The sequence below is a fragment of the Halalkalibacter suaedae genome (genome assembly GCF_017939705.1).
Lineage (GTDB): Bacteria > Bacillota > Bacilli > Bacillales > Bacillaceae_D > Halalkalibacter > Halalkalibacter suaedae.
The window spans coordinates 1-377,548 of record NZ_JAGKSQ010000005.1 but is presented as its reverse complement, the minus strand read 5'-3'; the positions used below and the strand labels follow the sequence as shown (position 1 = coordinate 377,548).

The window sequence follows — 377,548 nt, the reverse complement described above, 5'->3', positions numbered from 1 at the left end:
CCATGGAGTAATCCAGTAAGACCCCTTAGAGATGATGAGGTTGATAGGTCTGGTGTGGAAGCGTGGCGACACGTGGAGCTGACAGATACTAATCGGTCGAGGACTTATCCAATACAATTCTTGATTTTGTTTCTTGCGTATTATCTAGTTTTGAGAGAACTATTTCTTTCAATGTGAACTAAGATCCATTTGGATTCTGAAGTTCAATATAGTCTGGTGGCGATAGCGAAGAGGTCACACCCGTTCCCATGCCGAACACGGTCGTTAAGCTCTTTTGCGCCGATGGTAGTTGGGGGCTTCCCCCTGTGAGAGTAGGACGTTGCCGGACGTTATAAATTGGGGCCTTAGCTCAGCTGGGAGAGCGCCTGCCTTGCACGCAGGAGGTCAGCGGTTCGATCCCGCTAGGCTCCACCAATTTATTATGGAGGAATACCCAAGTCCGGCTGAAGGGATCGGTCTTGAAAACCGACAGGCGGGTCAAACCGCGCGGGGGTTCGAATCCCTCTTCCTCCTTTTTAAACTATTAAGATAAAGATGTACTGCATCTTTATAACAACGCGGGTGGAGCAACGAGCACCACATCGTCGAGTAAGCTTGTAGAGGAGATGTCCAACATCTTCGAATCAACAACATCAATATCCTTTGTAACGACGCGGGGTGGAGCAACGAGCACCACATCGTCGAATTATCTACGAGTCACATCGACGCATGATTGCATCGTCGAGTAAGCTTGTAGAGGAGATGTCCAACATCTTCGAATCAACAACATCAATATCCTTGTAACGACGCGGGGTGGAGCAGTCTGGTAGCTCGTCGGGCTCATAACCCGAAGGTCGGTGGTTCAAATCCGCCCCCCGCAATACCAAAATGGTCCGGTAGTTCAGTTGGTTAGAATGCCTGCCTGTCACGCAGGAGGTCGCGGGTTCGAGTCCCGTCCGGACCGCCACATATAAGTGGAGGGGTAGCGAAGTGGCTAAACGCGGCGGACTGTAAATCCGCTCCCTCCGGGTTCGGCGGTTCGAATCCGTCCCCCTCCACCATTTATGGCGATTGTGGCGAAGTGGTTAACGCACCGGATTGTGATTCCGGCACTCGTGGGTTCAATTCCCATCAGTCGCCCTTTATCTTTTTTATACAGCATTGGGCTATCGCCAAGCGGTAAGGCAACGGATTTTGATTCCGTCATGCGTTGGTTCGAATCCAGCTAGCCCAGCCAAATGCGGAAGTAGTTCAGTGGTAGAACACCACCTTGCCAAGGTGGGGGTCGCGAGTTCGAATCTCGTCTTCCGCTTTGTTTGCGCCCTTAGCTCAGCTGGATAGAGTGTTTGACTACGAATCAAAAGGTCGGGAGTTCGAATCTCTCAGGGCGCGCCATTTTAAAATTGTCAAATTAGAGAAAAAAAAATGATACCATGCGGGTGTAGTTTAGTGGTAAAACCTCAGCCATGAGCAATACGGCTATGAATAAGCTACAAATAACATCAACGCATGATTGCATCTTGAATAAGCTTTTAGAGGAGATGTCTATCCTCAGCACAATAATTAAAAAGTTTGATACCATGCGGGTGTAGTTTAGTGGTAAAACCTCAGCCTTCCAAGCTGATGTCGTGAGTTCGATTCTCATCACCCGCTCCATTTGGGGCCTATAGCTCAGCTGGTTAGAGCGCACGCCTGATAAGCGTGAGGTCGGTGGTTCGAGTCCACTTAGGCCCACCATATTATTCCACAGTAGCTCAGTGGTAGAGCTATCGGCTGTTAACCGATCGGTCGTAGGTTCGAGTCCTACCTGTGGAGCCACGGAGAAGTACCCAAGTGGCTGAAGGGGCGCCCCTGCTAAGGGTGTAGGTCGTTTACGCGGCGCGAGGGTTCAAATCCCTCCTTCTCCGCCATAGTTATTTATAGTAAGGCCCGTTGGTCAAGCGGTTAAGACACCGCCCTTTCACGGCGGTATCACGGGTTCGATTCCCGTACGGGTCACCATTATTTTTTAGAGCCATTAGCTCAGTTGGTAGAGCATCTGACTTTTAATCAGAGGGTCGAAGGTTCGAATCCTTCATGGCTCACCATTTCGCGGGTGTGGCGGAATTGGCAGACGCGCTAGACTTAGGATCTAGTGTCTTATGACGTGGGGGTTCAAGTCCCTTCACCCGCATTGCTTAAGAGGTGTTTCAAAAGGTCTTTCCTTTTGAAACACCTCTTTTTATTTATTCTTGTTTTTTTCTGGGACTAAATCAATTCCACCTGGATGGAAAGGATGACATTTTAATATTCTTTTCAGTGTTAACCAAGAACCTTTCCATGGACCAAATCGTTTAATCGCCTCAAGCCCGTAGTGTGAGCAGGTTGGATAGAAACGACATGTCGCTGGCTTGAGGGGGGAAATTAGTTTTTGGTATCCTCTTATTAGTAAAAGTAATAGTTTCTGCATATAGATCACCTTTCAAAAAAATAAATAAAAAAAGAAGGGATTTGTTTCTTTCTGTCTAATTGTATCAATAGAAAAGAGAAAGGAGGGTTATTTAACTTTATCGGTCTTTCCACGTTTTGTCTATTCTGTTCGCTTTTCCTCGTAAAAATTCCTCAAGAGGTGATAAAATTGAAAACTCTCCTAAATGAGAAAGGATTTACATTAATTGAAATGTTGATCGTTCTTATGATTATTTCATTATTGCTAATGATTGTTGTTCCTAACTTAACAAAAAATAATAATACTGCCCAAGAAGCTAGCTGTAAAGGCACAGTGAAACTAGTACAAGCTCAGGTCTATGCGTACAATCTAGAAGAAGGGGGAAACTTAACTAGCCTAGAGCCTCTTATATCTAACGGTTATGTAGATTCAATAAAATGCTACAATGATCAGGATGTAGAATTAGATGTTGATACACAAATAGTCTCAGAACCAAAACCAAAGCCGCTACCTGCCTCGTGATCCTCACGAATAAGGGATTCAGTCTCATTGAGTTATTGATGGTCCTTTCGATCGTTTTTTTGCTGCTCTCTCTTCCAATCCTCCAACTTCCGAATCTTTCTAAAACAAGCCTTGAATCTGATCTTCTAGCCCAACAGATAAAGGATGATTTTCTTTATGCTCAACAGATTGCCATGAGTTATGGCCGCCAAGTGTATATTAAAGTAGACAATTCAAAAAGTAAGTACATCCTTCGTTTTGCTGCCTTTGAACCCCATTTCGAACGCTCCTACCCTAAAGAAACCTTAGTTTTTCAATCTGGAACCTTATCCCTTAGCTCAATTGCTTTTTTTCCGAATGGTCACCCTATTCACTCCGGTACATTCTTTGTACAAACAGAAACTGAACGCTATCAATTTATTATCTATTTAGGGAAAGGAATGATTTCCTATAAGAAAATTTAATAAGGGATTCACATTAATTGAGGTCATGTTTGCATTAGCAACAATGATCTTGTTAAGCAGCTTTTTGATCCCTGTCATTCTAATCGTTCATGAGGAGAGATTATCCAACAGGCAAGAACTTGAAGTGTTATTAAAATTAGAGGAAATAGCCCATTACTACATTGCGTATGGAAGTATTCAGTTCCCTAAATCTAATGATAAAGTCACTTTCTTTAGTGAGGTAACAGAGAATGGACTTGTCAGTATTTGTGCTAATTGGATAGGGAAAAATGGGAGGGAGTATGAAGAATGCTTGCTTGCAGCTAGATAGAAAAGCCTTTACTTTAATAGAATTACTCATTGTTTTATCTATTCTTCTCCTTATTCTATCCATCCTTCCACCAATGATCCAAACGGTTGCAACTGGTCTACAAACGGGGAGCACGTCTCCCCGGGAGTTGACGGTTTTCTTTAGTCATTTATCTGATGAGGTAAGAGAATCGTCTTTCATAGATCTAAGACCTGGCAAATTAATTCTTCATAAAGCAGATGGAGATCGTATCACAATTGAGCTTTATTCTAGTACAAAAATCAGAAGAACCGTAAACGGAGCAGGTCATGTGTTGATGCTCGAGGGGGTAAAGACGTTCTATTGCGACAATGAGGATATACTCATTCAGTGTGAGGTCATCATGCAAGATGGTCTTACCTATCGTAAATCTCTTATACCGTTATATAAAAGTAGGTGACGGATGAATCAATCTGGTTTTATTTATCCCCTGACAATTATGCTATGTTTATTCGTAAGCTGGCTAACCATTTTTCATATTACTCAATATAGTTCAGAAGAACAACTATTACGTGAACAAGAGCGTTTCATGCAATTAGAGTCATTGTTACAAGTTGGAATTGTTGAGTCGCAAAAGATGAGCACAATTCCAGCAGCTAATGAAAATATTGTCTTTTCATATGATTCTGGTAAGGTTACACTTATTGTAAATGAATCTAACTCTCAAATGGGTACAATTTCGTTAATTGCCATATTAACAACCGGGCATCAACGACATGCTTGGTTCAAAATTAATTGGGAGACAGCTGAAATTAAGCAGTATGTGGAAGGAGAGATAGCATGGTAAATAATATATATATTACGGGTTTTATGGGTTCAGGTAAAACAACTGTTGGGCAAGCTTTAGCAAAGTCACTGGGTTACCAAGTAACTGATACAGATAAGTGGATTGAAGAGATGGAAGGACAATCCATCTCGACGATTTTCAAACAATACGGTGAGCCATATTTTAGAGACTTAGAAACAAATGCATTACAACAGATCTCAGGAAATCAGCTAATCATAACAACTGGTGGCGGAATTATCATGCGTCCAGAAAATAGAGAAATCATGAAAGAAAAGGGTGAAATTATCTATTTACAATGTGATTTAGAAGAGGTGTTTTTACGTTTAAATGACGATACGACAAGGCCATTGCTTGAGAAAGAGGATAAAAGCAATGTTGAAAAATTATATCAATCGAGATTGCCATTTTATGAAGAAGCTGACTATACGATTAATACTACCGGTAAAAGTATCCACTTTATTGTTCAAGAGTTAAAATCACTGCTTAAATAAATAGCAAAATGGTTACACTACTTATAGTATAAGTAGAGGTGATTAGCATGTCATTAAATGATTATGTGAAATTTCTTACACAGCAGGCTGTTAGAAGAATGGATCAGCCTAGAGAACTGAGACGATCAGAGAAAGAAGAGCGCAAGGCAAACCGACTTCCATACTCTTCTCATATGTTCGGGATGATTCCACTAGCCTTTTCTGTTTTGATAAAAAGACATCGGAATAAAAAGTAAGGCTCTCAGATGAGACACAGTTTTGCCAATCTTACACCATTTACAAGTTAATTAACAATGTATATAATAATACTACATGGATTATTATATTATTTTACAATTACTCCTACAGTCAGGGTAGTAACTTGTGTGTGAAGGAGGGAAATTTTAATGGATCGTATGTATCGTGTTTTAGCATTTTGGACAGGGATTTTCGCTGTTTTGTTCTTTGTAGGTGATATGTTTAACATGGCTTTGTTATTTTTCGCACAAACAGGGGCGTTATTGGCATTAAGTTATTTAAACTTATCTGAGCGTGTGTATATTTATATTTTTGGTGCCTACTGTACAATTTTCTTCGTAGGATTTACGTATTATTCACACTTCCTTTTAGTACCAAGCTTTGGTAATCATTAATTTGGCTACATAAGAAGAGAACCGCCGATATGGCGGTTCTTTTTGGTTATTTGATCATATTGTTTTTAAAAACCAGACAAGAAAGGGTTACTGTCCATCTCTTTGCCGATCGTTGTTGGACGTCCATGACCACAAGCGACAACTGTTTCCTCAGGTAGTTCTAATAGTTTTCGGTGAATGCTTGAGAGGAGTTGCTGCTCATTTCCACCCGCTAAGTCGGTTCTGCCAATGCTTTGTTCAAACAACACATCTCCTGAGAAAACGATATTTTCTTCTTTACAATAGTAAGAAATGCTTCCTGGAGAGTGACCTGGTGTTTCGAACATCTCAAAGCGAAAAGAACCAATGGTGAGCGTGTATTCATTTTTAATAATTTTATCTGCCTTTTTTACAATAATTCCTTCATTACCGAGAAAACGCTGTGAGCCATTTTGAACCGGATCGGTCAACCAATATTGTTCCTTTTCATGGATATAGACAGGACATGAAAAGGCATCACGAACTTCGTCGACAGCCCCGATATGGTCAAAATGAGCATGCGTTAGTAAAATTGCTAGAGGCTTTAATGAACGATCTTGTAACCAGCTTACTAATTCACGACCATTTCCACCTGGATCAAAAATAATTGCTTCTTTATCAGCATTTTCAAAAATATAGGCATTTGTTTGTAGTGGACCTAATGGAAGTTGTGTCCATTTCATTTGATTCCCTCCAAATTTGTAGTAGCTTTATCATACAATAGAAGAAGGATCTCGACAAACAGGATAATTAAGAGTAAAATATACGTAAAATGTCCAAACTAAATGTAACATTGTATTTGTACTCGCTTTGTCAAAATTATAAGCGGATTAATTCATTTTTATGCTTATAATTAGACTAGTCAATCTGTTTACATAAGGAGGGAAAGTCAGAATGTTCTTATCTATCATACTTTTAATTGTCGCATTGATTAGTGCAGTAGCGATTATTCGAGAGGTTCGTCGTAAGAATTTCTTTGCTGTTGGATTTGCAGGGATTTCATTTGTGGTTTTTGGATGGTTTTCAATTGCTACGATTATTTCGATCCTCACAACTGGAGGCGGAGCACCTACAGGTCACTAAGACTTAGCTCATATACAAATGAATCTATTTTTTAAGCCCGTAATTTGTTTATCATTACGGGCTTTATTTTGTTTTTTCGTGTCATTATGACTTATTAAGTGAGCATTATAATTCTCAGAACAGTAGACCCTTTTTCTTAAAAGACCTGCTGTTGTACATAGAACATGCCGCCGTTAATAATGGAGACGTGAATATTAGGCTTATACTGTTCCTCTAAGGCTTGCTTTTCTAAATGATAGCTATCAGGTTTTTCTTCGTATTCCTCATAAAATGACTCAAGTAGATTTAAATCCTCATTCCATCTAGTAATGGCCTCTTCTGCCCAAGAGGAATCTTCATTTTCAGCATAGGTTTGAACCATTTTCTGAAGACGGATTAGACCACTCTTTGCTGTAATTAGTGGTGATAGTGTAAAACAATAATCCGGTATTCTAGGAGTTAAGTCCTTTGTACGTATCTTATCAAAGAAATTCAAAACAATTTGACCATGGATTAAATTAAGTCCTAGAGAGAGAAGAACATCTTTTTTTCGGTCACATTGGAATGAAACTTTGACATTCATACATAGCCAGGGCTGGAGTGGAATTGACTTTTGCCCAGAGGCATTTATATTTTCGTAAAGTCTAATCACGCCTCCAAGCTCGCGAGTGGATGAAAAAAGTTGGCGAAGTCTTGGTGCACCAAAATGAACAAATTCCCCGTTTAGGTTCTCAGGTTTCTTTGTCTGATCAGTTATAAAGGTCACCTTCATCGGATTGGGATCTGCTCCTGTTTTCTCTAAATAGTGCCAATAGAAAGGGCGATTCATTAATAATTTATCAAGTTCAATTGATAGTTGAACTGTTAAATAGGATCGATCCCCCTCAATAATTGGACTATCGTTTGCTTCAAAATATCTTTCTAGAAAGTCATGAACTTGATGCTGTTGCATCGATCGATTCCTCCTCTGAATGGTCCTTAGCTTCTTCAGCAGCATCATTCATAATTGCTGCAAGATGATCGAATTTGATTTGCATTTCTCCTTCTGAATCTGAGGTTAGCAGAATGTCTTGAACATAATCCTCTACAGATGGGAGATTGATCTTAGTCAAAATCTCATCTAATTCACCAATGACTGATTCAAATAAATCAATTTTTTCATAGAGTAGCTTTAGAATATGCTGTTCGACCGTATTCTTAACAGCAAAATTATAGATATGTACATCATTTTGCTGTCCAAGTCTATGAATTCGTCCGATTCTTTGTTCAATTCGCATTGGATTCCATGGTAAATCGTAATTGATAATATGGCTGCAAAATTGCAGGTTAATTCCCTCACCACCAGCTTCAGTAGCAATTAGCACCTGTGCATGATTTTGAAATAGTTGTCTCATCCAATCCTTTTTGCCTCGTTTGAAACCACCACGAAAAGGAACAGAAGAGATCCCATTTTGTTTGAGATACCATTGTAAATAAAGCTGAGTTGCTCGATATTCAGTGAAGATAATCACCTTATCGTCAATTTTTTGGATAATCTCAAGTGCTTTTTCAGCCTTAGCGTGTCCGTCAACCTCACCTATTTTTGCTAGTAAATTCTCAGCCTTTGGTAGTGTTTTTTCCTCAGCATGAGCACGCTCAATCATATTTTTTAATGTCATAAAGGCTGCTTCGCGGCTGCTACATAGCTCTCGTTTCAGTGTGAGTAAGCCAAAATGACTTGAATCTCCTGCTAATTGTTCAATCTCATCATAAAAAGCCCGTTCTGAATCGCTAAATTCAATGTCGACCGTTTCAACGATCCGTTTCGTCCATTCAATCCCTGTTTCTTCTCGGCGATTACGGACCATGACTTTGTTAACTAGTTCTCTTAGCTTTTCTTCATTTCGAGGAGAACGCTTGTTTGTACGGTATTCTTGTTCAAATGAGCTGATATCGCCAAGATGTCCAGGTTTTAGTAGTGAGACGAGATTAAAGATTTCTTCTAGCTTATTTTGAACAGGTGTTGCTGTAAGAAGTAAACAAAATTTCTTTTTGAGCTGTTTAATAAACTCATAATTTTTTGTTTTTGGGTTTTTTAGTTTGTGTGCTTCATCAATGATAACGAGATCATATGGTTGGTCGAGGACAATATCCCGATGTGGTTGTCGCTTCGCTGTATCCATTGATGCGACAACAACTTCACACTGTTCCCATACATATGCTTTTTTTTGAGCGACAGCGGGGATATGAAATTTACTATTTAACTCGATTGCCCATTGTGAGACGAGAGATGCAGGGACAAGAATTAAGACTTTTTTTACAAGACCTCGAATCATGTATTCTTTTAAAATTAATCCGGCTTCAATTGTTTTACCAAGTCCAACTTCATCAGCTAGGATTGCCTTACCATTCATTTGTTCAATGACGGTATTAGCGACTTCGATTTGATGTGGAAATGGTTTTAATTGAGGAAGATGTTTAGGAGCAAGCAATCCGTGAAAATCTGGAATGATTTGATGCTCCTCTGCTTCATATGCTAATTTGAACATTTCCCAATTAGACCAGGGTCCATCTTGCTGTAAACGTTCAGAAAATAGTTCAGCCCATTCTTGATCAAATTGTAGATCAATCTTCATTTATATCACCCTTTCTCCTATTCAAGAACACCCATATCCGAATGAAAAAGACAAAAATGTATGAAACTTTAAGTTTTTAAATAAAATAGTTGCAAGAAGTGTCCTATCTTGTTAGGATATTAATAGAAAACCGAATGAAGTAATCATGTATTAGTAGTATGGACAAAAATAGTCAAAATTATGAGTAGTCAACTACATAAGATGCGGATGAGGATAAGGGGAGAGACTGTGGCAGTTGCTGCAGCGCCGAAGGAGCAAGCAACGATTTCTGTAAATCAGTTGTGAATCTCTCAGGTAAAGAAGACTCTTATTTGACGCGACTCTGGAGAGTGCTCACTTGAGCCACCCACGAAGACACTGGCGTTTGTTTAAACAACAGGAAACTTTCTGGTTAAAGGACAGGGTTATACACAGTTCATGTGTATAACCCTGTCCTTTTTTTAGTGATTTAGAAAGCATCTCAATGAAATGAAGCTTAATTACGAGGAGGGCTAAGATGACAGAATTAAAGAAAACACCTTTATTTGAAACTTATTTAGAATATGGGGCAAAAACGATTGATTTTGGTGGTTGGGACTTACCCGTTCAGTTTTCTAGTATCAAAGAAGAACATGAAGCTGTTCGGACAAAAGCAGGTCTCTTCGATGTCTCTCACATGGGTGAAGTTGAGGTGAAGGGGGATCAGGCTTTAGACTATTTGCAAAGGCTTGTTACAAATGATGTCTCTAAGCTAGTTGACGGTCAAGCTCAGTACACAGCGATGTGCTATGAAAATGGTGGGACGGTTGATGATTTATTAATATACCGTAAGGCAGAGGATCATTTTCTACTAGTAATAAATGCCTCTAATATTGAAAAAGATGTTGCTTGGATGAAGGAGCATGAGATTGATGCTGTTACGATTACTAACATATCAGACGAAGTAGCTCAATTAGCAATTCAAGGTCCATTAGCTGAACAAATTCTACAAAAGCAAACAGCCTTTCCATTATCAGAAATTTCATTCTTTCATTTTGTAGATCAAGTAAAAATAGCTGGTATCGATGTGCTGGTTTCACGAACTGGTTATACAGGAGAAGATGGGTTTGAGTTGTACTGTGATTCAATACATGCACCGGTATTATGGAAAGCGATACTAAGTGAAGGTCAAGCAGAGGGAATTGTTCCTTGTGGTTTAGGTGCTCGTGATACGCTCCGCTTTGAAGCACGGTTGCCGTTATATGGTCAAGAACTATCGAAGGATATCTCTCCACTCGAAGCTGGAATTGGTTTTGCTGTTAAAGTAAACAAAGAGGCTGACTTCATCGGGAAAGAAGCTCTTGCAAAACAAAAGGAACAAGGATTGACAAGAAAACTTGTCGGGATTGAAATGATTGATAAAGGAATTCCACGTACGGGGTATGAGGTTTTTGTTAATGGAGTTCAGGTTGGGACGGTGACAACGGGGACACAGTCTCCAACGTTAAAGAAAAATGTGGGTCTTGTTCTTATTGATAAGTCGCACACAGCACTTGGGACAGAAGTTGAGGTTCAAATACGAAAAAAACGTTTGAAGGCTATAGTGATCGCAACACCGTTTTACAAAAAGAGCTAGGGGGACTTTAGATGAACCATCGTTATTTACCAATGACTGAAGCTGATCAGAAGGAAATGCTTGAAGTGATCGGAGTCGATTCGATTGAAGAGTTATTTTCTGACATTCCAAAGGATATTCGATTTAATGGTGAAATGAAGTTAAAAGAAGCTTTGCGTGAACCGGAATTGGTTCGTTACTTTCAAGGATTAGCAAGTAAGAATGTATCAATTAAGCAAGTCCCTTCTTTTTTAGGGGCAGGGGTCTACGAGCATTATATTCCATCAATTGTCGACCATGTCATTTCTCGTTCTGAATTTTATACAGCATATACACCTTACCAGCCCGAAATCTCTCAAGGAGAACTACAAGCAATCTTTGAATTTCAAACGATGATTTGTGAATTAACGGGAATGGATCTTGCTAATTCATCTATGTATGATGGACCAACAGCACTAGCAGAGGCGGCAATGCTATGTGCTGGACAAACAAAAAAGAAAACGATTCTAGTGTCAAAATCTGTCCATCCTGAGGCTCGTGCCGTATTAAAAACAAATGCAACCGGCCAACGATTGAACGTGATTGAGATTGACACGAAGGATGGCGTGACAGATCTAGAGCAGTTAAAAGAAGTCTACGATGAGAATGCAGCTTGTGTTGTCGTTCAATATCCAAACTTTTTTGGGAACTTAGAGCCACTTGCTGAAATAGAAGCGGTTACGCATAGTGAAAAGGCACTATTTGTTGTTTCAAGTAACCCCCTTTCTCTTGGTCTATTGAAGTCACCTGGCGAATTTGGGGCAGATATTGTGGTTGGAGATGCACAGCCTTTTGGGATTTCAACTCAATTTGGTGGTCCTCATTGTGGATATTTTGCAACGACAAAGAAATTGATGAGAAAAGTACCAGGAAGGCTTGTCGGCCAAACGACTGATGAACATGGACAAAGAGGATTTGTTCTTACACTTCAAGCACGTGAGCAACATATTCGACGTGAAAAAGCGACTTCTAACATTTGTTCAAACCAAGCATTAAATGCACTTGCAGCTTCAGTTGCTATGACAGCTATTGGCAAAAAAGGTGTGCGAGAAATGGCTTATCAAAACGTCCAAAAAGCAGCATATATGAAGAAAATGCTCAAGGAAAATGGTGTTGAGTTAGCGTATGATCACCAACCGAGTTTTAATGAATTTGTTGTAAAGGTAACAAAACCTGTCGAGCAAGTGAATCAAGAACTCTTTGAAAAAGGTTTCATTGGCGGCTATGATCTCGGTCGTGATAATCCCACACTTGAAAATCATATGCTCATCGCAGTAACAGAAGTTCGAACAAGGGAAGAAATTGAAATGTTCGCTAAAGAATTGGGAGGGCTACAATAATGACAGATCAGTTGCTCATTTTTGAACGAAGCAAGCCAGGACGTGTCGGCCATAGTCTACCAACACTTGATGTCCCAGAACAAAACATAAATGATTTAGTGCCTGCAGAGTTTATTAGAGAAACAGAAGCAGAGTTACCAGAGGTTTCTGAGTTAGATATTATGCGCCATTATACAGCACTATCAAAAAGAAATCATGGTGTTGACTCAGGGTTTTATCCGTTAGGTTCTTGTACAATGAAGTATAATCCTAAGATTAATGAGAATGTCGCGAGGTTTGAAGGGCTTGCACATATTCATCCGTACCAACCGGCTGAACAAGTCCAGGGTGCTCTTGAATTATTATATGATCTGCAAACATCTCTTGCGGAAATTACAGGCATGGATGAAGTTACTTTACAGCCTGCAGCCGGAGCACATGGTGAGTGGACTGGACTAATGATGATACGTGCCTTCCATGAAGCAAATGGAGATTTTCACCGTACGAAAGTGATTGTTCCTGATTCGGCTCATGGAACCAATCCGGCATCTGCTACAGTGGCTGGGTTTGATTCAGTTACTGTACGTACCGATGAAAATGGTCTAGTCGATCTTGAACATCTTAATGAGGTTGTTGGTGAGGACACAGCAGCTCTGATGCTAACTAATCCGAATACACTTGGTCTATTTGAGAGCAATATTGTTGAGATGGCATCGATTATCCATAAAGCTGGAGGAAAGCTCTATTATGATGGGGCCAATTCAAATGCCATTCTAGGGATTGCTCGACCAGGAGATATGGGCTTTGATGTTGTTCACCTTAATCTTCACAAAACATTTACAGGACCACATGGTGGTGGGGGACCAGGTTCTGGACCAGTTGGAGTGAAAAAGGACCTAATTCCTTACTTACCTAAACCACTTATCATCAAAAATGATGGTAAATATGAGTTAGATTATAACCGTCCAGAGTCAATTGGCCGAGTTAAGCCTTATTATGGAAACTTTGGTATTAATGTAAGAGCCTATACGTACATCCGTACAATGGGACCAGACGGATTACGTAAAGTATCGGAGTATGCTGTATTAAATGCTAACTATATGATGAGAAGGTTAGAGCCACACTTCGAACTTCCTTATAAGCAGCATTGTAAACACGAATTTGTTATCTCCGGCAGTCGACAAAAGAAATTGGGTGTTCGAACACTAGATATTGCAAAGCGTTTGCTTGATTTTGGCTATCATCCACCTACGATTTATTTCCCTTTAAATGTAGAAGAATGCATGATGATTGAGCCGACAGAAACTGAGTCGAAAGAAACATTAGATGAATTTATTGAAGCAATGATTCAAATTGCTCGTGAAGTTGAAGAAACTCCAGAAGTTGTCCAAGAAGCTCCACATAATACCGTTATTTCAAGACTTGATGAAACAACAGCAGCTAGGAAACCAATTTTAAAATATGATAAGCAATAAAAGCGAGATAGTACCAAGGGCTTAGTATCCCTTAGACTATAGCAAAGTGCCTTTGAGAAATGATTCTCAGAGGCACTTTTAATTTCATATAATTAGTGTCGCTTAAATTTTGCCCAAAAATAGGTATGAATATTTCTAGAAAAAGTTCATCTCGTTGTCTAGCAATCTATGGTATGATAAGAAAATAGTCAAAGTTTGTTGATTTTTATACGCGTCTAGCAGACATTTAGAGAAGGACGGAACCTGATGAGAAGAAAAGATTACAAAAAATCAAAATCAAAAGTGAGAAGACGTTTACTTAAAATATTGCTATTTTTATTGCTAATTCTAGGCTGCTTAGTTGGCTATATCATCTTTCAATACAATGAAGGAAGACAAGCTGGTGAATCAGCAGTGAAATCAGAGAAAGTGAAAGAACCTGAAGACTTTAACGGGGCAGTTGTGAATGAGTTGGGTAAGGTTAATATTCTGTTACTTGGGGTTGATGCCCGGGAAGATGACGAACCTGCAAGAACAGATACAATCATGGTGGCCCAATATGATCCTCAAGCAAACACGGCAAAGCTTGTTTCGTTTATGAGAGATACTTATGTCGAAATTCCTGGTTACCGTAATTACAAAATAAATACTGCTTATTTTCTTGGTGGAGCAGAACTTTTAAGATCGACGTTAAAGCAAAACTTCGATATTGATATTCATTATTATGCACTTGTTGACTTCAAAGGGTTTGAAGCTGCTGTTGATGCACTAGCACCAGACGGAGTAGAAATTGATGTGCAAAAGAGGATGTCTGAGAAGATTGGTGTCGTTATTGAGCCAGGTCTCCAACAGTTAAACGGGAAAGAGCTACTAGGTTATGCCCGTTTCCGTGCTGACTCAGAGGGGGACTTTGGACGAGTTGCTCGTCAGCAAGAGGTATTAAATGCAATCAAAGAAGAAGTACTAAGTGTAACAGGAATTACGAAGCTACCTAGAGTAGTTGGTACAGTCCAACCTTATATTGAAACGAACCTCGGCAATACAGAAGTGTTAGGGCTTATGTCTGATATACTCTTGAAAAAACCAGATGACATTGAAACACTTAGAATACCAGTTGATGAATCGTTCTATGATGCAAGCTATAGTCATGCTGGTTCTGTTTTGGAAATCGATTTTGAGCAGAATCAACTTGCCATTCAAGAATTTTTAGGAAATTAATTAAAAAAAGTAAGAGGTACCCAAATGGTGAATAACCGTTTGAATACCTCTTTTTTTATTTCTTTTTAATTTTGCCTGTCCACTGCTTGAAGCCGCCCTTTAAATGGTGAATATTTGTAATACCACGTTTCTTTTTTAAAATTTGAGCAGCTTGCTTACTTCTAGCACTCGATTGGCAGTACAAATACACCGGCTGATCTGTTCGAACTTCATTTAGGCGTTGACGAAGCTGTGACATTGGAATGTTTCGTGCCCCTAGGATGTGTCCTCCATCAAACTCACGAGGTTCACGTACGTCAATTAGTTGAGCCTTGCGATAGCCTTGTACAAACTCTTCCTGAGTTAATGTAGTTAAATATTTTGGCTTGTGAAGAAATCGACTGTAGATAACGATTAAGATAACAATTAAAAGAATAAGAAACACATAAAGATCCATTCGTTCGTGACACTCCCTTTTCTCTCTTACATCTTGTTTAATTATATAGGTCTTCACATAATTTCGCAATTACTAGAAGTGGGATATGTTGGCGAGTTGGTTTGGCTCTGTTAAAATGGAGACGACTAATGCGGAAAGAAGAGATGATGATGAAAGAAACTTGGCGTTTTATTGATTCAGGTAATTGTTCACCAGCATATAATATGGCTTTGGATGAAGCGTTACTTGATTGGCATAGCAAAGGGATGATTCCTCCAACGATTCGTTTTTATGGCTGGGATCCAGCAACACTATCAATTGGTTATTTTCAAAAAGTACATCAGGAAATAAATATGGAAAAGGTTCGAGAATATGGCTTAGGGTTTGTTCGCAGACCGACTGGTGGCAGGGGGGTACTTCATGATCAAGAGTTAACCTATAGTGTAATTGTATCCGAAGACCATCCGAATATGCCAGCAACAGTGACAGAGGCGTATCGAGTCATATCAGAAGGAATTCTTGAGGGCTTTAAAGATGTTGGGCTTGATGCTTATTTTTCGATACCGAGATCAGAGGAAGAAAAAAATGCACTAAAGAATCCCCGATCAGCAGTGTGTTTTGATGCACCTTCTTGGTATGAGCTTGTCGTTGAGGGAAGAAAAGTAGCTGGAAGTGCTCAAACGCGGCAAAAGGGTGTTATCTTACAGCATGGCTCGATTATCCTTGATATTGATGAAGACAAGCTATTTGATCTCTTTCTATATTCAAGTGAGAGGCTAAGAGAAAGAATGCAAAGAAACTTCAAAAATAAAGCTGTTGCGATCAATGCCTTACGTGAAGTTCCACTATCAATGGTAGAAGCAAAGCAATCCTTTAAAAAAGGATTTGAAAAAGGGTTAAATATTGAGTTGGAATCGTATACACTTTCAGAGGCAGAGGAAAAAGTTGTGAAACAAATTGCACAAGAACGCTATGCTAACGACGAATGGAATTATCGTAGATAGAAAGAAGGCTGTCAATGTTCCCAGTTGACGGCCTTCCTCAATTTAAAGCTGGTTTTTAAACAGATCTCTAAGTCTTTTTGTCACTGGTCCAAGTGGAATGGTTGTAGTAAGTTCACCTTTTACTTGATTAATTGGTGTTATTTCCATTGAAGTGCTAGTAATAAATGCTTCATCAGCATGCTCAAGAACGTCAAAAGGGAACGGTTCCTCAATGACATCGATCCCTTCATTCAATGCTAATTGAATGACGATTTGTCTTGTAATTCCGTTAAGGATTAAATTTGTCGCTGGATGTGTATATAGAACATGATCCTTAACTAAAAAAAGATTTGATGAGGACCCTTCAGTTAAGATACGATCCCGGTGCATGATCGCTTCGTGACATTGATTATCTGCTGCTTCCCGTTTGGCTAGAACGTTACCTAATAGATTAATTGTTTTTATATCACAACGTAACCAGCGAATATCAGGTGTGAGCCATACGTGAATGCCATCTTCTAGTTGCTTGTCACTTGCGAACACCTGCGTAAATGCAGTTAAGGTACTTTCTGTTTCACGAGAATACAAGTGATTACGTGGAGCAATTCCACGAGTCACTTGAAAATAAATCGTCCCGTTAGTGATCGTGTTTTTTTCTACTAATGATAATAGTAATACCTTGAGCTCCTCTATCGAATAAGGTAGCGGCAAATCAAGCTTCTCTGCACTAGACGCGAGACGAGATAGATGTAAATCTAGAGCGAATGGTTTTTGTTCATATATGCGGATGACCTCATATATGCCGTCCCCGAAATGATAGCCACGATCGTTGATGTTTATATATGCTTCTTCCTTAGGTAAAATGGATTGATTGATTAGTACATACTCCATATAGTTCCTCCAGCTGCCCTTTTTTTCTTACATATGTAGAAGTTGTTTCCTTCATTTATGAGAACAAAAAAAATTTTTTTTGTCAATTATTTTATGACATATGTGAAAGCTTTGGTACATCAATTCTTTTTCTATTATCGTGTGATGCAACTGACAAAATCGTTCAAAATAAGTGAAATATCTACTAAAAATGCATTCAAACTAATTTATTCAAGCTAAATTGAGCTATTTTAAAGTTGACAAATTAAATAAAGAACAAGATGTATTACTATATATAGTATATTTATTATAAAGTTTAACACTATATGTTGAATATATGTATTGCTCTGTGGTAAGCTTACCCAAGAATATTTCAGCATAGGACGAGCAGAAGATCTATGAAATTATCTTTTGTTGAAAGAGGAGGAAACAATCAATGGCCATGACAATGACAAATGTAATGCGTCTCAATATTAACAGTTTAAACGAGGATATTGAGTTATTTCCACAAGTACATCCAATTACAGAGGATATGCACCAAACAAAAAAAGGTGTCTCCCGTCTTGTAATGCTTGATCGTTATACATTTAAGGACACAGAGAAGAAGACTCTTAAAGAGGGAGACTTTGTTGTTTTAACAGTAAAAGACGACCCTAAGTTTCCAGCAAGAGGGTATGGTTTTGTAGTGGAATTAAATCGTGATAACAACCAAGTAAAAGTATTGGTGGATGAGGAATTTAGAGGTGTACTTGAGGGAGAGGCTGCAGAAACAGGTATTGTCTATCGGTCTATTGAAACCATTGAAAAGCCTCTAGAATTATACTATGAACAAATTGCAAAGCGTAACGCAACAGGGCTAGCCTCCGTTGAAACAACTGAAGAAAAACGGCAAGAGGTATTTAAACAATTCTATCATCAGTTAGTGTCATTGAACTTTATCCCGGCAGGTCGTGTATTGTACGGAGCTGGTGCAGAGACGGATGTGACATACTTTAACTGTTACGTTATGCCATATGTTCGAGATTCAAGAGAAGGAATATCAGAGCACCGTAAACAAGTGATGGAAATAATGAGCCGTGGTGGTGGAGTTGGAACAAATGGTTCAACACTTAGACCTCGTAACACGCTTGCTCGTGGAGTCAATGGGAAATCATCAGGATCAGTTTCGTGGTTAGATGATATTGCAAAGCTTACTCATCTTGTCGAGCAAGGTGGATCAAGACGTGGGGCCCAGATGATCATGCTCGCCGATTGGCATCCAGATATTTTAGAATTTATTATTTCAAAAATGCAAAACCCAAGAATTTTACGTTTCTTGCTTGAAAACTCAAATGATCAACAGATCCAGAAATTAGTTAAGGACAAGCTTTCCTTTACCCCGCTTACACAAGTTGAGGAAGCAATGTACCAAGGTATTATTAACTTTAAGACGATGGAGGGTCAAGGCGGATTTGATCCAAAAGTGATCAAAGAAGCAGAAGAAAAGTTACAAATCGGTGGAACGTATACCGTTAATAATTCTGAATTCCTCACTGGTGCGAATATTTCTGTTTGTTTAACAAAAGAATTTATGGAAGCAGTCGAAAATGATGAAGAATATGCACTTCGTTTTCCAGATGTAGAAAACTATAATGAAGAACAAATGAACGAATACAACCTAAGCTGGCATGAAATAGGCGATGTCAGAGAATGGAAAAAACTCGGGCATACTATTAGAACATATCGTTTAATCAAGGCAAAAGAACTTTGGAATCTTATTAATATTTGTGCAACATATAGTGCAGAGCCAGGTATTTTCTTTATTGATAATGCAAATGAAAAAACGAATGCGACAGCATATGGACAAAAGGTCGTTGCGACGAACCCATGTGGTGAGCAACCACTAGCACCTTTTTCAGTTTGTAATTTAGCTGCAATTAATTTAGCTGAAATGGCAGACAAAGAAACAAAAACAGTGGATTATGAAAAGCTAAAGAAAACAGTTGAAGTAGGGGTACGCATGCAAGATAACGTTATTGATGCGACACCATACTTTTTAGAAGAAAATACAAAGCAGGCCAAGGGTGAGCGTCGTGTTGGCCTTGGTGTTATGGGCTTGCATGATTTACTGATTTATTGCCAAACTGTATATGGTTCGAATGAAGGTAATGCTATGGTTGATCGTGTGTTTGAAACAATTGCGACAACTGCATATAGAACTAGTATTGAGCTTGCAAAGGAAAAAGGAAGCTTTCCATTTTTAGTTGGTGAAACAGAAGAACAGACAGCCGCTCTTCGTAATAACTTTATTCATTCAGGCTATATGCAACAAATGCCTGAGGATATTCGCGAAGGAATATTGAAATATGGAATTAGAAACTCTCATCTTCTTACGGTTGCTCCAACTGGTAGCACAGGAACGATGGTTGGTGTTTCAACAGGGCTTGAACCGTATTTCTCATTTTCATATTTCCGCAGCGGTCGTTTAGGGAAGTTTATTGAAGTGAAAGCTGGAATTGTAGAGGATTATCTAAAAGAACATCCAGAAGCAGATCCTAATCAGTTACCTGAGTGGTTCATTTCAACAATGGAATTAGCACCTGAAGCTCACGCTGATGTTCAGTGTATTATCCAGCGTTGGGTTGATAGCTCTCTTTCAAAGACGGTTAACGCACCTAGAGGATATACAGTAGAACAGGTTCAAGCTGTATATGAACGTCTTTATAGCGGTGGAGCAAAAGGTGGGACTGTATATGTTGACGGTAGTCGGGATGCACAGGTTCTATCGTTAAAGGCGGAGGATAACCGTTTTGATGATAATGAAACAGGTGTACAAAATACAAATAAAGCTGTAGTCGACACGGTAACTGATATTCGCTCAACAGATGTAACGATAGGTTCTGAAGTAGGTAATACCTGCCCAGTATGTCGAGAAGGACATGTTGAAGATATCGGTGGTTGTAACACGTGCACAAGTTGTGGTGCTCAATTGAAGTGTGGATTATAAAATAAATTTGACGTATTAGAGGCAAACGGCCACTAATACGTCTTTTTTTTTCTAATAATTAACAGAAGGAAAGGGCGACCAAGTGAACATGCTAATAGTAAAAGAGAGGTGCAAAGAAGATGAAAGCATTTGAACCACAGCTGGTCTATATTGAACCAGGAGCACTTGATTATCCACTTGGTCGTGAATTAAAAGAGAAATTTGAGAAGAAGGGCGTAGAAATTAGGGAAACCACCTCCCATAATCAGGTGAGAAACATTCCAGGAAAGAACGAGCTACAGCAATACCGCAACGCGAAATCAACATTAGTCATCGGTGTTAGAAAAACATTGAAGTTTGATACATCGAAACCGTCTGCTGAGTACGCAATTCCTCTTGCAACTGGGTGTATGGGGCATTGTCATTATTGTTATTTGCAAACAACCCTTGGCAACAAACCTTATATTCGAACGTATGTAAATCTTGATGAGATTTTTGATGCAGCTGACCAATACATTAAGGAAAGAGAACCTGAAATTACAAGATTTGAAGCTGCCTGTACATCTGATGTTGTTGGTCTAGATCATTTAACCCATTCATTAAAAAAGACAATCGAGCATATTGGACAAACGGACTCAGGCCGGTTACGATTTGTCACTAAGTATAAGCATGTTGATCATCTACTTGACGCGAAACATAATGGGAATACTCGTTTCAGGTTTAGTGTTAACTCAGATCACGTGATCAAACAATATGAACCAGGAACCTCTTCATTCCTTGAACGAATTGAAGCTGCAGGGAAGGTTGCAAAGGCCGATTATCCTTTAGGTTTTATTGTCGCCCCGCTAATCAGACATGAGAATTGGAAAGAAGGATATCATGAGTTATTCGAACGACTAGAGGCAATTCTTCCTCTGTATGCGAAAAAGGATCTGACGTTTGAGCTAATCCAGCATCGGTTTACAAAAACCGCTAAAAACATCATACAGAAAAGGTATCCAAAATCTAAGCTTGAGATGAATGAGGAAGAACGTAAATACAAATGGGGAAGATATGGACGAGGGAAATATGTCTATAAGAATGAGGAAGCAGATGAATTAAAAGAAACGATTCAATCTTATATCGGACATTTTTTTCCACAAGCCAAGATCGAGTATTTTACTTAATTCGCTAATGAGCATTGTCCTCTCCAAAAAATTTGTGTACTATAGTAGTGTTACACTTTTTTATGTTGCATCGTTTCGAGCGGTGATTAACTTTGGAGGGGACATAATGCCAACACCTAGTATGGAAGATTATTTAGAACGTATATATATACTAATTGAGGAAAAAGGGTACGCTCGCGTTTCCGATATTGCAGAGGCATTAGAAGTCCACCCTTCATCTGTCACAAAAATGGTCCAAAAGCTAGACAAAAGCGACTACTTAATTTATGAACGTTATCGTGGATTAATTCTAACTAGTAAAGGGAAAAAAATCGGAAAACGATTAGTTTATCGTCATGAACTATTAGAAAACTTTCTTAGAATGATCGGTGTCCATAATGAATATATTTACCAAGACGTGGAAGGAATTGAACATCATTTAAGCTGGGATGCGATTGATCGAATTGGTGATCTTGTCCAATATTTTCAAGAGGACCCTAAGCGAAGAGAAGTATTAGAGCAAATTCAAAAGCAGAATAGTGAAGAATCTAATTAAAACATTCCAGTAGAGAATGTTTTTTTTACGTTTTAGGCACGTATCAGCTTGTTCGTTTCATAGTCTTTAAAAGGAGGCGATAAATATGAAAGTCGACGGAGTATTTGCGGGTGGTGGAGTAAAGGCCTTTGCTTTTGTCGGTGCCCTGCAAATTATGGAGGAGCAAGGATATGAGTTCGATCGTTTAGCTGGTTCGAGTGCAGGTGCCATTATCGCCGCACTAATTCAAGCAGGGTATAGTAGCGAGGAGTTATTTAGTTTGTTGAATGAGCTGGACGTTGAAGAGTTTAAAGATGAGCGAATGTCGTATCTCCCTTTTCCGATGGCGAAATGGATTCATATGTATTTTCGTCTTGGGCTTTATCGTGGGGATGCGTTAGAACAATGGTTAAAGACAGTATTAGAAGCACGTGGAATTAGGACTTTTGATGATCTACCCAATGGTTCATTGAAAATTATCGCATCTGATCTATCAAAAGGACGGTTGCTAGTTTTACCAGATGATTTGCAGAAGTATGGCGTCATACCTGAACGATTTCCAGTAGCTAGGGCTATTCGAATGAGCTGCAGTATCCCATTTTTCTTTGAACCAGTAAAGATATATAGTCGTGCCGGTGGGGGGAAACCTTCTTATATTGTTGATGGAGGAATTTTAAGTAATTTTCCAATGTGGTTATTCATGGACGGTGCTACAAAAAGGTGGAAAAAACCAGCCATTGGATTTCAATTAACTCCTGAGATTAAAGAACTTCCGTCAAATAAAATAAAAAACGCGGTTGATATGTATCGAGCCTTATTTGAAACGATGAGCAATGCTCATGATATTCGATATATTGATGATGAACATGCAAGGAATATTGTCTTTATTCCAGTTCAGGATATTAAAGCAACCGATTTTTCATTGTCAGATGAGCAAAAAGAAGATTTGATTTTACTGGGGAGAAACGAAGCAGAGAAATTTTTAAAGAAATGGAGCTATTAAAAAGAATCGAGCGTTAAAAAAGTGCTCGATTCTTTTTTTTGCTTTTATTTTTTTTGCCTTCTATTACGGTTAATTGATGGTCCTCACGTCTTTTTTTCAAAAGAGGTTCAGATTTCTTTTTGCTTTTTGAATTTCCTGAGCTAGTTCTTGGACGGAACTTCGAGGGTGGTTGGGTCACTTTTTGAGTACTTGTTCGTTTCGCTTTCCTGATTTGGGCACGAGAAGGTCCAGATTGAGATGGCAAAAAGGGGATCCCATATTTACGTGACATATATAGTCTGTATATAAGGAAGATAATACCTGCAATAACAGCAATCGTTACTATTTGCCTTAAGAAATCGAAAGGGTTTAATACAAGTCCAATAACAGCTAATATAAGGACAGCAGGAATGACGTATTTCATGATCGATTGCATCAGTTTGCCCACCTCCAATAGGTCACATTAATAAGTGAAATGTTCATTTTATCAATTGATCAATCCTTGTTACTAATTCTACATGATATCTTAATAATCCTCTAATTGTCTAAATAGAGTTGCATTGAAAAATAGCCTTTATTACTAAATATAGACAAAGAAAATGCTTTTCATTCGTGGATTTTCACCACCTTTGTTGGGACATACTAACAAATGGAGGTGTTGTAATGATGGAAAATAAAACAGAAGTTGAACAAATGTCTTTTGGAGGTAAGGTTGCGTTGATTGGATTGTTTGGTGGCATAATCTGGTCGCTCGTTGGTTATTTTGCTTTCTACTTTAATTTTATTCGCGTAGGACCTGCATTAGCACTTATGCCTTTTGCACTTGGAGATTGGAAAGATACCTATATGGGACAACTAGTTGGTATTGGATTAATTGCCGTGCTTTCAATTGGAGTGGCTTTTTTATATAAGCTAATCCTACAAAAGATAAATAAAATGTGGGTTGGCGTTGTTTTCGGATTGGTTCTATGGTTTATTGTTTTCTTTGTTTTAAATCCAATCTTCCCAGGTTTAAAAGCATTACAGAATTTAGATGTCAATACGATTATTACATCTATATGCCTTTATGTTTTATATGGTACATTTATTGGTTACTCAATTTCATTTGAATATGCTGAACAACACCAACAAAGTTAATTGTCCCCTCTCTTTTTGCTGAAATATGCTACAATGTTAGATAGAATACAAGGCAAAAAGACGTGAGGAGTGGGTAGCCCATTGAAACAGGTGTATGTAATTAATGGACCAAATTTAAATCGTTTAGGCTTAAGAGAGCCGAATGTATATGGACATGAAACACTTAGCGATTTAGAAGCATTTATTAAAGAAAAAGGAAAACAAACTAGCTGTGAAGTTAGCTGTTTTCAGTCAAATGAAGAAGGTCAACTAATTAATTGGATACATGCAGCAGGTGATGTAGGTGCAGGGGTTATTCTAAATCCAGGTGCATTCACTCACTATAGCTACGCAATTCGAGATGCAATTGCAAGTGTTTCTGTTCCAGTTATTGAAGTCCATTTGTCAAATGTCCATGCAAGAGAAGCATTTCGTCATGAATCTGTGACTGCGGCAGTTTCAAGAGGGCAAATCGTTGGACTTGGTTTTAAGGGCTACCACCTTGCTCTGTTGGCGCTTATGGAAGAAGGAGAGATTTAATATGAGTCGAATTGAGGCACTACGAACACAGTTCGCTGACCATGGAATTGATGCATTATTAATAACTAGTTCTTATAACAGAAGGTACATATCACAATTCTCAGGAACTGCTGGTGTTGTTCTTATTTCTGAAAAGCAAGCAGTCTTCATTACTGATTTTCGTTATGTTGAGCAAGCTCAAGAACAAGCAAAAGGATTTGAGATCGTCCAGCATCAAGGCCCTATTTTCGAAGAAGTAGCAAAACAGGTTGAAAGACTCGGTATCACTAAATTAGGTTTTGAACAATCGCATCTTACATATGAATTTCATCAAATTTACGACAAATTAGTGAATGCGACGTTTGTTCCAGTTACTGGCCTAGTTGAAAAAATTAGAATGTTTAAGGATGCAAGTGAGATTAAGATTATTCAAGACGCAGCGGATATTGCAGATGCTGCCTTTTCACATATCACCACATTCATCCGACCTGGTATGACCGAGCTAGAAGTATCAAACGAATTAGAATTTTTTATGAGAAAGCAAGGAGCAACTAGCTCTTCCTTTGATATTATCGTTGCTTCTGGATACCGTTCCGCTCTGCCTCATGGTGTCGCGAGTAAAAAGATAATTGAAAGCGGGGAGCTGGTTACTCTCGATTTCGGAGCATTGTATAATGGCTATTGTTCTGATATCACTAGAACTGTCGCGGTTGGCCAAATCAGTGAACAGTTACAGGATATCTATCAGACTGTATACCAAGCCCAACTTTTAGGAATGGAAGGGATTAAGCCTGGCCTAACAGGAATGCAGGCTGATGCCTTAACAAGAGATTATATCAAAGAAAAAGGCTATGGAGAGTATTTCGGTCATTCAACTGGTCATGGCCTTGGACTAGAAGTTCATGAAGGTCCGGGCTTGTCTATGAAGTCGAATACCCTTCTTGAACCGGGTATGGTTGTAACAGTCGAGCCAGGGATTTATATCTCAGGTGTTGGTGGAACGAGAATTGAAGATGACACCTTAATTACAGCTAATGGAAATCAGTCGTTTACACATTCCCCAAAAGAGTTAATTTATGTAGGGGAGTAGTGCTACTTGTGGTATAGTATTAACGTTGATTTAATGTCACAGAACGGAAAGATGGAGGAATAATAATGATTTCAGTTAATGATTTTAAGACAGGTTTAACAATTGAAGTGGATGGTGGCATTTGGCAGGTTCTTGATTTCCAACATGTAAAACCAGGAAAAGGAGCTGCTTTTGTACGCTCAAAGCTTCGTAACTTACGAAATGGTGCGATTCAAGAGAAGACATTCCGTGCAGGTGAAAAGGTAGCGAAAGCTCATATTGAAAACCGTCGTATGCAATACCTTTATGCAAGTGCTGATATGCATGCATTTATGGATAACGAATCATATGAGCAAATTGAACTACCTACAGCACAAATTGAACACGAGCTTAAATTTCTAAAGGAAAACATGGTTGTTCAAATCATGACATTCCAAGGCGAAACATTAGGTGTCGAAGTTCCAAATACGGTTGAACTTGAAGTCGTTGAAACAGAACCAGGAATCAAGGGTGATACAGCGTCAGGTGGAACAAAGCCTGCAACACTTGAAACTGGCTTGACTGTACAAGTTCCTTTCTTTGTTAACCAAGGAGAAATGTTAATTATTGATACACGTAATAGCTCTTATGTATCAAGAGCATAACTGAAGCAGTAGAGTCTGGGACATTACTAAAGTATCTAACTGAAATACCGAACAATGCATTCATGTAGCGAAGTATTTTTCAGGAGCGGTATACGTCCACCAACCACCATTGTTCAGATTTTCTATTAGTTACATCACTTTTGTCCCAGCCTCTTTTTGGAAATTAAATAATATAAACGTTTCAAGGAGTAAGTAAAAAGGTGTGATCACCTTTTTATTTACTCCTTTTTTTTGTTCTGAATGTGGACAATGCTTCATAAGGTTGTACAAAGTGACATTTAAGAGGTGGATCTATGAAAAGCTGGTTTTATACGATTGAAATGACATTACTCATTATGGTTGGTCTACGTTTTGTTTCCGGAATGATTGAATTAACGGTCGCTGGTCTCATTTTGAAATTTAATAGTGTAGAAAAAGCGATTGCTCTTAATGCGATGTTAGCAATTATTGGTCCAACCATTTTGGTTACGTCAATAGCAATTGGTCTTGTTGGAATGAAGGATCAATTATCTATTTCCAAAATTGTTTTCATTGCATCAGGTGTCATTCTAATCCTTATTGGGATTCGAAAGTAAAAGGAGGAGAGGGTGTTGATTCAAGATATTGTACCAGTATTGCCAGAAGAGATTCGTCGATTAATTAACCAAGTTCAACCTACTATTCTTACAGCAATTGAAGAAATCCGCCTTCGTGTAGGTCGACCGTTAGAAATCATTTCAGCTGGGATTCCTTACTATCCATCAGTGAAAAATGATTTTTATATTGTAAAGGCAGAGGATGCCAAATTTCTACTAAATCAACTAAGTCAATATTCGATGTATGCCTTTGAAGAGGAATTGCGTAGAGGATTTATTACCTTACAGGGCGGACATCGAGTTGGACTTGCTGGAAAAGTTGTGCTGGATCATGGTCAAGTCAAAACGTTAAGAGACGTAAGCTCATTTAATATACGTGTTGCTAGACAGACGATTGGTGCTGGTGAGCGACTTGTTTCACAGCTATATGAAGGACGGTGGATGAATACTTTATTTATTGGGCCACCCCAAACTGGAAAAACGACATTGTTACGAGATGTAGCTCGTCTGATTAGTGAGGGGATTCCATCTCGTAATATTGCTCCATTAAAGGTTGGAATCGTTGATGAACGGTCTGAAATTGCGGCTAGTATGAGAGGTGTCCCACAACTAGAGCTTGGATCAAGAGTAGATGTTTTAGATGGCTGTCCAAAAGCAGAGGGAATGATGATGCTTATTCGTTCAATGAGTCCTGATGTGATCATTGTTGATGAGATCGGACGCGAGGAAGATGTTCGTGCAGTGCAGGAGGCCTTGCATGCAGGTGTCAAAGTGATGACAACTGCTCACGGCTATTCATTAGAGGACGTTGAGAGGCGTCCTGCCTTGAAGCCATTGTTTGAACAACACGCTTTTGAGCGCTGTGTAGAGCTTACGAGAACGACGAGACCAGGTGTTGTAAAAAGAGTTAGAAATCAACTTCGCAAAGATCTGGTGTCACGCTCATGAAATTGATTGGGGCGGCAATCATTATTTTCATAACGACGTGGATTGGATTTGAGTTCGCGAAAAGGTTAAGTGATAGACCTAAGCAATTAAGGCAACTTAAAGTCGCGATTCAATCACTAGAGGCAGAAATGATGTATGGACTAACCCCACTTGCTGAGGCGAGTGAGAATATCTCGAAGCAGTTACCTAAACCAGTTTCCTCCTTTTTTGAATGCTTTTCAAAACGTTTAATCAATAAGGAAGAGACTGCCTATGAAGCATGGCAGGAAAGCTTGAAGGAAACTTGGGCCCAAACATCAATGCTAGAGAGTGAACGTGAAGTCATGCTGCAATTCGGTGCTACTCTTGGACAGCATGACCGACAACAGCAGCAGAAACAGATTAAGCTAACCCTTTCTCACTTAGATCGAGAGGAACAGGAGGCTAGAGAAAGGCAACAGCGCTATGAAAAAATGATTAAAAGCTTAGGTTTCTTATCGGGCTTGCTCATTGTCATTCTAATGCTGTAACTGAATAGGAGGGGGAGAGGTCGTGGTGTATGATGTGAACACCATTTTTCAAATTGCAGGAATTGGAATTGTTGTTGCAATGATCCACACCGTTTTAAAACAAATGGGAAAAGAAGACTGGGCCCACTGGGTAACATTGATTGGTTTTGTCGTCGTGTTATATATGGTAGCAACAATTGTTGATGACTTGTTTCAAAAAATAAAAGGAGTCTTTCTTTTTCAAGGGTGAGGGGTGAGTTGCGATTGATATTATACAAATCGTCGGGTTAGGACTGATCGCAACCTTCCTAGCCCTCGTTGTTAAAGAACAAAAGCCATTGTTTGCTTTTATGCTAACGGTTTTTGTTGGTATTACAATCTTTCTGTTTTTAATTGATGAGATCACGAAAATCATACAAATGCTAGAGGGTATTGCTGAACAAGCCAATATGAACATGGTCTATTTACAAACCATTTTAAAAATAATTGGTATCGCTTATATTGCCGAGTTTGGTGCACAAATTGCCAAAGATGCAGGACAAGCTTCAATTGCTTCAAAGATTGAACTCGCAGGTAAGATCTTGATTCTTGTTATGGCCATACCAATCTTAACAGCAGTAATTGAGATGGTCTTATCTTTACTACCAACGTAAAAGAAGTTGAGGTGAAAAGAGTGCGGATGCCCTTCATTATCCCAGTTATATTTGCAGCTTTCTTTTTTACACTAATGACACCAATCAGCTTTGCTGAAAGTGAACCGGCAGACGAAACTAATTTTGTAGATAGACAGATTGAACAATTGCAATTAGATGAAGTGCATATGTTTTGGGAGGAGATATCTACGGAATATGGTGGATTTCTACCCGAAAGTCAAAAAGGATCCTTCATGGAATTTATTCGTGGAGACAAGCAGTTTAGCATTAAAGAGTGGGGAATGGGACTTGTTCGCTATTTACTTCATGAGCTTTTAGTAAATGGAAAACTACTGGGTTCTCTTATTCTACTTACTGTTTTTTGTATGATCCTACAATCTCTTCAAAATGCATTTGAGCAACATACAATTAGTAAAGTAGCCTATGCCATTACGTATATGGTTTTAATGATTATTGCTTTAAATAGTTTTCGAGTGGCAATTACATATGCCTCCGATGCAGTAAGCTCAATGATTCATTTTATGATTGCTTTATTGCCATTGCTGCTAGCAATGATGGCAGCTGTAGGAAACATAACTTCAGCTGCTCTCTTTCACCCACTAATTATTTTTCTAGTCAATACGAGTGGATTACTTATTCAAAAAATTGTCTTACCGTTGTTATTTTTATCAGCAGTTTTAAGCATTGTAAGTACTCTGACAGATCATTATAAAGTAACTAAACTAGCTACGTTTCTAAGAAACATCGCTGTTGGAACACTTGGTGTATTTCTAACGATATTCTTAGGGGTTATTTCTGTACAGGGGGCAGCAACAGCCGTTTCAGATGGTGTGACGATTCGAACCGCTAAATTCCTTGCAGGAAACCTTGTTCCAGTTGTTGGAAGGATGTTCACAGATGCAGCAGATACTGTATTGAGTGCATCTGTATTATTGAAAAATACTGTTGGTATCGCGGGGCTAGGCATTTTGTTAATGTTATGTGCATTTCCCGCACTAAAGGTGTTGTCTCTAGCTATTATCTTTAATCTATCAGCAGCTGTATTGCAACCATTAGGCGGGGGACCAATTATTGAATGTTTATCAATTATCGGGAAATCAGTGATTTTTGTTTTTGCATCATTAGCAATTGTTTGTTTGATGTTCTTTCTAGCAATAACAATTATGGTGGCTGCTGGTAATTTATCATTGATGATGAGGTAAAGGAGGGGTCTGATGGGATTTTTAACAGATTGGTTGACGAATATTATTCTCTTAATCTTACTTGCAACCATACTAGAATTAATGCTCCCTAATTCCAACATGCAGCGCTATGTGCGGATGGTGGTTGGGCTCCTCTTATTGGTTGTTATGCTTCAGCCCCTGCTATCAATTTTCACTGAAGACGTTGATGAATGGCTGTTTTCTCTGTCTCACGAATCGGAATATACAGAAAAAAAAGTACAAGATGCAATAAATTTGCAAAAAAGAGATATAGAAATGGGACAACGTGCATATATTTCTGAACAGATGGCTGTCCAACTAGAGAAACAAGTAGAAGAGACATTACGTGAGACACATGATTTAGAATTATCCCAAGTTGTACTCGAGTTTGAAGCCGATCAAGGATTAGAGACAATGGACGAAGCTATAGCAGCAATCAAAGCGATCCATGTCAATGTTTACACAGTGGCAGAAGACGAGGGAGAGGAACAAAGTGCGTCAGGGGTAAAGCCTGTCGAGGTTGTTCGAATCGACACAACGGAATCCGGGATAACAGAAGAACCTGTGGACACGAATAAGGAATTTGAACGGGTACAACAGTTTCTCTCAGACCATTGGAATGTGCCTGCAGAAAAGATTTTATTAGCGTGGGAAGGGGGGAAACAAGCAAAATGAATCGCAAAGAGCAGAAGGACCTACAATGGATCCAAACCATTTTTAAGAAGTCTGATAACGGTAAGAAACGAAAGATACCTCTCCATTATTTAGTACTTCTTGGTTGTGTGGGTGTTGCCCTCATGATTACAGGCAACCTTCTGACCAATCCAGCAGGAGATAATGAACAATCCTTACCAGTCTTTAGTGAAGAAGAGGAAGAGGATGAGGCTGTTTTTAAGCAGGAAGCATCAGCCGAACCGAATTCAATGAAAGACTATGAAATGCGCTATGAAAATCAATTGAAAGAAGTGCTTGAACAAGTCATTGGATTATCCGATGTTTCAGTCATGATTAACTTAGCTGAGACAGAGCGAGCTGTGTATGAGAAAAATATTTCATCGAAAGAGCAGCGAACAGATGAAACAGACAGAGAAGGTGGAACGAGGACAGTTGATGATCTCTCTAAAGATGAGCAGCTTGTTATCGTTCGAAATGGTGATAAGGAAGTTCCCGTCCTGGTCCATAAAGAAAAACCAGAGGTAAGAGGAGTTCTAGTTGTTGCCAAGGGAGTAGAGAATGCAAATAGTAAGAGCATGGTAATTGAAGCAGTTAGTAGAGTCTTAGATGTACCAACACATAGAATTTCGGTCATGCCGAAGAAAACTAAGGAGGACTTATAATGGTCTTAAAAAAGCAAACAGTATGGTTGTTAACAATGTTAAGTTTAATTATTGTATTATCGGTTTATTACGTCATGCCTGGTGGACAATCACCAGATGAGATTGCTTTTGTCGGTGAGGAAGAAGAAAGTGGAAATGATGCAAATGAAGTCGTTGTTAATCTATCTGAAGAGTTAGAAGGAGAAGAAGCGGCTGAAGGGGAAGTAGCTGAAGAAGAAGCAGCTGGTGAAGAAGTTGTTGAAGATGGTGAGTTCGGTGAAATCTCTAGTATCTCATCAAATGAAACATTCACAAGCATTCGTATGGAGTTGCAAGCAAATCGTGATCGTTTGAAAGAAGAGTTCACTAAAATTAGAGCATCTGATACAGCGTCAGCAGAAGAAAAGGCAGCTGCACATCAAAGTGAAGCAGATTTACATCAGCTTCAAAATGACGAATTTGTTCTTGAAAAATTAATTATCGCAAAAGGATTTGAGGATGCACTTGTTATGGCAGAGGAAGATCAAGTACGAGTGATTGTCCAATCAGAAGAATTAACTCGTGAGCAAGCGAATGAAGTTCTTCAATTAGCGATCTCTCAGCTAAACCTAGATTTAGATAAAACAAAAGTAGCAGTTGGTCACACTGGTGCAAATAAATAGGTAGGGCGAGGTGTCCAAAAGGTAAATAAACACAGCCTTTTGAGACACCTTTTCTTTCTTAGTTTTTGTTAAGTGTTAAGAGTGTCTTAAACAAAGAGAACAGAAATGAAGGTGCATCCGCTCATTTGTCTATGATATAATACGCAAAGAACTTACAGATGAGGAGCGAATGTAAATGGAATGGAACGATTTAACTGAGGGAGCAAAAGCAGTACTCGAGCAAACACGTAATATGAAGAATGATCATATTCAAATTGTAGAATTTGAAATTGGTTTTGAACAACAGGTCGAAGATGAGGACAATGATTCATATAAGGTATCAATCCAGGAAGAAGATTACGAAAATTTAAAGCGATACACGAAAGAAAATGAATATGGGGACAAGTTCCATATGGCCCGCAACAAAAATATTGTCAAGATTATCTTATTAGAAAACGGAAAAATTCCAGATAATCTTTCTGAGTACCCGGTATTTCGTCAGTATAAGAAAGAAACGGCTACACGTGTAGTAGAAGAAACACCTTCAACTGAAGAGTGATCATTACCTCTTGTCGAGTGAGTCAGTTATACACAGTGGCAGGGATAAACTTGTTGTTGTCGAACTATTTATTTAGTGGCATAATAGTATAATTGGGAATGGTCAGACCACTATCCTACATTTATTTTTTATTATCATTTTTAATAGGCAGTGGTTAGAAAGGAGTGTTCATACGATGTTAAATGTAAAAGAGTTAAAAGAGCTTATAAAAGCGTTAGATGAATCGAACGTCGATGAGCTTAAATTTGAACAAGATGGAACAAAGCTTCAACTAAAGAAACAACAAACACTACCGGTTGCAAGTGAGGGTATTACTTCTACACCACCACCAGCACCAGTCGCTGTTGCACAGCCACCGGCACCAACGCCAGCACCTTCAGTTGTAAAAGAGGAAACGGCACCACCTGCTGTAGAAAAAAATGAAAATGTACATACAATTACGTCACCAATGGTTGGAACTTTTTATTCTTCTCCATCACCTGATGCTGATGCATATGTTAAGCAAGGTGATCTCGTTACAGAAAGTTCAATTATTTGTATTGTAGAAGCAATGAAATTAATGAACGAAATTGAAGCAGAAGTAAAAGGGAAGATTGTTGAAGTCCTTGCCGAAAATGGAGAGCTTGTTGAATACGGTCAACCGTTATTTGTTGTCGAGCTTGGTTAAAATAGGAGAGAGAATTCATGATCAAAAAAATCTTGATTGCTAACCGAGGGGAGATTGCTGTACGAATTATTCGTGCCTGTCGAGAGTTAGATGTCGAAACCGTTGCCGTTTTTTCAGAAGCCGACAAAGATTCCTTACACGTTCGTTTAGCGGACGAGGCTTATTGTATTGGTCCGACGGCTTCGAATAAGAGCTATCTAAACATCACGAATATTATGAGTGTAGCAACGTTAACCGAGGTGGATGCTATTCACCCAGGGTATGGTTTTTTAGCGGAAAACGCTGATTTTGCTGAGATTTGTGCAGCATGTAATATTGTTTTTATTGGTCCAAGTCCTCATGCGATTAACCAAATGGGAACAAAGGATGTTGCACGCGAAACGATGGCGAAGGCTGGTGTACCTATTGTTCCTGGTTCAAAGGGAATTGTTGAAACAGTAGAAGCAGGACTAAAGGTTGCAGAAGAAATTCAGTTTCCGGTTATTATTAAAGCAACAGCAGGTGGTGGCGGTAAAGGAATCCGTGTTGCCAGAACACCTGATGAGTTAAAAAAAGGTATGAACATTACGCAGCAGGAAGCAGCGACAGCTTTTGGTAACCCAGGAGTGTATATTGAAAAATATATAGAAGATTTTCGTCATGTCGAGATTCAAGTACTTGCTGACAATCATGGTAATGTGATTCATCTTGGTGAAAGAGATTGTAGCATTCAAAGAAGACTACAGAAGCTGCTAGAAGAAACACCGTCCCCAGCTATTTCTCCTGAGAAAAGAAGAGAAATGGGTGAAGCTGCTGTTAATGCAGCGAAGGCGGTTCAATACTCTGGTGCTGGAACAGTTGAATTTATTTTTGACCATAACACTGGGGAATTTTACTTCATGGAGATGAATACTCGGATCCAAGTAGAACATCCAGTTACAGAAATGGTAACAGGAATTGACTTAATTAAGGAACAAATAAGAGTAGCGAATGGGGAAGAGCTTTCTTGGACACAAGAGGAAATAACGTTCCAAGGGTGGTCTATCGAATGTCGGATTAATGCAGAAAACCCTTCGAAGAACTTTATGCCTTCTCCAGGGAAGATTACAAATTATTTAGCTCCTGGAGGATACGGTGTTCGAGTTGATTCGGCAGCTTATCCTGGGTATGTTATATCTCCTTTTTATGATTCCATGATCGCTAAAGTCATTACACATGGGTCAACTAGATCTGAAGCGATCGCGAAAATGATCCGTGCATTAGAAGAGTTTGAAATTGGAGGCGTTGAGACAACAATTCCATTTCATTTAAGGCTTCTTCAAAATGAAACATTTGTCTCAGGTGATTTTAATACGAAATTCCTTGAAAAACATGATGTTATGTCTGCTACATTACATTCTGATCAATTGGAGGAAATCAAATGAATGAAAATCACATTTTAGAACTAGAAGAACAAAAGTCCGAACTAGGTAAGATTGAAATCTCACCTGAAGTGATTGAAGTTATTGCTGGAATTGCTGCATCTGAAGTTGATGGGGTTGCAACAATGCGTGGTAACTTCGCAACTGGAGTTGCAGAGAAGCTTGGTAGAAAGAATCATGGTAAAGGTGTCAAGGTTGAGCTTGACGAAGAAGGAATTATCGTTGATGTCTCTGTTGTGATTACTTATGGTGTATCTGTTCCAGAAATCGCCAATCTGATTCAATCAAATATTAAGCAAGCTCTTCAAACGATGACGGCAATTGATATTCAAGCAGTTAATGTTCATGTTGTTGGTGTTCAATTTGAAACACATGAGCACCTTGATGAAGAGGGAAAATAAGTGAATGTACTTAGACAGTTAAGGTTTGACCTTGACTGTCTTTTCCTTTTTTTGGGCAAGATACTAATAGCATCTAAAGAAAAAGTTAATTTCCATTTATTTGTTTTACGTTAAAATAAGTAGAAAAGGTGACTGGAAAGTTACTGTAGTCAGTATAGGTAATCCCAATTTAATCTTGTTCTATGTTCTGTTTTAGAAAAACATGGTATGCTATGATCAATACAATTATGTTAGTTAATTAAAGGAGTTTACAAAGATGAACCGAAGAGTAGCGAGACTTAGAGCCGCACAAGCACTCTACCAAATTGATTTAGCTGATAGCGAATTAGATATAGCGATCAAAAGCGTTGTAGAGGAAGAAACTCCAAGTGAGTTTATGCTTCAATTAGTTAATGGTACGATTGAACAAAAGAACACGATCGACCAAATCATCTCAGAGAGTCTGCAAGGTTGGACAATTGAACGAATGGGTCTAGTGGATCGAGCGATTGTAAGGATGACCATTTACGAAATGAAATACATAGAAGATATACCTGTGAATGTAACATTTAACGAGGGAATCGAATTAGCCAAAGCATTCGGGGGAGAAGAATCAGGGAAGTTCGTGAATGGTGTATTATCAAAAGCACTTGAAAAAATAAAAGGGGAGTGAGCTTTATGTCAGCAACATTATTGAATGGTAAAGAGCTTGCAGCAAAAAAGAGAGAACAAATGAAAAGTAAGATTGAGCAACTAGCAGTGGAGAATATTACTCCAGGATTAGCCGTTATTCTGATAGGGGATAATGCTGCTTCGCAGAGTTATGTTCGAGGGAAACAGAAGGCATGTGCTGAGGTCGGGATTTATTCAGAATTAATAGAGAGACCAGATAGTATTACAGAACAAGAGCTTTTAGTTGAAATTGATCGTTTAAATGAAGATCCAGCGATTGATGGAATACTGGTACAGTTACCAATTCCAGCTCATATTTCAGAGCAAGCAGTAATTGAACGAATTGCTCCAAATAAGGATGTCGATGGCTTTCATCCAATTAATATCGGGAAAATGATGACAGGGGAAAAGACGTTCTTACCATGTACCCCATATGGAGTAGTTGAAATGCTAAAGGAAGCTTCTATCGATTTAGAGGGCAAGCATGCAGTGATTGTTGGCCGTAGTAATATCGTTGGAAAGCCAGTTGGTCAATTGCTATTAAATGAAAATGCAACAGTGACTTATTGTCATTCAAGAACAAAAGATATGAGGAACTTAACGACTCAAGCCGATATTCTAATTGTTGCAATTGGTAGACCGAAATTTGTCACAGCAGAAGATGTCAAAGAAGGTGCTGTTGTTGTTGATGTTGGAATTAACCGCGTTGATGGCAAATTATGTGGAGACGTTGATTTTGATGGTGTCAAAGAAAAAGCATCATATCTTACTCCAGTACCAGGTGGCGTTGGTCCGATGACAATTACGATGTTACTTGAGAATACCATTCAATCAGCTGAAAGTCGCAAATAGGTGAGCAAATGTCCGAACAATCGATTTTAACGATATCGGAGGTCACTCGCTATATTAAATCTTTGTTAGAAGAAGATGCAATTTTGACTGATGTATGGATCCGTGGCGAGTTATCGAATGTGAAGCTACATAGTCGTGGTCATTTGTACTTTACAGTAAAGGATCAGCAATCACGAATTCAAGCTGTTATGTTTGCGGGGAATAATCGATTCTTAGCATTCAAGCCTGAAAATGGCATGAAGGTGTTAATTCGTGGTGAAATCAATGTGTATGAGCCTTATGGACAATATCAACTCTATGCGAAGGAAATGCAGCCTGATGGGATAGGTAGCTTGTATTTAGCTTACGAAAAACTCAAGGCTACGCTGGAGGCTGAGGGACTATTTTCAGAGACTCGCAAAAAAGCTATTCCTACTTTTCCGAATCGTATTGCTGTTATTACATCGCCCACAGGTGCAGCAATTCAAGATATTGTCTCAACTTTGAAAAGACGCTATCCTATTGCACAAATTACATTACTTCCTGTACTCGTACAGGGTGGACAAGCACCTGGATCAATAGTTAGAGCAATTCGCCAAGTAGATGCAGCGAATTGCTTCGACGTCTTAATTGTTGGTCGTGGTGGTGGCTCGATTGAAGAATTATGGGCATTTAATGACGAGGATGTTGTCAGAACGATTGCAGGGGCAACCGTTCCGATTATTTCTGCAGTTGGTCACGAAACAGACTATACGATTAGTGATTTTGTTGCTGATCTACGAGCACCTACACCAACGGGAGCGGCAGAGCTAGCTGTTCCTGATTATCAAGAAATCAAACGTACATTAATAAGTTTGAATAAACGCTTAGCCCATCGAGTAAAGGAACAAATTTCACGTGAAAAGTCCAAGCTTGAACGGATGAACCGATCGTATGCTTTTCGCTATCCTGAGCAATTAGTGAAACAAAAGGAGCAACAATTAGACAACTATTTAGATCGACTAAAAAGAGCCATCGAGATGACTCGAAAAAAGCCAGTTGAACAGCTAAATTTATTAGATCAACGATTGAAACGAATGCATCCAAACAATCAAATGATCACTGCAAAAGATAAACGAATGCAACTAAAGCAACGATTAACAAAAGCAATGCAGGAGCAAATCAAAGCAAAACGTCAACCATTTGAGAAGCATATTAGTGAGTTACATCTCCTTAGTCCATTAAGATTAATGGACCGCGGCTATAATCTTGCTTATGATAAAAATAAAACGTTGATCAAATCGACAAAGCAAGTTCAGGAAGGATCAGAGCTTGACCTCCGTCTGCGAGATGGGATGATTCTTTGTCGAGTGGTGAAGAAAAGCCCTGTGAAAGAGGAGGAAGTGAAACATGACTGATCAAAAAGACAAAACATTTGAAGAAGCGATGACCGAATTAGAGGAAGTTGTTGAAAAGCTCGAACAAGGCGATGTTCCTTTAGAAGAAGCTATTGGTATGTTCCAAGAAGGGATGGCCCTGTCAAAGCTTTGTCATGAAAAATTAGAAAAGGTCGAAAAACAAATGGATCAGATTCTTCATGAAGATGGTGAGATTGAAGTACTCACGTTTCAGGAGGAAGAGTAACTGTGACAGATTTGATGTCTTTTATGAGAGAGCAAAGAGAAGCGGTTGAACGAAAATTACCAGAGCATATTAATCGACTAAATGCTCCAATCGAATTAAAACAATCCATGTTGTATTCCTTAAATGCTGGAGGAAAACGCATTCGACCAGCTTTATTAAATGCAACATTACATAGTTTCGGAAAACCTGTTGAAATAGGGCTAGATGTCGCCTGTGCAATTGAAATGATTCATACATATTCATTAATTCATGATGATCTGCCATCGATGGATGATGATGATCTTAGACGGGGAAAACCAACTAATCATAAAGTGTATGGTGAAGCGATCGCTATATTGGCAGGGGATGCTCTATTGACTTATAGCTTTGAAATAATTTCCAAGCTTAGCGAACCAACTTTGACAGCAGAGCAGAAGCTACAGCTGATTAGCGAAATTGCAAAGGCAGCGGGTCCAGAAGGCATGGTTGGTGGGCAAGTAGCTGATATTGCAGGTGAAAAAAGAACACTTACTTTAGACGAGCTTATGTATGTTCATGACCATAAAACGGGTGATCTTTTAACATGTTCAATCATTTCAGGAGCGATCTTGGCTGGTGCTAGTGAAAAGGATGTAATCTATTTAAGAAAATTCTCTAAAGAGCTTGGTCTTTTATTTCAAATTAAAGATGATATTCTAGATGTTGAAGGTGACGCCGAAACGATTGGAAAGCCCGTCGGGAGTGATACCGATAATAACAAGAGCACCTATCCTAACCTGCTTGGGCTTGATGGGGCTAAAAGAAAATTAACTGAGCATATCACAAAAGCGAAGGAATATCTATATCATGTAGAGATGAATCATGATTTACTGTTGGCTTTAACCGACTATGTAGCAAATCGTGATCATTAATGTAGGGATGCATTTCCATTGAGCTTGGAATCCATGCATGTTATAATAGAATTATATGAGAGTGGTGCAGTATTCTAGTCAGTCCTCCAATCTTGAAGGCGGGGCTAAAAATCCGCCAAAGGGCACATCGATGAAGCCCCTTGTTTTGGCTTGAGGCGCCCAGCCTTGGGTCTAAGCTGGGGGAGAGGTAGTAGGGCGATCCACAAAGGCATGTGGGCGAGGACCCTCCTACCGTGGAGGCCTTTTGCTTAGTCCATACGTTGGTATCGGTCACTAGAGCAAAAGGTATGAACCTGTAAGGCAAGCTAGGGAGCTTGTCTGCAGCGTAGCCTGCCTTGAGTGGAGTTAGAGGGGATTATGGAAAACGAGGTATTTAATCTGTCGGCCAACAGATGGTGCCTTAACCTATATGAAATCTGCTCTGCAAAAGAGGATAAAAGATTGGCAAGGGGTTGCCGAGGAAAACTCCTAGACTGTTCGATAGACATTTAAAGGGGATTTCAGTGTAGACTAAGTGGTAATCCAGTCTGGCGTTTGGTGACAGCGTCAATATCGGTATAAAGGGAAACCGCCAGTGCGGCGACGCATTGGAGCTGGTATGGGAAATCCTACTGGACCTAAGCTACAGAGTTTACTCTTTAAATGACCACTCCTCTACATAATATAATTATAAAGGTGATTAATATATATAATGAAAACTCTACAGAAGTCCGTACGCTGGAGTATCGGAATTGCCGTTATCACATTAGTGCTAGCGGCTATTTTTTCAGTTATCTCGACGTTCATACTAAGTGGCGTAACGTGGGCAATCGGTATGGTGATTGTCTTTATTATTGTGTTTTTAGGGGTATTCTTTGATACAATAGGGGTGGCGGCAACTGCCGCAGATGAGAAACCATTTCACGCGATGGCTTCTGAACGCTTAGGTGGAGCCAGACACGCCGTTTTAATTACGAGAAACGCTGATAAATTTGCTAATTTTTGTAATGATGTAATTGGAGATATTTCTGGAATTATTAGTGGGACAGCATCTGCATACGTTGTGTTACAATTATCACTTCAGTTAGGCTATAGTGATACTTCCTACCAGCAGTTTGCTATATCGATTCTTTTTACAAGTGTCGTTGCCGCTCTAACTGTAGGCGGTAAAGCACTTGGAAAAACGTTAGCGATTCACTACTCCACCCAAATCATATTTCAAGTGGGCAGATTACTACATTTATTAGAAGCAAAATTTAAAATCAAGATCTTTTCACCAAATGGAAAAAAGAAAAAAGATAAACTGACTCGAAAGTGAGGGTTCCTTTATGAACCTAGAGGGATTTAAAGACCCAAGCGAACTACAGAACTACACAAAAGAACAATTAGAAGACTTGGCTAAAGACATTCGCCATTTCCTTATTGAAAAATTATCGATTACTGGTGGACATCTAGGACCCAATTTAGGTGTTGTTGAGTTAACGCTTACATTACATCAGCTGTTTGATAGTCCAAAAGATAAATTTATTTGGGACGTTGGTCATCAAGCATATGTTCATAAGATTCTTACAGGACGTGCAGATCAATTTGATCAGCTCCGTCAGTATAAGGGATTATGCGGGTTTCCGAAGCGTAATGAAAGCGAGCATGATGTTTGGGAAACCGGTCATAGCTCAACCTCATTATCTGCAGCAATGGGAATGGCTACTGCACGTGATTTAAAGGGAACAGATGAATCCGTTATTGCAGTAATTGGAGACGGTGCACTAACAGGCGGTATGGCATTAGAAGCTTTGAACCATATTGGACATGAACAAACAAATCTAATTGTTATCTTAAACGATAATGAAATGTCAATCGCACCAAATGTCGGTGCCCTTCACAATGTGCTCGGTCGTTTACGTACAGCTGGTAAGTATAAGAAAGCGAAGGAAGAGCTTGAACAATTACTTAAGAAAATACCTGCCTTTGGTGGGAAGATTGCTTCAACAGCAGAGCGTGTCAAAGACAGTTTGAAATATTTACTTGTTTCTGGGATTTTCTTTGAAGAGCTAGGATTTACGTATTTAGGACCGGTTGATGGTCATGATCTGGACGACTTGGCTGAAAATTTAAAGTATGCAAAGAAAACGAAAGGTCCTGTGCTGATTCACGTCTTAACGAAAAAAGGCAAAGGGTACGAGCCTGCTGAAAATGATGCGAAAGGAACTTGGCATGGACTAGGACCTTACAAAATTGAGTCGGGTGAAGTCGTTAAAAAGCCTGGACCACCTAGTTATAGTGGTGTCTTTGCTGAAACGCTCAAGAAAATAGCTCGTGAAGACAAACGGATTGTTGCATTAACAGCAGCAATGCCTGGTGGAACAAAACTTGACGTTTTCGCTAAAGAATTTCCAGAGCGGATGTTTGATGTTGGTATTGCTGAACAGCATGCTACCACAATGGCCGGAGGTTTAGCTACACAAGGAATGAAACCTGTCTTTGCTGTTTACTCAACATTTTTACAACGCGGCTATGACCAGATCGTTCATGACGTTTGTAGACAAAATCTAAATGTAGTCTTTGCTATTGATCGAGCAGGGCTTGTAGGAGCAGATGGTGAAACGCACCAAGGTGTATTTGATATTGCGTTTCTACGTCATTTACCAAATATGAAGATCCTAATGCCGAAAGATGAAAATGAACTTCAGCATATGATCTATACAGCAACTCAATATGATGATGGTCCAATTGCTGTAAGATATCCACGAGGAAATGGATACGGAATTAAAATGGATGATCAATTGAAGAAGCTACCAATCGGTCAGTGGGAAACGATCCAAGATGGTTCGGATGCCTGTATTTTAACCTTTGGAACGATGCTTCCTGTAGCAGAAGCAGCGATTAAGCAGCTAGAAGCACAGGGAATATCGGTGAAATTAGTAAATGCTAATTCTGTCAAGCCATTAGATGAAGCTCTCCTAAAGGAGCTAGCACTAGCAACAATGCCAATCATTACGCTTGAGGAAGCAGCTCTCCAAGGTGGTTTCGGAAGTGCTGTTCTTGAGTTTTTCCATGACAATAGTTATCACAACATGGAGATAAAAAGAATGGGAATTCCTGATCAATTTATTGAGCATGGTAGTGTTGATGAATTACTTGAAGAGATTGGTTTGACAGAAAATAAAGTAGTAGAAGAGCTTTTAACAATGCTACCAAAGAAAAGAAAAAGGGCTTAATCGCATGACAAAGAAAGAACGAGTAGACGTTTTACTGGTGGAACGAGGGTTAATTGAAACAAGAGAAAAGGCAAAGCGATGCATAATGGCTGGTTTAGTGTTTTCAGATACAGAACGAATTGATAAGCCAGGCTTAAAAATTGATCGTGATGCCCCTCTTGAATTAAAAGGAAAGCCTCTACCCTACGTAAGTCGTGGCGGTCTAAAGTTAGAAAAAGCATTATCCGTTTTTCCGATTTCAATTCAAGATAAGTTAGTCTTAGATATCGGTGCATCTACAGGAGGTTTTACTGATTGTTCTTTGCAAAACGGTGCAGTTGGAGTGTATGCGTTGGATGTTGGCTACAATCAACTTGCCTGGAAGTTACGTCAGGATGAGCGTGTCACAGTAATGGAACGAACGAATTTTCGTTACATTAAGCCTGAAGATTTATCAAAAGGATTGCCTCAATTTGCGACAATTGATGTTTCATTTATATCGTTAACCTTGATTTTACCCGTTTTGAAAACGGTCCTTTCTCCAAACAGTGATATCGTAGCCTTGGTGAAACCACAATTTGAGGCTGGACGTGACCAGGTAGGAAAAAAAGGAATCGTTAGAGATAAAAGTGTACATGAGGATGTTTTGAACAGAATCACGTCTTTCTCAATAGCTGAAGGGTATATTGTAAGTGGGCTTGATTTTTCACCAATAAAGGGTGGAGAAGGTAATATTGAATTTATTATGCATCTACATTATCAGGGTGAACAAGCAGTTGGCGAAATGAAGGAACAACGATCGATAAAAGAAGTGGTTGAGATTGCACATCAGCAACTAAAGGCACCGCTCGAAGACTAAATGAAAAGAGGTTATTCAAAGTAAAATTTATTTGAGTAACCTCTTTTTCCCGTCTTCCTAAGTATTTTGTTGTAATCCCTCACATTTATGTAGATAATGTAGTTAATGAATGGAAAAGGGAAGAAATAGGTGGTTAATGATGAATAAAGGACAACGACATATTAAAATTCGTGATATTATTGCAAACAATGAAATTGAAACCCAAGATGATCTTGTTGAGGAATTACGTGAAGCCGGATACAACATTACTCAGGCAACTGTTTCTAGGGATATAAAGGAATTGCATTTAGTAAAAGTTCCAATGATGGATGGACGCTATAAATATAGCTTGCCAGCGGATCAACGTTTCAACCCATTACAGAAGCTCAAAAGAGCGTTAATGGACAGCTTTGTAAGTATTGACCGTTCAGAGAACCTCATTGTCATTAAGACATTACCAGGAAACGCCAATTCTATTGGTGCCTTAATTGATAATTTGGACTGGACTGAAATTATGGGAACGATTTGTGGGGACGATACGATTCTGCTTATAGTCAAAAATAAAGAAGAAGGTCCAGTGTTAACAGAACGATTTTTAGAAATGCTATAGGGGTGAGGAAGTTTGCTAATCGAATTATCGATCAAACATTTTGCCATCATAGATGAGTTGACGGTTCCTTTTGAAAAAGGATTGACCGTTTTAACGGGAGAAACAGGTGCAGGGAAATCAATTATTATTGATGCTATTGGTTTGCTTTTAGGTGGTCGTGGCTCATCAGAGTACGTGAGATACGGGGAAAAGCGTGCTGAATTAGAGGGACTCTTTATCGTTGAAGAAAACCATCGTGCTGTCAAAAAAGCAAATGAACTGGGGATTGATGTATCGGATCAAATGTTTATTTTGCGTCGCGATATGACGGCACAAGGAAAAAGTATTTGTCGGATTAATGGTAAGCTTGTCACGATTGCGATCCTACGTGAAATTGGTCAATCTCTTGTTGATATTCACGGACAGCATGAGCATCAAGCTCTTATGCAACCAGAGCATCATAAAGCGATGCTTGATGGCTTTGTTCGTCAGAATATAAATCAAACTAAGTCTGATTATCAGAAGTTGTACAAGCAAGCGTTGCAATTGCAGAAACAAATTGATCAACTGAGTGATAATGAACAAGAAATGGCTCAAAAAGTTGATCTTTATCAATATCAATTAGCTGAGATTGAAGAGGCAAAGCTCGAACCGAATGAAGATGAGGAATTATTTGAAGAGCGTCATAAATTAAGTCATAGTGAGAAATTATTTTCACTGTTACAGGATAGCTATCAAAGCCTATATGGTGAGGGGCGAGGACTAGACTTCCTATCAAATGCAATTACTCATCTTGAAGAAGCGGTCACGATTGATAAAGACTTAAAAGATTTACACGAATCAACGAGCAATAGTTTTTTCCTTCTTGAAGAAGCTGCTTTTACACTTCGTGACAAGATGGACTCAATCGAATTTGATCCTGCACGTCTTGAGTTTGTTGAAAGTCGTCTTCATGATCTTCAACGTTTAAAGCGGAAATATGGGTCTACCGTAGAAGAAATTTTGGAGTATGCATCTCGAGTTGAAGAGGATTTAGATTTAATTGTGCATAAGGACGACCGAATTTCAAAACTCCAAGAAGAGTTGCAAGCTCTTTGGAATGATTTATTGGTTGAAGCAAAGTCACTTACCGAGCTTAGGAAATCAGCCGCAGCAAAGCTGACGACAGAGATACTTAAACAATTACGGTCGTTATATATGGAGAAAACAACGTTTGAGGTGAAGGTCGAGCGACGTTCGATCGGAAAGGTCGCTCCTCTCATTGATGGTCAAAAAATCCCATTCGGTGAGGATGGCATCGATACGATTGAATTCTATTTATCGACGAATCCAGGTGAGCCTCTTAAACCACTTGCCAAGGTTGCTTCTGGCGGAGAAATCTCCAGAATTATGTTAGCAATTAAATCGATTTTCTCAAATCAAGAAGGAATCACTTCGGTTATTTTTGACGAAGTGGATACGGGTGTTAGTGGTCGAGTGGCTCAAGCGATTGCTGAAAAAATTCACGGAATTTCTATCGGTTCTCAAGTGCTGTGTATCACTCATTTACCACAAGTAGCTGCAATGGCAGATACTCACCTCTATATTACTAAGCAAGAGGATAATAACCGGGTCAAGACCTCTGTTACTCCATTAACACGTAATGAAAAGGTGAATGAAATTGCAAGAATGATTTCAGGAGTAGAAGTGACCGATCTAACAAAACAGCATGCTGAAGAATTGTTAGAATTGGCTGGGAATTTCAAAAAATAATCTTTTTGAAAAGCTACCTAATAAAGGATAGCTTTTTCTTTTTGTTCTAGTTATAAATGTAGGGTTTCAAGGTAACATTAGTAGTACAGCCAATTTTGGAGGTGTGGGCAAGGAGCTAGGAGAGTGAAGTGATGAGAGGCGAAACAATTAGAAAATCAATAGGTGTCATTCTTTTTTTACTTGTCATGAGTGTAGGATTTTCGGAGGATGTACGTGAATGGGTTACAATTCCGACAAGTATGACTGTATTTGAAGGTGATATGACACCGATCGTTGAAGCAACACAATCACTAAAAGCAATTTCAGTTTCTACAGCACCAACCGCAGATACTTTTCAGGGCATGAGAAGTAATAGTGAATCAACACAGCAGAATGTATCAATGGAAGTAGCTAATTTTCCAGTAAAATCAATTGATGTGGATGTTCTGCCTAAAAAGGAAGTCGTTCCTGGCGGTCAGTCGATTGGGGTCAAGTTAAATACTGAAGGTGTCCTTGTGGTCGGACATCACCTTATTGAAACAGAGGATGGTAGTAATTCCCCCGGGGAAGTGTCTGGAATTGAAGTTGGAGATATGATAACTCATATTGACGGACATGAAATTCAACGCATGAGTCAAGTTGGGGAATATGTCCAAGCAGCTGGTGAAGAAAATCGAAAGTTAGCAATCAAGGTTAAGCGTGAGAAAAAAGTTTTCGAAAAAGAACTCCAGCCGCTTAAGGCAAAAGGAGAACATTCTTACCGAATGGGGCTATATATTCGCGATTCAGCAGCAGGTGTTGGAACCTTAACGTTTTATGATCCTGAATCGGGAAAATATGGAGCTTTAGGTCATGTGATATCAGATGTCGATACACAAAAGCCAATTGTCGTTCATGATGGACAGATTATTCGATCCTCTGTGACATCAATTGAAAAAGGTAGCAATGGTGATCCTGGTGAAAAGCTTGCCAGTTTATCAAATCAACGCGATGTGCTTGGAACGATTGAAAAAAATAGCTCGTTTGGCATTTTTGGAACGCTAAAGCATGCTGATCTGAAAAATAATGTTCGGGACGAGAAAATGCCGATCTCTTTATCAACACATGTTAAGGAAGGTCCAGCCAAGATTTTGACAGTTGTTGAGGGTGAAGAGGTTGAAGAATTTGATATTGAAATCGTGAGTTCTGTTCCGCAGAAACAACCAGCAACAAAGGGCATGGTGATCAAGGTGACTGATCCTAGACTTCTTGAAGCGACTGGTGGAATTGTTCAAGGGATGAGTGGAAGCCCCATTATTCAAGATGGAAAAATTATTGGTGCTGTTACACATGTCTTTGTAAATGACCCCACTTCAGGATATGGATGTCATATAAGCTGGATGTTAGATGAAGCTGGTGTAACGGACTTTTCTAATAAAAATGGAGTCAAAGCGAGTTAAATCGTTTTGACTTCTTTTTTTGTGAAAAGTCTGATATGATGGACTAGAAATAAAGATTTTTCGACAAAAATAAGCTTTATCTTTTGTCAAATATCGAAACTGGTCGAAATTAGCAGTAAATGAAAGAAAACGTTAGAAAAGATAAAAAAAATAAATAAAAACAAAAAAATAAAAGGATATACTGGCTCTATGTCGAAAAGTTTATAAGGACATAACAACTGGAAACTGAGGGGGATTTTTTGTGCAAAAAGTAAAGGTGTGTATTGCCGATGATAATCGTGAGTTAGTAAACTTACTAAATGAATATATTTCGGCTCAAAATGATATGCAAGTGATTGGGACAGCTTATAATGGCCAGGAATGTTTAACATTGATCGAGGAGAAACAGCCAGATGTTCTTATCTTAGATATCATCATGCCACATCTAGACGGTCTAGCTGTGCTTGAGAGAATGAATGCATTAAATCTGACTAAGAAACCCAACATTATTATGTTAACTGCTTTTGGTCAAGAAGATGTAACAAAGAAAGCTGTTGACTTAGGAGCATCTTACTACGTATTGAAGCCGTTTGATATGGAAGTATTAATCTCTAACATTCGCGAAGTCAGTGGGCAAAAGAAATCATTTTTACAGCCCTCATCTAATCAATCTTCATATTTATCATCGACCCATCAATTGGAGGCGCGTGGTGGCGGTCAAAACCTAGATGCTAGTATTACTAGTATTATTCATGAAATTGGTGTTCCGGCACATATTAAGGGATATATGTATTTAAGAGAAGCCATCACAATGGTTTATAATGATATTGAATTATTGGGTTCAATCACAAAAGTATTATATCCAGACATTGCTAAGAAATTTAACACGACCTCTAGCCGGGTAGAACGAGCGATTAGACATGCGATTGAAGTTGCATGGAGTCGTGGAAATATTGATTCGATCTCTAGCTTATTTGGATACACGGTTAGTCACTCAAAAGCTAAGCCAACGAATAGTGAGTTTATCGCTATGGTTGCTGATAAATTAAGGATTGAGCATAAGGTCTCATGAAAGGGTAAGGATTCGGATCCAACGAAGGAATAACTGAATTCTGGCGAAGCATTTCCATTATTAAAGGGAAATGCTTTTTTGTTTTGTCGGGATAAATTGCTCTGATGCTAGGCACTCTAACATTGGAGCGATCCAAAATTTCCTTGGGAGGCATTTAAAAGATGACACAATCTAACCAACAGCAACAGCAGTTACAACAGGCGCAGCAAGCTTTGCAAATGGCTCAACAAGCACTTCAACAAGTTTCAAGTCCGCAGCAAATGCAACAAGCACAGCAAGCTGTTCAACAAGCACAGCAACAATTTCAAACTGAAAACCAAGAGCTACAGCAGGCTCAGCAGCAATTACAGCAAGTAGGTCAACAGCTCCAACAAGCTCAAAACAAAGTGAGTCAAGAGCAACAACAAGTTGCTCAAGCGCAACAGCAGGTTCAGCAAGCTCAAGCGACAGCAATGGCAAGCAGAGATAATCAACTGAAGTAACTTTTGATTATTGAAGAAGTCAAATAGAGAATGTCTTTAAAAGGGAGATTTCCCCTTATAAGGCATTCTCTATTTTCGTTTAACATTCATAAAAAAGCTCGAAATGGTTCATATTATGACCAAACGGTATAAAGAGGGTTATAACATGTTTGAAGTCATAAAAGGTCCTATTTATGAACATAAGCAGACAAAAAAATTACTTCAATACCTTCCTAAGAAAAGTATTGTTTATTTATGGCATGAAGACTTAGATGGTGTCGCTGTAAATGGCTTAATTCAAGCAAAGGTAAAGGCTGTAATTAATGCGAAAACATCAATGAGTGGGAAGTATACACAAAGGCATGTGAGAACGCTTTTAAAGGCAGGCATTGCGGTCTTTGATATTATATCTATTTTCAATAGGGATTCTCCTTATAAAGGGGAGCAGGCATTTATTTATCAAAACGGGTTATATGTTGAAAAAGATGGAGAAACCGAATGTGTTGCAGAATTACTGTCATATGATGATCACGTCATTAAAAGGAAAGAAAGCTTGGCTATAACCAATTATCCTAATCAATTTGAGGATTTTGTTAAAAATACACTTCATTATGCTAGTCAAGAGTGTGATTGGTTTAAAGAGAAGCCAGTACTTCCAATTCCACTGAAAAAATTACGCGGTGAAACGGTGTTCATTGTTGCTAGAAATACGGATTATGAAAAGGACATAAAAGCACTTTATCCTACACTAAAAAGAAAACAGTCGATCGTCATTGCGGTAGATGGGGCAGCTGATGGTTTGATGAAATATCGAATTTGTCCGGATTTTATTGTTGGGGACATGGATTCAATCAGTGAAAAAACACTTAACTGTGGAGCCACACTTATTTGTCATCAACATCCTAATGGCCGTTCACCTGGGAAAGATCGATTAATGAAAATGGGGATTGAAGCAGAATTAATTCGTTTTGTTGGTACTAGTGAAGATGTTGCTTTAACAGCTGCGTTCTGGTCTGATGCAAGGAAACTATTTCTAATTGGTTGTCGAACAGGGATGACCGAGTTTTTAGAAAAGGGAAGAGCTGGAATGGGGGCAACTTGGCTTGCGAGAATGCAGGCTGGTGAACGTATTACAGACCTTAAAGGAATTCATCAATTATATTCAAAGCCCACTTTGCCTGTTTTCGGGCTAAGTCGTTTTGAAAAGCCATCAATCATTTCGATGATTCAAACGTTTTTCCAAGAAAGGATTCCATCTTGGAAAAAGAAAGAGGTGTTGTAATGAACTTGTCAATTGTGATACCTGCCTATAATGAATCAGACCGAATCGAACAAACGCTGAAGAGCCTCAAGAACCTGCAACTAAGAAATAGTGAAATTATTGTTGTTGATGATGGTAGCATTGATGAAACCAAAAGGATTGCAAGTCAGTATGCAGACAAGCTAGTTGTGCTTAATCGAAACGAAGGAAAAGGACAAGCCCTTCAGAAAGGGTGGAAAGAAGCTGAGGGAGACTATATAGCTTGCTTAGATGCCGATTTAGGAGAGAGTTCTGTGGAAGTACGTCGTTTGCTTGCACCAGTTCTAAATAAGCAAGTGGACTTAACGATCTCTATGATCTCACCAGGAAAAAAAGCAGGCATGGGTATCGTTAAGAGAAGAGTCCAATCACTTGTCTATCAAAAAACAGGGAAGCATCTTCAGGCCCCCCTGTCAGGTCAACGAGTTTTTCATCGCAAATGGCTTCCTTTTCTAATTGAGAGAAAGTATGTCGGGTTTGGGATTGAGGCACAAATGACGATTGATTTGCTTAATGCTGGGGCAACCTTTTTAGAGGTCCCGACAACGATGACTCATAGGGAGATGGGGAAATCGATTAGAGGTTTTTATCATCGCTTAAAGCAATGGATTGAAATTGAAAAACAGCTGAGAGGTGCGGGCTCATGATTGTGTTTCTACTTACAATGCCAATAATTGCCTATTTAAGTATGATTGCCTTTCACTCGCTGGACCTCTCTGTAGAAAATTATCAAGGCAGGAAGATTCCTTATAATTTAGGAGTAGTCGTTGTATACAGTTATGCTGTCCTATTTGCGTTTCCACCTGCGTTGATACCATCGTTAAATCTGATGGCGTTTATCTATATTCTAACAATATGGGTTCTTGGCTTCATTGATGATGCATACGGAAGTCCATTTCCAAAGGGCTTAAAGGGGCATCTATTTCATTCGATCAAACATCGTTCGGTAACAACAGGTCTTTTAAAAGCAGTTGGAACAATGGTTATAGCTCTCATCTTTGTATGGAGTGAGCAAACTGAGTTTTTAGCTGGATTAGCTGCATTTCTTTTATTGACAGGATTACCACATATGATGAATTTATTTGATACACGTCCACTTAGAGTCTGGAAAGTTGCTTTTGTTTTATCAGCATTTCTAATGGTGATCTTACCAGTACCACCTTTTACGTTTGTGATTATTCTTTTGACTATATTTTATCTATTATTTATTCTTGAAGGTCATAAAAAAGCAATGCTTGGCGATAATGGAGCAACAGTAATTGGAGCGATATTTGCGGTTGTGTTTATTCATCATACGTCACTGCTAATTCAAATAGGGATCATTGGTATTGTTGCTTTCTTTATTTTGTTAGCCGAGAAGAAATCTTTCTCTGCTTTAATTGAGAGGGTTCGGGTGCTAAGGTATATCGATCAAATCGGAATAAGCAAAAGGTGACTAATTGACATTCGTCAACATTAGTCACCTTTTCTTTTTGAAAATCGTGGGGCAATCTTCCCGTTCTTTTTATCCCGATAGAATATAAAGCCACCGATGAAGCTTAGTCCAGCTAGAAATAGAATAAAACCAATGACAAATTGTAATGTTAAGGAAGTAAATGGACTATTCACAATCTGAAAAAGGGTGTCTCTCATCAGCTTAATTCCATATCCTGCTATAATTCCTGGAATGACTAAAATCATTAAAGCAATAAACCGTCCCATTTTTTAAACCTCTTTCTTATTATACATATATACATTTTAGCTGAATTTATTAACTGTGTACATGTTAGTGGTTGCATTTTTGTGTCATTTGCGTAATAGTTGAAGAAAAGAGAATTTAAAAGTAACCTTTAAGACCAAGTATTAAAATTGGAGAGTAGAACTCACATAAGATAAAATGGAAGTTGGACTGTGACCTAAAAGGGGCATCGCCTCACACCTATAGATTACGATAAGGAAGTGACCAGTTATGGAATTATTTACGTACATGGAACAATATGATTATGAACAAGTAGTTATCTGTCAGGATAAGCAATCCGGGTTAAAGGCGATTATTGCCATCCATGACACAACTCTTGGCCCAGCACTTGGGGGAACAAGAATGTGGACATATGAGAATGAAGCAGATGCTTTTGAAGATGCTCTCCGTCTTGCTAAAGGCATGACTTACAAAAATGCAGCGGCCGGTCTAAATCTTGGCGGTGGCAAAACTGTCATTATAGGTGATCCTCGGAAAGATAAAAATGAGGAAATGTTTAGAGCATTCGGTCGTTATATTCAAGGGTTAAATGGTCGCTATATTACAGCAGAAGATGTTGGGACAACGGTACAGGACATGGATTTAATCTATGAGGAAACTGATTATGTTGCAGGGATTTCTCCTGCATTTGGATCTTCAGGTAATCCGTCCCCAGTTACAGCATACGGGGTCTATGTAGGTATGAAGTCGGCAGCGAAGGAAGCATTTGGTTCAGATGATCTTTCTGGCAAAACGGTTGCTGTACAAGGGGTAGGGAATGTAGCTTACCACTTATGTAAGCATCTAAGCGAAGAAGGTGCTGCCTTAGTTGTAACAGATATTAATAAGGAATCGGTTGAACGTGCTGTCAATGATTTTAATGCAAAGGCAGTCAATATTGACGAAATTTATGGAGTTGATTGTGATATTTTTGCACCATGTGCACTTGGTGGAATTATTAATGATCAAACAATTCCACGCTTAAAAGCAACGGTCATTGCAGGAGCGGCTAATAACCAATTAAAAGAAGATCGTCATGGCCATCTGATTCATGAGCTAGGAATTGTCTACGCACCGGATTATATTATTAATGCAGGTGGAGTTATTAATATTGCTGATGAACTAAAAGGCTATAATGCAGAGCGTGCGTTGAAGAAGGTTGAAGGAATTTACCAAAATCTTGATGATGTTTTTGCTATTGCCAAACGCGACCAAATTCCTACTTTCAAAGCTGCAGATCGAATGGCTGAGGAAAGAATTGAACGCATGAGTCGGTCACGTCGTCAATTTCTAAAAGATGGTCATCATATTTTATCTCGTCGTTAAATAAAGATGAGGACGAGCACAGGTTTTTATTTAAGGAGGCAGCTATGGCTGAAGAATATGATCTTGTCATTTTAGGTGGAGGAACAGGCGGATATGTCGCAGCCATTCGAGCTGCACAATATGGTTTGAAAGTAGCAGTCGTTGAAAAGGAAAAGCTTGGTGGAACATGTTTACATAAAGGGTGCATTCCTAGTAAGGCTTTGCTAAGGAGTGCAGAAGTATTTGCGACAACGAAAAGAGCTGCCCAATTCGGTGTGAAAACAGGACAAGTAGAGCTAGATTTTGAGCAAGTTCAAAATCGAAAGGAAACGATTGTTGACCAACTCTACCGCGGTGTACAGCAGCTGATGAAAAAAGGGAAGATCGATGTCTTTTATGGAAGAGGACGTATTTTAGGACCGTCGATTTTCTCACCTTCTCCTGGGACGATCTCTGTTGAACGAACGGATGGCGAAGAAAATTCAATGCTTATTCCGAAATATGTCATCATTGCAACAGGCTCATCCCCTCGCACTCTAGAAGGACTTGAAGTGGATGGTACATATGTATTAACGTCTGAAGAAGCACTTAAGTTAACTGAGTTACCATCCTCGATGTTAATTGTTGGTGGTGGAGTCATTGGGGTAGAATGGGCCTCGATGTTCGCTGATTTCGGAGTGGATGTAACCATACTAGAGTTCGGACCGACATTGCTGCCAACTGAAGATCGCGATATTGCGAAAGAGGCAGCAAGGTTGTTGAAGCAAAAAGGAATAAAAATAGTGACAAATGCTACTATACGTCCAGATACAATCCAAACCAATGAAAACGGTCTTCAAATTCAGGTGGAGTGTGATGGAACAGTCGAGCAATTTGAAGCTGAAAAGCTCCTGCTTTCGATTGGGCGTGTGGCGAACGTGAATGATATTGGCCTTGATAACACGGATATTGAGCTAGACCGTGGTGTAATCTCTGTTAATAAATATAATCAGACAAAGGAATCTCATATTTATGCAATTGGCGATGTCATCGGTGGACTTCAGCTTGCCCATGTCGCTTCTCATGAAGGGATTTTGGCAGTCGATCACTTGGCTGGGAAGAATCCTGTACCGATTGATTATACTACCGTACCTAAATGTATCTATAGTGCCCCTGAGATGGCCAGTGTGGGTCTAACCGAAGCAGAAGCAGTAGAGCAGGGGTATCAAGTGAAAGTGGCTAAGTTTCCTTTTAAGGCGATTGGGAAGGCCCTTGTTTTTGGAGAAACGGATGGATTTGTCAAAGTCATCGTCAATGCAGCGAATCAAGATTTAATCGGTGTGCATATGCTCGGGCCGAATGTTACTGATCTTATTTCAGAAGCGGGACTAGCTAAATTATTGGATGCTGCTCATTTTGAGGTAGCCGAAATGATTCATCCCCATCCAACGCTCTCTGAGATTTTAGGAGAAGCCGCACTTGCGATTGATGGTAAAGCGATTCATTCGTAATAAGAAGGAGGTTTATGAAAATGGGTGAAAATCGACATCAAGCCCTTGGTCTAACCGACCAAATGGTTTTAGATATTTATGAAAAAATGTTATTAGCTCGTATGGTAGATGAGCGTCTGTGGTTGCTGAACCGTGCTGGAAAAATTCCTTTTGTTGTTTCATGTCAGGGTCAGGAAGCAGCACAAGTCGGTGCCGCGTTTGCTCTTGACCGGGAAAATGACTATATTTTGCCGTACTATCGTGATATGGGTGTTGTCTTAACATTTGGAATGACGGTGCAGGATATTATGTTATCTGCCTTTGCAAAAGCAGAGGATCCTAATTCAGGTGGGAGACAAATGCCTGGTCACTTTGGACAAAAGAAAAATCGCATCGTAACAGGATCATCTCCTGTTACAACACAGGTGCCACATGCTGTTGGGATTGCACTTGGTGGACGACTTGAAAACAAGAAGTTTATGACATTTGCCACTTTTGGTGAAGGTTCTTCAAACCAAGGAGATTTCCACGAAGGAGCTAACTTTGCTGGAGTTCATAAATTACCGGTTATTTTCATGTGTGAAAACAATAAATATGCGATTTCGGTTCCGCTTGAAAAACAACTTGCTTGTAAAAATGTTTCAGATCGAGCGATAGGATATGGGATGCCTGGTTTCACTGTTGATGGTAATGATCCATTAGCTGTATATGAGGTTGTGAAAGAGGCTTGTGAGCGTGGTCTGAACGGCGAAGGTCCAACACTTATTGAAACGATTTGTTATCGTTTAACACCACACTCAAGTGATGATGATGACCGTGCGTACCGTGCACGTGAGGAAGTCGAAGAGGCCAAAAGACTTGATCCAATTATTACGTTTGCTGATTATTTACGTAATGAGGGTGTGCTTACAGAGGAACGTCTTGATGAAATGAAAAAGCGTTTAACGAAAGAAATTGATGAAGCGACGGATTATGCAGAACAAGCACCATTTGCAGATCCAGAGCACGCTTTGCAACATGTCTATGAGGATCGTTAGAAAGGAGGGTATACAATGGCTATAATTTCATATATTGATGCAGTTACTCTTGCATTGAAGGAAGAAATGGAACGAGATGAAAAGGTGTTTGTTCTTGGTGAGGATGTTGGTGCACGAGGTGGTGTTTTCAGAGCGACAAACGGTTTGTATGAACAATTTGGAGAACAACGTGTCATTGATACACCGCTTGCAGAATCAGCGATTGCTGGTGTCGGAATTGGAGCAGCGATGTATGGGATGCGTCCAGTAGCGGAAATGCAATTTGCTGATTTTATTATGCCAGCAGTCAATCAAATTGTTTCGGAAGCAGCTAAAATACGCTACCGCTCAAATAATGATTGGAATTGCCCAATTGTCATTCGAGCTCCTTACGGTGGTGGAGTTCATGGTGCTCTATACCATTCTCAATCAGTGGAGGCTCTGTTTGCTAATGTTCCAGGATTAAAGATTGTTATGCCATCAACACCTTATGATGTGAAGGGGTTATTAAAAGCAGCAATTCGCGACAATGATCCAGTGCTCTTTTTTGAACATAAGCGTGCGTATCGCCTAATTAAAGGTGAAGTTCCAGATGATGATTATACTCTGCCAATTGGAAAAGCAGATGTGAAAAAAGAGGGTACGGATATCACGGTCATTACATATGGCTTGTCTGTTCATTTCGCCCTTCAAGCCGCAGAAAGACTAGAACAGGATGGCATCTCTGTTCATATTCTTGATTTACGAACCGTCTATCCATTGGACCAAGAAGCAATTATCGAGGCTGCTCGCTTGACTGGTAAAGTTTTACTTGTAACAGAAGCGAATAAAGAAGGTAGTATCATGGGGGAAGTGGCAGCAATCATTGCTGAGCATTGTCTTTTTGATTTAGATGCCCCAATTAAACGTTTAGCTGGTCCAGACGTACCGGCAATGCCGTACGCCCCGCCGATGGAAAAATACTTTATGATTAATCCTGATAAAGTAGAAAAAGCAATGCGGGAATTAGCTGAATTTTAAGGAGGGAACGGATATGGCAACGGAAATGAAAATGCCTCAGCTCGGTGAAAGTGTAACAGAGGGAACAATTAGTAAATGGCTCGTCGAACCGGGGCAAGTTGTTAAAAAGTATGAAGCAATTGCTGAAGTGATGACAGATAAAGTGAATGCAGAAGTCCCGTCTTCTTTTTCAGGTACTATCAAAGAACTTCTTGTCCAAGAGGATGAAACGGTTGAAGTTGGTGTGCCGATTTGTACAATCGATGTTGAAGGGGAGGTTGTTCAACCTGACAATTCACTTCAAAAGTCCGAGTCTATCGTGACCAATGAACAATCTGTTGGGGATGATTCACAAAAACGACGCTATTCCCCTGCTGTACTTCGAATGGCTTCAGAGCACGAGATTGATCTTGAACAAGTATCCGGTTCTGGAAAAGGTGGTCGGATTACACGCAAGGATCTCCAAAAGCTAATTGATCAAGGTGTTCCTTCCGTCTCTCCTGTTGAACCTAAGAAGCCAGTTGCAGAACAGAAAGTGGTAGAGAATAATTTAGGCTCTCCTGCTGTTGAACGATCTCAATCTCTAGTCGGTGACAAGGAAATTCCTGTATCAGGGGTACGTAAATCAATTGCTGCTAATATGGTTAAAAGTAAGCAGGAAGCTCCTCATGCTTGGATGATGGTTGAGGTAGATGTCACAAATCTTGTCAACTATCGTAATAAAATAAAGGGTGAATTCAAGGATAAAGAAGGCTTTAACTTAACGTTCCTTCCTTTCTTTATTAAGGCAGCTGTTGAAGCCTTAAAGGAATTCCCACAAGTCAATGCGATTTGGGCAGGGGATAAGATTATTCAGAAGAAGGATGTTCACATTTCAATTGCGGTCGCAACAGAAGATGCCTTATATGTGCCAGTTATTAAGAATGCTGATGATAAATCGATTAAAGCGATTGGTCGAGATGTCCAAGATCTTGCGAAAAAAGTAAGAAGTGGACAAATGACAGGCTCCGATATGCAGGGTGGGACATTTACTGTTAATAACACAGGTTCTTTCGGTTCTATCCTGTCTACACCAATCTTAAATCAACCACAGGCTGCTATCCTGTCTGTTGAATCGATTGTGAAACGTCCTGTCGTGATTGAAAGTGACGCAGGAGATATGATTGCTATTCGTAGCATGGTTAACCTCTGCCTCTCGCTTGATCATCGAGTATTAGATGGGTTAATTTGTGGTAAGTTTCTTGCTAGAGTGAAGGGAATCCTTGAAAAAACCTCAGCTGAAACGACTTCTGTTTATTGAAAGCTTCAATTCGGGGATGATATCTACTAGAACAAAAGTGATTTAACTAAAAGCAAATCCGAACAATGATAGGTGGCGGACTTAAACCGCTCCTGAAATATACTTCGCTTTCCGCGGGAAGCTGGTGAGCCTCCTCGGCTACGCCTGTGGGGTCTCACCTTTGGCTTTTGTATCCCGCAGGAGTCTACGTATATTTCATCCGCTATATGAGTGCTTTCTTCGGTAATACAGTTATACACTTTAGTTATGTCCCAGCCTGTAGATTATTGCCGGACAGTTGGGTATTAGTGAGAATTGCCATAATACAGCATCGACTCCGCTACCGGGATGGGGGGCACAAACCCGCCGGAGGGCATGGAACTAACCGGCTCTGCCGGTGGAATTCCATATTGCCCTTATGTCCTGCAGGAGTCGGCCCACCCATCCCGTCCGCTTAGTTAGAGGTGAGATGTGGATCAAATTACCTACTCATCTGAAGACTAATGAATTCCTAGGCTTCTTTAGTACATAAGTTTATCTATTATGACTGTTAATCTGTCCAGTAGATGAAGTTTTCCCATAGGGGCTATGAACTGAGATGAGTCTTGAGAACAATCGAAAAATAGACGATATTACATAAACCGCGTTCTGTGAATCATTTCTCAGAGGCGGTTTTTCTATGATTTGAAGAGTTTAGGACATGTAAGAAGCTCCAAAGCTTTACTAGAGGAGAAGTATTGGTTTTGGAGTTTCTTTCATTTCTTTTTATTTACATGTTTGGTCGTTTCATTGGTTACGCTATAACTAACCATGAGGAAAGGGTGACCAGTTCATGAAACGTTTTCATCAGTTGTTTCTTGTTGGACAATTTGTTTGTTTGCTCGTCCTAGCAATAACGGTTTTTTCACCTGTTCAAGCAGAGGAAATAAATGAGGAGCAAAGCTGCCAGCAGTGCGAAATGCAAGTTAGAAAAGAAGTTAAAGTCCATCTTGATTTCTATTACGAGTTGCTTGCTGAAAAATATGCACCAGACGAAATAGAGAAGTGGCGTGAGATAAAAAAAGAGCGAGACCTACTGCGTAAAAAATTAAATGAAGCCAAAAAACGTGGTGAGATTGAACAGGAAAGCAGTATCGGGGATGAGTGGTTAGAGAAGCATCGTCAGTTACAAGAATCATTCAGACTTGCAGTAGAGAAACGAGATGAGGAACAATTACGTTCTCTTCTTCCGAAACTGTTTGATCAATATAACCAGCTCAATGAACACTATAAAGTAAGATTAAATATGAAAACCAGTTCATAACTGGTTGAAAGGATGGTTCAAAAGGTATTTCGCAACCTTTTGAACCATCTTTTGCTTTGAATTAGTTAGTCATTAGCTGGATTCAGAATTCTGATAGCTAAATTCCGTTATTTTTGTTTACAAATAGGAACGATTCCGATATAATTCATAATTGTGATAAAACGTAATCATTTCGAAAGGGGATTGTTATGAAATTTACATATCGAATACTACCTATTCTACTTGTTGTTTCTGCTTTTCTGGCTGCCTGTGGTAGTTCTGAAGTGGAGGAATCAACACCAGCCGAAGAGGCAAATACAGATGTAGAGCAATTGCAATTATATACGACGATTTATCCTTTAGAAGATTTTGCTACTAAAATTGGTGGAGAGTTTGTTAATGTGACAAATCTAGTACCAGTTGGTTCAGATGCTCACACATTTGAACCAACAGCGAAAGAAATGATTGAAGTAGCTGAAGGTGATGCATTTATTTATAATGGTGCCGGACTTGAAGGGTTTGCTGATGCAGTAATTGCTACACTTGAAAATGAAGATGTAGCAGTCGTTGAGGCATCTGAAGGAATTTCGTTACTAGATAGTGAGTCAGTTGAAGAGGAAGCACACGCTCACGAGGAAGAGGAAGCACATGCTCATGAGGAAGAGGAAGCACATGCTCATGAGGAAGAGGAAGCACATGCTCATGAGGAAGAGGAAGCGCATGCTCACGAGGAAGAGGAAGCACATGCTCATGAGGAAGAGGAAGCACATGCTCACGAGGAAGAGGAAGCACATGCTCATGAGGAAGAGGAAGCACACGCTCATGAGGAAGAGGAAGCACATGCTCATAGTCATGATGAAGACCCGCACTTATGGATCGACCCGATTTTGGCAATCACTCTTGCAGAGAATATAAAAAATGCTCTAGTTGAGCTGATGCCAGAACAGGAACAAACGTTCACAGATAATTTTAATTCGTTGAAAGCTGATCTTGAAGCACTTGATGCTGATTTCCAAGCAATGGTAGATGCTTCTTCGAAGAAAACGTTTCTTGTATCACATGCTGGATATGGCTATTGGGAAGAGCGTTATGGATTAGAGCAAATCGGTATTTCGGGTATGTCACCAACGGAGGAGCCGTCTCAAAAACAGCTTGAGGAAATTATTAATTATGCACAAGAATATGATCTTAACTATGTAATGCTTGAGCAAAACATACCAACAAAGCTTGCTGAAGTTGTTCAAGAAGAAGTTGGTGCCGAGACATTATATCTTCATAACCTAGAAGCATTAGTTGAGGAAGATGTCAGTAATAATGAAGATTATTTTTCACTAATGCGTAAAAACATTGAAGCGTTAGAAATGGCTCTAAAGTAAAATTACAGATCAATTCAAATAGTTTATTTAACGAAAAATCCTGTATGCCAATATTACAGGATTTTTCGTTACTCACAAAATTAGAAAGTTACGCCTTTTGGGACTTATACATTGGTTTTATAAAAAAAAGGGGTTACAATAAGGGTACGCGATTGTTTATGAAAGGTGGAAAAAAGAATGGAATTTAATTTCTTTATGAATGATGTTGTTCAAGTGGCACGTCAAGAGATGGTAGAAGCAGGTTATCAGCAATTAACAACAGCTGAAGAGGTAGAGGAGATTGTTAAACAAGAGGGGACAACGCTTGTGATGGTTAACTCAGTATGTGGATGTGCTGGCGGGATTGCTCGTCCGGCTGCTGCCTATGTTAAGAACTATGACAAAACTCCTGACCGTTTTGTGACGGTATTTGCAGGACAAGATAAGGAAGCAACAGCAAGAGCTAGAGATTTCTTTGAAGGCTATGCACCGTCTTCTCCATCATTTGCCTTGTTAAAGGACGGGAAGATTATTACAATGGTTGAACGCTTTGAGATCGAGGGTCATGAACCAATTCAGGTTGTTCAAAAACTTGAAAAAGCTTTCGATGAGCATTGTTAATAGGAGAAAGACTAAAAGCTTAAAGGGCAACATTCCTTTAGAGGCCACTGAAAAAGGTGTGATATCACCTTTCTTCAGTGGCCTTACGCTTTTTATTCTGAGCTATTTTTGATATGGCATCTGCACCTGAAAGTAAAATATGGTATAATGCGAAATACGTAAAAAAAGGAGAGTGCATGACATGCAAGCGTTATATGAACAAATTCAAGTGTATCTAAATATGGATGAGGAAATTTCATTTAAAGAGTTTAGCTCGTATTATAAGCAAGTTCTTGATCAATTAGGAGAGCAAAGTGAATCTTTAGATGAAGAAATGGTCTGGAAAAGTTTATTCATCGTTGAGAATGTAATGTCCAATGCAGAAGGTCGTTCAAGAGGAAAAGGACCTGAAGCGAAAAAGTATGCAAAGATGGCTCAACGTTTAGAGTTGTGGGCTAAAAATCTTGCATCACGTCTTGGTGAGGCTGGTTACTCTGAAGAAGATATTAGTGAGCGTTTTAATGAAATGCTAGAAGAAGGAACACCAGCTACTAAAGCTTAAGAATCGATGCAAGAGAGAAAAGAGTTTGACTTATGTTCTCTCTTGCGTTAGATTAGAATAGGTCGTTATGCGCCTATGGTGAAAGGGATATCATTCAAGATTCCGATTCTTGCGTTGTAGGTTCGAGTCCTACTAGGCGCGCCAAGTACATATATTATCACTTGTTTTTATAAAATGATAAAAGGGATCTAAAAAGGTGTAACACTTTTTAGATCCCTTTTGCCTTTTTTAAATATAGTGGCCGCCAATTTTCTTCGCTCTTTCAGTTGCTTGACCTGCTTGTGTGAGTGATGAGGCACGGATGATAGAAGCCTTTCCGTATCGTAAATTAATTGCATCCATTGCCTCTCCAATTTTGTCCTTCTCTTCCCAATTTGTTTCAAACAAACTTAATTGTCGAGCGTGATCGGAGCTTAACTTGGTTAATGTTATCCCGAGTTGGCGAACGGGCTGCTGATCCCAAAATTGAATAAATAGAGGTACAGCGACATCGAATAAATCCATGCCATAGTTTGTTGGGGTTGGTAATGGGCGTTGACGTAAAAAAGAACTCGGTAAATCATAATTTGCCCCTTTGGCAAAGACCTTCACTGTTTCACCGACTTGGTGGGCAGCACGGGCTCTTGAAGCAACCTCTTCGCAAAGCTCAAGCAGAATGACTTTAATTTCTGTTAAGCTATGGTAATCACGAGGAAGAGTCATCGCGTGTCCAATCCCCTTCTCACCTTGAAGTGACATCACCTGAACTGTTGAGCTATCTTCTCCATGAGCATTAAGCCATAATACATGACCAGGAATGCCCCATTTCTGCTTTAGGCGCTCGAGTGGCATTTGTGCTAATTGTCCAATTGTTCGCACACCCATGTTATGAAAATGACGCTCCATCCGTCCGCTTACGCCAAATAGCGATTTAATTGGCAATGGCCACATCGTTGATTCAACATCCGCTAATCGTAACGTAAATAAGCCAGTTTTGCTTTTTTTGGCAAAACGATCACAGGCCATCTTCGCAAGAAGTTTGTTCTCACCTATGCCAATTCTTGCAAAAACCCCTGTCTCAGCCATAATGGTTTCTTGAATCGTCAGAGCTAACTCCTGAGTAGAAGAGAAATGATGCAAAGTGCCTGTAACATCCATAAATTGTTCGTCAATGGAGTAAGGCTCAACTAAATCTGTGAAGCGTTTAAGGATAGCGGTAATTTGGACAGATACATTCACGTATGTCTCCATTTTTGGTTTGATAATAAATAGGTGATCACATTTTTGTTCAGCTTCCCATAAGCGCTCGGCATTTTTAATACCGTAGGATTTAGCAATGGGACATGCGGCAAGAATAACCCCACTTCGCCGTTTCGGATCTCCTGAGACGACAGTTGGTCGTCCGCGTGACTCAGGGTAAAAGTTTTTTTCAATTGAAGCATAAAATGATTCCATATCAATTAGAAAAATCGTTTGTTTCATCAAGATACCCCTTTTTATAGAACGTATGTTTGTGTTATAATTATATAAGAACGAACATTCGATTTCAAAGGTAATGTATGGAACTAGGTCATAAGAATGAAAAGTCAAATCTCATATGAATATGGTCAATCAATAAAAGGGTTAAGCTTAGAATTGTCGAACTTTGTATAGAGAGGATTATAGGTATATATGATCAATCGCTAGAGAGGAATGATGATATGAATCCTGAGGCACAAATCAATGTATTTCACCAAATGATTGATGATATGAAGACGGCGACAATGCTCTACGTCTGGGATAAAGCCAAGGAAAAAGGCCAAATAGCAGCAATGAATGATAAAGCAAAAGAAATCTCTCAAGTTATTTCTCTAACGGAAATAACTGATACAATAGCAAATCCAGCACTATACCTAGAAGAAGAGACGATCTTATCTGGTCAGGTTCAAGCAGACGCCAGAACAATCCTTGATGGAGAGAGTCTAGCTTACACACTTATTCAATTAAAAGAAGAAAAAGATGACTTTCATTATCTCACCTATTTTATGCAAGGCAAGGATGCGATCTTTTTGTTGGGACCTGATGGCTGTTTCATAGAATTAAATGAGAAAGCATTGGAGTTGCTAGGGCAGAAGAGTGAGATCGTGAGCGGATTACACTATGAGCACCTGCTCCCACTTGAAGAGGAAAGAGCAGCAATCGAAACGTACTTTCAAAAGGCACTCACAGGAGAAATCCAAACATTTCGAGCGACAGTAAAGGCATATGGTCAATTAAAGCATATTTATGTCATGGCTGTTCCGATAATTGAAGACAATAAAGTCGTGTGCCTTTACGGTATTATTAAGGAAGAAATTCAATATAAGGACTTATTTTTTGATAATGAAAACCAATACAAAACAATTGTTGAGAATTCATTTGATGTCATAGCGTTGGTAGATCCGACAGGCTTCTATCGGTTGGTCTCAAAATCACATGAGCATATTCTCGGCTATAACCCAGATCGATTAGTCGGAAGAAATTACCTTGATTATATTCATCCACATGATCGTCGAAGGATTCAAGAAATTTTCCGTACAATGAGAACGACAAGAAAAGCCTGTGATGGTCTGATGTACCGCAAAAAACGAGCGGACGGAAGCTATCAGTTATTTGAAGGTAGAGCGACTCCTGTTATTGGTCTTTATGGCAGCATCAAATCATTTGTGATCGTTGCCCGTGATCTGACAAAGATTCAAGAAAAGGAAGAGCTACGGCGTAAGGCTGAGAAAATGGAGGTCATTGGCGAGCTAGCTGCAGGGATCGCCCATGAAATTCGTAATCCGCTTACAACAGTTAAAGGATTTTTGGAAATCACTGGTCAAAAACTAGAGCCATATCAAAGTATTATAAGCGAGGAATTGAAACAAATTGATGATATTGTCGAAGAATTACTACTTGTCGCTAGGCCACGTTCGTTAAAAGCAGAAACGGTCTTTCTCAAAGACATTATCGAGGAAAGCTTCAAAGTTATAGAAAACGAAGCATTAATGAAAAGTGCTACCCTTGTGCTAAAAGGTGTTGAGACAACTGCATTTGAATGTGTTAGACATCAGATGAAGCAAGTATTCATCAATCTTCTAAAAAATTCAGTGGAGGCATTAGAGGACGAAGGGACGATAGAAGTAGAAATCTCCGTTGAAAATAATGAACTCATTGCCGAAATTAGGGACAATGGCTGCGGAATGCATATCGATCAAGTAAAGAAGCTAGGGGAACCATTCTACTCAATTAAAGGAAAAGGAATCGGTCTCGGCTTAATGGTTTGTTATAAGATTATTGAAAATCATCATGGAACAATTAAAATCAATAGTCATTTAGATGAAGGAACGGTCGTTACAATCAATCTACCAATGATCGACACACAACTAAGTCTATTTGGTGGAAATCCAGATGATACCGCAAGCTAGCGGATCTTGAAAGGGGGGAGGAATGTTTTTTAAAAAAAGAATGAAATACATATTGACTTCATTCAATATTTCTTATAAAATAATGAATGTCGAAAGTATATATTACATCTTGATCCGTTAGCTCAGCTGGGAGAGCGCCACCTTGACAGGGTGGAGGTCATTGGTTCGATCCCAATACGGGTCATACCCTAAAACTCTTGTATAACAAGGGTTTTTCTTTTTGTCTTCTTCCCATTAGCTTTACTTCACAAGTGTAATGCCGACATCTTGACGACGAATCAGCCAAAACTAACATCACACATAACCGTTTTTAAAACGTGGGTTCTCACTTAGAGAGGACCCACGTTTTTTTGTTTACTAAGGATTAAATCGTTTTTAATAGAGGTTAATATAAAATTTTTTTCTTGATGCATTTTGACGGAAGGTTCTCACTAACATGTTTCATTATCCCTAGAGCTATGCGTAACTCATAGTAAAACCTAAATCAGCAACCGCCCAAAAAAATAAAATTCTCTGTAAAGTGCTTCTCCCCCTCTAGTAATGATCTGAGTCATTACCACAGATTTACAATTTCTTCACGAATATTAACTTAACTTTTACGTCAGGTAAATAACAGTTTAAAAATTCACCTGTATATTATAACTTGTATACAACTTGAATACCGTTGAGGTGAGGAGATATTAGAAGGAATTTAAATATTGCGTAAAGAGAGAAGTTCAAAGTTTTTAAGAGTTGTAAAAAGTAAGTGATTCAGCTGATTATTAAATTTACTTTGAAAAGGAGATGTCAAAAAATGATGATTAAATTATCAAAAATTTTTTTAACAGTAGGGCTTGTATCTGCCTTAGCAGCGTGTGGAAATGGTGAGAGTGCATCAACTTCTACTTCCGCTGATACAGCGAATAATGAATGGCCGGAAGAACTGGCACTCGTTCAAATGCCAAATGAAAACAATCCTAATGCAGCTTCTATGCATACTGAATTGCGAGAGCATCTTGCTAAAGAATTAGGTGTTGAAGTAAAAGAATATGAAGGTGGCAGCTATGCTGTTGGAATTGAAGCATTAGCGAGTGGGAATTTAGATATTATGCTTGCTAGTCCAATGAGCTATTATCAAGCAAAACGAGTTGCAGGTGCTGAATTATTAGTTACTCCTCAAATTGCAGACTATGAATATTACACTGCATTTATTACAAAAGGAGATAATGAAAAAATCAATAGCATGGACGATTTAAAAGGAAAGAACTTTGCATTTGTAAATGCAGCTTCTTCTTCTGGTTATCTTTATCCAAAGGGAAGTTTGGTCCAAGAGTTCGATCTGGACCCGGATTTAGTTGAGCAATCAGGATACTTTTTTGAAAATGTTACGTTTTCTGAATCTCAGCCAAACAGTGTAATGGGTGTAGTGATGGGGGATTTTGATGCGGCGGCAGTGGCTGTTGGTGTGCTAGATATGATGGTTGAAGCAGGAAGTCTTAAAGAAGACGATTTTAAAATTGTTGGCCGGACACAGAATATTCCTGATGCCTCTTATATTATTCGTGAGGATTTACCTGAGGATTTTAAAACAGCTTTAAGAGATGCGTTTCTATCGTTTGAAAATGAAGAATATTTTGAAGCGGTTCATAATGATCCGAGTGCTCGTTTTGTAGCGACAGAACCAGACTACTATGATCCTACGATTGAGATGCTAGAAGCTATCAATGCTCTAGAGGAAGAAGAATAAAATGAAGCCACTATTATCAATAAGAAATTTAGGGAAAATTTATGGAAAAGATACAAGAGCTTTGAAAGGAATTTCGTTAGATTTCTATCCAGGTGAGTTCATTGTTGTTATCGGTCCATCTGGTGCTGGGAAGTCTACCTTTATTCGTTGCATCAATCGAATTGTGGACCCGTCGGAAGGAGCAATTATTTTCGATGGACAGCCTCTGGAGAAATTAACTGGTCGGAAATTAAGAAAAGAAAGATCTAAAATTGGGATGATCTTTCAACATTATAACTTGATTGGTAGAACAAATGTGATTAAAAATGTGCTCCATGGCCAGTTAAGTAATATTCCTTTATACAGGAGTTTGTTTGGACTTTATCCCTATGAAGATAAGAAGGAAGCTGTTGAACTTCTTAGGAAAGTGGGGCTTCAAGATCAAATTTATAAACGAGCAGATGAACTTTCAGGGGGCCAAATGCAAAGGGTAGGGATTTGTCGTGCGATTTTACAGAGGCCTAAATTGTTGCTTGCGGATGAACCGATTGCTTCACTAGATCCTCTCTCAGCCAATATCGTGATGCAGCAGCTCCATACGATTTCTCAAGAAAAGCGGCTAACTTGTATAGTGAATCTTCACCAAGTGGATTACGCTAAGAAGTTTGCTACACGTATTATTGGGATCAAACAAGGTGAGGTTGTATTTGATGGAGCTCCATCTCATTTAACAGATGAATTAATTAAAGATATATATGAAGGAAAAGAATCGCAAATGAAGCTTCAGGGTGAGGGAGGGCATGTGTTTGGTACAGAGGTGGAGAATCAGGTAGGACTGATCAAAAAAATGGCTGTGGGGCAAAACGATGAGTAACATAAGCCTTCATAAGATACCAGTCGAGCAAAGAGATTCCAAAAGAACCTATGTGATTGTGACAGTCATTATGGTTATGTTGATCTTTTCGATCTATTATTTAGAAATTTCCTTCATCGACATGCTCATGGGATTACCAAACTTTATCATGTTTTTCTTTGAAAAATTTCTTCCACCTAACGCTGAGAATATACAACGATATATTCCGGCAGTAGTTGATACACTTGGATATGCAGTCATCTCCACCTATATTTCTACAGTTCTTGCGTTTATTTTTGGGGTACTAATCTCAGAAAATACCAACAAATTTAAAACAGTACGGGTGATTACTCGTGGATTTGTATCAATTTTAAGAAACATTCCTTTTATTATTTGGGGGGCTCTATTGATTTATATTTTCGGGATTGGTGGAATTGTTGGGGTTTTGGCATTGATTCTTGTTACAGTTGGATTTCTAAGTAAAAGCTATGCGGAATCAATTGATGAGATTTCTAAAGATAAACTAGAGGCATTACGAGCGAATGGTTCATCATATTTTCAAATCTTGTTTCATGGTGTCATCCCACAGTTTGTTCCAGCATGGATTAATTGGACATTATTTGCCTTTGAAATTAATGTCAGAGCGTCAGCCGTATTAGGGTTTGTCGGGGCTGGTGGAATAGGGGTTTTAATTGATACTAATATTAATTTATTCAAATACGGAGAAGCAATTACAATTATTGCTGTGGTTGTCATGATTATTTTATTGACAGAATTAGTAACCAATTCAATTCGTAAACGTTTCGTCTAGTAAGGAGGGAGGATGGTCAAATGGAGCATATTCGTATTACTTCAAAGGGAAATGTAAGCAAGACAATTCTACTTATCTTTATATTAGGAGTTGTATTTGTTGCAGCCTTGAAATTAATAAATTTAGACATTCAAAAGTTTCAAGAACGCTTAAGTAATGTTCCTGAAGTCTTAGGGAGAATGATGGCTATTGATATTTCTATTGTTCCTGAAGCTCTTTTGAATATTGTTACAAGTCTATCATTAGCGTTGCTGACATTGGTTGTAGCCATTTTTATCGCTATGTTTCTAAGCTTTTTGGCTGCATCAAATATTGCACCAAATCCATTTTTAGCTATTAGTATTAAAGGGATTTTTGCGATCATTCGCTCTATTCCTTCATTGGTATGGGGATTAATGGTAATTGCTAGTCTTGGATTTGGTAATGTTTCGGGATTTGTTGCGATTTTAATTTCTGCTGTTGGCTATCTGGTCAAAACGTTTACAGCTAGTATTGAAGAATCAGGTAGTGAGATTATTGAGGCGATGAAGTCAACAGGAGCATCTCGGTCCAAAATTATTTGTCACGGGTTGATTCCGCTTTGTATTACAGCATTTGTTGCATGGATAACGGTTTGCTTTGAAATGAATCTTTCCGAATCAATCGGTCTAGGAATCATTGGTGTTGGAGGAATTGGACTTTTATTAACGCAAGCAATTAATACATATAACTATGCACAAACAACAACAATTGTCATTTTGATTTGTTTGCTCATGTTTGGTGTAGAACTGGTGATGACGCGGATTAAAAACAATATAAAATTTGGGAGCAGTTAGAAGAGGGGGACAGGAAGATGAAAAAGAATGCTAAATTAAATTGGGTTCGCTTACCAATCAAAAGCCTGGAAAATTGTCGGGAGCTAGGTGGCTATAGTACTGAATATGGGCAACAAACATTGTGGCATACTTTTTTAAGGTCAAGCGATATGAGTAAGCTTTCGAGCGAGGACATAGACTTTCTAGAAGAGTATGGAGTGAAAACCGTCATTGACTTAAGAGGGGAAGATGAGATCGAAACACATCAAAACCCACTTTCTAAAGAAGGTTTTTGTAGTTATTATAACATTCCATTCATTACAGAAAGGGTATCAGATATTACGCAATCATTCTTTGAGATGTCGATGGGTGATTTTTACATTCAATTATTAGAAAATAACGATACGGTGAAGAGAATTTTTGATGTAATTGAACAAGCTGAAGAAGGTTGTATCGTCTTTCATTGTCAGGCGGGCAAGGATCGAACTGGTATACTAGCTATGTTGCTGTTAGGATTAGCAGGTGTGGAAAAGAAAGATATTGTCACAAATTATGAGGTAACCTATACGAATTTAGAGTCAATTCAGCAATACGAGAAAATGTATGAAAATATTCCAAAGGAGCTGTTATTCTCACAGCGAGACTATATTTTAATGGCCTACGAATACATCTTGGATACCTATGAGAGTATCGATCAATATTTACTATTAAAAGGTGTGGGACAGAATGTGATTGATGGCGTAAAGAAACGATTCTTGGGTCTAGGGAAAACTGTTGTATCATAATAGAAATACTGTATCATTAAGAAGTGTTGAGAAACGCTTCTTTTTTTATTTGCTTGAACTTAGTAGACGTTTTTAAAATTCAAATAGTCTTGTGGAAAAATGTAGTATTTATTAGAATTATTGTATGTTCGTGAGAGAGGAAACTAAATTATGACTCAGCAATCATTGGTCGATATCGCCTATGCAAAAATCCGGGAAAATTTAATTAATGCAACTTATATGCCAGGTCTGTTTTTATCGGAAAACGGATTAGCAAAAGAATTAAATATGAGTCGCACTCCTATTAGAGGTGCAATCTCTCGTCTGGAATCTGAGGGATTTGTCTTATCGATTAAAAACCGGGGAATTCAGGTGAAAGAAATTTCATTGAAAGAGACATTAGATATTTTGCAATTGATTTCATTCTTTCAAGAACTTTCTGTTGATGAAGTGGTGTCAAGAGGCAATAGATTTAACCTTGATAAGTTGAAAATGTATTTAGACCAACAATTTGAGGCAGAAAAGAACGGTGACTATTATTCATATATTCACAACCATATTCTCTTTACGTGCTGTATGATTTCATCTGTTAACAATCATACAATGCTAGAAATAATGGATGGGTTAAAGGATAAGTTTATCCTAATGGCGATGGTTAATTATAGATTAACACCTAACCAAAAGCACTATTCAGCAAACGAATTAAATCAAGACATTTATGAAGCAATTAGAAAGGAAGAGTATTCTAGTATTAAGCGAATATGTAAAGAATCCTTCGGGAAAATCCGAGAAAGAATTATTATGTCTTCTGGAATATGAAAAGTATGGTTGGTCCGTTTCTTGTTGTGATTGTACAAAATAACAAATTCTCTTCTATTCATTTTTATCAGTAATATTATAGAAAAAAACAAACCTCTGTCTCTACTTTGAAGAGAAGCAAGTTTCCTTCTTGCACTAGAAAAAGCGGACGGGGTGGACGGGCCGACTCCTGCAGGAGGAAAGCACAGGTTGAAATCCACCGGCGTAGCCGGTTAGTTCAACGCCCGCCGGCGGGTGCGTGCCCCCCATCCCGGTAGCGAGGTCGAAGAGCACCTCCTGACTACTAATCAAAAACACTGTCGACTGAAAGACTTTGTCGACAGGCTGAAGTCCTTTACATAAAGGGCTTTTTTGTATTAAATCAACTTTTATAAATAAAGAAATTTAAAAATACATAGGCCAAGATGTATCGGTCATATTTTAATTTGAGGTGATATGGTGGGCGATATTAACATGATTTATCTTTTATATATAAATTTTGTTGTAATCATAGCCTTGTATTTTTATATTTTTCGTTGTCGAAAGTTTATAGGGTTTCAGTTAGGAATGAATATAGCGATTGTTGCGGGAGGGATGATGGCCTTAATTAGTGGAGTATTATTAATTTTTCAATATCCTTTTCATTTTACAGTGATCACCATCATATCTACGCTGATTGGGATAGTGATAGGGGGACTATTCGGGGCTTTGTTTGATTATCAAACATTTTTAACAGGATTTAGTAATGGGCTCATGCTAGGTCTGATGTCTCCTATGATAGGCTCCATTCTTACTGACCAATTTCTTTTTATTGTAGCACTAGAGGGATTAATAGGTGCTGCGATTTCACTTATTATTGTATCCATCATCAGGTCCTAAAGGGGTGGAGTATGCTTTTAATCTATATTTTGGGCCTTTGGAATCTTATAAGTGTTATTATGTGTTATCGCATTTTAAGAAAGAAAAGAGTGCTATATGATGATCGTTTTGCAATGACACTAACAATGACTACGACGATGATTTCAACATTGGTCATTTGTCTTCATGTGACAGTTGCCCTTCCTTTACAATTAACCTCATTGTTTTTCTTGAATTTGTTTATCGGAATTATGATTGGATGCTTGTTCGGTTCACTTGTGAAATTCCACTCTATTCTTACAGGTCTATATAGTGGGGCTGTTGGTAGTTCTATGGGTGTAATGATGGGGGAAGTTCTCAAGGATCCAGCCCTTTGCAAAATACCGCTCGAGTCTGGGCCGGATATCCTCCTCAATCTATACCAATTAAGTGGGTTTACGACTCTTCTTTTATCGATGTCTCTTAGTCTAATTTTATACTCACTAAAAGTTTAGGAGGTTCAACGAAGATTCACTTCTTCTCGGAAAGCAATCTATTTAAATGAATAATGAAAAAGGAGCTTGTTTATGAACTTTAGGTTCAAGTTCATTGTTGCTTTCTGCATGCTTGCTGGATTTTTTGCTATCTTCTTCTTTTGGCCTCGGACAGTAGAATTACCGAAGCTCAGAGTAGTTGAAGCACCAATTTTTACTGCACTTGATGGAAGTGACTACGACCTGGCTAATGACAAAATTAAGCTTGTGACTTTCTTTTATACGAAATGTCCCGATGTGTGCCCGCTAACGATTTTGGACTTAAAGAACCTGCAAGAGAAGCTGAAAAAAGATGGGCTCGATGATTCTGAGTACCAGATCATTTTAATCACACTTGATCCTGAAGTAGACACAGTAGAAAAGATAACTGAATATAAGGAAAACTTTAGAGTTGCCGCAAGTAATTGGTTTTTCTTACGAGGTTCTATAGAGCAAACGAAACAGATTACCGAGCAATTTAGTATGTTCAACGAAAAAACTTCCGATGGTTTTATCACTCATAGCACAACAATGTACTTGGTTGATGCTAGTAATACGATTCGGTCGCATCATGATATGGCAACGAATAGTAAAGCCGTTAACCTAGAAGAGCTTGTGAGTAATATTCAGTTACTTATAAATGAGAATTAGTTTAAGACTTACTAGCTTATAGTCCATATGATATAAGAACTACGAGTGAGGAAGTCAAGTTAGGTTATTAACAGTCTTTCAATTAGGTAGGGTAGGGGTGAGATCATGACCCATAAAGATGAACAAACGATTATAAAAAAAACTCTTCCCAAAACATTTTCCTCTCCAACAAGTGCTGTTTCAAGCGAAGAGACCAGAATTTTAACAGAGTACATGAATCAAGCTAGCCTTTTTAATATTTCCAAACATGATGAGAGTAGAAGAAAGCCACTTGTATTAAAGATGTTTTTTAAAATGAAAAGAAATCAGCAGGTAGTAGTAATACTGAAGAATGAAGAGGATGTCCCAATTGAAGCGAAGGTTACTGCTATTGGAAGAGATTTTGTCATGCTCACCAATCTACAAAATAGAATCTGGATTCCTTATACAGCAATTGATTCAGCCAATATCCCCTATGGTACACCGACCTACTCCAATTCACATCAGCATTTTCTGTATGATAACGATCTAAAAAATAAATTGGTTACTCAATTTGGAAAAACCGTAGCAAGAAAAGATACCTTAATTCAGCAATTTTTTGAAGAGACACTCCGAACAAATCTTCACTCATGGAGCGGGACATGGGTAAAGGTCAGAGTTAACGATACGTACCATATAGGGAAAATCTTAGAGGCCAAGAAAGATCTGCTTCATATTAGAAGTTTCTCTGATCATCACTATATAAAATTTACTGAGATTCATTATGTTTCTACCATAAGAATGTTTCAATTGGCTAGAAAGTTTACAGATATGTTTAGAAGAATGTACAAGTAAGATGCCTGACTCACTATTTTAGGGAGGTACGTCAAATGGAAAAAAATAAACAAATTGAAGATCGTTTATATCGCAACCTTGAAAAGCTAATCGATGAAGAAGTGTTAATCGTTACAGAATCATCACAGCTTGATTTATTAGGTCAGGTGTTTCGGCCCATTTTCTGTGGAACAGTAACCGAAGTGACTAGAGGTCATGTGACATTATCACCTGTTACGATAAAAATGGTCAATGCACCTTTCTATGAGTTTCCGCTACCATTAAGTATTCCAATCGAAAAAATATCTTCGTTTTCTTCAGACATTCCATGTGATCAAGTATTTCCATTAACTTAGGAGGGGATTTATTTGAACCCTATTGATAAACAACTCGTAAATATGGATGATTTTTCTGTCAATGCGATTCATGATGAAGCAATGATTGCTGCTTTTAGAAGAGGAATTGGTAAGAGAGTCTTTATCCTAACACCTTCTTTTCCGTTTATGTTCGTCGGCAAAATAAAAGATGTCGTTGAGGATATGGCAGTATTAGATGTTGAGACAACCTCAGTAGCTGCATTAGAGGATAGTGAGTGGACAGTTCATATTCACAATGTTGAAGTGTTTTATATTGAGAAAGAAAATGGCCCTAAGATTCCCAATCTAAAAGAATGCTAAAAGGGGGACACTCCATGAGACGATACTATCATGTTGTCGCGATTCCAATTCGAATCGTCGTCAACACATTTGGAGATCATAATCCAAATGGATATATGTACGTACTGAAGGAGAATGAAGATAAGGTTAGAGAGCTTGTGAGAAAGAATCCCTTTACACCTGTTGAGCTAGTCCGTCCCCTTGTTATTCGGGCAAATGAAGGTGATGAAGTGGAAATCCTTTTTGAAAATAAAGTTCCTTTTCACGCGGGAATGCATTTTCAAGATGCTGAATACAATGTCTGTCAATCCGATGGTGCATATGTAGGCTTCAACGAGGATTCGACCGTTGCACCAGGAAAGAGCCTTTTATATAAAATTCGTGCGGTAAAAGAAGGGATCTGTTTTTTCTCAGACTTGGGGAATCCTTCAAGCAGTGAAAACGGATCGAACTCAAATGGTTTATTCGGTGCTCTCTTTGTTGAAAGACGGTTTTCTTGGTGGACCGATCCTGTAACAGGAAAACCAATGAACTGTGGGATTGATGCTGATATTCATCATCCTTTGCTGCCTTCTCATCGTGAATACGCTTGGATCTTTCATGATGAAATGGAAATAGATGATCTTACAGGCAATAACCCGATTGATCCAATGACCAACCAAGAAACAGAATCCTTCCACGGAGTTAATTATCGTTATGAACCAATGCACAGGCGGCAGCAGTTAATTAGCGAGGGTGTCGTGTGTCCAGATTGTGATGGTGAGGAGGTTCATCATGACTCATGGGTATATGGCGATCCTGCAACACCGATTTTAAAAGGGTATGTAGGAGACCCAGCACGGATTCGACTTGTTCACGCCGGTATGAAAGAGACGCATGTTTTTCATTATCATGTTCATCAATGGTTTTCGGATCATCAGAATATAGAGTCGAATATCATTGATTCGCAATCAGTGAGTCCACAAACTCATTATACAATTGAACCGCTATATGGCTTAGGAAGTTTGCAAGGTTCATTTGGAGATACCATTATTCATTGTCATCTTTATCCGCATTTTATGGTAGGGATGTGGGGGATGAATCGGATTTTTAATACGCTACAGGATGGTAGTCAATGTTATCCAAATGGTGTTCCTATTCAACGACTTCAACCACTGCCTGATCGGCCAGCTCCACCTAAACCAACCAAAGAAAAACCTGGGTTTCCAAACTTTATCCCAGGAAAGGTTGGCTTTAAGGCGCCAAGGCCACCTTTAGGAATTGTGGATGGAAGAGGATTGACAGAGCTCGAACGCAATGCAGCAATAGCTAATCCCCGTCCTGGTGCTGTCTTTTCAGATCCAACACCGCAAAATAGTCCAATGATAGAATTTAATATTTCTCTAATCGAATTCCCAATCGTTTATAACAAGCAAGGTTGGCATGATCCAAAGGCAAGGTTTTATGTACTGGATGAAGACGTTGACGATATCCTAGCAGGAAAAAAGGAACCGGAACCCTTGGTTATTCATTCAACAGCTAATACAAGTATTCGCATTAACTTCACCAACCGAATGCCACATATATTGGATGGTGATGCGTTCCAACTAGTTACAAGAACGTATGAAGCCTCTATGCATATTCATTTTGTGAAGTTCGATACTCTAGTAAATGATGGAGCGAACGTCGGTTGGAATTATGATTCTTCCGTGTTACCAGGAGAGACGATTAAATACGAATATTTTGCAGATGTTGAGTTAAAAGCATGGTTTTTCCATGATCATTTATTTGCAGCGACGGATCAGCAACATGGTGTTTTTGGCTCAGGGGTTATCCAACCAAGATTCACAAAATTTTTAGACTCAAAAACAGGGGAAGAGGTCTTTCATGGAACACAAATTACTACAAAAAATCCTCTCATTCCCGATTATCGTGACCTGGTATTATTTGTCCATGATTTTGCATTGCTTTTTGATCGAAACAAAAAGCCACTAAATCCACCAGAGTTTCCAGGTTCACAGGACGATCCAGGTTTGTTTGGGGTCAACTATAAAAATGAACCATTGCAATTTCGACTTGGAAAAGAATGCGATCCTGCTTATTCGTTTAGTTCTTATGTGAAAGGAGATCCAATTACGCCGATCCTTCGAGCTTATGAGGGGGACCCTATTCGGATCCGCTTGCTTCAAGGGGCACAGGAAGAATCGCATAGTTTCAATCTTCACGGTCTAAGATGGCTGAAGGAACGTGGCGACCTTTCTTCAGAACTAGCCAACCAACAGCATATCGGAATCTCTGAATCATTTACATTTGAAACATATATACCAAGATCTGGTGACTATTTATGGGCTTTTGAAACAGAAGAAGATCTTTGGAACGGTTTATGGGGACTGATTCGGGCTTATGATCAGAGAGTACCTGATTTAATACCGTTAGAAGATCGATTTAAGCCGCAGAAGCGAACGAAAATCCTTCCGGAACCATGTGAGAAAGTTCCTGAGGCGAAACTAGAAAGTATAAGTGATAGGGATCATTTACAATTGAAAACGTTTGATATTGTTGCGTTCCAAGTTCCTATTACCTATAACAGCTATGGAGATCACGATCCACATGGGATCATGTTTTCCTTGATGGAGGATATGGATGATATTGTGAAAGGGAAAAGAGATCCTGAACCGTTAATTATTCGTGCGAATGTAGGTGACACTGTTGAGGTGACTTTAACTAGCTTCCTGAAGTTGGAGCTCTTTCCTTTTCAAGATGGCATATACCCATATCCCGCTGTGAAGGAGCAGGCTTTTTATCCACCATCATTACGAATCTCTCTGCATCCTCAACTTGTTGATTACGATGTGAAAACATCAGCAGGAGAAACAGTAGGTTTTAACGGCGATCAGACGGTGGGGCCTGGAGAATCAAAAACCTATCGTTGGTTTGTTAATGCAAATGTAGGAGCTTGTGGGATGTGGGATATGGCTGACATTCGAAATCATAAATCACAAGGGGCCTTTGGTGCTTTTGTAACTGAGAATAGATTCAGTGAATATCTTGATCCGTACACATTGAAGCCTGTTCGTACTGGGGCCAATGTCATCATTAGAAATCCTTATCTACCTGATATTAGAGAGTTTGTTTTAATAATGCATGATGGTGTTAGACTTTTAGACGAAAATAAACAATTTATTGTTGACCCAATTGATGGAGTGTTATTAGCTTCAGATGAAGAAGGAGTTGAAGAAGTAGACACGTATGATCAAGGATCCAGGGGCTTTAATTATCGATCTGAACGCTTAATCAATCGATACAGGGAACACCCTGTGCTGCACGAATTGTTTAGCTCAAAAGAATTCGGCGATCCTGCAACACTGATCTTTGAGAGTTATGCTGGAGATCCGGTTACGATTCGGTTAGTAACTCCAGCAGAAAGAAGACGAACACATACATTCCATCTGCATGGGCATAATTGGAAATTTGACGTCAGGGATATTGATTCACGAATTGATTCATTTGTCGGATTTAATGTTGCTGGTTCGAAGCGAGATTTGGAGCTTTTAGGTGGTGCAGGAGGGATCAAACGCGAAACTGGTGATTTTATGTATCGCTCTGGGAACATCATGTGGGACATTGAACAAGGAATGTGGGGAATTATGAGGGTGCACAAAGATATTCAAAAGCATCTACCGCCGTTAAAAAAGTAGAGAGTTATAGGTTGTACCCCAATCGAAACCAATATCCTCATCATAAAATGATCGAAAGGTGGTGAGGATATGGAAATCAATAAACATAAAGCTACTCAGAAATTACAGGTAGAAGAGAAAGATCCATTAGAATTCTTTATCCCTGATTGCTGTTGTCCTGAGCGCTACCCTACACCAATGGTTCCTTCACCTACAAGTTGTGTAACAGAAGAAGAGCTTGAGGAGATAGAGGAGAAAATTGATGAGGCCAATGCTTTATTGCTAATGCTTGGTCTTGGAGACGATATACCTTCTAATCAAATGTTTCAACAGATTTTTGATGGTGTCATCGGACTAGAAGTTGAAATCATGCTTAATCTTGAAACACCAAAAAAGGTAGAAGGAAGAGTATTTCTTGTAGGATTTGACTTTGTGCTTCTTCATAATAGTAAGGTAGATAGAATTGTCCCTTTTCAGTTCATAGGTGAAATTAATATAGTTGGTCGTTATGCGAAGCCAAAGCACGTACTTGAATTACGCACGATTGATCCCTGTTTTAGACGTGATTTAACATACCACTTCGGTGAAGTTGTTTCAGCGTCTCCAGAATTATTACAAATTTTTTTTCGAATGGGACTACACGTCTATTTGTTACTTCTTGAGGCTAAAAGAGTGAAGGTTTATCTGGACGATGAGTTCTTTGAAGGCCTATTAAAAGATGTTAATAAGGAATCAATTGTGGTTAAAGTCAAAGAAGAAATGAAAATCATTCCACTTAAAAGTATCGTTTTATTAGAAAAACGATAAAAAAACAGCTTTCCAAACGAAAGGCTGTTTTTTTGTTTAAAGATAATCTTAGATTTCAAATCTTACAGATGCGAACTATTAGTTTCTTTTAAATGTGATCGCTTTTATCTTGTCAATAGGAACGAGTTTAATTGTACTAGTGTCTTTCTGGGTGTCGTACTCAATCTGATGATGGACAGAACTGTCATCTACTTGGTGTAGAGATTCGTTTACACTTTCTTTTATTTCACGGTTCTTATATTGATCTTCAACACATTGCTTAGAAGGAGGCTCCTCTGTCTGGTCATCGAGTATATCCTTATTGGTATTCTTAATTCGTTTTTCTATTTTTGGTTCAGCTTCTTTTACTTCTTTATGGCTTTTATGGCTGACAGAGTAATTGTTTTGTTGGTCTGAGTTTGATGGTAACAAAGAGGCAGGTTCGAAAGGTTGGTTGTCTATAGGAAGCATCGTTCGATTTAGTTGTCTAACTAGCCCTTCAAGTATCTCGCTATTTAAATCTCCTTCTGGCTCCTCCTTATTACATTTTTTGAAGAGAGGGCCGTTTAAAAGAGTAAGGATTAAATATGATCTTAGTAGCATTCTTAACTTACTGCGATGCTTCTGACTATCAGCAAGATGTTTCATTAAATAAACTCCCTTCATGCTACATACTTAATAACATTCGATATGACAATTAGTAAAAAGAGGCTGGGACATAACTAAAGTTTTTAGCTGAAACACCGAACAAAGCTATCACGTAGCGAAGTATATTTCAGGAGCGGTTTATGTCCGCTAACTATCATTGTGTCTATTAGTTCAATCACTTTTGTCCCAGCCTCATTTCAAAATTAAAGCATTCAATGATCGTGATCAGGTCGGCATTTTGAAGGGTACTTAACGTTTTCAATTTTATCTATTGAAAAGATCGTGTTGTGACAGTTTTCATCATTTGAATGAGTATCCTTTGCGTCCTCATCGGTTGCATTTTCTCGTTCTTCATCATCGGTTGATGCTGTGCTACGTTCTTCTACCTGCAACTCAACAAAATTTGATCCGACATAACACACTTTTCCATGTAAAATCTCATTGTTTTCTAATTCAATCTCAACATCACAACCAATAAGTTGTCTGAGTCTAAAGTTTAATCCGCCATGAAGTCCACCTAAACGTAAACGGAAATCATCATCACATAAATGTCGATGATGGTAGTGACAATCACAATCGTGATGATGAGAATGATTACAGTGATAACCACGATGATAATCATAGTGATCTGAATGACAGTTAGTTTTATGGTGATGATGATTTTTGTGGTCGTGATAAGTGCTTAATTTATGTCCGCACTTTGAACAGTATTTATGTTTCCTCATACTTGTCGTACCTCCTTTTTGTTAGTTAGACAACAATTTCATTTTGTCTGGTCAATCTCGAATGGAGTCTGATATTTCTTAAAAATGTAGTTACAATATCCTATGATGATCAAGTGAGTTTGAGTGGACGAAACCACCTATTATTCCAGAAAATGTGAACAGTGATAGGAGAGTTTTCATGGGTTTCTTCCTGCTATATAACTAAAAATCGCATTCTCAATTAATGAGAATGCGATTTGTTTAAATATTTTTCTCTATGTATGATCGTTATCTATTCCATCTCACATCCACTAGAGCATCATTGCTGCTATTTTCCCTTTTTTCCATTGCACTGATTGTGCCATCTCCTTCTAAAATTAATGCCTCAGCTTGTTCAAAGGAAGTCATACCATTTTTTCGTAATGCTTGTCGTAAATCCTCTTTTCTAAACTTTTCACGCTTAATGATCTCCTCATTGAACTCACCTTGATAATAAAGAAAAACAGGCTTGGCCTTAATTAAGTTTGCAAAAAAGGCAAACTTCACTTGTAGCTTAGAAAGGATCATTTGAAGTGCTGTCAGCATGAATAGCACTAATACCCCGTCTGCATAAGAGATACTTTTTGTTATGATAATGCTCGATAGAACATTACCGTAAGCAACTGTAATAATGAAGTCAAACATATTGACATTAGTTAGCGTTCTTTTACCAAATACTCTTAAGATAAAAACAAGTGAAGGATAGATTAACAAAGACATTAGAAAAATCCATAAAAGATCCTTTGAACTATCAAAAAGAAAAGAATCAAACATAGTAGCGTTCTCCTTTGTTATATTCATATGTCCAGGTTTGGGGCTACGTCTCATGATAGAGGGCTAGGACAAAGGTAATTTAACTAATAGAAAATCCGAACAATAGTGGTTGGTGGACGTAAACCGCTCTTAAAATATACTTCGCTTTGAGTCTTCGTATATTTCATACGCTACATTATCGCATTGTTCGGTATTTCAGTTAAACACTTTAGTTATGTCCCAGCCTCTTGCTCCAATCTCAGAAAAATTGTCTCAAAGGAAGCTCTATTCTTCATCCTCGAGATCTTCTATTAAATTTTTCATTTTAGCAATTTCATTACGTTGGGTCTCTATAATTCCATCAGCGAGATCACGCACTCTTGGATCTGAAATGTCGGCACGTTCACTTGTTAAAATAGCGATAGAGTGATGAGGGATCATAGCCTCCATGTAATCACTGTCGTCAACCGTCGTTTGACTGCGTAACATGAACAGCGAGAGGGAAAAGACAATGATACTTACTGCAGCAATCCCTATATTAACTTTACGGTTCTTTAGCATATGTAGCATAAAACCTAGCATGATGATTGTCATTGTCGCGCCCATTAACAAAGCCATATAGGCTCTAGTCTCACTAAAAAAGATATGATCGACATTATACGTACTTAAATATTTAAAAATAAACATGACAATGGTAGAAACTACAATCATACCAGCAAATTTAAGATATGGTTTCAAAATAAGACACTCCTTTATTTATATGGTTACTAATAAATACCCTAGATCTAAATAAAATAACCAAGTAGTTTCATACATTACACCAATAAATATCTAAATTGGCTTCTTGGAAGCGTTATTTTCTTGTTTGTGAAGATAACTGATTGTTAGGAATACAGTGGTCACAAAAGTAACAAATTGTGCAAGTTGCTATTATAATTTAAACTAGAATTTGTATGATCGATAAATCAATTCTTAACAATTCATAGATAAGAAGTTTAACAAGCTAACAACGAGAGGGGGTGGGTGAAGAAATGAGAATCAATGTAACAGATAAAATGATAAAAGAAATGTGTGGGATCGTGGCCTTTAAAAAAGGGGACTTTTTTTATCGCTCAAATAAAGTAATAATCAATCAGCATCAACATGATTTTTGTTCAGCGATCGTTAAAGGAACAAATGATGACTTCAATGTAACGATTCAAGAGGAAAATGACGACATTCAGTCAATATGTAGTTGTCCGAAGTTGGCTAATTTTGAAAAGGGCTGTCAACATGTTGCTGCTGTTCTAATCGCTCTTCGTGACCTAAGAAAGAATCTACCTACAACACACGAATTACAAGCTACGCAAATAGATAACCGTGAGCTAACAGAAAACTTTATCATGCTTTTTCAAGAAAACCGAAAAAGGACGAGCGGACACCAACGCTACTTTGAAAAAAGAGATATTCTTAATGTTAAATTTATTTGTAAGCCCGTTCTATATGGGAAGGGTCAATATGTAATTGGATTAGAAATCGAAATTAATGGTGTAAGAATACAATCTTTAAGAAGCTTTCTTCAAGCTGTGAAAATGGGTCGAGCTATGACAGTGTCGAGTAATAGCAACTACGATCCAAACAACCACTGCTTTTTAGTTGAGACAGATCGAGTAATTCATCAACTCATTGAGATTGTTGATGATGAGAAGGCCTTTCTAAATGCAAGTCTCATTGCTTCGAAGCAAACTTTATTTATTCCACCTTCCTCTTGGGAGAGACTCTTACCGATACTTACAGAAGCCCCATTCTCGGTGTTTGAGCATAGTGGCAAGTTACGTGTAGAAGAGGGTCCACCGCCTTTGGAGTTCAAATTTGAAGAGAGAGAAGGTGGAAACTATCAATTGATGATCAAAGGATTTGATCGCATGGTGGTTTTGCCTATGTATCGATCTGTCATTTATGAAGGAACGATCTTTCAGCTAGAAGATGAGAATTGTCAACGTTTGTTTGAACTAAAGCAGATGCTAGCGTCTCCTAGTATGACTATTATTTCTATTCCTAATCAACAAATCGGACTCTTCTTAGAGAAGATCGTTCCTGGTCTGAAAAAGCTTGGCACGGTTCAGTTAGCCAATACATTATCACAGAAACTTATAAAAACACCCCTTGTCGCCAAATTGTATTTGGATCGTCTCAAAAACAGATTACTTGCGGGATTAGAGTTCCAATATGATCATGTTATTATCCAACCATTAGAGAATCGTGACATTCCAACTGGACCGATGTTGATCAGGGATTTGGACCTGGAAAATGAAATTCTCGAGCTGATGGAAAGCAGCGGTTTCTCAAAAACAGATGGCGGTTATTATATGCAAAATGAAGCACTTGAATATGATTTTTTATATCACAAAATGCCAGAGCTTCAGAAAATGACACAAATTTACGCAACCACTGCGGTAAGAAATCGCATTATAAAAAAGAATACCCATCCTAAAATAAGAGTAAAGGTCAAAGAACGAACAAACTGGCTTGAGTTCAAATTTGAAATGGATGGAATTGCAGATAAACAAATCAAAGAAATTTTAGAAGCATTAGAAGAAAAAAGGAAATATTATCGTCTTCGGAACGGGGCTCTCCTATCTCTTGAAACGAACGAGATGAAAGAAATACAACGATTTCTAAATGCAGTTCCTACACAGGAAGAAGATTTTGAGGGGACATTAACAATACCTGTTATTGAAAGTCTGAGATTTATAGATAGTATCGAGGATAGCGACATTTTTAAGGCTGAGAAATCGTTTCAGCAATTCCTCGATACTGTCTTTAATCGAGAACACTTGAGCTATGAGATTCCGGCTAGTTTGGAACACATCTTAAGAGACTATCAGAAACAAGGATATCAATGGATGAAAATGATTGCTAGTTATGGTTTTGGTGGAGTGCTAGCTGATGATATGGGACTTGGTAAAACATTGCAAAGCATTACGTTTATTCTGTCTGAGATCTCAAATATACGAGAAAAGCACCAACCTGTCCTTATTGTCTGTCCGTCATCTTTAACCTATAACTGGTTAAATGAGATTGCAAAATTCGCCCCTGACATACAAGCGATCGTTATTGATGGAAATCAAGTTCAAAGAGAAGCATTATTAAACGATAGTGGGGATGTAGATGTTATCATCACGTCATATCCTTTGCTCCGGCGTGATAGTGGCATATATGAGAAACGGACATTTCATACTGCATTTTTTGATGAGGCTCAAGCATTTAAGAATCCAGTAACACAAACAGCTCGTGCTGTAAAAAAGATAAAGGCAAATCATTATTTCGGCCTAACAGGAACACCAGTTGAAAATTCAATTGAAGAGCTTTGGTCGATTTATTATGTTGTTTTCCCGCAGTTATTTCAAGGATTAAAAGAATACAGTCAACTCTCAAGGAAGGATATCGCCACTAGGGTTCGTCCATTTTTACTTCGAAGAGTAAAAGAAGATGTTCTTGCTGAGTTACCTGAAAAGATTGAGTCACTTGAATCAGTAGATTTATTTCCAGAACAAAAGAAGCTCTATGCAGCTTATTTGGCAAAGCTCCGACATGAAACGTTAAAGCATTTAGATAAGGACACTCTTCGCAAAAATCGAATAAAAATATTAGCTGGATTGACGCGTTTACGCCAAATTTGTTGTCATCCTGCTCTGTTCGTTGATGGCTATAATGGAAGCTCTGCAAAATTCGAACAGCTCCTAACGATTCTAGAAGAATCAAGACTTGCTGGAAGAAGAGTACTGATATTCTCACAATTCACTAAAATGCTTGATTTAATTGGAAGGGAAATTCACTTGAGAGGACAGCAGTATTTTTACCTAGATGGACAAACCCCCTCGAAGGAAAGAGTAGAGCTCTGCAATCGGTTTAATGCTGGTGAGAGAGATTTGTTTCTTATCTCCTTAAAGGCTGGTGGAACAGGGCTTAATTTAACAGGGGCTGATACGGTGATCTTATATGATCTATGGTGGAATCCTGCAATTGAGGAGCAGGCTGCAGATCGAGCACATAGAATGGGACAAGAAAACGTGGTGAATGTGATTAAGCTAGTTGCTCGTGGAACGATCGAAGAAAAAATGAATATACTCCAGGAGAAAAAGAAGGATCTCGTTGCAGAAATTATAGATGCACAAGAGCAAGTAACTACATCATTATCTGAAGCAGATATTCGTGAAATATTGAAAGTATAGTAGTAATAGGAAATTGTAAAAAAACTATATGATTCTAATGAAAGCAATTAAACGCATGCTCTTTGAAAAAAAGTGTGCGTTTAATTTTCGTTTTGAAAAAAGAATTGACGAAAGTTACTCAAATCAGTAAAATTACATGCATGTGCAATAATAGGTAGTGCAACTATTTAGAGTTAGAAAGGAGAACAAAATGGAGCGAGAAATTGAGTTAGGACTGGAATTAGCAAGAACCTATTTAGCTTTTAGAAGGTCAGTTACACGTCTTTTAACAAAGCATGATTTAACAGTTGAGCAATTCTCCATCATTAGCCAATTAAATAAAATGGATGGTCTTTCACAAAAGAAACTTGCTGAACAAACGGAAAGGGATCAGACGACCGTTGGTAAAATCCTAGATAAAGTAGTAAAAAAGGATTTAGTCGTTCGAAAGGAAGATCCTAATGATCGAAGGGCTGTAGTATTATCTATTACACCAAAAGGACGTGAGTTAATTACTCAAGTGTATCCTGAGGTCATGACAATTCAAGACCAAGCTTTTCAAGGAATGGGCGAGGATGAGACCAACACTTTTATCCAGTCTTTATTTAAAATTTACAATAATATTAAATAAAAATTTTTTTGTATTTATATGCACGTGCAACTAAATATAGAAATGAAAAGATGGATGGAGAGAATGTAACTTGAACTTACTTAAAACATTGAAACAGATGATGAAAATTCCACAAACAAAAGTGGGTCTGATTTTTGCATTTATTTTACCATTATTGTTTCTGGTCATCTGGATGACGGGATATGATCAAGCGACAGAAAGGCTTGATCAGTTGAAAATTGCAGTTGTAAACGAAGACGGGGAGCAAGGAGAGTTTATTCAAGAACAAATGCAATTGAATACCCCGTTTGATATGACTGTTGAAGCATCCTTTGATGAAGCAAAGGAACTACTTGATTCCGGTGACTATGCGATGGTTGTTGTCATTCCAGAACTGTTTGCACAGACTATCAATTCGAATCAAGAAACGAATCTTACCTTTTATATTAATCAAGCAAATGCACAAATAGCCACTTCAATTGTTGAAAATGCAGCAAAAGAACTTGCTGGAACAATTGGTCAGCAGTCCGCTGTCAACGCCGAAATAATCAAAACAAACTCAATTTCTAATTTTGCGACATCAATGCTCCCTATGATTCTTGGTTTTATCACGTATATTGCTATAATGACAATGGCAATCCAGTTTAACCTTGTATCAATGATCCTGCAAAAACATCATTCGGTGAAGCAGATCTTTTGGAGTAAACAGTTACTGCTAATCGCCATCGCACTGCTTATGCCACTATTTACAATTGGCCTTTCATTTCTCTTTAATGATGTTGCTAGTCTGTTCTGGGAAATGTATGGTTTTCATGTACTAGTTACTCTTTCTTGTATTAGTTTCACTCAGATGAGTTTTACTTTATTCGGAAATGCAGGTGCTTTATTTAATGTTGCAATGGTTCCTCTGCAATTATTAACGGCAGGTAACATCATTCCTACATCAATGCTAGCACCGTTATACCAGAATCTTGGTGGGTTTCTTCCAGCATCAAATGGTGTTCAAGGATTTACAAAGCTCATCTACGCAGGCTCTTCAGTAAATAGCATAGCAGTTAATTTGGTACTGATCACCGTGATTACTTTTGGAATAACGATTATTGCAATACAATTAAAAAGTAAATCAACTCTTGCGACGATGGGACAAGTAAACCAGCCAGCACATTAAAAAATTGCAAATAAAACTTATATGAGGTGTTAGTTTGACTAAGAAAATGAAAATTGAACGTCCGAAAATTCCAGTTGGCCTACAATCAATTGATTTTTATGATATATATGAGGATGAAGATCGGTATCTATCGAATGGTCAAATTGAGGCAGCTAGAATAGATAATGAAGAAATTGAACAAGTTATTCTTTCTAAGGTTGTCTTTAAAAATGTTACATTCATTAATACAGCACTCAGGAAAATAGATATGACAGATGTTCATTTTGAAAACTGTGATTTATCAAATGCGAGCTTCAGTGAAGGGCTCATCCATAGAGTCACATTTAAGGAATGTAAACTTACCGGATTTGATTTTTCAAAAGCGAACCTTGGAAATGTGACATTTGAAAACTGCGTTGTAAATATGAGCGATTTTGTAGAAGCACGTTTGAAACAGGTTAGGTTTGAAGCATCGTCATTACAGAGTGCGAACTATTCAGATAGCAGCTTTCACAAAGTTGAATTTGACCAATGTAATATTGATGATATCGATTTCACTCAAACGATTCACAAAGGGATTGATATTAGTACATGTTCATTTGATCGAATCAATGTTGCATTAGGGAATTTAGCAGGATTTGAAATATCCCCCGAACAAGCAATTGGATTTGCAACGATGCTAGGTTTGAAGATTAAGCAGTAAATTTAATTACACTCTATGAACAAAATCAATTAATTATGTAAAAAGTGACTTCACCGTTTGAAATGATGGATGAAATCACTTTTTTTGAATACCTATTAAGAGTAAAAGGTTACCCTTGTAAGGAAATTAATTTTCGATTACATAATTTGAATTTATTTCATCATAAGTTAATAAATGTTTAATATTAAAACGAGACTTTCTCTTCTTGTGATTTAAATCGGGTTGGTAGAATGGGGTTCAATCCTATTAATTAGGGTATTTATAACCCCTTACAAGAAAGATTTCTATGTGGAAAGTTTGATTTTATCCCATAGATCCACTTTTAACATAACTCTAGAACAGGCTTAATACTCTTCTATTACATTGATATTGTACGTAAAAACAAAATGGGAGAGTGGAAAACAAATGAAGAAATGGATGAAGCATGTTGCTCTAACTATGTTTACTGTAGGAGTATTAACACAAGTTACATTGCCGGCAGCTTCGGCAAATAACACACCAGTCCCAGATGAAAAACTAATTAATGTTGCACATCGTGGTGCTTCTGGACATGCACCGGAACATACAATGGTCGCGTATGAGCTTGGTCGTGAAATGAAGGCCGATTATATTGAAGTTGATTTACAAATGACCAAAGATGGTGTTCTAATTGCCATGCATGACACAACAGTTAATCGGACGACGAATGGAGCGGGGGCAGTGTCGAATATGACCCTTGCTGAGATTAAGCAGTTAGATGCAGGCTCATGGTTCAACTCTCGTTATCCAGAAAAGGCAAATGAGGATTATATTGGGTTACAGGTTCCAACTCTTGAAGAAATTTTTGAAGAATACGGGAGAAGCACGAGGTATTACATCGAAACCAAATCACCAGTGCTGTATCCAGGTATGGAAGAAGAACTCTTAAGATTAATTGACGAATATAATCTAACTGGAGCGAATGCACGTTCAAGCAAGGTTATTATTCAATCCTTTTATCCTGATAGCCTAAAGCATATCCATGAAATGAATGATCATATTCCACTGGTTCAGTTACTAAATCAGCCTAAATTGGGAGTTGATGCAGTAGGTGAGCTAGAGAAGATTAAAGAATATGCAATTGGAGTAGGTCCGAGTTTTGCTAGAATTAATGAAGACTATGTTCAACAAGTGAGAGCTGAAGGACTTCAAATTCATCCATATACCATTAACACAAGAGAGCAAATGGAGCTTGCATTAACATGGGGTGTCAATGGAGTATTCACTAATTTTCCAGATTTATTTAATGAAGTTATTAAAGATTTTAAGAGAAGATAAATAGAGTGAAAATTAAGCAAGGGTCGGAATTGATCCTTGTTTTTTCTTTGTCTAAGAGAGTATAACAGCATATAATTTCATACAGAGCCAAATAGAGGAGGAAGACATGAGAACCAAGATATCTCGAATCGACAAAGAACAAGCGTGGGACTTAAGGCATAAGGTGATGTGGCCAGAAAAAGACATAGAGTATAGTAAATTAGCTGATGATGATCAAGGTGCTCATTACGGGCTATTTAGAGAAGAATCACTTCTTTCTGTCCTTTCGCTTTTTATTAAGAACGAAGAAGCCCAATTTAGAAAGTTTGCTACACTAATAGAGGAGCAAGGGAAAGACTATGGAAGTCAATTATTAAGCTTTGTTCTGGATGAAGCAAAAAAAAAGGGTGTGAAAAGAATTTGGTGTAATGCTAGAGAGAATAAGAAAGAGTTCTATTTGAAATTTGGTTTATTTGAGACCAATATGCGTTTTGAAAGAGGAGGAAAATGCTATATCATTATGGAAAAGCGATTATAACGTGTTGTCTTGGCTGCAAGTTGAACTGCAGTAAAGAAGTACATATTTTCTAGTTGAAGGTGAGTGGAAACCATGTCAAAAAAATTATTCTATCAAGATCAATACATCCGTTCTTTTACATCAAAAATAAAAAGATGTACTGAGGATGAAAATGGCCGGAGATTTGTTGTGTTAGAGGAAACAGCTTTCTATCCGACTGGTGGTGGACAACCGCATGACACCGGTACTCTTAATGAATTGAAAGTTTATGATGTAGTAGAAGTAGATGGAGAAGTTCGCCACTATCTTCAAGAATCAATTGATGAAAATCTTGAATGTGTAGGTAGTATTAATTGGGAACGACGCTTTGATCATATGCAACAGCATGCTGGACAGCATATCCTCTCTGCTGCCTTTGAAGATGTCTTTTCTTTAAAGACGACAAGCTTTCATTTAGGAACGGACATCTGTACGATTGATCTTGACGTAAGCAATCTGACAAACGAAGTGGTTGAGGAGGTAGAGAAGCTAGCTAATACCGTTATTTTAGAAAATCGTCCAATTGTCGCGAAATGGTTGACCGCGGATGAGGCTTCAAGCTTTCCGCTTCGAAAACAATTATCTGTTGAAGATAACATTCGAATCGTCATTATTGAAGAGTTTGATTATAATGGCTGTGGCGGCACACATCCTAGCTCAACAGGTCAGATTGGTTCGCTGAAAATCCTACAAGTGGAAAGGCAAAAGAAACAGGTACGTGTACACTTTGTTTGTGGAAATAGGGTAATCCAGCAGCTCGGCGAAAAGCAAAAGGTGATTCAGGAGTTGACTCCGCTTTTAAACAGCCCTCAACCGCAAATGAAGGAAGCTGCAAATAGAATCTTACAGCATTCTAAAGACCTTGAGAAACAAGTGGAGCAATTAAAGGTGAGAATACTCGAGTATGAAGCGGAGCATTTTTTAGACAAAATGGAGTGTGTACATAGTCAACAAATAATTAGAAGTACATTCAACAACCGTCCTATTTCTGAATTGCAGCAATTAGCTAGAATCATTTCAGGAAACACGAATAATACAGTAGTGCTATTTGTAAATGAGACTGGTGAGAATTTACAAGTTGTCTGTTCAAAGGACAAAGAGTCCTATCTTGATATGAATCAGTTAGTAAAGGCGATCCTACCATTAATAAATGGAAAGGGTGGAGGCAATGCGATGTTTGCTCAAGGTGGAGGAGACAAGACAATGTCTGCTGAACAACTAGCTGAAGCCATTCTTCATTTAATTGATTAACGACTCGACAATGAGACTTAGATGCAAAAGGAAAAGTTTAGACTAAAAAGTGCAAAGTAGCCCACTGAAAAAGTGCTCATTTTTTAGGAAGTGAAAGGTTGGATTTTATCAAATCTTCAGCCTGTCGACCAAGTCTCGTGCAGCGAGACGGACGACAGGTTATTGGTATTTAAAGAAAGTGGCCGGAAAAGTGCTTCGAACACGCTACCGGGATGGGGGGCACGCTTTCCGCAGGAGGGCGTTGAACTAACCGGCTACGCCGGTGGATTTCAACCTGCCCTTTCCTCCTGCAGGAGTCGGCCCGCCCATCCCGTCCGCTTTGATACAGGGGAGATAGAATTTCTCTTCTCTTAACAGTGAAAAACTTTCTGCATGAAAAGAAGTAATCATAAGTGTTTTTTTGGAGCTGTGTCAACACACTAACTATCTCTTTTTCGGGTTTGAGTAGTTTAGACACTTTTGTCTCGATCTCTGTCTATTTAGAGAATGTAAGACAACTAAATCGGCAATACTCTATATTATATTAATCAAGATCATAGATCGGAGGCGGGCGGATTATTATGCCAAGAAAGCAAGCAACGAGTGAGGAGCAGGAAGAACCTGTACATAGTATTGAGGACGGTGTAGCTGAAACGGAAATCGAAAATCTTAATCGTCTTTTAGCGGCTGTGTTAACTTATTTATCGGATGATGAGGTCGAGGAAATAGATATAGAGTACCTACTGACAAATACAGAAGGTTTACGTGACTGGTGGGAAAACTACCGTGAAAGTAATCGGAAACTAATTGAAGATGAAATTAAAAAGTCACTCGGTGATCTATCATTGAAGGAGCTAGAACGTATTCATGAAAAGATAAAAGAAAAAGAGTGAACAAATGACTCTAGATTGCAAATGGGATAATAAGGTGAAAAAAGAAAGGCCACTGAAAAAGGTGTGATTTTCAGTGGCCTTTCAACAGTTTCTAATAATCTAGTACCTTACGTAACAAATTCAATGAATTGTGGTTCTCTCATTTTTCTGGATTTAGTATATTTCACTCGACATTTAAGTGGGGGGGCGTCAAAGAGTACAACGTCCCTATCTAGATGGTTCTTTAGATGGGCGGTGTTTTGATAGACCTCGTTCATTATTTTCGAAGTAACCCCGTTTTCCAACAGCCCTGCAGTGTCTCCGTTCTCAAAGGATACTAGTAGGCTTTTTTTGTCTTTACGGTAGCCTTTAATCCAGACATCCTCATAAGAATAATTTAAAACCTTTAACCAGGCTTGCGAGCGTTTATTTATTTCGTACCTTGAGTCTTTGTGCTTCATCACGATTCCTTCAAGATCATGAATACGACATAATTCAAATAAGGCAATGCCACTATTTTCAACAGATAAAACCTTTGATAAAAGTGGACTGTCTTCAGGGATAAGTTCATTTAATAATGCCTTCCGTTCAATCAGAGATAATTGAACAACACTTTTACCATTATAATAAAGTACATCGAAGGCACAGTAGGAGATCATTCGATTATCATTTGAGTTAAGGAGTCGAGTTTGAACAGCCTCATAATCAGGTTTTCCTTGATCATCAGTAAGAACGATTTCACCATCGAGGATGATACCCTTTGGGAGTTGGAGAGAATGAAGCTCAGGGAAGCGATGAGTCACATCTGTTTTAAAACGCGTGAAAAGCTTAACTGAACCTCCGACAGTTGATAACATTAAGCGAATCCCATCTAGCTTGAGCTCGGCTAGGTAGTCGTGATCATCAAACGGATTGTCTGTTTGTGATAACAACATTGGGCTAATAAACATCATATATCACCTCAATTAAATTATAGCACGGGTAAAACAAGCATTCGTGAGGTAATATCTGTTACTACGAGAAGTTAGTTAGAAATCACATTGTTTGATTATAAGAAAAGGAATCTACTCAAATGTTGAGCAGATTCCTTATTGAAAAATACTTTACTTGTTTTCGCTATTTACAAGTCTCACAAGCATATGTGCGAGCATATGCTTCTCCTCTTTGTTTCCAACTTTCCATAGCTCATATAAAAGATGCTCTTCGCGATTTTTGGGTTCAACATGTGCAGCTAAATAATCACCAATTTTTTGAGCAGCTATAGCCATTTGTTCTTCATTCATGCCTAATTTATCTGCTGTCGCTACCTTTTTTCCTAGGTATTCTTTAAACTGTTGGAAATTTGATAGAATGTCCTCTTCTTTGTCCGATGACATGTCTGCAAGATGGTCTTGAACCTTAGTAGCAATTTTCGTATCAGTCGTATTATGTGCCATTCTTTCTCATCTCCCTTTCGTGTTTTTTGAATACAGTGGTTGTCTTCCCCTTTTGAAGAAGGTTAAACATATTTGGTAGTGTGTTCTAGCTGTGTTTGACTGTTCATGGTAAAAATGGTATGTTCCGAATGATGGAATGCAGGAAACTTATATAGGTATCCGGTTTTATAACTAAGAAAAGAAGCAACAACAAGGAGCAGGTAATGAAAAATTTCAGACTTGATATTCAGTATGATGGTGGACGATACAAAGGCTGGCAACGGCTTGGTGATGATGATAATACAATACAAGGGAAGATAGAAAATGTTTTAAGCGAAATGGTTGGAAGGAAGATTGAAATCATTGGAAGTAGCCGAACAGATGCTGGTGTTCACGCATTTGATCAGGTGGCTAACTTTAAAATGAGTGAATCGTTTTCAGAAGCCGAGGTCAAGAGCTATTTGACTAAATATTTACCGCAAGATATTAGTATTACGAAGGTAACGATTGTACATGATCGCTTTCATGCCCGTTACAATGCAAATGATAAGACGTATCTATATAAGATTTGGAATGAAGAACATCCACATCCTTTTATGCGTAAATATAGTATACATGTCGAAAATAAGCTTGCTATTAATCAAATGAGAAAGGCAGCAGCTTATTTTATAGGAGAGCATGATTTTACCGCATACTCAAATGCGAAATCCAAGAAAAAATCGATGATCCGTACGATACATGCAATTAACATTGACGAATCAGAAGGTTTTATTTTCATACGAGTAAAGGGAGATGGCTTCCTCTACAATATGGTAAGAAAAATGGTAGGTACTCTTATTGAAGTTGGACTCAATCAAAAAGAAGCAGAGCAAATTCCTACAATTATTTCATCAAAGGAACGCAATCAAACAGGTGGGATGGCAGATGCACGAGGGTTACACTTAGAGAAGATTGAGTTTTAATATTAAATAGGACAAAGACCAAGAAGGTAATCTATTTGAGTAACTTTCTTAGGTCTTTTTTTTGTCTATTCACAAAGGCCAATCATAAATAGAAAGGTATTCTAATATTCTATAGAAGATGCTTTCTTAAAAAAATAATTCTTTCAGTTAAGGACAAAAAGAAATAAAATAAAAGAAGTGTGTCGAAATAGTTAGAGGTTAGGAGGAATAATGATGAAAATAGCTTTTTTTCTATTACCAAAAGCCGAAGTAATATATATGAATGAATATTCAACGCTACGTCAAGTTATTGAACGGATGGAATATCATCGATATACAGCCATGCCTATCCTAGATAATTCGGGTAAATATGTTGGAACGATTACAGAAGGAGATATTCTCTGGAAGTTAAAAGAAAGTTTAAATTTTTCCTTTGAAGATACAGAAAACGTACTCTTGAAGGATATTAAACGTAGAATGGTTAACAAACATGTACATATTGATGCTGAAATTGATGATTTGCTATCATTAGCCATTGTGCAGAACTTTGTGCCTGTTGTAGATGATCAAGACATTTTCATTGGTATTATTCGTAGACGAGAGATTATTGAATATTGTACAAAAATGTTGTTAAAGCAGAAAGAGGAACAAAATTAAAAAAGAATACAACAAACGTCTGTATCCATTGATGGATTGCAGACTTTTTTTGTTTTAAAAAGGGAGACTGGTGTCTTTTTAAAAGTACTCCTGGTTAGACTAATAAAGCGATAATAACTTAAGGCATAGTTGGGGGGAACGGATGATTAGTCCTATTAACAATGAAATCAGTAATTTGAACTGGAGTGAGATTCATCAAACTCTAGACAACGACGGTTTTGCAAAGCTACCCGTCCTTTTAAGTGAAGAACAGTGCAAAGAATTAATTGCTACCTATGATATTGAATCAAATTTTAGAAGTCGAATAAATATGGCAAGATATCGTTTTGGGGAGGGTGAGTATAAATATTACAATGCACCATTACCAGCTCTTATTCAAGAATTGCGTGTTTCTTTTTATCCTGAACTTGCAAAGGCTGCCAATCGTTGGCTAGAGTATTTAAAAAAATCGGCAATCTATCCAGACACGTTAGATGAATTTCTAGAACAGTGTCATGCAAAAGAGCAGGTGCGTCCAACTCCGTTAATACTTAAATACGAACAAGGTGGCTACAATTGCCTGCATCAAGATTTGTACGGAGATGTTTATTTCCCCTTCCAGGTGCTTTTTGCTTTAAATCAACGTGAACAGGATTACTCAGGTGGTGAATCCATTCTTGTCGAGCAACGACCAAGAGCTCAGAGCAGAGGGCATGTTATTACTCTCAATCAAGGTGAGGCATTAATCTTTCCGACAAACCACCGTCCTGTTGCAGGGAAGAAGGGCTATTACAAAAATACGATTCGTCATGGAGTAAATACATTAACTTCGGGTGTTCGTTATGGGTTAGGGATCATTTTTCATGATGCTAAATAATAATGGATTTCTGAGTTCTCTCTCTTCCTAGTATAGGTGTCCCCTGTATACTCTTATCCCAAATGTTAAGAGATTGCAATTATTGGATGAATCACTAAAGATTCACTCGTTTAATCAATTCCCCGTAAAGACATCATATGAGGTGAAGGGGGAATGAAAAAAATGAAAAAAATAGCAATGTCAGTCGCAGCAGCTACAATGCTTTTAGGTGGTCTTGCCGGTTGTGGAGATAATGAAGCAACAGATATGGGTGCAAATAATTATCCAGGAACTGAGTCCTTATATATGAATGGTGGTACGGGAACAGCTGGTGAAACGGGTGGAACTGCCGGTTACGGAGATGGTTCTCTAGGTGGGTCAGTTGCTGATCGCGGAACGTCTCATCATGGTACAGCTGGTCAAGGAACAGGTATGACTGGTAATGCTGGAAATACGAACGGTCATGACAGAATGACTGGGCAAAATGATAGAATGACTGGACAAGGTACAGCTAATAACGGTTCAAGAAATATGAATCAAGCTGGAACGACACAGGATCGTGTTAATTATCATGAAGATTACGACGGTGAAACAGCACAACGTACTGTTGAACAGGTTGAGGAAATCGATGGTGTTGAAGAAGCAAGAGTGATCGTCAATGATGACAATATGGTTGTCGGAATTACAGCAGATGGTGATATAGATAATGTTAGAACAGAGGTCGAACGCAGCCTTAATGAAGATGCTGATAATAAGGAAGTGTATGTAGTAACTGATAATGATGCTGTCGATCAGATTCGTACGATGGATGATGATCTTCGTCTAGGAACGGCTTTTGACGAAATTGGAGCAACATTTTCAGATATGTTAAATGATTTAGGGCAGGCGGCACAACGTCCGTTTGAACGTTCACGCTAATTCAATAACCGGACACCTTTGAGATCATTCATTCTCAAAGGTGTTTTTACTTTGTTCAAGTGCTTTTGTAAAATTTTTCTAGACATGTATGAAAGGAAATACGAAGGGGATGATAACTTAGGGAGGTGATAACAATGGCTAATAACAAAAACCGTAACAACAATAATGCTAACCGTAATACTAACAACAATGAGCTAAACGTGGACAATGCAAATACTGAGTTTGCAAATGAAAATGATGCTCAAAACTTAAATAACCGCAATAACCGCAATAACAATAATAATAATAATCAAAACAATTAATACTTAACCATTAAGGTGTCAACTTTCTAAGTTGATGCCTTTTTATTTACAGCAAAAAGAGGCCTGAACATAACTAAAGTAACTGACTGTAAATCGAACAAGCATTTATTTAGCGGATGAAATTTACATAAAACAGAGTGGAGGAACCAATGATAAACGTCACTTTTGAGTTGTTTGGAGTGGAAAATAGGAGTTAAAGGGAAATTATGGACAACCTAGACCTTTTTATGTGGGCTTAATTTTGTTTATGATTTAATAGCATGCGACACACTCCTTCATTGTCACTACAATAATTATAAGACTAAAGAGTGGTTCGAATTAGTCTTTTTTGTGATTACAATTCAATAATGAAAAACGGCTTATACCAAATTATTTCTTTTCATCTAATTATTTTATTATTCTTTTGAGCATTGTTAAGAGAAGAGAAATTACATCTGTCCTTTCAACAAAGCGGACGGGATGGGTGGGCCGACTCCTGCAGGAAATAAGGGCAATATGGAAATGCACTGGCAGAGCCAGTTAGTTCCATGCCCTCCTGTGGAAAGCGTGCCCCCCATCCCGGTAGCGTGTTCGAAGCGACTTTTTTCGGCCACTTTCTTTAAATACTAATAACCTGTCGGCCGTCTCGCTTCACGAGACTTTGTCGACAGGCTGAAGTTTGATGACATTCAACTTTTTAATATCTGAAAATTGAGCACTCTTTCAGTAACCACGTCAAGCTCGAGGAGGCCCACAGGATTCCCGCAGAAAGAATTGTATATTTCAAGAACGGTGTTCAAACACTTACTATCTTTTTTCGGGTTTTTAATCAGTTAGATAATTTTGTCCAGACCTCTTTTGCTCTTACATCTTACTTATATTTCTTTTCGCTTGATGAATTACTTTTGCTTTTATGCTTTTGCTTTTCCTCACGTTTTTCTAACTTTAGATCCTCCATCGGAATTGGATCAACATTTTGTTCGCTATCAAACTTATCGAATAAACTCTCTTTTTCAGTTGAGTATTGCTCTGGATTGTCCATGTCTTTATTACGAGTTTTTCTTTCGTTTTCTTTTGTCATAATCCTCACCTCTTATTAGTTACTTTCCTTTATTGCTAGGAAAATAAACATTAAGGTAGTATTATGTTACCTTTCGAGAGGAGAAAACCATGTTAAGATAGAGAGAACATCTAGAGGGAGGACCACGATGAAAAATAAATTACATATTTCGTTTCTTAACCTATTTATTGTATTGATTTTGGTTGCATGCGGTGTGTCTGAAGGCCAGCCAAATATGAAACCAGTGGAAAGCACTGAAGATCTTACCGAGGATTCAGTTCCTTCTGATACTGTTTCTGATGTAGAAGGAGATCTAGAAGAGGACACCGAGGAAACAGTTCAAAATACTGAAACCGCGAATGAAGAGTTTAACCTTGAACAATTAGAAGAAATGAAGGTTCACTTTATTGATGTAGGACAAGCGGATGCTACATTATTCGAATACAATGTGGCAGAAGAAGAGTATACGATTCTTTTTGATGCTGGAAATTGGAACAGAAGTGATGTTCTGCAATACTTAAAGAGCCAGCAAATTGAAGAAATTGATATATTAATAGGGTCCCATCCACACGCAGATCACATCGGTCAGTTTGATGAAATAATCAATCACTTTAATGTTGGTGAAGTGTGGTTATCTGGTGAAACAACCACTTCTCAAACCTTTCTTTCCACTCTAGAAGCGATTGAAGCAAATGAGGTAGACTATCACGAGCCTAGAGCTGGGGAAGTGTTTGATGTAGGTCCACTAGAAATTACGATCATCAATCCGGAGCATTTAACAGGTGATTTGCATGAGAGTTCGATTTCAGCAATATTCACCTATGGTGAGACGTCATTCGTATTAACTGGCGACGCAGAGGAAGAGACGGAGCAGGCGATGCTGATGAGAGGTATTTCACTTGATGCAGATGTGTTGCAGTTAGGACATCATGGATCAAATACATCGACAAGCCAAGCATTTCTCAATGCTGTCAGTCCGAAGATAGCGATTGTTTCTGCTGGTGTTGATAATCAATATGGTCATCCACATGATGAAGTGATTAACCGAGTGAAAAGTGCAGGAATCAAATTATTCTCAACGTATGTAGATGGAACGATTGTTATTAAGTCTAATGGGAAGAATCTTGATGTTTCAACAAATTATGAGGGAGATCATAAGGCCGATTCTTCTAGTTCAAAATCAGAGACTCCGAAAATGGAAGAGCAGCCTGAGCTAGACCAGGGTTCTGGCAACTGTATTGATATTAATTCAGCATCCGTTGAAGAACTACAAGCCATTGTCCATATAGGACCAGCACGTGCTGAGGAGATCGTAACATTACGTCCATTTTCGGCAGTTGATGGAATGACGAGAGTCAAAGGGATTGCAGCAGGACGATTATCAGACATTATTTCAGAAGGAAAGGCGTGTGTAAAATAATGCAAAGAAAAGTGAATGGTGTTCTTGATCGTGTAGAAGAAGGATATGGTGTTATTTTAGTTGAGGATTTAAAAAAAGAGTATCTGATTCCAATTGAACGATTACCGAACGATGTCAAAGTGGGTACCTGGTTTTTAGTTGAATTAGAGGACAATCAAGTTTCACATTTAGTGGTGAATGAGGGCAAAACAACTGAGCAAAAACAAACAGTGAACGCCCAACTAGAAAGAATTAAGAAAAAGAGTACTGGAAGCAAGTTTAAAAGAAAATAGCTCATTTTATATAAACATCGTCACTGAACGATTAAATTCCGCAATTACAAGCCAAGCCTACTATGCGAAACCTACTCATAGTAGGCTTTTAAATTTGAATGCCAGACATTTTATTTTAATTTAAAGGTGATGATTGTCACAGTTTTAGAACCTGTCCATATATTAGAATAAGAGTAACCAAAAAATCATTTGGTGAAAAGGCATCTTTATATGAAGACAGATCCCCCCGGCTACCGTTCGTTCATTGGTATCCGTTTCTTAAATAGCTTCATTTGAAGGCGTCCACATTAACGAACGGGAGTGAAATGACATGGTAAAGACATTAATAAATATGAAAGAGTATTTGAGGGACGAAATTAAACCACCATATTATGTGGTTTGGGAACAAATCGAGAACTATTGTGAGGAAACGGCAGTAACATCAACAGAAGAATATGTTAAGGTCGTGTATGGTGAAAATGAGTATAGCTCACTCATTCCAATTTGTTTATACATGGTAGAAGGACCAGGTCAAATCGATGCTGCCTTAAATCGACTTAGAGAAGAGAACAAATGTATATTTATAAATGGCTAAAGAATCCCCCGAAGTAGCTCCTGTTTCGGGGGATTCTTCATACTACTTATTACCATTCTCTTGGTTCATAATTTAAATCTCTGAACAATTGTGTTTTTTCTTTTTTTGATAAATCTCTCCACTGACCCACAGGAAGGTTACCTAAGTGGATATTCATAATTCTAGTACGCTGTAACCTAAAGACATTGTAGCCGAGTGCCTCGCACATTCGACGGATTTGACGGTTTAGTCCCTGGGTTAAAATGATTTGAAAATCATATTTGGAAAGCTGTTTGACTTCACATGGGAGTGTAACCGTATCTAAAATTTTCACACCTTCCGACATCTTCTTTAAGAAGTCTGGGGTAATTGGTTTATCAACGGAAACAATATACTCTTTCTCATGATTATTCTCAGCACGCAAAATTTCATTAACGATATCTCCATCATTGGTTAATAGAATTAAACCATCTGATTCTTTATCTAGACGCCCGATATTGAAAATACGTAAGGGGTGATTAACTAAATCAATAATATTTCCTTTGACCTTCTTTTCGGTTGTGCTAGTGATGCCGATCGGCTTATTGAGAGCGATATAGACATTGTTTCTTGCTACTCTAATGGGCTCACCATTTACGACGACATCATCACCAGGCTTTACCTGATCCCCGATCGTCGCACGTTTTCCGTTAATGAGGACCCTTCCTTCAGTTATTAATTTATCCGCACCTCTTCTTGACGATTTTCCTGCTTCACTTATGTATTTGTTAATCCTCATTGTTACGCACACCCTTAAAAAATGAATTGTCCCCTAAGAATACCGAACAACCAGTTTATTTTCAAGAAATCACTAAAAAATATGAACGACTTTGCTAATTGCAGCTTTCAAAATCTAACGTACTACTTACTTCAAGTGCTTCAATTCTTCTAGAACATCAAAAGCAAGTAATTCCTGTAAATCATCAACTAAGACGATAAAATAATCCGCTTCATAAACTGCGTCCGGATCATGAGACATATGAGCGAGATCTGATTGAAGTTGTTGAATGTCAATTGTAAACATAAGGTTACTTAACGTGCTCAGCTTTAAGACCCCAAGAGAAAGGGAAATAGTTTTTAGATCATCATGAAAGTCTTCTTGATGAAATCGTTGGAAAGGTCCTTCTATCATGTAGGCAAACGCATTATCGGTTTCGTTCGAGTGTACATAATTAGGTAATAGAACAAGCTTTGGCTGGAGTTGACCATCACTTTCTTCATAATAAACTTGGATACTCATCTGTTCACCGGCTCTCTCAAATCTAGTAATTTTATAATACCATAGGGGGATCGTACGGCAAAAATACTGAGTAGAGGTAATCTATGTTTAGGTTCCAAATTAAAAGGTTATAGACTACTAACTAACTAAGGAGGGATTAATCATGGCAAATAACAATAATGGTGTATCAGATAAGGTAAAAGGTGGCGTTAATAAAGCGAAGGGTGAAGTGAAAGATCAATTCGGTAACGCAACAGACAACGAAAAAATGCAACGTGAAGGGAAGAAAGATAAAGTAAAAGGTAATGTGCAAGAAGAGATTGGAAAAGCAAAGGATAACTAATTGATGTATTACTATTATCTATGAAGAATGTTTTTAGGAATAAAGAGACTGATGAGGAATGATTCTCGTCAGTCTCTTTTTAGTTGCGGAAGGCATTATTACAATAAGAAGAATTAACAGAGAACGTTTAGAATTAAATTTGGTCAACATTTAACTGTTGATTTGACTTAGGTACGGGCGAGAAAGATAATAATATAAAATCTAGAAAAATAAATAGGTTATAGGGTAGGGAGGCACAATGAATATCGTCCTTGTTTTTGTAGCTCTTATTTGTATTATGGCTCTTGTGATAACTTTATTTCTTACAAAATCCGAGGATACAAAATATAGTAGTAAAAAAAGTTTAAACAACCAATTAGTTTTGTATCTTGGCTTGATTCCTTTCCTAGCTGTGATCATTGTGCTGCTATGGATATTGATATAACCAAATAAAGGAGAGAAATGATGAAACAGAAGATATTGTTTTTAGACATTGACGGAACCATTTTGTTGCCTGATGATTCGATTCAAGATTCAACAAAGGAAGCCATAAAACAAGTCAAAGAAAAAGGAATTGAGGTTTTTCTTGCGACAGGACGTCCTCTTCATGAAATTATGGATATTGGAGAAGAGCTACGAATTCAATCTTTCATTGGATATAACGGAGCCTATGCCATACATCAGGGGCAGGATGTTTTTAGTGAACCTATGGATTCCAAGATGATTCAATTTTTTATAGATACAGCAGAAGAGAATGATCATGAGCTAATTATGTATACGAACAGTAAAAATGTCTATACAGGCATGGATTCAGCGAATACGAAAACATTTATTGAACATTTTCATTTGAAGCATAATGTTCATTATGAAAGCATGTATATTGCAGATATCCTCGGTGTCACTGTGATTAACCTAGGAGTGAATGATGTTGACTTATATGAACAATATAGTGGCATTCATTTGTCCCCAGTAAATATTGATGGATTTAGAGATCACGCCTTTGATGTCATTCAAGAGAAAGTAAATAAAGGGTTTGCAGTTCAGACTATTTTAGATTTATTAAAGTTTAACAAGGAAGAGGCAATTGCTTTTGGGGATGGTATTAATGATAAAGAAATGCTTCAATTAGTTGGTGAGAGTTTTGCAATGGGAAATGCTCATCCGGATTTATTTACATATGCCAAGCATAAGACAACCGCGGTAACTGATTCAGGAATTTACAATGGTTTAAAATCGCTAGGATTACTTGAATAGAGGAATGATAAACATCATAATCATTGGTCAGCTATACATAAACCACTAATGTTAGGCGACTAAAGAAGGTAATTTTCACCTTCTTTAGTCGCCTTTTATTGTCAAAGGATTAAAACCATTTTCTTCGCATAACGTATCTCCCTCTAACAGAACCTATAAATAGGAGGTGATCCAATGCAAAGTAACCAATTTGGTGTCCATGAAATTGTAGATATGAGGGAGTTGCTTAACTTTAAGGTGGCTTGTCTAAGTCAAAGTAAGGAAAGATTAGAAAAGGTAGAAAATCCTGAACTAAAAAAGTTAGTGGAGCAGAGCGTCAAGCAAGGGCAGTTAACGCTCAACGGAATGAAAGATATCCTCACGTCAGCATCTACCCAAATTAACTAAAAGGAGTAGGATAGGATGGAAAATAAATTAAACTTTAATGATCATGTGATTGCTACAGATATGCTGTTTGAATCGAAAGCAGCTGTAAAAGATCTTGCAATTGCGATTACCGAAACAACTTCTCCAGAAATTAGAACGTTCTTTCGTGAAGAGCTATTAAATTCGATCCAAGCACATGAGCAGATTTATGGCTTCTTACAGGACCGAGGAATCTATGATGCTTATAACGTACCCGAGCAGCTTCAAAAAGATATTAAGTATGCCAATCAAGCTTTACATGATTCAGATGAATAGAGCTACCTATAACTACAAATAGGAGGTGAAGGAATGAGAGAAGAACTTGGTGTCCATGAACGTTTAGAAGTACACGAGCTCATGATGTTTAAAAGCCTATGCTTAACAAAAGCGTCCGTTATGAAAGGACTTGTCACTGATGAAAGATTAAAAACGTTAATGCAACAGGATACAGAGATGCATATGAGACATCTGGAGGATTTACGTAGTCATCTATCTTAGGAGGGTTAAAAATGAATCAGCTTCTTGAAAAAATAACAGGAATGGCTCCATTAACAGATCAAGTCATTGCAACAGATATACTAATGGCAGCAAAGGCAGAAGTGAAAAATTATGCAGTAGCTATCACGGAAACAGCAACCCAAGAAGTGAGAACAACATTGATTCATCAGTTAGAAGATGCAATCAACTTTTATGAAAAAATGGCTGATTATATGATCGATAATGAATTATATTATCCACACGATATGGCCAAGCAGTTGAAGTTAGATCAGAAAACAGTTGAAACAGCCATGACGATTGGTGACTAATTAAGGTGGATTTAAAATGAAGGGACGTAGCGAAAGGGGTTCCTACATATATCAAGGTAGTTAAAGCCTTTCCTATCTTTCTTAGTACCTCTTTCATTAAAAAAATAGCAATATGACTTAGGGTATTTTCCGTATCTCAATTATTTTCATGTGCTCCCAAATCACTTTTTAAAAGCGTTTTGGATATGAATATAGGCTGGGACATACCTAAAGTGTCTAACTGAAATATCGAACAAAGCAATTGTGTAGCGGATGAAATATACGTAGACTCCTGCGGGCTACAAAAGCCAAAGGTGAGACCCCACAGGCGTAGCCGAGGAGGCTCACCGGCTTCCCGCGGAAAGCGAAGTATATTTCAGGAGCGGTGTATGTCCGCCACCCACCATTGTTCAGATTTTATTAGTTAAATTACTTTCGTTACAGCCTCTTTTTATGCATTAACTTATTGTTGGCCAACTATTATCAGTTTGTAAACAAAGCTAAACAAACAAAAAAACAGAAAACAAAGATACGAGAGAGAGGAAAGTAGTAATTAAAATAAAATTTTAGTGAAAATAGTAACAATAAATGCTGTATGATGACATTAAAATAAGCTATTTTTTTGTATATAAAAACAAACAAAAATATATACAAAAACAAACAAAGATGTTATATTTGTTTCAGAAGCAAATAAACATTCATTTGGAGGTAGCTATGGTACAGAATTTATGGAATGAAGAGAATGCACAAACGTTAACTGCTGGACTTAGTGAACTAGTATATCGTTCTAATCTAATAGGATCAGATCGTGCCGTTTGTAATTGGGGTGGCGGAAATACGTCCATGAAGACAATTGAACAAGACTTCCGTGGTCGTGATATTGAGGTTATGTGGGTTAAGGGTAGTGGATCTGATCTTGCGACAATGAAGGCGGCGAATTTCACTGGTTTAAATCTAGAAGATATTCGTCCGTTAATCGAACGTGATGAAATGCCTGATGAAGAGATGGTCGAATACCTGTCTCATTGTATGATTAATAGTAAACATCCACGTGCTTCAATCGAAACTTTGCTACACGCCTTTCTTCCATTTAAACATGTTGATCATACACATCCTGATGCTATTATTAGTATTTGCTGTGCAGATAACGGAAAAGCAATTGCTGAAGAGATTTTTGGTAACCGTTTTGTCTGGGTACCTTATGTTCGACCCGGATTCACACTCTCAAAGATGATTGCAGAAGGAGTTAGAAACAACCCAGAAGCTGACTTAGTTTTAATGGAGAAGCATGGCTTAGTCGTTTGGGGAGAGACTGCAAAGGAAAGCTATGACAAAACGATATCCGTGATTAATGAAGCAGAAGCTTATATAACTAAGAAGTTAAATGAAACCGCTATATTTGGTGGTCAAAAATATGATAGCTTGTCTGAACAAGAGCAAAAAGATGTACTAGCAAAAGTCATGCCTGTTATTCGTGGGGCTGTTAGTGACGAGAAAAAGATGCTCTTAACCTATGATAATGCTGGTAATGTACTAGAGTTTGTCAATAGTGTCGATGCACCGGAACTTTCTCAAGTTGGTGCGGCGTGTCCAGATCATCTAGTTCATACGAAAATGAAACCATTATATATTAACTGGGATCCTGCGACAAAAGATGTCAACCTATTAATTGAAGCAATTAAAGAAGGTGTTGCACGTTTCAAGGAAGAATATAGATCTTATTTTGAGAGAAATAAGAACGAGGGAGATGTCATGTTTGAACCTGCACCTCGTGTTATTCTAATACCTGGTATCGGTATGGTAAACTCAGGAAAGAATATACTTATGGCAACTGTCAGCGGTGCCCTTTATCATCGAGCGATCTCTGTTATGAAAGGTTCAACCGCACTAGGTAACTTTGTTTCACTAAATGAAAATGAATCTTATAATATTGAATATTGGCCACTTGAGCTTTATAAACTATCACTTGCCCCGGCAGAAGCAGAGTTTTCTAGAAAGGTTGCTTTTGTTACGGGAGGAGCAGGTGGGATTGGGAGTGAAACATGCCGCCAATTTGTTGAAGAAGGGGCACATGTGGTTATCGCTGATTTAAATCTTGAAGGTGCAGAAAAAGTAGCCAAAGAAATAAATGATCTGTATGGAGAAAGACGTGCAATTGCTTTAAAGATGGATGTAACGAGTGAGGAGCAAGTACAATCCGCATTTGAACAGGCAGCGCTAGCATTTGGTGGTGTGGATATCATCGTTAACAATGCCGGTCTTGCTACTTCAAGTCCAATTGAAGAAACGACATTAAAAGAATGGAACTTAAACATGAACGTGTTAGGGACAGGATATTTCTTAGTAGCACGTGAGGCCTTTAAGCAAATGAAAGAGCAAGCCATTGGTGGAAGCATGGTATTTATAGGTTCGAAAAACTCTGTCTATGCTGGTAAAAATGCGTCTGCCTATAGTTCAGTAAAAGCATTAGAAGCCCATTTGGCTAGATGTATTGCCGCTGAAGGTGGAGAGTATGGCATACGAGTGAATTCAGTACTGCCTGATGCTGTTCTTCAAGGCTCGGCAATTTGGGGCTCGAGCTGGCGTGAAGAACGAGCAGCAGCATATGGAATTCATCCAGATCAATTGGAGGAACACTATAGAAAACGTACTACTTTATTAGTCAATATCTACCCAAAAGATATTGCTGAATCGATCTTATTCTTTTCTTCATCTAAAGCAGAAAAAACAACAGGTTGTATGATTACAGTTGACGGCGGTGTACCGGCTGCTTTTACTCGGTAATATGTATAATCCTTCGTTGACCCCGTTACTATTACACTAGTAATTTGGGGTCAATGTTTTATCATTATATGAGAACGCTTACGTAAGGAGGAAGTAAATGCTAAAATACTGCCTATCCGTAGATATTGGAGCATCAAGTGGCAGACTTATACTTGGTCATGTTGAAAATCAACAATTACAAATTCAAGAAGTTCATCGATTCGAGAATAAGATGATTGAAAAAAAAGGACAATTTTGTTGGGATATTGATAGTCTATTTTCAGAAATCATTAAAGGGATTAAGAAATGTCATCAACTTGGGATCAATCCTGTAAGTATTGGAATCGATACATGGGCAGTAGATTTTGTCTTGCTTGATGAAAATGATCAGCTTCTAACAAATGCAGTGGCTTACCGCGATCCACGCACGGATGGAATGATGGAAGAGGTCACTAGTATTATTATGAAAGAACGTTTGTATTTAGAAACTGGCATCCAATTTCAAAAATTTAATACGATCTATCAGCTATATTCCTTGAAGAAACGAGATCCAGAAATATTAAAAAGGGCAAAATCATTTTTGATGATCCCTGACTATCTCCACTTTTTGCTAACAGGTGTGAAAGCAAATGAATATACAAATGCTACATCTACCCAATTAATTAATGCATTCACTAAGAAATGGGATAAAGAAATTATTGAGAAACTAGGGTTAAATTTTGAAATGTTTCAAGAAATCAAAATGCCCAAATCAAAACTAGCTCCGATAAAACAAGAACTAGTTAGGGAAATTGGATTTGAAATGGACGTTATCTTGCCTGCAACACATGACACAGGTTCAGCTGTTCTTGCAGTACCTGAATTAGCGGATACGATCTATTTAAGCTCAGGAACATGGTCCCTTATCGGTGTAGAAAATCACTTCCCTATTTGTGTGACAAAGGCACTAGATTACAATTTCACTAATGAAGGTGGTATGGACTATCAATTCCGGTTTTTAAAGAACATTATGGGATTATGGATGATTCAGGAGGTAAAAAGGAATTTCGATAATCAATATTCGTTCTCGGAATTCGTTGAACAAGCAAGGGACGAACAATTTCATTCGATTGTAGATGTAGATGATCCTAGGTTTTTGAAGCCGGTTAATATGATAAACGAAATTCAACAATATTGTCAGGAAACGAATCAACCAGTTCCAGAACGGCCCGGACAAATTGCGAAATGTGTATTTGATAGTCTAGCCAATAGTTATAAAAAAGCAATAGAAGAAATTGAAGATATTTTTGAGAAATCGTTCAATAGAATTAATGTAATTGGCGGTGGCTGTCAAAATGAATTATTAAATCAGTCTCTTGCAAATGTAACGAATAAAGAAGTGTTTGCGGGTCCAATTGAAGCGACAGCTATTGGAAATCTAGTTAGTCAATTAATTGCCGTTGATGAATTAAAAGACATACATCATGCAAGAGGGATTATTAAACAATCATTCGAAGTGAAAAAGTACGTAAGTCAATTAATCGAAAAGTAAGGAGAGGGGCAAAATGAGTAGCAATCAGTTTGAATTAGCCAAGAAGGAATATGAGCAATGGGGAATTAATGTAGAAGCTGCATTTGCCCAGTTGAAGAATATTCCGATCTCTGTTCACTGTTGGCAGGGCGATGATGTAGCGGGTTTTGAGGTGAACAAAAGTGAACTTTCTGGTGGTATTGATGTCACAGGGAACTATCCAGGAAAGGCCACGTCTCCAGAGGAATTAAGACAGGATCTAGAAAAAGCTCTTAGCCTAATCCCAGGTAAGCATCGTATTAATCTACATGCTATTTATGCAGAAACGGATGGAGAAGCGGTAGAAAGGGATCAGTTGGAGCCAAAGCATTTCGAAAAGTGGGTCGAATGGGCTAAAAAGCACAATCTTGGCTTAGATTTTAATCCAACTTTATTTTCACACGAGAAAGCAGCTGATGGTTTAACGTTATCACATCCTGATCCAAACATTAGACAATATTGGATTGACCACTGTATTGCAAGTAGGAAAATTGGTGAATATTTCGGACGTGAATTAGGGACTCCTTGCTTAACGAATATTTGGATTCCAGATGGTTATAAGGATACACCATCTGACAGACTTACTCCGAGAAAACGATTGAAGGAATCTCTTGATCAAATTTTCTCAGTCACTATTGACGAAACTTATAATCTTGATGCAGTTGAAAGTAAGCTATTCGGTATTGGATCGGAGTCCTTTGTTGTGGGTTCACATGAATTTTACTTAAGCTATGCTTTAAAAAATAACAAGCTGTGTTTACTTGATACAGGACATTACCATCCAACCGAAATGGTTTCAAATAAACTTTCAGCAATGCTTTTGTTTAATGAAAAATTAGCTCTTCATGTCTCTAGACCTGTCAGATGGGATAGTGATCATGTTGTTACTTTAGATGATGAATTAAAAGAAATAGCTTTGGAGATTGTTCGTAATGGTGCAACAGAAAAGGTGATGATTGGTTTGGATTTCTTTGACGGGAGTATTAACCGTGTGGCAGCCTGGACAATCGGAACTAGAAATATGATCAAAGCACTATTGTTTGCGATGCTAATGCCGAATGATCACCTGAGGGAACTGCAAGAAAGTGGAAACTATACAAGAAGGCTTGCACTTTTAGAAGAATTCAAAACGTACCCATTTGGAGCAATTTGGAACGAGTATTGCGAGCAGATGAATGTGCCTGTAAAAGAGCAATGGTTGAACGATGTAGAACAATATGAAAAAGAAGTGCTATTAAATAGAAAATAAACGAAGACTTGATACAGTCAGGCTTAGTACAATCATGAAGCTTGACTGTATTTTGCTACATGTTCTGATGTCCTAGCTTCAATTATTCGTTAAGGAATGATAAGATTTAAAAACAAACAAAAGTAAATCAACTAATTTAAAGATGAGATAATTATGAATAAGCATATAACATGAGGTGACGAAATGCTTGTGGCAGAAAGACATGAGAAAATTGTAGATACAGTTAATGATCGAGGGAGCATTCGAGTTTCTGAATTAAGTCAGATTTTCAAAGTAACTGAAGAAACGATCAGACGTGATTTAGAGAAGCTTGAGAAGGACGGAAAGCTTCAACGGAGTCATGGTGGAGCAGTAAGCATCAAGGATAATAACGAAGCTGAAGCGCCCTATTTCGAAAGAGAGATTACCAATGTTAATGAAAAAAAGGAAGTAGCCGCAGAAGCGATTAAATATGTTTCAATTAATGATCGAATTATCTTAGATGCAAGTACAACAGCTTGGTATATGGCTAAAAGCCTACCTGATATTTCGTTAACAGTCTTGACCAATTCTATCAAGGTAGCGGTTGAATTAGCTAATCGCGAAAAGGTAAAGGTGATAGCTGTTGGTGGGGCAATGCTTCAAAAGTCACTTTCCTTTGTCGGTCCCCAAACGACTAATGCATTAGAGTATTATCATGTAAATAAAGCATTTATCTCTTGCCATGGTATTCATGCAGAGCGAGGCATAAGTGATTCTAATGAAATGCAGGCACTTGTTAAAAAGAAAATGTTTGCTATTTCCGATCAGATTTACGTACTTGCTGATCATACTAAGTTTGGCATGCAAGCATTTTCTAGGATTGCTTCTCTTGATTCCATTGATCATATTATTACAGATTCAAAAACAAGCAATGAACAAATAAGGCCATTTCAGGATTTATCAATCAAAATCATACGTCCTTAGCTTAATTATGACAGCAATTTGAAATGGGGGATAGCAATGAAGGTATCATTATTCATTACTTGTTTAGCAGATGTATTCTACCCAGGTGTTGGCCAAGATGTCGTTGAGATTCTTGAACGAGTTGGGTGTGACGTGGATTTTCCACAAAATCAAACATGCTGTGGTCAACCTGCTTACAATAGTGGTTATCATAAAGAAACAAAAGATGTTGCGAAGCATATGATTAGGACATTTGAACATTCTGCCTATGTCATCATTCCCTCAGGATCATGTGGAGCAATGATTCATGAATACGTTCATTTATTTGAAAACGATAGTGAATGGAAAGCAAAAGCTGAATCGTTAGCGAGTAAAACATATGAGTTCACACAATTTTTGGTAGATGTGTTAGAGATTGAAGATGTGGGAGCCTTTTTCGATAAGAAGGTTACGTATCACACATCTTGTCACATGACACGACTTTTAGGTGTAAAGGATGCCCCTATGAAACTACTAAGCAATGTAAGAGGACTTAAATTTACTAGTCTGCCAAATAAAGAAACCTGTTGTGGCTTCGGAGGGACATTTTCGGTGAAAATGGTTCCGATTTCTGAGCAAATGGTGAACGAAAAAATTGATCATATTGAAGAAACAGAAGCAGAAGTATTAATCGGAGCAGACTGTGGTTGTTTGATGAATATTGGTGGGAGAATCGAGCGTCAGAACAAGTCTATCAAAGTGATGCACATCGCACAGGTCTTAAACAGCAAACAGTAAAAGGTGGTGTTTCCTTTGTCAATGAAAATTAGTAACGATGCATTTTTTGAGAGAGTCGATAAAGGCTTGAACAATGATTTCATGAGGAATGCAATGGTCTCTGCTCAAGATAGGCTCAAAGGGAGAAAACTAGATGCACAGGAGGAATTAGGTAACTGGGAGGATTGGCGCACACTTTCTGAAGAAATCCGCCAACATACACTAGAAAACCTAGATTATTACCTTGATCAACTTTCTGAAAATGTGCTTAAAAAAGGTGGTCATGTCTTTTTTGCCCAAACTGCTGAAGAAGCAAATGAGTATATCTCAACAATTGCAAAACAAAAAAACGCAAAGAAGATTATCAAATCAAAATCAATGGTGACAGAAGAAATCAGCTTAAATGAAGCACTTGAGGGAGTCGGCTGTGAAGTGATTGAATCTGATTTAGGTGAATATATCCTCCAAATTGACGATCATGATCCACCTTCTCATATTGTCGCACCGGCTCTTCACAAAAATAAAGAACAAATTCGTGATACGTTCATAGAGAAAAAAGGCTATACGAAATCCTCAAAGCCGGAGGAACTTGCTTTATTTGCAAGGGAACAATTAAGAAAAGAATTTTTAACGGCTGATATTGGAATAACTGGCTGTAATTTTGCAGTTGCAGAATCTGGTGCAATCTCACTTGTTACGAATGAAGGGAATGCAAGGCTTGCAACAACTCTTCCTAAAACGCAAATTACGGTTATGGGGATGGAACGGGTTGTTCCAACATGGGAGGAACTCGACATTTTAGTAAGTATGCTTTGCCGAAGTGCTGTTGGGCAAAAGCTCACAAGCTATATTACTGGTTTAACTGGACCAAAACAAGCGGAAGATGTTGATGGGCCGGATGAATTCCATCTTGTGATTGTTGATAATGGACGTTCAAATATACTTGGAACAGAGTTTCAATCTGTATTACAATGCATTCGCTGTGCAGCCTGTATTAACGTTTGTCCAATCTATCGTCATGTTGGTGGACATTCATATGGATCAATTTATCCAGGGCCTATTGGAGCAGTTCTTTCTCCATTATTAGGAGGCTATGACGATTACAAGGAATTACCCTATGCATCTAGCCTATGTGGGGCATGTACAGAAGCTTGTCCGGTAAAGATTCCATTGCATGATTTGTTAGTAAAACATCGCCGCAATATTGTTGAAGAGCAAGGGAAAGCAGGATTCGGAGAAAAGCTTGCAATGAAAGGATTTTCTTTAGCTGCTAGTTCCCCAAAACTTTATAATATCGGATCAAAAGCTGCACCTTCAATGATGGGTCCACTTGCTAAGGACGGGAAAATCACAAAGGGGCCAGGACCGATTAAACCATGGACTGATATAAGAGATTTTCCAGAACCAAACAAAGAGAGCTTTAGGCAATGGTTTAAAAAACGTGGCAAGGAGGGAGAGAAGTAATGACAATAGGCTCAATTCAAAACAAAGAACGCTTCTTAAATCAAATTGCGAAGAATTTAGGACGAGAACGTCGAACCTCAACTGTCATTCGACCGAACTGGAAGCACCGACCTCAACATGATGTTTTTAAGGGCTATAGTCAAGAACAGCTAGTCGAGGTATTAATCAAGCAATGTAGCAATATTCACACTGAAGTAGAAATGGTGACAACAGATTCATTGGTTGACGTATTAGCGTCAATTGTCACTACCTTAAAGGCTAAATCAATTGTTAGCTGGGATGATCCTCGCTTTCAGGAGTACGGTCTAAGTGATTATTATGATCAGGCTATTAAAGAAGGAATCGATGTCCATATTTGGGATCCTGGAATTAAAGAAGAAAATATCACTCTCGCTGAGAAGGCTGATATCGGAATCACATTTTCGGATATGACCTTAGCTGAATCGGGCACAGTCGTTTTATTTAGTGATAAGGGGAAGGGAAGATCCGTAAGCCTACTTCCGACTTACTATATTGCAATTATTCCTAAGAGTACGATTGTGCCAAGAATGACTCAAGCAACTAGTTATATACATCAAATGCAGCAGGAGTCTGGAAGTGTCCCTCCTTGTATTAATTTCATTTCAGGTCCTAGTAATAGTGCAGATATTGAAATGAATTTAGTCGTCGGTGTACACGGACCAATTAAAGCCTACTATATTATTGTTGAAGATAAATGAGATACGTAAGTAGAAAGGATGATGCTTCGAATCCGCTAACGGGATGGGGGGCAAGGTTTCGACTAAACTTATACAAAAATGTTTTCGACCGCACGGCATAAAAACTATTAAACAAATGTAGCCTTTGAGAAAACAGTTCTCAAAGGTGTTTTTGTGTATCGTATTCTATTTAAAGTTTCTATAAAAAGCCACACTCCTTAAATTACAGTCTAAAAGAATTCATCTACTTCTTTTAATTAATTATTTTAATTTGGTAAAAGTCGGAACTAGGTAGTGCCATAAATGGTAAAATGGGAGCTGTTTAGACACTAGGACAAATGCAGGAGGAGACAATTGGATGACGTTAGGCTTTTTCTCATAGAAGTAAAAAAAATGATTAGCTTAGACCAGAAGCGGTTTATTAAGAGAAAACAGTATAATGCACCTGGTAAGTCCTATTATAATTATCTAGAAGCATTGCTTGATATTGGTCTTACAACTCCTGCTGAAGTGTGGAATTACATTCTTGATCTTACGCCAGCTGACTATTTCTCTGGACCTGATCAAGATCGAAATGGAGAGAATGGTTTTAACCTATGGACATTCAAAACAGAAATCAATGAAGTAAATACATACATCAAACTGAAAATAGATGAACGAGGATGTGTTTGTCTTTCGTTTCACAAAGATTGGCTACAAGAAATGTCAGGCAAGGAGACGAAAGATAATGGAAATGCATTTATATTGTGAATACTGTCAGAAAGATGTCGAGAAGAAAATTTATGAAAAAGTAGAGAGATATCATTTTAAGGGTGAAACATTTCAATTAGCGGCAAATATTACCATTTGTTCAAAATGTGGATCAGAATTAGCTGATGAGCATGTTGATGAACAGACTATGAAACGCTTAACAGAGCTGTACATGGAGAGAATCAATTTATCTTTTGCTGCAATTAAGCAAATTAGAGTTCAATTAGGACTCTCTATAGAAGTATTTTCAAAGCTACTTGGTTGCAGTGAAGGGATGATTACTAAGTATGAATCTGGAAAAAGTATACCTACAAATGAACATGTACTACTATTCAAAAAAATAAAAAGTCATCCAGAAACAATATTTGATTTAGTTGAACAATCCAAAGAGACTTTTTCAAATGATGAGAAAGTAATCATTCAATCTCATCTCAGACAAGTCCAATCACAACAGTCGAGGCCAGATTATTTAGAAATGATCAAGAAAAATTTCCGGCCAGAAAAGACAATTGAAACAGGATTCAAAGAATTTTCACTAGAGAAGATTACCCAAATGATTCTATACTTTGCACAAGAAGGAATAAATAAAACTGTATTGCTTAAGTTATTATTTTATGCAGACTTTCTTCACTTCAAGCACGTTTCAGTATCAATAACAGGTCTTTCTTACGTGAAGTATCCTCATGGACCAGTGCCTAATAAATTTAACCTATTACTCGAATCCTTGAATGAATGTGGATATATATCTATGACTGAGGAAAGTTTGGATGAGTATGTTCGAATGATTATTGAATCAAAGAATATACCAGAGCTACTCATTTTTAACGAGGTGGAAAATGACATCCTGACTAGGGTGAGAGCCCATTTTAGAGGATTTTCTTCAAAAAAGATCAGCGAGTTTTCTCATGAAGAGGAAGCCTGGAAGCAACCACAGATCCATCAGAAAATATCGTATGAATATGCTAAGTATTTAAGTATTGAATAGGTCATATTTATTTTTAAAGAACAATGCTAGTAAAGAAGGAATAAGTACAAGAACATACATATTTTAACTAGTCAGCATTATACGTAAATTCATTTAGATTTAAATGACGCTTTTTTTATAAAAAAATTATTTTTTTGCAAAATTGTAGTGAATAATTGTACGTACAAGTATATAATGAAATTATGTACGAAAAAGGAGGTTTACATATGTTAGAACAGTTAAAGCAAGAAGTGTTAGAGGCAAATCTGGCTCTCCCGAAATATGGGTTAGTTACTTTTACTTGGGGAAATGTTAGTGGGATTGATCGAGAAAAGGAACTTGTTGTTATTAAGCCAAGTGGGGTTGAGTATGATCAGCTTTCTAGGGACGATATGGTTGTAGTGAATTTTGAAGGTGAGGTTGTTGAAGGTTCCTTAAAACCATCATCTGATACTCCTACCCACATTGCTCTCTACAAAGCATTTAGTGATATTGGAGGAATTGTTCATACTCATTCACCGTGGGCAACAAGCTGGGCTCAAGCAGGAAAAGCAATCCCTGCATTCGGTACGACTCATGCTGATTATTTCTATGGTGACATTCCATGTACACGACAAATGACTGAGCAAGAAATTAAAGGAGCGTACGAGCTTGAAACAGGTCATGTTATCGCTGAGACGTTTCAAGAAATGAATCCTAATGCGATACCCGGTGTATTAGTTCATGCACATGCTCCATTCGCATGGGGGAAGGATCCGAATAACGCGGTTCATAATGCTGTTGTGTTAGAGGAAGTGGCAAAAATGGCTTCACGCACATTAGTCCTTCAGCCTAATGCCCAATCGATGGATCAGCATTTGCTTGATCGTCACTTTTTAAGAAAGCATGGGGCGAATGCCTATTATGGACAAAAGTAAAGGATAATGATAGGTTAAATTCTTAATTGAAGGTGTGTATTAGCGATTGCTAATTTCCACAGGATCAACCGAACCAGAGGCGATTTACCGAGTTATTTCTTAGGCCGCTGAAAAAGGTGGATATTTCCCTGATCAGTGGTCTTCCTTTTTTGCTTCTTTTAATTGTTGTTATAAAGGGCTTTTGCTCATAGATTAACCCATATGATAACATAGAGGAATAGAGTGAATGAGAATAGAGGTCTTACTATGACAAAATACCAAATGGTTAAACAAGCAATAAAATCAAAAATCCTTAATGGGACCTATCTCCCAAATGAAAAAATCAGCTCTGAGAATAGTTTAATGAAGGAGTATGGGGTAAGTCGGCACACCATTCGTATGGCGATAGGAGAGCTAGTCAACGAGGGCTGGCTATATCGTGAACAAGGGGCAGGTACATTTTGTTCAGACCGTCTCCAGACGGAAGCCGCACCACAAAAACAATCAAAGACGATTGCGATCATCACTACCTATATTTCTAATTATATTTTCCCTTCAATTATTCGGGGAGCCGAATCTTATTTAAGTGATCAGGGATATCAAGTGAGCATTTTCAGTACGAATAACGATATTGAAAGTGAAAAACGCATTCTTGAAACGATCCTGTCACAGCATGTTGATGGAATCATTATTGAACCTACGAAAAGTGCATACTCTAATCCAAATATTAATTATTATTTAAATCTTGAACGGACGAATATCCCTTATATTATGATCAATGCCTTTTATGATGAATTGGAGCCATTGTGCTTAGTAGTTGATGATGAAAAAGGTGGCTTTCTTCAGACTGAGCATCTAATCAAGCAAGGGCATAAAAAGATCATTGGCTTCTTCAAAACCGATGATGCTCAAGGTGTTAAACGGATGAAGGGCTATATTAAAGCGCATCGAGCAAATCAAATTACGATTGACCCGAATTATATTGTTACGTACCAATCAGAAGAAAAAGAAACGAAGCCATTAGCAGAACTAGAAAGACTTCTCACAAATGAACAAAGCATTGCAACAGGAATTGTCTGTTATAACGATGAGCTGGCAATCAAGCTGCTAGATGTATTGAGGGAGAAAAACTTGCATGTACCGAATGATATATCAATGGTATCATTTGATGACTCTTTTTTGGCTGTCGTTTCTGAAGTGAAGCTAACTACAATACGTCACCCTCAGAATCAAATGGGTGAAGATGCAGCTAAAATGATGGTGGAATTAGTTGAAGAAAAGCATGCGAATAAAAAGAAAGATATTGTTTTGAACTCTGTTACTTATGAGCCTGAACTTATAATTAGGCAATCTACAAAGCATCAAGGTGTTCCTGAAACAAACTAAAAGATAGATAGACATGTTTTCACTCTTGCTCTCATATGATGAGATTAATAACAAGCAAGGGGAGGACATTAGATGTCTGATTTAAAAAAAATAATCTGGTTTGCTCTTTTTTTAGTTTCATTGTGGGCTTATAGTCGGCTCGATATTTTATTTCATTGGGCGAATGTCTATAAATGGCAACTTTCTATTGGGTTTGGGGTATTAATCTTCATTCTCATTATTGCTAATTGGTCTACGCTAAAAGAAGAAAATGATAAATCTCTAGTTCCAGAGGAAATAACTAATGCAGCGAAATCAACGGACTAAAATAAAATAAGAGGCTAATGAAAAGAAGATTTGCCCTTTTCATTAGCCTCTTTCGTGTGCGACAAATAGCCAACAAATTATTATTAGATATTGAAATCTGTTCTGAAAGATTGAAGGATAGCAAGCTGTCCCTGTAATGTACTTTCTGGAACTACTTCATTGATTGTCCGTTCAACATAAAGACTATATTGTTTATGAAACATTGTTTGCTGCAAAGCCATCTGAATATGAATTTCTCTAACATTGCTGGTTTTCATACGCAATGCTGAATTAAAATTGCTTTGGGCCATGCTTTTAGAGGTTTCTCGTAAATCAATGGCAATTGTCGCCTGATCTATTGGAGAAGTGACCTGTTTGCACGGTATAGCAAGCTGCTCTAAGTTATTAAGTGCAGCAGCAGTCACTTGTTCGTTAAGATTTGGATCCATTAACGAAAGCATGACTTCAACGTGGTTCCACATAATGACATATTGATCATAGATCAGTTTCTTTAAGGTTTGGTCTTGAACATTGCAGTAATAAGCGTCAAGTTTGTTAAGAATCCCTTTATGGACATTTAAATGCTCTGACATTAGGCTTAAATCAATTGATTTTAAAATCATTTGTTCACCCCTTTATAAATTATATTAGTGACAATATGGAACATGACAACTAACAAGATATGATAAATTATTTAAATTGAAGTTTAAGAAATTATTTGTGAGGTTATAGTACAAATGAAAGATATATAAATGAAGGAGTGAATGAAATGTCTCATGAACAATATCAAAGCCAACTTGATGCATTACACGAGTGTATGATTGCTTGTAATCATTGTTATGATGCATGTTTAGAAGAAGATGACATTGCGATGATGGCGAAATGTATTCGCTTGGACAGAGAGTGTGCTGACATTTGTGCATACCTTGAACAGGCTATAAGCAGAGGGACTCCATTTATTTCAGAATTAGCAGAGGTCTGTGCAAAGATTTGTACTGAATGTGGCAATGAATGCAAGAAACATGACCATGAGCATTGCCAAAAATGTGCAGAGGCTTGTATGGCATGTGCAGAGGCTTGTAAAAAATTAGTAGCATAATCATTAGAAAAATAATCTTGGATGAAATGTTTACCCGATTTATACGTTATTGAAGAATTTTAATGAGATTGGCAAAAACCAAAGTCTCTAACTGAAGTACCGAAAAAAGCAAACACGTAGCGGATGAAATATACGTAGACTCCTGCGTGATACAAAAGAGGCCCTGAAAAAGGTGGGATTTTCACCTTTTTTAGTGGCCTTTAAGCTCTATAGTTATTTAGCTAATGAGATAGTGGTTTCCTTATCTACAAAGGTTGCATTAACTTCAACTGTTTCCGGGTATTTAATTCCCATGCCTGTATTCAAACAAACCACGGTTTCGTTTGCTTTAATCCAATTCTTTTCTCTCAATATGCGAACAGTGGCAAATGTTGCTGCACCCTCAGGGCAGATAAAGGCTCCTTCTTTTTGGGCAATTAATTTTTGCTCTGCTAATAAAGTCTCATCATCGATCGCAACAGCACAGCCATTTGTTTTGTAGATTGCATCTAATACGAGAAAATCTCCTAATGCTTTTGGTACGTTTATACCAAATGCTGCTGTTTTAGAATGATGCCAGAACTCAGATTCAGTTTTCCCCTCTTCAAATGCTTTGACAATAGGTGCACAGTCTGCAGCTTGTGTCGCAACAAGGCGTGGAAATTTATCTTTTTTGACCCAGCCTAAATCCATTAACTCCTTGAATGCCTTGTAAATCCCGATCAAGCCAACACCGCCACCAGTGGGGTAGACAATAACATCGGGTAATTCCCACTGAAATTGTTCAGCAATCTCAAAGCCCATTGTTTTTTTTCCTTCAATTCGATAAGGCTCTTTAAGGGTTGACACATCGAACCAACCATTTTCTTTGACTGAACGTGCAACAATTTTTCCTGCATCACTTATAACTCCATCAACCAAATATAAATTCGCTCCTGATATCTCTACTTCTTTTCTTGTGATTAGAGGTGCATCAAGTGGCATAACGATATGACTTTTGATGCCGGCCTTTGCTGCGTAAAGGGACCAAGCAGCTCCCGCATTACCATTTGTAGGCATGGCGATTTCCTTAATATGTAACTCTTTAGCCTTCGATACACCAACAGCAGAACCTCTTGCTTTAAAAGAACCAGTTGGAATGAGTCCCTCATCCTTCATATACACACGAGAAATCCCGTATTCCTCAGATAATGACTTCATCTCAATTAATGGAGTCATACCTTCACCAAAAGATATAACATTCTCAGGGTTTTTCACCGGTAATAATTCATGATAACGCCATAGAGTGGGCTCGCGTTTCGCTAATTCTTCTTTCGTTAAGCTAGCTTTAATGCTGTCATAATCATAGCTTACTAGAAGTGGAGAACCACAAGTGCAAAGATTGATTTGTTCGTCAGTAGAATAGGTACTGCCGCATTTTGGACAATATAATTCGGTAACATAGCTATAGGTCATTGATCTCTCCCCTTATCAATTCAGTTTATGAATTAACTGATTCTAGAATAGACACTTATATTTATTTTTATCGTAATTGGAACATTGAAGACTGTCAAATAGCAGAGTAGTATGAGAGATGCTAATAACGGGGAGCTGAAACACAGTTGGGACGAGCTAAAGAGGTAAGGAAAAAAGTGTTTGAACTAACTTAAAACTCGAACAAAAGGGGACGGATAAGGATACCCTCCTGAAATATACTTCGCTTTCCGCGGGAAGCCGCTGAAAAAGTCCCTTGTAGCAGTTTCAAGGAAGCGGCAATAGCTCCACTCGTTGCACGACTGCTATCAGAAACCGACTCATAAAAAGGCTTAAGACAATGCTACGGTTTCGCTCATTGCTTAAAGGCCACTAAAAAAGGTGAAGGTCACACCTTTTTCAGTGGCCTCTTTTAGATCCCGTATGAGTCTACGTATATTTCATCTATTAAAGGATTTAGTCAGACACTTTATTTTATGTCCTAGCCTCTTTGCATTTAAGTAAAAACTTAGTAAACCAATAAGCTGTGATAGCTATGATCATATCGATTAAGAAAAGGTAAAGTTGGTTCATGCCATGTGCGAATGTGACGAGCCCGACTACTTTTTCAACAGTTGCAAAGCCAAATGCAAATACGGCACTTAATATACCAGTATACAGATAAAAGTTTTTGTTTTGATTTGTACAGTATTGATATATTAGTAAATAGCCAACCGGAAGAGCAGAAGCAGTCATATTTAATGCAAAAGGCAAGAGAGGAGTTAAAAAATAGGTATGAACAAAATATCCTTGTCTTTCTAAGGGAATATTAGCATATGTCCAAAGCATATGAACTGTATACCCAAAGAATAAGATTTCAAATAATCTATTCCGATCTAAAGTGAAGAATAGTAAAACTAGTGGTAAAACAAGCAGGGAGACAACAATCCAAAATTGCCACGTTCCCATATGGGAGTAGTCGTTCCAATAAGAGGTGATAAGCTTATGAAATTCGTTTGTATTTGTAAGGATCTGATCCCAATATTCATTATAACTCATAGAAAAACCTCCGAAATGTTCTGATACAAAGAGGTTCTCCTTTTGGAGGAATATCCATCCGCATATTTTAAAATCTTAACAAAAGTTACATCGGCTTGACTAATCCAGTGAAACAACAAACCAGCCTGGTTCTTTAGCTTTAGTAATGTCAGCCTTTAACTCTTTTAATTCTTTAGTAATATATATAAGGTCTGTTTCTTGAATGTCCATTTGCCTTTGCAATTTTAATGAGGATACAATATAACTAGAAAATTGAGAGTAAATATTCATTATATAACCTCCTACAATTATCCATACCCAATTTAGTCTTATTTTAAAACATGAAACTTTTTTTAGGGTTGGAATGTCTATAATATTAAATAGGTCGTTTTCTTGAGGTAGGTCAAAATTAATAAGTCGTAAAAAATAAAGAGTGGCCTGGCTTTTTGGCCTAGCTACAAGAAAAGGAGTAGAAAAAATGGATATAACGTTACCTGCAATGAAACAATTAGAGGCTTACAATAACAGAGATATTGAAGCATTTATGGACTGCTATTCAAAAGATTGCTTTGTCGAAGATGGTGAAGGAAATATTTTAATGGAGAATAAGGAACAAATGAGAGAAAGGTACAAAGATTTATTTAACTCGAGTCCTAACTTGCACTGTACCCTACTTTCAAGGACAGTGGTCGGTTCCTATGTCTTAGATGAAGAGAGTGTGGTAGGTTCACGAGGGAGTAATGAGAAAAGTCATGTCATTGCTGTGTATAGAGTGGCAAACGGCCTCATTGAGCATGTGAGATTTCTCCGTTAATACGTTTCTATTTGAAGAGGATCCTTACAAATGTAGTGAACAATGGTGGGAGTTCGGGTTACTAGTCCAAATTTAGGAGAGTAGCCCTTCTTGACGTTCAAATTAAATAGGTCAAGGCGATTTGATTAAGGCAGGATTCTAATCATTTATGTCAAATTAATTATAGATTCGGACCAATCAAATGAAGGGATTAAAACATGACTAAACCAGTAGTAGTGCTAGAAAATATTCAATGGAGACAACAAGATCGTCTGCTCATAGATAACATCAATTGGCAAGTTGAAGAAAATCAACATTGGGTTATTCTTGGTTTGAATGGCTCTGGCAAAACATCATTACTAAGAATAATAACAGGCTATCTATGGCCGTCAAAAGGCAGGGTTCATGTCCTTGGTCAGCAGTTTGGCAAGGTAAATATACCTGAGTTGAGAAAGTCGATCGGGTGGGTCAGTTCATCACTTGATCACCAAATAGGAAATGGAACCGACTCTGCTCTTGAAGTAGTCATTAGTGGGAAATTTGCCTCGATTGGGATTTATGAAAAGTATGGGCAGGAAGATACGGAACAAGCAATCGAACTACTCCAGCAATTAGGAATGGATCATTTGAAAGATCAGTATTTTTACCATTTATCTCAAGGTGAGAAAAGGCGTGTTTTAATAGCGAGGGCACTGATGGCTAATCCAAAAATATTAATCCTAGATGAACCATGTAATGGACTTGATCTTTTTGCGAAAGAGCAATTATTAAAAATGGTTGAAGCGTTTGCTAAGAAATCTAATGGTCCAACTATTTTATACGTTACCCATCATGTTGAAGAGATCGTGCCTTCCTTTACTAATGTACTTTTATTAAACAGCGGGAAGGTTGTTGCGGCGGGGGAAAAAAGAGATATGTTACAAGCACCATTGTTAAGTCAGACTTTTCAAATCAAGCTCGAGGTTACATGGGTACTGGATCGACCATGGATTCATGTGATTGGTTAAGCAGATGATTAGACCGTTATAAAGAGATTCTGTATGATAATAAGGAGAGTAACTGTAAGCCACTTATGAACTCTTTTCAAGCAGAGAGTACTCATTGCATTGCTTAAAAGTCATTAAAGAAAGGTGAAAACTACACCTTTCCCTTGGCTTCGTAATTAAAAGGAGAGGAGTGTTAGGAATGTTTTTTGATAAATCACTGGATTGGAGTAATTTGGATCAAGACGCCTTTCAAATACTTGTAAAGAAAGCGATATATGATTTAGAGAAGCAAAATGCAGTCAGAGCACTACCACGTTTTCTACAAACCGTTTATGAAGAGTATAGAAATATAGAACAAGCGAAAGAGATGGGTGTCTATCCATTTGAACAATCGACAGCAGAGATTGCTGCAGCGAATCTACATATGCCGATTGGTACCTATGAAGCTTTTTTAGATCAGGCACGAGCAAGAATTGATATGTTATTAAGGTAGATATAGAGAGACTGCTGATATGGAGCTCATTGGAAAAAGGCACGGTTATTTACTTTTCAACGACTTTCCACTATCGGGGTCTTTGTTTTTCTAGAAAGGATGAGAAATGTGAACGATAAAGAACAACAAAAACAACGTATATTAGAAGCTTTTCAATTTCGCCATGCGACGAAGGAATTTGATCCTTCAAAAAAAATCAGTGATGATGATTTTGAATTTATATTAGAGACGGCTAGGCTATCGCCAAGTTCGATTGGAATTGAACCTTGGCAATTTGTGGTCGTTCAAAATAAAGAATTGAGGGAAAAACTAAAGGACGTAACCTGGGGGGCTCAAAAGCAGTTACCCACAGCAAGTCATTTTGTCATTTTATTAGCAAGAACGATTAAAGATGTGAAATATGACTCTGATTATATTGCCAACCACATTAGAGAAATTAAAAAGTATCCAGAAGAAATTGCAGAGAAAATCCCTGGAATTTATAAGAATTTTCAAGAATCAGACTTGCACTTGCTAGAAAGTGAACGGGCGATATTTGATTGGTCTAGTAAACAGACGTATATTGCCTTAGCGAATATGATGACGGCGGCAGCACAGATTGGTATTGACTCATGTCCAGTTGAAGGGTTTGATATGGATGCTGTGCATCAGATTCTCGCTGAAGAAGAGCTCTTAGAGGATGGGCATCTTGATATTTCTGTCATGGTGGCATTTGGCTACCGTGCTAAGGAGCCAAGACCAAAAACCCGCAAACCAAAGGAGCAGCTTGTTAAATGGATTAATTAACATATGGGGACGTTCCAAGAAGTGAAATTATACCTTTTGGAACGTCCCTTCTATGCTTGTAAGTCTTTTAGCTGTATTAATATTTTTTCAAAGGGCTGGTTCGTTTTAGATTCATGAAACATTTGAAAGGGATCTGGCTCCTTGAAGCGCTCAATCACAGCGGGTATCGTAAAATGACTTGGTTTGAGATCTGAAGTTACCTCGTGCCAATGTACTGGTGTTGCTACAAGTCCCTCTGGTCTACCTCTAGTTGAATATGGAGCAATGATTGTTTTGCCTTCATCATGTTGAATATAATCTAGATAGAGTTTATTATGTCTGTTTTTTTTAAGGCGTTCTGTTGTAAACCACTGAGGTTCTTGCTCGCATAAAAAAGTGCATACAAATTGAGTGAATATTCTAGTTTCAGCATACGTAAATGTATCATCTGGTAAAGGAATATACACCTGAAGTCCTTTTCCTCCTGATGTCTTCACAAAGGAAGTCAAATTAAATTCGTCAAAGATGGCCTTCATTCTTATTGCTGCTTCTATGGCTAAAGAAAATTCTGATACGGAAGGCGGATCTAGATCGAAAACAACTTCTGTTGGAAAGGATGTATGGATGGTTTGAAATGGAATATGAAATTCTAGTGCAAGTTGATTTCCAAGCCACAATAGTGTTTCCATGCCATTACAAATAATATAATTAATGTCTTCTACTTGTTTTGTCACAACAAAGTCTGGTGCATAATCAGGACAATGCTTTTGGTAAAAAGACTCTCCTTCAGCTCCGTGTGGGAAACGGATTAGGGTTAGCAGACGGTCACTTAGAAAAGGTAATAAGGAAGTTGAAGCCTTTTGTAAATAAAGTAAGTAATCATCCTTATCGATCCTTTCTAAAGGCCAGATTGGTTTATCAGGATGTGTGAATGCAACCGATTCGGGTAATGGCTGAAGCTGCCTTTGCATTTGCTTCGTTGTACAGGTAAATGGATCAGCATCTAATTGAAATTGATGAAACATCGGTTCTCTTAAGTGTTTACCGTCAAAATCGATACAAGCAATCATGACACAAATTGATGGAGGTAGCTGCCATTCATTTGTTGACACCTTTGTGCCATTGCTTTGAAAAAAGGTAAATAGAATTCGCTCCTCTTCTTCATTTAATCCATGTTTGAAATTGACGATCGGAATCCACTGGTCATCTTGTAAAATTGATCCCTGAAAATATCCATTATTTTTATCGTATTTTGTTAAAACAACTGTCACGTATCGCCAGTTTTTTATTTTGAGCCAATTCGAACTCCTAACTCCACTCTCCCATTTACTTATTGCTCGTTTTGCTACAATTCCTTCTCCGTTATAATTCTTGATCTTGGACCATAGTGGACTACTCTCTTTATAGTAATCAATTGCTTGAAGTCTGGATCGGTTTAAGTAATCGACTTGTACTGGTAAGTTAATTGTCTTAAAAAGCTCTTCTAATATTTCTTTACGTTTTAGAACTGTATGTTCTTCTAAACTTTCACCATTTTTCCTTAAAATATCAAAACCAATATAATGAACAGGGAGTCTCCTAGCATGTTGTTTTATAGAGGTGGTGTTTTTCATACGTCCTCGTGTTTGAACAACTGAGAAGACACTTTTAGCATTATTAATTAAGTAGACAATTTCGCCGTCTAATGTAATAGGCAAGAACGAACAAATCTCATCATATAACTGTTCACAAAATTGTATAAGCTCAGGAAAATGTTCGTTTAGTTGATTGCCAGTTCTGCTGATTAGCTTAGGCGTTTTATCTTCCCATTTTAACAAACAACGAAATCCATCATATTTGGTTTCAAATAACCAACCTTTATTTGGAGGCAATGTTTCAGTTGGTGATAGCAACATTGGTTTCACTATATCCTCCTCCTATCATTTTTCTTTTAGGGTTTGCTTGTTTCTCCTCCCAATACATAAATTCGATTAAGAACAAGCATAGTAAGAAAAAAGTAGGAGGTGGTTCGTGTCATGCATACAGTTTGGAAAGGAAGCATTAGCTTTGGTCTAGTCAATATCCCGATTAAGCTACATGCTGCAACTGAAAATAAAGACATTAAATTAAGACAAATTCATAAAGAATGTCACACACCCATTTCTTATCAGAAGGTTTGCCCGGGTTGCGATAAAGAAGTAACAAACGAAGAAATTGTTAAAGCATATGAATATGCAAAAAATAAATTTGTGATTCTTGACGAAGAAGAACTTGAAAAGTTGAAAAAGGAAAATGAAGACAAGGCTGTTGAGATAATCGACTTTGTTAAATTAGAGGAAATTGATCCAATTTATTTTGAAAGAAGTTATTTCATTGCTCCAGATAATGGCGGGGGAAAAGCATATTCTTTGTTACGATCCGCATTAGAAGAGTCTGGAAAAATTGGTGTTGCAAAGATTATTATACGCTCAAAGGAACAGTTAGCAATTGTTCGTGTGTATAAGGACACCCTAGTTATGGAGACGATTCATTTTCCTGATGAGGTAAGGAATGTTCAAGAAGTTCCTAATGTACCAGCTAAACAAGAAGTGGTGAAAAAGGAATTAGAAACAGCTTTAATGTTAGTTGATCAATTGACTACGACATTTGAGCCGGAGAAGTATTCTGATGAGTATCGTACAGCATTGATGGAGTTAATTGAAGAGAAAAAATCAGGTGAGAGCACTGTTACTGTAACAGAAAAACAGCCTGCAGCTACTAGTGGTTCAAATGTGACAGATCTTATGTCAGCACTGCAGGCATCACTAGATAAAACAAAAAAGAAACCAGCAACACGGAAGAAAAAGGCACCAACTGCAAAACCAGCTATCTCAGCAAGAAAGAATGCATAGACGGTTGAAAGTGAACTTATATTAAATGGGCAGCCGCTAAAAAGGTAAGAATCATCCTTTTTTAGCGGTTTTTCTAAGGATTTTGTGTAGTTGAGAAATTAGTTGTATCATCAGTTTCCTAAAAATGAAATAAAAAATAAAAAAATTTAAAAAAGATGTTTAAGCTTGTGATGAAGTGGGTAATGGTTAGTAGATTAGTTTACAACACAGGGGGATGAACAAATATGAAACCTACTTATCCAAACCTTAGAAGATCACTTGAAAAGAAATTGACAAGAAAGACTACATCAAAAGAAAAAATGTTACTTCAATGGATGATTCAGAAAAACCAACTAGTGACAGAGCAATCTCATACTACATAATTCTGATTAGACTGCTTCTTTCTCTTACATATCACACTTAGAAGTGTAGATACTATATGTATGAAAGGAGAGTGTATGAATTTGAAACAAAATAAAAATCAAACAAGACAATCTGAAGAAGTTGCTACCCATTCATATGAGCCTTCTGCATACAACAGTTCAAATGAGACTGATCAGGGGCTAGCAATCACACATGAACAAGTAAGTGATACGTTGACAGAGGGTACGATTGATGGAGAAATTGACGATATTAGTGAGAAAGAGAAAAGGTTTAAGAAGTAAATGATTTAAGTGTCTAGAAAATCCTATTGGGTTATTTAGACACTTTTTCTAATTTGAGATTTACTAGTATAAATTCGATTATGATACACATGCTAAATTAAACTATATATGGAGGAGTGAGTAAGTTTATGAAAAAATTAGTGATTTCCGCTACGATGGCAATGCTTTTAACATTAGGCGTCTCAAATGTTACATCGGTATCAGCAGAAGAAGATTTGACAAGAAACGTAGAACAAATGGAATTAACTGAAAAACAGCAAAAGGAATTAGCAAAACTACATCAAACTGTTTTAAAGCATAAAAAGGAAGTTATTGAAAAGTATGTTGAATTTGGTGTATTCACTGATGAAGAAGGAACAAAAATAATATCAATGTTTGATAAGCACTACAAACACTTGGAAGAAAATAAATTCCTACCAACATGGGACAAGGAACACCATAAAGGCCATCACCATGATTAGGAATAAATGAGGGTTAAAGATTGATTCTTTAATCCTTAATTCTATGAAACAAACTTAGATTAACATACATAAAATTTCCACATAATGTAGATAATAATTTAAAAAAGTAGGTGTATATCATGGCACGTAAAGGGACAACGGGTAGAGGTTTAGTAGTAAGTTCAGTTATTGGTGGCTTTGTCGGTGCAGCAGGTGTAATGATGTTAACAACTGAAAAAGGTGAAACCCTCCGCAATGAGATCATGAGAATGGCTAAAAGTAAATATCCATCTATATCACAAACTCTTCTGGAATTTGGAGAGGAATGGGAAGAGGAACTAGAAAACGTGATTAAAGGTTCAAAGGAATCTAAAACGTTAGATCATGCACAAAGTGAAATTGGAACACTTATTCAAGAGGTGGTTGATAAAGATCAACCATTTTCAGAAGAGTCACAGAAGTAGAATTATAAAAAAGGCAGCTGAAAAAAGTGATTGCTTTTCAGCTGTCTTTTTCTATTCATCCTATCTTTCCTATGATAAAATGTTCATTGTAAATAAAGGTGGGGATGATGTTGAATAGATGGGAAGCGTTTGTTGGTTCTCTAGAGCGTTTAGAATGGGCAGACTTAGGGATAGCTTTTGGGATTTTTGTTGTTTTTCTAATTTTTCGTAAGATCTTTACAAAGTACATATATAAATTAATTCTTACATTAGTCAGTAAGACACCTACTGCTGTTTTCTCAAACTTGTTAATCTCTTATGAAAGACCATTGCGAACATTTTGGGTTGTTTTAGGGACGTATTTATCCCTAGTATATTTGCCATTTCATTTTACAGCGATTGAGTTTGTTGATCATTTGTATCGTTCGATTATTATAGTGTTAATAGGTTGGGGACTTTATAATTATGTCTCGTATCATTCAATGGCTTTTGTTAAAATAGCGAATCGAATTGATGATGATGAAGACAGTATGCTAGTACCGTTTCTGACGAAAATACTTCGAGCAACTGTGATTGTGTTGATCGTTGTTGTTGTAATTAGTGAATGGGGTTACGATATTAGCGGATTCATTGCCGGCCTTGGACTTGGTGGGTTAGCATTCGCTCTAGCTGCCCAGGATACGATTAGTAATTTTTTTGGTGGGATCATTATTATCACTGAGAAACCTTTCAAGAAGGGTCACTGGATTGAAACACCAACAGTAGAAGGAATCGTAGAAGATATCACATTTCGAAGCACGCAAATTCGAACATTTGCTGATTCTGTCATTACGGTTCCAAACTCAACCCTTGCACACGAACCAATTACAAATTGGTCACAAATGAATAAAAGGCAAATATCGTTCAATTTAGGTCTAACCTATAGTACGTCACAGGAAAAGGTTGAAACTTGTGCAAGAAGAATTGAAGCGATGCTAAGAGCAAATGAAGATGTTGATCAAGAGTTAATTATGGTCCGTTTCAGTGAATTTAATGACTCTAGCTTAGATATATTTGTTTACTTTTTTACAAAATCAACAGCATGGGTTAGTTGGTTCGAAACAAAAGAGGCTATCAATTTTAAAATTATGAACATTCTTGAAGAAGAAGGTGTTTCAGTTGCTTTTCCTTCGAGAAGTATCTATATGGAAAACGAGAAAAAAGATAATCAGGAAAGCTCAAGCGAAAGCTGAGCTTTTTTTGTTTTGTAATAATGATGTCTATTATGTACAGACTATAGGAAAGAACAATCTTCGAGGAGATGAGATATTTGTATGAAGAATTTTACAATTACCTATAAAATATCAATTATAGTTGCGTTAGCTTTTGTGCTATGGGGAGCTTTTTTTCCAGAGCAACTAGGTGAAGTCATGGGAACAGCCCAAGCCTTCTTCTTAAATTCATTCGGCTGGTTTTATAATTTAGTTGCTAGTTTCTTTTTGATATTCGCGCTTTTTCTCATATTTAGTAAATACGGAAAAATTAAATTAGGTAAAGATGAGGATAAGCCAGAATTTAGTCGAGCAACATGGTTTGCAATGCTATTTAGCGCCGGGATGGGAATTGGGCTTTTATTTTACGGTGTATCTGAACCGATTTCTCACTATGCTGCACCACCATACGGAGAAGGTGGAACAAGAGAAGCTGCCCTGCTTGGGTTACGTTATACGTATTTACATTGGGGGTTTCATGCATGGGCAATTTATGCAGTTGTAGCGTTGGCATTAGCTTATTTTAAATTTAGAAAAGGTGCTCCAGGTCTAATGAGTGCAACACTTCATCCAGTGCTTGGGAATCGAGTGAATGGACCAATCGGATACACGATCGATATATTTGCTGTCTTTGCAACACTATTCGGTGTATGTGCTTCATTAGGACTTGGTGCACAACAAATTAATGCAGGGTTAAATTATTTAGTTGGGCTACCTGTTAGTTTCACTGTTCAATTAATTATTATTGGAATCATTACAGTTCTTTTCATTCTCTCTGCAAGTACTGGTATTCAAAGAGGGATCAAGTATCTAAGTAATACAAATATGATTTTAGCAACAATATTGTTAATAGCGATGCTAATTGTAGGTCCGACGGTTTTCTTATTGAATTTATTTACACATACGCTTGGTGAATATATTCAGAACTTGCCTCAAATGGGACTTAGGCTTTCACCATTTAATGAAGAAAGAGCAGCATGGACTCAAGGATGGACGATCTTTTATTGGGCCTGGTGGATTTCGTGGTCGCCATTTGTAGGGATGTTCATCGCACGTGTATCGAAAGGAAGAAGTGTCAGAGAATTTACGATTGCTGTTCTAATCGCCCCTACTCTTGTATGTGCATTTTGGTTTGCTGTATTTGGTGGAACCGGCATACATTTAGACCTTGTTCAAGGTGTTGATGTTGCAAGTCAAAGCTTAGAAACAGGTTTGTTCTTTGTCTATGAGCATCTACCATTTGGTGGCTTTCTATCAATTGTAACAGTTTTACTAATTAGTACGTTCTTTATTACCTCAGCGGATTCTGCAACCTTTGTGTTAGGCATGCAAACAACAGGAGGAGATATGGATCCCTCCAATTTTATAAAGGTGTCTTGGGGCCTGATTCTAGCTGCTTCTGCTGTAGTTCTCATGGCTTCTGGAGGCCTGAGTGCACTACAAACAGCCATAATCGTTAGTGCTTTCCCATTAACGATTATCTTACTTGTTATGTGTGTTGGAATTTTGCGGGTATTCAAATCTGAAGTAAAAGGAAAAAGAAAGAAGCCTGTATAAAATAGTAGAGGTTTGTCCTAAAGATACTAGGACAAACCTTTTTTCTTTTGAAAAATAGGGTTTGATAAGCATGATTAAGGGAAGTTGTTCATATAACTTGGTACGAGCTTTTTTTGTAAATGAATAAAAGCAGATCAATTCGTCCAATCTGGTTAATGATATCTTGATTGAAAGAGGGGCTAGAGATGAAGGTACTAAAAATAGTTTACTTAAGCTGTATCGTTTTAATTTTAGTTGCATGTGGGAGAGCTTCTGGTGAAACCGATGAAACTGTTCCAGAAGGGCAACAATCACTTATTCTTTCACAGAAGGAATCCTTTGTTTCTTTCGACTGGATCGAGGAAGGATATACGGGACTGTTTGTACCTGCAAATAGTAAGTTGGGGCAAGCTACTGCATCAATCATTGACATTTACGGGGAACCCGATGAACGTGGGAGTTATGAAGGTGGGGATTTCTTAACGTATGGCAAGAAGACCTTTTTCATTAATCCAGATACAGGTAAAAGTGTTGCGATTGCCCTTGATATATCCGAGCATCGTCTTACAGAGCAAGATCTTAAAAGAGCTTTAGGTACCCCTGATCATAGTGAGTTAAATGAAATGGATAATTTTTGGATGTATCTCTACAATCTAGATGATTTTGAATTAATGTTCGAAGCTGAAACAAAAGAAGCAATTATTAAATTCGTGTGGTTGAGAGAAAAATAATTGAGAGTAAAGTCGAATTGTTGCCGGGGAAATAATTTGAAGTAATAATAATAACAATTTTGTAGTAATACGTTTGTAATTATTGCATTTTGTCATTTTAATCATTATCATAGTGGAGAGATTGATTTAACAGGAGGAATAATGATGAAAATGATGGATGCAAATGAAATTATTCAGTTTATTTCACAAAGTGAAAAGAAAACCCCAGTAAAAGTACATATTAAAGGGAATTTAGATGGTATTGATTTTGGTTCTGATACAAAGTCCTTTATTACAGGATCTGTTGGTGTTCTTTTTGGTGAATGGAGCCAGATTGAAGCTGTATTAAAAGCAAACGAATCAGCGATTGAGGATTATGTTGTGGAGAATGATCGTCGTAATTCAGCTATTCCATTGCTTGATATGAAAAATATCCAAGCAAGAATTGAACCAGGAGCGGTTATTCGTGATCAGGTAGAAATTGGGAATAACGCTGTAATTATGATGGGTGCTAGCATTAACATCGGTTCCGTTATTGGTGAAGGAACTATGATCGATATGAACGTGGTCCTTGGTGGACGTGCTACTGTTGGTAAGAATTGTCATATCGGAGCGGGCTCTGTATTAGCCGGTGTAATTGAACCACCTTCAGCTAAACCAGTTGTCGTTGAAGATGATGTTGTTGTAGGAGCTAATTGTGTTATTCTTGAAGGTGTTACGGTAGGTAAGGGAGCTGTTGTTGCAGCTGGAGCAATTGTGACAGAAGATGTCCCTCCAAATACCGTTGTTGCTGGTACACCAGCTCGAGTGATCAAAGAGATTGACGAAAAGACTAAAGGCAAAACAGAAATTAAGCAAGAGCTTCGTCGTTTAAACGAAGATAGATAATGGTTTATAGTGGACAAGCAGCTTTGTCGTAATCGGCAAAGCTGCTTTCAATACATAGAGAAAGGTATGATGACTTTGTCTAATTGGATGGATAGAGACCAAGAAGTAATTATGTCTACATATGGCAGACTACCGATTGTAATTGAACGTGGGGAAGGCAATTATTTGTATGATGAAAATGGGAATCAATATCTTGATTTATTTACTGGGTTAGCTGTAAATATTTTAGGGCATTCACATCCTGAACTTTCAAAAGTATTAAAAGAACAAGCGGCTAAATTTTTGCATATATCAAACTATTTCTACAATAAGCCTGCAATCAAACTTGCTGAAAGTCTAATTTCAAATTCGATTAAAGGGAAAGTTTTTTTTACGAATTCGGGTGCAGAAGCAACAGAGGCCGCACTGAAGTTGATTCATAAATGGTCAAAGGATCAAGAAGAGGCTCGTAACGGGATTGTCGTGTTAAAACAGAGCTTTCATGGTCGTACGCTTGGAGCTTTGAAATTGACAAGACAAAAAAGTGTCTATCAAGACTTCCCGGTTACCGATATTCCTGTGTATGAAGTAACTCCACATCAAACGGATGAGTTGGAAACGATCTTGAAAACTCATAAACCAGCGGCAATGATTGTTGAACCAGTATTAGGTTCTGGAGGAATTGTCACTCTTGAAGAAGAGTATATTAGAGATATTTCCAAGCTCTGTCACAAATATAATGTTTTATGTTGTATGGATGAGATCCAAACAGGAATCGGCAGAACTGGTGAATTTTTTGCTTATCAACATGCAGGGATTGCCCCCGACTTAATTCTATTTGCAAAAGGAATTGGTGGAGGATTGCCACTTGGGGGGATTATTGTTGCAGAAAAGCATGAGAATTTATTTAAACCAGGTGATCATGGCACGACATTTGCTCCCTCCCCACTAAGTGCTGCTTTGGGAAATGCGGTAATCGATGTATTGCTCGATCAAGGTCAACTAAAGACTGGTACGAACGTTGCAACAAAGCTACACCAACGATTAAATGAATTAAAGAAAAAGCATGGTTCGATCATAGGGGATGTACGTGGTAAAGGGATGATGATAGGTATCGTAATGTCGCTTGACGCTAAGGCTGTTAAGGACATTCAAGCTCGATTGTTGGAAGTTGGGGTAATGGTTGATGTTACACAGCAGACAATTATTAGGTTACTCCCACCTTTAACTTTAACGATTGAAGAAGTTGAACGCTTTATTAGTGCTTTCGAAACGGAAATCGAGAAGTTATTGAGAGTAGGTCAATAGATGAGGGCAGATGAGCTAATCAAAATACGACGTGACTTACACCAAATACCAGAACTAGGATTTGAAGAAGTGAAAACGCAGAGCTATCTGTTAAACAAAATTCATCACCTATCTCAGCAGTTTTTAACAGTTGAGACGTGGAAGACTGGAATATTTGTCCATGTTAAAGGGAGTAATCCAACTAAAACAGTTGCTTACAGAGCAGATATTGATGGTTTGCCGATAAATGAACAGACGGATTACGATTTTCGCTCCATTCATCCTAATACGATGCATGCTTGTGGGCATGATTTTCATATGACCATTGCACTTGGTTTACTTACTCATTTTGCTAGTAACCAACCGATGAATAATTTGCTATTTATTTTTCAACCAGCTGAAGAGGGTCCTGGAGCAGCACAAGAAATGCTGAAATTAGAACAATTAAAGAAATGGAAGCCAGATAACATCATGGCATTACATATTGCACCAGAACACCCAGTGGGTACGATTGCAATTAAGCCAGGGTTATTGTTTGCGAATACTTCTGAGCTCTTTATCACCTTAAAAGGCAAGGGTGGACATGCGGCATATCCGCACACAGCAAATGACATGGTCGTTGCTGCAAGTTATTTAGTGACTCAACTTCAAACGATTATTTCAAGGAATGTCGATCCACTTGACGCCGGTGTTATTACAATCGGAGTCATTAAAGGTGGAACGAAACAAAATATTATCGCGGAAACAGCTGTTGTTGAAGGGACGATACGGACACGTTCGATTGAGACCATGCAAAAAGTGAAGAAGAGAATTGAAGCAATCGTTAAAGGAATTGAAATAGGTTTTGAATGCTCAATAGACATTGATTATGGTGCGAACTATTGTCAGGTTTACAATGAAGAGACAATTACAAGCGAATTTATTACCTTTGCTAAAGAGCAAAAAGATGTCAATCTAGTTATTTGTGATGAAGCTATGACAGGTGAGGATTTTGGGTATTTTCTCGAAGAAATACCAGGCTTTATGTTCTGGTTAGGAGTAAATAGTCAATATGGCCTCCATGATGCTAAATTAGAGCCGAATGAGGATGCACTAATATTTGCTGTTGAAACGATTGCTAATTACTTAAAAAGATAAACGAAAAAGATATTCAGAAGGCTATCATTGCCTAGGTCTGAATATCTTTTTTTCTTATCAAATAGATCTGTATAGTTGAACAAAAATCGGGAAATTTAATAGTGTAACGTCATAAATGATTAATGGAGGTACGTAATTATGGCTAGAATCGGTGTGGAACAATCTTTAACAGCAGTGCAGCAGGAACTACAATCTAAAGGATATGAAGTTATTCAATTAAAACAAGAGCAGGATGCACAAGGCTGCGATTGCTGCGTCATAACAGGACAAGATCAAAATGTAATGGGTGTGCAAGATGCAGCAATTAAAGGATCTGTCATCAATGCTGACGGTATGACAGCCGAAGAAGTTTGTCAAAAGGTTGAACAAAAAATTGGCTATCAGCAATAAAATTGAAGAGGCTAGGACAAAAGTGTTTGAACTAAACTAAAAAATGAACGAAATGGTATGGTGTAAGGACATCGCTCCTGAAATATACTTCGCTTTCCGCGGGAAGCCGTTGTGCCTCCTCGGCTCCGCCTGCGGGGTCTCAACTTTGGCTTTAAATCCCGCAGGAGTCTACGTATATTTCATCCGCTAAAGGATTACTTTGTTCGGATTTTCAGTCAGGCACTTTAGTAATGTCCAGCCTCAGATTGTAGACAAAACGCCTTTGAGGAAGTGACTCTCAAAGGCGTTTCTACGTAATTCCGTCTAGTTTCAGTTGGTGGTGCTGGAGTAAGGGTGTTCCTCCAATGCTAGTTGGCTAATTTTTTCAAGTTCATGGCAGCGAAAACAAGCATCGCCTACATTGCCGACTGCTGCAGGAGGGAAGGGCAGGTTGAAATCCACTGGCAGAACCGGTTAGTTCCACGCCCGTCGGAGGGTGCGTGCCCCCATCCCGGTAGCGAATTCGAAGCGACTTATTAGGGCCATTTGTTTCAATTACAAAAAGCCTGTCGACTGTCTCGCTTTTGCAAGACTTTGTCGACAGGCTGAGAACACGCAATTATGCGTGTTCTTTATTTCTTTATTGTTCTTTCTTTTCGATATACACTTGATGAGGAAATGGAATCTCAATATTATTAGCATCGAGTGCTTCTTTTAATGTTTTGCGTAACTGACGTTCAACAGCCCATTGTGACATGTTCTCAGTCTTTGCAATAATTCGAATGACAACATCAGAATCTCCAAGGCCTTGTACACCTATTACGTTAGGACCTTCTTTAATTGCCTCTTCCTCCAGTGCTAGTTTGTCACATGCTGCTTGCATGATGGCAATTGCTTCATCAATATTATCATCATAAGAGATACCAATGTCTACAAGAGCTCTCATATTTCCTCTAGAGTGATTGCTCACATTACTTATCCCTCTATTTGGAATGAAATGGAGAGTGCCATCGAATCCACGTATTTGAGTATTACGTAATCCGACCTCTTCAACAATACCGTCAACTCCACCTGCTGTAACGTAGTCTTCAACATCAATTTGTTTTTCAAGTAGTAAAAAGAACCCTGTAACGACATCACTAACTAATCCTTGTGCACCAAAACCGATTGCTAGACCGACAACCCCAGCCCCTGCAATTAATCCTGTTGCGTCCAACCCAAAAATACTTATTATAATTGTGATAAATACGAAAATGAGTACATAAGAAAAAGCATTGATACTCAATTTTTCTAATGTTTTTACACGTCCTGAACTCATTTCTTTCTGTACCTGCATCTTGCTGAATCCGCTATTTATTATTTTCTTACCAATGGATCTAGCGATTAAAAATGCAATAATTGCTATAATGATTTGCCCAACAATTGTAAGAAGACCAACAAAAAACGCTCCTTCTAGCATTGAATTCAACATATCTTCCATGTAATCACTCCCACTTTAATATACCCTAATTGTTAGTTAGGAAAACGTAATGAATATTAATGCTAGCATAATTTGTCGACAAGCTCAAATGATTGAGTGTAGGTTATTTTTATTGATTTTTTTAATTCTGAAAAAGAAACTTCACCTTTTTCTAGGTAGCTTGATATATATATAATAGTGAGGTGATAGCAGATGAACATAATTGATAAGCGTAATTCATTAGCGTCCAGTAGCTCGAGATCATATCGGAGAAGAGCGAAGAGTTCAATTCGAAATATAGCTATTCATCATAGTGCAACGACTTCAGGAAGTGCTGAGGCATTTGCTCGTTACCATGTAAATGAATTAGGATGGCCTGGTATTGGGTACCACTATGTCGTTGATAAGGATGGTAGTATTAGCTTATGTCACGATGTTGAAGTTGTAAGTTATCATGTCGGGAATAGTAACAGTTACGCCGTAGGTATTTGTATGGTTGGTGATTTTCGGACACAGACGTTAGGTGAAGAACAGAGGCAAGCCACCCTAGATTTGACACGGAGTTTAATGAGTGAACTGAATATTCCTATAGATAATGTATGGGGACATATGGAGTTTCCAGGATATGAGTGGAAGCCTTGTCCGTCAATTAATATGCAAACATTCAGAAATTGGTTAAGTGAGGAAGGAACCAGCATGCCAGGTCGTCCTTCTCCAAGACCGACATATGTAGCAGGAGCAAGACAAAGAACAGTTTTATCACGAGGTGATCAAGGAGATGACGTTAGAGCATTACAGGAGAGACTTGATGAGTTAAACTTTCATCCAGGACCAATTGATGGTATTTATGGATCACAAACAACGGATGCAGTTATGCGATTTCAACGTGCTGCATCAATCACTGTTGATGGAATCGTTGGTCCAGAAACCCGTGAGAATTTAAGAGATTTTGAAGGGAGTGGTGATCAGAGAGAGCATGGATCCCCAACTGATGAAGCAGATGACAAAGAAGAGATGTACCAAAGTGAGTCAAGACGATTGTTACGTTTTATCCGGCCAATGATGCGGGGAGAAGATGTTCAGATTGTTCAAGAAAAAACGGGTGCAGTTGTTGACGGTGTATATGGTCCAGAAACGGAAGAGAGTGTAAGGAGATTTCAACGTGAAGAAGACTTAACGATTGATGGTATTGTTGGTCCCCAGACGTGGAGAGCGTTAGATCGAATTAATACATCAACCGGATACCAACGTTTGCTTTCCGTGCAAACACCTTATCTACAAGGAAATGACGTTAAGAGAGTTCAACGAGCATTGAATGTCACAACAGATGGTCTTTACGGACCGATGACTGAGCGAGCCGTTAGAAACTTTCAGAGAAGAGAAGGAATTTCGGTAGATGGTATTGTTGGACCACAGACATGGAGAAGATTATTTAATTAAAATTAACAAAAAGGGGAAACATTATAGGTCTAATTTAACCATTAACATTTCCCCTACTTATTTATACTTCCATAATAATTGGTAAGATCATTGGTTTACGCTTCGTGCGTTCATAAAGAAAAGGACCAAGCAAATCGGTGATCTCATTTTTAATTTCAGACCATTGTGACGTTTTACGTTCCATCACTTCATTGAGATGATTTGACAATAATTTTTGTGCTTCATGGATTAAGTCACTCGACTCTCGCATGTAAACGAAGCCTCTCGAAATCAAGTCAGGTCCCGCAGTTACCTTGAATTCCTTCATATTTAAGCTGACTACCACAACGACGAGTCCTTCCTCTGAAAGAATTCGACGGTCTCTTAGAACGATATTTCCGATATCTCCAATACCGTTCCCATCAACATAAATAGAACCGGATGGTATCTTTCCAACAACACCAGCTTCATCTGGATGGAGTGCCAATACGTCACCATTGTCCATGATAAAGCTGTTCTTTTCATCAACACCACAATCCTTTGCAAGCTTAATATGCATTTTAAGCATACGATACTCACCATGAATTGGCATGAAATATTGAGGCTTCATTAATCGTAACATTAATTTCTGTTCCTCTTGGCCACCATGACCTGATGTATGAATGTCATTTAAAGAACCGTGGATAACATCAGCACCAGCTCGGTACAGTTGGTTAATTGTTTTGCTTACACTTAGTGTATTTCCTGGAATAGGTGATGAAGAAAATACAACTGTATCGCCCGGTATGATCTGAATTTGTCGGTGTGTACCATTAGCAATCCGAGAAAGAGCTGCCATTGGCTCACCTTGACTTCCTGTACAAAGAATCGTTACTTGATTATCCGGCAATTTATTTAATTGAGATGGTTCAATAAACGTATTCTTTGGTGCGCTTATATATCCAAGCTCTTGTCCAATTGTAAGAGCAGACTCCATACTTCTACCGAAAACAGCAACCTTGCGACCATGTTGAACAGCCGATTCAACAACTTGTTGTAAACGATGGATATTGGAAGCAAATGTAGCAAAAATTATTCGCCCTTCAACTTTACGGAAAATTGTATCGATGCTTTCTCCGACTTTTCTTTCGGACATGGTAAATTCAGGTATTTCACTGTTTGTACTATCTGATAGAAGGCAAAGAACTCCCTCTTCACCAATTTTTGCCATTTTCGTTAAATTAGCAGGTTCTCCAACTGGCGTAAAGTCAAATTTGAAATCACCTGTATGAACGACGTTCCCAGGAGGGGTCTTAACAACAATTCCGTACGAATCTGGGATACTATGTGTCGTCCTGAAAAATGAAACAGATGTTTTAGTGAATTTAACAATTTGATCTTCATGTATTTCAATTAGCTTAGTTGAGCGTAATAAGCCATGTTCCTCAAGCTTACCTTTTAATAATCCAAGTGCTAACTTGCCTCCGTAAATAGGAATATTGACCGCTCTAAGTAAATAAGGGATACCACCAATGTGATCTTCGTGACCATGGGTAATAAAAAGCCCTTTAATTTTATCTTCATTTTTCACTAAATACGTGTAATCAGGTATCACATAATCAATACCAAGAAGCTCGTCCTCTGGAAACTTTATTCCGGCATCGATTAAAATAATTTCATCTTGAAATTGAACAGCATACGTATTTTTTCCGATTTCACCAAGACCGCCTAAGGCAAATACAGCTGTTTGATTATTTTTAACTTGTTTCATAAATTATATTGTCTCCACTTTGAAATCTTCGCTTTGCTGTTCATATTCTAGGTATGCTCCAGAGAGTGGTGTAATAAATTCAATATTATATTTACGAGGAACAAGCTTTAACCTCACGTCGGCTTCGCTTTCACCTTCTACAAATATCGTTTCTGTAAATTCACGTACAGGAACCTGGTTAAATTTCTTTTGGTAATAAACTTTAAAAATCATAATTCTACCTCTCCTTACTATTGGTTATATTTTCATTATAAAGTAATTATCATATGATTTCATGTTTTTCTTTTTTTTATCTAATGGATAATAACTAAATAATGAAGCTATAGCCGTAAAGTTTAGTCTTTTATCAGGTATTTATACCTCTATTAAGCGGTTTTTAGGTAAAAGATTCTTGCATCCTTTAACGATTTTTCTTCTAAGTTTACGTAGCATACTATCTCTCCTCTCGATGGGTTTTTTAGCAAACGATGTCCAGTTTGTAAGGATTTGATGTCCTTAGTATGTGTTGGATCGTCTCTGTCCGTTCGAGGTAATAAATGGTAGAAATGATTTAAAAGAGAGGAGAATAGTGCTTTCGTTAATAAAAGAATTGATTATGAGGAAGTAAAAAGAGTAAGGAGAAGTGGAGATCAAGTTCTAAAAAAGGTAGGAGGGGTGCTAGTGTTGAACGCACATCCTCCTAACAGTGGGGTATTATTGACCGTTAGGGAGTGGTCTTTTGAGTTTGTCGGTGAAATTTTCAATTCTGTCATAAAACATAATCCCATTAAGGTGATCAAGTTCATGTTGAAAAACGATTGCGACGAGGCCTTTCAGTCGAAGTGTTACTTCTTCACCATCTAAGTTTGTACCTTTAATTGTAATTCTTGAATATCGAGGTACTAACCCTGGTATATCTCGATCTACAGACAGGCAGCCTTCACCACCTTCTAAATGGTTTTCTTCAACAGAGTGACTGATCACTTTCGGATTGAAAAGGCCCATACTGTATAATCGGTCTTGATCATCTGTAACATGTACAGCAAACATACGTTTTGAAATGCCAATTTGCGGAGCGGCAATTCCTACACCTGGCCTTAAATTATATTTTTCTGCTTTATCTGGATCCTGGCTATTGATAACAAAATCGAGCATTTTTTGTAGTGTTTCTTTATCCTCATTGCTAGCTGGTAATGGTACTTCTTTTGCAACTTCTCTTAAGATAGGATTACCTTCTCGTACGACATCCTGCATTGTTAACATTTATGTATCACTCCTTTGCACATAAGATAACTTTAAAAATAAAAAGGTAAAAGATCAAGTAATTTTGTTTTTAGTATGTTCTTAGATATGAGAAAAAAGACAGTGAGGATTTTCCATCACTGTCTTTTTCGTTAAGATGAACTTGATTTTAATTATACTCCAAAGCGAGAAGCACCAACGATAATTAAAAGGATGAAAAGGACAACGATTAACGCAAATCCTCTTCCAGCACCTGCTACTGGAGCTGCTACTGGAGCTACTGGAGCACCATATCCATATCCGCAAGGATCGTAACAACCAGTTCCTACACCTGCACCATATCCATATCCGTATCCGTACATTTTACATTCCTCCTTTAAATTCATAGCACCGCATTACCTGCGGTTCACTAATTACCATATGCATAACAATCGTGTATGGTTGGATGAATGCCTATATTTGAAGATTTTTCTAATGATTATGTTCGGACAGGCTCATAAACGGGTAGATGAATTCATATACTAGCATCATTTACAGGGCTTAGAAAGATGTGTATTGTTAATGTTAGGAAAAAAAGTGTTGAGGGGGAAGATTCTTGAAATATATTAAATGGAGTACTATGGGTATCATGCTAATTTTTTTACTGGCAGCTTGTGGTAATAATGCTGCTGAAGATGTTTATCAACATTTAGAAGCAGCTGTTGAGTTAGAGCAACCGTTTGAAGAGCAGCAACAACCTTTGCAGAATGCAGAGATGAGGGAGAACGAACTCTTTGAAGAAATTATAGCTATTGGTACTAGTGAGATTGAAAAAATTCAATCGTTGGCTGATGAGGCTCTTAATTCTATAGATTCACGTAAACAGATGCTTGAAACAGAAAAGGCAAGTATTGAAGCTAGTTATGAGGAGTTTAGTAAAATTGAAGAGTATAATGAACAGTTTGAAGACGAAGAACTTCTGTCGAGTCTAGAAGAACTTCAAGCAACAATGGAGGAAAGATATGAGCAATATCAGTTACTATATAATTCATACAATGAAGCGGCCAATCGAGATCAGAAGCTTTTTACTCAGTTAAAAAGTGAAGATCTTGTAATGGAGGAGCTTCAAACCCAAGTTCAAAGTGTGAATGAACAGTATGAAGTTGTCGAAGAACATAAGGAAGCATTCAATACAGCCACTGACTCATACAATGAAAACAAAAGAAAATTTTATGAAGCAGCTGAACTTAACATTAGTTATGACTAATGTTAAGGGCTGTTTTTTTTATTTTCATCAACAAACTGTATTATAAATAAATATATTGATATATAACACAGATATTTTCCTTTGAGAATAATTTCCAATATGGTCTCGGGTAAAACAAGAATACAAAAGGATTGACGAAATTGTTTGATCTAAGGTAGACTTATTTTCGTAAGCAAATGTTGTATTACTATGCCATTGATCTAACTAATACAGAATGGATGGATCATTGACAATTCTAATTATATAAATATCATATTTCAAAAAGTTGTTTCACATTTGGTTATGGATGTGAACAGTTTGGGCATTCTATGGTAGAGAATTGTCAAAGTTTGTTTAAAACCTAGTGTTAATATGAGTTTTTTTTATTATAAGGAAGAGGTGAAGGTAAATGAGTACAAGAACGTTAGAGCAAGTTGAAAGTCAATTTGAGACGTTTCAAATTTTAAACGAGGAAGGCGAAGTAGTTAACGAAGCTGCTATGCCTGAGCTTAGTGATGAGCAATTACAAGAACTAATGAGAAGAATGGTTTACACAAGAATATGGGATCAAAGAGCAATCTCATTAAACCGCCAAGGGAGATTAGGTTTCTATGCACCTGTAGCTGGTCAAGAAGCTTCAATGCTGGGTTCTCAGTTTGCACTAGAAAAGAAGGATTGGATCTTACCTGGATACCGTGATATTCCACAAATTGTATTCCATGGCTTGCCATTACATCAAGCGTTTTTATGGTCACGTGGTCACTTTGCAGGTGGACAGATTCCTGATGAATTAAATATCATGATTCCTCAAATCATCATTGGAGCACAAATTATCCAAACTGCAGGTGTTGCTCTTGGTCTTAAGCGTAAAGAGACAAATACTGTTGCCATTACATATACAGGTGATGGTGGTGCTTCACAAGGGGACTTCTATGAAGGAATGAACTTTGCTGGTGCCTACAAAGCTCCTGCGATCTTCATTGTTCAAAACAACCGATTTGCGATTTCAGTTCCTGTTGAAAAACAATCTGCAGCAAAGACAATCGCTCAAAAGGCAGTAGCTGCTGGGATTGAAGGAATTCAAGTTGACGGGATGGACGTTCTTGCTGTTTACGCTGCAACGAAAGATGCTCGTACTCGTGCATTAGCTGGTGAAGGTCCGACACTTATCGAAACCTTAACATACCGTTATGGTCCTCATACAATGGCTGGAGACGATCCAACACGCTACCGTTCTTCAGATCTAGATGATGAATGGACAAAGAAAGATCCACTTGTTCGTTTCCGTAAGTTCCTAGAAGGCAAAAATCTTTGGAACGAAGAAAAAGAAAACGAGGTAGTTGATCAAGCGAAAGCGGATATTAAAGAAGCTATTAAAGAAGCTGATGCAGCTCCGAAACAAAAAGTTACAGATCTAATTGGCTTTATGTTCGAGGATCTACCTTCAAATCTTCGTGAGCAAATGGAAGAGTATACAGCAAAGGAGTCGAAATAATCAATGGCACAAATGACGATGATTCAAGCCATTACGGACGCGATGCGTAATGAGCTAAAAAATAATGAAGATGTACTTGTGTTTGGTGAAGACGTTGGTCAAAACGGCGGTGTATTCCGTGCAACTGAAGGCCTTCAAAAAGAATTTGGAGAAGAAAGAGTATTTGATACACCACTTGCTGAGTCTGGAATTGGTGGACTTGCAATTGGACTTGGATTGACTGGCTTCCGTCCAGTTATGGAATTACAGTTCTTTGGATTTATCTTTGAAGTCTTCGATTCAATTGCTGGTCAAATGAACCGAATGAGATACCGTACAGGCGGAAAGCTAACTTCACCAGTAACTATTCGTTCTCCATTTGGAGGCGGTGTTAAGACACCAGAGATGCACGCTGATAGTTTAGAAGGACTTGTTGCCCAAACTCCTGGTTTGAAGGTTGTTATTCCTTCAACTCCTTATGATGCAAAAGGTCTTTTAATCTCTGCTATTCGTGATAACGATCCAGTTGTCTACCTAGAGCACATGAAACTTTATCGTTCTTTCCGAGGTGAGGTGCCTGAAGAGGAGTACACAATTCCATTAGGTAAAGCTGATATTAAGCGTGAAGGAAAAGACTTAACTATTGTTACATACGGAGCAATGGTACACTCTTCTCTTAAAGCAGCAGAAGAGTTAGAAAAAGAAGGAATTGATGTTGAAGTAATCGATCTTATGACGATTAGCCCAATTGATATTGACACAATTATTGCATCTGTTGAGAAGACTAACCGTGCTATTGTTGTACAAGAAGCTCAAAAGCAAGCAGGTATCGCTGCAAATGTTGTTGCTGAAATTACAGAACGTGCGATCTTAAGCCTTGAAGCACCAGTACTAAGAGTAGCTGCACCTGATACGGTGTTCCCATTTGCAGCAGCAGAAGATGTTTGGTTACCTGATTACAAAGGAATCGTAGAAACAGCTAAGAAAGTAATTAACTTCTAATAGACAAGCACAAAAAGGGAAGATGAACGTCTTTCCTTTTTACCTAATTGGATAGAAAAAAGGAGGCACTCCAAGTGGCATATGAGTTCAAGTTGCCGGATATCGGTGAAGGCATACACGAAGGTGAAATTGTAAAATGGTTCGTTAAACCAGGTGATGAAATCAAAGAAGATGATATCATCATGGAAGTTCAAAATGATAAAGCAGTAGTAGAAATTCCATCACCTGTTGATGGTAAGGTCTTAGAAGTCAAGGTAGAAGAAGGAACAGTAAGTGTTGTTGGTGATGTTCTGTTACTTATTGATGCAGGAGATGCGAACCCAGCTGAAGAAAGTGCTCCAGCTCCAGAAAAAACAGAAGAAAAAGCTGAAGAAAAAACAGCTCCAGCAAATGACTCTACTGGATCACCAGGACCAACTGTAAACGACGAAGAAGCTGATGAGCATACAAGAGTGATTGCAATGCCTTCAGTAAGAAAATATGCACGTGAAAAAGGTGTTACCCTTTCTAAAGTAAGTGGTACTGGCAAGAATGGTCGCGTTGTAAAGGAAGATGTTGATGCATTCTTAAATGGTGGTGCAAAAGCCGAGACTTCAGTGCAAAACGAAACATCTGCTGAAGCTAACGAAGCACCAGCTGCAGCATCGAAAGCAAAATCAGAGCCAGTTGCGATTCCTGCTGGTGAATTAGAAGAACGCGTACCTCTAAAAGGTGTTCGTAAGGCTATTGCTAAAGCAATGGTAAATTCGAAGCATACTGCACCACATGTTACACATATGGATGAAGTTGAGGTTTCTGCACTTGTTGCACATCGTAAACAATACAAGGCGATTGCAGCAGACCAAGGCACGAAGCTTACTTACTTACCTTATGTTGTTAAAGCATTGACTGCAGCTTTACGTAAGTACCCTACATTAAATGCATCAATTGACGATGCAAATGAGGAAATTGTTTATAAGAAATACTTTAATATTGGTATTGCTGCTGACACAGAGCACGGTTTATTTGTACCAGTTATTAAGGATGCTGATCGTAAGTCTATTTTTGCTCTTGCTGATGAAATTAATGAGTTGGCAGCAAAAGCTCGTGATGCTAAACTTAGTGGTGCAGAAATGAAAGGTGGATCAGCAACAATTTCGAATGTTGGTTCTGCTCGTGGGCTTTGGTTCACACCAGTCATTAACCATCCAGAAGTAGCTATTTTAGGTATTGGTCGTATTGAAGAGAAGCCTGTTGTCAAAGATGGAGAAATTGTCGCTGCACCAGTTCTTGCTCTTTCGATCAGTTATGATCACCGCCTAATTGATGGCGTAACAGCTCAGAATGCTTTAAATCATATTAAACGACTGTTAAATGATCCACAATTATTGTTAATGGAGGGGTAAGAAATGGTTGTAGGAGATTTCGCAAATGAAGTAGATACGCTTGTCATTGGTTCAGGTCCTGGAGGTTATGTTGCTGCCATTCGTGCTGCTCAACTCGGACAAAAAGTAACGATTGTTGAAAAGGGAGAAATCGGCGGAGTTTGTCTAAATGTTGGTTGTATTCCTTCAAAAGCTTTGATTTCTGCTGGACATCGTTATCACAATGCGAAACATTCAGAGGATATGGGGATTATCGCTGAAAAAGTTTCGATCAACTTCGACAAAGTTCAAGAGTGGAAAGCATCAGTTGTTAAGAAATTAACTGGTGGTGTTGAAGGTCTATTAAAAGGGAATAAAATTGAAATCGTACGTGGAGAAGCATACTTTGCTTCTGAAAACTCTGTACGTATCATGGATGAAAATAGTGCTCAAACATACAATTTCAAAAATTGTATAATTGCGACTGGTTCACGTCCAATTGAAATTCCTGCATTCAAATATACGGATCGTGTTATTAATTCGACTGGTGCCTTAGCATTGAAAGATGTTCCTAAGAAAATGGTTGTTATTGGTGGCGGTTATATCGGTATTGAATTAACAGGTGCCTTTTCAAACATGGGAACTGAAATTGTTGTCCTAGAAGGCGGCAAACAAATTCTAGGTGGTTTTGAAAAGCAAATGGCTACACTTGTTGAACGTCGTCTAAAGAAAAATGGCGTACAATTCAAGATGGGTGCTATGGCAAAAGGCGTTGAAGAGTCAGAAAACGGCGTTAAGGTTACGGCTGAAGTTGACGGAAAAGAAGAAGTATTTGAAGCTGACTATTGTCTAGTAACGGTTGGCCGTAAGCCAAACACAGATGAGCTAGGGCTTGAGCAAGTTGGTGTTGAGCTATCTGATCGTGGGGTTGTTAAAATCGACAAGCAATGTCGTACTAGCGTGTCAAATATCTTCGCAATTGGTGATATTGTAGAAGGTCCTCCATTAGCTCATAAAGCTTCATACGAAGGTAAGATTGCTGCTGAGGTTATTGCTGGTGAGAAGTCTGAGGTTGACTACTTAGCGATTCCTGCTGTAGTTTTCTCTGAACCAGAACTTGCAAGTGTTGGTTATGATGAGGCTGGAGCAAAAGAAGCTGGTTTTGATGTGAAGGCTGCAAAATTCCCATTTGCTGCTAATGGCCGTGCTTTATCTCTAAATGATGCTGATGGTTTTATGAAGCTTGTTACACGTAAAGAGGATGGATTAGTCATCGGTGCACAAATTGCAGGTCCAGGTGCATCAGATATGATTGCAGAACTTGGTTTAGCTATTGAAACTGGTATGACTGCAGAGGATATCGCATTAACGATCCATGCACATCCAACATTAGGTGAAATTACAATGGAAACGGCTGAAGTAGTACTTGGAACGCCAATTCACATTGTAAAATAAATAGTAAGTTAAAAGGTAGTTCAATAAGTCTTTTTTGAGACTTATTGAACACTTTTTTATTTATGAAAAAAAAGCGATTGTTTTAATTAAGGCTTAAAAGATGATTGCCACCCTTTTTGTCCTAAATTAAAAACAATCGCTTCTTATCAGTACAAGAAGTAGGTTCTCTTTTCTCTTCCAATTCAAGTAAATCAGTTAATTGTTTGAGAATCTCGTCTTTTGAATACGTACCTTGAATTCTTAATTTTTCATTTTCGCCTGTCAGAATTAGCAATGTAGGAAATTGCTCAACATTATAATATCGAATTGCATCTTTTTCCTCTGCGTCTATGATTAGAAAAGATGGAATTTGGTTCGGGTGAGATTGTTGTAGTTCTAACATAGCATCGTAATATGTATTTTCTTGGGCGAGTGTTGAAGAATCAGAAAAAAGGACAGTGACTGTTTCATCTTCCTTATTATCTAAGGGATTATTACTAGGTGTGGCGACTGAAACACAAGCATTTAATAAAAGTATGGAGCTTATAATGACTATCTCAATATACTTGTCCATTAGTGGTCACTTCCTTATTCGAGCATGCTTAGTTTCTTTATTTTAGCATGCAAGAGGAGTGAGGACGGAGTAGTAACAAAAATGTAATCAAATAGAAATATTTTGAAGTTACTTCGTGAGTGATTTAGAAATAATTGATATTATTCAGATATGGCTTCCTTTTTAAAGATATAGGTTGGATACTTTTCTTCCTCAATTGAAAACCGTCGTTCATCACTTGTTACTTCTGTTAATTCAGAAATAATTTTCTGAAGTGAAAGAAGCTCATGACAAATTTGGTTAATAAATGTATCAGAGTGTGGGTATTTCAACTTCTGCTGTTTAATCAATTCTATCTGTGTATAATGATAAGTTGTTACTTGATGATAAGGATCCTTCAAGATTGCAGAAAACGATTGTCCAATTTGATGTAAAAGATTTTGTTCACTATCAGAAAGAGTTTGATTTAATCGTATATAGGAAAGCTTTCCTATATGGAAAAGAATAAAATGAAGATAATCCAATTTTTTTTGTAAATAGTTAAATGACCGACGTTCAAACTCGCAAGAATCTCTGTATTTCCATTCATCATGTTGGAATTGAATTAATTCTGATGCTTTCATTAAGTCATTTTGTAATTGTCGATAAAAAATAGTACGATCCTTTATTGAACCTGAGAGGTGTTCTTCAATGATAGATTGCAAACTAGTCCCGGAATGTGCAAATAAATAATCGACTCGTTTAGATAGTATTGGTCCAAATCTCGGTGGCAATAAGAAAAAGTTTACAAATGTAGAGACAAAAATTCCTATTGAGGTACTTGATATACGTGTTATGAAATCAATAAACGCATGATCAGTTGTTCCAGGAATCATAGCGACAGCAGTTAAAGTTGCAACTAAGGTACCTGTATCCAGTCGAAGTTTTGAGCAAACGATAATGGTAAGCATTGCTACAAGTGCATAAGTAAGGGCGTTCTGTCCGAAAACAAAGTCGGCTGCAATTGCAAAAATAGCTCCTAGTGCTGCAGCTGGTAATCGAATGAGTCCTTTTTTAATTGAATCAGCCGCTGTTGGTTCTGTCGTAACTATAGCTGTTATAACAGCAAACGTTGGTGGAAGTTCAATAAGATGGCAAATAAAAGCTGTAATAAATACAGCCATTCCTGTTTTAATGACTCTTCTTCCTACCCAACTTTTCATAGTAAAACCCCTTAACAAAAAATCATCTATCATTAGTATTGGGAGAACAATTGACTGTTATACTTAATAAATGACCGGAAGGAGAGAGGTTAAATGAGAGGGAAGTGTGTTGTAGTTCTGTTAATTATGGTTAGTTTAATTCTCGTAGGATGTCAAGAGCAAGAGGAATCACAGAATATCGATGATCAAACCGCACCGGAAATCAGTAAGGAAGAGATTGACGAAAATAATAATGAAGTAGAAGGTGTTGAGGCAGAAGAAAAGAAAGAGAATACCGATAATGAAGAAATAGTAGAAGAAGATCCTGTTAGTGAAGAGATGGTTGAACGCTACCAGATAAATGAAGCTACATGGGAAGTAGAACCATTAGAAAATGGAAACGAAAAAGTGGTGCTACTAACAATTGATGATGCTCCTAAGGAATATGCTGTTGAAATGGCAGAAACACTAAAAAGATTAAATGTTGGAGCCATCTTCTTCGTGAATGGTCACTTTCTCAATGAGGAAGGGAAGCAATCTCTGAAGAAAATTCATGATATGGGTTTTGAGATTGGTAATCATACGATGAGTCACCCAAATATGACTCAATTGACTGAGGAAGAGCAAAGAGCGGAGATCATTGAGTTGAATGAAATCATCTATGATGTGATTGGAGAACTACCAAGGTTTTACCGAGCACCATTTGGGGCAAATACTGAATTTACAAATAATCTCATGAACGAGCTTAACATGACAAAGATGAATTGGACTTATGGGTACGACTGGGAAGCTGATTATATGAATGCTGACTCATTGGCAGATATTATGGTTAATACTCCACTCTTAAAGAATGGTGCCAACCTCTTAATGCATGATCGTGAATGGACAGCGGCGGCACTAGAGAACATTGTTACCGGTTTGCAGGAAAAGGGATATGAAATTGTTAATCCTACAGCGATAAAGACAGAATAGGACTGAAGGTTACTTGTCAACTCTCCTCTTGAAAAGGTAAAATAGTCGAGATATGACGAAATAGGAGGAGTTTCAAATTGCAAAAATTCATCATCATATTATTTCTATGTATTTGCATTCTAATTGGATGTCAAAACCAAGAAATAGATAAAGAACAATCATCAAGTGAAGAACCAGATGATATTGAAGAGACAATGCCTGAAGAGGATCCAACATTAATGAGCCTGCCAATTGAAATTACTGAAAATGAAGCCCGTTTTTCGCTAGCTGATTTAATTTCAATCACGGATGGAAGTTACCAATTTGATCCAGTTCATAGAACATTGTCATTAAAGATAAATGAGGATGAGTTTTATTTAATTGATGGGGTTCCTGTGTTAGAAAGAAATGGAGAGTATATAGCTTCTAACGATATATATTTAATTGTTGAAGGAGAGCAGGGGGAGGAAGAAATTTATTTACCTGTTCAATTTATTGAAGACGGCTTAACGATCCCAATTGAATTTGAAGAAAATCAGATTGTTTTCAACTGGTATGGTCCGACGGAGAAGGTAGGTGGTCCACCTCTAGATTTTCAATACTCTGATTGGACAACTACACAAGTGATTGACTACTTATCTTTTTTAGAAAAACCTATTGAAGATGCTGGTATTAGTCATATAGCTAGTCACTTGCCAGGCGCTCCTAGACCTTATAGGAACGGTTTTCATGAGGGGATTGATTGGTACGATTTTGCTTCAGGCGGGGATATTACAACAGAAACGCCTATTTATGCGATGGGTGAAGGAATAGTTGTTAGAGCTGATCACGATTATGTTGAATACCCTTCACCAGAAGTAAGAAATAAAGACCTAGAATATACTGCAGAGCTTGGAGAAACGCCCGAGTTTATTTTTGATCGACTTAGAGGAAGACAGGTGTGGGTGCAGTATCCAGGTGGTATAATGAACCGCTTTGCTCATTTATCGGGAATTCCGGAAACGCTCCAAGTTGGAGACGCAGTAGATGCTAAAACAATCATTGGATATGTTGGTAATTCTGGGACAAGCTTTGCCGTTGATGGTCAGCTTTCAGGAGGATTGCATCTTCACCAAGATCTTCTCATTTATGGTGAACTTTTTTGGAAACCATTCTCTCAAGAAGAGGTTTCAGAAATACTCCAAGAAATTTGGAATTGATTTTTCGACAGAACTTGTCCGGATCTTACAAATTCCTCGGGCGTTTTTTGTGATAAAATAGACAATAATCAGAGTGGAAATACCAATCTGACACTCATTCCTTTGAATTATGGAGGTTTGTCTTCATGGAAAATAAGTCATATTTACTTGATGAATTACGCCTTGAGGTTGGATCTGTTCGTGAACAGGTGCAAACGCTGCTTAGTTTTTATGCGGGGATCTCAAAAATTATCTCAACCAAGATGAATGAATGTTTTTCAATCAGTATCTACGAAACGAATGAAACCTCATTTATACGTAAGGTATCTTCAGGGCCGACGCAAGAGGAGGCAGTTATTCCATTTGGGGAGAGCATTTTAAGTATTGTTGCGGTTCGAGGAAATCATTTGTATCGAAGAGTAAATGGCATGCAAAAGATTTACTTACCGTTTTACCATCTCCACCATCTGCTTGGCATTATCATTTTCTCTGTTCCGTTAGATCGTTATCGCTTATCAGAGGATGATTTTATCTTTATGAAAGAGGTTGGTCGCTTCATTGAGGTACAACACCAGACGTTCTTTTCTCAATCATAGAAAATAAAAAGGTGACTTAAAGGCAAATTAGCCCTTAAGTCACCTTTTTTTAGCGTATCGCTCTATGTTCCTTAATAACTCTGAGTGTTTTGAAGGTCTCATCTTCAGGACCTTGAACAGGTAAATCGTTACGAAGGTTTTCGGTTATATAGGAGAGGTTATCTTGGCTAATGATTTCACCAGGAATAAGAATGGGGATCCCAGGCGGATATACCATAATAAACTCTGCAATAATTCTTCCGACCGAATCATCAAAAGGGATTACTTCAGTTTCAGCGTAGAAGGCATCTCTCGGTGAAAGTGCCAAATCGGGAATATTAGGAACAGAAATGGCTGCAACTGATGCTGGTTCAACTTTTTTATGCTCTGTTGCTAACTCATTTAGTGCATTAACAAGTATGTTCATTTTCTCTTGAGTATCACCAATAGTTACAATACACAAAATATTATACAAATCGGACATTTCAACTTCAATCGAATAGTGCTCACGGAGCCACACCTCTACATCGTGACCGGTTAATCCTAAATCTTTTACTGTAATGATCAGTTTAGTAGGATCCATATCATAGGTAGCTTTGGTTCCAAGTATCTCTTTACCGACGCATGATATCCCCACAATGTTATTGATTTTTTCGCGTGTTTGTTCTGCTAAATCAATCACACGTGAAAGAAGCTCTTGTCCTTTTGTTGCGAGCTGCTTCCTTGCGGTATCAAGTGAAGCAAGCAGCAAATAAGAGGTTGAAGTCGTTGTTAGCATACTAATAATCGACTGAACGCGTTTGGCTGAGACAAGTCCTTCCCGTACATTGAGAATTGAGCTTTGAGTCATAGATCCGCCTAGCTTGTGAACACTTGTTGCTGCCATGTCTGCACCTGCTTGCATGGCAGAAACAGGTAGATCATCATGGAAATGAATATGTACTCCATGTGCCTCATCTACTAGGACAGGTACATCAAAGGAATGTGCTAGCTCAACAATTTGTATTAGGTTTCCTGAAATGCCGAAATAGGTCGGATTAATAACCAGCAAACCCTTTGCATCTGGATGGGCAGTAAGGGCTCTCTCAACAGAATCTATTGTTATCCCGTGAGAAATCCCTAAGCGCGGATCAATCTCTGGATGGATAAAAATAGGTGTAGCACCAGAGAAAATGATAGCAGACATAATTGATTTGTGGACATTTCTTGGTACGATGATCTTGTCGCCAGGTCCGCAAACAGACATAATCATTGTCATAATCGCACCGCTTGTACCTTGTACTGAGAAGAAAGTATGGTCTGCTCCGAAAGCTTCAGCAGCTAATTGCTGTGCTTCTTTGATAATTCCATGTGGATGGTGAAGATCATCAAGTGGAGCGATATTTATTAAATCAATGGATAATGCATTCTCTCCAATGAATGAACGAAATTCGGGGTCCATACCTGCACCCTGTTTATGTCCTGGGATATGAAACTGAATTGGTTGTTTTTCTGCGTGTGTACGTACACCAGTGAACAACGGAGTAAGATGTTGTCGTGACAACGGGTTCACCTCTTCTATAAATAGTTCTAGCTAAAACAAATTGAGTATATCAGAAATAGATTACAATTCATAGATACATCTGTCTCTTCTTGTTTACATTTGACGAAATTACCCCTATTTATCCAAATTTGTTATGATAAAGTTCAATGTAAAGAAAAAGGAGTAAAAAACAATGGATAAAAATTTACCTATCTCGTTAGACTGGTCAACGGAAGAAGTTGTCGATGTTATTCAATTTTTTGAGTTTATGGAGAAGGCATACAAAAATAAAGTAAATCGTGATGAAATTCTAGCTCGTTACCGTCGTTTTAAAGAAATCGTTCCAAGTAAAAGTGAAGAGAAACAACTATTCAAGGAGTATGATCGTGAATTAGGAATATCATGCTATGAAGTTATTAAAAAAGCAAAAGGTGACCCAAAAAAATAATTTTTAGGTCACCATTGACTTATTCAGACGCCATTGCCACCCGGTAAAGAGGAAGAAGCTCTTCATAGGTATTCTTTGTGAATTCTAAAAGAGCTTGTCCATCCTGAACAATTGAACTATTTGTGTCTAAATGACGTCCAACTAAAAATTCAGCTTTCTTTACATCTCTAAATCGGACAAGTGAAGATGTTAGATCGTCATCTGATAGTTCTTTTAGTGGGGTGGCTTCTTTTTTCATATGGTCCAGAGAAATAACATAGTCGTCTGGTAGTGATGAAAATAACTCTTCCTGCTGCTCTAATAGAGATTTTGCGATTGTAGCTTTATTTGGTACTTCGTAAATAAAAGCGAGCCACACGAAAAGATGATCATCAAACAATCCTAATTGAAAGTGCGGATGCTTTTTATATCCACGCTTGTTGTGAGCAATCGCCATCCACGTATCTTTAGGTGGATTTACTTTCCGACGTGCATGTTTGGCGATATGCAAGTACATCTCATTCCCAAGTAACATCGATAAATCAGCACTCAACACATCACCTAAATCTTTAAACTTTGGTTGGATTTGAGTTTGAATTGCAGACATACGCTCTTCTAATCCATCAATTTTAAATACATTGAAATCTGTTTCTTTAAATCCTGACAAGCTCATAATAAACCCTCGCTTATAGTTAATTTTATTATATTTTAACATAATGAATGTAAATTAAACGAATGTGACGCCTTGACTTCATTCTAGATAGATCACTTGATTTTTTCTGAAAATTCAATTAAAATAAATATAATAACTGAATAATCAAAAATATCATAAGCGAGCATTAGCGAAAAGGGAGTGTAGCAAATGGAACAAGTTATGAACACATTGATGAGAGAAGACGGAAAAAATAGAATTCCTGTGTTGCGTCTCGAAATAAATTATGAGCTAGCTACGTTACATGATGCGATGGTTAAGGAAGACCTAGATGAAATGAAAGCGACGAAACATCGCTTAGAATTGTTAAGACAGGAACTAGTACAATATGGTGAATATAGTCTGAATATGGTCGTTTCAAGAAAGTAAGTGGCAAATAGAACGAAGGTGTCTAAAGGGGTAGATCGAATTTCCTTTTAGATGCCTCTTTCTCTTTTTTAGCCGTTTATTTTTCTATTTAGAAAAACTATGTCATAATGGAAAAAGTAGCAAAATAAAAGCTAATCCAACTTAGGAGGTTTTTATATGACATACGATTGGCAAGAGCTTGAAAAAACAGCTCGTAAGTGGACTTATGAGGCAGCAAAGATCATTAAAGATTCTTTCTCGAGACCGATTCTAATAGAATCAAAATCGAATGTAAATGATTTGGTAACAGAGGTGGATAAGACGATTGAGTCCTTCTTCTATGAAAAAATAAGTGAGACCTATCCAGAACATTTCTTTTTAGGGGAAGAGGGTGTTGCAGAAGAATTAAGTTCATTAGAAGGCACTGTATGGATTATAGATCCAATTGATGGAACGATGAATTTTGTTCATCAGAAATACAACTTTGCGATTTCCGTAGCTATTTATCATGAAGGGGTCGGGATGATTGGCCTTGTCTATGATGTGATGACTGACGAGCTTTTTCATGCTACAAATGGAAATGGTGCATACATAAATGGAGAGCCTTTAGTTCCCGTAAAAGAAAGACCGTTAAATGAATCAATTATTGGTGTTAATGCAAAATGGCTTGTCGAAGAAAAAAACCAATACCGAAATCCGTTAAAGGCTTTGGTAAGAGATGTTAGAAGCACACGATCGATCGGCTCAGCGGCAATTGAGATTGCTTATTTAGCTGCAGATCGATTAGATGGTTACTTAAGTGTGAATCTATCACCTTGGGATTATGCTGCTGGTCTTGTCTTATTAAATGAGGTTGGTTGCAAAGCATCGACTTTCCACGGAGAGCCGCTAAGTTTATTACTTCCGAGTACATTTATTGCAGGTAAGCCACATCTTCACAAAGAAATGGTCTCATCTTATGTCGGAGAGGAGCTATAAAATGAAAGTAGGATTTATAGGACTTGGTACAATGGGTCTGCCTATGACTAAGCACCTAGTTGAGAAGGGTTATGAAACCTTTGTAGTTAGTAGAAGCAGAGGCCCTATTGAAAAGGCTATAGCTTTTGGTGCCAAGGAAGCAGGTAGCCCAAGAGAACTAATAGAAATCGTAGACGTCGTGATGACGTGTTTGCCTGTTCCTCAAACGATTATTGATGTATATGAAGGTGATGATGGTTTAATTGCAGGTGCGACACCAGGTAAAATCATTATTGATCATTCAACCGTTGATAGGGAAACAAATGAAAGAGTTGCTAAGCAATTAGCAGATAAAGGAGCTGCCTTTCTGGATGCACCTGTTAGTGGTGGACCGATGGGGGCTGAAGCTGGTACATTAACAATCATGTGTGGTGGGGAGCAAGACCCCTTCGATAAAGCTGAACAGATCATGAGGGCATATGGATCCTATATTGTATTAGTAGGGAAAATGGGAAGTGGAACGGTTGTTAAGCTCTTAAATAACATGCTAATAGGTGTACATCAAGCAGCACTTGGCGAATGCTATATCATGGCAGAGAAAGCTGGGGTCGATCCAGCAATAGCATATGATTTAATAAAAAGAAGTGCTGGTTTCTCGAAAAGCATGGATTGGTCTGTTGATGCAATTTTAGACCGGAAGTTTGAACCGCGTTTTTCAATCAATCTTTTACATAAAGATATACTTCTAGCTATAAAGCTGGCAGAAGAAGTCGGAATGCCAGTTGATCTAATTAAGGAAGGTGAAAAGCGGGTAGCTGAGGCAAAAAAAGACTATGGTGAGCAAGATGTTTCAGCAATTATCCGTCCACTGGAGAAAAAAACAGGCGTGACTTTGCAAAGAAAGCAGTAAGAAAAGAAGAGCTTGATGCCTTACGCATCAAGCTCTTTGTCTTCAGTTGATTCTCTAACTTTTTTTCTAAGAGTAAAACCTAAGCCGGTTGCAATAACAACTCCTGCAATAGATATAAATGATATGAGAAGACTTCTCTCAGCAACAGCAACACCGATGCTCATAATACAAATGACTGTAATAGTAGCTAGTAAAAGAAATAATACGTTCTCTTTTTTCATTTGTGCCTCCAGTTTAAACAGAATTACATGTTCTTAGTTTACCTTGAACTGTCTAAAAGAAAAACCCCCACATTGTGACAAATACGTTAAACCTGTCTGTATAAGAAGGTGGATTATTATGGATAATAGGAAAGAATATCATAAAGAATAGATTAAGAAGCTTTCATTAAAAAAAATATATGATATACTTGTACAGTTAATGAACAAATAAGGAGAGAAAAAAATTATATGACCATTCGTAACGATATACGTAATATTGCAATTATTGCCCACGTTGACCACGGTAAAACGACTCTTGTTGACCAACTATTAAAACAATCAGGTACGTTTCGTGAAAATGAGCTAGTAGAAGAGCGTGCGATGGATTCAAATGCATTAGAAAAAGAACGTGGTATTACGATTCTTGCTAAAAATACAGCGATTAATTACGAAGATAAGCGAATTAACATTATGGATACACCTGGACATGCTGATTTCGGTGGAGAAGTTGAACGTATCATGAAAATGGTTGATGGTGTTCTTCTTGTTGTCGATGCGTATGAAGGCTGTATGCCACAAACACGTTTTGTTCTAAAGAAAGCATTAGAGCAGAATTTAACACCAATTGTAGTTGTAAATAAAATTGACCGCGATTTTGCTCGTCCTTCAGAAGTTGTGGATGAAGTGATTGATTTATTTATTGACCTAGGTGCAAATGAAGATCAACTTGAATTCCCTGTTGTCTATGCATCAGCCATTAATGGTACAGCTAGTCTAAATGCAGAGAAACAAGATGAGAACATGTCTTCTCTATTTAATACGGTAATTGAGACGATCCCAGCTCCTATTGACAATAGTGATGAGCCACTTCAATTCCAAGTAACAATGCTAGACTACAATGACTATGTAGGACGTATTGGAATTGGACGAGTGTTTAGAGGAACAATGAAAGTGGGTCAACAAGTTGCTCTAATGAAACTTGATGGTTCAGTTAAACAATATCGTGTAACAAAAATGTTTGGTTTCTTAGGTTTAAAAAGAACAGAGATTGAAGAAGCAAAAGCTGGAGATTTAATTGCTGTTTCTGGAATGGAAGAAATCAATGTAGGAGAGACAGTTTGCCCTGTTGATCATCAAGAAGCATTACCAATTTTACGTATTGATGAACCAACTCTACAAATGACGTTCCTTGTTAACAACAGTCCATTTGCTGGACGTGAAGGTAAATTTGTTACTAGTAGAAAGCTTGAAGAACGTTTGAAGTCAGAGTTAGAAACAGATGTAAGTTTACGTGTTGAAAATACAGAATCACCTGATGTCTGGATTGTTTCTGGGCGTGGAGAATTGCATTTATCTATCTTAATTGAGAATATGAGACGACAAGGATTTGAGCTTCAAGTGTCAAAGCCTGAGGTTATTATCCGCTTGATTGATGGCGTGAAATGTGAACCAATGGAACGTGTTCAAATCGATGTACCTGAAGAATATACAGGTTCAGTTATGGAATCAATTGGTGAACGTAAAGGCGAAATGGTTAATATGACTAACAATGGTAGTGGACAAGTTCGACTTGAATTCTTAGTCCCTGCTCGTGGTCTTATTGGTTATACAACTGAGTTCTTATCTCAAACACGTGGATACGGAATTATTAATCATTCATTTGATAGCTATGCACCAATGACACCAGGTCAAGTTGGTGGACGTCGCCAAGGTGTTCTTGTTTCAATGGAAACAGGAAAGGCTACTCAATACGGTATTATGCAAGTAGAGGACCGTGGTACAATCTTTGTTGAGCCAGGTACAGAGATTTATGAAGGTATGATTGTTGGTGAACACACTCGTGATAACGATATTGTTGTTAACATTACAAAGATGAAGCAACAGACAAATGTTCGTTCTGCGAATAAGGATTTCACTGTGACAATGAAGAAACCTCGTATTATGACACTTGAGGAAGCGTTGGAATATTTAAATGAAGATGAATTCTGTGAATTGACTCCTGAATCTATTCGTCTTCGTAAGAAAATTCTTCCTAAGGCAGAGCGTGAACGTGAAGAAAAGCGTAGAAAAGTAGCAGCAAAAGGGTAATGGGAGAAAGGTAGGTGACCGAGGATGATGGGGAGCCAACAAATATCAGAGCAAGACTTAGAAGGTATGACGTGGTTAATGAGAGCTACTGCAGAAAATGAGTGGTATGGTTTGTATGCTTTCATAGCAATTGTTGTCCTTGCGATTATTGTGTTTAACCTAGGATTTGCAAGAGAGTTACCACCACTTAAGAAAGTTCTAGTGTATTTCACCTTAATTATTGGTTGTTTTGTCTTATGGTTTTTAGAATTTGCTTTTGGTGCACCGATTATTGTTGTGCTCATAATATCTGGATTCGTGTTGGGGATGTATCGTTTTCGGTTGCATCTACATCGTAAGAAAAACGCCTGAAAAAAGGTGTCCTAATTGGTCAATTTGACCAGTAAGGACACCTTTTATATTACTCTGCTGTTTGTGATTGTCGACCCTCTGTCTGAACCTTAATACGTTCATGACAGGTTTCACACATATATGTGTGAATAGGTCGATTTCTTAATTTCTTTGCAAGAGGCAATTGATCATCAAGTTGCTCAATTTTATCACATAATACACATTTTACTCTCATGGTTGATTCACTCCCATTCTTCTCTTCTATTGTAAGCAAAATCTAAAGGAAAATCCATTAGTTCTGTTACCTAAACTCAGGGGAATATTACCTCCATTCCACAAAAAACAATTTAGGTGTGATATAACGATGTACAATTCTTAGAAAAAAAGATAAAAGGACTTTTTTTCAGAGAGATTTTTTTACTCTATTTTTGTCCTATTTTCGTGTTTCGCTGATTCGTTCGTCTAACTTGAAAAGCTTGAACATACATTCATTAATAAGAAGCATGTTTAAATGAAAACAGTTCAATCAATTCAGGTTGTAGACAAACGATTCTTTAGTCAGGAGGCGGAATGTTGAAAAAAATCTACGTTTTGGACACGAACGTACTCTTACAAGATCCTTACTCTATCTTTTCATTTCAAGATAACGAAATAGTGATCCCAGCAGTTGTTCTAGAAGAGGTCGATTCAAAAAAACGTAATATGGACGAGGTTGGTCGAAATGCACGTCAATTTTCAAAACAAATAGATAGCCTAAGAGGTATGGGGAAGCTCCATGAGGGGGTTCCGCTGGAATCTGGTGGGATTTTACGTGTTGAATTAAACCATCGTTCATTTTTAAGACTCAAGGATTCTTTTGCAGATATGACAAATGATAATCGAATTATAGCGGTCGCTTTGAACTTAATGATTGAAGAACAGGAGAAGGAAGATGGTAAGCAAGTCATCCTAGTTAGTAAAGACGCTCTTGTTAGGGTTAAAGCGGATGCATTAGGCCTGCATTCAGAGGATTTCCTTAGTGATCGAGTTATAGAGTTTGATCATGTCTATCCGGGTTATGTAGAGATTTATGTGGATGCGGATGTGATGAAAACTTTTTATACAAATGGAGAAATCATGTTATCTGAGTTAACAAAGCACCCTTTTTATCCACATCAATTTATCATAATGAAAGATGCACTTGGAGGCTCTAGTTCAGCACTTGGAAAGGTAGAACCATGTGGAAAGAAAGTCAAACCATTTGTAAATGATCCAGATCAAGTATGGGGAATCCGTTCCCGTAATGTCCAGCAACGAATGGCATTAGAACTGTTACTAAGGGACGACATAAGTCTAGTAACAATGATTGGGAAGGCAGGAACGGGTAAAACCTTACTTTCATTAGCAGCCGGTTTAATGCAAACAGAAGACATGGGTAAATACAAAAAACTTGTCGTAGCACGACCTGTTGTTCCACTAGGTAAAGATATTGGCTATCTACCTGGTGAAAAAGAAGAAAAACTCCGACCGTGGATGCAACCAATCTATGATAATTTGGAATTTCTTTTTAATACTAAAAAACCAGGGGAGCTTGATCAAATATTAGCAGGGATGGGTTCCATTCAAGTTGAGGCATTAACTTATATTAGAGGGAGAAGCATTCCAGATCAATTCATTATCATTGATGAAGCACAAAACCTATCGAAGCATGAAGCGAAAACCATATTAACTAGAGTGGGAGAGCGAAGTAAGATTGTATTTATGGGTGACCCACAGCAAATCGATCACCCTTATCTTGATGAATACAATAACGGGCTAACCTATGTTGTCGAACGATTTAAGGATCAGACAGTTAGTGGTCATGTTAAGCTCGTAAAAGGGGAACGCTCTGGTCTTGCTCAGCTTGCTGCTGATTTGCTCTAATATCCTAATAAAGACTGTCTAAGATGGATATCGCCATCCTAGACAGTCTTATTCTAACTCTATTTATGTAAAATTACTTTTTTGATGTTTCGGATAGGCGTCTCTTTGTTTGAACCATCTCCAAAATACAAATGAACTGGACCATCCTCACGTAATGGCTTACCTTTAGCTGAAAAACCAACTAGGGCTTCTACAGCGACTGAATAGTCAATCATGATCGACTCGGTAGTAGTAATAATTTCAGCCTTTGAGACACCTTCTAAAGGCTCGCAATTATTTAAAAAAGGTCTTAGTGGCATAGCGAATGAGCCGTTTGTTAATTCCTGCTTATTGTACTTGATTTTGTTGCCGTTTGATTGTGGACTTGGTGGGGAAGAACCTTCTAGAATTTCTTTATCCCACTGAGCAGATATAGCCTTTGTATATAATTCCTCTGCATCTTCAGTAATTCTCTCTTCCTCAAAGTAAGTCTCCAGATCAACTTTCCGTTCATCGAATATCCAAACAGTAGGATCAATCGTTAATGGTTTCTTGACGGTGCCTTCAATAAAAAATACAAATTCTTGCATTATACGTCCTCCTTGACAATGGATATCTTTTTAAAGTATAAAGGGTTTCAATGTTTTTGTCACTTTTGGCAAAGCTATAGGATAAGATGGAGGGGATAAGATGATTTGTAACTACGGTAATGATTTAAAGGAAATGGTCGATCAAGTAAGGATACATACGAAGCACGGCAAACTGGCAGATTATATTCCTGCCTTGATGAAAGCGAATCCGGATGATATTGCTATATCGATCTTTGATGGTCAACAAACATGCTTTAGTGAAGGAAATCATCAGCAATTATTTACGTTACAAAGTATATCGAAAATTCTCACTCTGGCATTAGCAATAATGGATCATGGTGAGGAGCTTGTTTTTGACAAGGTAGGGATGGAGCCAACTGGCGACCCCTTTAATTCGATTGCTAAATTAGAATCTCATGTACCATCCAAACCACTTAATCCGATGATTAATGCAGGAGCACTCGCAGTTAGTGCGTTAATCAAAGGAGCATCTACTGAAGAGAAATTAAATAGATTATTGATATTTGTTAGGGAGTTAAGTGGTAATGATTCGATTACCTATAGTAAAGAGGTTGCCAAATCAGAGTTTGAAACAGCAGATTTAAATAGATCACTTGCCTATTTTATGAAGCAACACCAGGTTATTTCTGGAGATATCGATCATTTACTTGATTTTTATACGAAACAATGTGCAATTGAAGTTAATTGTAATGATTTAGCACGAATTGGCTTTGTTTTATCTAATAATGGCAAAGATAGCACTGGGAAGCGAATCATCCCTGTGGAGGTTTCAAGAATTGTAAAAACGTTCATGGTCACTTGTGGGATGTACAATGCTTCAGGTGAATTTGCGATTAGGGTTGGTATACCAGCAAAAAGCGGTGTGTCTGGTGGTATTGTTTGTGCTGTACCTAACAAAATGGGAATAGGAATCTATGGTCCTGCACTAGATCGCAAAGGAAACAGTATTGCAGGAATGCGATTGTTAGAGTTACTCTCGGAAAAATATGAATTGAGTATCTTTTAAAAGAAATCTAGTTATTTTAACAAATTATTGAATATTATCGTTGTATTTGTTAAACAATTGACTTTCCTTCTCAATAAAGTGTGAAATTTATTGCTTTTTACTCTCGAAAAAGATACTATTAAGACAAGATCATTCACATGAGGGAGGGGTCAACATGTCAGCAGAAATGGTGACTGGAGATAGAGAAAAAGCATTTGCCCTTCTGAAATCAGATGCGGATAAAATTCGACAGCTTATAGAGGTGCAATTAGAGAATCTAACGATGCCACAATGTCCTCTTTATGAAGAAGTTCTCGATACACAAATGTTTGGTTTATCCAGAGAAATAGATTTTGCTGTCAGGTTAGGCTTAATTGAGGAAGAAGTTGGCAAGAAAATACTTGATGAGCTTGAGAGAAAGTTATCTGACCTACACGAATCTTCAGTGAGTAAATAAAAAGATCAAGCTAATATTTGTAGCTTGGTCTTTTTCCTTTTAGTTTTCGATAAGACAACGATCGTTTTGTTAATGATGAAGGTGAGGTAAAAATGCAATGTCACAGGTGACAGCGGCAATTTGGTTTAGAAGAGATTTCCGTTTACAAGATAATACAGCACTTTTTCATGTGCTATCAAGTGTGAGCAAAAATAATACAAAATGGATTGCTTTTTTTCATTTAGACGATCCCGTTGTAAATAACGGCTCTCTTTCTCTTCATCATGATTATTTTTTTCAGACGTTGATACAATTTAAGGAACGTCTTAAAAACCTTGGTATCCAACTACATATTATTACAGGTGGAATTGAACAAGCTTTTGCAAAGTTAATAACCAGATATCCTGCACTTAGCGAAGTTTATGTTAATCAAGACTTAGTAGGAGAAGGCATGAAAAGAGATCAGTTCGTGAAGAAGAGCTACTCTGATTTACGCTTTCACTTTTTTGAAGATTCTTTTATTACTCATCCGCTTCAAGTATTAAAATCAGACGGTAACCCTTATAAGGTGTTTACTCCATACTATAAGGCATGGTCAAAAGTGAAAAAAGCTCCTCCTCTAAGATTAGATGAGAGCAGCCTATCTCGTTATTCAACTAATGATGATGTAGTTGATGATGAGGGAGAACTCAAGCTTCATCAATTAAAGAATTTATGTTCTCATTCATTTGATAGAATTGGTGAGAATGATGCACTAGAGCGATTAGAGCACTTTCTCAAGGTGCAACTCTTGAACTACAAAGCCCACCGAGACCACCCTGCATTAATGGGTACGAGTCGTCTATCACCCTATTTAAAAGTTGGTGCATTGTCAGCGAGAACAATTTTGTATACTGCTCTCGAGCGGCAAGATACAGAAGGGCGAGAAACACTAATCAAGGAATTAGCTTGGAGAGACTTCTATTATATGGTTTATTACTTTAATCCAGAAAGTAAACAAAAAGAAGTTACTGAGCAGTACAGATCAATAAACTGGAATCAGGACATTGAGTTACTAGAGAAGTGGAAGAGAGGGGAAACGGGTTTTCCGCTAATTGATGCAGGAATGCGACAGCTGCAGAAAGAGGGCTGGATGCATAATCGTTTAAGAATGGCCACTGCCTCTTTTCTAACTAAGGATTACTTAATTGATTGGCGTTTAGGGGAGGCTTACTTTGCTGAAATGTTAATCGATTATGAGCCTTCTTCTAATATTGGAGGATGGCAATGGGCCGCATCTGTTGGGACAGATCCAGTTCCTTATTTTAGGGTATTCAATCCAGTTACTCAGTCTCGACGCTTTGATGAGGAAGGACGGTTTATCAGAAAATATGTTTCAGAATTAGGGCATGTTCCAACAAGGTATATTCATGAGCCTTGGAAAATGCCAAAAGATGTACAAGTTGCGTCAACCTGTGTAATAGGAGAAGATTATCCATATCCTTCAGTAGACCATAAGAGCCAACGTTTAAGAGCAATTGAATTATTTAAAAATGTTTAAAAAAGGAATTTAAGGAAAACATAAAAAAGAAACTCAAAGGGAATTGAGCCATTGAGTTTCTACTAAATTTATTTTAAATTAGATTTTCTTAAAAGAATCATTGCCATATAAGATAGGGTCGAAAATAGTACTGAGATGATAAGAGCATGTAGCAATCCAACTGATATTACTTCATTTTTCGTAAACACGACTGAAACTCCACTAATTAACTGGGCACATACAAATAGGAATGAAATAATACTCGCCCACATTAATACTCGTTCTGATTTAAAATGACGAATGGTCCATATCATTAAAATTAATAAAAATACTAACAGTAATGTTCCAGCAACTCTGTGGAAATAGTGGACACCAATAGGTCCTTCAAAACCAGGAAAAACTTGTCCATTACATAAAGGAAATCCAGAACATGCTAATGTAGCTTTTGTGTGCTTCACATATGCACCTGTGTAGATAACTGCGTAACAATACGTAATAACAAAGAAGAAGTAATATTTATACCTTTTTGAAACGGTAGCAACTACATGACTAGCTTTTGAATCTTCAAACGCTAAAATGGTTAACAAGACTACTGCTGCGAGAGACATAGCTGAAATACCAAAATGTAGGGCAAGTATCGCTTTTGATTGTCCAAATACAACCGCTCCAGCACCAAGTAAGCCTTGGAAAATAATAAGGATAACGGCAGCAATTGCCATTGCTTTTGCTTCTTTCACATGCTTCAATTGCTTCCACGACCATAGAGCAAGAATAATAATAAGGATACCAACTAGACCTGAAACAATCCGGTGGCTATATTCAATGATTGTGGCGATCGCTGGGTTTGTCGGAATAACTTCTCCAAAACATAGAGGCCATGTTGCACCGCAACCTTCTCCTGAACCAGTTTTAGTGACAAGAGCACCTTGTAAAAGGACAATTAGAACACCAATCGAGGTTAGGACACCAAAAAATTTCAATTTTTTATGCATTCACAACACCTTTCTTCTATAAAAAAGTAATAATATGTGCTAGAGTTAGCAAAGGTAATTGTTTGCTTACTCATTGATCTTATGGACAAACCGTATAAAAGTCAATTTTACGAGAGTGACTAATTTGTGGCAATGACTAAATGTGAAGAAAATGTGAAACTCATGATTTTAATGAAACTAGATAGAATTTGAGATATAATGTGTCTGTACTAGTTGTTAGGTGTAAATGCACCTAATTTATTTTTGTAGAAGGATCGTGTTGGTTACTCTACAAAGGAGGTGAAGATATGATGAATAAGACCAATACAGCGTTTGAAGCAACAGAAGTCATCGGTTCGGATTCATCAGTTGCTGTTCATCAGCAGAAATCATGGAAAGATTATCTTGTGCTTGCAAAGCAGGGGATTGTCACGTCCAATTTGATTACGACATTTGCCGGTATTTATTTAGCGGCTGTCTATACGAGTACAGGAATTGGTGCTCATTTTGCACAAATGCTTTTTGCATTAGTAGGAGCAGCACTTGTGATGGCAGGTGGCTGTACGTTAAATAACTATATTGACCGTGATATAGATCATATTATGGAGCGGACAAAAGATCGTCCGACTGTAACGGGACGTTTTTCTGCTAATCATGTTTTACTAGTTGGCTTAACACAGGCTGCGCTTGGATTAGGATTTTTGGCTTTAACAACTGCAACAGCGGTTGTAATCGGGTTAATTGGTTTGTTTATCTATGTTGTTCTTTATACAATGTGGACTAAGCGAACAACAACACTGAACACGATTGTAGGAAGCTTTTCTGGAGCTGTTCCACCATTAATTGGTTGGGCGGCAATTGACGGGGGACTTCACACGTATGCGTGGTTATTATTCTTTATTATGTTTTTTTGGCAACCGCCTCATTTCTTAGCACTTGCAATGAAGCGTGTTGAAGAATACCGTGCTGCTGGTATCCCAATGCTACCGGTTGTGGCTGGATTTGAAATGACTAAGCGACAAATGGTTGTCTATGTTGCGGCACTTTTACCTGTTTCTTTAATGCTGTATCCTTTTGGAATCGTTTATACGATTATTGCAGCGGTTCTTGGTTTAGGCTGGTTAATTATAGGAATTGCTGGTTTTATAATGAAGGACGATATTAAATGGGCTAGGTATATGTTTGTGTATTCGCTTAATTATTTAACGATTCTTTTTGTTCTTATGGTTATTGTCCATATATAATAGTAGATGAACAATAACTAAAGATATATTACTAAAGAGATTATGTTACGAAAGTGAGGTTGAATTGACAGATGAAACTTTGGAAAACTGTTAGGCGTTTTCTACCTCTTTCATTGCTCGCATTCGTACTAGCGGGCTGTGGGGAGACGAATTTAACTGCCCTTGATCCAAAGGGACCACAATCACAATGGTTATTTGATAATATGCTTCTATCATTGTATATCATGGCTTTTGTTACGATTGTTGTCTTTGCTATCTTTTTTATCATTCTTGCAAAATTTCGTCGAAATCCTGGTGATGACGAAATTCCTAAGCAAGTTCATGGGAGTACTGCCCTTGAGATTACATGGACGGTTATTCCTATCATCTTGTTAACAATTTTAGCGGTTCCAACAATTACAGGAACGTTTATGTTAGCAGATAAAGAACCAGATCCAGAAGTTGGTGAAAATACAGTTTCAATTAAGGTAACTGGACATCAATTCTGGTGGCAATTTGATTATGAAAAAGAAGGATTTACAGCCGGTAATGACGTGTATATTCCGGTAGGAGAAAAGGTTATTTTTGAACTTCATGCACAAGACGTACAGCATTCGTTCTGGGTTCCTGCACTTGGTGGTAAAGTTGATACCATTCCTGGTATTACTAATCACTTATGGTTAGAAGCAGATGAGCCTGGCGTATTTAAAGGGAAATGTGCTGAGCTTTGTGGTTCTGCACATGCTTTAATGGACTTTAAAGTTATTGCTTTAGAGCGTGATGAGTATGATGCATGGGTTGAGGGAATGACAGCAGAAGTTCCTGAACCGACAGAAACACTAGCACAGCAAGGTCGTGCTGTATTTGAAGAGAACAGCTGTATTGGCTGTCATGCTACAGGCGGAATGGGTACGGCTGCAGGACCTGCACTAAGTAATTTTGGAAATCGTACGACGATTGCTAACTATCTTGAGCATACTCCAGAAAATCTGGAAGCTTGGATTCGTGATCCTAAAGGACTTAAGCAAGGTGCAGTTATGCCTGCATATCCTGCAATGAGTGATGAGGATATGGAAGCACTTATTGCTTACTTAGAATCATTAACAATTGACTAAGAAGGAGGTTAACCCTTTGGCTACACAGAAAAAGGAAAAAAGCGTCGTCTGGGATTGGTTAACAACAGTTGACCATAAAAAGCTAGGCATCATGTACTTAATTGCCGGGACGCTTTTCTTTGTAAAAGCTGGTATTATGGCATTATTTATGCGTATCCAGCTCATGTATCCTGAGATGAATTTCTTAAGCGGGCAAACCTTTAATGAATTTATCACAATGCATGGGACAATCATGCTATTTTTAGCGGCTACGCCTTTATTATTTGCCTTTATGAACTTTATTATCCCGTTACAAATTGGAGCACGTGATGTTGCCTTTCCATTTGTAAACGCACTAGGTTTTTGGATCTTCCTTGCAGGGGGATTACTGTTAAGCATGAGTTGGTTTTTTGGAGGAGCACCAGATGCTGGTTGGACAGCATATGTACCACTTTCAAGCCGTGATTATGCAGGCGTTGGACTTGACTTTTATGTGTTGGGTTTACAGGTAGCGGGGATTGGTACACTTGTATCAGGGATTAACTTCCTAGTTACGATTATTAATATGCGTGCACCTGGAATGACAATGATGCGATTACCATTATTCGTATGGACATCTTTTGTTACTTCAACACTAATTTTATTCGCTTTTACGCCACTTGCAGCTGGCTTAGCACTACTTATGTTAGATCGTATTTTTGATGGACAGTTTTTTATACCAAGTATGGGCGGTAACACAGTTTTATGGCAACATATTTTCTGGATCTTCGGACACCCAGAAGTATATATTCTAGTATTACCTGCTTTTGGTATTATTTCTGAAGTTATTCCTGCGTTTTCTAGAAAGCGTTTATTTGGTTACACTGCAATGGTTTTTGCAACAATGATTATTGCCTTCCTAGGCTTCATGGTTTGGGCTCACCATATGTTCACAGTTGGTATGGGGCCTGTAGCAAACTCAATTTTTGCTATTACGACAATGACAATTGCAGTACCGACAGGAATTAAGATTTTCAACTGGCTATTCACGATGTGGGGCGGTAAAATTACCTTTAACACATCAATGATGTTTGCATCATCTTTTGTACCTACCTTTGTACTTGGTGGGGTAACAGGGGTCATGCTTGCAATGGCTCCAGTAGACCATTTATACCATGACACATATTTTGTTGTTGCTCACTTTCACTACATTATTGTTGGTGGTATAGTTCTTGCATTATTTGCTGGTTTATTTTACTGGTATCCGAAAATGTTTGGACATATGTTAAATGAAACTTTAGGGAAGTTATTTTTCTGGATTTTCTATATTGGTTTCCATTTGACATTCTTTGTTCAACATTTACTTGGTTTAATGGGTATGCCACGTCGTGTGTTCACATACTTACCAAATCAAGGTTTAGAATTATTTAATTTAATTAGTACAATTGGTACATTCTTCATGTCTGCTGGTGTAATTCTATTAGTGATTAATGTTATTTACTCAGCATTCAAGGGTGAACGTGTAACGGTTGCTGATCCATGGGATGCTCGTACACTTGAGTGGGCAACGCCAACTCCAGTTCCTGAGTATAACTTTGCTCAAACACCACAAGTTCGTTCATTAGATCCATTGTTTTATGAGAAAATTCATGGTGATGGCACGATGAAGCCGGCAGAGCCTGTTGGAGATATTCATATGCCTAATGGTTCAATCCTTCCATTAATCATGTCAGTTGGTCTTTTCTTTGCAGGGTTTGGTTTTATTATGATGAACATGGAAAATCCAATTATTAATCCTTGGATCGTAGCGATCGGTGGATTAGCAATTACATTTGGTGCAATGTTCGTCCGTTCAGTTAAAGAAGATCATGGTTATCATATCCCAGCATCACAAATAAAAGCAGACCTTAAGAAAGGAGGTAACTAGAAAATGGCGGGTACAGTTGATACTTCAAAAGGGCTTCCCTCTCATCCTGAGAGAGCGACACTTGAAGGGAAAAACAAATTTCTCGGTTTCTGGTTCTTCCTTGGTGGGGAAACAATTTTATTTGCAACATTCTTTGGTACATTTTTAGCACTTCGCAACGGAATTGCTGATGGACCATCTTCACAAGAGATGTTCCATCTACCACTTGTTTTTATTATGACAATGATTCTTTTAACAAGTAGTTTAACAAGTGTATTAGCAATGTTCGCTATGAAAAAGAACAAGTTTACATCGTTTAAAATTTGGATGTGGATCACAGTTCTTTTAGGAATTGCCTTTATCTCATTTGAAATTTATGAGTTCTATGAGTATGTTCACAAAGGCTTTGGTTATTCAACAAGTGCTTTCTCATCTTCATTCTATACACTTGTTGGTTTACATGGTGCTCACGTTGCTTTTGGTCTAAGCTGGATTATTGTGCTTTTGCTTCGTTATAATAAGAGTGGAATCACTTTAACAAATGCTCCTAAGTTCTATGTGGCAAGTCTTTATTGGCACTTCATCGACGTTGTGTGGGTATTTATCTTCACAGTCGTCTATCTTATGGGAGTAGGAGGTCATTAGAATGGCAGATCATTTAAGTCAACCATTTGAAAAAAGTGCGATGACAAATGAGGAAAAGCGTCAGATTAACAAGGAAATTAAAAGACAAATTGTTGTATTTGCCTTAATGATTTTCTTAACGCTGTTGTCTTTCCTAGCTGTTGGTGCTGACATCATACCTCGTTCTTTTGCAATTCCATTTATTTTGATTCTTGCTGTTATTCAATTTGCATTACAGTTACTTTTCTTTATGCATTTGAAAGATAAGGATCACGGTTGGGCTACTGCATTTATGATTTCAGGTATTTTTGTAACAGTACCTTCAATTGCAGCACTTATGTTATTGATTGGTGTAGTTAAATACTAATTAGTAGTAGGTAGGCTCCCATCTCAATTTGAGGTGGGAGCCTTAATAATTGTTTAACACGATTGTTCATAAGATTGTAAAATGGTTCAAATGTGTATCTAATCAAACATCATGTATAATAGAGGAAGTAAGGCATGAATTTTTAAGAGGAGTTGTCACAATGGAAGTAACAAATGGATCACATAAAAAACGTAATTATAAACCTGCTATTATCATTATTACTATTCTTATTAATGGCTTGGTTGCTTTATTGGCTGGGTTACCAGGGGTAGAGAACTTTGATGCATTTGATGTTAAGATTTTGCCAATGCTTAATGCAATTTTTAACAGCTTCACATTCTTATTTTTAGTCGGAGCATTAATTGCGATTCTTCGAAAAAATGTAACCGTTCATCGTAGATTCATCTATGCGGCTTTTGGTACGACCACGCTTTTCCTTGTTACGTATGTAGCCCATCATTTTTTAGCGGAGTCGACTCCATACGGTGGTGATTATGCAGCAATTTATTACTTTATATTAATTACCCATATTGTTTTGGCTGCTGCAATCGTTCCATTAGCACTTACTGCCGTAGCTCGTGCATGGAATATGGAAAATGCTCGTCATCGTAAGATTGCAAGATGGACAATGCCGATTTGGTTATATGTTAGCTTAACAGGAGTGATCGTTTATTTAATGATTTCTCCATACTACTAAAACTAAGTTGAGGTAGAATATAAGATTTAAAAGCTTGTCGACAAAGTCTTTGTAAAAAGACAGGGGACAAGTTTTTATTTTTAGTTAGTAGAGGGTGTTTAGTCTAGTTTTAGAATTAATGTTAAAGGGTGACTCATTCAGGTTTAATTATCAACCTAATTGAGTCACCCTTTTTCCTATATTTTGAAGTTCATTTTAATGATACCAGCTTCCTTGGCAGAGGTAAATGCAATAACAATTAATGGTCCGATGACGAATCCCATCATACCAAACATCATTAGTCCTAAATACATAGCAATCAAAGTAGCTAGTGGTGACAAGCCAATTTGTTGACCCATGACTTTAGGTTCAACAGTACGTCGTATAATTAACAGTACAGCTGCTAAAACAAGAAGCTGTGTGCCTGTTGTCACATCACCAGCTATCAGCTGAAAAATAGCCCATGGAGCAAGAATAACAATTGATCCAATTAGTGGTATGAAATCAATGATCCAAATAATAAAGGCCATCAATAGTGCGAATTCTGGTGCAATGAAAAGTAAGCCTATTAATGAGACGATGAAAATAATGATACTTACTAGAAATTGTGCTTTCAAGAATCCCCACAAGACGTACTTTAGTCTGGATGTCATAAAATTAACTTTTTCCTTTGTTCTTTCAGAGAAGTACGTGAATGTCTTTTGCTTCAAAAGAGGCAATTCTAACAGAAACAAAAACAAGGCAATTAGATAAACGATAAATGTGACAAGGTAACCTGGAATACTCGAAACGACTGACGCTAAATCATTTATAAAATTGCGATTTCCGATTGTTTCACGAATTTCATTTAATGTATGAGTTACATTGATATTGATCTGTCGTACTAGATCTGGTGGTAGGTTATCATAATTCTCCTCAAAATCTCGTTGGAAATTTAACCAAGAGCGATTAATATCATTAATATGCTGTGGTAAATTTTCGATGACCTGTGTGCCTTGAGTTATAGCTTGTGTTACAACATAGTAGCCTGCAAATCCAATAAAAAAGACAAATAGGGTGAAGACGAGCGTTACTGCAATATTCCTTCTTACCTTCAACCGGTGGTGAAGAGAGTCTACAGCAGGTGTAAGAATTAGTGCTGTGATGAACGCTGTAACTATCGGAATTGATATAGGTAATATAAAATAAGCTGCAACGATAATCGCTGTTAAAATTAGGATAATAATGAATGTACGTTTCGTTATGAATGCTGCCAATGTTGGACTCCTCTCTTGATCAACTTCTCTACTTCCATTATAGTATGAACATTCTTACATGAACAGATAATAGCTTTAAAATTCATAACTATGTTATACTCATTCGAGTAATTGGTTTTTATTGTTGTAACAATTGGGGTGGGAATGTTGAAAAAAAACTTATGTTATGTCGTACTAGGTATCCTAATGATTGTCACACTTATCTCTTGTCAAGCTAATGAGGAAGAAACACAATTAACAGTTGCAGAAGGTGAAGAAGCTCAGGAGTTATCTGATTTTGTTACCCGCTACAAAGTAACAATGATTGATGCTGTAAATACAGGTAATTTTAATGATCTAGAGCCATTTTTAATTACCAATAATAGCTTCTACCATTCAGTACGGAGATATGTTAGTGATCTACATGGAGAAAATTCTTCAAAAACATTAGATGATTTTGAAGTCGAACAAGTCTATGTTGGCGAAGCTGGTGAATATTTTGTCGATGGGACTGAGTCTGTTACCATTATTAGCAGTAATGGAAGCGAAGAACATATTGATCGGAAAACTCGTTTTGAAATTATTCGTCCAACTGAGTCTACTTCGTTACGAATCGAGACAATCAAAGAGAGAAAATAGGACAACAAGGAATCAATCCTTGTTGTCCTATTTTATACATCTGTGTTATTTTCAAGGTTTGTCTTTAGAAGCTCAAGCTTCTTATTGCATTTATCAATAATTTGTTGAGAGAAAATCTCTCCTTCATATTCAACGCCATGTGGATAGTAATGCTTACCTAAGATAGGAGTCATCAGTTTAACAATACTATCATCTTTAGGGATTTCACCTTTGATCGCATAAACAGGTACTCTTAGGTAATAAACATCACCCTGGTTTACGATCTTGTAATCAAACATTGCACGTTCATAATCCCATTGTCCTGCGTGCACAAGACCAATCGATTCGCATGCATAACGAAGTGTTTCAAATTTAATTTCTTTATCTGCTAGTTCTATATGATCAAATCTCAAAGTAAATCCGCCTCCAATTATCTTTTATGTACTCTACTTATGATAGTATGAATCGCCTCCTGTTGCAACGCAAAATGGTGAATGTTTTATGGATAATGATTTTCTTCGACAAGTTCATGGTCAATTATGACAGAAGGTTACATTGTTAGAGAGAGGAAAGGACAATGCACAATGCGAATTTGTTAAGAGGAAGAAAAACGAGAGGGGTATATGTATGAAAAAGAAATATCTCATATTTGCCGCACTATGTCTTTTAATCGCATTACTCTATATTGAATCAAATGAAGATCATTTCATTCAAAAATTGCTACAAAATGAGAAAGAGGTCGAACTTGAAGAGGAACTGGCTGAAGAGACAGTTACTGTTGTAGAAGAGGAACCAGAAGTGGTTCAAGAGAATCAATTGCAGTTAGCAGGTAGTGAACGATTAATCGGATTGTCAGAAGAAAAAACGATTGAAAGATTTGGAGAGCCAAACAGAAAGGATATCTCTGCTTACGGTTATGAGTGGTGGATCTACCTTTATCCTGAGCAAACAAATACGTATTTACAGATTGGTATTGAAAATGGGGCAGTAGTTACAGCTTTCTTTTCAGGTGGAGTAAACGGAGAAATGTTTTCGCTAGGAGATACATATGATTCGATTAATAAGGCACTCACATTTCAACAATTAGTTGATGTGAAGACAGAAAAAGGGGATTATCAATTTGAACTGAGTGAAGATGATTTGAAGATGCGTCCAGTTATAGAGATAGAAAATGCATGGGTACAATTATATTTTGATATACATACTAAGCAGCTATCGAGTGTTCGGATGATGACAGCAGAAGTCTTTGTTTCACAAAGACCTTACTCGGTATCTTATATAGGTGAAGCACCTAAACGACCTCAATTAACTGAGGAACAATGGACTTTAGTTGAAAAGGGTGAGGCTAAACAAATATTTGATTACACAAATATCATTCGAGATAGACATAACCTAGACGCTTTTCTCTGGGAGGAAGATGTGTCCAACGTAGCCTATCAACATAGTAAGGACATGAGCATTAATAACTACTTTTCTCATACCTCTCCTACATTCGGAGAGGTCGCTGATCGCTTCTCAAGTGCCGATATTCCTTATCGCTTAGCTGGAGAAAATATTGCAGCTAAGTATGTCGATGGGATCGCTGCTGTTGAAGGTTGGTTGAACAGTGAGGGACATCGAGTGAATTTATTACACGAGGAATTTACTCACCTTGGTGTCGGTGTTTATCAAGATTACTTCACACAGAATTTTTACACTCCTTGGCCTCTTTAGTAACACTGGGCAAATGCTTAGAACATCGGACTAGGCATTTGCGTATAGTAGCAATAAAGAGTGTAAGGAGGCGATGAGATGAGTTCGGAAGGTTTGCATCCATCAGTTCAGCAGTTTAAAGAATTTATTAAAAAAAATCCACATCTTTTAAAAGAGGTAAAAGAAAAACGAAAAAGCTTGCAAGAGCTTTTTGAAGAGTGGTCGGTTCTTGGTGAAGAACACGAGCAATGGAAGAATAACACGGACGAAGCTGGCAAGGATGTTGGTGGCAAAGCTACAAAGGAAGAATCGACTGCGAAAAAGTCCAATGCTTCAGACTCACTAGGACAAATTATGGGGGTTTTGAAACGCCTGAATGTTGAAGATCTCCAAAATCACTTAGGTCAATTTAGTTCGGTACTTACTAATGTTCAGAATGTGATCCAATCATTTCAAAAACCATCGAATCCACCTAATCAAAGACCACAGGATCACCCATTTTCCTTTCGAAGAGATTAGATCATAAGGAGGATTAAGATGAGAGTTGAGGTCCAACAATTTCTGGCAGAACGTCAAGAGTTACGCTATTTTATTAGACAAAATCCTAACTGGTACCGTAAGCTTAGTCGTGATCCAAGTCAGGTGGCGATTTTAGAAAAAGAAGCGAATCAATTTTATGGGCGTACATTACCCCAACGGGTCGAAAAGGTGCAAAATTCGCTGAGCTTGGCAATGATGATGATTGAGATGTTGAAAATGGGGCAAGCGACACCAGCTAATCCCCAAGGACCTGCTGAGTAATTTAGCTAGGTCCTTTTTTTTGTTTTGGGATTAATTATACATAAACCGAACAGGAGAGTGAAAAGCTAGTGTAAGAGGAGGTTTTTGTTATGAAATACTATCTCTTGGCTTTTATTTTCTTTTTGAGCTATTGCCCTATTGTATCGGCGGAAAGATTTGATGTTGTAGAAGTGAATCCTTTAAGTAGTGTCGGAATAGTCAAGGTTCAAGCAAGTGGAAAAAACGAACTTATTGTTGAACATAATCTGTCTAGTGAAAGTATATTCATTGAGTGCTTTATTAATGGGTTCACGTTTAGTAAGGAGCATGAAGGATCACTTCCACAGGAGGGAGAGGGCCATATTAGATTGTATGTTGAAGACAATCATGTGGCCACATTATTTCAACCTGCCTTTTATATTGAAAATCTTCAAAGTGGAACGCATGAGATTAAGATCATGGTTGTAAATAATGACCGCTCCCCATACGAAGGTCTAGAGGAAACGTTAGTAATTACGATTCCATAGTGTCTTTTAAATATTTATAAATATGTTGTTCTACAGAAACACCTAATTGCTGAAACCCTTGATTTCCAAAGAGAGTATTAAATTCCAAGAAATAAAATTTCCCTCCAGCAGACACGAGGTCAAAGCCAGCGTGATTGACACCGAGAGCTCTCGCAGTGCGCCTTACAAGATCAATGGCTTCCTCAGGAATATCTTCAAATGAAATTCGAGCACCTTGAGCTACATTAGTTCTAAATGTATTACGATCATTAATACGCCAGTAGGCAGCAATAACTTCATCGCCTACGAAACAAATACGAAGGTCGCGATCAATTGGCAAGTATTCTTGTACATAGAAATAGGGATTATTCTCAGCATATTCATTAAACTGTTTATGATTTTCAATGAGAAATACACCCTTTCCCATAGAGTTTCGAATTTCCTTTGCGACAAAGGGAAAAGGAAATTCTGCAAACACACGATTAATATTATCATGATTACGCCCTAAAATAACTGTTTTAGGAACGTGTTCGGGGACAACGCTCCATAAGCCGCGTGTCACTTCAATTTTATTAAATCCTAATTGAATCGATTGAATACTTGGAAATATTTTCTTCTTCATTCCGTAAACAAGCGAGTTCACTTGCCAATTCTCAGGGAATAAGCAAACATCTGCTTCATCGATTTTTTCTCTTTCTTCAAACATATGCTCTGGTTTTACATATTTAATTCCTGGGATACCGATTGTACGAAAAGGATTAAATGTCACAATATTCATCTAAGGATGCACCTTTCTTCTTTACAATAAATTGACGAGTGAATTATAGACGTATAATGGGGGGATTGTCAATGATTGCTGTAAGACTTGGTTATGTAGCGATGAGTGTAATGCTCTCAAATGCTTCTCCTTCGCAAACGATGACTGTCAAACAATTTGAACAAATTTCAAATAGGGAGGCTGCGATTCGGAAACTTGAACGAATTGCCCGATCCAACATTGAGAATTGTCTTAGACTGCTTAAGCATAATAAAGCTCATGATATTACTTTTTTTCGTCTATCCTCAAAATTAGTTCCACTAGCAGACCATCCACTGACTGAAGGCTGGCGCTATGAAAAGGCACTTGCAGATTCACTAAAAGAACTAGGTGAATTTATTAGACAAGAAAAAATGAGAGTTGATTTTCACCCTGATCATTTCGTTGTTCTTAATAGTTCTTCAATGGATGTACACAAACAATCGACTAAGTCACTAATTCCCCATTTAAAATGGTTAAAGGGGATGGGGATTGATCCAATGCATCGCTGTGTCTTGCATATCGGTGGTAAGAAGCAGGGGAAAGAAAGTGGTCTAGAACAATTTATTGAAAATTTCGGTCTCATTCCATCCTCTTTACAAAAGATGGTGATGATTGAGAATGATGATGTTTCCTATACTGTTGAAGATGCATTGTATTTAGGTGAAAAATTAAACGTTCCAGTTGTATTTGATCTCCACCATTATGATGTTAATCATGAATCTCTTGAGCTGCTAGCTTTGTGGAATAGGGTTGTTCAGACATGGAATCAGAGCCCTCTGCCAGTGAAAATGCATATCTCTAGTCCAAAAGAAGGGGAAAATGATCGTCGCCATCATGACTTTATTGATGCTGAACGATTCTACCGATTTCTGACATTAATTGATGGGAGTGTTCCGCACTTAGACGTCATGATTGAGGCAAAACAGAAGGATGCTGCCTTACTTCAATTAATGAAAGATCTAATGTCATTCAAAGGAATTGATGTTACATCTCAAGCATCTTTCACATTCTCTAGTTGATTAAATGCTCTGTGGTTTTTTAATTGGTTAGAGACGTGGTATACTACAACGGTAGGAGGTGTCCAAACATGCTAGCAACTATGAAAACAATGGAACTATTAGACCACACAGATGAATTATCTCAAGCGGTGGTACAATCAGAGCCATATGAGCAATACATTCAAGCAAAGCAAGCATTACAGTCTGATTCGGTTGCCCAGGAACGGATCAACCGGTTTAATAGCATGAAGGATCAATACGAAGACATTCAACGATTCGGGAAATACCACCCCGATTACGATAAAATTTCGACAGATATTAGGAAATTAAAACGTGAAATGGACCTAACGGAAACCGTCATTGCGTTTAAGAAAGCTGAAAAAGAACTTGAGACGATGCTAAACGAAATTAGCGAAATTATCGCAAGATCCGTATCATCAACGATCAAAGTCCCAACTGGTAACCCATTTTTCGACAATATGTCATGCAGCGGTGGCTGCGGAAGCGGAAGCTGCGGATGTAAATAGATAGAACGAAACCGGTCGCACTATACCAGTTTCGTTCTATCGCAGCGAAGAGAAGCCATTGCCAAGGTATTAAAACGATTGAGTGAACTTCTCAAGAGTGTGGCAATGAGCGAACGAGCTGAGGTCGCACTATACCGGTTTCGTTCTATCACATCATTGTGTATTGCTGTCACCCTATGATCGTGCTAGACTAAGACTAACTTCACTATGTAGATTGAGAATAAAGGAGAAGTCATTATGATAGATGCAAAGCGTCAAGGGGTGGCTGTGTGGTTAACATCATTGAAATTCGCAAGACAGCTTCGTCGCTTCGGTCATGTGCATTACGTGTCAAAGAAGATGAAGTATGTTATTTTTTATTGTGATCAAGACAAAGTTGAAGATGTCGTTGAAAAGCTACAATCCTTTCACTTTGTGAGAGATGTAAAACCGTCCATGCGTCCATTTATTGCAACTGAATATCAAAACGCTAAGCCAGATAAAGCGAAAGAGTACGATTATAAGATGGGAATTTAGAAGATATAGGAAAGGTCTCTAAAAGGTCAATTGCTGACCTGATCGAGACCTTTTTTTATTTTAAGAAAACAGGAGGAAATAGCTAATTTTGATTAATAAAACGGTGATTACCACCAATTAAAGCTAAATAATCCTGTTGTATATTTCGCTAATCGAAATATATAATGTGTATGATAAAGGAAGTGGTTAGATTGCAAGCTTGGAAAAAGAACCTTTGGATTCTATTGATAAGTCAGTTTATGGTTATTAGTGCAATGACAATGATTATTCCATTCCTACCCTTATATTTACAGGAGCTTGGAGTTAATAATCCTGAGACGCTAAGTATATGGGCTGGCGTTATTTTTGGTGCGAACTTCTTAACCGCCTTTCTTTTCTCTCCTTTTTGGGGGCGAATGGCTGATAAGTATGGTCGCAAAATGATGATTTTAAGGTCTGGTTTTGGGATGGCACTTGTGATTAGTTTAACAGGGTTGGCTGTCGGACCAATTAGTTTATTATTTTTACGATTGCTAAATGGAGTTATTTCGGGATTTATTCCGGCATCGATTGCACTAGTTTCAACTAATACACCAAAGGAACATGTTGGTAGGGCACTTGGCATGTTACAGTCTGGAGCTGTATCTGGAGCAATTATTGGTCCGTTATTGGGTGGTGTATTAGCTGAAGCCTTTGGCTATCGGTTCGTATTTCTGTTAACAGGGATTTGTATTTTCTTTGCAGCCCTTGTTGTTCTATTCTTTGTGAAGGAAGAATTTGAACCACTGCCGACAACAGAGAAAACGAGTACATGGCAGGAATTCAAAAAAATTACGAGTATCCAACCAGTGCTCTCTTTATATGTTGTTATATTTATTATTCAATTAGCTGTAATGGGTATTAACCCACTATTATCGCTATTTGTAGAAGAGCTAACGGCAGCTCAGAGTGTGGCCTTTTATGCTGGATTGACAATTTCAGTTATGGGGTTTGCGAATATGCTTGCATCTCCTCAGCTAGGGAAGCTTAGTGATAGGGTGGGGGCACATCATGTGATTATCTATTCAATGCTCGGTGTCGCACTTTTCTCGATCCCTCAAGCATTTGTCACCGAAATCTGGCAATTAATCTGCTTACGTTTTCTAGTCGGTTTATGCCTAGGAGGTTTACTTCCAGCGGCCAATACGTTAATTCGGATGCATGCTCCATCTGGTATGGAAAGTCGAACATATGGATTTTCAAACAGTGCGATGTATCTCGGGACAATGATTGGTCCGATGGTCGGTGGGTCAATTGTAGCTGGTATCGGGATAAGGGGACTCTTCCTCGTTAGTGCGACTCTATTACTTGTAAATGTATTAATTGTTAAATTTAAAGTAATCCCACCTGCTCAAAAAGAATTTCGCAAAGAAAAAATACGGAGGCAAGGACAAAAGAAGAATGCCTTGACCCATTGATCAAAAAAAGTACCTAACCGTCAAAAGACGACTGGGTACTTTTTCTTAAGACAAGAATCAAATTGACTAACTCATTGGTGGTAAATATCGATTTAACCGGAGAACCCCTGTTAAATATTGATAGTAAAGATCTATCTCTGCAAATTGCTTTGAATTTTTGACTTCGAGTCGATGGATATCTAGATTAAGTTGATTGACCGCCTCTTCAAATAAACGATATCGCTCGGTCGGTTTATGAATTGGGTTATAGATCCCTTCATGACATACATACAGTGGCATCATTTTTCCGGGTAAAGCTGGCTTTAATAGGACAACGAGTGAGGACATGTCCCTTTCGTCAATTTTGGTATCAAGCCGTAAAATTAGATGAATCCGATCTTTATTGGTTTTTGCAATTTCAATTAATTCATAAAGATCATTGTATCCTTCTCCGAGTTTAATAAAACGTTGAATCATTATTTTTTCCTTCTTTCTAAACAATGGATTGTCCGTTTTATCGTAGCTTAAAAAAAAAATCCTCGCAAGGGATTCCTTGCGAGGTGCCTTACACATACAAGGTATGTATTTAAGGCTATGGGAGAGGAGAAACCGGAGGAAGAACTTATGGGGAAACGTAAGCCTTCTCCGCGGTTGTAGCAACACTAGGTGTGCTACTAATTTCAGTATGACCTGAATGATTTATCTTCATACATTCAATTTTAATAAAGAGAAAAAATGTCGCATATGTTGAATATTGAAGGTTTATGATAGGATAGAAAAAGAAAAACTGAAGTTAGGATTGGGTGAGTAGAGTGAGAGTGATTTCAGGAGAGAAAAGAGGGCTACCTTTAAAAGCCGTGCCTGGTTCAACAACAAGACCGACGACAGACAAAGTAAAGGAATCTATTTTTAATATGATTGGGCCGTATTTTCAAGGTGGACTGGCTCTTGATTTATATGCTGGTAGTGGTGGTTTAGGAATTGAAGCGTTGAGTCGAGGGATTGAGAGAACTATTTTTGTTGATCAAAATCGTAAGGCGATTGAGACGATTAAATTAAATTTAAAACAATGTTCATTTGAAGAGAGTTCAGAAGTGTACCGGAATGATGCTGATCGAGCCTTGAAGGCCCTAATAAAAAGAGAATTGGCTTTTACGGTTATTTTTCTCGACCCGCCCTATGCCAAGCAGGCGCTTGTAAATGAAATGAGTATCATTGCTGATTTTCATTTACTAGAGCCGTCTGGTGTAATTGTATGTGAGCATGCAAATACAGTTTCATTACCAGATCGTATTCAAAATTTTTCAAAGAAGAAAGAGGAAACGTACGGAGATACGGTGATTAGTATCTATGCGTTTGATTAAGAAGGGGGTTTCTATATGCCAAGTATAGCCGTTTGTCCAGGAAGCTTTGATCCAGTTACTCATGGACATATTGATATTATTACTAGAGCAGCTTCTGTTTTTGATCAGGTAATCGTAGCGGTATTACATAATCGAAATAAAAAGCCACTATTTTCAGTAGAAGAGCGAATCGAGTTATTAAAGCAAGTGACTTCGCATCTACCAGAAGTGAAGATTGATTCATTTAATGGTTTATTAATTGAGTATATGAAAGAAAACAATGCCAAGACAATTATTCGGGGGTTGCGTGCCGTTTCAGATTTCGAATATGAAATGCAGGCAGCTTCTATTAATAAAAAGCTCGGCCCTGAAATTGAGACATTCTTTATGATGACAAATAATAACTATTCATATTTGAGTTCAAGTATTGTAAAAGAAGTAGCGAAGTACGATGCAGATGTTTCTGGATTGGTTCCTGAAGTTGTTGCAGAGGCACTAAAGAAAAAGTTTAATTAATAAAACTCTGAGGCTGTTGAAAGAGGATAATCCAATCCTTTCCGACAGCCTCGTTCGTTTACTATTTTGCTAATATTTGTTTACTTAGTAAATAGAGATAGGTAAGCAGCATCACAAGTGTGAAAAGAGGTCCGAATTCAACGAGATTCAGCCAAATCGTTGATAACCAATGATTCGATCCTTCTGCTAGAAAAGCGGGCATGCTTCCCCAGGTTTCTGTTGTTTCTGTTTGATTTAAATAGAGTGGCTTCCACAGAACTAAGGCAAACAGGGCAGCGAAAAGTCCATGAAATAAACGTGCGATGAAAAATGGTTTGAAACGAATATCGGTCTCCGCCAAAATACTCGCTACCTGAGCTTGAACGGAAAACCCACTAAAGGCGAGAAAGAAACTAGTTACAATTACTTTCTCCAGTAATGTTGTGTCTACTTCACTAGCCATTTGAGCACCGAGAGTGATTTCAAAAATTCCTGAGATTAAGGGTAAGCTTAAATCACTTGGTAATTGGAAAAAAGTAAGTATAATAGAAAAGAAAGAAGCTAGGATCGATGTTATGCCAATTAAACTTAAAATCTTGTTTAAAACGGAAAATAAAATAACGAAACCGCCAATCATTAATAGCGTACGAACGGATGACTGGACAGCGTCCCCTAGCAGTTGCCCAATCGGCCTTCCATCACGAATACGTTCTTCATGCAGTAATTTAAAAGCTTGTTTAAGTCCTTTAGATGATGCATTGTTCGATGTTTCTTTTTCTTGGTTGTAACCGTGAAATCTCATCATGATTCCGACGACAATATTGCCAAAATAATGTGAAAGTGCAAGGAGAAGACCTAAAGTGGCATCATGAAAAAAGCCGACAGCAATAGCTCCAAATATGAAAAGTGGATTTGAGGAATTCGTAAAAGAAACAAGCCGCTCTGCTTCTATTTTTGTTAGCTTCTTTTCTTGACGTAATCGTGCTGTCAATTTTGCTCCAGCAGGATATCCTGAAGCAAGTCCCATTGCCCACACAAATCCACCGACTCCTGGCACGCGAAATAAGGGTCTCATTAAAGGCTCTAAGAGGGCACCGATTAATGAGACAACACCAAACCCTATTAAGAGCTCGGAGACAATAAAGAAAGGTAAAAGCGAAGGAAATACGACTTCCCACCACATTTGCATTCCTCGTATAGATGCTTCAAGTGCTTCTTTTGGAAAGATCATCAGTGAGGCAGCTAACAAAAGGCTTACTAGGGCTAGGATAAATGTCTTGGTTGTTGAGAACGTCATTAGATTACAGCCTCCTTTTTACATCACAATGAAACAAGCTTAGAAAGTTGTCCTATCATTAACTATACGTATACAAGCTCGTAATAGACCATATCATTTTATGAGTACATAAAATGGTTAGGAGAGGATGTTTGTGAATCGTACTCGTCCGAAAATTGGTCTTGCGTTAGGATCGGGGGGAGCCAGAGGTTTTGCACATATTGGTGTATTAAGAGCCTTAGAAAAAGAGGGGATTCCAATTGATCTAATTGCGGGGAGTAGTATGGGGGCTTTAGTTGGTTCTTTATATGGGGTCGGGCACACACCTGAAAACCTCGAGAAATTTGCACTGTTATTTAGAAAAAAATATTTTGTTGATTTTATTGTTCCAAAGCTAGGGTTCGTTTCGGGAAAAAAAGTAAAGGAACTCATTCGATTGCTCGCAAAAGGAAAATCTCTTGAAGAGCTAGTTCCAAAAGTTGCCGTTGTTGCAACAGACATTAAAATGGGAGAAAGGGTTGTATTTCAAGAGGGTGACCTAGCAACAGCCGTTAGAGCAAGTATCGCGATACCGGGAATATTTGTACCTGAGATCGTCGATAATCGGTTACTTGTGGACGGGGGAGTAATTGACCGTGTTCCTGTAGGTGTCTTAAAACAAATGGGAGCAGATGTGACAATTGCTGTTGATGTCTCTTACTTCAGAGAAGAACCAGATTTACATACGATTTATGATGTGATTATGCAAAGTATGGATATTATGACGCGCGAGATGATTCGATATCAAGAATTTAATAGTTCTGTTATGATAAGACCAATCGTTAAGCAGGCAAGTTCGCTTGCATTCACAGAAGTTGAATCTTTGATTAAATGCGGGGAAGAAGCAGCGAATAATCAAATGGATCAAATCAAAGCTGCAATCGCAACATGGAGGGGAAAAGAAGATGGCACAGCCCACTAAGCCTTATATTAAGAAAAGATGGATCATATTAATTATCTGTATTTTATTTCTCCATTTCTATCAATTACCTTATTATTACTCCCAACCTGGAGGAGCAAAGGTACTAGAAGAAGTTATCAAAGTTGAAGATGGATTTGAAGATGAAGGGTCGTTTATGCTGACGACTGTTCAGATGGGAAAGGCGAATTTATTCTTTTATTTATGGGCAAAGCTAAGTCCTTATCGGTCGATCTATCCAGAAGAGCAACTTCGATATGATGGTGAAACGGATGAAGAGTATCAGCATCGTCAGTTGATGGCTATGTCGACCTCTAAGGAAGCCGCAACGATAGTCGCATACGAGCATGCTGACAAAGAGATTAACTATGAATATCATGGAGTGCTTGTGACAGCATTAATAGAAGGGATGCCAGCAGCCTCTGTTCTTGAAATAGGTGATCGTATTAAACAAGTGGATGGTGTAGATGTGAAGACTGCTGATGAATTAATTGAACGATTGCAAGGGATGAGTCAACAGGACACTGTTCAATTAACAGTTGAGCGAGAGGAAGAAACCACGATATATGACCTTGGTTTTACACCTTTTCCAGAACAATTAGGTGCACCGGAAGGAAGAGTCGGGATTGGTATCTCTTCACCGGTCACTGACAGAGAACTCTGGATGGAGCCTGAAGTAAGTATTAACACGAGCCAAATTGGAGGCCCTTCAGCAGGATTAATGTTCTCATTGGAAATTTACAATCAGCTTACTGAGGAAGACCTTACGAAGGGGTATCAGATTGCAGGTACAGGTACCATCAATGAAGAGGGTGTCGTTGGTCGCATTGGTGGAGCAAATCAAAAGGTGGTCGCGGCAGATAAGGCAGGAGCAGAGTATTTTCTTGCACCAAACGAAGGGGGAGCGGAAAATTCCAATTATCAGGAAGCTTTAGCCGCAGCAAAGGATATTAAAACAGATATGAAAATCATCCCAATTGATACGTTTGAGGAAGCAATTGATTTTCTGGAATCTCTTTCATAGGGTAAATCAAAAAAAGAGTGTTTTAAAAGGCTGAAATTTATACCTTTTAGAACACTCTTTTTACTTAAGTATGATAGGTCCTTGATATTCCTGGCGTAATGCTTCTATCCTTTTTTTCGGTTGGAGAGGCTGGATGTAAACAGAGGTAGCCTTTTCTTCTAGATGTGCCACAATCCCAGTAGCTTTTGCACGTTTTGTGAGTAATTCAGTCTGTCTTATTTTTCTTGATGCACTCAAATACGCTTGTCCATTCTTTGTTAATCCGAGTAACTGAATATATGGTAATTTTGTTGATAATCCATTGGCGATCGTTTCTTTTGATGTGTTAGTCAAGATATGAACGGCTAAGCGTTGGAGCCTTGTCCATGTATAACGCTTCGTTTTCAGTTTCGTCATCCAATCGGAAAAGGATTCAGCTTCACGGATTGTTTCCTTGATTCGATATTCTAACCCCTCCTCACACTCATATATGAGACGTAACTGTTCAATTGTACTTGTCATTATTTTGTATTGTAGAAGAGGGAAGTAGCAATCCCATGTATGGAAGTTGATATAATAAGAATAATAGTCATTTAAAGCAACCAATGTCTCTTTTGGAATGACATGCTTAAGGTTTTCTATCGTTGCTCCTTCCTGTATTGCTTTTCGGATACTTGTTGCACTGGCAATCGAATCACTCGAAATGGTCTCCTCATGATAATGGGCCTTGATTCTTAAAGTTGTTTCTGGTTGAATTGATTTGTATTTTTCTTTAATGGTCTTCACATAATGAAAACCGAGAATATTATTTGGTTCGGTTAATGAAAGCCCTTGTGTTTCAAGACTGAGATCGCTAAATGCCTTGGATGATGCCTTTGGGTAGCTGAATCCTTGATTCATGTAAAGACGAATGAGGGGATCTAGCTTTGGTGCTTGCTCGTTCATGGTATCAACAAGCTTTATGAAATCTGTAATTTTTCCGGATTCACTGCCGAAGTGCAATGCTGATACACCCATTCCGTGTAAAATACTGACAGCACCTTCAGCAAATAATTCAGCTTTTTGGGTAGCATATAAGTATGGTAGCTCGACGACGATATCAATCCCATTAGCCAAAGCCATCTGTGTTCTAGTCCATTTTGAGACGATTGCAGGTTCCCCACGCTGTAAAAAGGAAGTACTCATGACCGCGATAACAACATCTGAATCTGTCTCTTGACGTGCTTGTTTTGCTTGATAGTGGTGACCATTATGAAATGGGTTATATTCTACAACTATTCCTACGGCTTTCATGTGATCTATCCTTTCGAAATGAACGGTTGGCTTTACTCTTTATGTATGTCATGCTACAATAAACGACATGCTCTAAACAAGTGCTTGTCTATAAAAAAAGACAGATTTAGCATTTAAAGTACTGTAAAGAAAAAAGGTTGACATTCAAATACTGTAGAGCTATACTTAATTTTGTTGTCTTAGAGGTGATCAAAAAGATGAAATGGTCCTTACAGCAACTTAACGTTGCCAAACATAAACCATTTACATTTGATGAAACAGTTGATCTAACTAGTATCAAACAGCTGAACTCAGAAATTAGGTCTGTTTCACCGATCCGTGTTCAAGGTGATCTCCTATATAGAGGTTCTCTTTTGACTTTTACGTTGAAAATAACTGGTGAATTAATTTTGCCTTGTTCTAGGACACTGGCTGATGTTAATTTTCCGATCAACTTAAACGTAGTAGAGCAATTTCATCCAGTTAATGACTATGTTACAGCAGATGTCGATCGTGATGATATTCATTTCTTTGAAGGAGAGATGATAGATTTAATCCCCGCGATTGAGGAACGAGTTTTACTTGAAATTCCAATGCAAGTTTTTGCAGATGATGGGTCGGAACGTCTTGCTCCGCCTACTGGGAAAGATTGGGAACTTCTAACAGAAGAGAACCAAAAGAAGCGAATTGATCCTAGGCTCGCTGATTTAGCAAAATTCTTTGAAAAAGAGTAGGAAAATCGAAGCAACGACAACGGTCGGACCTTCATTTCATAAAGCCAACGAGCTTTAAGCTGTTGGGATGACTAGATTTTGTAAGGAGGTGGGAATGATGGCAGTACCTTTTAGAAGAACATCTAAAACTCGCAAAGCTAAGCGTCGTACTCACTACAAATTAGCAGTACCTGGTATGGTTAAATGCCCTGAGTGTGGGGAATTGAAACTATCTCACCGTATTTGTAAAGAGTGTGGCACGTATAAAGGCCAAGATGTAGTAAGCAAGTAAAGTAATTGACGAAGAGGATTCTCCTCTTCGTCTTTTTTGTTTTATATAGGAACAATCCACTAATCGATGCTTAGGTACTCCCCGATAGAAAAAAACAATACAACTCCTACACTAGTAAAGTCAAACTCGCTGAAAATCTCCTTTAACAGATTAGAGGAAGCAGAGATGGCTCCACGACTTGCATTACTCAAAAGTCGCTTCTCCTCTATCTGCTAGAAAGAATATTACTCCTTTCGAATACATCTGTGAAAATAGGTAATAATTTATACTAGAATTTATCTTTTTTTTTCAGCTAATGCGTCTTTCTACTCTAGTAGATGCATACGTATAGAATAAATGAGATTTAAAGGAGAGTGTTTCTATGACAACCATTCGTCAGGACGCATGGAATACTGATGAAGATTTGATTCTTGCAGAAGTTGTGTTAAGACATATCCGTGAGGGAAGTACTCAATTATCTGCATTTGAGGAAGTAGGGGAAAGGCTATCAAGAACAAGTGCAGCGTGTGGATTTCGCTGGAATTCAGCAATAAGAAAAAAATATGAAGCTGCAATTGCACTTGCTAAAAAACAAAGATCCAAAGGCAAGAAAGCACAGGGTGAACAAGAAGAACAATCCATGAATGAAGAGGTCTCAGAAGAATTAACTCAGGTAAATGTAGCTGTCCAACCACCAGAAATAGCTTTAGAAAAAAAACAAGAGCCAGTTGAGACTAATCATGATGCTACACTAACAATGGAAAAGGTATTAACCTTTTTAGCCAATTACGAGGAAGATCGTAAAGCTCAAGTAGCCCAAACCGCTTACGATGAACTGAAAAAAGAAAATGAAAAATTAAAGGCTGAACTGGACAAAGCAGAACAAGAAAAGCGAATTATGGCTGAGGATTACCGGTCCTTATTATCGATTATGGACAGAGCTAGAAAACTTTCTTTATTTGAAACGAGTAAAGAAGCGTAATAAGATCTTGACTAATATCTAGAGACCACTGAAAAAGGTGTATCCGTACCTTGTTCAGTGGTCTCTTGTCGTTTGAGTTATCCACAAAAAAATCTCACTTTCCAAATAGAAAAACATATCTCCTACCACTGTATCTATTAAAGAAAACATTAAAATCGAATAATTATTAATTAAATTTATTCGAATATGTAGGAATATGGTACAATTTTCATATGGTAATAAAAGGGGAGATTGATATGAGAGTAACGATTGTTGGTGCTGGTGCAATTGGAATGTTGCTCACATACTATTTAACTAAAAATGGTTTTGAGACAACTCTTCTGACTAATAGTCAACGTCAAGCGAGTGAGTTAATGAAACAGGATCTGCAAATAATAAAGCACGACCAAACAAGGGACCAAATTAAAGTAGACGCAAGGCCTTTGCGAACTCTTGTGGGTGGAGAAACAATCGATCTAATGATTTTAGCTGTGAAATCCTATGATATAGAAAATGTCCTTACATATATTAGTGAATTAAAATTATCAATAACATCGATTCTATTTTTACAAAATGGTATGGGACATATTGACCTTGTTTCAGGCTTGTCGATTCAAGAAATTGGTATTGGAATTGTTGAGCATGGTGCATTAAGAAAAAATGATTTCACTGTTCACCATACAGGACTAGGTCAAATTAAATGGGGATATTACCTTGAAGGTAGAGGAATGGTACGTAAGATCCAAACCTCAGCTAGTTTTCCTTTTATCGAAGATGAAAATTGGTATTCCCTACTCGAAAAAAAATGGATCGTTAATTTATGTGTTAATCCGATGACAGCAGCTTTTAATTTAAAAAACGGTGAACTACTTTTAGAGCATTATCAAAAAATGGTAAGAATCATTTTTGAAGAGGTCATTTTGGTGCTAGATCGTCAAGATGAGAGAGATGAATTGTGGAAGTATTTGCAGCAAGTATGCCATAATACTGCTGAAAACTATTCATCTATGTATATTGATTTAGAAATGAATAGGAAAACAGAGATTGAAGGCATTGTCGGTGCTCTAAAGAAACGGGCAACTCGATTAAACCGCTCTGTTCCTGTCATTAATTTCTTATATGAAGGAATCAAGGCTAGAGAATGTCATAGGGGGTAAAATATGTCCATATTCACTTGGTTTATTGCAACAGTGGTTACCTTCCCACTGTTCGGATGGTATCTTTTATACATTGTTAAGGTTAAGAGAACGAAGAATAAGCGCAAATCTGTTCGCTTCGCTTCAGATTGGTCCACAATCTTATTTATGGCTTCTGTGTATTTTATTATTAATGAATTATGGCAACAATCTCTTCTGTTGGTAGTAATAGCCATTTCCCTTCTTATTTCAATGATTTTCACATGGTTACATTGGTATGTATCTGGAGATATTCATACTGGTAAATTGGTAAAAGGTATTTGGCGATTTAATTTTATTATATTTTTTTGCTTACATCTAATTTTGGTTGGTTATGGATTAGTATCACGACTATTTGAATACTTAGCTATTTAAAAAGAATTCAAAATACTTGGTCGTTTCTCCCTTATTTGATATAGTGATAATGAATTTAGTAACACGAAAGGGCGTCTACACATATGGAAGTTAGAGAAATAGACCTTTCAACAAACGGGTTTATAAATGATTACATAAATGGCAAAAAAGAGACGTTGTCTTTTTTTGATTACTCTATAGGTGAACAACATAGTTTTAAAAAAAGAGTTGATGATTTATATGGTAGGGAGTACCAACGTGAGGCATTAGTACGGTATTTTAGTGAGGTGCATCAATCCCTCCCATATTATGAACAATCTTCTAAGCAAATAATGAAATTAAAACAAGCCAATTCGGTTGTTGTAGTAGGGGGTCAACAGGCAGGTCTGTTAACTGGTCCTCTTTACACAGTCTATAAAGCGATCTCAATCTTGGCTTTTGCTAAACAGCAAGAAGAGAAACTAAAGGTACCGGTCGTACCTGTGTTTTGGATTGCTGGCGAAGATCATGATCTAGATGAAATTCGTTTTGTATATAAAGAGAAGGCTGCTTCTTGGAAGAAGCATATGTATGAAGGAAAATCCCGTCCAACATCGGCCTCAAATGTTGAACTTGATCAAAAAGAAATACAGATATGGTTAAACGACGTTTTTTCGACCTTACCTGAAACAGCATATACAAATAATCTTGTTCAAAAAGTAACCGAATTTCTCAAAGAAGCAAGGACCTTTGTTGATTTCTTCACGTATCTGATGAACTGGTTTTTTGGGAAAGAAGGCTTACTTCTATTAGATGCACATCACCCATCAGTGCGTGAACTAGAGAAGGGCTATTTCAAACAATTAATTATAGAGGTGGAGTCAGTTCAAAAAAAGCAGCTTCAAGGACTTGAAGAGTTTGTGAATGCTGGTTATGAAGAACCATTAGCAAGTGAGCGAACTAATGCTCATTTGTTCATTGATATGAATGGGGAACGTAAACGCTTAGAATTTGAAAATGATGTTTTTTTTATTAAAGGAACCAATACTACTTTTTCAAAGGAAGAATTGTTAGAGCATCTAGATCATCATCCTGAACTATTTAGTAATAATGTGGCCACAAGACCTCTAATGCAAGAATGGCTTCTACCTGTTTTGGCATTTATTTCAGGTCCTGGTGAGATAAAATATTGGGCAACTCTTAAGCATGTATTCCGGTTGTTTGATATGAAAGTACCGCCAGTAGTACCGAGGTACCAAATGACATTCATCCCAACTCATGTTCAAAAATGGTTAGCGGAAACAAATTACAGTGTTAATCATTTTATAGAAGGTGAAATGGGGATTTTGCGTGAGAGATGGTTAGAAGGTGTGAATGAATACCCAATCCGGGAAGTAATGATTAATGCGAAACAAGAAATACAAGAGAAGCACGCGACGATCTGTGAGTTAACAAAGCAAATGGATCCAACTCTTAGTAAGTTAAGTGAAAAAAATTGGCTTATTATTGAGAATCAGCTATCTTTTATTGAAAAGAAAATGAACAATTTTGTTCGACAATCACATGAAGAGACTCTTACAAAATTCACAGAATCAGGTCGATGGCTCTGTCCGTTGAATTATCCACAGGAACGAATTATTCATCCGATTTTGTTGATCAATGTCATAGGAGAAGAGCAGTATCAGCAATTAATGTCAATAAATTTGGAATTTAATCAGAGGCATAAGCTTATTTTCTTGTAAAATGCTGATAGGTTGTGCTGTCGAAGAAACTAAAAAAAAATTCTGTCCACAGGGGCAGGATTTTTTTTGTGGATTAATTTTAATTTTTTGGTGGTGTAAAGTGGGGGATTGTGGTAACTTTATGTTAGTAAGTGGGGGGAGATGGGTCAGCGATGTTTATGGGAGAATATCGCCATAACGTAGATGAGAAAGGACGAATGATTGTTCCGGCTAAATTCCGTGATGAATTAGGCGAATCATTTGTCGTGACTCGAGGCCTTGATCGATGTTTATTTGTTTATCCAATCGAAGAATGGAAAAAGTTGGAAGAGCAATTGAAGGCACTCCCGTTCACCAAAAAAGATGCAAGGGCATTTACTCGATTTTTCTTTTCTGGTGCGACAGAATGCGAATTAGATAAACAGGGGAGAGTAAATATATCTTCTCCTTTAAGAGAGTTTGCCAAGCTTGAAAAGGAATGCGTCATTATCGGCGTCTCAAACCGAGTTGAGGTATGGAGCAAGGCAATATGGGAAGAGTACTTTGCTGAATCAGAGGAATCATTTAGTGAAATTGCTGAAAATATTGTTGATTTTGATTTGTAATTGGAGGTGAAAAGGTGTTTCATCACATAACTGTCTTAAAAGAAGAATCTGTTGAAGGTCTTAATGTTAGACCAAATGGGGTTTATGTTGACTGTACCTTAGGCGGAGCTGGTCATTCTTCTTTAATTGTATCGAAGCTAGAAGAGGGTGGGCACCTTTATGCGTTTGATCAAGATGATAAAGCATTAAACTATGCCAGAGAGAAATTAAAGAACCATGAAGATAAAGTAACCTTTATTCGTAGTAATTTTCGCCATATAAAACAAGAGTTAGAACAGCGTGGGATTTTTGAGGTTGACGGAATTCTTTTTGATTTAGGAGTATCAAGCCCACAATTAGATGAAGCAGAACGAGGGTTTAGCTATCATCAGGATGCTGGGTTAGATATGAGAATGGATCAAAGTGGGGATTTAACTGCTTACGATGTTGTAAATGAATGGCCATTTGAGAAACTTGTATCAATTATCTCTCGATATGGTGAAGAGAAATTTGCAAAGCAGATTGCCAGGAAAATTGAAGCGAGACGGGAAAAGTCTCCAATTCAGAGTACGGGAGAACTGGTCGAAATTATTAAAGATGCGATTCCAGCTCCGGCTAGACGAACAGGAGGACATCCTGCTAAGAGAACCTTTCAGGCGATTCGTATCGCCGTAAATGATGAGTTAGGTGCATTTGAAGATGCATTAGAGGACTCAATCGGATTATTAAAAAAAGGTGGCCGAATCTCGGTTATCACATTTCATTCTCTTGAAGACCGCCTGTGCAAGGAAGTTTTTAAGGAACACAGTAAGGGGCCCGATCTTCCACCTGGATTACCGGTTATCCCTGAAGGGTACGAACCTATCCTAAAATTAATTAACCGTAAACCCATTGTTGCATCAACTGAGGAACTGGAATTGAATAAGCGTGCACGTTCAGCTAAGTTGCGCATTGCGGAAAAACAGTAAGGAGGGCATTATTTTGAGTATGGTAGCTAGACAGATTCAAGAACAAGAGCAAAGACAGGTTCAACCTAAGAAACGTATACGAAGAATTCGTACAACTGTCACACTAGGCGAGCGGATGATTATTGGCTTTATGGCCATAATGACATTTGTTGTTCTTGGTATCATTGTACATAACTTCGCGTCGATCTATAGTGTTAACCAAGAAGTACACAAGCTAGAGGGAGACATAAGTAAGCAGGTTGAAGTTAATGAAGGTTTATCCCTACAAGTAGTTGAACTAAGTGCACCTGATCGCATCTTATCAATTGCCAAGGAGCTTGGAATGTCCTTAGATGAGAATAAAGTGAAAGTTGTCCAACAAACTAGTTCAAATTGAGCTAGTTTTTTCCACTAAAAAAGAGAGTTTAGTTAGAGGTGAAACCATTTGGAAATCAAACGGGCTGTAACAAATAAAAGGGCAGTTTTTTCACTTGCGGTTGTTCTCTTATTATTTTTTGTACTTATTGGAAGAATCATTTCAATTCAAGTCACAAAAGAAGTCGATGGAGAGAATTTACAAGCAATGGGAGAAGCGAGATGGACCGATGAGCAAATAATTGAAGGAACTCGCGGGACAATTTATGATAGAGAAGGAAGTGCATTAGCTCAAGAGTTAACCTCTTATACAGTCTATGCGATCTTAAATAAAGATCAACTCTTCTATGTTCGTGACCCCAAAAAAACGGCTAAACTACTTTCTCCCCATATTGATATGGATGAGGATGATTTGGTTGAATTATTTACTGCCGATAAGTTTCAAGTTGAACTAGGTGCGGGTGCTAGGAATCTGACTTATGAAAAAATGAAAATCATTGAGGATTTAGAACTTGAAGGAATCTTTTTTAGAGATGAACCAAGGCGGTATTATCCAAAGCAAACCTATGCTTCGCATGTCATTGGATATGTGGACCGAAACACAGATCAAGCGGTAATGGGAATAGAAAGAAGTCTTGATGATTATTTACGAGCGGAAGATGGTAGGATTGAATTCCAAACGGATGGAAATCAGACGCCGCTTCCAAGTACGGATAAAAATATTACTCTGCCAAAAAACGGAGACAATATCTTTCTAACATTGGATTCCAATATTCAAACAGCGTTAGAGCAGGTTATGACAATTGTTGATGAAACCTATCAACCTACAAGAAGTGTTGCCATTGTTGCTGATCCTAAGACAGGAGAGATTCTTGCGATGAGCAATCGTCCAAGTTTTAATCCAAATCAATATCAAGAAATTACAAATTACCTAAATTATGCAATTGCTGATCGATATGAACCTGGTTCTACCATGAAAATGTTCACAGTTGCTGCGGCTATTGAAGAAGGTGTATATCAGGGGGATGAGAAGTATCAATCTGGTAGATATCAGATTGGTAAACATACAATTGGAGACCACAATGACCGACTAGGTTGGGGAACAATTACATATGATGAAGGGTTCTACCGATCTTCCAATGTAGCGATGAGTAAGCTGGCACTTGAAAAACTCGGTGAAGAAAAAGTTTATGAATACTTGCATAAATTTGGTTTTGATGAGCCGACTGGTATAAATTTAAGTGGAGAAGTGAACAGTGCGATTGATAAAAGAGGTCCCGTTGAAGCCGCCTCTACAGCATTTGGACAAGGAACGGCTGTTACGCCAATTCAACAGATTCAAGCGGCGACCGCAATTGCAAATGACGGAAAGATGATGAAGCCCTATATTGTTGACCGAATTGTTGACTCCAAAAGTAAACAGACGATAGAAAACTATGAACCTGAGGTTGTAGGCGAGCCTATTTCAGTTGAAACAGCAGCTAAGGTGAAGGACATGCTCGAACAGGTTGTCATATCACCAGTTGGAACAGGACATCCATATTATCTTGAAGGATTCGATGTAATCGGAAAAACAGGAACAGCACAAATTCCAAATCCGAATGGGGCAGGTTATTTAAAAGGTCATGGTGAAAATATCTTTTCATTTTTAGGTATGGCACCAAAAGAGGACCCTAGAGTTATTGTCTATGTAGCTGTTGAGAGACCTAAGCTTGAAGTTGTACAGGCGGGATCAGAACCTACATCACTAATATTCAATACAATCATGAAGCATAGTTTACAATACTTAAATATCACGCCAAATTTTGAAGAAACGATTGAGAAAGAAAATGAAGGGTTTCAAACAAAAAATTACACTGGGATGACGGTTGACGAGGTATTGAAGCAAGTTGATGGAAATGGATTAAAAATCTTAACAATTGGTAATGGAAAGACGATTAAACAGCAGGAACCGTTAGAGGGGAAGAATTTATTACAAGGAGAACGATTGATTTTACGGACTGATGGTGATCAATTTGAAATGCCAGATTTAACAGGTTGGTCTAATCGTGATGTTCGGAAACTTGCAAGTGTCTTAGACTTGCATGTCACAATAATGGGAAATGGCTTTGTTACTAAACAGAATATTGAACCTGGATCTACGATAAAAAAAGGGGAATATATTGTCGTTGATTTTAGTCCTAAGACAACTACAGAAGAACCATTAGAATTAGAGCAAAATGAGTCTACTGATTAAGTAATGTTGCAATCGCACTGTTCTAACTTGATACGTACAAGCATACGTTTAAACTAGCCCAGTCATCAATTTGACGGATAGAAATGTATGTAGGAGTGATTACGGTGCGAGTTTCCAATGTGACAGTAAGAAAACGACTGATTCTAGTTCTTTTTATTGGACTGGCTATCTTTTTAGTCATTATTTTAAGGTTAGGTTATGTTCAATTTGCGTTAGGCGATTGGTTAACCAATCGTGCAGAAGATTCATGGAGTAGAGATGTACCGTTTGAAGCAAAGCGCGGTGAAATTCGTGACCGTAATGATGTCGTGTTGGCGACAAATGTCAGTGCCCCGTCAATAATTGTTGTTCCAAGACAAATTAAAGATCCAGTTGAGGCAGCAGAAAAGTTAGCCAATGCTTTAGATTTAGATGTACAAGCAACATATGAGGACATCACTAAGAAATCCTCAATGATCCATCTTAGTCGAAAGGTAACTAAAGAAAAAGCAAGTGAAGTAAGAGATTTGCGTTTAGCAGGCGTTTATATTGCCGAAGATAGCAAAAGACATTATCCGTTTGGCAGCTATTTATCACATGTGTTAGGTTTTGCTGGGATCGATAATCAAGGATTAACAGGTCTAGAGCTCTATTATGAAGATGAATTAAGAGGTGATAAAGGACATGTCTCTTTTTTCGCAACAGCTAAAGGAAGTAAAATGCCAAATTTAGCTGATGAATATACAGCTCCTAATAATGGACTTGATTTGCGTTTAACAATAGATAGTCAAGTTCAGACAATTATCGAAAGAGAACTAGATATAGCAGAAGCCACATATAATCCAGATGGGGCCATTGCCATTGCAATGAATCCAAATACAGGTGAAGTGCTCGGTATGAGTAGTAGACCTGACTATAATCCAGAAAATTTTAGAAATGTTCCATCAGAAATATATAATCAGAATAAACCGGTTTGGATGCAGTATGAGCCTGGTTCTACATTTAAGATTATTACATTAGCAGCAGCCCTTGAAGAAGGGGAGGTTGATCTTGAAAAGGATACCTTTAATGATCCTGGATACATTGAGGTAGCTGGTCATAATTTAAGATGCTGGAAAAAGGGTGGTCACGGACAACAAACATTTTTAGAAGTTGTCCAAAATTCGTGTAACCCGGGATTTGTTGAGCTAGGACAACGTTTGGGTACAGAACGATTATTTGATTATATTGAGGCGTTTGGTTTTGGTGCGAAAACAGGAATAGATTTACAAGGAGAAGGAACAGGGATCTTATTTAAACGAGAAAATGTTGGTCCGCTTGAACAAGCAACAACCGCGTTTGGTCAAGGTGTTGCCGTCACTCCTCTTCAACAGGTTGCAGCGGTTTCGGCAGCCATTAATGGTGGATTGCTATACCAACCCTACTTAGCTAAAGAGTTTATCGACCCATTAACAGGCGAAATTGTCAAAAGCCAGTCACCTATTATGAAACGCCAAGTAATTTCTGAAGAAACATCTGAGGAAATACGTTACGCCCTTGAGCATGTTGTTGCACTAGGTTCAGGTAAGGGTGCCTATATTGATGGTTATCGTGTTGGTGGGAAGACTGGTACAGCCCAGAAGGCACAAAATGGAAGATATTTAGAAAATAATCATATTGTTTCATTTATTGGATTTGCACCTGCTGATGATCCTCAAATTGTTGTTTATGTAGCTATTGATAATCCAAAAGACACACTACAATTTGGTGGGATTGTTGCCGCTCCAATTGTAGGGAATATTATCGAGGATAGCTTACTTGCAATGGGTGTTGAAAAGCGTGAAGGCCAGATTGAAAAAGAACTAACGTGGAGTGACGTCCCATTAATAGAGGTTCCTGACTTAGTTGGTCGAACGAAGCGTGAAATCCACGAATCCTACTATGATTTAAAAGTAGAGGCAGATGGGGATGGGGATCAAGTTCTAGCACAATCACCTTCTCCGGGAGTGAAGGTATCGGAAGGTTCAACAATAAGACTTTATATGGGTGACAAATAGAACCTGAACATCTACAATGAATGTTGTGTAAATGACAGAATTAAGGGGTTATTAAAGATGATGACATTGAAAGAATTGCTTGAGCCATTAAGATTTGAGAATATAATTAATGATGAAAATCCGACGATTACTTCTATATCAATGGATTCGAGAGAAGTGACAGAAGGAACACTCTTTATTTGTATTAAAGGCTATACTGTCGATGGCCATGAGTATGCAAAACAGGCAGAGAAGCAAGGAGCAGTAGCTATTATTGCTGAACGTGAACTCCCTGTTTCAATTCCCGTAATTGTTGTTAGAGATTCTAAAAGAACAATGGCGAAAGTAGCATGTCATTACTATAACAACCCAACAACAAAATTAAACTTAATCGGTGTGACCGGTACAAATGGAAAAACAACAGTCACTCATCTTTTGGAAAAGATAATGAACGATCAAAAACGTAGAACAGGATTAATTGGGACAATGTATACGAAAATTGGTGATGACCTTCGCGAGACTAATAATACGACACCTGAATCATTGCCACTTCAGAAGCTATTTAGTGAAATGCGAGAAAATAATGTCGACACAGCTTTAATGGAAGTCTCCTCTCACGCCCTTCATTTAGGGCGTGTCCATGGCTGTGATTTTGATATCGCGATTTTCACGAATTTAACACCTGATCATTTAGACTATCATCAGACAATGGAGGCATACTTGTATGCCAAAGGGTTATTATTTGCTCAATTAGGGAATGTCCCATCCTCAAAGGTAGCTATTATCAACGCAGACGATCCGGCAAGTGATGAGCTCATTCGAATGACGGCAGTAGATGTTGTCACATTTGGGTTAGAGAAAAAAGCAGATGTGTTTGCAACAAACATTCAATTGAGTGCGAGTGGAACAACATTCAACTTAAATATTTTTGATGAAACAGTCAAAGTATCAATGAATTTAATTGGCAAGTTTAGTGTATATAACGCATTAGCAGCAGCAGCAGGTGCGTTTGTGTCATCTGTTTCAATTCAGGATATTAAACGGAGTCTTGAAGAAGTCGGAGGAGTTACTGGACGATTTGAAACAGTTGATTCTGGGCAAGATTTCTCGGTAATTGTTGACTACGCTCATACACCAGACAGTTTAGAAAATGTATTACAGACGGTTAAACAACTAGCCAAGAGAAGAGTCATAGCGGTTGTTGGATGCGGAGGGGATCGTGATCGAACGAAGAGACCTATTATGGCTGGTATTGCCTCTGAACTGGCAGATCAAACGATTTTCACATCTGATAATCCAAGAACTGAAGACCCTGAGATTATCGTTAAAGATATGGTTGAGGGAGTTAAAAGAGATAATTACTCAGTCATTATTGACCGGGAAATAGCGATAAAAACTGCTATATTTGAAGCAGAAACAGACGATATTGTTCTAATCGCTGGGAAAGGACACGAAACCTATCAGATTATCGGAAAACAAACAATACATTTCGATGATCGTGAAGTTGCCAAGAGAATGCTACAAGAGAAGCTCGACCTAGTATAAAAAGACATATTTTGGACATTGGAATGATAAAAATCAAATATGTCCTTTATTAGTTACATCAAATAGAAAAATAGTACAACAAGAAAGGGGGCGTGATTAGTCATGTTAGAACGTGTGTTACTACTCGCGTTACTATTATCTTTTTTAATAGCTGTCTTACTCTCGCCGATATTTATTCCATTTTTAAGAAGGCTCAAATTTGGGCAGAGTATTAGAGAGGAAGGGCCTAAATCTCACCAAAAAAAGAGTGGGACGCCAACAATGGGTGGGGTCGTCATTGTCCTGTCAATTCTTCTCACAACAATATTTATCTCTGTACGTTTTTTATCATTTAGTCAAGAGATTCTGCTTCTATTACTCGTAACAGTTGGATTCGGATTAGTTGGTTTCTTGGATGATTATATTAAGGTCGTTTTAAAACGGAATTTAGGTTTGACATCAAAACAAAAATTAATTGGTCAGTTAGTAATCTCAGTATTGTTTTATATTGGACTAATACAAATGGATTTTTCTACAGTAATCACAATACCAGCAACAACATTTTCGTTTGACATTGGATGGTTTTATCTACCTTTTGTTATAGTCATGCTTGTCGGAGCATCAAATGCTGTAAACCTAACGGACGGATTAGATGGATTGTTAGCTGGAACGGGAGCCGTAGCGTTTGGTGCATTTGCTGTTCTTGCTTGGTATGCAGATTTCATTGATGTATCTATTTTTAGTGCAGCAATTGTTGGGTCTGTTCTGGGTTTTCTTGTTTACAATGCTCATCCTGCAAAAGTCTTTATGGGTGATACTGGCTCTCTGGCTCTAGGTGGAGCGATTGCAGCAATTGCCATTATGACAAAGATGGAAATATTACTAGTAATCATTGGTGGAGTCTTCGTTATTGAAACATTATCTGTCATTATTCAAGTCATTTCCTTTAAAACAAGAGGGAAACGAGTATTTAAGATGAGCCCTTTGCATCATCATTATGAACTCTCTGGCTGGAGTGAATGGCGGGTAGTTGTGACGTTTTGGTCTATTGGAATGATCTTCGCAGTGATTGGAATCTATATAGAGGTGTGGATGTAATGAAAAAACTTGAGCAATTCAGAGGAAAGCATGTCCTCATTTTAGGTTTGGCTAAAAGTGGAGAGGCAGCAGCAAAGCTCTTACATAAATATGGAGCAATTATTACAGTAAATGATGCTAAGCCATATGCTGAAAACGAACAAGCAAAGAACCTAGAAGGAATGGGAATGAGAGTTGTTTGTGGACATCATCCAGTTGAATTATTGGATCGTTCATTTGATTATCTAGTTAAAAACCCTGGTATTCCATATACCAATCCAATTGTGCAAGAAGCAACTAATAGAGGTTTACCTGTAATTACAGAAGTGGAGATCTCTTCTTTAATAAGTGATGCAGAGATTATTGCAATAACTGGTTCAAATGGTAAAACGACAACAACGACTCTTGTTTATGAAATGCTTAAGAATAGCTTGAAAACACCTCATTTGGCGGGGAATATTGGAACGGTATCTTGTGAAGTAGCTGAACAGTTAACGGAACAAGATATTATGGTATTAGAAGTATCAAGTTTTCAGTTGCTAGGAACGGTCGAGTTTAAACCGAAAGTCAGTGTATTGCTGAATCTCTTTGATGCCCACCTCGATTATCATGGAACGAAGGATGAATATATAAAAGCAAAATCAAAAATCACTGTAAATCAAGATGGAAATGATTATTTTGTCTTTAATGCTGATGACTATGAAGTAGCGAAGGTAGCTCAATCTAGTCAGGCAACGCTCGTTCCTTTTTCAACGAAAAAGGAATGTGATGGATTGTATATTAAGGATCAAATGATTTATTTTAAAAATGATAAGCTTATCTCACTTGAAGAAGTTGTATTGCCAGGTGCTCACAATGTCGAAAATATTCTGGCGGCAATAGGTGCTTCAATTCTTTTAGGTGCAAATCAAGAACAAATTAAGCATGTGCTAAAAACATTTACTGGAGTCGAACACAGATTACAATTTGTTGAGGAATTCGAGGGAAGACGTTTTTATAATGATTCCAAAGCAACGAATATTCTTGCGACGAAAAAGGCCTTGGAAGCATTTAAACAGCCAATTGTTCTACTTGCTGGAGGTCTTGATCGTGGAAATGAATTTACTGAATTAAAAGATGCACTCATGAATGTTCATGTTCTAGTTGCCTTTGGTGAAACAAAAGATAAATTAGCTGAAGCAGCTAGGGATGCTGGTGTTCAATCAATTGTTTTTGCAGAGTTTATGGAAGATGCTGTTTCTTTAGCGTTTGAACAATCGAATCGAGGTGATGTTATTTTATTATCACCGGCTTGTGCAAGTTGGGATCAATACAAGACATTTGAAGAACGTGGAAATAGATTCGTTGATGCGGTGAGAAATGTTATATGTAAATAATTAAAATGAGGTTGTTTCAAGAGATATTATTCCCTTGAGACAACCTTTTTTATTGGACATGTTTTGCAAGGGTAGTGCATAGGTTAGGATATAGGGTTGCAGTTTGGCTACTGCCTATACTTATTACATATAGATGAGGTGTTGACATGCCAAAAGCAAGAACGTCACCAGACTATTTACTTTTGTTTACAACAATTGCGTTACTAGTGATTGGACTCATTATGGTTTATAGTGCCAGTGCTGCTTGGGCAAATTATCGCTTCGATGATTCCTTTTTCTTCGCAAAGAGACAATTGTTTTTTGCGGGGGTTGGGGTAATTGCGATGTTGTTTATGATGAGAGTGGATTATTGGACATGGCGTACATGGGCGAAGGTTATCGTGGTTGTTTGTTTCATTTTATTAATTATTGTATTAATACCAGGGGTTGGTCTTGTCAGGGGGGGAGCTAGAAGTTGGTTAGGAATTGGTGCCTTCTCGATACAGCCTTCTGAATTTATGAAAATGGCCATGATTGCTTTTCTAGCAAAATACTTATCAGAAAACCAGAAAAAGATTGTTTCATTTAAAAAAGGATTAGTGCCATCGCTTTCTCTTGTAATGGTAGCGTTTGGAATGATTATGTTACAACCTGATTTAGGGACAGGTGCAGTAATGGTTGGAACATGTGTTATTATGATCTTTGTCTCAGGAGCGAGAGTTAGTCATTTTGGGTGGCTCGCCTTCATGGGTTTGGTTGGATTTGTGGGGCTAATTGCATCTGCTCCGTATCGGATAAAACGGATCACCTCATTTCTTGATCCATGGTCAGATCCGCTTGGAAGTGGATTCCAAATTATTCAATCACTTTATGCGATTGGACCAGGTGGCTTAATGGGAATGGGATTAGGTGAAAGTAGGCAAAAATACTTTTATCTTCCAGAACCGCAAACAGATTTTATTTTTGCAATTCTTTCAGAAGAACTAGGTTTTATTGGAGGGACAATCGTTCTGTGCTTATTTGGGATCCTCTTATGGAGGGGAATCAAAATAGCATTAGGTGCTCCAGATTTATTTGGAAGTTTCCTTGCAGTAGGAATTATTTCAATGATCGCCATTCAGGTGATGATTAATATTGGGGTTGTTACAGGATTAATGCCCGTAACCGGGATTACATTACCTCTACTCAGTTATGGTGGTTCATCTTTAACGTTAATGCTTGTTTCAATAGGTGTACTCTTGAATATTAGTAGGTATACAAAATTTTAAATAGTTTTATCGGACATGCAAAAGGCTAGAACATAGACTTTTTGCGTGTTCTTTTTTTATGAAATCACACAGGTTTCATGTATAATACAAGTTCTGTTCATGATAAAATGGTATAAATAATGTTTTTTGGAGGGTTCTAATGAGAGTAGTTGTAAGTGGTGGAGGAACCGGAGGACATATCTACCCAGCCTTATCGCTAATTAAAGAGATAAAACGAAATAATAAGGAAGCAGATATTCTTTACATAGGAACAGAAAAAGGGCTTGAATCCGATCTCGTACGCAGAGAAGGAATCGCTTTTGAAACAATTCATATTACAGGTTTCAAACGGAAGATTTCGTTTGAGAATATTAAGACCGTCTCGCGCTTTCTGACTGGAACAAAGCGAGCAAAACAGTTAATTAAAGCATTCAGACCAGATGTTGTCATTGGAACTGGTGGATATGTTTGTGGACCAGTGGTTTATGCTGCAGCAAAGCTTAAAATTCCAACAGTCATACATGAGCAGAACAGTGTTCCAGGTTTAACAAATAAGTTTTTAAGCAAGTATGTTAATAAGATTGCTATATGTTTTGATGAAGCAAAGGACTATTTTCCGAATAAGAAAGTAATCTTTACTGGGAATCCACGTGCCTCCGATGTGTTAGATATTGATGCACAAGCAGGAGCACAGTCTCTTCAACTACATCCTTCAAAGAAAACAGTATTAATTGTTGGTGGTAGTCGAGGAGCACGACCAATTAATGAGGGATTTCTTTCAATCATTGGAGAATTAGGAGAAAAGCCCTACCAAGTAGTGTATGTGACGGGTTCTGTTCATTTTGATCATGTAATGGAGAAAATGAAAGAACATAAACATCCTGCAAATGTTGTCATTAAGCCGTTTATTCATAATATGCCAGATGTACTTGGAGCGATTGATTTAATTGTTGCACGAGCTGGAGCAACTACACTTGCTGAAATCACATCTCTTGGGTTACCGAGTATATTAATACCGAGTCCGTACGTAACAAATAACCATCAAGAAAAAAATGCACAGTCTCTAGCTAGTAATGGAGCAGCGATTGTTCGAAAAGAGTCTGAAATGGATGGGAAACAGCTTTTGGCTGATATTGATCAAATTTTAACCTCAGAACAAGTATGGAAAAAAATGCATCTGGCATCAAAAGACTTAGGTATTCCACAGGCTGCTGCTAACTTATATGACGTGTTAGCTGAACTTACGAGGAAGCACTAGGATCATGCCAAGAGAAATGAGGGGATGTACATGGAAGAATTTTTAGAAGTAGTAAAAAATGAGAGACTAGGGCGTATAAAAGAAAAGGAGCCACTAGCCAACCATACAACATGGAGAATTGGGGGACCTGCGGATGTCCTTATAGAACCTGATAGCATTGACCATTTGGTTCGGCTGATGGAATTAATACAGAAATGGGAGATACCATGGAGGGTTATTGGTCGTGGCTCGAATCTTCTCGTGAACGATGGCGGTCTAGAGGGTGTTGTTTTGAAGCTGGGTAAAGGGCTTGATCATTTAGAAGTTAATGGCGATATTGTGCACGTTGGGGGCGGATACCCATTAGTAAAACTAGCCACATCACTAAGCAGGCAAGGACTTTCTGGCTTAGAGTTTGCTGGGGGAATCCCAGGCTCAGTTGGTGGTGCTGTGTTCATGAATGCAGGAGCACATGGATCTGATATTTCTAAAATCTTAATAGAAGCACGTGTGCTGTTTCCTGATGGAAGATTAGAGTGGATCAAGACAGAGGATATGGATTTTTCTTACCGGACATCTAGGCTTCAAAAAGAAAAAGGCATATGTGTTGAAGCGGTTTTTCAGCTTGTTCAAGGGAACAAAGAGGACATAACGGCAAGTATGCAGGCAAATAAAGATTACCGACGGGAAACCCAGCCCTGGAAGCACCCTACTTGTGGAAGTGTATTTAGAAACCCACTACCTAATTATGCGGGACAGTTAATTGAAGAACTTGGATTAAAAGGCCATCAAATCGGTGGAGCTCAAATCTCACCAGTGCATGCAAATTTCATTGTGAATGTTGAGAATGCAAAAGCAACGGATGTTATGAATTTAATTGAGCACGTCCAAAAGACAATCAAGGAAAAACATAATATTGATATTGAAACAGAAGTTGAAATGATAGGAAGACCTAAATATAACCAGTAGGATATGATATAATAAGCTTACCTACTGTGATTTAGGAATAGTGAGCTATCTTGTTTCCTTCTTCTTCAAAGCGGAAGGGAACAAGATAGCATTTTAAGGTCATTGTAATTGATAGAAAGTCGGGAGAGTTCAAAAATGAGTGAGGAAAAGATTGTTACAATAAATGAAAAAATACCTACCTTAAAAGAGCAGAGGAAACAGCGTGCTAATAGGCGCTTGCTGTTTTTTTTATCTTTCTTTTTCCTGCTATTGCTTTGCATTATTTATTTTCAGTCTCCTGCAAGTCATATTAAAGATTTCGTTGTGGAAGGAAATGTTCATCTTTCGGAGGAACAAATCATTCGACAAGGTGAGCTTTCACTAGGGACGAGCATTTGGAATTTAGAAAAAGAAAATATTGAGAACCGGTTGACTAATCACAAAGAAATCGCGAGTGCGGTGGTGGAAAGACAGATTCCTAACACTGTTAAGGTTACAGTTCGTGAACATGAGCGAATTGGGTATCTTGTTCTTGAGGGAAAATACTATCCAATTCTTGAAACAGGCCAATATCTAGATCAATTAGCCGAGGATCAATTACCAGCGGATGCCCCGATCTTAATTAATTTTTCAGAGGGGATGGAACTAACAGAGATAGCATCAGAGCTTAAGTTATTCCCAAGTCAGCTATTAGAGCGTATTTCAGAAATAATTTATCAACCGACTGAAACCGACCCACTGTCATTGGTTCTATTTATGACAGATGGAATTGAGGTACATACGTCCATTCAGGGGTTCCATGAGAATATGCTAGCATACCCGACAATTGTAAATGAAATTAATCCAGAGAAAAAAGGAATTCTTCATATGAAAATGAGTCCTTATTTTGAAGATTTGACAACAGAGGAGGATGAAGACATTGAAGGTGAAGGGTAAACATGTCGTGTTAGCCTTCGTCTTGCTTATTACTGGTTTTATACTTGCACTTAATTATGAGATGACCAGTGAAAAAAGTGATACGCTTGCACCAGGATATGAAAGGCAATGGGAAAGAGAAGACGAATTACGTAATCAAATTATAATGGAGCAAACGGCGAATAGGAAGTTACAAGAAGACCTTCGTTTGTATCAGAGTCAAGTGAGGGAGTTAGAAGAGGACGTGGCTTCACTTAATGCTGAGCAAGAAGCGAAAGCCAATAATTTACTAGAAGATCTAGAGAGATTGAGAAAAATTGTTGGTGATGTAACTGTAGAGGGTCCTGGAATTGAAATTTCATTAGAGGATTCTGATTATGTGCCGGACGGGGCTGACCCAAATAATTATATTGTTCATGAATTTCATATTCAAAGAGTCGTGCATGAGTTATTCGTAGCTGGTGCCGAGGCGATTGCAATTAATGGCTATCGCTTGAATCAGGAATCGTATATTCAATGTACGGGACCAGTCATTCGAGTTGATGGAAATACATCATCTGCCCCATTTGTTATTACTGCAATTGGAGATGCCCCATTGTTAGAATCGGCACTCACTATACCAGGAGGGGTGCAGACTCAATTGCTTAATGATGAAATTAGTGTCCGAATCCAAAGAAAAAGTTCTGTTATTCTAGACCCTCATTTTTCAGAAAGAGGGTGAGTTGATGAAAATAAAATGGGTTTTTGCCATTGTTACCTTTGTAATTGGATTTATGTTAGCCATTCAATTTCAAACGACTCAAGAACCAGTTACTAGGGATACTCGTGATATAAGGGAACTTAGAGCAGAACTGCTTGTAGAACAAGAAAAAAAACAACAGCTGTATTCCGAGATTTCTAACATCCAATCAGTACTTGATGAATATAAGCAATCAGTTGATGAACAAGATGGTAATATAACGGATGTGCTTGAAAGACAGATTGCAGAGCTTCGAGAATCAGCTGGTCTATCTGAACAAATTGGTCCAGGAATCGTCATAAAAATCGATTCACTTTATAACGACTATTATTTAGGCCAAGATCGGTTTCTTCCCTCTGCAGAATTATTTAGGTATTTAGTAAATGAATTAAATATTTATGGTGCAACAGGAGTGGCAGTAGGGAATGAGCGTATGATTACAACTTCTGCTTTTAGGGAAGTAAATAAGATGACTTATTTAAATAACCGTCGCTTACCCCCTCTACCAATAGAAGTTAAAGTCCTTTCAGATTCAGCAGAAAGATTACATAACCAAATGCTAGTTTCAGCTTCAATGGATTTTCTTGAAATTGAAGGATTTACAATGACGATAGAGATTGTTGATGAAATTCAGTTGCCCGGTTTTGATCAAACACCTCGTGTAAGGTATATGAAAGAAGTGAAGGAGGACTAATACTCGTATGTGGTTACCTTTTTTTGGACTACTAATAGGGGTTTTACTTGGATTAATAACAGAATTTCGTGTACCTGATGAGTATACAAATTATCTGTCGATAGCTGTTCTTGCAGCATTAGACACATTGTTTGGTGGGATCCGGGCAAACTTGCAAGAAACGTTTGATTCCGATGTATTTATTTCTGGTTTTTTCTTTAATATCATTTTAGCTGCATGTTTAGCTTTTCTAGGCGTTCATCTTGGTGTAGACTTATATTTAGCAGCTATTTTTGCTTTTGGTGTTCGTCTCTTTAATAATATTGCGGTAATCCGCAGGATGGTATTAGCTAAGTCGCAGGCAAAACAACAAATTGAAAAATAAACGTAAAATCTAAAAGAAAATAAAACAAAATAAAAAAGTAAGAAAATCAGCGAATTTAAAAGGATAACGGCTCCTAATGTTGAATATGTCTATAAACTATCGTTTTTTAAAGATTTGATAGATTTAACGAAATTTTGAGCGGTAATCTGATCAAATGACGCGATTGATTACACAGGGAGGTGCCATAGAGTGAACAGCAACGAGATTTACGTAAGTTTAGACATCGGTACATCCAATGTCAGAGTGATCATTGGGGAAATGTCAAATGGTACAATGAATATTATTGGAGTCGGTAAATCAAACTCTGAAGGAATAAAAAAGGGAGCCATTGTTGATATCGATGAGACGGTTCAGTCTATTCGAAGAGCAGTTGATCAGGCTGAAAGAATGGTTGGTCTTCAAGTAAAACAAGTCATTGTCGGTGTAAATGGAAACCATATTCAATTACAACCATGTCACGGTGTTGTCGCTGTTTCGAGCCAGGATCGAGAAATTGGTGATGAAGATATCGCAAGAGTAATTGATGCAGCACAGGTTGTCTCAATTCCACCAGAGCGAGAAGTGATAGATGTTATTCCAAAACAGTTTATTGTTGATGGACTCGATGAAATTAATGATCCTCGAGGGATGATTGGTGTTAGATTAGAAATGGAAGGGACCATTATTACTGGTTCAAAAACGGTTTTACATAATCTGTATCGCTGTGTAGAACGAGCAGGCCTACAAGTAGCAGATATGTGCCTTCAGCCATTAGCAACTGGCTCCGTAGCCGTTTCAAAGGATGAAAAGAATTTAGGTGTTTGTTTAATTGATATTGGCGGGGGTTCTGTTACTGTCTCCATTTTCGAGCAAGGAACACTTCAAAATTCTTCTGTCGTACCTGTAGGTGGAGATCATATTACAAATGATATCGCTGTTGGACTGCGTACGTCTACCGAAGAAGCTGAGCGTATCAAAGTTAAACATGGCCATGCATATATTGATGATGCCTCTGTAGAGGAGCGATTTAAAATCGCAACAATTGGACGAGCTGATGGGGTAGAATGTACACAGGAAGAACTCGCACACATCATTGAACCAAGAGTTGAAGAAATTTTCGAGTTGATTTATCGTGAAATCTTACGCCTTGGTTATCGAGACTTTCCAAGTGGGTATGTGTTGACTGGTGGAACGGTAATGATGCCTGGTATTCTTGAACTTGCTAATGAACTTTTACAAGGAAATGTTAGAATGGCTATGCCAGATTATTTAGGTGTACGTGAGCCTCAATATACAGCTGGTGTTGGATTAATTCAGTTTGCGTACAAAAATGTGAAGATCCAAGGAAAAGAAGTGGCTGCCTCTGTTAGTAATGCAGAGACATCATACGAACCAAAGCAAAAACAAGTCAAATCTTCAAATGAAATTGAAACAAAACCGAAAACAAAAGGGAAAATGAAAAACCTTTTTAAAGTATTTTTTGAATAAAAGGAAGTAGTCATCTAGTTTAATTAGGAGGATCTTACATGTTAGAGTTTGAAATGGATATGGATCAATTAGCACAAATAAAAGTCATTGGTGTTGGTGGTGGCGGAAGCAATGCCGTGAACCGAATGATTGAGAACGGACTACAAGGGGTTGAATTTATTGCTGTAAATACTGATGCTCAGGCCCTGCACCTATCAAAGGCTGAAGCGAAACTTCAATTAGGTGGAAAACTAACACGAGGTCTTGGTGCTGGAGCGAACCCTGATATCGGTAAAAAGGCAGCAGAAGAAAGCAGAGAACAATTAGAAGAAGTCCTTCAAGGTGCAGATATGGTCTTTATCACAGCTGGTATGGGCGGTGGTACTGGTACTGGAGCAGCACCTGTTATTGCTGAAGTTGCTCGAGAACTTGGAGCTTTGACCGTTGGTGTTGTAACGAGACCATTTACATTTGAAGGTAGAAAACGTTCAACTCATGCTGCAACAGGTATTGCTGCATTAAAAGAAAAAGTCGATACATTAATCGTTATTCCAAATGATCGTCTCCTTGAAATTGTCGATAAGAATACACCAATGCTTGAGGCGTTTAGAGAAGCAGACAATGTTCTTCGTCAAGGTGTACAAGGTATTTCTGATCTAATTGCAGTTCCTGGACTTATTAACCTTGATTTTGCTGATGTGAAAACAATTATGAGTGAAAAAGGGTCTGCATTGATGGGAATCGGTGTTGCTACAGGTGAAAACCGTGCGAGTGAAGCAGCTAAAAAGGCGATTTCAAGTCCGTTACTTGAAACATCTGTTGACGGTGCACAAGGTGTCTTAATGAATATCACTGGTGGAGCGAATTTATCTCTCTATGAAGTTCATGAAGCAGCAGAGATTGTTTCAGCAGCTTCTGATGCTGAGGTTAACATGATCTTTGGTTCTGTTATTAATGAGGATTTAAAAGACGAGATTGTCGTTACGGTTATTGCAACAGGATTTGAGGAAAATGAAAATCCATCTTCTCGTTCACTTCCGCAAAAGACGAAGGTAACACAATCTAAACCACTAGCAGAAGAGCCTCAAAAGGAACCACGTTCTTCTCAACCAGTATCGACTGAAAGCACTGACACATTAGATATTCCTACGTTTCTTAGAAATAGACGTAATCGTAATCGATAATCTTTCGAATGTCCTAAAAGGGTTTTTCCTTTTAGGACATTTTTTTGTTCAATATTTCCCAAAGGGGCTAGCTGACAATTTAACTTAAAATCTCTAAAAATAACCCCCTTCAGCTTGTCATGAAGTGACAGACTTCGTAATAGAATGGAGATATACTTGTTTTAAATCGATGGATGTGAGGATAGCTATGACCTTATATATTGATGTGATTTGGTTTCTAAATCTATGTATTGACTATTTACTTATTGCTCTAACGTCTCTAGTATTGAAGCGTCGTTTTCATCACATTCGTATGATCCTAGCTGCTTTTGTTGCATCACTTGTTGTTTTCTTGATGTTTACTCCTTTTTCTTGGATGTTCTATGAGCCTTGGATGAAATTAGTATATTCAATGCTCATTGTCGTTATCGCTTATGGGTATAAGAGGTTTCGTTATTTTCTACAAGGCTTGTTGATGTTTTATTTTGTTGCCTTTATGACCGGCGGTGGTCTTTTCGCATTACATTTCTTTTGGCAATCGGAAACGGAGATTCTTAAAGGAATTGTGAAAGTGAATAGTGGTTTCGGTAGTGGAATAAGTTGGATTTTTGTCTGTCTAGGATTTCCGTTATTATGGTATTTTTCTAAACATCGATTTACAGATATTGAAATGAAGAAGGTTCAGTACGATCAGTTAGTCGAAGTGGATATCTCACTAGCAGGATATACATTTCGAACGAAGGGCTTATTAGATAGTGGGAATCAACTAAGTGATCCATTAACAAAAAAACCAGTAATGATTATTGAGGCGAAATTATTACACCCTTATTTTAAAAAAGAGCAAGTAGACCAACTGTTACATTTTCATGAAGGTATTGGTGATCAGGACACAGACACTCGTTCTCAATTAATGGACATTGCAACGATTGTTCCATACCGCGTAATAGGGCAATCATCGCCTTTTCTTACGGCATTAAGACCAGACAAAATAAAAGTATATTATCAAAAAGAGACGTTTGAGACAGCAAATGTATTGCTAGGATTACAGGACAAGGAACTATCACCAGATGGAGCCTTTTCCAGTATCATACATCCAAAGTTAGTACTCGGTGTGTCCACTGAAAAACTAGCATAATCTTACTTAGTAGGAGGCACAACATGTTAAAACTGAAATTGACCTTATTATGGTACAAATTAATGTATCGACTTGGAATGAAAGCAGATGAGATTTATTACATAGGAGGAAGTGAGGCCTTACCTCCTCCATTATCGAAGGAAGAAGAAGCCGTGCTATTAAAAAAATTGCCTAGTGGAGATAAGGCAGTACGCTCCATGTTAATTGAACGAAATCTTAGACTTGTTGTTTATATTGCAAGAAAGTTTGAAAATACCGGAATTAATATTGAAGATTTGATTAGCATTGGCACTATTGGATTAATCAAAGCAGTGAATACATTTAATCCAGAAAAGAAAATTAAGTTAGCAACATATGCGTCTAGGTGCATTGAAAATGAAATCTTAATGTATTTACGTCGAAATAATAAGACACGTTCAGAGGTTTCATTTGATGAACCCTTAAATATTGACTGGGATGGGAATGAACTATTGCTTTCAGATGTACTAGGTACTGAAGAGGACATTATCACAAGAGGAATTGAGGAAAAGGTTGATCGCAGGCTACTCGTGAAAGCACTTCACACATTGAACGCTCGTGAAAAACAAATTATGGAATTAAGGTTTGGACTAGCAGGTGACGAGGAAAAAACGCAAAAAGATGTTGCTGATATGTTAGGGATTTCTCAATCTTATATCTCCAGATTAGAGAAACGAATCATCAAACGATTGCAGAAGGAATTCAACAAAATGGTATAAGAGGTTGTTCAAAAGGAAGCTGCTATCTTTTTGAACAACTTTGAAAAGTGGATATTCTCAAGGATATTTAACTCAATTAAAAGAGGCAGGTTTCTTTTGGTCCACAAAATTCTGAATTCAAATTAAATTAAGTTCTTAAAAAAATTTTTTTATATGCTTTCGTTGTCATGACGTGCACGAGTCATGTTGAAGACCGTTTCTTCGACATGACTCGTGCATATTTTTTCCTCCTAAGGAGATACTTTTCATAGACATCATATCCCGCGTTAGGAGGGAAAGAATTGACACGAAATAAAGTTGAGATCTGTGGTGTAGATACCTCGAAGTTGCCGGTGTTAAAAAATGTTGAAATGCGTGATCTGTTTGAACGATTGCAAAGCGGTGAGACAAGTGCGAGGGAGACGCTAGTAAATGGGAATCTTCGTCTGGTGTTAAGTGTGATTCAGCGATTTAACAATCGTGGGGAATATGTGGACGACCTCTTTCAGGTTGGGTGTATTGGCTTAATGAAATCAATTGATAATTTTGATTTAAGTCAAAACGTAAAATTCTCTACATATGCGGTTCCAATGATTATAGGTGAAATTCGTCGTTATTTACGGGATAACAATCCGATCCGTGTCTCCCGTTCTTTACGAGATATTGCTTATAAAGCACTTCAGGTTCGAGATCAGATTATGTCTGAGAAAAAACGTGAAAAGGAACCTACTGTTCAGGAGATTGCAAAAGTGCTGGATGTTCCAAAAGAAGACGTAGTATTTGCGTTGGATGCAATTCAAGATCCTGTTTCTTTGTTTGAACCAATTTATAACGATGGTGGGGATCCGATTTTCGTCATGGATCAAATCAGTGACGAACGGAATAAAGATGTCAATTGGGTTGAAGAGATTGCATTAAAGGAAGCAATGATTCGTTTGAACGATCGAGAAAAGATGATTTTAAACATGAGATTCTTTCAAGGAAAAACGCAAATGGAAGTAGCAGACGAAATCGGCATTTCACAGGCACAGGTATCTCGTTTAGAAAAAGCGGCGATACAACAAATGAATAAGCATGCAAAAGTTTAAAGCAATAGCGGGGTTTTAATAGTTAGCAACTAAAGAAAATACTTGCATTGTAACTTTACTCTTGAGGGTGTCTAAAGGTCTTTTTGTACCTTTAGGCACCCTCTTTTGTTTAGTTGTACATATTCTTCTTAGGGTTAGGCATATAGTGTCTTATAACGAGGAGAATAGGGGTGAATTCATGATAAAGATTTCGGAGCTTCAAGTAAAGGATATTGTGAATATGGATAACGGAAAGCGGTTAGGGCATTTAACAGATCTAGATATTGATTTAAATACTGGGCAAATCAAGGCGTTGATTATTAATGGATCCGGTAAGATGATGGGGCTGTTTGGTAAGGAAATGGATGAGGTGTTCATTCCATGGAAGAACATTATTCGTATTGGGTCTGATGTGATACTAGTTGAGGTTCCAACTGGCTATGGAGCTGTCATGAAAAATGACCAAACACCACCTTCGACATATAGAAAAAGATAAATGACAAAGAAAGTCGTTTCGTGTTTGTTCTAACGTATGATAAAATAGGATTGAGAAATCTTTCCTTAAAAAAAGTCTACAATAGGAGTGGAAGCAATTGGAACCTTTTGTTCAAAAAAAAGAGCAGTTTTTTCTAATTGAACAATGGATGAAACATACCCTGAAACTCCAAGTAGGGTTTACAACAAGAAATGGGGGGAATAGTGCCCCCCCATATGCAAGCTTTAATATGGGTTATCATGTTGGCGATTTAGAAGAGAGAGTAACACTTAATCGTAAGTTATTGGCGAAGGAACTATCATTTCCTTTAGCGACTTGGATTGGAACTGAACAAATTCATGATGCCCATATTCAAAAAGTTACTAGTGAAGATGCGGGTAAGGGCTCGGTTGATCTACATAGTGCAATTAAAGGAATCGATGGCATTTATACGACTGAGAAAAATATTTTACTGACTAGCTTATATGCGGATTGTGTTCCGCTGTATTTCTACTCAGCAAAGGGGCTAGTTGGGTTAGCTCATGCGGGTTGGCGAGGCACTGTTAAGCAAATTGGTGTAAAGATGCTAAACCACTGGATTGAGAAAGAGAACGTGGCGATTGAAGATATTCAAATCGCTATTGGTCCATGTATAAGTAGTCAAGCATACGAAGTAAATACAACTGTAATTGAAGCTGTAGATGCTTGCTTTGAAGGTGGCTCAAAGGAACATCTGTACCAGAAACTAGCAGAAGATAAATATTTGTTAAACCTTAGGGCCGTCAATAAACAACTCTTATTCAATAATGGTGTTCAGGATTCACAAGTGATCGAGTCTAAGCTCTGTACGGCAAATGATAACAGATTATATTCACATCGCTTTGAAGGTGGAAAAACCGGAAGAATGATGAGCTTTATTGGATTAAGGGATTAATGGTGGTGGGAGATAATGTCAATTATAGATAATTTGAAGACGATTAAAGACAATATTAAAGAAGTTTGTGTACAGCAAGGACGCTCTGAACAAGATGTAAATATCGTTGCTGTAACGAAGTATGTAAGCATCGAAACAGCAAGAAATGCTTTAGATGCCGGCTTAGAACATTTAGGTGAGAATCGGGCAGAAGTGGCAGTTGAAAAATGGGAAGCATTGCAGCCGAGAGGGAAATGGCATTTTATTGGCTCCTTGCAGTCACGCAAAGTTAAGCAAATTGTAGGCAAATATCAATATCTTCATTCTTTAGACCGTCTTTCTCTCGCAAAAGAATTGGACAAGCGATTGAAAGATAACGAAGTGTTAAATTGTTTCATCCAAGTAAACGTATCTGGTGAGGAATCAAAAGCGGGTCTTCATCCAGATCAACTAGAAAAGTTTATTAGTGATTTAGCTGTTTATAAAAAGATACGTGTAGTTGGATTGATGACAATGGCTCCTTTTTATGAGGATCCAGAATTGACAAGACCAACCTTTAAAGGACTTCGTGAACTACGTGACCATATTCAAGCGTTACAGCTTGACCATGCTCCGTGTACAGAGTTGTCTATGGGAATGTCAAATGACTTTAAAGTAGCGATTGAAGAGGGAGCGACATACGTCAGAATCGGTTCAGCACTGGTTGGACGAGAATAATACGAAGGGAAGAATAATCATGGGGATGAAATCTAAATTCAAGCAATTCTTTGAACTTGAAGATCAATATGAGGAAATAGAAGAAACACAGTCGTTTCAAGAGGAGGAGGTAGAGGAACCACAGCGACGTTCAAGGACGAATCAAACAAAGCAGCAGAGCAACGCAAATGTTGTTAGCTTACAAAGTGTACAAAAAGGAGCAAAGGTCATATTACTTGAGCCTAGAACATATGATGAAGCTCAAGAAATTACAGATCATTTGAAGGCTAGAAAGGCAGTTATTATCAACCTTCAGCGAATTTCTCATGAACAAGCGAAACGCATTGTCGATTTTTTAAGTGGGACCGTGTATGCTATTGGAGGAGATATTCAGAAACTAGGATCTAACATTTTTCTATGTACTCCTGATAATGTAGATGTATCTGGAACAATTACAGAGATGATGCAAGAGCATTTCGACGTATAGAATTAAAGGGGTGAATGAATAGTGGCACAAATTGGAAATATTATTTTATTATTGTTGCAAGTTTATTCTTGGTGTATTATTGGCTATATTTTGATGTCGTGGTTTCCAAATGCACGAGATACTTCAATTGGACAATTTCTTGGACGGGTGGTTGAACCATACTTGGAACCATTCCGCAAGTTTATTCCGCCTTTAGGCATGATAGACATCTCTCCAATCGTTGCGATCCTTGCCTTGCATTTCGCAAGACTTGGTGTTGGTGCAATCTTTTTTTAAATTAGGCTACATTGTAGAGAGTGAGGGAACCGATTATTAGTATCTATCAACATTTTCGAAAGGATGAATGGCCTTTCGTTGATCAAATCATAGAGTGGCATGAGGATGTGAAACTTCGGTATCGTGAACGCTTAACGGATTTCCTTGATCCTAGGCAACAACAAATTGTAACAACAATCATTGGTAATGACGATGAAGTGAACCTTTCATTTTCGGGAGGTTCACCTTTTGCTGAACGGAAGCGTGCATTGATAGCTCCAACGTATACTGAGGTTACTGAATCGGATTATAATCTTGTGCTTTTCTCGATTCATTATCCAGCTAAATTCATTTCAATTGAACACCGTGATGTATTAGGCTCCTTAATGAACCTTGGCTTGAAAAGAGAGAAATTTGGGGATATTGTGTTAGCCGGTGATGATGCACAATTAATTGTTGCAAGTGAAATTGCGGATTATGTAGAGGCAAATGTACAAACTATTGGTAAAGCAAATGTATCTTTGACACAAATTGAGTTAAGTGAACATAAGGTTAGCAAGGAAACTTGGGAAGAAACGACAGCAACAGTTTCCTCATTGAGACTCGACGTCATTTTGTCGCAGTTATTTAACTTATCTCGGACAAAGGTCCTTCCTTATATTTCTAGAGGATTGGTAAAGGTTAACTTTAAAGTCATTGAACAGAATTCTTTTTCGTTAGAAGAAGGAGATCAGTTATCAGTACGTGGATTTGGACGAGCTAAAATTATTGCAATAGAGGGAAGAACCAAAAGAGAAAAGCTACGTGTCCGATTTGGTCGATTACAATAAAAAAAGCTCAAACCATGCAGGGAATGGACTAAACATGTCGAATAAGTAACTATTAATAAACAGATCACAACTAGGAGGTGGCGTAATGCCTTTAACACCTTTGGATATTCACAACAAGGAGTTCACCAGAGGATTTCGCGGATACGATGAGGACGAAGTAAATGAATTTTTGGATCAAGTCATCAAAGATTATGAAGCTATTTTACGTGAGAAAAAAGATTTATTTGAGCAAGTGACCATGCTCGACGAGAAGCTTGGCCACTTTAAAGACATGGAAGAGACACTTCATAAATCCATCTTAATTGCTCAAGAAACAGCAGAAGAAGTCAGACGCAATGCACAGAAGGAAGCACAACTAATTGTTAAAGAAGCAGAAAAGAATGCTGATCGTATCATCAATGATGCTCTTTCGAAGTCAAGAAAAGTAATGATGGATATGGAGGAGTTAAAGAAGCAGGCATCAGTTTATAAAATGCGTTTTAAAATGTTAATTGAAGCACAGCTTGAAATGTTACAAACAGATGATTGGGATGACGTTACTGAGTCAACTGAAGAAGTTACAGAAGATAGATAACGATCGTACCTTGCACTTATCGCATGACTATCATATAATTATCTCAAATAATTGAATGTTGATACAGACAATAATAAGGAAGAGTACAATGTGTAACAGTGCATAGCGATTCAGGGGTGGTGCGAGCCTGAAGACTGACAACATTGGAAGATCACCCTTTAGTTTTGCACTGAACGTTAAGTAGGCTGCAACGTGTCATTCTCGTTACGAATGCTTGAGTGGAAAGGTTACTTTTCATGAGGGTGGTACCACGGGTTAACTTCTCGTCCCTTTTTTGGGAGCGAGGAGTTTTTTTATTGTCTAAATCACGATTAAAAGGAGCAAAAAAATGGATTACAAAGAAACACTACTAATGCCTAAAACTGAATTTCCAATGCGTGGAAATTTACCAAAGAGTGAGCCAGATCGTCAAGAAAAATGGTCAGAGATGGACATTTATCAAAAGGTTCAACAACGAACAGAAGGTCGCCCTTTATATATTTTACATGATGGTCCTCCATATGCTAATGGAGATATTCATATGGGGCATGCATTGAATAAGATTTTAAAAGACTTTATTGTTCGTTATAAGTCGATGAGTGGTTTTCAAGCTCCGTATGTACCAGGCTGGGACACACATGGACTACCGATTGAAACAGCTTTAACGAAAAATGGTAAGGTTAATCGTAAATCAATGAGTGTTGCAGAATTCCGTAAGCTTTGTGAGGAATATGCCCGTGAACAAGTCAGTCGTCAACGAGAGCAGTTCATGCGTCTAGGTGTTAGAGGAGATTGGTGGAATCCTTACGTAACACTAGATAAGCAATATGAAGCACAACAAATCAAAGTGTTTGGAGATATGGCTAAAAAAGGATATATCTACAAAGGAAAGAAACCTGTCTATTGGTCTCCGTCATCTGAATCAGCACTAGCAGAAGCCGAAATTGAGTATCACGACAAACGCTCTCCATCTATTTATGTCGCTTTTGATATCAAAGATGGCAAAAATGCTCTTGATGGCAACGAAAAGATTATTATCTGGACTACAACTCCTTGGACAATTCCAGCTAATTTAGGAATTTCAGTGCACCCAGAACTTGACTATGTGGTGGTACTTGTCAATGAAACAAAATATGTTGTTGCCGAAGGACTACTTGAAGAGTTAACAAAGGTATTTGAATGGGAAAACGTTGAAATCGTTAAAACATTAAAAGGTTCTGAACTAGAATATGTTGTCGCAACGCATCCAATTTACGGTAGAGACTCTTTGGTCATGTGTGGTGATCATGTTACTTTAGATGCGGGTACAGGCTGTGTTCACACTGCTCCAGGGCACGGGGAAGAGGATTATATCGTTGGTCAAAAATACGGATTAGATGTATTATGCCCTGTTGACGATAAAGGATATATGACTGACGAAGCACCAGGATTCGAAGGATTATTCTATGATGTGGCAAATAAGCCAATTGGTGAGAAACTAGATGAAGTAGGAGCATTAATGAAGCTAACATTCATTACTCATTCCTATGCTCATGATTGGAGAACGAAGAAGCCAGTTATTTATCGTGCTACTGCACAGTGGTTTGCTTCAATTGAACAGTTCCGTAAAGAGCTTCTACAAGCAATTGAAGAAGTAGAGTGGGTACCTAAATGGGGAGAAACACGCCTGTTTAACATGGTACGTGATCGCGGCGATTGGTGTATTTCTAGACAACGTGCATGGGGTGTTCCAATCCCTGTTTTCTATGGTGAAAATGGTGAGCCGATCATTACCGATGAGACAATTGATCATGTTTCAGCACTATTCCGTCAACATGGTTCAAACATTTGGTTTGAATGGGATACTGAACAACTTTTACCAGAAGGCTTCACATCAGAACATAGTCCTGGTGGCACGTTTACAAGAGAAATGGATATCATGGATGTTTGGTTTGATTCAGGCTCCTCACATCAAGCAGTACTCGAAGAAAGAGATGATCTGAGACGACCAGCCGATTTATATCTTGAAGGTTCTGATCAATATCGTGGTTGGTTTAATTCTTCTTTGTCTACAAGTGTAGCTGTATCTGGAAAAGCACCATATAAAGGTGTGTTAAGCCATGGCTTTGCTCTTGATGGAGAAGGACGCAAAATGAGTAAATCAATTGGAAATGTTGTCATTCCTAACGATGTCATGAAGCAACTCGGTGCAGACATTCTTCGTCTTTGGGTAGCTTCAGTCGATTACCAAGCTGATGTACGGGTTTCAGATAAGATCTTAAAGCAAGTGTCTGAAACATATCGTAAAATTCGTAATACATTCCGTTTCTTATTAGGAAACTTACATGATTTTAATCCAGCTACAGATAAAGTCGATTTGGAGAAGCTTGAGGGTGTTGATTTGTTCATGCTTGTTAAGCTAAATAAAGTCATTGAAAAAGTAACAGATGGCTATGAGCATTATCAGTTCTCGAATGTGTATCATACCATTCATAATTTCTGCACAATTGATTTAAGTTCTTTCTACATGGATTTGGCAAAGGATACTTTATACATCGAACATGCGAATCACCCTGCTCGTCGTGCCATTCAAACGGTTATGTATGAAGTTCTTGTTTCACTTACGAAACTTGTATCGCCAATTCTGAGTCATACAGCTGATGAAGTGTGGGAGCAAATTCCTGCGGTAGCAGAAGAAAGTGTTCAGCTTGTTGATATGCCAAAACCTCAATCCTTTGGTGAAGTAGCAGATCTAGAAGCAAAATGGGATCATTTTATGATCGTTAGGGATAATGTATTAAAAGCACTTGAACAAGCAAGAAATGAAAAGGTAATTGGAAAATCATTAACAGCGGCAATTACCCTTTATGCTAGTGGCAATGTTCGTGAACTGTTAACGACCATTCCAACATTAGAGAAATTATTTATTGTTTCTCAAGTGGAAATTGCGGGTGAGGCAGCTGATGCTCCTGAAACGGCGGTTACATTTGACAACTTGTCAATTGTTGTTCAGCCTGCTGAAGGCGAAACATGTGAGCGTTGCTGGGTTGTGTCTACAACAGTTGGCAAACATGATGAACATCCAGGTCTTTGTTCGTCTTGTGCTGAAACAGTTACAAAGTATTATGCATAATTCTAGAAGGGCCGTCCTTGAATGGGACGGTCTTTTTGCTGTAAAAACTTGTTTAGGCTACATCGACTTCGGATGGTCACACTATAAATAAGCGTCGAAATAGACGACATTGCTTTATTGGGGGAATAGATAATGGATTATTCAAGGATTAAACAACAGCTTTTGGAGCGTAAAGCAAAAGTTGAACAGCGACTAGAGGAGAATTTTGAGAACGAACATATGTCTATGATGGATTCAACAGGTGAATTATCATATTATGATAATCACCCGGCAGATACAGCGACAACGATGTTCGAAAGAGGAAAAGATATGGCATTACATGAGCAATTAGAAAGAGAGCATGAAGAAATAGAACATGCACTTGCTAAATTCGAAACTGGAGTTTTTGGTATTTGCGAAGTGACGGGAAAAGAAATTCCTTACGAAAGACTCGAAGCTAGCCCGGCTGCAAGGACAGTTGTCGAGGCTGTAGATAATCGAATTACAGATGATCGTCCATCTGAAGAGGATGTCTTAGGTGGATTTAGAAAATACAATTTTGATAATCGTGATGATGAGACTCAGTTCGATGCTGAAGATTCCTACCAATCGGTAGCTGAGTTTAATGAGCTTCCTATGGTGTTTGAGGATTCTTCCTTAGATGAATCAGGTGAACTAATCGGTTATGTTGAAGAGATTGAGGGGTTTCTTTCAACAGGAATTGATGGATATACAGGTGATGATAACGTGGAGTTTCAAAGAAATGTTCATTACGACCAATACTTGAATGGCAAGTAATCCCGCCAACTAAAGACAGATGTTCTCTTAAAAAATGGAGTCAATGAGCAAAGCCGCTGCATTTCAATTCAATAAACTGCTGCAGCGGGGGAGCCATTGCTCGATATTTACACTCATTGTCACTAGCTTTTGTGCTATAATCTTTATGGAAAGTATTGGACACAGAACGGAGGACGTACCTTGAAATATTATATTATAGCTCTTGTCATCATTGTATTTGATCAAATTACAAAGCGGATTGTTGAAACAAAGATGGCACTTGGTGAGAGTATTACAATTATTGAACCTTTTCTCTATTTTACTTCACATCGAAATAGAGGAGCTGCTTTTGGAATACTTGAGGGACAAATGTGGTTATTCTATATAATAACGGTAATTGTAGTGATAGGTATTATTTATTTTATGAAGAAGGAAGCTTCGAAAAGTCGCTTATATGGAATCTCTCTTGCTTTACTTTTAGGTGGAGCAATTGGAAATTTTATTGATCGCCTGTTTAGAGGAGAAGTAGTTGACTTTGTTGATACATATATTTTCGGCTATGATTTTGCGATATTTAATGTAGCGGACGCTTCTCTTTGTATTGGTGTCGGCCTCTTATTTATAAAAATGTTAAGTGATGAGCGGAAGCAAAAGAAGGAGATTAAGTAAATGGAACAGCATCAATGGACTGTAGCAGAAGAAAATCGGTTAGAAAGATTGGACAAATTACTAACGAGCTTTAATGAAGACTGGTCTCGTACACAAGTTCAGCAATGGATTGTTGATGAACACGTAAAGATAAACGGGGAGAAAGCAAAGCGAAACTATAAGGTGGAGACGAATGATCTCATCACCTTAGTAATTCCAGAGCCGCAAGAGCTTGAAATTGAAGCTGAGAACATTCCGTTAGATATTGTATATGAAGACCAAGATGTCGTTGTCGTTAATAAGCCAAGAGGAATGGTCGTTCATCCTGCCCCAGGTCATTATTCCGGTACTCTTGTAAATGCATTAATGCATCACTGCAAGGACCTATCAGGCATTAATGGAGTCATTAGACCTGGTATTGTCCATCGAATTGATAAGGATACATCAGGCTTAATTATGGTGGCCAAAAATGATCGTGCCCATGAATCATTAGTTGAACAATTAAAAGCGAAAACAACACGAAGAATGTACAAGGCCATTGTGCACGGTGTGATTAGTCACGAGTATGGCACAATTGATGCCCCTATTGGAAGAGATAAAAAAGACCGTCAAAGTATGACCGTAACGGAAGAGAATAGTCGAGATGCAGTTACACATTTCACTGTTCTTGAAACATTTAAGAACTATACGTATGTCCAATGTGAATTAGAAACGGGTCGTACACATCAAATTCGTGTGCATATGAAATATATTGGTTACCCATTAGCAGGGGATCCGAAATACGGGCCGAAGAGAAAAACACTGGATATTAATGGTCAGGCATTACACGCAGCAATACTAGGGTTTGTACATCCTAGAACTGGAGAAGAAATGCTTTTTGAAGCACCTCTTCCAGCCGATATTGAACATCTCCTAACTTTATTACGTTCGAATTAGTCGAAAAAAGTCGTTGACAGCTTAGAGTAATTCCGTCATACTTAGTAATAACTTAATAGTCCTTTAACTACAGTCCCGTGAGGCTGAGAAGGAGTTCGGAGCTAGATAGACAGAGGCAATCTGTCTATCTGTATATGCCTGTAACCTCTCATGTCTATGGACTTGAGAGGTTTTTTCTTTTATAAAGGGAGGAAAGAATAATGTCACGAGTGATATTAGATGAACAAGCGATTAGGCGAGCAACAACTCGAATTGCACATGAGATCATTGAACACAATAAGGGAATTGATAATTGTGTATTAGTAGGTATAAAAACTCGTGGGATTTACTTAGCTAATCGTTTAGCCGAAAGAATAGAACAGATAGAGGGTGCCAAGATTCCTGTTGGTGAAGTAGATATCACGTTATATCGAGATGATCTGACGGTGAAATCAGCATCTGAAGAACCTATTTTACAGGGAACAAATATCCCAATTGAAATTATGAATCGTAAAGTAATTCTTGTTGATGATGTTCTTTATACTGGAAGAACGGTTCGGGCAGCATTGGATGCATTGATTGATCTTGGACGTCCGGAACAAATTCAACTAGCTGTGCTGATTGACAGAGGCCATCGTGAATTACCTATTCGCCCTGACTATGTCGGGAAGAATGTGCCAACATCTAAGAGTGAGATAATTGTTGCTAAGCTCGTCGAAGTTGATCAGATGGATGAAGTAACAATTGAACAAAAATAGAGAAAAGGTCTAGTAGAAAGACCATGTAGTTAGGGGTTGCAGCAAGATGGAAGAGAAAACAGGTGGAATTGGAGTCAATGAAAAACCAAGGTTTGATAAATGGCTCATACTAAGTATTCAGCATTTATTTGCGATGTTTGGGGCGACAATATTAGTACCGTTTTTAGTTGATTTAAGTCCCTCCGTTGCTTTACTTTCGAGTGGTTTAGGAACACTTGCTTACTTATTAATAACTAAAGGACAAATTCCAGCTTACTTAGGATCATCCTTTGCATTTATTATTCCAATACAGACAGCGATGCTTGTTGGAGGGCCAGAGGGAGCCATGGTTGGAAGCTTTTTTGCAGGAGTTGTGTACGGCGTCGTAGCCCTTTTAATTAAAACAATCGGTATTGGCTGGATTATGAAAATCCTTCCTCCAATTGTTGTTGGACCTGTTATCATCGTCATCGGTTTGGGATTGTCAGGTACGGCTATCAATATGGCGATGAATGACTTAACACAAAAACCACCAGTATATGATGGAACGCTCTTTACGATTGCATTAATCACTCTAGCAATCACGATTATTGCGTCAATGTTCTTTAAGGGGTTTTTCAGTTTAGTCCCCATTTTGTTTGGGATTACGGGTGGGTATATTGTGTCACTACTGTTCGGAGTCATTGATTTCCAACCAGTAATAGATGCAGAGTGGATTGTTGCCCCGAGTGTGATGGTTCCATTTGCCACATACACACCAATATTTAATTGGACAATCATTGCTGTGATGGTACCGATCGCTGTTGTGACAATTGCTGAGCATATTGGCGACCAGATGGTATTAAGTAAAGTGGTTGGTCGAAATTTCATTGAGAAGCCAGGTTTACATCGTTCAATTATGGGGGACGGGGTTGCAACAATGATAGCCTCATTCCTTGGTGGACCGCCAAATACAACCTACGGAGAAAATATTGGTGTATTAGCGATTACTCGTGTATTTAGCGTGTTTGTTATTGCAGGGGCAGCAGTGATTGCGGTTTGTCTCGCATTTATTGGAAAGTTCTCAGCCTTAATCGATACCATTCCTTCGGCTGTAATGGGTGGTGTTTCCATTCTGTTATTTGGTGTTATTGCATCGTCTGGACTAAGGATGTTAATTGATAATCAAATAGACATTGGAGCTAAGCGTAACTTAATTATATCGTCTGTTATTTTGGTAATTGGAATTGGTGGAGCGTTTATCCAAGTTAGTGATCAAATCCAAATTGCTGGAATGGCACTTGCGACAATTGTGGGAATTATCCTACATTTAGTCTTGCCTGAAAAAGAAGTAAGTTATGGAAAGAAGCCAATGTTTGAAACAGATCTCGAAAATTAATATAGGCTTTATTAAATTAATTGATTATAGTTTTCCCTTTTAACGAGGTACAGAGAGACTTCAAAGGGGTAGGAATGACAAGAGGTAATGATATCTCTTTAGTTCTGCATACCCTGAGAAGCATTTTCTCAGGGTATTTTTTTATAACAGGAGTCACATACATTCAAAGGAGGCTGGTTTTAATGATGGCAGTTACTGAACAAATGGGGATTCGAGGAGAGCTTTTAACACTTGAAACAATGTCAACATTAGAGATTGCTAACCTACTGAACATGGCAGATCAGTTTGCAAAAGGAAAGCAATGGAAGTCAGAAAGAGATGTAGTTGTAGCGAATCTTTTTTTTGAACCGAGTACGAGAACACGCTATAGCTTCGAGGTTGCTCAAAAATTATTAGGTCTACATGTTCTATCTTTTTCCGAAGAAAACTCAAGTGTGCAAAAAGGAGAGTCCTTACTAGACACTGTTAAAACCTTTGAAGCGATAGGTGCTGATCTTCTTGTTATCCGCCATCCTGAGAATGAATATTACCAACAAATAAAAGATAAATTGTCGATACCTATTATTAACGGTGGAGACGGAAGTGGGCATCATCCAACTCAATCATTACTAGATTTACTAACAATTCAGCAGGAATTCAATTCTTTCCAAGGTTTAAATATTGTAATTGTTGGTGACTTACGCCATAGTCGCGTTGCTCGTTCAAATGCTGATGTTTTAACGAGATTAGGTGCCAATGTGAAAATAGCTGGACCTTACGACTGGATGACTGGTTTTGCTGACAAGTATGAACATGTTGAACTAGACTCGTTTTTACCTGATGCCGATGTGGTGATGCTCCTCAGAATCCAACACGAACGTCATGACGGATCAATGTCCTGGTCGAAAGAGTCATATCATCACGAATATGGCTTAACAATTGGAAGAGAAATGAAAATGAAGCAAACGGGAATCATTTTACATCCTGCACCTGTAAATCGAGGAGTAGAGCTTGCGAGTGAATTAGTTGAATGCAGTAAATCTAGAATTTTCAAGCAAATGAAAAATGGTGTAGCTGTAAGAAAAGCGGTCATGCAAAGAGCAATTACAGGGGGGCAATTAAATGATTAAATTAACTGGCGGGATGATTATTGACGGTACTGGTTCACTCATACAAAAGGATCTCTATCTAGTAGATGGCAAAATCCAGTATACAGAACCAAGTGGAACTGAGTTAAAAAGTATTGATGTTACTGGAAAATTGGTTTCTCCAGGATTAGTCGATGTCCATGTTCATTTAAGAGAACCAGGCGGAGAACATAAGGAAACAATAGCAACTGGAACGAAGGCTGCAGCGGCAGGAGGGTTCACAACAATTGCTCCAATGCCCAATACAAGACCAGTACCAGATACGATCGAACAAATGGAATGGCTACAAGAACGAATTAAATCAACAGGGACTGTGCGTGTCCTACCATATGCTGCAATTACAACTCGTCAGCTTGGAAGAGAGCTAACTGACTTTGAAGGATTGAAAGCAGCTGGAGCGTTTGCATTTACCGACGATGGTGTTGGAGTGCAATCAGCTGATATGATGCTTCAGGCAATGACGAAGGCGGCTGCACTTGATATGGCAATCGTTGCTCATTGTGAGGAAAATACGCTTATTCATGAAGGTTGTGTGCATGAAGGGGTCTATTCAAAAGCCAATAACTTAAAAGGAATCCCGTCTGTATGCGAATCCGTTCATATTGCACGTGATGTTCTTTTAGCAGAAGCAACTGGTGCTCATTATCATGTCTGTCATATTAGTACAAAGGCCTCTGTTCGTGTAGTAAGAGATGCGAAACGAGCAGGCATTAAAGTGACAGCTGAGGTTACACCTCATCACCTGCTTCTTTGTGAAGACGATATTGAAGGTGTCGATCCTAATTTTAAAATGAATCCACCGCTACGATCGAAAGAAGATCAGGATGCATTATGGGAAGGACTTTTAGATGGAACGATTGATTTTATCGCGACAGATCATGCACCACACACCGAGGAAGAAAAATCAGTCGGGATTGAACGTGCTCCTTTTGGAATCGTTGGTTTGGAAACCGCATTTCCTCTACTGTATACACATTTTGTGAAAACTGAACGAATCACACTTAAGCAGTTAGTGGACTGGCTCTCAATTAAACCGGCTAATACATTTGGATTAGCTTCTGGTTCATTAGAAGAAGGGGCAGCTGCAGATGTAACAATTATTGATCTAGATGAAGAAAGAAAGATTGATAAAGAAAAATTTGAATCTAAAGGTAAAAATACACCATTTAACGGTTGGGTATGCCAAGGCTGGCCAATATACACATTTGTAGATGGAAAACTTGTTTGGGAGAAAGGGCAGGTGACAACGTGAAACGTCAACTTATTTTAGAGGATGGAACAATTTTTGTCGGGGATGGTTTTGGATCAACAAAGGAATTAAGTGGTGAGGTTGTTTTTAATACAGGAATGACAGGCTATCAGGAAATTCTATCAGATCCTTCCTATTGTGCTCAAATCATTACGATGACTTATCCGCTTATCGGGAACTATGGTATTAATCGAGATGACTTTGAATCAATTACACCTTCGATCAATGGCTTAATTGTTAAAGAATACGAGCCAGAACCTAGTCATTTTCGTGAAGAAGAACCATTACACACATTGCTCGAGGCTAAAGATATTCCTGGTTTAAGCGGAATTGATACTCGTAAATTAACAAGATTAATCCGTGAGCATGGAACACTTCGAGGAAGAATTTGCTCGATCGATGTGAATGTAGATGAAATCATTAGCGAATTAAAGAATTCTGAGCAACCGCACGATCAGGTGGCTAGGGTCTCCACAAGAGATCCATATCATGCTCCTGGAAGAGGTAATCGTGTTGTATTAGTAGACTTTGGAATGAAGCATGGCATTTTACAAGAATTAATTTCAAGGCAGTGTGATGTTGTTGTTGTTCCGTATAACACAACCGCAGAAGAAATTCTTCGTCTTGGTGCTGATGGAATTATGCTAAGTAATGGCCCAGGAAACCCAGTTGATGTACCTGAATCAATTGAAATGATTCAAAACCTTTTAGGAAAAGTACCGATTTTCGGTATTTGTTTAGGGCATCAATTGCTAGCACTTGCGGGCGGGGCAACTACAAGCAAGCTACGCTTTGGTCATAGAGGATCCAATCACCCTGTTCGTGATTTAGAAACAGGTAAAATAGCAATTACTGCCCAAAATCATGGCTACACTGTTGATGCAGAGTCTCTAGAAGGAACAAGACTTGCACTTACACATGTCGCGATTAACGATGGAACGGTCGAAGGAATAAAGCATTTAGATGTACCGGCTTTCAGTGTACAGTATCACCCAGAGGCATCACCGGGTCCACATGATGCAAATGATTTGTTTGACGCATTTATGAAAATGATGGAAGAAGCAAAGAAAGTAACTGTACAAGCATAACTGGAGGAGATGATTGAATGGGAAAGCGACTTGATATAAAGAAAATATTAGTTATTGGCTCAGGTCCAATTGTGATCGGACAAGCAGCAGAATTTGATTATGCAGGAACTCAAGCTTGTCAGGCTTTAAAGGAAGAAGGATATGAGGTTATTTTAATAAACTCTAACCCAGCAACAATTATGACAGATACAACGATGGCAGATCGTGTCTATATTGAACCAATTACACTTGAATTTGTTAGTAAAATTATTCGCAAGGAACGTCCAGATGGAATTGTTGCGACACTTGGTGGTCAAACCGGTTTAAATATGGCAATGGAGTTAGAACAATCTGGCATTCTAGAACGTTATCAAATTGAACTTCTAGGTACAGATCTTGACGCGATTCGTCAAGCAGAAGACCGTGATCTGTTCCGTACGCTAATGCATGAATTAAATCAACCAGTACCTGAAAGTGAGATTGTTCATACACTTGAAGAAGCTCAAGAGTTTGTTAAAATAGTTGGCTTCCCGATCATTGTTCGACCTGCCTACACATTGGGTGGAACAGGTGGGGGAATCGTTGATAATGATGAGGAATTAAAAGAGATAGTTACAAGTGGTTTAAAATATAGTCCAGTTACGCAATGCTTAATTGAAAAAAGTATTGCTGGTTTTAAAGAAGTCGAGTATGAAGTCATGCGTGATGCAAAGGATAATGCAATTGTTGTTTGTAATATGGAAAATATCGATCCAGTTGGGGTTCATACTGGGGATTCAATCGTTGTTGCACCAAGTCAAACATTAACAGATCGTGATTACCAACGCCTGCGTAATGCATCATTAACGATCATTCGTGCACTTGGCATTGAGGGTGGTTGTAATGTTCAATTTGCTCATGATGCTTATAGTGATCAATATTACATTATCGAAGTGAACCCACGCGTTAGTCGTTCATCGGCACTCGCATCTAAAGCAACAGGTTATCCGATTGCAAAGATGGCCGCGAAAATCGCGGTTGGCTATAGCTTAGATGAATTAATGAACCCGATTACTGGGAAAACATACGCTAGCTTTGAACCAGCACTGGATTATGTTGTCTCCAAAATCCCGCGCTGGCCATTTGATAAGTTTGATGCAGCAAACCGTTCATTAGGAACGCAAATGAAGGCGACTGGTGAAGTAATGGCAATTGGTCGTAACTTAGAAGAATCGTTACTAAAAGCAGTCCGTTCACTTGAAGCAGGATATGATCATCTCTACGATAAAAAAATTGCTCAAATTGATACTGATACTCTGCTTGCTCGTATTCCAAAAGCAGATGATGAGCGTTTGTTTGTTCTAGCTGAATTGCTTCGCAGAGGGGAAGCGGTTCAAACGCTTTGTGATTTGACTAAAATTGATCGATTCTTTATGCAGAAAATAAGTAGAATCATTACATTAGAAAAAGAATTAATTGATCAACCGAATAATATTGAATTATTAGCAAAAGCAAAAGAGCGTGGCTTTTCAGATTTAGCATTAGCACGCATATGGAACAAAGAAGAGCTTGACATATACAAGTTGCGTCAACAAGAAGGAATTGTCCCTGTTTACAAAATGGTTGATACTTGTGCAGCGGAGTTTGAATCAGCAACTCCTTATTTTTATGGAACATATGAAGAAGAAAATGAATCCATACAAACAGATAAGAAGAGTATTCTTGTACTAGGCTCTGGGCCAATCCGGATTGGACAAGGAATCGAGTTTGATTACGCAACCGTTCATACGGTATGGGCAATTAAAGAAGCTGGCTATGAAGCGATTATCATGAATAATAACCCTGAAACAGTTTCAACTGACTTTAGTACATCAGATAAATTGTATTTTGAACCATTAACAGTTGAAGATGTCATGCATGTTTTTAATCAAGAAAAACCAGAAGGTGTCATAGTACAGTTTGGTGGTCAAACAGCAATCAATCTTGCTGCGGACTTAGAGGCAAGAGGCGTTCCAATTATCGGTACATCACTTGAGAGTATGGATCGTGCCGAGGATCGCGACAAGTTTGAACAAACACTACTTTCACTAGATATTCCTCAGCCACTTGGACGTACAGCAACGTCGGTTGAAGGTGCAATTGAGATTGCAAGTGAAATTGGTTACCCAGTTCTTGTTCGCCCTTCTTACGTACTTGGTGGACGTGCAATGGAGATTGTATACAAGGAAGACGAATTATTAAACTATATGACAAATGCAGTGAATGTAAATCCTAAACACCCAGTCTTAGTTGATCGTTATCTTACAGGAAAAGAGCTTGAGGTTGACGCAATTTCAGATGGTGAGAATGTCTTTATACCAGGAATTATGGAGCATATTGAACGTGCAGGTGTTCACTCAGGTGACTCAATTGCGGTCTATCCGCCACAAACTGTTCCTGATCATCTGAAGCAGAAATTAATTGATCGAACGATCTCAATTGCTAGAGGCTTAAAAATTGTAGGACTCTTAAATATTCAATTTGTCTGGCACAAGGATGAGGTTTATGTGTTAGAAGTAAACCCACGTTCAAGTCGTACAGTGCCATTTCTAAGCAAGATTACAGGTGTTCCAATGGCTAATCTCGCTACAAAAGTTATGCTAGGTAAAAAGCTACCAGAGCTTGGCTATGAAACTGGCTACCAAGAAGAGGCAAAGGAAGTGTCCGTAAAAGTTCCTGTGTTCTCGTTTGCAAAATTGCGTAGAGTCGACATTACACTTGGGCCTGAAATGAAATCAACAGGCGAGGTAATGGGAAGAGATCATACACTTGAGAAGGCTTTATACAAAGGGTTAATTGCTTCTGGGATGAGCATTCCGACACACGGATCAGTGTTATTCACAGTTGCTGATAAAGACAAGGATGAAGCGTTAAGTCTCGTTGAACGTTTCCATCATCTTGGATTTGATATTATGGCGACTGCTGGTACAGCGACATTCATTAAGGAAGTAAATATTCCAGTCACTGTTGTAAATAAAATTGGCGAGGCAAAGCCACATTTACTAGATGTCATCCAACAAGGGCAAGCGCAGTTTGTTATTAATACGTTAACAAGAGGAAAACAGCCAGCTAGAGATGGCTTCCGGATCCGTCGTGAATCTGTAGAGAATGGTGTAGTTTGTTTAACTTCTATTGATACAGCTGAAGCACTTCTGCGAGTACTTGAATCAATTACATTTTCGTCTGAACATATGCCACAAATGCAACAATAGAGAGAAGGAGGGACAAGCATGAGAAAAGAAAATTTAACGATAACAAAACAGCGTGCCCTCACGTCAAATATAATGGAGCTTACATGTGTAGGTCCATTAGCGAGTGAGATGACAGAACCAGGGCAATTCCTTCATTTGCGCGTAGGAACGAGCGATGATTTATTGCTTAGAAGGCCGATTAGTATTTGTGATGTCAACCTTGATGAACAAAGTGTGACGATGCTTTACCGAGTTGAAGGACAAGGGACGAAGCGCTTGTCTGTTAAGCAAGAAGGTGAACAAGTCGATATACTTGGTCCACTAGGAAATGGGTTTCCACTAGAGGAAACCCAACCTGGGGAAACAGCTGTGCTAGTCGGTGGTGGAATTGGTGTCCCTCCTCTCTATTATTTGTCTAAACAGTTAAAGGCTCGTGGAGTCAATGTTGTGCATATCCTTGGATTCCAGAGTGTAGAGAATGTCTTTTATGAGCAGGAGTTTCAAGAGCTTGGTCCAACATATGTAGTGACAGTTGATGGGACATACGGGTCAAAAGGGTTTGTTACAGATGTGCTTAAAGACCAACAACTTTCTTTTGACACAATGTATTCCTGTGGCCCAACACCAATGCTAAAGGCTTTATCAACTATTTATGCAGATCAACGTGTCTTTCTTTCTCTAGAGGAGAGAATGGGCTGTGGTGTAGGTGCTTGTTTTGCCTGTGTATGTCATGTAGTCGGCGATGAAACAGGAACAAGCTACCGTAAAGTATGCACAGACGGACCGGTATTTCCAGTTGGGGAGGTTGTCCTATGAGTCGGTTAAAAGTTGAACTACCAGGCTTATCAATGAGAAACCCAATTATGCCGGCTTCAGGCTGCTTCGGGTTTGGTAAAGAGTATGCCCAATTTTATGATCTTGAGTTACTAGGTGCAATTGCAATTAAAGCAACGACGGCTGAAGCAAGATTCGGTAATCCAACACCTCGTGTTGCTGAGACAACTGCTGGAATGTTAAATGCAATTGGACTTCAAAACCCAGGGCTTGAGGGGGTCATGAATAACGAACTCCCATGGCTTGAGCGCTATGATGTACCAATTGTAGCCAATGTTGCTGGCACAGAAATCTCTGATTATATTGAAACGGCCGCAAAATTATCTAAAGTCAAGAACGTACATGCACTTGAACTAAATATTTCTTGTCCGAATGTGAAGCAAGGTGGGATCGCTTTTGGAACAGTACCCGAGGTAGCTGCAGAGCTGACAAGAGAAGTGAAAAATGTTTCGGATGTGCCTGTTTATGTTAAGCTTTCTCCGAATGTGGCAGACATTGTAGCGATTGCAAAAGCGGTTGAAGCTGCTGGAGCAGATGGATTATCAATGATCAACACATTACTTGGGATGCGCATTGATTTACGTAAAAGACAACCAATTCTCTCAAATGGCTATGGTGGACTTTCAGGACCAGCAATAAAGCCTGTTGCCATTCGAATGATCCATCAAGTTAGTCAAGTAGTGAACATTCCGATTATCGGAATGGGTGGCGTGCAAACAGCCGAGGATGTTGTTGAATTTATGTTAGCGGGAGCTAGTGCAGTAGCGGTCGGGACGGCTAATTTCACTGATCCCTTTATTTGTCCAACCATTATTGAGGAACTTCCACGTTTACTTGATGAGCTAGGGGTAGAACAAATAACCGATCTAATTGGAGGGAGCTGGAAAAAATGCAACGTCCTCTCATAATCGCTCTTGATCTAGACAATAAAGAAAAGAGATTGGCTTTACTAGAATCATTAAAAGGCGAATCTCTCTATGTAAAAGTCGGGATGGAGTTATTTTACCGTGAAGGAAATAAAGTTATTGAACAACTAAAGGAAGAGGGTCACCGCATCTTCTTAGATTTAAAGCTGCATGATATTCCAAATACCGTTCAGAGAACGATGAAAGAACTCGCTAAGCTAAATATCGATATTGTTAATGTGCATGCTGCTGGTGGTCAAAAAATGATGGCTGGGGCAAGAGAAGGTTTAGAGACTGGAACATCTTCAGGAAGCAGAAGACCTGTTTTGATTGCTGTTACACAGTTAACTAGTACCGATGAACAAACAATGCAAGATGAGCTCTTAATTCAACGTCCGTTAACTGAAGTCGTGCAATCCTATGCCTTACTAGCGAAATCAAGCGGGGTAGATGGTGTCGTTTGCTCTGCCCAAGAGGTTCCATTGATCCATCAAGCTTGTGGCACTTCTTTTTATACAGTCACTCCTGGTATTCGAAGAGTAGGAGATGAAGTTGGTGATCAGAAACGTGTGGTGTCACCAGGCCAAGCTAGAGAACTAGGCAGTTGGGGGATTGTCGTTGGCAGAAGTATAACTGGAGCGAATGATCCTCTACAGGTCTATCGTGAAATGAAACAACAATGGGAGGGACTATAATGAAAGAGACGATTGCTAAGCATTTACTAGATATTGAGGCAGTTCACCTGCAACCAAACGATCCATTTACATGGACCTCAGGAATGAAGTCACCAATCTATTGTGATAATCGATTGACATTGTCATATCCGGCTGTTCGTAAAGATATTGTAACGGCATTTACGCAACTAATTGAAGAAAATAATCTTAACGACGTTGATGTTATCGCAGGTACGGCTACTGCGGGGATCCCTCATGCAGCTCTCTTAGCTGAAAAGTTAGAATTGCCTATGGTTTATGTTCGTGGAAGTGCAAAGGGCCATGGTAAGCAAAATCAAATTGAAGGTAAGATTGCAAAGGGACAGAAGGTCATTCTTGTTGAAGATCTGATCTCAACTGGTGGAAGTGTTATTCAGGCGGCAGAAGCATTACGGGCCGCTGGTGCAGAAGTAATTGCCGTTGTTGCCATCTTTACATATGAATTTCAAAAGGCGACAGACGCTTTTAAAGAAGCGAATCTCCAATCGTATATCATCACTTCGTATTCCACGCTCTTAAATGTTGCTAAAGAGAATGGTATGATAGCAGCAGCTGACGTTTCAAAACTAAGTGAGTGGAGAAAGGATCCTACTTCAACAGAGTGGATGAACGTTTAGCAAGTAAGCAAGGCAGGGTGATGACGATGAGAAAAATGAGTGGGAATGATTTTGATTCACTTGTTTCATTTTTTGATGAAATGGCTCAAACAAACTGGCTATCGACAATCCATGATCAATTAAAAAGTCTGTCTGGTAGTTGGGAAAATAAGACCGTAGTAGATGTTGGTTGCGGAACAGGGCGATTGCTTTATAGAGGGCTAGAAGAAGCCAATCAACTTATTGGCATTGATTTGTCAGAACAGATGGTCGTTGCGGCAGAGGGTTTGCTCCGCTCGCCAGAAATGAAGGCAAAGATTGAGGTAGTAGTTGGCGATGCCTATAATCTCCCACTTAAGGAAAGCTCAGTCGATGTTGCTCTTTCTACCTGTGTTATGTTTCTTCTACCAGAACCGGAAAAAGGACTCATAGAATTGAAAAGAGTGCTTTGTTCAAATGGTGTCTTAGCGATGCTAAATCCCGCTCCTGAAATGAATCCAAGTAGAGCTCGGGCCTATGCCAACGACCACCAAATAAATGGATTTGAGCTTGAATCCTTGCTAGCTTGGTCTAATGTTTCAACAAAGAGGCATCGTTATACGAATGAAGAATTAACAAAGCTTTTGAACACAATAGGATTCACAAATATCAAACATGTTCAAGTTTTAAGTGGACTCGCGACAATTACAATCGCTTTGAACGTTTGAAAATGATTAAAAGGAAGAGGGTGCCTGAGTTTAGGCACCCTCTTCTTCATCTTCGGTAATTACTTTCTTAATGAACGAACAAGATCTTCGTTAGGGGTAACAAAAATGGTCGTTTGTTTGTCATAAGTAACAAAGCCTGGCTTTGCTCCGTTTGGTTTTTTGACATGACGTATTTTTGTGTAATCAACTGGGACTGAGCTAGATAGTCGGGCTTTACTAAAGAAGGCAGCAACGGTAGCAGCTTCTAATAGGGTTTGATCATCAGGCTCTGTGCTTCTAATTAACACATGTGAACCAGGAATATCTTTTGTATGTAACCAGATTTCATCCTGTCTCGCAAATTTCATCGTGACATATTCGTTTTGTTTATTGTTTTTACCAACATAAAAGTCAATACCAGTCGAAGAAATGTATTGTTCAATTTGTGGTTTGACTTCTTTCTTTTTCTTTTTTTGTTGTCTTCTTCTAATATAGCCTTCGTCCATGAGCTCTTCACGAATTTCCTCAATGTCTTTTGGTGAGGCACTTTCCATTTGTTGAATCAGTTGATCAAAATAAATAACTTCTTCCTCTGTCTTGTTAATTTGCTCGATGACAAATGCAACAGAATTCTTTGCTTTATTATAGCGTTTAAAGTACATTTGGGCATTGTCTGAAGGATTCTTTTGTGGATCTAACTCAATCGTAATCATAGCACCATTTTCATCATAATAATCAAGGACTTCTACCTTCTTATCGCCTCGTTTAATGCTATGTAAATTTGCAGTAAGTAGTTCCCCTAGCTTTTGATATTCCTTCGCTTGATCAGCCTGGACCAATGTCCGTTCAAGTTTCTTGATTTTCTTTTTGTTTTTCTGCCATTCATTTTTTAGGAACCGTTCTAGGTCATGTGCCTGCTGTTTGACGCGGTCTCGCTCTGCCTTGCCAAAGTAAAAGCGATCTAAGAGTTCACTAACGGTTGAAAATCTTTTTCGTTCTCCGCTCAAATGTGTTAAAGGGATGATCGAAAATAATTCTTTGCCATTGCTTGTAAGCATTTCTGGTGTGTATTTATTCTCACGTACTGAATCAATTACTTCTAATACGGCCTTTGGCAATGTAACGCGGTTAACAACAGGTCCGGCTCTGTGAACCATTTCCTTGGCCAAAATCGGAGAAAGGCCAGCAATCTGATCAACAAGCTGGCGATCAAGCTTCCCTGAGTTGAAATCTAGCAAGCGAAGTAGTCCATCCTCATCTAGATCAAAAGGATTTTTCTTGTCTTGTTCAGGGGGCTGCTTGTATAGATGACCAGGAAGAACCGTTCGAAAGCTACTCTGGGCTGGACTAATATGTTTAATACTATCTAGGATTAGTCCTGACTCTTGATCTACTAGACTAATATTGCTGTGGCGTCCCATGATTTCCACATATAATTTTTTGAATGTTTCATCACCCAGTTCATCTTTATTACGAATGTGGAAGATAATAATTCGTTCCATTTCTAATTGTTCAATCTGTTCAATCATAGCTCCTTCTAAATGCTTTCTTAAAAGCATGCAGAACATTGGTGGAGCAGATGGATTATCGTATTTCTCTGTAGTCAGATGAATACGTGCAAAATTTGCATTAGCTGAAAGTAATAACTGATGGTTTGTTCGATTAGAACGGATAGTGAAAATAAGTTCTGTTTTATATGGTTGATAAATTTTTGATATACGTCCTGACGTTAACAACGTTGCTAGTTCGTTTGTCATCGCCCTTGTCATGAAACCGTCAAATGACATGGCTACAATCATTCCTTTCTTTACTACTTTGCTTAGTATAGCATGTTTTCTGGAGTGAATTAAGCTTACATACCCTATAGAGCTTATGAATTTATGTTTGCACTTGTTGTGAAAGAGTGATTTGGTTAAAATGAAGAGTGGATGTGATAATATGAAAAGTATGACAGGGTTCGGATCTTTCTTACTTAATAACGAGAAGATCACCGTTAGCGTTGAAGTAAAGTCCGTCAATCAACGCTTTTTAGAATGCCAAATTAGATTACCAAAACCAATTCCAGCTCTTGAAGAGAAGGTTAAGCTAAAGGTGAAAGAGTTTATCAATCGTGGGAAAATTGAGCTTTCAATTGTAGTGGAAGGTGAAATACATACAGCTCGCAACTTAAAATTGGACGAGAACTTAATTGAACAATTTATCGAAGCATCGAGGTCCTTGCAGGGAAAATACAAAGAACTACGCCCGTTAGATGTGAATGAGTTATTAATGAATAAGGAACTTGCAACAATTGTGGAAGCTGAGGATGACTTTTGCACTATTGAAGAGACGATGATTCTTCAGGCAGTTGAACAGGCTCTTCAATCTCTTGTAACAATGAGACAAAAAGAAGGAGAGCATCTTTTTAAGGATATGCAAATTTGGCTGACAGAGATTAAAAGCTGTTGTGACCGAATCGAGCATATTCTTCCAATTGTCATTCAAAAGTATGAAGAACGCTTACAGAAGAGAATCGATTCTTTTCTAAATGGTGAATGGACAGTTGAAGAAGGAAGAGTTCTAACAGAGGTTGCTATATTTGCAGATAAAATCGATATAAGCGAGGAAATTGTTCGTTTGAAAACCCATTTGGAGCAGTATATTCATTACTGTAATCAAGATGAACCAATCGGAAGGCGCTTAGATTTCTTAATTCAAGAAATGAATCGTGAAGTGAATACAATTGGAGCAAAAGCATCAGATACGACTGTTAGGCAACAAGTGGTCGAAATGAAAGGCTTTATCGAAAAATTAAAAGAGCAGGCCCAAAATATAGAATAAACTAGAATTCCCACGAAGTTTCGTATATAGTTAGATTAGTTTGGATAACAATGGTGAGAGCAGTGCTCTCCTAAAGTGGGGGTCAATATGAACATAAAACTAATTAACATAGGCTTTGGTAATATTGTATCAGCTAATCGAATTATTTCCATTGTCAGTCCAGAGTCAGCACCTATTAAGAGAATTATTCAAGATGCAAGAGACAGAAACATGTTAATTGATGCAACATATGGTCGACGTACTCGTGCCGTGATTATCGCTGATAGTGATCATGTTATCTTAAGTGCGGTTCAACCAGAAACAGTAGCACAGCGGTTAACAAATAAAGAAGAGGGATCTGAGGATTCTTAACCTTAAAAAGGTTATACTTTGTACATAAATGCATTGCAGGAGGTATCCATGAAGAAAGAGAAAGGTCTATTACTTGTTTTATCTGGTCCAGCTGGCGTTGGGAAGGGAACAGTCTGCGGAGCTCTTCGTCAGGAAGAAACATCTGTTCAATATTCAGTTTCAGCTACAACAAGGGCTCCTAGAGCAGGGGAAACAGATGGAGTAAACTATTTTTTTAAAACAAGGGAACAATTTGAAAAAATGATCGAGCAAAATGAATTATTAGAGTGGGCTGAATATGTGGGTAACTACTACGGTACACCTATTGATTATGTAAAAGAAACAATCAATCAAGGAAATGATATTATTCTTGAAATTGAAGTTCAAGGTGCTCTGAAAGTCAGAGAACGCTTCCCGGAGGGCGTTTTTATTTTCTTAATGCCACCTAGTCTAGCTGAGTTGCGAAATCGTATCGTTGGTCGTGGCACTGAAACAGAAGACATCATTAATAAACGTATGACAGTTGCACGAGAAGAAATCGATATGATGAAAAAGTATGACTATGTTGTTGAGAATGATCAAGTTGAACTTGCGGTTGAACGAATTAAATCAATTGTTACTGCGGAACATTGTAAACGCGAACGCCTAATAGACAAATACAAAGAATTAGTGGAGGTTAATTAATATGCTATATCCTTCGATTGACTCATTACTTACAAAGTTAGACTCTAAGTACACTCTAGTGACTGTAGCTTCAAAGCGTGCTAGAGAGATTCGTGAAAACCACAAGCGTGTTCCACTCATAACAAAGCCAGTATCTTATAAGCCTGTTGGAATGGCTCTTGAAGAGATTGTCGATGATCAGTTACATTTTGTTCGTTTAGTCCCATTAGAGGATGAAGAAGAAGGAAGAGGCTGACCAAAAAGGGTTACAATGAGGGTGTCTCAAAAGGTCATTTATGGCCTTTTGAGACACCTCATTTGTTTTAAAGACATGGAGGAAAAGGGGAGTCGAGTATGATAAAAGGGAAAAATATTGTCTTGGCTGTTAGTGGGGGAATTGCCGCATTTAAGGCTGCAGCATTAACTAGTCAAATGGTACAGGCAGGAGCCAATGTAAAAGTAATGATGACTTCCTCCGCTCAGAAATTTGTCACGCCATTAACCTTTCAAGCACTATCACGTCATGCTGTTTTTGAAGATACATTTAACGAACCTGATCCGAGCAAGATTGCCCATATTGATTTGGCGGATTGGGCTGACGTGATTGTTGTCGCCCCAGCAACAGCCAATATTATTTCAAAGCTTGCTCATGGAATGGCGGACGATATGATTACAACAACAATTCTTGCTACAAAGGCTAAAGTGTTTATTGTACCTGCAATGAATGTCAATATGTATCAAAGAGCAGCTGTTCAACGAAATTTCCAGACTTTAAAACAAGATGAATTCTCTTTCATTGAAGGGGACGAAGGATATCTAGCATGTGGTTGGGTCGGTAAGGGGAGAATGGCCGAGCCTGAGGCGATTGTAGATGTTTTACATACATATTTCCACAAAGATGAGCCTTTAAAAGGTAAGAATGTGTTAATAACAGCTGGTCCCACTCAGGAAAGGATTGATCCAGTAAGGTTTTTTACTAATCATTCCACGGGGAAAATGGGCTATGCCATAGCAGAGGCAGCACATGAATTAGGGGCAAATGTAACGCTCATTTCAGGACCGACGAATCTTGCTTGCCCTAACGGAGTTCACATTATTAACGTCACATCAGCACAGGAAATGCTTGAGGCTGTCTTAGCGAACTTTGAGCGAGCTGACCTTGTCATTAAGTCTGCTGCCGTTGCCGATTATCGCCCAAAAGAAACATTTGTACATAAACGCAAGAAACAACCAGGACAGTGGTCGATCGAGATGGAGCGTACGACCGATATTTTAAAGATGCTTGGGGAGAGAAAAACAACACAAATATTAGTCGGTTTTGCAGCGGAATCGGAACATCTGATTGACAATGCGAAAAAGAAACTTGAAACAAAGAATCTCGATTTCATCATTGCCAATAACATCATTGAAGAGGGCTCAGGTTTCAAAGGTGATACGAATAAAATTACTACAATATCTAAAGGTGGAGAGATAAAAGAACATCCACTGCTTTCTAAAAAAGAAACTGCTCGTACGATCTTAAATGAGGTCATACCTTTATTAGAAAGGATGAGGTAGTATGTTTGCCCAAGTCATTGTCGATGTACCAAGCTCACAAACAGATCGGCAATTTGATTATTTCATTCCAGAGAAGTGGGAGCGATTGGTTCTTCCTGGAATGAGGGTTGTCGTTCCATTTGGTCCAAGGAAAATTCAAGGATTTGTTGTTGGGACTTCAGTTGAGTCGTCATTCAAAAAAACAAAACCATTAGAGGAACTGCTAGATATTGTTCCAGTCCTCTCAGAAGAACTCATTGACTTAGGGAACTGGCTTTCAGAGCAAACGCTAAGCTATAAAATATCTGCATTCCAATTAATGATTCCAGCTGCACTTAGAACAAAGGTAAAGAAGCAAGTACACTCCATTGTCGAAGGAAATCAACTGCCTGAGGGAATACGCTCCTTATTTATAGAGAAGCAACCTGTTTTATGGACTGACTTGCTTCAACAAAGCAAACCAATTATTGAAGAGTGCCTACGTGCAATCAAAAACAATCAGCTCGAAGTCGAATATCTGGTTGAGGAAAAAGGAAAGAAGAAGTCAGAGAAATATATCCGTGTCCTCGCTTCAGCTGAACGATTGAATGATATACCTGCAAGGGCACAAAAACAAAAGGAACTAGTTGAATTTCTCTTGCAAAATAAAGCAGCAATTTCTGTTTCAGAAGCAGTTAAGCAAGTGGGAACAACGAGACAGACGGTGAAAGCATTAATTGACAAGGGGTTAGTTGAGGAATTCGAGCAGGAGGTATATCGAAACCCTCTTGCTGGAATTGATTTTCAACGGACCGAGCCACTGCCATTAACATCTGAACAGCAAAAAGTCATCACGCCGATTTATGATACCCTAAACAACCAATCGCACCGTGTTTTTTTACTACATGGTGTAACAGGAAGCGGAAAAACGGAAGTCTATTTACAAACAATCAATCTTGCATTGGAACAAGGTAAAGAAGCAATCATGCTCGTTCCTGAAATTGCTCTTACGCCCCAGATGGTTGAAAGATTTAAAGGGAGATTTGGTTCCAAGGTTGCTGTGTTGCACTCAGGGCTTTCGATGGGAGAAAAATACGATGAGTGGAGAAAGATACAGCGGAAGGAGGTCCAGGTCGTTGTTGGGGCAAGGTCGGCAATTTTCGCCCCCTTCACTAATCTAGGCATGATTATTATTGACGAAGAACATGAGTCAAGCTATAAGCAGGAAGAGAATCCGCGCTATCATGCGAGGGACGTAGCCATTGAGAGAGCAAAAAATCATGAATGTCCTGTAATTCTTGGAAGTGCAACACCATCTTTAGAATCATTTGCTAGAGCTCAAAAAAACGTCTATCACCTACTAACTCTAAAAGAGCGGGTGCAAAATCGTCCGATGCCGAGTGTCCATATTGTCGATATGAGAGAGGAACTTCGTCTTGGCAACAGATCAATGTTTTCAAATGCATTATTTGAAAAGCTTCAGGACCGCCTTCAAAAAGGAGAACAAAGTGTTTTATTTTTGAATCGAAGAGGGTATTCGACATTTGTAATGTGTCGAGACTGTGGATATGTTGCGTCCTGTGAATTTTGTGATATTTCTTTAACCTATCATCGTGCTCAAAACGCATTGAAATGTCATTACTGTGGTCATGAAGAACGTATGCCAACAACATGTGAGTCCTGTGACAGTGAACATATTCGTTTTTTTGGATCAGGTACTCAAAAAGTAGAAGAAGAATTAACTAGAGTGCTTCCGGAAGCTAGAGTCATACGCATGGATATCGATACAACCCGTCGCAAAGGTGCTCATGAAAAGTTGTTATCTGCATTTGGACGTCAAGAGGCTGACATTCTTCTGGGTACACAGATGATAGCGAAAGGCTTAGATTTTCCGAATATAACACTTGTTGGTGTAATTGCAGCAGACTCCATGCTTCATATACCTGATTTTCGTTCTGCGGAAAGAACATTTCAATTACTTGAACAAGTAAGTGGGAGAGCTGGGCGTCATCAATTACTAGGAGAAGTAGTCATTCAATCGTATACGCCTGATCATTATAGTATCGATCTTGTTCAATCGCATGATTATGATCAATTCTTTCAAACAGAAATGGCCCAAAGAAGGTTTGGACAGTATCCCCCATATGTATATGTTGTTTTAATTACGATGGCCCATTCTGAACTAATGAATGTGATTCATGTTGCGGAAAAAGTGACCTCCTTTTTAAAAAGAGAACTCTCAGAAGAAACGACTGTTCTTGGTCCAGTAGCATCTCCACTTGCACGTATAAAAGATAGATATCGCTATCAATGCATGATAAAATACAAAAACGAACCGAAACTTAGGAAAACATTAACAGAGATTAGACAGCATTTTAACCGAGAAATTAATCAAGGTCATTTACAAATGACGATAGACTTACAGCCATATTTATTTACATAGATTGCTGCACGTATGAGAAGGGCGGTTGCAAGAATGAAGATTGTATTTATGGGAACACCTGATTTTTCTGTTCCAGTACTAAAAGGACTTATTGAGGAATATAATGTCGTTGCTGTTGTCACACAACCGGATCGACCTGTTGGAAGAAAACGTATATTGACCCCACCTCCGGTCAAAAAAGAAGCAATGATTCACCAAATTGATGTGCTTCAACCGGAAAAAATTAGAGTGCAAGAGGAAATAGCCGCGGTATTAGCGTACGAACCAGACTTAATTATTACAGCAGCGTTTGGACAAATTTTGCCAAAAGAGCTCTTAGAATACCCGAAGTATGGGTGTATTAATGTTCATGCTTCGCTTCTACCTAAGTACCGGGGAGGAGCACCGATTCACCAAGCAATTATTGATGGTGAAAAAGAAGCGGGTGTTACGATTATGTATATGGTTGAAAAACTTGATGCTGGAGACATGCTTTCATCAATCAAGGTCCCGATTACAGAAGACGATCATGTTGGTACATTACATGATAAGTTAAGTTACGAGGGAGCTAGGTTACTGTTATCTACAATTCCGAATTTAGTTAATGGAAAGGTCAAGGCGATTGAGCAGGATGAAACGAAAGTAACCTTTGCTAAAAACATTACGAGGGAAATGGAACAGCTTGATTGGAATCGCACTGGTGAACAATTATATAATCAAATTCGTGGATTGCACCCTTGGCCTGTTGCTTACACAACCCTTCAAGGAAAACCTTTGAAAGTATGGTGGGGTGAGAAGGTACAAAGTAAGCTAGAAAATATTCCGGGAACAATTGAAAGAGTTGAAGAGGATGGAATCGTTATTTCGACGGGAAATGATGTTGCAATTAAAATTACTGATCTACAACCTTCAGGAAAAAAACGTATGACCGCGGAAGCGTTTATCAATGGTGCAGGCTCAACAGTGACACCTGGAATGAGGGTTGGCGAATGAGTAAGGCAGTTCGAGAAGTTGCGTTGGATATTTTATTGCAAATCGAAAAAAGCCAAGCGTATAGTAACTTACTTTTAAACCAAACCGTCAAAAATTCAAAACTTGATCAAAGAGATGTCGGTTTGTTAACAGAGATCGTTTATGGGACGATTCAAAGAAGAGATACATTAGATTATTATTTAACTCCATTTGTCAAAAAGGGAGTGAAATCTCTTGATGATTGGGTACGAGTTTTGCTTAGGCTATCCATTTATCAGCTTATATACTTAGACCGGGTACCAGACCGTGCGATTGTTCATGAAGCAGTAACAATCGCCAAAAAGCGTGGACATCAAGGGATTAGTGGAATGGTCAATGGAGTTCTACGATCTTTTCAACGTCAAGGTGCGCCGTCCCTATCGGAAATAAAAGATCCTATCGAACGATTGGCACTTGAAATGAGCTTCCCGACTTGGCTGATTAAAAGATGGATAGAGCAATACGGTGAAGCGGAAACAAGGGCGATGTGTGAATCAAGCCTAGTGCCCCCTACTGTCACTGTTCGTGTAAATCGTCTTAAAGCGTCGGTTGAGCATGTGGTTACTATGCTTCAAGAAGAAGGGATCAAAGCAAATCCGGGATATTTATCGGAAGATGCTATTGTGATTGAAAAAGGCAATGTTTTTCAGACTGAGACCTACAAGCAAGGATTTATAACGGCTCAGGATGAAAGTTCGATGCTTGTTGGACGAGCAGTTGATGCATATTCTGGGATGGATGTTATTGATGTCTGTGCGGCCCCAGGCGGGAAATCAACCCATATTGCCGAACAAATGGACAACGAAGGTCAACTATTATCCTTTGATTTACATGATCATAAGATTAAACTAATTAAGGAGCAGGCGAACCGTCTTGGTCTGACAAATTTAGAATCAAATGTTATGGATGCGAGAAATATTTCTGCTCAATTAGGTACAAAAACATTCGATCGTGTACTAGTAGATGCTCCGTGTACAGGATTAGGAGTTATTCGAAGAAAACCAGATATTAAATGGACAAAAAAAGAGTCAGACATTCAATCGATTCAACGAATTCAGTTAGACATTTTAGAGGCAGTTGCTCCACATGTAAAACAAGGTGGGAAATTAATTTATAGTACATGTACTATCGATAAATGGGAAAATGAAGAAACAGTTCAAGCATTTTTGGCAAAAAACAAGGAATTTAAGTTAGACCATTCCTTAAGTGATAGATTGCCATCAAAAGTAATTGAGCAGGGACGTTATCAGAATGGGCTCGTAACAATTTTACCACACGATTTTCAAACAGATGGCTTCTTTATTGCTAGTATGGTTCGAGGTTAAACTATTTCGTAAGCGACTTTTTGATCAATTATCGTAAAAACAAAGGAATAGATAAGAAATTGTCGAATTCATTTTAACTATTCGAAAAGAGAGAAAAGATGAGCGAGGTGACTTGAGATGGATTTTACTTTCCAAACAGATGTAGGTAAAGTACGATCTCATAATGAAGATAGTGGTGGAGTGTTCAGGAATGAAATAGGAACACTAGCTATTGTAGCCGATGGAATGGGTGGTCATCGTGCAGGTGATGTTGCCAGTGCAATGACAACTGACTACTTCCGTGGTGTATGGGAGCGAGAAACGAAAATTAGTTCAGTTAGAGAAGCAGAGCAGTGGCTCAAGGAACATTTTATCCATATCAACGAAAAGCTTCACTCACATGCAAATGAACATGATGAATGTAAGGGTATGGGTACAACATTAGTTGTGGCACTTTGCACATCAGAATTTGTGTCAATTGCTCACATTGGAGATAGTCGTGCATATGTACAAAATGAATATGGTTTTCATCTGAAAACTGCAGATCATTCTCTAGTCCAAGAGCTTGTGCGTTCTGGCCAAATCTCAGAAGAAGAGGCGGAGCATCATCCAAGAAGAAATGTCTTACTACGTGCACTCGGGACAGAGCTTGATATTAAAGTAGATGTCTCAACACTTCAGGTAGAGGATTGTCAGTTCATTCTGCTTTGCTCGGATGGGTTAACAAATAAAATAACAGCAGAAGAGCTTCAACAACAATTACAGGCTGACGAAACAGTAGAATTTAAGGCGAAGGAATTAATTAGGCTGGCTAACGAACGTGGAGGAGAGGACAATATTACGGTTGCGATCCTATCTTTTCCACAAGATGACAGTGATAGGAGTTCGGTTATATGATCGGACAACGAATTAACGGCCGTTATCAAATTCTAGGGACAATCGGTGGGGGTGGAATGGCCAATGTGTATAAAGCACATGATGTCATTCTTGATCGACATGTTGCCGTTAAAGTTCTTCAGCCACAGTTTTCCGATGATGAGCAATTCATTAAGAGATTCCGGAGAGAAGCTCAGGCCGCAACTAGTCTAGCACATCCTAATGTCGTTAATATTTATGATGTTGGTGAGGAAGAAAGTACGTACTATATTGTGATGGAGTATATTGAAGGACAAACATTGAAAGAGCTTATTCAATCAAGAGGACCTCTTCCGGTAGAAGAAGCAATTGACTATATGGAACAAATGCTGTCTGCACTTGCCCATGCTCATGCAAACCATCTTATCCATAGAGATATTAAACCACATAATATTCTCGTTCGTCATGACGGTGTACTTAAGGTGACCGATTTTGGGATTGCTAGGGCGATTTCAGCAGCTACAATCACGCATACGAACTCCGTTATGGGCTCTGTACATTACTTATCTCCGGAACAAGCACGGGGAGGACATATTACCTATAAATCAGATATATACTCCTTAGGTATCGTATTTTATGAGATGATCACAGGGAGATTGCCTTTCTCTGGAGATACAGCTGTATCAATTGCGATTAAGCATTTGCAGACAGATATCCCTTCTGTTAAAAAAACAATGCCGAATATACCGCAAAGTATTGAAAATATTATAAAAAAGGCTACAGAGAAAGATGCCAATAATCGCTATGAATCGATTCAAGAAATGGAAGAGGATGTAGCGACGGCTCTGAATCCAGATAGAATAAACGAAGCTCCATATGTGCAAGAAATCGATCTTGATGCAACAAAAGCGATTCCAATTATCAAAAACGATGCAACACCTGACTTAGAAAAAACGGTTGAAATGCCGGTTCAACATTCAAAAACGCCACCTCCTAGTCAGGAAACGTCTGCTGATAAAAAAGATAAGGGCAAGCGTAAGAAAAAATGGCTTATTCCTTTATTTGTTCTAGCTTTCGTTTTCGGTGCATTCATTGTCGCTATTGCGATATTACCTGGACTGTTCCAAGTTGAGGAAGTTGAAGTTCCTGATCTATCTGAACTTTCTTATGAAGAGGCAGAAGAACTGCTTACTGAAGCGAGCTTAGTTCCTATAAGAGAAGATGTAAATGACGAAAATATACCAAAGGACCAAGTCGTTCGCCAAAACCCAGAACCAGGCACCAAAGTTAAAGAAAATGCTGAAGTGACTGTTTTTGTTAGTTTAGGTAAGAAAGAAGTAGAAATTGAGGATTATATTGGTGTTTCAATTGATCGAGCAGAAGCATTGCTAGAGGGTAAGGGGTTTACAGTAAGGCGAGAGGAAAGAGAAACGAACGATGAGAATCCTGGAATTGTATTGGACCAGGATCCAAAAGAAGGAACATTAGTTATACCTGAAGACACAACTGTTACACTTACGTACAGTGTTGAAGCACCAGTTAGTCTACAGAATTTAGTTGGATTGCAGCAAAATGCGGTCCAAGAATACTTGAATGAGGTTGGGTTGCAGGGGAATTATGAAGAAGAGTACTCGTCTTCAATTGAAAAAGGAAGAGTGATCAGACAAGACCCACAAGCTTTCTCAACTCTTAGCAAAGGAGATCAGGTTAAAATAGTTATTTCATTAGGTCCAGAGCCACAGCCAGAACCAGAGCCGGAACCAGAACCTGAGGAAGAACAAACAAAGCTAATTTCACAAAGTTATAAGATCGTTGTTGAGGATGAGGATGTCGCAGCGGGCAATCAATTTGATGTGAAAATTATCTACCGAGATGCGACAACAGAAGGCGAGGATCAAACGTACTTAGAGGAAACAATAACTGAAACAGAAACCTTCCGAATCCAACTTCGTGTTAGCCCATCGCAACCAGGATCGTATGACGTGTATGTAGATAACGAAATCGTTGAAAGATCACAAACATTTCAATATTGATAGGCGGAGATGAGTTTTACTCACTCCCCTTCTTTTAGAAATAAGGAGGTTATGAATGGCAACCGGAAAAATCACTAAAGCTCTAAGTGGTTTCTACTACGTTCAAAACGAAGAAGGCCTTTTTCAATGTCGGGGTCGTGGTAATTTTCGTAAACGACAAATTAAACCATTAGTAGGAGACGAAGTCGAATTTGAGGCTGAGAACGCTACGGATGGTTATGTTTTAGATGTTTTTGAACGTAAAAATGAGCTTATACGCCCACCTATCGTTAATGTCGATCAAGCCATTCTTGTTTTTTCGGCACTAGAACCGGATTTCAGCCCACTTTTATTAGATAAGTTTCTGGTTCACATTGAAGCAAACCAAATCTCCGCTCTTATTGTGATTAGCAAAATAGATTTACTAAGTGAGAAGCTTAGGAGTGAGATTAATGACTATAAAGAGCTTTATGAATCGATTGGTTATACAGTCCTTTTAACATCGACTTTGCAATCTGATGGAATGAATGATATCTTACCATTCCTTGATGGGAAAATAAGTGTTGTTGCAGGGCAATCGGGTGTCGGTAAGTCCTCGCTTCTTAATTATTTAAAGCCAGATTTAAATATAGAAACAAATGCCATTTCTTCACACTTAGGTCGTGGAAAACATACAACTAGACATGTTGAGTTACTACCAATTGGCAAGGGGCTAGTTGCAGATACACCCGGATTTAGTTCATTGGACTTTGTTGATATTGCCATTGAAGACTTGTCAATGTATTTCCCGGAGATGGCCAGGTTATCAGTGGTTTGTAAGTTTAGAGGCTGTACACATACATCAGAACCGAAATGTGCGGTTAAGGCTGCTTTTGATCGTGGAGAAATTGCTCAAACTCGTCTAGATCATTATTATCAGTTCCTAGAAGAAATCAAAAATCAAAAGAAGAGGTATTAATATGATTAAAATTGCACCTTCGATCCTATCTGCTAATTTCTCCCGACTTGCAGATGAAATTAAAGACGTAGAAAGAGGAGGAGCAGACTATATTCATGTTGATGTAATGGATGGTCATTTTGTTCCAAATATAACAATCGGTCCTCTTGTTGTTGAGGCCATTAGACCTATTACAACATTGCCATTAGATGTCCATCTGATGATTGAGGACCCAGATCAGTATATTCCTTTATTTGCGAAAGCAGGTGCGGATATTATTTCAGTCCATGTCGAGGCATGTACACATTTGCATCGCACAATCCACCATATTAAGGACCTTGGTATTAAAGCAGGGGTCGTACTTAATCCAGGAACCCCTGTTTCATTTATTGAAACAGTAATTGAGGATGTCGATCTCGTCTTACTTATGACGGTTAATCCAGGTTTTGGTGGACAAGCGTTCATTCCTTCAGTTCTCAAGAAAATAAAAGAAGTTAGTGAACTTGCTAACAATCGAAACTTACATATCGATATTGAGGTAGATGGTGGAGTGAACGAAGAAACAGCCAGAGCTTGTGTTGCGGCGGGAGCGAATGTATTGGTGGCAGGATCAGCTATCTATAACGAAAAAGATCGTCAACAGGCAATAGCACAATTAAGAGGCTAATATAAGAAAATCATTGATGGAGTAATCTATCAATGATTTCTTTTTTTTCTTTAGACGATAATCACGAAGAACATTCTTTCACCATAGACATATATTGAGGTATAAGGCATATGCATAATGGTAAAGAGACAAGGATACATGTTGCATTTGATAAACATACCTGAAAAAAAACAGGAATAGTTTGTCGTTACAGCATATAATTTAAAGAGCAATTATGTTTATCCTTATACTTGATTCTTGTCGAGACTAAATGGCTAATGGTTGGGGAGGGCATCATCCTATTATTGATGAGTCAAACTTTATCATTATCCCCGTGGCTATTCACGTTGAGGAGGAGGAGCTATGAAATTCTACACAATCAAGCTACCGAAGTTTTTAGGTGGGGTAGTCAAAGTGGTTTTGAATTCTTTTAAAAAAGGCTAAAATAAAAAAAGCACCAATCGGTGCTTTTTTTACCTTTTAAAGGATTTACTAATGTAAAACCTTAAGCTTAAACGCGTTCTACTTTACCAGACTTTAATGCGCGTGTAGAAACGTAAACACGTTTAGGTTTACCGTCTACCATAATACGCACCTTTTGTACGTTTGCACCCCAACGGCGTTTTGTTTTATTAAGTGCGTGAGAACGCTTATTCCCAGTACGTGCTGTTCTACCAGTAATATAACATTTACGTGCCATTATATGCACCTCCTTATTTCCAATGCGAAACACTCTAAATCATACTTAGATATAGTAGCATAGCATATCTTTGATTGCAATAACTTAAGGAAAACTTTATCAAGTATTCTTGCTTGACAGCTCTGAAATTGAAACCTGCTTTTAAAAATGTCTATAGTATAGTAAAATGTAATTAACGATGAAGTTTGGCTTCAAAGAGGAGGAATGAAAATGTCAATTGAAATGAAAACACAACTAGGAACTGTTGATGTGTCAAAAGATGTTGTTGCAACAATAGCTGGTGGAGCTGCTATTGATTGCTATGGGATTGTTGGAATGGCTTCGCAAAAGCAATTGAAGGATGGAATAACAGATTTACTAGGAAAAGAAAATTTTCGACGTGGCGTAGTCATTCGTGAGGAAGAAGAACAAATTCACATCGATATGTACATAATTGTAAGCTACGGCACAAAGATTTCTGAAGTTGCTTATAACGTACAAACTAAAGTGAAATATCAATTAGAACAAATGTTAGGGCTCGATGTTGATTCCGTGAACATCTTTGTTCAAGGAGTCCGCGTCACGAACCCATAGGGTTAGTTAGGAGGAAATGTTCGTGGCAACTAAACAAATTACAGGAACGGAGCTCGCTCAAATGTTTATTGAGGGTGCTGCTAATTTATCAAATCATGTCAAAGTGGTAGATGCACTAAATGTTTTTCCTGTCCCAGATGGTGATACAGGAACGAATATGAATTTATCAATCACTTCTGGTGTAAAAGAGGTCAAGCAATCTATTCAAGAAGATGCGAGCAAAGTAGCAACTTCTTTTGCAAAGGGACTACTAATGGGAGCGAGAGGAAACTCTGGAGTTATCCTCTCGCAATTATTTAGAGGTTTTTCAAAGGAAATTGAAGGAAAGTCAGCAATTAAAGCTACGGACCTTGCTGCTGCGTTTGAACATGGTGTCGAGACTGCTTACAAAGCAGTTATGAAACCAGTAGAGGGTACGATTTTGACTGTAGCGAAAGATTCTGCGAAGCATGCTGTTAAAATTGCTCGAAAGCATGATGATATCGTTGTTGTCATGGAAGAAACATTAAAAGAAGCGAATGCATCTTTAAAAAGAACACCAGATTTATTACCCGTTTTAAAAGAAGTAGGGGTAGTTGATTCTGGTGGTCAAGGTCTTGTCTATATTTATGAAGGCTTCCTTGCTGTATTAAAGGGTGAAAAACTGTCCGATCATTTAGACGAACCCTCTATGGATGAATTAGTAAAAGTTGAGCACCATCATAATGCTCAAAGCCACATGTCCACTGAAGACATCGAGTTCGGTTTTTGTACAGAAGTCATGGTACGTTTCGAAGATGAAAAGACCAAAAAATCTCCATTTGATGAAGCGGAGTTTAGACAAGAATTAAGTTTAATTGGAGATTCACTCCTGGTTGTTTCCGATGAAGATCTTCTTAAAGTACATATCCACGCTGAACAACCTGGAGAAGTGTTAACGAAAGCTCAAAGATACGGTGAGCTTATTAATATTAAGATCGAAAACATGCGTCAACAACACACTCATTTACTTGAAGAAACGAAGAGTGTCTATGAAAAGAAAGAAGAACCGACCAAGCCTAAGGAAAAAAGTGAATTTGGCATTGTAACTGTCTCGATGGGAGAGGGTGTTGCTAAGTTATTCAAAGGTTTAGGTGCTGGTGTTGTCATTCAAGGCGGACAGACGATGAATCCGAGTACAGAGGATATTGTTAAGGCAATAGAAGAGGCTCACGCTGAAAACGTGATCATTCTACCTAATAATGGGAATATCATTATGGCCGCCGAACAAGCTGCTGAAGTGGCAGGAAAGCATGTCAAAGTCATTCCTTCTAAAACAGTTCCACAAGGATTAGCAGCATTACTTGCTTTTAATCCAGGTCAAGATTTAGAAAAGAATGCAACTATCATGCAAGAGTCTTTGTCAACAGTTAAATCCGGACAGGTGACTTACGCTGTTCGTGATACTAGTATTGATGGAATTGATATTAAAAAAGATGATTTTATGGGAATATCAGAGAAAAAGATCGTTAGTTCTGGTCAAAGCATTATAGAAGTGACGAAAGACTTACTTGATACTATGATTGATGAAAATACTGAAATTATTACATTGCTACAAGGTGACGAAGCTACAGATGAACAAACAAACGAGATTGTTGCCTATTTAGAAGAAAAGTACGATGGAATCGAAGTTGATATACATGATGGAAATCAACCTCTTTATTCTTATATTATTTCTGTTGAGTAATCGTTTTGAAAAAGGAGTTGAAGTACGTGGAGAAAATTAAAATTGTAACGGATAGTACCGCGGATATTCCTCAAGGCTTGGCAGAAGAATTGGGTATTACCATCGTTCCGCTTAATGTCATATTTTCTAACGAAGAATCATACGAGGATGGTGTGACGTTAAAAGCCGATGACTTTTACCGTTATGTAAAGGAACGGAATCATATCCCATCTACATCACAGCCTACTCCTTTTCAATTCGAAGAGGTGTATCGCTCTTTGTTAGAAGAAGACGATACAACCATCATTTCGATTCATATCTCATCAAAATTAAGTGGAACGTACCAAGCTGCAACTATTGCCGTACAATCGCTTGAGGCAGCAGAATCAATTCATGTAGTTGATTCCAAAAGAGCCTCGTATGCTATTGGGATTATTGTTGTCGAGCTCGCGATTTTAGCAAGGGAAGGCAAGAGTAGTGATGAAATACGCTCAAGGCTCAATGAACTGCTTGACGATACACAGGTCTATTTTATGGTGGATACACTAGAGTATCTGCAAAAGAACGGTCGTATTGGCAGAGCATCAGCATTGCTTGGCTCGATGTTGAAAATCAAACCAATCCTTTCTTTAACTGAAGAAGGAGAAGTCTATTCATTTGAGAAGGCTCGTGGACAAAAAAAGGCGACGAATCGGATCATTGAAGTTCTTCAGGAGCAATACGGTTCAGAGCCAATTCATGTTGGGATTTCGCATGCAGTGAATGAAGAGTACGCCAAAGAGGTTCTAGCATTGCTCAAGGAGAAATTCGACATAAAAAGCGAAGTAATCACAACAATAGGTGCTGTTATTGGGGCCCACGTCGGTCCAGGAACAGTCGCTATTAGTGTATCAAAAGCGAAATAGCTCAAAGATGAGGCCGGGACATAACTAAAGTGTCTAACTGAAATGCCGAATAATGCAATCGTGTAGCGGATGAAATATACGTAGACTCCTGCGGGGTGAAAAAGCCAAAGGTGAGACCCTACAGGCGTTAGCCGAGGAGGCTCACCGGCTTCCCGCGGAAAGCGAAGTATATTTCAGGAGCGGTTTCCGTCCGCCAACCACCATTGTTCGGATTTTCTATTAGTTAAATCACTTTGTCCCAGCCTCTTCTTTTTCTTTTTTTCCTCACTCTTCATTAAGAACTAGAAGGAGGGATCGTACATGAATGAGATAATGGAGCAGCCAGTTACTACTGTTAAAGGAATTGGAGAAGAGACGGCTAAGCAGCTGAAAAGTCTACGGATCGAAACCGTTCAAGATTTACTAGAGTATTTTCCATTTCGCTATGAAGATTATCAAATTAAAGACTTACATCAAGTTAAGCATGAAGAACGAGTGACCGTAGTTGGAACCATACAGACTGAAGCTTCTATTCGATATTTTGGTAAAAAGAAAAATAGACTTACCTTTCGATTGCTCGTCGATAATGTGTTAGTGACAGTTACTTTTTTTAACCGAGCCTTTTTACAAAAACAAATAGCGGTTGGAGCTGAAGTGACGATTACTGGGAAGTGGGACCAGCATCGCTTAACGATTACTGGAAATGAATTCAAACAAGGGCGTGAGGAGCGAGAACAAACTTTTGCTCCAGTCTATTCAGTCACAGGAACGTTAACGACAAGGTCATTAAGAAAGTATATCTATCAAGCCCTAAAAGATTTCGGTTCTTATCTACCGGAAATTCTGCCACAGAAATACATAATAGATTACAAATTACCCTCTAAGAAAGAGGCCGTTTCACAGCTCCATTTTCCAACAAATAAAGAACTTGTTAAGCATGCCAGAAGAAGAATGGTTTATGAGGAGTTTTTGGTTTTTCAATTGAAAATGCAATCGTTTCGTAAAGCAAATCGTGAGCATTCACATGGTCGGGCGGTAGCGATTGATAAAGGTTCACTTTCCTCATTTATTGATGACCTTCCATTCCCTTTGACAAATGCCCAAAGAAGAGTTATTGATGAAATCACAACTGATCTCCAGTCTGCGACTCAGATGAATCGTCTATTACAGGGGGATGTTGGTTCAGGTAAGACAGTTGTTGCAGCAATTTGCATGTATGCTATTATTCAAGCCGGCTTCCAGGCAGCATTAATGGTGCCAACGGAGATTCTTGCTGAACAACATGTTCAATCATTACAAGCTCTATTTCAGCCATATGGAGTAGAAGTTGAACTACTATCTGGCTCTGTTAAAGGTAAAAAACGTAAAGAAAAGCTGGAATTATTAGCGAATGGTCATCTGAAGATTATTGTTGGCACACATGCGTTAATTCAAGACGATGTTCACTTTAATAATCTAGGACTTGTAATTACAGATGAACAGCATCGTTTTGGTGTAGAACAGAGACGTGTCTTGCGTGATAAGGGGGAGCACCCTGATGTTCTATTTATGACTGCAACCCCGATTCCTAGAACCTTAGCGATCTCTGTATTTGGTGATATGGATGTGTCGATCATTGATGAGCTTCCGGCTGGACGAAAAACGATTGAAACATACTGGGCGAAGCCGGATATGTTTGAACGCGTTCTAGATTTTACTGAGAAGGAATTAATGGCAGGTAGACAATGCTATGTTATTTGTCCATTAATTGAAGAATCAGACAAGATCGATGTCCAAAATGCGATTGATGTTCATCTTTTGCTAACACAGCATTTTCAAGGGAAATGGAAGGTTGGTTTAATGCATGGACGACTACATTCATCTGAAAAAGATGTAGTCATGGAGGAATTCAGTCAAAATCAAACACAGATTCTCGTTTCAACGACAGTCGTGGAAGTTGGGGTTAATGTTCCCAATGCAACCGTGATGATCATCTATGATGCTGAACGTTTTGGTCTTGCACAGCTTCATCAATTACGTGGGAGAGTTGGGCGTGGACAAGCTCAGTCGTATTGCATTCTCCTAGCAGATCCAAAATCAGAGGTAGGAAAAGAACGAATGAGAATAATGACTGAAACTAATGATGGTTTTGTTTTGTCGGAAAGAGATTTGGAACTAAGGGGACCGGGTGACTTTTTTGGTGCAAAACAAAGTGGCTTACCAGATTTCAAAATTGCTGACGTTGTTCATGATTATCGTGCATTAGAGGTTGCTCGAAATGACGCAGCTACTCTAATCCAATCGGAATCTTTTTGGATTCATGATGAATTCAAAATGCTACGAGAGCTGTTGAAAAAAGAAGGAGCAATGAATAAGCAAAAAATTGATTAACTATTGAAATCATGGCGAAGCAATTATATACTACTCTTAGGACCTAGTAATAATTTCATTGGATAATTAAGCAACAACTGAACGAAAAATGGATGGTGAATGCCATGAAAAGAAAGAAAAAGGAAAGACAATTGCTCCTACAAGAAACGATTACAAAGAACCCGTTTATGACGGATGAGGCACTAGCTGAGCAATTTTCTGTAAGCATTCAAACCATTAGACTAGATCGGTTAGAATTAGCTATTCCTGAATTAAGGGAGAGAATCAAAGGCGTTGCCCAACAACAACTTGATGATGTAAAAGCCCTCTCTCCTGATGAAGTCATTGGTGAAATTGTCGATCTTCAGCTCGATGATCGAGCAATATCCATATTAGATATAAGTGTTGAGCATGTTTTCGCGAGAAGTGGGATTGCTCGTGGACATCATTTGTTTGCCCAAGCAAATTCATTGGCTGTTGCTATTATCAATGATGAGTTGGCATTAACAGCAAAAGCAAATATCCGATTTACTCGGCAAGTTCAGGCAGGTGAACGCGTTATTGCTAAAGCGAAAGTTCTGAATAATGTACAAGGTAGGACGACGGTCGAAGTCGAAAGCTATGTTGACAATGAGCTTGTCTTTTCAGGAGAATTTGTTATGTTCAGGACAAAGGCTAAGGATTCAGCTAAGGAGAATGATAGATAATGAAAATAGCAATCGATGCAATGGGTGGCGATAACGCCCCGAAGGCTCATGTTCATGCGGCACAAAAGGCAATACAAGCTTTTCCTGACTTAGAGATTACGTTAATAGGCAATGAGCAGGAAATCCGTAAACATTTGCAGGAAGAAAAGCAAATAACGATACTACATACAACGGAGAAAATAGAAGATACAGATCAACCAACAAAAGCAGTACGGAGAAAAAAGGATGCTTCTATGGTGCTTGCTGTTAAAGAAGTCAAAGAAGGTCGAGCAGATGCGACGATTTCGGCAGGGAATACGGGGGCATTGATGACAGCTGGTTTGCTATATATTGGCCGAATTAATGGAATTGACAGGCCAGCCCTCTCTCCAATGCTACCAACCTTGAATGGCAAAGGTTTCTTATTATTGGATGTTGGAGCCAATATGGATGCTAAGCCCGAGCATTTACTGCAATATGCGATAATAGGTAATACTTATATGGAAATGGTTCGGAATGTTCGTAAACCGCGTGTCGGACTGTTAAATGTAGGAACAGAGGCGGGAAAAGGAAATGAGCTTACGAAGGCGGCCTATCCTCTTCTAGAACAAGCAAATATTAATTTTGTTGGCAATGTTGAGGCACGCGATCTTTTGTCTGGTGTAGCTGATGTTGTCGTTTGTGACGGCTTTGCTGGAAATCTTGTTCTAAAAACAATTGAGGGAACGGCAGGAACTTTATTCTCTTTGTTGAAAAAAGAATTAACGAGTTCTTTCGTTAATAAGCTGGCTGCAGGTGTTTTGAAATCGAGTTTCAAAGGTGTAAAGGACCAGATGAGCTATTCAGAATATGGTGGTGCCGGTTTATATGGACTAAAGGCTCCAGTTATTAAAGCCCATGGTTCCTCAGATGAAACAGCTCTTTTTCATGCGATTCGCCAAGCACGTGAGATGGCTGAACAGCAGGTAGTTACAATAATTAAAAACGAAATAGCAAAGATTGATACAGTAAAAGAAGAAAAAGAATAGGGGAGGCCATTAAAAATGGGGAAACTAGCCTTTTTATTTCCAGGTCAAGGCTCTCAAGCTGTTGGCATGGGACAGGATCTTCAAACAGATGTATTTGAGCGTGCTGATCATGCATTAGGGTATAAGTTATCAGAGATTATTAGTCAAGGTCCTGATGAGTTATTGAAACGAACTGAACATACACAGCCAGCACTAGTAGCAATGAGTACGGCTGTATTGAACATTGTGAAAGAAGAAGGTATTAAGGCTGATTATGTTGCAGGTCATAGTCTTGGTGAGTACAGTGCATTAGTCGCCGCTGGATCTATGTCATTTGAGGATGCAGTGGTCGCGGTGAGGAACCGTGGTTTGTTCATGGAAGAGGCGGTACCATCTGGTCAAGGTGCAATGGCTGCTGTTCTGGGCCTTGATCGAGGAGCTTTAGAGGACATTTGTCATGCTGCTTCAGAAAACGCTGGATCTGTTCAGTTAGCAAACTTAAATTGTCCGGGTCAAATTGTCATTTCTGGAGAGGCAAAAGCAGTTGAAGAGGCTGGTATTCAGGCAAAGCAGGCAGGGGCAAAACGTGTACTTCCCCTGCAGGTTAGTGGTCCGTTTCATTCACTTTTAATGAAACCAGCTGCTGAAAAGTTAGGACCTGTACTCCAGCAGATAACAATTAATGACGCAATGGTTCCAGTAGTTGCTAATGTCTCGGCACAAGTAGTGACAGATGCTAGCGTGATTCGTACCAATCTTGTTGAACAAGTCTACTCACCCGTCCTTTGGGAAGATACCATTCAAACGCTCCTAGAATTAGGGGTTGATACATTTGTAGAAGTAGGTTCAGGTAACGTTCTAACAGGACTCGTACGGAAAATTAACCGTAACGTTAAAGCCGTTTCAGTATCTAATAGGGAAGATGTCTTAAAATTAAAAGAAACACTGGAAGGGGTGACTGAATAGTGCTAAAGGGACAAACGGCAATTGTGACAGGAGCTTCTCGTGGAATTGGTAGAGCGACAGCACTTGAGCTTGCACGAAATGGTGCCAATGTTGTTGTGAATTATGCGGGTAGTGCAGCAAAGGCAGAGGAAGTCATTCTTGAAATTAAAGCACTAGGTGTTGATGGCATAGCGATTCAAGCTGATGTCGCAAATAGTGAACAAGTTCAAGCGATGGTTAAACAAACAATCGAAGCATTTGGACGTGTTGACATTCTTGTTAATAATGCAGGTATTACAAGAGACAACTTACTGATGAGGATGAAAGAAGAAGAATGGGATTCAGTCATTAACACTAACTTAAAAGGTGTATTTAATTGTGCAAAAGCGGTAAGTCGACAAATGATGAAGCAAAGATATGGTAGAATCATTAATGTTGCTTCTGTAGTTGGCGTATTAGGCAATGCTGGTCAGGCTAATTATGTTGCTGCTAAAGCAGGAGTAATTGGTTTGACGAAAACGATGGCTCGAGAACTAGCTAACCGTAATATTCATGTGAATGCTGTTGCTCCTGGCTTTATTGAAACAGATATGACAGACGAGCTAGGTGAAGAAACGAAATCACAGTTGCTTAATCAAATTCCGCTAGCAGCTCTTGGAAAGCCAGAAAATATTGCACATGCGATCCGTTTCTTAGCAAGTTCTGATGCAGACTATATGACCGGGCAAACATTACATGTTGATGGTGGAATGGTTATGCCTTAAAGGTGCTAAATTAATTTTACTTGAGAGGAGGTGAACGAAACATGTCAGATACATTGTCACGTGTTACTAAAATTGTTGTTGATCGTCTTGGTGTTGAAGAGGCTGAAGTAAAGCCTGAAGCTAATTTTAAAGACGATCTTGGTGCAGATTCATTGGACGTTGTTGAACTTGTTATGGAGCTTGAAGATGAGTTTGACCTAGAAATCTCTGATGAAGAAGCTGAAAAAATTTCAACGGTTGCTGATGTCGTTGATTACATAGCAGGACGTCAGTAGTAGAATAAAGTGGGGGGTGTCTCAAAAGGTGATTGTGCTTTTGGTACCCCCTTTAACACAAATGATAGCCTGTTTAATTAATTCAGAAATGTAGGAGGTGGTTTATGTATGCCACAATCTTCGAAACCTTCAAAAAAGGCTCGATATTCACAATCATATGATCGTGACCGAAAACGCGGCTCTAGAAAAATGATTTTATCCAGTGAACAAAAAGGGAAATTTGACTTGTTATTGGAAAGAATTGAAATGACTTTTGATAATCGAAAGCTTCTTATTCAGGCTTTCACCCATTCATCCTATGTGAATGAGCATCGGATTTTCACCTGTCAAGATAATGAACGCTTGGAGTTCCTTGGTGATGCTGTGCTTGAGCTTGCGATATCTCAGTTTTTGTTCAGGAAATTTAATACGATGAGCGAAGGAGATATGACAAAACTTCGTGCATCCATTGTATGTGAACCTTCCTTAGCTCTGTTTGCTGAAGAGCTTAAGTTTGGGGAAATTGTTTTACTAGGAAAAGGAGAAGAAATGACTGGTGGACGAGCTAGGCCAGCCTTATTAGCAGATGTGTTTGAGGCGTTTATTGGAGCCCTTTATCTTGATCAGGGACTCGATGCTGTCTTTCAATTTCTAAGTAGAACGATGTATCCAAAGATTAACGAAGGTGCTTTTTCTCATATGATGGATTTTAAAAGTCAGCTACAAGAATTTATTCAGCGAGACAATCTTGGAACAATTCAGTATCTAATTGTTCAAGAACGTGGTCCTGCCCACAATCGTGAATTTGTCTCTGAAGTACAATTAAATGAAGTTGCACTTGGTGTGGGAACGGGTCGATCTAAGAAGGAAGCTGAGCAGCACGCTGCACAGCAAGCTCTTATGCATCTGAGTGAGCAATCAAAGCTCAATTAAAAAAGAGGTTGACTCAAAAGGGAAATGTACCCCTTTTGAGTTAACCTCTTTTTATTTTCGTAGCCTACCAAGCTCAGTCACGATCGCATCCAACTCACTAACAGAGAAATTGGTTTTCTTTTGAATCATTTCATAAATATCTCTAAGGTCTTCATATTGTGCGGTGTCAAAGCTTTTGGAATTTAGTGCACCTGCATTGACGATTTGTAACTTTCGTTTGATTTCTTCAAGCATATACTCAATATTTTCTCTTGATTCAGTATCGAGGTTCATACGTTCACTCCTAAATTTTTATGATTATATCGTATCACAGTAACTATATTTTGTCCTTATGACATAAGAAAAATCATTAGACATAATGTTATTGCGAAGATTGATGTGATAAAATAGATTAGTTGTTAATTTTGGTTAGGGGGAAAAAAGATGTTCCTCAAACGACTTGAAGTCGTTGGGTTCAAATCATTTGCAGAACAAATTAATGTTGAATTTGTTCCAGGTGTTACTGCCGTAGTTGGACCAAACGGAAGTGGAAAAAGTAATATTTCAGATAGTATTCGTTGGGTCTTAGGTGAACAATCTGCTAAGTCTCTTCGTGGAACGAAGATGGAGGATATCATCTTTGCAGGAAGTGATAGTCGAAAAGCATTAAATTATGCTGAAGTCAGTCTTGTTTTAGATAACGAAGACCAACATCTATCGATTGATTATAGTGAAGTGAGTGTTACAAGACGTGTGTATCGGTCTGGGGATAGTGAATATTTAATTAATAAACAACCATGTCGTTTAAAAGACATCGTGGATTTATTCCTAGATTCTGGTCTTGGAAGAGAAGCTTATTCAATAATTGGACAAGGTAAAGTTGAAGAGATTTTAAGTAATAAAGCTGAAGACCGTCGCGTTATTTTTGAAGAGGCGGCAGGTGTTTTAAAATATAAAACGAGAAAAGTTAAGGCAGAAAAACGTTTACTCGAGACACAGGACAATTTACTTAGGGTTGAGGATATTTTACATGAATTAGAAGGTCAGGTTGAACCATTAAAGGTACAGGCCTCTGTCGCAAAAGATTACTTAGAAAAACGTGATCAATTAAAAGAGGTAGATATCGCCTTATTAGTATATGAAATTGAAACATTACACGCGAGATGGAACACGGAGAAAAATAAACTAACAACATTTCGAACAAATTATGAACGAGTTCAGACTGAATTAGAAGAGCTTGAGAGTCGCCGATTAGAGTTACGAGAAGAAACATCGGTTCTTTCAGCTCGATACAATCATTTGCAGGACGAACTATTACATTCAAGTGAAGAATTAGAAAAAAATGAAGGTCGTCGTGAGGTGTTAAAGGAAAGAAGAAAAAATGCCTCTCAGAACAAAGAACAGCTAGAACGTTCAATCAAAGATAAGTCGCTACTTCTCGATAAAGTGACACAACAAGTGGAAGACGAACGAAGCCAAATGAGGTCTGCTAATCTTAAGCTGAAGGAGCTTGAAGCAGCAGTAGCTGAAAAAGAAGAAGCGATTTCTTTTTCAGGAACCGATATTGAAGAAGAAATCGAACAAATGAAGAGTGACTACATTGAGGTGCTCAATGAGCAAGCGAGTATTCGCAATGAGCGGCGTTATTTAGAAGAACAGCTGCAGCAGCAGGAGCGTAAAAAAGACCGACTTCTCTCAGAAAATGAAGATTTAGTCTCGATCCGAAAGACGTGGTCAAATCAACTCGAAGAAGCAACGAGAGAAGCTTCGCTGAGGGAGCGAACACTTGAGAAAATTGGTGAAGAATATCGTGAACTGATCCGTCTTCATGAACAGCAAAAGGAACGGTATACCCAAAAAGAAACCAAATTGTATGAGACCTATCAAATTCAGCAACGACTGCAGTCAAGAGCTGATGTGCTCGAGGAAATGCAAGCAGACTTCTCTGGTTTTTTTCATGGTGTTAAGGAAATTCTCAAAGCTAGGGAAGGAAGTCTTAGAGGCGTGCTAGGGGCCGTTGCGGAATTAATTGAAGTTCCTAAGCAATATGAAACCGCTCTTGAAATTGCTCTCGGTGGAGCCTCTCAACATATCGTCATGGATTCGGAAGCGAATGCAAGACAAGCAATACAGTTTCTAAAGAAAAATCGTCTAGGAAGAGCTACCTTTTTGCCTCTACCAGTAATGAAAGGGCGGAATATTCCTGAGACGTATTTGCAGTCCCTACAGCATCACCCATCTTTTGTTGGTGTCGCTGCTACCCTTCTTAGTTATGAAAAGAAATATGATCCGGTTATCTCAAATTTACTGGGAAATGTGATCATTTCCGATCATTTGCAGGGAGCAAATGAACTTGCCAAATTGGTTGGTCATAGATACCGAATTGTCACACTTGAAGGAGATGTCGTGAATCCAGGTGGTTCAATGACAGGAGGAAGTGTGAAACAGCAGCAAACTCCATTACTAGGACGCAAACGTGAACTAGAAGACTTAAATCAAAAGCTCAAAAAGGTTAAGGAAGTCTCATTCACACTTGAGCAGGAAGTAAAACAACTTAAAGAATCAAGTAAGGAAAATGAACACAAGATCGAACAGCTACGTTCAAAAGGTGATCAGGCTAGAACTGAATTACAAGAAGCCAAGACAATTGTTCATAATATTGAAAGAGAAGTTGAGCATTCACAAGCACAGTTTGTTCGTTTTGATCGAGAGAAGGCAGGCTTTGCAGAGGATATTAACAGAATTACACTTAGACTGAAAGAACTAGAAGGTCTGTATGAAGAAGCCTCATCTCAAACAAAAGAACTTGAGCTGCGTGTTGCTGAATTAGAACAGAAACAAAAGCAACAGCGTGTTTCAAAGGAAACTCTTCAGGACGATTTAACAACAGACAAAATTGAGCTTGCTCGGGCGAAGGAGCGCTTTCTTTCTGTTAGTAGTCAGACAAAACGATTAGAGGAATCTAAAAAGGAATTAGAACAGGAAGTTCTAGACTTAACTGATCAGTTCAATTACTTAGTAGGCGAGATGTCCGATCGCTCTACGGGAGAGAATACTCTAGATCAACGAATTGAACAAAGTAGGCTACGCAAGATAGAATTAACTGAATCCTTATCTGTCATGAAGCAAGAAAGAGAAATGCTCGAAGAAAAGTTAACAGACGTAGAGGAACGCCAAAAAGAGCAGCAGCGAATTCTCGCCTCACTAGCAGATGAGTGTCGTCAAATCGAAGTGAAGGTGAATCGGATGGATGTTGACTTAGACAATCGTTTATCACATTTACGAGATGAATACGAGTTATCATTTGAGGCGGCAAAAAGCTCGTATCAGCTTACGATTGATCCAGAGGAAGCTCGGGTGAAGGTCAAGTTAATTAAGCTTGCGATTGAGGAGCTTGGGACGGTCAACTTAGGGGCTATTGAGGAGTATGAGCGTGTTAGGGAGCGCTATGACTTTTTAATGGAACAACAAGGAGATCTCAATGAGGCGAAAGCAACACTCCATAGTGTGATAGCTGAAATGGACCAGGAAATGACCAAGCGCTTCTATGAGACATATGTTCAGATTCGCTCACATTTCCAAGTTGTCTTCAAAAAGCTATTTGGTGGTGGAGAGGCAGACCTTGTATTAACGAATCCAGATCAATTGTTAAATACAGGGGTGGAAATGGTTGCACGACCACCAGGTAAAAAGATGCAAAATCTTGCGTTGCTATCGGGAGGAGAGCGATCATTAACAGCCATTGCCCTACTCTTTGCGATCTTAAAAGTGAGACCTGTTCCTTTCTGTGTACTTGATGAGGTTGAGGCAGCTCTTGATGAGGCGAATGTTAGCAGGTTTGCTCAGTTCCTAAAAGAGTTTAGTGGAGCAACACAATTTATCGTTATTACTCACCGTAAAGGAACAATGGAAGAAGCAGATGTACTGTACGGAGTCACGATGCAGGAATCCGGTGTCTCAAGACTTGTATCGGTTCGGTTAGAGGAAACAAAAGAACTAATAGAAAGTTAGGTGCATATATGAGCTTTTTTAAAAAATTAAAAGAAAAAATAACAAATCAAACAACAGAAGTAACAGATAAGTTTAAGGAAGGTCTTGAAAAAACACGTGATTCATTTGTTGGACGAATGAACGAACTTGTCTACAAGTATCGTAAGGTTGATGAAGATTTCTTTGAAGAGCTTGAAGAAATATTAATTAGTGCAGATGTGGGTGTAGCGACAGTCATGGAGTTAATTGATCAGCTCAAGGATGAAGTTCGCCTGCGTAATATTAAAGATTCAAGAGAGATTCAGCCAGTCATTTCTGAAAAGCTTGCAGAGCTTTTAGAAAAGGAAGGTGAAGATGCTAGCCTTCAGCTCCAGTCTGAGGGGATTAGTGTCATTTTATTTGTCGGTGTTAATGGTGTTGGGAAAACAACGTCAATCGGTAAATTGGCTCATATGCTTAAGGGACAAGGAAAGTCTGTCATGCTAGCAGCGGGTGATACGTTTCGAGCGGGGGCAATTGAACAGCTAGAAGTATGGGGAGAACGAGTGGGCGTTGATGTTATTAAACAGCAAGCAGGGTCAGATCCAGCAGCTGTTATGTATGATGCACTGCAAGCTGCCAAATCCCGCAATATTGATGTGCTTCTGTGTGACACAGCAGGTCGATTACAAAATAAAGTCAATTTAATGAATGAGCTAGAAAAGGTTAAAAGAGTCATTGAACGAGAAATTCCAGGGGCACCGCATGAAGTTCTTCTTGTCTTGGACGCAACAACTGGTCAAAATGCGATGGCCCAAGCGAAAGCATTTGGACAGTCAACAGATGTAAGTGGAATTGTTCTAACTAAGTTAGATGGCACGGCCAAGGGGGGAATTGTTCTTGCTATTCGTCATGAACTTGATATCCCTGTGAAGTTCGTCGGATTGGGAGAAAAAATGGATGATCTTCAACCGTTTGATTCTGAGCAATTTGTCTATGGGCTATTTAAAGAAGTGCTTGAAGCCCATGAAGAGGAAGCGATTGAATAGCATGTTAAGAAAAAAACTTGACACTTACTTTCTGATGTTGTAACATGATATCTCGTAAAGGGAAATCACTTAACAAGGAGTTGGTAATGTGTTAGATAAGACGCTCCGGATGAATTATCTGTATGATTTTTATCAATCCTTGCTAACACAGAAGCAACGCAAGTATATGTCTCAGTACTACCTAGATGATTTTTCCTTAGGAGAGATTGCTGAAGAATTTGAAGTTAGTCGCCAAGCCGTTTATGATAATATCAAACGGACTGAAGTGATGCTAGAAGAATACGAGACGAAATTAATGCTTCTAACAAAATTTGAGCGCCGAACAGCAATCGTATCTGAAATGAAAGCAGCGATTACTAACGGTGCGACTCCTGAAGAGGTTATGTCACTGCTTGACTCTCTTGAGAACTTAAACTAGGAGGCGACAACATGGCATTTGAAGGTTTAGCGGAGCGGTTACAGGATACATTAACGAAAATTCGTGGTAAAGGAAAGGTTAGTGAACAAGACGTAAAGGATATGATGCGTGAGGTTCGATTAGCTCTTCTTGAAGCGGATGTTAACTTTAAAGTAGTAAAGCAATTTATTGCGAGTGTCAAAGAAAAAGCACTTGGACAAGAAGTAATGAAAAGCTTAACACCAGGACAACAGATCATTAAAGTCGTTAATGAAGAATTAACTGCATTGATGGGTGGAGAGCAGAGTAAGATTGCTGTTGCAGCCAAGTCACCTACGGTTGTAATGATGGTTGGTTTACAAGGGGCCGGTAAGACAACGACCACAGCGAAACTAGCAAATCATCTTCGCAAGAAGCATAATCGTCAACCGATGTTAGTTGCCGCGGATATTTATCGTCCTGCTGCAATTAAGCAATTAGAAACACTTGGTAAACAACTTAACATGCCGGTCTTTTCATTAGGGGATCAAGTAAGCCCTGTTGAAATCGCAAAGCAAGCAATTGCAAAAGCGAAGGAAGACCACCATGACTATGTGCTAATTGATACTGCTGGTCGTTTGCATATCGATGAAACGCTTATGGAAGAGTTACAACAAGTGAAAGAAATCGCAAAGCCAGATGAAATCTTACTTGTTGTTGATGCGATGACTGGTCAAGATGCAGTAAATGTTGCTGAGAGCTTTAATGAGCAGCTTGATGTTACGGGAGTTGTTTTGACGAAGTTAGATGGTGATACTCGTGGGGGAGCAGCCCTTTCGGTAAAAGCCGTGACAAACACACCTATTAAGTTTGCTGGTATGGGTGAAAAGATTGACCAACTCGAACCGTTCCACCCTGAGCGTATGGCTTCTAGGATTCTTGGAATGGGCGACGTGCTTTCACTAATTGAGAAAGCACAAACGAATATTGATGAAGAGAAGGCTCGAGAATTAGAAAAGAAAATGCGAACGATGGATTTTACGTTTGATGATTTTCTAGATCAGCTTGATCAAGTTCGCAATATGGGGCCGCTTGATGAAATACTCGGAATGATGCCTGGTATGAATAAGGCAAAAGGAATGAAGGATTTACAAGTCGATGATAAGCAAATTGGTAAGGTCGAAGCAATTGTTCGTTCCATGACTAAAAAGGAAAAACAAGAGCCAAGCATTATGAATGCTAGTAGACGACGCCGAATTGCGGCTGGAAGTGGCACAACGATCCAAGATGTCAATAGACTTTTAAAGCAATTCGAAGATATGAAAAAAATGATGAAACAAATGACTAATATGACCTCGGGTAAGGGTAAGAAACGAGGGAAAGGTCTAGGAGGCTTTAAGCTTCCATTTTAAAACTGAAGTCGTTTTTTCTGGTGGATGCTAGAAAAATTGATGATATAAAATAAATTGTTTAAATATATTTGGAGGTGTCTGTCAACATGGCAGTAAAAATTCGTTTAAAGCGTATGGGTTCTAATAAAGCCCCATTTTATCGTGTAGTAGTAGCTGATTCACGCGCACCGCGTGATGGTCGTTTCATTGAAGAGATTGGAACGTACAATCCATTAGTTCAACCAGCTAAGGTTGATATCGCTGAGGAGAAAGCTCTTGATTGGATGTTAAAAGGTGCAAAGCCATCTGATACTGTTCGTAATCTTTTCTCTAAAGCTGGTTTAATGGAAAAGCTTCATAATGCTAAAAACCAAAAGTAATTGATTTTTAGTATAACAGTCTCTTTTTCATATGAGTAAAGGAGAATCTGATGAAACCGTTACTTGAACATATGGTTAAGGCACTTGTTGATCATCCTGATGAGATACAAGTGAAGGAAGTGATAGAGGGGCAAACCCTTCGCTTACAATTATTTGTTCATACAGATGATATAGGCAAGGTGATCGGTAAGCAAGGGAAAACGGCTAGAGCGATTCGAACCGTTTTGTCGGCAGCACCGTCTCCTCACAAACGTGTGCAATTAGACATCATGGAATAGTAATGTAATGAAAGGGCGGGGGATAACCTCACCCTTTTTCTGTATATAATAATGAAGAGATGAACGTAGGAAAGTAGGAATGAATATGACAGATTGGTTTATTGTCGGTAAATTAGTAAATACACATGGGGTTCGAGGCGAGGTTCGTGTTATTTCTTCAACCGATTTCGCTGAAGACCGTTATGCTGTTGGTACGGAATTAATGATCCAGCATGAAGGAAAAAACGAAAAGACACTTGTTACCGTTCGCACTCACCGAAAGCATAAAAACTTCGATCTTCTTCAATTTGAAGGGTATCATAATATCAATGAGGTTGAGGTATTCAAAGGAGCTACGTTGTATGTGTCTGGAGAGCAACTAGAAGAGCTTGACGAACATGAATACTATTATCATGAAATCATTGGCTGTACTGTAGTGACAGAAGATGAGGAAACGTTAGGAACAATCAAAGAAATTATTGAAACAGGGGCTAACGATGTCTGGGTTGTTAAGCGAGAAGGAGGAGGAAAGGATATCCTACTTCCATACATTGAACAAGTTATTAAAGACATTGATGTCGATAACAAACGTATCATTGTAGATGTAATGGATGGTTTAATGGAATGAGAATTGATGTACTCTCGCTTTTTCCAAATATGTTTTCAGGAGTATTCGGTTCATCGATATTAAAGCAGGCACAGGAGTCTGGAATTGTCAATTATTCTGTTGTTGATTTTAGAGAGTATTCATCAAGTAAGCATAAAAAAGTTGATGATTATCCATATGGTGGTGGGGCCGGGATGGTGTTAAGTCCTCAACCTATTTTCGATGCTGTTACCGCTTTGACTAACAATTCTGAATCACGGCCGCGAGTTGTTCTTCTTTGTCCACAGGGCCAAAGGTATAGCCAAGCTAAGGCAGAGGAATTTGCAAAGGAAGAGCACTTAATTTTACTCTGTGGCCATTACGAGGGGTATGATGAGCGAATCAGAGAGCATCTTGTTGACGATGAAGTGTCAATTGGTGATTATGTATTAACTGGTGGAGAGCTTGGGGCAATGGTGATTGTCGATAGCGTAACACGGTTGTTGCCTGGTGTATTAGGAAATGCTGAATCGGCTATGACTGATTCTTTTTCGACAGGCTTACTTGAACATCCTCATTACACAAGACCTGCTGATTTCAGGGGAATGAAAGTCCCGGATGTATTGCTTTCAGGACATCATAAAAACATTGAAAATTGGCGTCACCAAGAATCACTGAGACGTACGTGGACGCGAAGACCAGATTTATTAGAAAATAAAACCCTCACTAAAGATGAATTAGATTTGATTGACGATTTTCCTAAAAAAAATAACAGTTAGTGTTGAGATCTCATAGTAGGTATGTTATTATATTCCTTGTGGCTTAGGCCAGTGATTACGATGTTCCGCTACAGGATACCTTGGAATGAACATCTGTATGGAAGGAGTTGGAATTATATGAACAACATTATCCGAGAAATTACAAGTGAGCAATTACGTAGTGATCTTCCTGCGTTCCGTCCTGGAGATACTTTAGTCATTCATGTTAAAGTTGTCGAGGGAACTCGTGAGCGTATTCAGTTATTTGAAGGTGTTGTAATTAAGCGCCGTGGAACTGGAATTAGTGAAACGTTCACTGCACGTAAGATTTCTTACGGTGTAGGTGTTGAACGTACATTCCCATTACATTCACCTAAGATCGAAAAGATCGAAGTGAAGCGTCGCGGTAAAGTACGTCGTGCTAAACTTTACTACCTACGTAGCCTACGTGGTAAAAAGGCTCGTATTAAAGAAATCCGATAAAGAGCAAAAGGAGCTTAGGGAACTAAGCTCCTTTTTTCTATCGTTTAATATTTAACGATTGAAGTAATTTAAAGGGTGTTCCTTACTAGTGTGTGTTTCATAGTGGTATATGGTAAACTAAGATCATGTTACTGTGAGATAAATGGAGGGTATCTTAATGAGTAGTGAAGGAAAAAAAGAATCCTGGGAATGGTTGAAAGCAATAGTTATTGCACTTATTCTTGTATTTGTGATTCGCCATTTTTTATTTGCTCCAGTGATTGTTGATGGAGAATCAATGATTCCGACACTTGAACATGGTGACCGGTTAATTGTTAATAAGGTGGCATACTCAATTGGAGAACCAGAACGTTTTGATATCATCGTATTCCACGCACCAGCTGGAAAGGATTATATTAAACGGGTCATTGGTTTACCTGGTGATGAAATTGAGTTTAGTGAAGATTCTCTTTATGTAAATGGTGAAGAAATTGATGAACCTTTTCTAAATCAATTGAAAGAAGAGTATGATGGTGGACGATTAACAAATGATTTTGAAGCGATCACCGTTCCAGACGACCATCTTTTTGTGTTAGGTGACAATCGTAGACATAGTAGAGACAGCAGAGACATTGGCACAATACATATGGATGAAGTTATTGGTAAAGCTAATATTGTCTTTTGGCCTGTTACAAATATTCGTATTGCAAAGTAGGTGTTCTAAATGACGATTCAATGGTTCCCTGGTCACATGGCAAAGGCCCGAAGAGAAGTAACAGAAAAACTGAAATTTATCGATGTCGTCATTGAGTTGCTTGATGCTAGGGTGCCCCTTGCCTCAAGAAATCCAATGATCGATGAAATTGTCTCACATAAACCTCGATTAATCTTATTGAATAAAGCAGATCTTGCAGACCCTTCTTTAACTGAAAAATGGAAAGTCTATTTTGAAGCTAAGGGGGCACATGTTCTCGCAATTAATGCACAAACAGGAAAAGGAATTGACCAAATCCCAGGTGCTTGTAAACTGTTAGCAACGGCCATGCTTGAAAAAATGAAAGCAAGGGGCATGAAGCCAAGAGCTATTAGAGCAATGATTCTCGGTATTCCGAATGTTGGAAAATCGACATTAATCAATCGTTTAGCTTCAAAAAGGACAGCACAGGTAGGTGACCGCCCTGGTGTGACAAAAAAACAGCAATGGATCAAAGTAGGAAAAGAACTCGAACTGCTAGATACACCTGGAATACTATGGCCCAAATTCGAAGACCAAGTGATTGGTTATCGATTGGCTGCTACTGGTGCAATTAAAGACGAGCTTCTTGATTTTCAGGACATTGCTCTATTTGTTCTGAAATACTTACAGGAAAACTACCCGACTCTCATTCAACAACGCTATAAAGTGGAATCTATTCCAGAAGAGACCGTTGATATTTTTGATGAGATTGGTAAGAAACGAGGATTCTTGCTTGGTGGTGGCTATGTTGATTATGATAAGGTAGCTGAAGTAATATTAAGAGAGCTAAGGTCTGGTGTTTTAGGGCGTGTGACCTTAGAAATTCCAGAAACATTTGCCAGGAAAGGATGAGGAGCAAAATTGCTCTTGATCCTTTTTTCTTTAGAAGTGAAAGAAATTTGCCGATATATGAGGGGAGGAGTCGATAAAATGAAATTATCTATTAAGGAATTAGCATTAAAGCTTGAAGAAGAAGAAAATGAACAGTTGCTTAATGAATTAAGACAGGATGAACGTAAGGGCGTTCAAATGCTATTAAAACGTTATGAGGCAAAGAGAAATAAAAAAGCTGAATTAGAACTAATGCATCTTGAAATGAGTGTCTATGAAAATCAATTAAGGCAACAAGGATATTCATATATTGCTGGATTAGATGAAGTTGGTCGCGGACCTCTGGCTGGCCCGGTAGTAGCTGCTGCCGTCATATTGCCAGCTTCATTTAAACTATTAGGCTTAACAGATTCCAAAAAACTTTCAAAACAAAAGAGAGAGGAATTTGCTGACATTATTAAGAGAGAAGCGATAGCATATGCAATTGAAATGATTCATGCGGAGGAAATTGATCGAATTAATATTTATCAGTCAACGAAGCGAGCAATGCAAAATGCCATTAAATCTCTTTCAACTCAACCGGACTATTTATTATTAGATGCTATGAATCTTCCTCTTGAGATCGAGCAAACATCCTTAATTAAAGGTGATCAACGTAGCGTCTCAATTGCAGCGAGCTCGGTTCTAGCAAAGGTAGAACGGGATGCCTATATGGAACGATTACATAAAAAATATCCTAATTATGGTTTTGTAAATCATGTTGGTTATGGAACACAGGAGCATTTACATGCACTACATACCTTTGGTTTAACGGAAGAGCATCGCCGTTCGTTTAAACCAGTTCAGGATGTGAAAATTAACAGGGAGTGATCGAATGTTTCAAACAAATATTCAAACTCACTTTTCAAAAGTCGAAAAGCAGAATCACAATCAGAATAGGCCGGTATCGCTCACTCCTGGACAAATTATTCAAGGGAAGGTCGTTAAGCTGTTTCCAAATAATATCGCCTCTTTACAAATAAACGGCATACAATTAACTGGTGTTCTTGAGGCCCCATTAACAGCTGGGGAACGGTACTGGTTTGAGGTGAAAGAAAGCAAAGGATTACCCCATTTACAAGTGTTGGATGCTAAGTCTAGTAAGACAACGGGGCAACCACAAGCTGCGAGTGTAGAACGCTTGCTGCAGCAATTGGGGCTTGCTAATGTCAAAATGGCTGAGGCGTTCACGTCGTTTTTAACTAAGCAAAATATAAACTTTTCTAAGCAAACGATTGTAACTGGCAGTCAACTACTTGGCCAACTCCCTAATACTGAAGAGGGATTACCGATCATTGCAGAAATGATTAAAAAGAACCTACCACTAACAAAGGAGATTTTTGACGCTATTCGTGCTGTGACGAATGGACCAAGCTTGTCAAGCCAGGTACAGGGATTAGCTGGTCTTTTAGAGACAAGTACGAACACAGTAGCAAGAGACATTCATCAACAACTTAATCAAATAGTAAAAGAAATGGTGATACAACCAGTTACCGGATCAAATCAACTTCCAGAACAGGTTAGAACAATGATTCAAATGCTTGGCTATAGTCATGAAAATGGGTTGATGGAGCATGTTCAAGGTACCAGAACAGAAACAACATCGCAATCAGAAACACTGAAAGCATTACTTTTGCAAATGCAACAGCAGGAACTCCCCTTGAACGTAAAGGAATCAGCTTCGCAACTGCTTCATCGCTTGACCGGGCAGCAACTGCTATCTCATGACCAAATTGGATCACTGCATACATGGCTTGTTCAACTTCCTATTCAACTAGGGTCTTTTCACACCGACCTTGCTATTCAATGGGAAGGCAAAAATAATACAGAGAATCAGCTCGATCCTTCATTTTGTCGAATCCTTTTCTATTTAACCTTAGAACGCCTAAAGGACATGGTCGTTGATGTTCATATTCAAAACCGCATTTTATCAGTGACTATTTTTAATGAAACTCAAAAGCCTCAAGCTTTATTGGATGTATTAACACCTATACTTAAAAAAAGTTTGCATGAGCAAGAATATGAATTGCTATCAGTCATGTGGAAGCCTTTAAAAGCAGCTGTACAAAAACAGCATCAGCCATATCAACAAAAAGCTAGTTATCAAGGAGTGGACATCAGAGTATGAGTGAAAAATCTAATGTAAAAAAACAAGCCGTTGCCTTAAAATATGATCACTCAATTGATGATTCACCAAGGGTAATTGGGAAGGGAAATGGAATAATCGCTGAAGAAATAATTGCAAAGGCAAAAGAAAATAATATCCCAATTCAAGAGGATCATTCTTTAGTGAGCCTCTTAGCACAATTAGAAATAAATCAGTCAATTCCAAATGAGCTCTATGGAGTTGTGGCAGAGCTTTTTGCATTCATTTATAAGATTGATCGTGATGGATAAAAAACTTATTTTATCAAAGCCTAAAAAGTAGCTTTTACTTTTAGGAGGGCGACAGTGAAACATAATCAAGGGAAAAGACAAAATGAAGAATATGCAAATGAGTTTGGGATTCCACACAGTATTCAAGAAATGGATGCAAAAGCCAATATGTTGCAAAAAAAAGAAATAAAAAATGAAGAAGAAATTAGCAAAAACAAAAAGAAAAATGCAAAAAAAGCATGATTTTCCTTCTTATTTTAAATTTGGGAGGGTTTAACCTCCAAAAACAATTAAATCCGTGTTAAAATAATAGAGGATTCAAACAATAAATCTCGAAGTAAAGCAATGGCATGAATTGATATGCAATTGATAGGAGGCTGAAGAGAGAAATGAATATCCATGAATATCAAGGAAAAGAGCTTCTACGACAGTATGGAGTAGCTGTTCCCAATGGGAAGGTAGCATTCTCTGTTGATGAAGCAGTAGAGGCAGCGAAGGAACTAGGTTCAGAGATTTGCGTCGTTAAGGCTCAAATTCATGCAGGTGGAAGAGGGAAAGCTGGTGGCGTCAAAGTTGCCAAAAATCTCGATGAGGTTCGTACATATGCAAATGAAATTTTGGGAAAGACACTTGTTACTCATCAAACAGGTCCTGAAGGCAAAGAAGTTAAGCGCTTACTAATTGAAGAGGGCTGCGATATCAAGAATGAATATTATATTGGTTTAGTTCTTGATCGTGCGACTTCAAGCGTTGTCATGATGGCATCTGAAGAAGGCGGTACAGAAATTGAGGAGGTAGCTGAAGCGACTCCTGAAAAGATCTTTAAAGAAGTAATTGATCCAGCTGTTGGGTTACAAGGTTTCCAAGCACGTCGTCTAGCGTTTAATATTAATATTCCAAAAGAATTAGTAGGTCAAGCCGTTAAATTCATGATGGGTCTTTACAAAGTGTTTGTTGATAAAGATTGTTCAATCGCCGAAATTAACCCATTAGTGACAACTGGTGATGGAAAAGTAATGGCACTTGATGCGAAAATGAATTTTGATTCAAATGCTTTGTATCGTCAAAAAGATGTTTTAGCGTACCGTGATTTAGGTGAAGAAGATACGAAGGAAATTGAAGCTTCTAAGTATGATCTTAGCTATATTTCTTTAGACGGAAATATTGGTTGTATGGTAAATGGTGCCGGACTTGCAATGGCAACAATGGATATTATTAAACATTACAGTGGTGATCCTGCGAACTTCCTTGATGTTGGTGGTGGTGCAACCGCTGAAAAAGTAACAGAAGCGTTCAAAATTATCCTTTCTGATGAAAATGTAAAAGGTATTTTCGTCAATATTTTTGGTGGAATTATGAAGTGCGACATTATTGCTGAAGGTGTTGTCGAAGCAACAAAGCAAGTAGGTCTTGAAATTCCATTGGTTGTTCGTCTAGAAGGAACAAACGTGGATTTAGGTAAGAACATCCTTAAAGAATCAGGCTTAAATATTACAGCTGCTGATTCAATGGCTGATGGTGCACAAAAAATTGTTTCATTAGTAAAATAGAAAGGCGGGACGTGGAGAATGAGTATCCTCATTAATAAAGATACAAAGGTAATTGTGCAAGGGATTACAGGAGCAACGGGATTGTTTCATACAAAGCAAGCTGTGGAGTATGGTACGAATATCGTTGGTGGAGTTACGCCAGGTAAGGGTGGTACAGAAGTAGAAGGAATTCCAGTATTCAACACTGTTGAAGATGCAGTCAAGGCAACAGGGGCCAATGCATCTGTGATCTATGTACCACCTGCTTTTGCAGCTGATGCAATTATGGAGGCAACTGATGCTGAACTTGATCTAGCGATTTGTATTACTGAAGGCATTCCTGTTCTAGATATGGTTAATGTAAAACGTTATATGCAAGGTAAGAAAACTCGTTTAATTGGGCCAAACTGCCCGGGTGTTATTACACCTGAAGAATGTAAAATTGGTATTATGCCAGGATATATTCACAAAAAAGGTCATGTTGGTGTAGTATCACGTTCTGGTACGCTTACTTATGAAGCAGTTCATCAGTTATCAACAAATGGAATTGGTCAATCTTCAGCTGTTGGAATTGGTGGAGACCCTGTAAATGGAACTGATTTTATTGATGTGTTAAATCTATTCAATGAAGATCCTGATACGTATGCGGTTATTATGATTGGTGAAATCGGAGGAACGGCAGAAGAAGAAGCGGCTGAATGGGTAAAGGCAAACATGACAAAACCAGTTGTTGGTTTCATCGGTGGCCAAACAGCACCTCCAGGTAAGCGCATGGGTCACGCAGGTGCAATCATTTCAGGCGGAAAAGGAACAGCTGCTGAAAAGATTAAAACAATGGAGAACTGTGGAATTAAAGTTGCAGAAACTCCATCTGTTATGGGTGAGACATTGATTGCTGCATTAAAAGAAAATGATCTCCTTGAAAAATGTACAACACATGAGGTCAGCAAATAAGATTGCATACTTTTGAGTAAGATTGTGAGCCCGCTATTAAACATAGCGGGCTAATTTTGAAGGAAATCAATACAAACAAGTGGAAGGATAAAAAAATATGGATCAAAAGCGTGATCGATTAATTCACCTTCACAGTAGTCAAAGCATGACTTGGAAGCTACTCTATAAAATCATGAACGAGGATCCTAAACTAAGTCGTATTTACTCATACTCGCTAGAACAACTCCAGGCACTCTATCAGCTCAAATCCAGACGAGCACAGCTCCTATATACAGATCTACACAATTTCTCTCCTACAGATTTAAAGAGGTATTATCTAAATAGAAATATACAGACAGTTACCCTATTTGATGATGATTACCCCGATTTATTAAAGCAAATCTACGATCCTCCATTTGTCCTATATGTTCTCGGAAAACGTCATATACTATCTACTGAAAACCTAATGGGTGTTATTGGTACAAGGCATCCTAGTCAGGAAGGAAAGAAAAAGGTAACCTATGTAGTTGCCCCATTAATAAGAGAGGGGTGGGGCATTGTTAGTGGAATGGCCATAGGTATCGATACAATAGCTCATCAACAAGCGATTGAGTTAAATGGTTATACCATCGCTGTCTTAGGTTCTGGCTTTAATTACGTGTATCCTAAAGAAAATCAGCAGTTATTTGTTGAAATGTCGAAACATCAGTGTGTTGTCTCCGAATACCCCCCTTCATGTCCTCCAAATAAATGGTATTTCCCAGCTCGAAACCGGATAATTAGTGGTCTGTCTAAAGGAATAGTTGTAGTTGAAGCAAGAGAGAAAAGTGGCTCTTTAATTACGGCTGATCAGGCTTTGGAGCAAGGAAGAGAGGTTTTTTCTATTCCTGATTCTATCTTCTCGCAAGCTGCCCAGGGAACGAATCAACTGATTCAACAAGGAGCAAAATTAATTTTAAATTACAATGATATTATAGAAGAATTTAAATAAATCATCTGCCAAACCGACAAAATACCCTAAAAAAACCGCTTTTTTTTAATGTCTTTGCCAGACAATTCTTACATTCCTGTTTGACAAATGGAGAAAACCTGTTCCATAATAGGGAAGATTTTAATAATTCGTAGAGAGGGAGTCTTTTATGGCCGATTATTTAGTAATCGTTGAATCTCCCGCAAAAGCAAAGACCATTGGAAAATATTTAGGGAAAAAATATATTGTTAAAGCTTCAATGGGACATGTGAGAGACTTACCAAAAAGTCAAATGGGAGTAAATGTTGAAGAAAGCTTCGAACCAAAATACATTACAATACGTGGAAAAGGCCCAGTTCTAAAAGAACTAAAAACAGCCGCAAAAAAAGTAAAACGTATTTATCTAGCAGCCGATCCGGATCGTGAAGGTGAGGCAATTGCTTGGCATCTTGCCCATAGTTTAGATATTGATGAACATTCAGACTGTCGTGTAGTATTTAATGAAATTACGAAACAAGCAATCAAAGACGCTTTTAAAACTCCTCGTCCAATAAATATGGATTTAGTAGATGCACAACAAGCACGTAGAATTTTAGACAGGCTTGTGGGATATAACATAAGTCCATTATTATGGAAGAAAGTAAAAAAAGGACTGAGTGCAGGGCGAGTACAATCCGTTGCTGTTAAGATGATCATTGAACGTGAAAAAGAAATTAAACAATTTGTTCCAGAAGAGTATTGGAGTATTCAGGCAAATTTTGCGTTACAAGAGGAACCATTTGAAGCGAAATTCTACGGAATAGATGGTAAGAAACAAGAGTTAAAATCAGAAGAAGAAGTAAAAAAAGTATTAGAACGTCTAAAAACAGATACGTTTGATATTACCTCTGTTAAACGTAAAGAACGAAAAAGAAACCCAGTTTCTCCTTTTACAACTTCTTCTCTCCAACAAGAAGCAGCTCGAAAATTAAATTTCAGAGCGAAAAAAACAATGATGATAGCCCAGCAATTATATGAAGGAATAGAATTAGATAAAAAAGAGGGTGCGGTTGGTTTAATTACGTATATGCGTACAGACTCGACGAGGATTTCTGATACCGCCCAACAGGAAGCACATGAATATATCGTTCAATCTTTTGGAGAAGAGTACACACGTAAGGAAAAAAGAGTTGTTAAGAATGATAAAAAAGCTCAGGATGCTCATGAAGCTATTCGCCCTACATCTGTGTTTAAAGATCCAAAATTGGTTAAAAGCTTCTTATCAAGAGATCAGTTTAAACTATATAAGTTAATTTGGGAACGACTTGTTGCTAGTGAAATGGCACCAGCTGTGATGGATACAATGTCAGTTGATATTGAACAAAATAATGTTGTGTTTAGAGCAACAGGTTCAAAAGTGAAGTTTCCAGGATTTATGAAGGTGTATGTTGAAGGAAATGATGATGGTGAAAAAGAAGTTGACCGTTTCTTACCTGATCTACAGGAAGGTCAGCAAGTAAAGAAATCCGAGATTGAGCCAAACCAGCATTTCACTCAACCACCACCACGTTATACGGAAGCTCGTTTAGTTAAAACAATGGAGGAGTTAGGTATAGGAAGACCATCTACCTATGCTCCGACACTAGATACCATTCAACGCCGTGGATATGTTGCTTTGGAGGATAAGCGCTTTGTACCAACAGAACTTGGAGAAATTGTACTTGAATTAATTGTTGAATTTTTCCCGGAAATCCTGGATGTTGAGTTCACAGCTAAAATGGAGAATGATCTTGATTCCATTGAAGAGGGTTCAAAAGAATGGATCCGAATTATCGATGAATTCTATAATGGGTTTGAAAAGCGTCTTGCCTTTGCTGAAGAGGAAATGAAGGAAGTAGAAATAAAAGATGAACCAGCTGGTGAGGATTGCGAAAAGTGCGGGAATGAAATGGTTTATAAAATGGGCCGTTATGGTAAATTTATGGCGTGTTCTAATTTTCCAGATTGTCGAAACACAAAAGCAATTGTTAAGGATATTGGTGTCACATGTCCAAGCTGTAAAGAAGGAAACATCGTTGAACGTAAAAGTAAAAAAAGAAGGATTTTTTATGGATGTGATCAATATCCTGAGTGTGATTTTATTTCATGGGATAAGCCGATCGAGAGGCAATGTCCGAAGTGTGAACAAATGCTTGTTGAAAAAAAATCAAAAAAGGGCGTTCATGTTGAATGTATATCCTGTGACTACAAAGAAGAGTCAAATTAGTGTCACATCCATTAGTTGAAAATAGGCAAGACAAGTATTATGATTAGTACAATAAGTGGATGATCCGAATCAGTAAGGGTGTCTCATTATGGGACACCCTTACTGTGTCTGATTTTGTGTGCATGTAAATTCCAACAGCAACTACAATTCTGAATTTTGTGAAAAAAAGGGATATAAGATTGTCAGAGCTACTAAATCATGTTAAAATTTAGTAGCTTTCTTAATACGAAGGAGTGTTCATGCTGGAAGAACAGACTTGGTTAAAGTGCTTTATCTTTTACTTACAAGTTGAAAAGAATAGCTCTATACATACAATTAATAACTATGAGCACGATATTATTGATTTTGAGGCATTTTTGAAAATCCAACACATACATTCTTTTTCAGAGGTGTCAAGATCAGATGTACGTAAGTATCTGGCATTATTATTTGAAAAGAGATATGCGAGGAGAACGGTTTCACGAAAAATATCTGCTTTAAGAAGTTTTTATTCCTTCCATATGAGAGAAGGCTCGATTACGGAAAATGTGTTTTCTTCTGTTTACTTACCTAAAAAGGAAGAACGGTTACCGACTTTCTTATATGAAAAAGAAATGATTGAATTGTTTGAGGCTTTTTCAGGCGACACGCCGATAGATCAGCGGGATCGTGCTATATTAGAATTACTCTATGCAACTGGGATGAGAGTTAGTGAGTGTAGCCAATTGAGTCTTGATGATGTCGACTTTTCAATTGGTACAGTTTTAATTTTCGGAAAAGGGCGAAAAGAACGTTATTCACCAATCGGTTCATTTGCACTAGAAGCTTTGAAGCACTATATTGAAAATGGTCGCAACGCCTTGCAAAAAAAGTCAACAGAGAAAAAGACGGCGTTGTTTTTGAATTTTCGCGGAGGTTGTTTATCTGAAAGAAGCATTCGAACAATTGTGCAAAAAAGGATGGAGAAGGCAGGGAGACAAAAGCATCTTCGTCCACATGATATTCGGCATTCCTTTGCTACTCATTTGTTGAATAATGGTGCTGATTTAAGAGTGGTCCAAGAATTATTAGGACATGAACACCTCTCATCTACACAAATATATACTCATGTCACAAAAGAACGTCTACGCGATGTGTATAAACATAGTCATCCTAGGGCATAAACGAAAAGAATAGGAGGAATATAAATGAGTGACTTTCATGCAACAACGATTTTTGCTGTTCAACATAATGGGAAATGTGCAATGGCTGGCGATGGTCAGGTTACATTTGGTAATGCTGTCGTGATGAAGCATACAGCTAAGAAGGTAAGAAAGATCTATCAAGGAAAAGTTATTGCTGGATTTGCGGGCTCTGTGGCAGATGCCTTTACTCTGTTTGAGAAATTTGAAGCGAAATTAGAAGAGTATAATGGTAACTTGCAGCGTGCTGCAGTTGAATTAGCAAAAGAATGGCGAAGTGATAAAGTACTAAGACGACTTGAAGCAATGTTAATTGTGATGAACAAAGAGCATATCTTGCTAGTCTCGGGGACGGGAGAGGTAATTGAACCAGATGACGGAATTCTAGCAATTGGTTCTGGTGGTAATTATGCTCTGTCGGCAGGTAGAGCTCTTAAAAACCATGCTTCTAGTCTTTCTGCAAAAGAAATCGCACAAGCGGCCCTGCAAACAGCCGGTGAAATCTGTGTGTACACAAACTTACATATAACAGTTGAAGAATTAGACTAACGAATAGGAGTGATAGAATGAATACGAATGCAACTCCACGTCAAATTGTTGAACGATTAGATCAATTTATTGTTGGTCAAGAACAAGCAAAGAAATCGGTTGCTGTTGCACTAAGAAATCGCTACCGTCGCAGCTTGCTTGATGAAAAAATAAAAGATGAAGTAACTCCAAAGAATATTCTAATGATTGGACCAACTGGTGTTGGTAAAACAGAAATTGCCCGTCGTCTAGCTAAACTTGTTGGTGCCCCTTTTGTCAAAGTTGAAGCGACAAAATTTACGGAAGTAGGCTATGTTGGTCGTGATGTAGAATCGATGGTTAGAGATCTTGTTGAAACAAGTGTAAGACTTGTGAAAGAGGAGAAAATCTTAAAAGTTCGCAATCAAGTGGAAGAGCAGGCAAATCAAAGACTGGTCGATTTACTTGTTCCGTCTGGTAAGAAACAATCAACATACAAAAATCCATTTGAAATGATTTTCGGTGGACAACAAAATCAAGAGCAAGAACAAGAACCGACAGAGGTCGATAATGTTGCTGTCCAAAAACGTCAAATGGCACATAAGCTCGCTTTAGGTGAACTTGAAGACCATATGGTTACAATTGAAGTTGATCAACAATCCCAAAACTTCATGGATATGTTTCAAGGTGCTGGTATGGAACAAATGGGAATGAATATGCAAGAGATGCTTGGTGGGATGATGCCAAAGAAACGAAAAAAACGCAGATTACCGGTTGCAGATGCGAGAAAAGTATTAATAGAAGAAGAGGCACAGAAATTAATTGATATGGATGAAGTTACCCAGGAAGCAGTAACGAAGGCCGAGCAATTAGGAATTATCTTTATTGATGAAATTGATAAAGTTGCTAGTAAAGGTCAGCAATCAGCAGATGTCTCCCGTGAAGGGGTACAAAGAGATATTCTACCAATTGTTGAGGGATCAACGGTAGTTACAAAACATGGTCCAGTAAAAACTGATCATATTTTATTTATTGGTGCAGGAGCATTTCATATTGCTAAACCTTCAGATTTAATTCCAGAGCTACAAGGGCGCTTTCCAATTCGTGTTGAGCTTGCTAATTTAACTGTTGACGATTTTGTTCGCATCCTAATTGAACCGAATAATGCTCTTATCAAGCAATATGTAGCACTTCTTGAAACTGAAGGTATAAGAGTTACATTTTCAGACGAAGCTGTTCATAAGATTGCGACGATTGCGACAGAAGTGAATCAGGAAACAGAAAACATCGGTGCAAGGAGATTGCATACTCTTCTTGAAAGATTACTTGAAGATCTTTCTTATGAGGCTCCAGACATAAATTTAGAGGAAATTATTATTACACCAGAATACGTAAATGATAAACTAGCTTCAATTGCTAAGAATCGAGACCTTAGTCAATATATATTGTAAAATAAGAGGAGATATATAAATGAATTTATTAACAAGAACAAGAAAAATCAATGAAATGCTACAAAAAACAGGTGCTCAACATGTAAACTTCAACGATATGGCAGAAACACTAAGAGACACGATAAGTGCCAATATATTTGTTGTTAGTCGCCGTGGTAAATTACTCGGTTTCGCAATTAAGCAAGAAATTGAAAACGAACGCATGAAAAAAATGTTAGAGGAACGTCGTTTTCCTGAGGAGTATACAGCTGGTCTCTTTAAAATTGGAGAAACTTCGGCTAATTTGGGTATTGAGAGTGAGTTTACTGCATTCCCAATTGAAAACAAAGAACTTTTTCAAGAAGGGTTAACGACAATTGTACCAATCCAAGGTGGGGGACAGCGTTTAGGAACATTGGTCCTATCTAGGTTAAGCGATTCATTTAGTGATGATGATTTAGTTCTTGCAGAATATGGAGCAACTGTGGTTGGAATGGAAATCCTGCATGAAAAGACACAGGAAATTGAAGAAGAAGCTAGAAGCAAAGCGGTCGTTCAGATGGCGATTAGTTCACTTTCCTATAGTGAACTAGAAGCGGTCGAACATATATTCAACGAATTAGATGGAAAGGAAGGATTACTCGTCGCTAGTAAGATTGCGGATCGTGTAGGAATCACACGTTCAGTAATTGTAAATGCACTTCGTAAATTAGAAAGTGCAGGAGTAATCGAATCGCGCTCTCTAGGAATGAAAGGAACCTATATTAAAGTCTTAAATGATAAATTTCTTTTTGAGTTAGATAAATTAAAAACGAAATAACAGAATAAATGGAAAAGGATTGTCAAATGTGCATCATTTGACAATCCTTTTTTATTGAAAACTATGTTGCTTTTTGTCGATTTCGACATTACAATAAAAAAGTTGAATAGATTACGAAGGAAAAGATAGTGAAATAATATTCGAAAAACCGTTAAACGGTTTTTTTTTGTGAGAATTTGCTCAGTATTAGGCAAAACTAATATGTTCTTGCATAAATTTCTAGTAAGGTTTTTTAAAAAAACAGCAAATTATGTCGAAATATGTATTATAATGAGTTGTAGATAATTTGATACGTTTTATGTCAAAAGTCTTGCTTTTAAGTAGTTCTTTTCTATCGAATATTTATATTTTCAAAACTTTATAGACTTTTTGACTTTCGTTGATTAAAATTCCATTTATAAGAATAATGTAGAAATATGTATAATAGTGAACGCTAATTCGACAAAGGAGGGGTGGTCGTGGATCTTTTTGGAAGTTCTTCTTTTAAAGCACTTGAGATCGGACTACAAGGTGCACAAATTCGACAAAATGCTATTTCACAAAATATTGCTAACGTCGATACACCAAACTATAAAGCTAAAACAGTAAGTTTCAAACATTTGTTGAACGAAGAAGTTAACAAAGGGTCTTTTGAAGCCACTCGGACAAACGATAAGCATTTTCAATTTAGCTCCGTCGCTAAAGGCCCAATCGTTCAATCGAATCAAAATACCATGTATAACCATAATCAAAATAATGTAGATATTGACCGTGAAATGGCAGAGCTCGCAAAAAACCAAATTTACTACAATGCATTAATTAGTCGTATAAGTGGGAGATTTAATAGCTTACAAACAGTAATTAGAGGAGGCAGGTAAAGCGTATGACAATTTTTCATGGACTTAATACAAGTGCATCAGCACTAACTGCACAACGTTTAAGAATGGATGTTGTATCTTCGAATATGGCAAATGCGGAATCGACTCGTGCTCAATTTATAGATGGAGAATGGCAGCCATATCGTCGAAAAATGGTTGTAGCTAGACCGAATGATGGACAGCCGTTTTCCCACATGCTAAAACGAGCAATGGGAAATACAGATAATGATTCTATCGGTAATGGTGTCAAGGTGACTAATATTATTGAAGACCAAACACCATTTAAACAGGTCTATAACCCAGAGCATCCGGATGCAAACGAACAAGGGTATGTTCAAATGCCTAACGTTGACCCACTAAGAGAAATGGTTGATCTTATGAGTGCAACACGTTCATATGAGGCCAATGTTACTACATTAAATGCCTCTAAAGGTATGCTATTAAAAGCACTAGAGATTGGTCGATAGGGGGTAAGTGAAAATGGATACACGGATAACGCCATTTGCTATACAAAATCAAGTAGCAATTCAAAAGCCAAAATATACACCAGCACAAGCTCAGGAATCATTTAAGACAGCTCTTAGTCAAGCCATCAAAGATGTTAACCAAATGCAACAACAGTCAGGTCAGAAAACCGAGTTGTTAGCAAAAGGTGAGATTGATAATCTTCACGACGTGATGATTACTGGACAAAAGGCTAGTATCACATTACAAGCTACGGTCGAAGTTCGGAATAAAGTTATAGAAGCATACCAAGAAATTATGAGAATGCAAGTTTAATAGATAGGTATGAGTTCTATGTTATTTCAGATCTTTGGTCAAATGTTTTGACTCGGGAGGGCACATGAACGAGAAATTTTCATTATACACACAAAAGGTATCGAACTATTGGAAAGAGCGGACAACAAAGCAAAAAGGACTGTTAATGAGTTCAGTCCTTTTGGTAGTTGCTATTATTATTCTTATTAGTTTTTTAGGGACAAGAACAAATTTTGTCCCTTTATATAGTAATTTAACTCTAGCAGAAACTGGTCAAATTAAAGAAACCCTAGATGCAAGAGCGATAGCGTCTACGATTTCTGATAATGGTTCAACCATTCTTGTTCCAGCGGAGCTTGTAGATAGCTTAAAGGTTGAACTAGCTGCAGAAGGTCTGCCAAATAGTGGTACAATTGATTACTCGTTTTTTCAAGATCAAATGGGCTTTGGTATGACTGATAATGAATTTAGTGTGATGGAAAGAGCTTCTATGCAAACAGAGTTAGGGAAGTTGATCAAAAACATTAATGGAGTAAATAATGCTAATGTAATGATTACGTTACCAGAGGAAAGCGTTTGGCTAAATGCAACCGAAGATCAAAATGCTTCTACTGCTGCTGTAGTGTTAGATTTAGCTCCAGGGTATCAGCTGGAGCAAAATCAGGTTAAAGCTTTGTATCACTTAGTTTCGAAGAGTGTACCAAATCTCCCTATAGAGAATATCGTCATTTCTGATCAAATGTTTAATGATTATGTTTATGGTGATAATGCGAATGCAAATTCCTCTCTTACTGTGTTTGAACAGCAAAGAGCGATACAGACAGAAATTGAAAGAGATTTAACTAGAAACCTACAACAAATGTTAGGAACAATGGTTGGACAGGACAGTGTATTAGTTTCTGTGACAACGGATATAGACTTTACTCAAGAAAATAGAACAGAATCCCTTGTTGAACCAGTAGATCCTGAGAATATCGAAGGTGTTGCTGTAAGTATTGAACGTATTGAAGAAACCTACAGCGGTGAAGGAATGGCTGAGGGTGGAGTTGATGGTACTGGTGAAGGTATTGTTAACTATCCTGGAACAGTTGGACAAGGGCCAACGGATTGGGAACGTTCAGAAGAACGGATTAATAATGAAGTAAATCGTATTAATCGTGATATTGTTGAAAGTCCTTATAAGATTAGAGATTTAGGAATTCAAGTAATGGTTGAACCTCCAGAAGGGTTAGATGCTCTTCCGCAAGAAAGAATGGAGGATATTCAACAAATTCTAGGGACGATTGTAAGAACAAGCATCTCTGATGTGTATGCTGAGGAATTAACAGAAGATATGATAAATGAAAAAATCTTTGTATCATCTCAGCCATTTGCAGGCAAGGTCGAGGTCGAGCAACAACCATTGGCAGTTGTTCCAATGTGGCTGTATATCGTTGGAGGAGCGTTAGTCGTTGTTATTCTAATCCTGTTATTCATGCTTCTAAGAAAGAAAAAACGTTCTGCAGAAGAAGATGAAGTAGCTGTCAGCAAAGAAAGAGGTTTCATGATTCCAGATTTACCAGACGAAGATACAAGTGAAGCAGCTGCGAAACGTAAGCAGCTAGAAAAACTAGCTAAGGATAAACCAGACGAGTTCTCGAAATTATTACGTACATGGTTATCTGAAGATTAGGGGGAGAGATATTTGGCTAATGCAAATAAAGAGTTAACTGGTAAACAAAAAGCAGCGATCCTCCTTATCTCACTAGGGCCTGATGTATCAGCACAAGTGTATAAACATTTATCAGAAGAAGAAATTGAAAAACTTACACTTGAAATTGCTAGTGTCCGCAAGGTAGATAGTGGAATGAAAGAGGAAATATTAGAACAATTTCACTCACTTGTCTTGGCTCAAGATTATATCGCACAAGGTGGAATTGGTTACGCAAAAAGTATCCTTGAGAAAGCTCTTGGAGAAGCAAATGCAATGGAAGTGATTAACCGTTTAACTTCAACTTTGCAGGTGAGACCGTTTGACTTTGCGAGAAAAGCAGACCCATCACAGATCCTTAACTTTATTCAGAATGAACATCCACAAACGATCGCTTTGATTCTGTCCTACTTAGAATCGGTTCAAGCAGGACAGATATTATCGGCATTACCACAAGAGGTACAAGCCGATGTTGCGAAGCGTATTGCTTTAATGGATAGTACATCGCCTGAGATTGTTAATGAGGTAGAGTCAATTTTAGAGCAGAAGCTGTCTTCTACTGTTACACAGGATTACACTGATGCTGGGGGTATTGAATCAGTTGTTGAAGTCTTGAATAGTGTTGATCGAAGTACGGAACGCACAATCCTTGACGCCCTTGAAATTCAAGATCCTGAATTGGCAGAAGAGATTAAGAAGCGTATGTTTGTCTTTGAGGATATTGTTACACTTGATAATCGTTCGATTCAACGAGTCATCCGTGATGTTGAAAATGAGGATTTACAACTTTCACTGAAGGTTGCTAGTGATGAAGTGAAAGAAATTGTCTTTAGTAATATGTCGCAACGTATGGCGGATGCCTTTAAAGATGAAATGGAATTCATGGGACCAGTGAGATTACGTGATGTTGAGGAAGCCCAATCAAGGATTGTAGCAGTTATTAGACGCCTTGAAGAAGCTGGTGAGATCGTTATTGCTCGTGGTGGAGGAGACGATATTATTGTCTAAAGTAATTAAGTCATTCGATGCATATCAGGCAAAAACTGATTTAAAAACAATTACCATTAGAAATCTCGCAGATGAGCTTGAAAATAGAAGATTGAGTGAAGCAATCCAGGAAGATGGCATTAGTGAAGTGCTGTCTGAATCTCAGGTTCAAAAACAGCTTGAAACTGCTCTAGAGAGTGCACAGGCTGAAGCCGATCGCATTATTGAATCGGCAAAGATGGAAGCTGAACAGATTCGTCAACAGATTGAATTAGACTTATCTGATGCAGAAATATTGAAACAGAAATATTATGAAGAGGCAAAACAACAAGGCTATGAAGATGGCTATAGCAATGGTCAAATGGAAGGTCTTGAATCTTATAATTCATTGATTGAACAAGGTAAGCAAATTGTAAAACAATCAGAGGAACAGTTTAATCAAAGTGTTGAAGATGCTGAGCCTGTAGTGTTAGAGCTTAGTGTTGAATTGGCAAAAAAGATCCTTGGAACAATGTTAATTGAAAATGATGACAATTGGCATTCTTTATTAAAGCAAGTAATGAATGAGTTTCGAGAACATGAAAATGTGAAATTATATGTCCATCCCGATTGGTTTGATACAACAATAAAGCAAAAAGAAGAGTTAGAACAACTTTTGAGTCATACTGAACATTTATTTATCTATCCAGATTCCGGCCTTATGCGAAACGGATGTGTAATTGAATCAAAACATGGAAGAATTGATGCGAGTCTGGATAGTCAGCTATCTGAATTAAGAACTCAGTTACTCGAAAAACTTAAGGAGGATTCAGCTTGAATACAAAGGCTTTAGTCCAAATTGTTCCTCAACTTTCATCGTATAAATGGTATGGCAGAGTGACTCGCGTTGTTGGTTTAATGATTGAGTCGAAGGGGCCACAGGCTTCTGTTGGTGAGCTCTGTTACATTGTTGTTGGGAAAGATCGAAACAAGGTAAGGGCAGAAGTTGTTGGGTTTCGAGATGAATTTGTATTGTTAATGCCGTTAAACGGAACGACAGATATCGCTCCTGGAAGCTTAGTTGAAGCAACGGGAAAAGCCTTACAGGTGAAAGTCGGAACCGCACTAATTGGCTCAATTATTGATGGATGTGGAGAACTTTTATCTAAAGGAAGTCTACCAAAGGGTTTGACTAATTTCCAAACGGATAATAATCCTCCTAACCCACTACAACGTCCAAGAATTACTGAAAAAATGTCACTAGGAGTAAGAGCGATCGATTCACTCTTTACTGTTGGAAAAGGACAGAGAATTGGTATCTTTGCAGGTAGTGGGGTTGGGAAAAGTACCTTGTTATCAATGCTAGTAAAGAATTCAGAAGCAGACGTGAATGTAATTGCCCTCATCGGTGAACGTGGACGTGAGGTAAGGGACTTTATTGAACGTGATTTAGGTGAAGAAGGTCTTAAAAAGACAGTGGTTGTCGTTGCGACCTCTGATCAACCTGCTCTTATGAGAATCAAAGGTGCGATGACGGCAACCGCGGTAGCTGAATATTTTCGAAATCAAGGTCTTGATGTAAATTTAATGATGGATTCAGTAACAAGGTTTGCTATGGCTCAAAGAGAGGTTGGTTTAGCGATCGGTGAACCTCCGACTTCCAAAGGATATACCCCATCGGTTTTCGCTATGTTACCTAGACTACTTGAACGTTCGGGTACAGATGTGAAAGGAAGTATCACTGCTTTTTACACAGTATTAGTTGATGGCGATGATATGAATGAGCCGATTGCTGATGCTGTTCGAGGTATTTTAGATGGTCATCTTGTGTTGGATCGTAAGCTTGCTCAAAAGGGTCAGTTTCCTGCTATAAATGTTTTAAAAAGCGTTAGCCGTGTGATGACAGAAATAGTTGATAGCAACCATCAGCAAGCAGCCGATCAAATTCGATATAATCTGTCTACCTATGAAGATAATGAAGACTTGATCAATATTGGTGCATATAAACGCGGAACATCACGAGAAATAGACGAAGCGATCGCCAATTATCCAAAAATTATTTCTTTTCTAAAGCAATCGACAACAGAAGTATCGACAGCTAATCAATCAATCGATCTATTAAAAAATGAGTTTGGGAAGGCTGGAAATTAACATGTCTTTTCAGTTTACGCTTCAAAAAGTACTAGAGTTTAAAGAAAATGAAAAGAACAAGGTCCAAGCTGAATATCAACAAGCAATTAATTACTTTGAGAAAGTCGGAACTGAATTATACGAGTTACTCAAACACAAAGAAGAGATTGAGACATACGCCAGAGATAAAGTTCAGTCAGGGACATCTATTTATGACTTACAGCTACAACAGCATGAAATTAGTCGCATTCAAACTCAAATTGTTGTTGTTCAAAAGAAAACGCAACATGCTAGAGAAGCAATGATGAGTAAGCAAGAAGAGTTGCTGAGTCAATCAATTGAGTATAAGAAATATGACAAAATGAAACAGCGAGCACGAGAAAGATTTGAAGAGGAAGAAAAGAAACTAGATCTTTTGCAAATGAATGAATTATCGATTCGATCATTTGTAAATCGCTGAAATAGGTGAGGAAATGAGTGAAAGCGAAAAGTCTTACAGCAAACTGCAATGGTTTTTTCTAGTTATATTAATACCGACTATTTTTGCGATTGTCTTATTTGGCTTCATCTTGTCACTAGTTGGATTTGATGTTGTCGATCAAGTGAAAAAGGTCGGGTCATCCATTCCAGGAGTATCCCAGTTATTTGAAAGCGAAGAAGCGGAGCCAGTTATTGATGAAGCTCAAGCTGATGTAGATGAATTACAACAAATGATTGAAGAACAGCAGGCTGAAATAGATATTTTACAATCAGACCTCCAAATGAAACAGTCTGAATTAGACTCCTATTTAGCACAACAGTCTGAGGAAACACAGTCAGAGCGAGAATTTGAAAATGAGCAGGTTGAAAAAAAATTAACAGAGCTTGGAAAGTTATACGAAAATATGTCTCCTGAAAAAGCAGCAAGTGTGATTGGTCAGTTGCAGTCAGCCGAAGCTGTTCAGCACTTATCGAAAGTGTCAGTTGAAGCACGTTCTAAAATCTTTGAGGAAATGGAAGACACTAAGATCGTGGAGTTACTTAGACGCCAGTTAAATAACGAATAATTGAAGACTGATTGAAAGGGGGTGAAAAAATGAATGGACTTACAGCGATGAGTACAGCTCAAGTGAGTCAACCTGTACATGGAAACAGTACGAAAAATGCTACCACAAATGAGCAAGGATTATTTGCTCATTTATTGACAGACGTGCTAAGTGGACAAGCAACAAAGGGTGAGGAAGAAACATCTACAGATCTATCGATGATATCTGAATTGCTTTTCTCTGAGGGAGAAAAAGGTTCTCTTGATGACCTATTAGCGAACCCGGAAGTGCAAGAGCTGTGGAACCTTCTACCGGAGCAGTGGCAACAGGACTTCAAAAATATACTACAAAACAATGATGCCGAAGACATTTCAATCTGGTCAGCAGAAAAACAGGCATTATTAATGTTATTCGGTTTGATGAGACAAGATCTATCAAAGGGTTTAAAAGAAGCTGGAATGAGCGAGGCTGCTACGAGTCCACAAAGAACAAATGGACACACTCTTAATCAATTGGTGTTTCATCTTGAAAAGCAAAGTAAAAAAGAAGCAGATCCACTCACTAAGGTCGTTACCATGCTTAGAAATTTATTCCCGGCAGCACAGATTCCAGCGGCTCTTAGCTCAATTGAATCGGTGTTTAAACAACTGACTACGTTAGTTGAACAAAAAGGTAGTCACTCTTTAGAAGGATCGGCGACTAACCAAGTTAAACAGACCATTACTTTTCCCGAACCAAGACCTACGTTAGGTCTTAATACAAACGGGACTGAATTCGGACAAGTTATGCACCGTGCAGAGCAGGCTGTTATCCATCTAGGTGAAAACCTACCTAAAGAAGTACAACAGCAACAGTTCCTGAAACGATTTCAGCAACTTATTAAAGGTTCTTTAACGCTTTCAAAAGATGGTGTGCAGACAATGTCTATTAAACTATTTCCTGAGAATTTAGGTAGAGTCGATGTTCAGTTAACTCAAATGAATGGGGTTATTACTGCGAAATTCTTAACAAGTCAGTCTTCAACAAAGGAATTAATTGAAGGACAAATTGCTCAATTACGACAAGCGTTAATACAGCAGAATATTCAAGTTGACCGAATTGAAGTAACTCAACAGTATCTTGAACAAGAGGCAGATGCTGAATCAGAGCGTCAAGAACGAAAAAATTATGATTCAGAAAAAAGTCAGTCTAATGATGAAGATGATTTTCAAGAACTATTAGATGAATTTAATGAACAAATATAGGGGTGTATAATGACAACAATTAATGAAGCCCTTTTATTGCAAAATAATCAGGGGAAAACTCAAGCTTCATCAAAAAGTACCTTAGGAAAAGATGACTTCTTGAAAATATTGATTGCACAGTTACAAAATCAAGACCCTTCTAACCCAATGGACGACCGTGAGTTTATTGCTCAAATGTCTCAATTTTCATCTTTGGAGCAAATGACAAATATGAATCAATCGATTCAAAATTTCGTTAATTTGCAAACAAGCCAGAATCTGATTCAACATAGTGAACTCATTGGTAAAAAGGTTCAGTGGAAAAGGGAAGAGCAAGTAGATGAATACCGAACGGAGACTGTTTATTCAGACAGTGTTGTTACTTCAGTAAAGCTAGATACAGATGGTCAATTGCGTATTTTGCTTGACGACGATCGCTGGGTGACAAATGATCAAATCGTTCAAATAAGTAAGAAGGATGAACCTGTAGAATAGTTTTAAAGGAAGTGGAAGAATGGATCAAAGAATTCATATTCAGTCGTTACAAACCCTTCCAAAGCCTATTCGAAAAAATGGTACAAGGCATTTAGGACAAAATGATTTTAAACAGTTATTACAGACACAACTTCATAAGTCATCTGAACTAAAGATGTCTAAGCATGCTCAGCAGAGAATGGATGTACGAGGAATAGAAATATCTGCAGAGAAGTGGATGACCATTCAAGAAAAGGTAAGTGAAGCTAAGAAAAAAGGAATAAAAGACTCAGTAGTGATTACAAAAGATGCTGCACTCATTGTAAATGCTCAAAATGATACAGTCATTACAGTGTTAAATAGAGAAGAAGCACAGTCACAAATTTTTACTAATATTAATGGTACGATACTAATCGATTAAGACTGGACCCATTGGGAGGTCTTGGCTGCTGACTGATTGACGCAGCTTATTATGAGGAGGAAGCTTTTTATGTTACGTTCAATGTACTCAGGTATATCTGGGATGAGAAATATGCAGACTAAATTAGATACGATTGGTAACAATATTGCCAATGTGAACACGTTCGGTTTCAAAAAAGGACGTACGACATTTAAGGATATGGTAAGTCAACAAATTGCTGGTGCAAGTGCACCAACTGCTGGTGGTCTAGGTGGTACGAACCCAAGACAGGTTGGATTAGGTTCTCAGTTAGGTTCGATTGATACAATCCATACACAAGGGAGTTTGCAAAACACTAACCGTGAACTTGACCTAGGGATTTCAGGAGATGGATTTTTCCGTGTAAGTGATGGGGGAGCTCCAGCAACGAATTATTACACTCGTGCAGGGAATTTCTATCTTGATCAAACAGGGGCTATTGTTAACTCAAGTGGTTACTATCTATTAAACGATAATGGTGGACAAATACAAATTCCGCCAACAGCTCAAAGCTTTAGTATTGGCCAAAGCGGTGTAGTCAATTATGTTGACGATGAGGGTGCCTTACAACAAGCTGGAACTATCTCAATTGCTTATTTTGCGAATCCAGAAGGTCTCCAAAAAGAAGGGGAAAATATGTATCAAGTTACAGCAAACTCAGGTATTCCAGGAGTGACTACACCTGGACAAGATGGAACTGGTACTTTAGTTGCTGGTACTCTTGAAATGTCAAATGTTGACTTGTCAGAAGAATTTACAGAAATGATTGTTTCTCAACGTGCTTTCCAGGCAAACACACGTATCATTACAACTTCTGATGAAATTCTTCAAGAGCTTGTGAACTTAAAACGATAATCGTTAAATGAAACATATAGAAAACGTCTAGGAGGTTTGGGCTAGGTTGGACACTAATACCTAGCCCAAAATATACATGATAGAATTGATCCGATTAAATGGCCAACCGTTTTTTTTAAATGTTATGTTTATTGAACAAATGGAGTCCTTCCCAGATACAACCATCACTCTAATGAACGGGAAAAAGATTGTTGTTCGTAATGAAATTCAAGAAGTGCAAAAATTAATTAATAATCAATTAAAAGAAATTGGATTGATGGTAATTCATAAAGATGTGGAGGGTGCTTGATTGTTTAAGAATAAACTTGTTAATATCATGCTAATCATTTTAGCTGCTTTAACTCTTCTTGGTGTTGTTGTTTTTGTTTTATTTAATCAATTTATTAAAGATCCAGAAGAAGAAGTGACAGAACCCACAATTGATGAAATTGTGAGTCAATCATTTGAAACAGAGGAAATCACAACGAACTTATTATCTAATGATTTTATCAAGGCATCTTTTCGAATTCAGGTAGATAATAAAAAAGCACTAGAAGAAATTCAAAAGCGGGATTTTCAAATCAACAATATTATCCTAAGAGCATTGTCAGGCAAACAAGCATCGGAACTAGCTGGTCCTGAGGGTATGGAAAGTCTTGAGAACAGTATTCGAGATGAATTAAATACGTTAATGCAAGAAGGAACAGTTATTAGAGTGTATACAACAAATTGGGTAATCCAATAACTTTGTTTAAGATAAGAGGTGAGGCTCTTGGCTGAAGTATTATCGCAAGGCGAAATAGATGCCTTGCTATCGGCAATTTCTACTGGAGAAATGGATGCTGATGAGCTCAAAAAGGAAGAAACAGAGAAGAAAGTAAAAGTATATGATTTCAAAAGAGCTCTTCGGTTTTCGAAGGATCAGATTCGAAGTTTGTCAAGAATTCATGAGAACTTTGCGAGATTACTTACGACCTATTTTTCTGCTCAGCTTAGGACATATGTACAAATTGCCGTAACGTCGGTTGATCAACTTCCATATGAAGAGTTCATTCGTTCGATTCCTAAGATGACCATTTTGAACGTATTTGAACCATATCCGTTAGAAGGACGACTTTTAATGGAAGTGAATCCAAATATCGCATATGCAATGCTTGATCGTTTATTAGGCGGTAAGGGTGTAAGTATTAATAAAGTTGAAAATCTAACGGAAATTGAAACGCGAATCATGTCTCAATTATTTCAACGTACGTTAGATAGTTTTCAAGAAGCATGGAGTTCTATTATTGAATTAGATCCAGTAATGGAGGACATAGAGGTTAATCCTCAATTTTTACAAATGGTGTCTCCTAATGAAACAGTTGTTGTTATATCTCTATCAACGACAATTTCAGAAACCTCAGGAATGATTAATATTTGCTTACCACATGTGGTTTTAGAAGAAATTCTACCCAAATTATCGATCCATTATTGGATGCAGGAAAAGAAAAAAGAACGTATTCCAGGTGAGCTAGAGGCAATTGAAATGAATGTGCGTAAAGCACCTTTACTTATACAAGCTGAATTAGGACAGTCAGAATTGTCGATTCATGAATTTCTACATTTAGGTGTTGGAGATGTGATTGAATTAGGCCAAATGATTAATGAGCCATTAAATGTAACAGTGGGTGGGGAACGCAAGTATTTAGCCCAGCCAGGTAAAATGAAAAATCGGATCGCTATTCAAGTGACTGATGTAATTGAGGAGGCTGCGAATGATGAATGATGATATGCTTTCACAAGATGAGATAAATGCCTTACTACAAGGTGTGTCAGGAGATAGTAAGGAAGAAGAAAACGATAGTCAGCTAAACCTTTCTGATTATATTTCTGAAATCGAACAGGATGCTTTAGGTGAGATCGGTAATATTTCATTTGGAAGTGCATCCACGGCACTATCAACATTATTAAACCAAAAGGTTGATATCACAACACCGACTCTTTCTCTTATTATGAATGAGGAGTTACAGCATGAATTTCCACAACCTCATGTTGCGGTCCATGTAAAGTACACTGAAGGTTTTGAGGGCATGAATTTGCTAGTGATTCAAACGACAGATGCATGTATTATTGCTGATTTAATGTTAGGTGGCGATGGGACGAACCCAGCTGAAGAGCTTAGTGAAATGCATGTCAGTGCTGTTCAGGAAGCAATGAATCAAATGATGGGGTCTGCATCTACCTCAATGTCAACCATTTTTAACAAAAAGGTAGATATTTCACCTCCTGGTATTGATCTCATGGATGTTAAAAAAGACCAAGGGACCAAAAACGTACCCGAAGATGATATACTTGTGAAGATCTCATTCCGATTAAAAGTTGGAGATTTAATTGATTCAAATATTATGCAACTGGTAACTGTTTCGTTTGCTAAAGAGTTAGTTAATGAATTAATGAACCCTAGTTCACCAGAAGCTGAACAAGTTGAACAGTTACAAGAACAGCCTAAACAAGTAAGTGCACCTGCTTATCAAGCACCACCCGAGGAAAGAGCACAACAACCAATGGCATCACCTTCTTATGAGCAGCGAGGCCAACAGCATTTAGGTGGTTCGCAGTTTCAACAGAGACCTGTTGATGTTCAACCGGCTGCTTTTTCGAATTTTGAATCTCCTCAATTAACGAATTCGGAATCGAATAATTTAAATATGTTACTCGATATCCCCTTACAGGTGACTGTTGAACTTGGTCGTACAAAACGATCAATAAAGGAAATACTCGAGTTTACTCAAGGATCGATTATTGAATTAGATAAATTAGCTGGCGAACCAGTTGATATACTTGTAAACCAGAAATTAATTGCCAAAGGTGAAGTCGTTGTTATTGATGAGAACTTTGGTGTTAGAGTCACTGATATAGTTAGTCAAGAAGACCGAATCAAAAACCTTAATAAATAAACTCGTGATGGTGGTGAGATAATGTCGAAAAAGGTCTTGATTGTTGATGATGCAGCTTTTATGAGAATGATGATTAAAGATATTCTATCCAAAAATGGATTTGAAGTTGTTGGTGAGGCAAACGATGGTAACCAAGCAATTGAGAAATACAAAGAGCTTTCACCTGATTTAGTTACAATGGATATAACAATGCCTGATAAAGATGGAATTACAGCATTAAAAGAAATCAAAGCAATGGATAGTAATGCGAAGATTATTATGTGCTCTGCTATGGGGCAACAGGCCATGGTTATTGATGCGATTCAAGCAGGAGCGAAGGACTTTATCGTCAAGCCATTCCAAGCGGACCGTGTATTAGAGGCGATAAACAAAACACTTGGATAAATTAACGTAAAGAAATGGAGGATCAAGACACATATGCAAAAAAAGAATATTGTCGCTGCTATCTTTCTATTTCTTTTCTTAAGTGTTCCTGCTTTAACTGTACAAGCTGTACCAGTAGAAGATAGTAATTGCAAAACCTTGGAAAGATTGAATGGTGAATGTGTTGAAACAGAGATTGGGAATGAAGTGAATGTGCCGATAGAGCCGGAAGCAGGTGAGGGAAATACGGAAATTGAAATAGTTGAACAAAACACATTTCTGATATTTGCTCAAATGATTGTGGCTCTAATTCTTGTCGTTATGCTTATATACTTTTTATTAAGGTTTATTGGAAAACGATCGCAGTCTTTTAGATCAACACATGTCCTCCAAAATATTGGTGGTGTACCTCTTGGACAGAATCGTTCGGTTCAACTTGTGAAGATTGGAGAACGAGTATTAGTCGTCGGTGTCGGTGAGGACATTCAACTACTAAAGGAAATTGATAATGAACAAGAAATTGCTAAACTGATTGAACAACAGCAACAATCACTTGACCAATTGGATCAACCGATTAATAAATTATTTGACCTTTTAACTAATAAGAAAAAGTCTAAACCAGTTGTGAAGACCAAGGATAAGGATTCATTTAAACACTTATTATCAAAGCAATTAGATGAGGTATCTCGTTCACAAAAGAAGGTCCATGACGCAGTAAGGGAGCGTGACAAATCGTGATAGACTCAACTGTCATATCCGCAATTACGCTCATTCCTGGCCTTGATACTGATATTTTAACGGACGAGCCTGGCGATGTAGCGACAACCATTCAATTATTAGTCTTACTAACAATTCTGTCATTAGCACCAGCTATTTTAATTTTAATGACGAGTTTCACAAGAATTGTTATCGTGTTATCGTTCGTTAGACAAGGTTTAGCCACTCAATCGATGCCTCCAAATCAGGTACTTATTGGTTTGGCATTGTTTTTAACATTTTTTATTATGGCACCTATCTTTGCTGAAATTAATGAGGTTGCTTTGACTCCTCTTTCTAATAATGAGGTCACCATGGAAGAAGCTTTTGAACTTGGCGTAGCACCATTAAAGGAATTTATGGCTGCACATACAAGAGAAAAGGATTTAGCCCTATTTATGGGATACGCAGGTCTTGAACGGCCTGAAACTCTCGAGGATATTCCTCTAACATCATTAATCCCTGCATTTGCAATAAGTGAATTAAAAACAGCCTTCCAAATAGGATTTTTGATTTTTGTTCCTTTTTTAGTTATTGACATGATTGTCGCAAGTGTTCTGATGGCGATGGGAATGATGATGCTTCCTCCTGTAATGATTGCATTACCATTTAAGATTCTTTTGTTTGTGTTGGTAGATGGTTGGTATTTAATTGTCCAATCCTTGCTTCTAAGCTTCAGTTAAAGGATGGTGTTCATTTATGAGTTCAGAATTTGTAATCAGTATGGCAGAAAATGCGGTATGGGTAGTACTATTGGTAGCAGGACCTTTGCTGATTGTTGCTCTAGGACTTGGGTTGTTAGTTAGTATCTTTCAGGCTACAACCCAAATTCAGGAGCAAACTCTAGCATTTATCCCTAAAATTGTAGGTGTTTTTGCGGCTCTTGTTATATTCGGTCCATGGATGCTATCAAGTGTGACAAACTTTACGTATCAAATTTTTAGTAATTTGCATAGGTTTATCGGTTAATGAATGAGTTTGTCAATGTCCTACCAGCATTTCTGCTTGTTTTAGTCCGAGTGTTAGCATTTTTTGCTGTTTTACCATTTTACGGCCATCGGACGGTTCCAAATACATTCAAAATTGGTTTAGGTTTTTTCCTTGCTTTAACGATGATTTTTACATTAGATGCTCCAGTCATTGTTGTTGATGCAACTTACTACTTGCTTATTTTCAAGGAAGCGTTAGTTGGATTAGTTGTTGGATTAATTGCAATGGTTCTTTTATATGCGATTCAAATTGCTGGAGGGCTAATTGATTATAGTATGGGATTTATGATTGCTAATGTAATGGATCCACAGACAGGTGCCCAAACGCCTTTAACTGGTAGTTTCCTTTATACCTTTGCCCTTCTTTTTATGCTTCTAGTAGATGGGCATCATCTATTATTAGATGGTATTTACTATAGTTATACATTTGTGCCAATGGATCAAGTTTTTTTACCATTTGGTCAGGGTGATGTTATTCAATATATAGCTACTACATTTAATGCAATGTTTATTGTTGCTTTTCAAATGGCTTTTCCTATCGTCGGATCACTATTCTTAGTCGATGTAGGACTTGGGATGGTTTCACGTGCGGTACCACAAATGAATGTATTTGTGGTTGGTATGCCATTAAAGATTTTAGTTGGCCTATTATTATTAACGGTATTTATGGGTGTTTTCTTTATGATTGTTCAGCGTTTATTTGACCAAATTATTTTAGCGATGAGAACGTTGTTGCAATTATTAGGAGGTGTGTAGCTTGAAAACATATTATTTGAAAGTCAATTTGCAGTTTTTTGCAGATGAAAAAACTGAAAAAGCAACTCCGAAAAAACAGCAAGATACTCGGAAAAAAGGACAAGTTGCCAAAAGTACTGATGTCAATACAGCAATTATTTTATTGCTCGTTTTTTTATTTCTATGGGTATTTGGTGGTTTTTTTGGTGAGACATTAATTAATGTGTTAAAGCACACCTTTCAAGAGTATCTGCTAACAGATGTCACAGATACGAATTTCAAAGCAATTTTTTATGAGCTAGTGATGGAGTCTGCAATGGTCTTGATGCCCATCATGCTGATTGCTTTAATAGCAGGTGTTCTTGCTAGTTATATTCAAGTAGGGGTTTTGTTTGCCCCTGAAGCCATCCATATGAAATTATCGAAGCTTGATCCAATTCAAGGAGCAAAGCGAATCTTTTCAGTTAGAGCTATAGTAGAACTTGTAAAATCACTATTGAAAATTGCACTTGCTGGAACAGTTGTTTATATTATCATCTGGACGAGACTAGAGGATGTAATGCTTCTTTCACAGAAAAGTGTCATTGATGGATTTGGCTTAATTGCTCAGTTAACGGTTACTCTAGGTATTTCTGTTGCCCTGTTGCTACTTATCTTGGCGATACCTGATTATCTATATCAAAAATATGACCATGAGAAGCAAATCAAGATGTCAAAGAAGGACATTAAGGACGAGCATAAAAACATGGAGGGTGATCCTCTAATTAAGTCAAAACGAAAGCAAAAGCAAATGGAAATGGCAATGCAACGAATGATGCAGGAAGTGCCAAAAGCAGATGTTGTTATTACAAATCCAACCCATTTTGCTGTCGCATTAAAATATGACGAGGAACGTTCAGACGCACCCATTGTTATTGCGAAGGGTGTTGACTTTATCGCACAGAAAATAAAAGGTCTTGCGGCTGAAAATCAGATCGTAACCGTTGAAAATAGACCACTTGCAAGAGCTTTGTATGCTCAAGCTGATGTTGGTGATCAGGTACCAGAGGATTTGTTTAAGGCAGTTGCTGAGGTACTTGCATATGTGTATCGTTTAAAAAAGAAACAAGTAAATTAGCTAGAAATTGTTGAGTTAGGGGAGAAGCGTTGTGGGAGTAAGAGACTTATCTGTATTACTCGGTGTTATTTTAATCATCGCTATGCTAATTATTCCATTACCACCGGCGATGTTGGACTTTTTAATCATTATTAATATTGCTCTTGCTCTTTTAATCATTCTAGTAGCAATGAACACGCAGGAACCGCTTCAATTCTCAATCTTTCCGACATTGCTTTTGCTTGTTACGTTATTTCGTTTAGGGCTTAATGTATCAACAACACGTTCAATTCTTGGAAATGCCGAAGCTGGTAATGTTATTGAAACATTTGGTAACTTCGTCGTTGGTGGAAATGCCTTAGTTGGGTTTGTAGTGTTTCTTATTTTAATTGTCATCCAATTTTTGGTCATTACAAAGGGAGCAGAACGGGTATCTGAAGTAGGGGCTCGTTTTACACTAGACGCGATGCCAGGTAAACAGATGAGTATCGATGCAGATTTAAATGCAGGGATGATCTCAGACATTGAAGCAAAAGAACGTCGTGAAAAGATAGAAAAGGAAGCTGATTTTTACGGATCCATGGATGGTGCTAGTAAATTTGTTAAAGGGGATGCGATTGCCGGGATTGTTATTGTTATCATTAACCTTATATTTGGACTGATTATTGGAATGATGCAAATGGGCATGTCTTTGGCAGACTCAGCTACTACATTTACTTTGCTAACGGTTGGAGACGGATTAGTCAGTCAGATTCCAGCACTATTAATCTCGACAGCTACTGGTATTATTGTGACACGTGCTGCATCTAAAGGGAGTCTGGGACTTGATATTAGTAATCAAATTTTGGCTTATCCTTACATGCTTTATATAACGGGTGGGACAATTTTATTATTAGGTATGGTTACTCCTATATCCCCTATTTTCACTTTCCCAATTGGACTGCTCATTGTGGTTGGTGGTTATTTCTTATCTAAGAATGAGAAGGCTGCAAAACTTGAAGAGTCATCGACTGAAGAGGAAGAGACTAGTGAGGATTTAAAGTCACCTGAAAGTGTGATTAATCTTCTACAGATCGATCCGATTGAATTTGAATTTGGTTATGGGTTAATCCCTTTAGCTGATGCAAATCAGGGTGGGGATTTGCTTGATCGGGTTGTTATGATTCGCCGTCAAATGGCACTAGAACTTGGGATGATTGTCCCAGTGATTCGTATTAGAGACAATATTCAATTACAGCCTAATGAATATACAATTAAAATTAAAGGAAATGAAATTGCTAAAGGCGAGCTCCTTCTTGATCATTATATGGCGATGAGCCCTGGAGTTGACGATGAATCAATTGTCGGAGTTCATACAGTTGAGCCAGCTTTTGGATTACCAGCCCTTTGGATAGGGGAAGATATGAAGGAACAGGCAGAATTATCTGGTTATACGGTTGTTGATCCTCCTTCTGTTGTCTCAACTCATTTAACAGAAGTCATTAAGCGACATGCTCATGAATTACTTGGTCGCCAGGAGACAAAGCAATTGGTTGATCATTTGAAGGAGACTTATCCTGCACTAGTAGAAGAGGTAACGCCAGGTTCTTTATCAATCGGTGAAATCCAGAAGGTTCTAACAAATCTTTTAAAAGAAAGTATTTCTATAAGAAATTTACCGATTATTTTTGAAACACTTGCTGACTATGGTCCGATGACGAAGGATATGGACCTAGTTACTGAGTACGTCAGACAATCATTATCACGACAAATATCTAAACAAATGACTGTACCTGGAGAGCCGATGTATGTTATTACGTTAACTGGAGCGGTAGAGAAAAGAATTGCAGATTCGGTTCAGCAAACTGAGCACGGTAACTTCTTATCTATGGACCCAAATGAATCGCAACGAATACTAGAGTCGGCTGCAACTGAAACAGATCGACTTTCTCAAATGGGACAAATACCGGTTATTCTTTGTTCGCCTGCAGTGCGAATGTATGTGAGGCAAATGCTTGAACGTTATTTGCCTCACGTTCCAATATTATCATACAATGAGTTAGAAGCTGATGTGGAAGTGCAAAGTGTAGGAGTGGTGAATGTAGAATGAAGGTAAAAAAGTTTACAGCAACCAATATGCAGGAAGCGATGAGTTTAATTCGAGCAGAATTGGGAGATAATGCCGTTATTTTAAACTCAAAACAAGTTGAAGCGGGCGGATTTTTAGGTTTTTTCACGAAGAAGAAACTAGAAGTGATTGCAGCGGTAGATCCAGTTACGACTGCTCCTGCCCGGAAAAAGACGGAGCCTATCCAACAAAGCCATAATCGACCAGCTAAAAGTTCACCAGCAATAGCTCCAGTTCAAAAAGCTGAAGCGGCAAGTCTTAAGAAAGAAATTGATGAGCTGAAAAAGCTCATTAATGGAATAAATGTAAATCAGGGTTCTGGAGAAAAAGAATATCCAGAGCCTTTTCAACAAATCGATAATAAGTTGAAATACCAGGGAATCATTGAGCCGCTTCGTCTAAGGATCATAAAGCACCTCATGAAATCTTGGTACGAAGATTCTACGGTAAAAAAAGATGTAAAAGATGTTGAACAACAGTTACTAGCCTATATAAAAGCATTATTGGCAGATGTTCCGCTAGGTGAAGGTTTCAATAAAAAGATCGTTAATATTGTTGGTCCAACTGGAGTAGGGAAGACAACGACAATTGCTAAGCTTGCTGCCAAATCGGTTCTAAAAGAAAAGAAAAAAGTTGCTTTGATCACAACAGATACGTATCGAATATCAGCCGTAGAACAATTAAAAACGTACGCTAAAATACTAAATATACCAATTAAAGTCTCATACTCGTTAGATGATTTTAAAGAGGCAGTTGAAGAGTTCTCCGATTATGATTTGATTTTAGTGGACTCAGCAGGAAGAAATTTCCGTAACAAACTGTATGTTCAGGAGTTATCCAAAATTATTGATTTTGAGAAAGAGGCCGAAACGTATCTGGTTTTAGCCCTGACTTCAAAATATGAGGATATGGTAGAAATCATTGATCAGTTTAGTTTAATCCCAATTAAAACAGTGATCTTAACGAAGAAAGATGAAACTAGTTCATATGGTGCAATGATTAATATCCCGATTCAATTTGGCAAGGGGATAGCGTATATTACAACCGGACAAGATGTTCCGGATGATATTGTGATTGCATCCGCTTCCTATATTGGAGATTGTATTGTTGAGGTGGCAGGCGATGAATGATCAAGCTGAACGTTTAAGGAGAATGGTGAATCCCTCTAACAAGGAGGCTAAAGTCATAGCCGTAGTTAGTGGGAAAGGTGGAGTAGGGAAATCCAATGTTTGTTTAAATTTTGCCATTTCACTTTCACAGCTCGGGAAAAAGGTGGCAATCTTTGATCTGGATATCGGTATGGCCAATTTAGATATACTGATGGGTATTTCCTCCAAGTCAAATATAATGGATGTCTTAGATAAGGATCTTTCCATCTTTGATATTATTGAAGAGGGTGCTGGTGGTATTTCATATATTGCTGGTGGTTCTGGATTCAATTCTATCGTTGAGTTAGATGAGAGACGTGTACAACGCTTTTTTTCTCAGCTTGAGTTAATTGGAAATCAATATGATTTTATATTCTTAGACATGGGTGCTGGTGCGACTAAAAATAGTATGCAATTTGTCTTGTCAGCGAATGAAGTTTTTGTGATTACAACTCCCGAGCCAACTGCAATGACAGATGCCTATGCAATGGTTAAATATATTTATTTAAATGAAAATGAGAAACCTTTATATTTAATTGTTAATCGAACGGAGTCAGATATTGAAGCAAAACAAACCGCTGACAGCTTCAAAAAAGTAACAAAACAATTTTTGCAAAAAGAACTCCTTTCATTAGGCCATATCCCTCATGACCCAGGGGTGTCTAGAGCGGTAAAGACACAGACGCCATTTGTTCTTTATAATCAACGAGCAAAAGCAAGTAGAGCGATCGTCGAAATAGCAACAAATTACTTAGGAATAAAAAATGAAACAGGTACTAGGATTGGTCATTTTATCAAAGGAATGAAGAGATTCTTAAAATAAAAAATAATCCATGCATTATATTTAAGAAAGTTAGGGATAAGGATGGGTGAACCAATTCGTGTCTTAGTTGTTGATGATTCTGCATTTATGAGAAAAATCATTACTGATATTTTAAATCACGATCAAAGAATACAAGTCGTCGGAACAGCCCGTAATGGAAAAGATGCACTTGAAAAACAACAACTGCATAAGCCAGATGTGATTACATTAGATGTAGAAATGCCAATAATGAATGGTCTTGAAGCACTAAAGTCAATTATGAGGACAAGTCCTTGTCCTGTAGTCATGATTAGTAGTCAGACAAAAAAAGGGGCAGAAATAACCCTTTTAGCGATGGAGTTCGGAGCTGTTGACTTTGTCACGAAGCCTTCGGGTCCTATTTCATTAGACATTGGTAAAGAGGAGCATACAATACGGGAAAAAGTTCTGCATGCTGCGAAGGCTAATATCAAACCAATTAATATAGAGAAGTCAACTGCATTTCAACCTACTTATGAGGTTAAGAGCAAGCCTAGAACAAATAGAACAATGCCAGTATCTAGTACGAATAAGAAAAAAGTCATTGCAATTGGTACTTCCACAGGAGGACCACGTGCCTTGAAAACAGTAATCAGTCAAATCCCGGCAACAATTGAAGCTCCGATTTTGATTGTTCAGCATATGCCATCAGGTTTCACTCGCTCATTAGCAGAGCGATTAAATGCTGTCTCTGAAATTAATGTTAAAGAAGCTGAAAATGGCGATATCCTATTAAATGGAACAGCTTATATTGCTCCTGGTGGCTATCATATCTCTGTTGATAACAAAGGAAACGAATTAATGATAAGGACGCATCTTGAAGATCCCCGTAAAGGTCATCGACCTTCTGTTGATGTAATGTACGAATCATTAGCGTTACATTCAACGATTGAAGTAGTTGCTGTTATCATGACGGGTATGGGAGCGGATGGAACTGAAGGACTTAGGGCACTAAAAGCTGCTACACCCTGCTATAGTATCGTTGAAGCTGAAGAATCATGTGTTGTATTTGGGATGCCTAAGGCTGCTATCAAAGCAAATCTCGTTGATGAGGTTGTTCATGTTCAGCATATTGCCGGACATCTGGTTCGGTATCTTACAAGGTAGAGGAGTTTAATAATGGACGATTTACAACGTTTGCAACCTATTCACTTAGACGCCTTAAAAGAAGTTGGTAATATTGGAGCGGGCCATGCAGCTACAGCCCTTTCTCTTCTCCTTAATAAAACAATAGATATGACTGTTCCAGATGTAAGACTTGTTTCATTTCAGGACCTTCCTGAACAGGTTGGTGGGGCTGAAATGGAAGTTGCAGCTATATTTCTGAGAATTGAAGGAGATGCAGCAGGGAGTATGTTTTTCATCGCCACGATTGCTGATGTTGAGAAAATGATTAAGCACCTTACGAATATTGAAACATTTCAGCTCAAAGCCCCCCCTTATAATGAATTAGGGATATCTGCTTTTTTGGAAGTGGGTAATATTCTGGCAGGTTCTTATTTATCTTCATTTTCTGATTTCACGAAACTAGAGCTGCAACCATCAGTCCCAGACTTTAGCGTTGACATGGTAGGTGCGATTCTAAGTTATGGTCTGATTCCATTATCACAAGTCGGAGATGTGGCCATTGTCATTGATACAGAGATTATAGAAGTAAATCGAACAAATGAAAAGATTTCAGGTCACTTTTTTTTATTGCCAGACCCATCATCGTTTGAGACGATTTTTAAATCACTAGGAGTGGGGATCAATGAGTGACGTTATCAAAGTCGGAATGGCTGATTTAAACGTAGCAACTCCACCCCATTCAATACGAACTTCTGGCCTGGGTTCTTGTGTTGGTGTCATTATATATGATGATAGAACTGGGATATCAGGTATGGCACACGTCATGCTGCCAAGTTCTGAGCTTAGCAGTCAACAGGTACTCAATATAGCTAAATATGCGGATACCGCGATACCAGATTTATTGAGAAGGCTAGAAAGCAAAGGCGTTCAAAAATATAATTTAAAAGCTAAAATAGCAGGCGGAGCCCAAATGTTTTCATTTTCAACCGGAAACGACCTAATGCGAATCGGACCAAGAAATGTTGAAGCAGTCAAAACTATTTTAAATAATTTACAGATACCAATATTAGCTGAAGATGTCGGTGGTAAGAGTGGTCGAACAATTGAATTCTCCACGCTATCAAAGATGCTTCATATTCGAACTGTAAACCAAGGTACAAAGGAAATATAAATCTTTAACGAGGTGAAGGAATGGCACAAGTAGCAGAGGACAGAAAACTTTGGGATAAATGGTTATCGGAACGTTCAAACGAAGCTTGCGAGGAACTGATTCAACGTTACATGCCACTCGTTCATTACCATGTACAGCGAGTTTTTGTAGGGCTACCAAAAAGTGTACAAAAAGAAGATTTAATTAGTCATGGACTTTTAGGCTTATATGATGCATTACAAAAATTCAACCCCGATCGAGATCTGAAATTTGATACTTATGCTTCATTCCGTGTCAGAGGGGCAATTATTGATGGCTTGCGGAAAGAAGACTGGCTTCCGCGTTCAATGAGAGATAAAATAAAGAAAGTAGAAGCAACGACTGAGAAACTAGAACAAGCTTACGGAAGGTATATTACAAGTGATGAGGTAGCAGATGAACTTAATATGGACAAGCATGAAGTTGAACAAATCATGACTGAATACTATACCGCTTCTTTGTTATCAATTGATGAAAAAACACAGGATTCTGAAAAAAATGAAACCTACGCCGGATCGATTGAAGATAAGCAAACAAAAAAGCCTGAAGAGCATCTTGATGATTTAACGACTAAACAGGAATTAGCTCTAATCATCAAACAGCTTTCTGAAAAAGAACAAATGGTTATTAGTTTGTTTTATTTTGAAGAGATGACCTTCACTGAAATTGGACATATATTAAACTTATCGACTTCACGTATATCTCAAATTCATTCAAAATCGTTGTTTCGCCTACAGCAAGCTATGAAAAAAGCTCAAAACTAGAAGGGTGATGGGGATGATCGATTTAGTTGAGTACTACGAAGTTAAAATAGAAAAAAACAAGATGAGTGCGTCAATTATTCAGCATAAAAAGCGGGAAGAAGGAGAAGAAGTAACGTCTGATCAACTTATTGAATTTCTTAAAGAACATGGTGTGATTTATGGGATTGATGGTCAAGCGATTATACAAGTTGTCAGCACATTATTTTTAACAGAGCCTGCTATTCTTGCTACAGGCCTTTCACCTGTAGCAGGGAAACCTGCATATTTACAACCAATCCAATTCGTAGAAAAGGATCGTGAAATTGAAACAAATCAAAATTTAGATCTTCGTGATGTCCTAGAAATTCCTGCTGTCAAAATTGGTGAGAAAATTGGTGAGAAGATCCCTGCTACTTCAGGGACTGATGGCTATAACGTATTCGGCGAGCTTATAGAAACAAAACCTGGAAGAGATATGAAAGTACGAAAAGGTAAAAACTCGCGATATGAGGAAGACACACTTACATTTTATTCACTCATTGACGGACAAATTAGCCTAGATAAATATACGATACATGTCCACCCAACGTATGAAGTTCGTGGAGATCTATCAATGAAAACCGGGAATATTGATTTTATTGGTAATGTATTAATTAGAGGGAATGTACCAGCTGGATTTGAAGTGAAAGCCGGTGGTGACATAAAAGTGACCGGTACTGTAGAGGCTGCAAAATTGGTTGCTGGGGGTTCAATATTTATCGGAGCAGGAGTTGTAGGGCAACATAAAAGTTATCTCGAAGCCAAGGGTGATTTAGAAACGACCTTTATTAATGAAGGTGAGGTTCGGACCGGGGGCAAAATTGAGGTGGTGCAGGCTATTCTTCACAGCACCTGTAAGGCAGGAACAATTGTTGTTTGCCAACGTGGGAAAGGACTAATTGTAGGTGGTTCCATTTCCGCAGCTGAAAGCATCTCTGCAAATGAAATTGGCAACGCAATGCAAACGAAAACAGAGTTATTTGTCGGTTTAAGTGAGGAAACACTTAAGGAGCATCATCGATTAGAAGTGGAAAAAAAGAGCACAGAGGAAAATCTACATAAATTAGGACAGTTATTAAAAGTTTATATAACAAAAGAAAAAGAATCTGGACCTTTTACTGGAAAAGAAAAACTATCTAAATTAAGAGTTGTCCATACATACAAAGAAGCAAGTGAAAAGTTGGAGCAACTTAAACAAGAGCTTGAAGACCTTCAAGAGGATATGAAACAAGATGAAAGTGGTTTTGTTATAGCTGAACGTGCTCTTTACCCCAATGTTTCCTTGAACTTCGGCAAATACCGCCGTAAAATAACAGCACCGTTTAAACGGTCCAAAATAACATTAACAGATAGTGAAATTGTCATCTCTACTAATTAATATTATAGAAACCGCTATCATTTCAGACCAGGGAGGGGAAGCTATGAGTGTACGTCCTATTGAAGTCCAGGGAGCCATTCCATTCTCACAAAAAACAGGTAAAATCCAAGAACAATTACAGCAACGAGGACAGGTTGGTCAAGAAATCCTAGGTCAAGCAGAAAAAGAAGTAACTGAAAGAAAAAGAGTACAAGTTGGAGAATCGAACGAATCTGAAAAGTCTCGTTTTCATAAAGACAGTCAATCTGGACAGCAACAAGAAGACAAGCAACAGAAAAAGAATAAAAAAGAGCAAGCACAACCAACTGTCTCACATCCCTATAAGGGTAAATTTGTTGACTTCTCTGGATAGAAGGGGGTAAAAGTGAATACATTATTAATTACAATTAGTTTAGTGCTTCATGGTTTTACTTTTATGTGGATTTTTACTTTAATGCAACGAATGCAACAACCGAATGAAACGAGTAAGCAGGAAATGAAGGAATTAAAACATGAACTAGAAGATATGTTACTTGCTTATACGAGTGAGATTAAAGAAGAGAATGAACGTTTACTATCAGAAATTCAAACAAAAGATAAAAAGGAAGCAAAGCAGGAACCGGTCATTCAAAAAGTACAACAACCAAGCCCCAAACCATATCAACAGCAGCGGTATAAAAAAGAAATCGTCGAAGATAAGCGTTATGATGAGTATGTACCACCAATTGATGTTACCCTAGAGGAGCAATATGAACAATCGGACACGACAAAAGTGTTGGAGCTCTCAAAACAAGGTTTAACAACTGACCAGATCGCTAAAAGGCTTGAAATGGGCAAGGGTGAAGTTGAACTTCTTTTGAAATTTCATCAATAGTGTTTTCAATGCTTGCACTGTGTTTCTCAATATGATATATTAATCAACGGTGTTAATCACACACGCTATCTAATTTGCGTAATGGTGCTGGTTCTACCAGTGTTACGTTGAGATGATGATTGCGGAGGCTCAAAAAAACCAAATTGAAGGAGGTGTTTGATGTGGCAGTTATCTCCATGAAACAACTATTAGAAGCAGGGGTACACTTCGGTCACCAGACTCGTCGTTGGAATCCTAAAATGGATCGCTACATCTTCACAGAAAGAAACGGTATTTACATTATTGATTTACAAAAGACAGTTAAGAAAGTTGAGGAAGCGTATAATTTTGTACGTGACTTAGCAGCTGACGGAGGGAAAATCCTTTTTGTTGGTACAAAGAAACAAGCTCAAGATTCAGTTAAAGAAGAAGCTGAGCGTTGTGGAATGTACTTCATCAACCAACGTTGGTTAGGTGGTACATTAACAAACTTTGAAACAATTCAAAAGCGTATTACTCGCCTTAAGAACCTAGAAAAAATGCAAGAAGACGGTACTTTTGATGTTCTTCCTAAAAAAGAAGTTATCCTTCTTAAAAAGGAAATGGAGCGTCTTGAGAAGTTCTTAGGTGGAATTAAAGATATGCAAGGTGTACCTGATGCACTTTTTGTTATCGATCCACGTAAAGAGCGTATCGCTATTGCAGAAGCTCATAAATTAAACATCCCAATTGTAGCTATCGTTGATACAAACTGTGATCCAGATGAAATTGATCATGTGATTCCAGGTAATGATGATGCAATTCGTGCAGTTAAACTATTAACTGGTAAAATGGCAGATGCAGTCATTGAAGCTACTTCTGCTGAAGCAGAAGAAGTTGAAGTTGAAGAAACAACTACAGCTTAATTATTGACTAAAAAGGGGTGGTAAAGGGGATTACCCTTTACCACTTTTTTTTCTGAAAATAGGCTTGTGGACAAGTTATACTGAAATGATAGAAATACGTACATACTGAATATTATAAGGAGGCGTTTTAGATGGCTGTAACAGCAAGCATGGTAAAGGAATTACGTGAGAAAACAGGTGCCGGAATGATGGATTGTAAGAAGGCACTTACAGAAACAAATGGTGATATGGAGAAGGCGATTGACTTTCTACGTGAGAAAGGGATTGCGAGTGCAGCAAAGAAAGCTGACCGTGTAGCAGCTGAAGGTTTAACAATTGTTAAATCAGAAGGGAATAAGGCAGTTATTGCAGAAATTAACTCTGAGACTGACTTTGTTGCTAAAAACGAAAACTTCCAAAAGCTAGTTAACGATCTTGCTGATCATCTTCTTACAAATGAGCCAGCTTCGTTAGAGGATGCTCTAGCACAATCTTTCGCTGAAGGACAAACCGTTCAAGAATTTGTGAATTCATCAATTGCTAAGATCGGTGAAAAGATCTCATTGAGACGTTTTGCTATTGTTACAAAAGAAGATGGCGATTCGTTCGGTGAATACTTACACATGGGTGGACGTATTGGTGTATTAGCTGTTCTTGGTGGTACAAATGATGCTGATCTAGCTAAGGATGTTGCGATGCATATTGCTGCAATTAATCCAGCCTATGTATCACGTGACGAAGTATCTGCTGATGAAGTAGAACGTGAGCGTGAAGTACTTAAGCAACAAGCACTAAATGAAGGCAAGCCAGCTAATATTGTTGAGAAAATGATCGAAGGACGTTTGAGCAAATTCTTCGAACAAGTATGTTTAAATGATCAACCATTTGTTAAAGATGGAGATCAAAAGGTTGGTAAGTTCGTACAATCTAAAGGTGCAACGGTGAAAAGTTTTGTTCGTTATGAAGTTGGAGAAGGAATGGAAAAGCGTGAAGATAACTTCGCTGAAGAAGTTATGTCTCAAGTGAAAAAGTAATCCAAAATGGGGGCACAATGTGTCCCTTTTTTCAAAACATTCTTTAAACTTCACTTTATGACGGAGGTAAACATGAAGACTTATAATCGAGTTGTTCTGAAATTAAGCGGTGAGGCTTTGGCTGGTGAACTTGGATATGGAATTGATCCAGTTGTTATCCAATCAGTGGCAAAGCAAGTTAAGGATATAGTAGAATTAGGTGTAGAAGTCGCTGTTGTTGTCGGTGGTGGCAATATCTGGCGCGGTATGGCAGGGAGCGCAAAAGGGATGGACCGTGCGACAGCAGATTATATGGGTATGCTTGCAACGGTAATGAATTCGCTAGCCTTACAAGATAGTCTTGAAGATATTGATGTGGAAACAAGGGTACAGACATCGATTGAAATGCGTCAAGTTGCAGAGCCATACATACGTCGTAAGGCAATTCGTCACCTAGAGAAAAAACGAGTCGTTATTTTCGCAGCTGGTACAGGAAATCCATACTTCTCAACAGATACGACAGCTGCACTAAGGGCTGCAGAAATAGAAGCTGAAGTTATTTTAATGGCAAAAAATAAAGTTGATGGTGTATATAGTGCAGATCCATCAGTTGATCCAAATGCAATTAAATACACAACCTTATCATTTATGGATGTATTAAAAGAAGGTCTAGCTGTAATGGATTCAACAGCTTCCTCTTTATGTATGGACAATGATATTCCATTAATTGTCTTTTCGATAATGGAAGAAGGAAATATTAAAAGAGCTGTTCTTGGTGAAGAAATCGGAACATTAGTAAGGGGGAACCAATAATGTCAGCAGCAATTATTAAGGATGCAGAAGTAAGGATGACAAAAGCGATTGAAGCACTTGGTCGTGAACTAGCAAAGCTACGTGCTGGTCGAGCAAATCCGTCAATATTAGATCGTGTAACGGTTGAATATTACGGTGCTGAGACACCATTAAATCAATTAGCAACAATATCAGTGCCAGAAGCTAGACTGCTTTCGATTCAACCATTTGACAAGACGTCAATTGGTAATATTGAACGCGCAATTTTAAAATCAGATTTAGGATTAACTCCTTCAAATGATGGCTCAATTATTCGAATCTCTATTCCTGCGTTGACAGAAGAACGACGTAAAGATCTTGTTAAGTTAGTAAAGAAATCAGCTGAAGAAGCGAAGGTCGCTGTTCGTAATGTTAGAAGAGATGCAAATGATGAATTGAAAAAGGAACAAAAAGATGGCGAAATGACTGAAGATGAATTACGTCGTTCAACAGATGAAGTTCAGAAGCAAACTGACAAGTATATTTCACAAATAGACGTTGTAGCTGAACAGAAAGAAAAAGAAATCATGGAAGTGTAAGCTTGATCCATGTAAAATAGAGATTGTAAAAGACCCTCTTTCTTTTAGGGGGTTTTTCCACTTTTATACTTGCTCATACTTAATGTATGGTAATGTAAAAGACGAACCTGCTGGAATTAATGGAGGGCGCGAAAATGCTTGAAAAATTAACAAAATGGAGAAAAAGTTTTCCTATACAGGAAACAAAAAAGATTGATGAGGTTAATATACCTAAGCATATCGCCATTATTATGGATGGGAATGGCCGATGGGCTAAGCAAAAAGGGTTACCAAGAATTGCAGGTCATCGTGAGGGAATGAAAGTTATTAATAAAGTCGTCCGCAGAGCGAATGAACTTGGTGTAGAAATCCTAACATTATACGCATTTTCAACAGAAAATTGGAAGCGACCAAAGACTGAAGTGGATTATTTGATGAAGCTTCCTGAACGCTTTTTAAGTGTAGAGTTACCGAAATTAATGGAAGAAAATGTGAAAGTGCGTTTAATGGGTAGTATTGAGAATTTACCTGAGCATACGCGAAATGCTGTCAATAAAGCAGTGAAAGAAACAGCTAATAATAGTGGGCTTATTTTAAATTTCGCCTTGAATTATGGAAGTAGATTCGAAATCGTTGAAGCGATGAAGAGAATTAGTGAGCAGATTGAGCAAGGTACACTAACTGCAAATGAAGTTGATGAGAATCTACTGACGGCACACCTGATGACTTCTGAATTGAGAGATCCAGATTTACTTATTCGAACGAGTGGTGAAATCCGTTTAAGTAATTTTATGTTATGGCAAATTGCCTATAGTGAGTTTTGGTTCACAGATGTTCTATGGCCGGATTTTAGTGAACTCCATTTAGATGAAGCCATTACCGTCTATCAAAAAAGAGCTCGAAGGTACGGCGGAGTTTAGAGAGGGGCGAGATTTTGAAACAGCGTATTATTACAGGTATCCTTGGCGGTGCTTTATTTATAAGTTTAGTCATTGTTGGTGGGTGGCTTTTTACCTTATTTATAACGATTGTTGCTTCGGTAGCTATGATTGAATTACTTAGAATGAAGAAAATTGCACCTATCTCACTTATGGGGATTGTTAGTTTAGTATCTATGTGGTTACTACTTGTACCTGCTAGCTGGTTTGATCAACTATTGCCGTCCCATTTTACGAAAGTAGAAATATTTATTTTTATGATTTTAGTTTTATTAATGTTTACAGTAGTAACAAAGAATACATTTACGTTTGATGAAGTGGGCTTTGTTATCCTATCTTCTGTTTATGTTGGATTTGGTTTTCATTATCTCATTATGACGCGAGAAATTGCTGAACAAGGAATATTTTTGGTTTTCTTTGTATTGTTTATTATATGGACAACCGATTCAGGTGCATATTTCGTTGGCCGGAAATGGGGTAAGAACAAACTATGGCCTGATATTAGTCCAAAGAAGACGATTGAAGGATCTGTTGGAGGAATTGTTGCAGCACTTATTGTCGGTACGATATTCCAAATCGTTTTTCCGATATTCCCTAGCTTTTTCATTGCAGTGTTTGTCATTTTAATTGCCTCGATCTTTGGACAGCTTGGTGACTTGGTTGAATCAGCATTAAAGCGTCATTATGCTGTTAAAGATTCGGGTACAATGCTGCCAGGTCATGGGGGTATTTTAGATCGTTTTGATAGTCTAATTTATGTTATGCCCATTCTTCACTTGTTACAATTAATTTGACATGATTGAGAATAAGGCGGAAGAACAATGTTCTGATAAAATTGATAGTAGGTGAGTAAGGTGAAACAAATTAGTTTATTAGGGGCAACTGGTTCAATTGGCACACAAACACTTGAAGTGATCCGCCAGCACCCTGAGCATTTTGAGCTTGTTGCTATGTCAGTAGGTAAAAATATAGACCTTGCTCTTAAACAAATTTTGGAGTTTAAGCCGTCCTTGGTTTCTGTCCAATCGAAGTTCGATCTAGACAAAATGAAAGATTTAGTGCCAGTTCAAACCAAACTTGTTTGGGGAGAAGAAGGTTTAATCGAGGTCGCGACATCCGCTAAAGCAACTATTGTGGTCAATGCGGTCTTAGGGAGTGTTGGCTTAGCACCGACTCTTGCAGCAATAAAAGAGAGAAAAACAATTGCTATTGCCAATAAAGAGACATTAGTAACAGCTGGTCATATCATAACTGAGTATGCAAAAAAATACGAGGTTCAACTGCTACCGGTTGATAGTGAGCATTCTGCTATTTTTCAAGCGTTGAATGGTGAGGATATTAATGATGTTGAGAAGCTAATTCTTACTGCTTCTGGTGGGAGTTTTCGTGACCTTAAGCGATCTGAATTAACGGAGGTTACCGTTGATCAAGCACTTAATCATCCTAACTGGTCAATGGGGGCTAAAATCACGATTGATTCAGCTACGATGATGAATAAGGGACTAGAAGTGATTGAAGCTCATTGGCTTTTTGATATTTCTTATGAGAAAATAGAGGTTGTTTTACATAAAGAAAGCATAATTCACTCGATGGTAGAATACATTGACGGAAGTGTCCTTGCACAATTAGGTACACCAGATATGAAGGTACCAATTCAATATGCACTTACATACCCTAATCGCATCAAGAACAAGGGGAATGATCGATTGAAATTGTGGGAAATCGGCAAGCTCCATTTCTCTCAGCTAGATTTTGAGCGATATCGTTGTGTTGAGCTTGCTTATGAAGCAGGACGAATTGGGGGAACATTACCAACTGTATTAAATGCTGCAAATGAAATAGCTGTTGCCTATTTTTTAGAGAAACGTCTTTCATTTTTAGGGATTGAAACAATGATTGAGAAAGCTTTAGAGAAACACAACGTTATTTCTAGACCTTCACTTGAAGAAATTATCGCAACAGATTTGGAAACACGCACATTGATGCATTCATTGATTAAATAAGAAGGGTGGACAATCAAGATGGAAACATTACTTTCAGTCATTATCATTTTTGGACTTCTTGTCTTTATTCATGAGTGGGGACATCTATATTTTGCCAAACGGGCTGGCATTCTATGTCGTGAATTTGCAATTGGTTTTGGTCCGAAAATCTACGCTTTTAAACGTAATGAAACTGTCTATACCATTCGTCTACTTCCACTCGGGGGCTTTGTAAGAATGGCCGGGGAGGACCCCGAGATGATTGATATTAAGCCGGGGTATGAAATTGGCCTTGTCTTTAATACTAGTGGAAAAGTCAAGCAAATCATTATTAACAACAAATCAAAGCATCCCGATGCCCTTGTTGTTCAAGTTGAAAAAATTGATTTAGAAAAACAGCTTATTATTGAAGCCTACAATGAGGACGGAGAAAGAATCCAATATCAAGTCGATGAAAAAGCTGAGCTTGTTCAAGATGAGCAAGCAACACAAATTGCACCATGGAATCGTCAGTTTGGTTCTAAGAGTGTTGGACAAAGAGCTCTAGCTATTTTTGCTGGACCACTAATGAATTTCATTCTTGCCATTGTGATTTTAACCGCCTTTGCCCTATTTCAAGGGATGCCTGTCGATGAAGCACGTATTGGTGATGTTTCCCCAGACAGTCCAGCACTTGAAGCTGGATTACAAAAAAATGATGATGTGTTAGCGATTGATGGCACACCTCTTGACACATGGGAAAGCATGACTGAAGTCATTCAAAAACATCCTAATGAAGAAATCATGTTTGAAATCGACCGTAATGGACAAGAACTGGCTATTCCAGTAACACCAGCAGAACGTCCAGGACAATTGGGAGACCCAGAGGGCTTTGTAGGTATTGCTCAACCAACGGAGTTTTCATTGGTAGGGTCCGTTGTATTTGGATTTACACAAACATATACTTTTGCTTCTATGATTTTTGAGGTACTTGGCATGATCGTCACTGGGGATTTTTCATTAGATTACGTTTCAGGCCCAGTTGGTATTTATAATTACACGGGAGAAGCAGCCGCAATGGGTATCTTTGTTCTAATGCAATGGGCTGCAGCACTGAGTGTTAATTTAGGAATTATTAATTTATTGCCACTTCCTGCAATGGATGGCGGTCGCTTGATCTTCATTGGTTTAGAGGCATTAAGAGGGAAGCCGATTGATCCTCAAAAAGAAGGAATTATCCATTTTATTGGTTTTGCTTTATTAATGCTATTAATGATTGTTGTTACTTGGAATGATATAAATAATTTTTTTATGTAAAGTGAATATGAACGTAGAAGGGATCTTAAAAGATGAGACAACGAACATACTTATCACCGACATTACGTGACGTACCAGCAGACGCAGAAGTTAAAAGTCACCAATTAATGTTAAGAGCGGGTTTTATTCGTCAAACAGCTTCAGGGATATATTCTTATCTACCACTTGGAAAAAAGGTTCTTCGTAAAGTGGAAGAAGTGATCCGTGAAGAAATGGACCTAGCGGGCGGGCAGGAGGTTCTAATGCCAGCCATTCAGCCTGCGGAATTATGGCAAGAATCAGGAAGACTTGGGGCTTATGGCCCTGAATTAATGAGACTAAAAGACCGTCATGACCGTGATTTTGTTCTTGGTGCGACTCATGAGGAAGTGATTACGTCACTCGTACGAGATGATGTCAAGTCATATAAAAAGCTACCTTTAAATGTCTATCAAATCCAGACGAAATATCGAGATGAACGCAGGCCTAGGTTTGGTGTTTTACGTTCGCGTGAATTTATCATGAAGGATGCCTATTCTTTTGATACAACTCGAGAAGGACTTGATGAAAGCTATCAATCGATGTATGATGCATATCAGAGTATTTTTACAAGATTCCAACTAGACTTTAGAGCAGTGGAAGCAGATTCAGGTGCTATTGGTGGGACGGATACTCATGAATTTATGGTATTAAGTGAGATTGGTGAAGATACAATTGCCTATTCGAACGAATCAGATTTCGCAGCTAATATTGAAATTGCACCAGTTATTGTCAAATATACTGCCTCTAATGAAGCGAAAGCAGAATTAGAACGACTCGAGACACCAAATACAAAGACCATCTCAGAGGTAACTTCGTTTCTAAATATCAATGCGGAGAAAACGATAAAATCTCTTCTTTATATTGTCGATGAACAGCCAGTTCTAGTTCTAGTTAGAGGAGATCATGACGTAAATGAGATAAAAGTCTCCAATGCATTCGATAAAGCCATCGTTCAGTTAGCAACACCTGAAGAAACCGAAAGATTTTTAGGGTGTCAGCCAGGATATGTTGGTCCTGTTAAGCTCTCGGATGACATAACCGTTATTGCTGATCATGCGGTTGAAGCCATTGTCAATGGTGTGTGCGGGGCAAATGTGAAAGATTATCATTTTGTAAATGTAAATGTAGACCGAGACTTTTCGGTTAGTAAGTATACTGATCTTCGTATGATTCAAGAAGGCGATCCATCTCCAGATGGAAAGGGGACAATTCAATTTGCAATGGGAATTGAAGTTGGGCATGTCTTTAAACTTGGAACGAAATACAGCGAAGCACTTGGGGCAACATTCCTAAATGAGCTAGGAAAGTCAGAACCAATGATTATGGGTTGTTATGGAATTGGTGTTTCAAGAACAGTTGCTGCAATTGTCGAGCAACATCATGACGAGAATGGAATGGTTTGGCCAACCTCTGTCGCACCATTTGACCTTCACCTAGTGACAATTAACGTTAAGGATGAAGACCAAAAACGAGTTGGAGAAGAATTATATGCTTCTTTAAAGGGGCTAAAATATGATGTATTGTTTGATGATCGTCCGGAACGCGCTGGAGTCAAGTTCAAAGATTCTGATTTGATTGGTCTGCCAATTCGAATAGGTGTTGGGAAGAAAGCATCAGAAGGTATCGTTGAAGTCAAAGTCCGAAAAACAGGTGAAATGCTTGAAGTGGCGTTGGATGATTTAGAAGAAACGCTTACAACCTTGTTTAAACAATTATAAAAATATGTTGGTATCTCATACTCGTGTGAGATACCTTCTCTATTGATAGATGCAAGGGAGGGATGAATATGTCAGACGAACAACTTCGTAGAGAACGATTGCAGTTATTGCTTCAACAGTTACAAATCCCAGATCAAGTCATTCAGCAATATTTCCAAGCTGGCTTAATTAGAAAGCTTCAAATTTCAAAAGAGAAACGTTCATGGCATTTTCATATTGAATTACCAACAATTGTATCTGCCGATGTCTATGAATTATTCTCTGCAAAGATCAGTCAAACATTTGAACATATTGCAACTGTTCAATTTACATTTCATTACGGACAGACTGATCTTTCAGAAAATGAGTGGGTCGACTACTGGCCAATGATTATTAATCGATTAACGGTAATTTCTGATGGAATTAGACAGATGCTATTAAACCAAGCTCCGAGTTTTGATGGGAAACGTCTTGTCATACAAGTAAGGAATGAGACAGAGGCAGTTGCTCTCAAAAGAAAATTAATTGAGCCTTTTGCTGAAACATTGTTAAGTCTAGGTTTACCTTCTATTAAACTTGATACACATATACAAGAATCAAAGAAGGAATTTGAAGAGTTTATAGAAAAAAGAGAAAAAGAAGATCACTCTAAGGTTGTTGAAGCAATCCTAGAGAAGAGAAAGCTTGAACAACAAACAGACAAACAAGTGAGTCAAAAGGCGTTAGTGATTGGTTATCCAATCAAAGATGAGCCCGTCACACTTGATTCAATTCAAGATGAAGAGCGGAGAATCACCGTTCAAGGTTACGTATTTAATGCTGAAACACGTGAGTTGAGAAGTGGACGTACACTCTTAACCTTTAAAATTACGGACTATACTGATTCAATCTTAGTGAAAATGTTTTCAAAGGATAAAGAGGATGTTCCGCTCCTACAGGCAATCAAAAAGGGTATGTGGGTCAAAGTTCGCGGTGGAATCCAAAATGACACCTTTGTTCGTGATCTTGTTATGATTGGAAACGATGTGAATCAAATTTCAGCAACTGAAAAGCAAGACACAGCTCCTGTAGATGAAAAAAGAGTGGAATTACATCTTCATACAACCATGAGCCAAATGGATGGTATTGTTTCAGCGGGTAGATATGTTGAACAAGCAGCCAAATGGGGACACCCTGCCATAGCAATTACCGACCATGGTGTAGTGCAGTCATTTCCGGAGGCTTATTCTGCTGGAAAAAAACATGGCATTAAAGTTTTATTTGGACTCGAGGCCAACTTAGTTGATGACGGTGTACCAATCGTTTACAACGAAGCTCATCGGTTGTTGCTTGAAGAAGAGTTCGTCGTTTTTGACGTGGAAACAACCGGTTTATCTGCCGTGTACAATACGATTATTGAACTAGCTGCAGTGAAGGTGAGAAACGGGGAGATTATTGATCGTTTTGAATCTTTCGCAGATCCGCATGAACCTTTGACCAACACAATTATTGAGTTAACAGGTATTACTGACGATATGGTTAAAGGACAGCCTGAGATAGAGACTGTTTTAAATAAATTTAGAGAATTTGTAGGGGATGCCGTTTTGGTTGCCCATAACGCAAGCTTTGATATGGGCTTTTTAAATGTAGGCTATCAAAAGATAGGTCAACCAGAAGCTAGTAATCCTGTAATAGATACACTTGAACTTGGACGTTTTCTATATCCAGAGTTTAAAAATCATCGTTTAAATACTCTCTGTAAAAAGTTTGACATAGAGCTTGTTAGTCATCATAGAGCGATTTATGATGCTGAGGCGACAGGATATTTACTTTGGAAAATGGTTAAGGATGCAGTTGAACGTGATATTCATTATCATGATGAACTGAATAATCATATGGGACAAGGAAATTTCACCCGCCAGCGTCCGTCTCATTGTACAATTCTTGCTGAAACGCAAGAAGGATTAAAGAACTTATATCGTCTAGTTACGATGTCACATGTCGATTATTTCTTTAGAACGCCTCGAATCCCTCGTTCACAATTGCAAAAGCTTAGAAAAGGGTTGTTAATTGGTTCTGCTTGCGACAAGGGAGAAGTGTTCGAAGGAATGATGCAAAAATCTCCTGATGAAGTAGAGGAGATTGCAGCTTTCTATGATTACTTTGAAGTTCAACCATTAGATAATTATGCACATCTCATTGAAAAAGAATTGGTGAAGCATGACGGTGCACTGAAAGAAATCATCGGGAACATTATTAAGCTAGCTGACAAGATGGACAAGCCTGTTGTTGCTACTGGAAATGTTCATTATCTTGATGAAGAGGATTATGTTTATCGGAAAATCCTCATTGCATCTCAAGGTGGAGCTAATCCTTTAAACAAGCAAACACTTCCGAAAGTTCATTTACGTACGACTGACGAAATGCTAGCAGCTTTCGCATTCCTTGGCGAAGAAAAGGCAAAAGAAATCGTAGTAGATAACACTCAAAAAATGGCAAACCGAATCGAAGAGATTCATCCAATTCCCGATCAATTATATACACCGAAAATTGAAGGGGCCGACGATGAGATTCGTCAAATGAGTTATGGAAGAGCGAGAAGTATTTATGGTGAAAATCTTCCTGAAATAGTCGAAGCTAGATTAGAGAAGGAATTAAAAAGTATTATTGGTCACGGATTTGCTGTAATTTACTTGATTTCACACAAGCTTGTAAAGAAATCATTAATTGATGGTTATCTTGTTGGTTCCCGGGGTTCAGTTGGATCATCTTTCGTTGCGACAATGACTGAAATAACAGAGGTCAATCCGCTTCCACCTCATTATGTCTGTCCTGACTGTCATCATTCCTACTTTTTCAATGACGGTTCAGTAGGATCAGGTTATGATTTGCCTGACAAAGATTGTCCTGAGTGTGGTGCTGCCTATGTTAAGGATGGCCAGGATATTCCATTCGAAACCTTCTTAGGCTTTAAGGGAGATAAGGTACCTGATATTGATTTGAATTTCTCTGGTGAGTATCAGCCTCGAGCACATGGGTACACGAAAGAGTTATTTGGAGAAGAATATGTATACCGTGCTGGAACAATTGGAACGGTAGCTGAGAAAACAGCTTACGGCTATGTAAAAGGCTACCAAAATGATCATAATCTAATGATGCGGGGTGCAGAAATTGATCGTCTCGTTTCGGGGTGTACTGGTGTCAAACGAACTACGGGTCAGCATCCTGGGGGGATTATTGTAGTTCCAGATTATATGGATATCCATGATTTTTCACCAATCCAATTTCCTGCTGATGACAAAAATTCAGAATGGAAAACGACTCACTTTGACTTCCATTCGATTCACGATAATCTTTTAAAGCTTGATATTCTTGGGCATGATGACCCGACTGTGATCCGTATGCTTCAGGATCTAAGTGGTATTGATCCTAAAACAATACCAACAGATGATCCAGAAGTAATGAAAATATTTGCTAGTCCAGAAGTATTAGGTGTCACAGTCGATCAAATTATGTGTAAAACAGGAACACTCGGAATACCTGAATTTGGAACTCGCTTTGTTCGCCAAATGCTTGAAGAAACGAAACCAAGTACGTTTTCTGAACTTGTCCAAATCTCGGGATTATCTCATGGAACTGACGTTTGGTTGAATAATGCGAATGAACTCATCTATGATGGTACTTGTGAACTGAAGGACGTGATCGGCTGTCGTGATGATATTATGGTCTATCTAATTTACAAAGGTCTCGAACCATCACTTGCTTTTAATATCATGGAATTTGTGCGAAAAGGGAAAGGTCTTCAGCCTGAGTGGATTGAAGAAATGAAAAAACATAGTGTTCCTGATTGGTATATCGGTTCATGTCAGAAAATTAAATACATGTTCCCTAAAGCCCATGCTGCCGCATATGTATTAATGGCAGTAAGGATTGCTTATTTCAAGGTTCATCACCCAATTCTATATTATGCTTCTTACTTTACAGTGCGTGCAGATGATTTCGATTTGGACACAATGATTAAAGGTTCTACGGCGATTAAGGCTAAAATAGAAGAAATTAATTTAAAGGGTCTTGATGCGGCACCTAAGGAAAAAGCAGTACTAACCGTACTTGAGCTTGCACTTGAAATGTGCGAGAGAGGTTTTTCTTTTCAGAAGGTTGACTTGTACCGCTCTAGTGCTACTGAATTTCAAGTTGAGGGGATGTCACTTTTACCACCATTCAATGCAATGACAGGCGTTGGTACAAATGCAGCACTGAATATTGTCAAAGCTCGCCAAGACGGGGAATTCCTGTCTAAAGAGGATCTACAACAACGTAGTAAATTAACTAAAACAGTATTAGAGCATCTTGATGATCATGGATGCTTAGGGGATATGCCTGATTCCAATCAGCTTTCACTCTTTTAAAAGAAGTGATATAACCCCTCAGGTGATTGCATTGCCTTGCAGAGTATGGTATTGTAATTATGGTAATACTTAGAATACGTTCACGAGAAAGAGTGGGGGAACCCACTCTTTCGTTTGTTCGTAGCCCTTTTTTCAATTGAAATGAGATAAGTAAAAACGGATAAACTATATGTATAAATGAACAATTAAATAGAGCAAGGAGGCTACAGATGGGCAACAAAGCAACAGATATAGTCACTGCTTTAGTTACGCCGATTCTTGAAGAATTGAACCTAGAGCTAGTTGATGTTGAATTTAAAAAAGAAGGACCGAACTGGTTTTTACGCGTATTTATTGACAAGGACAAAGGTGTCGATCTAGAAGACTGCAGTCAAGTTAGTGAAAAGCTTAGCGAAAAACTAGATGAAACCGATCCAATTGAACAGGCTTATTTCTTAGAAGTGTCATCGCCTGGTGCAGAACGTCCTTTAAAAAAGGAAAAAGATATCCAAAAATCAATTGGGAAGCATGTTTATGTAACGACATATGAACCGATTGATGGAGAAAAAGCGTTTGAAGGACTTTTAAAAGATTTTGATGGAGAAAACCTTGAAATTGAAATCAAAATAAAAACGCGTTCCAAGTTATATACTGTGCCATACGAGAAAGTAGCTAGTGCAAGATTAGCAATTGTGTTTTAATGCTTTAACATTGAAAGGGGGAAAATAGTTCCATGAATAGTGAATTTATGGATGCATTAGCAACGTTAGAAAGAGAAAAAGGGATTCAAAAGGATGTTATTATTGAGGCAATTGAAGCCGCCCTCATCTCAGGCTACAAAAGAAACTTTAATCAAGTTCAAAATGTACGTGTTGATGTTAACAGAGACAATGGAAGTATTCGTGTCTTTGCTAGAAAAACAGTGGTTGAAGAGGTTTTTGATGCACGACTGGAAATTTCTTTACCTGAGGCACAAAGAATGAATCCTAGTTATGAAGTTGACGATATTGTCGAAATCGAAGTAACTCCTAAGGATTTCGGACGAATTGCTGCACAAACGGCTAAGCAAGTAGTAACACAACGAGTTCGTGAAGCAGAGCGTGGCATCATTTATGCAGATTTCATTGATCGTGAAGAAGACATTATGACAGGGATTGTTCAAAGACAGGATCACCGCTTTATTTATGTTGATCTTGGTAAGGTCGAAGCTTTGTTACCTTTAAATGAGCAGATGCCAAATGAATCATATAAACATAATGATCGAATAAAAGCATATATAACAAAGGTTGAAAAGACAACAAAAGGACCTCAAATCCTTATTTCTAGAACCCATCCCGGATTACTTAAGCGATTATTTGAGCTTGAAGTACCTGAAATATACGACGGTACAGTTGAGATTAAATCTGTTTCTAGAGAAGCTGGGGATCGTTCTAAGATTGCTGTACATGCTGATAATGCTGAAGTTGATCCAGTTGGCTCTTGTGTTGGACCAAGAGGACAACGTGTACAAACAATCGTAAATGAGCTTAAGGGTGAAAAGATTGATATTGTTCGCTGGTCAGAAGATCCAGTTGAATATGTAGCGAATGCCCTAAGTCCTTCGAAGGTATTAAAAGTAAAAGTAAATGAAGAAGATAAAATGACTCAAGTTATTGTCCCAGATTATCAATTATCATTAGCCATCGGTAAGAGAGGACAAAATGCACGCTTAGCTGCCAAACTAACTGGTTGGAAGATTGATATTAAAAGTGAAAGTGATGCAAGGGAACTTGGATTAATGGATTCAGAAGATTTTGTGACAGTTGAGTCTGATGTAGACGGATACGTAACAGAGCAACAGTAAAGGGGATGGGGCCAATGAATCAACGTAAAGTTCCTCTTCGAAAATGTCTTGTTACAAATGAAATGAAACCTAAAAAGGAACTGATCCGAATTGTTCGTTCACCAGAGGGTGAGGTTTCTGTTGATCCAACTGGAAAGAAAAATGGTCGTGGGGCTTACATTAGTAATAATGAAGAAAGCTTCGATATCGCCAAGAAAAAGGATATTTTATCTAGGCACTTACAAGTAAAGGTTGAGCCCGAGATTTATGACCAGTTAAAGGAAGCAAGCAAGAAAGGAAGAACATAATGGCTCAGTCAAAGTGGCTTTCATTACTTGGTCTTGCAGCTAGAGCAAGGAAGCTCGTTACAGGGGAAGAACTTGTATTGAAGGAAGTCCGTAGACAATCTGTGAACGTCGTGATTCTTTCAGCAGACGCAGCTGAACAGACAAAGAAAAAAGTATTGGACAAATGTAGCCATTACAATATACCGGTACGTATTGTCTCAGACCGACAAGAGCTAGGACAGGCGATCGGAAAAGTGGAGAGAGTCGTTATTGGTGTCATGGACGTTGGATTTGCCAAAAAAATGATTACCTTAATAGACCAATGATTCTGGAGGGAAGTACATGAAGAAAATGAGAATATATGAATATGCCAAAGAAAAAGATGTACCAAGTAAATCAATTATTGATAAATTAGCAGGTGCCGGGATTAATGTATCAAATCATATGTCTGTAATTGATGAGAAAATGATGAAGGTGATCGAAGGTGATAATGCTTCTGCACCTGAGAGCAAGGGACAGGAAACGGCGAAACCGAAAAATGACGCTCGTCCACAAGGAAACCGACAAGGTCAAGGGAACAACAAAAAAGGTCCACAAAGACCCGGTCAAAATCAAAACAGAAACAACAAAGGTAAGCAACAGCAAAGACCTCCACAACAGCAACAAAAACCTGAGCCGCCAAAGCCAAAGCCACTTCCAGAGAAGATTACTTTTGTTGAATCTTTAACAGTTGGTGAATTAGCTTCTAAACTACATAAGGAACCATCTGAACTTATTAAGAAATTAATGTTCCTAGGTGTAATGGCCACAATTAATCAAGAACTCGACAAAGATTCGATTGAATTAATTGCTACCGACTATGGTGTTGAAGTTGAGGAAGAAATTGTTATCGATGAAACTGAGTTTGAGAATTATGCTGATGAGGATAAAGAGGAAGACTTAAAAGAGAGACCTCCTGTTGTTACAATTATGGGGCATGTTGACCACGGTAAAACAACGTTACTTGATTCGATCAGAAAAACAAAAGTAACAGAAGGTGAAGCTGGAGGAATTACTCAACATATCGGTGCTTATCAAGTAGAAACTAGTGGAAAGAAAATCACTTTCCTTGATACACCGGGACATGCGGCCTTTACAACGATGCGAGCACGTGGTGCACAAGTGACTGATATTACAATCCTTGTTGTAGCTGCAGATGATGGTGTCATGCCTCAAACAAAAGAAGCGATTAGTCATGCGAAGGCAGCAGGAGTACCAATTATTGTTGCTGTCAACAAAATTGATAAAGAAGCAGCTAATCCTGACCGAGTGATGCAGGAGTTAACTGAGTTTGAATTAGTTCCTGAAGCATGGGGTGGGGAAACGATTTTCGTTAATGTTTCTGCACTTGCTGGAACGGGTATTGACGAGCTTCTTGAAATGATTCTACTAGTAGCTGAGGTAGCAGAGCTTAAAGCTAACCCTGATAAGTTAGCGCGTGGGTCTGTTATTGAAGCAGAGCTTGACAAAGGACGTGGAGCTGTTGCGACACTTCTCGTTCAATCGGGTACATTAAAAGTTGGGGATCCTATCGTTGTTGGATCAAGCTTTGGTAAAGTACGTGCGATGGTAAATGATTTGGGAAGACGAGTAAAAGAGGTAGGTCCATCTACACCAGTTGAGATTACTGGATTAAATGAAGTTCCTCTTGCTGGAGATCAGTTCCAAGCATTCCCAGACGAGAAGAAAGCTCGTCAAATTGGTGAAGTAAGAATGTCGCGTCAACGTGAGGCGAATCTTGCGGCTAGCTCGAGAGTTAGTCTTGATGACTTGTTTAATCAAATTCAGCAAGGTGACGTTAAAGAAATTAATATCATTATTAAAGCTGATGTACAAGGTTCTGTTGAAGCAATGCGCGGTTCACTTGAGAAGATTGAAGTTGAAGGGGCAAAGATCAACATTATTCACACTGGTGTTGGTGCAATTACAGAATATGATGTCATGCTTGCATCGGCATCCAACGGAATTGTCATTGGTTTTAATGTACGTCCAGATGTGAATGCTAAACGTACAGCAGAAGCTGAAAAGGTTGATATCCGTCTACATCGTATTATTTACAATGCGATCGATGAGATTGAAGCAGCAATGAAAGGTATGCTTGACCCTGAATTTGAAGAAAAAGTAATTGGTCAAGCTGAAGTTAGGACAACATTCAAAGTTTCAAAAGTAGGAACAATTGCTGGTTCTTATATAACTGAAGGAAAAGTGACAAGAGATTCTACTGTTCGTCTTATTCGTGAAGGAATCGTTATTTATGAAGGCTCCATTAACGCCCTCAAGCGATTCAAGGATGATGCTAAAGAAGTAGCAGCAGGATATGAGTGCGGGATAACTCTTGAGAACTTTAATGATCTTAAAGAAGGCGACATTATTGAAGCTTATGTAATGGAAGAAATTGAGCGTAAATAATGATCGGATCTGTGCGCTTGGAACTTATGATTTACGATGTTCAATCACTAAAAGAAAAGCGTTCTGTTCTCAAAAGCCTTCAAACTAGGATCAAACAACGATTTAATATTTCAGTTGCAGAAACAGCACATCATGATGTTTGGCAACGTGCTGAGTTAACCTTAGTGACTGTTTCTAATGATCGTGCCGTATGTGATCGTGAGCTACAGCGGGCACTTGCATTAATTGATGGTCAGCCTGAGGCAGAACGTACTGTAACAGAATATGAATGGTTGTAAGCATATAAGGGGTGAATAACATGAGCAACGTTCGTGCACACCGTGTTGGTGAACAAATGAAGAAAGAACTTAGTGATATCATCATGCGTGAAATTAAAGACCCTAGAGTCAACTTTGTTACAGTAACAGGGGTTGATGTAACAGGGGATCTACAACAAGCAAAAGTATTTATAACCGTTTTGGGTAATGAAGAGCAAAAAGAAGCGACGATTCAAGCGTTGTCAAAGGCCAAAGGATTTATTCGTTCAGAAGTGGGCAAGAGAATTCGTCTACGGAAGACACCTGATATTTTCTTTGAATTTGATCAATCGATTGAATATGGGAATCGTATTGAAACGCTTTTACAGGACTTAAATCGAAATGAACGTCCATAAGAATGAAAACCAGGAGGATAGAAGAGCATATGCTCTTCTATCCTCCTTTATATTAATGGAGGGTAGACTATGCAACCTAATGGAATTTTAATCCTACACAAACCTAGAGGGATGACATCTCATGACTGTGTTTATAAAGTAAGACGATTGTTTCAAACAAAAAAAGTAGGGCATACTGGTACACTCGACCCAGACGTAAACGGTGTCCTTCCTATCTGTGTTGGAAAAGCAACCAAGGTCGTAGAGTATATGTCGGGGCATGATAAGATGTATGAAGGTGAAGTAACCATAGGTTATTCAACGACAACAGAAGATAGAAGTGGTGATGTAGTACAGACGAAAAAGATTGAAGACAAATGGACGAGTGAGCAGCTACAAAGCGTTTTAAATGAGTTTCTTGGCAAAGTTGTTCAAACTCCTCCAATGTATTCAGCTGTAAAAGTAAAGGGCAAGCGCCTATACGAATATGCAAGAGAAGGAAAAGTGATTGAACGTCCTAGTCGCGAGGTAACCATTCATTCAATTGATTTATGTTCGGAAGTTGCTTATCGTGAGAATACAGCGAGTTTTCGCTTTAACGTTTTGTGTAGTAAAGGAACGTATATACGCACCCTTGCTGTTGACATTGGCAAACGACTTGGTTATCCGGCGCATATGTCAGATCTCATTAGGCTTACATCAGGTCCATATACATTAAATGAAAGTTATCATTTTTCTCAATTGGAGGAACTCAAGCAAGAGGGAACATTACTATCTGTTCTTCGCCCGTTTGATACGGCCATATCTATGATACCTAAACAAATTGTTGATAGAGAAACAGAACAGTTCATTAAGAACGGAGCAGTTATCAGCTCAAACATAGATCAAAAACGTTTTACCGTATATAATGAAGATGGTGAGTGCTTAGCCATTTATAAGCAACACCCAACTAAAGAAGGGTATATTAAGCCAGAAAAAATGTTTTGGACTGGAAATTAGTCCGCGAAAAGGGGATTCTTAATGGATACCATTTATTTACACCATCCAATTGATACAAATAATTTACAGCATAAACCAACCGTGATGGCCTTAGGTTTTTTTGACGGAGTGCATAAAGGTCATCAAGCTGTTTTCAATACAGCAAGAGATTTAGCAAATCAAGGCAATTATCACGCTGCTGCAATGACCTTTCACCCACATCCTAAAGAAGTATTAAGGCCTTCTAATTCACAAATGAAATACATAACGCCTTTAAAAGAAAAAATAAAAAAAATAGAAGAACTTGGCATTGAAACATTATATGTGATTGAATTCTCACTTGAATTTGCCAAGTTAACACCACAGCAATTTGTTGATGATTATCTAATTACTTTGGGAGTTGTTCATGTTGTTGCGGGCTATGATTTCACATATGGGGCACTTGGGAAGGGCACCATGGAGACCCTTCCTTTGCATGCCAGGGATCGTCTCAAGATTACAACTGTAACGAAATATGAAGAGAATGATGAGAAGGTCAGTTCGACCCGGATTCGCAATTTGCTCGACAAAGGAGAAGTAGAGCAGGTTTCACAGTTACTTAATCGTCCATATTCGATTACTGGAAAGGTTGTGGATGGAGAAAAGAGAGGTAGAACGATCGGCTTTCCAACTGCTAATATTTCACTAACTGATCATTATCTCATCCCGAGCACAGGAGTTTATGCAGTTAATGCTCTAATCCATAACCAACAGCATCACGGAGTTTGTAATATTGGTTTTAAACCTACTTTCCATGATGCTGTAACCGAACCTACCATTGAGGTTCATTTGTTTAACTTTAATGAAGAGATATATGGTCAATCAATTGAAGTTGAATGGATAATTAGGCTAAGAAGTGAAATGAAATTCAATGGAATAGACGAACTTGTTGAACAAATCAAGGCAGATAAGGATGCAGCGTTAAGGCATTTCAACAAATAGTAACTTGCAAATTAATGAATAACAAGTTACAATAAGCTTTGTACGCATTGTACACTCCGTTTCTTGGCAAATCGAATCACCGACGTTTGCTAGGAGATAGGAGATAAAAAAGAAGGAGGTGGATAGGATGGCATTAGCACAAGAGCGCAAGAACGAGCTTATCGCTGAGTTCAAAACGCACGACACGGACACTGGTTCTCCAGAAGTTCAAGTCGCTATCCTAACTGAGCAAATCAACACATTAAATGAGCATTTACGTACTCATAAGAAGGATCACCATTCACGTCGTGGTCTTTTAAAGATGGTTGGTCAACGTCGTAACTTGTTAACGTACCTACGTAACAAAGATGTAACACGTTACCGTAATCTTGTTGACAAGCTTGGTTTACGTCGATAATTTTGCTAAAAGCGGGAATCTTCCCGCTTTTTTCTTGATCTCATAGCATTGGTAATTAACCCAATATATGTTAGTTAATAAATGATTATATCTCCTTCTTGTTTATAATTTTAAATAAGAAGGTCATAATAAATGGTACTGATACTTGTGTACGAGAGGAGTACGCGTAATGGAACAAACAAAACATGAATTTAAGATGGACTGGGCTGGACGAGAATTAATCGTTGAGACAGGCCAATTAGCAAAGCAAGCCAATGGTGCTGTACTTGTTAGATATGGTGATACGGCTGTACTTTCAACTGCGACAGCTTCAAAAGAACCAAAGGATTTAAACTTTTTTCCTTTGACAGTAAACTATGAAGAGCGTCTCTATGCAGCTGGGAAAATCCCGGGTGGATTTATTAAGAGAGAAGGTCGTCCTAGTGAACGTGCAATCTTAACAAGCCGTTTGATTGACCGTCCGATTCGACCACTTTTCCCTGATGGATTTCGTAATGAGGTTCAAGTGATAAGTATTGTTATGAGTTCTGATCAAAATGCCTCTTCAGAGATGGCAGCAATGATTGGATCATCACTTGCATTATCTGTTTCTGATATTCCCTTTGATGGACCGATCGCTGGCGTTACAATTGGTCGCTTAGACGGGGAGTTTATTATTAATCCAACAGCAGAACAACTTGAGAAAAGTGATATCGATCTCGTTGTTGCAGGAACAAAAGATGCGATTAACATGGTTGAAGCAGGTGCTGATGAAGTAACTGAAGAAGTTATGCTTGAGGCAATTATGTTCGGTCATGACCAAATCAAGAAATTAATTGCATTTCAAGAAGAAATTGTTGCAGTAGTCGGCAAAGAAAAAAGTGAAGTGAAGCTGAAACAAGTTGATGCTGATCTTGAGAATGAAATTCGTTCAATGGCTGAAACTGAACTAAAGACAGCTGTACAAGTTCAAGAAAAGCATGCTCGTGCTGAAGCAATCGATGCAGTTAAGGCTAAAACAATTGAAGTATTTGAAGAGCGTGAAGAGATTAAGTTAGGTGACGTTAGTGAGGTCCTACATAAAATTGTAAAAGAAGAAGTTAGACGTTTAATTACAATTGATAAAGTAAGACCAGATGGACGTAAGGTTGACGAGATTCGTCCTTTATCATCTCAAGTTGATCTATTGCCACGTACACATGGTTCGGGACTTTTCACACGTGGTCAAACACAGGCGTTAAGCATTTGTACATTGGGTGCACTAGGGGATGTACAAATTCTAGATGGTCTTGGAATTGAAGAGTCTAAACGTTTTATGCATCACTATAATTTCCCGCAATTTAGTGTTGGAGAAACAGGACCTATTCGTGGACCTGGACGTAGAGAAATTGGACATGGTGCATTAGGAGAACGTGCTCTTGAACCTGTTATTCCAAATGAGAATGACTTTCCATATACTGTACGCTTAGTTTCTGAAGTGTTGGAATCAAATGGTTCCACTTCACAGGCAAGTATTTGTGCAAGTACACTTGCTATGATGGATGCTGGGGTTCCAATTAAAGCACCTGTTGCTGGTATTGCGATGGGCCTAGTTAAGCAAGGGGAACATGTTTCAGTGTTAACAGACATTCAAGGAATGGAAGATGCTCTCGGAGACATGGACTTTAAAGTAGCAGGAACAAGAGAAGGTGTAACTGCACTTCAAATGGACATTAAAATCTCAGGGATCAATAGAGAAATTCTTGAGGAAGCACTTGGACAAGCAAAAAGAGGCAGAATGGTTATCTTAGATAATATGTTATCAGCGATTGCTGAATCTAGAAAAGAATTATCTAATTATGCTCCAAAAATTTTAACAATGAGCATTAAGCCAGACAAGATTCGTGATGTAATTGGTCCAAGTGGAAAAATGATCAACAAAATCATTGAAGAAACTGGTGTGAAGATTGATATTGAGCAGGATGGTAAAGTTTACATTGCTTCAGTAGATATGGCAATGAACGAAAAGGCCAAGTCAATTATTGAAGATTTAGTACGTGAAGTAGAAATTGGTCAAACTTATCTGGGTAAGGTCAAGCGTATTGAAAAGTTTGGTGCATTTGTTGAATTATTTAAAGGCAAAGACGGTCTTGTTCACATTTCTCAATTAGCTGAGGAAAGAATCGAGAAGGTCGAGGATGTTCTGAAGCTTGGAGATGAAATTCTCGTTCGTGTTACAGAGGTTGACAACCAAGGAAGGGTAAATCTTTCTAGAAAGGTTATCCTGAAAGAACAAAAAGAAAGAGAAGGCCAAGCTCAGAAATAAGGAAGTGGGGGGACTGGGAGTGTGTTGACCTAGTCTCCTTTTGCTTTGCGTTCTAACCTGTCCATCTAGTGCATACAATCGCACTAGAGGAGGGTATCAAAATGAAAAACAAGATTGTACATCTTTTTACGTTTGGCTTTATCGTTTTTTTCTCTATTAGTGCAGTGCAAAATCCTTTTTCGATGAAATATATTGAAACGCTTAAACAGGATAAGCCTGTCTTCAATGAGCATAACTCTTTATATAAAGAAATAATGGATAAAGCAGATTCCTATAATGAACCAGCGATAGACGCAAGAGTTGATAAAGTATGGAAGGCAGTGCCTGGTTATAATGGATTAGAAGTCGATGTTGAAGCCTCTTATGAAAAGATGGAAAAAACGAATGAATTTGATGAAGATCGTTTGGTTTTTAAAGAAATGGCGCCAACAGTTCATCTTGACGATTTACCACCAACAGCCATTTATAGAGGTAATGAAGAAAAGCCAATGGTTACTTTTTTAATAAATGTTGCATGGGGAAATGAATATTTGCCTAATATGTTAAAGACATTAAAGAAACATGGATTACATACAACCTTTTTCTTAGACGGGTCATGGGTAAAAGACAATCCTAATTTAACAACGATGCTCGTTGAAGAAGGACATGAAATTGGAAATCATGCTTATTCACATCCAGATATGAACACATTGACGAAGGAACGAATTGATGAAGAGTTAACGCGAACGAACGCAGCTATTAAGGCGGCAGTTGAAATTACTCCAAAATGGTTCGCTCCACCTAGTGGAAGTTATAATCAATCTGTAGTAGATCGTGCTAGCGAATTAGGTATGAAGACAATTATGTGGTCTGTTGATACGGTTGACTGGAGAAAACCTGACACATCATCGATGGTTGAGCGTGTTTTATCCAAAGTACATCCTGGAGCAATGATACTCATGCATCCAACCGCACCGTCTTCTGAAGGTCTTGAGCAAATGATTATTGGTATTAAAGAAAAGGGTTATAAAATTGGGACAGTTTCTGATTTATTATCTGAAGATCGTGTAACGGTCACTACAGGCAACAATAGGGGGACAACAAGTGGTACAGAGAATTGAGTTAGATAATGGCGTAAGAATATTAGCGGAACATATTCCATCTGTTCGATCAGTAGCGGTTGGAGTTTGGATTGGAACGGGCTCTCGTTTAGAAACAGCCTCAGAAAATGGGATCTCCCATTTCTTAGAGCATATGTTTTTTAAGGGAACAACAACTAGATCAGCGGCGGAAATAGCTGAATCATTTGACCGAATTGGTGGTCAAGTAAATGCTTTTACTTCTAAAGAGTATACGTGCTACTACGCAAAAGTATTAGATAATCATGCTGCCTATGCAGTAGATGTTTTATCTGACATGTTTTTTAATTCGATCTTTGATGAAGAAGAATTAGTAAAGGAAAAAAATGTAGTGTATGAAGAAATTAAAATGGTTGACGACACACCTGATGACATTGTTCATGATCTATTGAGCGAGGCAAGCTACGGTTCACATCCACTAGGTTATCCAATACTCGGCACAGTGGAAACATTAGAAACCTTTAATGGTGATTCGCTACGTGGTTATATGGACAAATTTTATACTGGTGATCATGTTGTTATTTCCATTGCTGGTAATATTACAGATGATGTGATTGAACAAATAAAGGAGATATTTTCAAAGGTCAAACCAACCACATATAAGCATGAAACGGAAAGACCTATTTTTACTCCGAATCATATTATTAGAACAAAAGAAACCGAACAGGCCCACCTATGCTTAGGTTATCCCGGTCTTGAGATTGGTGATAAGGATGTTTATGCACTTGTCTTACTGAATAATTTACTCGGTGGTAGTATGAGTAGTAGACTTTTCCAAGAAATCCGAGAAAAGCGTGGGTTATGTTATTCTGTATTCTCTTATCATTCTTCTTATCAAGACAGTGGAATGTTGACGATCTATGCTGGCACAGGTCATCAACAACTTGAGGATTTAGCTTCTGCACTTATCGGAACGGCAAGTCAACTAGCAGATCAAGGTATGACAGAGAAGGAACTAACAAATGGGAAAGAACAATTAAAGGGAAGTTTAATGTTGAGCTTAGAGAGCACGAATAGTCGAATGAATCGAAATGGGAAGAATGAATTATTACTTAAAAAACATCGTACACTAGATGAAATTATCGAGGAAATTGATCAAGTTTCAATTTCTGACGTAAATAAATTAGCTGTATCGATTCTAAAGTCTAAACCATCTATATCATTAATAAATACGACTGGTACACTTCCTCAAGCCCTTCAGTCGTAAGGAGTGGATCAGCCTTAAATAGGCTGGTCTTTTTTTTGTTTTGTTACATACCCTTGTAAAAAGAAGAGGTAAAGGGGGAGGAAGGATGAGACTAAGTGAAATAAGTAGTAAGGAAATCATTGATTATCAAAAAGGAGAACGATTAGGGATACTAGGACAGACAGATTTATTAGTGAACGAAGAAACCGGGGATATTGAAGCATTTATTATTCCTACAATGAAGTGGTTTGGATTTGGGAAAAAGGATAGAGAATATACTGTTCATTGGGATCAAATAAAAAAAATTGGTGAAGATATGATCATTATTGAACTTGAGTATGTAGAATAGCTAAAAGCTAGAGTCTCTCTTTCGTGAAAAGAGGCTTCTAGCTTTTTTTTGTTCTCTGTGATTCACCCATTTATAAAACTACACATATGCTAGGGGTGAATCGTTGCTGTTCATCCTTTGCTTTACGCTTTGTGATGATTACGTCCAAAAGTTGCCTTATAGAAAGGAGAACAAATAGCACATGTTAACAAACAAACATATAGTCATTATTGGCGGCGATGCAAGGCAGTTGGAGATTATTCGAAAACTCTCAACACTTGATGCTAGGATTACGATGATCGGATTTGATCAATTAAATGATGGATTTATTGGAGCTTGCAAAGAGACGATCGATGCGGTTGAGTGGGAAACGGTCGATGCCATTTTACTTCCTGTGAGTGGAATGAGTTCTGATGGCAAGATCGATACCATTTTCTCTAACGAAACAATTGAACTAAAACCTGAATTCCTAACGCAAACACCATCTCATTGCACAGTCTATTCTGGTATTAGTAACAAGGAATTAGATGCTTGCACGAAGGAAAGTGATCGAACATTAATCAAGTTAATGGAACGTGATGATGTGGCTATTTATAATTCGATTCCGACAGCTGAGGGTGCGGTGATGATGGCGATCCAACATACGGATATTACCATACATCATGCCAAAGTAGCGGTACTTGGCCTTGGTCGTATCGGAATGACTGTTGCTAGAACCTTTAGTGCTTTAGGAGCAAACGTAAAGGTTGGAGCAAATGAAAGTCCACAGTTAGCTCGAATTACTGAAATGGGACTTCAACCTTTCCATACTGACAATTTGAAAGAGGAACTACGGGATGTAGACCTAGTTATTAACACGATTCCAGCGCTAGTTCTGACTGCGAAAGTCTTAACTGAAATGCCTCTTCATGCTTTAATTATTGATTTAGCATCAAAGCCTGGGGGGACAGATTTTCGCTATGCAGAAAAACGTGGAATGAAAGCTTTACTTGCACCAGGGCTACCTGGAATTGTAGCTCCAAAAACAGCAGGTCAAATTTTAGCTGATGTGTTAGCTGAATTACTATCGACTGACTAAGTTAAAGGAGGAATTATCATGTCTTTAAAAGGAAAACATATTGGATTTGGAATTTCAGCATCTCACTGTACGTATGAAGAGGTTGTTCCGCAAATCGAAAAGCTTATTGAATTGGGTGCAAAAGTATCTCCATTTGTATCGAATAATGTTCGAACAACAGATACAAAATTTGGAACTAGTGCATACTGGTTAAATAAAATTGAAGAAATCACACAAGAACCGATCGTTGATTCAATCGTAAAGGCAGAACCATTTGGACCGAAAACACCCTTGGATTGCATGGTGCTTGCCCCAATTACAGGGAATACAACGAGCAAATTCGCAAACGCAATGACAGATACTCCTGTACTTATGGGTGCAAAAGCAACATTACGAAGTGGAAATCCGGTCGTGCTAGGAATTTCAACAAACGATGCCTTAGGTTTAAATGGTGTCAATATTATGAGGTTGATGGCAACCAAAAATATTTATTTTATCCCGTTTGGGCAAGATGATCCTGTAAAAAAACCAAACTCACTTGTAGCAAGAATGGAAGCATTAGTGGATACGGTTGAGTCTGCTATAGCTGGTAAGCAATATCAACCTGTCCTAATCGAAAAGTTCAGAGATTAGGCGAATAGCGACATTGCACAATTGTAATATTTCCCGTAAAGTTTAATAGAGGAAAAAAGTGAAACGAAACAGACGTGGATATGCTATAATCATTCCATCTATTCGTTACCTATTAAACTGTGATAACCGAGGGGAGAATACAATTATGTCAAAGCAATTTCATGTAGCGGTTGTTGGTGCAACAGGTGCTGTTGGTCAACAAATGTTAAAAACATTAGAGGAAAGAGATTTTCCTATTGCGAGCTTGAAGCTTTTATCATCTAAGCGTTCTGCAGGGAAAGTTCTCACTTTTAAAGGAAAAGAATATACAGTGGAAGAAGCAACACCAGAATCATTTGAAGGAGTGCAAATTGCCTTATTTAGTGCGGGAGGATCTGTATCAAAAGCACTAGCACCTGAAGCAGTCAAACGCGGTGCAATTGTTGTCGACAACACAAGTGCTTTTAGAATGGATCCAAATGTTCCATTAGTTGTTCCTGAAGTGAATGAAAGTGACCTAAAAGAACATAATGGGATTATTGCTAACCCTAACTGCTCGACAATTCAAATGGTTGTGGCACTTGAGCCGATCCGCCAACAGTATGGATTAAAAAAGGTTATTGTTTCAACATATCAAGCTGTTTCTGGTGCAGGTCTTGAAGCAATTGAAGAAATGAAGCAACAAACAAAGGATATTCTAGAAGGAAATGAATTCACACCGGAAATTCTTCCTGTAGGTGGAGACAAAAAGCATTATCAAATTGCATTTAATGCCGTTCCACAAATTGACTTATTCCAAGATAATGGATACACATTTGAAGAAATGAAAATGATGAACGAAACAAAGAAAATCATGCATATGGCAGATCTAGAAGTAGCTGCTACTTGTGTAAGGTTACCAGTTGAGACAGGACACTCTGAATCAGTTTACATTGAAACAGAAAAAGGAGGAGCTTCCGTTCAAGAACTAAAAACCTTAATGGAAAGCTCACCAGGTGTGACTCTTCAAGACGACCCAGCGAATCAACTATATCCATTAGCTTCTGAATGTGTTGGCAAAAATGATGTATTTGTTGGTCGGATTCGAAAAGATTTAGATCGCGATAACGGCTATCACATGTGGATTGTTTCTGATAACCTACTGAAAGGTGCAGCTTGGAATTCCGTGCAAATCGCTGAAAGTTTAGCAAAGCTCAATCTTCTAAAGTAAAAAAGTAGGTGCTCTATGAAAATTATTGTACAGAAATTTGGTGGAACTTCTGTTCGTGATCACCAGAGTCGTTCACTAGCCGCAAATCATGTTAAAAAGGCTGTTGAAGATGGTTATAAAGTAGTTGTTGTTGTCTCTGCAATGGGTCGTAAGGGTGAGCCGTACGCAACAGATACGCTCCTCAGTTTAATTGACCAAGAGCGTCTTACCGCACGTGAACAAGATCTTCTTGTTTCGTGCGGTGAAGTGATCTCTTCAGTTGTTTTCACTGATTTATTAACGAGTCTAGGACTTACAGCAACGGCTTTTAATGGTCCGAAGGCTGGTTTTAGAACGAATAATGATTTTAGCAACGCCAAAATCATTGATATGAAATGTGAACCTATAGTAAAGCAGTTAGAAACAACAGACGTTGTTGTTGTAGCTGGATTTCAAGGACTATCTGAGTCGGGTGATGTCACTACGCTTGGTCGAGGTGGAAGTGATACCTCTGCGACCGCACTTGGTGCCGCATTAAAGGCGGAGTGGGTCGATATCTTTACCGATGTTGAGGGTGTTATGACTGCTGATCCAAGAATTGTTCAGGATGCTAGGCCTCTAGATTTGATGACCTATGAGGAAATTTCTAATATGGCTCATCAAGGGGCTAAGGTTATCCATCCTCGAGCGGTTGAAGTGGCTATGCAGGCAAAGATACCGATTCATATCCGCTCAACATACTCTGATCAAAAAGGAACGGTCGTCTCTGCAAAGCAAGCAGTTTCTGACCGTGTCATAACAGGTATTGCTAACTTAGATGGTATCTCTCAAATAAAAGTTCTCGCCAAAGATGGAGAATACGATGTACAGGAGAAAGTCTTTAAAGCAATGGCTAAGGAAGAGATAAGTGTTGATTTTATAAATATTAATCCTCGTGGTGTTGTGTATACAGTCATGCAAGATGTTGCAGATCGAGCAGTCAGTATTTTAAAACAACTAGGATATGAACCAGAAGTTAATCGACATTGTGCAAAAGTCTCGGCTGTTGGGGCTGGGATGACAGGGGTACCTGGAGTTACAGCAAAAATCGTTAGTGCTTTGTCTCAGCAGAACATTCAAATTCTTCAATCAGCAGACTCACATACAACAATCTGGGTACTAGTGCAAGAACAAGATATGGAGAAAGCTGTCAATGCCCTTCACCATATGTTCCATCTTGAGCAACAAGGGAATCATCAGGATATAACAACAAGTAACCCAGAGTGAGGAGTTGTGTGATGATGAAATTTGGCCATATATTGACAGCGATGGTCACTCCTTTTAATACAGAAGGGTTGATCAATGTTGAGAGAACAAAAGAATTAATTGATTATTTAATTACCAATGGCAGTGATGGGCTAGTTATTGCAGGAACAACAGGTGAATCACCAACACTAAGCAAGGCTGAAAAGGTAGAATTGTTCCGAGTAGTTGTGGATCACGTAAATAAACGGGTGCCTGTCATTGCAGGAACTGGAAGTAATAACACTCAGGCATCGATTGAATTAACGAAAGCAGCTACTGACGTGGGTGTTGACGGTATTATGCTTGTTGCTCCGTACTATAACAAACCTTCACAAGAAGGAATGTATGAGCATTTCAAAGCCATTGCATCAGTGACTCACTTACCGATTATTTTGTATAATATTCCTGGAAGAACGGGTGTACAGATTGAAGCGGAAACGACTATTGCCTTATCCAAAATAAATAATATTAAGGCGATTAAAGAGGCGAGTGGCGATTTAGAACAGATGGCCAAAATTATTGCCTCTACGGATAATGACTTTCAATTATATACTGGTGATGATTCAAAGACCCTACCGGCAATAGCTATTGGAGCGGATGGAGTTATTTCTGTTTCCTCACATCTTCTAGGTAATGAAATGAAAAAAATGATTACTCTCTTTAAAAATGGAGAAGTTGAACTAGCAGCCAAATCGCATCAAAGACTATTACCTATTATGGGGTCAATGTTCCTAGCACCTAACCCAACCTGTGTTAAATATGCGTTAAATCATTATGTAATGGATGTTGGAAGTGTTCGGTTACCATTATTGCCTTTGTTAGAAGAACAAAAGAAAAAGGTAACAGCCCAACTTGATCAAATAATGAATAGTTAATCCAAAAATAAACACCTGTAAGGACAATGAAGTCTTTACTAGGTGTTTTTTATTTATCTTTTTTTTCCTCTAATGTTTGTTACTAGCAATAGAGGAAAGACAGTCTTGTTTTTCAATTCATAAATAAGGTATACTAGGAATACATGATTTGTTCGGGTTTTAGAGCCAAGGATGATAGTGCAGAATAGCTATTAATAATCAAGGATTAAGCGATCGGTCATCGCTTTTTTTATAGAAATAATTGTAGGAGGAACTTCCATTGACAAAAGAAAATATAGAAAAGGTACGTGTATTTGCCCTAGGTGGAGTCGGTGAAATAGGGAAAAACATGTACGTAGTTGAAGTAGATGAAGACATCATTGTCGTTGATGCTGGTTTAATGTTCCCTGATGATGATATGTTAGGTGTCGACATTGTTATTCCAGATGTATCATACCTTGTAGAGAATGAAGATCGTGTAAGGGGTATAATCCTAACTCATGGTCATGAAGATCACATCGGTGGTTTGTCTTATGTACTAAAGAAGATTAATGTGCCAGTTTATGCAACAAAGCTTACACTTGGATTGGTAGAAGAGAAGCTAAAAGAAGCAGGAGTGTTACGTCATACAACATTAAGATTAATTGATTCGAATTCACAGCTAACAATTGGATCAACAAAGGTATCGTTTTTCAGAACAAATCACAGCATACCTGATTCTGTTGGTGTTTGTGTTGAGACGTCGCAAGGTGCAGTCGTTCATACTGGAGATTTTAAATTTGACCAGACTCCAGTTGATGGCAAGCAAGCAGAAATCGGAAAGATGGCTGCAATTGGTGAACGTGGTGTTCTCTGTTTACTTTCTGATAGTACAAATGCAGAGAGACCTGGTACAACTAAATCAGAAACAGAGGTTGGACAAGGAATCGCCGATGTTTTTGATAAGACAGAAGGCCGAATTATTGTAACGACTTTTGCATCAAATGTTCACAGAATACAGCAAGTCATTCATGCTTCAGTAAAGACGAACCGAAAATTAGCAGTTGTCGGGAAGAGTATGATTCGTGTGATTACAATTGCAACCAGACTAGGTTATTTAGATGCACCAAAGGATCTATTTATTGACATCGATGAGGTTAGTAAGTATCGTGATGAGCGTTTGGCTATTTTAACAACAGGTAGTCAGGGTGAGCCGATGTCTGCATTAACTAGAATGGCCAAAGGTGCTCATCGTCAAATTACGATCAATGTCAATGATACCGTTATTATTGCAGCTTCAGCGATTCCTGGTAATGAGAAATCCGTTTCAGGAATTATTGACAAGCTACATCGTATTGGTGCAGACGTTGTTTATGGACAAGCGAAAGTACATGCATCAGGACATGGTAGTCAAGATGAATTGAAGCTAATGTTAAATCTAATGCAGCCTAAGTTTTTTGTACCTATTCATGGAGAATTCCGAATGCAGCATGCCCACCGTTCGCTAGCAGTAAGCGTTGGAATTAAACTAGAACATATCTATCTAGTTGATAAAGGTGAGGTTGTTGAATTTACAAACGGACAAGCAAGATTAGCTGGAAAAGTTCCATCTGGAAATGTGCTTATCGACGGCCTTGGTGTAGGGGACGTTGGTAATATCGTTCTAAGAGACCGCCGTTTACTATCTAAAGATGGTATCCTTGTTGTAGTCGTAACGTTAAATAAAAAGACCGGTGAATTTATCTCGGGACCTAATATTATTTCTAGAGGGTTTGTTTATGTACGTGAGTCAGAGAAGCTACTTGATGATGCCAATGAACTTGTAGAATCAATTTTAAAGAAATGTGTTAGCGAGAATGTAAATGAATGGTCTTCACTAAAGAGCAATGTAAGAGAGGGATTAAGTCGTTTCTTGTTTGAAAAAACAAAGAGAAGACCAATGATCTTACCAATTATTATGGAAGTTTAAAAAAGTTTCAAAAGGTCTTATTGACCTTTTGAAACTTTTTTTTGGATGAAATGGAAAAACGTACACATACTAGAAGGTAGATATAATTAAAGGAGGAAGGTTGAAATGGGTAACGGATTAAATGAACAGCCTCAAGCACCGGAAACTCCACAAAAGGAACAGAAGAGTGGGATCATTGAAAAGATACAAGAACTTGGTCAAACGAATGTTCCTGACATGGAGGGCTCAAATATTCATTGTATGACAATTGTTGGGCAAATTGAAGGACATATGCAACTACCTCCACAAAACAAAACGACCAAGTATGAACATATCATCCCGCAGCTAGTTGCGATTGAGCAAAATCCAAAAATTGAAGGTCTTTTGCTTGTCTTAAATACAGTTGGTGGGGATGTTGAAGCAGGGCTTGCCATTTCAGAGATGATTTCATCAATGTCCAAACCAACAGTCACATTAGTTCTAGGTGGTGGACATTCGATTGGTGTTCCAATTGCAGTAGCAGCAAATTACTCGCTCATTGCGGAGACAGCTACAATGACCATTCATCCAGTGCGATTAACAGGACTTGTCATTGGGGTACCACAAACGTTTGAATACTTAGACAAAATGCAGGAACGCGTGATAAATTTTGTTACAAAGCACTCGAATATTACAGATGAAAAATTTAAGGAATTGATGTTTTCAAAGGGTAACCTTACGAGGGATATAGGAACGAATGTTGTTGGCACAGATGCTGTTGAATATGGCTTAATTAATGAAGTTGGTGGGATTGGACAATCCCTTAGGAAGCTAAATGAATTAATCGACCAAAACAAGCAAACGAATAATGGAGGAGAAGTGATCCAATGATTCTCTATACGATGATGCCGCAAGAATATATTTTTCCAGAGGATGATTCGTCCTTTCAATCACAAAAGGTTATTTCATGTGATGCAGGTCATCTTATTGTTGAACAGATTAATTCGACACAATATCGTATTGTCAGACTAATGAGTAGTAATGCGATGGATTATTTGGATGACAAATATACTCCAGGATCAATAATTCAAGCAGCACCTCAACTTTAGTTGTTTAGTCGTATATTGTCTTATGCTATAATTAACTTCATCCAAGCATGGTCGAAGCAGCCAATTTTGGCTGCTTCTTAAGTATGGTTCCTATTTTTAGTAGTAAAGGGTGAAAGCAGTATGGCAAGGCGAAAGAAAAAAAGAAAAACCGAGTGGAAATCTCAACTTACATATGAACTCATCGGTCTCGGCTTACTAGTTATTGCCTTCGTCACATTAGCACGATTAGGTAGCGTTGGTGAAACGTTTGTCAGACTGTTTCGTTTTTTTCTAGGTGAATGGTTTATCGTTCTCGCAATTGGGCTTTTAGTTACGGCATTATATATAATGATCAAGCGTAAAAAACCGACCTATTGGTCTAGGAAAATGGCAGGAGTCTACGTCATTATTTTAGCAATGGGGTTACTTGCACACATCAGTCTATTCCATCAATTAAGTGGCAGAGATGGATTTGAAGATCAATCGGTGATTAGAAATACCTGGCGTTTGTTTTGGATGGAGATGAGAGGACAAGCCCCTATTGAAGATTTAGGTGGAGGAATGATTGGAGCTTTTGCCTTTGCTGTCAGCCATTTTTTATTTGCTGAAGAAGGCACATATTTCGTTGGTTTTATTCTCCTGCTAATCGGAGTCATTTTATTAACTGGTAAATCACTATCCGAATTGTTAAGTAAGATTTTTAGAAAAGCATATACATTCGTTTTTGATACATTTAGTAGCTTAGGAACTGAATTTAAGCAACTACGTGAAAGAACAAAAGAGCGTTTAAAAGAAGAAAAGAAAGCCTATAAAGAGAAGAAAGCTATGAAAGAGAAGTCTGATGATCGGAATTTGCAAGAGAAATTCGAGGACAGTCCAAACAAAATGGAAGAGCAGCTAGAGTTATTAGAGCCTGAGATCGTAGACTTCACTCAAAAAGCATACAAACAGGAAGCGAAAAAAGAAGCTTCAAAAAAGGTTGCAGAATCTAAGGAAGAAGAAAGTCAAGAAGAAACAATTGAAATTGATATAACAGAGCCGCTCGTAACGGCTGCCGAAACAAACAAATCATATAAGTTGCCAGATTTAGAGCTTCTTAAACTACCTAATAACCCAAGTCAGTTAAATGAAAAAAAGTTATTAACTGCCAATGCAAAAAAATTAGAACAAACACTAGAAAGCTTCGGTGTGAAAGCAAGAGTCTCTAAAGTTCATCTTGGTCCAGCAGTCACTAAGTACGAAGTGAATCCAAGTGTGGGGGTCAAGGTAAGTAAGATCGTCAATTTGGCTGATGATTTAGCTCTAGCTCTAGCAGCTAAAGATATTAGAATGGAAGCTCCAATTCCCGGTAAATCAGCAATTGGAATCGAGGTGCCAAACCATGAGGTTGCGATTGTTACGCTGCGTGAAGTACTTGATTCACCTCAATCAAAGGATGAAAAAAATGTACTCGCAGCTGGATTAGGTCGTGATATTTCAGGTGAACCGGTGCTCGCACATTTAAATAAAATGCCACATCTACTCGTTGCTGGGGCAACAGGGAGTGGGAAAAGTGTTTGTATCAATGGCATTATTGTAAGTATTCTTTTAAAGGCTAAGCCCCATGAAGTTAAATTGATGATGATCGATCCGAAAATGGTTGAGTTAAATGTTTATAATGGAATCCCGCATTTACTAACCCCTGTTGTAACAGAACCGAAAAAAGCATCGCAAGCATTAAAAAAGGTCGTGGCCGAAATGGAACGGCGTTATGATCTGTTTTCACATAGTGGTACAAGAAATATCGAGGGGTATAATGAACTTGTAAATCGCCAAAATGAAGAGGGGGACGCTAAGCAGCCAACATTACCTTATATTATCGTTATTGTTGATGAGCTGGCAGACTTGATGATGGTCGCATCAGGCGATGTTGAAGATTCGATCGCAAGGCTTGCACAAATGGCAAGGGCTGCTGGTATTCATATGATTATCGCAACACAGCGTCCTTCAGTAGATGTTATAACAGGTGTAATTAAGGCGAATATTCCTTCGCGCATTGCTTTTGGTGTCTCTTCTCAGATTGATTCTCGAACCATTCTCGATTCTGGTGGAGCCGAAAAACTCTTAGGGCGTGGTGATATGTTATACATGCCTGTTGGAGCGAACAAGCCGACAAGAATTCAAGGTGCCTATCTTTCCGATCAAGAAGTGGAGGATGTCGTTGAATTTGTCATTTCGCAACAGAAGGCACAGTATCAGGAAGAAATGACACCAACAGAGGAGCCAACGGTTACTGAGAAAGCAGAAGATGAACTTTATGATTCCGCCGTTGAGCTTATTCTTGAGATGAATACGGCTTCTGTATCAATGCTACAAAGGCGTTTTAGAATTGGTTATACTCGTGCTGCAAGACTAATTGATGAAATGGAAGTTAGAGGCATTGTTGGTCCATATGAAGGAAGTAAACCTAGAGAAGTACTTATCTCTAAACCAAAAGAAGATGAGGCGTCATTATCGTAAGTGGGAGAAGGAGTGGGGTTGTTCATGATTAAGGCTGATCAAAGACCGTTGTACCTGCAAGTCATTGATAGAATGAAGGAGGATATTGACAAAAAAGTGTATGAAGAGGGCCAAAAGCTCCCTTCAGAGTTTGAATTGTCAAAAATATTAGGAGTAAGTCGAGCGACGTTACGAGAGGCTTTACGATTACTAGAAGAAGATGGTGTTGTGATTCGAAGGCATGGAGTTGGAACATTTGTTCATTCGAAACCATTATTTTCGGCGGGTATTGAAGAAATGCAAAGTGTAACCGATATGATCGTAAAGGCGAATATGAAGCCAGGTACAATTTTCTTATCTTCTTCAGTACAGGATGCTACTGAAGAAGATAAGCGGAAATTTAATAAGGATGATTTAACAGAAGTGATGGAGATCGAAAGAGTAAGAACAGCTGATGATGCACCAGTTGTTTACTGTCTAGATCGAATCCCTAACGAATTATTTGTGAATCATTCTATTCACGAAACTAAATCAATTTTTCGATTTTTAGAAGAAATTGGTCGGACAATTACATATGCCGTTACGTATATAGAACCTGTAGGCTATGACGAGAAGATTTCTGAAATTTTAGAATGTGACCCAGAGACTTCATTGCTTTTGTTAAAACAAATGCATTATGACCAACACGAAACTCCTCTACTGTATTCATTAAATTATTTTCGAGCAGATAAATTTAAATTTCACGTAGTAAGAAGAAGAGTGAAAGCATAACCTAAGCCTGATGGTATAAAGGAGATGATTATTTGAAACAACTATCTGAACAAATCGAACAGCATAACGGATTAACTATTCATACGATGAAGACTGATAAATATAAAACAAATACGTTAATCCTAATGGTGAGAGCTCCACTTGAAGCAGAAACTGTTGCGAAAAGGGCACTACTTCCGCATGTCCTTCAAAATGGAACAATGACTAGTCCGTCCAGAAAAGAAATTAGAGAACGTTTGGACGAGATGTACGGGGCAACGTTATCAACAGATGTTCAAAAAAAAGGTGAAGAACATGTCATAACTTTTAGTATGGATGTTGCAAATGAGCGATTCTTATCGGACCCGACTCCACTTTTTGAACAAGGATTGAAGCTATTGGCTGAAGTGCTATTAAATCCATTTGTTAAAGATGATTCGTTTTCTGAAACGGTTGTCGAAAATGAAAAACGATCATTAATCCAAAGAATTCAATCTGTTTATGATGATAAAATGCGGTATGCAAACGTAAGGGTAACTGAAGAAATGTGTAAAGGAGAACCATTTGCCCTAACAGCATTTGGTACGGTCGAAGAGGTTGAGAAAATTACTCCAACCAATCTCCACGACTATTACAAAACTTGGCTGCAAACAAATGCATTTGATTTGTACATTGTCGGAGCCATTGATGAAGCAAAGGCCGTTACAATGGTCAAGGAAGCATTTACAATAGGGGAGACATCAGCAAGCCAAAGCACAAAGCCTGTCAGCCCTGATATTAAAGAAGTTAAAATTGTTCATGAGGAACAAGATGTGAAGCAGGGAAAACTACATATGGGCTTCCGTACGTACACTGCGTATGGTGACGATGATTATGTAGCGATGCAGATTTGTAACGGGTTATTTGGCGGTTTTTCACATTCTAAATTGTTTATCAATGTCCGTGAAAAGGAAAGTCTTGCCTATTATGCTGCTTCAAGACTTGAGAGTCATAAAGGAATCATGATGGTTATGTCAGGGATTGAGTTCTCTAAGTATGACCGAGCAGTTGAAATTATCAAAGAACAATTAGATGCGATGAAGCAAGGGGATTTCACTGAAGCGGAAGTCGAACAGACAAAGGCAATGATTAAAAATCAAATTTTAGAAACATCAGATGTTGCAAGAGGTCTTGTAGAGCTTTCATATCATCAAGTAGTGAGTGGCAAGAATCGAACTCTTTCAGATTGGATCAAACTAGTTGACTCGGTTTCGAAAGAAGATGTCGTTCAAGCTGCAAAGAAAATTAAGCTAGACACCATTTACTTTCTTACAGGGAAGGAGGAGAACAAATGAAACCAGTTCAATTCTCCCAAGTAGAAGAAACACTTTATCATGAAAAGCTTAACAATGGTTTAAATGTCTACGTTCTCCCAAAAGCGGAGTTTAACAAAACGTATGCGACATTTACTACAAAGTATGGTTCCGTTGATCAGCACTTTACACCACTAGGTCAAAAAGAAGCGGTCAAAGTTCCTGATGGGATCGCTCACTTTCTAGAACATAAAATGTTTGAAGATGAAGAAGGAGATGTGTTTCAGGATTTCAGTAAGCAAGGGGCTTCTGCTAATGCATTTACGAGCTTTACACGAACGGCTTATTTATTTTCAAGTACATCAAACGTAGAGAAAAATCTAGAGACACTGATCGATTTTGTCCAACATCCCTATTTTACAGAGGAATCTGTTGAAAAGGAAAAAGGGATTATTAATCAAGAAATTACTATGTACGACGATAACCCTGACTGGCGTGCTTATTTTGGATTAATTGCGAATATGTTTCAGACGCACCCGGTTAAAATTGATATCGCCGGAACGATTGAATCGATCTCTACGATAACGAAGGATTTATTATATACATGTTATGAAACCTTTTATCACCCGAACAACATGGTGCTTTTCGTTGTTGGGCCAGTCAATCCAGAAGAAATCATTAATCAAGTAAAGGAAAACCAAAGTAAGAAAGAATTTGCTCAACCCGAACCAATTGAACGTTTCTTTGAATCGGAATCTGACGAAGTGGCAAAAGCAAAGGACATACTCACGATGTCTGTTCAAACACCGAAATGTATGGTCGGCTTCAAAGAAAAAGATGCGAATCGTCAAGGGAATGACTTGTTAAAAAGAGAATTATCGGTAGCGATTTTGCTCGATTTGATGTTTGGTCAGAGTTCTTTAAATTACCAGACACTGTTTGAAGAAGGATTAATAGACGATTCCTTTTCGTTTGACCATTCAGCGGAAGAAGGCTTTGGTTTTACCATTTTAGGTGGAGATACAAAATATCCAGATAAATTTGCTGCACGTATAAAAGAAATGATTGAAGAGTTTAAAAACCAGCCTCTTGATGAAGAGTCGGTAAACAGAGCAATAAAAAAGAAAATTGGTTCTTTTATGAGATCACTAAATTCGCCTGAATATATTGCCAATCAATTCACTAGATACCAGTTTAATGATATGAACCTATTCGAAGTTGTACCGATGTTAGAAAGTATTGCTACAGCTGATCTAACTGAAATTTTAGAAGATCATTTTCAATTTCAACGCTTTACCGTCTTTCAAGTGAAGCCAGAGGGGTATAAGGAATAGATGAAAAATATTTTAATTACAGGGGCATCCGGAGGAATTGGTTCAGCGATAGCAACAGAGCTGGCTTCTCCAGGCTGCTCTCTTTTTTTACATTATTATCAAGGTGAACAGCAAATACAAAAGATTAAAAGAGAGTGTGAGGAACTGGGGGCTGTTGTGTATCTCGTTAAAGCGAATCTTCTTGCTGACAATGGTGATCAAGAATTATTGGCCTGTATACCGGAGCAATTACCTTTTAATACAATTATACATAATGCGGGTACAAGTCATTTTGGATTATTTACAGATATGACAAATATGGAACTTGAAGAAATGATGAATATCCATTTGATGAATCCAATGAAAATAACGCGCACCCTTCTACCTGGAATGCTTAGTCAAAAACAAGGAAAAATAATTGTGATCTCGTCGATTTGGGGGGTAACGGGTGCTTCTTGTGAAGTGTTATACTCAACAGCTAAAGCGGGCCTAAATGGCTTTGTGAAAGCATTGGCTAAAGAGATTGCACCGAGCAATATCCAAGTTAATGGCGTCGCTCCAGGAGCAATCGAAACAGAGATGCTCAGACAACAAACGGATGACATTCTTGATGAGTTGAAAACGGAAATACCTGCAAATAGATTAGGGAAACCAGAAGAGGTCAGTCAATTGGTCTCCTTTCTTCAATCAGATCGTGCATCATACATAAATGGACAAATTTTGTCGATTAACGGTGCTTGGTATTGTTAAAAATTATAGTTCGATGCATATTTTGATTGAAAAAACGAAAAATAAGATCGAAGTACAAAATCAAGGAGGGGTTTTCATGTCTGTACTCGACAATTGGGATCAATGGAAAGATTTCTTGGGTGATCGTTTAAATCAAGCACAAAGTGAAGGAATGGATCAAAATGTTGTCTCTGATGTTGCTTATCAAGTTGGTGAATATTTGGCGCAACAAGTTGAGCCTAAAAACGAGCAAGAACGTGTCTTAGCAGAGTTATGGCGTGTTGCTGATGAACAAGAACAGCATGCTATTGCTAATATGATGGTGAAACTTGTTAAGAACGAAGGCTAAATAGTAGAAACAAAACGCCGCTCTTGCGGCGTTTTTTCTGCAAAGCAAGATAAGATTTAGATATATGCTTAGAAATCCGACAAAGTTCTTTCAATTGTCATGAAAATCCATTATCATGAGAGTGAAGTGTTACCATTTCAAGTAAAGGATGAGATAGATGACAGTAAAAGAATGGTATATTGAATATCAAATACATAAAAATAGACCGGGTTTGCTTGGTGATATTTCCTCTTTACTTGGTATGTTAGCTATTAATATTGTTACAATTAATGGTGTTGAAAACATGAGACGTGGCATGCTTATTCGAAGCACCCATGATGATCAAGTACTGCGCTTTCAAGCAATATTACATACGATGGAAGATATAACATTAACTAAGATTCGAGAACCAAGACTACGTGATCGGTTGGCAATTAGACATGGTCGCTATATTGAACGGGATGCCGATGATAAAAAAACATTCAGGTTTGTTAGAAATGAGCTAGGTCTGCTCGTTGATTTCATGGCTGAGCTTTACAAGCGTGAAGGTCATTACTTAGTTGGTGTTCGGGGAATGCCGCGAGTTGGTAAAACGGAATCGATCGTTGCAGCTAGTGTTTGTGCAAATAAGAGATGGTCATTTATATCTTCAACACTTTTAAGGCAAACGGTTAGAAATCAGTTAGCGGAAGATGAATATAGTGAAGATCATATTTTTATTATTGATGGGATTGTTACAACAATGAGATCGACAGAGAAGCATAGGATGCTTGTTCGTGATATCATGAGACTACCAGCAGTAAAAGTAGTTGAACATCCTGATATTTTTGTCAGAGAGTCAGAATATGAACTTGAAGACTTCGATTGTATAATTGAACTTCGGAATGATGATTCGGAGGAAATAACGTATGATGTTGTGGAATCTGGTTTTTCCTCTTTCGATATAAGTTAAGTGGGTAGGTGTTTTCATTGTCAGAATTAGGTCAGCATTTAAAAGAAGCACGTGAGCAAAAAGATATTTCGTTAGATGATTTACAGCAAACTACGAAAATTCAAAAAAGATACTTAATAGCGATTGAAGAAGGTCGTTTTGACAGTTTACCAGGTCTTTTCTACGCAAGGGCATTTATTAAGACATATGCTGAGGCAATCGGTTTGGATCCTGAGCCGCTCTTTGACCAATTTCGTGGTGAATTACCTAATCCTCAACGAGAGTCAGTTCAATTACCTTCTAGGACAGAAAGAGCAAGGGTAGCACCAAAAGCTCCGAGAAAACGTCCAAAGGGGAGTCCGTTCGTCTCGACATTGCTAGCGATCGTTTTTATAGCAATTATTGTTATAGTGATTTACCTATTTAATCAAGGGAACATAGATCCAGAAGTTGTTGAGCAACCTGATACGAGTGAGAATGTTGAAGGTGAATTTAGTGAAACACTTCCAGAAGAAGAGGAACCTGTAGCTGATGAAGAAGAGGAACCTGTAGCTGATGAAGACGAGCAAGCGGATGTTGAACCAGAACCGGAACCTGATTCGATTTCGTTGAATTTTATTGAAAGCCAAGGCAATGTTTCCTATTATGAATTAGTAGGCGGAACTCTTGAGGCGATCAGAATTGAGGTTTCAGGTACTTCTTACATCGATGTGAAGAATGCTCTAGGCAAAACGCTATATCTTTCAAATAAAGGAGAGAACACGACACTCGACTTCTCTAGTGAAGAAGAAATTCTTCTAAACTTCGGTGCATCAACAAATGTTAATTTATTCATTGGCGAAACGGAAGTCGAATTTCCACTTGATATTCCACACCAAAAAATTAATATTACTGTAGTGAACGAAGAGTAATTAATATTTCAAGTTCTAGGCTGTTGAGAAAGGTATAATTCCTTGCTTAGCAGCCTTTTATTTCGGGTATAGGCATTATAAATAGAAAAGAGATACGGTTCTGTTATTATTAAGTTAGCTTTGATATTTATTAATCAACTTATAAATATGATACAATGAGTATAATGCTTCATGTAATTAATTCGTTTTGAAGAGAGGGACTCACTTGAATTTACCTAACAAAATTACCATTTCACGTATTTTTCTTATTCCATTATTTATGATCTTCATGCTAGTACCTTTTCCTTTTGGTGACATTAACTTCCTTGGAACAACATTACCCTTAGCTCATCTGATTGGGGCACTAATTTTTATTTTTGCTGCTGCGACTGATTGGCTCGATGGGTATTATGCAAGAAAGTTAAATCTTATTACTAATTTCGGGAAATTTCTAGATCCACTTGCAGATAAATTGTTAATCACAGCTGCGTTAATCGCTCTTGTTCAATTACAATTATTACCTGCTTGGATTGCCATTATCATTATTAGTCGAGAGTTTGCAGTAACTGGTATTCGACTTATTGCAGCAGGTGACGGTGAAGTAATTGCGGCAAGTCAGTTAGGAAAATTAAAAACGGTGGCACAAATTGTTGCTATCTCAGCACTTTTGTTACATAATTGGCCATTTCAAGCAATTTCTTTACCATTTGATATGATCACAATTTGGATTGCGACAATCTTAACAGTATTATCTGGTGTTGATTATTTTCAAAAAAACAAACATATTCTGTTAAAATCAAAATAATAGGCGGTTGATCAGATGAATGCAGAAATCATTTCTGTTGGATCTGAGCTTTTACTCGGACAAATTGTTAATTCCAATGCAGCTTTTATTTCAAAGGAATTGGCAACAATTGGTGTAAATGTATTCTATCAAACCTCTGTAGGAGATAATAAAGAAAGATTAACTGATATAGTGCATCAAGCGTTTGAACGATCTGATTTATTAATTTTTACAGGCGGATTGGGTCCAACAAAAGACGATTTAACAAAAGAAACAATTGCTTCAATAATTGGAGAGAAATTAATCTATGATGAACCATCTCTTCACTTTATTGAAGACTATTTTCGTAAGCGTAACAAAGTAATGTCGGAAAATAATAAGAAACAAGCTCTTGTTATTGAAGGGAGTCGCGTGCTTCCAAATCATTTTGGAATGGCACCAGGTATGCTAGTAACATTTGGTTCAAAAACAATTGTCTTACTTCCTGGTCCACCTAAAGAAATGGAGCCAATGTGTAGACATGAACTACTTCCATTACTTTCGAAAGTTGATGACCAAACTTCTATTAACTCAAGGGTTTTACGCTTTTTTGGTATTGGTGAATCTCAACTTGAAACAGATATTATTGATTTGATTGACCTTCAGACAAACCCAACAATAGCTCCATTAGCTGGGGATGGCGAAGTGACGTTACGTTTAACCGCTAAGCACTCGAATAAGGTAGAGCAATTGCGTCTTTTAGACGAAACAGAAAAACAGATTCAAGCAAGGGTTGGTCAATATTTTTATGGATATGGCGAGACGACGTTGTTTGAGCAAGTATTTTTGCAATTAGAGGAAAAAGGCTGTACGATATCATCAGCAGAAAGTTTTACTGGTGGTCTTTTTTCACATCAATTGAGTCTCTTTCCTGGAGCATCAACAGTGTTTTCAGGTGCGATCGTTTCTTATTCAAGTGAATTAAAACGAAAAGTATTAGGGGTTTCAAAAGAAACGATTGATCAGTTTGGTGTGATTAGTCACCAATGTGCAAAAGAAATGGCAAGCTGTGTCAGAGCTCAATGTGGGACATCTCTTGGTATTAGCTTTACAGGTGTTGCTGGTCCAACACAACAGGAAAATCAACCAGTTGGCGATATATATATTGGAATTGCTGGAATTGGTCATGAGCCTATATCTTTCAAATTATCATTACCTGGGAATCGTAAAGCAATAACTGAAAGAGCTGTGAAATATGGTTGTTTTTATTTGTTGAACGAATTGAAAAGGTGGAATAAAACAGAATGACAATGTATTTTAATGATTTTCAAATATCAGAACCAATTAAACGTGCAATTAAAGACATGGGATTTGAAGAACCCTCTCCGATTCAAGAAAAAGCTATTCCTGTCATACTTGAAGGGGGAGACGTTATTGGACAGGCGCAAACAGGTACAGGTAAAACGGCTGCATTTGGAATCCCTGTCGTTGATAAAGTTACTTCAGAACGCTTCGTTCAAGCTCTTATTCTTACTCCGACGAGAGAGCTGGCTATTCAAGTATCTGGAGAGCTTCAAAAGCTTTCTGTTCATAAAAGTATCCGTTCTCTACCGATTTACGGTGGACAGTCAATTGGCCACCAAATAAAAGCATTAAAGCAAGGGGTTCAAGTTGTAATTGGAACACCGGGTCGAATTCTTGATCATTTACGTAGGAAAACATTACAACTCGACCAAGTTCATACAATCGTCCTTGATGAAGCAGATGAAATGCTTGATATGGGTTTTGTTGATGATATTGAGATGATTCTTCGTCAAGTTAATAAAGATCGTCAAACATTACTTTTTTCGGCAACAATGCCACCAGCAATTAAGAAACTGTCTAATCGCTACATGTCTTCACCGAAAATGGTCACAATCAACAAAGGTGAAGTAACAGCACCATTAATTAATCAAATGTACTTCAAAGTGTTAGAACGTAATAAGGTAGATTCTCTTTGCCGGATTATTGACAGTGAGGACATCGATCTTGGGATATTATTTTGTCGAACTAAAAAAGGTGTTGCAGAGCTTACTGAGGCATTACAGGCACGGGGCTATTTAGCAGACGGGCTACATGGTGATTTAACTCAATCACAAAGAGACTCAGTGATGAAGAAGTTCCGAGATTCATCGATTGAATTTTTAATTGCAACTGATGTAGCTGCTCGTGGAATTGATGTTGAGAATGTCTCCCATGTTATTAACTACGACATTCCGCAAGACCCAGAAAGCTATGTTCACAGAATTGGTCGTACTGGTCGAGCAGGACGGAAGGGCTTAGCATTAACGCTTGTGACACCGCGTGAAATGAAGCATCTTCGTTCAATAGAAAATGAAATCAAAATGAGCATTCCTTCACAAGAAGTTCCAACAATCGAGGAAGTAGTTGAAAAGCAGCAGAGTGCTTGGAAGAAACTGATTTCCGATCAGATTGCAAGTGATGACAAGGAAAAAGAATTATTTGCACCACTTGTGGAAGAAGTTCTTAAGGAACACTCCCCAGAAGAGGTTGTTGCAGCATTGTTAAAGATGAATTTTTCGACGGATACCTCATCAGAAGAAGCGGGTTATCAATTCGGTGAAACTGGTGCAGCAAAAGGGATGGTTCGTTTCTTTATTAATGTCGGAAGAAATGTTAACCTCACACCAAAAATTATGATTGATGAAATATCTGAAATGGTAGGAATTCCAGCGAATTCAATTGGCAAAATTGATATATTTGAAAATTTTACTTTTATTGAGGTTCCTGAAGAAGCTGCTCCTTTTGTCTATGAGGCACTACGTTATTCAAGGTTAAATGGAGCACGAGTGAATTTAGAACCTGCAAAACCACGACCGAAACGTGATCGAAGTGCATCTCCTGCTCGTCCTTCCCGTCCTACGACTAAATAAATCCTTCCACTCTACACCTATCATTTAATTTCTCAAAAGGCTATTATAAGCCTTTTGAGACCTTTTTAAACTCATCATTGTCCGTTTCTCTCTAATGAAAATAAAATAGCGAATAAATGTTCGTAAAAACTATTGGCAAAAGCGATGAAACAAGGTATGATAGAGAAGAAATAAATGATTCGCTTTTTATCCAATTTATATAAACAAGATTATGTAATTATAGAGGAGAGATTTAATATGAGTGATCGTAAGGCAGCCCTTGAGATGGCCCTGCGTCAAATCGAAAAGCAATTTGGTAAAGGTTCAATTATGAAGCTAGGTGAACAAACAGATCAACGAGTTTCGACTGTTTCTACAGGTGCACTTGCTCTAGACATCGCTCTTGGTGTGGGTGGGTATCCAAAAGGACGTGTTATTGAGGTTTATGGTCCAGAATCTTCTGGTAAAACAACAGTAACTCTTCATGCGATTGCAGAAATTCAACGTCAAGGTGGACAAGCCGCATTTATTGATGCAGAGCATGCACTTGATCCCGTTTATGCACAAAAGCTTGGAGTTAATATTGATGAATTACTTCTTTCACAGCCAGATACGGGTGAACAAGCTTTAGAGATTGCTGAAGCATTAGTACGTAGTGGTGCTGTTGATATGATTGTTATTGATAGTGTCGCGGCCCTTGTTCCTAAAGCTGAGATTGAAGGAGATATGGGTGACAGTCATGTTGGTTTACAAGCGCGTCTAATGTCACAAGCTCTTCGTAAGCTTTCTGGTGCGATAAATAAATCTAAGACTATTGCTATTTTCATTAACCAAATTCGTGAAAAAGTTGGAGTTATGTTTGGTAACCCTGAAACAACGCCTGGTGGTCGTGCATTAAAGTTCTATTCTTCTGTTAGATTAGAAGTTCGCCGTGCAGAGACATTGAAGCAAGGAAATGACATGGTTGGTAACAAAACCAAAATTAAGGTCGTTAAAAATAAAGTTGCTCCTCCTTTTAAAGTTGCCGAAGTAGATATTATGTACGGAGAAGGGATTTCTCGAGAAGGGTCTATTTTAGATATTGCTTCTGAACTTGATATCGTACAAAAAAGTGGAGCATGGTATTCCTTTAACGAAGAAAGACTTGGTCAAGGTCGTGAGAATTCTAAGCAGTTCCTAAAAGAGAATAAAGAATTAACAGAGCAAATTGAGACGTTAATTCGTGATCACCATGGCTTAAATGGTGAGATTCAAGTGGCTGCTGCAACGGAAGAAGAAATAGAAGATATTCCATTCGACTTAAAATAAATAGATCTTCAATGAGAGAATAAGCACCTTAGGTGCTTATTCTTTTCAGGTTTGAGAGGTGGTAGGCAAAATGAAATTTTTATATGTTACTGACACCCATATAAGAGGAACAACCCCTAAGAATCGCTTAGATGTCTATGTTGATACATTAAAAGAAAAAATTAATGAGGTCGTTGACATAGCGAATGAAGAAAGAGTTGACCTACTATTACATGGAGGGGATGTGTTTGATCGACCAGATCTATCTCCGAATGTTGTGGGACAGTTTGCAAAAATCTTTAAAAAAGCACAAATGCCTATATACGTCGTAGCCGGAAATCATGATACGTTTGGACATAATCCAGAAACCATTTCTAGAACAATGCTAGGGTTAATGGATTCATTTGGTGTGATGAATGTAATTGGGCCGCATAACCCACTATTGTTTGAAGATGAGGTAAGAGTTCAAATTAGTGGACAGCCCTACCATTATGATTTAGACCAAAGAGACCCTAAGCTAGACTATTACCCTAGTAATGAGACCAATGCAGATGTACTCATTCATATTGTTCATAGTATGCTTGTAGAGAAAGCATTGCCAGAAGGTGTTGCCCATACAATAATTGATCATATTTGGGGAACCCCTGCAGATATTATCCTAACTGGACATTATCATGGTGGATTTGGGATTAAAGAGCGTAATGGAAAGTTTATCTGTAATCCTGGGGCTTTAAGCAGAGTAAATAATCACTGGTCTGAGATTAGTAGAATGCCAAAGGTAATCATAGGGAATGTAACGAAGGCAGGAATTTCGTTAGAAGAGAGATACATCAAATGTGCTAAAAAAGGGGATGATGTCCTCGACCGTACATTTTTAGAAAAGGCTGTTCATCAGGAAGAGAAATTGCATAGCTTTGTTCAACAAATTAAAGCATCATCACAGTTTCAAACATTACAAATGGCTGATATTATTCAAGAGATTGCTTCGCTTAAAGAGGTAGAAGAGAAAGTGAAACAAGAAGCTCTTAGAAGGATGACCGTGATCCAGGAGCAATGGAAGGATGGAGATTATGACTAATATCCATTCAGTTAGATTAGAGAACTTTCAATCACATTTAGATAGCTATATTGAATTTGACAAAGGGTTAAATGTGTTGGTCGGTCAATCTGACAGTGGTAAAACAGCTGTTTTAAGAGGGATTCGCTGGGCTTTATATAATCAGCCGAGAGGAACGGACTTTATCCGGGTGTCTGGTGATTTTGTTCGAGTGACAGTGACATTTGATAACGGAACCGAAATAAGTAGGGAGCGTACGTCATCAAAGAATCGTTATACAATTAGACAGCCTGAGAAGGAGGACCTCATTCTTGAAGGATTTGGGATTCATGTACCGATTGAGGTATTAGAAGCACATGGAATGGGGCATATGCGAATCGATACAGATCATGAGCTCTCGATTCATTTATCACAGCAGCTTGATGGACCATTTTTGCTTGAACAAACAAGTTCGGTTCGAGCAAAGACACTTGGTCGAATAAGTGGTGCTCATTTTTTAGATATGGCTATTCGTGAAACGACTAAGGATGTTTCACAATTAAATCAGCGAATGAAACGTGAACAAGAAGCAGTCGATTCTTTGAAAGAAGAACTCCAACCATATGCTAGTGTTCCTGAAATGAAAGAAAAACTTAACTTAACAGAAGAAAACATTAAGACAATCACTCAATTAGTTGATCGAAAAAAAACACTAGAGCAACTAAGAGTTAAAAAACTAGAATTAAAGACAGAAGAAGAGTTTACCACCAAAAGAAGACAACTCGTCCAAAATGTCGATCAATGGGAGCGACAACTGCTTTCATTGGAAAATAAGATTGTTAGATTTAAAATGTTAGATTCAAAAGCTCAGCAAAAAAAGGATTTAACAAAAAATAGTAATGTCTGTATGCAATGGATCAAAAAAACCGACCAAATCAGTACAGCTAATCAACAGTTTGAATGGCTGCAACAGCAAGTAAGTCTCATGAAAACGTTGAAACTAAAACATTCCCAATCGAAAGAAATCAATGAAGAAGAGAGGAAATCTCATGATCAAAATGCAGTAACATTATTTTTAAAGGAAATAGATCAAGAGACGATTGAGGCAATTAACGTTCAACGCCAAAGACTAAAGCAACTTTCAAATGTGAAAAGTCAATTACAACAAATTGTCAATCAACGTAGTCAAATAGATCGTTTAACAGAGAAACTACCCTCAATTGAAGTAGTCATGAAAAATGAAGAGCGTTTGAGTAATAAGGTCCAGAAACATTTGGAGCTCCAAACAAAGCTTCTCGAACTACGTGATTATGAAAAGCGAATGGAAAATGGCAAAAGGTATATTCAATTGCAAATAAATGAACAAGAAGAAGAGGAACAGCGGCTCCAACAATATTTAATTGAACAAGGGTCTTGTCCAACTTGTGGTCAATCGATCTGCAAGCATGACCCAAAATAGGGGAGGAATGACGATGACTGTAGAACAGCAAATAGCACAAATAAAAAAAGCAATTGATAAGGCACGTGACATGCGTTACCGAGCAGAGGCTAAATTAGAAGAGCTCGAAAATCAAAAAAGTAGGCTATTACTAGAGCTGCAGGAACTTGGTGTGAAACCAGAAGAACTTGACAATGAAATCGAAAAGCTTGAGCAAGACATTGAGCAAGCATTAAAAGAAACATGGGCACTTATACCAAAGGAACTGATCGAAAATGAATAATGGTAATGTTGACGAACAACTTCGCAACTTACAGGCTCGCTATCAAAATGCCCTTACGAAATGGAATCGCCTTGACGCTAAGAAGAACTTACTAGAAGAACAGCTCTCACAAAAAATAGCAGAGTTAGATTCCTATTTCGAGACAGTTGATACGTATGAAAAAGCTAGAGTATTGTTGCAGCAGTCAGCTGAATTTGCACGTGAACAGGCAAAGCAACAAATTGAGACACTCGTCACAAATGCCCTGCAGTATGTCTTTGGTCCGTTATTTTCATTTCAGATTGAATTAGATGAACATGGCAATAAACCAATCGCTGAATTTTATGTCGTTTCCGAATATGAAGGAATAAAAGTCAAAACTAGACCACAAGATTCAAGAGGTGGGGGAGTTGTTGACATTGTTACACTTGCTCTTAGAGTCGCGATCATCGAAACAATTCATCCAAGAAAAACGGGTCCTTTGCTATTAGATGAGCCAGGAAAGCATGTTTCAGGTGATTATGTGTACTCATTATACGAATTTTTAAAGTCATTAAGTACGATGTTTAATAGACAAATAATCATGATTACCCATAACTATCACTTAGCCCAATCTGGTGATCTGGCCTATGAGGTATCTATTAGAGATGGAGTAAGTGAGGTTACTAAAATTGACAGCGCTTGACATTATCTGTAACGGCATTTAAAATTAAGTAGAATGCGGTAAATACTATGTCATATTTATTTTTTTCCGCGATCATATAACATGTTTTATAATGATGAAGTATGACAAATTGACACCCAACAATTAGATAGCAAGAGGAGGTGAAAGAGTGAGTATTGAGATTAATGTTATCCTCTTCTCCGCTTTGCTTGTTGTCTCTGCAATCATTTTTGCAGTTGTTGGATATCTTGTTCGAAAATCCATTGCTGAAGCTAAAATTTCCAGTGCGGAACATGCAGCCAAACAAATTGTGGAAGATGCGAAACGTGATGCTGAAGCTAGTAAAAAGGAATCGATCCTTGAAATGAAGGACGAAGCTCATAAATTACGTACGGAAGCAGAACGTGAAGTTCGTGAACGGAGAAATGAGATTCAAAAACAAGAGAATCGTTTGGTACAGAAAGAAGAGATTCTTGACCGTAAAAGTGAAACCTTAGATAAGAAAGAGGAATCCTTGGAAAAAAGGGAGGAATCTCTCACCAAAAAACAACGCCAAATTGAAGAGATGGAACACAAAGTGGAGGAAATCAGAAATCAACAGCAAGTTGAACTTGAACGTATTTCTGGATTAACCCGCGAACAAGCACGTGAATCTATTCGAGCGGAAGTAGAGCAGGATATTGCACATGAAACAGCTCTACTTATTAAAGAACGAATGGCACAAGCGAAAGAGGAAGCCGATAAAAAGGCGAAAGAAGTGTTGTCTCTTGCGATTCAACGTTGTTCGGCTGACCATGTTGCAGAAACAACGGTTTCCGTTGTCACTCTTCCTAATGACGAGATGAAGGGTCGTATCATCGGTCGTGAAGGTCGAAATATTCGGGCACTAGAGACATTAACCGGGATTGATTTAATTATTGATGATACGCCAGAAGCGGTTATTTTATCAGGATTTGATCCAATTCGAAGAGAGATTGCTCGTACCGCTCTTGAAAAGCTTGTCCAGGACGGTCGAATTCATCCAGCTCGAATTGAAGAAATGGTTGATAAATCTCGTCGTGAAGTTGACGAGTCAATTAGAGAATATGGGGAACAGACGACTTTTGAAATGGGTATTCATGGTCTACACCCTGATTTAATCAAGATCCTTGGACGATTAAAATTCCGCACAAGCTATGGACAAAATGTGTTGAAGCACTCTATGGAGGTAGCACATTTAGCTGGTTTGATGGCCGCTGAACTTGGTGAAGACATTAAACTCGCAAAACGTGCGGGCTTACTGCATGATATTGGTAAGGCAATTGACCATGAGGTTGAAGGAAGTCATGTTGAAATTGGGGTAGAACTTGCAACGAAATACAAGGAACACCCTGTTGTCATCAATTCGATTGCTTCACATCATGGAGATACTGAATCTACCTCAATTATCTCATCACTTGTTGCAGCAGCAGATGCATTATCTGCAGCACGTCCAGGTGCACGTAGAGAAACGCTTGAAACATATATTCGTCGCCTTGAAAAGCTTGAAGAAATTTCAGAGTCATTCGAAGGTGTTGAAAAGACTTATGCGATTCAAGCAGGTCGCGAAGTACGTATTTTAGTTAGACCAGATGTTGTTGACGATGCACTTGCCCATAAATTGGCACGTGACATTACGAAGAGAATTGAAGAAGAACTGGATTACCCTGGTCATATTCGGGTAACCGTTATTCGTGAAACAAGAGCAGTTGAATATGCAAAATAAAAGTGGCGTTTTCGCCACTTTTATTTTTTTATAAAGCGTATTCGTCTAAAATAGAATTAACATGTAGTAAAAGACGAAAAGGGGTTATTATGAAAATTTTATTTATTGGAGATGTTGTCGGTTCTCCTGGAAGAAATATGATCAAAAATTATACAGCTAAGCTGAAGAAACAATATAAACCAGCCATCACGATTATTAATGGTGAAAATGCAGCATCAGGCAAAGGAATAACTGAAAAGATTTATAAGGGATTTCTTGATGCAGGGGCTCAAGCGGTTACGTTAGGTAATCATACATGGGATAATCGTGAAATCTTTGAATTCATTGAAGGTGCAAAAAATTTAGTAAGGCCAGCTAATTATCCTCCAGGTGTTCCTGGTCAGGGATACACCTTTGTTAAATATAATGATATTGAGGTTGCTGTGATTAATTTGATGGGAAGAACATTTTTACCTGCAATGGATTGCCCGTTTCAAAAGGCTGATGAACTTATTGATATCGTTTCGGAACGGACGCCATTTATTTTCGTTGATTTTCATGCAGAAGCAACAAGTGAGAAGCAAGCAATGGGCTGGTATCTTGATGGTCGCGTCAGTGCAGTTGTTGGAACACATACGCATGTACAAACGTCGGATGAACGAATTCTACCAAAAGGTACGGCATATTTAACAGATGTAGGAATGACTGGACCATATGATGGTATTCTTGGGGTTGAAAAGGAAGCTGTACTTCATAAATTTCTAACGAACCTACCAGTTCGGTTTGAAGTTGCTGAGGGTCGTGAACAATTAAGTGCAGTTTTAGTAGAGCTTGACTCAAAAACAGGGAAAGCCAAAACAATTAAGCGGATTCTAATAAATGATGATCATCCATTTTATGAATAAGTTGTTTCAATGATATTTATCATTTTTATTTAAAAAATTAGGCATATAGGTGGATTTGCTGAAATAAGATGAAATAGAATCACATCTTGTACGATTGGTAAGGGACCAATTGGACTGTTGCATTGCATGAGGACAATTGTAATCATGGACAACCTACACACTTCGTTAATAGAGGAGGTACAAGAAATGGAAGTCTTAAAAGTTTCAGCAAAATCCACCCCAAACTCTGTTGCCGGTGCACTTGCGGGAGTCATCCGCGAACGAGGAGCTGCAGAAATTCAAGCAATTGGTGCAGGAGCCCTCAATCAATCAATCAAAGCGATTGCAATTGCTCGAGGTTTTGTAGCCCCAAGTGGAATTGAATTGGTTTGTATTCCTGCCTTTACAGACATCGTCATCGATGGGGAAGAACGCACAGCGATGAAGTTGATTGTCGAACCAAGATAAGAGCTTTTAAAAATTAATTGTAGCAAAGGTACTTTATCTTAATGTTATTCCGATTTCATCAACCCCGTTATCATTGATAACGGGGTTGATTTATGTTGAACTGAGTTCTCATTTGAAAGAAAATTAGTAGATAAAAAAAGTGTAATAGCGATTTACAGGAATGCCCTTCCTTCTTGTCCACATGATTGGCAAACAAGTTTCATTGAGTTTAAGCCAAATACCACGTATAATGGATTAGGATTGTTTTATTGATAGGTTTAAAAGGATTGGAAGGAGCTTTAACATGAATGAAGATCAACGTCTTGGACGTGTAGGAAATACAAACGAAAACATTGATGAACCTTCATCTAAAGATAAAAAGGCTAAAAAAGACTATAGCAAATACTTTGATTTCTCAAATGTCAAAGTTATTTCTGAAGAAGGAAATAAAAAAGTCATTCGAGTTGAAGGTCGCGATATTTCGATATTAGAGCAGCCTGATTATAAGCAGGGTAAGCGTCGTGGAAAAGAAGATGTACAAGTTATCAGACCTGATAGCATCGTCCCTGATTCTATGAGAACGATTGGAGCAGGAAAAAAGTTTCTTATCCGGACATATGGGTGTCAAATGAATACCCATGATTCTGAGAATATGGCTGGTCTTTTACTTGAAATGGGTTTTGAGACAACAGAAGAAACGAATGATGCCGATGTCATTTTGTTAAATACATGTGCGATTCGTGAAAATGCTGAAAATAAAGTATTTGGTGAAATTGGTCATCTTAAACCATTGAAGCTCGAAAAGCCTGAATTGATTATTGGTGTATGTGGATGCATGTCCCAAGAGGAAAATGTCGTTAACCGCATTATGCAAAAACATAATCATATTGACCTTATTTTTGGTACTCATAATATCCACCGTCTTCCAGAGCTTTTAAATGACGCGATATTAGGGAAAGAAATGGTGATTGAGGTTTGGTCTAAAGAAGGCGATATTGTTGAGAATATGCCCCGTTCACGTCAAGGTAAAACATTAGCATGGGTAAATATTATGTATGGCTGTGATAAGTTCTGTACGTACTGTATCGTTCCTTATACACGTGGGAAAGAGCGAAGCAGACGTCCAGAGGATATTATTGCTGAAGTGAGAGATTTGGCTCGACAAGGCTACAAAGAGATTACGCTACTTGGACAAAATGTGAATGCATATGGAAAGGACTTTACTGATCTTGACTATGGACTGGGCCAATTGATGGATGAGATCCATAAGATTGATATTCCAAGAGTCCGATTCACTACGAGTCACCCACGTGACTTTGACGATCACCTTATTTCCGTTCTATCAAAAGGCGGAAATCTTGTTGAGCATATCCATTTACCTGTTCAACATGGTAGTTCAGAGATTCTTAAATTAATGGCACGTAAATACACAAGAGAATCATATATTGAGCTTGCCCATAAGATCAAAATGGCAATCCCAAATGCATCATTTACAACGGATATCATTGTCGGCTTCCCTAATGAAACGGAAGAACAATTTGAAGAAACACTTTCGCTTATGCGTGAAATAGAATTTGATAGTGCCTATACGTATCTTTATTCACCGAGAGAGGGAACTCCTGCTGCGAAGATGGAAGACAATGTTCCTCTAGAAGTGAAGAAAGAACGTTTATCTAGATTGAACGCCCTTGTTAATGAAATCTCAGCAAAGAAAAATTTAGACTATCAAGATCAGGTCGTCGAGGTATTAGTTGAAGGTGAAAGTAAGAAAAATCCAGAAGTACTAGCTGGTCGTACTAGAACAAACCGCATGGTTAACTTTAAAGCACCTAAGTCGGTAATTGGTACGATTGTCTATGTAAAAGTAACAGAAGCGAAAACATGGTCACTAAATGGTGAAATGGTTGAAATGGCGGAGGTAAAATAATGACATATACACGTGAAGATATTCGTGAAAAAGCAAAGGATTTAGCAAAAATGATCGCGGAAACAGAAGAGGTTGATTTCTTCAAGCGTGCCGAAAAGCAAATTAATGAACATCTTAAAGTGCAGGAATTAATCGCTCAAATTAAGAAACTGCAAAAAGAAGCTGTTAATCCTCAACATTATGGAAAATCAGAAGCACTAAAAGAAATCGATGCAAAAATTGATGAACTTCATCAGGAAATTGATCAAATTCCACTTGTACAGGAATTTAAGAGAAGTCAAGTTGAGGTAAATGAGTTACTGCAAATGGTCTCTAATACGATTTCAAGAGCGGTAACAGAGCAAATCATTACATCAATGGGTGGAGATTTGTTAAAAGGAACGACAACTAAAAACCCTTATTTTGACGGTGGTTGTTAATCAAAAAACGTTTCGCATTAAATGCGAAACGTTTTTTTTCATCGTTTCGTGTACTAAACTACTCGATTTCAACATATCGTTGTACAGATAAAGCTTTGCTATCATCTTAAATTTCTTTCGCACATTGGTCATTCGCCCTGCATAGGATGAAAGTGAAGCAATTTGGCGGAGCGAATTAGGCAGAAGCCGACACGAGCGACCGACAACTCGATATGATATGAGAAAGAGGAGGGTTTAGTTTCATGTCTCACAAAGAAAATGGTAACTATCGTGAAATTATTACAAAAGCGGTATGTGGAAAAGGTCGTAAGTTTTCCGAAGCAGTTCATACGATTAGCCCTTCACACAGACCGTCAAGTATTCTTGGCTGCTGGATTATTAATCACAAGTACAGTGCTGAGAAGAAGGGTGACAATGTCATTGTCCAAGGTAGCTACGATATTAACGTCTGGTTCTCATTTAATAAAAATACAAAAACCGACGTTGCTACTCAAACCGTTACTTACACAGATGCAATCCCTTTAACGATGAGAGATGACAATGTGCTATCAGATCAAATGGATGTTATAGCACGAGCAGTGCAACAGCCAAACACGCTTGAAGCAACAATCTCTGAAAACGGAGCAAATGTTGAAGTTCAAGTTGAACGTGAATTTGTTGTTGATTGCATCGGTGAAACAAAGGTGGCAGTCGCTGTAAATCCAGACGGAATTGTGGATGACTATCCAACAAATGATTACACTGATGAGGTTTCGGACGATGAATATGAGCGTCTTGACCCAAACTTCCTACATGGAGAGTTTGACAAGTAAGAGACGTAAGTGCAGGCCTGGAAAAAAGGCCTGCTCTTTTTTTATCTTGGCATACAGTGTTTGTTAAGTTGACCTAATCATTATTGATGTAATCCAACTCATTTGTCAGAGTCTGCTAATGCGAGTACTGTCCTCATTATGCTATAATGAACAAAGTGATTAACGTACGGTGGAGGATAAAGATGACACAGCAAACACAAACCCCAATGATGAAACAATACTTAGAAATTAAGGCACAGTATACAGATGCCTTTTTATTTTTTCGTCTCGGAGACTTTTATGAGATGTTCTTTGACGATGCAAAATTAGCAGCACAAGAATTAGAAATTACGTTAACTGGCAGGGGACAAGGGGAAGATCGAATTCCGATGTGTGGGGTCCCTTACCATTCGGCAGATACGTATATGTCTAGATTGATCGAAAAAGGCTACAAGATTGCATTATGCGAACAAGTTGAGAACCCCAAGCATGCGAAAGGTGTTGTAAAACGAGAGGTCGTTAAACTTCTCACACCAGGAACCGTTATGGACGGGAATATCATCAAGGAAAAAGAGAACAATTATCTTCTTGCTTTGACGATGTTTGATGATCGTTCATATGGTCTTGCACGCACGGATTTAACTACAGGTGAGTGTGCAGTAACGCTACTCATTGGTGAAATTGAAGAAGTTATTCACGAGATCGCTAACTCAGGAGCGAAAGAACTTGTTGTCGCTTCTACACTCGATAAGACTTGCCTAGAGCAAATTGAACAGAGACAGCTTGTGACGATTTCATATGAGGATGAAACAACGGTTGATACTAATTATGCTCATCTATGTGAAAGCTTGCAATCTGATCAACTAGTACAAAGCTTTGCGAGATTAGTAAATTATCTTGTTCGCTCACAAAAGAGATCATTAACCCATTTACAGAAGGTTACCTATTATTCTAGTGATTCTTTCTTGAAAATGGACTCACATACAAAGCGAAACCTTGAGTTAACTGAGTCATTAAGGGAAAAGAAAAAAGCGGGTTCTCTTCTAGCTGTTATTGATCAAACAGTAACAGCAATGGGTGGACGCTTAGTGAAAAAATGGATTGATCGTCCATTGTTAGACCAGTCATTAATTGAAGATAGACTGTCAGTTGTCACTTCATTTACAGAAAACTTTTTTGGGCGAGAAGAATTAAGAGATGAGCTTAGACATGTCTACGATTTGGAGCGCTTGGCTGGTCGAATTGCCTACGGAAGTGTCAATGCAAGAGAACTCGTGCAGCTAAAGCGATCGTTGCAGCAAATTCCTTCCATTCAAGCACGTTGTCAGGAAATCGTTCCAATGAAGACCGACAGCTGGTTTAAGGAAGAGGAAAGAATGGAAGAGTTTCTCGATCTTCTTGAGCGAAGCCTAGTAGACGATCCGCCTATTTCCGTGACGGATGGTGGGATGATTAAGGAAGGCTACAATGCGGAACTCGATACGTTTCGTGATGCTAGTCGAAACGGGAAAAAGTGGATAGCAGAGCTTGAACAAAAGGAGAAGCTTGAAACAGGGATTAAAACGCTGAAAATTGGCTATAACCGCGTATTTGGCTATTACATTGAAGTAACAAGAGCTAATGTACATCTATTACCTGAAGGACGATATGAGCGAAAACAAACATTAACAAATGCTGAACGATATATAACAGAAGAATTAAAAGAAAAAGAATCACTTATTTTAGAAGCTGAAGAAAAAATGGAGCTACTAGAATACGAGCTCTTTGTTGAAGTAAGAGAGGAAGCGAAACGCTATTTAACATATATTCAGGGGCTTGCACATTCAATAAGTGAAATCGATGTTCTTGCTGGTTTTGCGAAAGTTAGTGAAGACCAGCGCTATGTGCGTCCAACCTTTTCAAACGATCGGACGATTCATATAAAAGAAGGACGGCACCCAGTTGTTGAGACCGTTATTAAAAAGGGACAATATGTTGCAAATGATGTGTTAATGAAACAAGGCAGAGATATGCTGCTAATTACTGGACCGAACATGGCAGGTAAGAGCACATACATGCGACAACTGGCTCTAATTGCAGTAATGGCTCAGGTTGGCTGCTATGTGCCGGCAAGTGAGGTTGAACTCCCGATATTTGACCAAGTGTTTACAAGGATAGGAGCAGCGGATGACCTTGCAAGTGGGCAAAGCACGTTCATGGTAGAAATGCTAGAAACCCGTTATGCATTAACGAAAGCAACGGAAAATAGTCTGATTTTACTTGATGAGATTGGTCGAGGAACATCAACCTATGATGGGATGGCACTCGCTCAGGCAATTATTGAATATATTCATGATACGATTCGAGCGAAGACATTATTTTCAACTCACTATCATGAATTGACACAGCTTGATCAAAGCCTAGTTGATTTACAAAATGTTCATGTCTCAGCTGTTGAGGAGAATGGCAAGGTAGTGTTTTTGCACAAGGTTGTTGATGGACAAGCTGATCGTAGCTATGGTATTTATGTTGCCGAACTTGCTGAACTTCCAGAAGCAGTGACAAAGAGAGCTGATGCCCTTCTTAAGGAATTAGAGTCATCAAGTTTCTCAACTAAGACACAAGTCAAAGAGGAACCAGCTCCTGGCTTACAGCTGACATTGTTTGAAGAAGAGCAGCCACAATTGAAAAAGAAAGAGAAGAAGGGACATGCTGCTGCAGACAAGATTGCGGATAAGCTGCTAGAAAAGGATGTCCTTCATATGACACCAATTGAAGCCATTCAGTTTGTGAATGAGCTTCAGCGTTTATTAAAGTAGAGGAGGGGTTCGATGACAAAGATTATTAAGCTAGATGATGCCCTATCGAATAAGATTGCAGCCGGAGAAGTTGTCGAACGGCCTGCCTCGATCGTAAAAGAGCTAGTAGAGAATGCAATTGATGCCGGAAGCACGACCATTTTAGTTGAGATAGAAGAAGGTGGGTTATCCCAGATCCGTGTGGTAGATAATGGAGAAGGAATGGTTGAAGAAGATGTTGAAACAGCTTTTTTTCGGCATGCGACAAGTAAGATCAAATCTGATCGCGACCTGTTCCATATCTCAACGTTAGGGTTTCGAGGGGAAGCCCTTCCGAGTATCGCATCCGTTTCCTATGTGACATTGACTACGGCAACAGGTGATGGCAAAGGCACAGAGATTGTTATCCATGGTGGCAAAGTAATCGAAAAAAAGGCCGCACATGCTCGTAAAGGAACAGAAATTGTTGTTACTAACCTTTTTTACAATACTCCAGCTCGCTTAAAGTATGTCAAAACCGTCCATACTGAAGCTGGTAATATAAGTGATATTATTAATCGCCTGGCAATGGCACATCCTGAGGTTTCGTTTGAATACTATCATGATAGCAAAGAGGTCTTAAAAACAGCAGGCAACGGCGACCTAGCACAAGTGGTTGCATCTATTTATGGGCGGAATGTTGCAAAGCATATGGTCGAGATTGAGGGAACATCTCTTGATTATCAAATTAGTGGATTGATGGCAAAGCCTGAGATTACCCGAGCCTCACGACAATATATGTCTTTGTTTGTAAATGGCAGATATATCCGTAATTATTCATTAGCAAGGGCAGTTCAAGAAGGATTTCATACCTTATTACCAATCGGTCGTTACCCTATTGGGGTCATGTCGATTACAATGGATCCTCAGCTAATAGATGTCAATGTTCACCCAGCGAAATTAGAGGTGAGATTAAGTAAAGAAGAAGAGTTGGCACAGTTAATTACAAGTTCAATCAAACAGGCTTTCAAAAAAGAAACGTTAATTCCTGAAGCAGACCCGAAAAAACAGACGCTGTTCAACTCAAAAAGAGATGAACAAATTAGCTTTAGCTTTGAAGAACCGAAAAAGCACGCTGCTTTTCAGGTTAAGGAGCATAGAGAATTCGAGCAGGAATCTGTTGAATCACTCATTGATTTTACTCCGGTTCAAGAACAACCAGAGGCTAAAAAGACAGGAGAAAAACAGAGTCCACTTGAGGAAACGATTGAACAATCTGAACATGTCGAACAGCCTAACGAAACAGAAAGAGTACCAACCCTCTATCCAATTGGCCAAATGCACGGAACTTATATTGTGGCCCACAATGAAACAGGGATGTATATTATTGACCAGCATGCTGCTCAGGAACGAATTAAATATGAGTTCTTTCGAGAAAAAGTAGCTGAGGTTCAACCTCATGTGCAGGAGCTTCTAGTCCCGATTACGTTTGAATTTACTTCTCAGGAAATGGGTATTATCAGCGAGCATATTGATCAATTAGAAGCAGTTGGGGTCTTTTTGGAACCCTTTGGACACCAAGCGTTTATTGTTAGGTCCCATCCTAATTGGCTTCCAAAGGGACATGAGGAAGAAACCATTCAAGAAATTATTTATTATTTGCTTGCACATCGCAGAATTGATTTAGCTAAGCTTAGGGAAGAGGCTGCAATTATGATGTCATGTAAAGCATCTATCAAAGCGAATCGACATCTGCGTCAGGATGAAATGTTTGCTCTATTGGAATCGTTACGCCAAAGTAGTGATCCTTTTACATGTCCACATGGAAGACCAATCATTGTCCACTTCTCAACGTATTCATTAGAAAAAATGTTTAAACGAGTCATGTAAACAGGGGAGATAATACGGATGATTGTTACAACAGCAAGAAAACATGCTGAGGTCCTTTTAGAGAAAGCGACGAAATTTAGTACCCTTCTTAATGCAAAGTTAGTTGTAAGAAGTGAGATGTCAATTGAAGAAATGATTACCTTTTTTCAAGAGGACCTGCTTGTTGTTGGTAAGGGGAAGGTTACTCTGTATCCATTAGGTGGAGGCGCACCATTCTTTTACCATCCTAACTCAGCGATGTTTCGGGTTAAACAATTTTTAAAGACTGGTTATGATCCCTTAATAGAAACAGCTGGATTAAGACAGGGGATGAGTTTTCTCGATTGCACCTTAGGTCTTGCCTCAGATGCTCTTGTTGCTAAGATAGCGGTTGGAAGCTCGGGATTAGTAACAGGACTTGAGGCGAGTCCGACCCTAGCTTTACTTGTTTCGAATGGGTTACAATCATGGTCCGATGGAGATACACAAATGCTTCAAGCTATGAAAGAAATTAACGTCCTCCACCAAAATCATTTAGAATATTTACAAAATGCAGCAAAGGACAGCTATGATGTCGTTTATTTTGATCCGATGTTTGAATTCCATCTCTCTTCCTCTAAAGGGATAAGTGGATTAAAAAATTTTGCTGCACATGATGATTTGACAGAGGAAGTCATTTCCCATGCAAAACGAGTAGCGAGAAATCGAGTTGTGATCAAGGATCATTATCAAAGTACTCGGTTTAAACGATTTGGATTTACTGTCATTTCACGTCAGCATTCTGCGTTTCATTATGGATTTATTGAACAGATAGGTTTGAATAATTAATAATCGGGAGAAGATGATGAAAGAAAAACTAATCGTGATTGTTGGACCAACAGCAGTAGGTAAGACAGCACTAAGCATTGAGCTCGCAAAAAGGTATGCTGGCGAAATTATTAGTGGAGACTCTATGCAAGTGTATAAAGGAATGGATATCGGCACGGCTAAAGTAACTGAAGCTGAGCAACAGGGTATAACACATCACCTAATCGATATTAAAGACCCAACTGAAGCATTTTCCGTCGCTGAATTCCAGGAACTAGTTCTCCCTTTAATCACGAAGCTTAATGAGGAAGGAAAGGTTCCCATCCTAGTAGGTGGAACAGGGCTTTATGTTAATGCGATTACGAAGCAGTATCAGCTAGAGGCATTACCGACAGACGAAACATATCGTAGTGAGCTAGAACAGCTCGTCGAAACAAAAGGAAAAATCGAAGTACATAATCAACTCAAACTTGTTGATCCCGAGTCAGCTGATAAGATTCACCCTAACAATATTAGGCGTGTGATCCGTGCCCTTGAAGTAACACGTGCAACAGGAATTGCTTTTTCGAAACAACCTAAACAAGAAGAGACACAAAGCCCTTATGATCTTGCTTTTGTTGGGTTAACGATGTCTCGTGAACAGCTCTATGAGCGAATTAATTTACGTGTTGATCTTATGGTGAAACAAGGACTTTTAGACGAGGTACGAGCTCTCTATGAGCGAGAAGTTCGGGACTGCCAATCCGTCCAAGCGATTGGATATAAAGAGCTGTATGGGTATTTTGATGGCTCTGTCTCTCTGGAAGAAGCAATTGATTCACTAAAACAAAATTCCAGACGATACGCTAAGCGCCAGCTTACATGGTTCCGAAATAAAACCGATGCAGCATGGTTCGACACATCTAAAGGTCTAGATTCACATCTTTTTACAGAAATCTGTAGTTTTATTGAAGGAGAAATCACTTCAATCGCGAATTAAAGAGATAGTCAATTAGAGGAGGAATACTGAATGAAACAACAGCCGATCAATATCCAAGATCAATTTCTAAATCAATTACGTAAAGACAACATTTCTGTAACTGTATTCTTAACGAATGGATTTCAAATTCGAGGCTATATTAAAGGGTTTGATAATTTCACCGTTATTTTAGAAACTGAAGGAAAGCAACAACTTGTATTCAAACATGCAATTTCAACTTTTGCTCCACAGAAAAATGTTCAGCTGAAATCTGAAACAGAGGAATAATATGAAGAAAACGCTATGGACAGTCATAGCGTTTTTTTTGTAGGGTGAAGCTGTTCTTTTTCTTGCTTAGTTAGGAATTCAATTGTTTGTAAATAACGCTTTATTGATAGTGGGGAGGTATAGCCGATTTGGACGATTAAGTCGTCAATTGAGTCTCCCGCGAGTAATCTTCGGAGTACAAAAGTATTCCTAAAGTTTTGAGCAGAAATCCCTTTCCTCAGTTCCGCCCTTTTGACTTCAAGTCTTATCATTTTTTGAATAGCGATGATCGACATCCGCTTTGGGGCATCATCTTCATATGACCAATGGAAGGTTTTACGTTGAAAATCAAAAGCAATTAGAAATGGCTCACTACTATGATAGCGTGGTCGGACAGGTGCTGGGATCCTTTGATAGTACGTATATGCAAGATCCTTATCATCTTCTGTTAAATGAATGATTCTGACTTGCTCTATCGTATCAAGAAGAACGAGCTGATTATGTTCAAACTTCACCTGATTCATTGATAGCTGTTGAACTTCCTGCAATGTTAAACCATAACTTAGACATAACCGAACAATCAACTGATTACGCTCCCTATAAAAAGGGAAGGTTTCAATTTGTTGATCTGAGAAACCCTTTAAGGAATTCATTGTCATTAAGAGCTTTTGTTCTTCAGCTAGGGTGATCCACTCTGAAGAAAGTAGCGGTCTGGGTTTGAGAATGGGTGGCTCTAAAGTCAAAATAGTTCTCAGTTCACTTTTGCCATAGGATTTCTGAAATCTTGCGAGCTGTTTAAGTACGCTATGTATCCGCCTGGTCGTACGAATATGATAATTTCTTTCATTACTAAGATGGGAGAAGAAACGTTCTAAGTCTTCCTCGCTCACTTGCCAACTATCAATCTTTTGTTGCTTGAGCCAAGCTTGAAAATCGTGTATGTCATACATATAGCGTTTAATAGTTGAGTCTTTTCTTCCCTTTGAGGCAAGATGATTAAGATAGTCTTCTACAAAGTCTGGGAATGAAAATATCATCGTATCACCTTCCTTATCGTATCAATAATCTATCTTGTAACTATAGGGTAATAGGTACATTCCTCTCATGTATATTAGAGGCCGCTGAAAAAGGTAAGGTTTTCACCTTTTTTAATGGCCTTGTATATTGTGAGAGAAGATTCTAATTAAATTATAGTGATTATAATGAGGAATGAATAGTATTAAATTCCATAATCCGACTAAAATGAGTGTTTACTCTTCTCTTGGTTTTGAAAGAGGATGAATGAAAAAATTAATTAAAGAAGGTTATACGTAATGAGTATTGTACTTGCATTGCTTGCAGCTTTATTTGCGGCGTTAACAGGGATTCTAGCGAAAGTGGGAATCGAAAATGTTAATTCAAATTTGGCGACAGCCGTCCGGACAATTGTTGTGCTAGTAATGGCCTTTATCGTTGTTATAGTAACGAAACAACTTGGTGGAATTGAAACGATAACAGGCAAGGCCTTTTTATTTATCGTTTTATCAGGTTTTGCCACTGGGATCTCGTGGCTATTTTTCTTTAAGGCTTTAGCAATAGGGGATGTTTCGAAGGTGGTCCCAATTGATAAATCTAGTGTCGTGTTAACGATTCTCCTCTCATTTCTCGTACTAGGGGAACCAGCAGCTCCTTTGGTTATACTAGGAGGAGCCTTAATTACAATCGGGACCTTTGTGTTAATCGGGAAAAATGATGAAAAGAAACGATTTACTGGGTCTCAGGGATTTGTTATCTATGCGATACTTGGGGCAGTGTTTGCAGCGTTAACCTCTATTTTAGCTAAAATAGGAATCGAAGAAGTCGATTCAAACCTTGCTACGTTTATACGAACGATCGTCATTCTTGTCTTTGCCTGGGTTATTGTTTGGTTTCAAGGCACATTTAAGGATTTAAAACAGATTACCCAAAAGGGATATTTGTTTTTGATTTTATCAGGTGTCGCAACAGGATTATCGTGGTTATGCTATTTTGCCGCACTTGCTATAGGGAAAGTATCCATTGTTGCCCCAATTGATAAGTTCAGTGTAGTTCTCACGATGGTTTTAGGAATTATCTTTCTAAAAGAGAAGGTGAAAAAAGAAACGGTAATTGGTGGAATCATTATAACTGCAGGAACGATTTTATTAATTATCTAGCTCCTTGTTCTGATTTAGAATGAGGGGTTTATTTGATTAAGTCTAGTGAAAAAAGATAGGCTGTAGTTTATTAAGAGAGAAAGAAGTTTATAAAGTTATATGCGAAATTAATACCTGTTTTGAATGATAGTGACCAGATGTTTTCAAAGCTAACTATCATTTCTTAAAATAACCCTAGCAAACTAAGTAAGGATATAATTGGAATTATACTTTTAAAGAATACTAGTTGTATTATTTATCTCAAAATGATATATTATTCTCTGTCGCCAAAACAAAGCGATATTGAACAAATAAATACTTTTAAAAAAGTCTTGCATAGTATAAAATATTATGTTAAGATAATAATCTAGCCGTTGAGAGATGCGGCGAACGAGTTCTTTGAAAACTGAACAAAAGCCAAGCGAAATAGAGATACATGATATCTCGTCAATTTAGACTTTATTAAAAGTCAGCAACAAGTATTGAGCTATTTAAACTCAACAATTTTATGGAGAGTTTGATCCTGGCTCAGGACGAACGCTGGCGGCGTGCCTAATACATGCAAGTCGAGCGGACTAATGGGAG

Annotated in this window: 396 protein-coding genes, 18 tRNA genes, 3 rRNA genes, 1 pseudogene, 1 riboswitch and 1 other annotated feature; of the genes and pseudogenes, 372 read left to right on the top strand and 46 right to left on the bottom strand. The window is 38.3% G+C overall.

The features are described 5' to 3' along the window. From J7W16_RS14575 to J7W16_RS14490, 18 genes are all read left to right on the top strand, one after another. A 23S ribosomal RNA gene (locus J7W16_RS14575) occupies positions 1 to 112 on the top strand; the annotation flags it as partial. 100 nt (positions 113 to 212) lie between these two features. Then, positions 213 to 328: ribosomal RNA gene (gene rrf / locus J7W16_RS14570) — 5S ribosomal RNA — on the top strand. A 10-nt stretch (positions 329 to 338) separates the two neighbouring features. Further along, positions 339 to 414, top strand: a tRNA-Ala gene (locus J7W16_RS14565). 9 nt (positions 415 to 423) lie between these two features. After that, positions 424 to 513 (top strand) — tRNA-Ser (locus J7W16_RS14560). 273 nt (positions 514 to 786) lie between these two features. After that, positions 787 to 860: transfer RNA gene (locus J7W16_RS14555), tRNA-Met, on the top strand. Between the two features lie 9 nt (positions 861 to 869). Then, positions 870 to 946 (top strand) — tRNA-Asp (locus J7W16_RS14550). Positions 947 to 955: 9 nt separating this feature from the next. Continuing rightward, positions 956 to 1,040, top strand: a tRNA-Tyr gene (locus J7W16_RS14545). Between the two features lie 6 nt (positions 1,041 to 1,046). Further along, positions 1,047 to 1,119 (top strand) — tRNA-His (locus tag J7W16_RS14540). A gap of 22 nt (positions 1,120 to 1,141) precedes the next feature. Then, a tRNA-Gln gene (locus tag J7W16_RS14535) sits at positions 1,142 to 1,216 on the top strand. A gap of 3 nt (positions 1,217 to 1,219) precedes the next feature. After that, a tRNA-Gly gene (locus J7W16_RS14530) sits at positions 1,220 to 1,291 on the top strand. Between the two features lie 6 nt (positions 1,292 to 1,297). Further along, positions 1,298 to 1,374 (top strand) — tRNA-Arg (locus J7W16_RS14525). A 187-nt stretch (positions 1,375 to 1,561) separates the two neighbouring features. Further along, a tRNA-Gly gene (locus tag J7W16_RS14520) sits at positions 1,562 to 1,635 on the top strand. Positions 1,636 to 1,639: 4 nt separating this feature from the next. Continuing rightward, positions 1,640 to 1,716 (top strand) — tRNA-Ile (locus tag J7W16_RS14515). Positions 1,717 to 1,722: 6 nt separating this feature from the next. Continuing rightward, positions 1,723 to 1,797: transfer RNA gene (locus J7W16_RS14510), tRNA-Asn, on the top strand. Between the two features lies 1 nt (position 1,798). Further along, positions 1,799 to 1,889 (top strand) — tRNA-Ser (locus J7W16_RS14505). A gap of 16 nt (positions 1,890 to 1,905) precedes the next feature. Beyond that, positions 1,906 to 1,980 (top strand) — tRNA-Glu (locus tag J7W16_RS14500). A gap of 10 nt (positions 1,981 to 1,990) precedes the next feature. After that, positions 1,991 to 2,066, top strand: a tRNA-Lys gene (locus J7W16_RS14495). A gap of 4 nt (positions 2,067 to 2,070) precedes the next feature. Then, positions 2,071 to 2,152: transfer RNA gene (locus J7W16_RS14490), tRNA-Leu, on the top strand. A 48-nt stretch (positions 2,153 to 2,200) separates the two neighbouring features. On the opposite strand, the gene yidD is transcribed toward J7W16_RS14490, so the two are convergent. Next, positions 2,201 to 2,428 carry a membrane protein insertion efficiency factor YidD gene (yidD, locus tag J7W16_RS14485; RefSeq protein WP_210598026.1) on the bottom strand — a complete coding sequence of 76 codons (228 nt, stop codon included), beginning with the start codon at positions 2,426 to 2,428 and terminating at the stop codon, positions 2,201 to 2,203. Positions 2,429 to 2,587: 159 nt separating this feature from the next. Between yidD and comGC the strand changes: the two genes are divergently transcribed. From comGC to J7W16_RS14445, 8 genes are all read left to right on the top strand, one after another. Beyond that, entirely contained in the window at positions 2,588 to 2,929 is a 342-nt protein-coding gene (gene comGC / locus J7W16_RS14480; RefSeq protein WP_346726935.1) for a competence type IV pilus major pilin ComGC, read from the top strand. Next, positions 2,926 to 3,372, top strand: a complete 447-nt coding sequence (comGD, locus tag J7W16_RS14475) for a competence type IV pilus minor pilin ComGD (protein WP_210598025.1) — start codon at positions 2,926 to 2,928, stop codon at positions 3,370 to 3,372. Before comGC ends, comGD begins: the two co-directional genes overlap by 4 nt. Continuing rightward, complete coding sequence (locus J7W16_RS14470; protein ID WP_346726936.1) at positions 3,359 to 3,682, top strand: type II secretion system protein; 324 nt, start codon at positions 3,359 to 3,361, stop codon at positions 3,680 to 3,682. Before comGD ends, J7W16_RS14470 begins: the two co-directional genes overlap by 14 nt. After that, the gene (gene comGF, locus J7W16_RS14465) at positions 3,654 to 4,100 is read left to right on the top strand and encodes a competence type IV pilus minor pilin ComGF (protein WP_210598023.1); all 447 of its coding nucleotides are present in this window, start codon (positions 3,654 to 3,656) and stop codon (positions 4,098 to 4,100) included. The genes J7W16_RS14470 and comGF overlap by 29 nt, the downstream gene beginning before the upstream one ends. Before the next feature lie 3 nt (positions 4,101 to 4,103). Further along, positions 4,104 to 4,487 carry a competence type IV pilus minor pilin ComGG gene (gene comGG / locus J7W16_RS14460; RefSeq protein WP_210598022.1) on the top strand — a complete coding sequence of 128 codons (384 nt, stop codon included), beginning with the start codon at positions 4,104 to 4,106 and terminating at the stop codon, positions 4,485 to 4,487. Then, positions 4,481 to 4,978, top strand: a complete 498-nt coding sequence (locus J7W16_RS14455; RefSeq protein ID WP_210598021.1) for a shikimate kinase — start codon at positions 4,481 to 4,483, stop codon at positions 4,976 to 4,978. The genes comGG and J7W16_RS14455 overlap by 7 nt, the downstream gene beginning before the upstream one ends. Before the next feature lie 47 nt (positions 4,979 to 5,025). Then, a complete protein-coding gene (locus J7W16_RS14450) occupies positions 5,026 to 5,214 on the top strand; it encodes a YqzE family protein (protein WP_210598020.1) in 189 nt (62 codons plus the stop codon). Between the two features lie 150 nt (positions 5,215 to 5,364). Next, a complete protein-coding gene (locus J7W16_RS14445; protein ID WP_210598019.1) occupies positions 5,365 to 5,610 on the top strand; it encodes a DUF2626 domain-containing protein in 246 nt (81 codons plus the stop codon). 65 nt (positions 5,611 to 5,675) lie between these two features. Here J7W16_RS14445 and J7W16_RS14440 read toward each other — a convergent pair whose 3' ends face one another. Next, positions 5,676 to 6,311 carry an MBL fold metallo-hydrolase gene (locus J7W16_RS14440; protein ID WP_210598018.1) on the bottom strand — a complete coding sequence of 212 codons (636 nt, stop codon included), beginning with the start codon at positions 6,309 to 6,311 and terminating at the stop codon, positions 5,676 to 5,678. Positions 6,312 to 6,522: 211 nt separating this feature from the next. Between J7W16_RS14440 and J7W16_RS14435 the strand changes: the two genes are divergently transcribed. Continuing rightward, positions 6,523 to 6,711, top strand: a complete 189-nt coding sequence (locus J7W16_RS14435) for a DUF2759 domain-containing protein (protein ID WP_210598017.1) — start codon at positions 6,523 to 6,525, stop codon at positions 6,709 to 6,711. 136 nt (positions 6,712 to 6,847) lie between these two features. On the opposite strand, the gene J7W16_RS14430 is transcribed toward J7W16_RS14435, so the two are convergent. Together J7W16_RS14430 and J7W16_RS14425 are read right to left on the bottom strand one after the other, a co-directional pair. Further along, on the bottom strand, positions 6,848 to 7,642 hold the full coding sequence (locus J7W16_RS14430) for a YqhG family protein (protein WP_210598016.1): 795 nt from the start codon (positions 7,640 to 7,642) through the stop codon (positions 6,848 to 6,850). Beyond that, on the bottom strand, positions 7,620 to 9,305 hold the full coding sequence (locus J7W16_RS14425) for a DEAD/DEAH box helicase (protein WP_210598015.1): 1,686 nt from the start codon (positions 9,303 to 9,305) through the stop codon (positions 7,620 to 7,622). The genes J7W16_RS14430 and J7W16_RS14425 overlap by 23 nt, the downstream gene beginning before the upstream one ends. A 207-nt stretch (positions 9,306 to 9,512) precedes the next feature. Beyond that, a riboswitch (glycine riboswitch) is annotated at positions 9,513 to 9,622 on the top strand. Between the two features lie 179 nt (positions 9,623 to 9,801). Between J7W16_RS14425 and gcvT the strand changes: the two genes are divergently transcribed. The 4 genes from gcvT (at position 9,802) to J7W16_RS14405 (ending at position 14,908) form a co-directional block, all read left to right on the top strand. Beyond that, complete coding sequence (gene gcvT / locus J7W16_RS14420) at positions 9,802 to 10,899, top strand: glycine cleavage system aminomethyltransferase GcvT (protein ID WP_210598014.1); 1,098 nt, start codon at positions 9,802 to 9,804, stop codon at positions 10,897 to 10,899. Between the two features lie 11 nt (positions 10,900 to 10,910). Beyond that, the gene (gene gcvPA, locus J7W16_RS14415; RefSeq protein WP_210598013.1) at positions 10,911 to 12,257 is read left to right on the top strand and encodes an aminomethyl-transferring glycine dehydrogenase subunit GcvPA; all 1,347 of its coding nucleotides are present in this window, start codon (positions 10,911 to 10,913) and stop codon (positions 12,255 to 12,257) included. Continuing rightward, entirely contained in the window at positions 12,257 to 13,711 is a 1,455-nt protein-coding gene (gene gcvPB / locus J7W16_RS14410; RefSeq protein ID WP_210598012.1) for an aminomethyl-transferring glycine dehydrogenase subunit GcvPB, read from the top strand. Before gcvPA ends, gcvPB begins: the two co-directional genes overlap by 1 nt. Positions 13,712 to 13,957: 246 nt before the next feature. Then, the gene (locus J7W16_RS14405; protein WP_210598011.1) at positions 13,958 to 14,908 is read left to right on the top strand and encodes an LCP family protein; all 951 of its coding nucleotides are present in this window, start codon (positions 13,958 to 13,960) and stop codon (positions 14,906 to 14,908) included. 55 nt (positions 14,909 to 14,963) lie between these two features. Here the strand turns inward: J7W16_RS14405 and J7W16_RS14400 are convergent, their stop codons facing one another. Then, positions 14,964 to 15,344 carry a rhodanese-like domain-containing protein gene (locus tag J7W16_RS14400; protein WP_210598010.1) on the bottom strand — a complete coding sequence of 127 codons (381 nt, stop codon included), beginning with the start codon at positions 15,342 to 15,344 and terminating at the stop codon, positions 14,964 to 14,966. 146 nt (positions 15,345 to 15,490) lie between these two features. Here J7W16_RS14400 and J7W16_RS14395 point away from each other — a divergent pair, with 146 nt between their 5' ends. Next, positions 15,491 to 16,327, top strand: a complete 837-nt coding sequence (locus tag J7W16_RS14395) for a lipoate--protein ligase family protein (protein ID WP_210598051.1) — start codon at positions 15,491 to 15,493, stop codon at positions 16,325 to 16,327. A 42-nt stretch (positions 16,328 to 16,369) separates the two neighbouring features. Here the strand turns inward: J7W16_RS14395 and dat are convergent, their stop codons facing one another. After that, entirely contained in the window at positions 16,370 to 17,197 is an 828-nt protein-coding gene (dat, locus tag J7W16_RS14390; protein WP_210598009.1) for a D-amino-acid transaminase, read from the bottom strand. A gap of 415 nt (positions 17,198 to 17,612) precedes the next feature. On the opposite strand from dat, the gene J7W16_RS14385 reads away from it, so the two are divergent. The 4 genes from J7W16_RS14385 (at position 17,613) to J7W16_RS14370 (ending at position 22,824) form a co-directional block, all read left to right on the top strand. Beyond that, entirely contained in the window at positions 17,613 to 20,162 is a 2,550-nt protein-coding gene (locus tag J7W16_RS14385) for a vitamin B12-dependent ribonucleotide reductase (RefSeq protein WP_210598008.1), read from the top strand. 119 nt (positions 20,163 to 20,281) lie between these two features. After that, entirely contained in the window at positions 20,282 to 21,307 is a 1,026-nt protein-coding gene (gene splB, locus J7W16_RS14380) for a spore photoproduct lyase (RefSeq protein WP_210598007.1), read from the top strand. 106 nt (positions 21,308 to 21,413) lie between these two features. After that, a complete protein-coding gene (mntR, locus tag J7W16_RS14375) occupies positions 21,414 to 21,842 on the top strand; it encodes a transcriptional regulator MntR (protein ID WP_210598006.1) in 429 nt (142 codons plus the stop codon). 85 nt (positions 21,843 to 21,927) lie between these two features. Continuing rightward, positions 21,928 to 22,824: a patatin-like phospholipase family protein gene (locus J7W16_RS14370; RefSeq protein ID WP_210598005.1), complete on the top strand. Its 897-nt coding sequence runs from the start codon at positions 21,928 to 21,930 to the stop codon at positions 22,822 to 22,824. Between the two features lie 13 nt (positions 22,825 to 22,837). Here J7W16_RS14370 and J7W16_RS14365 read toward each other — a convergent pair whose 3' ends face one another. Beyond that, the gene (locus tag J7W16_RS14365; protein ID WP_210598004.1) at positions 22,838 to 23,239 is read right to left on the bottom strand and encodes a hypothetical protein; all 402 of its coding nucleotides are present in this window, start codon (positions 23,237 to 23,239) and stop codon (positions 22,838 to 22,840) included. A 230-nt stretch (positions 23,240 to 23,469) separates the two neighbouring features. On the opposite strand from J7W16_RS14365, the gene J7W16_RS14360 reads away from it, so the two are divergent. From J7W16_RS14360 to J7W16_RS14200, 33 genes are all read left to right on the top strand, one after another. Then, positions 23,470 to 23,940: a YqhR family membrane protein gene (locus tag J7W16_RS14360; RefSeq protein ID WP_210598050.1), complete on the top strand. Its 471-nt coding sequence runs from the start codon at positions 23,470 to 23,472 to the stop codon at positions 23,938 to 23,940. Positions 23,941 to 24,021: 81 nt separating this feature from the next. Further along, positions 24,022 to 24,459 (top strand): type II 3-dehydroquinate dehydratase, encoded by a 438-nt coding sequence (gene aroQ, locus J7W16_RS14355; RefSeq protein ID WP_210598003.1) that lies wholly within the window; start codon positions 24,022 to 24,024, stop codon positions 24,457 to 24,459. A 1-nt stretch (position 24,460) separates the two neighbouring features. Further along, positions 24,461 to 25,528 (top strand): M24 family metallopeptidase, encoded by a 1,068-nt coding sequence (locus J7W16_RS14350; RefSeq protein WP_210598002.1) that lies wholly within the window; start codon positions 24,461 to 24,463, stop codon positions 25,526 to 25,528. A 65-nt stretch (positions 25,529 to 25,593) separates the two neighbouring features. Next, positions 25,594 to 26,151: an elongation factor P gene (gene efp / locus J7W16_RS14345; protein WP_210598001.1), complete on the top strand. Its 558-nt coding sequence runs from the start codon at positions 25,594 to 25,596 to the stop codon at positions 26,149 to 26,151. 293 nt (positions 26,152 to 26,444) lie between these two features. After that, the gene (locus J7W16_RS14340; RefSeq protein ID WP_210598000.1) at positions 26,445 to 26,726 is read left to right on the top strand and encodes a YqhV family protein; all 282 of its coding nucleotides are present in this window, start codon (positions 26,445 to 26,447) and stop codon (positions 26,724 to 26,726) included. An 18-nt stretch (positions 26,727 to 26,744) separates the two neighbouring features. After that, positions 26,745 to 27,674, top strand: a complete 930-nt coding sequence (gene spoIIIAA / locus J7W16_RS14335; protein WP_210598049.1) for a stage III sporulation protein AA — start codon at positions 26,745 to 26,747, stop codon at positions 27,672 to 27,674. After that, positions 27,671 to 28,183: a stage III sporulation protein SpoIIIAB gene (gene spoIIIAB / locus J7W16_RS14330; protein ID WP_210597999.1), complete on the top strand. Its 513-nt coding sequence runs from the start codon at positions 27,671 to 27,673 to the stop codon at positions 28,181 to 28,183. Before spoIIIAA ends, spoIIIAB begins: the two co-directional genes overlap by 4 nt. Before the next feature lie 22 nt (positions 28,184 to 28,205). Continuing rightward, a complete protein-coding gene (gene spoIIIAC / locus J7W16_RS14325) occupies positions 28,206 to 28,412 on the top strand; it encodes a stage III sporulation protein AC (RefSeq protein WP_034630453.1) in 207 nt (68 codons plus the stop codon). A 13-nt stretch (positions 28,413 to 28,425) separates the two neighbouring features. Beyond that, on the top strand, positions 28,426 to 28,815 hold the full coding sequence (gene spoIIIAD, locus J7W16_RS14320; protein WP_210598048.1) for a stage III sporulation protein AD: 390 nt from the start codon (positions 28,426 to 28,428) through the stop codon (positions 28,813 to 28,815). A gap of 26 nt (positions 28,816 to 28,841) precedes the next feature. Continuing rightward, positions 28,842 to 30,017 carry a stage III sporulation protein AE gene (spoIIIAE, locus tag J7W16_RS14315; RefSeq protein ID WP_210597998.1) on the top strand — a complete coding sequence of 392 codons (1,176 nt, stop codon included), beginning with the start codon at positions 28,842 to 28,844 and terminating at the stop codon, positions 30,015 to 30,017. Positions 30,018 to 30,029: 12 nt separating this feature from the next. Continuing rightward, positions 30,030 to 30,692 carry a stage III sporulation protein AF gene (gene spoIIIAF / locus J7W16_RS14310; RefSeq protein WP_210597997.1) on the top strand — a complete coding sequence of 221 codons (663 nt, stop codon included), beginning with the start codon at positions 30,030 to 30,032 and terminating at the stop codon, positions 30,690 to 30,692. Then, entirely contained in the window at positions 30,689 to 31,354 is a 666-nt protein-coding gene (gene spoIIIAG / locus J7W16_RS14305) for a stage III sporulation protein AG (protein ID WP_210597996.1), read from the top strand. Before spoIIIAF ends, spoIIIAG begins: the two co-directional genes overlap by 4 nt. After that, positions 31,354 to 31,995: a SpoIIIAH-like family protein gene (locus J7W16_RS14300; protein WP_210597995.1), complete on the top strand. Its 642-nt coding sequence runs from the start codon at positions 31,354 to 31,356 to the stop codon at positions 31,993 to 31,995. Before spoIIIAG ends, J7W16_RS14300 begins: the two co-directional genes overlap by 1 nt. A 175-nt stretch (positions 31,996 to 32,170) precedes the next feature. Then, a complete protein-coding gene (locus J7W16_RS14295) occupies positions 32,171 to 32,533 on the top strand; it encodes a hypothetical protein (protein WP_210597994.1) in 363 nt (120 codons plus the stop codon). Between the two features lie 175 nt (positions 32,534 to 32,708). Beyond that, positions 32,709 to 33,200, top strand: a complete 492-nt coding sequence (gene accB, locus J7W16_RS14290; protein WP_210597993.1) for an acetyl-CoA carboxylase biotin carboxyl carrier protein — start codon at positions 32,709 to 32,711, stop codon at positions 33,198 to 33,200. A 17-nt stretch (positions 33,201 to 33,217) separates the two neighbouring features. Next, positions 33,218 to 34,603, top strand: a complete 1,386-nt coding sequence (accC, locus tag J7W16_RS14285) for an acetyl-CoA carboxylase biotin carboxylase subunit (protein WP_210597992.1) — start codon at positions 33,218 to 33,220, stop codon at positions 34,601 to 34,603. Further along, on the top strand, positions 34,600 to 35,001 hold the full coding sequence (locus J7W16_RS14280; RefSeq protein ID WP_210597991.1) for an Asp23/Gls24 family envelope stress response protein: 402 nt from the start codon (positions 34,600 to 34,602) through the stop codon (positions 34,999 to 35,001). The genes accC and J7W16_RS14280 overlap by 4 nt, the downstream gene beginning before the upstream one ends. Positions 35,002 to 35,257: 256 nt before the next feature. Further along, a complete protein-coding gene (gene nusB, locus J7W16_RS14275; RefSeq protein WP_210597990.1) occupies positions 35,258 to 35,653 on the top strand; it encodes a transcription antitermination factor NusB in 396 nt (131 codons plus the stop codon). A 5-nt stretch (positions 35,654 to 35,658) separates the two neighbouring features. Next, complete coding sequence (gene folD / locus J7W16_RS14270) at positions 35,659 to 36,504, top strand: bifunctional methylenetetrahydrofolate dehydrogenase/methenyltetrahydrofolate cyclohydrolase FolD (RefSeq protein ID WP_210597989.1); 846 nt, start codon at positions 35,659 to 35,661, stop codon at positions 36,502 to 36,504. A gap of 8 nt (positions 36,505 to 36,512) precedes the next feature. After that, positions 36,513 to 37,880, top strand: a complete 1,368-nt coding sequence (gene xseA / locus J7W16_RS14265) for an exodeoxyribonuclease VII large subunit (RefSeq protein WP_210597988.1) — start codon at positions 36,513 to 36,515, stop codon at positions 37,878 to 37,880. Beyond that, on the top strand, positions 37,873 to 38,106 hold the full coding sequence (locus tag J7W16_RS14260) for an exodeoxyribonuclease VII small subunit (protein ID WP_210597987.1): 234 nt from the start codon (positions 37,873 to 37,875) through the stop codon (positions 38,104 to 38,106). Before xseA ends, J7W16_RS14260 begins: the two co-directional genes overlap by 8 nt. Before the next feature lie 14 nt (positions 38,107 to 38,120). Further along, on the top strand, positions 38,121 to 38,996 hold the full coding sequence (locus J7W16_RS14255; RefSeq protein ID WP_210598047.1) for a polyprenyl synthetase family protein: 876 nt from the start codon (positions 38,121 to 38,123) through the stop codon (positions 38,994 to 38,996). A gap of 691 nt (positions 38,997 to 39,687) precedes the next feature. After that, complete coding sequence (locus J7W16_RS14250; protein ID WP_210597986.1) at positions 39,688 to 40,293, top strand: hypothetical protein; 606 nt, start codon at positions 39,688 to 39,690, stop codon at positions 40,291 to 40,293. A gap of 10 nt (positions 40,294 to 40,303) precedes the next feature. Continuing rightward, positions 40,304 to 42,193, top strand: coding sequence for a 1-deoxy-D-xylulose-5-phosphate synthase (gene dxs, locus J7W16_RS14245; protein WP_210597985.1), 1,890 nt, complete (start codon positions 40,304 to 40,306; stop codon positions 42,191 to 42,193). Positions 42,194 to 42,197: 4 nt separating this feature from the next. Beyond that, entirely contained in the window at positions 42,198 to 43,031 is an 834-nt protein-coding gene (locus J7W16_RS14240) for a TlyA family RNA methyltransferase (RefSeq protein ID WP_210597984.1), read from the top strand. Between the two features lie 139 nt (positions 43,032 to 43,170). After that, entirely contained in the window at positions 43,171 to 43,620 is a 450-nt protein-coding gene (gene ahrC, locus J7W16_RS14235) for a transcriptional regulator AhrC/ArgR (protein WP_210597983.1), read from the top strand. Positions 43,621 to 43,632: 12 nt separating this feature from the next. After that, a complete protein-coding gene (recN, locus tag J7W16_RS14230) occupies positions 43,633 to 45,351 on the top strand; it encodes a DNA repair protein RecN (protein ID WP_210597982.1) in 1,719 nt (572 codons plus the stop codon). A 131-nt stretch (positions 45,352 to 45,482) separates the two neighbouring features. Continuing rightward, positions 45,483 to 46,769: a SpoIVB peptidase gene (gene spoIVB / locus J7W16_RS14225; protein ID WP_210597981.1), complete on the top strand. Its 1,287-nt coding sequence runs from the start codon at positions 45,483 to 45,485 to the stop codon at positions 46,767 to 46,769. Positions 46,770 to 47,010: 241 nt separating this feature from the next. Then, positions 47,011 to 47,820, top strand: a complete 810-nt coding sequence (gene spo0A, locus J7W16_RS14220) for a sporulation transcription factor Spo0A (protein WP_210597980.1) — start codon at positions 47,011 to 47,013, stop codon at positions 47,818 to 47,820. A 161-nt stretch (positions 47,821 to 47,981) separates the two neighbouring features. Continuing rightward, entirely contained in the window at positions 47,982 to 48,302 is a 321-nt protein-coding gene (locus J7W16_RS14215; protein ID WP_210597979.1) for a hypothetical protein, read from the top strand. A 145-nt stretch (positions 48,303 to 48,447) separates the two neighbouring features. Continuing rightward, positions 48,448 to 49,563 carry a putative cytokinetic ring protein SteA gene (gene steA, locus J7W16_RS14210; RefSeq protein WP_210597978.1) on the top strand — a complete coding sequence of 372 codons (1,116 nt, stop codon included), beginning with the start codon at positions 48,448 to 48,450 and terminating at the stop codon, positions 49,561 to 49,563. Further along, the gene (locus tag J7W16_RS14205) at positions 49,563 to 50,228 is read left to right on the top strand and encodes a glycosyltransferase family 2 protein (RefSeq protein WP_210597977.1); all 666 of its coding nucleotides are present in this window, start codon (positions 49,563 to 49,565) and stop codon (positions 50,226 to 50,228) included. Before steA ends, J7W16_RS14205 begins: the two co-directional genes overlap by 1 nt. Then, positions 50,225 to 51,016: a hypothetical protein gene (locus J7W16_RS14200; RefSeq protein WP_210597976.1), complete on the top strand. Its 792-nt coding sequence runs from the start codon at positions 50,225 to 50,227 to the stop codon at positions 51,014 to 51,016. Before J7W16_RS14205 ends, J7W16_RS14200 begins: the two co-directional genes overlap by 4 nt. A 20-nt stretch (positions 51,017 to 51,036) precedes the next feature. Here J7W16_RS14200 and J7W16_RS14195 read toward each other — a convergent pair whose 3' ends face one another. Then, positions 51,037 to 51,282 (bottom strand): DUF2627 domain-containing protein, encoded by a 246-nt coding sequence (locus J7W16_RS14195; RefSeq protein ID WP_210597975.1) that lies wholly within the window; start codon positions 51,280 to 51,282, stop codon positions 51,037 to 51,039. A 247-nt stretch (positions 51,283 to 51,529) separates the two neighbouring features. Between J7W16_RS14195 and bcd the strand changes: the two genes are divergently transcribed. The 10 genes from bcd to J7W16_RS14145 all read left to right on the top strand — a co-directional run bounded on the left by bcd (position 51,530) and on the right by J7W16_RS14145 (position 61,309). After that, positions 51,530 to 52,624, top strand: coding sequence for a branched-chain amino acid dehydrogenase (gene bcd / locus J7W16_RS14190; RefSeq protein WP_210597974.1), 1,095 nt, complete (start codon positions 51,530 to 51,532; stop codon positions 52,622 to 52,624). Between the two features lie 44 nt (positions 52,625 to 52,668). After that, a complete protein-coding gene (gene lpdA, locus J7W16_RS14185) occupies positions 52,669 to 54,093 on the top strand; it encodes a dihydrolipoyl dehydrogenase (RefSeq protein WP_210597973.1) in 1,425 nt (474 codons plus the stop codon). Between the two features lie 20 nt (positions 54,094 to 54,113). Further along, a complete protein-coding gene (locus tag J7W16_RS14180) occupies positions 54,114 to 55,109 on the top strand; it encodes a thiamine pyrophosphate-dependent dehydrogenase E1 component subunit alpha (protein ID WP_210597972.1) in 996 nt (331 codons plus the stop codon). A 15-nt stretch (positions 55,110 to 55,124) separates the two neighbouring features. After that, on the top strand, positions 55,125 to 56,108 hold the full coding sequence (locus J7W16_RS14175; RefSeq protein ID WP_210597971.1) for an alpha-ketoacid dehydrogenase subunit beta: 984 nt from the start codon (positions 55,125 to 55,127) through the stop codon (positions 56,106 to 56,108). 13 nt (positions 56,109 to 56,121) lie between these two features. Further along, on the top strand, positions 56,122 to 57,387 hold the full coding sequence (locus tag J7W16_RS14170; RefSeq protein WP_210597970.1) for a dihydrolipoamide acetyltransferase family protein: 1,266 nt from the start codon (positions 56,122 to 56,124) through the stop codon (positions 57,385 to 57,387). An 811-nt stretch (positions 57,388 to 58,198) separates the two neighbouring features. After that, positions 58,199 to 58,669: a hypothetical protein gene (locus tag J7W16_RS14165; RefSeq protein ID WP_210597969.1), complete on the top strand. Its 471-nt coding sequence runs from the start codon at positions 58,199 to 58,201 to the stop codon at positions 58,667 to 58,669. 188 nt (positions 58,670 to 58,857) lie between these two features. Next, positions 58,858 to 60,024, top strand: a complete 1,167-nt coding sequence (locus J7W16_RS14160; protein ID WP_210597968.1) for a metal ABC transporter solute-binding protein, Zn/Mn family — start codon at positions 58,858 to 58,860, stop codon at positions 60,022 to 60,024. A gap of 177 nt (positions 60,025 to 60,201) precedes the next feature. Beyond that, positions 60,202 to 60,624 (top strand): BrxA/BrxB family bacilliredoxin, encoded by a 423-nt coding sequence (locus J7W16_RS14155; protein WP_210597967.1) that lies wholly within the window; start codon positions 60,202 to 60,204, stop codon positions 60,622 to 60,624. Between the two features lie 181 nt (positions 60,625 to 60,805). Beyond that, on the top strand, positions 60,806 to 61,165 hold the full coding sequence (locus J7W16_RS14150; RefSeq protein ID WP_210597966.1) for a hypothetical protein: 360 nt from the start codon (positions 60,806 to 60,808) through the stop codon (positions 61,163 to 61,165). A 69-nt stretch (positions 61,166 to 61,234) separates the two neighbouring features. Further along, a tRNA-Arg gene (locus tag J7W16_RS14145) sits at positions 61,235 to 61,309 on the top strand. An 84-nt stretch (positions 61,310 to 61,393) separates the two neighbouring features. Here J7W16_RS14145 and J7W16_RS14140 read toward each other — a convergent pair. Continuing rightward, positions 61,394 to 62,629, bottom strand: a complete 1,236-nt coding sequence (locus tag J7W16_RS14140) for a DNA polymerase IV (RefSeq protein ID WP_246880013.1) — start codon at positions 62,627 to 62,629, stop codon at positions 61,394 to 61,396. 215 nt (positions 62,630 to 62,844) lie between these two features. Here J7W16_RS14140 and J7W16_RS14135 point away from each other — a divergent pair, with 215 nt between their 5' ends. The 16 genes from J7W16_RS14135 (at position 62,845) to J7W16_RS14060 (ending at position 78,229) form a co-directional block, all read left to right on the top strand. Continuing rightward, on the top strand, positions 62,845 to 64,572 hold the full coding sequence (locus J7W16_RS14135) for a PAS domain S-box protein (protein ID WP_210597964.1): 1,728 nt from the start codon (positions 62,845 to 62,847) through the stop codon (positions 64,570 to 64,572). A 111-nt stretch (positions 64,573 to 64,683) separates the two neighbouring features. Next, positions 64,684 to 64,756: transfer RNA gene (locus tag J7W16_RS14130), tRNA-Val, on the top strand. A gap of 609 nt (positions 64,757 to 65,365) precedes the next feature. Further along, positions 65,366 to 66,298, top strand: a complete 933-nt coding sequence (locus tag J7W16_RS14125) for a phosphate/phosphite/phosphonate ABC transporter substrate-binding protein (RefSeq protein WP_210597963.1) — start codon at positions 65,366 to 65,368, stop codon at positions 66,296 to 66,298. Between the two features lies 1 nt (position 66,299). After that, the gene (gene phnC, locus J7W16_RS14120; protein ID WP_210597962.1) at positions 66,300 to 67,151 is read left to right on the top strand and encodes a phosphonate ABC transporter ATP-binding protein; all 852 of its coding nucleotides are present in this window, start codon (positions 66,300 to 66,302) and stop codon (positions 67,149 to 67,151) included. After that, positions 67,144 to 67,941, top strand: coding sequence for a phosphonate ABC transporter, permease protein PhnE (gene phnE / locus J7W16_RS14115; RefSeq protein ID WP_210597961.1), 798 nt, complete (start codon positions 67,144 to 67,146; stop codon positions 67,939 to 67,941). The genes phnC and phnE overlap by 8 nt, the downstream gene beginning before the upstream one ends. A 20-nt stretch (positions 67,942 to 67,961) precedes the next feature. After that, a complete protein-coding gene (locus J7W16_RS14110) occupies positions 67,962 to 68,756 on the top strand; it encodes a PhnE/PtxC family ABC transporter permease (RefSeq protein WP_210597960.1) in 795 nt (264 codons plus the stop codon). A 17-nt stretch (positions 68,757 to 68,773) separates the two neighbouring features. Next, the gene (locus tag J7W16_RS14105; RefSeq protein WP_210597959.1) at positions 68,774 to 69,520 is read left to right on the top strand and encodes a tyrosine-protein phosphatase; all 747 of its coding nucleotides are present in this window, start codon (positions 68,774 to 68,776) and stop codon (positions 69,518 to 69,520) included. Positions 69,521 to 69,670: 150 nt separating this feature from the next. Continuing rightward, positions 69,671 to 70,318 carry a GntR family transcriptional regulator gene (locus J7W16_RS14100; protein ID WP_210597958.1) on the top strand — a complete coding sequence of 216 codons (648 nt, stop codon included), beginning with the start codon at positions 69,671 to 69,673 and terminating at the stop codon, positions 70,316 to 70,318. A gap of 546 nt (positions 70,319 to 70,864) precedes the next feature. Beyond that, positions 70,865 to 71,176: a hypothetical protein gene (locus tag J7W16_RS14095; protein ID WP_246880012.1), complete on the top strand. Its 312-nt coding sequence runs from the start codon at positions 70,865 to 70,867 to the stop codon at positions 71,174 to 71,176. Positions 71,177 to 71,187: 11 nt separating this feature from the next. After that, entirely contained in the window at positions 71,188 to 71,649 is a 462-nt protein-coding gene (locus J7W16_RS14090; protein ID WP_210597956.1) for a hypothetical protein, read from the top strand. A gap of 72 nt (positions 71,650 to 71,721) precedes the next feature. Further along, the gene (locus tag J7W16_RS14085) at positions 71,722 to 72,318 is read left to right on the top strand and encodes an SCO family protein (RefSeq protein ID WP_210597955.1); all 597 of its coding nucleotides are present in this window, start codon (positions 71,722 to 71,724) and stop codon (positions 72,316 to 72,318) included. 105 nt (positions 72,319 to 72,423) lie between these two features. Next, complete coding sequence (locus tag J7W16_RS14080; protein WP_210597954.1) at positions 72,424 to 73,131, top strand: hypothetical protein; 708 nt, start codon at positions 72,424 to 72,426, stop codon at positions 73,129 to 73,131. Between the two features lie 35 nt (positions 73,132 to 73,166). Then, positions 73,167 to 73,466: a hypothetical protein gene (locus J7W16_RS14075; protein WP_210597953.1), complete on the top strand. Its 300-nt coding sequence runs from the start codon at positions 73,167 to 73,169 to the stop codon at positions 73,464 to 73,466. A 12-nt stretch (positions 73,467 to 73,478) separates the two neighbouring features. Next, on the top strand, positions 73,479 to 73,787 hold the full coding sequence (locus J7W16_RS14070; protein ID WP_246880011.1) for a hypothetical protein: 309 nt from the start codon (positions 73,479 to 73,481) through the stop codon (positions 73,785 to 73,787). A 14-nt stretch (positions 73,788 to 73,801) separates the two neighbouring features. Next, the gene (locus tag J7W16_RS14065; RefSeq protein WP_210597952.1) at positions 73,802 to 77,443 is read left to right on the top strand and encodes a multicopper oxidase domain-containing protein; all 3,642 of its coding nucleotides are present in this window, start codon (positions 73,802 to 73,804) and stop codon (positions 77,441 to 77,443) included. Positions 77,444 to 77,512: 69 nt separating this feature from the next. Beyond that, the gene (locus J7W16_RS14060) at positions 77,513 to 78,229 is read left to right on the top strand and encodes a hypothetical protein (protein WP_210597951.1); all 717 of its coding nucleotides are present in this window, start codon (positions 77,513 to 77,515) and stop codon (positions 78,227 to 78,229) included. Positions 78,230 to 78,307: 78 nt separating this feature from the next. Here J7W16_RS14060 and J7W16_RS14055 read toward each other — a convergent pair whose 3' ends face one another. The 4 genes from J7W16_RS14055 to J7W16_RS14040 all read right to left on the bottom strand — a co-directional run bounded on the left by J7W16_RS14055 (position 78,308) and on the right by J7W16_RS14040 (position 81,090). Beyond that, positions 78,308 to 78,856 (bottom strand): hypothetical protein, encoded by a 549-nt coding sequence (locus J7W16_RS14055; RefSeq protein WP_210597950.1) that lies wholly within the window; start codon positions 78,854 to 78,856, stop codon positions 78,308 to 78,310. Positions 78,857 to 79,068: 212 nt separating this feature from the next. Next, positions 79,069 to 79,581 carry a hypothetical protein gene (locus tag J7W16_RS14050; RefSeq protein WP_210597949.1) on the bottom strand — a complete coding sequence of 171 codons (513 nt, stop codon included), beginning with the start codon at positions 79,579 to 79,581 and terminating at the stop codon, positions 79,069 to 79,071. Between the two features lie 267 nt (positions 79,582 to 79,848). Next, positions 79,849 to 80,373: a DUF421 domain-containing protein gene (locus J7W16_RS14045; protein WP_210597948.1), complete on the bottom strand. Its 525-nt coding sequence runs from the start codon at positions 80,371 to 80,373 to the stop codon at positions 79,849 to 79,851. A gap of 264 nt (positions 80,374 to 80,637) precedes the next feature. Next, positions 80,638 to 81,090, bottom strand: a complete 453-nt coding sequence (locus tag J7W16_RS14040) for a DUF305 domain-containing protein (RefSeq protein WP_210597947.1) — start codon at positions 81,088 to 81,090, stop codon at positions 80,638 to 80,640. 293 nt (positions 81,091 to 81,383) lie between these two features. Between J7W16_RS14040 and J7W16_RS14035 the strand changes: the two genes are divergently transcribed. The 8 genes from J7W16_RS14035 (at position 81,384) to J7W16_RS14000 (ending at position 90,959) form a co-directional block, all read left to right on the top strand. Beyond that, entirely contained in the window at positions 81,384 to 84,566 is a 3,183-nt protein-coding gene (locus J7W16_RS14035; protein ID WP_210597946.1) for a DEAD/DEAH box helicase, read from the top strand. A 190-nt stretch (positions 84,567 to 84,756) separates the two neighbouring features. Continuing rightward, complete coding sequence (locus J7W16_RS14030; protein WP_210597945.1) at positions 84,757 to 85,176, top strand: MarR family winged helix-turn-helix transcriptional regulator; 420 nt, start codon at positions 84,757 to 84,759, stop codon at positions 85,174 to 85,176. A 70-nt stretch (positions 85,177 to 85,246) separates the two neighbouring features. Further along, complete coding sequence (locus tag J7W16_RS14025) at positions 85,247 to 86,323, top strand: YhgE/Pip domain-containing protein (RefSeq protein ID WP_246880010.1); 1,077 nt, start codon at positions 85,247 to 85,249, stop codon at positions 86,321 to 86,323. A gap of 34 nt (positions 86,324 to 86,357) precedes the next feature. Further along, positions 86,358 to 87,005, top strand: a complete 648-nt coding sequence (locus J7W16_RS14020; RefSeq protein WP_210597944.1) for a pentapeptide repeat-containing protein — start codon at positions 86,358 to 86,360, stop codon at positions 87,003 to 87,005. 405 nt (positions 87,006 to 87,410) lie between these two features. Then, positions 87,411 to 88,301, top strand: coding sequence for a glycerophosphodiester phosphodiesterase (locus J7W16_RS14015; RefSeq protein ID WP_210597943.1), 891 nt, complete (start codon positions 87,411 to 87,413; stop codon positions 88,299 to 88,301). 106 nt (positions 88,302 to 88,407) lie between these two features. Next, on the top strand, positions 88,408 to 88,818 hold the full coding sequence (locus J7W16_RS14010) for a GNAT family N-acetyltransferase (protein WP_246880009.1): 411 nt from the start codon (positions 88,408 to 88,410) through the stop codon (positions 88,816 to 88,818). 72 nt (positions 88,819 to 88,890) lie between these two features. Then, positions 88,891 to 90,087 (top strand): alanyl-tRNA editing protein, encoded by a 1,197-nt coding sequence (locus J7W16_RS14005; protein WP_210597942.1) that lies wholly within the window; start codon positions 88,891 to 88,893, stop codon positions 90,085 to 90,087. A gap of 560 nt (positions 90,088 to 90,647) precedes the next feature. Then, positions 90,648 to 90,959 (top strand): hypothetical protein, encoded by a 312-nt coding sequence (locus tag J7W16_RS14000; protein WP_210597941.1) that lies wholly within the window; start codon positions 90,648 to 90,650, stop codon positions 90,957 to 90,959. A gap of 107 nt (positions 90,960 to 91,066) precedes the next feature. Here J7W16_RS14000 and J7W16_RS13995 read toward each other — a convergent pair whose 3' ends face one another. Together J7W16_RS13995 and J7W16_RS13990 are read right to left on the bottom strand one after the other, a co-directional pair. Beyond that, positions 91,067 to 91,888, bottom strand: a complete 822-nt coding sequence (locus J7W16_RS13995; protein WP_210597940.1) for an ATP-dependent DNA ligase — start codon at positions 91,886 to 91,888, stop codon at positions 91,067 to 91,069. Between the two features lie 153 nt (positions 91,889 to 92,041). Beyond that, entirely contained in the window at positions 92,042 to 92,374 is a 333-nt protein-coding gene (locus tag J7W16_RS13990) for a DUF3243 domain-containing protein (RefSeq protein WP_210597939.1), read from the bottom strand. 203 nt (positions 92,375 to 92,577) lie between these two features. On the opposite strand from J7W16_RS13990, the gene truA reads away from it, so the two are divergent. The 5 genes from truA (at position 92,578) to J7W16_RS13965 (ending at position 96,006) form a co-directional block, all read left to right on the top strand. Further along, entirely contained in the window at positions 92,578 to 93,315 is a 738-nt protein-coding gene (gene truA, locus J7W16_RS13985) for a tRNA pseudouridine(38-40) synthase TruA (RefSeq protein WP_210597938.1), read from the top strand. Positions 93,316 to 93,528: 213 nt separating this feature from the next. Further along, complete coding sequence (locus tag J7W16_RS13980) at positions 93,529 to 93,951, top strand: CBS domain-containing protein (RefSeq protein WP_210597937.1); 423 nt, start codon at positions 93,529 to 93,531, stop codon at positions 93,949 to 93,951. A 142-nt stretch (positions 93,952 to 94,093) separates the two neighbouring features. After that, entirely contained in the window at positions 94,094 to 94,807 is a 714-nt protein-coding gene (locus J7W16_RS13975) for a 2OG-Fe(II) oxygenase (protein WP_210597936.1), read from the top strand. Between the two features lie 162 nt (positions 94,808 to 94,969). Then, positions 94,970 to 95,704 carry a YhcN/YlaJ family sporulation lipoprotein gene (locus J7W16_RS13970; RefSeq protein WP_210597935.1) on the top strand — a complete coding sequence of 245 codons (735 nt, stop codon included), beginning with the start codon at positions 94,970 to 94,972 and terminating at the stop codon, positions 95,702 to 95,704. Positions 95,705 to 95,838: 134 nt separating this feature from the next. Then, on the top strand, positions 95,839 to 96,006 hold the full coding sequence (locus J7W16_RS13965) for a hypothetical protein (RefSeq protein ID WP_210597934.1): 168 nt from the start codon (positions 95,839 to 95,841) through the stop codon (positions 96,004 to 96,006). A gap of 850 nt (positions 96,007 to 96,856) precedes the next feature. On the opposite strand, the gene J7W16_RS13960 is transcribed toward J7W16_RS13965, so the two are convergent. Continuing rightward, entirely contained in the window at positions 96,857 to 97,066 is a 210-nt protein-coding gene (locus J7W16_RS13960; RefSeq protein WP_210597933.1) for a hypothetical protein, read from the bottom strand. A 127-nt stretch (positions 97,067 to 97,193) separates the two neighbouring features. On the opposite strand from J7W16_RS13960, the gene J7W16_RS13955 reads away from it, so the two are divergent. The 3 genes from J7W16_RS13955 (at position 97,194) to J7W16_RS13945 (ending at position 99,311) form a co-directional block, all read left to right on the top strand. Continuing rightward, positions 97,194 to 98,465 (top strand): MBL fold metallo-hydrolase, encoded by a 1,272-nt coding sequence (locus J7W16_RS13955; RefSeq protein WP_246880008.1) that lies wholly within the window; start codon positions 97,194 to 97,196, stop codon positions 98,463 to 98,465. Further along, on the top strand, positions 98,465 to 98,737 hold the full coding sequence (locus J7W16_RS13950) for a DUF3006 domain-containing protein (protein ID WP_210597932.1): 273 nt from the start codon (positions 98,465 to 98,467) through the stop codon (positions 98,735 to 98,737). The genes J7W16_RS13955 and J7W16_RS13950 overlap by 1 nt, the downstream gene beginning before the upstream one ends. Positions 98,738 to 99,047: 310 nt before the next feature. Further along, complete coding sequence (locus tag J7W16_RS13945) at positions 99,048 to 99,311, top strand: hypothetical protein (RefSeq protein WP_210597931.1); 264 nt, start codon at positions 99,048 to 99,050, stop codon at positions 99,309 to 99,311. 49 nt (positions 99,312 to 99,360) lie between these two features. Here the strand turns inward: J7W16_RS13945 and rluF are convergent, their stop codons facing one another. After that, positions 99,361 to 100,068 (bottom strand): 23S rRNA pseudouridine(2604) synthase RluF, encoded by a 708-nt coding sequence (rluF, locus tag J7W16_RS13940; RefSeq protein ID WP_210597930.1) that lies wholly within the window; start codon positions 100,066 to 100,068, stop codon positions 99,361 to 99,363. A 126-nt stretch (positions 100,069 to 100,194) separates the two neighbouring features. After that, on the bottom strand, positions 100,195 to 100,569 hold the full coding sequence (locus J7W16_RS13935; RefSeq protein WP_210597929.1) for a hypothetical protein: 375 nt from the start codon (positions 100,567 to 100,569) through the stop codon (positions 100,195 to 100,197). Between the two features lie 142 nt (positions 100,570 to 100,711). Between J7W16_RS13935 and J7W16_RS13930 the strand changes: the two genes are divergently transcribed. From J7W16_RS13930 to J7W16_RS13845, 18 genes are all read left to right on the top strand, one after another. Then, positions 100,712 to 100,891: a CsbD family protein gene (locus tag J7W16_RS13930; RefSeq protein ID WP_210597928.1), complete on the top strand. Its 180-nt coding sequence runs from the start codon at positions 100,712 to 100,714 to the stop codon at positions 100,889 to 100,891. A gap of 444 nt (positions 100,892 to 101,335) precedes the next feature. After that, positions 101,336 to 102,124 carry an HAD family hydrolase gene (locus tag J7W16_RS13925; protein ID WP_346726934.1) on the top strand — a complete coding sequence of 263 codons (789 nt, stop codon included), beginning with the start codon at positions 101,336 to 101,338 and terminating at the stop codon, positions 102,122 to 102,124. 174 nt (positions 102,125 to 102,298) lie between these two features. Continuing rightward, complete coding sequence (locus J7W16_RS13920; protein WP_210597926.1) at positions 102,299 to 102,511, top strand: hypothetical protein; 213 nt, start codon at positions 102,299 to 102,301, stop codon at positions 102,509 to 102,511. Between the two features lie 15 nt (positions 102,512 to 102,526). Continuing rightward, on the top strand, positions 102,527 to 102,805 hold the full coding sequence (locus J7W16_RS13915; RefSeq protein ID WP_210597925.1) for a spore coat protein: 279 nt from the start codon (positions 102,527 to 102,529) through the stop codon (positions 102,803 to 102,805). Positions 102,806 to 102,838: 33 nt separating this feature from the next. Beyond that, positions 102,839 to 103,027: a hypothetical protein gene (locus tag J7W16_RS13910; protein ID WP_210597924.1), complete on the top strand. Its 189-nt coding sequence runs from the start codon at positions 102,839 to 102,841 to the stop codon at positions 103,025 to 103,027. Between the two features lie 11 nt (positions 103,028 to 103,038). Then, positions 103,039 to 103,335: a spore coat protein gene (locus tag J7W16_RS13905; protein ID WP_210597923.1), complete on the top strand. Its 297-nt coding sequence runs from the start codon at positions 103,039 to 103,041 to the stop codon at positions 103,333 to 103,335. A gap of 693 nt (positions 103,336 to 104,028) precedes the next feature. Then, a complete protein-coding gene (locus J7W16_RS13900; protein ID WP_210597922.1) occupies positions 104,029 to 106,098 on the top strand; it encodes a bifunctional aldolase/short-chain dehydrogenase in 2,070 nt (689 codons plus the stop codon). 97 nt (positions 106,099 to 106,195) lie between these two features. Next, positions 106,196 to 107,608, top strand: a complete 1,413-nt coding sequence (gene rhaB / locus J7W16_RS13895; protein WP_210597921.1) for a rhamnulokinase — start codon at positions 106,196 to 106,198, stop codon at positions 107,606 to 107,608. Positions 107,609 to 107,621: 13 nt separating this feature from the next. Then, on the top strand, positions 107,622 to 108,875 hold the full coding sequence (gene rhaA, locus J7W16_RS13890) for an L-rhamnose isomerase (RefSeq protein WP_210597920.1): 1,254 nt from the start codon (positions 107,622 to 107,624) through the stop codon (positions 108,873 to 108,875). 183 nt (positions 108,876 to 109,058) lie between these two features. After that, a complete protein-coding gene (locus tag J7W16_RS13885) occupies positions 109,059 to 109,820 on the top strand; it encodes a DeoR/GlpR family DNA-binding transcription regulator (RefSeq protein ID WP_210597919.1) in 762 nt (253 codons plus the stop codon). 36 nt (positions 109,821 to 109,856) lie between these two features. After that, a complete protein-coding gene (locus tag J7W16_RS13880) occupies positions 109,857 to 110,576 on the top strand; it encodes a (Fe-S)-binding protein (protein ID WP_210597918.1) in 720 nt (239 codons plus the stop codon). A 15-nt stretch (positions 110,577 to 110,591) separates the two neighbouring features. Continuing rightward, positions 110,592 to 112,019, top strand: coding sequence for a LutB/LldF family L-lactate oxidation iron-sulfur protein (locus tag J7W16_RS13875; protein WP_210597917.1), 1,428 nt, complete (start codon positions 110,592 to 110,594; stop codon positions 112,017 to 112,019). Next, a complete protein-coding gene (locus J7W16_RS13870; protein ID WP_210597916.1) occupies positions 112,019 to 112,738 on the top strand; it encodes a LutC/YkgG family protein in 720 nt (239 codons plus the stop codon). The genes J7W16_RS13875 and J7W16_RS13870 overlap by 1 nt, the downstream gene beginning before the upstream one ends. Positions 112,739 to 113,071: 333 nt before the next feature. Then, a complete protein-coding gene (locus J7W16_RS13865) occupies positions 113,072 to 113,467 on the top strand; it encodes a type II toxin-antitoxin system MqsR family toxin (RefSeq protein WP_210597915.1) in 396 nt (131 codons plus the stop codon). After that, positions 113,445 to 114,452 (top strand): type II TA system antitoxin MqsA family protein, encoded by a 1,008-nt coding sequence (locus J7W16_RS13860; protein WP_210597914.1) that lies wholly within the window; start codon positions 113,445 to 113,447, stop codon positions 114,450 to 114,452. Before J7W16_RS13865 ends, J7W16_RS13860 begins: the two co-directional genes overlap by 23 nt. A gap of 206 nt (positions 114,453 to 114,658) precedes the next feature. Beyond that, complete coding sequence (araD, locus tag J7W16_RS13855; protein ID WP_210597913.1) at positions 114,659 to 115,348, top strand: L-ribulose-5-phosphate 4-epimerase; 690 nt, start codon at positions 114,659 to 114,661, stop codon at positions 115,346 to 115,348. 246 nt (positions 115,349 to 115,594) lie between these two features. After that, positions 115,595 to 116,713 (top strand): GntR family transcriptional regulator, encoded by a 1,119-nt coding sequence (locus J7W16_RS13850; protein WP_210597912.1) that lies wholly within the window; start codon positions 115,595 to 115,597, stop codon positions 116,711 to 116,713. Between the two features lie 72 nt (positions 116,714 to 116,785). Continuing rightward, complete coding sequence (locus tag J7W16_RS13845) at positions 116,786 to 117,019, top strand: hypothetical protein (RefSeq protein ID WP_210597911.1); 234 nt, start codon at positions 116,786 to 116,788, stop codon at positions 117,017 to 117,019. Positions 117,020 to 117,102: 83 nt separating this feature from the next. Here the strand turns inward: J7W16_RS13845 and J7W16_RS13840 are convergent, their stop codons facing one another. Beyond that, positions 117,103 to 117,621: a spore coat protein gene (locus J7W16_RS13840; RefSeq protein WP_210597910.1), complete on the bottom strand. Its 519-nt coding sequence runs from the start codon at positions 117,619 to 117,621 to the stop codon at positions 117,103 to 117,105. Between the two features lie 146 nt (positions 117,622 to 117,767). Between J7W16_RS13840 and J7W16_RS13835 the strand changes: the two genes are divergently transcribed. Beyond that, positions 117,768 to 118,097 (top strand): four-helix bundle copper-binding protein, encoded by a 330-nt coding sequence (locus tag J7W16_RS13835; protein ID WP_210597909.1) that lies wholly within the window; start codon positions 117,768 to 117,770, stop codon positions 118,095 to 118,097. Positions 118,098 to 118,310: 213 nt separating this feature from the next. On the opposite strand, the gene J7W16_RS13830 is transcribed toward J7W16_RS13835, so the two are convergent. The 3 genes from J7W16_RS13830 to J7W16_RS13820 all read right to left on the bottom strand — a co-directional run bounded on the left by J7W16_RS13830 (position 118,311) and on the right by J7W16_RS13820 (position 120,857). After that, entirely contained in the window at positions 118,311 to 119,531 is a 1,221-nt protein-coding gene (locus tag J7W16_RS13830) for a threonine synthase (RefSeq protein ID WP_210597908.1), read from the bottom strand. 492 nt (positions 119,532 to 120,023) lie between these two features. Continuing rightward, positions 120,024 to 120,587: a hypothetical protein gene (locus J7W16_RS13825; RefSeq protein ID WP_210597907.1), complete on the bottom strand. Its 564-nt coding sequence runs from the start codon at positions 120,585 to 120,587 to the stop codon at positions 120,024 to 120,026. Positions 120,588 to 120,686: 99 nt separating this feature from the next. Continuing rightward, the gene (locus J7W16_RS13820) at positions 120,687 to 120,857 is read right to left on the bottom strand and encodes a hypothetical protein (protein WP_210597906.1); all 171 of its coding nucleotides are present in this window, start codon (positions 120,855 to 120,857) and stop codon (positions 120,687 to 120,689) included. A 187-nt stretch (positions 120,858 to 121,044) separates the two neighbouring features. Here J7W16_RS13820 and J7W16_RS13815 point away from each other — a divergent pair, with 187 nt between their 5' ends. The 4 genes from J7W16_RS13815 (at position 121,045) to J7W16_RS13800 (ending at position 123,624) form a co-directional block, all read left to right on the top strand. Beyond that, complete coding sequence (locus tag J7W16_RS13815) at positions 121,045 to 121,380, top strand: nuclear transport factor 2 family protein (RefSeq protein ID WP_210597905.1); 336 nt, start codon at positions 121,045 to 121,047, stop codon at positions 121,378 to 121,380. Between the two features lie 197 nt (positions 121,381 to 121,577). Then, entirely contained in the window at positions 121,578 to 122,366 is a 789-nt protein-coding gene (locus J7W16_RS13810; RefSeq protein WP_210597904.1) for an ABC transporter ATP-binding protein, read from the top strand. 178 nt (positions 122,367 to 122,544) lie between these two features. Further along, entirely contained in the window at positions 122,545 to 122,838 is a 294-nt protein-coding gene (locus J7W16_RS13805) for a hypothetical protein (protein ID WP_210597903.1), read from the top strand. 99 nt (positions 122,839 to 122,937) lie between these two features. Beyond that, complete coding sequence (locus J7W16_RS13800) at positions 122,938 to 123,624, top strand: NAD(P)H-dependent oxidoreductase (protein ID WP_210597902.1); 687 nt, start codon at positions 122,938 to 122,940, stop codon at positions 123,622 to 123,624. Between the two features lie 50 nt (positions 123,625 to 123,674). On the opposite strand, the gene J7W16_RS13795 is transcribed toward J7W16_RS13800, so the two are convergent. Further along, positions 123,675 to 125,507 (bottom strand): DNA ligase D, encoded by a 1,833-nt coding sequence (locus J7W16_RS13795; RefSeq protein WP_210597901.1) that lies wholly within the window; start codon positions 125,505 to 125,507, stop codon positions 123,675 to 123,677. 111 nt (positions 125,508 to 125,618) lie between these two features. Between J7W16_RS13795 and ku the strand changes: the two genes are divergently transcribed. The 12 genes from ku (at position 125,619) to J7W16_RS13735 (ending at position 135,177) form a co-directional block, all read left to right on the top strand. Continuing rightward, a complete protein-coding gene (gene ku / locus J7W16_RS13790) occupies positions 125,619 to 126,473 on the top strand; it encodes a non-homologous end joining protein Ku (RefSeq protein ID WP_210597900.1) in 855 nt (284 codons plus the stop codon). Between the two features lie 224 nt (positions 126,474 to 126,697). Beyond that, on the top strand, positions 126,698 to 126,835 hold the full coding sequence (locus J7W16_RS13785; RefSeq protein WP_210597899.1) for a hypothetical protein: 138 nt from the start codon (positions 126,698 to 126,700) through the stop codon (positions 126,833 to 126,835). Positions 126,836 to 126,910: 75 nt separating this feature from the next. Further along, a complete protein-coding gene (locus J7W16_RS13780; protein ID WP_210597898.1) occupies positions 126,911 to 127,117 on the top strand; it encodes a YozQ family protein in 207 nt (68 codons plus the stop codon). Positions 127,118 to 127,245: 128 nt separating this feature from the next. Then, positions 127,246 to 127,578 carry a YckD family protein gene (locus J7W16_RS13775; RefSeq protein WP_210597897.1) on the top strand — a complete coding sequence of 111 codons (333 nt, stop codon included), beginning with the start codon at positions 127,246 to 127,248 and terminating at the stop codon, positions 127,576 to 127,578. A 119-nt stretch (positions 127,579 to 127,697) separates the two neighbouring features. Then, positions 127,698 to 128,021, top strand: coding sequence for a hypothetical protein (locus tag J7W16_RS13770; RefSeq protein ID WP_210597896.1), 324 nt, complete (start codon positions 127,698 to 127,700; stop codon positions 128,019 to 128,021). A gap of 107 nt (positions 128,022 to 128,128) precedes the next feature. Then, a complete protein-coding gene (locus tag J7W16_RS13765) occupies positions 128,129 to 129,232 on the top strand; it encodes a mechanosensitive ion channel family protein (RefSeq protein ID WP_346726933.1) in 1,104 nt (367 codons plus the stop codon). A gap of 81 nt (positions 129,233 to 129,313) precedes the next feature. Continuing rightward, the gene (locus tag J7W16_RS13760) at positions 129,314 to 130,807 is read left to right on the top strand and encodes a glycine betaine uptake BCCT transporter (protein ID WP_210597894.1); all 1,494 of its coding nucleotides are present in this window, start codon (positions 129,314 to 129,316) and stop codon (positions 130,805 to 130,807) included. Between the two features lie 185 nt (positions 130,808 to 130,992). Further along, positions 130,993 to 131,517 (top strand): DUF4309 domain-containing protein, encoded by a 525-nt coding sequence (locus J7W16_RS13755; RefSeq protein ID WP_210597893.1) that lies wholly within the window; start codon positions 130,993 to 130,995, stop codon positions 131,515 to 131,517. Between the two features lie 144 nt (positions 131,518 to 131,661). Next, positions 131,662 to 132,384: a 2,3,4,5-tetrahydropyridine-2,6-dicarboxylate N-acetyltransferase gene (gene dapD, locus J7W16_RS13750; RefSeq protein WP_210597892.1), complete on the top strand. Its 723-nt coding sequence runs from the start codon at positions 131,662 to 131,664 to the stop codon at positions 132,382 to 132,384. A gap of 75 nt (positions 132,385 to 132,459) precedes the next feature. After that, positions 132,460 to 133,671 carry an aspartate aminotransferase family protein gene (locus tag J7W16_RS13745; protein ID WP_419095840.1) on the top strand — a complete coding sequence of 404 codons (1,212 nt, stop codon included), beginning with the start codon at positions 132,460 to 132,462 and terminating at the stop codon, positions 133,669 to 133,671. Continuing rightward, the gene (locus tag J7W16_RS13740) at positions 133,672 to 134,787 is read left to right on the top strand and encodes an N-acetyldiaminopimelate deacetylase (protein WP_210597890.1); all 1,116 of its coding nucleotides are present in this window, start codon (positions 133,672 to 133,674) and stop codon (positions 134,785 to 134,787) included. A 138-nt stretch (positions 134,788 to 134,925) separates the two neighbouring features. Then, positions 134,926 to 135,177 (top strand): YkuS family protein, encoded by a 252-nt coding sequence (locus J7W16_RS13735; RefSeq protein WP_210597889.1) that lies wholly within the window; start codon positions 134,926 to 134,928, stop codon positions 135,175 to 135,177. A gap of 619 nt (positions 135,178 to 135,796) precedes the next feature. On the opposite strand, the gene J7W16_RS13730 is transcribed toward J7W16_RS13735, so the two are convergent. After that, positions 135,797 to 136,636, bottom strand: coding sequence for a mechanosensitive ion channel family protein (locus J7W16_RS13730; RefSeq protein WP_210597888.1), 840 nt, complete (start codon positions 136,634 to 136,636; stop codon positions 135,797 to 135,799). Between the two features lie 192 nt (positions 136,637 to 136,828). Here J7W16_RS13730 and J7W16_RS13725 point away from each other — a divergent pair, with 192 nt between their 5' ends. Beyond that, positions 136,829 to 138,055 (top strand): peptidoglycan recognition protein family protein, encoded by a 1,227-nt coding sequence (locus tag J7W16_RS13725; RefSeq protein ID WP_210597887.1) that lies wholly within the window; start codon positions 136,829 to 136,831, stop codon positions 138,053 to 138,055. 61 nt (positions 138,056 to 138,116) lie between these two features. Here the strand turns inward: J7W16_RS13725 and rnjA are convergent, their stop codons facing one another. The 4 genes and pseudogenes from rnjA to J7W16_RS22635 form a co-directional block, all read right to left on the bottom strand. Further along, positions 138,117 to 139,784 carry a ribonuclease J1 gene (gene rnjA, locus J7W16_RS13720; protein WP_210597886.1) on the bottom strand — a complete coding sequence of 556 codons (1,668 nt, stop codon included), beginning with the start codon at positions 139,782 to 139,784 and terminating at the stop codon, positions 138,117 to 138,119. A gap of 3 nt (positions 139,785 to 139,787) precedes the next feature. Next, positions 139,788 to 139,997: a DNA-dependent RNA polymerase subunit epsilon gene (locus J7W16_RS13715; RefSeq protein WP_210597885.1), complete on the bottom strand. Its 210-nt coding sequence runs from the start codon at positions 139,995 to 139,997 to the stop codon at positions 139,788 to 139,790. Positions 139,998 to 140,477: 480 nt separating this feature from the next. Continuing rightward, positions 140,478 to 141,026 (bottom strand): peptide deformylase, encoded by a 549-nt coding sequence (gene def, locus J7W16_RS13710; RefSeq protein WP_210597884.1) that lies wholly within the window; start codon positions 141,024 to 141,026, stop codon positions 140,478 to 140,480. Between the two features lie 152 nt (positions 141,027 to 141,178). After that, positions 141,179 to 141,253: pseudogene (locus tag J7W16_RS22635) on the bottom strand (YjcZ family sporulation protein); the annotation flags it as partial. 347 nt (positions 141,254 to 141,600) lie between these two features. Between J7W16_RS22635 and J7W16_RS13700 the strand changes: the two are divergent. The 5 genes from J7W16_RS13700 to lpdA (J7W16_RS13680) all read left to right on the top strand — a co-directional run bounded on the left by J7W16_RS13700 (position 141,601) and on the right by lpdA (J7W16_RS13680) (position 147,504). After that, positions 141,601 to 142,251: a YkyA family protein gene (locus tag J7W16_RS13700; protein WP_210597882.1), complete on the top strand. Its 651-nt coding sequence runs from the start codon at positions 141,601 to 141,603 to the stop codon at positions 142,249 to 142,251. A 388-nt stretch (positions 142,252 to 142,639) separates the two neighbouring features. Then, positions 142,640 to 143,725 (top strand): pyruvate dehydrogenase (acetyl-transferring) E1 component subunit alpha, encoded by a 1,086-nt coding sequence (pdhA, locus tag J7W16_RS13695; RefSeq protein ID WP_210597881.1) that lies wholly within the window; start codon positions 142,640 to 142,642, stop codon positions 143,723 to 143,725. A 3-nt stretch (positions 143,726 to 143,728) separates the two neighbouring features. Further along, entirely contained in the window at positions 143,729 to 144,706 is a 978-nt protein-coding gene (locus J7W16_RS13690; RefSeq protein WP_210597880.1) for an alpha-ketoacid dehydrogenase subunit beta, read from the top strand. Positions 144,707 to 144,780: 74 nt separating this feature from the next. Further along, positions 144,781 to 146,091, top strand: coding sequence for a dihydrolipoamide acetyltransferase family protein (locus J7W16_RS13685; RefSeq protein ID WP_210597879.1), 1,311 nt, complete (start codon positions 144,781 to 144,783; stop codon positions 146,089 to 146,091). 3 nt (positions 146,092 to 146,094) lie between these two features. Then, positions 146,095 to 147,504, top strand: coding sequence for a dihydrolipoyl dehydrogenase (gene lpdA / locus J7W16_RS13680; RefSeq protein ID WP_210597878.1), 1,410 nt, complete (start codon positions 146,095 to 146,097; stop codon positions 147,502 to 147,504). 121 nt (positions 147,505 to 147,625) lie between these two features. Here the strand turns inward: lpdA (J7W16_RS13680) and J7W16_RS13675 are convergent, their stop codons facing one another. Together J7W16_RS13675 and J7W16_RS13670 are read right to left on the bottom strand one after the other, a co-directional pair. Further along, positions 147,626 to 148,057: a protein disulfide isomerase family protein gene (locus J7W16_RS13675; RefSeq protein ID WP_210597877.1), complete on the bottom strand. Its 432-nt coding sequence runs from the start codon at positions 148,055 to 148,057 to the stop codon at positions 147,626 to 147,628. 140 nt (positions 148,058 to 148,197) lie between these two features. After that, complete coding sequence (locus J7W16_RS13670) at positions 148,198 to 149,238, bottom strand: FUSC family protein (RefSeq protein WP_210597876.1); 1,041 nt, start codon at positions 149,236 to 149,238, stop codon at positions 148,198 to 148,200. 93 nt (positions 149,239 to 149,331) lie between these two features. On the opposite strand from J7W16_RS13670, the gene J7W16_RS13665 reads away from it, so the two are divergent. From J7W16_RS13665 to J7W16_RS13655, 3 genes are all read left to right on the top strand, one after another. Continuing rightward, positions 149,332 to 150,189: a polysaccharide deacetylase family protein gene (locus tag J7W16_RS13665; RefSeq protein WP_210597875.1), complete on the top strand. Its 858-nt coding sequence runs from the start codon at positions 149,332 to 149,334 to the stop codon at positions 150,187 to 150,189. 77 nt (positions 150,190 to 150,266) lie between these two features. Then, on the top strand, positions 150,267 to 151,367 hold the full coding sequence (locus J7W16_RS13660) for a M23 family metallopeptidase (protein WP_246880007.1): 1,101 nt from the start codon (positions 150,267 to 150,269) through the stop codon (positions 151,365 to 151,367). 125 nt (positions 151,368 to 151,492) lie between these two features. Next, on the top strand, positions 151,493 to 151,942 hold the full coding sequence (locus tag J7W16_RS13655; RefSeq protein ID WP_210597874.1) for a hypothetical protein: 450 nt from the start codon (positions 151,493 to 151,495) through the stop codon (positions 151,940 to 151,942). Between the two features lie 49 nt (positions 151,943 to 151,991). Here the strand turns inward: J7W16_RS13655 and J7W16_RS13650 are convergent, their stop codons facing one another. Next, positions 151,992 to 153,464 (bottom strand): aminotransferase class I/II-fold pyridoxal phosphate-dependent enzyme, encoded by a 1,473-nt coding sequence (locus tag J7W16_RS13650; RefSeq protein WP_246880006.1) that lies wholly within the window; start codon positions 153,462 to 153,464, stop codon positions 151,992 to 151,994. Between the two features lie 172 nt (positions 153,465 to 153,636). On the opposite strand from J7W16_RS13650, the gene J7W16_RS13645 reads away from it, so the two are divergent. Next, positions 153,637 to 153,891 (top strand): UPF0223 family protein, encoded by a 255-nt coding sequence (locus tag J7W16_RS13645; RefSeq protein ID WP_210597872.1) that lies wholly within the window; start codon positions 153,637 to 153,639, stop codon positions 153,889 to 153,891. 19 nt (positions 153,892 to 153,910) lie between these two features. Here the strand turns inward: J7W16_RS13645 and J7W16_RS13640 are convergent, their stop codons facing one another. Continuing rightward, positions 153,911 to 154,543: a YktB family protein gene (locus J7W16_RS13640; RefSeq protein WP_210597871.1), complete on the bottom strand. Its 633-nt coding sequence runs from the start codon at positions 154,541 to 154,543 to the stop codon at positions 153,911 to 153,913. A 189-nt stretch (positions 154,544 to 154,732) separates the two neighbouring features. Between J7W16_RS13640 and J7W16_RS13635 the strand changes: the two genes are divergently transcribed. From J7W16_RS13635 to J7W16_RS13625, 3 genes are all read left to right on the top strand, one after another. Further along, entirely contained in the window at positions 154,733 to 154,951 is a 219-nt protein-coding gene (locus J7W16_RS13635; protein ID WP_210597870.1) for a hypothetical protein, read from the top strand. Between the two features lie 156 nt (positions 154,952 to 155,107). Continuing rightward, on the top strand, positions 155,108 to 155,908 hold the full coding sequence (locus tag J7W16_RS13630; protein ID WP_210597869.1) for an inositol monophosphatase family protein: 801 nt from the start codon (positions 155,108 to 155,110) through the stop codon (positions 155,906 to 155,908). Between the two features lies 1 nt (position 155,909). Further along, positions 155,910 to 156,797 (top strand): NAD(P)-dependent oxidoreductase, encoded by an 888-nt coding sequence (locus tag J7W16_RS13625; RefSeq protein ID WP_210597868.1) that lies wholly within the window; start codon positions 155,910 to 155,912, stop codon positions 156,795 to 156,797. Between the two features lie 20 nt (positions 156,798 to 156,817). Here J7W16_RS13625 and J7W16_RS13620 read toward each other — a convergent pair whose 3' ends face one another. Further along, the gene (locus J7W16_RS13620) at positions 156,818 to 157,018 is read right to left on the bottom strand and encodes a DUF6358 family protein (RefSeq protein WP_210597867.1); all 201 of its coding nucleotides are present in this window, start codon (positions 157,016 to 157,018) and stop codon (positions 156,818 to 156,820) included. Between the two features lie 228 nt (positions 157,019 to 157,246). Here J7W16_RS13620 and typA point away from each other — a divergent pair, with 228 nt between their 5' ends. Together typA and J7W16_RS13610 are read left to right on the top strand one after the other, a co-directional pair. Continuing rightward, positions 157,247 to 159,085: a translational GTPase TypA gene (typA, locus tag J7W16_RS13615; protein WP_210597866.1), complete on the top strand. Its 1,839-nt coding sequence runs from the start codon at positions 157,247 to 157,249 to the stop codon at positions 159,083 to 159,085. A gap of 27 nt (positions 159,086 to 159,112) precedes the next feature. Further along, positions 159,113 to 159,436, top strand: a complete 324-nt coding sequence (locus J7W16_RS13610; protein WP_210597865.1) for a YlaH-like family protein — start codon at positions 159,113 to 159,115, stop codon at positions 159,434 to 159,436. 49 nt (positions 159,437 to 159,485) lie between these two features. Here J7W16_RS13610 and J7W16_RS13605 read toward each other — a convergent pair whose 3' ends face one another. Next, a complete protein-coding gene (locus tag J7W16_RS13605) occupies positions 159,486 to 159,650 on the bottom strand; it encodes a YlaI family protein (protein WP_210597864.1) in 165 nt (54 codons plus the stop codon). 338 nt (positions 159,651 to 159,988) lie between these two features. Here J7W16_RS13605 and J7W16_RS13600 point away from each other — a divergent pair, with 338 nt between their 5' ends. After that, positions 159,989 to 161,317, top strand: a complete 1,329-nt coding sequence (locus tag J7W16_RS13600) for a PhoH family protein (RefSeq protein WP_210597863.1) — start codon at positions 159,989 to 159,991, stop codon at positions 161,315 to 161,317. A 59-nt stretch (positions 161,318 to 161,376) separates the two neighbouring features. On the opposite strand, the gene J7W16_RS13595 is transcribed toward J7W16_RS13600, so the two are convergent. Continuing rightward, a complete protein-coding gene (locus J7W16_RS13595; RefSeq protein WP_210597862.1) occupies positions 161,377 to 161,886 on the bottom strand; it encodes a peptidyl-prolyl cis-trans isomerase in 510 nt (169 codons plus the stop codon). Positions 161,887 to 161,986: 100 nt separating this feature from the next. On the opposite strand from J7W16_RS13595, the gene glsA reads away from it, so the two are divergent. The 3 genes from glsA (at position 161,987) to J7W16_RS13580 (ending at position 164,868) form a co-directional block, all read left to right on the top strand. After that, positions 161,987 to 162,913: a glutaminase A gene (gene glsA, locus J7W16_RS13590; protein WP_210597861.1), complete on the top strand. Its 927-nt coding sequence runs from the start codon at positions 161,987 to 161,989 to the stop codon at positions 162,911 to 162,913. Between the two features lie 154 nt (positions 162,914 to 163,067). Next, entirely contained in the window at positions 163,068 to 163,349 is a 282-nt protein-coding gene (locus J7W16_RS13585; RefSeq protein WP_210597860.1) for an Fpa/YlaN family protein, read from the top strand. A 97-nt stretch (positions 163,350 to 163,446) separates the two neighbouring features. Next, on the top strand, positions 163,447 to 164,868 hold the full coding sequence (locus J7W16_RS13580; RefSeq protein ID WP_210597859.1) for a cryptochrome/photolyase family protein: 1,422 nt from the start codon (positions 163,447 to 163,449) through the stop codon (positions 164,866 to 164,868). Between the two features lie 68 nt (positions 164,869 to 164,936). On the opposite strand, the gene J7W16_RS13575 is transcribed toward J7W16_RS13580, so the two are convergent. Next, a complete protein-coding gene (locus J7W16_RS13575; protein WP_210597858.1) occupies positions 164,937 to 165,839 on the bottom strand; it encodes a COX15/CtaA family protein in 903 nt (300 codons plus the stop codon). 290 nt (positions 165,840 to 166,129) lie between these two features. Here J7W16_RS13575 and cyoE point away from each other — a divergent pair, with 290 nt between their 5' ends. From cyoE to J7W16_RS13545, 6 genes are all read left to right on the top strand, one after another. Then, positions 166,130 to 167,062: a heme o synthase gene (cyoE, locus tag J7W16_RS13570; RefSeq protein WP_210598041.1), complete on the top strand. Its 933-nt coding sequence runs from the start codon at positions 166,130 to 166,132 to the stop codon at positions 167,060 to 167,062. Positions 167,063 to 167,133: 71 nt separating this feature from the next. Further along, a complete protein-coding gene (coxB, locus tag J7W16_RS13565) occupies positions 167,134 to 168,156 on the top strand; it encodes a cytochrome c oxidase subunit II (protein ID WP_210597857.1) in 1,023 nt (340 codons plus the stop codon). Between the two features lie 16 nt (positions 168,157 to 168,172). After that, complete coding sequence (gene ctaD, locus J7W16_RS13560) at positions 168,173 to 170,041, top strand: cytochrome c oxidase subunit I (RefSeq protein ID WP_210597856.1); 1,869 nt, start codon at positions 168,173 to 168,175, stop codon at positions 170,039 to 170,041. A 3-nt stretch (positions 170,042 to 170,044) separates the two neighbouring features. Then, positions 170,045 to 170,665, top strand: coding sequence for a cytochrome (ubi)quinol oxidase subunit III (locus J7W16_RS13555; protein WP_210597855.1), 621 nt, complete (start codon positions 170,045 to 170,047; stop codon positions 170,663 to 170,665). 1 nt (position 170,666) lies between these two features. Continuing rightward, the gene (locus J7W16_RS13550; protein ID WP_210597854.1) at positions 170,667 to 171,011 is read left to right on the top strand and encodes a cytochrome C oxidase subunit IV family protein; all 345 of its coding nucleotides are present in this window, start codon (positions 170,667 to 170,669) and stop codon (positions 171,009 to 171,011) included. A 160-nt stretch (positions 171,012 to 171,171) separates the two neighbouring features. After that, positions 171,172 to 171,708: a DUF420 domain-containing protein gene (locus tag J7W16_RS13545; RefSeq protein ID WP_210597853.1), complete on the top strand. Its 537-nt coding sequence runs from the start codon at positions 171,172 to 171,174 to the stop codon at positions 171,706 to 171,708. A 176-nt stretch (positions 171,709 to 171,884) separates the two neighbouring features. Here the strand turns inward: J7W16_RS13545 and ytvI are convergent, their stop codons facing one another. After that, on the bottom strand, positions 171,885 to 172,943 hold the full coding sequence (gene ytvI / locus J7W16_RS13540) for a sporulation integral membrane protein YtvI (protein WP_210597852.1): 1,059 nt from the start codon (positions 172,941 to 172,943) through the stop codon (positions 171,885 to 171,887). 147 nt (positions 172,944 to 173,090) lie between these two features. Between ytvI and J7W16_RS13535 the strand changes: the two genes are divergently transcribed. Next, positions 173,091 to 173,561 carry a TcaA NTF2-like domain-containing protein gene (locus J7W16_RS13535; RefSeq protein WP_210597851.1) on the top strand — a complete coding sequence of 157 codons (471 nt, stop codon included), beginning with the start codon at positions 173,091 to 173,093 and terminating at the stop codon, positions 173,559 to 173,561. A 32-nt stretch (positions 173,562 to 173,593) separates the two neighbouring features. Here J7W16_RS13535 and J7W16_RS13530 read toward each other — a convergent pair whose 3' ends face one another. Then, entirely contained in the window at positions 173,594 to 173,953 is a 360-nt protein-coding gene (locus J7W16_RS13530) for a YugN family protein (protein ID WP_210597850.1), read from the bottom strand. 214 nt (positions 173,954 to 174,167) lie between these two features. Between J7W16_RS13530 and J7W16_RS13525 the strand changes: the two genes are divergently transcribed. The 4 genes from J7W16_RS13525 (at position 174,168) to J7W16_RS13510 (ending at position 176,539) form a co-directional block, all read left to right on the top strand. Next, complete coding sequence (locus J7W16_RS13525; protein ID WP_210597849.1) at positions 174,168 to 175,253, top strand: CAP domain-containing protein; 1,086 nt, start codon at positions 174,168 to 174,170, stop codon at positions 175,251 to 175,253. 78 nt (positions 175,254 to 175,331) lie between these two features. Then, positions 175,332 to 175,751, top strand: coding sequence for a YlbD family protein (locus J7W16_RS13520; protein ID WP_210597848.1), 420 nt, complete (start codon positions 175,332 to 175,334; stop codon positions 175,749 to 175,751). 18 nt (positions 175,752 to 175,769) lie between these two features. Continuing rightward, positions 175,770 to 176,033, top strand: coding sequence for a YlbE-like family protein (locus J7W16_RS13515; RefSeq protein ID WP_210597847.1), 264 nt, complete (start codon positions 175,770 to 175,772; stop codon positions 176,031 to 176,033). Between the two features lie 89 nt (positions 176,034 to 176,122). Further along, positions 176,123 to 176,539: a hypothetical protein gene (locus J7W16_RS13510; RefSeq protein ID WP_210597846.1), complete on the top strand. Its 417-nt coding sequence runs from the start codon at positions 176,123 to 176,125 to the stop codon at positions 176,537 to 176,539. Here J7W16_RS13510 and J7W16_RS13505 read toward each other — a convergent pair. Next, a complete protein-coding gene (locus tag J7W16_RS13505; protein WP_210597845.1) occupies positions 176,526 to 177,296 on the bottom strand; it encodes an ATP-grasp domain-containing protein in 771 nt (256 codons plus the stop codon). The two genes, J7W16_RS13510 and J7W16_RS13505, sit on opposite strands and share 14 nt — an antisense overlap. Positions 177,297 to 177,370: 74 nt before the next feature. Here J7W16_RS13505 and uvsE point away from each other — a divergent pair, with 74 nt between their 5' ends. The 4 genes from uvsE to J7W16_RS13485 all read left to right on the top strand — a co-directional run bounded on the left by uvsE (position 177,371) and on the right by J7W16_RS13485 (position 180,794). Next, entirely contained in the window at positions 177,371 to 178,336 is a 966-nt protein-coding gene (uvsE, locus tag J7W16_RS13500) for a UV DNA damage repair endonuclease UvsE (protein ID WP_210598040.1), read from the top strand. Positions 178,337 to 178,404: 68 nt separating this feature from the next. Beyond that, the gene (locus J7W16_RS13495) at positions 178,405 to 178,842 is read left to right on the top strand and encodes a YlbF/YmcA family competence regulator (protein ID WP_210597844.1); all 438 of its coding nucleotides are present in this window, start codon (positions 178,405 to 178,407) and stop codon (positions 178,840 to 178,842) included. Between the two features lie 237 nt (positions 178,843 to 179,079). Then, positions 179,080 to 179,358 (top strand): YlbG family protein, encoded by a 279-nt coding sequence (locus J7W16_RS13490; protein ID WP_210597843.1) that lies wholly within the window; start codon positions 179,080 to 179,082, stop codon positions 179,356 to 179,358. A gap of 191 nt (positions 179,359 to 179,549) precedes the next feature. Then, positions 179,550 to 180,794 carry an MFS transporter gene (locus tag J7W16_RS13485; protein ID WP_210597842.1) on the top strand — a complete coding sequence of 415 codons (1,245 nt, stop codon included), beginning with the start codon at positions 179,550 to 179,552 and terminating at the stop codon, positions 180,792 to 180,794. Positions 180,795 to 180,860: 66 nt separating this feature from the next. Here J7W16_RS13485 and J7W16_RS13480 read toward each other — a convergent pair whose 3' ends face one another. Beyond that, positions 180,861 to 181,250, bottom strand: coding sequence for a DUF7147 family protein (locus J7W16_RS13480; protein ID WP_210597841.1), 390 nt, complete (start codon positions 181,248 to 181,250; stop codon positions 180,861 to 180,863). Between the two features lie 335 nt (positions 181,251 to 181,585). Between J7W16_RS13480 and rsmD the strand changes: the two genes are divergently transcribed. Both rsmD and coaD read left to right on the top strand, forming a co-directional pair. Then, the gene (gene rsmD, locus J7W16_RS13475; RefSeq protein WP_210597840.1) at positions 181,586 to 182,137 is read left to right on the top strand and encodes a 16S rRNA (guanine(966)-N(2))-methyltransferase RsmD; all 552 of its coding nucleotides are present in this window, start codon (positions 181,586 to 181,588) and stop codon (positions 182,135 to 182,137) included. Between the two features lie 15 nt (positions 182,138 to 182,152). After that, positions 182,153 to 182,632: a pantetheine-phosphate adenylyltransferase gene (gene coaD, locus J7W16_RS13470; protein WP_210597839.1), complete on the top strand. Its 480-nt coding sequence runs from the start codon at positions 182,153 to 182,155 to the stop codon at positions 182,630 to 182,632. 61 nt (positions 182,633 to 182,693) lie between these two features. Here the strand turns inward: coaD and ylbJ are convergent, their stop codons facing one another. Continuing rightward, positions 182,694 to 183,908: a sporulation integral membrane protein YlbJ gene (ylbJ, locus tag J7W16_RS13465; protein WP_210597838.1), complete on the bottom strand. Its 1,215-nt coding sequence runs from the start codon at positions 183,906 to 183,908 to the stop codon at positions 182,694 to 182,696. 133 nt (positions 183,909 to 184,041) lie between these two features. Here ylbJ and J7W16_RS13460 point away from each other — a divergent pair, with 133 nt between their 5' ends. Together J7W16_RS13460 and J7W16_RS13455 are read left to right on the top strand one after the other, a co-directional pair. After that, entirely contained in the window at positions 184,042 to 184,848 is an 807-nt protein-coding gene (locus J7W16_RS13460; protein ID WP_346726932.1) for a patatin-like phospholipase family protein, read from the top strand. Then, positions 184,832 to 185,869, top strand: a complete 1,038-nt coding sequence (locus J7W16_RS13455; RefSeq protein WP_210597836.1) for a SepM family pheromone-processing serine protease — start codon at positions 184,832 to 184,834, stop codon at positions 185,867 to 185,869. Before J7W16_RS13460 ends, J7W16_RS13455 begins: the two co-directional genes overlap by 17 nt. A gap of 60 nt (positions 185,870 to 185,929) precedes the next feature. Here J7W16_RS13455 and J7W16_RS13450 read toward each other — a convergent pair whose 3' ends face one another. Further along, the gene (locus J7W16_RS13450; protein ID WP_210597835.1) at positions 185,930 to 187,141 is read right to left on the bottom strand and encodes a nucleotidyltransferase; all 1,212 of its coding nucleotides are present in this window, start codon (positions 187,139 to 187,141) and stop codon (positions 185,930 to 185,932) included. A gap of 197 nt (positions 187,142 to 187,338) precedes the next feature. Between J7W16_RS13450 and J7W16_RS13445 the strand changes: the two genes are divergently transcribed. From J7W16_RS13445 to J7W16_RS13210, 48 genes are all read left to right on the top strand, one after another. After that, positions 187,339 to 187,854: a YceD family protein gene (locus J7W16_RS13445; protein ID WP_210597834.1), complete on the top strand. Its 516-nt coding sequence runs from the start codon at positions 187,339 to 187,341 to the stop codon at positions 187,852 to 187,854. Between the two features lie 97 nt (positions 187,855 to 187,951). Continuing rightward, positions 187,952 to 188,125 (top strand): 50S ribosomal protein L32, encoded by a 174-nt coding sequence (rpmF, locus tag J7W16_RS13440; protein WP_210597833.1) that lies wholly within the window; start codon positions 187,952 to 187,954, stop codon positions 188,123 to 188,125. A gap of 361 nt (positions 188,126 to 188,486) precedes the next feature. Then, a complete protein-coding gene (locus J7W16_RS13435; RefSeq protein WP_210597832.1) occupies positions 188,487 to 189,086 on the top strand; it encodes an RsfA family transcriptional regulator in 600 nt (199 codons plus the stop codon). Positions 189,087 to 189,322: 236 nt separating this feature from the next. Further along, positions 189,323 to 190,222 carry a 2-dehydropantoate 2-reductase gene (locus J7W16_RS13430; RefSeq protein WP_210597831.1) on the top strand — a complete coding sequence of 300 codons (900 nt, stop codon included), beginning with the start codon at positions 189,323 to 189,325 and terminating at the stop codon, positions 190,220 to 190,222. 3 nt (positions 190,223 to 190,225) lie between these two features. Continuing rightward, positions 190,226 to 190,615, top strand: a complete 390-nt coding sequence (locus J7W16_RS13425) for a DUF3397 domain-containing protein (RefSeq protein WP_210597830.1) — start codon at positions 190,226 to 190,228, stop codon at positions 190,613 to 190,615. Positions 190,616 to 190,698: 83 nt separating this feature from the next. After that, on the top strand, positions 190,699 to 192,315 hold the full coding sequence (gene bshC / locus J7W16_RS13420) for a bacillithiol biosynthesis cysteine-adding enzyme BshC (protein ID WP_210597829.1): 1,617 nt from the start codon (positions 190,699 to 190,701) through the stop codon (positions 192,313 to 192,315). A gap of 152 nt (positions 192,316 to 192,467) precedes the next feature. Further along, positions 192,468 to 192,899 carry a division/cell wall cluster transcriptional repressor MraZ gene (gene mraZ / locus J7W16_RS13415; RefSeq protein WP_210597828.1) on the top strand — a complete coding sequence of 144 codons (432 nt, stop codon included), beginning with the start codon at positions 192,468 to 192,470 and terminating at the stop codon, positions 192,897 to 192,899. A 14-nt stretch (positions 192,900 to 192,913) separates the two neighbouring features. After that, complete coding sequence (rsmH, locus tag J7W16_RS13410) at positions 192,914 to 193,846, top strand: 16S rRNA (cytosine(1402)-N(4))-methyltransferase RsmH (protein WP_210597827.1); 933 nt, start codon at positions 192,914 to 192,916, stop codon at positions 193,844 to 193,846. 19 nt (positions 193,847 to 193,865) lie between these two features. Continuing rightward, positions 193,866 to 194,222 carry a cell division protein FtsL gene (gene ftsL, locus J7W16_RS13405; RefSeq protein WP_210598039.1) on the top strand — a complete coding sequence of 119 codons (357 nt, stop codon included), beginning with the start codon at positions 193,866 to 193,868 and terminating at the stop codon, positions 194,220 to 194,222. Positions 194,223 to 194,270: 48 nt separating this feature from the next. Then, positions 194,271 to 196,436: a penicillin-binding protein gene (locus J7W16_RS13400; protein WP_210597826.1), complete on the top strand. Its 2,166-nt coding sequence runs from the start codon at positions 194,271 to 194,273 to the stop codon at positions 196,434 to 196,436. A 104-nt stretch (positions 196,437 to 196,540) separates the two neighbouring features. Further along, positions 196,541 to 198,451, top strand: coding sequence for a stage V sporulation protein D (locus J7W16_RS13395; protein WP_210597825.1), 1,911 nt, complete (start codon positions 196,541 to 196,543; stop codon positions 198,449 to 198,451). 60 nt (positions 198,452 to 198,511) lie between these two features. Next, a complete protein-coding gene (locus J7W16_RS13390; RefSeq protein ID WP_246880028.1) occupies positions 198,512 to 199,975 on the top strand; it encodes a UDP-N-acetylmuramoyl-L-alanyl-D-glutamate--2,6-diaminopimelate ligase in 1,464 nt (487 codons plus the stop codon). A gap of 102 nt (positions 199,976 to 200,077) precedes the next feature. Then, positions 200,078 to 201,052 (top strand): phospho-N-acetylmuramoyl-pentapeptide-transferase, encoded by a 975-nt coding sequence (mraY, locus tag J7W16_RS13385; RefSeq protein ID WP_210597823.1) that lies wholly within the window; start codon positions 200,078 to 200,080, stop codon positions 201,050 to 201,052. Next, positions 201,052 to 202,407 carry a UDP-N-acetylmuramoyl-L-alanine--D-glutamate ligase gene (gene murD / locus J7W16_RS13380; protein ID WP_210597822.1) on the top strand — a complete coding sequence of 452 codons (1,356 nt, stop codon included), beginning with the start codon at positions 201,052 to 201,054 and terminating at the stop codon, positions 202,405 to 202,407. Before mraY ends, murD begins: the two co-directional genes overlap by 1 nt. Before the next feature lie 146 nt (positions 202,408 to 202,553). Then, positions 202,554 to 203,654, top strand: a complete 1,101-nt coding sequence (gene spoVE / locus J7W16_RS13375) for a stage V sporulation protein E (RefSeq protein WP_210597821.1) — start codon at positions 202,554 to 202,556, stop codon at positions 203,652 to 203,654. A 139-nt stretch (positions 203,655 to 203,793) separates the two neighbouring features. Next, positions 203,794 to 204,891 carry an undecaprenyldiphospho-muramoylpentapeptide beta-N-acetylglucosaminyltransferase gene (gene murG / locus J7W16_RS13370; protein ID WP_210597820.1) on the top strand — a complete coding sequence of 366 codons (1,098 nt, stop codon included), beginning with the start codon at positions 203,794 to 203,796 and terminating at the stop codon, positions 204,889 to 204,891. A 30-nt stretch (positions 204,892 to 204,921) separates the two neighbouring features. Continuing rightward, a complete protein-coding gene (gene murB, locus J7W16_RS13365) occupies positions 204,922 to 205,839 on the top strand; it encodes a UDP-N-acetylmuramate dehydrogenase (RefSeq protein WP_210597819.1) in 918 nt (305 codons plus the stop codon). Between the two features lie 135 nt (positions 205,840 to 205,974). Then, the gene (locus J7W16_RS13360; protein WP_210597818.1) at positions 205,975 to 206,754 is read left to right on the top strand and encodes a cell division protein FtsQ/DivIB; all 780 of its coding nucleotides are present in this window, start codon (positions 205,975 to 205,977) and stop codon (positions 206,752 to 206,754) included. Further along, positions 206,738 to 207,454, top strand: a complete 717-nt coding sequence (locus J7W16_RS13355; RefSeq protein WP_210597817.1) for a DUF881 domain-containing protein — start codon at positions 206,738 to 206,740, stop codon at positions 207,452 to 207,454. The genes J7W16_RS13360 and J7W16_RS13355 overlap by 17 nt, the downstream gene beginning before the upstream one ends. Positions 207,455 to 207,458: 4 nt before the next feature. Further along, positions 207,459 to 208,166: a DUF881 domain-containing protein gene (locus J7W16_RS13350; protein ID WP_210597816.1), complete on the top strand. Its 708-nt coding sequence runs from the start codon at positions 207,459 to 207,461 to the stop codon at positions 208,164 to 208,166. A 7-nt stretch (positions 208,167 to 208,173) separates the two neighbouring features. Continuing rightward, a complete protein-coding gene (locus J7W16_RS13345) occupies positions 208,174 to 208,530 on the top strand; it encodes a small basic family protein (protein ID WP_210597815.1) in 357 nt (118 codons plus the stop codon). Between the two features lie 189 nt (positions 208,531 to 208,719). Further along, the gene (gene ftsA / locus J7W16_RS13340; protein WP_210597814.1) at positions 208,720 to 209,997 is read left to right on the top strand and encodes a cell division protein FtsA; all 1,278 of its coding nucleotides are present in this window, start codon (positions 208,720 to 208,722) and stop codon (positions 209,995 to 209,997) included. Between the two features lie 38 nt (positions 209,998 to 210,035). Then, entirely contained in the window at positions 210,036 to 211,160 is a 1,125-nt protein-coding gene (gene ftsZ / locus J7W16_RS13335) for a cell division protein FtsZ (RefSeq protein ID WP_210597813.1), read from the top strand. 187 nt (positions 211,161 to 211,347) lie between these two features. After that, on the top strand, positions 211,348 to 212,274 hold the full coding sequence (gene spoIIGA, locus J7W16_RS13330) for a sigma-E processing peptidase SpoIIGA (RefSeq protein ID WP_210597812.1): 927 nt from the start codon (positions 211,348 to 211,350) through the stop codon (positions 212,272 to 212,274). A 23-nt stretch (positions 212,275 to 212,297) separates the two neighbouring features. Continuing rightward, entirely contained in the window at positions 212,298 to 213,011 is a 714-nt protein-coding gene (gene sigE / locus J7W16_RS13325) for an RNA polymerase sporulation sigma factor SigE (protein WP_210597811.1), read from the top strand. Positions 213,012 to 213,292: 281 nt separating this feature from the next. After that, positions 213,293 to 214,078, top strand: coding sequence for an RNA polymerase sporulation sigma factor SigG (gene sigG / locus J7W16_RS13320; protein ID WP_210597810.1), 786 nt, complete (start codon positions 213,293 to 213,295; stop codon positions 214,076 to 214,078). Positions 214,079 to 214,256: 178 nt separating this feature from the next. Continuing rightward, on the top strand, positions 214,257 to 214,553 hold the full coding sequence (locus tag J7W16_RS13315; RefSeq protein ID WP_210597809.1) for a YlmC/YmxH family sporulation protein: 297 nt from the start codon (positions 214,257 to 214,259) through the stop codon (positions 214,551 to 214,553). A 97-nt stretch (positions 214,554 to 214,650) separates the two neighbouring features. Next, complete coding sequence (gene pgeF / locus J7W16_RS13310; RefSeq protein WP_210597808.1) at positions 214,651 to 215,466, top strand: peptidoglycan editing factor PgeF; 816 nt, start codon at positions 214,651 to 214,653, stop codon at positions 215,464 to 215,466. Between the two features lie 15 nt (positions 215,467 to 215,481). After that, positions 215,482 to 216,162: a YggS family pyridoxal phosphate-dependent enzyme gene (locus J7W16_RS13305; RefSeq protein ID WP_210597807.1), complete on the top strand. Its 681-nt coding sequence runs from the start codon at positions 215,482 to 215,484 to the stop codon at positions 216,160 to 216,162. A gap of 19 nt (positions 216,163 to 216,181) precedes the next feature. Beyond that, a complete protein-coding gene (locus J7W16_RS13300; RefSeq protein WP_210597806.1) occupies positions 216,182 to 216,628 on the top strand; it encodes a cell division protein SepF in 447 nt (148 codons plus the stop codon). A gap of 21 nt (positions 216,629 to 216,649) precedes the next feature. Then, positions 216,650 to 216,904: a YggT family protein gene (locus J7W16_RS13295; protein WP_210597805.1), complete on the top strand. Its 255-nt coding sequence runs from the start codon at positions 216,650 to 216,652 to the stop codon at positions 216,902 to 216,904. Between the two features lie 35 nt (positions 216,905 to 216,939). After that, entirely contained in the window at positions 216,940 to 217,713 is a 774-nt protein-coding gene (locus tag J7W16_RS13290; protein ID WP_210598038.1) for a YlmH family RNA-binding protein, read from the top strand. A gap of 85 nt (positions 217,714 to 217,798) precedes the next feature. Then, a complete protein-coding gene (locus tag J7W16_RS13285; protein ID WP_210597804.1) occupies positions 217,799 to 218,287 on the top strand; it encodes a DivIVA domain-containing protein in 489 nt (162 codons plus the stop codon). A 61-nt stretch (positions 218,288 to 218,348) separates the two neighbouring features. Next, positions 218,349 to 218,561 (top strand) — a binding site (T-box leader). 54 nt (positions 218,562 to 218,615) lie between these two features. Continuing rightward, on the top strand, positions 218,616 to 221,378 hold the full coding sequence (gene ileS, locus J7W16_RS13280; protein WP_210597803.1) for an isoleucine--tRNA ligase: 2,763 nt from the start codon (positions 218,616 to 218,618) through the stop codon (positions 221,376 to 221,378). 132 nt (positions 221,379 to 221,510) lie between these two features. Continuing rightward, on the top strand, positions 221,511 to 222,155 hold the full coding sequence (locus J7W16_RS13275) for a TraR/DksA C4-type zinc finger protein (RefSeq protein WP_210597802.1): 645 nt from the start codon (positions 221,511 to 221,513) through the stop codon (positions 222,153 to 222,155). 180 nt (positions 222,156 to 222,335) lie between these two features. After that, positions 222,336 to 222,803, top strand: coding sequence for a signal peptidase II (gene lspA / locus J7W16_RS13270; RefSeq protein WP_210597801.1), 468 nt, complete (start codon positions 222,336 to 222,338; stop codon positions 222,801 to 222,803). After that, the gene (locus J7W16_RS13265; protein WP_210597800.1) at positions 222,804 to 223,718 is read left to right on the top strand and encodes an RluA family pseudouridine synthase; all 915 of its coding nucleotides are present in this window, start codon (positions 222,804 to 222,806) and stop codon (positions 223,716 to 223,718) included. It abuts the gene before it with no gap. Between the two features lie 197 nt (positions 223,719 to 223,915). Then, complete coding sequence (gene pyrR, locus J7W16_RS13260) at positions 223,916 to 224,455, top strand: bifunctional pyr operon transcriptional regulator/uracil phosphoribosyltransferase PyrR (protein WP_210598037.1); 540 nt, start codon at positions 223,916 to 223,918, stop codon at positions 224,453 to 224,455. A 46-nt stretch (positions 224,456 to 224,501) separates the two neighbouring features. Beyond that, a complete protein-coding gene (locus J7W16_RS13255) occupies positions 224,502 to 225,812 on the top strand; it encodes a solute carrier family 23 protein (protein WP_210597799.1) in 1,311 nt (436 codons plus the stop codon). Positions 225,813 to 225,994: 182 nt separating this feature from the next. Further along, positions 225,995 to 226,921, top strand: coding sequence for an aspartate carbamoyltransferase catalytic subunit (locus tag J7W16_RS13250; protein WP_283246050.1), 927 nt, complete (start codon positions 225,995 to 225,997; stop codon positions 226,919 to 226,921). Then, complete coding sequence (locus J7W16_RS13245) at positions 226,914 to 228,191, top strand: dihydroorotase (protein ID WP_210597798.1); 1,278 nt, start codon at positions 226,914 to 226,916, stop codon at positions 228,189 to 228,191. Before J7W16_RS13250 ends, J7W16_RS13245 begins: the two co-directional genes overlap by 8 nt. Continuing rightward, on the top strand, positions 228,188 to 229,276 hold the full coding sequence (locus J7W16_RS13240; RefSeq protein ID WP_210597797.1) for a carbamoyl phosphate synthase small subunit: 1,089 nt from the start codon (positions 228,188 to 228,190) through the stop codon (positions 229,274 to 229,276). The genes J7W16_RS13245 and J7W16_RS13240 overlap by 4 nt, the downstream gene beginning before the upstream one ends. 17 nt (positions 229,277 to 229,293) lie before the next feature. Then, the gene (gene carB, locus J7W16_RS13235) at positions 229,294 to 232,485 is read left to right on the top strand and encodes a carbamoyl-phosphate synthase large subunit (RefSeq protein ID WP_210597796.1); all 3,192 of its coding nucleotides are present in this window, start codon (positions 229,294 to 229,296) and stop codon (positions 232,483 to 232,485) included. Between the two features lie 18 nt (positions 232,486 to 232,503). Continuing rightward, the gene (locus J7W16_RS13230) at positions 232,504 to 233,280 is read left to right on the top strand and encodes a dihydroorotate dehydrogenase electron transfer subunit (RefSeq protein ID WP_210597795.1); all 777 of its coding nucleotides are present in this window, start codon (positions 232,504 to 232,506) and stop codon (positions 233,278 to 233,280) included. After that, the gene (locus tag J7W16_RS13225) at positions 233,277 to 234,206 is read left to right on the top strand and encodes a dihydroorotate dehydrogenase (protein WP_210597794.1); all 930 of its coding nucleotides are present in this window, start codon (positions 233,277 to 233,279) and stop codon (positions 234,204 to 234,206) included. Before J7W16_RS13230 ends, J7W16_RS13225 begins: the two co-directional genes overlap by 4 nt. Next, complete coding sequence (gene pyrF / locus J7W16_RS13220; protein WP_210597793.1) at positions 234,188 to 234,898, top strand: orotidine-5'-phosphate decarboxylase; 711 nt, start codon at positions 234,188 to 234,190, stop codon at positions 234,896 to 234,898. Before J7W16_RS13225 ends, pyrF begins: the two co-directional genes overlap by 19 nt. Then, a complete protein-coding gene (gene pyrE / locus J7W16_RS13215) occupies positions 234,898 to 235,533 on the top strand; it encodes an orotate phosphoribosyltransferase (RefSeq protein ID WP_210597792.1) in 636 nt (211 codons plus the stop codon). The genes pyrF and pyrE overlap by 1 nt, the downstream gene beginning before the upstream one ends. Beyond that, positions 235,518 to 236,219, top strand: coding sequence for a class I SAM-dependent methyltransferase (locus tag J7W16_RS13210; RefSeq protein ID WP_346726931.1), 702 nt, complete (start codon positions 235,518 to 235,520; stop codon positions 236,217 to 236,219). The genes pyrE and J7W16_RS13210 overlap by 16 nt, the downstream gene beginning before the upstream one ends. 59 nt (positions 236,220 to 236,278) lie before the next feature. Here J7W16_RS13210 and J7W16_RS13205 read toward each other — a convergent pair whose 3' ends face one another. Continuing rightward, on the bottom strand, positions 236,279 to 237,985 hold the full coding sequence (locus J7W16_RS13205; protein WP_210598034.1) for an Rqc2 family fibronectin-binding protein: 1,707 nt from the start codon (positions 237,983 to 237,985) through the stop codon (positions 236,279 to 236,281). Positions 237,986 to 238,136: 151 nt separating this feature from the next. Between J7W16_RS13205 and J7W16_RS13200 the strand changes: the two genes are divergently transcribed. From J7W16_RS13200 to spoVM, 13 genes are all read left to right on the top strand, one after another. Then, complete coding sequence (locus J7W16_RS13200) at positions 238,137 to 239,018, top strand: YicC/YloC family endoribonuclease (protein ID WP_210597791.1); 882 nt, start codon at positions 238,137 to 238,139, stop codon at positions 239,016 to 239,018. A gap of 87 nt (positions 239,019 to 239,105) precedes the next feature. Continuing rightward, entirely contained in the window at positions 239,106 to 239,369 is a 264-nt protein-coding gene (gene remA, locus J7W16_RS13195; protein ID WP_210597790.1) for an extracellular matrix/biofilm regulator RemA, read from the top strand. A 48-nt stretch (positions 239,370 to 239,417) separates the two neighbouring features. Further along, complete coding sequence (gene gmk, locus J7W16_RS13190; protein ID WP_210597789.1) at positions 239,418 to 240,032, top strand: guanylate kinase; 615 nt, start codon at positions 239,418 to 239,420, stop codon at positions 240,030 to 240,032. A 1-nt stretch (position 240,033) separates the two neighbouring features. After that, positions 240,034 to 240,267, top strand: a complete 234-nt coding sequence (rpoZ, locus tag J7W16_RS13185) for a DNA-directed RNA polymerase subunit omega (RefSeq protein ID WP_210597788.1) — start codon at positions 240,034 to 240,036, stop codon at positions 240,265 to 240,267. Positions 240,268 to 240,365: 98 nt separating this feature from the next. Continuing rightward, on the top strand, positions 240,366 to 241,568 hold the full coding sequence (gene coaBC / locus J7W16_RS13180; RefSeq protein ID WP_210597787.1) for a bifunctional phosphopantothenoylcysteine decarboxylase/phosphopantothenate--cysteine ligase CoaBC: 1,203 nt from the start codon (positions 240,366 to 240,368) through the stop codon (positions 241,566 to 241,568). A 1-nt stretch (position 241,569) separates the two neighbouring features. Continuing rightward, entirely contained in the window at positions 241,570 to 243,969 is a 2,400-nt protein-coding gene (gene priA, locus J7W16_RS13175; RefSeq protein WP_210597786.1) for a primosomal protein N', read from the top strand. Positions 243,970 to 244,002: 33 nt separating this feature from the next. Then, the gene (fmt, locus tag J7W16_RS13170; protein ID WP_210597785.1) at positions 244,003 to 244,941 is read left to right on the top strand and encodes a methionyl-tRNA formyltransferase; all 939 of its coding nucleotides are present in this window, start codon (positions 244,003 to 244,005) and stop codon (positions 244,939 to 244,941) included. Next, positions 244,938 to 246,284, top strand: coding sequence for a 16S rRNA (cytosine(967)-C(5))-methyltransferase RsmB (gene rsmB, locus J7W16_RS13165; protein WP_210597784.1), 1,347 nt, complete (start codon positions 244,938 to 244,940; stop codon positions 246,282 to 246,284). The genes fmt and rsmB overlap by 4 nt, the downstream gene beginning before the upstream one ends. A gap of 117 nt (positions 246,285 to 246,401) precedes the next feature. Further along, entirely contained in the window at positions 246,402 to 247,160 is a 759-nt protein-coding gene (locus J7W16_RS13160) for a Stp1/IreP family PP2C-type Ser/Thr phosphatase (protein ID WP_210597783.1), read from the top strand. Continuing rightward, on the top strand, positions 247,157 to 249,151 hold the full coding sequence (pknB, locus tag J7W16_RS13155) for a Stk1 family PASTA domain-containing Ser/Thr kinase (protein WP_210597782.1): 1,995 nt from the start codon (positions 247,157 to 247,159) through the stop codon (positions 249,149 to 249,151). The genes J7W16_RS13160 and pknB overlap by 4 nt, the downstream gene beginning before the upstream one ends. A 55-nt stretch (positions 249,152 to 249,206) precedes the next feature. Beyond that, complete coding sequence (gene rsgA / locus J7W16_RS13150; RefSeq protein WP_210597781.1) at positions 249,207 to 250,088, top strand: ribosome small subunit-dependent GTPase A; 882 nt, start codon at positions 249,207 to 249,209, stop codon at positions 250,086 to 250,088. A 1-nt stretch (position 250,089) separates the two neighbouring features. After that, positions 250,090 to 250,734: a ribulose-phosphate 3-epimerase gene (gene rpe, locus J7W16_RS13145; protein ID WP_210597780.1), complete on the top strand. Its 645-nt coding sequence runs from the start codon at positions 250,090 to 250,092 to the stop codon at positions 250,732 to 250,734. Positions 250,735 to 251,076: 342 nt separating this feature from the next. Further along, positions 251,077 to 251,157 carry a stage V sporulation protein SpoVM gene (gene spoVM / locus J7W16_RS13140; RefSeq protein ID WP_210598033.1) on the top strand — a complete coding sequence of 27 codons (81 nt, stop codon included), beginning with the start codon at positions 251,077 to 251,079 and terminating at the stop codon, positions 251,155 to 251,157. Between the two features lie 67 nt (positions 251,158 to 251,224). Here the strand turns inward: spoVM and rpmB are convergent, their stop codons facing one another. Continuing rightward, a complete protein-coding gene (rpmB, locus tag J7W16_RS13135; RefSeq protein ID WP_210597779.1) occupies positions 251,225 to 251,413 on the bottom strand; it encodes a 50S ribosomal protein L28 in 189 nt (62 codons plus the stop codon). A gap of 210 nt (positions 251,414 to 251,623) precedes the next feature. Here rpmB and J7W16_RS13130 point away from each other — a divergent pair, with 210 nt between their 5' ends. From J7W16_RS13130 to rnc, 10 genes are all read left to right on the top strand, one after another. Further along, complete coding sequence (locus tag J7W16_RS13130; protein WP_210597778.1) at positions 251,624 to 251,986, top strand: Asp23/Gls24 family envelope stress response protein; 363 nt, start codon at positions 251,624 to 251,626, stop codon at positions 251,984 to 251,986. A gap of 22 nt (positions 251,987 to 252,008) precedes the next feature. Then, entirely contained in the window at positions 252,009 to 253,691 is a 1,683-nt protein-coding gene (locus tag J7W16_RS13125; RefSeq protein ID WP_419095838.1) for a DAK2 domain-containing protein, read from the top strand. A gap of 26 nt (positions 253,692 to 253,717) precedes the next feature. Next, positions 253,718 to 254,575 (top strand): DegV family protein, encoded by an 858-nt coding sequence (locus J7W16_RS13120; RefSeq protein ID WP_210597776.1) that lies wholly within the window; start codon positions 253,718 to 253,720, stop codon positions 254,573 to 254,575. A 300-nt stretch (positions 254,576 to 254,875) separates the two neighbouring features. Beyond that, positions 254,876 to 256,924, top strand: a complete 2,049-nt coding sequence (gene recG, locus J7W16_RS13115) for an ATP-dependent DNA helicase RecG (RefSeq protein WP_210597775.1) — start codon at positions 254,876 to 254,878, stop codon at positions 256,922 to 256,924. 104 nt (positions 256,925 to 257,028) lie between these two features. Continuing rightward, positions 257,029 to 257,610, top strand: coding sequence for a transcription factor FapR (gene fapR / locus J7W16_RS13110; protein ID WP_210597774.1), 582 nt, complete (start codon positions 257,029 to 257,031; stop codon positions 257,608 to 257,610). Next, complete coding sequence (gene plsX / locus J7W16_RS13105) at positions 257,610 to 258,617, top strand: phosphate acyltransferase PlsX (RefSeq protein ID WP_210597773.1); 1,008 nt, start codon at positions 257,610 to 257,612, stop codon at positions 258,615 to 258,617. Before fapR ends, plsX begins: the two co-directional genes overlap by 1 nt. A gap of 15 nt (positions 258,618 to 258,632) precedes the next feature. Next, positions 258,633 to 259,562, top strand: coding sequence for an ACP S-malonyltransferase (fabD, locus tag J7W16_RS13100; protein ID WP_210597772.1), 930 nt, complete (start codon positions 258,633 to 258,635; stop codon positions 259,560 to 259,562). Beyond that, a complete protein-coding gene (gene fabG, locus J7W16_RS13095) occupies positions 259,562 to 260,305 on the top strand; it encodes a 3-oxoacyl-[acyl-carrier-protein] reductase (protein ID WP_210597771.1) in 744 nt (247 codons plus the stop codon). The genes fabD and fabG overlap by 1 nt, the downstream gene beginning before the upstream one ends. A 41-nt stretch (positions 260,306 to 260,346) precedes the next feature. Then, the gene (acpP, locus tag J7W16_RS13090; RefSeq protein ID WP_210597770.1) at positions 260,347 to 260,580 is read left to right on the top strand and encodes an acyl carrier protein; all 234 of its coding nucleotides are present in this window, start codon (positions 260,347 to 260,349) and stop codon (positions 260,578 to 260,580) included. A gap of 189 nt (positions 260,581 to 260,769) precedes the next feature. Beyond that, positions 260,770 to 261,492, top strand: coding sequence for a ribonuclease III (rnc, locus tag J7W16_RS13085; RefSeq protein ID WP_210598032.1), 723 nt, complete (start codon positions 260,770 to 260,772; stop codon positions 261,490 to 261,492). A gap of 51 nt (positions 261,493 to 261,543) precedes the next feature. Here the strand turns inward: rnc and J7W16_RS13080 are convergent, their stop codons facing one another. After that, on the bottom strand, positions 261,544 to 261,765 hold the full coding sequence (locus J7W16_RS13080) for a DUF1128 domain-containing protein (RefSeq protein WP_210597769.1): 222 nt from the start codon (positions 261,763 to 261,765) through the stop codon (positions 261,544 to 261,546). Positions 261,766 to 261,915: 150 nt separating this feature from the next. Between J7W16_RS13080 and smc the strand changes: the two genes are divergently transcribed. From smc to hfq, 115 genes are all read left to right on the top strand, one after another. Next, entirely contained in the window at positions 261,916 to 265,482 is a 3,567-nt protein-coding gene (gene smc, locus J7W16_RS13075; RefSeq protein WP_210597768.1) for a chromosome segregation protein SMC, read from the top strand. An 8-nt stretch (positions 265,483 to 265,490) separates the two neighbouring features. After that, positions 265,491 to 266,489, top strand: a complete 999-nt coding sequence (ftsY, locus tag J7W16_RS13070; RefSeq protein WP_210597767.1) for a signal recognition particle-docking protein FtsY — start codon at positions 265,491 to 265,493, stop codon at positions 266,487 to 266,489. 88 nt (positions 266,490 to 266,577) lie between these two features. Further along, positions 266,578 to 266,907 carry a putative DNA-binding protein gene (locus J7W16_RS13065; RefSeq protein ID WP_210597766.1) on the top strand — a complete coding sequence of 110 codons (330 nt, stop codon included), beginning with the start codon at positions 266,578 to 266,580 and terminating at the stop codon, positions 266,905 to 266,907. Between the two features lie 11 nt (positions 266,908 to 266,918). Next, complete coding sequence (gene ffh, locus J7W16_RS13060; protein WP_210597765.1) at positions 266,919 to 268,277, top strand: signal recognition particle protein; 1,359 nt, start codon at positions 266,919 to 266,921, stop codon at positions 268,275 to 268,277. A gap of 86 nt (positions 268,278 to 268,363) precedes the next feature. Then, positions 268,364 to 268,636: a 30S ribosomal protein S16 gene (rpsP, locus tag J7W16_RS13055; RefSeq protein WP_210597764.1), complete on the top strand. Its 273-nt coding sequence runs from the start codon at positions 268,364 to 268,366 to the stop codon at positions 268,634 to 268,636. A 50-nt stretch (positions 268,637 to 268,686) separates the two neighbouring features. After that, positions 268,687 to 268,914 (top strand): KH domain-containing protein, encoded by a 228-nt coding sequence (locus tag J7W16_RS13050; protein WP_210597763.1) that lies wholly within the window; start codon positions 268,687 to 268,689, stop codon positions 268,912 to 268,914. An 85-nt stretch (positions 268,915 to 268,999) separates the two neighbouring features. Continuing rightward, positions 269,000 to 269,521, top strand: a complete 522-nt coding sequence (rimM, locus tag J7W16_RS13045) for a ribosome maturation factor RimM (RefSeq protein WP_210597762.1) — start codon at positions 269,000 to 269,002, stop codon at positions 269,519 to 269,521. Continuing rightward, complete coding sequence (gene trmD / locus J7W16_RS13040; RefSeq protein WP_210597761.1) at positions 269,518 to 270,258, top strand: tRNA (guanosine(37)-N1)-methyltransferase TrmD; 741 nt, start codon at positions 269,518 to 269,520, stop codon at positions 270,256 to 270,258. The genes rimM and trmD overlap by 4 nt, the downstream gene beginning before the upstream one ends. Before the next feature lie 117 nt (positions 270,259 to 270,375). Continuing rightward, the gene (gene rplS, locus J7W16_RS13035) at positions 270,376 to 270,720 is read left to right on the top strand and encodes a 50S ribosomal protein L19 (protein ID WP_210597760.1); all 345 of its coding nucleotides are present in this window, start codon (positions 270,376 to 270,378) and stop codon (positions 270,718 to 270,720) included. A 157-nt stretch (positions 270,721 to 270,877) separates the two neighbouring features. Continuing rightward, on the top strand, positions 270,878 to 271,414 hold the full coding sequence (gene lepB / locus J7W16_RS13030; RefSeq protein WP_210597759.1) for a signal peptidase I: 537 nt from the start codon (positions 270,878 to 270,880) through the stop codon (positions 271,412 to 271,414). Positions 271,415 to 271,423: 9 nt separating this feature from the next. After that, positions 271,424 to 272,287 (top strand): ribosome biogenesis GTPase YlqF, encoded by an 864-nt coding sequence (gene ylqF / locus J7W16_RS13025; RefSeq protein ID WP_210597758.1) that lies wholly within the window; start codon positions 271,424 to 271,426, stop codon positions 272,285 to 272,287. A 78-nt stretch (positions 272,288 to 272,365) separates the two neighbouring features. Then, positions 272,366 to 273,136, top strand: a complete 771-nt coding sequence (locus tag J7W16_RS13020) for a ribonuclease HII (protein WP_210597757.1) — start codon at positions 272,366 to 272,368, stop codon at positions 273,134 to 273,136. Positions 273,137 to 273,140: 4 nt separating this feature from the next. Continuing rightward, positions 273,141 to 274,433 carry a hypothetical protein gene (locus tag J7W16_RS13015; protein WP_210597756.1) on the top strand — a complete coding sequence of 431 codons (1,293 nt, stop codon included), beginning with the start codon at positions 273,141 to 273,143 and terminating at the stop codon, positions 274,431 to 274,433. Further along, a complete protein-coding gene (locus tag J7W16_RS13010; RefSeq protein ID WP_210597755.1) occupies positions 274,430 to 274,702 on the top strand; it encodes an EscU/YscU/HrcU family type III secretion system export apparatus switch protein in 273 nt (90 codons plus the stop codon). The genes J7W16_RS13015 and J7W16_RS13010 overlap by 4 nt, the downstream gene beginning before the upstream one ends. Positions 274,703 to 274,756: 54 nt before the next feature. Next, positions 274,757 to 274,924 carry a hypothetical protein gene (locus tag J7W16_RS13005; protein WP_210597754.1) on the top strand — a complete coding sequence of 56 codons (168 nt, stop codon included), beginning with the start codon at positions 274,757 to 274,759 and terminating at the stop codon, positions 274,922 to 274,924. 146 nt (positions 274,925 to 275,070) lie between these two features. Beyond that, positions 275,071 to 276,231 (top strand): ADP-forming succinate--CoA ligase subunit beta, encoded by a 1,161-nt coding sequence (gene sucC, locus J7W16_RS13000; RefSeq protein WP_210597753.1) that lies wholly within the window; start codon positions 275,071 to 275,073, stop codon positions 276,229 to 276,231. Positions 276,232 to 276,249: 18 nt separating this feature from the next. Next, positions 276,250 to 277,164: a succinate--CoA ligase subunit alpha gene (gene sucD, locus J7W16_RS12995; RefSeq protein WP_210597752.1), complete on the top strand. Its 915-nt coding sequence runs from the start codon at positions 276,250 to 276,252 to the stop codon at positions 277,162 to 277,164. 97 nt (positions 277,165 to 277,261) lie between these two features. Continuing rightward, positions 277,262 to 278,134 carry a DNA-processing protein DprA gene (gene dprA / locus J7W16_RS12990; RefSeq protein WP_210597751.1) on the top strand — a complete coding sequence of 291 codons (873 nt, stop codon included), beginning with the start codon at positions 277,262 to 277,264 and terminating at the stop codon, positions 278,132 to 278,134. A 148-nt stretch (positions 278,135 to 278,282) separates the two neighbouring features. Continuing rightward, a complete protein-coding gene (gene topA, locus J7W16_RS12985; RefSeq protein ID WP_210597750.1) occupies positions 278,283 to 280,358 on the top strand; it encodes a type I DNA topoisomerase in 2,076 nt (691 codons plus the stop codon). Between the two features lie 239 nt (positions 280,359 to 280,597). After that, positions 280,598 to 281,500, top strand: a complete 903-nt coding sequence (gene xerC, locus J7W16_RS12980; RefSeq protein ID WP_210597749.1) for a tyrosine recombinase XerC — start codon at positions 280,598 to 280,600, stop codon at positions 281,498 to 281,500. Between the two features lie 24 nt (positions 281,501 to 281,524). Continuing rightward, complete coding sequence (gene hslV, locus J7W16_RS12975; RefSeq protein ID WP_210597748.1) at positions 281,525 to 282,067, top strand: ATP-dependent protease subunit HslV; 543 nt, start codon at positions 281,525 to 281,527, stop codon at positions 282,065 to 282,067. Positions 282,068 to 282,084: 17 nt separating this feature from the next. Continuing rightward, entirely contained in the window at positions 282,085 to 283,476 is a 1,392-nt protein-coding gene (hslU, locus tag J7W16_RS12970; RefSeq protein WP_210597747.1) for an HslU--HslV peptidase ATPase subunit, read from the top strand. A gap of 19 nt (positions 283,477 to 283,495) precedes the next feature. Further along, positions 283,496 to 284,275 (top strand): GTP-sensing pleiotropic transcriptional regulator CodY, encoded by a 780-nt coding sequence (codY, locus tag J7W16_RS12965; RefSeq protein ID WP_210597746.1) that lies wholly within the window; start codon positions 283,496 to 283,498, stop codon positions 284,273 to 284,275. 458 nt (positions 284,276 to 284,733) lie between these two features. Then, positions 284,734 to 285,132, top strand: a complete 399-nt coding sequence (gene flgB, locus J7W16_RS12960; protein WP_210597745.1) for a flagellar basal body rod protein FlgB — start codon at positions 284,734 to 284,736, stop codon at positions 285,130 to 285,132. A gap of 5 nt (positions 285,133 to 285,137) precedes the next feature. Beyond that, on the top strand, positions 285,138 to 285,599 hold the full coding sequence (flgC, locus tag J7W16_RS12955) for a flagellar basal body rod protein FlgC (RefSeq protein ID WP_210597744.1): 462 nt from the start codon (positions 285,138 to 285,140) through the stop codon (positions 285,597 to 285,599). A 13-nt stretch (positions 285,600 to 285,612) separates the two neighbouring features. Continuing rightward, entirely contained in the window at positions 285,613 to 285,912 is a 300-nt protein-coding gene (gene fliE / locus J7W16_RS12950; protein ID WP_210597743.1) for a flagellar hook-basal body complex protein FliE, read from the top strand. Positions 285,913 to 285,976: 64 nt separating this feature from the next. Beyond that, positions 285,977 to 287,563, top strand: a complete 1,587-nt coding sequence (gene fliF, locus J7W16_RS12945) for a flagellar basal-body MS-ring/collar protein FliF (protein ID WP_210597742.1) — start codon at positions 285,977 to 285,979, stop codon at positions 287,561 to 287,563. Positions 287,564 to 287,575: 12 nt separating this feature from the next. Beyond that, complete coding sequence (gene fliG, locus J7W16_RS12940) at positions 287,576 to 288,589, top strand: flagellar motor switch protein FliG (protein ID WP_210597741.1); 1,014 nt, start codon at positions 287,576 to 287,578, stop codon at positions 288,587 to 288,589. After that, positions 288,582 to 289,385: a flagellar assembly protein FliH gene (fliH, locus tag J7W16_RS12935; RefSeq protein WP_210597740.1), complete on the top strand. Its 804-nt coding sequence runs from the start codon at positions 288,582 to 288,584 to the stop codon at positions 289,383 to 289,385. The genes fliG and fliH overlap by 8 nt, the downstream gene beginning before the upstream one ends. Then, positions 289,382 to 290,698: a flagellar protein export ATPase FliI gene (fliI, locus tag J7W16_RS12930; RefSeq protein ID WP_210597739.1), complete on the top strand. Its 1,317-nt coding sequence runs from the start codon at positions 289,382 to 289,384 to the stop codon at positions 290,696 to 290,698. The genes fliH and fliI overlap by 4 nt, the downstream gene beginning before the upstream one ends. A gap of 1 nt (position 290,699) precedes the next feature. Continuing rightward, complete coding sequence (gene fliJ / locus J7W16_RS12925) at positions 290,700 to 291,137, top strand: flagellar export protein FliJ (RefSeq protein ID WP_210597738.1); 438 nt, start codon at positions 290,700 to 290,702, stop codon at positions 291,135 to 291,137. 13 nt (positions 291,138 to 291,150) lie between these two features. Continuing rightward, positions 291,151 to 291,723: a MotE family protein gene (locus J7W16_RS12920; RefSeq protein WP_210597737.1), complete on the top strand. Its 573-nt coding sequence runs from the start codon at positions 291,151 to 291,153 to the stop codon at positions 291,721 to 291,723. Between the two features lie 29 nt (positions 291,724 to 291,752). Next, positions 291,753 to 292,946 carry a flagellar hook-length control protein FliK gene (locus J7W16_RS12915; protein ID WP_210597736.1) on the top strand — a complete coding sequence of 398 codons (1,194 nt, stop codon included), beginning with the start codon at positions 291,753 to 291,755 and terminating at the stop codon, positions 292,944 to 292,946. Between the two features lie 9 nt (positions 292,947 to 292,955). Further along, complete coding sequence (flgD, locus tag J7W16_RS12910) at positions 292,956 to 293,420, top strand: flagellar hook assembly protein FlgD (protein WP_210597735.1); 465 nt, start codon at positions 292,956 to 292,958, stop codon at positions 293,418 to 293,420. A 19-nt stretch (positions 293,421 to 293,439) separates the two neighbouring features. Beyond that, positions 293,440 to 293,820, top strand: a complete 381-nt coding sequence (locus J7W16_RS12905) for a TIGR02530 family flagellar biosynthesis protein (protein WP_210597734.1) — start codon at positions 293,440 to 293,442, stop codon at positions 293,818 to 293,820. 69 nt (positions 293,821 to 293,889) lie between these two features. After that, the gene (flgG, locus tag J7W16_RS12900) at positions 293,890 to 294,693 is read left to right on the top strand and encodes a flagellar basal body rod protein FlgG (RefSeq protein ID WP_210597733.1); all 804 of its coding nucleotides are present in this window, start codon (positions 293,890 to 293,892) and stop codon (positions 294,691 to 294,693) included. Between the two features lie 76 nt (positions 294,694 to 294,769). Then, positions 294,770 to 294,982 (top strand): flagellar FlbD family protein, encoded by a 213-nt coding sequence (locus J7W16_RS12895; protein ID WP_210597732.1) that lies wholly within the window; start codon positions 294,770 to 294,772, stop codon positions 294,980 to 294,982. Then, positions 294,983 to 295,417, top strand: coding sequence for a flagellar basal body-associated protein FliL (gene fliL / locus J7W16_RS12890; RefSeq protein ID WP_210597731.1), 435 nt, complete (start codon positions 294,983 to 294,985; stop codon positions 295,415 to 295,417). Positions 295,418 to 295,444: 27 nt separating this feature from the next. Continuing rightward, the gene (fliM, locus tag J7W16_RS12885; protein ID WP_210597730.1) at positions 295,445 to 296,437 is read left to right on the top strand and encodes a flagellar motor switch protein FliM; all 993 of its coding nucleotides are present in this window, start codon (positions 295,445 to 295,447) and stop codon (positions 296,435 to 296,437) included. Next, positions 296,430 to 297,608, top strand: a complete 1,179-nt coding sequence (fliY, locus tag J7W16_RS12880; protein ID WP_210598031.1) for a flagellar motor switch phosphatase FliY — start codon at positions 296,430 to 296,432, stop codon at positions 297,606 to 297,608. Before fliM ends, fliY begins: the two co-directional genes overlap by 8 nt. Before the next feature lie 21 nt (positions 297,609 to 297,629). Next, entirely contained in the window at positions 297,630 to 297,992 is a 363-nt protein-coding gene (locus J7W16_RS12875; protein WP_210597729.1) for a response regulator, read from the top strand. 33 nt (positions 297,993 to 298,025) lie between these two features. Next, complete coding sequence (locus J7W16_RS12870) at positions 298,026 to 298,709, top strand: flagellar biosynthetic protein FliO (RefSeq protein WP_210597728.1); 684 nt, start codon at positions 298,026 to 298,028, stop codon at positions 298,707 to 298,709. Further along, positions 298,706 to 299,410, top strand: coding sequence for a flagellar type III secretion system pore protein FliP (gene fliP, locus J7W16_RS12865; protein ID WP_210597727.1), 705 nt, complete (start codon positions 298,706 to 298,708; stop codon positions 299,408 to 299,410). The genes J7W16_RS12870 and fliP overlap by 4 nt, the downstream gene beginning before the upstream one ends. Positions 299,411 to 299,426: 16 nt before the next feature. Next, complete coding sequence (fliQ, locus tag J7W16_RS12860; protein WP_210597726.1) at positions 299,427 to 299,696, top strand: flagellar biosynthesis protein FliQ; 270 nt, start codon at positions 299,427 to 299,429, stop codon at positions 299,694 to 299,696. Next, positions 299,696 to 300,472: a flagellar biosynthetic protein FliR gene (fliR, locus tag J7W16_RS12855; protein ID WP_210597725.1), complete on the top strand. Its 777-nt coding sequence runs from the start codon at positions 299,696 to 299,698 to the stop codon at positions 300,470 to 300,472. Before fliQ ends, fliR begins: the two co-directional genes overlap by 1 nt. A gap of 1 nt (position 300,473) precedes the next feature. Next, on the top strand, positions 300,474 to 301,568 hold the full coding sequence (gene flhB, locus J7W16_RS12850) for a flagellar biosynthesis protein FlhB (RefSeq protein ID WP_210597724.1): 1,095 nt from the start codon (positions 300,474 to 300,476) through the stop codon (positions 301,566 to 301,568). A 31-nt stretch (positions 301,569 to 301,599) separates the two neighbouring features. After that, the gene (flhA, locus tag J7W16_RS12845) at positions 301,600 to 303,636 is read left to right on the top strand and encodes a flagellar biosynthesis protein FlhA (RefSeq protein ID WP_210597723.1); all 2,037 of its coding nucleotides are present in this window, start codon (positions 301,600 to 301,602) and stop codon (positions 303,634 to 303,636) included. Next, a complete protein-coding gene (gene flhF / locus J7W16_RS12840) occupies positions 303,633 to 304,784 on the top strand; it encodes a flagellar biosynthesis GTPase FlhF (protein WP_210597722.1) in 1,152 nt (383 codons plus the stop codon). The genes flhA and flhF overlap by 4 nt, the downstream gene beginning before the upstream one ends. Then, the gene (locus J7W16_RS12835; protein WP_210597721.1) at positions 304,777 to 305,625 is read left to right on the top strand and encodes a MinD/ParA family protein; all 849 of its coding nucleotides are present in this window, start codon (positions 304,777 to 304,779) and stop codon (positions 305,623 to 305,625) included. The genes flhF and J7W16_RS12835 overlap by 8 nt, the downstream gene beginning before the upstream one ends. Before the next feature lie 42 nt (positions 305,626 to 305,667). Continuing rightward, positions 305,668 to 306,750: a protein-glutamate methylesterase/protein-glutamine glutaminase gene (locus J7W16_RS12830; protein ID WP_210597720.1), complete on the top strand. Its 1,083-nt coding sequence runs from the start codon at positions 305,668 to 305,670 to the stop codon at positions 306,748 to 306,750. Positions 306,751 to 306,762: 12 nt separating this feature from the next. Next, on the top strand, positions 306,763 to 307,401 hold the full coding sequence (locus J7W16_RS12825; protein ID WP_210597719.1) for a chemotaxis protein CheC: 639 nt from the start codon (positions 306,763 to 306,765) through the stop codon (positions 307,399 to 307,401). Further along, complete coding sequence (locus J7W16_RS12820) at positions 307,394 to 307,882, top strand: chemotaxis protein CheD (RefSeq protein ID WP_210597718.1); 489 nt, start codon at positions 307,394 to 307,396, stop codon at positions 307,880 to 307,882. Before J7W16_RS12825 ends, J7W16_RS12820 begins: the two co-directional genes overlap by 8 nt. A 20-nt stretch (positions 307,883 to 307,902) precedes the next feature. Beyond that, positions 307,903 to 308,664 (top strand): FliA/WhiG family RNA polymerase sigma factor, encoded by a 762-nt coding sequence (locus J7W16_RS12815; RefSeq protein ID WP_210597717.1) that lies wholly within the window; start codon positions 307,903 to 307,905, stop codon positions 308,662 to 308,664. Positions 308,665 to 308,677: 13 nt separating this feature from the next. Further along, positions 308,678 to 310,060 carry a DUF342 domain-containing protein gene (locus J7W16_RS12810; protein WP_246880000.1) on the top strand — a complete coding sequence of 461 codons (1,383 nt, stop codon included), beginning with the start codon at positions 308,678 to 308,680 and terminating at the stop codon, positions 310,058 to 310,060. A 43-nt stretch (positions 310,061 to 310,103) separates the two neighbouring features. Continuing rightward, complete coding sequence (locus J7W16_RS12805) at positions 310,104 to 310,412, top strand: hypothetical protein (protein WP_210597715.1); 309 nt, start codon at positions 310,104 to 310,106, stop codon at positions 310,410 to 310,412. 12 nt (positions 310,413 to 310,424) lie between these two features. Next, on the top strand, positions 310,425 to 310,913 hold the full coding sequence (locus J7W16_RS12800) for a DUF6115 domain-containing protein (RefSeq protein ID WP_210597714.1): 489 nt from the start codon (positions 310,425 to 310,427) through the stop codon (positions 310,911 to 310,913). A gap of 161 nt (positions 310,914 to 311,074) precedes the next feature. Next, the gene (gene rpsB, locus J7W16_RS12795; RefSeq protein WP_210597713.1) at positions 311,075 to 311,797 is read left to right on the top strand and encodes a 30S ribosomal protein S2; all 723 of its coding nucleotides are present in this window, start codon (positions 311,075 to 311,077) and stop codon (positions 311,795 to 311,797) included. Positions 311,798 to 311,928: 131 nt separating this feature from the next. Beyond that, a complete protein-coding gene (gene tsf, locus J7W16_RS12790; protein ID WP_210597712.1) occupies positions 311,929 to 312,810 on the top strand; it encodes a translation elongation factor Ts in 882 nt (293 codons plus the stop codon). A 72-nt stretch (positions 312,811 to 312,882) separates the two neighbouring features. Next, entirely contained in the window at positions 312,883 to 313,602 is a 720-nt protein-coding gene (gene pyrH, locus J7W16_RS12785) for a UMP kinase (RefSeq protein WP_210597711.1), read from the top strand. Beyond that, on the top strand, positions 313,602 to 314,159 hold the full coding sequence (gene frr, locus J7W16_RS12780) for a ribosome recycling factor (protein ID WP_210597710.1): 558 nt from the start codon (positions 313,602 to 313,604) through the stop codon (positions 314,157 to 314,159). Before pyrH ends, frr begins: the two co-directional genes overlap by 1 nt. Positions 314,160 to 314,293: 134 nt before the next feature. Further along, positions 314,294 to 315,058 carry an isoprenyl transferase gene (locus J7W16_RS12775; RefSeq protein WP_210597709.1) on the top strand — a complete coding sequence of 255 codons (765 nt, stop codon included), beginning with the start codon at positions 314,294 to 314,296 and terminating at the stop codon, positions 315,056 to 315,058. Positions 315,059 to 315,072: 14 nt separating this feature from the next. Further along, complete coding sequence (locus J7W16_RS12770) at positions 315,073 to 315,870, top strand: phosphatidate cytidylyltransferase (RefSeq protein ID WP_210597708.1); 798 nt, start codon at positions 315,073 to 315,075, stop codon at positions 315,868 to 315,870. A gap of 60 nt (positions 315,871 to 315,930) precedes the next feature. Beyond that, positions 315,931 to 317,079 (top strand): 1-deoxy-D-xylulose-5-phosphate reductoisomerase, encoded by a 1,149-nt coding sequence (gene dxr, locus J7W16_RS12765; protein WP_210597707.1) that lies wholly within the window; start codon positions 315,931 to 315,933, stop codon positions 317,077 to 317,079. A gap of 18 nt (positions 317,080 to 317,097) precedes the next feature. Further along, positions 317,098 to 318,354, top strand: a complete 1,257-nt coding sequence (gene rseP, locus J7W16_RS12760; RefSeq protein ID WP_210597706.1) for an RIP metalloprotease RseP — start codon at positions 317,098 to 317,100, stop codon at positions 318,352 to 318,354. Between the two features lie 32 nt (positions 318,355 to 318,386). Continuing rightward, positions 318,387 to 320,093: a proline--tRNA ligase gene (locus tag J7W16_RS12755; protein WP_210597705.1), complete on the top strand. Its 1,707-nt coding sequence runs from the start codon at positions 318,387 to 318,389 to the stop codon at positions 320,091 to 320,093. A 68-nt stretch (positions 320,094 to 320,161) separates the two neighbouring features. Further along, complete coding sequence (locus tag J7W16_RS12750) at positions 320,162 to 324,460, top strand: PolC-type DNA polymerase III (RefSeq protein ID WP_210597704.1); 4,299 nt, start codon at positions 320,162 to 320,164, stop codon at positions 324,458 to 324,460. A gap of 209 nt (positions 324,461 to 324,669) precedes the next feature. Then, a complete protein-coding gene (gene rimP, locus J7W16_RS12745) occupies positions 324,670 to 325,140 on the top strand; it encodes a ribosome maturation factor RimP (protein ID WP_210597703.1) in 471 nt (156 codons plus the stop codon). 32 nt (positions 325,141 to 325,172) lie between these two features. After that, positions 325,173 to 326,282 carry a transcription termination factor NusA gene (gene nusA / locus J7W16_RS12740; protein ID WP_210597702.1) on the top strand — a complete coding sequence of 370 codons (1,110 nt, stop codon included), beginning with the start codon at positions 325,173 to 325,175 and terminating at the stop codon, positions 326,280 to 326,282. 14 nt (positions 326,283 to 326,296) lie between these two features. After that, positions 326,297 to 326,569: an RNase P modulator RnpM gene (gene rnpM / locus J7W16_RS12735; protein WP_210597701.1), complete on the top strand. Its 273-nt coding sequence runs from the start codon at positions 326,297 to 326,299 to the stop codon at positions 326,567 to 326,569. Next, positions 326,569 to 326,874: a YlxQ family RNA-binding protein gene (locus tag J7W16_RS12730; protein ID WP_210597700.1), complete on the top strand. Its 306-nt coding sequence runs from the start codon at positions 326,569 to 326,571 to the stop codon at positions 326,872 to 326,874. Before rnpM ends, J7W16_RS12730 begins: the two co-directional genes overlap by 1 nt. A gap of 16 nt (positions 326,875 to 326,890) precedes the next feature. Further along, entirely contained in the window at positions 326,891 to 328,996 is a 2,106-nt protein-coding gene (gene infB / locus J7W16_RS12725; RefSeq protein ID WP_210597699.1) for a translation initiation factor IF-2, read from the top strand. Then, positions 328,993 to 329,274, top strand: a complete 282-nt coding sequence (locus J7W16_RS12720; protein ID WP_210598030.1) for a DUF503 domain-containing protein — start codon at positions 328,993 to 328,995, stop codon at positions 329,272 to 329,274. Before infB ends, J7W16_RS12720 begins: the two co-directional genes overlap by 4 nt. A gap of 20 nt (positions 329,275 to 329,294) precedes the next feature. After that, complete coding sequence (gene rbfA / locus J7W16_RS12715; RefSeq protein ID WP_210597698.1) at positions 329,295 to 329,648, top strand: 30S ribosome-binding factor RbfA; 354 nt, start codon at positions 329,295 to 329,297, stop codon at positions 329,646 to 329,648. A gap of 69 nt (positions 329,649 to 329,717) precedes the next feature. Then, a complete protein-coding gene (truB, locus tag J7W16_RS12710) occupies positions 329,718 to 330,626 on the top strand; it encodes a tRNA pseudouridine(55) synthase TruB (RefSeq protein ID WP_210597697.1) in 909 nt (302 codons plus the stop codon). 21 nt (positions 330,627 to 330,647) lie between these two features. Continuing rightward, a complete protein-coding gene (ribF, locus tag J7W16_RS12705) occupies positions 330,648 to 331,586 on the top strand; it encodes a bifunctional riboflavin kinase/FAD synthetase (protein WP_210597696.1) in 939 nt (312 codons plus the stop codon). Positions 331,587 to 331,713: 127 nt separating this feature from the next. Next, entirely contained in the window at positions 331,714 to 331,983 is a 270-nt protein-coding gene (gene rpsO / locus J7W16_RS12700) for a 30S ribosomal protein S15 (protein WP_210597695.1), read from the top strand. Between the two features lie 169 nt (positions 331,984 to 332,152). Further along, positions 332,153 to 334,267 (top strand): polyribonucleotide nucleotidyltransferase, encoded by a 2,115-nt coding sequence (gene pnp, locus J7W16_RS12695; RefSeq protein WP_210597694.1) that lies wholly within the window; start codon positions 332,153 to 332,155, stop codon positions 334,265 to 334,267. A gap of 101 nt (positions 334,268 to 334,368) precedes the next feature. Beyond that, positions 334,369 to 335,367, top strand: coding sequence for a polysaccharide deacetylase family protein (locus J7W16_RS12690; protein WP_210597693.1), 999 nt, complete (start codon positions 334,369 to 334,371; stop codon positions 335,365 to 335,367). Continuing rightward, on the top strand, positions 335,351 to 336,592 hold the full coding sequence (locus tag J7W16_RS12685; RefSeq protein WP_210597692.1) for a M16 family metallopeptidase: 1,242 nt from the start codon (positions 335,351 to 335,353) through the stop codon (positions 336,590 to 336,592). Before J7W16_RS12690 ends, J7W16_RS12685 begins: the two co-directional genes overlap by 17 nt. An 85-nt stretch (positions 336,593 to 336,677) precedes the next feature. Then, a complete protein-coding gene (locus J7W16_RS12680) occupies positions 336,678 to 336,920 on the top strand; it encodes a YlmC/YmxH family sporulation protein (RefSeq protein ID WP_210597691.1) in 243 nt (80 codons plus the stop codon). A gap of 181 nt (positions 336,921 to 337,101) precedes the next feature. Then, positions 337,102 to 337,977 carry a dipicolinic acid synthetase subunit A gene (dpaA, locus tag J7W16_RS12675; RefSeq protein WP_210597690.1) on the top strand — a complete coding sequence of 292 codons (876 nt, stop codon included), beginning with the start codon at positions 337,102 to 337,104 and terminating at the stop codon, positions 337,975 to 337,977. Between the two features lie 18 nt (positions 337,978 to 337,995). Then, positions 337,996 to 338,589, top strand: coding sequence for a dipicolinate synthase subunit B (locus J7W16_RS12670; protein ID WP_210597689.1), 594 nt, complete (start codon positions 337,996 to 337,998; stop codon positions 338,587 to 338,589). Positions 338,590 to 338,734: 145 nt separating this feature from the next. After that, a complete protein-coding gene (gene asd, locus J7W16_RS12665; protein ID WP_210597688.1) occupies positions 338,735 to 339,778 on the top strand; it encodes an aspartate-semialdehyde dehydrogenase in 1,044 nt (347 codons plus the stop codon). A gap of 15 nt (positions 339,779 to 339,793) precedes the next feature. Next, positions 339,794 to 341,023: an aspartate kinase gene (gene dapG / locus J7W16_RS12660; protein ID WP_210597687.1), complete on the top strand. Its 1,230-nt coding sequence runs from the start codon at positions 339,794 to 339,796 to the stop codon at positions 341,021 to 341,023. 14 nt (positions 341,024 to 341,037) lie between these two features. Next, positions 341,038 to 341,916, top strand: coding sequence for a 4-hydroxy-tetrahydrodipicolinate synthase (gene dapA, locus J7W16_RS12655; RefSeq protein WP_210598029.1), 879 nt, complete (start codon positions 341,038 to 341,040; stop codon positions 341,914 to 341,916). A gap of 259 nt (positions 341,917 to 342,175) precedes the next feature. Beyond that, a complete protein-coding gene (locus J7W16_RS12650) occupies positions 342,176 to 343,843 on the top strand; it encodes a ribonuclease J (protein ID WP_210597686.1) in 1,668 nt (555 codons plus the stop codon). Between the two features lie 105 nt (positions 343,844 to 343,948). Further along, positions 343,949 to 344,692 carry a ClpP family protease gene (locus tag J7W16_RS12645; RefSeq protein WP_210597685.1) on the top strand — a complete coding sequence of 248 codons (744 nt, stop codon included), beginning with the start codon at positions 343,949 to 343,951 and terminating at the stop codon, positions 344,690 to 344,692. Further along, a complete protein-coding gene (locus tag J7W16_RS12640) occupies positions 344,689 to 344,910 on the top strand; it encodes a YlzJ-like family protein (protein ID WP_210597684.1) in 222 nt (73 codons plus the stop codon). Before J7W16_RS12645 ends, J7W16_RS12640 begins: the two co-directional genes overlap by 4 nt. 120 nt (positions 344,911 to 345,030) lie before the next feature. After that, complete coding sequence (locus J7W16_RS12635) at positions 345,031 to 347,388, top strand: DNA translocase FtsK (protein ID WP_210597683.1); 2,358 nt, start codon at positions 345,031 to 345,033, stop codon at positions 347,386 to 347,388. Between the two features lie 24 nt (positions 347,389 to 347,412). After that, positions 347,413 to 348,138, top strand: coding sequence for a GntR family transcriptional regulator (locus J7W16_RS12630; protein ID WP_210597682.1), 726 nt, complete (start codon positions 347,413 to 347,415; stop codon positions 348,136 to 348,138). Positions 348,139 to 348,170: 32 nt separating this feature from the next. Beyond that, a complete protein-coding gene (gene yfmF / locus J7W16_RS12625; protein ID WP_210597681.1) occupies positions 348,171 to 349,451 on the top strand; it encodes an EF-P 5-aminopentanol modification-associated protein YfmF in 1,281 nt (426 codons plus the stop codon). After that, positions 349,448 to 350,743, top strand: coding sequence for an EF-P 5-aminopentanol modification-associated protein YfmH (yfmH, locus tag J7W16_RS12620; protein ID WP_210597680.1), 1,296 nt, complete (start codon positions 349,448 to 349,450; stop codon positions 350,741 to 350,743). The genes yfmF and yfmH overlap by 4 nt, the downstream gene beginning before the upstream one ends. Beyond that, positions 350,744 to 351,472, top strand: coding sequence for an elongation factor P 5-aminopentanone reductase (ymfI, locus tag J7W16_RS12615; RefSeq protein ID WP_210597679.1), 729 nt, complete (start codon positions 350,744 to 350,746; stop codon positions 351,470 to 351,472). Between the two features lie 76 nt (positions 351,473 to 351,548). Continuing rightward, positions 351,549 to 351,800 carry a DUF3243 domain-containing protein gene (locus J7W16_RS12610; RefSeq protein ID WP_210597678.1) on the top strand — a complete coding sequence of 84 codons (252 nt, stop codon included), beginning with the start codon at positions 351,549 to 351,551 and terminating at the stop codon, positions 351,798 to 351,800. 157 nt (positions 351,801 to 351,957) lie between these two features. Continuing rightward, the gene (locus tag J7W16_RS12605) at positions 351,958 to 352,731 is read left to right on the top strand and encodes a DUF3388 domain-containing protein (protein WP_210597677.1); all 774 of its coding nucleotides are present in this window, start codon (positions 351,958 to 351,960) and stop codon (positions 352,729 to 352,731) included. An 8-nt stretch (positions 352,732 to 352,739) separates the two neighbouring features. Beyond that, entirely contained in the window at positions 352,740 to 353,621 is an 882-nt protein-coding gene (locus J7W16_RS12600) for a helix-turn-helix domain-containing protein (RefSeq protein WP_419095837.1), read from the top strand. Positions 353,622 to 353,826: 205 nt separating this feature from the next. Continuing rightward, positions 353,827 to 354,405 (top strand): CDP-diacylglycerol--glycerol-3-phosphate 3-phosphatidyltransferase, encoded by a 579-nt coding sequence (gene pgsA, locus J7W16_RS12595; RefSeq protein WP_210597675.1) that lies wholly within the window; start codon positions 353,827 to 353,829, stop codon positions 354,403 to 354,405. A 15-nt stretch (positions 354,406 to 354,420) separates the two neighbouring features. Further along, positions 354,421 to 355,671 (top strand): competence/damage-inducible protein A, encoded by a 1,251-nt coding sequence (locus tag J7W16_RS12590; RefSeq protein ID WP_210597674.1) that lies wholly within the window; start codon positions 354,421 to 354,423, stop codon positions 355,669 to 355,671. Continuing rightward, on the top strand, positions 355,668 to 357,296 hold the full coding sequence (locus tag J7W16_RS12585) for a DEAD/DEAH box helicase (protein ID WP_210597673.1): 1,629 nt from the start codon (positions 355,668 to 355,670) through the stop codon (positions 357,294 to 357,296). The genes J7W16_RS12590 and J7W16_RS12585 overlap by 4 nt, the downstream gene beginning before the upstream one ends. A 237-nt stretch (positions 357,297 to 357,533) precedes the next feature. Next, positions 357,534 to 358,583 carry a recombinase RecA gene (recA, locus tag J7W16_RS12580; RefSeq protein ID WP_210597672.1) on the top strand — a complete coding sequence of 350 codons (1,050 nt, stop codon included), beginning with the start codon at positions 357,534 to 357,536 and terminating at the stop codon, positions 358,581 to 358,583. 70 nt (positions 358,584 to 358,653) lie between these two features. Next, positions 358,654 to 359,640: a metallophosphoesterase gene (locus J7W16_RS12575; protein WP_210597671.1), complete on the top strand. Its 987-nt coding sequence runs from the start codon at positions 358,654 to 358,656 to the stop codon at positions 359,638 to 359,640. After that, positions 359,633 to 361,057 (top strand): AAA family ATPase, encoded by a 1,425-nt coding sequence (locus J7W16_RS12570; RefSeq protein WP_210597670.1) that lies wholly within the window; start codon positions 359,633 to 359,635, stop codon positions 361,055 to 361,057. The genes J7W16_RS12575 and J7W16_RS12570 overlap by 8 nt, the downstream gene beginning before the upstream one ends. Before the next feature lie 13 nt (positions 361,058 to 361,070). Continuing rightward, positions 361,071 to 361,319, top strand: a complete 249-nt coding sequence (locus J7W16_RS12565) for a hypothetical protein (RefSeq protein ID WP_210597669.1) — start codon at positions 361,071 to 361,073, stop codon at positions 361,317 to 361,319. Beyond that, entirely contained in the window at positions 361,312 to 361,983 is a 672-nt protein-coding gene (locus J7W16_RS12560) for an ATP-binding protein (RefSeq protein ID WP_210597668.1), read from the top strand. Before J7W16_RS12565 ends, J7W16_RS12560 begins: the two co-directional genes overlap by 8 nt. A 154-nt stretch (positions 361,984 to 362,137) precedes the next feature. Then, the gene (gene rny, locus J7W16_RS12555) at positions 362,138 to 363,706 is read left to right on the top strand and encodes a ribonuclease Y (protein ID WP_210598028.1); all 1,569 of its coding nucleotides are present in this window, start codon (positions 362,138 to 362,140) and stop codon (positions 363,704 to 363,706) included. A gap of 89 nt (positions 363,707 to 363,795) precedes the next feature. Further along, positions 363,796 to 364,590, top strand: a complete 795-nt coding sequence (locus J7W16_RS12550) for a TIGR00282 family metallophosphoesterase (RefSeq protein WP_210597667.1) — start codon at positions 363,796 to 363,798, stop codon at positions 364,588 to 364,590. Positions 364,591 to 364,776: 186 nt separating this feature from the next. Next, positions 364,777 to 365,037, top strand: a complete 261-nt coding sequence (locus J7W16_RS12545) for a stage V sporulation protein S (protein WP_210597666.1) — start codon at positions 364,777 to 364,779, stop codon at positions 365,035 to 365,037. A gap of 283 nt (positions 365,038 to 365,320) precedes the next feature. Beyond that, positions 365,321 to 366,943, top strand: a complete 1,623-nt coding sequence (gene miaB, locus J7W16_RS12540; RefSeq protein WP_210597665.1) for a tRNA (N6-isopentenyl adenosine(37)-C2)-methylthiotransferase MiaB — start codon at positions 365,321 to 365,323, stop codon at positions 366,941 to 366,943. Further along, positions 366,943 to 367,362, top strand: coding sequence for a YlbF/YmcA family competence regulator (locus J7W16_RS12535; RefSeq protein ID WP_246879999.1), 420 nt, complete (start codon positions 366,943 to 366,945; stop codon positions 367,360 to 367,362). The genes miaB and J7W16_RS12535 overlap by 1 nt, the downstream gene beginning before the upstream one ends. Positions 367,363 to 367,604: 242 nt before the next feature. After that, positions 367,605 to 368,174: an outer spore coat protein CotE gene (locus J7W16_RS12530; protein WP_210597664.1), complete on the top strand. Its 570-nt coding sequence runs from the start codon at positions 367,605 to 367,607 to the stop codon at positions 368,172 to 368,174. Positions 368,175 to 368,356: 182 nt separating this feature from the next. Then, the gene (gene mutS / locus J7W16_RS12525) at positions 368,357 to 370,951 is read left to right on the top strand and encodes a DNA mismatch repair protein MutS (RefSeq protein WP_210597663.1); all 2,595 of its coding nucleotides are present in this window, start codon (positions 368,357 to 368,359) and stop codon (positions 370,949 to 370,951) included. Between the two features lie 12 nt (positions 370,952 to 370,963). Next, positions 370,964 to 372,799, top strand: a complete 1,836-nt coding sequence (gene mutL, locus J7W16_RS12520) for a DNA mismatch repair endonuclease MutL (RefSeq protein ID WP_210597662.1) — start codon at positions 370,964 to 370,966, stop codon at positions 372,797 to 372,799. 18 nt (positions 372,800 to 372,817) lie between these two features. After that, complete coding sequence (locus J7W16_RS12515; protein ID WP_210597661.1) at positions 372,818 to 373,606, top strand: class I SAM-dependent methyltransferase; 789 nt, start codon at positions 372,818 to 372,820, stop codon at positions 373,604 to 373,606. Positions 373,607 to 373,622: 16 nt separating this feature from the next. Next, positions 373,623 to 374,564 carry a tRNA (adenosine(37)-N6)-dimethylallyltransferase MiaA gene (gene miaA / locus J7W16_RS12510; RefSeq protein WP_283246048.1) on the top strand — a complete coding sequence of 314 codons (942 nt, stop codon included), beginning with the start codon at positions 373,623 to 373,625 and terminating at the stop codon, positions 374,562 to 374,564. A 30-nt stretch (positions 374,565 to 374,594) separates the two neighbouring features. Further along, complete coding sequence (gene hfq / locus J7W16_RS12505; protein WP_210597659.1) at positions 374,595 to 374,831, top strand: RNA chaperone Hfq; 237 nt, start codon at positions 374,595 to 374,597, stop codon at positions 374,829 to 374,831. A 23-nt stretch (positions 374,832 to 374,854) separates the two neighbouring features. Here the strand turns inward: hfq and J7W16_RS12500 are convergent, their stop codons facing one another. Then, a complete protein-coding gene (locus J7W16_RS12500; RefSeq protein WP_210597658.1) occupies positions 374,855 to 375,847 on the bottom strand; it encodes a tyrosine-type recombinase/integrase in 993 nt (330 codons plus the stop codon). A 276-nt stretch (positions 375,848 to 376,123) separates the two neighbouring features. Between J7W16_RS12500 and J7W16_RS12495 the strand changes: the two genes are divergently transcribed. Then, a complete protein-coding gene (locus J7W16_RS12495) occupies positions 376,124 to 376,984 on the top strand; it encodes an EamA family transporter (RefSeq protein WP_210597657.1) in 861 nt (286 codons plus the stop codon). A 484-nt stretch (positions 376,985 to 377,468) separates the two neighbouring features. Continuing rightward, positions 377,469 to 377,548: ribosomal RNA gene (locus tag J7W16_RS12490) — 16S ribosomal RNA — on the top strand; the annotation flags it as partial.

Excerpts from the sequence above, each read along its gene's own strand:
- J7W16_RS14045 (WP_210597948.1), bottom strand. The coding sequence starts at position 80,373 with ATGTTTGATTCTTTTCTTTTTGATAGTTCAAAGGATCTTTTATGGATT.
- J7W16_RS12730 (WP_210597700.1), top strand. The coding sequence starts at position 326,569 with ATGGCTCAGTCAAAGTGGCTTTCATTACTTGGTCTTGCAGCTAGAGCA.
- J7W16_RS12570 (WP_210597670.1), top strand. The coding sequence starts at position 359,633 with ATGACTAATATCCATTCAGTTAGATTAGAGAACTTTCAATCACATTTA.
- J7W16_RS14215 (WP_210597979.1), top strand. The coding sequence starts at position 47,982 with ATGACACAATCTAACCAACAGCAACAGCAGTTACAACAGGCGCAGCAA.
- J7W16_RS14205 (WP_210597977.1), top strand. The coding sequence starts at position 49,563 with ATGAACTTGTCAATTGTGATACCTGCCTATAATGAATCAGACCGAATC.
- coaD (WP_210597839.1), top strand. The coding sequence starts at position 182,153 with ATGCCAAGTATAGCCGTTTGTCCAGGAAGCTTTGATCCAGTTACTCAT.
- J7W16_RS14175 (WP_210597971.1), top strand. The coding sequence starts at position 55,125 with ATGGCTATAATTTCATATATTGATGCAGTTACTCTTGCATTGAAGGAA.
- J7W16_RS12775 (WP_210597709.1), top strand. The coding sequence starts at position 314,294 with ATGCTTGAAAAATTAACAAAATGGAGAAAAAGTTTTCCTATACAGGAA.
- J7W16_RS13390 (WP_246880028.1), top strand. The coding sequence starts at position 198,512 with ATGACATTGAAAGAATTGCTTGAGCCATTAAGATTTGAGAATATAATT.
- hslV (WP_210597748.1), top strand. The coding sequence starts at position 281,525 with ATGAGTGACTTTCATGCAACAACGATTTTTGCTGTTCAACATAATGGG.
- J7W16_RS13835 (WP_210597909.1), top strand. The coding sequence starts at position 117,768 with ATGTCTCATGAACAATATCAAAGCCAACTTGATGCATTACACGAGTGT.
- J7W16_RS12870 (WP_210597728.1), top strand. The coding sequence starts at position 298,026 with ATGCAAAAAAAGAATATTGTCGCTGCTATCTTTCTATTTCTTTTCTTA.
- J7W16_RS12610 (WP_210597678.1), top strand. The coding sequence starts at position 351,549 with ATGTCTGTACTCGACAATTGGGATCAATGGAAAGATTTCTTGGGTGAT.
- J7W16_RS14450 (WP_210598020.1), top strand. The coding sequence starts at position 5,026 with ATGTCATTAAATGATTATGTGAAATTTCTTACACAGCAGGCTGTTAGA.
- J7W16_RS12530 (WP_210597664.1), top strand. The coding sequence starts at position 367,605 with ATGTCTCACAAAGAAAATGGTAACTATCGTGAAATTATTACAAAAGCG.
- J7W16_RS13765 (WP_346726933.1), top strand. The coding sequence starts at position 128,129 with ATGTTGAATAGATGGGAAGCGTTTGTTGGTTCTCTAGAGCGTTTAGAA.
- rsmB (WP_210597784.1), top strand. The coding sequence starts at position 244,938 with ATGAGTAAGGCAGTTCGAGAAGTTGCGTTGGATATTTTATTGCAAATC.
- fliY (WP_210598031.1), top strand. The coding sequence starts at position 296,430 with ATGAATGATGATATGCTTTCACAAGATGAGATAAATGCCTTACTACAA.
- J7W16_RS13345 (WP_210597815.1), top strand. The coding sequence starts at position 208,174 with ATGTGGTTACCTTTTTTTGGACTACTAATAGGGGTTTTACTTGGATTA.
- pyrH (WP_210597711.1), top strand. The coding sequence starts at position 312,883 with ATGAAGACTTATAATCGAGTTGTTCTGAAATTAAGCGGTGAGGCTTTG.
- hslU (WP_210597747.1), top strand. The coding sequence starts at position 282,085 with ATGAATACGAATGCAACTCCACGTCAAATTGTTGAACGATTAGATCAA.
- J7W16_RS14095 (WP_246880012.1), top strand. The coding sequence starts at position 70,865 with ATGAATATAGCGATTGTTGCGGGAGGGATGATGGCCTTAATTAGTGGA.
- J7W16_RS13495 (WP_210597844.1), top strand. The coding sequence starts at position 178,405 with ATGCTAGCAACTATGAAAACAATGGAACTATTAGACCACACAGATGAA.
- J7W16_RS14080 (WP_210597954.1), top strand. The coding sequence starts at position 72,424 with ATGACCCATAAAGATGAACAAACGATTATAAAAAAAACTCTTCCCAAA.
- J7W16_RS13480 (WP_210597841.1), bottom strand. The coding sequence starts at position 181,250 with ATGATTCAACGTTTTATTAAACTCGGAGAAGGATACAATGATCTTTAT.
- J7W16_RS13730 (WP_210597888.1), bottom strand. The coding sequence starts at position 136,636 with ATGGAAGATATGTTGAATTCAATGCTAGAAGGAGCGTTTTTTGTTGGT.
- dprA (WP_210597751.1), top strand. The coding sequence starts at position 277,262 with ATGGATCAAAAGCGTGATCGATTAATTCACCTTCACAGTAGTCAAAGC.
- J7W16_RS13315 (WP_210597809.1), top strand. The coding sequence starts at position 214,257 with ATGATAAAGATTTCGGAGCTTCAAGTAAAGGATATTGTGAATATGGAT.
- bshC (WP_210597829.1), top strand. The coding sequence starts at position 190,699 with ATGGAAGTTAGAGAAATAGACCTTTCAACAAACGGGTTTATAAATGAT.
- J7W16_RS14060 (WP_210597951.1), top strand. The coding sequence starts at position 77,513 with ATGGAAATCAATAAACATAAAGCTACTCAGAAATTACAGGTAGAAGAG.
- J7W16_RS13080 (WP_210597769.1), bottom strand. The coding sequence starts at position 261,765 with ATGAACCTCGATACTGAATCAAGAGAAAATATTGAGTATATGCTTGAA.
- J7W16_RS14110 (WP_210597960.1), top strand. The coding sequence starts at position 67,962 with ATGGAGCATATTCGTATTACTTCAAAGGGAAATGTAAGCAAGACAATT.
- J7W16_RS13285 (WP_210597804.1), top strand. The coding sequence starts at position 217,799 with ATGCCTTTAACACCTTTGGATATTCACAACAAGGAGTTCACCAGAGGA.
- miaA (WP_283246048.1), top strand. The coding sequence starts at position 373,623 with ATGAAAGAAAAACTAATCGTGATTGTTGGACCAACAGCAGTAGGTAAG.
- J7W16_RS13770 (WP_210597896.1), top strand. The coding sequence starts at position 127,698 with ATGGCACGTAAAGGGACAACGGGTAGAGGTTTAGTAGTAAGTTCAGTT.
- J7W16_RS14005 (WP_210597942.1), top strand. The coding sequence starts at position 88,891 with ATGTCAAAAAAATTATTCTATCAAGATCAATACATCCGTTCTTTTACA.
- ribF (WP_210597696.1), top strand. The coding sequence starts at position 330,648 with ATGGATACCATTTATTTACACCATCCAATTGATACAAATAATTTACAG.
- J7W16_RS13595 (WP_210597862.1), bottom strand. The coding sequence starts at position 161,886 with ATGCAAGAATTTGTATTTTTTATTGAAGGCACCGTCAAGAAACCATTA.
- J7W16_RS14430 (WP_210598016.1), bottom strand. The coding sequence starts at position 7,642 with ATGCAACAGCATCAAGTTCATGACTTTCTAGAAAGATATTTTGAAGCA.
- J7W16_RS13305 (WP_210597807.1), top strand. The coding sequence starts at position 215,482 with ATGTCAATTATAGATAATTTGAAGACGATTAAAGACAATATTAAAGAA.
- truA (WP_210597938.1), top strand. The coding sequence starts at position 92,578 with ATGAAAAATTTCAGACTTGATATTCAGTATGATGGTGGACGATACAAA.
- hfq (WP_210597659.1), top strand. The coding sequence starts at position 374,595 with ATGAAACAACAGCCGATCAATATCCAAGATCAATTTCTAAATCAATTA.
- fliF (WP_210597742.1), top strand. The coding sequence starts at position 285,977 with ATGAACGAGAAATTTTCATTATACACACAAAAGGTATCGAACTATTGG.
- J7W16_RS13815 (WP_210597905.1), top strand. The coding sequence starts at position 121,045 with ATGGATATAACGTTACCTGCAATGAAACAATTAGAGGCTTACAATAAC.
- smc (WP_210597768.1), top strand. The coding sequence starts at position 261,916 with ATGTTCCTCAAACGACTTGAAGTCGTTGGGTTCAAATCATTTGCAGAA.
- accB (WP_210597993.1), top strand. The coding sequence starts at position 32,709 with ATGTTAAATGTAAAAGAGTTAAAAGAGCTTATAAAAGCGTTAGATGAA.
- J7W16_RS13130 (WP_210597778.1), top strand. The coding sequence starts at position 251,624 with ATGTCAATTGAAATGAAAACACAACTAGGAACTGTTGATGTGTCAAAA.
- dat (WP_210598009.1), bottom strand. The coding sequence starts at position 17,197 with ATGGAGTATGTACTAATCAATCAATCCATTTTACCTAAGGAAGAAGCA.
- J7W16_RS14405 (WP_210598011.1), top strand. The coding sequence starts at position 13,958 with ATGAGAAGAAAAGATTACAAAAAATCAAAATCAAAAGTGAGAAGACGT.
- J7W16_RS13450 (WP_210597835.1), bottom strand. The coding sequence starts at position 187,141 with ATGAAAGCCGTAGGAATAGTTGTAGAATATAACCCATTTCATAATGGT.
- J7W16_RS14435 (WP_210598017.1), top strand. The coding sequence starts at position 6,523 with ATGTTCTTATCTATCATACTTTTAATTGTCGCATTGATTAGTGCAGTA.
- topA (WP_210597750.1), top strand. The coding sequence starts at position 278,283 with ATGGCCGATTATTTAGTAATCGTTGAATCTCCCGCAAAAGCAAAGACC.
- dpaA (WP_210597690.1), top strand. The coding sequence starts at position 337,102 with ATGTTAACAAACAAACATATAGTCATTATTGGCGGCGATGCAAGGCAG.
- J7W16_RS13225 (WP_210597794.1), top strand. The coding sequence starts at position 233,277 with ATGAGTCGGTTAAAAGTTGAACTACCAGGCTTATCAATGAGAAACCCA.
- remA (WP_210597790.1), top strand. The coding sequence starts at position 239,106 with ATGAACATAAAACTAATTAACATAGGCTTTGGTAATATTGTATCAGCT.
- J7W16_RS14385 (WP_210598008.1), top strand. The coding sequence starts at position 17,613 with ATGGCCATGACAATGACAAATGTAATGCGTCTCAATATTAACAGTTTA.
- rpmB (WP_210597779.1), bottom strand. The coding sequence starts at position 251,413 with ATGGCACGTAAATGTTATATTACTGGTAGAACAGCACGTACTGGGAAT.
- J7W16_RS13490 (WP_210597843.1), top strand. The coding sequence starts at position 179,080 with ATGATAGATGCAAAGCGTCAAGGGGTGGCTGTGTGGTTAACATCATTG.
- J7W16_RS13520 (WP_210597848.1), top strand. The coding sequence starts at position 175,332 with ATGAGTTCGGAAGGTTTGCATCCATCAGTTCAGCAGTTTAAAGAATTT.
- J7W16_RS14250 (WP_210597986.1), top strand. The coding sequence starts at position 39,688 with ATGAAAACTCTACAGAAGTCCGTACGCTGGAGTATCGGAATTGCCGTT.
- mraZ (WP_210597828.1), top strand. The coding sequence starts at position 192,468 with ATGTTTATGGGAGAATATCGCCATAACGTAGATGAGAAAGGACGAATG.
- J7W16_RS12810 (WP_246880000.1), top strand. The coding sequence starts at position 308,678 with ATGATCGATTTAGTTGAGTACTACGAAGTTAAAATAGAAAAAAACAAG.
- J7W16_RS13515 (WP_210597847.1), top strand. The coding sequence starts at position 175,770 with ATGAGAGTTGAGGTCCAACAATTTCTGGCAGAACGTCAAGAGTTACGC.
- nusA (WP_210597702.1), top strand. The coding sequence starts at position 325,173 with ATGAATAGTGAATTTATGGATGCATTAGCAACGTTAGAAAGAGAAAAA.
- mutS (WP_210597663.1), top strand. The coding sequence starts at position 368,357 with ATGACACAGCAAACACAAACCCCAATGATGAAACAATACTTAGAAATT.
- J7W16_RS14035 (WP_210597946.1), top strand. The coding sequence starts at position 81,384 with ATGAGAATCAATGTAACAGATAAAATGATAAAAGAAATGTGTGGGATC.
- J7W16_RS13620 (WP_210597867.1), bottom strand. The coding sequence starts at position 157,018 with ATGAAAAAAGAGAACGTATTATTTCTTTTACTAGCTACTATTACAGTC.
- J7W16_RS13645 (WP_210597872.1), top strand. The coding sequence starts at position 153,637 with ATGGATAAAAATTTACCTATCTCGTTAGACTGGTCAACGGAAGAAGTT.
- J7W16_RS13665 (WP_210597875.1), top strand. The coding sequence starts at position 149,332 with ATGAGAGGGAAGTGTGTTGTAGTTCTGTTAATTATGGTTAGTTTAATT.
- J7W16_RS13910 (WP_210597924.1), top strand. The coding sequence starts at position 102,839 with ATGAGAGAAGAACTTGGTGTCCATGAACGTTTAGAAGTACACGAGCTC.
- J7W16_RS12915 (WP_210597736.1), top strand. The coding sequence starts at position 291,753 with ATGAATGGACTTACAGCGATGAGTACAGCTCAAGTGAGTCAACCTGTA.
- ylbJ (WP_210597838.1), bottom strand. The coding sequence starts at position 183,908 with ATGACGTTCTCAACAACCAAGACATTTATCCTAGCCCTAGTAAGCCTT.
- J7W16_RS13200 (WP_210597791.1), top strand. The coding sequence starts at position 238,137 with ATGAAAAGTATGACAGGGTTCGGATCTTTCTTACTTAATAACGAGAAG.
- J7W16_RS14280 (WP_210597991.1), top strand. The coding sequence starts at position 34,600 with ATGAATGAAAATCACATTTTAGAACTAGAAGAACAAAAGTCCGAACTA.
- J7W16_RS12565 (WP_210597669.1), top strand. The coding sequence starts at position 361,071 with ATGACTGTAGAACAGCAAATAGCACAAATAAAAAAAGCAATTGATAAG.
- J7W16_RS12635 (WP_210597683.1), top strand. The coding sequence starts at position 345,031 with ATGGCAAGGCGAAAGAAAAAAAGAAAAACCGAGTGGAAATCTCAACTT.
- gcvPA (WP_210598013.1), top strand. The coding sequence starts at position 10,911 with ATGAACCATCGTTATTTACCAATGACTGAAGCTGATCAGAAGGAAATG.
- J7W16_RS12815 (WP_210597717.1), top strand. The coding sequence starts at position 307,903 with ATGGCACAAGTAGCAGAGGACAGAAAACTTTGGGATAAATGGTTATCG.
- J7W16_RS14050 (WP_210597949.1), bottom strand. The coding sequence starts at position 79,581 with ATGAGGAAACATAAATACTGTTCAAAGTGCGGACATAAATTAAGCACT.
- rsgA (WP_210597781.1), top strand. The coding sequence starts at position 249,207 with ATGGCAACCGGAAAAATCACTAAAGCTCTAAGTGGTTTCTACTACGTT.
- J7W16_RS13510 (WP_210597846.1), top strand. The coding sequence starts at position 176,123 with ATGAAATACTATCTCTTGGCTTTTATTTTCTTTTTGAGCTATTGCCCT.
- J7W16_RS13755 (WP_210597893.1), top strand. The coding sequence starts at position 130,993 with ATGAAGGTACTAAAAATAGTTTACTTAAGCTGTATCGTTTTAATTTTA.
- J7W16_RS14240 (WP_210597984.1), top strand. The coding sequence starts at position 42,198 with ATGACAAAGAAAGAACGAGTAGACGTTTTACTGGTGGAACGAGGGTTA.
- J7W16_RS14360 (WP_210598050.1), top strand. The coding sequence starts at position 23,470 with ATGGAAAATAAAACAGAAGTTGAACAAATGTCTTTTGGAGGTAAGGTT.
- J7W16_RS12825 (WP_210597719.1), top strand. The coding sequence starts at position 306,763 with ATGGACGATTTACAACGTTTGCAACCTATTCACTTAGACGCCTTAAAA.
- J7W16_RS13300 (WP_210597806.1), top strand. The coding sequence starts at position 216,182 with ATGGGGATGAAATCTAAATTCAAGCAATTCTTTGAACTTGAAGATCAA.
- flgG (WP_210597733.1), top strand. The coding sequence starts at position 293,890 with ATGTTACGTTCAATGTACTCAGGTATATCTGGGATGAGAAATATGCAG.
- J7W16_RS14105 (WP_210597959.1), top strand. The coding sequence starts at position 68,774 with ATGAAAAAGAATGCTAAATTAAATTGGGTTCGCTTACCAATCAAAAGC.
- sigE (WP_210597811.1), top strand. The coding sequence starts at position 212,298 with ATGTTAAAACTGAAATTGACCTTATTATGGTACAAATTAATGTATCGA.
- J7W16_RS13255 (WP_210597799.1), top strand. The coding sequence starts at position 224,502 with ATGGAAGAGAAAACAGGTGGAATTGGAGTCAATGAAAAACCAAGGTTT.
- fabD (WP_210597772.1), top strand. The coding sequence starts at position 258,633 with ATGGGGAAACTAGCCTTTTTATTTCCAGGTCAAGGCTCTCAAGCTGTT.
- J7W16_RS14365 (WP_210598004.1), bottom strand. The coding sequence starts at position 23,239 with ATGCAATCGATCATGAAATACGTCATTCCTGCTGTCCTTATATTAGCT.
- J7W16_RS13350 (WP_210597816.1), top strand. The coding sequence starts at position 207,459 with ATGAAAATAAAATGGGTTTTTGCCATTGTTACCTTTGTAATTGGATTT.
- J7W16_RS12755 (WP_210597705.1), top strand. The coding sequence starts at position 318,387 with ATGAGACAACGAACATACTTATCACCGACATTACGTGACGTACCAGCA.
- J7W16_RS14010 (WP_246880009.1), top strand. The coding sequence starts at position 88,408 with ATGAGAACCAAGATATCTCGAATCGACAAAGAACAAGCGTGGGACTTA.
- J7W16_RS13970 (WP_210597935.1), top strand. The coding sequence starts at position 94,970 with ATGAAAAAAATAGCAATGTCAGTCGCAGCAGCTACAATGCTTTTAGGT.
- J7W16_RS13550 (WP_210597854.1), top strand. The coding sequence starts at position 170,667 with ATGGCAGATCATTTAAGTCAACCATTTGAAAAAAGTGCGATGACAAAT.
- J7W16_RS13925 (WP_346726934.1), top strand. The coding sequence starts at position 101,336 with ATGAAACAGAAGATATTGTTTTTAGACATTGACGGAACCATTTTGTTG.
- J7W16_RS13995 (WP_210597940.1), bottom strand. The coding sequence starts at position 91,888 with ATGTTTATTAGCCCAATGTTGTTATCACAAACAGACAATCCGTTTGAT.
- cyoE (WP_210598041.1), top strand. The coding sequence starts at position 166,130 with ATGAATAAGACCAATACAGCGTTTGAAGCAACAGAAGTCATCGGTTCG.
- J7W16_RS14170 (WP_210597970.1), top strand. The coding sequence starts at position 56,122 with ATGGCAACGGAAATGAAAATGCCTCAGCTCGGTGAAAGTGTAACAGAG.
- J7W16_RS12605 (WP_210597677.1), top strand. The coding sequence starts at position 351,958 with ATGACAGTAAAAGAATGGTATATTGAATATCAAATACATAAAAATAGA.
- rimP (WP_210597703.1), top strand. The coding sequence starts at position 324,670 with ATGGGCAACAAAGCAACAGATATAGTCACTGCTTTAGTTACGCCGATT.
- rhaA (WP_210597920.1), top strand. The coding sequence starts at position 107,622 with ATGAGTAGCAATCAGTTTGAATTAGCCAAGAAGGAATATGAGCAATGG.
- J7W16_RS14155 (WP_210597967.1), top strand. The coding sequence starts at position 60,202 with ATGGAATTTAATTTCTTTATGAATGATGTTGTTCAAGTGGCACGTCAA.
- tsf (WP_210597712.1), top strand. The coding sequence starts at position 311,929 with ATGGCTGTAACAGCAAGCATGGTAAAGGAATTACGTGAGAAAACAGGT.
- sucD (WP_210597752.1), top strand. The coding sequence starts at position 276,250 with ATGAGTATCCTCATTAATAAAGATACAAAGGTAATTGTGCAAGGGATT.
- ileS (WP_210597803.1), top strand. The coding sequence starts at position 218,616 with ATGGATTACAAAGAAACACTACTAATGCCTAAAACTGAATTTCCAATG.
- J7W16_RS13655 (WP_210597874.1), top strand. The coding sequence starts at position 151,493 with ATGGAAAATAAGTCATATTTACTTGATGAATTACGCCTTGAGGTTGGA.
- typA (WP_210597866.1), top strand. The coding sequence starts at position 157,247 with ATGACCATTCGTAACGATATACGTAATATTGCAATTATTGCCCACGTT.
- J7W16_RS13960 (WP_210597933.1), bottom strand. The coding sequence starts at position 97,066 with ATGACAAAAGAAAACGAAAGAAAAACTCGTAATAAAGACATGGACAAT.
- J7W16_RS13455 (WP_210597836.1), top strand. The coding sequence starts at position 184,832 with ATGGCACAGCCCACTAAGCCTTATATTAAGAAAAGATGGATCATATTA.
- J7W16_RS13250 (WP_283246050.1), top strand. The coding sequence starts at position 225,995 with ATGATGGCAGTTACTGAACAAATGGGGATTCGAGGAGAGCTTTTAACA.
- fliR (WP_210597725.1), top strand. The coding sequence starts at position 299,696 with ATGAATGAGTTTGTCAATGTCCTACCAGCATTTCTGCTTGTTTTAGTC.
- recG (WP_210597775.1), top strand. The coding sequence starts at position 254,876 with ATGAATGAGATAATGGAGCAGCCAGTTACTACTGTTAAAGGAATTGGA.
- J7W16_RS13275 (WP_210597802.1), top strand. The coding sequence starts at position 221,511 with ATGGATTATTCAAGGATTAAACAACAGCTTTTGGAGCGTAAAGCAAAA.
- J7W16_RS13840 (WP_210597910.1), bottom strand. The coding sequence starts at position 117,621 with ATGATTTTAAAATCAATTGATTTAAGCCTAATGTCAGAGCATTTAAAT.
- J7W16_RS13160 (WP_210597783.1), top strand. The coding sequence starts at position 246,402 with ATGGATTTTACTTTCCAAACAGATGTAGGTAAAGTACGATCTCATAAT.
- J7W16_RS13675 (WP_210597877.1), bottom strand. The coding sequence starts at position 148,057 with ATGGACAAGTATATTGAGATAGTCATTATAAGCTCCATACTTTTATTA.
- spoIIIAF (WP_210597997.1), top strand. The coding sequence starts at position 30,030 with ATGGGATTTTTAACAGATTGGTTGACGAATATTATTCTCTTAATCTTA.
- J7W16_RS14090 (WP_210597956.1), top strand. The coding sequence starts at position 71,188 with ATGCTTTTAATCTATATTTTGGGCCTTTGGAATCTTATAAGTGTTATT.
- J7W16_RS12805 (WP_210597715.1), top strand. The coding sequence starts at position 310,104 with ATGAGTGTACGTCCTATTGAAGTCCAGGGAGCCATTCCATTCTCACAA.
- mutL (WP_210597662.1), top strand. The coding sequence starts at position 370,964 with ATGACAAAGATTATTAAGCTAGATGATGCCCTATCGAATAAGATTGCA.
- J7W16_RS14260 (WP_210597987.1), top strand. The coding sequence starts at position 37,873 with ATGACTGATCAAAAAGACAAAACATTTGAAGAAGCGATGACCGAATTA.
- plsX (WP_210597773.1), top strand. The coding sequence starts at position 257,610 with ATGAAAATAGCAATCGATGCAATGGGTGGCGATAACGCCCCGAAGGCT.
- J7W16_RS14055 (WP_210597950.1), bottom strand. The coding sequence starts at position 78,856 with ATGAAACATCTTGCTGATAGTCAGAAGCATCGCAGTAAGTTAAGAATG.
- lpdA (WP_210597973.1), top strand. The coding sequence starts at position 52,669 with ATGGCTGAAGAATATGATCTTGTCATTTTAGGTGGAGGAACAGGCGGA.
- J7W16_RS13920 (WP_210597926.1), top strand. The coding sequence starts at position 102,299 with ATGCAAAGTAACCAATTTGGTGTCCATGAAATTGTAGATATGAGGGAG.
- sucC (WP_210597753.1), top strand. The coding sequence starts at position 275,071 with ATGAATATCCATGAATATCAAGGAAAAGAGCTTCTACGACAGTATGGA.
- rhaB (WP_210597921.1), top strand. The coding sequence starts at position 106,196 with ATGCTAAAATACTGCCTATCCGTAGATATTGGAGCATCAAGTGGCAGA.
- J7W16_RS12500 (WP_210597658.1), bottom strand. The coding sequence starts at position 375,847 with ATGATATTTTCATTCCCAGACTTTGTAGAAGACTATCTTAATCATCTT.
- J7W16_RS14150 (WP_210597966.1), top strand. The coding sequence starts at position 60,806 with ATGCAAGCGTTATATGAACAAATTCAAGTGTATCTAAATATGGATGAG.
- J7W16_RS13625 (WP_210597868.1), top strand. The coding sequence starts at position 155,910 with ATGAAAGTAGGATTTATAGGACTTGGTACAATGGGTCTGCCTATGACT.
- J7W16_RS13825 (WP_210597907.1), bottom strand. The coding sequence starts at position 120,587 with ATGAGTTATAATGAATATTGGGATCAGATCCTTACAAATACAAACGAA.
- mraY (WP_210597823.1), top strand. The coding sequence starts at position 200,078 with ATGTTAGAACGTGTGTTACTACTCGCGTTACTATTATCTTTTTTAATA.
- rpsP (WP_210597764.1), top strand. The coding sequence starts at position 268,364 with ATGGCAGTAAAAATTCGTTTAAAGCGTATGGGTTCTAATAAAGCCCCA.
- J7W16_RS12550 (WP_210597667.1), top strand. The coding sequence starts at position 363,796 with ATGAAAATTTTATTTATTGGAGATGTTGTCGGTTCTCCTGGAAGAAAT.
- J7W16_RS13505 (WP_210597845.1), bottom strand. The coding sequence starts at position 177,296 with ATGAATATTGTGACATTTAATCCTTTTCGTACAATCGGTATCCCAGGA.
- frr (WP_210597710.1), top strand. The coding sequence starts at position 313,602 with ATGTCAGCAGCAATTATTAAGGATGCAGAAGTAAGGATGACAAAAGCG.
- J7W16_RS14165 (WP_210597969.1), top strand. The coding sequence starts at position 58,199 with ATGAAACGTTTTCATCAGTTGTTTCTTGTTGGACAATTTGTTTGTTTG.
- J7W16_RS13430 (WP_210597831.1), top strand. The coding sequence starts at position 189,323 with ATGAGAGTAACGATTGTTGGTGCTGGTGCAATTGGAATGTTGCTCACA.
- J7W16_RS13605 (WP_210597864.1), bottom strand. The coding sequence starts at position 159,650 with ATGAGAGTAAAATGTGTATTATGTGATAAAATTGAGCAACTTGATGAT.
- J7W16_RS13610 (WP_210597865.1), top strand. The coding sequence starts at position 159,113 with ATGGGGAGCCAACAAATATCAGAGCAAGACTTAGAAGGTATGACGTGG.
- J7W16_RS13945 (WP_210597931.1), top strand. The coding sequence starts at position 99,048 with ATGGTAAAGACATTAATAAATATGAAAGAGTATTTGAGGGACGAAATT.
- J7W16_RS12680 (WP_210597691.1), top strand. The coding sequence starts at position 336,678 with ATGAGACTAAGTGAAATAAGTAGTAAGGAAATCATTGATTATCAAAAA.
- J7W16_RS13955 (WP_246880008.1), top strand. The coding sequence starts at position 97,194 with ATGAAAAATAAATTACATATTTCGTTTCTTAACCTATTTATTGTATTG.
- J7W16_RS14125 (WP_210597963.1), top strand. The coding sequence starts at position 65,366 with ATGATGATTAAATTATCAAAAATTTTTTTAACAGTAGGGCTTGTATCT.
- J7W16_RS13635 (WP_210597870.1), top strand. The coding sequence starts at position 154,733 with ATGGAACAAGTTATGAACACATTGATGAGAGAAGACGGAAAAAATAGA.
- J7W16_RS12630 (WP_210597682.1), top strand. The coding sequence starts at position 347,413 with ATGATTAAGGCTGATCAAAGACCGTTGTACCTGCAAGTCATTGATAGA.
- spoIIIAB (WP_210597999.1), top strand. The coding sequence starts at position 27,671 with ATGAAATTGATTGGGGCGGCAATCATTATTTTCATAACGACGTGGATT.
- gmk (WP_210597789.1), top strand. The coding sequence starts at position 239,418 with ATGAAGAAAGAGAAAGGTCTATTACTTGTTTTATCTGGTCCAGCTGGC.
- dapD (WP_210597892.1), top strand. The coding sequence starts at position 131,662 with ATGAAAATGATGGATGCAAATGAAATTATTCAGTTTATTTCACAAAGT.
- fliQ (WP_210597726.1), top strand. The coding sequence starts at position 299,427 with ATGAGTTCAGAATTTGTAATCAGTATGGCAGAAAATGCGGTATGGGTA.
- ahrC (WP_210597983.1), top strand. The coding sequence starts at position 43,171 with ATGAATAAAGGACAACGACATATTAAAATTCGTGATATTATTGCAAAC.
- dxs (WP_210597985.1), top strand. The coding sequence starts at position 40,304 with ATGAACCTAGAGGGATTTAAAGACCCAAGCGAACTACAGAACTACACA.
- J7W16_RS13205 (WP_210598034.1), bottom strand. The coding sequence starts at position 237,985 with ATGTCATTTGACGGTTTCATGACAAGGGCGATGACAAACGAACTAGCA.
- J7W16_RS14000 (WP_210597941.1), top strand. The coding sequence starts at position 90,648 with ATGCCAAGAAAGCAAGCAACGAGTGAGGAGCAGGAAGAACCTGTACAT.
- J7W16_RS13360 (WP_210597818.1), top strand. The coding sequence starts at position 205,975 with ATGAGTGAGGAAAAGATTGTTACAATAAATGAAAAAATACCTACCTTA.
- J7W16_RS13900 (WP_210597922.1), top strand. The coding sequence starts at position 104,029 with ATGGTACAGAATTTATGGAATGAAGAGAATGCACAAACGTTAACTGCT.
- araD (WP_210597913.1), top strand. The coding sequence starts at position 114,659 with ATGTTAGAACAGTTAAAGCAAGAAGTGTTAGAGGCAAATCTGGCTCTC.
- nusB (WP_210597990.1), top strand. The coding sequence starts at position 35,258 with ATGAACCGAAGAGTAGCGAGACTTAGAGCCGCACAAGCACTCTACCAA.
- rnjA (WP_210597886.1), bottom strand. The coding sequence starts at position 139,784 with ATGAAACAAGTTAAAAATAATCAAACAGCTGTATTTGCCTTAGGCGGT.
- J7W16_RS14370 (WP_210598005.1), top strand. The coding sequence starts at position 21,928 with ATGAAAGTCGACGGAGTATTTGCGGGTGGTGGAGTAAAGGCCTTTGCT.
- spoIIGA (WP_210597812.1), top strand. The coding sequence starts at position 211,348 with ATGACCTTATATATTGATGTGATTTGGTTTCTAAATCTATGTATTGAC.
- J7W16_RS14295 (WP_210597994.1), top strand. The coding sequence starts at position 32,171 with ATGGAATGGAACGATTTAACTGAGGGAGCAAAAGCAGTACTCGAGCAA.
- spoVM (WP_210598033.1), top strand. The coding sequence starts at position 251,077 with ATGAAATTCTACACAATCAAGCTACCGAAGTTTTTAGGTGGGGTAGTC.
- glsA (WP_210597861.1), top strand. The coding sequence starts at position 161,987 with ATGATTTGTAACTACGGTAATGATTTAAAGGAAATGGTCGATCAAGTA.
- pyrE (WP_210597792.1), top strand. The coding sequence starts at position 234,898 with ATGAAAGAGACGATTGCTAAGCATTTACTAGATATTGAGGCAGTTCAC.
- accC (WP_210597992.1), top strand. The coding sequence starts at position 33,218 with ATGATCAAAAAAATCTTGATTGCTAACCGAGGGGAGATTGCTGTACGA.
- J7W16_RS13845 (WP_210597911.1), top strand. The coding sequence starts at position 116,786 with ATGTCTGATTTAAAAAAAATAATCTGGTTTGCTCTTTTTTTAGTTTCA.
- pnp (WP_210597694.1), top strand. The coding sequence starts at position 332,153 with ATGGAACAAACAAAACATGAATTTAAGATGGACTGGGCTGGACGAGAA.
- J7W16_RS14135 (WP_210597964.1), top strand. The coding sequence starts at position 62,845 with ATGAATCCTGAGGCACAAATCAATGTATTTCACCAAATGATTGATGAT.
- J7W16_RS13980 (WP_210597937.1), top strand. The coding sequence starts at position 93,529 with ATGAAAATAGCTTTTTTTCTATTACCAAAAGCCGAAGTAATATATATG.
- rluF (WP_210597930.1), bottom strand. The coding sequence starts at position 100,068 with ATGAGGATTAACAAATACATAAGTGAAGCAGGAAAATCGTCAAGAAGA.
- J7W16_RS14075 (WP_210597953.1), top strand. The coding sequence starts at position 73,167 with ATGGAAAAAAATAAACAAATTGAAGATCGTTTATATCGCAACCTTGAA.
- miaB (WP_210597665.1), top strand. The coding sequence starts at position 365,321 with ATGAATGAAGATCAACGTCTTGGACGTGTAGGAAATACAAACGAAAAC.
- pyrF (WP_210597793.1), top strand. The coding sequence starts at position 234,188 with ATGCAACGTCCTCTCATAATCGCTCTTGATCTAGACAATAAAGAAAAG.
- fapR (WP_210597774.1), top strand. The coding sequence starts at position 257,029 with ATGAAAAGAAAGAAAAAGGAAAGACAATTGCTCCTACAAGAAACGATT.
- J7W16_RS13245 (WP_210597798.1), top strand. The coding sequence starts at position 226,914 with ATGATTAAATTAACTGGCGGGATGATTATTGACGGTACTGGTTCACTC.
- steA (WP_210597978.1), top strand. The coding sequence starts at position 48,448 with ATGTTTGAAGTCATAAAAGGTCCTATTTATGAACATAAGCAGACAAAA.
- flgC (WP_210597744.1), top strand. The coding sequence starts at position 285,138 with ATGACAATTTTTCATGGACTTAATACAAGTGCATCAGCACTAACTGCA.
- dapA (WP_210598029.1), top strand. The coding sequence starts at position 341,038 with ATGAAATTTGGCCATATATTGACAGCGATGGTCACTCCTTTTAATACA.
- J7W16_RS13545 (WP_210597853.1), top strand. The coding sequence starts at position 171,172 with ATGGAAGTAACAAATGGATCACATAAAAAACGTAATTATAAACCTGCT.
- J7W16_RS13735 (WP_210597889.1), top strand. The coding sequence starts at position 134,926 with ATGGCTAGAATCGGTGTGGAACAATCTTTAACAGCAGTGCAGCAGGAA.
- pdhA (WP_210597881.1), top strand. The coding sequence starts at position 142,640 with ATGAGTACAAGAACGTTAGAGCAAGTTGAAAGTCAATTTGAGACGTTT.
- J7W16_RS13805 (WP_210597903.1), top strand. The coding sequence starts at position 122,545 with ATGTTTTTTGATAAATCACTGGATTGGAGTAATTTGGATCAAGACGCC.
- J7W16_RS12640 (WP_210597684.1), top strand. The coding sequence starts at position 344,689 with ATGATTCTCTATACGATGATGCCGCAAGAATATATTTTTCCAGAGGAT.
- J7W16_RS14200 (WP_210597976.1), top strand. The coding sequence starts at position 50,225 with ATGATTGTGTTTCTACTTACAATGCCAATAATTGCCTATTTAAGTATG.
- J7W16_RS12820 (WP_210597718.1), top strand. The coding sequence starts at position 307,394 with ATGAGTGACGTTATCAAAGTCGGAATGGCTGATTTAAACGTAGCAACT.
- J7W16_RS13585 (WP_210597860.1), top strand. The coding sequence starts at position 163,068 with ATGTCAGCAGAAATGGTGACTGGAGATAGAGAAAAAGCATTTGCCCTT.
- J7W16_RS13425 (WP_210597830.1), top strand. The coding sequence starts at position 190,226 with ATGTCCATATTCACTTGGTTTATTGCAACAGTGGTTACCTTCCCACTG.
- J7W16_RS14350 (WP_210598002.1), top strand. The coding sequence starts at position 24,461 with ATGAGTCGAATTGAGGCACTACGAACACAGTTCGCTGACCATGGAATT.
- J7W16_RS14455 (WP_210598021.1), top strand. The coding sequence starts at position 4,481 with ATGGTAAATAATATATATATTACGGGTTTTATGGGTTCAGGTAAAACA.
- J7W16_RS12560 (WP_210597668.1), top strand. The coding sequence starts at position 361,312 with ATGAATAATGGTAATGTTGACGAACAACTTCGCAACTTACAGGCTCGC.
- J7W16_RS14085 (WP_210597955.1), top strand. The coding sequence starts at position 71,722 with ATGAACTTTAGGTTCAAGTTCATTGTTGCTTTCTGCATGCTTGCTGGA.
- J7W16_RS13265 (WP_210597800.1), top strand. The coding sequence starts at position 222,804 with ATGGAACAGCATCAATGGACTGTAGCAGAAGAAAATCGGTTAGAAAGA.
- murB (WP_210597819.1), top strand. The coding sequence starts at position 204,922 with ATGGAAGAATTTTTAGAAGTAGTAAAAAATGAGAGACTAGGGCGTATA.
- J7W16_RS13850 (WP_210597912.1), top strand. The coding sequence starts at position 115,595 with ATGACAAAATACCAAATGGTTAAACAAGCAATAAAATCAAAAATCCTT.
- J7W16_RS13965 (WP_210597934.1), top strand. The coding sequence starts at position 95,839 with ATGGCTAATAACAAAAACCGTAACAACAATAATGCTAACCGTAATACT.
- J7W16_RS14255 (WP_210598047.1), top strand. The coding sequence starts at position 38,121 with ATGTCTTTTATGAGAGAGCAAAGAGAAGCGGTTGAACGAAAATTACCA.
- J7W16_RS14395 (WP_210598051.1), top strand. The coding sequence starts at position 15,491 with ATGATGAAAGAAACTTGGCGTTTTATTGATTCAGGTAATTGTTCACCA.
- J7W16_RS13775 (WP_210597897.1), top strand. The coding sequence starts at position 127,246 with ATGAAAAAATTAGTGATTTCCGCTACGATGGCAATGCTTTTAACATTA.
- gcvPB (WP_210598012.1), top strand. The coding sequence starts at position 12,257 with ATGACAGATCAGTTGCTCATTTTTGAACGAAGCAAGCCAGGACGTGTC.
- J7W16_RS14300 (WP_210597995.1), top strand. The coding sequence starts at position 31,354 with ATGGTCTTAAAAAAGCAAACAGTATGGTTGTTAACAATGTTAAGTTTA.
- rnc (WP_210598032.1), top strand. The coding sequence starts at position 260,770 with ATGATTTTATCCAGTGAACAAAAAGGGAAATTTGACTTGTTATTGGAA.
- J7W16_RS14160 (WP_210597968.1), top strand. The coding sequence starts at position 58,858 with ATGAAATTTACATATCGAATACTACCTATTCTACTTGTTGTTTCTGCT.
- J7W16_RS14100 (WP_210597958.1), top strand. The coding sequence starts at position 69,671 with ATGACTCAGCAATCATTGGTCGATATCGCCTATGCAAAAATCCGGGAA.
- gcvT (WP_210598014.1), top strand. The coding sequence starts at position 9,802 with ATGACAGAATTAAAGAAAACACCTTTATTTGAAACTTATTTAGAATAT.
- mntR (WP_210598006.1), top strand. The coding sequence starts at position 21,414 with ATGCCAACACCTAGTATGGAAGATTATTTAGAACGTATATATATACTA.
- lpdA (WP_210597878.1), top strand. The coding sequence starts at position 146,095 with ATGGTTGTAGGAGATTTCGCAAATGAAGTAGATACGCTTGTCATTGGT.
- J7W16_RS13435 (WP_210597832.1), top strand. The coding sequence starts at position 188,487 with ATGACAACCATTCGTCAGGACGCATGGAATACTGATGAAGATTTGATT.
- fliE (WP_210597743.1), top strand. The coding sequence starts at position 285,613 with ATGGATACACGGATAACGCCATTTGCTATACAAAATCAAGTAGCAATT.
- rimM (WP_210597762.1), top strand. The coding sequence starts at position 269,000 with ATGACAGATTGGTTTATTGTCGGTAAATTAGTAAATACACATGGGGTT.
- J7W16_RS14180 (WP_210597972.1), top strand. The coding sequence starts at position 54,114 with ATGGGTGAAAATCGACATCAAGCCCTTGGTCTAACCGACCAAATGGTT.
- splB (WP_210598007.1), top strand. The coding sequence starts at position 20,282 with ATGAAAGCATTTGAACCACAGCTGGTCTATATTGAACCAGGAGCACTT.
- J7W16_RS13740 (WP_210597890.1), top strand. The coding sequence starts at position 133,672 with ATGAGGGCAGATGAGCTAATCAAAATACGACGTGACTTACACCAAATA.
- recA (WP_210597672.1), top strand. The coding sequence starts at position 357,534 with ATGAGTGATCGTAAGGCAGCCCTTGAGATGGCCCTGCGTCAAATCGAA.
- acpP (WP_210597770.1), top strand. The coding sequence starts at position 260,347 with ATGTCAGATACATTGTCACGTGTTACTAAAATTGTTGTTGATCGTCTT.
- J7W16_RS13830 (WP_210597908.1), bottom strand. The coding sequence starts at position 119,531 with ATGACCTATAGCTATGTTACCGAATTATATTGTCCAAAATGCGGCAGT.
- ffh (WP_210597765.1), top strand. The coding sequence starts at position 266,919 with ATGGCATTTGAAGGTTTAGCGGAGCGGTTACAGGATACATTAACGAAA.
- ftsL (WP_210598039.1), top strand. The coding sequence starts at position 193,866 with ATGGTAGCTAGACAGATTCAAGAACAAGAGCAAAGACAGGTTCAACCT.
- def (WP_210597884.1), bottom strand. The coding sequence starts at position 141,026 with ATGTTAACAATGCAGGATGTCGTACGAGAAGGTAATCCTATCTTAAGA.
- J7W16_RS14440 (WP_210598018.1), bottom strand. The coding sequence starts at position 6,311 with ATGAAATGGACACAACTTCCATTAGGTCCACTACAAACAAATGCCTAT.
- phnE (WP_210597961.1), top strand. The coding sequence starts at position 67,144 with ATGAGTAACATAAGCCTTCATAAGATACCAGTCGAGCAAAGAGATTCC.
- truB (WP_210597697.1), top strand. The coding sequence starts at position 329,718 with ATGCAACCTAATGGAATTTTAATCCTACACAAACCTAGAGGGATGACA.
- J7W16_RS12875 (WP_210597729.1), top strand. The coding sequence starts at position 297,630 with ATGTCGAAAAAGGTCTTGATTGTTGATGATGCAGCTTTTATGAGAATG.
- J7W16_RS13935 (WP_210597929.1), bottom strand. The coding sequence starts at position 100,569 with ATGAGTATCCAAGTTTATTATGAAGAAAGTGATGGTCAACTCCAGCCA.
- J7W16_RS13445 (WP_210597834.1), top strand. The coding sequence starts at position 187,339 with ATGAAATGGTCCTTACAGCAACTTAACGTTGCCAAACATAAACCATTT.
- J7W16_RS12920 (WP_210597737.1), top strand. The coding sequence starts at position 291,151 with ATGAGTGAAAGCGAAAAGTCTTACAGCAAACTGCAATGGTTTTTTCTA.
- flgD (WP_210597735.1), top strand. The coding sequence starts at position 292,956 with ATGACAACAATTAATGAAGCCCTTTTATTGCAAAATAATCAGGGGAAA.
- J7W16_RS13715 (WP_210597885.1), bottom strand. The coding sequence starts at position 139,997 with ATGATTTTTAAAGTTTATTACCAAAAGAAATTTAACCAGGTTCCTGTA.
- J7W16_RS12670 (WP_210597689.1), top strand. The coding sequence starts at position 337,996 with ATGTCTTTAAAAGGAAAACATATTGGATTTGGAATTTCAGCATCTCAC.
- xerC (WP_210597749.1), top strand. The coding sequence starts at position 280,598 with ATGCTGGAAGAACAGACTTGGTTAAAGTGCTTTATCTTTTACTTACAA.
- J7W16_RS12535 (WP_246879999.1), top strand. The coding sequence starts at position 366,943 with ATGACATATACACGTGAAGATATTCGTGAAAAAGCAAAGGATTTAGCA.
- J7W16_RS13760 (WP_210597894.1), top strand. The coding sequence starts at position 129,314 with ATGAAGAATTTTACAATTACCTATAAAATATCAATTATAGTTGCGTTA.
- fliJ (WP_210597738.1), top strand. The coding sequence starts at position 290,700 with ATGTCTTTTCAGTTTACGCTTCAAAAAGTACTAGAGTTTAAAGAAAAT.
- J7W16_RS12750 (WP_210597704.1), top strand. The coding sequence starts at position 320,162 with ATGTCAGACGAACAACTTCGTAGAGAACGATTGCAGTTATTGCTTCAA.
- J7W16_RS13860 (WP_210597914.1), top strand. The coding sequence starts at position 113,445 with ATGGAAATGCATTTATATTGTGAATACTGTCAGAAAGATGTCGAGAAG.
- dapG (WP_210597687.1), top strand. The coding sequence starts at position 339,794 with ATGAAAATTATTGTACAGAAATTTGGTGGAACTTCTGTTCGTGATCAC.
- rplS (WP_210597760.1), top strand. The coding sequence starts at position 270,376 with ATGAACAACATTATCCGAGAAATTACAAGTGAGCAATTACGTAGTGAT.
- J7W16_RS13905 (WP_210597923.1), top strand. The coding sequence starts at position 103,039 with ATGAATCAGCTTCTTGAAAAAATAACAGGAATGGCTCCATTAACAGAT.
- J7W16_RS14425 (WP_210598015.1), bottom strand. The coding sequence starts at position 9,305 with ATGAAGATTGATCTACAATTTGATCAAGAATGGGCTGAACTATTTTCT.
- J7W16_RS14065 (WP_210597952.1), top strand. The coding sequence starts at position 73,802 with ATGAGACGATACTATCATGTTGTCGCGATTCCAATTCGAATCGTCGTC.
- J7W16_RS14445 (WP_210598019.1), top strand. The coding sequence starts at position 5,365 with ATGGATCGTATGTATCGTGTTTTAGCATTTTGGACAGGGATTTTCGCT.
- J7W16_RS13525 (WP_210597849.1), top strand. The coding sequence starts at position 174,168 with ATGAAAAAGAAATATCTCATATTTGCCGCACTATGTCTTTTAATCGCA.
- spoIIIAE (WP_210597998.1), top strand. The coding sequence starts at position 28,842 with ATGCCCTTCATTATCCCAGTTATATTTGCAGCTTTCTTTTTTACACTA.
- J7W16_RS13725 (WP_210597887.1), top strand. The coding sequence starts at position 136,829 with ATGAACATAATTGATAAGCGTAATTCATTAGCGTCCAGTAGCTCGAGA.
- J7W16_RS13915 (WP_210597925.1), top strand. The coding sequence starts at position 102,527 with ATGGAAAATAAATTAAACTTTAATGATCATGTGATTGCTACAGATATG.
- ftsY (WP_210597767.1), top strand. The coding sequence starts at position 265,491 with ATGAGCTTTTTTAAAAAATTAAAAGAAAAAATAACAAATCAAACAACA.
- J7W16_RS12830 (WP_210597720.1), top strand. The coding sequence starts at position 305,668 with ATGGGTGAACCAATTCGTGTCTTAGTTGTTGATGATTCTGCATTTATG.
- yfmH (WP_210597680.1), top strand. The coding sequence starts at position 349,448 with ATGAAACCAGTTCAATTCTCCCAAGTAGAAGAAACACTTTATCATGAA.
- efp (WP_210598001.1), top strand. The coding sequence starts at position 25,594 with ATGATTTCAGTTAATGATTTTAAGACAGGTTTAACAATTGAAGTGGAT.
- rbfA (WP_210597698.1), top strand. The coding sequence starts at position 329,295 with ATGAGCAACGTTCGTGCACACCGTGTTGGTGAACAAATGAAGAAAGAA.
- J7W16_RS12495 (WP_210597657.1), top strand. The coding sequence starts at position 376,124 with ATGAGTATTGTACTTGCATTGCTTGCAGCTTTATTTGCGGCGTTAACA.
- J7W16_RS13820 (WP_210597906.1), bottom strand. The coding sequence starts at position 120,857 with ATGAATATTTACTCTCAATTTTCTAGTTATATTGTATCCTCATTAAAA.
- J7W16_RS12575 (WP_210597671.1), top strand. The coding sequence starts at position 358,654 with ATGAAATTTTTATATGTTACTGACACCCATATAAGAGGAACAACCCCT.
- J7W16_RS12835 (WP_210597721.1), top strand. The coding sequence starts at position 304,777 with ATGAATGATCAAGCTGAACGTTTAAGGAGAATGGTGAATCCCTCTAAC.
- rseP (WP_210597706.1), top strand. The coding sequence starts at position 317,098 with ATGGAAACATTACTTTCAGTCATTATCATTTTTGGACTTCTTGTCTTT.
- comGF (WP_210598023.1), top strand. The coding sequence starts at position 3,654 with ATGAAGAATGCTTGCTTGCAGCTAGATAGAAAAGCCTTTACTTTAATA.
- codY (WP_210597746.1), top strand. The coding sequence starts at position 283,496 with ATGAATTTATTAACAAGAACAAGAAAAATCAATGAAATGCTACAAAAA.
- J7W16_RS13810 (WP_210597904.1), top strand. The coding sequence starts at position 121,578 with ATGACTAAACCAGTAGTAGTGCTAGAAAATATTCAATGGAGACAACAA.
- comGG (WP_210598022.1), top strand. The coding sequence starts at position 4,104 with ATGAATCAATCTGGTTTTATTTATCCCCTGACAATTATGCTATGTTTA.
- J7W16_RS13020 (WP_210597757.1), top strand. The coding sequence starts at position 272,366 with ATGAAATTATCTATTAAGGAATTAGCATTAAAGCTTGAAGAAGAAGAA.
- folD (WP_210597989.1), top strand. The coding sequence starts at position 35,659 with ATGTCAGCAACATTATTGAATGGTAAAGAGCTTGCAGCAAAAAAGAGA.
- phnC (WP_210597962.1), top strand. The coding sequence starts at position 66,300 with ATGAAGCCACTATTATCAATAAGAAATTTAGGGAAAATTTATGGAAAA.
- J7W16_RS13785 (WP_210597899.1), top strand. The coding sequence starts at position 126,698 with ATGAAACCTACTTATCCAAACCTTAGAAGATCACTTGAAAAGAAATTG.
- infB (WP_210597699.1), top strand. The coding sequence starts at position 326,891 with ATGAAGAAAATGAGAATATATGAATATGCCAAAGAAAAAGATGTACCA.
- rnpM (WP_210597701.1), top strand. The coding sequence starts at position 326,297 with ATGAATCAACGTAAAGTTCCTCTTCGAAAATGTCTTGTTACAAATGAA.
- murD (WP_210597822.1), top strand. The coding sequence starts at position 201,052 with ATGAAAAAACTTGAGCAATTCAGAGGAAAGCATGTCCTCATTTTAGGT.
- J7W16_RS14195 (WP_210597975.1), bottom strand. The coding sequence starts at position 51,282 with ATGGGACGGTTTATTGCTTTAATGATTTTAGTCATTCCAGGAATTATA.
- ylqF (WP_210597758.1), top strand. The coding sequence starts at position 271,424 with ATGACGATTCAATGGTTCCCTGGTCACATGGCAAAGGCCCGAAGAGAA.
- J7W16_RS14340 (WP_210598000.1), top strand. The coding sequence starts at position 26,445 with ATGAAAAGCTGGTTTTATACGATTGAAATGACATTACTCATTATGGTT.
- J7W16_RS13950 (WP_210597932.1), top strand. The coding sequence starts at position 98,465 with ATGCAAAGAAAAGTGAATGGTGTTCTTGATCGTGTAGAAGAAGGATAT.
- carB (WP_210597796.1), top strand. The coding sequence starts at position 229,294 with ATGGGAAAGCGACTTGATATAAAGAAAATATTAGTTATTGGCTCAGGT.
- rpoZ (WP_210597788.1), top strand. The coding sequence starts at position 240,034 with ATGCTATATCCTTCGATTGACTCATTACTTACAAAGTTAGACTCTAAG.
- flhF (WP_210597722.1), top strand. The coding sequence starts at position 303,633 with ATGAAGGTAAAAAAGTTTACAGCAACCAATATGCAGGAAGCGATGAGT.
- J7W16_RS13015 (WP_210597756.1), top strand. The coding sequence starts at position 273,141 with ATGTTTCAAACAAATATTCAAACTCACTTTTCAAAAGTCGAAAAGCAG.
- J7W16_RS12585 (WP_210597673.1), top strand. The coding sequence starts at position 355,668 with ATGACAATGTATTTTAATGATTTTCAAATATCAGAACCAATTAAACGT.
- lepB (WP_210597759.1), top strand. The coding sequence starts at position 270,878 with ATGAGTAGTGAAGGAAAAAAAGAATCCTGGGAATGGTTGAAAGCAATA.
- J7W16_RS13880 (WP_210597918.1), top strand. The coding sequence starts at position 109,857 with ATGAAGGTATCATTATTCATTACTTGTTTAGCAGATGTATTCTACCCA.
- coxB (WP_210597857.1), top strand. The coding sequence starts at position 167,134 with ATGAAACTTTGGAAAACTGTTAGGCGTTTTCTACCTCTTTCATTGCTC.
- J7W16_RS13670 (WP_210597876.1), bottom strand. The coding sequence starts at position 149,238 with ATGAAAAGTTGGGTAGGAAGAAGAGTCATTAAAACAGGAATGGCTGTA.
- spoIIIAG (WP_210597996.1), top strand. The coding sequence starts at position 30,689 with ATGAATCGCAAAGAGCAGAAGGACCTACAATGGATCCAAACCATTTTT.
- J7W16_RS13930 (WP_210597928.1), top strand. The coding sequence starts at position 100,712 with ATGGCAAATAACAATAATGGTGTATCAGATAAGGTAAAAGGTGGCGTT.
- J7W16_RS12895 (WP_210597732.1), top strand. The coding sequence starts at position 294,770 with ATGATAGAATTGATCCGATTAAATGGCCAACCGTTTTTTTTAAATGTT.
- spoVE (WP_210597821.1), top strand. The coding sequence starts at position 202,554 with ATGCCAAAAGCAAGAACGTCACCAGACTATTTACTTTTGTTTACAACA.
- ymfI (WP_210597679.1), top strand. The coding sequence starts at position 350,744 with ATGAAAAATATTTTAATTACAGGGGCATCCGGAGGAATTGGTTCAGCG.
- J7W16_RS13630 (WP_210597869.1), top strand. The coding sequence starts at position 155,108 with ATGACATACGATTGGCAAGAGCTTGAAAAAACAGCTCGTAAGTGGACT.
- J7W16_RS12905 (WP_210597734.1), top strand. The coding sequence starts at position 293,440 with ATGGATCAAAGAATTCATATTCAGTCGTTACAAACCCTTCCAAAGCCT.
- ku (WP_210597900.1), top strand. The coding sequence starts at position 125,619 with ATGCATACAGTTTGGAAAGGAAGCATTAGCTTTGGTCTAGTCAATATC.
- J7W16_RS12545 (WP_210597666.1), top strand. The coding sequence starts at position 364,777 with ATGGAAGTCTTAAAAGTTTCAGCAAAATCCACCCCAAACTCTGTTGCC.
- pknB (WP_210597782.1), top strand. The coding sequence starts at position 247,157 with ATGATCGGACAACGAATTAACGGCCGTTATCAAATTCTAGGGACAATC.
- trmD (WP_210597761.1), top strand. The coding sequence starts at position 269,518 with ATGAGAATTGATGTACTCTCGCTTTTTCCAAATATGTTTTCAGGAGTA.
- spoIVB (WP_210597981.1), top strand. The coding sequence starts at position 45,483 with ATGAGAGGCGAAACAATTAGAAAATCAATAGGTGTCATTCTTTTTTTA.
- priA (WP_210597786.1), top strand. The coding sequence starts at position 241,570 with ATGTTTGCCCAAGTCATTGTCGATGTACCAAGCTCACAAACAGATCGG.
- asd (WP_210597688.1), top strand. The coding sequence starts at position 338,735 with ATGTCAAAGCAATTTCATGTAGCGGTTGTTGGTGCAACAGGTGCTGTT.
- J7W16_RS13690 (WP_210597880.1), top strand. The coding sequence starts at position 143,729 with ATGGCACAAATGACGATGATTCAAGCCATTACGGACGCGATGCGTAAT.
- J7W16_RS14015 (WP_210597943.1), top strand. The coding sequence starts at position 87,411 with ATGAAGAAATGGATGAAGCATGTTGCTCTAACTATGTTTACTGTAGGA.
- ftsZ (WP_210597813.1), top strand. The coding sequence starts at position 210,036 with ATGTTAGAGTTTGAAATGGATATGGATCAATTAGCACAAATAAAAGTC.
- J7W16_RS13010 (WP_210597755.1), top strand. The coding sequence starts at position 274,430 with ATGAGTGAAAAATCTAATGTAAAAAAACAAGCCGTTGCCTTAAAATAT.
- fmt (WP_210597785.1), top strand. The coding sequence starts at position 244,003 with ATGAAGATTGTATTTATGGGAACACCTGATTTTTCTGTTCCAGTACTA.
- J7W16_RS13575 (WP_210597858.1), bottom strand. The coding sequence starts at position 165,839 with ATGCATAAAAAATTGAAATTTTTTGGTGTCCTAACCTCGATTGGTGTT.
- J7W16_RS13230 (WP_210597795.1), top strand. The coding sequence starts at position 232,504 with ATGAGAAAAGAAAATTTAACGATAACAAAACAGCGTGCCCTCACGTCA.
- J7W16_RS12590 (WP_210597674.1), top strand. The coding sequence starts at position 354,421 with ATGAATGCAGAAATCATTTCTGTTGGATCTGAGCTTTTACTCGGACAA.
- J7W16_RS13640 (WP_210597871.1), bottom strand. The coding sequence starts at position 154,543 with ATGAGCTTGTCAGGATTTAAAGAAACAGATTTCAATGTATTTAAAATT.
- J7W16_RS12645 (WP_210597685.1), top strand. The coding sequence starts at position 343,949 with ATGGGTAACGGATTAAATGAACAGCCTCAAGCACCGGAAACTCCACAA.
- yidD (WP_210598026.1), bottom strand. The coding sequence starts at position 2,428 with ATGCAGAAACTATTACTTTTACTAATAAGAGGATACCAAAAACTAATT.
- xseA (WP_210597988.1), top strand. The coding sequence starts at position 36,513 with ATGTCCGAACAATCGATTTTAACGATATCGGAGGTCACTCGCTATATT.
- bcd (WP_210597974.1), top strand. The coding sequence starts at position 51,530 with ATGGAATTATTTACGTACATGGAACAATATGATTATGAACAAGTAGTT.
- J7W16_RS12515 (WP_210597661.1), top strand. The coding sequence starts at position 372,818 with ATGATTGTTACAACAGCAAGAAAACATGCTGAGGTCCTTTTAGAGAAA.
- J7W16_RS13580 (WP_210597859.1), top strand. The coding sequence starts at position 163,447 with ATGTCACAGGTGACAGCGGCAATTTGGTTTAGAAGAGATTTCCGTTTA.
- rpe (WP_210597780.1), top strand. The coding sequence starts at position 250,090 with ATGATTAAAATTGCACCTTCGATCCTATCTGCTAATTTCTCCCGACTT.
- J7W16_RS12690 (WP_210597693.1), top strand. The coding sequence starts at position 334,369 with ATGAAAAACAAGATTGTACATCTTTTTACGTTTGGCTTTATCGTTTTT.
- J7W16_RS13990 (WP_210597939.1), bottom strand. The coding sequence starts at position 92,374 with ATGGCACATAATACGACTGATACGAAAATTGCTACTAAGGTTCAAGAC.
- J7W16_RS13870 (WP_210597916.1), top strand. The coding sequence starts at position 112,019 with ATGACAATAGGCTCAATTCAAAACAAAGAACGCTTCTTAAATCAAATT.
- J7W16_RS13780 (WP_210597898.1), top strand. The coding sequence starts at position 126,911 with ATGAATTTGAAACAAAATAAAAATCAAACAAGACAATCTGAAGAAGTT.
- J7W16_RS13800 (WP_210597902.1), top strand. The coding sequence starts at position 122,938 with ATGAGAAATGTGAACGATAAAGAACAACAAAAACAACGTATATTAGAA.
- J7W16_RS13975 (WP_210597936.1), top strand. The coding sequence starts at position 94,094 with ATGATTAGTCCTATTAACAATGAAATCAGTAATTTGAACTGGAGTGAG.
- J7W16_RS13050 (WP_210597763.1), top strand. The coding sequence starts at position 268,687 with ATGAAACCGTTACTTGAACATATGGTTAAGGCACTTGTTGATCATCCT.
- rpsO (WP_210597695.1), top strand. The coding sequence starts at position 331,714 with ATGGCATTAGCACAAGAGCGCAAGAACGAGCTTATCGCTGAGTTCAAA.
- coaBC (WP_210597787.1), top strand. The coding sequence starts at position 240,366 with ATGATAAAAGGGAAAAATATTGTCTTGGCTGTTAGTGGGGGAATTGCC.
- J7W16_RS14030 (WP_210597945.1), top strand. The coding sequence starts at position 84,757 with ATGGAGCGAGAAATTGAGTTAGGACTGGAATTAGCAAGAACCTATTTA.
- J7W16_RS13555 (WP_210597855.1), top strand. The coding sequence starts at position 170,045 with ATGGCGGGTACAGTTGATACTTCAAAAGGGCTTCCCTCTCATCCTGAG.
- murG (WP_210597820.1), top strand. The coding sequence starts at position 203,794 with ATGAGAGTAGTTGTAAGTGGTGGAGGAACCGGAGGACATATCTACCCA.
- J7W16_RS13885 (WP_210597919.1), top strand. The coding sequence starts at position 109,059 with ATGCTTGTGGCAGAAAGACATGAGAAAATTGTAGATACAGTTAATGAT.
- rpmF (WP_210597833.1), top strand. The coding sequence starts at position 187,952 with ATGGCAGTACCTTTTAGAAGAACATCTAAAACTCGCAAAGCTAAGCGT.
- J7W16_RS14400 (WP_210598010.1), bottom strand. The coding sequence starts at position 15,344 with ATGGATCTTTATGTGTTTCTTATTCTTTTAATTGTTATCTTAATCGTT.